We start from the raw sequence: 455,653 nt of genomic DNA, 5'->3' as shown, positions 1-455,653 counted from the left end.
GTGCGGGAGAACCCCATCAGCTTCGCCAAGGCTGCGTCGACGCGGGTACCGTCCAAACCGTCCGGAACCGGCAGGGACCGCGATTCCACGGTCAACGTCCTTCCGATGCGGGAGCCGCATCCTCCGAGGGAGAATCGTCATCGGTCGAACGCACCGGCACGGGAGCATCGGCGTCGAGCATGTCGTCATCGGTGTCTGTCGCCAGGACAGCCGCCGTCGCGGCGGCTTCGGCTTCTTCCTCGGTCTCGACGATCTCGTGATCGCGTTCGCGCGTACCGTCGAAGCGCAGGCCGAAGACCACGAGCAACGCGACCGAGATCATCCCGGTCACGATGAAGATGTCGGCGACGTTGAAGATCGCCGGCATCATCCACGGCATCGAGATCATGTCGACGACGTGCCCCACCGGAAAACCGGGCTCACGAAACAGACGATCACTGAGGTTGCCGAGGACTCCGCCGAGGAGACAGCCGAGCACGACCGCCCACAGGCGGGACTTGAGCCCGAACGCCTTCCAGACGATCACGCACGCCACGACCGCGAGGGCGATCGTGAAGATCCAGGTGACCTCGGATCCCAGGGAGAACGCCGCCCCGGGGTTGCGAACGTAGTACAGCTGAAGGAACTCCCCCAGGACCGGAACCGGCTCCTGGTAGGGGAGGTTCTCGATCGTGAGGTACTTCACAAACTGATCGGCGGCCAGTACGAGCGCTGCGAGAATCGCAACGACCGCACCGGCCGCCGACCGACGAAGGGGACGGCGTCCTGACAAGAGGGCGCCTTACAGACCGATCGCGGAAACGGGTGTCGAGTCCGTGGAGGTCGACTTCTCGTCGAGCTCGCGGAGCTGACCCTCGATGTAGCCGCGCAGCTGCGAGCGGTAGTCGCGCTCGAAGTTGCGGAGTTCGGTGATACGAGCCTCGAGAGTGTTGCGCTCGCGCTCGAGTCGTGCGGACTCCTCGCGCTGCTTGGCCTCGGCCTCGGTGCGGATGCGGGCGACCTCGGTCTCGGCCTCCGCGATGAGCGCGTTCCGCTTCGCCTCGCCCTCGGCGACATGCTCGTCGTGCAGACGCTGTGCGAGTTCGATGATGCCAGCGGTCGCGGTCGCGGAACCGGTCGGAGCGGGCTCCGCCGGGACCTCGGCCACGGGGGCGGGAGCCTCGACAGCGGCGGGCGCGGCGGCTTCAGGAGCAGCACCGGACTCGTACGCGGCCAGCTTGGCCTTCAGCTCCACGTTCTCCTCGAGAGCCTTGCGCCACTCGATGACGATCTCGTCGAGGAAGTCGTCCACCTCGTCCGGGTCGAAGCCGTCCTTGAAGCGGACGTGCTGGAACTGCTTGGTGACGACGTCATCCGGGGTAAGTGCCATGGGTGGCTCCTCTTTCGATGAGTTCGATTGCCAGTATCGATGTATGGCGTGGTCGTGATGTGGCGCGAACCCGGGGCGCGCACCTGGGTGCCAGCATAGCCCCCGAGCATTGGCGCCGCGATGTCACGACACCCAGAGTGGGAGAAGTCGCAGCCACCGGATCAGGGGACACGCCGGGATTTCAGCGGATGAACAGCCCGACGACGTTCATCAGAATCAGGACGATCAGCAGAGTCAGCGCGAAGCCGAAGTCGAGCGAGAGCGAGCCGATCCGCAGTGGCGGGATGATCCGCCGGAAGAACCGGATGGGCGGATCGGTGAGAGTGTAGACGGCCTCGGCGAGCACGAGCCCGAATCCCTTCGGACGCCATTCGCGATTGAACATCGGAATGTAGTCCAGGATCAGGCGCGCGAACAACACGAAGACGTACAGCAGGAGCACCAGATGGACGATGCTCGCGAGGACGGAGACCAGCTGCACGGGCTACGACTGGTCGAAGCCCGCAGACTCGGCGTCTGCGTGTGCGATGCCCCCGTGACCCGATACGGCGATGTTCTCCGGCGACAGCAGGAACACCTTCGAGGTCACGCGCTCGATCCGGCCGTAGAGGCCGAGGGAGAGCCCACTCGCGAAGTCGATGAGGCGGCGCGCGTCGGCATCGCTCATCTGCGAGAGGTTGATGATGACCGGGACGCCCTCGCGGAAGCTCTCCGCGATCAGCTGGGCGTCGCGGTACTGCTTCGGGTGGACGGTGAGAATCTCGTTCACGGCTCCTGCAGACGGCTGGCGGACGGCGACGGGGCGGCGCAACGGCGTGACGGGGGCCGGTGCCGACTCCTCGCGGTCACGGTCACGGTCACGCTCGCGGTGAGCGCGGGCGGGTGCCTGCGTCTCTTCCTCGTAGACCTCTTCTTCATCGGCGAGGCCGAGATACACCATGGTCTTCTTCAGTGGGTTACCCATCGTGTCCTCCGGTTCGAACGTGTCGGGCTGGTCTTTTCACAGGTTAACCCCGGTCGGGCCGGGGGCCGGTGATTGCGGAACCGATCCGCAGGTGTGTCGCGCCGGCGGCGATCGCCTCGGCGAAGTCTCCGGTCATCCCGGCTGAGATCCACGACGCGGTTGAGTCGATCGCACGCACGCTGTCGGCGATGTCGTGCAGACGAGCGAAAGCGGAAGCGGGTTCCTCATCGAGGGGCGCCACGGCCATGACGCCGCGCAGCCGCAACGACGGCAGGGCCAGGACATGCTCCGCGAGGGCGACCGCCTGAGCCGGCACGACTCCCCCACGACCGGGGTCGTCGGTGAGATTGACCTGGACGAGAACATCGAGCCGACCGTCATCGTCCGCTGCGCGGTGCAGAGCATCCGCGAACCGGTCTCGATCGACCGAGTGCACGACGTCCGCACTGCGGCGGATCGCCGCCGCCTTGTTCGTCTGCCCCTGGCCGATGAAGTGCCAGCGCAGATCGGGTGCTGCGACTTCTGCTTCCTTCGCCGACAACTCCTGCTGGCGGTTCTCGCCGACGTCCTTCACGCCCAGCCCGTGCAGGGCACGGACCAATGACGCCGGGTGGAACTTCGTCACCACGATCCGGGTGATCTCCTCGGAGCTCCGTCCGGCCGCCTGCGCGGCGGCGGCGATCTTCTCGTCGATCGCCGACAGCCGCGCAGCCAGGCCGGAAGGCTCGGCCGCGTCGACCGAGGACGTCACTTCAGGAATTCGGGGATGTCGATGTCGTCATCGGCGAATGCCGGCTCGATGCTGGTGGCCGGCACGCGCTGCTGCACGGGCTCAGGCTGAACCGTCTCGCTCTTGCTCTCGGGCTCGTCCGTGAGCGCGACCTCGGGAAGCGACGTCGTGGACGGCCGCGAAACGACCATCGGGTCCAGCCGGAGGGAGGGCTCGCCGCCGTCGAAGCCGGCCGCGATCACCGTCACCCGCACCTCATCGCCGAGCGTGTCGTCGATGACCGTACCGAAGATGATGTTGGCTTCGGGGTGGGCGGCTTCCTTGACGAGGTCGGCCGCATCGTGGATCTCGAAGATCCCGAGGTTCGAGCCGCCCTGGATCGAGAGCAGCACGCCGTGCGCACCTTCGATGCTCGCTTCCAGGAGCGGAGACTCCACGGCCAGCTCCGCAGCTTTGATGGCACGGTCGGCCCCGCGAGCGGAGCCGATGCCCATGAGCGCGGATCCCGCACCCTGCATGACCGACTTCACGTCGGCGAAGTCGAGGTTGATGAGACCCGGAGTCGTGATCAGGTCGGTGATCCCCTGCACACCGGCGAGGAGCACCTGGTCGGCCGTGGCGAAGGCCTCGATCATCGAGATGCCGCGGTCGCTGATCTCGAGGAGGCGGTCATTCGGCACCACGATGAGGGTGTCGACCTCTTCCTTGAGCTTGGAGACACCGGCTTCGGCCTGGCTCTGGCGGCGGCGACCCTCGAACGAGAACGGCTTCGTCACGACACCGATGGTGAGGGCGCCGATGGACTTCGCGATGCGTGCCACGACGGGCGCGCCACCGGTTCCGGTGCCACCGCCCTCGCCGGCCGTCACGAAGACCATGTCCGCACCGGTCAGAGCCTGCTCGATCTCCTCGGCATGATCCTCTGCGGCGCGTCGGCCCACCTCGGGGTCGGCACCGGCACCGAGACCGCGGGTGAGTTCGCGACCCACGTCGAGCTTGACGTCGGCGTCGCTCATGAGCAGCGCCTGCGCGTCGGTGTTCACGGCGATGAACTCGACTCCGCGGAGGCCGAGATCGATCATGCGGTTCACGGCGTTGACGCCGCCACCGCCGACGCCGACGACCTTGATCACGGCGAGGTAGTTCTGGTTCTGGCTCATGGCCGGCCTCCGATTATTCGAGCCTGGAAGTGGGTGAACCTTAAACCTCAAGTAGAGGTGTAAAGTATTTCCCGGTATTGCGTTCTCTTTGATCGAAGGTAAGCGCCGCCCGGCCGCGTTCGCGCGAAGACACGGGCGTGTCGCCCCATTCCCCGAGAAAGGGATCAGCCGACGACGGCGACTTCGGGGGAAGTGACGTCGATCGACGCGGCTTCGGGGTTCGAGGCCATCGCCTTCGAGAGGACGACGGCCTTCAGCGCGGACTCCTCAGCGCTCCCCCACACCACACTCAACCCGCTGTTGAGCGTGAGAGTCACGTCGTCGGCGGTGCGCGCGCTGATCTCCGTCAGCGCCGCACGGATTTCGGCGGGGAGCGAGCGCACCACGAGACCTGCGCTGCGGAACGCCGCCGAGTCGACGCCGCCCGGGACGTCGATCACCGGCTGCCCCGCAGGCTGATCCGAGGTGGTGGAGAGGGCGACACCGGCGGCATCGACCAGCGTGTACCCGGCGTCCGAACGGATGACGCCGACCGGAGTGCGTTCCACGATGCGCACGGTCAGGTCATGTGGTGGACGTGCTTCGAGGGAATAGGTCTCGATGAGGGGGAAGGCCAGCAACGCGGCCTTCACCTTGCTGGAGTCGACGAGCGCGAGCGGGGTTCCGAGCTGGTCGCCGAGCGCGGCCTCGATGGCTGCGGGGTCGAGAGTCGTGGCCCCGGCGACGCTGATCTTCTGAACGGCGAAGAGCGGACTGTAGGCCGCGGCGACACTGCCCCCGACGAGCAGGAGTGCGGCGCCGATGCTGCTCAGCCACACGATCCTGCGCCGTCTGGAGCGCTGCGTGAAACGACGGATCTCGGCGCGAAGCGCCTTGCGTCGTGCGCGGGCTGCGCGCCAGACGTCCCTCGTCGACGTCGGCTGCGGATCGTCCGTCGACGTGTCATCCCTGTGCTCCTCGGGCGTCACGTCATCGGACATCACGTCATCGGCGGCCGAGAACTCCTCCTCCGCTTCAGCATCGCGTCGCCGCCTGCGGGACTTCGCCCCCGGCGCGGCGTCCTTCTCCCCCGGACTCTCCGGGGTGGTCGGAAGCGGTGCAGGCCGACGCATCGGCTATGCCCCGTCGGTCCGACGCAGCGAATCCAGGACCTGCGGGATGATCTGGTAGACGTTTCCGCAGCCGAGCGTGACGATGAAGTCACCTTCCCGTGCAACGGCGGCGGTGTAGTCGGCGGCCTGCTGCCAATCCGCGACGTAGTGCACGTGCGACGGGTCCTGGAACGCGCCGCTCACCAACTCGCCGGTGACACCGGGCACGGGGTCCTCCCGGGCGCCGTACACGTCGAGCATCACGGTGTGATCGGCGAACTCCTCGAGGACGTCGGCGAACTCCTGGTACATGTGCTGAGTGCGCGAGTAGGTGTGGGGCTGCTGAATCGCGATGATCCGTCCCGCTCCTGCGATGCTGCGCATCGCCTCGAGTGCAGCCCGCACCTCCGTGGGGTGGTGCGAATAGTCGTCGTACACGGTCACGCCGCGCTCGACACCGTGCTGCTCCAGTCGACGCACGGTTCCCGCGAAGCCTTCGACGGCGCGAACGGCCTCCGCGAGCGAGTAGCCGAGCGCACGCAACACCGTCACGGCCCCCGCCGCATTGATCGCGTTGTGCACACCGGGAACGGCGAGCTGCATACGCGCCTGTTCCTCACCGTGCGTCAGCGTGGCGGCGACCGGACCCGCGGCGACGATGTCGGTGACGCGTACATCCGCTCCTTCGGCCTGACCGAACGTCAGCACGTTCGGGTGAGAGAGACCGGCACCGACCCGCAGCGCACCCGCGTCGTCGCTGGAGATCACGACCGCCTCCGTCGCGGCGTCCGCGAACTGCACGAATGCCTGGTGGAAGGCCTCATCCGAGCCGTAGTGATCGAGGTGGTCGGGATCGACGTTGGTGATCAACGCAACAGCGGTGTCGTACAGCAGGAACGTGCCATCGGACTCGTCGGCTTCGATGACGAACAGCTCTCCCGATCCGGTCGCGCTGGATGTGCCGAGCTGCTCGATCACGCCGCCGTTGACGAAGTGCGGATCCGCGCCGAGCTCACGCAGGGCGGTGACGATCATGCCCGTCGACGTCGTCTTTCCGTGGGCGCCGGCGACGGAGACGAGACGACGTGTGCCGATAAGCCAGTGCAGGGCCTGCGACCGGTGGATCACGTGGAGTCCACGGGCCTTCGCGGTCACGAACTCGGGATTCTCCGGCCAGATCGCTCCGGTGTGCACGACGGTGTCGGCGTCACCGAGGTGAGCGGCGTCGTGACCCACGTGCACCGTCGCGCCGGCGGCCGCCAGCGCGCGCAGATTGTCGCTGTCCGCGCGGTCGCTACCAGAGACGCGGATGCCGGCGTCGAGGAACATCTTCGCGAGACCGCTCATACCGGAACCGCCGATGCCGATGAAGTGCGCGGAGGTGATCGTCTCGGGAATGGGGAGGGAGAGGTCGGGTCTGATCATTTCCGCTTCAGTCTACTTTTCTTCGGTCTCGTCGACCGCGTCAGACGGCGACGAGTGCGCGGTCGATGAGGGTGATGACGTTCTCGGTTCCGGCGCGGGTTCCGGCGGTCTCTGCAGCGGCGGCCATCCGTGCGATGCGCTCTCCGTCTCCGAGCAGAGGGACGACGATGCGCCGCACCGCGTCACCGTCGAAGGACGCATCGTCGAGCAGCTCTGCGGCCCCTGCAGCAACGGCCGAGGCGGCGTTCAGACGCTGCTCGCCGTTGCCCACGGAATACGGGACATACAGCGCGGGGATCCCCAGAGCACTGATCTCGCTCACGGTCGCTGCCCCGGAACGGGAGACGATCAGATCGGCCAGAGCGAACGCGAGATCCATGCGGTCGACGTAGCGGTGCAGCGCGTAGCCGTCGACGCCCGGATCGGCGAGGTCGCTGCGCTCACCCGTCACGTGCAGCAGCTGCCAACCGGTGCCCAGGATGTCGCGCCACGAGTCCGCGAGCGCCTCGTTGAGCCGCTGCGCTCCCAGCGAGCCGCCGAACACGAGAAGGACGGGGCGGTCGGCGTCGAGGCCGAAGTACTCCGCCGCCTCCGCGCGCGAAGCCGCGCGGTCGAGGGCGATCACCTCCCGCCGCAGGGGCATTCCGACGACCTCGCCACCACGGAGCGGAGTGCCCTCGAAGGCAACCCCCACCGCGGCCGCACGGCGTGCCCCGAGCACGTTCGCCAGCCCTGGCTTCGCGTTGGCCTCGTGCACCACGAACGGCACGCCCTCACGGCGCGCGGCGACGTATGCCGGCGCAGACGCGTATCCGCCGAAGCCCACCACCACGTCGATGCCGTGCCGACGGATGTGGTCGCGCACCTGGGCGATGGCCCGACGGAACCGCCCCGGGAACGACAGGGCCTGCCTGTTCGGCCGCCGCGGGAAGGGCACCTTGTCGACGATCAGCAGTTCGTAGCCGCGCGCGGGGACGAGACGGGACTCCAGTCCCTCGGCCGTGCCGAGCACGAGCACGGAGGCTTCGGCATCACGTGCGCGGAGACCGTCCGCGACGGCGAGCAGGGGGTTGACATGACCGGCGGTGCCACCGCCGGCGAGGAGATACGAAGTCACCTGGTGACCCTACCCCGCTCGGCTGACCGCTTCTCGGTCACAGGGATCGTCCGTGCGAACGCCAGCAGCACGCCACAGGCGATGAGCACCGCGAGCAGGGCCGTGCCGCCCTGGGACATGAACGGAAGAGGGACGCCCATCACCGGGAAGACGCCGATCACGACGCCGACGTTCATGACGGCCTGGCCGACGATCCACACGGTGATGCCGCCGGCTGCCACGCGGATGAACGGATCCGGTGTCTTGCGGATGATGTGGAAGGCGCCGATCGTGAAGAACGTGAACAGGGCGAGCACGACGATGCAGCCGATCAGGCCGAGCTCCTCGCCGACGATCGCGAAGATGAAGTCATTGCCCGCGGCGGGAAGCCACCCGTACTTCTCCTGGGAGTTGCCGAGGCCGAGGCCGAAGATGCCTCCGGTGGCCATACCCCAGATCCCGTGGATCGACTGGTAGCAGTCCGTGTAGTAGAGCGCCATGTTGTCGCAGGTCGCGGTGATGCGCCGCATGCGGTCCTCGCTCGACAGCGCGTAGGCGAGCACCGCGATGACGCCGAGGATCAGCGGGATGATGAACAGCCGGAGCTTGACGCCCGAGAAGAAGAGGCACCCGAGGAGGATGAGCACCAGCACCATCGCGGTACCGAGGTCCTTGCCCGCGAGCACGGTGCCGATCGCGAGTGCACCGACCGGGATCACGGGGATGAACACATGATGCCAGGTGCCGAGCATCGTGCGCTTGCGCAGCAGCACCGCAGCGATCCAGAGCGCGAGGGCCAGTTTGAGGAACTCGGAAGGCTGCAGGGTGAAGCCCGCGATCTTGACCCAGTTCCGGTTACCGCCGTCCTCGATACCCAGCGGAGTGAACACGAGCATCTGCAGCGCCACGGCCCCGAACAGTGCGGGCCACGCCATCCTCTTCAGGAAGTCCACCGGCAGACGGCTGATCAGGAACATCAGCGGGATGCCGAGCAGCGCGAACACGCCCTGGCGCAGCACGCCATCCATCGGGTTGACCCCCTTGGAGACGGCTGTCGCGCTGGTCGCAGACAGCACCATGACGAGACCGAAGAGGGTGAGGAGCAGCGCGGTCGAGGCGATGAGCAGGAACTCGGTCGACACCGGGGTGAACCGGCGACCGAGCGAGACCCTGGCCGCGAGACCGCCGGACTCAGAGCGCGGAGGGCGGGATACCTGTGTCATCGGCGCTCCCCCGGTCGATCCAGTCCCGCACCGCCTCGGCGAAGCGATGGCCTCGTTCCGCGTAGCCGGAGAACTGATCGAAGGATGCCGCCGCCGGGGCCAGCAGGACTGTGCCCTCGTCGTCGACGATTCCCGCGGCGATCTCCACGACACGGTTCATGACCTGTCCAGTCTCGCCAGCATCCACCTCGAACACCGGCACCCCGGGCGCGTGTCGTCGGAATGCCGCGACCACCACGGAGCGTTCGACCCCGATCACGACGGCTGCACGCGCCGTCGTGCCGACCTCGGCGACCAGGTCGGAGATGTCGACCCCCTTCAGATCCCCGCCGAGCACCCACACGGCACCGGGGTACGCGCGCAGCGACGACGCCGCGGCGTGCGGGTTCGTCGCCTTGGAGTCGTCGATCCAGGTGATGCCGCGGTGCCGGGCGACGACCTGGATGCGATGCGCATCGAGGCGGAAGGACTGCAGGGCCGTGTGGATGGCCTCCGGCTCGACGCCGAGCGAGCGTGCCAGGGCACTCGCAGCGAGGATGTTCTGCACGATGTGAGGAGCGGCGAGACCCGCCGCATCGAGATCGGCGACCGTCGTCAGCTCGAGGGCGCTGCGGGAGCGATCGTCGAGGAAGGCCCTGTCGACGAGCAGTCCCTCGACCACGCCGAGATCGCTCGGGCCGGGGATGCCGAGATCGAAGCCGATCGCACGGGCTCCCTCGACCACCTCCGCCTCTTCCACCATGCGACGCGTGGCCTCGTCCGCCTTGTTGTAGACGCACGCGATCCGGGTGTTCCGATACACGACGGCCTTCGCGTCCCGGTAGGCCTCCGCGCTCCCATGCCAGACGAGGTGATCGTCGGCGAGGTTCAGGCACACGGAGGCGTAGGGGAACAGCTCCCCTTCGGGCCTCGACTGTCCCAGATACCAGAGCTGATGGCTGGAGAGCTCGACCACGAGGACATCGAACCCCGCGGGGTCGCGTACGGCGTCGAGCACCGGCACGCCGATGTTCCCGCAGGGGGCCGCCCGCAGTCCGCCTTCCACGAGCAGCGTGGCGGTCAACTGGGTGGTCGTCGTCTTGCCGTTCGTCCCGGTGATGAGCACCCAGTCCGCCGGCGTGCCGTCGGCACGGACGACCTTGTCGCGCACGCGCCAGGCGAGCTCAACGTCACCCCAGATCGTGACAGCGGATTCCTGCGCCCACCGGATGAGTGGATGCGACGGCGAGAATCCCGGCGAGGCGATGACCACCTCGGGGTCGAACTCGACGAGCACGGGCGGCACCTCGGCGAGCGGGCCCAACTCGAGCCGGGCGCCGATCACCGGGAGCAGGTGCTCGTACTCATCCTCGGCCGACTCGCTCAGCACGAGAACGTCGGCGCCCAGTTCGGCGAGCGTGTCCGCCACCGAGAAGCCTGTCATCGAGAGGCCGAGAACGGCGACCCGTAGACCGCTCCAGTCGGCGTTCCAGCTCGTCAGTCCGGCGAGACGATCAGTCGACACGAGTGAGCCATTCGACGTAGAAGAGTCCGACCGCCGAGACGGCGAGCAGCCCGGCGATGATCCACATGCGCACCACGATCGTGACCTCGGACCACCCGCGCATCTCGAGATGGTGGTGGAACGGGCTCATGAGGAACAGCCGCTTGCCACGAGTGATCTTGAAGTACGCGCGCTGCAGGATGACCGAGCCCGACGAAAGCACGAAGACGCCGGCGATCACGAGCAGGAGGAGCTCGGTGCGGGTCAGGATCGCCATCGCGGTGATGACGCCGCCGATCGCCATCGACCCGACGTCCCCCATGAAGACCTTCGCCTTGGGCGCGTTCCACCAGAGGAATCCGATGAGGCTCGCCGCGAACGACGCCGCGATGATGGCGAGGTTGAACGGGTCGCGCACTTCGTAGCAGCCGCCGAGGGCATCGGGATCGCCGCCGATGCACGGCTGCTTGAACTGCCAGAACGCGATCACGCTGTAGGCGCCGACGACGATGACGCCGGCTCCGGCAGCGAGCCCGTCGAGTCCGTCCGTGAGGTTCACACTGTTCGAGGTCGCGACCCCGATGATCGAGATCCAGACGAGATAGAGGATCCATCCGAGCACCACGCCGAAGGCGAACAGGTTGAGCCAGGTGATGTCGCGGAACAGCGAGATCGCGGAGCTCGCCGGTGTCTGGCCCCACTTGTTCGGGAAGTTCAGCGCGACGATGCCGAAGGGGATGATGACCAGCAGCTGGCCGATCACCTTCCGCCAGCCCGAGAGCCCGAGGCTGCGCTGGCTGCGCACCTTCATGTAGTCGTCGATGAATCCGACGGCGCCGAATCCGACCATCAGCCAGATCACGAGCAGCGCGGAGAGTGCGGGGACTTCACCGCTCACCAGCACACCGGTGAAGTAACCGACCATCGAGCCGACGATGAAGATGACGCCGCCCATCGTGGGGGTGCCGCGCTTGGCCTCGTGACTCGGGTTGTGGACGGACTCCGGGGTACGGATGACCTGCCCCCAGCCCCACTTCCGGAAGAGCCGGAGGAAGACGGGGGTCAGGAACAGGGTGAAGGCGAGCGAGATCGCCGCCGACATGATGAGAGACCTCACGAGAACAATTCTCCCAGACGATCGCCGAGATGCCGGAGGCCCACGGAATTGGATGACTTCACGAGCACGCGGTCGCCGTCGCGGAGCTCGGTGCGGAGATACTCGAACGCGGCGTCCTGGTCGGGCAGATGGACTGCCTCGCTGTCCCAGGAGCCCTCCCCGACCGCGGCGAGGTAGAGGCGCCTCGCCTCGGGACCGACGACGACGATCCGCTGGATGTTCAGACGCACGGCGAGCAGCCCGATCCTGTCGTGCTCCTCCCCCGCGCTCTCACCGAGTTCGCTCATGGCTCCGAGGACCGCGACGGTGCGCTCGTCGGGACCGGTGATCTGCGCGAGCGTGCGCAGGGCCGCCGCCATGGAATCCGGGCTGGCGTTGTAGGCGTCGTTGATGATCCGCACCCGATCGCTGCCCAGGGGCTGCATGCGCCAGCGTTCGGCGATCTCGACCGTCTCCAACCGGGCCACGGCGTCGGCCGCCGAGACCCCGAGCACGCGTGCTGCGGCGATGGCCGCCAGAGCGTTGGAGATGTGGTGCGCCCCGAGCACGCGCAGCCGCAGGGGAATCCGTTCGGCGTCGACCTCGATGACGCAGGACGTGCCGGAAGCGGATACCTCGATCTCATGCGCGCGCACGTCCGCTGTGGGCCCCTGACCGAAGCCGACGGTGCGGAGTCCGCGAGCGTCCGCGAGTTCGCGCATGGCCGCGACACGCGGGTCGTCGACGTTGAGCACGGCGGTCCCGGGCACGCGGGCGGCGGCGACGAGCTCGGCCTTCGCCTTCGCCGTCTCCTCGATGCCGCCGAATCCGCCGGCGTGCGCCATGCCGACCATCAGCACGACGGCGACGTCCGGCTCGACGAGTCCTGCGAGGTGAGCGATGCTCCCCGGAGCCGCGGCACCGAACTCGCTCACGAGGAAGCGGGTGCTCTCCGTCACCCGGAGCATGGTGACGGGGGCGCCGACCTCGTTGTTGAACGACTTCACGGGAGCGACGGTCTCGCCTTCCCCCGCGAGGATGCGTGCGAGGAAGTTCTTGGTGGTGGTCTTGCCGTTCGACCCGGTGATGCCGACGATCCGGAGCGCGCCGTCGGCACGGACACGCGCGACGACCTCCCTCGCGAGTGCACCGAGGGCGGCGACAGCGTCCGGAACCACGATCTGGCTCACGGCGACGTCCACCGGGTGCTCGACGATCGCCAGGGCCGCTCCCGCGGCGACAGCGGACCCGACGAAGCGGTGTCCATCGGTCTCGGCTCCGGGCTTGGCCACGAAGATCGATCCAGGCCCCATCGTGCGTGAATCGGTGTCGACGATTCCGTCGACCACGGTCTCGGCCGTGTCCTCACCGGCCACGCGCAGATCACCGCCGACTGCGGCGGCGATCTCAGCGAGCGTCAGGGCGATCATGTCATCTCCATGCGCGGCTCTCGCCGACTATCCGAACTTGGGGAGGAGCTCGTCCATCGGGACAGAGGACGGCATCACGCGATACGTTTTCATCACCTGCGTCATCGCCTTCTGGAAGGCGGATGCGGTGGCCGCGGACGATACAACCTTAGTCGGCTCGTCGAGGGTGACCACGACGACGTACTGCGGATCGTCGACCGGCGCGAAGCCCACCATGCTGGTGTAGTACACCCCGGCCTTGTAGCCGCCGTTGCCGTCCGACACCTGCGCCGTACCCGTCTTGCTGGTCACGCGGTAGCCGGGGACCTGGATGCGCTCGGCGTTGCCGCCCTGTACTGCGACGTTCTCCAGCATGCGTGTCAGCTCCGCTGCGGTCTGCTCCTTGACGATCTGCTCGCGCTTCGGGTCGGCTGGCGCGGTCACGGTGCCGTCCGCGGCGGTGCACGACTCGACGAGCGAGAGGTCGATCTTCTCGCCGCCGTTCGCGATCGCCTGGTAGGCGCCGGCGAGCTGGGCGGCCGTCACGGTGAAGTACTGCCCGAACGTCGTCGTGTAGAGCGACTGGTTGTCCCAGTCGCTGACCGGGTGCAGGATCCCTCCGACCTCCGAGGGGAAGTCGAGCGTCTTGTCCCCCACCCCGAAGCGCTGGAGGTAGTCGTAGCGCACATCGGGGCTCACCATGGTGCCGAACTTCGACAGGGCGACGTTCGACGAGTCGATGAGGCCCCCGGCGAGCGTGTAGTTGTACGCCGGGTGGGTGAACGCGTCGTTCACGACGGCGCCATTCGGGAACTTCTCCCGAGAGGCCGCGCTCACCGTGCTGAGCGGGGTCAGGCCCGCTCCTTCGATGGCGGCAGCCGCGGTGACGGCCTTGAACGTCGATCCGGGCTCGAAGTCGTGGTGGAAGATCTGACTGGCCCTGGTCGCCGGTGTCGACGCATCGAGATCGTTCGGGTCCAGCGCGGGCCACTCGGCCGCGGCGCGGATCTTGCCCGTCTTGACCTCGACGACCGTGACTGTCCCGCCCTTGGCGCCCTGCGCCTGTGCCTCTTCGGCGATCATCTGCTGCAGGTACCAGTTGAGGTCGCTGTTGATGGTCAGCTGCACGGATCCGCCGTTCACGGCATCGACGGTGCGCTCGCTGCCGGGGATCACGACGCCGTCCTTGCCCTTGCGGTAGGTCTCCTCGCCGTCGATGGGCGCCAGGCAGGAGTCGTCGAGCTTCTCCACACCGGCCTGCGCCTCACCAGAGTTGTCGAGGAAGCCGAGGATGTTTCCGGCGACCGCGCCGTTCGGGTATACGCGTGTCTCTCGCGCCTTCAGCGACAGGTACGAACCGACTCCGAGATCCCGCAGCGCCATGTACTGCTCCGTGTTCAAGCCCTTCTTGAGAGGCGCGTACTGGCTGTCGGGGTTCTCGGCGAGGGCGTTCGAGACCAGAGCCCGCACCTCGTCGCCGGTCTGGCCGGTGATGGCGGCGATCTTGTCGGAGGCCTCGGCCCACGGCAGCTTCGGCTTCTTCTCCTCGACGAGCATGATGACCTGCGGGCTGAGCTGCGCGTCGTAGACCATCACACTGGAAGCGAGCACCGTGCCGCCGGAGTCGACGATCGACCCGCGCTGGCCCGGGATCGCCGAACTCGCACCGAGGTGCTCGAGGGACTCGGAGACGTGCTCATCAGCGCTGACCACCTGGATGTCGACCAGGCGTACCACGAACGCGACCAGCACCGAGAGGATGACAGCGAGAGCGACGACGGTGCGTCGCCGCGGACCGCGGGTGGCTCGTGTCGTCATGGGATCTCTCCGTCGCTCGTGGGTGTCAGTGCGTCGTGGGGCTGGGGAGGCCGTCGGTGATCGACGGCGGAAGGTCCTGGGTGGGCTGGTCCGTCGCCGTCCCCTCGTCGGTCTCCGCCGGAGGAGGCGGCGGTTCCACGATGAGGGAGTTGCTCACGGCCCCGACACCGGCGGGATTGACGGTCGATGTCCAGTCGGCCCCCGCACCGGTGCCGAAGACGGCACCGTCACTGAGACGCAGATACGACGGCGATCCGGCGACGACCATCCCGAGTCCGGCTGCGCTGCTGGCGAGCACCTGGGGCGAGCTGACGCCGGTGAGTTCTTCCTGGAGGGCGTGCGTCTTCAGGTTGAGCTCGCGCTGCTGTGACGAGAGACTCGCGAGAGTGAACGAGTCCTGGGTGATGGCGAGCGACAGCCCGATCTGCGCGGCTCCGATCGCGAGTGCTCCGCCGAGCGCGATGAGGGCGTAGGCGAGCTTCGGCTTGCGGCGGACTGCAGGGCGGGTGACGGGCTGCAGCTTCCGCTGGGGCGTCCTCTCCGGGGCGACCGGCTGCACCGGCTTCCGGACGACGGCATTCAGGCTCATGCGCTCTCCCGCAGCTTCTCGGCGGCGCGCAGGCGCACCGGGATCGCCCGCGGGTTGCGCGCGCGTTCTTCGTCGTCGGCCAGCTCGGCGCCTTTGGTCAGGATGCGGAAACGCGGAGCATGTTCGGGGAGCTCGACCGGGAGCCCGGCAGGAGCGGTCGAGGCGGAGGCCGCAGCGAACGCCTGCTTCACGAGACGATCTTCCAGCGACTGGTACGACATCACGACGATGCGCCCGCCGACTGCGAGCGCGTCCATCGCCGACGGGATCGCGTCGGCGAGCACGTTGAGCTCGGTGTTCACCTCGATGCGCAGCGCCTGGAACACGCGCTTGGCCGGGTGACCCGCGCGCTGGGCAGCCGCGGGTGTGGCGGCGATCAGGATCTCGACGAGTTCACCCGACCGCGTGATCGGCTGCTTCTGCCGCGCGTCGATGATGAACCGTGCATACCGACCGGCGAGTTTCTCCTCGCCGTAGCGCTCGAAGATGCGGCGGAGATTGCCTTCGCTGTAGGTCGCGATGACCTCTGCGGCCGTGACGCCCTTGGTCTGATCCATCCGCATGTCCAGCGGGGCATCCTTCGAATAGGCGAAGCCGCGGTCGGCTTCGTCCAACTGCAGAGACGAGACGCCGAGATCGAAGAGGATGCCGGCTGCGCCCTGGGCGTGCAGTCCGATCTCGTCGTACACCGTGTGCACGAGCGTGACGCGGTCCGCGAAGCGGGCGAGCCGCTCCCCCGCGATGCGCAGCGCATCGGTGTCGCGGTCGAGTCCGACCAGACGGATGTTCGGGAAGCGTTCGAGCAGCGCCTCGGAGTGACCACCCATGCCGAGGGTGGCATCGACGAGCACCGCTCCGTCCGCCTGGAGGGCGGGAGCGAGCAGCTCGACGCAGCGGTCGAGCAGTACGGGGGTGTGGATGTCTCGGAGGTTCATGATCTTTCTCGGGGTGACCTTCGGCTCTGATCCCCCTCCGCTTCTCGACCCGGCACCGGGGAAGTGTGTCGGGGCGGGAGCGGCGGGGCATCACAGCCGTGGTCAGAAGAGTCCCGGAATCACCTCCTGCTCGAGGTCGGAGTAGGTCTCCTCGCCGGCGGCGAGGTAGGCGTTCCAGCTCTCGGCATCCCAGATCTCGGCGTGGGCGCCGACTCCGGTGACGATGAGTTCCTTCTGCAGACCTGCGTACTGACGCAGGTGCGCCGGGATGGTGATGCGGTTCTGGCTGTCTGGCATCTCCGCGCTGGCTCCGGAGAGGAACAGTCGCATGAAGTCACGCGCCTGTTTGTTCGCGAGCGGCGCCTGACGGATCCGCTCGTGCATCGCCTCGAACTCGGCCGTGCTGAACACGTAGAGGCACCGTTCCTGGCCTCGGGTGACGACGATGCCGCCGCCGAGGTCTTCGCGGAACTTCGCAGGAAGGATGACCCGTCCTTTGTCGTCCAGCTTCGGTGAGTGCGTACCCAGCAACATCGGCCACCACCCCCTCTGCGTCCGGCCAACTCGAGGTGCGCCCCACTTTACTCCACTTTCCTCCACATACCTACGACCAATCCTTCGGAAATCAGGGTCTATGCCGACAAGTACGCCGAACAACCCCGGAATTCCGGGGTGGAGGAAGGTGGAGGGTGACTGGAGGGCGAGTGGGGGACGGACGCGGCGAGCCGGCCGGCGGCGAACGCGGTCAAACGACAGAAGCCCGGATGCTCAGCATCCGGGCTTCTGTCGTGAAGTGTGTGGGGAGGTCAGTGACCGTCCTGGCGGCGATCCCATCGATCGTTCATCCGATCCATGAAGGAGGCCGATTCCTGCCGCTTCGGGGCGGAACGCTCACGGGGCGTGGTCGCGGTGGTGCGTCGCACTGGCGTGACGGCGACCATGACACCGGCGAGCATCGCGGCGAATCCGACGACACCGACGACGATGCCCCAGACGCCACCGAGAATGACTCCGGCGACCAGACCGCCGACACCGGCGAGCAGGAGGAGTGCTCCGTAGACGAGATTTCGGTAGCTCAATGCTCGATCGCCGGACGGCGCGGTCACGACGTCGGCATCGTTGTGGAGGAGATGGCGTTCCATCTCGTCGAGCAGACGCTGCTCCTGTTCGGAGAGTGGCATTTCGTCCCCCTCGGGTATCGTGCCTCCCATTCTACGCGCGCCGAGGCGTCCGGGGCTAGCAGTTCGACGTCCCCTTGCTTTACGTATGCTGGGAGTCGTGCCGTCATCCTCCCCCGTCCCCGACGCCGTCGCCACGCACCTCGCACGCTTCCTCGCGCGGATGCGTGAGGAAGCCTCGGACTACGGCCCTGACGCGGCAGCATTCCTGGACGCCGCCGCCGGCACGCTCGACGGCGGCAAGCGCCTTCGAGCCCGCTTCTGCCATGCGGGGTGGCGTGCCGTCGCGAAATTCGGTGACCGCGACGCGGCGGAGACCGATGCGCTGTGGGACATGTGCACCGCGCTGGAGATCTTCCAGTCGGCCGCGCTCGTCCACGACGATCTGATCGACAACTCCGATACCCGCCGTGGTCGCCCCGCCGCGCATCGTGCGCTCGAGACGTCTCATCGCGCGGCCGGGTGGTCCGGAGATGCAGAGCAGTTCGGCAGGGCATCCGCGATCCTCCTCGGCGACCTGCTCGTCGCATGGAGCGATGACCTTCTGGAATACGCACTCGAGGGCCAGCCGCATGCGCGAGCCGTGCGCGCCGAGTACGCGCGGATGCGAAGGGATGTGACCACCGGCCAGTTCCTGGACATCGCAGAGGAATCGGCCTGGAGCGTGAACGACGGAAGTCTCCACGCCGAGAGGGCGCTGCGCGTGGCATCCCTCAAGTCCGCCAGATACAGCATCGAGCAGCCGCTCGTCCTGGGTGGCGCTTTCGGCGGAGCCCACGAGGACCAGGTCGCCGCACTGCGGCGCTTCGGCCATCCGATCGGCCTGGCATTCCAGCTCCGCGACGACGTGCTCGGCGTGTTCGGCGACGCATCCGTCACCGGCAAGCCGGCGGGCGACGACCTTCGGGAGGGCAAGCGCACGGTGTTGATCGCCCTCACCCGACAGGCTCTCGACGCCTCCGCACGGAATCTCCTGGACGAGATGCTCGGCGACCCCGCTCTGACATCGCCGCAGGTGTCGTCCCTGCAAGCCACGATCACTGCTTCGGGCGCGCTGGACCAGGTCGAGGCGATGATCGCCGACTATGCCCTCGAGGCCGACCGTGCGCTCTCAGGCGCCCGGCTCGACAACGCCGCCGTCGGCGAGTTGCGTGATCTCGCACGCGCGGCCACCGTGCGCGCGTCCTGACGGGCTTCGTCAGGCGAGAGTGCGCGCGAGACGCCGGACCGAGCTCTTGTGCCCGGCCAGCAGGGCGGCGATCGGCGAGCGCCCCAGGCTTTCCTCTTCGGCGAGCAGCCAGTCGATCAGCTCGTCGTCGGTGAAACCGGCGTCCTGCAGGACGATCACTGTTCCGCGCAGAGAACTCAGCGGGTGGCCGTCGACGATGAACACCGAGGGCACGGCGAACGTCCCGTTGCGACGCGACCCCACGAGGTAGTGCTCATCGATCAGACGACGCACTCGGCCGAGGGGCTCGTCGAGCACCTCGACGAGGTCGGGCATCGTCAACCACTCGACATCGGCAGCGGCAGGGGTTCCAGCAACGTTCTCAGACACGTTGCCCACTATCTCACCTCCGTCTGGCCGCCGCATATCGACCATCAGTCACATCCGTCACTTGCGTCACTTCTGTTGACTTCTGTTTACATCCGTGTCAGCGTGAAAAACTCGAAAAGGGGGCAAGCCTTGACAGTCAAGACCGCCACGCGTCGAACGCGATACCTGCCTATCGGAGTGCCTGCGGCGGTGCTCGGAGCCCTGGCGACCACGCTCACGGCGGCACCGGCCCACGCGGCTTCTCCGTCGGATGCTGCCGCCGTCGAGCGTCCACGTCTTCTCCCCGCGCGCGGGGTGCCCACCGAGGCCGCTCCACCCAGCTACGTCGTCCGCCCCGGCGACACCGTCTCCGCCATCGCCACGCGCTTCGGTCTTCGAGCGGTCGATGTCCTGACCTGGAACGGCCTCTCCTGGCGTTCCGTGATCTACCCTGGTCAGACCCTGACGCTGCTGCCTGCGGCCCCGGCGGCGACACCCGCAGCCACGCCCGCCGCCGCGCCGGCGCCCCCGGCCTCGGCCACGCATCAGGTCGTCGCCGGCGACACCGTCTACGCCATCGCGCAGCGATACGGCACCACCGTCGACGCCGTCCTGTCGGCGAACGGCCTCACGCGCGCTTCGATCATCCTTCCGGGCCAGAGTCTCGTCGTCGCCGGCACTGCAGCACCGGCAGCCGCGCCGACACCGGCTGCTGTCCCCGCAGTCGCTCCCGCATCCGCCGCGACGCACACCGTCGTGGCCGGAGACACGCTGTTCGGCATCGCACAGAAGTACGGCACCACGACGCAGACGCTGTACGCCGCGAACGGCCTCGGCCCCTCGTCGATCATCTACCCCGGCCAGACGCTCTCTCTGCAGGCGACGCCGGTAGCGGCTCCCGCCCCCACCACCGCTTCCGCCTCGGCCGGCGGCCAGCAGACGGCGACGCTCACCGCGGAACAGGCTGCGAACGCTGCGCTGATCATCCGCGTCGGTCGCGAGCTCGGCGTCTCGGACCGGGCCATCGCCATCGCCCTCGCGACGGGGATGGTCGAGTCCGGGCTGCGCAACCTCGACTGGGGCGACCGTGACTCGCTCGGCATCTTCCAGCAGCGCCCCAGCACCGGGTGGGGAACGCCCGCGCAGATCATGGACGCAGAGCGGAGCACACGCGTGTTCTACGGAGGGCAGGCCGACCCCAACGGGCAGGTGACACGCGGGCTCCTGGACATCCCGGGCTGGGAGGGCATGCCCTTCACCGAAGCGGCCCAGGCGGTGCAGATCTCCGCCTATCCGGACAAGTACGGCCAGTGGGAGACGCAAGCCTATGCCTGGCTCGCTCTGCACGGCTGACGACATCCGGGAAAACCCGAAGGCCCGAGGGGTGAGCCGCTCCCCTGTCTTTCAGGCAGTTCTCCATAGAATTCTGACGTGACGACCAATCAGCAGGCCGACCCCCTCATCGGGCGGCTTGTCGACGGCCGCTACCGGGTGCGTGCCCGCATCGCCCGCGGCGGGATGGCGACCGTGTACGTCGCGACCGACCTCCGCCTGGAGCGGCGCATCGCCCTCAAGGTGATGCACGCGCACCTCAGCGACGACTCAGCCTTCCAGAGCCGCTTCATCCAGGAGGCCAGAGCCGCTGCCCGGCTGGCGGACCCCCACGTCGTGAACGTGTTCGACCAGGGCCAGGACGGCGAGCTGGCCTACCTCGTGATGGAGTACCTGCCCGGCATCACGCTGCGCGAGCTCCTCCGCGAGCAGAAGCGCCTCACGATCCCGCAGACCATCACCATCATGGATGCGATCCTGGCCGGCCTCTCGGCCGCGCATCGTGCCGGGATCGTGCACCGCGACGTGAAGCCCGAGAACGTCCTCCTCGCCGAAGACGGTCGCATCAAGATCGGCGACTTCGGGCTCGCGCGAGCGACCACCGCGAACACCGCGACCGGACAGCAGCTGCTCGGGACGATCGCCTACCTCGCCCCCGAACTCGTCACGCGCGGAACCGCCGACGCCCGCAGCGACATCTACGCCCTCGGCATCATGCTGTACGAGATGCTCGTGGGTGAGCAGCCCTACAAGGGCGAGCAGCCCATGCAGATCGCTTTCCAGCACGCCACGGAATCGGTGCCCCGACCGAGCGTGCGCAACCCCGCCGTGCCGGAGCAGCTCGACGAGCTCGTGCTCTGGGCAACGGAGAAGTCGCCGGACGACCGACCCGACGACGCGCAGCAGATGCTCGAGCGCTTGCGGGAGATCGAACGAGACCTCGGCATCGCCCCGGCTGCGGCCAGAGCCACCGCGCCGCAGCACAGCCAAGGCGACTCCGGTGACCTCACCAAGGTGATGCCGGGAACGATGGTCATCGCCGACCCCACGGCTCCGGCACCCGCCGCCCTCGACAACGCGACCCTCCTGCGACGACGAGCGTCCAAACGCCGCGCGCGCGGGGCGTTCCTCCTCACTCTCGTGCTGCTGCTGGCGGTGCTCGCCGGCGGGGTCGGCTGGTGGTTCGGTTCCGGACCCGGCTCTCTCATCGCCGTGCCCGCGGTCGCCGGAGGCACGTACGACGCCGCAGCGGCAACGCTCACGGATGCCGGATTCGTGCCGTCGCAGAAGGACGAATTCTCGATCGACATCCCCGCGGGGACCGTCATCGAGACCGATCCGGCGGAGGGCGCGCGACTCGACAAGGGCGCCTCGGTCACGGTGATCGTCTCCGCGGGGCCGGCGACGCACACGCTCGACCCGTTGAACGGCCGCGCCGAGCAGGATGCGCGCGACTACCTCGCCAGCCTCAAGGTCAACGTCACGGACAAATCTCTCCTGCTCTTCTCCGATGCCGACGCCGGCATCGTCATCAACGCGTACGTCACACCGCGGGCCGGCGGGGACTCCTACATCTGCGGGGACGGTTGCGAGGTCTTCGAGGACGACACGGTGGAGCTCTACGTCTCCGCCGGCGACTTCCCCGACGTCGCGGGTATGTCGGTCGGCGAGGCCACCTCCACGCTCACGGACAAGGGCCTCACCGTGACCGCGGACCCGCAGTACACCTTCAGCGACAGCGTCGCCAAGGATGTGGTCATCGGAGTGGCCGATCGTGCGGAAGAAGGCAATTGGCGGCCGGGCGACAGCGTGCAGCTCATCGTCTCCAAAGGCCCGGAGCTGTTCCCCGTGCCGGATGTCTCGGGCAAGACCTTGAACGAGGCGAAGAAGATCCTCTCCGACAAGGGGTTCAAGTCGACCTATGCCGCCTGGGGCGATCTGCCGGGCTTCGCGGAGATGGCCAAGGTCACGGGGCAGGATCCCGGCCCGGACACGTCGCTCCCCCGTGGAGGCACCGTGAACCTCTCGATTCAGCTCAGCGGTTGAGCGCTCCGTCGGGGAACGACCGCGAGACGTCATGAGCAAAGAGAAGGCCGCCTCCCCGTGTTCCGGGGGGGCGGCCTTCTTCGACGGTGTCTCAGCGCTTCTGTCTCAGCGCTTCTCGAGCTCCTCGGCCACCAGGAAGGCGAGCTCCAGCGACTGCATGTGGTTCAGTCGCGGGTCGCACAGGCTCTCGTAGCGCGTGGCCAGCGCGGCCTCGTCGATCTGCTCCGACCCACCGAGGCACTCGGTGACGTCGTCACCGGTGAGCTCGACGTGGATGCCTCCGGGGAAGGTCCCGACCGCACGGTGCGCTTCGAAGAAGCCGCGCACCTCGTCGACGACGTCGTCGAAGCGACGGGTCTTGTAGCCGGTCGGCGTGGTGATGCCGTTGCCGTGCATCGGGTCGGTGACCCACAGCGGCTGCGCGCCGGAATCGCGGACGGCCTCGAGCAGCGGCGGCAGAGCGTCGCGGATCTTTCCGGCGCCCATGCGGGTGATGAAGGTGAGGCGTCCCGGCTCGCGTTCGGGATCGAGCTTGTCGATCAGCGCGAGCGCGGTGTCGGGCGACGTGGTCGGTCCGAGCTTCACGCCGATGGGGTTGCGGATCTTGGAGAAGTAGTCGACGTGCGCGCCATCGAGCTCACGCGTGCGCTCTCCGATCCACAGGAAGTGCGCAGAGGTGTTGTACGGCGTGTCCGTGCGCGAGTCGATGCGCGTCATCGGGCGCTCGTAGTCCATCAGCAGACCCTCGTGCCCCGTGAAGAACTCGACGCGCTTGAGCTCATCGAAGTCCGCTCCGGCAGCCTCCATGAACTTGATCGCGCGGTCGATCTCCGCGGCCATGCGCTCGTAGCGCTGGTTGGCAGGGTTCTGCGCGAAGCCCTTGTTCCACGAGTGCACCTCGCGGAGATCGGCGAAACCACCCTGGGTGAACGCGCGGATCAGGTTGAGGGTCGACGCCGCCGTGTGGTAGCCCTGGAGCAAGCGACCGGGGTCGGCGGTGCGGGACCCCTCGGTGAAGTCGTAGCCGTTCACGATGTCACCGCGGTAGGCGGGCAGAGTGACGTCACCGCGGGTCTCGGAGTCGCTCGAGCGCGGTTTCGCGAACTGACCCGCCATGCGGCCCATCTTGACGATGGGCATCGAGGCGCCGTACGTGAGCACGACAGCCATCTGCAGCACCGTCTTGATGCGGTTGCGGATCTGTTCGGCGGTCGCCCCGGCGAAGGTCTCGGCGCAGTCACCACCCTGGAGGAGGAACGCCTGGCCGGACGCCGCACGGGCGAGCCTGTCACGCAGGTTGTCGACCTCGCCAGCGAAGACCAGCGGCGGAAGGGTCGCGATCTGCTGGGAGACGTCGGCGACGCGGTCCGCGTCGGGCCACTGCGGCTGCTGCTTGATGGGAAGCGAGCGCCATGCATCAAGGGCTTCGATGTGGTGCGGGAGCATGCGTTCCAGCCTAGTGGTCGCGGGTACCACCCAGATCCGCGTGAGGCCTATGTGACGCGCGTGGGGAGCCGGTCCTTGACCGTCGACGCGTAGACGTCCTCGTACTTCTGCTCGCCGAGCCGCTGCAGGGCCACCATGATCTCGTCGGTGACCGAACGCAGGATGTAGCGATCGTTCTCCATGCCCGCGTAGCGCGAGAAGTCGAGGGGCTCCCCGATCACGATTCCGACGCGCACGATGCGGGGCAGCCTCCTGCCGATCGGCATCGCCGTATCGGTGTCGACCATGATCACCGGCACCACCGGGACCTTCGCCTCGAGCGCCATCCTGGCGATGCCGGTCCGACCCCGATACAGCTTTCCGTCGGGGCTTCTGGTGCCCTCGGGATAGATGCCGAGCAGGTCGCCTCCGCCGAGCACCTGGAGTCCGGTGTTCAGCGAGGCCTCGGAAGCCTTGCCACCCGATCGATCGATGGGGATCTGTCCCGTCGCCTTCATGAAGAACTTCGTGGCCCAGCCTTTGAGGCCGCGGCCCGTGAAATAGTCGCTCTTCGCGAGGAAGGACATCGACCGGTCGATCACCAGAGGAAGGAAGATGGAGTCGGCGAAGGAGAGGTGATTGCTCGCGAGGATCGCCGCACCGTTCGCGGGCACGTTGTTGCGCCCGACGATCCAGGGGCGGAACACCGCCTTGACCACGGGGCCGATCACCACGTACTTCATCAGCCAGTAGAACATCGTGGTGAAGTCTAGCGCCGCGCCCGGCGTCCGTGGAGTCGACTCCTTGCTCCGACCATCCACGCGACCCAGTTCCACCTGAGGCGCGACTGGGTTCCATGCCCTAGACTCGGAAGCAAGTCCGTGCCCGACCGGTACCGAAGGAGCTGCCGTGGTCCAGTTTGAAGTCCCCGCGATCGTCCCCGCCGATCCCGACGCGAACGTCGCCGACCTGCTGGTGAAGCGCGTCGAAGCCACTCCGGATCGTGCGCTGTTCTCGGTTCCGGAGGGAGAGGGGTGGCGAGACATCTCGGCCGCCGACTTCCAGACGGCCGTGACCGCCCTCGCGAAGGGCTTCGTCGCCGCCGGCATCCAGCCCGGCGAGAAGGTCGGATTCCTGGCGCGCACGACGTACGAATGGACGCTCGTCGACTTCGCGCTGTTCTACGCCGGCGCCGTGATGGTGCCGATCTACGAGACCAGCTCGCCCTCTCAGATCCAGTGGATCCTCGAGGACTCCGGTGCCATCGCGCTCATCGTGGAGTCGCCTGAGCACTTCGCCCGCGTCGACGAGGTCCGTGGCGACCTCCCGCTGATCCGCGAGGTGTGGCAGCTGCACCTGGGCGCCATCGACACCCTGACCGCCCAGGGCGCCTCCGTGGCCGATGCCGAGATCGAACGCCGGCGCTCCCTTGCGGTCGGATCCGACATCGCCACGCTCATCTACACCTCCGGCTCCACGGGGCGCCCGAAGGGGTGCGTGCTCACGCACAGCAATTTCGTCGAGCTCTCCCGGAACTCCGCCAAGGCTCTGGACGAGGTCGTCCAGACACCGGGAGCCTCCACCCTCCTCTTCATCACGACTGCCCATGTGTTCGCACGGTTCATCTCGATCCTCGACGTCCATGCGGGAGTGCGCACGGGTCACCAGCCCGATACGCGCCAGCTTCTTCCGGCGCTCGGCTCGTTCAAACCGACGTTCCTCCTCGCTGTCCCCCGCGTGTTCGAGAAGGTGTACAACTCGGCGGAGCAGAAGGCCGAAGCTGGCGGCAAGGGCAAGATCTTCCGTGCCGCCGCCGACGTCGCCATCGAGCACTCCAAGCTGCTCGAAGCGGGCAAGCCGATCCCGTTCGGGATGAAGCTCAAGTTCGCCCTGTTCAACAAGCTCGTCTACAGCAAGCTCCGCGAGGCCATGGGCGGCAATGTCGTCTACGCCGTCTCGGGCTCCGCGCCCCTCGGCTCGCGGCTCGGCCATTTCTTCCACAGCCTCGGTGTGGTGATCCTCGAGGGCTACGGCCTGACGGAGACGACCGCGCCCGCCACGGTGAATCTGGCGGACAAGTCGAAGATCGGGACGGTCGGCCCCGCCCTCCCCGGCGTCGGCGTCCGCCTCGCCGACGACGGCGAGATCGAGGTGCGCGGCATCAACGTGTTCAAGGAGTACTGGAACAACCCCGAGGCGACGGCCGAGGCCTTCAGCGAGGGCGGCTGGTTCCACACCGGCGACATCGGCAGCTTCGACTCCGAGGGCTTCCTGACGATCACCGGGCGCAAGAAGGAGATCATCGTCACGGCCGGCGGCAAGAACGTCGCTCCGGCCGCGCTCGAGGACCCGATCCGCGCGAATCCGATCATCGGTCAGGTCGTGGTCGTCGGTGACCAGCGTCCGTTCATCTCGGCGCTCGTCACGCTCGATCCCGAGATGCTTCCGACCTGGCTCGCCAACAACGGCCTCGAGGCCACCATGTCGCTCGTGGACGCGTCCAAGAACGCGGCCGTCCGGGCCGAAGTGCAGCGCGCGGTCGATGCCGCCAATGCACGCGTCTCGCGAGCCGAGTCGATCCGGAAGTTCACGATCCTCGACTCCGAGTGGACGGAGGCCTCGGGGCACCTGACCCCGAAGCTCTCGATCAAGCGGAACATCATCATGAACGACTTCGCCGACGAGATCGCCGCGATCTACGACGAGCCCGTCGCGACCACGAATGTCCCGATCGGCGGCTGACCCGATCCCCCCGATGAAGAAGGGCCCCGCACGCGCGGGGCCCTTCTTCATCAGTCCGGCGTCAGAACCAGGAGCTCTCCCGCACTTCGCGCATGGCGACCTTGCGGACCTCCGGATCGAGCCGGGTCAGGAAGAGCTTGCCGTCGAGGTGATCGGTCTCGTGCTGCAGCGCCTGAGCGAGCAGGCCGTCCCCCTCGAGCACTACGGGGTCGCCGTCGAGATCGATCCCCTCGACGCGCGCCCAGGGATGGCGCTGCGCGTCGTGCCAGAGTCCCGGGACTGAGAGACAGCCCTCCCCCGTCGGCACCGGTTCACCGCGCACCTCGGTGAGCACCGGGTTGAGCACATAGCCGATGTCGCCGTCGATGTTGTAGCTGAAGGCGCGCAGAGCGACGCCGATCTGCGGCGCCGCGACTCCCGCGCGCCCCGGCAGCTCGACGGTGTCGACGAGGTCGGCCACGAGTGCCCGGACCCCGTCGTCGATCACCTCGATCGGGGCGCAGACCGTACGCAGGACGGGGTCGCCGAAGATGCGGATCTCACGGACGGCCATCAGGCGGCCCTGGCCCGCAGGCCCTCGACCAGCAATGCCGCGAGTTCTCGGGCGGCGATGCGGGTCTCGGGCAGAAGGTTGGCGAACACGATCGTGCCACCCCCGGCGATCTGCGGGTCGTAGGGGACCCGCACGACACTCCGTGCACGTGTGGCGAAGTGCGCCTGCAACTCGTTCAGCCGCACGAGGGGCGTCCCGGGCGTGGACTGGTTGAGGACCACGATCGCCTCGCGCGCCTGCTCGGCATACCCGTTGGTCTCGAGCCACGTGAGGGTCTCGGATGCGAGGCGCGCCTCGTCGACGCTCAGCCCCGAGACGATGACGACCTGGTCGGCGAGATCGAGAGTTGCCGACATCACCGAGTGGACGATCCCTGTTCCCGTATCGGTGAGGACGAGCGAGTAGTAGTGCGCCGCCACGCCGGCCACGTCACGGTAGTCGCTGTCGCTGAAGGCCTCGGCGATGCGCGGGTCGGCATCGGAGGCGAGGACGTCGAGGCGTGTCGCGTCGCGCGCCACGATGGCGGAGATGTCGTGGTATCCCTTGACGTCATCGTGGATGCGGACGAGGTCGCGCACGGACTTGCGGTGATGCGGACGCACGATGCGCTCGGCGAGTGTTCCGCGATCCGGGTTGGCGTCGACGGCGATCACGCGATCTTCCCGAGCGTCGGCCAACGCCATGCCCAGCAGCGCCGTGATCGTGGTCTTGCCCACCCCGCCCTTGCGGGAGAGTACGGGCACGAAGCGCGCTCCCCCCGCGAGCGGTGCGGCGATCCGCGCGGAGAGGGCCTTGCGCTCCCGCGCACGACGGCCGTCGCCGATGTTGATGCGCCGACCGGAGACGGCATAGAGGAAGTGACTCCACGCCCCCTCGGGCTCCGGCTTCGCGATCCGGTGCGGGTCGAGCAACCGGTCGGCGGTGAGCAGATCAGCGGACTCGCGCGAGGACTCGCCCAGATCGTCCAGGCGCTTCGAGGTGAGCGTCACGTCCGTGCGGGCCGCCGGGCGAGCCGGTTTCGCCACGACGGGCCTCTCTTCTGGGGTGGACACGGTGGTGGTCTCCTTCTCAGCGGACGCCCGCACGGCGGATGCCGGTGCAGGAGGAGTCGTCTCGATCTCAGATCGAGCCTGGGAGAGGAACCGGGCGGCCGCGGCTTCCTCTGCAGCCCGCCCCTCGGCGGAATCCAGATCGTCGGCGGCCGGCTCAGAGTCCGGCTCATCGACGACGACCGCATCGACGACGACCGCATCGATGACGACATCGTCGACGGGGATCACCGGATCGAGTGCGGTCACCTCGATCACGATCCGTTCCGTGCCGGGCGCCTCATCGATGACGGGCGCCTCGTCGGTCACGGGCGTCGCGTCGATCACGCCCGTGACGACGGGAGGTTCCACGGTCGACCCGACTGTGGGCTCGACGTTCGAGGAGGCCGCCGGCTCCTCCGCCGGTTCGACGACGGGGGCCGATCCGGAGACTGGCGCGGATGCGGCGGCGTTCGCCGATGGGGTCACAGGACGGGTCTGCGATTTCGGCAGCGTCTTCGTCTTCCCCTTCGTCCCGGACTTCGGGACCTGCTCCACGGCAGGCACCTGATCGATCACGAGGTCGCCGATGACCTCGCCGTCGACGACGCCGTCGTCGGCGAGGTCATCCTCCTCGTTTCGGGGAAGGGTCACGCTGACCTGAGCGGTCCCGCCGAGGATGCCGATGCCGGCCGTGTCGAGAGACGCGGCTTCGTCGAGCACCCCCAGCGAGTTCTCCTCGGGGTCGGTGGTGTTCTTCGGTGTCACGATGTCGCTCCAAGCCTGCGCGAGCCTCGGGTGCGCACGCATGCGCGGCCCTCGCCCGCACAAGATTAGTGCGCCGGACGGATCACGACCAAAAGATCTCCGGCGTCCACCTGCTGCGTCTCGGCGATCGCGTGGCGCTCGACCACGCCGTCGACGGGGGCGGTGATGGCCGCCTCCATCTTCATCGCCTCGATGGAGGCGACGGGTTCGCCGGCCCGGACGACGGCTCCGACCTCTGCCTTCAGAGTGACGACGCCGGAGAACGGAGCCGCCACCTGACCGGGAACGGAGGTATCGGCCTTCTCGACCTCGATCGCATCGACCTTGATGGAGCGATCCCGGACGAACACCGGGCGGAGCTGTCCGTTCAGCGTCGTCATCACGGTACGCATCCCCTTGTCGTCCGCGTCGCCGATGGCTTCGAGCCCTACGTACAACCGCACCCCGCGATCGATCTCGATCTGGTGCTCCTGGCCGGCGACGAGGCCGTACAGGTAGTCGCTCGTGTCGAGCACCGACAGGTCGCCGAACAGCTCGCGACGCTCCGCGAACTCCGCACTGGGCGCAGGGAACAGCAGCGTGTTGAGTCGCGTCCGCCGTTCGGCGCTGGTCCCGCCGAGAGCCGCCTCGTCGTCTGCAGTGATCGCGGTGAGACCCGTACGCACGGAGCGCCCGGCGAGGACCTTGGTGCGGAACGGCTCCGGCCATCCTCCGGGAAGATCGCCGAGCTCGCCGGCCATGAAGCCCACGACCGAATCGGGGACGTCGTACTTCTCGGGATGGGCTTCGAAATCGGCAGGGTCCGCCTTCACCGCCGCGAGGTGGAGGGCGAGATCGCCGACGACCTTCGACGACGGCGTCACCTTGGGCACACGGCCGAGGATACGGTCGGCCGCGGCGTACATGTCCTCGATGAGCTCGAAGTCGTCGGCGAGGCCGAGCGCCTTGGCCTGCTGCCGGAGGTTCGACAGCTGTCCGCCCGGGATCTCGTGGTGGTACACACGGCCTGTGGGACCGGGAAGCCCGGACTCGAAGGGCGCATACTGGCGACGCACCGCCTCCCAGTACGGCTCAAGGTCGGAGACGGCGTCGAGCGAGATGCCGCTGTCGCGTTCGGTATGGGCGAGGGCCGCGACCAGCGACGACAAGGACGGCTGACTCGTGGTTCCGGACAGCGGCGCCGACGCGGCATCCACCGCATCCACGCCGGCGGCGCTGGCGGCGAGGAGCGTCGCGAGCTGACCGCCCGGGGTGTCATGCGTGTGCAGATGGACCGGCAGATCGAAGCGCTCGCGGAGCGCCGTGACGAGTGCGGCAGCGGCGGCGGGACGCAGCAGACCCGCCATGTCCTTGATCGCGATGATGTGCGCGCCGGCCTCGACGATCTGGTCCGCAAGGCCCAGGTAGTAGTCGAGGGTGTAGAGGTCCTCCGCGGGGTCGAGCAGGTCGCCGGTGTAGCAGAGCGCGACCTCGGCAATCGCGGTCCCGGTGTTGCGGACGGCCTCGATCGCCGGACGCATCTGCTCCACGTCGTTGAGTGCGTCGAAGATGCGGAAGATGTCGACGCCGCTGGCGGCGGCCTCCGCGACGAATGCCTCGGTCACCGCCGTCGGGTACGGCGTGTAGCCGACGGTGTTCCTCCCACGAAGGAGCATCTGGATCGCCACGTTGGGCAGAGCGGCACGGAGCTTGTCGAGGCGCTCCCACGGGTCTTCGCCCAGGAAGCGCAGCGCGACGTCGTAGGTCGCACCGCCCCATGCCTCGACCGAGAGGAGTCCAGGAGTGAGCCGCGCGAGATACGGTGCGGCAGCGACGAGATCCTTCGTGCGCACACGCGTCGCCAGAAGCGACTGGTGCGCGTCGCGGAACGTCGTATCGGTGATCGCCAGCGCCGTCTGCGCACGAAGGCTGCGGGCGAAGCCCTCCGGCCCCAGCTCGAGGAGCTTCTGACGCGAACCCGGCACCGGCTCCGAGGTCAGATCGATCGACGGAAGCTTGGTGACGGCGTCGACCACACCGGGGTGCACGCCGTGGGGCTTGTTCACCGTGACGTCGACCAGCCAGTTGAGGAGCTTCGTGCCGCGGTCCTTGGAGACGCGACCGCGAAGCAGCTCGGGCCGCTCGTCGATGAACGACGTGCTGACGTCGCCGGCGATGAACGCGTCGTCCTCCAGGAGCGCCTGGAGGAAGGGGATGTTGGTCGAGACACCGCGGATGCGGAACTCGGCGAGGGCACGACGGGCGCGGGCGACGGCTGCCGGGAAATCACGCCCGCGGCACGTGAGCTTCGCCAGCATGGAGTCGAAGTGGGGGCTGATCTGTGCGCCCTGATGGACCGTGCCGCCGTCGAGACGGATCCCGGCGCCCCCGGGAGAGCGGTAGGTCGTGATCTTGCCGGTATCGGGGCGGAAGCCCTGCGTCGGGTCCTCCGTCGTGATCCGGCACTGCAGTGCGGCACCGCGCAGATGCAGGTTCTCCTGCTGCAGTCCCAGTTCGGCGAGGGTCTGGCCCGAGGCGATGCGCATCTGGCTCTGCACGAGGTCGACGTCGGTCACCTCTTCGGTGACCGTGTGCTCGACCTGGATGCGCGGATTCATCTCGATGAAGACGACCTCGCCGGTGCGCTCCCCCGCGGTCTCGAGCAGGAACTCGACCGTCCCGGCGTTCTCGTACCCGATGGAGCGGGCGAAGGCGACGGCGTACCCGTGCAGAGCGGTGCGCACGCTGTCGTCGAGGTTCGGCGCCGGTGCGATCTCGACGACCTTCTGATGGCGCCGCTGCACCGAGCAGTCACGTTCGAACAGGTGCACGGTCTCGCCGGTCTTGTCGGCGAGGATCTGCACCTCGATGTGGCGCGGGCGCACGACCGCCTGCTCGAGGAACATCCTGGCGTCGCCGAAGGCGCTCTCGGCCTCTCGCATCGCTTCGGCCAGAGCGGGAGCGAGGTCCCCGGCCGTCTCGACACGACGCATCCCGCGGCCTCCGCCACCGGCCACGGCCTTGGCGAACAACGGGAATCCGATCTCCTCCGCCTGGGCGACCAGCGCCTCGACGTCATCGGATGCCTCGGTGGAGCGGAGGACCGGGACACCGGCTTCGATCGCATGGCGTTTCGCCTCGACCTTGTTGCCGGCCATCTCGAGCACGTTCGATGGCGGGCCGATGAACACGATGCCGTTCGCCGCCGCCTTCTCGGCGAGCTCCGGGTTCTCGGAGAGGAAGCCGTATCCGGGGTAGATCGCGTCCGCCCCCGACTCGAGTGCGACGCGGATGATCTCGTCGACATTCAGGTACGCGCGCACCGGATGCCCGCGCTCACCGATCTCGTAGGCTTCATCGGCCTTGAGCCGATGGACGGAGCCGCGGTCCTCATGCGGGAACACCGCGACGGTGCGCGCTCCCACTTCGACAGCCGCACGGAAGGCACGGATCGCGATCTCGCCGCGGTTCGCCACAAGGATCTTCTGGAACATGCACACCTCTGGGAGCTCGATGCGCAGCGTTTTCGATGCGCATGGGGCGGGGCTGAGTGTTCCCCCAGCCTAGGGGAAGGTAACGTGGTCTCCGTGCACGTACTCAGCGTCAGCTCTCTCAAGGGAGGCGTCGGCAAGACGACCGTGACACTCGGGCTGGCCTCAGCGGCTTTCGCCCGAGGCGTCCGGACTCTCGTCGTCGACCTCGACCCGCAGTCCGACGTCTCCACCGGGATGGACATCCAGGTGGCCGGACGACTCAACATCGCCGACGTCCTGGCGAACCCGAAGGAGAAGGTCGTCCGTCAGGCGATCACCTCCAGCGGCTGGGCGAAGGTGCACCCGGGCACGATCGACGTGCTCATCGGCAGCCCCTCCGCGATCAACTTCGACGGCCCGCACCCGAGTGTGCGCGACGTGTGGAAGCTCGAAGAGGCCCTCGCCTCCGTCGAAGCCGACTACGACCTCGTGCTCGTCGACTGCGCGCCGTCCCTGAACGCGCTGACCCGCACGGCGTGGGCTGCGAGCGACCGTGTCATGGTCGTCACCGAACCCGGCCTCTTCTCCGTCGCCGCAGCCGACCGCGCCCTCCGCGCGATCGAGGAGATCCGACGCGGACTCTCGCCCCGGCTCCAGCCGCTCGGCATCGTGGTGAACCGCGTGCGCCCCCAGTCCATCGAGCACCAGTTCCGCATCAAGGAGCTGCGCGACATGTTCGGGCCGCTCGTGCTCTCCCCTCAGCTGCCCGAGCGCACGTCTCTGCAGCAGGCTCAGGGTGCCGCCAAGCCGCTGCACATCTGGCCCGGAGACTCCGCCCAGGAGCTCGCCGCCGACTTCGACCAGTTGCTCGACCGCATCATCCGGACCGGTCGCATCCCCGTCCCCGAGAGCGGTCAGCAGAGCTGACCCTCCTGACGCGCACAGCGAAACGGCCGCCCTCTTCGAGGACGGCCGTTTTCTGTATGACGTGAGACGTCAGGCGGAACGCTTGGTGCGACGCGCGGACAGCTCGTCAACAGGGTCCGGAGCGGTGGCATCGAAGGCGACGAGCGTCGACTCCACCTCGCGGAGCACCTTGCCGACGGCGATTCCGAAGACACCCTGACCGCGGCTGACGAGGTCGATGACCTCGTCGTTCGACGTGCAGAGGTAGACCGAGGCGCCGTCGCTCATGAGCGTGGTGCCTGCGAGATCGCGGATGCCGGCGCGACGGAGTTCCTCGACGGCGGTGCGGATCTGCTGCAGCGAGATGCCGGTGTCGAGAAGGCTCTTCACGAGCTTGAGGACGAGGATGTCGCGGAAGCCGTAGAGACGCTGCGAACCCGAGCCGCTCGCGCCTCGGACGGTGGGCTCCACCAGCTCGGTGCGAGCCCAGTAGTCCAACTGACGATAGGTGATGCCGGCGGCACGAGCAGCGACCGCACCACGGTAGCCGACCTCGTCATCCATGGCCGGAAGGCCGTCGGTGAAGAGGAGTTCGGGTACGAACCGCGGGTCGCCTGTGAGCTCATCCGCATTCATCTGAAATCCTCCCTGGAACGGTTATCTTCCACGGTAGAGCAGTGCCTGGGCACCAGCAATCACATCCGTGCCGCGGCGAAGGTGTGTCGCAATCAGTTCGTTACGAAAGCACGCGCGAGAGCGCATCCTTGACGAAGAGCGAGCGCACTTCGTCGATGCGCGTGGCGAGCTCGGGAGCGAGCTCGCTGGCTTTCGCTCGGGAGGCCGCATCGGTCCGGCGGAGCAGCGCGGACATGGCGGATTCGATGAGGGCGACCTCGCGCTCGGCGCCCTGACGCAGCGAACGAAGGTGCCGCGGCTCGATGCCGTGGCGGTCCAGGCCGACGAGACCGCGAAGCAGCGTCACCGTCGCCTCGGGGTAGCTCTCCTGAGCGGTGATGACGCCGGTGCTGATGGCGTCGTTGAGGAGCTGCGGGCCTGCTCCGGCCGCGGCGAGGAGCTCGTCGCGGCGGTACCGGCGGGGCGCCGGGGTGATCGACGGCGGGGGCACGAGAGCAGTCGCGTCTCCCCCGGCGTCGACGTCGTCGAGCTGTTCGCGGATGACGCTCAAAGGAAGGTAGTGATCACGCTGCAGCGTGAGTCCGAGCCGGAGGCGCTCGATGTCGGACGCCGAGAACTTGCGATAGCCGGAGTCGGTGCGAGAGGGGGTGACGATGCCCTGCACCTCGAGGAAGCGCAGCTTGCTGGAGGTCAGGTCGGGGAACTCCGGGGTGAGCCTTGCGAGCACCTGACCGATACTCAACAGACCCGCGGACGCAGAGCGTTCGCGGGCAGGAGAGGCCGCCATCAGGCGTTCGCCGCCGGGCGGTCGTGCGGAGAGGCGAAGAAGTTCAGACGGAACTTGCCGACGCGGAGTTCGGAACCGTCCACCAGGGTGCTGCGATCGACACGCTCGCCATTGACGTAGGTCCCGTTGAGCGAACGCTGGTCGATGATCTCGAACGTGGACCCCGTGCGCGTGATCTCCGCATGCCGGCGCGAGACCGTCACGTCGTCGAAGAAGATGTCGGCCTCGGGGTGACGGCCGACGGTCGTCACGTCGGTGTCGAGGAGGTACCGGGCTCCGGCGAGAGCGCCGGAGCGGACCAGCAGAAGCGCCGATCCCGCAGGCAGCGCGACGATCGCCGACTGCTCGACGTCGGTGAGTTCCACTCCGAACGGCACGAACGACAGATCGGAATCGTGCCCGAACGTCTGCGTAACGTCGTGTCTCTGCTCACCGGAACGGTGGATCGCGGCTTCTCCGGCCGGTCGGCTGTCGCTGTCAGTCACTGTGCCCTCCTGGTTGTCCAGACTAACGGATGCCGAGCCGGTCGCGGGAGGCCGCTTCCACACTCAGCCGCCCCATACCGAGGATTCATAGGCTGTACTCGTGAAGACCAAAGCTCTGAGCCGCTCGGCCGCCCCGATCGCCCTCGCCGCGACCCTGCTCGCCGCCTTTCTCGTGCTCCTCTCCCCTCTCTCCGCTTCTGCGCACGACGCACTCGTGTCGTCGTCGCCGGCAGCAGACGAGTCGGTCGAGGTCGTTCCCGCCGCGTTGACGCTCACCTTCAACGCGAAGCTGATCGGCGGCGAAGGCGCCACCGAGGTCGTCGTGACCGATCCGTCCGGCGCCTCCATCACCGATGGTCCGGCGACCGTCGACGGCGCGATCGTCACGCAGCCCTTGACGGGCTCGGGGCCGGCCGGCGCCTACCACGTGATCTGGAAGGTCGTCTCCAGCGACGGGCACCCCACGTCGGGCGAGTACTCCTTCACCGTCACCGTCGGCGACGAAAGCGCCGCGACGACCGAACCCAGCGTCGCGCCGACCACGACGCCGCCGACGGCCGAGCAGACGGCAGCCCCCGCCCCCACGGCCACGACCGTGACGGAATCCGGCGATTCTGCCGACGGGTCCGCCTGGATCTGGGTGGTCGTGATCGTCGCCGTGCTCGTCGTCGCCGGCGTGGTCGTCTGGATCGTCATGAGCCGCCGCGGCGGAGGCCCCCGGACCGATTCCGACCCCTCGTCCGAGCGATAGGCTTAAGGCATGCCACACTACGACGTCGTCATCCTTGGTGCAGGTCCTGGCGGATACGTCGCTGCGGTTCGCAGCGCGCAGCTCGGTCTCTCCACCGCGATCATCGAGGAGAAGTACTGGGGCGGTGTCTGCCTCAACGTCGGCTGCATCCCCTCCAAGGCACTCCTGAAGAACGCGGAACTCGCCCACACCCTGAATCACAAGGCTGATTTCTTCGGAATCTCCGGTGAGTTCACGATCGACTTCGGCAAGGCCTTCGATCGCAGCCGCGAGGTGGCCGAAGGCCGCGTCAAGGGCATCCACTTCCTCATGAAGAAGAACAAGGTGACCGAGTACAACGGTCGCGGCACCTTCACCGGCCCCAAGGCGATCTCGGTCGCCAAGGCCGACGGCACGACCGAAGAGGTCACCTTCGACAACGTCATCATCGCCACCGGCTCCAAGGTCCGCCTGCTCCCGGGCGTCACGCTCAGCGAGAACGTGGTGACCTACGAAGAGCAGATCATGACCCGTGAGCTGCCCGAGTCGATCGTCATCGTCGGCGCCGGCGCCATCGGCATGGAGTTCGCGTACGTCCTGACGAACTACGGCGTCAAGGTCACGATCATCGAGTTCCTCGACCGTGCGCTCCCCAACGAGGACGCCGACGTGTCGAAGGAGATCACGAAGCAGTACAAGAACTACGGCGTCGACATCCTCACCTCGACCAAGGTCGAGTCGGTCGTCGACAACGGCTCCTCGGTCACCGTCACATACACCGGCAAGGACGGCCAGCAGAGCTCGATCGAGGCCGGCAAGGTCCTCATGTCGGTAGGGTTCGCCCCGAACATCGAGGGCTTCGGACTCGAGAACACCGGCGTGAAGCTGACCGAGCGCGGCGCGATCGACATCGATGACCACATGCGCACCAACGTCGACGGCATCTACGCGATCGGCGATGTGACGGCCAAGCTGCAGCTCGCCCACGTGGCGGAGGCGCAGGGCGTCGTCGCCGCCGAGACCATCGGCGGAGCCGAGACCCAGACGCTCGGCGACTACCGCATGATGCCGCGCGCGACGTTCTGCTCCCCGCAGGTCGCGTCGTTCGGTCTCACGGAGCAGCAGGCCAAGGACGAGGGGCGCGAGATCAAGGTCGCGACCTTCCCGTTCATGGCGAACGGCAAGGCACACGGCCTGGGCGAGCCGGTCGGCTTCGTCAAGCTGATCGCCGATGCCGAGCACCTCGAGCTCATCGGCGCACACATGATCGGCCCCGACGTCTCCGAGCTCCTCCCCGAGCTGACGCTGGCCCAGAAGTGGGACCTGACGGCTCTCGAGCTGGCCCGCAACGTGCACACCCACCCGACGCTGTCGGAGGCGCTGCAGGAGGGCTTCCACGGCCTCGCCGGTCACATGATCAACTTCTGATCGAGACTCCTCACGAAGGCCCGGTCCGCGGACAGCGGATCGGGCCTTCGTGCGTCTCCGAGGCCGTCAGAGGCCGCGCATGGTGAGGAGGCCGGTCGTCCATCCGCGCAGCGGTGCCGATCCGAGCCCCTGCATCAGCATCTCCCGTCCACGCACGACCGTCCGGGGAGCGGGAGCGCCCATCGACATGTAGAACGCCGAGCGGCGCTGCGCCCGGGAGGCCGATCTGCGCGCATGCCGTTCATATCCCGACAGGTCGGGCGCCCGACTCGGCAGCGTCCTGGCGAGGGCGGTGGCGAGACGAACGGCATCCATCCACCCGAGGTTCATCCCCTGCCCGCCGATCGGACTGATCTCGTGCGCGGCATCGCCGAGGAGCACCAGCCGCCCGCGCTGCAGTCGCGTCGCCGCGTGCTGCGCGGCGACGAATGACGTCGGCATCGCGTCCGCCGCGGGGGCGACGGCGATTCCCGTGCGCGTCTCGATGGTCGCGCAGAATTCCTCGATGCTGCGCAGACCTCCGCCCTCCGCTTCCCGCACCACCCACCGGCGCTGTCCACCGGGAAGTGGGAACGACTCGACGAGTCCCTCCGGTTCGCAGTGCAGCACGGCGCGCGCGTCGGGTGTCGCATCGGCGAGGTCGACCATCGCATAGGAGGCCCGTCCGAGGCGGCGGCGCCACCCGGCGTCGATCCGGTCACGGAGTCGGCTGCGCACGCCGTCCGCGACGACCACCACGGAAGCCGACAGCTCGTGCGGTCCGTCGGGGGAAGCGCATGCGATCTGCACGGCATCCACGGTCTGCCGTACGCCCCGCACGTCGTGTCCGAGAAGCAGCGACTCGGGGGAGAGCGACTGCAGGCGTGCGCGCAACAGTGCGCCGGTCCGCGGCTGCGGGAGGATGAGGATCGGGTGATCCTGCCCGAACGTCAGAGTCGCCAGGGTCCGGCGGCGACTGCGCACCTCGCCGCCGTCGAGGCGCAGCGCCTCCGCCCGCACCGCGTCACCGATGCCCGCGGTATCCAGAGCCTCCAGCCCCGGACGGTGGATCCCGATCGCCCTGTTCCGCCCATCCGCATCCGTACGGCGCTCGCACACCGCGACATGCCTCCCCTCCTGCACCAGCAGACACGCCAGCAGCAGCCCGACGGGCCCCGCTCCCACGATCAGGACGTCATGGTCGGGCACGGTCTCCCTCCCACCGCAGTTCCAGACGAGCGGGCACACCCCCGCTGACGGTCCAGCCGCTCGGGGCGATCGCTGCGAGCTCGGAGACCGTGTACGAACGGCGGATGCTGATGAGGCCGTCCTCACGGATGAACGAGTCCGCGAGCAGAGTTCCGGAGACCGGCCACGTCGCCGCGGCGAACAGCGCATGAGCCGTGCGGCTGCGGGCGATGTCGTGATGGGATACCAAGCCGTCTGGAGCCGCGAGCTGCACGGAGTCGCTGAGCACGGTCCGGAGTTCGGCGTCGTCGAGATGGTGCAGCACGTGGTTCGACAGCACCACGTCGTAGGTCTCGCCCGCCGCCACCAGCTCGGTCGTGAGGGCGCGGCGATACCGGATGCCGGCGCCGCGATCGTGCGCCGATGCCCAGCGGATCGCCCGCTCGTCGACGTCGAGAGCGGTGATCTCGGCGTCGAACCCCTCATGACGCAATCGCCGGGCGAGCAGACGGCAGAGGTCGCCCCCGCCCGCCCCCACGTCGAGGATCCGCAACGACCGGGAGCGCAGCGCCCGAGGCCGGATGTCACGACGGTAGAAGGCTCCAGGGCGGGAGACCAGAGCGTTCACGAACCCGAACCGCCCGTAGGTCCGGGCCAGCTTGCGCGCATCGGCGTGCGGATCGTCCATCAGCTCGCGGGCGCCGACGTCCCGCGTGGCGAGGGACCGCCTCATGACTCGGTCGAGGCGACGACGGTCATCAGCGCGCTCTCGGCGGTGAGCCCCGGGCCGAACGCCATCGCAGAGACCCGGTCTCCTGCCCTCGCCCCCTCCTCCTCCAGGATGTGTTTGAGGACGAACAGCACGGTCGCGCTGGACATGTTTCCGTTCTGCCGCAGCACCTCCCTGGCCGGGTGCAGCTGCGCGTCACTGAGGTGCAACCGCTCCTGCACCTTGTCGAGGATGCTGCGCCCACCGGGGTGGATCGCCCAGTGCTCGACCACCTCCCCCACGCTGCCGGCCTCGAAGGCCTCGCCGAGACTCTCTTCCGCGGCATAGAGCGGACGGAGGGCGCCGATGATCGTCTCGCCGATGATCTGCGGAACCGCGGTGGAGAGGATCATCTCGAATCCGGTGTCGCCGATCGTCCAGGCCATGTCCTTCTCGCCCTCCGGCGCTATCGCGGTGTGGAAGCAGTCAAGGCGCAGCCCGGTCGAAGGAGAGGGAAGGCCGCGGGCCGTGACGATTCCGGCAGCCGCACCATCGCCGAACAGGGACGAGGCGACGATCGTGTCGGGGTCCTCCGAGGAGCGCAGATGCAGCGTGCACAGCTCCACGCTCACGACCAGGACGACCGCGTTCTCGTCCGCCGCGCAGAACTGACTCGCTGCGCGGAGCGCCGGCATGGACGCATAGCAGCCCATGAAGCCGAGGTGGAAACGCTGCACCGCATCGGACAGCCCGAGGGCGCGGACGATCTCGTACTCCGGGCCGGGGGCATGGAATCCGGTGCAGGAGACCGTGATGACATGCGTCACATCGGCGGGCCCGAGATCGGGGTCGGCCCCGATCGCTCGCCTCGCAGCCTCGACGAACAGCCGCGTGGCCTCACGCGTGTAGAGGTCGTTGCGTACTTTGGTGCCGGGGGCGAGCAGCCTCCCGGTTCGCCGGTCGAAGAAGACGGGATCGGTCGTGTCGGATGCGAGCGACAGCTCATCGATCACCGTGTGCCTGGCGTCGATCCCTGAGACGTTGAAGGACGTCGTGACGATGCGCTGCGCCAGCCTCCCGAGGTCGGGCTGCTGCGCGAAGACATCACGCACCTGCTCCTGGACGAGAACGGTGTCGGGGACGATCGTCTGCAGCGATCGAAGCACAGGCGGTCGGCTCATGGTGTCACTCAAGCACTGCGCACCGTCCCGGGGGAAGGGGTTGCGCGCGACCGCGGCCTGCCCTAGAAGCCGAGCGCCCGCGCGAGCTTGGAGCCGGATGCCGATTCGCGGCCTCCGGCTGCGCGGACGGCCTGCTCCACGGCGTCGAAGAACAGGGCACGCCCCGCGTCATCGGACGGCGCCGCGGGCCCGAGCTCCATCTCCCATTCCCGCCATTCGCGCTGCACGTTCTGACGCAGGTCGGTGGCGCGCACCCGATCGTCGACGAACTCGGCGACGATCCCGCCGGGGCCCGTGAGCAGATAGGCGGTGCGGTCGTTCTCGATGCGTGCGAGCGGGGTGAGGGGTGCGCTCGTCCACTCCGAGACGGTCTCTGCGACGGCGGGCGGGAGCTCATCGCCCTCGCCCAGCGGCCAGCCGATCTCGAGTCGCCCGTCACCCTGCCGCGGACCCTTCACATGCCAGCCCTCATCGGGCCCGCCGGTGCGACGACGCAGCGCCACGCCGCTCTGCGAGAGAGCACCGTCAGCGGTATCGAAGTACCGGGCATCCAGGATGCGCTCCTCGCCGGAGGTGACGGTGTCGACTCCGGGGATCGCGTCCCAGTGCGGCAGCGGCGTCTCGAGATCGACGTCGTACTTGCGCTCGACCTCGACCGTACGGGACGGTTCAGTCATCGTCGAGCGTGAGGTCCTCGAGAGACTCGTCGAACCAGTAGTCGACCTCGGTGGGCCCATCGTTCGGGCCGGTGTTCTGCGGTCCGCCTCGGCGGTTGTACACCACCTGCGTCTCGCTGTAGGGGACGATCAGCTTGTCGTCCGCGTCGCCGAGAGGGATGATCTGCCCGTCGAGCGGGCCGCCGTGAAGCCGTGCGAGTGCCATGTGCTCAGGGTAGCGCCGTCGGTGCGGTATCCGGGCGAGGCATGCGGATTCCTCCGAGGGCGGCGTCATCCGAGGACGACGCCGAGAAGGGCGCCGGCGATCATCCACGGCCCGAAGGCGATGCGGGTGGAACCGTCCGCTCTTCGCAGCAGGATGAGCACGAGCGCGTAGAGCGCCCCCAGCACGAAGGCCGCTGCCGCGCCGACCGCCAGTGCCTGCCAGCCGTGCCACCCCAGCACCAGGCCGATGACGGCGGCGAGCTTCACGTCTCCCCCACCCATCCCCGCACGGCTGATGACCCGCAGCACCGCGTAGAAGCCGCCGAGCAGCAGCATGCCGAGGAGGGCACGGAGGAACGGCCCGCTCTCCCCCGTGCACAGGGCATCGATCGCGCCGAGTCCGATCAGGGAGGCGAGCGTCGGCAGCACGATGCGGTTCGGGAGCCGGTGTGTGCGGACGTCGATCACGATGAGCCAGGTCCCGACGCCCAGCAGGAGACCGTGCACGAGGACGACGAGGGCGAGTCGGATATCCATCCCCGCAGAGTAGGAGATCGCCGACCGCTGCCCCGACCCCCTGTGGACAACCCCTGGCCAATGTCCGATGTACGAACTATTGTCAGTCGGACCCCTTGGTATATTAGAATATATCTTCGAGAAAGGATGCAGGTGATCGGGCTCGATGCCATCGCCCCGCTCTCCCCGGCGGGCGATTCCCGCGCGGGAGAAGTGCTGCGACTGCGCCGCGAGATCAGCCGGATGCAGCGGCGACGCAGCGAGCACGCGCTGCTCCCCCTCGACCCCGCCCTCGCCGCCCTCCTTCCGGAGGAAGGGTTGCAGACCGGCACCTCCTACACCGTCTCCCCGTCGCCGAGCCTCGTGCTCGCGCTCCTCAGCGCGGCGTCGCAGAAGGGACTCTGGTGCGCCGTTGTCGGCATGCCGACCCTCGGCGTCGAAGCGGCCGCCGCATTCGGCATCGACCTCACCCGGCTGATCCTGGTGCCCGCACCCGGCGATCGTTGGCTGGCGGCGACCTCCGCCCTGGCCGAAGTCGTTCCCCTGATCGTCGTGACTCCCGGCTCACGGGCTCGAGACGCCGACGTCTCCCGGCTGAGCGCGCGCCTGCGCGATCGCGGATGCACACTCCTGGTCACCGAATCTCCCGGCGTCGAACGCTGGCCGCAGACCGAGGGGACGATTAGCCTGCACGACCCGCACTGGCACGGCCTCGGTGCCGGCTGGGGACTGCTCTCCGACTGCACGGTCACGGTGACGGCTCGGACACGGCACAGCCCTCGCCCGTCGAGCGTGCGCGTGCAACTGCCGGGCGGACACGGCGCCGTCGAGCCCACCGCCGTCGAGCCCATCGCCATCGCGCCCGCTGCCGTCGACCTCACCCCGCTCTCCGCCCCTTCCCACGAGTCTCCCGTGCCCGTCGAGCCCGTATCGCTGGAGCTCCTGCACTGGGCGGAGGCCGGATGAACAGCCCGCTTCGCGTCCTCGTGCTGTGGTTCCCCGATTGGCCGATGCGGGCCGTCCTCAGCAGCGCGCCCCCGCATCCGCCCGCAGCCCTGGTGCAGGCGAACACGATCGTCGCGTGCACCGCCTCCGCCCGGGAACACGGCGTGCGCACCGGCCAGCGTCGCCGGGTCGCGCAGGGGCATCTCTCGTCACTGCGGGTGCTCCCCCATGACCCCGAGAGGGACGAGCGCGCCTTCCTGCCTGTGCTGCATCTGATCGAGAGACACGCCCCTGGGGTCACGCTGCTGCGACCGGGGCTCGCGATCCTCCGCGCCCGGGGCATCTCCCGCTACCACGGAGGAGAGGCGGAGGCCGCAGAGGCACTCACCGCCGTCCTGACGGAGGCCGGTTTCCCCGAGGTACGTGCGGGGGTCGCCGATGGTCCCTTCACAGCGGAGATCGCCGCGCGCGGTTCCGCCGCGTGCACGGTGGTGCCACCGGGGGGCTCCCGGGAGTTCTTGGCGCCCTACCCCGTGCAGGTGCTGCGCGACGAACAGATCACCGGTCTGCTCGTCCGCCTCGGAGTGCGCACCCTCGGCGAGTTCACCGCCCTCGCCCCTCTCGACGTGCGCGATCGCTTCGGCGAGCACGGCGCGCGCCTGCACGCGCTCGCGGCCGGTGCCGACTCCCGGCCGCTGACGCCGCGCCCACCCGACCCGGAGCTGGCGCGGCGGATCGAGTTCGACTCCCCGCTGGGCGGAACGGATCAGGTGGCCTTCGCGGTGCGCCAGACGGCTGATGCGGTGATGCTCGCTCTCGGCGACGTCTCACTCGTCTGCACCGAGGTGCGAATCGAGCTGACCGACGACAACGGGGCCGTCTACTCCCGCTCCTGGCTGCATCCGACCTGCTTCGACGCCTCCGACCTGGTCGACCGGGTGCGGTGGCAGCTGGAGGCTCTGGCCGCGCAGTCCGCCAGGGAACCGGTCGACGAGGCGCGGGCTTTCGGCGGCATCTTGGCGGTGCGCATCATCCCCGCCGCCGTCGATGACGCCGCGCATCACCAGCCCGGTCTCTTCGGCTCCGGCACCGATGAGCGCCTGCACCACGCGGTCTCGCGCGTGCAGACCATGCTGGGCCATCAGGGCGTGGTCACCGCCGCCGTCGCGGGCGGGCGCTGGCTCGCCGACCGGCAGGTGCTCACGCCCTGGGGAGAGCGCACGGTCCCTCCGCGCGACCCCGGCTCCCCCTGGCCGGGAAGCCTTCCCGATCCGCTGCCCGCCGAGGTCTTCCTCCCCCCGCGCCCCATCGCGGTGCTCGCCGCGGATGAGAGCACCATCGGCGTCGACGAACGCGGGGCGCTCTCGAACGACCCCGCCCGCATCGAGGGAGCGACCGTGCAGGCATGGGCCGGCCCCTGGCCGGTGCACGAACGACGCTGGACCTCGGGCGGAGGGAAGCGAGGGCACCGGCTCCAGATCGTCGACGACCACGACCGCGCGTGGCTGGTCTTCCACGCCGGCGAGCGCTGGTGGGCCGAGGGGAGGTATCGCTGATGGGGTGGCACAATCCCCCCTTGTCCTGGAACGAGCTGGAGCGCACCCTCAGCGGCGAGGAGTCACCCCCGCCTCCTCCCGGCTCCGAGCCTCGAGGGCAGCGGACGGACCCCGGACCGGTGAGCCGTCGCCGCACGCGCACGCCCCCCGTCGCCGCGCCCCGACCCGAAGACCCGATCCCCTATGCCGAACTGCACGCCCATTCGTCGTACTCGTTCCTCGACGGCGCCTCCTCCCCGGAAGAACTCCTCGCCGAGGCCGACCGCCTCGGGCTGACCGCTCTGGCCCTCACCGACCACGACGGCTTCTACGGCGCCGCACGCTTCGCCGAGGTGGCCGGCCTCATGGAGAGCCCCCTGCAGACGGTGTTCGGAGCGGAGCTCTCCTTGGACCTGCCCGCACCACAACGGGGTCACGCCGATCCCGCCGGCGAGCATCTGCTGGTCCTCGCCCGGGGCACGGAGGGCTATCACCGGCTCTCGGGGGCGATCACCGCGGCGCAGCTGCGCGGCGGTGAGAAGGGGCGCCCGGTCTACGACCTCGACGATCTCGCCGCACGTGCGGGCGGGCACTGGACGATCTTGACCGGATGCCGCAAAGGCGCCGTGCGCCGCGGTCTCGAGGCCGGAGACGCCGCCCATCCGCTGCGGTCGCTCGTCGACCTGTTCGGGAGCGAGCACGTCGCCGTCGAGCTCTTCGACCACGGAGACCCCCTCGACACCCGTCGCAACGACACCCTCGCCGAGCTGGCCCGTCGGATGCGCCTGCCGGTGGTCGCGACCAACAACGTGCACTACGCCACGCCGGCGCAGGCGCCCCTCGCCGAGGCCGTGGCCGCGGTGCGCGCGGTGCGCAGCATGGACGAGCTCGACGGGTGGCTGCCCTCCCACGGCGGTGCACACCTGCGCAGCGGGGCCGAGATGTCGGCGCGCTTCCGGCGCCACCCCGGAGCGATCTCGTACGGGCTCGAACTGGCCGCGGCATCCGCCTTCCCCCTGCGCCTCGCACGACCGGCGCTGCCGCAGCAGAAGGTGCCGGAGGGGCACACGCCCATGAGCTGGCTGCGCCATCTGGTCTGGGAGGCGGTGCCTACGAAGTACCCGCGACTGGACGACGACGGCCGGCACCGGATCGCGCGCGAGCTCGACGTGATCGAGGAGAAGGACTTCCCCGGGTACTTCCTGATCGTGCACGGGATCGTCACGGAGGCACGACGGCTCGGCATCCTCTGCCAGGGTCGGGGGTCGGCCGCGGCGAGCGCGGTCTGCTACCTGCTGGGGATCACCGCCGTCGATCCGATCCTCTACCGTCTCCCCTTCGAGAGGTTCCTCGCGACGACCCGCACGGAAGAGCCCGACATCGATGTGGACTTCGACTCCGACCGCCGCGAGGAGATCATCCAGTGGGTGTATCGGGAGTACGGCAGGGAGCGGGCGGCCCAGGTGGCGAACGTCATCCAGTACCGCCCGAAGAACGCGGTGCGGGATATGGCCAGAGCGCTCGGCCATTCCCCCGGCCAACAGGACGCATGGTCCCGCCAGGTCGACGGCTGGGGCGTGGGTCTGGAGCCCGTCGAAGGACACGACATCCCCGAGAACGTGCTCGCCTACGCGGGAGAGCTGCTGAAGGCTCCTCGGCATCTCGGCATCCATTCCGGTGGCATGGTGCTCACTGCACGCCCGGTCGGCGAGGTCGTTCCCGTGGAGCACGCCCGCATGGAGAACCGCACGGTCATCCAGTGGGACAAGGACGACTCCGCCTTCATGGGACTGGTGAAGTTCGATCTGCTGGGTCTCGGGATGCTCGCCGCCCTCCAGCACTGCTTCGACCTGATCCGGGAGACCACAGGCGAGCAGTGGACGCTCGAGAGCATCCCCAAGGAGGAGGCGGGGGTCTACGACATGCTCTGCCGTGCGGATTCGATCGGAGTCTTCCAGGTGGAATCCCGCGCGCAGATCGGGCTGCTCCCCCGTCTGCAGCCGCGGAGCTTCTACGATCTCGCCATCCAGATCGCGCTCATCCGCCCCGGACCCATCCAGGGTGGCGCTGTGCATCCTTTCGTGCGGCGCAAGATGGCGAAGGACCGCATCGATGAGGAGAACCGGGAGCGCGCCCTGCGCGGCGAAGAGCCGGTGGAGTTCCTGATCCCGTATCCGCACAGCGATCTGGAGGACATCCTGAAACGCACGCTGGGCATCCCGATCTTCCAGGAACAGCTCATCCAGATGGCGACGGCGATCGGCGACTGCACGGCCGATGAGGCGGACCTGCTGCGCCGGGCCATGGGCTCCAAGCGCGGCCTGGAGAAGATCGAGAAGGTCAGGGACAAGCTGTACGCGGGGATGGCGCGGCGCGGACTCGTCGATGAGGCGGCCGATCGTATCTACGCGCAGATCCAGGCGTTCTCCAACTTCGGCTTCGCCGAGTCGCACTCCCTGTCATTCGCCCTTCTCGTCTACGCCAGCTCCTGGCTGAAGCTGCACTACCCCGCCGCGTTCCTCGCCGGCCTCCTGCGCTCGCAGCCCATGGGCTTCTACTCCGCAGCGACCCTCACTGCCGATGCGCGACGGCACGGGGTCGAGGTCCACCGCCCCGATCTGCATGTCTCCGGTGCGACAGAGACCCTGGAACCACTCGCCGGCGCCTCGGGGAACGGGCCCACCGGCCGGGACGAGTGCCTCACCGACCCTCAACCTCCTGTCCTCCGCTTCGACCGTGCGGCACCGGATGAGTCGGCCGCGCACCGCAGGGACGGGGAGTTCGCGGTGCGACTGGGGCTCGGCGGCATCCGTGGGATCGGTGTGCCGATGGCGGAGAGGATCGTCGCCGAACGCGACGCGAACGGCCGGTACCGTGACTTGAACGACCTGGTGCGACGAACGGATGCCACCGCCGCGCAGCTGGAGGCCCTCGCCACCGCCGGCGCCTTCGACTGTCTGGGCCTGGAGCGTCGAGAGGCCATCTGGATGGCCGGCGCCGCGGCGGACGACCGTTCCCGGTTCCTCCCGGGGACGACGGTCGCGGTGCAACCGCCCCTGTTCGCCGATCAGACCAGCTACGAGCGTCTCTCCGCCGACCTGTGGGCGACCGGCGTGTCGACCGACGATCATCCGATGGCGCACTTCCGCGACGAGTTGCGCGCGCGCGGGGTTCTGACGGCGATCGACCTGCAGGGACACGAGGTCGGTCGACGCATCGAGGTCGCCGGTCTGGTCACCCACCGTCAGCGACCCGCGACGGCCGCCGGGATCACCTTCGTGAATCTCGAGGACGAAAGCGGTCTGGTGAACGTGGTCTGCTCAGCCGGGGTCTGGAACCGCTACCGCCGGGTCGCCCGCGATTCACCGGCACTCATCATCCGCGGCATCCTGGAGCGATCTGCGGAGGGCGTGGTCAACGTGCTCGCCGATGGGTTCGAGGATCTTCGCACCGGTCTCACGCATCGGTCCAGGGACTTCCGCTGAGGACGGCCGCCCCGACTCACCAGAATCGCTCGGGCTCCTCCACGGGAGGACGGTCGGCTCCACCCCAGCGGTCCGCCTCGGCCTTCGCGGCGTCGGCGGCTGCGTCGGCTTCACGGAGAGCGACCTTGGCGCCGGTCGGACCGGGCCCGATGGGGTCGACGAGCAGCGAGGTGTGCGCGCCGGCGCCACCCATCGTCACGGTGCAGCGCAGGACGCGCCCGATCCAGCGGGAGAAGTCGCCACTCGGGTCTTCTGCGCGTCGATAGCGGATGCCCGTGTCGAGGTCGACGATGGCGAGGACGACCGGTTCGTCGGTGAGCGGATCGGTCTGCTCCGTCACCTCGATGCGATGGCCGTGGGCGATGGCGACCTGAGCGGTGAGCACGAGCAGTCTGTCCATGAGTCCACCCTAGAGAAGGCCGTCAGGAAGACAACAGGGAGTCCCTCACGAGCAACATTCGTAAATTTCTTTGTCCCCCAAATGGCGGACAAGCGGATTAAGCGATATTCTGCTCTTCGTAGCGGGGGCTACGAGGCTGAGGACTGGGGAATCAGCCGTGAGCGCAGCGATATCTTCGCCGCCTCCCCTACCGTCCGGGAAGGGCGGTGAGCCCTCTCGACGACACCGTCTGGGGCGGGTCATCGAGAGGGCCAATCTCCCCGGTCGACGCGACGCATCGCGACACGGTCAGTCGAGCGGGATGACCTCGAGCGTGTTCGAACGCACCGGCTCCTGACCCATCTCGGGAGCGTATGGGCTCGGCGTGTACTTGCGGAGGTATTCGGCATCGATCGCGGCGTTGATCGCCTCATCGCCGACCCTCTCGAAGCGGACATCCTTCGTGACGCCACCCGCGGAGACACGTCCGCGCAGGCTGGCCAGGGCCGGGGCGTACCACTTGCCCGCAAGTCCCGTGTAGGAGCGGACGAACAGACGACCGTCGACCGCGACCGCCCAGATCCCCACGGTCTTCGGCATGGTGCCGTCCTCGAGCTGCGCGGAGAGATCGAACATCTCCGGCTCGGCGATGCGGCTGAGCTCGTCAGGGTTCCAGGTCGTCATGGGTCCTCCTCGGTATCGACGGATGCGGCAGAGTGCATGCTACGTCAGAACCGGGAAGACGCCTGACCGGTCACGGGCGGAGTGCCGACGAGGCGCGCGCGCAGCGAGTCGAGGAGCAGGCCGACCCCGAGCTCGAATGTACGATCCGACCGCGCACTCCCGCGCTCCGCACCGTCGATGAGACGCCCCAGAGTGCGCGTGCCGCCTTCGGGCTGCCAGACCTCGTCGGGAGAGGCGAGATCGAGACCGAAGCCGATCGCGAAGGCGTCGATGACGGCGATCACCGAGAGCACCTCGTCGTCGGGGAAGCCTCCGTCGACGAGCACGGATGCGAGATCGTCGTATGCGGCGATCACCGCCGGGTGCGTGATCGTCTTCCCCACGAGCAGCGGAACGAGCTGCGGGTGGTCTGCGTACATCCGGCGTTGCGTGCGCAGCACAGCGAGCACGAACTCGTCCCAGGGCTCGCCGTGCCACTCGACGCGGTATCCCTCCACGAGTTCTCCGCGCATGAGCTCGAGGATGCCGTCCATGCCGTCGACGTGGTTGTAGAGCGATGACGGGCGCACGCCGAGCTCGCGGGCGATGGCGTTCACTCCGAACGGTTCGCCGGCTCTCGCGAGCGCGAGACCCGCCGAGCCGATGATCTCCGGGGACAGGAGCGGGGAGGAAGGCCTCGGCATCGGGGACTCGCTTTCTCCGGCGGACCGGGTATGAGATCTGGGGGTTCCGCGAGAACCCTCATCTGTGCATAATAATGAACACCATTCGTTTACGAACACCATTCGTTTACGCCTCGTGCCCCACCCGACGCACGTCCGCTGTCTTCCCTCTCTCCGCACAATGCCGTGCCGACTCCCTGGAGCCCCATGACCACTCTCGATCTCCGCACCCGAATCCCCCTCCGCTTCCCGACGGCGACGGCGACGTTCGCCATCGGGATCGCGGGGTACCTGGGCGTCAATCTGTCGCCCTACATGATCACCGCCGCGCAGACAGGCCTCGGCCTCGACGTCCTCACCGCCAGCTGGCTCGTCACCGCGACCCTCCTGCTCACCGCGGTGACCGGCTTGGCCATCGCCCCGCTGTGCGCCGGGGCGCATCGCCGCACTGTCGCGCGCGCCGGGCTCGGCCTCGCCGTCGTGGGCTTCGCGACCGCGGCCCTCGCGCCGGCGGCCATGCTTCCCGGGCTGCTCCTCGGCGGCGCCGGAGCAGGTGGCGCGGTCGCCGCATCGGGCGCGGCGCTCGCCGCTTTCCGCAACCCCGACAGGGTCGCCGGCTTCAACGGGCTCGCGAACCGCGGAGTCATCACGGTGGTCCTCGCCGTGATCCCGCTGATCGGCCTCGCCCCTCTCGACGTCTTCGGTGCGCTGGCGCTGTTCAGCCTGATCGGGCTGATCGCCTCGGCATGGCTTCCCGCCGCTCCGGTCCTCGCCCCGCAGGCGGGGGCGGCCGTCGCCGAGGCGATGCCGATCGAGATCCCTCCGACAGGCACCGTGCGCACCTCCCCCGCCCGCTCGCGGACCGTGACGATCGCCGGTCTCGGACTCCTCATCGTGTTCGCCCTGTGGGCGGCGAGCGAAGACTCCCTCTGGGCCATGGCGGGCATCATGGGCGCGGAACAGGCCGGCCTGACTCCCGAAGGGCTCGGCGTCGCACTCAGTGGCGCAACAGCCGGCGGACTCCTCGGCTCGCTGCTGCTCATGATCGTCGGAGCCCGATTCGGGCGCGCGGTTCCCCTGGTCGTCCTGCTGGTCGCCGGGGGCGCACTCAAGATCGTGGAGGGGTTCGTCACCGATCCCACCGCCTTCATCGTGGTGTTCATCGCCTGGAACTCGATCTACGCCATCGCGTTCATGTACTTCGTGTCGACGTCCGCGGCACTGGATGCCGACGGGCGCTGGTCGGGACCGCTGCTCGCCGTCTACCTGGTCGGGTCGGCGCTCACCCCGGTCATCGGCGCGGCCCTCGTCGGCGCCCTGGGATATCAGGGATTCGCGGTGGCGCTCGGCATCGCGAGCTTCATCCTGGCCGTCCCCACCGGGGCGATCGCCCTCATCTCGACCCGTCTGGAACGCATGACCGCACAGGAGATCGACGCATGACCCGCACCCTCTACCGCAACGGCCGCATCTTCACCGGGGACGAATCCCGGTGGAGCTCAGCGCTCGTGGTCGACGACGACGCGTTCGCGCATGTCGGCACCGAGGAGTCGGCACCGCACGCGGACACGGTCGTCGATCTCCACGGCCGCGTCGTGCTCCCCGGATTCACCGACGCGCACACCCACCTGCTCATGATGGGCGAAGCGCTCGGACAGGTAGGGCTCACGGACGCCTCCTCTCTCGAGGAGATCCAGCGCCGGCTCCGCACCGCGCGCGAGGCCGCGCCCGGTGTGCTCCGCGGACGCGGATGGCTGTTCGATGCGATCCCCGGCGGTGAGCCGACAGCGGCCATGATCGATGCGGTCGTCTCCGACGTCCCGGTCTACCTCGACGCGAACGACTATCACTCGTGCTGGGTGAACGCGGCCGCGCTCGCCGAGCTCGGGATCACCCGCGACACCCCCGACCCCATCGGCGGCCGCATCGCCCGCGATGCGGCGGGCGATGCGACCGGAATGCTCTACGAGACCGCCGCGCAGCTGCACGCCTGGGCTCATCGCGACGTCACGACCACCGATGCGCAGCGCGATGCGGCGGTCGAGCGGGTCGTCTCCGCGTACCTCGCCGCCGGCGTGACCGGAGCCGTCGACATGGCGTTCGACGAGCTCGGGCTGGCCGCCCTCGGTCGTGCGGCCGCTCACGGCAGCCTGCCACTGCGCATCGCCGCGCACTGGTTCATCGTCAACACCGGCGACGATGCCGCGAACCTCGCGCAGGTCGCGCAGGCCGCCGCCCATGCGTCCTCGACGACGGCGGGGGTGCGGGTGCTCGGGATCAAGCTCGTGCTCGACGGGACGATCGACGCGTGCACGGCCGCCATGCGGGCACCCTACGCCGACGGGACGAACGCCGCGCCGATCTGGCCCGCCGAACGCCTGCTGCCGGTCGTCGCCGCGGCGGACGCCGCAGGACTGCAGATCGCGATGCACGCGATCGGCGATGCGGCGAGCACCCTCGCCCTCGATGCGATCGAGCATGCGGTCGCTGTGAACGGCGACCGCCAACGACGGCACCGCATCGAGCACCTCGAGTACGCGGCGCCGGGGACCGCGGAGCGGATGGCACGGCTCGGAGTGACGGCGTCCATGCAGCCCGTGCACGCTGATCCCGCGATCTTCTCCAACTGGGCGGCACAGGTCGGAGACGAACGGGCCGACCGCGCGTTCGCCTGGTCGGAGTACGACGAGGCGGGTGCGCTCCTCGCCTTCTCCACCGATGCTCCGACGGCGCCGCATGAGGCCATGGCGAACATGTACGTCGCGGCTACCCGTGCTTCAGCTCTGGCTCCGGGCGTGCCGGCGATCCATCCCGAGCAGGCGCTCCCCCTGGAGCGTGCGATCGCGCATGCCACTCGGGATGCCGCGGCCTCGATCGGCGACGGGGACTGGCGCGGCCGTATCGCTGTCGGATATGCGGCCGACTTCGTCGTTCTCGATGTCGACCCGTTCGAGGGGGATCCCGCTGCCCTGCTGACGACCCGCGTGGTGCGGACCGTGATCGCCGGCCGCACGGTGCACGAGGCGTAGCTCTCCGTCTGCATCTCCAGGATATCGCCGAGGTGGGGGCTTGCCGCAAGGCCCCCACCTCGGGGCAGAATCGACCCTCGCTCGTGCGAACTGCGCGCGGGCGTGAAGGAGATCCATGCCTTTCGACCCCTTCCATCTCCCCGACGATCTGCGCGCGAAGTCGACGGCAGAGCTCATCGACGCCGACCGCGATCACCTCCGCAGGATCGACGACGCCCTCGAGGCGCACCGTGCCGCCGTGACCTCGCGTCTGGCCGAGATGCGTCAGCGTTCCGCCCGGTTCGGAGACGCGGCCGTGGAACGCGACCTCGAGATACGTCGCCTGAGCGGACGGCTGCGCGTGCTCGAGCGCTACGGCATCGACATCTGCCTCGGTCGGATGACCCCGGAACACGGCGACCCCGTGTACATCGGCCGCACGGGCCTGGCCGCCGCCGACGGCACCCGACTGCTGATCGATTGGCGGACCCCCGCGGCAGAACCGTACTTCGCGGCGACCATGGAGGATCCGCGCGGGCTCCTGTCCCGACGTCGATACCGGTGGGTCGACGGACGGATCAGCGACTACTGGGATGAGGCATTGACCGACACCGCATTCGACGGTTCGGCCTCGCTCGACGACCAATCCGCCTTCATCGCCGGCCTGGGCGCCCAACGCACGTCGCGCATGCGGGACGTGCTGGCGACGATCCAAGCCGACCAGGACGCGATCATCCGCGCGTCCTCGCCCGGCGCACTGGTCGTCGACGGTGGACCCGGCACGGGAAAGACCGTCGTGGCGCTGCACCGCGCCGCGCACCTGCTGTACGCCGAGCCGCGACTCACGCAGAGCGCGGGCGGCATGTTGCTCGTGGGGCCTCACCCGCACTATCTCGCGTACGTCGAAGATGTTCTGCCCAGCCTCGGCGAGGACTCCGTCCGGCTCTCGACCCTGCGCGATCTGGTCCCGGAAGGAGCAGCGGCCGTGGACGAGCAGGATGCGCGGGTGGCGCTGCTCAAGGCCGCCCTCGATCCCGTCGCGATACTCGATGCGGCGGCGATGTGGTTCGAGCGCCCTCCTTCGCACGCGATGCGCATCGAGTCGCCGTGGGCCGACCTCTGGATCAGCCGCGAGGAATGGACGGCACTGTTCTCCGGCGCCGACCCGGCGGTCTCGCACAACGTGGCGCGTGACGAGGTGTGGGAGGAGATCCTCGAGTTGTTGACAGACCAGGTGCACGACGATGACGTGCCTCCCCACATCGTGCGACGGTGGCTGCGACAGGACGAGGAGCTCACCGGGACGTTCGTGCGCGCCTGGCCGATGCTGTCCCCGACCTCGATGGTCGCTCGGCTGTGGAGCTCCCCCGACTTCTTGCAGCGCTGCGCTGCGAGCCTCTCGCCCGGAGAGGTCGCGGCTCTGCAGCGCGAGGACCCCGAGAAGTGGACCGTCGCCGATCTCCCGTTCCTGGACGCCGCGCGTCGGCGGATCGGCGATCCCGACGCCGTCCGCGACGAGCACCGCCGCCAAGCCGTCGTCGCCTCGGCGCAGGAGCAGGTCTCCCACGTCGTCGACCACCTGATCGAAGACGATGACAGCGAGCTGAACGTGATGTCCATCCTTCGCGGACAGGATGCGAGGAACGTGCTGCTCGGCGTCGACTCCCCGCCCGCGCTCCCGCCGGACGAGCTGGCGGGGCCGTTCGGGCACATCGTCGTCGATGAAGCGCAGGAGCTCAGCGACGCGGAATGGCGGATGCTCCTCGCCCGCTGCCCCTCACGCAGCTTCACGATCGTCGGAGACCGCGCACAGGCGCGGCGCGGCTTCACAGACAGCTGGGAAGCGCGGCTCACCCGCATCGGCCTCCGCGATGTCCGGATCGCCCACCTGGGCGTGAACTACCGGACTCCGGCCGAGGTGATGGCGGCGGCGGGACCGGCGATCCTCGCGGCGATCCCGGACGCCAATGTGCCGACGTCGGTGCGCGAGAGCGGAACACCCGTGCGATACGACGTCGTCGCCTCGCTCCCCCGCCTGCTGGATGCCTGGCTCGATGAGCACCCGGACGGGATCGCGTGCGTGATCGGCGCCCCGCACCTCGCCCCGACAGCGCGCGTGCGATCGCTGACTCCCGAGGGGGCGAAGGGCCTGGAGTTCGATCTGGTCGTCCTGGTGCGCCCGGAGCAGTTCGGTGACGATGTCACCGGCGCCGTGGACCGGTACGTGGCGATGACCCGGTCGACACGGGAGCTGATCGTGCTCCGGTGAGCATGCCCGGGCCTCTCACGTTCAGCCCACGAGCACCCGACCGGCACGGGCCTGCCATCGCTCGTCGCGATGCTCGATCCGGATGGGGTACTCGAACGCCGCGGTCACGAGGGCGGTCGTGAGAACATCGCTCGCCGCCCCCTGCGACACGACCTCCCCCTTCGAGACCAGGGCTGCGTGAGTGGTCGACCCCGGCAGCTCCTCGAGGTGGTGCGTCACGAGCACCGTCGCGAGATCGGGTTGCGCGTCGTGCAGCAGGTCGAGGGTCTCGAGGAACTGCTCCCTGGCGGCGACATCGAGACCGGTGGAGGGCTCGTCGAGCAGCAGCAACGCGGGGTCGGGCAGAAGGGCTCGCGCGATCAGTGCCCGGCCGCGCTCCCCCTGCGACATGGTCGGCCAGGTGGCGTCCCGCCGCCCGCCGAGGCCCAGCAACCCGATGAGGTGGTCCGCCCTCGCGATGAGCGACGGCGACGGCTCCCAGCGGTTCATCATCTCCGTCGTCCCCGTCGCACCGGTCAGGACGACCTGCTGCACCGTCAGCGGCGAGCGCAGCGGATGACGAGGGTTCACATGTCCGATCGATTCGCGCAGCCGGCGGATCTCGACCCGCCCGAGCTGCTGACCGAGCACATGCACGGACCCTCGGGTCGGGTGCGCCTCCGCACCGCACATGCTCAGGATCGTGCTCTTGCCCGCACCGTTGGGGCCGATGAGGGCCCAGTGCTCCCCTGCACGGACGGTGAGGTCGACGCCGGTCAGGATCTGGCGCGAGCCGCGGACGACGTCGACGCCCCTCAGCACCAGCACGTCGGACGCACGGTTCTCACGAGGCTTCTCCTCGGTCATACCAGCGCGTCCCGCAGTGTGAGGAGGTGTGCACGGCTCCGCGCGGCGGCAGCGCCCTCGTCGCGGTCGACGATCGCGTCGACCTGGGCGGCGTGGGCGTCGTGGTCGGCGTCGTCGCCGAACTCCCGTCGGATGCGGAGCATCTCGATCATGGCTTCACGCAGCCGGGGGGTGAAGCTGTCGAACAGGTCGAGGAGGACGGCGTTGTGCGACGCGGCGACGACCGCGCGGTGGAACGCGGTGTCGGCATCGACGTGACTGTCGATGTCAGACCTATGCGCATCGCGATCGGCCAAGGCGCGACGGATGCTGCGCAGGTCTGAGGGCGTGCGTCGCGCGGCGGCGAGCGCGGCGGCTTCGGTCTCGATCGCGATGCGCGCTTCGATCACCGCGACGATGCCGGCCTTTCGCAGCACCGCATCCCAGTCCTCGGGCGCATCGAGCGCGATGACGAAGACGCCGGCGCCCTGTCGCGAGGCCAGCACCCCGCGCCCGGCGAGCTGGCGGATCGCCTCGCGCACGGTGGAGCGTCCCACTCCGAGCTGCGGCGCGAGCGTCGTCTCCCCGGGGAGCTTCTCCCCCAGTGCCCATTCTCCGGCGCGGATCCGTTCCAGCAGGAGTGCCGCAGCCTGATCCGCCAGGGGTTCTCGCCTCACCTGTGCCATGCGCAATGCCAGCCTCTCGTCTACTTGTCTGAGGAGTTGTGTTACAGTCTAGCCATGTTCTCGTCAGAGCACCTTCTTCTTCGCCGCCACGGCGGGACGTAGCCGGACCGGCTCCCCGTCGTGGAGTCGAACGTGTGCCGGTCGCAGACCCTCGAAGAAGGACACCGCACCCGCCATGACCACGACATCGTTCCCCCACCCCTCCCCGGCCACCGACCTCGATGCCGACGCCGGCCCCGACCGGACGCCGACCTGGAACAGGCAGCGACGTTCCCCGATGCCGTCGCACCGCTACCGCGACGTCTACTCCCGCGTCGACGTGCCCCTCACCGAGCGGGACTGGCCGACACGGCGTCTCACCGCGGCCCCGCTCTGGGTGCCCGTCGATCTGCGGGACGGCAACCAGGCGCTCGCCGAGCCGATGGACCCCGCGCGCAAGCGCCGCTTCTTCGAGCTGATGGTGAGGATGGGCTACAAGGAGATCGAGGTCGGATACCCGTCGGCGTCGCAGACCGACTACGACTTCGTGCGGCTCATCGCCGAGAGCGACATCGCCCCGGATGACGTGACGATCGTGGTGTTCACGCCCGCGCGTCGCGACCTCATCGAACGCACGGTCGCCTCCATCCGGGGCATCGCCAATCCGGTCGTGATCCACATGTACACCGCGACCGCCCCGACCTGGCGCAGCCTGGTGCTCGGGCACGAACGCGAAGCGCTGACGCAGCTCATCCTCTCCGGCGGCCGTGACGTGTGGGAGTTCGCCGGAGACCTGCCGAACGTGCGGTTCGAGTTCTCTCCCGAGGTGTTCAATCTGACCGAACCCGACTACGTGATCGATATCTGCGATGCGATGACCGACCTGTGGCAGGCGACCCCCGAGCGCCCGGTGATCCTCAACCTCCCGGCCACGGTCGAGGTCGCCACCCCGAACGTGTACGCCGACCAGATCGAATACATGCACAAGAACCTCGCCCGTCGCGATGCCGTGATCCTGTCGGTGCACCCCCACAACGACCGCGGGACCGGCATCGCCTGCGCCGAGCTCGCGGTGCTCGCCGGCGCGCAGCGGGTCGAAGGCTGCATCTTCGGCAACGGCGAGCGCACGGGCAACGTCGACATCGCGACGCTCGCCCTGAATCTGCACGCGCAGGGCGTGGACCCGATGATCGACTTCTCCGACATCGACGAGATCCGCCGCACGGTCGAGTACTGCAACCGGATCGAGGTGCACGCCCGCCACCCCTATGTCGGCGACCTGGTGCACACGGCATTCAGCGGGACCCACCAGGACGCGATCAAGAAGGGCTTCTCCGAGCATCGCGCTCGGGCTGCGGCCGAGGGCCGCGACGAACGGGAGATCGAATGGCGGGTCCCCTATCTGCCGATCGACCCCGCCGACATCGGCCGCGACTACGACGCGGTGATCCGCGTGAACTCGCAGTCGGGGAAAGGCGGGATCGCCTACCTGCTCGAAACGGCGTACGGGATCGAACTGCCCCGCCGCCTGCAGATCGACTTCGCGCGACACGTGCAGCGGCACACGGACACGATCGGCACCGAGGTCACGGCATCGGAGCTGTGGAGGGTCTTCGGGGAGGTGTACTTCGGCACCGGTGCCCGCACCGATATCGCGCTCGTCTCGTACGACACCGCCGAGTCCGACGGCGAGTCCCGCACACGGATCACGCTGCACATCGAGGGGCGCGAGCACACGAGCACCCATGCGGCAGGTGGTCCGGTCGAGGCCCTCACTGCGGCACTCGACACCCGGGGAATCCGTGTCGACGTCGTGAGCCTGCACCAGACCAGCGTCGGATCCAGCACCGACGGTGAGGCGCTCATCCTCCTCGAGCACCGCACGGAAGAAGGGGTCGCCTGGTCGGCAGGCCGCGGGCGCTCCGTCCTCTCCGCGAGCCTGTCCGCCGTGATCACGGCGGCGAGCCGCGCCGCATTCCCCGACGCGACGCCCGACTAGTCCTGGTCGCCGACGTGGCCGGGAGCTGTGAGAGAGAGCACACGCTCCACGAAGGCGGCGTACTCCTCCATGTAGTGCTCCAGGAACTTCTTCGTGCCGTCGTCCTCGACCTCGCCGTCCGGGCCGAACATCTCCGGTCGATACGTCAGGTACGCCTCGGGCGCGTTGAGCTGTGGGGCGTTGAGGAAGCTCAGCACGCTGCGCATCGACGACTGCATGACGGCGGTGCCGATGGCCCCGGTGGAGGCGCCGATGATGCCGGTGGGCTTGCGCGCGAACGAGTTGTGACCCCAGGGGCGTGAGCCCCAGTCGATCGCGTTCTTCAACGCACCCGGTATCGAACGGTTGTACTCGGGTGAGACGATCAGCAGTCCCTCCGCCTGTTCCACCGCCCGCTTGAACGTGGTCACGGCGGCGACCGGATCGAGCTCGTCGTCGCGGTTGTACAGCGGCAGATCGCGGATCGGGATCTCGACCATCTCGAGGCTGGGAGGTGCCAGCTTCACGAGGGCGGTCGCGACGACGCGGTTGATCGAGTCATGGGCGAGGCTCCCGATGAGGTAGCCGATCCGGTGAGTCATGCGCATTCTCCCTCGTTCGTTCCGCCGTGGTCGTTGGCGTTCAGGCTAGCCCCGTATGCCGAAACCGCAAGCCCGACGCGGCTCACCGGTCTCAGTGCACGAGAGCCTTGAGAACCACGAAGACGAGACCGAACGACGCCGTCCCCAGGGCGCCGAGCACGCGCGTGAGCAGGGGGCTCCCCCGACGGAGGAAGGCCACATAGCCGAGGAACGCGAGGATCACGACACCAGACCAGAGCGCGAGGTCGTTCGCGAGCCCGTCGGGCATGACGCGGGTCGTGCCGGCCAACAGGAAGACCGCCGGCACGGTCGCCGAGCTGAGCATGCCGAAGGAGTGCTTCACCGACGCGGCGAACGCCGCCCGAACCCCGACGGATTCACCGTGCTCGCGTTCATCGTGATCGCTGACCCTGGCCACGGTGCCGGCATACACATGAGCACCCCAGAACACCAGCACCGTGACGGCGACCGTCACCAGCACCGCCAGTGATGTCTCCCCGTGCGCCGAGGACACGGCCACCAGGCCGCTGACGAGAATCGTGCCGTAGACCGCGGCCTCGGTGCCGAATCCCGATCGCAGGGCCTGATGCACGCGAAGGATCCCGTCATCCGCAGTCGTTCTCCGCCTGTCCATACCCGGTGCTGCTCCTGATCCGTCGTGCCATCGCTACCATCGAGCTCCCATCATCCCTCGACGCGCAGGGGGACCTTCACATCGCCGCCCGCCTCCTCGGTGATCCGCTCCCCCATCTGCACGAAGGTCGGCGCCGAGATGAAGCCGCCGGCGAACAGCGCCTGCCCCTGGACGAAATCAGCGGAACGGCGGATGGCATCCTCGGAGGCGAAGCCGAAGACGTCGGCGAGCTCGGCGAGGTCGCGGGGCGCGTTGACCCGCATCAGCGCGAGGTTGTCGCACTGCGAGAGCACGTTGGGGTGGATCTTCGTCGGACGCTGGGTGGAGAGCAGCAACCAGAGCCCGAATTTGCGCCCCTCGGCCGCGATCTGCACGAGCTGCTCGGTGAGGGCTCGTTCGACGGCGGTCTCGGGATTCGGCGAGCAGAGGTTGTGTGCTTCGTCGATGACGATCAGGACGGGCCGTCGTTCCTCACGGTGTGCCCAGAGATGTTCGAGCACGGCGAGGGCCGCGACCTTCGGCTCGGCGGGGTGCTCGAAGCCGCCCAGGTCGAGGACCGTGGCTCGTGGGCGTTCTTCGATCACGTCGATGACCGATCCGGCGCCGCGTGACCAGAGCGCCCACTCCAGCACCTGCAGGTTCTCCATGCGGTTCGCGAGCCGCACCCGGGCGGGGTCGCCAGAGGCTCGCAGACCGGGGAGCATATCGCGACCGTCGAAGACGTGCGCATCTCGTTCCTCATGGAGCAGTGCGTTGTACTCTTCCGCATCCGCGATCGGGTCCATCTGCAGAACGGCTGCCTTCGATGCCGGCACCAGATCGACGTAACGCACGTGCAGGCGCTCGCCCTCACCCGCGCCGGAGCGGAACACGCGGATGTCGAGTTCTGCCATGCGGTCGGTCTCGGATGCTCCTGCGGAGGCCCGCGTCTCCCGCAAGCGCGTGAAGTCGCTGTTCGGATCGAGGACGATCAGCGGCAGCTCGGTGTGCAGGAGCAGCTGTTCCAGCACGACACCGAGCGCATACGTCTTCCCGCTGCCGCTCTGCCCGACCCAGAAGGTATGCCTGTTGAAGCGCCGGGCGTCGAGGTCGACCGGAGCCCCCGGGTCCTCGAGCGTCGTTCCGATGGTGAGGTTCGTCATCACTCCGGTGCACCTTTCCTTCATCCCGTCATTCCTCGCGGCGGGGCGAGCCCATCCTCCGAGACCGATGCACGACATCATCCTCGCCCGGCTCGCCTTCGCACCAGTGCCGACATCCGTGGCCGCGGATTCCCGTGCGCAGTCCCGATACCCGAGAAGGCCGATTCCCCTCCTGCCCCGACGTTCCGACACCGCTGCGCTCCACTAATGTGACAACGTGGGCGCGGAGTGGAGACGACGGGTGCTCGTCGTCGAGGATCAGGGTGCCCTCCGCATGCTGGTGTGCGATCTGCTCGAGCGCCACGGCTTCCAGACCGCGGCAGCCGCCGATGCCGCCGAGGCGACACGCCTCTTCACCGAATTCGACCCGGACGCGCTGCTGACCGACATCGATCTGGGCTCCCGCCCCTCCGGGGCGGAGCTCGCCGCGATGCTGGTCGAACTCGCACCGCACATCGCGGTCGTGTTCCTCAGCAGCTACCCCCGTGCCGCCGCCGGTGCCACGGCGATGGGGATCGAGCAGGCCGTGTTCGTCGCGAAACAGGACCTCGATTCCCCTACGGCTCTGCTCTCCGCGCTGGAACGTGCTCTGTCGACGCATCCGACACCTCTGCCGCCCTCGGCCGAAACAGGCGACCCCCTCGGCTCACTCACCAGGCATCAACTGGAGATCCTCGCGATGATCGCACGCGGATGGTCGAACGAGCGCATCGCCGTCGAGACCGGTGGCACGGTGCGCGCAGTCGAACGATCCATCAGCCGGTTGTTCGGAAGACTCGAGGTGACACGCGACCCGACCGTCAACGCTCGTGTCGCTGCGGCGGGACTCTACCTCGCCGCGTTCGGTCCCGCCCGATGAGGAAACTCCGCCGTGCGGCTGTCCGCGCCTTCGGCGGCGGCCGATTCCTCACCGTCTGGTCGATCGCCGCTTCCCTCCCCCTGTCCCTCACCGTCATGGCGCCCACGGGTGTCGGCATCGACACTCTGACCGCGCTTCCCGCCATGGTCGCGACCTGGCTCTGCTTCGCCGCGGCGCTCACGGGCATCGCCGCATGGGAACGTCGCGGCCGATCCCGGCGAGAGCGAGCAGCCGTCGTGACCGCCGGGATCGTCGTCTGCGCGGCGATGCGTCCGGTGATGCAAGACGGCTGGCTCCACCTCGCCGGCCTTCCCGCACCACCTTCGGGTCAGCTTCCGTACCGGATCGCGACGAACATCGTCGTCTGGATGATCGTGCTGAGCATCATCGCCGTGCTGGATTCCTCGCTCCGGTCACTGCGACGGACGAACGCCCTGCTGCGGTCCGTGGCCCAGGAGCTCGCCCGGGCACAGGACGATGCGCACGCGCTGGCGACCGACGCGCGGAACCTTCTCGACCGAGCGCAGTCGACCCTCGATGCGGCGATCATCGAGATGGAACCGACATCCGCCGGCGTCCGAAGGCTCGGAGACGAATGGATCCGCGAGTGGAGTCACCGTCTCGCCGAGCTCGCCGAGAAGAAGGAGGCCGGGAATCCGCGTCGAGCCCGCGACGGCTTCGGTGATCGCGCGGACCCGAGGTCTTACCCCTCGCCTCGGCACGTCCTGTTCCGCCTCCCGCCGCCGGGTCTGGTCACCCTCATCTACGCGGTGTGCCTCCTCCCCTATGCGACCCGCACGCAGACGCCACTCGAACTGCTCATCGGGATCGCCGCCCTCGCCGCGGGAGGTGCGGTCGTCGACTTCCTGCCGCGACGCCGCGCGATCGCTCGGGTGCCCCACCACGCGTCCTTGCTCTTCATGATCCTCTCGTGCGTCGTCGGCATCGCGCTCGCAGCACTCGCGGCCGCGCAGGGGGTGGCTCCGTTGCTCGCCGCCGTCTCCGCCATCGCGTACATCGGGTTCGCGTTCGCCGCCGGAACGTGCGCCGGCGCGCTGCACCGTCTCCGCAGCGAACAGCACCGACTTTCGAGCGCCGTCGCCGACGCCCAGCAGCTCGCACGTGCCGGCACCCGCCCCACTCGCGACGGCCTCAGAGCCGCCGCCGACCTCCTGCACGCGGATGCGCAGGGAGCCTGCATTCTGTTCGCGCTCGCACACCCCACACCCGATCCGGACGATATCCGGCGGCTGCGGGCAGAACTCGCGACTGTCGTGAGCCGACTTCCCGAGGCTTTCGCCACGGCCGACGATCCCCGTGCCCATACTTCCCTCACCGCACTCTTCGAGACGTGGGCGCACGTCATCGAGCTCCGTGTCGACGTCGACGACGAGGCACGCGATGTTCTGTCCTCGATCCCCTCGGTGGTACGAGACTGCTACGACATCGTCGCCGAGGGGCTCCTGAACGCCGCGAAACATGCGAGTGAGCGACGAGCGGAGGTGTCGATCCGTCGAGTGACGACCGGCGCCGGACCTCGGCTTCACGTCCGTGTCTCGTCGCCCGGGATCGCCGCACGCGGCACACGTCTGCGCGCATCCTCACGGATGCAGGAGCTCGGCGCCCATCTTGTCCGCATCCCCGGCGGTGTCGCCCTGGAAGCCGCGTTCGCGCTTCCGCTGCGCGCGGCTGTCGTGTCAACCGAACATCGCGACGGAGAGCACCCGACCCCGCCGTAGCGTCGTCTGCGCCCCACCGAAGGGCACACGAAGACGATCGGACGAGACGTGAACCAACTGCATGACCTCCTCCCGCTGGCTGTGGGCATGCTCATCTCGCCGCTGCCCCTCGTGGCGATCATCGCGATCATCCTCGCTCCCCGCGGCCGGACGGCGGCGCCCGTCTACGCCGCAGTGTTCATCGCGATCTCCCTCGCGTTCGTCATGGTCGGCGCGCTCACCTCCGCCGGTTCCGCCTCGGGGTCTCCCTCCGCCACCGCGAAGACAGTCTCGTTCTTCCTCGCCATCGTGCTCGCACTCGGCTTCGCCGCGCTCGCCGTCGCGAGTTGGTCGTCTCGCCCCCGCCATGGCCAGCCACCCCAGACGCCGGCCTGGCTCGCGGCCCTCGATGCCGTCACCCCGGCGAAGGCGGCCGCGCTCGGCTCGATCATGGCGGTCACCAACACGAAGAACATCCCGCTCGCGCTGAAGGGCGGTGCACTGATCGGCGAGGCGCATCTCCCTCTGCTCGCAGCGGGAGGGCTCTGCATCGGGCTGGTCGTCGCCGGCACTCTGCCGCTGCTCGTCACGGCCGCCGTCGCCACGAGCAGATCGGCGGTCGTCACGAAAGCACTCGAACGGGTCAAGTCCGAGATGATCGCGCACAACGCGATGATCATGACGGTGCTGTTCGCGGTTCTCGCCGCGAACGAGGCCGCCCAGGTCATCCGTCACCTGTCCTGAAACACGACCATGTCAGGAGCCGCACGCATGTCAGACAACTCTCCCCCCGACGACGAGACGCGCGTCGTCACCGTCACGGCACCGGCCGGGACGTTCCGCGGCACGGATGCCGACGGTGCGCGCTCATGGCGCGGAATCCGCTATGCCCAGGCGCCGGTCGGTCTGCTGCGTTGGCGTGATCCCGTCGCGGCGCCGAGCGTCGAGGAGGAGATCGACGCCACCGTCTACGGCAACGTGTGCCCGCAGCAGATCAACCCCGCCGTACCGCTGGGCGACGACGCGGTGATGGACGAGGACTGCCTCGTGCTGAACGTGTGGGCACCGTCGGAGCGACCCGAGAGCGCCTTCCCCGTCATGGTATGGCTGCACGGTGGCGCCTACACGTTCGGCTCATCGAGCCAACCGCTGTTCGATGCGACATCGCTCGTCACGCGCGGCGAGGTCGTGGTCGTGACGGTCAACTACCGACTCGGCGCATTCGGTTTTCTGGATCTCGCCGGACTCCTGCCCGATGAGGGTTTCGATCGCAACCTGGCCCTGAAGGACGCGCTGCTCGCGTTGCGCTGGGTGCAGGAGAACATCTCGGCGTTCGGGGGCGACGCGGGCAGGGTCACGGTGTTCGGGGAGTCCGCGGGAGGAGGGCTGGTGACGACTCTGCTGGCGACGCCTTCGGCCGAAGGTCTGTTCGCCCGCGCGATCGCGCAGTCCTCCCCCGCCTCGAGCATGTACGGGACCGAACGGGCGCGTGACGTCGCCGCGCGGTTCGTGCATGAGCTGGGCATCGATTCGACGGATGCTGCGGCGGTCGCGGGGGCTCTGCGCGCGGCATCCGTCGATGACATCGTGGCGGCGAGCATGGAGGTGTACGCGGCCGTGCCGGACGACGCACCGGGGACCCTCGCGTTCGCGCCCGTCATCGACGGCGATGTTCTTCCGGAGGCGCCGGTGACCGCGCTGCGCGAAGGACGCGGGCTCCGGGTTCCACTCCTGATCGGGACGAACAAGGACGAGGCGTCGCTCTTCAAGTTCATGAAGTCGCCTCTCATCCCGATCACCGACGACCGCATCCGACAGATGTTCACCGACATGGCCGAAGACAACCCGACGATCTCCCTTCCCTCCGCCGCTCAGGTCCGGACCGCCTACGAGAACGTGCGGCATGGCGCCGTGGGGCTCGGGATCGCCCGCGACATCGGATTCCGTCTGCCGACGCTGTGGATAGCGGAGGGTCACAGCACCGTGGCGGATGTGTGGCTGTATCGCTTCGACCATGCGGCGCCCTTTCTCCGTCTGATCGGTCTCGGTGCGACGCACGCGACCGAGCTGCCGTACCTGTGGGGCAACCTGTCGAGCGGCCCCAAGGACCCGACGTTCCGGCTCGGCGGCCGCCGAGCCGCGCAGGAGATCTCGGTGCGGATGCAGGAACGCTGGGCGGCGTTCGCGCACGGACGCACACCGGATGCGGCGACCGCGAAGGATGCGCCGACCTGGGCGCCGTATTCTGCATCGGATGCGGCCGGCCGCCGTCAGACCCTCGTGATCGAGCGGCAGGACACTCTCGTCGCCGACCTCGATGCTCCTCTACGCGCGGCATGGGGCGACGACGTGCTCGATTTCCGGTGAGCGCTCGTGCATCCGAAGGGCCGACCGTGCGGCGACGTACCATTGGCCGATGACGCGACCTCTCATCAACTGGCACACTGCTCAGGCCGAACATCTCACGGCAGGTCAGCGCGCGGCTGATCGGCTTCGGAACGGGATGGGATCATGGCCGTTCATCGGGGTGTTCGTGCTCTTCATGATCGCCTGGGCGATCGTCAACAGCACGGCCCTCATGTGGGATCCCTACCCGTTCATCCTGCTCAACCTCTTTCTGAGCATGCTCGCCGGGCTCCAGGGAGCGATCCTTCTGATCGCCGCGAAGAGGCAGGATGCCATCGCCGCCGCCCTCGCACAGCACGACTACGACACGAACCTCGCCGCGAAGAAGGAGATCGAGGACCTCATGTCGATCAACCGGATGCAGCTCGAACTCCTGACGGAGCTGCGCGCCGCGGTCACGAACGACGGAGACGGGGCAGCGACGTCCGCGCGCTGACCTGCTCGACGAGCAATGTCGGGAACGGTGAGGGAACCCTCGTCGACGAAGCATCTGCTCGTCCAGAGAGGGTGAGACCACGTTCTTCTGCACGCTCTTCTGCACGCTCTTCTGCACAGTCTTCTGCGCACCGGCCCGTGACCTCTCGTGCTCGGCAAGAGCATCAGCTCGTCGCACAGCGAAGCGGACCGGTGGACCGGGGACAGTCGGCGTGCGCGGCGGCGCCAGACATGCAGAAGGCCCGGAGACTCTTGCGAGTTTCCGGGCCTTTCTCGGTCGGGCTGACAGGATTTGAACCTGCGACCCCTTGACCCCCAGGTGGCAGGATGATCGGTCTTAGCCTGCTTGACCAGGGGTTTTGCTTTTCAGGAGTGTGCTCTGGACGTCACGTTTTGCAGGGTTTGCAGGCTGTTGGTCACCTGATTGGTCCACTTCGCCAGCAGCATCTAGCAGAGACACCCACGGCCCATCAGGCCGCTACGGCACTCCCCCTGGCGTAGGACAGTGCGTCTGTCGACCAGGCGCGAACGTACTCCTCATGCTCCTGGTACTCGTGTTCGTCGTATCTTCCATTCACCTTCGAGAGCGCCATAAGTTCTGTGAGCCGGAGCCGATCGATAACCACCCCGTAGTCGTTCTCCCGAAAGCGTGCCTTCTCCGTCGCAACCGTTCGGAAGTCAACCTTCTTCTCTTCTGACTGCTCGTGATGCTGGGGGAAGGGAACGAAGAGCATCTCGATGTGCTTGTGTGAGGGCATCTTCACGAACCAAGGAAGGAAGTGACCTTCAATGAACGACTTGATGGGTTTGGCGGTCCAGTTGCTCCCAGACGCGACTTGCCCGTAAGCGACGATCGAAGCGGCCTCGCCGTCAAGAAAAGGTCGCCAGGCGACGATGTCGACAGTTCCATCAGCCGCATGTGGTGAGAGTCCGGTCGGTCGGTCGTCCGGCGCTACAGCGGTGCCCATAGAGGAAGCAAGGTCTTGGATCGCTTTGAGCATCCCCGATCCGTCGGGACGCGGAAAGCCGAACCAGTACGCACGCCCGCCCAGCACTTCTGCGGCCGTCAGATACGACTCAACTTGGAGAGCTCTCGCGCTCGACTTGAACACCTCATGGTCGCTCTTCGTCGGCAAGAGCTCGGAGTGGATAGCGGAGATCAGAAGGCAGCAGACATAGCAGTCGTGTGCGGCCTGATCAGCTTCGCTCAGCGCCGCTCGACGCCTAAGCGCCCATTTGCCGAACTCCGATACGAGCTCGAAGGGGTACAGAGCGCCAAGCACGCGCTCACGGTAGGCAAGCTCCTCGTAGACGCGCTCAGAAAGCTGATCGTTCTCAGGTTCCAGGATCTCCTCATCGACAAGCTCGGCGTCGAGATCGGTCAGCAGGCTTCCATGGTCAGGCTCCCTCTGAACGGTCTGGCTTCGAATCAGGCTCTGCTCATTGGCTCCCGACTCGTCAACAAGCGCATGCAGTTCTACCCAGTCGGCCGCCACGCTCCGCGTCGAGCGTTCCAGTGGCGCGTTAATTCTCATCGGCGGAGTTGCCTCGAAGGTGCGCCTCTTTCATCGCGTTGACCACGATGGTCACCACACGGAGGGTCGATTCGGCATCATCAACCAAGTCAGACTTGGGGTCGTAGCGAGCAATGATGCGCGAGACGTCCTCGGCCGAACTGGCGAGTTGATAGAACGCCTTTTCAAAGGCCTTGGCCTTGTCCTCCACGACGTCGAAAGCCCGGTCGAGGTCACGGTTGGACTCAAGTACCCGGACTGCGCGATCGCTGCCGAGTACGTTTACGAGTCGTCCGAGGTCGGGATTCTGACTCCGAATGAGCGCCGGCTCGTCCTCCTGTCCGTAGAGCCATGACAGGAAGTTACGAAGCTGCGGTCGGTGTGACGCGGGCACGGGGTTTGCTGGCAGCACTGAGTTGTCGCTCTCGGGCAGTCCGAGGAACTGGCGAACGTTCACCGTGGACAACGCAGTGTAGAGGTGCGAGAAGTAGAAGGACTTCTTGGACCGGAGTTCACGGTCGAAAAGCTTGGCTTCCTCCGCTTGTTCCAGGACGACGACACCGTTGACGAGTCTGCTGACGGTGTTGTGGCCATCTCCCAGCCTACGGCTCACTTCATCGATATCGTCCCCGTCTTGGAGCCACGAGTGCGCGAATCTCGCCTTCGCGTAGGAATCCCACTTAAACGCGCCATTGACGTGCTTGAACCCGATGAAGTCGCGCGCTTCTTTGCGACTACCGACGTAGTTCACCTGGATTTCAGTCGGTACAGCGTTGGCGTGTAGTGGCTGCGGGAGGGACACCTTGAACTGCTGCTGGAGGCGAGGACTCGCAATGATGCGCAGAGCTGCGAGGCGCCGATTGCCTTCGACGACGGTTCGCGTCGACTCTTCGACGATGAGAGGCTCAAAGTCCAGCCATCCCGAGTTCCCGATCGACTGGATCAGCTCGCCCAAATCTGCCTGAACGTAGAGGTAGGCGATCGCCTCATCCTCGTCGGTGAACTTCGCGTCCGGCATCCGCGGGTTCGACAGATCGAGGGATAGCGTGTCGGGTGCCGCCTTTTCGAGCCGCGCCATCAGGACGCTCCTTCTATAGTGCCGCCCACACGCTGCACCAGATCAGCGTGGGCGGATTCGAGTTCTTCCGGGATCGCGAGGTGGGGTGAGAACACCATGACTTCGTTAGCCTTCATAACGCGGTGTGCGGAGTAGTTCAGGGCAAAGAGTCGTCGTCGGAGAGTTGAGTAGAGCTCTGCGACCTGGGGGACGTTGTCGTAGGTAAGAATCCACTTCGCTCGCTCGACACTCTTCAAACGTTCAGCAAGCGCCTTGTGGTCGGCTTCTTGGAACGCGTTGAGGTACAAGGAGCCAGCCTTCTCGAAGTAGGGCGGGTCTGCGTAGATGAAGGCGTCCTCGCTGTCGGAGTAGCGTGAGATCACGTCTAGACCGTCTTCGTTGGTCACGGCGATACGGTCCGCGTGCAGCGCGATCAACCTGATCCGCTCCGCCAGACCCTCCCGATTGAAGCGAGCGTCGATCTTATAGTTTCCCGTCTGGTCCTTCCCGCCGATCGGCCCGCCGTTCAGCACACCGGAACGGTTAGTCCTGTTGAGGTAGAAGGTGGCGAACCCAAGGGGAAGGTGGTCCTCTCTCGGCGATGTCAGGTAGACCTCTCGCTGTCGCTCCCACTCATCCACGGTGAGTTCAACGTTGTTGACGAGCCGCGTGAACTCGCCAGGCTGCGTAACGACTGCGTTCCAGAACGCGAACACCGCCGGGTCGAGATCGTTGATTGCGATTCGCTCGACCTGACCGGATACCAGTAGCGCAAGAGCGGCCCCGGCTCCCCCGGCGTAGGGTTCGACGTAGACGCTTGAAGTGAGGTCGTTCTCGCGGATGATGGTCCGCAGTCGCGAGTAGAGCAGTCCCTTGCCACCGGGGTACCGAAGAGGTGAAATGGTCACTCTCTTCCTGGCAGATGTCGCTGTTCGCGTCATGGTTTGAGTACCGCTTTCATGACTCCTTCGATGGTCGCCCAGCATTCGCGAACGTCATCGGGTGTGGCAAAGATGTGATGGTTGTGGTTGGTTGCGTCGAGGTGGGCCTTCGACCCGACGAAGCCGTAGCGTCCACCGCGAATCTTCTGTACGGGCTGGATAAAGGCGGTCTGTCCGGTCGTCTTGAAGTGCTCTTCGAGCCAGACGAGGCAGTTCGAGAGATACACGAATCCCTGCTCATTGGAGCCCTTCTTGATGTCCTCCCCGAGCACCTCGGCATGGGCCTTGATCGTCTTCTCCAGGAAGGTGCGCAGTAGGTCGAGGGTCGCGTTTGGAAATCGCTGGATGTTGATTGCGGAGAGTTCCTTGACGATCTCGTGAATCGACGCGGGGAAAGTGGTCGGAACCGTGAGATTGTCTGTGTTGAGGTAGTTCCGCTTCCTCGGGAACGGCTTTGCCTTGTCACTACCTGCATCCGATTCCGTGTCAGATGACGTCTGGTCACCATCGCGGTGCTCGCCATTCGGTCCGCCCTCTTTGTGGTTGGACCCTGCCGAGCCTGCATTCGATGACGAGGATTCATGAGATGCGCTGTGGTCGGCAGTCGAGTCCTCGTACTCGTTGAGCAAGTCGCGCAGTTCGTCCATGTAGGCGACGTACCGTTCGCCGGAGGTTCTGTTCAGGACACGCGTGTTGATAGCCCCGTCACGAATATCGGAGACGATCTTGGTCGCCAGACGTTCGAAGAGAACTCGCGACGAACGAAGTTCTACATTCCCTGTGCCGCTATCGATTTCGATACCGGCGAGCTGCAGGAACTTGTCGTTCTCGTAGAGCCGTGCGAGAGTCGACACGGGAAAGCGGCGACGATTGACGTAGTCGCGGAGCGACGGGTCAGCGAAGCTGACGCCGCGAAAGAGTCCGAGAATCTTGCTTCGAGTGATGAACTTTCGGACATCGATGGTCGGGTACTGCGCGACGAGCTGCTCGGCGGTCTTGCCACCGTCAAGCTGTGCTTGGAAGAACGCCGCTTGCCGAGCCGGGCTCCAGGCAACACGCTGGTTTCCGGTGTGGAGCGCCGCGATCAGTTGGTCGGCATCGTCTTGCGTGGGCGCCTTCTTCACGGTGATTTGCCGGAGTTCATCACGGCTCTCGATGCTCTGCGCGAGCTTGCTGATTCGTGCTTGGTGGTCCGGCGCGAGATACGGGTTTTGAATCGCTTTGAGCGCCGCCACTCGACGGTTTCCTTCGACGACAACGAGAGTGCCGTCACGCTCAACGACGATGGGGACCTCGTGAGTCAGAAGACCGACTTTCGTGATGCCTTCAACAAGGTTTAGAGCCTTCTCGTTCGTGAAGAGGTCCTGAACAATGTCGGACTCAGGGACTCCGTCGGGGATGTCCAACCGGACGTTTCGGGGGTCGAGTCTGACACCGTTGACGATGTCAACGGTCAGCTCTTCCCATGTCGCCATGTTGATCACAGCCGCCTACCTCGCCATGCAGCGGGCATCCCGATCTCGGTCGTGTCGAAGCTCTGCACCTTACTCATCCACGATCCCCGCCTTAGGTTCGCTCGACCCTCGGACATAGTCCAGGACGTCGCGCTTCGGGAAGCGCCAAGCTCGTCCAACCTTCTCGCCTGGCAACTTGCCGGAACGCACAAGGGAGAGAACCGTCTTGGTGCTGACGCGAAGGAGCGCGGCAGCTTCCTCCGTAGTCAGGACTTCGTGATCTTCCGCCATCTTCCGGCTCTCTCCTCTTTTGGGACGTAAGTTCACGCTACCAGCGGTGCACCGCGCATGACCAGGCACACGCCGCTCCTCGATGCCGTACCGCGTGATCTGGACTCAAGGACGCCGTCTCGATCACGACCCCGCCCGAACGCCGCGCCACTCCTTTACCCTCGCGTGCAGCAGCCGGAGGACGCTGGCGGGTCCGTTCAGGGTCAACTTGACCGAGTTCCACGCGCACAGCAGCACTACGAGGTTGAGCCATCGGGGGCCGCCGGCTTCGATGGTCGTGACGCACCAGTAGGCGGCGAGCAGGTACGGGATCGCGAGGAGCATCGCGGGGATACCCCAGCGCAGGCCGCGGCGGGTGCGGGTGGCGGCGATGAGGAGGTTCGTGGGCGCGTAGCTGAGGATGTCGCGGGTGCGGACGCTGGCCGCCCAGATGAGCCGGAACACGGGCATAGTCCTTCCAGGGGTTCGGCGACAAGAACCTGAAAGGACCGCCCAGCGTGCGGGGTGGTCATACCGTCGCGGGGAGCGACAGCGCCAATATAGAGGCCGCCTCGTCCTCCACTGTAGAACGGTGGCCTGACATCGGGAAGGGCACCGGGCTCACAGCGCGCGGCGGACCGGCTCTCGTTCCGGCCTACGCTGCGGCTCCTCCCCTGCTCCCCGTGCGAGGCTGCGTGCCCGGTCGAGGGCGGCCTTGGCCCGGGCGGCGTCGATCTTCTCCGCGTCGTTCTCGGACGGGGTTCCGAGCGGAGTGGGATCGGTGATGCCGTAGCGGTCGCGGTAGGCGACGACGGTGCGGGCAAGTCGCCGCCAGGTCGCTTCGGTCTTGGCATCCTTCGGCGGGGCGCCAAGCGCATTCGTCCAGGTCTGCTTCTCGGTGAGCGCGGTATCGAGGAGCGCGTCGGCGCGGGTCTCGATGAGGTCGCGTCGTTCGGTGAGCGCCTGCCGGAACTCGCTGCTCACGGTGCCGGTGGCTTCGGGGATGAGTCCAGTGATCAGGCGGGGTGCCTTGCGGGCGCGGCCGGACCCCGCTGGCCTCGCTGTGGCTCGGGAGACGCGGTAGTGGAGGACGGCGGCGATGTCGTCGGCGTCGGTGAACCCGCGCGCCCGCACGAGGCGCGGCAGCAGCGTTTCGATGTCGTGGTGGTTGGCCTCGGCGCGGCGGAGCTCGGCGGTCAGCGCCCCGAACGTTGGGGATGCGATCGCGTCCTCGGCCTCCTCCTCGGTGAGACCGGACGCGCGGACGAGGAGCGCCCACCTGTCGCGTTGCGCGGCTGCCGCCAGCGTCTCGTACTCGGCCGCGAGCTGGCCGATGTTCGCCCAAGCGTCCTGTTCGGCGGTGATGGTCTCGTGGGCGGAGAGCTCGGCACCGACGTGCTGGAGCACCCCGAACAGCACCGACCGGGCGGTGGCCTCGGTGTTGTCGCCAGGATGCGGGCCGTCGTGGGAGTCGTCAGGCTTGTCGGTCACGACGTAGGCGCGGTTCGTCTCCCGTCCGCGGGTGAGCGCCACGTACAGGTTCTCCCTGGTCATGCTCGCGTCCGCGAGCACATGCGAGGTGTCCACCGTGATGCCTTGGGCCCGGTAGGAGGTGACGGCGTAGCCGAGGTCGAGGTGTTCGGCCACATACGCGGCGGGGAGCACAACCGAGGCTCCCCACTTGCGGTCGGCGCGGCGGAGGGTGAGGGAGCCGTCGTCGCGGACCTCGGTGACCGTCCAGCGGTCGCCGTTGCGGACCCAGCCGCGGCCGGCGCGCAGGCGGCGGTCGTTGTGCCGGGTGATGACCGAATCCCCGACGGCGGCGCGCGTGCCGTCCAGCAGCGCTACCTCGCGGCGAGCGTCCACGGTGCCGTCGAGGATCAGGTCCGTGCGAGCGCGCTGGTTAAGCGCCTGGATGGATTCGTTCGAGTCGGTGACCAGCACCGTCGCCCGTCCGGCCTGCCTGTCGGCTTGCCACGCAATGTAGGCGGCGTCGACCATCGTCTCCATCTCGCCGCCCTGGATGCGGTCGTGCTCTATGTAGGTGTCGATGACCTCGGTACGCCCGTGCCGGAGCCCGAGGGACGCGGTCTTCTCCCATATGTTCGTGAAGCGGTGGATGTCGACCAGTTCGGGGGCGTCGCCGCGGTCGTGGATGAGGAGGGAGAAGGCGCCGCCGGCGTCGACGGACTGGAGCTGTGCGTAGTCCCCAACCAGCAGCACTTTCGCCCCGGCCTCGGAGGCGAGACGGGCGATGCGGTCGAGGGACAGGGTTCCCGCCAGCGACGCCTCGTCCACGATGACGAGCTGCCCCTTGCGGAATGTTTCTCCCTGGACGAGGTGGTTCTGCCACCACTTCGCGGTGTTCTCCGTCTGGATGCGGAGGTCATCGGCGAGCACCTGCGCTGCGACCGCAGATGGCGCCAGTCCGACCACGGACCCGCGGCCGTGCTCGTGCTCCCAGGCCCGCCGCAGAGCGTTCATGGCGGTGGTCTTGCCCGCCCCGGCGGGGCCGACCAGGACATCGACGATGCGCCCAGACACCGCGACGGATGCGAGCGCAGCGGTTTGCTCCTCGCCGAGCACCCGCCCCTGCCGGTCGGGGCGGGCCGCGATCCGCTCCACGGTTTCCAGCGGCACCGTGGGAGCGGTCGTCGTGCGGGCGCGCTCGAGGAGGCGGTCTTCGGCGGCGAGCAAGAGTTCGGAGGAGAACACCGTCGAGTGCTTCGGGCGGAACACGCTCGTGCCGTCCGGGCGGCGGAACGCCACCGGGCTTGACGTGAGTTCCGGTGGGGTCAGCCGCAGTGAGGCGGCTTCGGCGGCGTCCATCACCAGCCCGACGATCGCCTCCCGATCCGTGGTGGACGCGAAGCGGTAGCCCATCGTCTGCCGGGCCGCCTCGGCGGTGAGGTTCCACCGCCTCCAGGTGGACCGCTTCTCGCCGACCGTCTCGACCACGCTCTGCCCGAGGGAAGCAATCACATCCAGCGGGACGTCGTCGGCGCGTAGCAGCAACGGCGCCTCCTTCGTGGTGACGCGCCGCGCCCACGCGGTCGCATCCCGCCCGAGCAGGCGGCCGGCTCGCTGCCGCCATTCGGCGGTCAGGTCGGCGAGGGACCGGACCTGCTTCTCGGGCCTCGTGATGAGGGTGGCTTGGGCGCGGAGCTTGAGGATCGTCGCCGTCGACGGTTGCCGGCCGTGCTTCTCGACGTACTCCGCGATGAGGCGGTTCTTCTCCATGTCGATGTGCCGGGAGCGGGAGGAGAACTCCGCCACCAGCTGCTCCGGCACCGTCGTCACCGCCCAGGCGGGGTTGCGGTCTCGCCCCATGTCGCGGGCCTCCCACTCCACGCCGAAGGCGCGTGTCAGGTGGTCGGCGAACACTGCCTCGTGCAGCTCGGAGAGCGCGACCGTGGCGGCGTGCATCGGGCGCCCGTCGAGGGAGCGCCATTTTCCGTCGAGGACGGTCTGCACCTTGTTCGAGATGACGACGTGCGTGTGCAAGTGTGGGTCACCCGCGCGGGAGTCGTAGTGGTCGAACGCTGTGGCGATCAGACCGCGGACATCGACTTGTGCAACGGCGCCGTTGCGGGCGGTTGCGCCGGTGCGGGTGGCTGCGACCTCCCGCTCCATGAACGCAACCACCTCCGCAACCGCCGCATGATGCGCATCCGCGATCAACGCCTGCGTCCCCGCATCCGCAACCGCCCACAACACGCTCGCGGACTTCGGGACCGAGAACGTGAAGTCGTACCCGGCGACGGCGCGACGCGTCCCGCGCGCTCGTTCTTCTGCCTCGATCTGCGCTACCGCCTCGGCGCGACTGACCGGTCCGAGCACCGGGTCGAGCGCGGCGGTACGCTCCTCGACACGCCCAGCCACAGTCTTGTAGGCAGGATACGCAAGGCCCAGTGGGTCGCCCGTGACCGGGTTCCGGCCCATACCGACGAGGAGCTGAAGCTGGGACTCAGAGACCTGATCGTCGACCTGGATCGCGCTGCCGAGCGCAGCGACGCCCGCGCCGAGCCAGTGACCCGGCGGACTGCCTTCCTCGGCGTAGTAGCGCGTGAACGGTGTCGAAAGCGATCGGTCGCCGTCACCGGCCGCGACGCTGCGCAGCAGGTACCTGTATCCGTCGCCTGCCGACATGACGCGCATCGATACCGTCATGATGAGCAGGTGGGGCCATGTCTCCCGCAGCATCGACTTGCAGTCCGAAGGTCACCACTCGCGCGAGGGCCGGAGGGTGGTCACCTTGAGGCGGTTCGCTAATCTCCCCAGTATTCGAGGTCATAGGTCAGGCACCACTGGTAGCTCTCATTGCTCAAAGCAGACTCGATCGCTTCATACAGGTCCGGCATCAGGTAGCCGAACACCTCGTCCATGGCATAGGCGGTGTCGTGGAACTCAACGAGTTGAACGTACGCTTTGTCCTCACTGTCCCAAGGCATCCCCGCGTTGTCTAGAGAAGTGAAAGTCATGTGGAATCGGTCGAGCATCTGCTCGATAGCGGCGTCCCAACCTCCGGTGAAGCCGCCCGCCCACTGAGGTCGACCACCATCAGGAGATACCCATGGCAGGCCGACGGAAATCTCATCCAGAATGGCTGTCGCTCCCGCTTCGCTAGACACGATCATGGAGACGTCGCCGAGCTCGAACTCCAGGTCGCCTCGCACACGCCATTCGCGTTCCCATCGCCAGTCGTTCGGACGCTTGCTCTGGCGGTTGCGGACGCCATCAATGTATGGAGTCAGTTGCCAGATCGGCGCGTCTGGCATGTCTTCTGCGTCATCCATCGCGGCGCGAAGCGCTTGCCACTGCGGCGAGGGGTCGCTGAGATACCAGACAGGTTGAGCGTCCAACTTCATGCGCAACCTCTCCTTATCGAAGACGATTCCCCACGGACGCCGCGAAGTCATACGTCCAAGCTCGTGCAGCGGCGTCTCAGTGAGACAAACCGACTGGTGAAGGTGCTGGACGCCTGAGTAGTACCTCCCGGCGCCGAAAGGTGCACGGGCCTCGATCGTGCCCGTTGTCAGTATCGAGATCAGGTCGTCCTCCGAGCGCGTGAGATGCACCAACCAGCGCGACAGATCGGAGGCTTCGCCATGTTGCGCTGTCCCCTGCCATTCGGGCTTGACGTTCATTGGCCCCTCCTCTTGAAGCCCCAGGGTACCCGCGCGCTTCCTCCGCGCTCTGGCGCCTCGCTTACATACAGCATCGTCTTCTTGCGGACGACGAGGGCCGTGAGACCTCGACCTGCAAGACGCGTGGTAGCTCGAAGGCGGTACAGGGACTAGCGAGCAGCCAGAGCGAAATCGAGCATGCCCTCATCGTTCAGAACGCGAAGAGCTTGCGCCGATACCTAACGAAGAACTGGACAATTCGACGGCGCCCACCAAAGACGAGGCCGGACCCCGGCCACAGCATGTGTGGTCGCGCTGGAACTAACAGCACACGATGCGCTTCGCTCCCACCTCGCGCTCGGTTGGGAATCAACACCGACGACATCGCGAGCCCTTGGCAGGCTGCACTGGCCTCTGGTGCCCGATTCTGAGCGGGCGGGATACTGCCATTTCTGGAGGTAATCGTCGCGCCGGGCGCCTGGAAAGTTCCCGTGGCGTTCGGCACCCCGCGTTCGGCTCTTGTGGCGAGCAGAAACGACTAGCACCGGCGCCGGGGGGAGTTCTCGGAAGCGCGGGACGCTACTCGCCTGGAGTAAGGCCGGCGACGAGATTGAACGCGCCGGTGAGGATGTTGAGAGAGACCACCCCGACTACATCGGCGATCTCACGATCGCTGTATCCAAGCTGGCGAAGCCGGTCGATCTGGACGTCCGTGATGGCGGCCGGAGCGCGATAGATGTGGAGTCCGAGTTCGATCATGCCCGCAATCGCGGGGTCGTTCGAGCGCCCCTGTTGTGCGAGCTGGATCTCTTCCTCGCGCACGCCGAGCGACCTTGCGCTGCTGATGTGGGATTCGAGGCATAGCCCGCAACCTTGCTGCGCTTGCACCGCGATCGAGATGAGCTCGCTCGTCTTCCGATCCAGTTTGGCGCGCCGCATCGCCTTACTGAGCTGCAAGTAACCGCCGAGCACCGCCGGGGAATGGGCCATGGTGGACACCATGTCCCCGACGGCGCCATGCCGACTAACGAGGTCGCCGAGCAGATCACGAGAGGCGCCGATGGCGGTCTCGGGAGTCAAGCGGGACAGACGAGGCATGGGATCCTCCTTCGTCATCACCCGGCTATCGAATCCGGCCGAGATCGTGGATGCCGTCACGATCTTGCGCATGGAAGATCGCATTCGACGCCAGCGCACCGGCATGCTCGTTCGCCAGGCGGTAGAAGTCACGGCGTCCTTCCTGCTGGCATGCGATGATGCCGACGGATTCGAGAGCGACAAGTTCCCCGCTGACCTGTTCGAGGGAGAGGTCGGCGATGTCGGCAAGCAGACCCCCGGACATCTCGCCATCTTGCAGCGCGAGCACAATCTTGACGCGAACGGGCGAGGCTAGAAGAGCGAAGACCGCAACGGCGGCGTCGAGATATGGCGTTTCATAGTTGACGTTCTCGTGCTGTCCCTGCCTCATGATAGCCATCATACCCCGTACCCGTAGGGAGTAGTAGCGTGATAGCTCGATCTACTCTCCTGTGAGCGTCTCACGCACCACCCGATGACCGTTCGATCTGGTCATCGCGAAGCCCCTGGCGACTCCAGAGAGGTTCATTCAGCAATGACTGTCGGGTCGATGCAGAGGAAGCGACCATCCACGCGTTCCACTCCGCGGCGGATTCGGCGGGGCGCTTCCTTCGAGCATGGCGGCGATGAACAAGGCTCCGACGAACACCTCACAGGCAAGCTCATCGTGGGGCGTCTGGAGGCGGTTCAGAGTTGCCGCCAAGCTCGGAGCGGGACCGCTCACGCCCGTTTGGGCCCTGATGGAACTCGCACCGCTGGCGCAAAGGACTGCGCCGACATCGCTGTGTGCAAGATCGGCGAGGGTGAGCTGCACGGCATTGATTGCCGGGTATAACAGGAGCCGAGCGAATGCTCTCGGCGATGGTGGCCAGGGTTTCGGCGCGCCGGGCGACCAGGGCGATGTTCCACCCTTCCGCCGCATACTTGGGGGCCATGGCTTGTCCGGTACCAGGACCGGCTCCGAGGATGAGGAGCGTGTGGGTCATCGTATTCCTAGTGAGTCAGGAGCCTGCTGGTGCAGCGGGCGAAGATCCTCACTCTCTACCCCTGGGGTAAGTAGTGAGGTTGGAGAATTTGTTCAGCGTGATTGCGGGCCGGTCCGGCGCACCTCTGTGAGCCCTGCGACGACCGGGCCCCGGTACAGAAGATGTCCGCGTCGGAGGCTTATCCGCGTCCATCGGCCTGCGCGCCACACCAATGCACTCTCGGTCGGCACGCCGACGAAGCCGAAGGCTACGGCAGCGAATGCGACGCCACGGGGAAGGTCTGCGAGCTCCTTCTCGGGCTGCCCCCAGATCCGGGCGCGCACCTTGCCGACGATGTCCCTTCCGGGATTGTAGGGGAGCGCTTGGGCGACTTCAGCATTGCCTGCCTGCGCGACGCGGCTCAAGGTGGCCGCGTTGACCGTCCCGGTCTGCGACCATCCCCCTCGAGGGATCTCCACGCTCGCCCATCCGCGCGCGACAGACACCTCCGGAAGGCGCAGGGCGACAGGGTCAAGGGTCTCGGTAAGCGACTCGACCGTGAGGTCGCAGACCAACTCGGGGTCTGTGCGGAGCACACGGAGCGCGAGCACCATCGGAGTCGAATCCAGCAGCCCCTGCGGGGCCAGTGCAGCCGCGGACATCACCAGCGTCCCTCGTGCCGCCTGCAGTCGGACGGCTTCGTCCCCTACATGCGCTGCGCGCTCGGCGAAAACGAGCGCATCCCGAGCCGACTGGGCATCGGCCAGGATCAGCTGTTCGGTCATCTCACTCCTGTCATCATCAGGCGGTGCGCGGGGAGACCCGGTAGCCGACCGCGAGTAGCATGTCGCGGCCTTCTGCCGTGACGAGTCCTTCATGCCAGCGAGGGGACCAGGCCCAGTCGATGCGGTACTCCACGCCAAGGTGCGCCAGATGAAAGTCGATCTCCCGTTCGATGGTGTCGGTGAGTGGGCACTCGGGGGTGGTCAGCGTGAGGGTCAGCGCGTACGCTCCGTCTTCGCGCCGCTCGACCCCGTACACCAGCCCGAGGTTCACGATGTCGACCTCGAGCTCGGGATCGAAGACGTAGGTGAGCGCGTCCCAGACCGCCTGCGTTGTCACGCGGCCGCTCAGATGATGCCGCTGAGCTTGTCCTCGAGCGCCGGCTTGGGCATGGCGCCGACGATCTGGCGAATCACCGTGCCATTCTGGAACACCTTCAGCGCCGGGATCGAGGTGATCTGGTACTTCTCCGCGAGGGCGGGGTTCTCGTCGACGTTCAGCTTCGCGATCCGTAGCCTGCCGTCCTGCTCGGCAGCGATCTGATCAAGGATCGGCGCCAGTGCACGGCACGGCCCGCACCAGGCAGCCCAGAAATCTACGAGCACGGGGATGTCGCTTTGGAGCACGATCTCGTCGAAGGTCTGCTCAGTGACGATGACGGGCTGACTCATAATGATTCCTTCCTGCGCGGCGATCCCGCTGTAGGTCATGGACCGGATGGCCCACCATCCACAACACACTACCCCCTAGGGGTATTCCCGCCGTCATCACAGCAGCCGCTACTCGGTGACATTGATCACCCTTCGTTTACCGTGCGGGGGTACGGTACTAGCGTTAGGCTAGGAGGGATGATCAGCCTGTCCGCGCTGCGTACCCGGCTACCGCGATCGACGCGGTGGCTGCTCGTGGTGTGCTTCTCCGTCGCGATCATCGTCGGGTTGCTGGGCATGCACACCCTGGCCTCCTCCCACGCGCCTGCGATGTCGTCGACGACGGCCGAGATGGCCGGCAGTGCGGTGTCGGAGGGTCATCATGGTGCCGCGTCTGCCCCGGCGGAGCACTCGGAGCATGCGTGTGCGACGTGCAGTCCAGAGGGCGGTCACGACGCGCTGATGGTGATGTGCGTGCTGGCGCTGCTGGCGACGGTGCTGTTCCTGCTGGTCCCCCGGCTGATCGGCCTATCCCCGCACGGACGGGCCGTGTGGTGGTCTGTGGTGTTCGTGGCCCGGCCGGCTCCGAGCCGCCCGCCCTCACTGCGGGAGTTGTCGATCAGTCGGACGTGAACGCGCCTGACCCCGCCGTCCGGTGGGGTTCCTGCTGTGCCCGTTCGCGGGCGTTCACGTACATCCAAGAGAAGGACTGATTGATGATGATGAAGAAGAAGCTCCGCACCGCAGCACTCGTCGCCGTTCCGCTGGCGACGGCCCTGTTCCTGGCCGGGTGCGCCGACAACGGCGGCTCGATGCCGGGCATGGATCACGGCGACGGGTCCTCGTCGGCGCCGTCGGAGTCCGCAGAGACGGACTTCAACATGGCCGATTCGATGTTCGCGATGATGATGATCCCCCACCACCAGCAGGCGGTGGAGATGAGCGACATGATCCTCGCCAAGAGCGACGTCGACCAGCAGGTGCTGGATCTGGCGCAGCAGATCAAGGATGCGCAGCAGCCCGAGATCGACACGATGCAGGGCTGGCTCGATGACTGGGGCATGTCCGCCGACGATATGGACATGGGCGACATGGACCACGGCGGCGGGATGATGTCTGAGGAGGACATGGCGCAGCTGGAGGCCGCGACCGGCACCGAGGCTGCCAGGATGTTCCTCGAGCAGATGATCGAGCACCACAAGGGCGCGATCGAGATGGCCGAGACCGAGCTGGCCGACGGGAAGAACCCGGACGCGAAGGAACTGGCCCAGGCGGTAGTGGACACGCAGTCCGCGGAGATCACCACCATGGAAGATCTGCTCGCTCAGCTCTGAGGCACCCCGGTGGGGCGTCACCGTCTGGTGGCGCCCCACCCTGATCGTGGAGGGTGCATATGCACGTCCGTTTCAAGACGGCGGCCGTGATCGCCGCCGTCATGTCCGTGCCTGTCGTGTTGGCGGGGTGCGCGAGCACGCCCGCGTCGACAGGGGAAGAACACACCGAGCTATCCACGCATGTGCACGCGGTGGTCGTGGCCCCAGAGACGGGGCAGCTGCTGCTGGGCACCCACGAGGGCATCTACGAAGTGTCCGAATCGGGTGAGCTCGGCGGCCGGGTCAGCATCGCCGACTTCGACGCGATGGGGCTGACGGCGACGTCGCAGGGCCTGATCGCGTCCGGGCACCCGGGCCCGCAGACCCCCGAAGAGTGGGGAGCACCGAACCTGGGAGTGATCCGCAGTGTCGACGGCGGCGCGAACTGGGAACCCGTCGCGTTCACCGGAGAGAAAGACTTCCATGCGCTCACCGCGGGCGCCGATGACACCGTGTACGGGTTAGCGACCGACGACACCGACCTGTTGCGCAGCGTCGATGCCGGCGCCACCTGGACACCGACGGGCGCACAGGTGCCGGCGGTCAGTTTGACCGCGGATGCCAGCGGCCGGGTAGTCGCGGCGACCGCGGACGGGGTGACCGTGAGCACCGACCGAGGCGCGTCGTTCTCGGCATGGCCGGATGCGCCGCTGCTGTACACGCTAGGAGCGTCCCCGGATCGCAAGCGGCTGGTCGGGGTCGGCACCGATGACCGGATCTGGGTGATCGGGTCCGGGGAGGACCAGTGGCAGGAAGCGGGCACGGTGCACGAGCAGGCGCAGGCGGTGGGGATCGACGCGGACGGCCGGGTCGTCGTGGTCGACGCCAGCGGCATCACCGTGCTCCCCCAGTAGCGGGGGCCGCACGGCGGCTGCGGTGACGGGTGGAGGTGCCTACGGGAGTCGAACCCGTCTGGGCGGCTTTGCAGGCCGCTGCCTCGCCGCTCGGCCAAGGCACCAGGTTCCCGCCCGACGCGGGGCGGGGGAGGCCGGACGGGTCGTCCGTCTGGTCCGGGTTAGGACCGGACCAGACGGGCGATCGCGTCGCTGGCTTCCTTGATCTTCTGCTCGGCCTGGTCGCCGTCCATCCGTGCTGCGTCGATCACACAGTGCTTGAGGTGATCGTCGAGCAGCCCGATCGCGACGGCCTGCAGGGCGCTGGTGAGAGCGCTGATCTGGGTGAGGATGTCGATGCAGTACTTCTCGTCATCGACCATTTTCGAGATCCCGCGCGCCTGACCTTCGATGCGCTTGAGTCGGTTGAGGTACTTGTCTTTGTCGGTGATGTACCCGTGTTGGGCATGGGTGGTGTCGGCAGTGGGATTGGACATCTCGGTTCCTCTAGTTCATTGTTCGAGCACCGCACGGGTGCTGGCCTCGGGTGTGAGGTCGATGCGGCGCAGCAGCTGGGCGTTCAGGGCGACCACGACAGTGGACAACGACATCAGGATCGCACCGACCGACATCGGCAGGACGAACCCGATCGGAGCCAGCACGCCGGCGGCGAGCGGCACCGAGATCAGGTTGTAGCCTGCAGCCCACCACAGATTCTGCTTCATCTTCCCGTACGCCGCGCGGGACAGCTGGATCACCGACAGCACCGACCGGGGGTCGGAGCTGGCCAGGATCACCCCGGCGGAGGCGATCGCGACGTCCGTGCCGGCACCGATCGCGATGCCGACGTCGGCCTGCGCCAGAGCGGGGGCGTCGTTGACGCCGTCACCGACCATGGCGACCTTTCGGCCTTCCTTCTGCAGCTCGGCGACCTTGCTGGACTTGTCCTCGGGACGCACGTGCGCGAACACCCGGTCGATGCCCAGCTCGCTGCCGACGGCGTTCGCAACGGCTTCGGCGTCACCGGTGATCATGACCACCTGAACGCCCAGCTTGTGCAGCGCCTCGACGGCTTCGCGGGACTCGGGACGGATCTCGTCGGCGAGCTTGAGCCCACCGATGACCTTCCCGTCACGGGTGACGTGCAGGATGATCGCGCCCTCACCACGCCAGCTGTCAGCCTGGTCGACCTCACGGGCGCCGACCTCCTCGAGCAGGCGCGGACCGCCGACCCGGATCTCCGCACCGTCGACGGTGGCCGTGACGCCCACCGCGGGCGAGGAGGTGAACCCGGTCGCCTTGGGAAGGGTGAGGTTCTTCTCCTGCGCGGCACGGACGATGGCCTTCGCGAGCGGGTGCTCACTGTCGGCCTCGGCCGCCGCGGCGATCGCGAGCACCTGGTCAGCGTCCAGGTCACCGACCGGCTCCACGGCAGAGACGGTGGGCTCACCCTTCGTGAGGGTGCCGGTCTTGTCGAACAGGACGGTGTCGACGGTGCGCATGCTCTCCAGCGCGAGCCGGTCCTTCACCAGCACCCCGCCGCGGGCGGCCCGCTCGGTTGCAATGGACACCACCAGCGGGATCGCCAGGCCCAACGCATGGGGGCAGGCGATCACCAGGACGGTGATAGTGCGGACGACGGCTTCATCGGGGCTGCCGACGAGGGTCCACACCACCGCGGTGATGGCGGCGGCGATCAGTGCGAACCAGAACAGCAGGGCCGCGGCACGGTCTGCGATCCGCTGCGCGCGGGAGGAGGAGTTCTGCGCCTCGGTGACCAGCCGCTGGATGCCGGCGAGGGTGGTCTCATCGCCGGTGGCGGTGACCTCCACGCGCAGACCGGAGTCGGTGGCGACGGTGCCGGCGGTGACCGGGTCGCCGGTGCCGCGGGCGACCGGGCGGGACTCGCCGGTGACCATGGACTCGTCCATGTCGGCGCGCCCGTCGACGATCTTCCCGTCGGCGGGGACGCTGCCGCCGGGGCGGACCACGACGACATCACCGACGGCCAGGTCGGCGGGTGAGATCTTGACGATCTGGTCTCCTTCGACCCGCTCGGCCTCATCGGGCAGCAGCGCGGCCAGGGTGTCCAGGGCGGAGCTGGTCTGGGCGAGGGAGCGCATCTCGATCCAGTGGCCGAGCAGCATGATCACGATCAGCAGTGCCAGCTCCCACCAGAACTCGAGCTCGTGGTGCAGCAGCCCCAGCGTTGCGCCCCAGGACGCGAAGAACGCGACCGTGATCGCCAGGCCGATCAGCAGCATCATGCCGGGCTTGCGGGAGCGCAGCTCGCTGACCGCTCCGGTCAGGAACGGCCACCCGCCCCACACGTACATGACGGTGCCGAGCACCGGGGCGATGAACCGGGCCCAGCCGGGGACCTCGTAGCCGAGGATCATCGCGAACATCGGGGAGAACGCCACCACGGGGACGGCGATGATCAGGTTGATCCAGAACAGCCGCCGGAACTGGCCAACGTGGTCGCCGTGCCCGGCGTGACCGCCATGGCCTCCCCCGTGGCCGGAGTGGTCCGCCTGGCCGCCGTGCCCGGCGTGCTCGCCGTGGCTGGGCTGCACGTCGTGCCCGGCGTGGGTGTCGTGCTGCGTGGGCGGCTCCGGGGTGTGGTCGCCGTGCTCGCCGGTGGCGGTGGCGGCCTTGCCGGTGGGGTGGGTGTTGTGGTGTGCGTGCGGGTCGGTCATCAGTTCACTTCCCTGTGCCTAGCGGCTATTTCGAGTCTGCCGTACCGGTCCCCGTGGAGGCGAGGGCCCCCGCGTCGGTCGCGGTCGAGGTGTACAGCTTGGGCATCCAGCCGAAAACGGCGGGCGCGGCGTCCAAGCCGAGGACACCGACAGGGACCGCGCCATGCTGGCGGATGACCACCAGCGGCTCAGAACTGTCGATGTGGGTGTCGGTCCGTGTATCGGTCAGTCCGGCCCCGGCGATCATTGCACCGTGGACGGTGGCGGTGAACGGGGCGCGAGGCTGGTAGCTGCCGGGCTGCTCCCCCGCGCCGATGTCAGCGAGGAGAGTGCGGGCGGCGTGCTCGCCCTGCGCGGCCGCGTCCGACCAGTGGTCGATGCGCCACACGCCCAGCGTGGAGTCATCGTGCACAGCGACCCCTCCAGCGGCGTAAACGCCCGGGAGTGCGGTGCGCAGGCTGTCATCTACGTCTACGCCCGCGTTCCATGGTGCAGGGGCAGTAGGTTCAGTGCCATGGGCGACGATAAGCAGGTCGGAGGGCAACACGGTCCCATCGTCGAGGGTGACCTCGATACCGTCCGCTGTGTCGCGGATCGTTGTGATCGCACGGCCGAAGGCGGTGTCGAGGACAGCCTGGTGTGCTTCGGCGAGGCGCTGCGCGAGCTCTTCGCCGAAAACGGTCGTGCCTGGGAGCTCAGCCCGCGCGATCAAAGTGACCTGGTGGTCGCGCTCACGAAGCAGGCTCGCGGTCTCGGCGGCGACCAGACCCGCGCCAGAGATCACGACTCGCGCCGGGCGGCCCAGATCTGCGAGGAAGTCGCGGACCGCGATCGCATCGTCGAGCGAATGCAGCGTGGTGATGCGTCCCGGCTGGACGTGCCCGGTAGCTCCCCCGAGTCCGTCGCCAAGCAGGCGAGGTGCGCTGCCGGTCGCGATGACCAACGCGTCATATTCCTCGATTCGTCCCGAGGCGAGCCGGACGATGCGGGCATCCGTATCGACCTCGACCGCTGTGTCGGCAACAACCTCCGCCCCTGGCATGGCCGCCTGCTCCGGCGTGAGCAATCCGATCGCGACGCCCTTGTTCACGAGGGTGCGGTTGTACGGGGTCTCGGCCGTCCGCCCGATTAGAGTCACAGTCACCGCATCCGAACCGGCGAGAATCCGTACGGCGGATGTGCCTGCGGCGCCAGCGCCGAGGACGACGACTTTCTGGGGGGTCATTAGGCTCCTTGAGGATTGTGTGCGGGACCCGGGGACACGCTGTTCTCGGGTCAGAATCAGGCGGCCCGGATGTACTTCTCCGGATCGGCGTCGAACAGGGGCGGGCAAGCAGAACAGCAGAACCAGTACCGTTCGCCGTCATAGTCTCGGTAAAGTCCCTGCGCCTCGGCGACGCTCTTGCTGACAGTGCTGCCCGTCATCACCGGACAGATGACGATATCGTCGGAGGGCGTACCTGCAGGCGCCTCATGGTGGTGTTCGTGATTCATGGCGATGATCCCTTGTCCGTTGTTGTCTCACCGAGAGGAGCAGCCCCTCGGCCAGTGGCGACGCTCAGCCCCTGACACCACCATCGTATACCCCGTATGGGTATGACAACAGTGAGTTCTGATCTTCTATTCCTGGTTGCCAGTCTCGACGCGGATCTTCATCGGGATCTCGACGTTGAGGCCGTCCTGCGAACGGTTGTCGACGACGGGGGTGGTACGCCGCGGCGCGATCCCATCAGCAGAGCCGAACCAGATTGTGGCGTCGGGGGTCGGGGCAGGTTCACGTTGATCGAGAGCACTGTCAGATGCTGCCTCGTGTGACGTTGCCGGTTCAGTCGCGGTAAGCGAGGACGGTCATCATCCCGGCTTCACCATGGTAGATGTTGTGGCAGTGGGTCATCCATCGACCGGGGTTGTCGGCGTCGAACTCTAGGTTGAGGGTCTGCCCGGGCAGCACAATGGACGTGTCCTTGCGGGGCCCGCCGCCGGTGTGCTGGTAGGCATGCCCGTGCAGGTGGAATGGGTGCCACATGTCGGTGTCGTTGGTGACGGTGAGTCGGACGCGCTCCCCCGCGACGATCGCGTGGGCGTCGCGAAGGGGGTCGTTCATATCGAACCGCTTGCCGTTGAAACCCCAGTCATACTTCGCCATGCTGCCGGTGAGGATCAGCTCGATGGTGCGGTCGGTGGCACGGCGGTCGAGCTGGGCATCTGAGGCGGCGGCGAAGAGCTCTGCGGTGGCCACCTGGCGCCCCTCCCCCAGTTCGGGGATCTCGACATCGACGGCCGGCGCCTGCCCGCCCCCGGTGCGGACGATGGCGAAGGCGCGTTCGCGTTTACCTTCCGCCTCAGCGATGAACGGGAACACTCCGTCGCTGAGGGTAACGATCACGTCGTAGCGTTCGCCCATGCCGATGAGCACGCTGTCAACTTCGAGCGGGTCGACGGGGTATCCGTCGGTGTGGGTGACGGTGAGCCGGTGCTCGCCGAGCGCGACGCGGAACGCGGTGTCTCCGCCCGCGTTGATCAGGCGGATGCGGACCCGGGTTCCGGGGGCGCCGGTGAACTGGGCGGGGTCGCCGGTGGGTTTGCCGTTGATCAGGTAGTGCGGGTAGTAGACGTCGCCGGCGTCACCGCCGAGCAGGTCGGAGTCGGCACCCATCAGCATGTTCCCCATCCGCATGAACATGTCCTCCATCCCGCCCATGTCCCCCATCCCCTTACGCAGCTCCTCGAGCACCTCGTCAGGGGTGGCGGTGACCCCGTCGAGCCAATCGTCGAGGATGATGACCCACTCGTCGTCGTAGCGGAGCGGTTCGTTCGGGTCCTCGACGATGAGCGCACCATACAGCCCACTGTCCAGCTGCGCGCCGACGTGCGGGTGGAACCAGTGCGTGCCCGGATCGGGGGCGATGAACTCGTACCGGAAGGAGTCGCCCGCGGCGATGGGCTGTTGGGTGAGCGGCGGGACGCCGTCCATGTCGTTGCGCAGCGCGAGCCCGTGCCAGTGCACGGACGTGTCGAAGGGGAGGTCGTTGCGGACGGTGGCTTGCAGGGTGTCGCCGGCACGGACGCGGAGTACGGGGCCGGGGATACTGCCGTAGGAGAACGTGGAGGCCGACGTCCCTGCCAGGTCCAGGGTCGCGGCCGCAGCGGTCAGGCTCGCGGTGACGACGCGGCCGGTGCTACGCCGGTCTTTCTCCGTGCGGTCGACGGCGGGCCCAGTGGGCGGCACCCACGTGGGGGTCGGGGTGCAGGAAGCGAGAGCGGCGACGGCAACGGCACCCACCCCGAGGGAGAGGAAGCCTCGCCTGGTCACCAGTAGCGGTGGGCGGGAGGTGGGAGTTGTCATGTTCTCACGGTTCCTTTCTGTTGAGGAGACACAGATGTCGAAGCGGCACCGGCACGGTCGGTCAGCCGTAGCCGGGCGACGGTGGCGGTGATGCTCAGCAGCACGACCACCGCGCCGAGCGCGATCGCGGCACCGGGGAGGGTGAGCAGGGGCACGAGGAGTCCGGCCAGCACGGTGGGGACGGACATGGCGAGGTAGGAGATCGTGTAGATGACCGCCATGACTCTCGCTCGCTGCTCGGGATCCACGTGCGGCAGCAGAGTACGCATCGCGCCCATGAAGGCGGTGCCGAAGCCCGCCCCGACGATCGCGACGCTGGCCAGGTAGCCGGGGAAGCTGTGCACAGACAGGGCGAGCACGCTGAACAGTGCGCCCAGACCTAGGGAGACCGTGCCGAACAGGCTGATGCGTCGCGGGCGGGAGCGGTGCAGCAGGAGCGCCGCGGCGACGCCGGCCGCGGCCAGCACGAGGATCGATAGGGCTTCCTCGACGTGGGTATGAGCCGCGAACTGAGTGGAGATGATCACCGGGCCCAGCGCGAGAAACATCCCGTTGGTGACCCATCCAGCGATCACGGCCGGGACGACGGAGACGAGGACGCGTCTCGTCGAGGCGGGCAGTCGCTTTCGCCGGGCCAAGGTAGGGCGCTCATCACGCAGCGGCGCGTGGTGCGGTTCCGGGATGGTCCCGGCGGTTCCGGCGATCAAGACGAACAGGGCGGCCAAGACCAGGAAGACGGTGCCGGCATCGATGCCCTGCAGATCAAGTAGTCCGGCCGCGGAGATCGCTCCGATGCCGAGCCCCGCCATCGGAGCGGCGGTGTTGGCCAGTGCGGCGGCCCCCGGTCGTCCGGCGGGTTCGAAGTCCACCATCATCGCGTTCAGGGCGGGGATGAGCAGTCCTGCCGCGAGCCCCTGTAGCGCGCGGGCGGTGAGCAGTTTGGTGAAGGAGTCGGCTGCCCAGAACAGCAGCAGGCTGGCGGCGAGCAGGAGGGCTCCGACGATCAGGACGCGGCGGCGGCCGAATCGGTCGGACGCGGATCCGAGCACGAGGAGTGCGATCAGGAGGGGGATGGCGTAGATCGCGAAGATGACGGTGGCGGCGACCGGCGGCAGTTGCAGGTCCTGGATGAGCTGAGGGTAGAAGGGAGAGGGTGCGGATGCCGCGGCCATCAGCAACACGGTGCCGGTGACGCTGAGACAGAAGCCGCCGCGTGCGCGGCTGGTCCGGGTGGGTGCGTTCATGCCGCCACCACGTGCAGCCGTGCCGAATTCTGATGCACCGCGGTGACCTGATCGATCCCGGTGACGCCGACGATCGTGTCGCCCGCCATGTGCATGACAAGGGTGTCCTCGAAGCGGGTGTGCTCGTTCGTGGTGGTGGTGTAGCCGATGCCGGAGATCACCGTGCCGTGGATCAGCGCGCCGTATGAGCTGCGCGGTCGGTACGGGCCGGGGTCGTCGCTGTCGAGGTGGTCGTGCAGCAGGGCGGCCGCCGCGTGGGCGCCCTGCGCGGCTGCGTCGGCCCAGTGGTCGATTCGCCAGGTGCCGAGGTGGTCGTCATGATGCGTCACGGCAGCGCCCGCGGCGTAGATGCCTGGTGTACCCGAGCGCAGGTGGTCGTCGACGTCGACTCCGCGGGTGAACGGGTGGGGTGCGGTCGGGAGGGCCCCCAGCGCGATGATGAGCAGGTCCGCTGAGAGGGTGGTGGTGTCGTCCAGGGTGATTCCCAGCAAGGGCCCGCGGTCGTGGAGCGCGGTGATGGTGCGTCCGAGGAAGGTCGTGACGCGCCCGCGGTGCGTGTCCGCGATGCGGGCGGCGAGGAGGGTGCCGAATGCGGCCTGTCCGGGAATGCGGGCACGGCTGATCAGGGCGGCGTGGTGTCCCGCCTCGCGGAGAGCGGAGACGGTCTCCGCGCCGGTGAATCCGCCCCCGTAGACCGCGACACGTTTCGGGCCAGGCCGGTGCGTAAGGATGTTCCGGATTCTGTCGGCGTCGTCCAGGGTGTGCAGGGTGAGAGTTCTCGGGGTGACGGCGGGATCATCGACGCCGGGGAGGGCGGGATCCAGCGGGCGGGGGTGGCTGCCGGTGGCCACAATGAGTGAGTCGAACGACAACTGAGCTCCCGTGCTCAGCTGTACCGTACGGGTGCACCGGTCGACACTGGTGACTGTGTCGCGGACGACAGTGATCTCGGGCAGGTGCGCCTGGATGCTCTCCGCGAGGGTAGGGCCGAAGGCGATGCCTGTGATGTGCATGCGGATGTAGGGAGTCTCATCGGTGCGAGCAACGAGGGTGACGGCAACACCGCCGCGTCGCGAGAGGACCTGTGCGGCGGCGACACCTGCGGCCCCGGCGCCGAGGATGACGACCTGGTGGACGGTCATGGGTACAGCTCGCTTCCGCTGAGAGGGGTCGGGGTCGCAGGGCTGCGAACGAGACGTGGTCAGGGCTGGATCAGCCGGGCGATAGCCACGGACATCGCCGTGATTGTCAGCTCGTCATCGAGGGTGCCGGTGGCTTTTGCGTGGCGGAGGTGGTCGTCGAGGAGGCTGAGCGCCACACCTTGCAGTGCGCGTTTGCTGGCGGAGATCTGGGTGAGGGTGTCGATGCAGGGGCGTTCCTGGTCGATCATGCGGGTGATGCCGCGGATCTGTCCCTCGAGGCGGCGGAGTCGGTTGCGGTAGGTGCGCGGGTCGGTGATGTAGCCGTCCGCGGCGGGTGTGGGGATGGTCATTGGTGGGGTGTCCGTGTCCCGGGCCCACACGACGGTGGTGTGGGCCCGGGAGTGAGGATCAGGCCATGGCGGCGGCGTACTTGGCCGGGTCCGCGTCGAACGCGGGACCGCAACCGGCGCAGCAGAAGTAGTACCGCTCGCCCTCGTAGTCGCGGAACAGGCCGGCGGCCTCGGCGGTGGCCTTGTTGACGGGGGTGCCGGTCATGACCGGGCAGGTCGTCATGTCAGCGCCGGTGGTGCCGTCGAGGAGGTTCTCGCGTCCGCCGGGGGCGGGGGCGCTGGTGCTGCAACAGCTGGTCATGGGTGGGTGTTCCTTTCGTGTGGTGATGGAGTGCGCTGGCGGGAATTGCCCGGTCAGCGCGCGATGCTCTTGAATCCGCGCAGACGCAGGCTGTTGCCAACGACGAACACGCTGGACAGGGCCATGGCGGCCCCGGCGAGCATCGGGTTGAGGAGGCCGAGAGCGGCGACCGGGATCGCAGCCGTGTTGTAGGCGAACGCCCAGAACAGGTTGGTCTTGATCGTGCCCAGGGTCTTGCGGGACAGGCGAATCGCGTCGGCGGCGCTGCGCAGGTCGCCGCGGACCAGGGTGATGTCGGATGCTTCGATCGCGACATCGGTGCCGGTACCCATCGCCAATCCCAGGTCGGCCTGCGCCAGGGCCGGGGCGTCGTTGACGCCGTCTCCGACCATCGCGACGACCTTGCCCTCGCCCTGCAGGCGGGTGACGACATCGACCTTGTCCTTGGGCATGACCTCGGCGATGACCTGGTCGATCCCGACCTCCGCGGCGATCTGGCGGGCGACCGCCTCGTTGTCGCCGGTGAGCAGCACCGGGGTCAGGCCCAGCGCCTTGAGCTGGGCGATGGCCTCCTTGCTGGTCGGCTTGACGGTGTCAGCGACGACGAGGATGCCGCGCGCGGCCCCGTCCCATCCGACGGCGACGACAGTCTTGCCCTCGCTCTCGGCCTGCGCCTTCGCGAACGCGACCTCGGAACTCAACTGCTGCGACCACTCGGCCAGCAGCGACTCCCGGCCCACGAGCAGCGCGTGCCCGTCGACGACACCCTGGACGCCCTTGCCTTCCAGGTTGGTGAACCCCTCCACGGCCGGCAGGGTGCCGGTCTCCTGGGTGGCGCCCTTGGCGATCGCCTGCGCGATGGGGTGCTCGGAGGCATCCTCGAGCGCGCCCGCGAGGCGCAGCAGCTCGTCGCGGTTCACACCGGGTTCGGTGACCACGTCGACCAGGGTCATCTTGCCGGTGGTGACGGTGCCGGTCTTGTCCAGCACCACGGTGTCAACCTTGCGGGTGGACTCCAGCACCTCCGGGCCCTTGATCAGGATGCCCATCTGCGCGCCACGGCCGGTGCCGACCAGCAGCGCGGTCGGGGTCGCAAGACCCAGAGCGCAAGGGCACGCGATCACGAGGACGGCGACGGCGGCGGTGAACGCGGCGGAGATCGGGAAGCCCGCACCCCACCAGGCGCCCAGCGCGATCACCGCGATGAGGATCGCGATCGGCACGAACACACCGGAGATCCTGTCAGCCAGGCGCTGCACCTCGGCCTTGCCGGTCTGGGCGTCCTCGACGAGCTTGGCCATCTGAGCCAGCTGCGTGTCGGAACCCACCCGGGTAGCGCGGATGACCAGGCGTCCGCCCGCGTTCACGGTGGCGCCGGTAACCGGGTCACCCTCGCCGACCTCGACCGGCACGGATTCGCCGGTGAGCATGGACGCGTCCACCGCGGAGGTGCCGGAGACGACGACACCGTCGGTGGCGATCTTCTCGCCCGGGCGGACGACGAACTCGTCCCCGACCTGCAGCTCGTCGACGGAGATCTTCGTCTCCACCCCATCGCGCAGGACCGCGACCTCCTTCGCGCCGAGCTCGAGCAGCGCGCGCAGCGCCGCCCCAGCCTGCCGCTTGGACCGCTTCTCGAAGTAGCGGCCGGCGAGGATGAACATCGTCACCCCGGCGGCGACCTCGAGGTAGATGTTCGCCGCCCCGTCAGAGGGCGCGAGAGTCAGCTCGAACGGGTGCGTCATCCCGGGGACGCCGGCGGTGCCGAAGAACAGGGCGTACAGCGACCACAGGAACGCCGCGGTGGTGCCCATCGAGATGAGCGTGTCCATCGTCGCCGCACCGTGGCGGAGGTTCGCCCAGGCGGCCTTGTGGAACGGGAACGCCGCCCACACGATCACCGGCGCGGCCAGCGCCAATGACGCCCACTGCCAGTAGGTGAACTGCAGCGCGGGGACCATCGCCATCGCGATGACCGGGACGCTGAGGATGATCGAGACGATCAGCCGGTTGCGCAGGCTGGTCAGCTCCGGGTCCGCGTCGTCCGCGTCCCCACCCTGGGTGGTGTCGTTCTTGGTCTTCTTCGGGGCCGGGAGCGCGGCGCTGTAGCCGGTCTTCTCGACCTCGGCGATCAGCAGCGCCGGGTCGTACCCGGCGGGCACGGTGACCTTCGCCTTCTCGGTGGCGTAGTTCACCGTCGCGGCGACGCCGTCGAGCTTGTTCAGCTTCTTCTCGATCCGCATCGCGCAGGAGGCGCAGGTCATCCCGCCGATCTGGAGTTCGACTGCGGAGTCCGCGGTCGAGCCTGCGGGGGCTGTGGTGCTCATGGTGTTCCTTCTTCTCTCAGATCACCGCGGGGCGGTCAGTGACCGTCGCCCGTGTCGCTGTGGGTGTCGTCCGTGTCCGTGCCGGTGCCGTGACCGGCGTCGACGACGAACTCGGCGGTGTGGACCTGCCCGTCGACCTGGAAGTCGAGGTAGAGCAGGTACCGGCCGGCGGTGGGCGCCTCGGCTGCGAACCGGATGTCTGGTCCGGCGGTGTCGCCGTCCTGCGGTTCGTCGCCTTCGGCGTGCACGTGCAGGTACGCCAGGTCGCCGTCGCGCAGCGCGACCAGGTGCCCGAAGGCGCCCAGGTACGGCTGCAGGGTAGTGACCGGCTGCCCGTCGCGGGCGACCGACAGGGTCAGCTCGGAGCTCTCCCCCGCGATCAGGTCCCCGTCGAGAGTGACCGTGTACCCATCGACCTCGCTGGTCGTGGACGTGGCGGTCGCCGGGTCCGGGGTGAACTCCCCCGCGACGTCGACCGTGCGGGTCAGGGTGACCTTGTCGGGGCCGTCGGTCACGTCCGGCACGAAGTCCGCGTAGATCCGGTAGGTGCCGGCCTCGGCCCACTCCCATGACGTCGACCAGGTGCCGGTGGCCTCATCGAACGTGGGGTGCACGTGCCGGAACTGGGTTCCGTCGGTGCGCACCGCGATCAGATGCAGATCCTTCTCGTGCGTGGTCTCGTACGCGGTCAGCGGCCTCCCGTCGGCGTCGAGGATCTGGAAGCTGAACACGCCGGTCTCGCCCGTGCCGGTTGGCGCGGTGATCGGGCTGAGTTCGTATCCATAGCCGGAGAGGGAGACGCCGGGGATGGTGGCGGTCGCGGTGGGGTCCGTGTCGGTCATGCCGGCGTGGTCGCCCATCGAGCTGTCGCTGGCGGCGGCCGTCCAGTTGGCGACGGCGCTGTCCGGGACGACAGCTGCCGCGATGCCGAACGCTGCGCCGAAGGCCACGACGACGCCGGCGCCGTAAAGGCTGAGTCGTCCCGCAGCGTTCATCAGGCGCGCACCGCCGAGTAGCCGGCCTCGTCGACAGCCGCCAGCACGGCGGCGTCATCGAGGTCGCTGGCGGACGAGACGACGAGCTTGCCGGTCTGCGCGCTCACCTCGATCTCGTCGACCCCGGGGATCTGCGAGACCTCTTCGCGAATGGACATCTCGCAGTGTCCGCACGTCATGCCGGTGACCTGGTACTCGCTGGTAGCCATGATGGGATTTCCTTTCGGGTCTCGGTGCGAGCCCATTTGTGGGCTCCGATCTACTCTAACACCCCTACCCCCGTAGGGTATTCCCGAACTGGGGATCCGATTCTGATCGCGCCACCGTCGCCACCAGGTCCCCGCAGCGGTCAGGGGATCGGCTCAGCCTCCATCACGAGCAATGCGAGGGCCCGGAGTGTGGACGTTTCCATCCTGGCCCCGTCCCACAACGCCGTCACACGAGTGACAAGCCCGTCCGTGTCGAGTTCCAGCCCTGTAATGCCTTGCGGCACAGGCGACGAGCCAGCGCGCCGCTCATAGCCACCGCCGCGGGAGAAGCCGAGCACGTGACGCACCGCCGAGCCGACGCCGTACGGAAGGAAGGTGACCGCTCGGTGCAGATAGCGCTCGATCGCCCGCCGTCCCTCGACGCGCGTGCGAAGCGTATGGTCCTCCCAGACGGCGGTGGGCGAGAGGAATCCCGCAACCGTTGCCGCGTCGCCATCCGCGAGCGCCTCTCAGGCCCCGGGCGACGCGCGTGATCGTGGGGTCGCTCGCATCCACCACCGCATCCTCGGCCAGTTGGGTGTCGAAGTGGGACTCCGGTGCGCGCATCGCACTGACCGGGTGCAGTCGGCCATCCCAGTAGTCCACATTTCGGTGTACGCGGCCCTGGCTGACGTCGATGGCGGAGGCAGCCCAGATCTCCGCCCCGAACATGTCATGAGTGTCGTAGGAGAACACCACGGCGCTGTGTTCGTCCCCGAGGACGCGCAGCAGATCAGCGCGTGAGTTCGGCCCGAAACCCGAGGCGAAGTTGCGCTCCGTGTCGGACATGCCTGGGTTGTCCATCCCGAAGCCCAACACGGCGTCGCGGAAGCGGGCCCGTTCGGCGTCGAACAGTGCCATCCATCTCGCGTGCCCCCGCTGCCCACCTGCGACTTGGCTTCGAAGAACTCCTGAAAGAAGGTCGCCGCAGCCGCAGTGGCGTGTGACGTGTCGGGCTCCGGGACCGGGCCGTGGATTGATGTGCTCATGATGCCTCCTGGTTAATTTGCCTCAAGCGTCAAGTTGGACGATAAGCAAAACTTGCCGCATCCGTCAAGTACGATGGTGGTCATGGTGAGAGCGGATGCGATGCGTAACCGGGAGCGGATCCGGGAGGCCGCGACCGTGGTGTTCCGCCGCAGCGGGATGAGCACGCCTCTCGACGAGGTCGCTGCAGAGGCGGGGGTGAGCAAGGGGACCATTTATCACCGCTTCACGAGCCGGGCAGGCCTTGTCGATGCCGTGGTGGAGACCGAGATCGAGCACCGCTTCCAGCGCGTGTTCGACGACGTCATGATCATCCAGGATCCCGGCCAGCGGTTGACGGCTTACCTCACCAGGATGTGGCAACTCGAATACGACGAGCCGATGGTGTGCGACGTGCTGGCTCAAGTCTGTCCCGATTCAACGAAGATGCAGCACGTGTGTCGGCTCGCATCCGAGCTCGCGTGTCGACTCTTGACTGACGCCCAGGCGCAGGGGGCAGTACGGGCAGACCTCACACCCGCCGACCTATACCACTTGCTGTGGAGCGTCGCGGTGGCGTTGCGGCAGGGACCTCTGCCGGAGCAACATGACTTCCTGCGACGCTGTCAGTACCAGCTGGACGGCATCCGTTGGGTGATATCCGCAGTAACGGCAGCCCCTCACGACACGCGTGCTGGGGCACCCAGCCCAGTGCGAACATCGGCCAAACGCGCAGAGTCATCTAGGGAGTGTCTGACAAAGGTCGCGAGCATCGGCTGAGAGCTTTGATTCCGTGTCGCGATTCCAGGTGCTTTCGGATGCTCAGTGGTCGTTGATCGAGTCGATGTTGCTCCGGACGACGGGTCGGCCGGGGCGGAAGTTCTCTGACGCGAGGCTGATGGTAGAGGCGATCATCTACCGGTATCGGTGCGGGATCGCGTGGCGTGACCTGCCCGAGGTGTTCGGGCCGTGGCAGACGGTGTGGACCTGGCATCATCGGACGGCCGCCGACGGGACCGGGGATCGGGTGCTCGCGAACGTCACCACCGTTGCAGATGCCGGCGGGATGATCGATTGGTCGCTGTCGGTGGACTCCACGATCGCTCGTGCCCATCAGCACGCGACCAATACGACCCGGCTCACAAGGGGCTGGGTCGAATTACACGAATCTGATGCTCGAGCCGCCTGATCATGGCATCGGTCGCTCCCGCGGTGGCCTTTCCACGAAGATCCACCAACTCGTCGACGGCAACGGGCTGCCACTGGTCACGCTGATCACGCCTGGCCAGGCCGGCGACTCACCGATGTTCCTGCCGCTTATGGCGCAACTGCGCGTCGCGCGCGAGAAGGGTCGGACGCGAACCCGACCAGATGCGGTCCTCGGCGATAAGGCGTACTCGTCCCGTGCGATCCGTGGACATCTCCGCGCCCGCGGGATCAAGGCGGTGATTCCGGAGCCGGACGATCAGAAGGGCCACCGCAAACGGCGAGGATCACGCGGCGGCAGGCCAGTCGCACTCGACGTCGCAGACTACAAAAGCCGAAACGTGATCGAGCGTCGCTACTGCCACATCAAGCAATGGCGCGGCCTCGCGACCCGCTACGACAAGCACGCCGTCATCTACCGCGCGGCGGTGGTCCTCAACGCGGTCATCGCGTGGACTCGAGAGCTTTCGAAGGCCTGATGCAGGTTTTCAGTCGCGATTCGGCTCCTCACCCGCCACGCTTCGTTCAGTAGATCATTCCCATCGCTGTTCGCACTTCCGTCAGCGTATCGATGGCGATTTCTTGCGCCCGCTCGTTGCCTTCGCGAACGACGGCCTCCGCGTCCCTCACCGTGAGCGCGCTCAGACGTGCGCGATGGTCAGCGAGATATTCGTTCACGGCTTCGGTGGTGAGTCGCTTGAGAGCGCCCGCACCAGCTGCGCCCACTTCGTCCGCAATGCTCTGCGGACTCCGCCCAAGCACGACCGCCGCTGTCGCCAGCAGACCAGAAACCCCGGCTCGGTTCTCCGGGTCATACGTGATCGTGCATTCAGAATCGGTGGGGGCGCGCTTGATGATCGCGGCGGTCTCATCGGCGGTCATGCCCAGCGCGATCGAGTTGCCATAGCTTTTCGACATCTTCCGCCCGTCGAGACCCAACAACTCGGGCGCGTCGGTGAGGAGAGCCGCTGGCTCAGGGAACACGTGCCCGTAACGTTCGTTGAACCGGCGCGCGATGGTGCGGCTGACTTCGACATGCGGCAGGTTGTCCTTCCCGACCGGAACGAGGTCGCCCTTGCAGAACAAGATGTCGGCGGCTTGATGCACCGGGTAGGTGAGAAGGAGGCCACTCAGCGCCCCGCCAGATGCGGCAAGCTCCGCTTTCACCGTGGGATTTCTACGCAGCTCGGCTTCTGTCACCAAACTGAGGAAGGGGCGCAGAAGCTGATTCAACGCCGGCACGGCTGAGTGAGTGAAGATCGTCGTCGACCGCGGGTCCAACCCAGCGGCGAGATAGTCGAGGACAGCACCGTAGACGTTCTCTCGGACGTTGCCGACTGTCAGCACACCGACGGCGGGCCCCGGCAGGACACCTCTATCGTCCTTCCGGGCCAGACCCTCACTGTCGATTTCGATGCCGACAACCCCGGTCAGTGGTTGGCGCATTGCCACAACATCTATCACGGGGAGAGCGGCATGATGGGCGTGATCGGCTATGAGGAGTGATCGATGGGAATCCTGACGATGAAGAGGCAGCAGGTGGCGCGCGCCTGGCGGCGCGCGGAGACAATCCGTTCCAGAATTGCGCGTGCTGCCGCTCTCCTGGCGGGGATCACGATGGCGGCGACCGCGTTTACAGGATGTGCCGCGGAAGACCTGTCGGTCGACGCCTCGAACGACTTCGACCAGATCGCCGAGACCTACGGCCTGGATGGGCCTGATGCGCGGACTGTGATCGAGACGCTTGAGGCCATGCCGCTGGACGCACGTCCCACCGGCCTCATCGCCTCGTGCAACCCGACGCGCTTGTCCTGTCGGACCAGTCGACGGGGCCGAGGCCGCGCTGCCCCTCCCTGAGGGCGAGTTCTATCTGTCCATTGCTCCGTACCTCGGGCAGACACACGAGTGCTTTTCCCACAGTCTGACAACGTGCGTGGGGGAACTTCGTGGCGAGGATGTCTCTGCGCTCATCACCGATCGGGTGGACGGAACGGTGCTGTTCGACGGTCGTGTGACCACGAACGACAATGGGTTCGTCGGCGTCTGGCTTCCCCGCGAGAAGGACGCGACGATCACGGTCGACTATGCGGACCAGACGGCGACTGCACTGGTGTCCACCGACGGCGATTCGCCCACGTGCCTGACGACGTTGCGCCTCTCCTGACGTTCCGAGACAGCTGTACCCGGCGGGCTGTGAGACGGGCGGGTTCCGTTCGACGCTTTCATCGTCGCGAATCGACAACACCGCGTGAATGCGATACCATCGCTATATGGCGATGAATGAACGGGCTGCAGAGCGTCTGGACGAGAGCGCGGGCGAAGTGTACGCGCACCTGTTCCAAGCGCTGGCAGAACCGACACGGCTTGCGATCCTGCAGCACCTCGCTTCAGGCGAGCATCGGGTGCGGGATCTCGTTCGGCACATGGGCTTCGCGCAATCGACGGTCAGCAAGCACCTCGGCTTCCTGGCCGAGTGTCAGCTCGTCCGTGCTCGATCCGCCGGCCGAGCGTCCTGGTACTCGTTGGCTCAACCCGAGCGTCTGAGCACGATCATCACCGCCACGGAAGAGCTTCTGGGAGCGACAGGCGCACGCGTGGTGTTGTGCGCCCACCTCAGAAACCCGCAGGTCACAACCACCGAGCAGAAGGAGAAATAGGCAGACATGGGAATCGGACACAATCACGACCACGGGGGCGGAGACGGCGGAGTACAGACCGCTACTGCAGGACACCGACGTCGGCTGATGATGGTGCTTGGCATCTACTTGACCATCATCGCCGCGGAGCTCATCGGGTCATGGATCACGGGCAGCCTTGCCCTCATGGCCGAGGCCATGCACATGGCGATCGATGGCAGCGGCATCTTGATCGCATTGATCGCGACCTACCTCGCGACGCGCAAGCCGTCGAGCAAGCGTACGTACGGCATGATGCGAGCGGAGATCGTCGCGGTTCTCATCAACTGTCTGCTCCTGTTCACCCTGGGAGGATTCATCCTCTTCGAGGCGGTCGATCGCTGGTTCAACCCCGAAGATGTCGAGGGTGGCGGCGTGATCGCCTTCGCGATCGTCGGTCTGATCGGTGCGTCCATCTCCCTAATCATCCTCAGTCGAGGCGCCAAGGAGAGTCTGAACGTCAAGGCGGCCTTCCTCGAGGTCATGAGCGACGGAATCGGCGCAGCAGCGATCATCGTCTCGGGCATCCTCAACGTCACCATCGGTTGGCAGCAGGGCGACGCGATCGCCGCCGCCGCGATCGGCGTGATCATCCTCCCCCGCGCATTCATGCTGCTGAAGCAAGCCATCAACATCATCCTCCAGGGCGTCCCCGATGGAATCGACATCGAGGAAGTACGTGGCGAAATCGAGGGCACCGCCGGCGTGAAGGCCGCCCACAGCCTCCATGTGTGGGCGCTCACCAGCGGCGTGTTCGTCTTGAGCGCGCACATCGTCCTTGACGACGAGGCCGCCGCGAACGGATCGGGCACGCAGGTGCTGGACGAACTCACGGAGAGCATGCGAGAGCACTTCCGCATCGAGCACTCGACCTTCCAGATCGAGGAAGACGGACACCTCGAGCATGAAGGTGCGATGCACCGGGACCTCGCAGGTCTCACCACGACGCCATCTGTCAGCGGTGGGCAGCACGCGGGCCACAGTCACTGACCAGCCCGTGTTGAAGGGGGCGGGTTCCGCGAAAGCGGACCCGCCCCCTTCAACGCGTTGTCATCCCGCTGCGGGAATTGCGCGTCACGATCCGAATGCATATCATCGTCGCAAGGCGATGATTAGCGTGCGAAACGGATGCGGACGACGCGGGCCAGATACGACGGCAGGAGACAACGTGGGGGCAGGGCACGAGCACGCAATCGTCACCGAAGAGACGGTGGGACAAGCCGGAGACTACCGCCGCAAGCTCCTCATCGCCTTCAGCATCACGGCCACGATCGTCGTCGCGCAGGCTGTGGGGTCGATTGTCACCGGCAGCTTGGCGCTGCTGACGGATACCGCCCACGCTGTGACCGATGCGTCAGGTCTCCTGATCGCTCTCATCGCCGCGACCCTGATGCTTCGCCCATCGAACGCGCGCCGGACCTGGGGATTCCGCCGCATCGAGGTCATAGCGGCGCTCGGACAGTCAACCCTGCTGCTCGTCGTCGGGACATACGCCGCTGTGGAAGGGGTCAAACGTCTCTTCGAGCCGCCGGACGTCCCTGCGGCGGAACTGCTGGTGTTCGGGATCGTCGGATTGATCGCCAACGTCGTCTCCATCATGATTCTCTCCTCCAGCCGAGGCGCGAACTTCAACATGCGCGCGGCGTTCCTGGAAGTCCTCAACGACGCGCTCGGATCACTGGGCGTGATCGTGGCCTCCATCGTGATCGCCACAACCGGGTTCATGCAGGCCGACGCGATCGCGGGCCTGTTCATCGCGGCGCTCATCGTGCCCCGAGCGTTCATGCTGATGCGGGAGACCACCGGTGTGCTGATGGAGTTCACGCCGAAGGGATTGGACTTGGATCAGGTGCGGGTGCACATCCTCGCTCTGGATCACGTCAAGAGCGTCCATGATCTTCACGCGTCGACGGTCGCCACGGGACTCACCACCATCACGGCGCACGTCGTCGTCGAGGACGAGTGCTTCACTGATGGGCACGCGGTCGACATGCTCCGCGAAGTGAAGAGGTGTGTTGCCGAGCACTTCGAGATCTCCGTGCGGCATTCGACGTTCCAGATTGAGACCGAGCACATCGGCGACGACGAACCCGACGCCGTGATGCACCCTTGATCGCGTTCGCCCGGTGCGCTCAGCCCCCGATGTGCTGGCCGACGCGATCGCTCCAGTTCTCGATCGCATCGTCGTCGATGGCGGAGACTCCCACCAATGTTCCGTCCGCGTCCACGTGGAGCGTGGCGCCCCCGCTGTCCGGAACATCCTTGATGAGGGCCGGTGCCGTCCTTCCGACCCCACGGATCGCCTTCTCGTACACGAGTGCGTCCCACGAGCTTCGCGCCACGTAGGGCTCCTGCGCGGGACCCAAGCCGACGTCCGACAACAGCACTCGCGCCGCGTGCTCTCCTTGCGCAGCGCTGTCGTCCCAGTGGTCGATCCGCCAGCTCTCGTTCCCCGCTCCGCGCCAGGTCGCCACTCCGCCCGCCGCGTAGACGCCGCCGACAGGGCCTCTCCCCCATTCATCGACCGGGACGCCGCTCGGCCACGGGAGCGGCGCCTGCGGTTCCGATCCGACTGCGACGATCATGAGGTCCGCGTCGAGCGTCTCCTCGTTCTCGAGCCGGACGCTCACCTGCTCGGCCGCCACGCTCACCGACGCGATCGCGCTCCCGAAACGGACGGACACGCGATCGCGATGCGCATCCGCGATCTCCCTCGCAAGCGCCATGCCGAACGCCGACGCCCCCGGCTGTGCGCTGCGCGCCACCAGGGTGACGTCGTGACCGTCCGCGTGCAGCGCCGATACTGTCTCGGCCGCAGTGAAGCCGGAACCGTAGACGATGACTCGGCGGGGCGCTCCACTCGCTGTGAGCAGCGCGTTCACCCGCACTCCGTCCTCGACTGAGTACAGAGGGGTCACACGGTCCGCTCCTAAAGGATGGCCGATCACGCGGACCTCGACGTCCAGCGGGAGCGCGACGCCGCCTGTCGCGACGATAAGGGAGTCGTACTCTAGCTGTGCACCGGCGGTGAGTCGGGCCTCTTTCGCGACGGGATCGATCGAGATGACGGTGTCTTTCACCACCGCGACGTCTGGGAGTGGGAGGGCGATCTGTTCGGGGCCGATGCGACCGTGCGCCACGCCCTTCACGTACACGCGATTCGACGGCGTTTCACCGGTACGAGCAACGAGAGTGAGGTCGATCTGGGGCACCGATGCGAGCGTTCGCGCGGCAGACGTTCCTGCGGATCCGGCTCCCACGATGAGTACGCGGTGCTTCGTCATATTCTTCCCGCTTTCGTTCAGGTAGGTAAGGTGACGCTTACCTCAAAGCTATTCGAGACCCGCGGCTCAGAATGGAGCATAAGACGCACCTTCAGGGCCCGGAGGCGCATCTTTCACGGGCTGACGGGCGGCGACCTCAACTACTACTTCAGTTACGCCCACGCATGTCACCACCATTCGCTCGGGTTGGATCCTTCAAGAGGGCTTGCGCCGGAGTCGATGGTCACCAGAGACCTCATTCACCGCGTGTGCGAAGTCTCTGCGAGCACCGTGAGCGATCCGCTGACGTCGCGACCGGTCATCATCCCCTATGGCGCGCCGTCATAGGACATCGCACGCCCCGACGCATGGTCCAGGGCGTGCGATGAGCGAACGCCGTCACGGCGAGGTCAGGCCCCGACGCGCTCCCGTTCGCGCGTCGGCACGGCGGTCGGCGGGTCGAGCTTCCGTGCTACGGACGGCCGGCGAGCGGCGCGGACGCCGTTCAGGATGACGAGCACCTCGGCGATCTCGTGCACGAGGACGACACCGGCCAGACCGAGAACTCCGAACAGTGCGAGCGGGAAGAGGACGACGATGATCGCCAGGGCGAGGCCGATGTTCCACGTCATGATCCGTCTTCCGCGCCGCGCATGGGAGAGCGCCCCGGGGATGAGCCTGAGATCGTGGCCGGTGAAGGCGACGTCGGCGGATTCGATCGCTGCCGCAGAGCCTTGGACGCCCATAGCGATCCCCACGGTGGCGGACGCCAGGGCAGGCGCGTCGTTGATGCCATCGCCGACCATAGCCACAGGGGACCTCACTGCCAGAGACATGACGGCATCGGCCTTGTCCGTCGGCAGCAGTTCGGCCCGAACGTCCGCGATGCGCGCCTCAGCGGCGATCGCGCGGGCCGTGCGACTGTTGTCACCGGTGAGCATCGCCGTCTCGATCCCCATCTCCGCCATCAGCCGGACGGTCTCCGCCGACTCAGGCCGCAGTTCATCACGCACGCCGATGAGTCCGGCGAATCGCCCGTCCGCTTCCACGACGACAACCGTCATACCCTGTTCCGCCATGTTCTCGGCGACTTCGCGATGCGTGCCGGGATCGATCCAGCGGGTGCTTCCGACTCTCACCCGGGTGCCGTCGACGTATCCTGTCAGTCCGCTCCCGGCATCCTCCTCGACGTCGCGCCCCGGCTGGACGCCCGGAGCGGCGGCGAGGATCGCGGACGCGAGAGGATGGGTGCTGGAGGACTCCAGCGCGGCAGCGAGGGAGAGAACCTGCTCCTGCGTGCGTCCGCTGGCGACGACTTCCACGATCTGAGGCGTGTTGCGGGTGAGGGTTCCGGTCTTGTCGAACGCGACGATGCGGATGGTCCCCAGCTGTTCGAACGCCTGCCCGGACTTGATGACCACCCCGTACTTCGACGCGGAGCCGATAGCGCTGATCACCGTGACCGGCACGGCAATCGCCAGTGCGCACGGGGACGCGGCCACCAGGACGACCAGAGCCCGCTCGATCCAGGTGGTCGGGTCGCCGACGATGAATCCGAAGACTCCGACCAACGCGGCGACGACGAGCACTGTCGGCACCAGTGGGCGGGCGATCCGGTCCGCGAGCCGCGCACGCTCCCCCTTGCGTGCGTGCGCCTGCTGCACCAGCGCCACGATCTGAGTGAGCGAATTGTCCCTGCCGTCGGCGGTCGCTTCGATCCGCAGCGTGCCGGAGCCGTTGACCGCACCTGCGGGGATCGGGTCGCCGGGGCGGGCGGGCACAGGGATGGACTCACCCGTCACGGCAGACGTGTCGAGGCTCGAGGAGCCGCTGACGACGACACCGTCAGTGGCGACCCGTTCGCCGGCGCCAACGACGAGGACATCCCGCTCCCGCACGTCGGTGACGAGAACCATCTCCTCTCTGCCGAACCGCGATACGCGCGTGGTCTCCGGTATCAGCGACAACAACGCCCGCAGGCCCTCCTTCGCTCGATCCATGGCACGATCTTCCAGCGCCTCGGCGAGGGAGAACAGGAAGGCGAGGGCGGCCGCCTCCCCGACGTGACCGAGGAGCACGGCACCGGCAGCGGCGATCGTCATGAGCAGTCCCACGCCCATTCGTCCGCGAATCAGCCGTCGCATCGTCCCCGGGACGAAGGTGTATCCGCCTGCAAGGAGCGCGATCCACTGCAGTGCCGTCGCCCCCACGGCGACGCCGCCCCACTCCAGCCCGTATCCGACGGCGAGGGTGAGGCCGGACAGGGCCGACGGCAGCAGGGCGATGTCTCGCCACCATCGTGGCCGCGACGTAGGCTCGTCGGCGGCCTGGCCGCTGCCGAACAGCGGAGGGAGCGCGGGCCCGCAGCACGCATCCCCTTCCCCGTCCGGTTGACGACCATCCGTGTCCGAGGGCTTCGGTGATTCCTTCCTCGGCGCAGGCTCATCAAGGTCGCAGCATTCGGCGCTCATCGCGTCTCCATTCGTCGGGTTCTCTGTTTCTGGGCACGATCGACTTCGCGATGCGTCTGGCAGCGACGTGCTCTAGAAGGCCGTAATCGCGGCGGCACCGCACCCGGGTGTCGTGCACTCGGGGTCGATGCACTCCTCGCTCTCGTCGATGGCGAGGGTGACGTCGACCAGTGCGCCGAGGGCGACGCCGAGATGCGGATCGGCGATCTCGTACCGTGTCTGCCGCCCTTCGGGCTCGGCGACGACGATGCCGCACCCGCGTAGGCAGGCAAGATGGTTGGACACGTTCGTGCGTGTGAGGCCGAGGTCGCGTGCCAGCACAGCAGGGTAACCCGGGGACTCGAGCAGAGACAGCAGGATCCGAGATCGGGTCTGATCGGCCATGGCACGGCCGAGTCGATTCATCGCGTCCACACGTGAGGCAATAGTCAGCATAGGGTGACCATACACTAGATGCTGATCTATCGACAATGGGGGGTATCATCGAATTGCGGTGATGAGAACGAGCGATTTGACCGCAGCTGTCCGGGTGCAGGAAGCGATCGGCGGTGGCACGCAACAGGCGTTGTCGACGGATTGCCTTCGTGCTGCGCCCTGGCCGGTAGGGGCGACGGCGACATGTGCGTTCTCCCTCCTGCCGCGTCGTGGAGGTAACTGGACAGAATGGCAGAAGACATTCGATACAACGAACATGCCCAGAAGAGCGGCGCAGTCTCGGAGGCGGGCAGCGAGGCGAGGGTAGTGCCGCGAAGCGTCACGGTGGTGATGATCAGCGCGACGATAGCGGCCGTGTTGATCATCGGGTTGCCCGTTCTGGTCACCGTGTTTCAAGGGGCTGCGCCGTACGACCGTCTCTTTCGGAGTTTTCCCGGTCTGTTGACCGGGGTCAGCACATCCGTGTTGCGCAGCGCGGCGGAGACGTCGGCACTCGTGACAATCGGAGCGCTGGCATATGCCCTGTTCCTCCGGGTGGGAACGTCGAGGGCGACACGCACGGTGGAGGAGTCGCTGGAGATCACGGTGTTGCGTGTAGCGGCGGGCCTGTGGTCTGGCTGTGCGGGACTGCTCGTCGTCTTCACGGCCTTCGACGCCAACGGCGTCTCTGTAGAGCGCCTCGCCGAGCCGAATGCGCTGCCATTCCTCTGGAGCGCTTCAGATGCGCCGAAAGCGTGGACCGTCGCGTTCCTCGCCTCGACCGTCGTCTTCTTTGCTTCTTTCGTTGCGGCGCGGTGGACAGGACTGCTGGTGCCGATGGGGGCAGCAATGATCGGAGCGCTTGCTCCCGTGGTGTCGGGTCAGGTGTTGGTGGGCCCGAATCATGATTTCGGCGGCGACGCCGCTGTTTTCCAGACCATCGGCGTCGTCCTGTTCTTCGGTGTTCTCGCCGTGCTGCTCGTGCGATCGATGTCTGGGCGGCTGATCGCGATCCCGACGCTGCGCCGGACCGCCGCAATCGCGATGATCGCTGTCCCGGTGATCGTCGTCACCGAGGGCGTGCTGACGGTGTTCAAGCTTGCAGGCACAGGCCTCTTCGACTCCGTGACGGGCGGGCTCATGCTGGCACGATGGCTGTGCCTGGCGGCGATCATCGTCGCAGCGGCACTGTACATGGTGTGGGTACGGCGCGGAGTGCTGCGCGAAAGCCGGATCTATGGTTTGCTTCTCGTCTCCGGATTCGCGGTGGCGGGCTGGATCGGCGTTTCCGTGGCGATGACGCGCGAGCCGCCGCCACAGTACTTCGTCCCGACCAGCATCTCGCAGGTGTTTCTGGGATTCGACCTGCCCGAGGCGCCGGGGATGACGGCGCTACTGACACAGTGGCGCCCGAACCTTCTCTTCGTCGGTGTCTCCGCGGCGGCGGTGAGCGTCTATCTGGTGGCGGTGCGGATGCTGTCGCGCCGCGGCGACCGGTGGCCGGCCGGACGCACGGCCGCATGGATTGTCGGCTGGACGCTGGTAGTGATCGCCACGAGCTCGGGCTTCGGCAAGTATTCCGGGGCGGACTTCGGAGTGCACATGATCGTGCACATGAGCTTGAACATGCTCGCACCGGCAATCCTCACCCTCGGTGGTGTCGTCACCCTGCTGCTGCGTGCCACCAGCGCAGGCGGACCGCTCGCTGGAGCACACGAGTGGCTCACGCGGGTATTGAAATGGCGGGTACTGCACTTTTTGTACAACCCGCTCCTCGTGTTCGTGCTGTTCGTGGGCTCCTACTACGGCCTGTATCTGACCGGGCTCTTCGGCGAGCTGATGCGCTTCCACTGGGGTCATCAGTTGATGAACGTGCACTTCCTCGTCGTGGGATACCTGTACTACAGCCTGATCATCGGCATCGACAAGCCTCCTCGATCTCTTCCTCACGTCGGCAAACTCGGGTTCGTTCTCGCAGCCATGCCGTTCCACGCGTTCTTCGGCGTCATCCTGATGACCGGCAGCGGCGGCGATACGCTCATCGCCGAGAACTTCTACCGGTATCTCTCCATGCCCTGGGCCGATCTCCCGGCCTCTCAGGCGATGGGCGGCGGCGTCGCCTGGGCCGGGGGCGAGATCCCGCTGATGATCGTGGTGATCATCCTCGGCATCCAGTGGGCGCGTCAGGACAGCCGAGAGGCCCGCCGCAAGGACCGCCACATGGATGCCGGCCTGGATCCCGATTTCGATCAATACAACGCCATGCTGGCCCGGCTCTCGAACACCCGGAGCACTGCCGATGAGAGGGGCGGGGAAGAACGATGACCGCTGTAGAAATGACCCCGCCCATCGAGCTGGATATCTCCGGCATGACCTGCGCCGCCTGCGCTGCGCGGGTCGAACGCACTTTGAACAAGCTCGACGGTGTCCACGCGTCGGTGAACTACGCCACAGAGCGAGCCGTAATCGTCGGGTTGCCGTCGCACGATCTAGGCGCTGCAGTGTCCCGAATCGAGGACGCGGGCTACGGTGCGCACGTACGTCAGGGCTCTGACGATGCCTGGTCCCGACGCACCACCGAGTCGCGGATCACCGCGCTGCGGCGACGCCTCATCCTCGCCGCGTTCCTGACGGTACCGCTGATGGACATCACCATCGTGCTCGCGCTCGTTCCCCAGTGGCGCTTTCCGGGTTGGGAATGGCTCTGTGTGCTCCTCACCGTACCGATCGTCACTTGGGCGGCATGGCCGTTCCATCGTGCGACGCTGCGGAACCTGCGGCATCGTCAGGTCAGCATGGACACTCTCGTCTCTCTTGGGATCGTTGCCTCCTTCGGCTGGGCCATCGCCACCCTGATCTTCGACATCGGGCACAACTCCGGCAGCGGATTCTGGCTCGGGTTCGGCGCGACGCCGACAGGCGCGGATGCCGTCTACCTCGACGTCGCGGCCGGGATGACGACACTCCAGCTGTCGGGGCGGTACTTCGAAACGCGCTCACGACGTCGAGCGGGAGACGTTCTGGGGGCGCTCAACGCTCTCGCGGCCACTCACGTGCGCATCGTGCGCGAGGGCATCGAGTCCCGCGTGCCGGTCGAGCAGCTCCGGGTGGATGACACCTTCGTCGTGAGGCCCGGCGAGACGATCGCCGCGGACGGCATCGTCCTCGACGGCACCGCGGCGGTGGACACGAGCATGATGACGGGAGAGCCCCTGCCCACCACGGTGTTCCCCGGGTCGGCAGTGGTCGGTGGCACGATCAGCACGGACAATCGCATTGCCGTGACCGCCACTGCGGTCGGCACGCACACGCGTCTCGCTCAGATGGCCTATCTGGCAGAACAGGCGCAGGCGCGCAAGGCGCGCGTGCAGACCGTGGTCGACCGCATCACGGTCTGGTTCGTCCCCGGCGTCATCGTGCTGTCGATCATCGTCGGCGCCGGATGGGCGTGGGCCGGATCCCCGCTCGCCCAGACCATCGGAACGGCGATCAGTGTGCTGATCATCGCGTGCCCGTGTGCACTGGGCTTGGCGACGCCGACGGCGCTGATGGTCGGCGTCGGACGCGGCGCGAGCCGCGGCATCCTCATCAAGGGCCACGATGCCCTAGAATCCAGCGGAACGATCACCACCGTCGTGCTCGACAAGACCGGGACGTTGACCACAGGTGCCATGTCCGTCGCGGCCGTCATCGCGATCGATGCCGACGAGCGCGATGCGATCAGGCTCGCAGCCGCCGTCGAGCGCGGTTCCGAACACGCGATCGCACGCGCCATCGAGAAGGCTGCTCAGGATCACGGGCTCGAACCGCCCACAGCCTCTGGTTTCCATGCGTTCCCGGGACTTGGTGCGGCGGCCATCGTCGACGGCAGTGAGGTCATCGTCGGAAGTCCAGCGCTCCTGTACTCGCGGGGTATCCCCGTGAGTGCAGACGCACGCGAGTCTATCGCCAGGGCAGAAGAGCACGGCCACACCGTCGTCGCGGTCGTCCGGGAGGGCGCGCTCCTCGGCGTCGTCGCGCTCAGTGACACCATCAAGCCCAGCGCCGCGGTCGCTGTCGATGCTCTGCACGCCGAGGGGCTGCGCACGATCCTGCTCACCGGAGATTCCCAGCCCGCCGCCGAACGGATTGCGCGCGCTCTCGGTATCGACGCGGTGCGCGGAGGGGTGCTCCCGGATCAGAAAGCCGACGCCATCCGTGCCCTGCAAAAGGACGGCGCGCGCGTCGCGATGGCCGGCGACGGCATCAACGACGCTGTCGCTCTCGCCACGGCCGACCTGGGTATCGCGGTGGCCTCAGGATCGGACATCGCGCTCAAGGCCGCCGACATCATTCTCATCCGCGAAGATCTCCGCGCGATCCCTGAAGCGATCGTCCTCTCCCGCAAGACTCTTCGCACGGTACGGACGAATCTTGTCTGGGCCTTCGGCTACAACATCGCCGCCATTCCGATCGCGGCAGCGGGCCTGCTCAATCCCCTCATCGCTGCGGCCGCGATGTCCCTCTCATCCGTCCTCGTCGTCTACAACAGCCTGCGCCTGCAGAATACGCGGCTGGACTCCGCTCCTCACATGGTCAGTGCCCCTGAGACCGAACTCAGAGGCGGGCAGCCCGGATGAGTTCGCGGGCGTATTCGCCGAGGTCTCGTTCGCTTCCCCGCCAGATGGCGGTGATGGGTCGGCGAACGGGCGGGTCCAGCGGGATCTGGAGGATGCGTCCGAGCCGAACGTCGTCCGCGATCACGTGCGCGCTCGTGACTGTGGGGGCGATCCCTGCCTGGACGGCCGACCGGATTGCTGAAGAGTTATCCATGACGATTGCGGGCGGTGCCGGGGTGTATCCGGCATCGTGAGCGGCGTGCTCCCAGGCCAGTCGTGTGCCGCTGCCGGGTTCGCGCGTGATGAGTGGCACAGAGGCAAGGTCGGAAACACGAATCTGCGTGTTCTGGGCAGCTGGGTCCGACGTCCCGACTGCAACGACAAGCTCGTCTTCCACGAGGACTGCGTGTGAAAGGTCGCGAGGCAGATCCGGGGTCTCAATGAGCCCGACGGAGGCCTGTCCCTCGCGTACCAGCCTTGCCACGTCTTGACTATTGGTCGCCCGTATTCGGATCGTCGTGGGTTCACGGCCGGCGGCGAGTTGGGTCTGGCGTACTCTGAGCAGCCAGGTGGGGAGCAGGTGCGCAGCGACGGTTTGGCTTGCGGCGATCGTGACCTCGCGCATCTGCGTGCCCCTGAGACCATCGACGGCGTCTGCGAGCGTGTCGGCGGAATGGAGCAGATCCTGCATCCATGCGGCGAAGACTTCTCCGTCGGCGGTGGCGCGGACGCCTGCGGGCGTCCGTACAAGCAGCTCGAGACCGAGGGATCGCTCCATCGCGCGTATCCGGGTAGACGCGGCCTGCTGCGAGATACCGAGTCCCCGGGCGGCAGCGGAGATTGATCCGTCCTGTAGGACGCGCTGCAGGAGCCTGAGGGCCGAGATGTCCGGGAGCGTGACCACGGGTACAGCCTAACCTTGTGGGGGTATCCAGTCGGGGCAGATTCCCGCGGGGTCTAGCCGCCGAGGAGACTGGCTGGTGTGAATCTGTCTGCCGTGATCGACCGCGTCCGCACTCTCAGCCCGGGAGTCGGGTTGTGTCTTCTCATCGCTGCTGTTTCGCTCGTTTTAGGGCATTTTCTTCCCGTGGTAGGCAGCGCTCTTCCTGCAGTGTTCATCGGATTCGTGATCGCCGCGATCCGTCGGCCGGGGACGGCGGTATTGCCCGGGGTGGGGTTTTCGAGCAAGATGCTGTTGCAGGTGGCCGTGACGCTGTTGGGTACCCAGCTATCTCTCCGGGATGTCGCCGAGGTCGGTGTGGAGTCGTTGCCGGTGATGCTCAGTTCCCTTACCGTTTGCTTGCTTGGCGCAATATGGATCGGCCGGGCGTTGGGAATAGCGGCGCGTCTGCGGACCCTCATCGGTGTGGGGACGGGTATCTGCGGGGGGTCCGCGATCGCCGCGGTCGCACCGGTGATCGGGGCAGCGAGCGGTGAGATCGCGTATGCGATCAGTACGATCTTCGTGTTCAACATCATCGCTGCAGTGGTGTTTCCGATCCTCGGGCATCTCATGGGCTTGGATGCGCACACTTTCGGGCTCTTGGCGGGCACTGCCGTGAACGACACGAGCTCGGTGGTTGCCGCTGCGAGCGCGTTCGCAGCCTCGGCTCTCGGATTCGCTGTCATCGTCAAGCTGGTCCGAACGCTGATGATCGTTCCGGTGTCCATCGGGCTGTCACTGCTCGAGGCCCGCCGCTCAGGGGCATCTGCCAGGGATCTGCTGCGCAAACCCAACCGGCTCGTTCCCTGGTTCCTGCTGGGGTTCCTTCTGACGACCGTCGCGAACTCGGTGGGATGGGTCTCGCCCGTAGTGCAGGCCGCAGGGTTGACGGTGAGCACCACACTCATCGCCGCGGCTCTGGCCGGCATCGGATTGTCGACGAACATCTCGGCGGTTCGGACTGCGGGGTGGCGTCCCTTGATCCTCGGCGGGATCCTCTCGATACTCGTCACGGGCACTGCGGTTGCGGCGCTCTTTGTCACCGGATATCTGGGCTGAGGTGGCGGGGGTCGCGGACCCTCGCCGGAGAGCGATGCGGGCCGTCCTCGTCGTGAGGACGGCCCGCACGGATGACATCAGTGGACGGGCTCACCCGCTGGGTCGAGTACCCACCAAACGTCCATCAGGCCCTGCCCGGCCGTCATACCTGCTTCGGTGTCCCCTGCGAAGTAGTACAGCGGCCACCCGTTCAGCGTCAGCTGGTCTTCGCCGTCGACGCCCGTGATCGTTCCGGTCTCGCCCGAGACCCCGTCGAGCTCGACGTCCGCATCGGCGGGGACGGCGGGCCACTTGGTAGCGCATTCTCCTGCACACGCCGACGCATCAGCCCCCTGCGTGTCCTTGTCGAAATGGTAGACGACATTCCCGTCGGCGTCGACGATGACTTCGCCCAGTTCGGTGTCTGCTGTCGTGAGGGTGAAGCCGGCAGGAGTTTCCTCCATCGGGGGTGTCGATGGTGGGTCGGTGGCCTCTGCACCGCCTCCGGTCCCGTCGGAGGCGCACCCGGCGAGCGCCAGGCCGGAGATCGCCAGCACTGCAAGGGTGGTCGCGAGTTTCATCTTCATCGGGCAGGTCCTTTCGTCGGTGATCGTCGCGGTCGCGACTACTGGGAACACGACGTCAGGGTGCCCTGGGTTCACCCGTGCAGCGGGTTGCTGAGGACCGTCTCCCCTTTCGCTGTGCGGATCTCGAGCGTCTGCATGTCATCGAGTTCCATAGCGGTGGCCGCGTCCAGGGTGATCTCGCGTCCGGGTACGGCGCTCCAGCTGGCGACTTCACGGAGCCCACCGTTCGCGTCTGTGATCACGAGAGTGTAGGACCAGGGGCCGTTCTCGTCACCCCACTCACCGCCTTCGGGGTAGTCGCATGTGATCCGGACGCTCGTCCCCCATGCGACGCTTCGCAATTCGACATCAGCAACCATCTCGGTGGCAGTGACAGCATCCATGGCGATTACCGCATCCGGCCGGTCCGGGGCAACGATGCCGGGCATAAGGATGATGCCGATGACAACGGCGGCAGCAGCGAGACCGGCCACGACGCCTCGCACACGGCGCACCTGTCTGCGCCGAATCCGTTGAATGGTGCGCTCGACGAGGTCCGCGGGAGGCCGGGCCTGGTCACCGCTGTCCGTTCGGTCGGCCCCGTCTGCGGTGCTGAGATCGGCCCGCGCGAGCAGTCCGGGCATGCCAGCGAGAGATCCGACGGCATCGCGGCATTCCGAGCATCCCTCGAGGTGAGCTTCGAATCGGCGGCGGTCGACTGGGGTGAGGGCGCCGAGAACGTATGCCGCGTCCCATTCCGCCATCGCACGATGCTCTTCACTCATCTGCTCACTCCTCTCTCTTGGAACGCTAACCGCAAGGCGCGAAGCCCATAGTGCAGGCGGGATTTCACGGTTCCTTCTGCGATCTGCAATTCGTCGGCGAGTTCCGCGGTCGTGAGAGAACCGAAGTAGGCGCGTACGATCACCTCACGGTGGTTCTCGCTGAGCGACGCCAGCGCGTCATCGATCAGCATTGCGTCGAGCATCTGGTCGACACGATCGGTGACGGCACGGTCCGGTACCCGGTTCGTGGTGCTCTCATGGCGTCGCTGGGCGCTTCGGACACGATCGATGACGACACGTTTCGCGACGGTGAAGAGCCACCCGCCGACGTCTTCGGGCGGCTCATCGAGAATTCGTGGCGCCTTCCATGCCCGGATGAGGGTCTCTTGAACGACATCGTCCGCTTCGGACGCATCTCCTGTCAAAGAGACGACGTATCGCCACAGCGGTGCAGCATGCCGCTCATGCAACTGCCTCAGGGCCTGCGCGCGAGCCTGCCTCATCCGACGATCTCCACCCTTTCAGCTCGTCCAACACCTCACCTCATCCACGTTAGAGACGGACGCGGAGTTCAATCTCTCGTCAGTCGATGTGGGGCCTCGAAGCTGGGGCGAGTCCGAGGAGAACAGCACACCCGCCCTGGCCTCGCGTCCGATGCCGGTATCGCCCTGTATTGCGTCTACTCCGCAAGACCTGCCACCACCCTCGCCCGTCCTACCCCTCAGGGGTAGGGTATAAGAGGTTCATCTGGAAGGAATATCGATGAAAGTGCTCCTCACTGGTTCGACGGGTTACATCGGCTCAGCCATTCTCACCTCACTGACATCGGCCGGTCACGAGGTCACCGCGCTCGTGCGCACCGAGGACGCCGCCACCGCAGCCGGTCGCGCCGGCGTCGCTCCGGCCGTCGGCGACATGCGCGACGCCGGCCTCGTCACCGAGCTCGCCAACACAGTGAATGCCGTCATTCACGCTGCGACCCCCGGCGACGAAACCAGCAGCGATGCGGACAACGAGTTCGCCGACGCCGTGCTCGCAGGTCTCGGGGACCGCGGCGCGGCATTCATCCGTACCGGCGGAATCTGGATCCATGGATCCGGAAGCGATCTCACCGAAGAAACACCTCACGATCCGCCCGCGCTCGTGGCTTGGCGATCCGAGATCGATCGACGCATCCTCACGGCCTCAGGGATCCGCGCCGTTCTCGTGGAACCAGCCATCGTCTATGGTCACGGCGGCGGCATCCCCAACATCGTCACCCGCGCGGACGCCATCGGTTCCCCGCCGGGCCTGCAGCTCCTCGGAGACGGTACGCAGCACTGGGGCACAGTACATGTCGACGACCTCGCCGACCTGTACGTTCTCGCGCTCGAAAAGGCCCCGCACGGAGCGGTGTACCTGGGCGCCAGCGGTCACAACCCCACTGTCCTGCAGATCGGAGAGGCCGCCAGCCGCGTCCGTGGCTTCAATGGAAAGGTCACTCCGGAATCGACTGCGCGGACGGTCGAGCGTCTGGGCGCCTTCGGCGAAGCCCTGCTCCTCGACCAGCAAGCGAGCGGCCGGCACGCCCGGGAGTCACTCGGGTGGGCTCCGAAGCACCCCACGCTCATCACGGAGATCAACGAGGGGCATTACACCGACTGAGACGTCAGCCGCAGTTCAATCGCTTCTGGAGGTCTGTCATGGCGGCAATTTCCGCCGACTGATTCTGCGAGATCTGCTTTGCCGTGTCGAGGAGCCGGGGGTCCGCACCGAGCTCGACGACGGCATCGCTCATCTCGATCGCGCCGCGATGGTGGCGGATCATGAGATCTAGGAACAGGCAGTCTTGAGCGTCCCCACGAGCCTGTTGCAGCTGCGCGATTTCCTCGCTGGTCGCCATTCCCATCGCAGCTTCACGGTCTGCGGTGGTTTCGCTTCCGCTGGATCCATGATGCTGCCCGGTATCAGCGTCGCCCATCCACGTCATGAGCGGCTCTCCGGCCTGCGGCCTGCCCCATGAGACGAGCCATCCGAACATCTCGCCGCGCTGTCCGGCTTGGGCGGTGGCGATGTCGTAGGCGAGCACACGCAATTCGTCATCCGTGGTGTCCCGGTAACTGATCATCGCCATCTCGACCGCCTGGGCGTGATGTACCTGCATGTCTCGCGCGAACCCTACATCAGCGCGATTTGGCTCTGCGACAATGGTGGGCGGCCCGCCTGACGCAGAGAATCGTCCAACCGCGAACGCGAGCACGAGCGCGGACCCGACAGCCACCACAGCCATCAGCCAACGCGTTCGCCGGATTCGGATGAGGCCACGTCCTCCAGTGCGGCGACGGGGTGCTGGTATGGGACCTGTCATCGTTGGTCAGCTCGTCTGGCCCGGGCCGTCAAGGGCCCCGGTGCAGGCGGCGTTGGGTTCGGGCACGTTCTGGCTGCGCCAGTATTCCTCGAAGAATTCACTGATTCGCTCATCTTGCACGGAGTCGACGCGTAGCTGCGCATTCCAGGCGCTCACCGCCACCGGGGATCCGAGATCGGGGTACGGAGAGAGAAGCGCATAGGTGGAGGGAATCAGTTGCTTCAGTGAAGCGAGGTCGTCCCCATCGATGAGGTCCGGGTCGTAGGTCACCCACACGGCACCGTGCTCGAGAGAGTGCACCGCATTCTCATTCGTCTGCGGTTCGGTGTATGTGCCGCAGTTGAGCCAGTACGGGTTGTGGGGGCCGCCAGCGGGCGGCGTCTGCTCGTATTCGACGGTTTGCTGCGTGTGTTCCGTGGTGTGCGAGAACGTTTCGACGCCGTCCATGTCGTCTCCCGCACTTCCGGCGGAGTACTGCGCGGGTGGCGTCGCTGAGAAGGACGCGGCAAGAGCGCCGACCGCGACGACGGCCAAAGCGGCCGTGGCGACTCCCCCGCCGACCCAGAGCACGACCTTGCGCCGACGCTCAGATTGGAGTCGGCGCTGATACGCCGCTACCTTCGCTTGGCGCCGCTCCTGTCTCTGCTGCTTCACAGTCGATCGGGACTGATCTCGCCCGTTAGGTGTGTTCATTCGTTGGCCATCCCGTCCTCTGTTGCCCGGGCCCGTCTGTACCTGGGCTTGTCGCGGTAGGAGCCCCGCAGTCGGCTTCGTGCCGTTCCTGCAACTACCGGAGCGCCCGCCCGAGCCTGCCTCTTTCAGCCTCGCCGCACATTCGCCCCGTCTGTCTCCTCATCTCACCCACGATGATGTCGGACACGAAGTTCAATCACCATGGAGGTCAGTCGTTGTTCGACGGCTGCGACACGGACCTCCGAGGCAGAGCGCGCACCAGTGGTGCATCAGTCCAGACCGGGCCGAGCTTCGCCGCGCCTCCCGGGGAACCGAGCTCTGTGAAGAAGTCGACGTTCGCCTGCGCGTAGTCGGCCCACTGATTGGGCAGATCATCTTCGTAGTAGATGGCCTCAACCGGACAGACCGGCTCGCACGCACCGCAGTCCACGCACTCGTCGGGATGAATGTAGAGCATCCGGTCCCCTTCGTAGATGCAGTCCACGGGGCATTCATCCACGCAGGCCTTGTCCTTCACATCGACACAAGGCAACGCGATCACATAGGTCATTAAGCACCCCGTTTCTGCCCTCAGCCCTTCCGTTTTCATCCTCTTGTTCGGGCTGCGGGCACGGAAAGCATGATCCGTGCACGACATGGACCGTCCGGCTCATGCCGCGCGAAGCAACATCTAGATGTCGGATTTAGGTAAGCCTTGCTTCATTGATGGACGTTATGCTGGGAAGCGAGCACGTGTCCTGGATCAGGCCCGGGTCGTGAGATCGGAACAGTCACGCGAGGCACATCCCCCACCGCGCCGACGTCGCGTAGCGAATACTCAACGCGAGAAAGGAGCGTGAGGATGCATACCATGACCGAGGCGGAGGTCCTCCCTCCCACAGCTCAGCTTCTGGGAATGGAGGACGTCGAACATGCCCGTCCGATATGTGCTCACTCCCACGACTTCGGCGTGATATCGCTCGCCCGTGCCGGGCACGCCAGCCATCAGACCGAGAAAGGCCTCGCGCGTGTGGGAGCGGGCACTCTCACTCTGCTCGGCCCGAGCAGCTGGCATGCGTATGAACCCGATCCCGTCATCGAGCTCACCAACCTCTACATGACCCGCGCCCTGCTCGCCGTGGGCACGAGCAGGCACCTGACGACAGAGGTTCCTGCCCCGCTGCGCGACGCGCTGGACCCCGAGAACTCTCAAGGCTCTGTCATCAGCTTCGCGCTGACGGAGCCAGATGTGACGGCGCTCAAGCGGGTCTTCGCGCAGGTACGCGGGGATGACGGGCCGCGGAGCATCTTCTCGCAGCTGGCTCTGTACTACCAGCTCCTGGACGCTCTCGTTCCTGCGGTGACCGCGGCGCCGATGCTCATGGCCTCGTCATCCGCTGACCATCAGCACAGCCCGCTGGCCCCGGGGCTACGCAAGTACGGAGAGCATGTCACTCATGCGATCGCTCTCCTTCATGACCGCATCGATCACCCATGGACTCTCGGAGAACTGGCGGCAGGCGTGAGCATCTCCAGTTCTCAGCTCGTGCGCACCTTCCGTGCCGACACCGGCTCGGCACCGATCGCATATCTTCAGTCGATCCGTGCCGAGCGAATGGCGTACCTGCTGCGCACCACCGATCTCAGCATTGCCGCTGTCGGGCGGGCAGTGGGCTGGCCGGACCCGAGCTACGCGAGCCGCCGCTTCAACGCGCACTGGCGGCTCAGCCCCTCCGCCTACCGGCGAGGTCTGAGCTAGGGAATCCACCCGCTCGGATGAAGATGGCCAGTCATCCGCATTCAACGTCGAACGGCGAAACCGAGCGCGCTGAGCATCTCGATGCCGTCAAGCGTGATCCGCTCCGGCCCCCATGGCGGCATCCATACCCAGTTGATCCGGAAGGCCTCGACGACGCCCTCGAGCGCCTCGGCGATGTCGCCCTCGATGACGTCGGTCAACGGGCAACCGGCGCTGGTGAGCGTCATGGTGATGATCAGCACATCATCCTCGTCGAAGGCGACGTCATAGACGAGTCCGAGGTTGACGATGTCGATGCTCAGTTCGGGATCGAAGACGTAGGTCAACGCGTCGACGACCTTCTCATACCTGGTGACGCCCAGAACCTCAGGCGCGATCGGAGCCTGAACCTCGCTCATGCTGCACTGAGGAAGCGGTCGTATCCCTCGGACTCCAGGCGCGCAGCGAGCTCGGGGCCGCCGTCCTCGACGACACGGCCGGCGACGATCACGTGCACGAAATCCGGAAGGATGTATTTCAGGATGCGTGTGTAGTGGGTGATCATGAGCACGCCGAGCCCGGTACGGTCCTTCACACGATTGACGCCTTCGGAAACGATGCGGAGCGCATCGACATCCAAGCCGGAGTCGGTCTCATCGAGGACTGCGAACTTCGGCTCGAGAAGGTCGAGCTGAAGAATCTCGTGCCTCTTCTTCTCACCCCCGGAGAATCCCTCATTCACGTTGCGCGAGAGGAAAGCGGAGTCCATCCGGAGCTTCTCGAGACTGCTCTTGACCGTGTTCGTCCAGGTTCTCAGCGCGGGTGCATGCCCGCTGATCGCCGTCTTCGCCGTGCGCAGGAAGTTGGACACGGTGACGCCGGGAATCTCGACCGGATACTGCATCGCAAGGAACAGGCCGGCACGTGCCCGCTCGTCCACACTCATCGCGAGGACGTCCTCGCCGTCGAGCGTGATGCTGCCCTCGGTGATCGAGTACGCCGGGTGCCCGGCGATCGCGTAGGAGAGGGTCGACTTGCCGCCACCGTTCGGGCCCATGATGGCATGGACCTCTCCGCTGGCGAGACGCAGGTCGATCCCGCGCAGGATCTCCTTGTCGCCCTGGTCTGTTCTGACGCTGGCATGGAGGTTGTGCACCTCGAGAGTTGACATCGTGATGGCCCCTTAGGGATCGTATGGGCCTGTCCATTCGGACAGGAGTCGGGAGTTGATGATGGTGTCAGGCGGTACTGGTTCGGACGCGGATCAGACAGCGACGGGGGCTTTGACCTCGCTGCTCACTGTGTATTCGCCGATCTTTCGCTCGACCAGGCCGATGAGGCGCTCCTCCAGCTCGGGAACGCCGATCTTCTGGATCAGCTCGGAGAAGAACCCTCGCACGACCAGCCGTCGCGCCTCAGCCTCGGGGATACCCCGAGACTCCAGGTAGAACAGCTGCTCGTCATCGAAACGGCCTGTCGCGCTCGCATGGCCAGCACCGACGATGTCGCCGGTCTCGATCTCAAGGTTCGGCACCGAGTCCGCGCGGGCTCCATCGCTCAAGACGAGGTTGCGGTTCTGTTCATAGCTGTCGGTACCGGTCGCGGCCGGTCCGATGAGCACGTCGCCGATCCATACAGCCCGGGCGCTGTGCCCCTGAAGCGCTCCCTTGTAGGTGACGTTGCTGACCGTGTCGGGGGCATCATGATGAACGTAGACCTGCTGCTCGAAGAACTGCCCAGCTCCCGAGAAGTACAGACCGAGTGCGTCCGTGGCCGAGCGTCGTCCAGCGAGGTGGATGGACGGGGCGAGTCGCACCAGACCACCACCGAGCGTGACGACGATGTGCTTGAGCGTCGCCCCCTCGCCGAGACGTGCGAAGTGAGCGCTGAGATGCACCGCGTCGTCTGCCCAGTCCTGAACGCTGACCACGGTCAGCGCGGAATGGTCCGCAACGACGATCTCGACGTTCTCAAGCAGTTGCGCGGTGCCGGTGCTGTCGAGCACGACCGTCGCCGTGGCATCGGGTGCCGTGGCGATGAGCGTGTGCGCAGCCCGGGGTCTCTCACCCAGGCCTTCCCGCACGATGATCGCCTGTTCGGGCTGATCGCCCGTGGCTTCCACGAGCAGCACCTGCTCGGTCGCTGCCCAGGCCGAGGCATGGACTCGGTCCTCCGGTAATCCTGCGGTCCCGACGGACGCCTCCGCGAACGGAACCCATGAGACGCGGACCCCGGCGCTCGCGGTGACTCCGATCGGGAACGAAGTGCCGTCAAGTGTGTGGTCGGCGAGAGCGGCGACGGGGATGAGCGGTGTGTACTTCCACCCCGGGTCCTGCGATCGCAACGGCCCGAAGTCCTCTGGATCGGCCGAGTGGAGCCGACCTGCGCGGCTCTGCACAGGGACGTAAGGGGCCTCGACGTAGACGTCTGAGCCAGCGGGAGCAGAGGCGCTCATCCGACCGATCCTTCCATGCCCATCTCAATGAGCTTGTTCAGTTCCATCGCGTACTCCATCGGCAGCTCGCGCGCGATCGGCTCGATGAAGCCCCGCACGATCATGGCCATCGCCTCGTCCTCGGGCATGCCGCGGGACTGCAGGTAGAACAGCTGCTCCTCGCTGACCTTCGAGACCGTGGCCTCGTGACCGAGCTGGACGTCATCCACGCGGATGTCGATCGCCGGGTAGGTGTCGGAGCGCGACTTCGTGTCGACGAGCAGCGCGTCGCACCGCACGGTGTTCGCGGAGTGGTGGGCGTTCGCGTCGACGCGCACCTCACCGCGGTAGCCCGCGCGTCCGCCGCCGCGGGCGATCGACTTCGAGACGATCGACGACTGCGTGTAGGGCGCCATGTGGATCATCTTCGCGCCGGCGTCCTGGTGCTGGCCGGGACCGGCGAAGGCGACCGAGAGCGTCTCGCCCTTGGCGTGCTCGCCCATCAGGTAGATCGACGGGTACTTCATCGTCACCTTGGAGCCGATGTTGCCGTCGACCCACTCCATCGTCGCGCCCTCGTGCGCGACCGCGCGCTTGGTGACCAGGTTGTAGACGTTGTTCGACCAGTTCTGGATCGTCGTGTAGCGCACGCGGGCGTTCTTCTTCACGATGATCTCGACCACGGCCGAGTGCAGCGAGTCCGACTTGTAGATCGGGGCCGTGCAGCCCTCGATGTAGTGCACGTAACTGTCCTCGTCGGCGATGATCAGGGTGCGCTCGAACTGCCCCATGTTCTCGGTGTTGATACGGAAGTACGCCTGCAGCGGGATCTCGACGTGCACGCCCTTGGGCACGTACACGAACGAGCCACCCGACCAGACGGCCGTGTTCAGCGCCGCGAACTTGTTGTCACCGGCGGGGATGACGGAGCCGAAGTACTCCTCGAAGAACTCGGGGTGCTCGCGCAGCGCCGTGTCGGTGTCCATGAAGATGACGCCCTGCTCCTCCAGGTCCTCGCGGATCTGGTGGTAGACGACCTCGGACTCGTACTGCGCGGCGACACCGGCGACGAGACGCTGACGCTCGGCCTCGGGGATGCCCAGGCGCTCGTACGTCTCGCGGATCTCCTCGGGGAGGTCCTCCCAGGACTGCGCCTGCTTCTCGGTCGAGCGCACGAAGTACTTGATGTTGTCGAAGTCGATCTCGCTGAGGTCTGCGCCCCAGGTCGGCATCGGCTTGCGTCCGAAGAGCTGATATCCCTTGAGACGGGTCTTCAGCATCCACTCCCGCTCGCTCTTCAGCGCCGAGATGTCTCGGACCACGGCCTCCGAGAGACCGCGTCGCGCGCTCGCTCCGGCGGCATCGGCGTCGTGCCATCCGAATTCGTACACCCCCAGTCCGTCGAGCTCCGGGCGGTCGATCAACACATCCGACAAGCCTTCACCTTCCTTTCATATCCGAGTCGGCCGGGACTCTCCTGACACACAGGCCGCATCCCTCCGCACGCGCTTTCCTTCTATGCCACGTGCTGACTGGTTCAATCTTCGAACACCCTCGCGCGCCCAAAAAGGTCGATCTGCGCGTTCAGTTGATCGTGCGGCCCATACGTGTGTCCAACGCCATTCGCAGGATGCCGACGGTGCCTCGGCGGTCTCCGTCCGGAATGCGTCGCCGTGGCAGAAGGGTGTCATCGGCGGCTGTTCGGCATCGCACGCGAGAGTCGCCTCGCGAAAAGCACTCCGACGAGATCCTCCGAACAGTCGCATCACGACAAGGGACAACGTGGCACGAGATCTGATCCTGGCCGATCCGCAATCCGCCCGGGACGCGCTCGTGTTCGCCGAGCGCGCGGCTCAAGTGGGGGACGCGGCCGTACGGCTCCAGGCAGAGCGGGGCACGCTGGCGATGTACGCAGCCGCGCTGGCCCCGCAGGGCCTCCTGGATTCGACTCCCCTGGTGCTCGCTCTACGCGTGCTCCGCGCTGACTACGACCTCTCCTGCGATCTCACCGTGGAGTCATTGGCGGCGACTCCCGATCGGGCGGCTCTCCGCCTGCCGCAGCTCGCAGTCTCCCGCGGATGGGCGAGCGCGGCTGTACCTCGCGACGGATGGGCGCAGACCGGAACGGTGGGAGCGTCCGAGTTGCAACGCGTGGCACGAGCGGGAAACGCCGAGGTGGTCCGGGCGCTCCCCCGCACACCCGGAATGGACGTCGTGCGCAGAGTGCGCGCTCAAGTATGGGGGCAACCAGCCGAAGAGCTCGCAAACCTGCCCCGCGGTGTCGCGTTCGCTGCAGCGGCGTTCGGCTTCATCGGCGAAAGCACCGAGAGCGCATCAGTGTGGCGCGTCGGCCGGTGGGCACGAGTGAGCCTCCTGCGCGGGCATCTCCTCTATCGGGGCCCCGTGACCTCTGGTCTCACGGCAGTACGCAGGACTGGCGCCGCCTCATCGCGGTAGGGCGTTCTGTCCACGACAGCTCAAGCATGCCCGAGCTGATCCGACCTTCTGTCCCAGTAGAGGCCCTTCGACGATCACACGTGACTCAACGCGTGCTCATTCACCGTACTGCGGTGGCCCAGAGCTCTTCTCCATCGCTAACGGGCGTCAAAAGCGTCGCTTCCGGTTATCATCGAAATGTGTCGATGAGTTGGAGACGATGGCGAGGCCAGACCGGCCCCTGGCGCGCTGCCAGCATGCCCGCACGCGCCCGGACCCTAGGCCCTGCTCGTCCCTGCCCGAACGAATCGAACGTTCTCCGCCCCCTGTCGTTATCACAGAGAGATGGGATGAAGTGAAGATCACACCGGTGCGTCATGCGACATTGCTCATCGAAGTGTCCGGCTTGACCGCCCTCGTAGACCCAATGCTCGGCGCGAGCGGAGTGCATTCGTCTTCGGAATGGGTTGCCGACCGCCAGCCGGAGGACCTTTTGGTCGGGCTCGGCGTGCCCCTGAGTGCGCTCCTCTCCCCCGACGTCGTGGTCGTGACGCATACGCATCCAGACCACTGGGATGCTGCCGCCGCGTCATTGCTTTCACGGGAGGTCCTGATTCTTGCACAGAGCGATGAGGACGCTGAACTACTCCGAGGCCAGGGATTCGTCCGAGTGACGGTCCTGGACGACGAGATCAAGATCGGAGGTGTCTCCTTTGTGCGCACCGACGGCCAGCATCCAACAGAGGATGGCATGCGCGCCGAACTTGACGACGATGACGCGATGGGAGTTGTGATTCGGCATCCTGACGAACCGGTACTGTACATCGCTGGCGACACGATCATGCACCACGAGGTGCGTACTGCGCTGATCCATCATCGCCCAGACCTGATCATTCTGAATACCGGAGGACGTCGCGCCGATCAGACATCTCGCGCCCTCATGAACGCGGGGGACATTATCGACGTGCTGCGGTTCGCACCTCAGGCCCGGGTCATAGCCGTACACATGGGTGCGTTGCCCGAATACTCGACCAGTCGCGATGACGTCCGACGGCTCGCAGAAGACCGCGGGCTGACCGACAGCATCTTGGCACCGGAGAATGGCGAGTCCCTTGTGTTCTCTCTCATGTGACTCATCCTGAGCGGCACTTCCAGCCGGAAGCGTATTATCGACACATGGCGATGGAAGAAGACGGCGGGGTCGCCGCTTGGGCTGAAGAAGTGTCTGCGATGTCGGCGATGGCCGGGTTGTTCCAGAGCTTCAGCGATCCGTCTCGCCTGGTGATCCTCCGTCACCTACAGTTCGGAGAGCACCGAGTAGTCGATCTGACGGCGCATCTGGGGCTCTCTCAGAGCACCGTCTCCAAGCATCTCGTGAGCCTCAAAGAGGCAGGCCTGGTGGTATCGCGCCCCGAAGGTCGGGCGTCGATGTACTCGCTCCAGCACCCGGAAGGTCTCGTCGAGCTTTTCGCGGCGGTTGAGGCATTCCTGAAGTCACGGGCGGACGCGCGGTGAGGCCCTAGGCCGACGCGCGTGGATCAGTCGATCTGCCCGATCGATTCGCGCTTCTCGGCCTGGAACTGGTCCTCGGCACGTCCTCGCGCCCAGTAGGCGGAGATGGAGAGCATCTCGCGGGGAACATCGTGACCACGCAGGATCGTTCGCACACGTTTGATGCACTCCCGCTCGCCATGGGCGAAGACCTGAGGTGCTCCGTCCTCCCACCTCATCTCTTCCAGTGCGGCGAGCAAGTCTTCGTCCGACAGTACCCAGGTGATAGCGATCCCCGATGGCGCTGGCGGTAGCACGCGGCCTGCGGAGTCGCCCACAGAAATCAGGACATGGCCGCGGACATCTTCGGGCATCGACTCGATGGCGCTGGACAGCGCGGGCAGGGCGGTGTGGTCGCCGATCAGCAGGTGCCAGGGGGCGGTGGTGTCGGGGCGGTACTTCCCGCCGGCTCCGGTGAGCACGAGGGTGTCTCCCGGGCGGGCGTTGCGGGCCCACGGCCCGGCGACTCCGTGTGTGCCGTGGATGACGAAGTCGATGGACAGCCACCGTTCGTCGACGTTGGAGGCGCGCACGGTGTAGGTCCGGCGGCTCGGTACCTTGTCCGGGGAGGTGGCGCGCAAGGCTTCGAGATCGTAGGGCGGGGTCAGTCCATGCTCGGGATCGGCAAGCAGCAGCTTCACGTAGCGGTCGGTGAAGATGTTGTCCTCGTAGGCGTCGAAGCCATCGCCTCCGACGGTGATCCTGATGAGGTTCGGGCTGATCTCGTCCACGTGCTGGACGGTGAGGATCGCCTGGGGGCGTGCGGGACGCGTGTGCGGTCTGATCATTGTGCTGGTCCTTCTTTCAGGTGAGCATGAGGTGAGCGTGCGGCGGCGGCCGGTGGGTCAGCGCGCGGGTCGTCGATCGGGACGATCAGCGGACATCCGCGGGTGGGGTGTTCGGTGACGAGTACGGGCTGCCGGTAGACCCGCTGGATGGTGTCAACGGTGAGCACGTCCCTCGGCGAGCCGTCGGCCACGATGCGCCCCTGCTCCATGAGCACGACGCGGTCAGCGTACGCTGCCGCGAGGTTGAGGTCGTGCAGGACGACGATGACGCAGGCCCCTTCATCGCGCAGTTGACGCGCTTGCCGGAGGACTGCTTCCTGGTGGCGCAGGTCGAGAGCGGCCGTCGGTTCATCCAGGAGCACGATGGCGTGGTTTGGGCGAGTACGCGCGCGAATGCCGTTCGTCCCATCTCACCTCCGGACAGCGTCTGCACGTCCCGGTTGGTCATGTGCGACATCTCCACCGTCTCGATCGCGGAGGAGACGATCTGCTCGTCTCGCTCGTGGTCGGGTGGATACGAGAGACGGGCGAGGCGAACGATCTCGGTCACGGAGTAGGAGAACCGGACGGCGTGGTCCTGCGGGAGCACTGAGCGTCGGCGGGCGAGCTCTTTCGGGGAGAAGGAGGACACCGGTCGCTCGTCGAGCATGACCCGTCCGCGTTCGGGTTGCACGTCGCCGGCGAGAACGCTGAACAGGGTCGACTTGCCGGCGCCGTTCGGTCCGATGAGCGCGGTGAGGACGCCGCCGTGCAGGTCGAGGTCGACGTTGTCGAGGACGACGGTGCCGCTGTAGCTGAGGCGGATGCCGTGTGCGGACACGGTGGTCATGCGCGCATCTCCGTTCTGCGGCGGGCGAGCAGCCAGAGGAAGAAGGGTCCGCCCACGATGCCGGTGAACAGGCCGATGGGGATCTCCGATGGAGGGTTCAGGGTGCGTGCGCCGATGTCGGCGAGGACGATCATAAGTGCTCCGCCGAGCGCGCTGATCGGCAGCAGCCAGCGGTGGACCGGGCCGACGGCGAGTCGGACGATGTGCGGGACGACCAGTCCAACGAACCCGATCGAGCCCGCCAGCGCGACCGCTGCTCCCACAACGAGAGAGGTGGCGATGACCAGCAGCAGCCGGGTGCGTTTCACGTGCAGCCCGACATGCTGCGCCTGTCGTTCGCCGAGCGCGAGGACGTCCAGCGGCTTCGCGAGCAGCACCAGTAGGATCGCACCGAACACGAAGAACGGCAGCCCTGCCGCGAGGGAGTCCCAGCTGGCACGGTTGAGCGAGCCCATCGACCAGAACGTGATCGCCTCGAGTTCGGTGGACGAGGCGATGTAGGTGAAGAACCCGTTGACCGAACCCGCAACCGCCGTCACCGCGATCCCGACGAGCAGGATTTGCACGGTGCCGCCCCTGCGGCCAGGGCGGGCGAGCACATAGATGAGCGACGTGGTGAGCATCCCTGCGACGAAAGCCGCCGCCGGCACCGTCCACGTGCCCAGGAACTGCAAGCCCAGTACGATGGCGCCGATCGCGCCGAGCGAGGCTCCGCTGGTCACGCCGATCACGCCAGCATCGGCGAGCGAGTTGCCGAACAACCCCTGCAGGGACGCGCCCGCGATCGCGAGGCATGCGCCGACCATTGCCGCCAGCAGCACGCGAGGCATCCGCACGTCCCACACGACCGCCGCCTGACTGGCCGGGATGTCTCCGGCGTCGGCCCACCCCATCCCCACGGCAAGGGACCGCAACACCTCAGCCGGGTTGAGGCTGAGCGGTCCCACGCCCACCGCGACGATCATCGCTGCCAGAAGCAGGATCGCTACGAGGCTGATCACGAGTATGCCGCGGGGGCGGCGGACCATTCCTTCCTGGTCCGCTGCCTTTCCCGAGACGCTCACAGTTCAGGAAACAGCGCTGCCTGCAGTGTCAGCACTGCACGGCCCGTGGACACGCCCGAGAACGCGATCTCCGTATCGCCCAGGACGATCAGCGCCTTTGTGTCGGCCGCCGGCACGGCGGAGAGTCCCGGAACCGTCGTCCAGATGCCATCTTCGCCGCCGAGGTCTGCCAGCTCGCTGTCACGGACAATGATGATGTCCGGCTTCGCGGCGATCAGTCCCTCGGCCGTGATCGACTGGTAGCGGTCCAAGCCGGATTCCGCACCTGCGTTGCGGGCACCCGCCGCGACGATGATCTCGTGCGCAGGCGTCGATTGGCCCGCCGCGGTCGTGGCCCCGCTGTCGCCCGCACCGGACGACGAGATCACCATGACGCTGGGGCGATCCTCATCCGGAATTCCGGTTGCGTTGTCTCTCGCCGCGTCGATCTGCGCTTCCACCGCTGACGCAAGCTCGTCACCAGTACTCGCAACCCCGAACACCTCCGCCGTCTTGCGGATCTTGTCGGGTGCAGGCTGGCTCGTGTCGATCAACACGGCGGGAACGCCCACCGCACGCAGCCCGGCGACAAGATCGCCATGTCGACGCAGGTTGTCGGCGACTACGAGAGTCGGCTCCAACGCAACAATGCCCTCAACGGTAAGGGGCCCCTGCCCTGCGGTGGTGACCCGTGTGTCGGCCTGCGAAGCGAGGTCCTGGAGCAGGGACTCCTCCGGCGTGATTGCTATTGTGTCGCCCACCCCCAACGCATGCGCGATCTCCAGGGTGGCATCGTCGAGCACCATGACCCGCTCCAGACTCGACACTTCCACCTCAGCCCCATCATCTCCGGTGAACACCACGGGCAGCTCCGGCGTGCCGGGGTCCACAGTGGGAACCGTGATCTCTGCAGGCGCCTGCGCAGTTTCCTGTGCCCCCTCCGTCGTCGGCTGCGCTGATGTGCACCCGACGACAGTCAGTCCGAGTCCTGCTGCGATCAAGATCGCGATCGCCCGCTTGATTCCCACGTTTACGCTCCTTCGAAGTAGGAAACCTCGGTGTGCGAGGTATTAGGCAACCCTAACCTATATTCGATGTCAGGAGGACAGCCTGCGGTGATCTGGGATGATCGTTGAGTGCGCTCAACCCTGCGCACAACGTCGAGGGCGGTCGAGGAGGATGCAATGGAAGACGTTGACGCTGCTCGACTGTCGCGCGTGATCGTCGAGCTTCGTCGCGCTCAGCGCATTCACAATGCAGCACCATCCCCTGTCCCGCGGTTGACCATGATGCAGAAAGAAGTCCTGGGGTGCGTCGCCGCCGCTCCCGGCGTGGGAACCTCGGCCATCGCGCAGTCGCTACACCTGAAACCCAACACGGTCAGCGGGGTGGTCAGCGTCTTGGTTCGACTCGGCTACCTGGAGCGCTCCACAGATGTTCGCGATCGCAGGGCCACACGCTTGCTCTTGACCGAGAAGGCCCGACACGCAAGCAGTCTGCGATGGGAGGGACGCGCTGATCGCATTTCTGCTGGGCTGGCGCATCTCGACGATACCCAGAGGGCCGCTATTCAGCTCGCACTCCCCGCACTCGAGTCACTGCGAGACGCGCTGGGGCCGGGGACCCCGTAGGCGCTCCTCGTTCTTGCGATCGGGCCGGGCGCATACGTCGCAGAAGCCCCAAGCCGGCCCACGGCCCGCGCTTCGACGCGCCGAGCGGGCGTTCAAGCATGAGTAGTGCGTTAACAGCACGCATCGCTGGTGCGACAGGCGAGACGTCGCTGACCCGCACGCGCAGTAGAGCACACCCCACTGCCGAAACCGCGCGATCATCGTGGAGGACGACGGAATATGTGACACACTCATTGCGTTACACGCATTACTTGTCACTTATTGAGAGGGGTCCTCGTATGAGCACCGCACCGAGCCGTGAGAGGGCGTCACTGGGCGCATCCTCGCGCGGCACCACGAAAAGATCCGCCGGGCTTGTCATCGCCCTCGCCTTCGTCGCGCTCGTCTTCGACGGTTATGACCTGGTCGTCTACGGCACGATCGTCCAGTCCATCCTCGATTATGAGGCGTGGGGACTCACGACCGCGGAGACCGGCGCCATCAATAGCCTCGCGCTGGTAGGCATGGCGCTCGGGTCCCTGACCGTGGGGTACCTCACCGACCTGATCGGGCGCCGCAAGGTACTGATCGGGGCCGTCGCCTTCTTCTCCGTGCTCATGATCGCCACGGCGCTGGCGCCCACGCCGGAACTCTTCGGCCTGTTCCGCTTCCTCGCGGGTATCGGGCTCGGTGGAGTGATCCCGACTGCGGTCACCGCAACGGTCGAATTCTCGAGGCCGGGGCGCAAGAACTTCAACAACGCGCTGATGTTCTCCGGGTACTCGGTCGGTGGCATCATTGCGGCGCTGCTAGCAATCTGGCTGGTCGACTCGATCGGCTTCCGTGGGATGCTCTCCATCGGCGCTCTGCCGCTGGTGACGATCCTTCCGCTGCTGATCTTCTTCTTCCCGGAGTCTCCGGCTTACCTTCGGGCCAAGGGGCGCATCGCCGAGGCGGACCGGATCATCCAGCAGTACGGCCTGGCGCCCGTGGCATCCGCACCGGCGACGACGGCGATCTCGGTGACGGACGGGTCCCCCCGTCAGCGGAACCCGCTGCTGGCGATTTTCACCGGCCGCTGGGCGCTGATCACCGTAGTGTTTCTCATCGCCGCAATCGCCGGTCAGATCCTCATTTACGGGCTGAACACCTGGCTGCCGAAGCTGCTGACAATCGCCGGCTACTCGCTGACCTCGTCGCTGACGTTCCTCCTTGTCACCAACGCCGGAGCTGTGGTCGGTTCGCTGATCGCCTCACCGCTGGCGGATCGTTTCGGCGCGAAGCGCGTCGTGTCCGTCTCCTTCGCCCTCGCCGGCACAGCACTGTTCCTCATGGCGCTGGGCTTCCTTCTCGGAGACGGCAGCGGGTTCCCGCTCGCTGTGACGTACCTGCTGGTGGGCGTCGTCGGCTTCGGCTCCATCGGTGCACAGATCCTGCTCAACGGGTTCATCGCCACCTCGTACACCGATGCGACACGCGGAACAGCGCTGGGCACAGTTCTGGCCGTCGGACGCGCCGGCGCCGCAGTAGCCATCGTCCTCGGCGGAGCACTCATCGCCGCAGAGCTGTCGAACTTCGTCAACTTCGCCGTGTGGGCCATTCCGGCACTTGTCGGCTCCGTGATGGTACTCAGCGTCCCACGCCGCAGGGAGTAGGCCAGCACACCGGTCTTCTTGACGGAGGGCGACGCGCAGTGCGTGTGCCCTCCGTCAAGACGACGCTACGGCGATGGCGCCCCAAATGTGGCGTCGACGAACGCCTGCGCGCCTCGGCGCAGACAACTCTCCGCCCGGTGATAGATCTCAAGAGCTTGCTGAGCCGGCCAGCCGGCCGGCTGCAGTGCCCGCGGCAAGCGGGGGTCGTGGCTCGGAAAGTGCCTCCAGTCGCTGATGATCTCCACCCGAGCGCGGAAGGCAGCGTCCGGTGCGGATGGCTCACAGTCCGCGGCGAGTCCGCCCCACCGTTCGAGGAACGCCCGATAGCCGCCTGCGATCTCGTCGAGCTCCCAACATTTGTCGACAAGTTCCAGGTCTTCGGTCAGGCCACCGGTCGAGGCGTTGAGCACGACGATCGTTGGGTCATCATGGCAGCCGAGCATGCGGTGCATGCGTTCGCGATCGTCATGCGGACTTACCCATGTGGTCGCGTTGAGCTGACCGAAGCCGTCGTCGAGGAGAATCCTCTTGAGCTTCTCTCTTCGACCACGCTCAGCTTCGGGAATCTGGTAGAGCACGATCGTCCACGTGCCAGCCCATTTATCGGACGCGAGGCGGTAGCTTCGCGCCCGGTCCTCGTCCAAAGCTGAACGGTACTCATCCGACGCCCGATAGATGGTCTCTCGGCCGATGCGCCGTGAGAAGAGCAGGCCTTCGCGACGCATGCGTGCGACTGTTGCGCGCACGGTCGCAGGTTCTATTTCGAGCGCCGCAAACAGTGTCGATAGCCGGGATAAGTGAACACCTTCATCGGGAATGTACTCGTCGAAGACGACACCGACGACGTCTCGAGCGTGCACGCAACTCCCCTCCCTGCGGTCCTATCGCACCGGGTGTCGACCCAGGATGCACAGAACGTTGCGCCGACACAGCGCCCATCCTAACGGGACGCACCGCATCGAACACCTCACCGAGACACAGCCATGGGCGGGCACCGCCGGACACCATGCGGCTTCAGTCCCGGGCGCCGCTGATCTCATCGACGCCATTCTCTGCGATCACCCTGACGGTGGGAATGAGTCGTTCGATCGCCACTCTTCCTGTCGTGCCCGCTGTGACTTTCGCACCTTCATACAAGGCCAACAGAACTTCGGAAGCTCTGCGACGGTCAAGCACGGAAGCACCGCACACATGATTCTGGAAGAACTCGAGCACGATGTTCCGATACTCGTCCGCGATCTCGACGGCGTGGCTTTCTTCGCTCAGGTGCTCACTGGTCGCGCCCGCGAACCGACAGCCGAGATAGTTGCCCGTGCTCGCCATATCGGCGGCTTCCTCAAACAAGGCGGTGATAGCTCGCGGCGATCCGACATGGGCGCGCGTGAGGTCCGCGAGATGGTCACGTACACGGTCCAGATGGTGCCGCAGATAAGCCTCGATGAGCGCGTCTTTCGACGGGAAGTGTGCGTACAGGGTCGCCTTGGCGACGTGTGACTCTTCAAGGATCCGATCAATACCAACAGCCCGTATCCCGTGATCGTAGAACAGGTCACTGGCGGTCGCCAGAAGCCTCTCCCGCGCAGGGGTGCGCCGCGATGCCGTCGTCATGAACTTGACAATACCAGACAGAACTGTCTAGTGTCGTGGCTATCGTACAGAACTGTCTGTTCATATTGTGGCAAGGAGCACAGATGTCAGTGAATCGAGAAGGGTCCACATACGATCTCGTCGTTATCGGTGGAGGGTCAGCGGCGTCCGCGGCGGCGGCCGAGGCGCTTCGCCTCGGCAAGTCGGTCGCGAAGGTGCAGGATGGCCCGATCGCGGGCACATGCCTGAACGTCGGATGCATACCGTCCAAGACGCTTCTGATCGCGGCGGCGGATCATGCCCGCGCCAGGCGGGCGAGATTCCAGGGCGTGAACACATTCGCAGGGACCGTTGATCTGCGGGCACTCGTGGCGGATAAAGAAGACTTCCTCGACACGTTGCGGCGAAATCAAGTCGAGGCGGCGAAGACGGCAGGTTTCGCGGACTACCGCGGCCGGGCCTCCTTCGTTGCCGACCACACCACTGAGCTGGTCCGAATTCGGATCGACACGCCGGATGGTGTCGAGGAACTGCAGGGCTCGGAAGTGATCATCGCGACCGGTGCTGACTCATTCATCCCCCCGATCCCGGGGCTCGATTCGATCGACTATCTCACTTCGGCGTCAGCGATGGCCTTGGAGACCCTCCCGGCGTCGCTGCTCGTCATTGGTGGGAACGCGATCGGCCTCGAGCAGGCGCAGCTCTTCTCCGACCTCGGCACCCGGGTGACGGTCATTGAGATTGCGGCACGAATCGCGCCGCTCGAAGACCCAGAGATGTCAACAGCGCTACAGGGCGCGCTCGCATCGCAGGGCATGCAGTTCGTCACGAACGCACATGTCTCTGAGGTGAGCCGTACCCAGGAGGGCGTTGTGATGCGCCTTCGCGTGGACGGGCAGCAGCGGGAATTGACGGCCGACGCGGTGTTGGTCGCAACGGGACGGCGCCCTCTGACCGACTCCCTCAATCTCGGTGCCATCGGGATCGAGACCGGTTCACGCGGCGAGGTGCCCGTCGACGAAAACCTGCGCACCGTCCATCCGCACGTCTGGGCGGCAGGCGACGTGACGGGTCAGGCACAGTTCGTCTATGTCGCTACCGCCCAGGGTCGAGCTGCCGCCGCGAACGCCCTGGGCAATAGTGCGCTGGCACTCGACTACGCGAACCTGCCGCGCGTCACGTTCACGTCTCCTCCGATCGCATCTGTGGGCCTGACTGCGGCCCAGGCTATGGAACAGGGCATCGAGGTGGACGTGCGCCGACTGGACATGGCATGGGTGAGCCGAGCGCTCGTAAACCGTGAAACCGACGGGTTGCTGAAGCTGGTCACAGACCGCGCGAGTGGTCGTATCATCGGTGCGCAGATGGTCGGTCACGAGGCCGGCGAGATCATCGCAGCGGCGGGATTCCTGGCATCCGCGGGTGTGACCGTGCAGCAGCTCGGCGACGCCTGGGCGCCGTATCTCACGATGATGGAATCGCTCCAGCTCATCGCCCGCACGCCGGCAGAATGAGCGCGAGGCGCCGTGCGGCGAGGAGTGCGAGGAGCGCGGTACCCCTCCTCGCCGCACGGCGTAACTCTCGGTGACACGGTGGGCGATCGTCTCGACACGCGCCGACGCTGCATGGTTTAGAATCTACGCATGCATGCAGAAACATCTGAAGAGCACACTGATCCCCACAGCGAATTCGTCGAGATCGTGGCCGAGGTGTTCCGCCTGCTCGCGGATGCGACACGGATCCGGGTGATCCTGGCGCTGAAGTCGGGGGAACTGTCCGTGAATGAGCTTGCGGAGATCGTCGATCGGCCGGCGCCCGCCGTGTCGCAGCATCTCGCGAAACTGCGCTGGAGCAAGCTCGTACGAGTGCGTCAAGAGGCGACGCGAATGTACTACTCACTCACCGATGATCATGCGCTGCGACTGATCACCGAGGCGATCCTGCAAGCGGAACACACGGTTGAGGATGCGCCGAGGCACCACGCATGATCGGTGTGCTGCGCAACGGCACCTATCGTGCGCTGTTCTTCGCACAGGTGATCGCACTCGTCGGTACGGGACTTCTGACTGTTGCGCTCGGGCTGCTCGCTTTTGAGATCGCGGGCGAGGCCGCGGGGTCCGTGCTTGGGACCGCGCTGACGATCAAGATGGTCGCCTATGTGGGCGTTGCTCCGTTGGCGGCGGCGCTGGTCGATCGTCTGCCGAAGAAGGCTGTCCTGGTCGGTGCGGATGTCATCCGGTTCGGCATCGCGCTGATGCTTCCGTTCGTTCAAGACACCTGGCAGATCTATCTGCTGGTGTTCGTGTTGCAGTCGGCGTCGGCGACGTTCACTCCTGCGTTCCAGTCGTTGATCCCGAGCGTGCTTCCCGACCCTCAGCAGTACACTCGAGCGCTGGCTTTGTCGCGGCTCGCGTATGACCTCGACTCCATCCTCAGCCCGCTTATCGCGGCGGCACTGCTGACGTTGATCGCCTACAACGATCTATTCGTGGGAACGGCAGTGGGCTTCGCCGTCTCGGCCGCCCTCGTGCTCATCGCCCGGCTCCCGGTCCTCCCCCGGGAGGGCTCGGGGTCGACATTCTGGGAACGGCTGCCCACGGGGCTCAAAGTCTTCGCTCGCACTCCCAGTCTCCGTTTTCTGATGGCGGCCAACGTCGTGGTCGCGGCGGGAACCGCGATCGTGTTGGTCAACTCGGTCGTGTATGTGAAGGGAGTGTTTGGGCTCGGTGATGCCTCTCTGGCCCTCGCACTCGGAGCCTACGGCGCGGGCTCCCTCGTGATCGCGCTGAACGTGCCATGGATCGTGGACCGGATCGGCGTGCTCCGCACGATGAGCGCCGGAGGATGGGCTCTCACTGCAGGCATGGTCTGTGCCGTGGCGATGACGATCGTCGCGACGACGACCGGGACGGGGTGGTGGATGCTCCTTGCGACCTGGGCGCTCCTAGGTGCAAGCACGTCACTGATCAACACGCCCTCGTCGCGCCTGCTCGCAGACGCATCGATTCCGGAGAATCGCAACCTCGTCTACACGGCACAGTTCGCCCTGTCCCACGGCTGCTTCCTGATCAGTTACCCGGTTGCGGGGTGGCTGGGAGCGATCGGTCTTCCGGTCGCGGCGTTCGCCCTGCTTGGCCTCGCGGTCGTCGGTCTCGTCGCGGTGACGCTGCTGCGCAGGCCAGCCGAACGGGTGAACGCGACCAGCGGGCTGAGCAGTGCCACCGGCAGTTGACTCTCTTGCGCCTATCGCTCAACTCAGGCGTGTTGTGACGGCGTCGCCGTGCGCCCACAGCCCCTCTGCGGCTGCCAGAGCAACAACCGTGGGCGCGGCGGCCCGAAGCCCTGCCAGCTCGTAGGCGATGATCTGCGTCGGGCGGAGGAAGGTCATCACCGACAAGGCCGCGGAGTGCCGAGAGCTCCCGCCGGTCGGGAGCACGTGATTCGAACCCGCGGCATAGTCTCCCAGTGACACCGGGGACCAGGGCCCGATGAAGATCGCACCCGCGTTGCGGACTCGGGCGGCGATCGACTCAGCGTCACGAGTCATGATCTCCAAGTGCTCCGGGCCATAGCGTGCACAGAACCCGACGGCGTCGTCCAGGCCGTCGACGATGGCGATGAACGACTGCGGGCCCGCCAGAGCACGACGCGCACGGTCACGATTGCGTGCGTTCCGTGTCTGCGCCTCGACCTCCTCGGCGACTGCGGTGGCGAGAGAAGCCGAGTCGGTCACGAGCACCGAGGCGGCATCTTCCGAGTGTTCGGCCTGGCTCAGCAGGTCAGCCGCGACGAAGACGGGATCCGCCGTGTCATCCGCGATGATCATGACCTCGGTGGGCCCCGCGACCGAGTCGATACCCACTGTCTGCTGCACCAGTGACTTCGCGGCGGCAACGTATGCGTTGCCGGGGCCTGTGATGATGTCCACGGCACGAACACCATCGCCGTTCGGCCCCGTCAACCCGAACGCCATTGCCGCGATCGCCTGGGCACCACCCACAGCGATCACCTCGGTGATGCCGAGCCGATAGCAGGCCGCCATCACCGGCGCGGGGGGCAGGCCGGTCCGCCGATCGGGCGGACACGCGACCACGATCGACTCGACGCCCGCCACCTGCGCGGGAACAGCATTCATAATCACGCTCGACGCGTACGCCGCCTTGCCTCCGGGCACATACAGCCCCGCTCGCTCCACAGGCCGGTACTCCTGCCGCACACTGGCGCCGCGACCGTACTCCGTCGCACTGGCGACCGGGAGCTGTGCGCGATGCGCTCGCTCCACCCGGTCCACGGCGTCGTCGACGGCCCTCCGAAAGCCCTCGGACTGCAGAGACCATGCGTCTTTCAACGCGACAGCGGGTGTTCTCAACCATTCCGGACGCAGCCCATCGAACTGCTCGGAATAGTCCAGTACGGCATCGCGACCCCGCGTGCGCACCGCGTCCACGATCTCCGCCGCACGCTGCAGAACGTCTTCCACCCCGCTCCCGCCTCGCTCGACGGGCAAGCGCCCGCTCTGACCTCCGCGGGCATCTCGGATCTGGATCACTTCTGCTCCTCCCCTCAATCCGCCGTCCGGTGGACGACTCGCACCAAATACGCTAATCTGCGTTTCTACGTGTATACGCATATTATAGGTAATCAGGAACCACGTGGAAAGCGAGATCGCATGGACAGCACGCCCCAACCACCCCGCACGCACTCGGAGGCCCCCTCCGCAGAGCACTCCCACGCGGACAACGCCCACGATCACGCGCACAACGACGCCGGGCGCGGCGATCACTCCCACGGAAGCGGAGCATGGGCGCAGTTCAAGCACGCGATCACACCGCACTCGCATGACGCGATGGAGAAGATCCAGACAGCGGAAGAAGCCCGCAACGACGGCATCCGAACCGCCTGGATCGGGCTGGCCGGAATGCTCACGGTGGCCATCGCCCAGATCTTCATCGTCGCGATCTCAGGCTCGATCGGCTTGCTGGCCGACACGGTGCACAGCTTCGGGCACGCCGTCACCACCATCCCACTGGTGATCGCCTTCCGGATCGGAGCCCGGCGTGCCACCGAGCGATATCCCTACGGCTACCGTCGCGCCGAAGACGTCGTGGGAATCTTCATCGTCTTCATCATCTTCCTCACCGCCGTGTACATCGGCTACGAAGCCATCAACGCACTAGTCAACCCGCGACCGCTGACCAACCTCGGATGGGTGTTCGCCGCGGGCATCGTCGGTTTCCTCGGCAACGAGATCGTCGCGGTCTACCGGATCCGCGGAGGCAAGCGGATCGGGTCCGCCGCGCTGATCGCCGAAGGGCAGCACGCGCGAGCCGACGGATTCACCTCACTCGCGGTCGTCGTCGGCATCAGCCTGGCCTGGCTCGGATTCCCGCAGGCGGATGCGATCGTGGGGTTGTTCATCGCCGTCGTGATCTTCGGAATCATGCTCAGCTCCCTGAAGTCGATCCTGAACCGCCTCATGGACGGCGTCGACAAAGGACTCATCGCCCAGGCGACCAATCTGGTTCGCGAGGTCCCCGGCGTTCGAAGTGCCACGGTCCGAGCCCGCTGGAGCGGACACCGCCTGCTCGTGGAAGCGTTCATCGAGGTCGACCCCGACCTGTCGCTCACCGAGAGCACAATGATCGCAGACGACGTGCGCACGACGCTCAAGACGAGCCTGCGCAGCGTGGAATCCACCACCGTTGAGTTCACCCCGACGACAGCAGCACACCCACACGAACACTAAGACCGCGCTCGCCGTCCGACGATCCAACGGACGGCGAACGCGGCGCGCAGCATGGAACGGAGCATCCTTGTGGACAGTACTGCCACGCCCGCCATCACCCCCGAAGACGCCGACGTCGCACGTGCGGTGCGCGTGCTGGCCCTTCTCGCTGAACCGACGCGCTTCCGAATCATCCTCGCTACCCAATACGGACCGATGTCCGTCAACCACCTCGCCGACATCGTGGAACGCTCCCCCGCCGCCGTATCGCAGCATCTCGCCAAGCTGCGGGCCGCAGGACTGGTCCGACGCGAGTCCCACGGAAACCAGGCCTTCTACTCAGCCGTCGACGAGCACGCCATCGCCATCGCCCACGCTGTCGCTATGCAAGCCGAGCATCATGCCGACGGCACTTCTTCTCAGCACCACGCGGGTGAAAACCCTACCTAGCGAGGAGGGCCGGGCTTGTCTGTGCTTCTTGAGGTTCGTGATCAGCCCAACAGCGTGAACGTGCAACGAGGATCGGGCAGAGCGAGGCGGGTACATTCTCCGGTCCGGAGAAGCGACAGTTCCCGGCTTTCGACCACGATTGAACTAAGACCGACAACAGCACCTGATCGGCCGTTGCCCTCCCGATGCGAACTATCCAAATGCGACGGGCGGAGTCAGCTCAGACAAGGACGGTTTGGGGATGACTAGAGCAGTTCCCAATGGGGCATCTGAAGGACATTGTGCAGTGGCACCCGTGGTGCGACTGATCGCTGTCGAATCGACGCGCACCCTCCCGACGAACCGTGTTGTGTTTGATGACGCCCGGATCATTCATGTCATGGAGGGAGCAACCGAGGTCGAGACCGCGGATACCAGATTCTTGCTTGAAGCTGGCGCCTCGCTCGCGATTGGTGGAGGACGCTGGTGCTCGATGCGTCCGCGCCTCCGCGCGAGGATGTGGGACATCTATATCGACGAGAGCTTCCTGCGTGCACAGTTGGCGCTGCTCTTGCCAGACAGAACCCGTGTCCAGCGAGGGTTCCACCCACATGAATGGAACGGCGGGCCTCTGTCACTCTCGCCGGGCGTCGCACGACTACAACGTCTTGAACCCCTCTGGCAACAGATGAGACTCCTCCCCGGCCGCGCCCATCTCCCTGAGGTCGCGGCCGCTCGCAATGTAGAACTGTTCGCACGCTGGATGAGCATCGTCGCACCTACCTTCCTCGCCGGGGAAGTGACCGATGATCCTTCTCCATCGACGGCGCAGGTCCAGAGCGCGGTTCGCGGACGCATCACCGACACAGCCACCCTCGGCTCCGTTGGACGCGCCGTGTGGCTGTTGCGAGAACGGATGCGTGAGCCGTGGACACTGACCACTCTGTCGGACTCTGTAGCGTTGTCACGCGCCCATCTGACACGTCTGTTCACCCTTCGCACGGGTATCTCTCCCATCCGATTCCTCACAGAGGTCAGACTCACTGAGTTCACGCGACTGATCGAGGAAACTGAGCTTTCGATCTCTTACGCCGCGCAGACGGTCGGCTGGCGTGATCCACGGATCGCTTCGGCGTGGTTCGTCCGCCGCTTCGGCGTCACTCCTTCGAAGTATCGGCTCACCCCGCACCCGCATCACACCACTCGTGAGGCACGAGTGCGCAACACGCCGTGAGAATCGAGAACCATGTGACAAACACGTGAACTCGATACTTGACTCGTGATTCTCGTTCGTTAACGCGGACCAATCCTTTTCAACTCGACAGCGAAAAGCGTGGCAGGTACATCGGATGGGATACGTCGGGTTCATCAGCGAGCCTGCCGGTCACGATCATTGTTTACTCCCCGTCTCATCCTCCTGACCCTCCCGGCGCACCTCATGGTCGCACGGGTCGGAGGCTTACGCCGTCGGCCTCATCTGAAGGAGGCCGATGATGGCAACGATCGGGACGTCACGGGATGCTTGGGATGCAAAGCTCGAACATCTCCATATGCAACTCTCGGCTGCGGTCGATCAGCTCGTCTCGGGTGCCGACTGGACGCGGGCGCTCGAGTTCGCGGCTCGGTTCCGGTCGCGGTCGTTCGGGAACACGCTGCTGATCTGGGCTCAGCATCTCGATGCCTTTGAGGCCGGGCGGGTGTCTTCGCCGGAGCTGTGCTATGTCGCCGGATACCGGCAGTGGCAGTCGTTGGGTCGTCAGGTTGAGAAGGGGCAACCGGGCTACATGATCTTCGCCCCGGTGACGGGCCGGTTCGCGTCCTCGACTCCGCAGGACTCGTTGTCGTGGCGCCGGTTGGGGCGGTTCGAGAAGCCGAAGCCGGGCGAGGCGGTGCGTTCGCGGATGGTGGGCGCGAAGCCGGCCTATGTCTGGGACGTGTCGCAGACCTCGGGCGATCCGATCCCCGAGCGCGCTGCGTCTGTCCTGCTGGAAGGCGATGCGCCCGAGGGTCTGTGGGAGGGCTTGGCCGGGCTGGTGGAGGCCGAAGGATTCGCGGTGCTGCGGGTCGAGCACGCCGGACTGATCCACGGCGCGAACGGCCTGACCGATTACATGAATCGCACGGTCTCAGTGCGGATGGACATGGACGATGCCGCGCAGGTGAAGACCCTTGCTCATGAGCTCGCGCATGTGCGCCTGCACGGCCCCGACAACCCGGATGCGACAGGGCATCGCGGGATCGGGGAGGTGGAGGCGGAGTCGGTGGCGTTGATGATCGGCGCCGCGCACGGCATGGATACCAGCTCGTACACGATCCCGTATGTGTCGGGGTGGGCGGGGACGGTGAAGGACAAAGACCCCGCGGAGGTGGTGCAGGCCACCGGCGAGCGGGTCCGCAAGACCGCCGGGGCGATCCTCGACGCCCTCCCGACCGTGCAGCTCGGCGGAGGTGACCCGCCCGGCCTGAACCGCGACGCCCTGCGCACCGAACGTCCCGCCCGGGCGGAGCGCACGGCGGCGCCGCGGGTGGAGCCGCCTCGGGCGTCTCGGGTAGCGGATGCCGCGGTGAGGGGCTTGTGATGCGGGCCGTGTCGCTGTTCACCGAGGCCGCGGGCCTGCCGTTGCCGGCGGCTGCGGCACGGTTCGCCGCCTTCGGGGTGCCGGTGTTCCCGTGCGTGCCGGGCGGCAAGCGCCCCCTGACCGGGCACGGCTTCCACGACGCGAGCACCGATCCCGCCCAGGTGTCGGCGTGGTGGCGACGGTGGCCGGGCGCGAACATCGCCGTCCCGACGGGTGCGGCGTCTGGGCTGGTGGTGGTGGATGTGGACGTGCACGGGCCGGTCGACGGGCGGGCGAGCTTCCGCCGTGCCCGCGACGCCGGGCTGGTCGAGGGTTGGGAGCTGCTGGTGCGCACCCCCACCGGCGGCATGCACGCCTACTACCCGGCGACACCGGGCACCGCACAACGATCCTGGCAAGCCGGGCGCGCAGGAGTCGATTTCCGTGGCGACGGCGGCTACATCGTCGTCCCGCCTTCGACCCGACCCATCGGCGCCGCCACGGTCGGATACCGCATCCTCCAGGTCGTACACGATCCGGGACGCGAGCTGGACGCGGGCAGGTTGCGGGACTTCCTCGACCCCCGGCCGCCGATCCGCCCTCGCCCGGGCGGCAGGCAGTCGGCGGGGCGGGAGGATGCGGAGCGGTTGGCGCGGTGGCTGGACCGGCAGGACACTGACCGCAATCTCAAACTGTTCTGGGCCTCGTGCCGACTGGCCGAGGGCGGCGTCCCGTTCGCTGATGCTCTCGATGCGGTGCTGACGGCCGTGAAGTCGGACTTCGGGCCGCGGGAGATCACCGCGACCGTCCGGTCCGCCTACCGCGCCGTCCACCCCGGTTCTGTCAGGCGCACGACGACCTCCCCGACGCAGGGCGCGTCACCGGTAGGAGCCGGCTGGTTCGACCGCCGCCCCTCCCCGGGCCGGCCGGCCGTGCCGAGGAGGGGGCTGTGATGGCGACGCAGGCGGGGAGGCGGTGGGCGGTGGTGACCGCGGCAGGCGGGACGGTGTTCATCGCCGCCGGAGCGTTCTGGCTGTCCTTCACCGCCTTGGCGGACCTGGCCCGCCGTTCCGGGATCGAGGCGGGGCAGGCGTGGGCGTGGCCGCTGATCGTGGACGGCATCATCGTCGTCGCAACCGTCGCCGTGGTCGCCCTGGCTGGGCACCGCCAGGCGTGGTACTCGTGGGTGCTGCTGGTCGCCGGCGCGGTGGTGTCGGTGACGGCCAACGCGATCCATGCCGTCGTCGCCGCGGACGCCGACGTGCCGGCGGTGCTCGCCGCGTCCGTTGCGGCGGTGCCCCCGCTGGTGCTGCTGGCGATCACCCACCTCACCGTCATCCTCACCCGCCCCGCCCCTACACACGCATCCGATCTGTCTGCCGACCCACCGACAGCGCCTGTCGCCGACTCGGGCCATGCGGTGATGCCGTCCGTCCCGTTGGCGGCGGCGGTGTCGCGGGGTGAGGGGCGTGAGGCGGCGGTGTTGCTGCGGCAGCAGGAGGGGTGGTCGAACAAGCAGATCGCCCGCCGCCTGGGCGTGCACCCGTCCACGGTGGGCCGCTGGTTCGCCCGGCCGGCGCTGACCGGCCCCGACTCGGAGGAGACGACATGAACGACGACAACCAGACCCCGGCCACGCACGGGCAGCACCGCGCGCCCGTCCGTCACGGCCACCGCGATGAGTCGGCGACGACGCCCGAGGAGCCGCGGCGGGGCGGGGACGGGGAGGTGTCGGTACTGGCCCGGCACGGCGACCCGTCTGTGACGCACGCGAAGGCCGACGCGGGGGCGGGGCGGCGGCGGTCGGGGGTGGAGTGGGTGCGGCCCACCGATCTGCTGGCTGCGCGGACGGGCAGGGTCGCCGGGCAGGGCATCGACTTCCATGCCGAGCTCGCCCGCCGCACCCGCCGCGCACCAGGACAGGCGTACCGGGGTGCGCGCACCGTCGCCCGCTCAGGGTCACGAGTGGTCAGCGAGCGGGTACGCCGCCTGCCTCCGGTGACCGCGTTCGGTCGCGGCGGGAGCCCCCGGCACTCGTGGGTGTCGCGGTCCGGGATCGGGTTGGGGTAGCCGTGTCCACCCCCGATGAGTCAACGCGCGCGAGGACGGGTGGGAGTCAGGGTGCACCTGCTGTGCAGGAGGTTGTGTGATGACACCGGAAAGTCCCCGCGAACAGCGGGCGAGATTCGAGGACTCGGAGGCGCTGCGCGCTCTCCTGAACCGTCTGCACGAGGCAGGCAAGGGCGCGTGGCGACACGACCCGGAGGCCGCCTTGCTGATGCGGCATGCCGCCGACAAGTACGCCGCCCTCGCCAAGAAGCACGGCCTGGACCCGTGGGAGGCCGCCTCGGCCGCGTTCGAGGCCATGCGGGGAGCGGCGACCCGCCGCGCGGATGACCCGTGGGCGGTGGTCACCCGCGCGGTTCAGGTGACATGCATCGGCGAGGAACGCGGCAACGGGCTCCTGTGCTCGGTGCACCAGGCCCGACGCCCCCGCTACTCGGTGTTCCACGACGCGGAGCGGTTCAGCGACCGGGAGAACCCACTGCCCGACTACCACCCCGCTTTCCACATCGACCCCTTCGCCGACCCCGACACCGATGAGGAGGACGGCGATGAGGTGGTGCCGGAGCGGGCAGTGAACGTCACCGCCGCGGTGGAGGACACCATCGCGCTGCTGAGCTGGGTCGGCTGGGAGCCGGTGACGGCACGGACCGCGGTGGAGTACATCACCGGCCGGCTCGCGGAGTCCGTCTCGCGGGCGTCGGCGTTCGAGACGCTGCGCCGCGACCGGCAGGCCCGCGCCCTGCTGGACTTGCCGGGCTCGTCGTGGACGACGCTGCTGCGGATCGTGCTCGGCCACCCCGGCCCCGCCTTGTCCGGCACCAACACCGGGCGCGGCCTGTTGCTGCGGCTGCTGAACCGCGAACCTCTCCGCGCGCTGCTGCGCGACGATGACCTCGTGCTCACCGCCGGTCTTGCCGCCCCCGACACCGGGGGCGATCTGCAATGAGCACTCCGCCGGGCGGCCACATCGAGCTGGAGCGGGCCGTGGATGCCATCGGCGTCGGACGCCGGCACCGGCAGGACTACGGCGACCTGGCACCGCTGGTCGATTCGATCCGCCGCAACGGGCTGCTGCAACCGATCACGATCACCCTCGACGGGCACCTGATCTGCGGTGCCCGGCGCCTGGCGGCGATCCGGCAGCTCGGGTGGAAGACCGTCAACCTGTGGGTCCGCTCCGGGGTGTCCGACCGGCTCGGGCAGCTCCTGGCCGAGCAGGACGACAACCTGCTGCACAAACCGCTCACCCAGCTCGAAGCCGCCGCCCTTTACCGGGAGCTCAAAGCCCTCCTGACCGAGGGTGCCACGCTGCGACAGGAGGCCACCCGGTTCCAGCCCGCTGGCACAGGCGAGGAGGACGGTGCCGTTAACTTAACGGCACCGTGGGCGGGCTCTGGGGAGGCGGCGGTGCAGGCCGCGCAGATGGTCACCGGCCGTGACTCGCACACCACGATGGAACGCATCGTCCGCCTCGAAGACCTCGCCGCCGACACCGCCCAGCCCGACGCGGTCCGGCAGCGGGCGACGGAGGAGGTGGAGCGGATCAGAGTCGGCGGGAAGGTCTACCCCGCCCACCTGCGGATGAACGCCGAACTGTCCCTCGCCGAGCTCTACCAGCTCGCCACCGACCCCGCCCAGCCGGCCGAGCTGCGCGAGCAGGCCAGGGCCGAGGCCGCCGGCGTGCGGGCCGCGGAACGGGACGCGCGCGCCGTGGAGCTGGAGCACCTCGCCAAAGACGCGCTCGCCCGCGTGCGAGCCGCGAAGAAGACCGGCCGCAAACCTCGTCCCCGGCTGCCGGCGGTCGAACCGGGTGAGGCGGTGCCGTACCCGCTGACCGTCTTCCTCGCGATCTGGGACGACCTCGCCGGCTGGTGGGCACATCACGATCCCGCCGGGGTCGGCCCGGCGCTCACCGACGAGCAATGGGCACGGTTCGAGGGCACCATCGCCGGCACCGTAGCGTTTGCCGACGCCGCCCGCGCATTCCGGCAGGCCGAGCGCCTGGGCGAACACATCGCCTGACCGGCGCCGACCTGACCGGCCCTCGGGGTGGCGAGGTGCACCTTCCTGGCGACCACTTCTGTCGCCTTCTGGGAGGACCCTCGTATGGACCCCACCGCCCCCGTCGATGATCGTCGCCGCCGCCGTGTGCTGATCGCCCTGATCGCCGGCGGCCTCGCCCTGCTCCTGCTGGTCGGGGTCGGCATCTACGGGCTGCTGCGCGGCCCCGCACCCCGCACCGAACCCGCCCCCGGCACGGCGGCTCCGACCATCACGGCCCCGCCAACCGGAACCTCCCCGGCCGACCCGGTGCCGGTGTCACAGCTCGGCGGGCCGGAGACGTTCGCCCGTCAGGTCGCCCTGGCGCTGTTCGCCTGGGACACCACCAGCGGGTACGGCCCGGCCGACTACGCGCAGGTCATCGTGGATGTCGCCGCCGGCGAGGAGGCGGACGCGCTGGCCGGCGATGTCCGCGCCTACCTGCCCGGCGCGGAGGCGTGGGCGCAGCTCCGACAGCACCAGACCCGGCAATGGCTGAGCATCCAGGAGATGTTCGTCCCGGAGGCGTGGGAGACCGCGACCGGGCAGGCAGCCCCCAGCCAGATACCCGAAGGCGCCGTTGCCTACACCATCGAGGGGACCCGGCACCGGGACGGCACCTGGGGCACCGAACCCGTCGAAGCCTCCCGCCCGGTCGTCTTCACGGTGTTCATCGTCTGCACCCCGGTTGTCACCAACCGAGGGATCACCGGCACGCACTGTGAGCTGCTGCGGCTGTCCCAGCTCGACAACCCCCTGCGATAGACGGGCGGTGTCCTGATGTGGAAGAAACTCGCCGCCCTCGCGGTGGCCCTGCTGTTCCTGGCCCCCTCGATCGTGCTCGTCGGGGTGGCCGCGGTGGTGAACCCGGCGATGACCGCCTGCTCGCCGGGATCGTTCATCGTCGGCCCGATCCCAGACTCCCTGGCCGCCACTACCCGCAACGGCGAGACGATCACCCTGAACAAGACGCAGCTCACTCACGCGGCGACAATCATCACCACGGGCTCGCAGACCGCTGGGGTGGGTCGGCCCGGCGTGGTGATCGCGCTGATGGCCGCGCTCACCGAATCGCACCTGCGGATGCTCGCCAACACCGGCACCTACCCCGAATCGGGGAACTACCCCAACGACGGCAACGGCTCCGACCACGACAGTCTGGGCCTGTTCCAGATGCGCCCGCAATCCGGGTGGGGCACCGTCGCCGACCTCATGGACCCGCAGTATCAGGCGCGCGCGTTCTTCGGCGGCCCCACCGGACCCAACTATCCGTCGCCGCGTGGCCTGCTCGACATCCCCGGCTGGCAGAGCATGGACCCCGGCGAAGCCGCACAAGCCGTCGAAGTCTCCGCGTACCCGGACAGGTATCAGAACTACCAGCCGGTCGTCGAAGCGATCCTCACCACCCTCACCCGACCCACACCCACCGGGGCCGGCGGTGATCCGGTGGTGCCCGAGACCACCAGGATCGTGTTCCCGCTGCCGGAGGGGACGTGGGTGCGCACGAGCCCGTTCGGGTGGCGCATTCACCCGATCACCGGGGAACGCTCCTTCCACACCGGGTCGGATTTCGCCGCCGCGGACGGCACCCCGATCCTCGCCGCCGCAGACGGCGTCGTGGTGCTGGCAGAGTTCTCCGGCGGCTACGGCGGCCTGATCGTCATCGAGCACACCGTCCGAGGTGAGCGAGTCGTGTCGTACTACGCGCACATGTGGGAGCACGGCATCCACGTCACCGCAGGGCAGACGGTCACCGCCGGGCAGCACATCGGCGACGTCGGCTCCTCCGGGCAATCCACCGGGCCACACCTGCATTTCGAGATCCGCCCCGGCGGGCAAGGACAAGAAGCCGTGGACGCGGACGCCTGGCTGACCGAGCACGGCGCCGAAGGCGTCACCGGCGGAGACACCGCCCTCGCCGCCTGCACCGGGGGTGCGTGATGGATGTGTTCCCCGACTTCGGCGGCGTCGGCGGCGCCGCAGACCTGCGGGCGATCGTCGGCGCCCTGCTGATGTTCGTGCTCGTCATCGCGGTGCTCATGCTGATCGTCTGCGCCATCGTGTGGGCGATCGCCTCCAGCAGCGGCAACTACCAGGCCGCCACCAAAGCCCGTACCGGCCTGTTCGTCTCCCTCGGCGCCGCAGCCCTCGCCGGCGCCGGGGTCGCGTGGGTCAACTTTCTCCTCGATGTGGGCGCGGAACTATAGCTGCCGATGGTGTCGAGCCAGTCGGTCGTGGCGTCCGGCGCGGCTACCGCATCGAACCGATAGACACCTCTCGTGCGTCAGCAAAGCCCCCAGCCGAGTGTTCTCAAGAATGAGCAGCTGACCGCGACGAGGTCCGGCGGTGACTCCTGGGTCGCCCACAGTGTGACCAGCGCTACGACCACCGATACGACGGAAACCCAAATCGCAACGCGCTGAACTCGGCGTGAATCGAGCGACGCACCAAGGGACGCAACGGTACTCAGCACCTCCCGGTATTCCGCATCGAACTCGACCAGCTCGCGAGCAAGACGCCTTTGAACCTTCCGTTCTTGCACATTAAGGTTGACGGGCTTGAAAGGCTTGCGGCCCTCCTCCTTATCCCGCTCCTTGAACCATGCTGTGTAGTCGAGATAGAAGACCGGCTCGCGATCTCTCCACCGTCGACGGTTGTATAGCTTGATGTCCTCCTCAAGCGTCGCGAGATCGAGGCTCGTGGTGAGAGTGCGTATACGAAGCCGTTTCAGGTCTCGACTGCTTGTACCACCGTGAAGCTCACGAGCGTTGTCGTGAGCGATAGACGCCTTGCCGCGTAGAAGGCGAAGAAACGCCGTGAGGCCAGACCTGGCCATGAAGTCGGTCGATCGAGAACCTACGAAGTAGCCGGCAGATTCGACTCCCGAGTGCCCGGTCCCTGACGTGATGCGGGCTGCCGCGTCGCGATTGCCCCATAGCGACCAGACATTCTCCGAAATATCTGGTGCCCAGTCTCGAGCGACAGGCTCCTGCAGGAGTAGCCCTGGCAACTCTTCACTAGTCACTCGATACGGGACGTGATCTTGCAGTCCCATTGCGCGCAATGCATCGTTCTCACGGTGAGAGGGTCGCGCATCGTCGTCCATGTGGTCAGCGACGTTGAAGAAGATGACGTCGAAGAGGGGTTGAGGATGGCGAGCGCTTGCGAAAGCTCCGGGTAGCGTACGACTCATCCAACGGCGGAGCTCGCGATGCACCTCGCTGCGAGCACGTTGTGTGCGGTAGTGCAGAACGGCTTTCGGCGGTTGCGAAACCGTCATTTGACCCTTCCTCCTGATCACGTCGTGCTGATGAGGTGCCCGCAGTTGTTCGTTGAGTCGGGCGGACACGGACTCGTCAAGCGAGAACCCGGCCACGACGGCGGTTACCCCTTTGCCGATCGACACGCCTATCAAGCTGATGCTCTTGACGCCAGCAGGCAGCTTTGCCCGCTGCGCATCGATGGACGTGTATTCGGCCGACCTCGATGTCAGCTCCGCCATCCGCCACCATGTCCGACCGTCGCCGCGGCGTGACGAGGTGACCGTCTCTGTTCCGCCAGGGTCCATGCCAAGGAACCGAGCACCGTCCCAACCAGACCGTCGAATCGCCTTGTGTAGCTCCCGAACACCGCTTGCCGTGAAGTACTCAACGAGCGATGCGTATGGCATCGTCACGCCCTCCCCGGAAGGCAGCTCTATCTTGTCGAAACGATAGAGATCGTTATCACCGCGCCGTTCGCGCGTGTGGTGCGTTTGATACAGCAAGTTTGATATCTCGCGAATCTTCACGCGCCAACGAGCTGGAATCCACGGGTCCACGTTTGAACGCTGAAGACTGCGTAGCACGAGATACGGCAGGTCATACCAGCGGAATCCTTTGCCGATATCGCGAATCGCTGTCTCACTGTTGGGCTCGTCAGTGACGTCTTCGATCTCGGTGGACGCGGACGCCAGCGGTCGTGCTTCTGGCGGGCCTTGTGGCCGTTGCGCTCTCCGTGCCGTCATGCTCTATCCGAATCTCTCAGTCACCGACCTTCCCATATTGCAACGCGCGCTCCATCGGGTGTCACCTCAACACAGCGTGAGAGTGCATGAAGCGCGTTCCGCAGTCGCGTCGATGTACTCGCGCCGCGCGACGCTCGTACGCTGCCTCACCGCAGCCATCGTCATACCCCACGGTACGAAACCACCCACAGAGTGCCCCGGACTGACGGGCGGGGCCGGGTTGCGCACCTGACCGTCGAGCACACGTCCCGTGAACAGTCAGGAGCACCCATCGTGATCGACATCGACCCCAACAGCTCGGGTCTTCCCGGTATCGAGCAACTGCGCATCATCGTCGGCGCGGTGATGACCGTGGGCCTGATCCTCTCCGTCCTCGCCCTGATCGTCTCGGCGATCGTGTGGGGCTTCGGCGCCAACTCCTCCAACCCGCACCTCGCCTCCCGCGGGAAGGTCGGCGTCCTCGTGTCGTGTGGGGCGGCGATCATCTGCGGCGCCGCGGTGACGCTCATCAACTTCTTCTGGGGCGTCGGGCAGGCCGTCTGATGACCACCCGAGCAAGGCGCCATCCGTGGAGGTGGGTGCGGTGAGCATCTGCGATGTCCCGGTCATCTCCTCCGTCTGCGACGCGGTCGGGGAGAGCACCGCGTCGTTGATCGCGGCCCCGTTCGACTGGCTCGGCCAGGCGATGGCCGGCGCTGCCGCGTGGCTGTTCGAGGCGGTGTGGTGGGTCTTCGACACCACCACCCTCGTCGATGTCACCAGCCCGGAGTACATCGGTGTCTACAACGTCCTGTTTGGCGTGGCGATCTTCGTGATGCTCGTGTTCTTCTGCTTGCAACTCATCACCGGCCTCATCCACCGCGACCCCACCGCGCTCAGTCGTGCCGCCCTCGGCCTCGCCAAGAGCGTGCTCGGCAGCTTCCTGGTCATCACGCTCACCGCGCTGCTGCTGGAAGTGACCGACCAGCTCGCGGTCGGCATCGTGCAGGCCACCGGGAACACGATGGAAGGGATGGGGACCCAGATCGGGCTCCTCGCCACGGGACTTGCCGGGATCAACATCGCCGCACCCGGTGTCGGCGCGATCCTGACCATCTTCCTCGCCGGCCTCGCCATCAGTGCGGCTGCGATCGTGTGGTTCTCCCTGCTGATCCGCAAGGCGCTCCTGCTGGTCGCGATCGTGTTCGGACCCATCGCCCTCGCTGGAGCGACGTGGGATGCCACCAAGGGCTGGTTCGCCAAGTGGGCGGCATTCGTGATCGCCCTGATCTTCTCCAAGCTCGTCCTGGTGGTGATCTTCCTCGTCGCCATAGGCCAGGTGTCCGCCCCCATCGAGGCCGACCTCGCCTCGATCAGCGACCCGATCGCGGGGGTGGTGCTGATGTTCATCGCCGCGTTCGCCCCCTACATCACCTACAAGTTCCTGTCCTTCGTCGGCTTCGATATGTACCACGCCATGTCCAGCGAGCAGGAGGCGAAGTCGGCGCTGAACCGGCCCGTCCCCGTCCCGTCCGCCCCGCAGGGCGACACCGCCAAGAAAGTCCTCGACGGCGGCAGCAACTCCGGCACCAGCGGCAGCAGTGCCGGTGGCGGTGGGGCGGCTCCAAAGGGTGCCGCTGGCTCGACGGCCAGCGCGGGAACGACAGGGACCGCCGCAGGCACAACCGCCACATCCGGCGGGGCAAGCGCCGGAGCCGGCGCGGGTGCGGGGGCCGGTGCTGCGGGGGCTGGTGCGGCGGTCGGTCCGGTCGGTGCGGCCGTGGTCGTCGGGGGCGAAGTCGTCAAGGGCGCCGCGACGGCCGGGCCGAAGGCCGGGAGCGCAGTCGGCGGGGCCGCCGAGGGCCACGCCGGGGCAGCAGCGGAGCAGGCCGCCACGCCGCCGGTCCCGCCCGCCACCGCGAACCCCGCCCCGACCGCTCCGCCGTCCGTCCCGTCGTCGGGGTCGGCCCCGCGCCGCGCACAGCCGACCCCGCCGCCGTCGACCAAGCCTGCGAAACCCGGGAAGGAGTGACCCCTAATGGCCACCACGACACATGCCGATTACCCGCTCGCTCCGGTGCAGTTCTCCCGGCTCACCCGCCGCGGCATCTTGCTGGGCCTGTCGCTGCCGCAACTGATCGTCCTCGGCATCGCGATCCTCGCCGTCGTCGCCTCCCTCTACACGGCAGGCGGCATGGGTCTGGCCTGGACCTCCCCGGTCTGGGCGGGCGCTGCCCTGCTCGCGGTCATCCCCGCCGGCGGTCGGAAGCTGATCGAGTGGGTGCCGATCCTTGCCCGCTGGACGCTACGGACCTATCTCGGGCAACTCATCCACCGCCGCCGGATCATCAAGCCGCGCCCAGCCGGAACCCTCGCCCTGCCAGGGGATGCCGCGGCCCTGCGGGAGTGGGAGGACCCGGAGACCGGGGCGGGCATGATCCACGACCCCCACGCCCAGACGTTGACGGTCATCCTCGGCGTCTCCCATCCCGCGTTCGTGCTCCTGGACCCCGGCGAGCAGCAGCGCCGCGTGTCCGGGTGGGGGCGCGTGCTGGCCGCCGCGTGCCGGTCCGGACGGATCGCCCGGATTCAGGTGTCCGAGCGCACCCTGCCCGACTCCGGCACGGGGCTGGCGGAGTGGTGGCGCACGCACGGCACCGACGACGGCTCCTGGGCCTCCACCACCTACGCCGAGCTCATCGACCGGGCCGGTCCCGCCGGGGAACGTCACGCCACCACCATCAGCCTCGCCCTGGACATGAAAGCGGCCGCCCGGCAGATCAGGACCGCAGGCGGCGGGATACGCGGCGCCGCAGCGGTGCTGCGGCAGGAGATGACCACGCTCACGACGGTGCTGCGGGCCGCCGAGCTCACCTCGACCGGGTGGCTCACGCCGGGCGAGGTCGCCGTCATCCTCCGCTCCGCCTACGACCCGGCCGCCGCTCCCGCCCTGGAACGCCACGGGACCCTGGGCCGCGACCTCGCCACCGCCGGCCCGGTCGCGGTCACCGAGACCTGGGAACGGCTGCGGTCGGATTCCGCGCACCATGCGGTGCTGTGGATCACCGAATGGCCCCGCTCCCAGGTGTATCCGGGCTTCCTCGCCCCGCTCGTGCTCACCGGCGGCATCCTGCGCACCCTCGCCCTGCACTACACACCCGTCCGCGCCGACCAGGCCGCCCGCGACCTGCGGAAGAAGAAGACCGAACTCATCAGCGACCAAGCGCAGCGCCGCAAGATCGGGCAGATCGAAGACGCAGGCGCATCCGCCGAGCTGGACGACGTGCTCCAGCAGGAAGCCGACCTGACCGCCGGGCACGGCGTCCTGCGCGTCACCGGCCTCATCAGCATCTCCGCACCCACCGTCGATGAGCTCGACGCCGCAGTCGCCGCGGTCGAGCAGTCCGCGATCCAAGCGTCCTGCGAAACCCGCCGCCTCGTCGGCCAGCAAGCCCAAGCCTTCGCCGCCGCCGCGCTGCCGCTGTGCCGAAACGTCTGACCACCCCCACCATCCGACCGCACTTGCGAGGAGTTCTCCGATCATGCCGACCTTCACCCATCCCGTAGACGACGCCGCCGAAGCATCCCAGGCACTGCGGGGACTCGCCCACGCGACCCGCACGTTCACCGACCCGGCCGACACCTACCCGGTGCTCGGTGATCTGCTGGCGGGCGTGCGGTCGCTGCGGCAGGTGCTCGACCAGCTCGCCGCCGCCCATATCGGCGGGCGGTCCCGCGCGCACGACGACGCCGGCAACCAGACCGCTGGGGCGACCGCGGCGCTGGCGGCGGCCGACGAGCTGCACCAGGCCGGCACCCTGCTGGATGCGGTGCATGACCGCGTGGACGCCGCGATGGGCCAGTCCGGGCGGATCGCCTGGCACCCCGCACCGGAACCGCTCGACACGTCCGGTGGTCTGCTGGCGACGGTGCAGGCCGGGGAGCTGACGTTGACGGTGTGGCCGGATGCCCCCTTGGGTGAGCACCAGCGGTACGCGTACCGCATCGAGCACACCGCCACCGGGCAGAGCTTCGAAGGGCGGGACCTGTTCACCGGGACCGGAGCGCCGGTGTCCCCGGCGCGGGCGCTGCGGGAGCTCGCGGTGTTCCTGTCCGCCGCCGGCGAGTCCCGCCAGTACGCCCTCGATCACCCCGGCGACCACACCGACCACGACGGGGCGTTCCCCGAATGGGTGGCCGACGCCGCCCGCCGGAACCCGGACAGCCTGGTCGAGTTGATCGACCACGACCCCGACCTGCCCGACACAGCGGGCCGCCGGTGGGTGAGTGTCGTGTTCCTCCAAGGGGAGGACGCGGATCGGGTGCTCGACATCATCGACCGTGACGGCACGGACGCCGCGATCGACCACCTCACCGGGCATGACTTCGGGGAGGAGACGACCCAGGCCGCGCTCGAGAACGGGTACGTCTACGACACGCCCCCTGTGGGAACCCTGGACCGCACCGCGACCCGCGGCGCCTACACCCTCACCTACAGTCCCTTCCTCAGCCACGTCTCCCTGCTGCGTGCTCACGACGCTGCCCCAGACCCGCAGTTACACACCGCCCCCACGCTGGCCACCGAGCTCACGTCGGCGTCGGTGTCGGCCGTGGGCACGGTGGAGCGTGCATCGGCGCGGGCGCGGCGATCCGAGGGGAAGGACTGGTTCGCCCGCCGGCCGGGCGCGTCCGTGTCACAGGGGCGGGGGCTGGCGCTGTGAGCGGGCAGGAGGAGGGCCGGCTGCATACGGCGGTGCTGGTCGGCCCGGAAGGCGAACGCCGCCGGCACCGCAAGGCCCGCAGGCAGGCCGCGACACGGATCGAGACCACCGCCCGCGAGACCCAGAAGGCGCAGGCGAAAGCCCGCTGGCAGGCCGAGCAGGCTGAGAAACGCGCCACCACCTACCTGCCCGCCGCCGGCGAGGCGGGACCGGCGGCGCTACGGACGCCGGGCCGGTTCCGGCTCCCCAAGCACCAAGACACGTCCGCGACCCTCGCCGGCCAGTACCCGTTCCTCGCCGAAGGCGGCCTCGGCAGCCAGGGGGTGTTCGTCGGCCAGGACCTCTACTCCGGCGGGTCGTTCGTGTACGACCCGTGGGTGCTCTACCAGCGCGGGCTGATCACCGCGCCCAACCTCGTCCTGGCCGGGATCGTCGGCTCGGGTAAGTCGTCGCTGGCGAAGTCCCTGTACACCCGCTCCCTCCCGTTCGGGCGCCGCGTGTATGTCCCCGGCGACCCGAAAGGCGAGCACACCGCCGTTGCCGAAGCGGTCGGCGGACGCGCGATCGTCCTCGGCCACGGCCTGTCGAACCGGCTCAACCCGCTCGATGAGGGCCACCGGCCTTCTGCTGTGTCGGACGCGGAGTGGGCGATGCAGGTCGCCTCCCGCCGCCGCGACCTGATCGGCGCTCTCGCGGAGACCGTGCTGGACCGGCCGCTGTCACCGTTGGAGCACACCGCGATCGACCTCGCCCTGAGGGACGCCGTGAGGTCGGCGGAGGTGCCGATCCTGCCGATGGTCGTCGACCGCATCCTGGCCCCCAACCCCGCAGACGACGAGGACGGGCGCCTCGCCGAAGACGGCCGCCTCGTCGGTCACGCGCTGCGCCGACTCGTCGCCGGGGACCTCCAAGGCCTCTTCGACGGGCCTTCGACGGTCCGGTTCGACCCGTCCCTGCCGATGGTGTCCCTGGACCTGTCGAGGGTGGCGGAGAACGCCACGCTCATTTCCGTGCTGATGACGTGTTCCTCGGCGTGGATGGAGTCGGCGCTGTCGGACCCGGACGGCGGCCAGCGGTGGGTGATCTACGACGAAGCCTGGCGACTCATGCAATACTCCGCCCTGCTGCGGCGCATGGATGCGCAGTGGCGGCTCGCGAGGCATTTCGGGATCGCGAACATGCTGATCTTCCACAAGCTCACCGACCTCGACAACGTCGGCGACCAAGGTTCCGCCATGCGCGCCCTCGCCTCGTCGCTGTTGGCGAACGCGGAGACCAGGATCATCTACCGGCAAGAGCCCGACCAGCTCGGCGCGACCGCCCATGCGCTCGGGCTGACCGGCACGGAGCAGAAGCTGCTCCCCGGGCTCGGCACGGGGCAGGGCCTGTGGCGGATTAAGGACAGGTCGTTCGTCGTGCAGCACCAGCTCCACCCCGCCGAGCTCGCCGCCTTCGACACCACTGGACGCATGACCCAAAAAGGCCGCGAGCTCAGGAATCTCGACGGTTCTTCGGGAATCTCGAACGATCGGCAGGAATCCTGATGGCCCGCCCACGCTACAAGCGCACCACCCCTGACATCGCCCGTGAGAGCGAGACACCGCCGGTCCCGGTCGTGCTCCCGCAGGCGGTCATCACCGTCGCGCCCGCCGGGACCATCACGGTCACCGGGGACGGGGACCCGGTGGGGCCGGAGCCGTTCGCTCCGGCGTGGCGGCGGGAAGACTTCGCCCGCGTGCTCGACCAGCTCACCGACACGCACCGTTCGGCGGTGCGTGTCGAGGTCCGTGAGGCGGACGGAACCGTGTTCACCGACATCATCACCCCCGGCACCCGCCGCCGCCGTCCCGTACCAGAACCCGCACCGGAACGCCCCGCACCGCAGGTGATCCCGGAGCTGGTCGTGCTGCACGGGGAGGGGTTCGTGCCTGGTGAGGATGTCGCCGTGGCGGTGGTGATCGCGCACGGGGATGCCGCGCCGGACGGCACCATGCGCGCCCTGCTCACCGCCGAGCAGGCCGGCGCAAGTCCGACCCGCGAAGTGATCCTGCTCGGCCGCGTCTCCGGCACCCTCACGATCGGGCACCCCGGATGAGCACCCCCAAACCTGCCGGGTCCCTCGGGGACGAGCTCAGCAACCTCGGCATCGGCATCCTCATCTCAGCTGCGATCCTCGCCGGTATCCTCCGCGCCGCCGGGTCCGTCGCCGCATGGATCACCGGCACCACCCAACCCGCCGGCGGTGTCGAGACCGGCCTGGGCGTGCTGCTGAACCCCGCCGACCCGGCCACCGCACTCGACGCCCCAGGGCTGAGCGCGGTCGCATACTGGATCACCGCGACCGTCCTCATCCTCGCCGCCAGCGCGGCCGGGTGGTGGGTGTGGCGGGTCGTGCGGGATCACGGCCGGCAGGTGAAGACCGACCCGTACCGGATCGCCGGGATCGCCACCCGCACCGAGGTCGCACGCGCCGCATCCGAGAAGGCACTGCTACGCCGCGCCGGGCACCTGCGCCCCTCCCTGGACACGCCGCAACCCGCAGACGTCGGCTACCGGATCGGCACCTCCCGCGGGCACGGGGTATGGGCCTCGGTAGAGGACTCGATCCTCCTGCTCGGCCCGCCCCGATCCGGCAAAGGCGCCCATATCGTCATCAACGCCATCCTCGACGCGCCCGGCGCGGTGGTGACTACCAGCACTCGCCCGGACAACCTCACCGCGACCCTCCGCGCCCGCCAACGCACGGGCGGGCCGGTGGCGGTGTTCGACCCGCAGCACCTCGCCGAAGGCGTCCCCGCCGGGCTGCGCTGGTCACCGATCCGCGGATGCGAGGACCCGCTGACGGCGATGATCCGCGCCACCGGGCTCGCCGCCGGCACCGGCCTATCTGCTGGTGGTGTCGAAGGCGGCGGATTCTGGGAAGGCAAGACCCGCACCGCCCTCCAAGCCCTCCTGCACGCCGCCGCCCTCGATCACCGTCCGCCGGGCGAGCTGTTCCGATGGACCCTCGACCCGTCCGCCGCCGCCGATGCGGTGGCGATCCTGACCGCGAACCCGCAGGCCGCTGTCGGGTGGGCGGAGTCGTTGCAGGCGATGATCGACTCCGACCCCCGCACCCGCGACTCCATCTGGCAAGGCGTCTCCCTCGCCCTGGCCGCCCTCGCCGACCCGCGCGTCCTCGACGCCGTATCCCCTCGCGAGGGCGAGGACTTCGACCCCGAAGCGTTCCTCCGCGCCAAAGGCACCCTCTACCTGCTCGCCACCGGCGCCGGAGCCAACAACAGCGCGGCGCTGGTCGCGGCGTTCGTGGAAGACCTCGTGGAAGCCGCCCGCCGCATCGCCGCCACCAGCCCCGGCGCCCGCCTCGACCCGCCCTTGCTGCTCGCGCTGGACGAGGTCGGCAACCTCGCCCCCTTGCCGTCGTTGCCGACGCTGATGGCCGAAGGCGGCGGCACCGGGATCACCACGATGCCAGTGCTCCAGTCGCTGGCCCAAGCGCGGGAGAAGTGGTCCGAGAACGCGGCCGGAGCGATCTGGGACGCTTCCATCGTCAAGATCATCCTCGGTGGCGCGTCGAACTCCAAAGACCTCCACGACCTGACCACGCTCATCGGGGAGCGTGACGAGGTGACCGACTCCACCACGATCGGCGACCACGGCTCCCGCACCGCGCAACGCTCCATCCGGCGGGTGCCGATCATGCCACCCGACGCGATCCGAACCCTCCCGTTCGGCACCGCCCTCGTCCTGCTCCGATCCGCCCCGCCCATCGTCACCAGGCTCCGCACCTGGAGCCAGCGGTCCGACGCGGCCAGGCTGCGCTCGGACCGGACAGAGGTCGAGACGCTGCTGCAACAGCGACCGTAGGGACGGGTGCGCGCACCTTCCTGGCAAGGAGACCCCGCCGTGGGGTCGTCGAGTCAAGGAGGGCAGTCGTCATGGCGATCCGCACGCAGGAATCGTTCTCAGGGTTCATCGCCTCAGACCCACAGCTCAGCCGCACGAACAAGGGTGAGGCGAGGTTCTACGCCCGGGTCGGGCAGGAGCACTACCGGCGGGAGCCGGATGGGTCGTTCACCGAGCTGGAGACCACGTTTCACGACCTCGTGGCCTACCGGGCCACCGCCGAGCGTGCGCACGACCGGTTCGCGAAGGGCGACAGCTTCGTCGCCGAGGGCTACACGCACCCGTTCGAGTACGAGCGCGACGCGCAGACCGTTCAGGGTGAGGAGTTCGTCGCCAAGAAGATCGGTCACGACACCGCCCGCACCAGCTACGACGTCGACCGCAGTCCCCGCGCCAGCCGTGCCGCCGCGGGGCAGGAGGCTCCGGCTCCGGCCGCGTCTCGGGCAACCGCGAGCTATGAGGAGCCGCGCCGGCCGTCCCCGTCCACAGCGCCGGCACTCGGACTGTGACCGAGGAGACCATGATGGCCGAAGTCGATGACGTCCCGGAGGCGGACGAGCCCGAGCCCGCCCCGCTGCACGATGACGCCGATGAGGAGGTCACGGATGCGGAGGAAAAACTGCTCGCAGAGCCGCCGCATCCAGTGAATTGGAACCTCCTCACCGCCGAGGAAGCCGCCGGCGAGTGGGTCGAGCTCGACAAGTGGGTGACCTGGCTGCGCCACACCTATGGGCTCCCCGCGAGCGTGATCCCGCCGTTCTGGCACCGCCATCCCGAGCTGCTGTGGGAGCTCAGCGCCCTGCATCTGCACTGGCTGTGCGCATACGACCCCGAGGAGAACGGGTCGGCACCCAACGGATGGCACAGGGACTTCGCCGATGCCCGCCAACGCCTGCGCGACTGGGTCGCCGCCTGCGGCACCCGCCTGGACCGCGACCGACCCACCCGGCAGACCGCGTGGCCGGGCGAGACGCCCACCGAGACGATCGAAGACACCGTGATCCCGGACCGGGCTGGGGACTTCCGCGCGTTCGTGAAGGCGGATGTCGCCCGTCGGCAGGCCGCCGAGGACGCCTTCTACGCCAGCCTCGGCGCCGACCCTACGACCGGCGAGGTGCATGGCGATGACGAGCCCGCCCAGTGATCGCGGCATCGGCACGTTCGAGCCACTGTGGTGCCCCAAGGAGGCATCCGAGTTTCTGACCGTCTCCCAAGCCACACTGTCTCGGTGGCGGCGGGAGAAGGTCGGTCCGCCGTTCGTGCAGGTCGGCGGCGTCTACAGGTACAACCCCGTCACCGTCCGTGCCTGGGTGCGCGAGCAGGAGACCGCTCATGGCTGACCCCCGCAACCGCCGAATGCCGCCGGTCGGCGTAGGTCTCACCACCGATGTCGAACGCCGCAGCGAGGGATTCCGCGCCCGAGTACGGTGGACCGACCCATCCACGAAGAAGCGCGTCGGCCGGGTCAGCCATGTTCGCACAATGGAGGAGGTCGAGGAGTTCTTCGACCAGATGCGCAAGGCCACCGAGACCGGCACCGACTCCACCGTCACCCTCACCGCCTACGCTGCATCAATCGGCGACCGCTGGCAGCGCGGTCTGGATCCCACATCCACCGCCGAGCTCTACGACACCGGGCTCCGGCTGCGGGTGCTGCCCGCGCTTGGACACGTGCGGGTCGCGAAGATCACCGCGGGGATGATCGACCGCACCATCGACGGCTGGGAGGCCGAGCACTCCGCGTCCACGATCAAGAACTCCATCGCCCCGCTGGTGCGCGTCCTGGACGAAGCCGTCCGCGACGACATCATCTCGATCAACCCCGCCAAGCACCGCGCCCGCCGCAACCTCGGCAAGCACGTCACCCACACCACCGGGGCACTGCGCCAATACGCACTCCCGGACCTCGCCACGCTGCGCAAACTCGCCGACGCCTGCGGGCAGGTGCACCAGTCATACTCCGATCACGTCATGCTCGCCGCGCTCCTCGCTGCCCGCGGCTCCGAGGTCGCCGGCCTCCGGGCGGGAGACGTGGACTGGGACAACCAGATCGTGTGGATCAGACGACAGCACTACCCCGGCCGAGGCGGCCTCGTCATCAAGCAGACCAAAGGCCGCCGAGACCGCCCAGTGCCTATGCTCGACGCCCTCGAATCCGTCCTGGAACGTCTCACCGCCGACAAACAGCCCGACGACCCGCTCCTGCGTGGACCCCGCGGCGGTGTTCTGACCACCGCGACCGTGCGTGACGCAACCCAGTGGGACGACCTCGTGAAGCGCCTCGGGTTCGGCACTCTCACCCGTCACGGGCTGCGGCACACCGGGGCGACCTGGATGGCCGACGCCGGCATCGCCCTGCACGTGCTCCAGGAGATCCTCGGGCACCAGTCGATCGAGACCACCAAGGGCTACCTCCACCCCGACCACCGGCACCTCGCCGAAGCCGCCAGGCAGGCCAACCAGTTCCTCTCCGTAGCCCCCGCGAGGAAGGACGCCAGCCGCCGCGACGGACCCCGTCTATGAGCACCCAGAATCTACGCTCCGACCCTCCAGACAGGGGCCGGAGCAGCCGCCTGCCCGCAGATTGGTGCACCTCGCGGGCACTTTTTGGTCCACTCCGGCAACGTCGGCGTCAAACACGAGTGGTCCACTTCACCGGCGGGCAGATCAGCCGTATCGGCCGAGTGGACCAGGCAGTGACCACGCCCAGAAACGACGAAGCCCTGGTGAAAGTTGCCTCTCACCAGGGCTTTTTGTCGGGATGACAGGATTTGAACCTGCGACCCCTTGACCCCCAGTCAAGTGCGCTACCAAGCTGCGCCACATCCCGTTGTTTAGTTTTCGGACAGTCCCGCCGCTCTAACTCACCTGACCCCCAGTCAAGTGCGCTACCAAGCTGCGCCACAGCCCGTTGTTCTGCGCTCTCGCGCAGGCAACTCCCCTATCTTAGCCGTATCTCCATCCCCTCCGCGAACCGAGGCGTTGCGAGTGTCGGATGCCCGGCGTAGCGTCACGGCATGGTGACGATCACGACCGAGGCGGCAACGACCGCTCGTTGGGATGACGTGCAGCACGCGCTCACCGGAGGCGGGGATGGAGCAAGCTGTCAGTGCATCTGGCCGGTGCTCAGCAACAAGGACTGGAACACGACAACGACTCCGCAACGCATCGAGATGTTCCGCGCCGAGATCGACGACGGCCCGCCGCCGGGAATCATCGCCTACGTCGACGGCGAGGCCGCAGGTTGGATCCGCATCGGTCCCCGCACCCGCCAGGCGCGTGTTCCCCGCACCCGCATCATCGCGGCGGCCAGCACCGAGCCGTTCGACGACGAATCAGTGTGGGCCGTGACGTGCTTCGTGGTGCGCCGAGAACACCGCGGTGCCGGGCTCAACCTCGAACTCCTGCGCGCGGCGGTGGATTATGCCCGCGGCTCCGGGGCCCGCCTGATCGAAGGGTATCCCGTGGACACCGGGGGCGAGAGGAAGCGCACCAACGACCTGTTCCACGGCACCCTGGGCACGTTCCTCTCCGCCGGGTTCACGGAGAAGACCGAGCTCAAACCTGGTCGCGCGCTGGTCACCCTCGATCTGACCCCATGATGACGATCACCCAGAAGCCACTAGCGTGAAAGGCATGACCGACGAGAACGCGACCATCGACGATCCCGAGCTCGGCAGGTTCGCCCGTGCCCGTTCGGAACTCACCGACGGCACGGTACTGACGCACGATTGGTTCGTCGGCACCACCTCCGTCGAGGGCACCGAGGTCGAGCTCATGCTGGAGGGCACGAGCTCCGACGAGGTCGCACCGCTCCTTCCCCGCATGCGCGACGCGGTGAAGCGACTGGACATCGTGCACCGGATCGCCACCGACGCGGTCGTCGCGAATTTCAGCACGGGTGCCCCTGAACCCCGCGAGCTCGACGAAGCCGCCTCCGACCTCACGATCGAGGCGATCGAGGCGGCCTCCGACGGCACCGTCATACTGCACCTCACCGACAACTGCGGAGAGCACTTCCCCGAAGGCTACTGGCCGGCCGTGCACCTCAGTGTCGACGACAGCGTCACGCAGGTCGCCGTCGAATCGTGAACAGCGGGATGACTCCGGGGCCGACGCCGGGGACGGCGATGCCCGTCACCCCCAGTCAGGGCGAACCCTACGATGGCGGGATGCAACGTCGCTCCCCGCGCCACGCTCTCATGTGGGCCTTTCTCCCGTTCGCGGTGATGTCCCTCCTGCACGTCATCCTCCTGACCATCGACAATCCGCTCGCTGCGCCCACGAAGCTGCTGCTGATGCCGTTGCTGGCCGTTCCGGTGCTGGTCTCTGCGCGACGCCTCTCTCCGCGGATCACGCTCCTCCTCCTCGTCGCGGCATTGTCGTTCTCCTGGCTCGGCGACGGTGCCGGCACCTTCTTCCCCCAGGGCCCGGAGCTGCCTCTGATGGTGACCTTCTTCGGCATCGCCCACGTGGCATACATCGTGCTGTTCGCGCGCCACCTGTCCGTCCGGCGCATGCCCTGGTGGGCGCTGGTGTACGCCGCCTGGTGGGTGGGCATGATCACGACCCTGGGTTCGCACACGGGCGATCTGCTCATCGCCGTCGCCGCCTACGGGCTCGTGCTCGGCGGAACCGCGGCATTCTCAGCGCGCTGTCACCCCCTCATCGCGGTCGGCGGGGCCTTCTTCCTCGCCAGCGACACCATCCTCGCCTTCCGCCTGTTCCTCCCCGATTCGCTGCCGTCCTGGAGCAGCCCTGCAGTCATGCTCACCTATACGATCGGCCAAGGCCTGATCGTTGCCGGCGCCCTCGTGACGCTGCGGAAGAGGAGCACTTGATGGATGCCGCCCGTGTCGACAGCTGGCTCTGGGCCATCCGCGTCTACAAGACGCGGTCGGCCGCGACGACCGCATGCCGAGCGGGGCATGTACGGGTGAACGGAGACAAGGTGAAGGCCGCGCAGCAGGTTCGCATCGGAGATGAGCTGCGCATACGCATTGCGGGATTCGATCGGATCCTCATCGTCCGTCAGCTGCTGGTCAAGCGCGTGGGGGCTCCGGTGGCCGCGCTCGCCTACGAGGATCGCACTCCCGAGCGCGAGCCCCAGGCAGCGCTGGGACTCCGCGACCGCGGGGCCGGACGCCCCACCAAGCGAGAACGTCGCGACATCGACAAACTGCGCGGGCGGAACGACGAGAGCTTTCACTGATATCCCGGCATGCACCGCCATCACACCTTACGATATTCGAAGCTTTGTTCTAATCTGGAGGTATGCCACTCTCGACTGATCTCGACCTCGATCTCGAGCAACGACGGCGCGTCTTGGACGCGTGGGTCGACACGAGACGTCGGATCGCCGCACTCGAAGCCGAGGCCGCAGACCTGCTGACGGAGCAGATCGCCATCCTCGACGCCGATGTCTCCGCGAGCCCTTTTCATCGCGAGGCGATCCATCGCTCGATGATCGCGGAGTTCTCCGCTGCCGGACACGTGTCGAAAGGCTCGATGGAGTTCGCCTTCGCCGATGCCCACGCCCTTCACACCCATCTCCCGGCCGTCCGTGCCGCATTCGCCGACGGCATGATCAGCGTCGGACATGTGCGAGAGATCTCCAGGGCCTGCGCGGTCGTCGCCGAAGCGATCCGCAACAGGAAGGCCGATCCCGCGGTCATGGAACTCTTCGAAGCCGCGGCGCTCGTCGTCGCCGAACGCGACACGGCCGCACGCACACGCGCCCATGTACGCCAGGTCGCGGCTGCCCTCGTCGGCGAGACGCTCGTGGAGAGGCACCGCCGCGCTGCAGAAGAACGATGTGTGACGGTGAGAGCACTCGACGACGGCCTGGCACTTCTCACCGCGGTGCTCCCCGAGTGGATCGCCACCGCGATCTCCGACCGACTCAACCGGATGACGCGCGAAGTCGTGCGGGCCCGAGACACCCGCGAGATCCTGCCCCAGCCCTGGTGGTTCGACGAGGAGGTAGACCACCCCGATGAGCCTCCCCTCGACGACCCATCGGTCGACTTCGTCGATGGTGGCGTGATCCACGGTGCTGATGGTGACACGTTCTCGACAGATCCCGAACTGACGCACTTCCCGGCCGACACCCGAACGTGGAAGCAGACCGAGACGGACCTGTTCTCGGATCTGCTCCTGACCGCAGATCCGAGCACCGCACACGGCGACGCCCTCGACGGCATCCAGGCCCGCATTCAGGTGACCGTCGCGGCGACCACACTCGCCGGCGTCGACGACCGCGCTGCCGAGCTCGACGGACTCGGCCCCCTGAGCCCCGACATCGTCCGGGAGCTGGCGGGGCGCAACACCGGCTGGACCCGTCTGTTCCTCGACCCAACAGGCATGGTGGTCGAGACAGACACCTATACGCCGACCGAGGGGATGCGACGGTTCCTGCGCGCGCGTGACCGACACTGCCGCTTCCCGGGGTGCCGCATGCCGGCGCACCGCAGCGAGATCGACCACAACCACGATCATGCGAAGGGAGGGAAGACCAGGCTCGACAACCTCGGCCACTTCTGCCGGGGCCACCACACGCTCAAGCATCCGGACATTCCCGATTCGCATCGCTGGACCGCTCAGCAGGAGAAGGACCGCAGCATCACGTGGCACAGTCCGCTGGGCCGCGACTATGCCGACCCGCCGCCCCGACGCGTGATGTTCGTCTGAATCACGACGTCAGGACCACAGCGCGCAGGACCCGCGCTAGGACCACGGCGCGCTAGGACCACGGCGCGCTAGGAACAGCGCGCGGGGCTTGGGGCGAAAGTCAGCCGTTGGCCGCGAAGAGATCGAGCAACCACCCGGCCGAACGGATGTGCGCGGCTCCGGCGCTCTCGGCGCGATCACGGAGGCCCCTATCGCTCGTGACGGTCACGACCAGCTGCTGCATCGCGACACGGCGCTCGACCTCGGCGACGATCGCGTCATCACCCGCGGCTTCCGCGCGGATCACCGAGACCGTGCCGGCTTGGTCTTCGATACCTCGCGCCTGCCCCTCGACCACCATCGACACGTCGGGGAACCACTCATCGCCTGCGAGTTCCAGCGCGTGCGCGGGGACCGCCAGTCCCTCCAGACGCGCACGAAGACGAGCTGCGGCGCCCGCACGGTCTTTCCACCACCCATCAGGGACCGAGCCGACGACATTCGCGGCATCCACCACGATCGCCGGTCGCACGTCGAGCAGTTCGAGCAACGCCGGCCACGACGAACCGAAACCGGGGTGCAACGGTCGTGACGACACCTGATCGACCGGCACCCACTCGAGCGCGACGCTCTCGGGGTCGCTGATCACCGGCTCGAAAGGCTCCCCGACATCGGCGACGACGGTCGTGTACGACCAGATGCCCAGATCGAGAACGCTCGTGAACCGGGCGCGCACGGCACCGTCCGGCACGCCCGCCTCTTCCTGGGCCTCACGGATCGCTCCCGCGATCGCGCTCTCCCCCTCGTGGAGTGCGCCGCCCGGCAAGCCCCAGGTTCCACCGAAGTGACTCCACGCGACACGATGCTGCAGCAGGATGCCACGTGCGGGGTCATAGGCGAGAAGCCCGGCAGCACCGAAGCGCCCCCAGTACTTCTCCCCCGACTCCGCGATCACCCAGGCATCGCCGGGGTTCCGCGGCCCCTCGGGGCGACGCGGTTCACCGAAAGCAGGAGGTACGACAGTCACCCCTTCAGCCTTTCACAGCATCGGGGTCACAGCACCACGGCGCGACATGCGCCGGAACAGATCAGCGCTGACGCTTCTCGCGCACGCGCATGTTGATCACGATCGGCGTGCCCTCGAACGAGTAGAGCTCGCGCAGACGCCGCTGGATGAACCGGCGGTACCCGGGGTCGAGGAAACCGGTCGTGAACAGCACGAACGTCGGCGGGCGCGTCGACGCCTGGGTGCCGAACAGGATGCGCGGCTGCTTGCCACCGCGCAGCGGGTGCGGGTGCTCCGCCACGAGTTCTGCGAGGAACGCGTTGAACTTGCCCGTCGGAATACGACGGTCCCAGTTCTCCAGGGCCGTCTCCAGCGCGGGCACGAGCTTGTCGAGGTGACGCCCGGTCTTCGCCGAGATGTTCACCCGCGGGGCCCAGGCGACGTGCGCCAGATCCTGCTCGATCTCACGCTCGAGGTAGCGACGGCGGTCGGCGTTCTCGAGATCGTCGTCGTTCAGACGGTCCCACTTGTTGAAGGCGAGCACGAGCGCGCGGCCCGACTCCAGCACGAGATCGATGATGCGTACGTCCTGCTCACTGATCGACTCCGAGACGTCGAGAACGACGACGGCGACCTCGGCCTTCTCCAGCGCGGCCGAAGTGCGCAGCGAGGCGTAGAAGTCGGCCCCCTGCGCCATGTGCACGCGACGACGGATACCGGCGGTGTCGACCAGACGCCACATCTTCCCGCCGAGTTCCACGACCTCGTCCACCGGGTCACGGGTGGTGCCGGCCAGATCGTTGACGACCACGCGCTCCTCGCCTGCCGCCTTGTTCAGCAGTGACGACTTGCCCACGTTCGGACGACCGAGGATGGCCACGCGGCGCGGTCCGCCGATCTCCTGCTTCGCGACGGCCGAGACCTCGGGAAGCTTCTTGAGCACGGCATCCAGCAGATCGGCGACGCCGCGTCCGTGGATCGCCGACACGGGCCAGGGCTCGCCGAGGCCCAGGCTCCACAGCGCTGCGGTCTCCGGCTCCTGGCGGGCGTCATCGATCTTGTTGGCGACGAGGAACACCGGCTTGCCGCTCTTGCGCAGCAGCTTCACGACGTGCTCGTCGGTCGACGTCGCCCCCACCATCGCGTCGACGACGAACAGCACCATGTCGGCGAGGTCGATCGCGACCTCGGCCTGCATCGCGACCGAACGGTCGATGCCGCGCGCGTCGGGCTCCCACCCGCCGGTGTCGACGAGCGAGAAGCGACGGTCGGCCCACTCGGCCTTGTACGTCACGCGGTCACGGGTGACACCGGGGGTGTCCTCGACGACGGCCTCGCGGCGGCCGAGGATGCGGTTGACCAACGCGGACTTGCCCACGTTCGGTCGTCCGACGATCGCCACCACGGGAAGAGCCGGACTGTAGTGGATGCCGTCTTCGCCGAGCGTGATGCCCGCGAGGAGTTCCGCGTCCTCATCGTCCAGCTCGTAGTCGGAGAGGCCGGCGCGCAGCGTCTCCGCGCGCTGCTCGGCGAGATGCTCGTCGAGCTGGTCCATCTTCTCGGCGAGCTGGTCGGGGCCGCCTTCGTATTCGTCGTCAGCCACGGTGTGCTCCTTGGATTCGTTCGATCACCGTGAGGACGGCGTCGATGGTCTGGGGGAAATCGAGTTCCGTCGAATCGACGACCTCGACGCCTTCTGCGGCGTTCAGGAAGTCGACGACGGCGCTGTCTGAGGCGTCACGCTTGTGCAGCGCCGCGGCGACAGCAGCCGCGTTCTCGCCGGCGAGTTCACCGGCACGTCGTGCAGCCCGTACCTCGGGAGCTGCGGTGAGAAGGATCCGCACCGGAGCGTCGGGGGCGACCACGGTCGTGATGTCACGGCCCTCCACCACGACGGCGGGGTACGACGACTCCGACACCAGACGGCGGAACAGCTCGTTGACCTGCGCGCGAACCTCGGGCACGCGCGCCACGCCGCTCACCGCGCCGGAGACCCTCGGGTCTCGGATGGCCTCGGTGACCTCGACGTCGCCGACGAGCACCGTCCGCTCGTCGGGGTCGAGCCCCAGCGTCAGAGGGAAGTCTGCCGCCGCAGCGCGCACGGCCTCAGGGTCTTCGGTGTCGGCGCCCCGATCGAGCACATGCCAGGCGAGTGCGCGGTAGGCGGAGCCGGTGTCGAGGTAGCCGAAACCGAGTGCGCGGGCGACGGCCTTCGAAACGCTGGACTTGCCCGATCCGGCCGGCCCATCGATCGCGATGAACTTGTGCGCGTCGGTCACCGAAGCGTCCGCAGCAGAGGTCGAGATATCAGTCATTCGTGCTCCCAGCGATGCGCCATCCACGTTCCTGCAGCCCGGTGATCGCGCCATGCAGCGCCGCGGGATCGACGCTGATCTCGGCGAGGCCGAACTGCGCGCCGGGCGAATGCTCGAGGCGGAGGTCCTCGACGTTCACACCGAGCTCGCCGAGCTCTCCGAACAGGCGGCCGAGCTGACCCGCGGTGTCGTCGACCATCACGACGAGGGTTTCGAAACGCTGATTCTGTCCGTGCTTGCCGGGGAGCCGTTCAACGCCGTCGTTCCCCTGCCGGATGGTCTCGGCGACGATGCGGCGGGCGCCCGGAGCGCTCGGCTCACGCAGGGCATCGGAGATCTCGCCGAGGTCGGAGGCCAGCGCATCGAGGATCTCGACCACGGGTGCCGCGTTCGCCCCGAGGATCTGCACCCAGAGCTCGGGGGCGGATGCCGCGATGCGTGTGGTGTCGCGGACGCCCTGGCCTGCAAGGCGGAGCGCCCCCTCTTCCGCTTCGGCGAGGCGACCGGCGAGCAGGCTCGCGACCACCTGGGGCACGTGCGAGGTCAGCGCGACCGAACGATCGTGCTCCTCCGGAGTCATCTCGAGGGGCGTCGCTCCGACGTCGAGCGCGAGGGCCTCGACGAGGGCGAGGTCGGAGGCTCTCGTCTCCTCATCACGGCACACCACCCAGGGGCGCCCGATGAAGAGGTCGGCACGCGCTGAGATCGCGCCCCCGCGCTCACGACCGGCGAGCGGGTGAGAGCCGATGTAGCGGGTGAGGTCGACACCGCGCGCCTGGAGTGCACGGAAAGGCTCGAGCTTCACGCTCGCGACGTCGGTGACGACGGCCTCTGGGAACCGTTCGAGTTCGGCCTGGATCACGTCGGCAGTGACATCCGGCGGCACCGCGACAACGACCAGGGAAGGCTGATCGTCCTCGTTCGAGATCCTTCCGGCGCCGTAGTCGACGGCGAGACGCAGTTGGGCGGGCGAGGCATCGGTCAGGACGACATCTACCCCCTTCGCGCGGAGGGCGTGGCCGATGCTCGCGCCGAGGAGTCCGGCGCCGACGATGCGGACGGTACCGGAGAGGCGCGGCGCGACGACGCCCGCTCTCCGCCCCGTGGGCGCACTCGTCGTATCGGTCATTCGTTCTCCTGCTCGCCTGGCGCCTCGGCGACACCGGAATCACGGCGCGACAGGGTCAAAAGCGCGCCGAGTTCGATTTTACTCAGTTCCCGCGTCTTCCCGGCCGGGAGGGTTCCCAGGTGGAGCGGACCGAACTGCCGGCGGACCAGTTCGGTGACGGGGTGGCCCACCGCCGCGAGCATGCGTCGCACGATGCGGTTGCGACCGGAGTGCAGCGTCAGCTCGACCAGGCTCTCCTCGCGGGAGGTGTCCAACAGCCGTGCCTTGTCGGCGGCGATCGGTCCGTCCTCCAGCTCGATGCCCTTCGTCAGCTTCGAGATCGTCTGCGGCAGCACTGTGCCCTCGACCTTCGCGATGTACACCTTCGTCACGCCGAAAGACGGGTGGGCCAGCACGTGGGCGAGCGCGCCGTCGTTCGTGAGGATCAGCAGACCGCTCGTCTCGGCATCGAGGCGGCCGACGTTGTAGAGGCGCTCCTCGTACTTCTCGGTGAAGCGACGCAGGTCGGGGCGGCCGCTCTCGTCCTTCATGCTGCTCACCACGCCGGTCGGCTTGTTGAGCATGACGTAGCGCTTGGAGACGTCGAGCTGGATCGCGGTACCGTCCACGTCGACGAGGTCGCGCTCGGGGTCGATCCGTCGCCCCTGCTCGGACACGACGATGCCGTTGACGCGGATGCGGCCCTCGGCGATGTACTGCTCCACCACGCGGCGGGAGGCCACGCCTGCCGCCGCGAGCACCTTCTGCAAGCGCACGCCCTCGGGCGCGGCCTCGGAGTCTGTCGAGGCGTCGAAGCCTGTCATCGGATGGTCCCTTCGTCGAAGCCGTCTGCACCGTCATCGAGCAGCGGGGAGATCGGGGGCAGCTCGTCGAGCGAGTTGATGCCCAGGTGCTGCAGAAGCGCGTCGGACGTGCCGTAGTTGATCGCGCCGGTCTCGGAATCCGCGAACAGCTCCGTGATCAGCCCGCGGGCGAGCAGCGTGCGCACGACGGAATCGACGTTCACCGCGCGGATGGACGCGACCTGGCTGCGCGTCACCGGCTGCTTGTAGGCGATGACCGCCAATGTCTCGAGCGCGGCCTGCGACAGTCGCGCCGGGGCCTGCCCTCCGACGAACTCGGCCACCATGGCATCGAGATCTTCGCGGACGTACAGTCGCCATCCGCCGCCCACCTCGCGCAGCTCGAAGCCGCGCCGTGGTCCCGTGCCCCGCCCGTCGTAGTCCTCGACGAGCATCTCGAGCGTCTGACGTACCGCTGGCACCGGCGACCCGACGGCGGCAGCCAACGCGACGAGGCCGATCGGCTCATCCACGATGAAGAGGATCGCTTCGACCCGCTCGGCGAGGGGAATCTCGGGTGCCGTCCCGGCAGGGTCCGAGGTCTGATCCTCCGACACCGTGAGGTCGGTCCCCGCCACAGCGTCGGTCCCCGTCACAGCGTCGGTCCCCGTCACAGCGTCGGTCCCCGTCACAGCGTCGGTCTCCGTCACGTCATCGGTCATAATCGGCTCCCAGGGTCGCCAGCGTCTCGTCCGACCAGGAGTCGGCGGCCCAGCGGAGCGTCAGCTCGCCGAGCGGTTCCAGTTGTTCGAAGGACAGCGCCGCGTGCCGATAGAGCTCCAGCACCGAGATGAAGCGCGCGACGACGATGCCCGGCTCCGTGACGCCCGCGACGAGCTCACGGAAGCTCACCGACTCGGTCCCACGCAGCAGTGTCACGACGATCGCCGCCTGCTCGCGGATGCTGACCAGCGGTGCGTGCAGATGGTCGAGCCCGACGTGCGGGATCTCCTTGGGTGCGAACGCCAGCAGCGCGAGCGCGGCGAAGTCGTCGGCGCTCAGCGACCAGACGAGCTCCGGAGTCTGCCGCCGGTGCTTCTCCTCGAGGGGAACGGCACGGACGTGTCGGCGATCCTCGCGCTGCAGGCAGCGAGCGAACCACGTCGAGACCTCCTTGAAGGCCCGGTACTGCAGCAGGCGGGCGAACAGCAGGTCACGCGCCTCGAGAAGGGCCACCGCCTCGGCATCCACCAGCTCGCCCTGCGGCAGGAGTCCCGCCACCTTCATGTCGAGCAGGGTCGCGGCCACGACCAGGAACTCGGAGGCCTGGTCGAGGTCCTCATCGTCGTCGAGTTCCCCCAGATACGCGATGAATTCGTTCGTGACCGCGCTCAACGACACCTCGGTGATGTCCATCTCATGTTTCGAGATGAGATTCAGCAGCAGGTCGAAGGGGCCGTCGAAGTTCGACAGGGACACCCGGAAGCCTGCCGTGTCTGTGGCCGCGGCATCGCCCGCGCTCTCCTCGAGCGTTGCGTCGACAGGCCCCTCGCTAGGCGACGGCGCCACGGGCGACCAGCTCCCGCGCCAGCCGCAGGTACGCCTGAGCGGCGGCGTGCTCGGGGGCGAACTCGGTGATGGGCACGCCCGAGACCGACGCGTCGGGGAACTTCACGGTGCGGCCGATCACGGTCTCCAGCACATCGTCGCCGAATGCCTCGACGACCCGCTCCAGAACTTCGCGGGAGTGCAGCGTGCGCGGGTCGTACATCGTCGCCAACAGGCCGTCCATCGTGATCGACGGGTTCAGCCGGTCACGGACCTTGTCGATCGTCTCGATCAGCAGCGCCACACCGCGCAGGGCGAAGAACTCGCACTCGAGGGGGATGATCACGCCGTGCGCCGCGGTCAGCGCGTTCACGGTGAGGATGCCGAGGGACGGCTGGCAGTCGATGAGAATGACGTCGTACTCCCCCGCCACCTGGCGCAGGACACGTGCGAGGATCGTCTCGCGCGCGACCTCGTTGACGAGGTGGACCTCTGCGGCAGAGAGGTCGATATTGGCCGGCATGACGTCGAGACCCTCGACGCTCGAGTGCACGATCGCATCGTGCGCGTCGCGCTTGGTGTCCAGCAGCAGGTCGTAGATCGTCGGCACATCGTGCGTCGGGATGCCGAGGCCGGCCGACAGGGCACCCTGCGGGTCGAAGTCGACGGCGAGGACCTTCCGGCCGTACTCCGCGAGGGAAGCGGCGAGGTTGATCGAGGTCGTCGTCTTGCCGACGCCGCCCTTCTGGTTGCACAGCGCGATGATGCGCGCCGGGCCGTGCGACTTCAGCGGCTCCGGGATCGGGAACCCGTGATAGGGGCGGCCGGTGGGTCCCATGGGGGTCTCGTCGGCCTTCTGCGCCTTCGCCCTGGACTTCGCCACTTTCTCAGCCACCCGTTCTCCTGCTCCGTCGTGCTTGGTCGATTGTACCGGCCGGGCCCCCGCTCAGCTGCCTCGGCACGCGGCAGACGCCAGGCCGGCGCTGCGAGGTCACCGGGCGCGCGGGTGCGACGTCGCGTAGATGTCGCGAAGGGCGTCGACCGAGACGTGCGTGTAGATCTGCGTCGTCGCGACCGAGGAGTGTCCGAGCAGTTCCTGCACGACACGCACGTCGGCACCCCCTTGCAGGAGATGCGTCGCGAACGAGTGCCGCAGCGTGTGCGGCGATACGTCCACGGTGATCTGGGCGCTCTCGGCTGCCGCGCGGATGACGAGCCACGCGCTCTGGCGGGAGAGCGGGGCGCCTCGCGCCCCGAGGAAGAGCCGGGCCGAGGCGCGACCCTTGGCGGCGAGGGCGGGGCGCACACGGGTCAGATACGTGTCCACGGCGGCGCGCGCGTAGGAACCCAGCGGCACGATGCGTTCCTTGGATCCCTTCCCCCGCAGCCGCAGCACATCGCCGTGCGCCAGGTCGTCCACATCGAGGTCGATCGCCTCGGACACGCGCGCACCGGTCGCATAGAGAAGCTCGAGCAGAGCGCGATCACGGATGCCGAGCGGCGCTTCGGGAGACGGCGCGGCGAGCAGACGCTCGACCTGTTCGATCGTGAGGGCTTTGGGCAGCCGTCGCGGCGCCTTCGGCGGGCGGAGCCGACCACTCGGGTCGTCGGCCTCTATGCCCTCTCGTGCGAGGAAGCGGTGCCATCCCCGCACCGACGACTGCAAGCGTGCGAGGCTCGTCGACGCGGGTGGCGGCTCCGCGGAGGCCCGTTGCGCGATGAATCGGTCGATCGTCGCCGGCGTCACCTCGCCGGTGTCGTCGATCCCCTCGGCGACCAACCACTCCCGGTATCCCTCGAGGTCGCGCCGGTAGGCCGCGATCGTGTGCGCGCTCAGACCACGCTCGATCGTGACATGACGCAGGTAGGCGTCGAGGGCGCGCTCGAGCTGCATCCTCAGCCCCGGTCGCGCAACCTCTGCGAGGCCGCCAGCACGCCGATCGCGAGGATCCCATTGCGCATCCGACCCTCCATGACCGCAGAGACCGCATCGGCCAGCGACACCCACTCCACCCGGATATCCGCTTCCTCGTCCTCGCGATCGTGCGGCGCACCGGACGGTCGGACGCCGGTCGCGAGGAACACGTGGATGATCTCGTCGTTCCCACCGGGCGTCGTCCACGAGGAGACCAGTGGCTCCCAGTGGACGGCGACCAGGTCGGCCTCCTCGGCGAGCTCACGCTGGGCGGCCTCGAGAGGCTCTTCGCCCTCCACATCGAGCAGTCCGGCCGGGAGCTCCCAATCACGATGGCGGATCGGGTGGCGGTACTGCTGGATCAGCAGCACCCGCCCCTGTTCGTCGAGGGCGACGATCGCCACCGCGCCGGTGTGGGCGACGTACTGCCGCACGATCTCACCGTCGCCATAGCGCACGCGGTCAGAGCGCACGTCCCAGACCCTGCCGCGGTAGACGAGGTCGCTCTCGAGAACCTCCGGCTCGAAGGTCTCGTCCCGGAGGCTCTCCGTCGACTCCGTCATCATCGCTCGATTGCTCGATTCAGTCGTCCGCGCTGACGTCGAACAGCTCGCTTGCGCGGTGCCGATCGATCGCCGCGCCCACCAGCCCGCGGAACAGCGGGTGCGGGGCGGTCGGACGCGAACGCAGTTCCGGGTGCGCCTGGGTGGCGATGTAGTACGGGTGCACGTCGCGGGGCAGCTCGACGTACTCAACGAGGTCGAGCTCCGGGTTGAGTCCGGAGAACACCAGCCCCGCCTCGGAAAGACGGTCACGGTAGGCGTTGTTCACCTCGTAGCGGTGGCGGTGACGCTCGGAGGCCTCGGGGGCGCCGTAGAGCTCGCGGGCAAGCGAGCCTTCCGCCAGGGCTGCCTGGTACAGACCGAGGCGCATGGTGCCGCCGAGGTCGCCACCGTCGAGGATGTCGACCTGCTCGGCCATCGTCGCGATGACCGGTTCTGCGGTCTCCGGGTCGAACTCGCTGGACGAGGCCCCGACGATGCCGGCGACGTCACGTGCGTACTCGATGACCATGCACTGCAGACCGAGGCACAGGCCGAGCGTCGGGATGCCCTGCTCGCGCGCGAACTTCAGCGCGCCGAGCTTGCCCTCGATGCCACGGATGCCGAAGCCGCCGGGCACGCAGATACCGTCGAGCTGTGCCAGCTGCTCCTGCGCGCCTTCCGGCGTCTCGCAGAGATCGGAGGGGATCCAGCGGATGTTGACCTTGGTCTCCTGCGCGAAACCGCCGGCCTTGAGCGCCTCGGTCACCGAGAGGTACGCGTCGGGCAGGTCGATGTACTTGCCGACCAGACCGATCGTCACCTCGTGCTTGGGGTTGTGCACCGCGTGCAGCACCTTGTTCCAGCGGGTCCAGTCGACGTCGTCCGCCTTCTGGTCCAGGCCCAGCCGTCGCACGATGTACGAGTCGAGCCCCTGCTCGTTCAGCGTCGAGGGGATGTCGTAGATGCTCGGCAGGTCGACGGTGTTGATGACGCCTTCGACGTCGACGTCGCACATGAGAGCGATCTTGTTGCGGTTGCTCGCGCTGACCGGACGGTCGCTGCGGAGCACCAGGGCATCGGGCTGGATGCCGACCTGGCGGAGCGCCGCGACGGAGTGCTGCGTCGGCTTGGTCTTCTGCTCCCCCGACGCGCCCATGAACGGGACGAGCGATACGTGCACGAAGAACACGCTGTCGCGTCCGAGCTCGTGACGAAGCTGGCGCGCGGACTCGAGGAACGGCTGCGACTCGATGTCGCCGACAGTGCCGCCCACCTCGGTGATGATCACGTCGGGGCGCGGGTCTTCCGAGGCCTGCAGGCGCATGCGGCGCTTGATCTCGTCGGTGATGTGCGGGATCACCTGGACCGTGTCTCCGAGGTACTCGCCGCGGCGCTCTCGCGCGATCACCTGCGAGTAGATCTGACCCGTGGTGACGTTGGCGGCCTCGGACAGGTTGATGTCGAGGAAGCGCTCGTAGTGTCCGATGTCGAGATCGGTCTCGGCGCCGTCGTCCGTCACGAACACCTCACCGTGCTGGAACGGGTTCATCGTTCCCGGATCGACGTTCAGGTACGGGTCGAGCTTCTGCATCACGACGCGCAGACCGCGGGCCGTGAGGAGGTTTCCGAGGCTGGCTGCCGTCAGCCCCTTGCCCAAAGACGAAACGACACCACCAGTCACGAAGATGTGCTTGGTCGTGTCGTTCTTGGGTCCCGCAGAAGAAGAGTTCATCACGGGCTTCGATCCTATCAGGAGGTGGGGACGCGGAGGCTGAGAAGTTCGCGGGCGTGGGTCAGGGCGGCGTCGGAATCGGCGAGTCCTGACAGCAGACGAGCCATCTCGGCTTCCCGTTCCTCCCCTTCCAGACGGCGCACGCTGGAGGCCGTGACCGCACCATCATTGGCCTTCACGACCGACAGATGGTTGTTCGCGAAGGCCGCGACCTGCGCGAGGTGCGTCACCGCGATCACCTGCGACTTCTCGGCGAGTCGGGCGAGTCGCCGACCGACCTCGATCGCCGCGGCTCCGCCGATGCCGGCGTCGACCTCGTCGAAGACGAACGTCGGAACCGGATCGGTCGCGGCGATCACCACTTCGATCGCCAGCATCACTCGCGACAGCTCTCCGCCGGAGGCTCCCTTCGAGACCGAGCGCGGCTCGGCTCCCGGATGGGGGGCGAGGAGGATCGCGACGTCGTCCCGGCCGTGGGCGCTCTCGGCGCCCTCGGAGACCGAGACCTCGAGGCGCGCGTCCGGCATCGCGAGCGCACGCAGTTCTTCCGTCACGGCAGCACCGAGACGAGAAGCCGCCTCAGCGCGCGCCGCCGTCAGCGCCTCGGCGTGGGCGTCGAGTTCGACCCGTGCCGCATCACGCTCGGCGATCAGTCGTTCGATCCGATCGCCGTCGTCATCGAGTTCGGCCAACCGAGCAGATCCGGTCTGCCAGACGGTCAGCGCCTCGTCGAGCGAGCCGTGTGCACGGATCAGGGTGCCCAGCGCAGCGCGGCGTTCCTCGACAGCGGCGAGCTCGTGCGGACCCGTCTCGTCGAGATCGGCGAGATAGGCGGAGAGAAGGCCTGCGGTGTCGGCGATCCGATAGCCGATGTCGGCGAGGCTCTCGCTGATCTCGGTCAACTTCACGTCGGCAGCGCGTTCGAGTACTCGACGCGCCTCCGCGACGAGAGCCGAGGCATCAGGTTCGCCCTCTTCGCTCGAGAGCGCGCCGTGCGCGAGCGAGGCCGCGAGACGCAGCTCCTCGGCGTTCGCGAGACGCTCGGCACGCGCGGTGAGCTCCTGGTCCTCCCCCGGCTCCGGAGCCGTCGCCTCGATCAGCGCGAGGGCTTCTCGCAGCCGCGACGCCTCTTCAGCGCGACGTTCACGGTTCTCGGTGATCTCGGATATCTCGGCGTCGAGTGTCCGCCAGCGTGCGAAGGCCCGGGCGTATTCGTCCACGGCCTCAGCGATCGGGGCCCCACCGAAACGATCGAGCGCATCACGCTGCGCGACGGCCGAACGCAGTCGCAGCTGCTCGGACTGGCCGTGCACGACCACGAGCTCGTCCGCGAGCGAGGAGAGCACACCCGCGGGGGCCGCGCGCCCACCGACACTGGCACGGCTGCGCCCTTCCGAACTGAGCGTGCGAGACACGTAGAGTTCCGCGCTGCCAGCACCGACAGGCTCCAGCTCGCCACCGGCCTCGGCGACGATCTCGGCGACGGTTCCGCTCTCGGGGACGATCCAGACGCCCGCGACCGATGCCTGCGCCGCGCCCGCACGCACGGCTCCGGAGTCGGCACGCTGGCCCAGCAGCAGTCCGAGCCCGGTGACGACCATGGTCTTTCCGGCGCCGGTCTCGCCGGTGATGGCGGTGAATCCGGGACCCAGCGGCAGCACGGCATCGGCGATGACGCCGAGCCCCTGCATCCGCATCTCCTCGATCATGACGTCTCCTCGATCATGACGTCTCCTCGATCATGACGTCGCCCCCGGCGCCTGTCCGCGCCACCCTTCGACGGGAAGCTGGAACTTGCGCACGAGTCGGTCGGTGAATGCCGTGGGGTGCAGGCGAGCCAGCCGCACGGGACGCGAAGAGCGGCGCACCACCACGCGTGCGCCCGGCGGCAGGTCGTGCGAGCGGCGGCCATCGCACCAGAGGATGCCCGAGCCGTCCGTGCGTTCGAGCATCTCGATCGCCACCGAGGCATCGGGGCTCACCACGAGCGGCTTGGCGAACAGGGCATGCGCCGACAGCGGCACCACCGCGATCGCCTCGACACTCGGCCAGATCACCGGTCCCCCGGCGGAGAAGTTGTAGGCCGTCGAGCCGGTCGGGGTGGAGATCACCATGCCGTCGCATCCGAAACTCGACAACGGCCGGCCGTCGATCTCGAGAACGATCTCGATCATCCGCTCACGACTGGCCTTCTCGACCGTGGCCTCGTTGAGGGCCCACGTCTCATAGACGACCGTGCCGTCGACATCCTTCACACGCACGGACAGGGCGAGCCGTTCCTCGACCTCGTAGTCGCGGTCGATCACACGACGTACGGCTTTGTCCATGTCGTCGCGGTCGATCTCCGCGAGGAAGCCGACATGCCCCATGTTGATGCCGAGCACCGGAGCCCCGCTGTCGCGTACGAGTTCCGCTGCGCGCAGAATCGTCCCATCCCCACCCAGCACGATCGCCAGTTCGAGGTCGGCCGGATCGACGGAGATGCCGAGTACGGCGATGTCGGCGAAGAAAGGATCCACGGCCACGAGGGCCTCGTGATCGTCGGCGGCCAGGACCGGTCGCGCTCCGGCCTCCCGAAGCGCGTCGACCACCCGCCGAGCGGCGTCGACGGTGTCCACACGGCCCGCGTGAGCGACGACCAGGATGCTGCGCTCGTTCATCGTCCTCCTGCCAGTCGGTTGATGCTGTCCAGCCATTCTGTCGGATTGCTGCCTCGACCCGGTGCGAGGTGCACGAGATACTCGGCGTTGCCGTGGGTTCCGAGGATCGGGGAGGGAAGGATGCCGAGCATTCCGAACCCCACGTCCCACGCGCTCCACACGGTGCGCGCCACGGCGTCGGCGCGTGTTGCGGGGTCGGTGACCAGTCCCCCACGGACGGCGGTGCGTCCGACCTCGAACTGCGGCTTCACGAGAAGCAGGACGTCGGACTCCGATGCGACCACCGCGGCGACGGCCGGCAACACGAGTTCGAGAGAGATGAACGAGAGGTCACCCACGACCAGATCGGGGGCTGCGACCTCGCCCGTCGCCTCGGCGAGGTTCTCCCGTGTCATGTATCGGACGTTGTAGCCCTCGACGGACACGACTCCGGGATCAGCGGCGATCGACGCGGCGAGTTGTCCATGCCCGACGTCGACCGCGAGCACCTCACGTGCTCCCCGCTCACGGAGCACCTGGGTGAAGCCGCCGGTGGATGCGCCCATGTCGAGTGCCAGCCGCCCCTCGACCGGTATCGCGAAGCCGTCGAGGCCCGCGATGAGCTTGTGCGCGGCACGTCCGACGTAGTGGTCTGCACCGGCGATGGTGATCTCCGCCGCATCGTCGACCGCAGTGGAGGCCTTCACGACAGGTCGCCCGTCGACGCTGACGAGGCCCTCCGAGATGAGAGTGGCCGCGTGGGTGCGCGAACGGGCGAGTCCTCGGGCGGCGAGGGCAGCGTCGAGTCGCGTCATCGGGATCCCGAGGTCTCCCGCTGCTCGAGCTTCGCGCCGCTCTCGAGGCGACGGGAGAGCTCGTCGTGGAGGGCCGAATACGCGTCGGCCCTCGCCGGCAGCGGCTGCCCCTCGATCAGACGCAGTCGACTCCACAGGCCATCGGTCGGCGCGCTCGTCGTCTCATCGGTCACGGTTCTACTGTACGCGGCCCGTCCGACGCGGAAGGGCGCCACGCGAGCACCGTCAGGGACGGTGGAACGGGTCGTCGTAGAGGCGCTCCGGAACCCTCAGCACGAACACGGGGGTGCCGGATGCCCAGATGGCGGCGGCTCCCGCGCGCAGCAGGTCGATCTGCTCACCGGAATCCGCCACGATCTCGACTTCGGCGCCCGAAACCCGCACCGCCGCACCGTTCACGCGGAAGACGCCGTCCTGCTCGGTCACCTCGGGATACGGGGCATGCAGTTCGCGCAGGTCGCCGAGGATGTAGGTGGGACGCGAGCCCTCCGGGGCGGCCAGCACATGCTTCGGGCGGTCAATGCCGGTGAGCACCAGGACCGATTCGATGCCGACCCTGCTCGCCCCCATGATGTCGGTGTCGAGACGGTCCCCGATGAAGAGGGCCTTCTTCGCGCCGAAGCGTGCAAGGGCCTCCTGGAAGATCGGCTCCTCCGGCTTCCCCGCGACGGTGGCGAGCCTGCCGATCGCCGTGTGCACGGCGGAGACGAGCGTCCCGTTGCCGGGCGCCACTCCCCGCTCACGGGGGATCGTCCAGTCGGTGTTGGTGGCGATCCACGGGATGCCGCCTTCGTCCTCGGGAAGCTTGAGAGCGAAGGCCGCCTCAGCGAGATCCGTCCACGCGACCTCCGGAGCGAACCCCTGCACGACGGCGCTCGGCGCATCCTCCGCGCTCCGCGTGACTGTGTACCCGGCTTTCTGCACCTCGTCGACGAGGCCGTCACCGCCGATGACCAGGATCGTTGCCGGGGCGGGCACGATCTGAGCCATCAGCCTCATCGCCGCCTGCGGGCTCGTGACCACGTCGGATGCCTGGACGCGCAGCCCGAGACTGCTCAGGTGCGCTGCGACCGAGGCATCCGTGCGTGCCGCGTTGTTCGTGATGTAGCCGAGTCGAGCCGACTTCGCCGCCTCGTTGAGGCTGTCCACCGCGTAGGGCAGGGCCCCGGGGCCGGCGTACACCACACCGTCGAGGTCGGCGAGTACGGTATCGACTCCGTCAAGCGGAGTGCGAGGCGATCGCTTCCGAGAGAACAGCGCCACTACGCCTCCGGTTCCGACTCGTCGTCCTCGCCGAGGAGCTCGCGCACCTCGTCTTCGACGGTCGGTTCCTCAGCGACGATTGCGGCTTCGTCGACGTCGGCAGGCGCATCGGACGCTGGCTCTTCCCGATCCGCGTCATCTGCCTCCAGGGGCGTATCCGCCGCGGAATCATCGTCATCCTCGTCGGGGAACTCTCCCTCGATGAGGCTGTCTTCGATGAAGATCTCCTCGTCGCCGGCCTCATCGACCCCTAGCGCCTCAGCGGCGACTTCGGCGCGGTGCGCCCAGAACTCCGCCTCCTCGGTGCGCCCGAGGTCTTCGAGCACGGCAGCGCGGGCGGCGAACAGCGCCGGGCTCCATTCGAAGGCCCGATCGGGATCGAGCTCCGGGATCTCCAGCTCGCCGAGTGCGAGTTCGAGATCGCCCTGGTCGAGACGGGCACCGGACATCGCGATCGCAAGCGCGACCCGGACCGGAGTCTCGAGCGCCGAACGATCGACGGCGCGTCCGGTCTCGAGCGCACGATCGGAGCGACCGATTCCGCGCTCGCTGTCGACCATCAGAGCGATCTGATCGTCCTTGCCGGAGATACGACGGTAGGTCCGCAGTTCGCGGAGCGCCAGGGCGAAGTCTTCCGTGGCGTAGGCGGTGATGCCGAGGGTCTCACGGACGATCGCGATGCGTCCAGCGCGGCGCGATGCGGCCAGCGCGTGCTCGTGGGCGAGCGCCGGGTCCTCGTCGATGAGACGAGAGGCCATCGCCAGGTGACGGGCGACGTGTTCGGCGTTCTCCTTGCTCAGCGTCTTGAGCTCATTACGCGCTGCGCCGTTGAGGTCGCGAGCCGTGACGTCGTCGGGGATCTGCGGCTCATCGAACCGCGGACGCTCGTTCGTCGCCTGAGCCGGACGCTCTCGCCCCGCTCCCCCGCGCTGCGGGAATGAACGTGAACGATCGCGGTCGCCGCCTTCGCGACGCGGGGCGCCACCGTCACGGTTGTAGCCGCCACCTTCACGACGGGGAGCTGCGCCGTCACGGCGCGGGGCACCCCCGTCACGGTTATACCCGCCACCCTCACGACGGGGAGCTGCGCCGTCGCGACGCGGGGCGCCACCGTCACGGTTGTACCCGCCCTCGCGACGGGGAGCTGCGCCGTCACGGTTGTACCCGCCCTCACGACGCGGGGCACCACCATCACGGTTGTACCCGCCCTCACGACGCGGAGCACCACCATCACGGTTGTACCCGCCCTCACGACGCGGAGCACCACCATCACGGTTGTAGCCGCCCTCGCGACGGGGAGCAGCACCGTCGCGACGCGGGGCGCCACCGTCACGGTTGTAGCCGCCACCTTCACGACGGGGAGCAGCACCGTCACGGCGCGGGGCGCCACCGTCACGGTTGTAGCCGCCACCTTCACGACGGGGAGCTGCACCATCACGGTTATACCCGCCCTCGCGACGGGGAGATGCGCCATCGCGGTTGTACCCGCCCTCACGACGCGGAGCGGCGCCGTCGCGGTTGTACCCGCCCTCACGACGCGGAGCACCACCATCACGGTTGTAGCCGCCACCTTCACGACGGGGAGCTGCGCCGTCACGACGCGGTGCACCACCATCACGGTTGTACCCGCCCTCACGACGCGGAGCACCACCATCACGGTTATACCCGCCCTCACGACGCGGAGCACCACCATCACGGTTATACCCGCCCTCACGACGCGGAGCACCACCATCACGGTTGTACCCGCCCTCACGACGGGGAGCTGCGCCGTCACGACGCGGCGCACCGTCACGGCTATTGCTGGGGCGTCCGCCAGAAGCGCGGTGCCCGCGCGATCCACCGTCGTCGTTGCGACGCGGACGGCGCTCTTCCTCTTCTGGCATGATGCTCCCTGTTCTTTTCGTGTAAACGCAAAATGGCCACCCAACGATGGGTGGCCATTTTGTCTAAAAGGAGTCCGGCGGTGTCCTACTCTCCCACAGGGTCCCCCCTGCAGTACCATCGGCGCTGTGAGGCTTAGCTTCCGGGTTCGGAATGTAACCGGGCGTTTCCCTCACGCTATGGCCGCCGAAACACTATTGATGTTTCAATCAAACACATAACAAAGTCATTGTTGTTATGCGGTTCTCGACCGTACATCGAGAACCACTCAGTGGACGCGTAGCACCAACAAACGGTGTGTTATCAAGTCATCGGCTTATTAGTACCAGTCAGCTGCATGCATTACTGCACTTCCACATCTGGCCTATCAACCCAGTAGTCTGGCTGGGAGCCTCTCACCCGAAGGTATGGAAATCTCATCTTGAGGCCGGCTTCCCGCTTAGATGCTTTCAGCGGTTATCCATCCCGAACGTAGCTAATCAGCGGTGCTCCTGGCGGAACAACTGACACACCAGAGGTTCGTCCAACCCGGTCCTCTCGTACTAGGGTCAGATCCTCTCAAATTTCCTACGCGCGCAGCGGATAGGGACCGAACTGTCTCACGACGTTCTAAACCCAGCTCGCGTACCGCTTTAATGGGCGAACAGCCCAACCCTTGGGACCTACTCCAGCCCCAGGATGCGACGAGCCGACATCGAGGTGCCAAACCATGCCGTCGATATGGACTCTTGGGCAAGATCAGCCTGTTATCCCCGAGGTACCTTTTATCCGTTGAGCGACAGCGCTTCCACAAGCCACTGCCGGATCACTAGTCCCGACTTTCGTCCCTGCTCGACCTGTCAGTCTCACAGTCAAGCTCCCTTGTGCACTTACACTCGACACCTGATTGCCAACCAGGTTGAGGGAACCTTTGGGCGCCTCCGTTACTTTTTGGGAGGCAACCGCCCCAGTTAAACTACCCACCAGGCACTGTCCCTGAACCGGATTACGGTTCGAAGTTAGATATCCAGAGTGACCAGAGTGGTATTTCAACAATGACTCCACACGAACTAGCGTCCATGCTTCAAAGTCTCCCACCTATCCTACACAAGCCACACCGAACACCAATACCAAGCTGTAGTAAAGGTCACGGGGTCTTTCCGTCCTGCTGCGCGTAACGAGCATCTTTACTCGTAATGCAATTTCGCCGAGTTCGCGGTTGAGACAGTTGGGAAGTCGTTACGCCATTCGTGCAGGTCGGAACTTACCCGACAAGGAATTTCGCTACCTTAGGATGGTTATAGTTACCACCGCCGTTTACTGGGGCTTAAATTCTCAGCTTCGCCTTGCGGCTAACCGGTCCTCTTAACCTTCCAGCACCGGGCAGGCGTCAGTCCGTATACATCGTCTTGCGACTTGGCACGGACCTGTGTTTTTAGTAAACAGTCGCTACCCACTAGTCTCTGCGGCCTCCAAACGCTTTCGGGAGTAAATCCCTATACGCCGAAGGCCCCCCTTCTCCCGAAGTTACGGGGGCATTTTGCCGAGTTCCTTAACCACGATTCTCTCGATCTCCTTGGTATTCTCTACCTGACCACCTGAGTCGGTTTGGGGTACGGGCGGCTAGAACCTCGCGTCGATGCTTTTCTTGGCAGCATAGGATCACCCACTTTTTATCCGCATCGTGTCTCAGCCTATGTGAATCGCGGATTTGCCTACGACTCGGCCTACGCACTTGCACCAGGACAACCATCGCCTGGCTTGGGCTACCTTCCTGCGTCACACCTGTTAATACGCTAACCGCACCAGAATGGGGTCGTGCGCTAGGCCCAGAGCGTCACCCCTAAGGGATCAGTCACTGGGATTCAGACACTTAGCACTACTGGATTAGCTTGGGCGGTTCTTCGCCGGTACGGGAATATCAACCCGTTGTCCATCGACTACGCCTGTCGGCCTCGCCTTAGGTCCCGACTTACCCAGGGAAGATTAGCTTGACCCTGGAACCCTTGGTCTTTCGGAGGACGTGTTTCTCACACGTCATTCGCTACTCATGCCTGCATTCTCACTCGTGTAGCCTCCACGGCTGGTTTACACCGCCGCTTCGCTGGCCACACGACGCTCTCCTACCCATCAACACGGCTGGACCACGAAGGCCTACCAATAATGTCAATGCCACAACTTCGGTGGCGTGCTTGAGCCCCGTTACATTGTCGGCGCGGAATCACTTGACCAGTGAGCTATTACGCACTCTTTCAAGGGTGGCTGCTTCTAAGCCAACCTCCTGGTTGTCAAGGCAACTCCACATCCTTTCCCACTTAGCACGCGCTTTGGGACCTTAGTTGGTGGTCTGGGTTGTTTCCCTCTCGACTATGAAGCTTATCCCCCACAGTCTCACTGCTGCGCTCTCACTTACCGGCATTCGGAGTTTGGCTGACGTCAGTAACCTTGTAGGGCCCATCGGCCATCCAGTAGCTCTACCTCCGGCAAGAAACACGCAACGCTGCACCTAAATGCATTTCGGAGAGAACCAGCTATCACGAAGTTTGATTGGCCTTTCACCCCTATCCACAGCTCATCCCCTCAGTTTTCAACCTAAGTGGGTTCGGTCCTCCACGACGTCTTACCGTCGCTTCAACCTGGCCATGGATAGATCACTTCGCTTCGGGTCTAGGACATGCGACTGAATCGCCCTATTCAGACTCGCTTTCGCTACGGCTACCCCACACGGGTTAACCTCGCCACATATCGCTAACTCGCAGGCTCATTCTTCAAAAGGCACGCTGTCACCCCTACTAAGGAGGCTCCAACGGTTTGTAAGCAAACGGTTTCAGGTACTATTTCACTCCCCTCCCGGGGTACTTTTCACCTTTCCCTCACGGTACTTGTCCGCTATCGGTCATCTGGGAGTATTTAGGCTTATCAGGTGGTCCTGACAGATTCACACGGGATTTCACGGGCCCCGTGCTACTTGGGATACTCTTCGCGCCAAGAGAGGCATTTCGACTACGGGGTTGGCACCCTCTATGACCGGCCTTTCAAGACCGTTCGTCTATACCTTCTTGTAACGCCGCCACCTCGGCAGAGATGACTGAAAAGTCCCACAACCCCCAACGTGCAACGCCTGCCGGCTATCACACACGCTAGGTTTAGCCTGTTCCGGTTTCGCTCGCCACTACTAACGGAATCGCGGTTGCTTTCTCTTCCTGTGGGTACTGAGATGTTTCACTTCCCCACGTTCCCTCTACCCGCCCTATATATTCAGGCGGGAGTCACTAGGTCGGCACGCCGCCCAGCGGGGTTTCCCCATTCGGACACCCTCGGATCAAAACTTGCTTATCAGTTCCCCGAGGCTTATCGCAGATTGCTACGTCCTTCTTCGGCTCCAGATGCCAAGGCATCCACCGTTTGCTCTTAAAGACTTGAAATCACATGAGTTTGAATCAAAAACTCGACCCCATCCGAAGATGGAATCTGAAATTGACTAATGATCTTTAAGATCATCTTGTGCAACTGACCGAAGCCAGCTGCAAGATGCTCGCGTCCACTGTGTAGTTCTCAAAGTACGGGCGGTGCCCCTATCCACAACCCCACACGGGGGAAACAGAAAGAGGCCCAGAGGTTCAGACCAGATCCCGAAAGATCCGCATCCGGTCCCTCAGGACCCAACAGCGTGCAGGTGCGACATCCGCCACCCTCCCCGTTCCAACCACCGAAGTGGCGTACTGGAGAAGAACAACATCCTTCGCACCATGTCAAATGTTCCACCCATGAGCTCCCAGCGAGAAACGAACGTTCTCGATCTGGGTTCTGGACACCCGAAAGTGTCAGATGCTCCTTAGAAAGGAGGTGATCCAGCCGCACCTTCCGGTACGGCTACCTTGTTACGACTTAGTCCTAATTACCGATCCCACCTTCGACGGCTCCCTCCACAAGGGTTAGGCCACCGGCTTCAGGTGTTACCGACTTTCATGACTTGACGGGCGGTGTGTACAAGACCCGGGAACGTATTCACCGCAGCGTTGCTGATCTGCGATTACTAGCGACTCCGACTTCATGAGGTCGAGTTGCAGACCTCAATCCGAACTGGGACCGGCTTTTTGGGATTCGCTCCACCTCGCGGTATTGCAGCCCTTTGTACCGGCCATTGTAGCATGCGTGAAGCCCAAGACATAAGGGGCATGATGATTTGACGTCATCCCCACCTTCCTCCGAGTTGACCCCGGCAGTATCCCATGAGTTCCCACCATTACGTGCTGGCAACATAGAACGAGGGTTGCGCTCGTTGCGGGACTTAACCCAACATCTCACGACACGAGCTGACGACAACCATGCACCACCTGTTTACGAGTGTCCAAAGAGTTGACCATTTCTGGCCCGTTCTCGTATATGTCAAGCCTTGGTAAGGTTCTTCGCGTTGCATCGAATTAATCCGCATGCTCCGCCGCTTGTGCGGGTCCCCGTCAATTCCTTTGAGTTTTAGCCTTGCGGCCGTACTCCCCAGGCGGGGAACTTAATGCGTTAGCTGCGTCACGGAATCCGTGGAATGGACCCCACAACTAGTTCCCAACGTTTACGGGGTGGACTACCAGGGTATCTAAGCCTGTTTGCTCCCCACCCTTTCGCTCCTCAGCGTCAGTTACGGCCCAGAGATCTGCCTTCGCCATCGGTGTTCCTCCTGATATCTGCGCATTCCACCGCTACACCAGGAATTCCAATCTCCCCTACCGCACTCTAGTCTGCCCGTACCCACTGCAGGCCGGAGGTTGAGCCTCCGGATTTCACAGCAGACGCGACAAACCGCCTACGAGCTCTTTACGCCCAATAATTCCGGATAACGCTTGCGCCCTACGTATTACCGCGGCTGCTGGCACGTAGTTAGCCGGCGCTTTTTCTGCAGGTACCGTCACTTTCGCTTCTTCCCTGCTAAAAGAGGTTTACAACCCGAAGGCCGTCGTCCCTCACGCGGCGTTGCTGCATCAGGCTTGCGCCCATTGTGCAATATTCCCCACTGCTGCCTCCCGTAGGAGTCTGGGCCGTGTCTCAGTCCCAGTGTGGCCGGTCACCCTCTCAGGCCGGCTACCCGTCGACGCCTTGGTGAGCCATTACCTCACCAACAAGCTGATAGGCCGCGAGCCCATCCCCAACCGAAATTCTTTCCAGACGCAGACCATGCGGTCACGTCACATATCCAGTATTAGACGCCGTTTCCAGCGCTTATCCCAGAGTCAGGGGCAGGTTGCTCACGTGTTACTCACCCGTTCGCCACTGATCCCACAGAGCAAGCTCCGTGTTCACCGTTCGACTTGCATGTGTTAAGCACGCCGCCAGCGTTCATCCTGAGCCAGGATCAAACTCTCCGTAAAAAAGAAATGCATACCCCACCGGGAAAACGGTGACGCAGCGAGTTTGATGCTGACCAAAGAGACAAATTCATTGCTGACTTCATCCATTGCCAACCCCCCGGAAGGAGTTGGTCTTTGATCCAAAGGAATTCTCAACTAGCCGAAGCTAGACGAGGATAATTTGGCATTTGACAAGTGCACGCTGTTGAGTTCTCAAGGATCGGATGCTCCCACGACCCAGCCATCACAGCCAGGCCCGAAGGGCAACTTCTCTATCTTACCCACTCTCTCTTGCTTGTCAAATCGGCGCGCCGCGCGGATCGAAGATCCGCAGCGCAGCTGATGACAGCCGCAGAAGAGGTGGAGTCCCTATCCTAGACGCAAGCGCCTGATCTCTCAAGTGAGAGTGGATCGGGAGTGGTTCTCCGCTTGAGGGGGGTGAAGCTCTTGGCTCCTCCGCGTCCCTGTGGGGCGAACAAGTAATAAGTTACGTGGATCTCGGGGTTCTGGCAAATCGGGCCCCACCGCCCGGGCGTGTCGCTGGCGCCCTCTCCCATGTTTCTGCCGGATCAGTAATGGTTTCCGCCCTCTCTGGGCCTCAGGAGTACGATCACGCCATGCCTGCGTCTGCGGATTTCCGCCCCGTCGCTCCCCCGCACGATGAAGCCTCGGGGCATGGTGACGCGGGCGCCGCGCTGCTCGATCGCGTGCGGCGTGAACTCGGGATCGACCGTGGCTCGACGGTGCTCCCGCCTCCCCCGACTGTCCCGCTTCCCTCCCGACTGGCCACCGGCGCGCTGGCGTGGGCGAGCGTCAGCGCGGCGGTGCTCGCGGCTGGCTGTTCCCCCGTCTCGCTGGATCCGGCCCGCGTCGCCATCGCCTACCGGAGCGACCGCGTGCTCACGATCGATGGCGACGCTCCCCCGGTCTGGTCCCCGTACTCCGGGTTCTGGGAGACCACCGACGGATGGGTCCGTACGCACGGGAACTACCCGCATCACGCTGCCGCGCTGCGTGCGGGCCTCCACCTGCGAGAAGACGCCGATCCGGCTGCCGTTCGTGTTGCACTCGCGGAGCGGAGGACAGCGAGTGCCGTCTCCGACATCACATCCGCCGGCGGTCTGGCTGTTCCTGTCGCCGTCGAGAGGCCCGCCGTCGATCGGGCACTGCGCGAACGACCACTCCTCGAGGTAAGCCGGGTGGATGAGGAATCCGTCTCGCACCCCCGTCGATCGGAGCTCGCGGCAACGTCACCGGGTTCCCTCCCCCTGAGCGGCATGCGCGTGCTCGATCTGACGCGCGTCATCGCGGGGCCGGTCTGCACGCGGACCCTCGCTCTTCTCGGCGCCGACGTCTTGCGCATCGATCCCCCGCACCTGCCGGAACCGGCGTGGCAGCATCTCGATACCGGCCACGGCAAACGATCCGTCATACTCGACGCACGCAGTGCCCGACTCCAGGAGTTGCTGGCCGAAGCCGATGCCGTGGTGCTCGGCTACCGACCGGCCGCTCTCGACAGACTCGGGCTGCATCCGGAGCTGCTCGCGCGCCGACACCCTGGGCTCATCGTCGCGCAACTCAGCGCCTGGGGTACGGAGAGTCCGGACCTCGCCGGCTTCGACAGCCTCGTGCAGGCCGAATCCGGCATCTCGCGCATCGAGTCCGCGGAAGGCGGGCGTCCAGGAGCACTCCCGGCGCAGGCCCTCGATCACAGCGCCGGGTATCTTCTCGCCGCCGCGGTGACCACGCTGCTCAGGCGGCGGTCACGGGAGGGAGGGTCACGGATCGTGCGCACGTCACTGCGTCGCGTCGCCGCGGAGCTGCTCGGGATGCCGCGCCGAGGAGACCCCGCAGCCGAGGTCGATTTCGACGTTCGGCCGCACCTCGCGCGATTCGATGTCGACGGGAGCGCCCTCGTGACGGCGCGACCCGCCCTGCCGGGTTTCGAGTTCCGGGCCCCGCATCCCTGGGGATCGGATCAGCCCGTCTGGTGACGGCCGCGCACCGACAGCGCGACGCAGAGAACGAACGTGATCGCGCCCCACAGCGCACATGCCGGAGGAAGAACCCGGTACGCGAGGTGCTGGACGGTGAACTCCGCGTCGAGCGGACCGAAGACGACGAGTCCACCGACCCAGGCGGCGAGCAGGATCACGGGAAGCGACACCCACCATGACACACGCAGCCAGGTGGGTACCGACTGCGTGACTGTGCGACGCGGAGCCTGCCGACACAGCCACAGGAGCGCCCAGACACCGATGATGGCGAGGCCGACCAGGCTCGACCCGTGCTGAAGCCACTTGAATCCGGGGAGCGGACCCCACATCTCATCGAGCCCGGGAATCAGACCGACGCCCCATCGTCCCTCGTGCGTGAAGAGGTCCCACACGATGTGCGAGAGCACCCCGATCACGAGCGACGCGGCGAGCAGGAACGGATACGCGCGCTTCTGACCGATGCCGACCGCCGCTCCTGCTGCCGTGGCCCCGCGATCGGTCCAGTCCTCGGGCAGCCGCCGCGCCACCCACAGCGGACCGAGTTCGGGAACCGCCGGACGCAAGACGACCCGCCAGATCAGGAACAGTGCGAACGCGAGCAGCGCGGTCCACACGACGTTGCCGAACGTATGCGTGAACGAGTAGTTCAGTCCGACACCCCGCACGAACAGTGGCAGGTCAGGCGCCATCGCGCCGATCGCGATCGCCGCCGGCACCAGCGGCGTGCGGACGAACGGCAGCGCGACCAAAGCGTGACTGGCGGTGAACGGCATCCGACCCTGCTACCCGAAGACCTCTGCTGCCGACAGCCGGGGACTCAGTCGAGGAAGACGCCGGCGAGGGTCTTCTTGCCGCGGCGGAGCACGGAGACTCCTCCGGGAAGGGTGCCCTGGACCGCGGCTGTCTCGTCTTCGACCCGTTCGCCGTCGAGAGTGACGCCACCCTGCGTGATCGCACGCCTGGCCTCGGACAGGCTCGCCACCAGACCGGTCGACACCAAGACCTCGACCACCGGTGCACCGAGAGCGACCGTCGCGTTCGGAAGCTCCTCCAGAGCGGTGCGCAGCGTGCCGGCATCGAGCGCGGTCAGATCCCCCTGCCCGAACAGTGCCTCGGACGCGGCGATCACGGCCGCAGTCGCCTCGACACCATGCACCGTCGCGACGACCTCGAGGGCGAGCCGCTTCTGCGCAGCCCGACGGAACGGCTCGGTCGCCACGAGTTCGGCATACTCCTCGATCTCGGCTCTGCCGAGGAAGGTGAACACCTTCAGGCGATCGATCACGTCGGCGTCGGTCGTGCTCAGCCAGAACTGGTACATCCGGTACGGGCTGCACATGTCGGCATCGAGCCAGATGGCATTGCCCTCGCTCTTGCCGAACTTGGTGCCGTCGCTGTTCGTGATGAGCGGCGTGCCGATGGCATGCACCGACGCTCCCTCGGCACGACGGATGAGGTCGGTACCACTGGTGAGATTGCCCCACTGATCCGAGCCGCCGGTCTGCAGCACGCAGTCGTACTGCCGGTACAGCTCGAGGAAGTCCATGCCCTGCAGGATCTGGTAGCTGAACTCGGTGTAGCTGATGCCCTCGTCGGAGTTCAGGCGCGCGGCGACCGCATCCTTCTTGAGCATCGTGCCGACACGGAAGTACTTGCCGATCTCGCGCAGGAAGTCGATCGCGCTCAGCGGGGCCGTCCAGTCGAGGTTGTTCACGATGCGGGCGGCGTTGTCGCCCTCGAAGCTGAGGTAGCGCTCGACCTGCGTGCGCAGGCGACCGACCCAGTCCTCGACCGTCTCCCGAGTGTTCAGCGTGCGCTCGGCCGTGGGGCGCGGATCTCCGATGAGTCCGGTCGAGCCGCCGACGAGGCCGAGGGGCTTGTGGCCGGCGAGCTGGATGCGGCGCAGCGTCAACAGCTGCACGAGGTTGCCCAGGTGCAGGCTGGGAGCCGTCGGATCGAACCCGCAGTAATACGTGATGGGGTCTCCCGCGAGCAGGGCGCGCAGCGCCTCCTGGTCGGTGGACACATGGACCAGACCACGCCACACGAGTTCGTCCCACACGTTCTCGAACGTGGGGTCGATCGCCTGGGGTGCGGTCGTCAGAGCGGGAGTTGACACGCGCTCCAGGCTATCAGCGCAGCGCACCGGCGAAACGACTCACACCGGCCCGTCGAGAAGAGTGATCTCGTCCGCAGACAGAGTGATCGACGCGGCATCCATCGCGACGTCGAGCTGATCGACCCTGCTGCCGCCGAGGATCGGGCGGATGCCGCGGGCCAGCTGCCAGGCCAGCACGATCTGCCCCCGTCCGACCCCTCGCGACGCCGCGACCTCACCCAGCACCGCGAGCCGACCTGCGGTTCCGGGATGGTCGTACACCGGGGGCACGGGCTTCGCGGGATTGTCATAGGCCCCCGAGAGCAGGGGCGTGTACGCCCAGATCTCGAGCCCGTTCGCCAGGGCGAAGTCGCGCTGCTCATCGCTCAACACACCGAAAGGATGGGCGACCCCGGGGGGAAGCGTTCCCGGTCGCGTGCGCAGGTACGTGCTGTTCAACTGGAACGCGTCGATGGGAACGCTGCCGATGGACCTGGCGTGCGCACGGGCGCGCTCGATGCGCCAGGCCGGGTGGTTCGAGGCACCGACGCGGCTCACGGTGCCATCTGCGGTGAGCGCCGCGAGAGCGTCCACGGTCTCCTCGATCGCGACGGCCCGATCCTCCTGGTGCAGCCACAGCAGGTCGATCCTGTCGACGCCCAGACGCGCGAGGCTCCCGTCGACAGCAGCGCGGATGGCTCGCGGGGAGAGCCCTGTCCGATGTTGGGGCCAGGACCCGGGCCACAGGGGTTCGGCACCGACCTTCGTCGAGATGCGGACCTGTGCTCGCGCCTGCGGCCGCGCCGCGAGCCAGCGTCCGAGAACCTCCTCGGAGGCTCCCCCCTGCCCCGTGTCGCTCACCCAGAAGCTGTAGCAGTCGGCGGTGTCGATCCAGATGCCGCCGCGCTCGACGAAGCGGTCGAGCAGCGCGAATGAGGTCTCCTCGTCGACGAGCGTGCCGAAGGACATCGCTCCGAGGACGAGCGGGGATGCAGAGGCGTTCCGGTTGGTCATGACCTCACTGTGCAACCTGGAGTGCGCTCCAGGTCAAGTCCTATGCTCGGGTCATGACCACGTACACCCCGGCGGAGGCTGCGGCACGCTCCGGATTCAGCATCGACACGCTCCGGTACTACGAGCGCGAGGGCAGCCTGCCCGCCGTGTCCCGCACTGCGGGCGGACATCGGGCGTACACCGACACCGAGCTCGGACTTCTGGAGTTCCTCAAGTGCCTTCGCGAGACGGGCATGCCCGTGGAACGCCTGCGTCGCTACGGCCGGCTCTGCCAACGCGAGGACACCGTCCCCGAGCGGATAGCGCTCCTCGAGGAGCACGCCGCGACGGTCGAGAAGCAACTCGCCGACGTTCTCGCGCAGCAGCGGCGTCTGGCGGAGAAGCTGGACTGGTACCGGTCGAGAGGCTGAACTGCCTGCCGTCAGCTGTGCGCGGCCCACCACACGAGGAACGCGGCGCCGAGGGCGATCACCCAGCTCACCAGGCTGCCGACGAGGAAGTACTCCGCGCGGGCCCCGGTCTCGCCGTCGCGCGAGATCTCCGGGAATCGGACGATGCCCTTCGCCGCGAGCATCGCGGCCAGGATCGGATAGGCCGCAGCGAGAGTGAGGATCAGGACGAGGATGCGCTCCAGCGGTCCGATCAGTCGTCCGCCCTTGAATCCGCTGCGCGGATCTCGGGGCGCTGCCACCGGGAGCGTCGCCGACATCGCGACAGCATCCTCCGTGGCGTCGTCGGAGACACCATCGACCGTCTCGGAGGCCACCGGGGTCTCGGCGGCCGCGACAGTCTCCCTCGACGCGCTCGCTGCCGGGTCTGCCGGGTCCGCCGGGAGCCAGGTGTGCTCCCCGTCGAGCGCCGCACGCACCACGAGATTCGAAGACTCGAGGAGGAAGACCCCGGCTCCCAGCGCCAGCAGCGCGAGGTCGAAGGGCACCTCACCGAACGGCGATCGGAGGTGCCAGATCGCGCCGATCAGACCGGCGTCAGCACGGGCACCGAGCCCGACGACGGCGCCGACGCTCACGACCGCGAGCAGCACGGCGGGCCAGAACCCCAGCGGGGCGGGGCGCCCGGTGGGAATGCACCACACCCAGAGGGCACCGACGACGATCGCGAGCACCATGGGAAGGAGCGCGTCGCTGACGCTGCCGAGCAGGAGCAGGATGACAGCGACGGAGAGATACCCGATCCAACGGCGCGGTGCGAACTGACGCACCAGGTCGGCGGCGCCGACCGCCAGCAGGATGAATCCGGCGACGATCATGCGCGCTCGCCTCGGAGCGCGGCGACGCCCTCGATGAGTGCGGCCGTACCCGCTGTGCGCAGCGACTTCGAGACGCTGGGCTGTGTGATCCCCTCGTCGGTCGCGAGCTCCTGCTGCGATCGACCGAGCAGACGACCGTAGGTGAGCCGTCGTTCCCGCTCGCTCATCGCGCCGACCACCTCGTCGCGGACGAGGAGATAGGCGTTCGATGCGGCGATCGTGCTCTCCATGACCTCATCCTGCCCCGGGGCTCCGACAATCCAGGATCTCGTGCGCGGCACGGCGCGACCCTCACGGGCGTGCACGGTCTCGATCGCCGCGCGGGCCGCATACCACCCCGGTCCGTCAGCGAGCTCGCGATGGACCGACTCGACAGGACGCACCTCCCCCACACCGATGCCGAAGCGGAAGGCGATGCCGTCAGGCAATCGCAGCTGGATCATCAGCAGCGACACCATCGCGTCGCTCAGATCGCGGTAGACACCCTGCTGCTCGTCTCCTACGGTGGGCGTGAGCGGCTGCGTCGCCAGCGGGAGGTCGACCTCCACCGCGGCTATGGTGTCGTCGAGGACGCGTTGCGCGGCGGTGCGATCGTCGAGTCGGCGAGACCCCACGATGTCAGCGAGTACCGCGATGACCATGACATAACCATAACACGAATAATGCTCGACTTATGCGCTTATCGGCTATATCTTGAGAACATGCCTGAATCGCACATGATCCCCTGGTCTCAGGGAACCTGGACCAACGCCCCCGCCTCCCCGTCCACCCTCCCCGACGGTTCGGCTCCGCTCGACATCACCGCCGTGGAAGGCAGCGATGCCTGGCGGCACACCGCCTATGGCTTCGTGCACGATAACGAGCACGCTCTCCTCGCCCCGCTCGCGGTGGGCGAGGCCATGGAGGTCGCTTTCCGGGCCCCGTGGGACGGGCAGTTCGACCAGGCGGGCGTGTTCGTGCGCATCGACGACGAGCACTGGGTCAAGACCGGCCTGGAATACGCCGATGATCACCTCGGGCTCGGCGCCGTGGTCACCGCGGGAGGCTCCGACTGGTCGGTCGGCCACGTCGACGAATGGTTCGAGAGCGAGATCACGGTGCGTGTCAGCCGCTGGGCGGACTCCGTGATCGTGCGTGCCCGCGCCGACGACGGACCGTGGCGACTGGTGCGGGTCGCGCCGTTCGACGGGCAGTCCGCAGCCGCAGCCGGCCCCTTCCTCGCTGCACCCACCCGTGCCGGACTCACCGTCCGCTTCACCCGCTGGGAGCGGTCGGCGGCCGACGCCGAGCTGCACTGAACCGCCGCGGACCGGCCGCCGATGCCTTCGGCTAGAGGCCGAGGGCGTGGGCGGCGGCCTGCGCGCGCGAGACCAGCTCGGCACGCTGCTCCGCGACCCGCACAGGGGCGGTCCCCCCGGCGCCGGTGCGCGATGCGACCGAACCCTCGATCGTCAGGACTTCGCGCACCTCGGGCACGAGATGCGGCGACACCGACAGCAGCAGCTCGTCGGAGGCATCCTCCAGCCCGATCCCCTGCTCCTCGCACGCACGCACGAGCGCACCCGAGATCTCATGGGCATCACGGAAGGGCACCCGGCGCTTCACGAGCCATTCCGCGACATCCGTCGCGAGAGAGAAGCCCTGCGGAGCCAGAGCTGCCATCCGTTCGGTGTCGAAACGCAGCGTCGCGATCATGCCCGCGAAGGCGGGGAGCACCACCTCGAGGGTCTGAACCGAGTCGAACACCGGCTCCTTGTCCTCCTGCAGATCGCGGTTGTACGCGAGCGGAAGGCCCTTGAGCGTGGCCAGCAGACCGGAGAGGTTGCCGATGAGGCGACCCGACTTGCCGCGAGCGAGCTCGGCGATGTCGGGATTCTTCTTCTGCGGCATGATGCTCGACCCCGTGGAGTAGCCATCGTCGAGCGTGACGAAACCGAACTCGCGGGTGTTCCAGAGGATGATCTCCTCGGAGAGGCGCGAGATGTCGACCCCGGTCATCGCCGTGATGAACGCGAACTCCGCCACGACGTCGCGGGCCGCGGTGCCGTCGAGGGAGTTCTCGGCCGGGCGGTCCAGACCCAGCTCCGTCGCCACGAGCGTCGGATCGAGACCGAGCGTGGAACCGGCCAGCGCTCCCCCGCCGTACGGTGAGACGCCGGCACGACGCCGCCAGTCCACGAGGCGTTCGAGTTCGCGCACCAGCGGCCAACCGTGGGCCTGCAGGTGATGGGCGAGCAGCACCGGCTGCGCATGCTGCAGGTGCGTGCGTCCGGGCAGGATCGCGGCGGGATGCGCTTCGGCCTGGGCCACCAGCGCGTCGATCACCCGCAGGATGTCACGGGCGATCACCCGCGCATGATCGATCAGGTACATGCGCACGAGGGTGGCGATCTGGTCGTTGCGGCTGCGACCGGCGCGCAGGCGCCCGCCCAGTTCCGGCCCGAGCTCGGCGATCAACGCCTGCTCGAGCGCGCCGTGCACGTCCTCGTCGGTCGGCACCGGTCGCAGCGTGCCGTCGGCGACCTTGCGCGCCACGGCATCCAGCCCCTCGTGCATCCGTCGTGCCTCGTCGGGTTCGAGGTATCCGGCAGCTTCGAGCGCCGTGGCATGTGCATGCGAGCCGGCGATGTCGTACGGCGCGAGGATCCAGTCGAAGTGCGTGGAACGGCTCAGCTCGACCAGTTCCGGCGACGGGCCCGTGGCGAAGCGGGCGCCCCAGAGCGCGCCCTCGTTGGTGCCTTCGTGTGTCGGTTCGCTCATCACGCGTCCTTCTTGCCGAGGAGCCAGACCAGGAGGGCCTTCTGCGCGTGCAGACGGTTCTCCGCCTCATCCCAGACCACGCTCTGCGGCCCGTCGATCACGCTGGAGTCGACCTCATAGCCGCGATCGGCAGGGAGGCAGTGGATGAAGATCGCCTCGGGGTCGGCGAGCGTCATCGTCTCGGGGGTGACCTTGTAGCCGCCGAGATCGCGGATGCGTGCGAGCTTCTCCTCCTCCTTGCCCATCGAGACCCATGTATCGGTCACCACGACGTCGGCACCGGCGGCAGCCTCGACCGGGTCGGTGTAGAGCGTGATCGAGCCACCGGTCTCGGCAGCGCGGCGATCGGCGGCCTCGATGACATCCGCGCGGGGCGCATAGTCCTCCGGCGACGCGATGCGCACGTGCATGCCCGCCGTCACACCGGCGAGCGCGTACGAGTGCGCCATGTTGCTCTGTCCGTCGCCGAGGAACGTGAGCGTGAGCCCCTTCAGATCTCCCTTGTGCTCGCGGATCGTCAGCAGATCGGCGAGCAGCTGGCACGGGTGGAAGTCGTCGGAGAGCGCGTTGATGACGGGCACCCTCGTGCCTTCGGCCATCTCTTCGAGCCCGGACTGCGCATAGGTGCGCCACACGATGGCCGCGACCTGGCGCTCGAGGACGCGCGCGGTGTCGGACGGCGTCTCTTTGCCGCCGAGCTGGCTGCTCGCGGTCGAGATGATCAGCGGCGAGCCGCCGAGGTCGGCGATGCCCACCGCGAACGAGACACGGGTGCGCGTGGAGGACTTGTCGAAGATGACCGCGACCGTCTGAGGACCGGCCAGGCTCTTGTCGGCCCAGCGGTCCTTCTTCAGCTCGATGGCGAGGTCGAGGATCTCCGCCTGCTCGGCGGGGGTCAGGTCATCGTCACGCAGCAGGTGGCGGGTCATGCGGATACCTTTCCGGCTACAGAGGCCTGGACGTCGGCGAGAGCGGCCGTGAACAGCTCACGGAACTCGGCGAGTTCGGCGTCGCCGATGGTGAGAGCGGGCGCGATGCGCACCGTCTCGGGGTTGGCGGCGTTGACGATGAGCCCGCGCTCCTGTGCGGCCGCGACGACGGCACCGGCCACCGGAGCGGTGAGCGCGACGCCCACGAGCAGACCACGTCCGCGCACGCCCTCGACCAGCGGGGAGTCGATCCCGAGGAGGATCTCGCGAAGCTCCGCGCCGCGACGGGCCGCGTTCTCCACCAGGCCGGCGCTCTCGATCTCGGCGAGCACGGCGTCGGCGACAGCAGTCGCCAGGGGATTGCCCCCGAACGTCGAGCCGTGCGACCCCGGGGTGAACAGTGCGCTCGCGCTGCCGTAGGTGACCAGCGCGCCGATCGGGAAACCGCCGCCGATCCCCTTCGCGAGCGTGATCGCATCGGGAATGATGCCCTCGTGGCTGAACCCGAACCACTCACCGGTGCGGCCGGCTCCGGTCTGGATCTCGTCGACGATCAGGAGCGCGCCGTGCGCGAGGGTCAGCGAGCGGGCGGCGGCGAGGTACCCCTCCGGCAGCTCGACCACTCCGGCCTCGCCCTGGATCGGCTCGACGATGATCGCGGCGACGCGGTCGTCCATCGCCGCTTCCAATGCCTCGATCGTGGCGGGGATGTGCTCGACGCCCGCGGGCATCGGCTCGAACGGCGCGCGCATCGATGCCTTCGCGGTGAGAGCGAGCGAGCCCATGGTGCGTCCGTGGAAGCCGTTCTCGAGCGCGAGGATGCGCGGCCGCTCGGTGCCCCCGTGCAGCCGGGCGAGCTTGAAAGCGGCCTCGTTGGCCTCGGCGCCCGAGTTCGAGAAGAACACCCGCCCGTCGATACCGGCACCCGCGAGACGCTTGATGCGTGCGGCGAGTGCGAGCTGGGGCGGGGTGGCGAAGTAGTTCGACACGTGTGCGAGTGTGGCCGCCTGCGTCGAGACGGCCTCGACGAAGGCCGGGTGCGCGTGCCCGAGGGAGGTCACCGCGATGCCGGCGAGGAAGTCGAGGTGGCGTCGACCGTCGGCATCCCACAGGTACGAGCCCTCACCGCGGACCAGCAGCGCGAGCCGCTCCCCCGCATTGAGCACGAGATCGCGTGCCGCGTCGTCCTGCCAGACGGTCATCCCGTCACCTCCGACTTTCCCAGGACCACTTCGGTCCCGATTCCCTTGCTGGTGAACAGTTCGACGAGCACCGAATGCGGCACCCGTCCGTCGATGATCGCGGCCGCGTCCACGCCGCCTTCGACCGCGTCGAGGCAGGCGCGCATCTTGGGGATCATCCCCGACTCGAGCTTCGGCAGCATCTCGATGAGGGCCTCCGAGGTCAGGTGCGAGACGAGGGAGTCGCGGTTCGGCCAGTCGGCGTAGAGCCCCGGCACATCCGTGAGGATCACGAGTTTGCGCGCATGCAAGGACACGGCGAGAGCCGCGGCGGCGGCATCGGCGTTGACGTTGAGCGACTGGCCGGGATGATCGAGATCAGGCGCGATGCTCGACACCACCGGGATGCGCCCGGCGGCGAGATGGTCGAGCACGGGAGTCGGATCGACTTCGACGACATCGCCGACGCGACCGAGGTCGACCTCTTCGCCGTCGATCACGACACCGCGACGGCGCCCGCCGAAGAGTCCGGCGTCCTCCCCGCTGAGGCCGGTCGCGATCGGCCCGTGCGAGTTGATCTTGGACACCAGCTGCGGATTGACCTGACCGGTGAGCACCATGCGCACGACGCTGATCGCCTCGGTGTTGGTGACCCGGTAGCCGCCCTTGAACTCGCTGGGGATCTCGAGCCGCTGCAGCATGTTCGAGATCTGCGGGCCGCCGCCGTGCACGACGACCGGCAGTACGCCGACGTAACGGAGGTAGGCGATGTCCTGCGCGAAGGCGTCCTGCAGCTCCTCCGACACCATCGCGTTCCCGCCGTACTTGATGACGACGATCTGGTCGCGGAACTTCTTCAGCCACGGCAGCGACTCGATGAGGGTCGTGGCCTTCTGTGCGGCGACTTCGGCCGGGGTGTCCTGGATGTCGGTCATGAGGCGTAGGCGCTGTTCTCGTGCACGTAGTCGTGGGTGAGGTCGTTCGTGAGCACGGTCGCCGTCGACTCGCCGACCTTGAGGTCGATCACGAGGTGCGTGGCGCGCGGCATGAGGTCGACCTCTTCACGGGGACGGTCGGGGCCGCCCGCCGTGCAGACGCGGACGCCGTTCATCCAGACGTCGACGTCGTAGGGATCGAACTGCGCGTTCGTGGTGCCGATCGCGGCGAGCACACGGCCCCAGTTCGGGTCGTTGCCGAAGATGGCGGCCTTGAAGAGGTTATTGCGGGCGACCGACCGGCCGACCTCGACGGCGTCCTGCTCGGAGACCGCGTGCTGCACCTCGATCGTGATGTCGTGACTCGCGCCCTCGGCATCGCCCTGCAGCTTGACCGCGAGCTCTTGGCACAGCTCGATCAGCGCGGCGGCGAAGTCGTCGAGATCGGGCACGACCTCGGAGGCGCCGTTGGCGAGGAGGGTGACCTGATCGTTCGTCGACATGCAGCCGTCGGAGTCGAGCCGGTCGAAGGTCCGCCCGGTCGCACGGCGCAGCACGTCATCGGCCTGGAGCGGCTCGAGGACGGCGTCGGTCGTGATCACGACCAGCATCGTGGCGAGGCCCGGCGCGAGCATTCCTGCTCCCTTCGCCATCCCACCGATCGTCCAGCCGTCGCGGCTGACCACGGCGGTCTTCGCGACGGTGTCGGTGGTCATGATGGCGTGCGCCGCGCTCTCTCCGCCATCAGCGCTGAGCTCGGCGATCGCCTGCTCCGTGCCGGCGAGCACACGCGCACGGAACGTCTCGTCTCCTGTGCCGATGAGACCGGTGGAGCAGATCAGCACGTCGCCGGCGCTGACACCGAGGAGCTCGGCCGCCTTCTCAGCCGTCTGATGCGTCGTCTGGAATCCGAAAGCGCCGGTGAAGCAGTTCGCCCCGCCGGAGTTGAGCACGACGGCCTCGACCACCCGGTCGGCGACGGCCTGCTGCGACCAGATGATCGGGTTGGCCTTGGCGCGGTTGCTCGTGAAGACGGCGGCGCCGACCTTGCGCGGTCCGCGGTTGACGACGACGGCGACATCGGGCTTGCCGGTGGACTTGAGTCCTGCGGCCACACCGGCCGCCTCGAAACCTGCGGGGGCGGTGACGCTCACGGCGCGACTCCGTTCACTGAGAGGGCGCGGGCCTCGGGAAGCCCCAGCGCGATGTTCATGGATTGGATGGCAGCGCCGGCGGTGCCCTTGACGAGGTTGTCGACCGCGGTGACCACGGTCACCCGGTTCGCGGCGCGATCGATCGCGAGCCCGATCAGCGCGGTGTTGGCGCCGAGCACGTCGGCCGTGCGCGGGAAGCGTCCCTCCGGCAGCAGCTGCACGAAGGTCTCGTCGCCGTAGGCGCTCTGCCAGGCGTCGCGGATCTGCGCATCGGTCACGCCGTCGGCGATCCGTGCGGTCGACGTGGCGAGGATTCCGCGCGACATGGGCACCAGCACCGGAGTGAAGGAGATACGGATGCCGTCGGCGTCGATACCCGATGCCGCGGCGAGCGCCTGACGGATCTCCGGTATGTGCCGGTGGGATCCCCCGACCGCATACGGGTTCGCGGTGCCGAGGATCTCGCTGCCGAGAAGGTTCGTCTTGAGGCTCTTCCCGGCACCGGACGGACCGACCGCCAGCACCGAGACGATGTCCGCGGGGTCGATCATGCCGGCGGCGACGCCCGGCGCGAGGCTGAGACTCACGGTCGAGGCGTTGCAGCCGGGAGCCGCGATGCGAGTCGCGCCGCGGAGGTGCTCTCTTTGCTTGACCCCGTCGATCAGGAGCTCGGGGACGCCGTATGTCCAGGGCTCGTGGAACGCCCCGCCGTAGAACGCCTCCCACGCGGACGCCGACGTGAGCCGATGGTCGGCTCCGGCATCGATCACGAGCGGAGCCGCACCGAGCGCATCGGTGTACTGCCCCGACTGCCCGTGCGGGAGTGCGAGGAACACGATGTCGTGGCCGGAGAGGATCTCGGGCGTCGTGTCCTGCAGGGTGAGGTGTGCCAGAGAACGCAGATGCGGCTGGTGGTCGACGAGAGGCTGCCCGGCGTTCGAGTGCGCCGTGACGGTGCGGATCTCCATGTCGGGATGATCGGCCAGGAGACGGAGGATCTCGCCGCCTGCGTAGCCGGATGCGCCGGAGACGGCGACGGAATACGTCATGCTTCTACCTTAACGGTCGGGTCCTTCCTCGAAGGGAGCACCGGGGACGGGGCCGGAGGCGGCGACACCGGCTCTCGACCGCTGCGCGTGCGCAGGCAGGAGGGCGGGGTCGCCTACAGTCGGCGGCCGCGGCGTCGGCGCACAGCGATGACGCTCGGAGCGAGCGTCGGAGAAGCGGTGGCGGCCGAAGGCATGTCGCGACAGTAGCGCGGCCCCGGCGGCCACCGCAAATCCACCCCGTCATCTGAGCGGCTGCAGCCCCATCGGCGCGGCGAAGAAGGCGAGCTCGTGTGCGCTCGATACCGCGAACACCCGGCGCATGCGCGCACGGGTCGGGGCATCGGCCTGCGCCGCAGCCCCGGAAGCGTAGGCGATCGCCTTCTCCGTCGCCGCCTCGAATGCCGGATCCGCGTACGTCGTGAGCCAGGACGCGAAGGGATGCTGCGGATCCCGCGCGTACTCCCCGAACTCTCCGGCATGCAGGCGTCGGCCGAGGTCGGTGTAGAGCCAGAAGCAGGGAAGGACGGCCGCGACGATCTCGCCGTAGTCGCCGCCGAACGCGACGGAGCGCAGGTGGTCGAGGTACGCGGTGGTCGCCGGCCCCGGCTCGGCGGCGAACGTCGCCGCGCTCACTCCCTGAGCCGGGGTCAGGTACGACGCGTGCAGCTCGAGTTCACCCACGATCGAGCCTTGCGCGGAATCGGCCCAGAAGGCCTGTTCCTCCGACGTCGGCGCGAGCCGGGCGGCTTCGGCGAGGACACGGGCGTACTCGCGCAGATACAGCGCGTCCTGCGCGAGATAGATCAGGAAGGGGCCGCGCTCCAGCGTCCCGTCGGCGAGCGCTCGGATGAACGGGAGTTCGTCGATCCCCGCGCGGATCTCCGCGATGTCCTGCCACCAGTCCGCGGCGATGTCGTCAGCCGCCGGTCGGGTCTGCGCCGCCGCACGCTCCCGGAGCCCGGCGAAATGGTCGATCGGCCCGTGACCCCGCCCCACGCTCAGCGCGTCCCCCGCGCGCAGGGATTCGCGGAGCCAGGCGCGCGCGGCGCTGACCGCATCGGCCGGCCGCTCCCCGCGCGCGAGGAGCGTCGCGAGCGCGGACGACAGCGAACAGCCGGTGCCGTGCGTGTTCCTGGTCGGGATCCGGGTGCCGGCGAACTCCTGGCGCGTCCCGCGATGCGCATCGACCAGCGCATCCGGAGCCGAATCGCCGTCGAGGTGTCCCCCCTTGACCAGGACAGCCGCCCCGACCGCGGCCGACAGCTGCTCCGCCGCGGAGAGCGCGTCCTCCCAGTCGACGACGTCGCGGCCGGACAGCACCGCGAGCTCGGCGAGGTTCGGTGTCACCAGAGTCGCCCGCGCGAGGAGATCGTGCAGCGCTCGCTCGGCATCCGGATCCAGCAGCCGATCGCCGGAGGTCGCCACCATCACGGGGTCGAGCACGACGACCGGCGGACGAACGCGGTCAAGCCACGCACCCACCACGCGGATGACGTCAGCGTCGGCGAGCATCCCGATCTTCACGGCGTCGATCACGATGTCGTCCGACACCGCATCCAGCTGCGCGCGGAGGAAGTGCGCGGGCGGCACGTGCACGGCACGCACTCCCTGCGTGTTCTGCGCCGTCAGCGCAGTGAGGACCGCCATCCCGTATCCGCCGTTCGCGGCGATGGACTTGAGGTCGGCCTGGATGCCCGCGCCCCCGGACGGATCGCTGCCGGCGATGCTGAGCACCCTCGGCACGGCGCCGGCGAGCCAGCGCCGGCGGAACTCCGCTGCCGTGGCCTCGGGATCGTCGGCGGCGCACAGCACCGAGACGACGGCGAGGCCGGCCGCACCGGCGTCGCGGAGGGGTTCCGTGTCATCGATGCCGACGCCGCCGATCGCCACGCACGGCAGAGAGCTGGCAGCCACGAGATCACGGAAGCCGTCGACGCCGAGAGGAGCGGGGTGATCGGGTTTGGTGGCGGTCGGACGGATCACACCGACACCCAGATAGTCGACGGTGCCGGCGGGCAGAGCATCGACCGCGTCGAGATGCGCACGGGTGTTCGCGGTGAGGCCGACCAGCGCGTCGGGTCCGAGCGCCTCACGCGCACGCAGCACGGAGGCATCGCCCTGTCCCAGATGCACGCCGTCGACCCGAGCGCCCCGTTCCCGGGCAGCGACCACGGCGTCCAGCCGGTCGTTCACGACGAGCAGCGCCCGCCCGTCGATCACCCGCGACAACGCGATCAGCTGATCGACCGTCTCGGCGTCGGTCGCGTCCTTATCGCGCAATTGGACGATCCGCACCCCACCGTCGACCGCTCGGCGCACCGTCTCGACGACGCCCCTGTCCCCGCAGAGCGCCGCGTCCGTGACGAGGTAGAGCGAGAGATCGGCGTTCACCGGACACCGCCTTCGACGCGTGCATCGGCTCTGATGTCGTCGGGGCCCACCGCGGCGAGCGCATCCAGCAGGGCGACGGCGAAGCTGCCCGGCCCCGCGGATGTCGCCGCTGCCCGCTCGGCGGCGATCGTGTAGACGAGGCTCGCGGAAGCCACAGCGGTCAGCGCATCGTGATCCGTCGCCTCGGCCGCACCGAGGAAGGCCGCCATCACCGCACCGAGCGCGCATCCTCCTCCGGTCACACGGGTCAGCAGCTCGTGGCCGTTGGCGAGGCGCAGCATCCGCTCCCCGTCAGTGATGAGATCGATAGGCCCCGACACTGCGACCACCGCGCCCGTGGTCCGCGCGAGCGTTGCGGCGGCATCGGCTGCGGAGTCCGTGCTGTCGGTGGCATCCACCCCACGTCCGCCCGTGCTGAGCCCGGCAAGGACGAGGATCTCGGAGGCGTTGCCGCGGATAGCGGTCGGTCGGTGCTGCGCGAGCCGGTGGGCGAGGGCGGTGCGCACCGGAAGCGCACCGATAGCTACCGGGTCGAGAACCCAAGGCGTACCGTTCGCCGCGGCTCCGGCGACCGCCTCCAGACTCGCCGCCCGCTGCTCGGGCGTGGGAGTCCCCAGGTTGATCAGCACCCCGGAGGCGACCCCGGCGAACATCCCCGCCTCGTCGACGATGTCGACCATCGCGGGTGCGGCCCCCAGTGCCAGCAGCACGTTGGCGGTGAATCCCGTCACGACCGCATTGGTGATGCAGTGCGTCAACGGCGGAGCCTCGCGCAGCACCTCCAGCAGGGTCGCGGCGGAACCGGCGAGGTCGTGGGTGGATTCAGGACGCAGAAGATCGCTCATCGCGACATCCCTTCGCTAGTACGAACTAGATCAGGTTCGACGGGTCTGTTCTCAGCCGCGGATCGCGGCACCCCGTGTCACTGATCGCAGTCTAGCGATCGCTCAGCAGCGCCCTCTCCTCCGCCCGCGTGAGTCCGGCTCGGCGTTCCCGGTCGACGCCGCGTCTCCGCTCGTCGACGATGACGCGCTCGATCGTGTCCGTGAGCGGACGGAGTCGTCCCCCGCTCGCGTGGAACGCGCGATTCGAGCGGGTCATGAAACCGCTCATGTCAGTCGGAAGCCACAGCGGCAGGGAGCGCGGTCCCGCCCAGTACTCGACGTCGTGCGCACGGAGCCATCCCTCGTCCGCGACGAACACGGAGCCGGTGTGACAGACCGCGAGGCGCACCGCACCCAGCACATCGGCGAGGGGGTGCTCATCGCCTACGCCGTTGACCGCGCCGCTGCGTGTGGCCGTGACGATGTACGCCGCGAGATCGTCGACATCGATGACCTGCGTGCTCCTTCCCTCGAGCGGCGGCAGCAGCACGGCTTCCGAGCCTGCTCGCGCGAACGCCGCCGCCCAGTACCCGAACCGGTCGCTGGGGTCGCCGTCGCCCACGATGAGCCCAGGGCGCACGATGAAGCCGCGCTCCCCCAGGCGCAGGACAGCATCTTCGGCTGCTGCCTTCTGCGCACCGTAGTCGTACTCATCACCCGGGCTCGCAGCCGGATGTCGCGGCGTCGACTCATCTGCTCCGACCGTCTCGTCATCGGAGTACACCGAGACGGACGATACGTAGGTCCAGCGCCCCGCCCGATCGCCGAGCGCATCGACCGCGGTCTCGACCTGCACCGCCTGGGACGAGACGTCCACGACGTGATCCCAGTCCCGCCGCGAGAGATCGGCATAGACGTCGGCATCCTCACGATCGCCGCGCACGAGCACGGCACCCTCGGGGGCCGGACGGGATCCGCGGCCGAGACACGTGACCGCGGCGCCTTCGTCGACCCACCTCCGGGCGATGCGCCCGGAGAGCCAGCCCGTACCGCCGAGGATCAGAACATCCGTCATGATTCCATGTCATCAGGTGGCGGATCTCTGCGGAACCTCTTCCGCCCACAGCAGATCGCTTCAGAGCAGATCGGGGGGCGTGCTCAGACGATCCAGGCCCGCGAGCACCGGGACGCTCCACGCGGGATCGGGCTGCCAACGTGTCCACGCGGCGTCGAACGGCCAGTCACCGGACTCGAACGAGGCGATGGCCGCGTCTGCGTGCCGCTCGATCTGCGCCGCCTGCTCGGGGCTGAGCCGCCCCTGCTGGATCGCGGCGACGAGCTCGTCCTCGTCTTTGAGATGGATGCCGCCCGCCGGATCGATCTCGACGTCGAGGATGTGGTCGGACGAGTAGGTGTCGTGATCGGTGCGCAGATGGGCGTTCTCGAGGTTCACGTACCAGCCGGCGAAGGACCAGTCCGGGTCTGTGGTGTCGCTCCAGAACAACCAGACCGACCATGGCAGCCCGGCGGGGGCGATGCACAGCACGCCGTTCCCGCGCCAGGGCTCGACGATGCGCGTCCGCGGCTCGAGCCAGCGTCGCGCGAGCGGTACTTCACGCACTCGCTGTCCGCCGAGAGCTCCCGGAGCCTCCTGCAGCGTTCCGGGCGCGAGCCATGCGACGAGCCCCCGTTCGTCGTCGCGCACCACCCGCATCGGAGCGATCCTGGAGGGCTCCCCCGGCTGCCATCCCGGCTTCCGATAGTGCCAGTCGATCTGCATGCCCGACTCGAGGAACGGTCCTTCTCCGAGCGGCCGCGCGTCATCCGGGACGGCGGCCGGAGTGCCCTGGGGGAGGATTCTCATCCCGCCACGGTACTCCGGCGCCGACCGGAATCGTCTGACCGACGACACGGTACGTCCCACGACGCGGTGCGTCGCGCTCCCGTGCTCAGTCGCGCAGTGCGGCTCCGAAGCGCTGTGCGGCGACCTCGACACCGGCGAGCTTGGCCTCGGTGGCCTCGGCCGCCGTGAGCGTGCGATCGTCGGCACGGAAGCGCAGGGCGAACGTCAGGCTCTTCGAGCCGTCCGGCACGCCCTCCCCGCGATAGTCGTCGACGAGACGCACCGATTCCAGCAGCGCACCGGCACCCTCGGCGAGAGCCGCCTGCACATCCGCGGCCGGAACGTCTGCCGGCAGCGTGAGCGAGACGTCCTGCGTCGCAGCAGGGAACGTCGACAGCGAGGCCGCGACGACCCGACCACCGGCGAGCGACAGGATGCGGTCGAGGTCGAGCTCGAACACGGTCGCGCGCCCCGGAAGGTCGGCGCCCTCCGCCACAGCGGGATGCAGCTCACCGAGGTAGCCGACCTCTTCCCCGGCGACCCGGAGCGATCCGGTGCGTCCGGGGTGCAGGGCCGCACGCTCGGCCTGGACCACGTCGATGTCGACGCCGGCCGCCGCCGCGATGACGCGGACCGCGTCCAGTGCCTCGACGAGACCTGCGGCTTCGGCGGGACGACCGGGCTGACGCGGGGAGACAAGGCCGGTGAGCAGCGCGGAGATGAACCGGTGCTGCGGCGGGATCGACGCGTTCAGGGCGGCGAGCGTCTCATCGGACGGGCGCTCGCCCAGCGGCGGCACCTCGTCCGTGCCGTACTCCACGCCCGGCTCGGGCAGGAAGACCACGCCGGTCTCGAAGATCGCCAGGTCGGTGAGTCCGCGCGAGATGTTGCGGTGCGCGGTCTGCAGCAGACCGGGAATGAGCGAACGACGCAGATACGGCGCCTGCCCGTCGAGTGGATTCGCCAGGCGGATGCTCGGGAGGTGTTCACCCGATGCGGAGCCGTGGAGGTCGTTCTGCGCCTCGGTGGTGAACGGGAACGACGGCGTCTCGACGAGACCGGCAGCAGCCAGGGCATCGGCTACGCGTCGACGACCCTGCTGGTCGGCGGTGAGGCCGCGACCGGACGGGGGCGTCGGCAGCACCGAGGGGATGCGGTCGAGCCCGTGGATGCGGGCGACCTCCTCCGCGAGCGTCCACTTGTCGGTGAGGTCGGGCCGCCAGGTCGGCGGGATCACGGTCCAGCCGGAACCCGCATCCGACGCCGTGACATCGGCACCGATGGTGGTCAGCGCACCGGTGATCTCGTCGTCGGAGTAGTCGACGCCGATGAGCCCCTGCACGAATCCGGCGGGGAGCTCGATCTCGCCGACGAAGACCTCGGCGAACAGCGCGCCACCCTCCTCCGTGAGCGTGCCGCCGGCGAGCTCGACCATGAGGTCGGCAGCGCGGCGGGCGGCCACGAACGGGATCAGCGGGTCGACACCGCGTTCGAAGCGCTTGGACGCCTCACTGGGCAGCTTGTGTCGACGTGCCGAGCGGGCGATGGTCGTGGGGTCGAAGTTCGCCGCCTCGATCAGCACGTTCCGCGTGGTGTCGCTCATCTCGGTCGTGCCACCGCCCATGACGCCGGCAAGGCCGATCGGGCCGGACTCGTCGGTGATGAGGAGGTCTTCCGCGTGCAGAGCGCGCTCGACGCCGTCGAGCGTGGTCATCTTCTCGCCGGGAGTGGCGCGGCGCACCGTGATGCCGCCCGTGAGCTTGTCGAGGTCGTAGCCGTGCAGCGGCTGGCCGAGCTCGAGCATCACGTAGTTGGTGATGTCGATCAGCACGCCCAGCGAGCGCATGCCCGCAAGACTCAGCCGGGCGACCATCCACGGCGGCGTCGGACGTGAGGGGTCGACACCGCGGACGACGCGGGTCACGAACTCGCTCGCACCCACGTTCCCGCGCACGGGTGCGACGTCATCGACCACGGTCGTGTGCCCGGACCCGGGCTGGAGCTCGGCGAAGTCGCGCTCGGCCGGGTCGCGGAAGGTCGCACCGGTGGCATGCGCGTACTCACGGGCCACGCCGCGGAGCGAGAAGGCATATCCACGGTCGGGAGTGACGTTGATCTCCACCGCGACGTCATCGAGGCCGAGCAGAGCGATCGCGTCGGTGCCGACGGGCGCGTCGATGCCGAGATCGGACAGCACCACGATGCCGTTGTGCTCATCGCCCAGGCCGAGCTCGCGCGCCGACGCGATCATGCCGTCCGACACGTGACCGTAGGTCTTGCGGGCGGCGATCGGGAACGGACCGGGAAGCACGGCACCGGGCAGCGTCACGACGACCTTGTCACCGGCGACGAAGTTGTGCGCACCGCAGACGATCCCACGGATGCCGCCGTTCGCCTCGCCGACGTCGACCTGGCACCAGTTGATGGTCTTGCCGTTCGACTGCGGCTCGGCCTCGAGCGAGACGACCTGTCCGACGACCACGGGACCGGTGATGTCGAAGCGATGCACATCCTCTTCTTCGAATCCGACGGTCACCAGTGCCGCGAGGACGTCCTCGGGCGTGGCATCCGCTGCCAGATCGACGTACTCACGCAACCACGAAAGCGGGACGCGCATCACACCACCATCCCGTACTGCTCGCTGAATCGGACATCGCCCTCGGCCATGTCGCGCATGTCCTGGACGTCGCTGCGGAACATCAGTCCCCGCTCGATGCCCATGCCGAACGCGAAGCCGCTGTACACCTCGGGGTCGATCCCGGCGGCGCGCAGCACGTTCGGGTTGACCATGCCGCAGCCGCCCCATTCGATCCAGCGCGCGCCGCCCTTGAAGGTCGGGTGCCACAGGTCGAGTTCGGCGGAGGGCTCGGTGAAGGGGAAGTAGTTGGTGCGGAAGCGCGTCTTGGCCTCGGGCCCGAAGAGCTGCTTCGCGAAGTGATCGAGTGTGCCCTTGAGGTGCGCCATCGTGATGCCCTTGTCGATCACGAGTCCCTCGAACTGGGTGAACACCGGCAGGTGCGTGGCGTCGAACTCGTCGGTGCGGTACACGCGGCCGGGGCACAGCACGTAGATCGGCACCTCGCGGTCGAGCATCGAACGCACCTGCACCGGGCTCGTGTGCGTGCGCATCACGAGATGGCGGGAGGTGGGGTCGACGTAGAACGTATCCTGCTCCTGACGGGCGGGGTGGTCGACATCGAAGTTCAGGGCGTCGAAGTTGAACCACTCGTGCTCGAGCTCCGGCCCCTCCGCGATCTCCCATCCCATGCCGACGAAGATGTCGCAGACCTGGTCCTGGAGCAGGGTGAGCGGGTGCCGGGCACCGACGCGGGTGCGCGACGGCACGGCGGTGATGTCGACCCGCTCGGCCTCGAGCCGCGCAGCGACCTCGGCCTCCGCCAGTTCGGCTTCCTTCGCCGCCAGCGCCTGCGTCACCCGCCCGCGTCCCTGACCCACGAGCTTGCCGAAAGCGGCCTTGTTCTCGGGGGCGACCTGTCGCATCGAGGCATTCAGGACCGCGAGCGGCGATCCGTCGGCGACGTGTGCGGCACGAGCCGCTTTCAGCTCGGCGGTGTCGGTGGCTGCGGCGATCGCCGCGAGGGCGTCGGCGACAGCGGCTTCGACCGCTTCCGGGGTGATTTCAGGAGACTCTGACACGAGAATCGAGTCTACCCGGGGGCGCGTGGGTCGCTTTCGCGGATCAGCGCGACGCCTCGGACCCGTCGCCCTGCAGGACGATGAGCGAGGTGTTCGTCTCGCCCCCGTGCTGACGGGGATCCGGTACCGCCGGCCCGGCCTTCGGCGAGCGCTTGGCACGGCGCTGGAGGCGGTAGGCGATGTAGGAGAGCAGGAGGCACACGGCCACGTACATCGATCCGCCGACGATCGCCGCGGGGATCAGCGGGGACCCGTAAGGCGCCTGGTTGCCGATCTGGTTGATGACGTAGAGGAGCTCCTGGTACGTGATGATGAACCCGAGCGCGGTGTCCTTGAGCGCCACGACGAGCTGCGCGATGATCACCGGCATCATGGCCCGCACGGCTTGCGGGATCAGGATGAAGTACATCACCCCGGTCTTCCGGAGTCCGATCGCGTAGCCGGCTTCCTTCTGCCCGCGCGGCAGCGATTCGATGCCGGCACGCAGCACCTCGGCGAGCACGGAGCCGTTGTACACGATCAGAGCGATCACGACGGCCCAATACGGCGGCATCTTCACGCCGATCACGGGAAGGCCGTAGTACAGCAGCATCATCAGGATGAGCACGGGCACTGCTCGCAGCACCTCGATGATCCACCGGACGGGCTCACGCACCCAGGCGTGCTCCGACAGGCGGCCGATGCCGAGCAGGAAGCCGAGCGCGATGGACCCGACGCCGGCGACCGCGAAGGCGGCCAGCGTGGCCAGCAGCCCTTCGCCGAAGCGGACCCAGACGGCGGAGAACGTGAAGATGTTCCACTTCTCGGCGGAGAACTGTCCGGTGGCGAACAGCCTCCACACGACCCAGCCGAGCACGGCGAGGACGACGAGGACCGTGGCGGCCCCGATGAGCCGGTTGCGGGCGATGGCACGGGGGCCGGGGACGTCGAAAAGAACGGAACTCATCGCGCGATCCTCCACTTGTTCTCGAGAACGCGCTGCACCCAGGCGAGCAGCAGCACTAGGACCACGAAGACGACCATGACCCAGAGCAGCACGGCCAGAGCGTTCTCCCCCTGTTCGCTCAATGCCGCCCGGATGGTCCCCAGGTTGGCGACGGAGAAGCCCGCAGCCACCGTGGTGTTCTTCATGAGGGCGATGAGGACGCTCATCATGGGCGGGACGACGGAGCGCGTCGCCTGCGGCAGCACGACATAGCGCATGACCTGTCCGAAGTTCAGGCCGATCGCTCGCGCCGCCTCGGCCTGACCGACCGGCACGGTGTTGATGCCGGCTCGCAGCGCCTCGGCGACGTACGTCGCGGTGTAGATGCCGAGAGCGGCCACTGCCAGAGGCAGGGGGTTCACCCGCTCCCCCAGCAGGATCGGGAGGCAGAACGCGAAGAAGAACATGACGAGCGTCAGCGGGGTGTTGCGGATCCAGTTGACGTACACGCCGCCGACGGCGCGGGCGATCGGAACCGGAGACACACGCGCGGCTCCGACGATCAGCCCGAGGACCAGCGCGATGATGCCGCCACCCAGGAACAGCACGATGGTTCCCCACAGTGCCTCTCCCCAGAGGTCGAGGTGGTCGGTGATGACTCCCACTGCTGCTCCTGTCGATTCGGGTTCTCGGGTGGTTCGTGCCGATGAGCGGGGCGGTCGACCGGGTCGACCGCCCCGCCGGGATCAACCGATCGGGTCGACCTCGGGCTGGGTCGCCTTGACGCCGGACGCGCCGAGGTTGTTGTCGAAGATCTGCTGCCAGATCTTGCCGCCGTCGGTCAGCTGCGTGTTGAAGTACTCGGCCAGAGCGTCGTCGCCCTTGGCGAGTCCGATGCCGTAGCGCTCCTCGCTGAAGGGCTCTCCGACGACCTTCAGCTTGTCCGGGTCCTGGGCCGCGTAGCCGATGAGGATCGCCTCGTCGGTCGTGACGGCGTCGACCTGACCGTTCTTGAGGTCCTCGACGCACTTCGAGTACGTGTCGTACTCCTTGGTGGGCACGTCGGGGTAGTTCGTCTTGATGTTCTGGATCGGCGTCGAGCCGGTCGCCGAGCAGACGGTCGTCTCCGCGCTCAGGTCATCGACGCTCTTGATGTCGCTGTCGGCACCGACGAGGAGGCCCTGACCCGTGACGAAGTAGGGACCGGCGAAGGAGATCTGCTCCTTGCGCTTGTCGGTGATCGAGTACGTGCCGACGTAGTAGTCGATGTCGCCGTTCACGATGGCCTGCTCGCGGTTCGCGGAGGCGATCGCCTGGAACTCGATCTTCTCCGGGTCGACGCCGAGCGATGCCGCCATCCAGCGGGCGATGTCGACGTCGAATCCGGTGCGGTCGCCGGTCACCGGGTCGAGGTACCCCAGACCCGGCTGGTCCTCCTTGACGCCGACCTTGACCGTGCCTGCCGACTCGATCCGGTCGAACGTCGGGCTTCCCTCGATGCTGACGTCGGTCAGCACGGTCCACGGCGTGCTGCTGGACGTGTCGCCCTCGTCGCCGCCCTCCGGGGCTCCTGTGCTGGACGGCGTGCCGCTGTTGCAGGCCGTGAGCGCCAGCAGCGCGGCCGCTGCGATTCCGATACCTGCCAGTGTCCGTGTGCGTCGCATGTGCGTCTCCTTCGTGTGCTGTGTGTGCAGGGTCTGTGTGGTCGGTGCGGGGGCGTCAGTGCGTGAGGAGCTTCGAGAGGAAGTCCTTGGCGCGGTCGCTCTTCGGGTGCGTGAAGAACTCCTCGGGAGTCGCCTCCTCCACGATCCGTCCGTCGGCCATGAAGACGACGCGGTCGGCGGCCTTGCGGGCGAAGCCCATCTCATGGGTGACGACGATCATCGTCATGCCGTCCTGGGCCAGCTCGACCATGACGTCGAGGACCTCGTTGATCATCTCGGGGTCGAGGGCGCTGGTCGGCTCGTCGAACAGCATCACCTTGGGCTGCATCGCGAGGGCGCGGGCGATCGCCACGCGCTGCTGCTGCCCGCCGGACAGCTGGGCCGGGAGCTTCGATGCCTGCTGCGCCACGCCCACGCGTTCGAGCAGCACCATCGCCTCCTTCTCGGCATCCGCCTTCTTGAGGCCGCGGACCTTGATCGGGCCGAGGGTCACGTTCTCGAGGATCGTGAGGTGGGCGAAGAGGTTGAAGGACTGGAAGACCATGCCGACGTCCGCACGCAGGTGGGCGAGTCCCTTCCCCTCCGCCGGCAGCTCCTTGCCGTCGATGCGGATGGTGCCGCTCGTGATCGTCTCGAGGCGGTTGATCGTGCGGCACAGGGTCGACTTGCCGGAGCCGGACGGGCCGATCACGACGACGACCTCTCCCGAGTTGACGGTCAGGTCGATGTCGGTGAGCGCCTGGAAGTCGCCGTAGTGCTTCTGGACGTTCTCGACCACGACAAGCGGGGTATCAGAGGTCATCATTTCTCCAAACTAGCCACGTCGGACGCGGGTCTCCAGGCACCTCGGTGAGATTTACACGTTCGTAATCACCTGATCGCGGCACCAATGCTGCTGTGCATGGGTACCCCGCGGCCCGCCCCCACGGGCCGCGGAATCGTCCTGCTGCAGCTCCCCAACGACAGTTGAGCAACAGGCGACGATCGTGCGCGATCGACCTCACAATGGCAGAGCGCCACCCACGGTGTCAGACTTCTTGAGGATTTCTTGAGCAGTCAGCCGCGCTGATCCCGGTAGTAGTCGGCTGCCCCGGGGTGCAGCGGGACGGGGCCGGTGAAGATCGCCGAACGCCGGTCCAGCAGCGCGGCGGTCGGCACCTCCCCCGCGATGCGCAGACGTGCATCGAACAATCCGGCGAGCACGTCACGAGCGACGGCGTCCGGGGTGGAGGCTGCGGTGACGAGATAGTTGGGAACGGCCATCGTGGGCGCGGAATCCTGCAGGCCGTAGGTGCCGGCCGGGACGTCGGCCGGTCGGTACGCGTGCGAGTACCGTTCGTTCACCTCGTTGACCCACTCCTGCTCGATCGGGAGCAGGCGGACCGATGACCTCTCCGAGAGCTCGGCCACCCCCGGGGTGGGCAGCCCGCCGACCCAGAAGAAGCCGTCGATGTCGCCACGCTCCATCGCCTCGATCGACTCGCTGAGGTCGAGCTGGGGATTGCGCACGGAGCCGAGATCGACACCTGCCGCATCCAGCACCCGAGCGGCGATCACGTTCACCCCGGAGTTCTCCGCACCGAGGGAGATGGTGCGGCCGGCCAGATCCCCGATACCCGAGATCTCCGACTCTCCGCGTACGACGACCTGCACGTACTCGTCGTACAGGCGGGCGAGGGCCTGCACCTCCAGCGGATGGTCGAAGGCGCCGGAGCCCGCCACCGCGTCTGCCGCGGCGTCTCCCTGCGCGAACCCGATCAGCGCCTCCCCCGAACTCACCCGGAGCAGGTTGTCGACGGAACCCGCCGTCTCCTGCGCGACCATCCGGATATCCAACGAGTCCGACAGGTCTTCGGCCAGGTGGCTGCCGTAGTCGTAGTAGACGCCGGTGGACCCGCCGCTGGCGATGGCGTACTCCTCGTCCGTCCACTCGCTCGCACGCGGACTGCACGCGGTCACGCCGACCGCCAGCAGGAGAGCGCTCGCGCCGGCGAGCAACCGTCGCACGCCGGCCGTCACGGGGTCGTCCCATCGTGGAGCACGAGTGTGACAGCGAGACCGCCGCCCTCCGCCGCAGCGACGGCCAATTCGCCGCCGACCGTGGCGAGCAGGTCACTCGCGATGGCGAGGCCGAGTCCGGACCCCGGGGTGTCCCCGCTGTCGACACTGCGCCAGAACCGGTCGGTCGCCGCCGCGGCCTGCTCCTCCGTCAGCCCCGGACCGTGATCGCGGACGGTGATCCGGCAGACCTGGCCCTCGCGTTCCGCACCGATCTCGATCGGCGCGCCCTCGGGAGAGAACTTCACGGCATTGTCGATCACCGCATCCAGCGCGCTCTCCACGATCGTCCGGTCGGTCACGCTCATCACCGGCGAAACCCCCGTGGCACGCAAGACGACCCCGCGCTGGGCGGCGACGTCGCGCCACGCGTCCCGTCGGCGAGCGGCGAGCGTCGCGAGGTCGACCGCCGAGATGGTCGAGTCGCCTCGTCCCCCACGAGCCAGCCCGAGGAGCGTTTCGAGGATGCGGGTCATCCGTCGCCCCTCTTCCCGCGTCTCCTCGACATCACCCTGCCACTCCTTCCCCAGTCCCGTCGCCAGATGCTCGACGCGCAGGAGCAGGGCGTTGAGGGGGTTGCGCAGCTCGTGGGAGGCATTCAGCGCGAACTCCTGCTGCCGCGTCATCACACGCTCGATCTCGTCGGCCATGCCGTTGAAGACCTGCGCCATGCGGCGCAGCTCCGGCGGACCGTCGTCGGCGGCGACACGCGCGTCCATCTCGCCCCGCTCGATCGCCACCATCGCCTCGTCGAGCCGTCGCACCGGCGACAGCACCCACCGGGCGAGCCGGAACACGAGCAGCACCCCGAGGGCGACCAGCACCAGCGCGATCGCCGAGATGAGCAGGATCTGCTGAAGGATCGCCGCGCGCGGTGCCTCCACATCTCCGGCCACCAGCACGGCACCGATCACGTCCCCGTCGTCGAACACCGGCTCGGCCAGGGCGGCGTCCGCGACGGTCCACGGGAACAGGACCGTCGGCTGCTCGGCACGCCGCCCGGAAAGCGCGAGTCTGACCCGCTCGGCGTCCTCGTCCGGGAGCGCGGCCGGGTCCTGCTCCCCCGCCGCCCAGACATTGCCGCCGAGATCGAAGACCGTGACCTCGATTCCGTACACCTCGCGGAAGCGCGCCACCTCGGCGTCGATCACGGCGGCGCTGCCGGACCGCAGGGCCTGACGCGCACTCGTGACGAAATACCCGAGGTCGCCGAGCTGCTGCGTGTAGAACGCCTGCTGGACGCTGTGCGCCGCACTCCATCCGGCTGCGCCGCCGAGCGCGGCCAGGATCGCGACGAGCGGCACGAGGAAGACGATGATCAGACGGCGCCGCATGGCTCAGGACCCCGCAAGACGGTAGCCGACTCCGCGCACGGTCTCGATGACCCCACGGACTCCGGTCTTCTTCCTGATCGCTCCGACGTGCACCTCGAGCGAGTGCCCGAACCCGCGCCAGTCGGTGTTCCATACCTCACGGATCAGGCGCTCCTTCGGCACCGCCACCCCCGGGTATCGGGCGAGGACCGCGACGATGTCGAACTCCTTGCGTGTGAGGTCGATCGCCGTGCCGTCGACGAGCACCTGACGGGCGACGAGGTCGATGTCGACATGGCCGTCGTGCAGCAGCACCCGGGCGTCGGCCTCCGGTCTCATCGGCCTCGACCTCCGGGTGACCGCCTCGATCCTGGCGAGGAGCTCGTGCACGTCATAGGGCTTCACGACGAAGTCGTCCGCGCCCGCGCGCAGTCCCTTGATGCGTTCGGCGACCTGGTTGCGGGCGGTCACGATCACGATCGGAACCTCCGAGCGCCCCCGGATGCGACGGCACAGGTCGACGCCGTCGATGTCGGGGAGACCGAGGTCGAGGAGGACCACCTCGGTGTCGGCTCCCAGCATGCCCAGCGCGGCAGCGCCGTCCGCCGCGCGCACAGTCGCGTATCCCGACCGTCCGAGGAAGGCCTCGAGCGCCCCGGCGACCCGGTCGTCGTCCTCGACGATCAGAATCCTCATCGACTCCGCTTCCTGCTTCCCTCGGCGCCCGAGAACTCAGTCGCCAGCGGACGCACGCTGTGCAAATGCACTCTCGTAGAGGCACACGCTGGCGGCCGTCGCCAGGTTGAGGGATTCGGCACGACCGAAGATGGGCAGCTTGAGCACCTGGTCGGCGAGGGCCAGCGCATCGTCTTCGAGCCCCCGCGCCTCGTTCCCGAAGAGCCATCCGGTGGGCTCGGCGAGCACGCCCTCGGCGCGCGCCTCCAGGAGATCGTCACCCTTCACATCGGCTGCGAGGATGCGGAGACCTGCATCGTGTGCGCGCTTGACGACATCGGCGAGGTCTCCCCCGACCGACACCGGGAGGTGGAACAGCGAACCCGTCGTGGCACGCACCACCTTCGGGTTGTAGGGATCGACGGTTCGTCCCGTGAGCACGACGGCATCGGCGCCCGCCGCATCCGCCGCCCGGATGATCGTGCCGAGATTGCCGGGATCGCGCACCTCTTCGCAGATCGCCACCAGTCGCGGCGCGGCGTCGAAGATGTCGCGCACGGAGGTCGGTGTCTGCTGCACCACCGCCACGAGTCCCTGCGGGGTGACGGTGTCGGCCATCGCGTTGAGGACGTACTCGGTGACGTACTCGACGTCGATGTCGGCATCGGCGGCCTTCGCGCGGATGTCGGGGTGCCGCTCCCACCCGTTGGGCGTCGCGAACAGCTCGACGATCGCCTCGGGACGATAGGTGAGCGCTTCGCGCACGGACTGCGGGCCTTCCAGAAGGAACAGGCCCGTCTCGGTCCTCGCGCTTCGTTTGGTCAGCTTCGCGACGGCTCGGACTCGGGGCGAACGGGGGTTCTCCAGCACGATCACAGTCTAGGGAACGCCGGGCTGGTTCCCGCACCATCGGGATAAGGTGCCGGGATGACCCACAGCGCTGCTGCGAACACCTCTCGTCGGCGGGTCGCCCTCGCCGTTCTCGCTGTCGCGACGGTCGGGATCGGTCTGGTCGTCCATCGTGGCATGAGCGGTGCGGTCGGCGACATCGCGGGCGACGCGCTGTACGCCGTGCTCATCTACCTGCTCGTGGCCCTCGTCGCCCCGCGATGGCCTCGTCCCGCTGTGGCGTTCCTGTCCTTCGTCGTCTGCGCCGGCGTCGAGCTGCTGCAGCTCACCGGCCTTCCGCGCGAGTGGGCGGCGATGTTCCCGCCGATCCGACTCGTCCTCGGCTCGGGCTTCGACCTGCGGGACCTCGCCGTGTACGCGATCGCGGTCGCCGCGACCTCCCTGATCGACATGGGAGTCACGCGGGTCGTGGGCCGCAGTGCATCCAGAAACGCCACAGGGCGCCCTCCCGAAGGAGAGCGCCCTGTGTGAAGAGGTGCTTACGCAGCCGACTTCGGTGCGTTGACGTCGGAGGGCAGAGCCTTCTTCGCCGTCTCGACCAGCGTCGTGAACGTCGCCGCGTCGTTGACCGCGAGGTCGGCGAGCATGCGACGGTCCACCGTGACACCGGCGATGCCGAGGCCCTGGATGAAGCGGTTGTAGGTCATGCCGTTCTGGCGAGCAGCAGCGTTGATGCGCTGGATCCACAGGCGACGGAAGTCACCCTTGCGCTTGCGACGGTCACGGTACGAGTAGACCAGCGAGTGGATGACCTGCTCTTTGGCCTTCCGGTACAGGCGCGAACGCTGTCCGCGGTAACCGGAGGCGCGCTCGAGGATGACCCGGCGCTTCTTGTGGGCGTTTACTGCCCGCTTGACTCTTGCCATTTTCCTGTGTTCCTATTCGTGCGTTCGGCGCGCGTCAGCGACCGAGAAGCTTCTTCGCGACCTTGGTGTCAGCCTTCGACAGCACCTGGTCCTGGTTCAGACGACGGGTGCGACGGCTCGACTTGTGCTCGAGGTTGTGGCGCATCCCGGCCTGCTGCTTCTTCAGCTTTCCGCTTCCGGTGATCTTGAAGCGCTTCTTAGCACCCGAGTGGGTCTTCTGCTTCGGCATCTTCTCTTCCTTCGTATGGCGCCTTCTCAGGCGACGGTGTCAACCCGCGGTGCGGGAGTTCTGGGGGCGGGAGTCACTCCGCCGGAGCTGCGGCCGGTGCGTCCGACTCGTTCTTCGCGTCGCGCGAAGCCTGCTTGTTCGCCGCGCGCTGCGCGTCACGAACCGCATTCTGCTCCTGCTTGGCCTCGGACTTGCTCTTGAGCGGCGCCACGATCATGACCATGTTGCGACCGTCGATGGTCGGGTTCGACTCGACCGTGCCGAGCTCGGCCACGTCTTCGGCGAACTTGCGCAGCAGACGAACACCCTGCTCGGGACGCGACTGCTCACGACCACGGAAAAGGATCATGGCCTTGACCTTGTCGCCGGCCTTGAGGAACCCCTCGGCGCGCTTGAGCTTGGTCGTGTAGTCGTGGGCCTCGATCTTCAGACGGAAACGGACTTCCTTGAGGATCGTGTTCGCCTGGTTGCGGCGAGCTTCCTTTTCCTTCTGGGCGGCCTCGTACTTGAACTTGCCGTAGTCCATGATCTTGACGACGGGCGGCTTCGAGTTGGGGGCGACCTCGACGAGGTCGAGATCGGCTTCCTGCGCGAGGCGCAGCGCTGCCTCGATGCGGACGACGCCGATCTGCTCACCCGCGGGGCCGACGAGGCGGACCTCGGGGACGCGGATGCGCTCATTGGTACGGGGATCGCTGATGCGGAACTCCTTAGACGATGTGATTCGGCCACCGCGATGCTGTCTGCATCACGGGCGAAATCGGAATCGTCCCCGCCCACCGGCATTCAGACGCCGGCTCCGCACCCTACCTGCCGGTTCCGTCTTGAGAACGGAGCCGGTGGAGTGCAAGACCCGGTAGCCTTGAACGGCAAGCGCGGGTGGGAAGTGAATCCTCTTTCGATCCGGAGCATGACGCTCCGGAGCCCGCCAAAGTCTAACAGAAAGCAAGGCGAAGTGACGAACCAGGCACCGGACGAGGCTGCACGCGAGCGCGAAGAGCGCTGGGCACGTCAGGAGGAGGCCGCATCGTCGGCCACACGAGACATCGCCGATGTACCCGCCGTCGAGGTGATCACCACCGCCGCCGTGCACCTCATGAGCGCGGCAGCCGTCAAGCTCGGGCTCGCCGACGATCCGGACGCCGCGGCGCAGATCGACCTCGACGAAGCGCGCAAGCTCATCAACGCCCTCGCCGGACTCATCACCGCCGGCGCTCCGGAGATCAGCGACATGCACGCGCGCTCCCTGCGCGACGGCCTTCGTTCACTGCAGCTCGCCTTCCGCGAGGCCTCCACGATCCCCGACCCGATCGGCAAGGGCCCGGGCGAGAAGTGGACCGGACCGGTCAACTAGCTTCGGCGCAGGTGTGACACCTGCGCAACCGACGGGCTCACGAAGCCGCGCATTCTCCGCCGCCGACAGAGCCGAGATGGCGGGCGAAGAAGCGCGCGGCATCCTCGCCGGCGAACTGCGGGACGCCCGTGTGGCCGCCCATGTTGGCGTAGAGCGTCTTCTCGGTCGATCCGAAGGCGTCGAACAGGTCGAGCGCCATCCGGCGGTCGTTGCCCTCGTCATCCCATTGCAGGAGGACATGCAGCGGGATGGTGACCCGACGCGCCTCCTCCATCGTCGTACGGGGCACATAGCTGCCGGCGAAGAGGCCTGCCGCGACGATGCGTGAGTCGATCGCGGCGAGACGTACTCCGATTGCGATCACCCCACCGGAGAATGCCGTCCGCTCGCCGATCTCGGGAAGGGCAAGAGCCTCGTCGAGCGTGGTCTGCCATTCCGGCACCGCCTGATCGACGAGAGGAAGTATCAGCTGGTCGATGACCTCCTCGCCCGGCCCTTCGCCGGCAGAGATCGCACGAACGAGGTCGGCCCGCGCCTGCGCCGCGCCAGGCAGCGGCGTTCGGTCGCCCGCTCCGGGCGCCTCGATCGAGATCGCAGCGAAGCCTTGCGCCGCCGCGCTGCGCGCTCGTGCCGCCAGGCGTGGGTACATTCGTCGCATGCCGATTCCGCCGGGTTGGCCCATCAGGATGAGGGGAACCGGCGCGGAGGAGGAAGCGGCTGGCGGCGTCCACATGATGCCGGAGATGTCACCGATGGTGAATTCGCGCTCGGTGAGTCCGCCGTCGAGATTCTGTTCAGAGGTGAAGTTCATGGTCGTGCCTTTCGGGAATGCTGCTGATATGCGGCGCTCCCGGACGACCTATCGCCCGACCGTGACTCCCCGGAGGAGCACCGACGTCACTTCGTTCACGGATACCACCTCCTCGCTTCCTGCACGGATCTCCGACGCTATCAGCACCGGCAGCAGCGATCGGACCGCGCACCTCCCCGCGGAGACGCGTTCCCGTTCCCGCCCGCGGTCCGAAGTGGAGACCGTCATCTCCGGCGACGAAGGATCAGGGCTCCAGGATCAGGGGGTCCGCGGTGGAGGGGCCGCCGCACGGGCCATCAGCGTGGGTCCAGGCGATCGGTTCCTCGGATTCGTGGATGACGGTGCCCTGCGCGTCGAACAGGCGGATGTCGACCTCCTCCGGTGTCGACATGTCGAACATGAGCCGCCAGGTCCCGTCGTTCTCACGGGACGCCGCGAACAGGTTGGTCGAGGAGGTCTCGTCCTCCCCCGGCGCCGGTGAGCACTCCGCGTCCACGCAGAACTGGACGGCCGCTGTCTCCGGGAATACGCTCACGTCGACGACCACCCCGTTGACATAGCCGATCGCCGGGCACGCGGTGTAGCAACCCGTGATGCCGGTCGCGGCACCACCCAGGAGCGCGACCACGGCGAGGACTCGCATCAGACCTCGGGACATGCCCCGATCGTAGCGAACGCGATCAGACGCCGCGGCGGAGCTTCACGGTCAGCGAGTCGGCGTGCACAGCGATGCGATCATCGGACGCCCAGCGCTGAGCGAGACGCGAGAGCACGGCATCGAGCACCTCACGCTCCAGACCGTCGACGAGCTCGAGGACCACGATCAGCTCGGGGCCCCGGAGCCGCGCGTCGGGATCGCCCGCGGCCACCGCCACATCGATCACCGCCAGTTCGTGAGCCACGCTCTCCTGGACAGCCGTGAACACTTCTGTCGACAGGAAGCTGGGCTCCCAGCGCTGCTCCTGAGCGATCGCCCAGACCGCGGGACGCCGGATCACGAACTCCGTCTCTGACGTCGGGTCGAGAACGATGAGATCGGTGTCCTCCGCCGACGCCGCCAACGCGGCTCGAACGGCCTCGACGGGGATCGGTCGCGCGGTCGGATCCCATGCCTGCATCGCCTGCACGGACGAGAAGACCGGCTGCACGCGCCGGCCGTCAGGCGCCGCGACCGTCACGATGGACAGTTCCTGCGTCTTGTCGACGGTGAGACCGCTCGGCGCCACACCCTCCTCACCCTTCTCGGCGATAAGCGGAATCAGCACGCGTGCGGTACGGAAGGCGTCGACCACGTCGACCTGACTGCCTTCACCCGCACGGAACCGCAGCAGCGCGGCCAACAGAGCGGGATCGGCGGAACCGTCGTCCGACGCGTGCGGATTCGACTCGAAGCTGCGCCCCTCCCAGGGGACGCCCGCCGAATCGCCGTGGTTGTGCGATTCCGGCCCACAGGCGTGCGCGTCAGTCTCCTGCGACATCCAGAGCCTCAGCCAGCGTGAACGCGCCGGCGTAGAGTGCCTTGCCGACGATCGCACCTTCGACGCCCAGCGGCACGAGATCGCGGAGCGCGGCGATGTCGTCGAGGCTCGAGATCCCGCCGGATGCGACGACCGGTTTCGGGGTACGTGAGGTGACCTCGCGGAGCAGTTCGATGTTGGGGCCGCGAAGAGTGCCGTCCTTCGTGACGTCGGTGACGACATAACGGCTGCAGCCGGCGTCTTCGAGGCGGTCGAGAACCTCCCAGAGGTCACCGCCCTCCTTGGTCCATCCGCGGGCGGCGAGCGTCGTCCCCCGCACGTCGAGGCCGACCGCGATCGCCTCGCCGTAACGGCCGATCACATCGGCCGCCCACTCCGGGTTCTCCAGCGCGGCCGTGCCCAGGTTGATCCGGGTGGCCCCGCTCTCCAGAGCCGCCTCCAACGTCGCATCATCACGGATGCCACCGGAGAGCTCGATGCTCACGCCCTTGAACTGCTTGATGACCTTGCGCAGGATCGGTGCGTTGCTGCCACGGCCGAACGCGGCGTCGAGGTCGACGAGGTGGATCCACTTCGCTCCCTGCGCCACCCACTCCCCTGCGGCATCCAACGGGTCGCCGTAGCTGGTCTCGGTTCCGGCCTCGCCCTGGGTCAGGCGGACGGCCTTGCCCCCGGCGACATCGACGGCGGGAAGGAGCGTGAGCGAGGGGGACTGCGCGAAGTCGTTCATGGGGTCCTTGTATCGGGAAGCTCTACGGCCCGGTGCGGGCACGAGAACCGAGGGTAGTCCGCCGGACGGCGGGGAACAAAACGGGTGACGCCTGCCGAAGACGTCAGAGACTTCCCACCCAGTTGCGCAGCAGCTGGATGCCGGCTTCCCCGGACTTCTCCGGGTGGAACTGCGTCGCCGAGAGCGGCCCGTTCTCGACGGCGGCGAGGAACGGGTCGCCGTACGTCGTCCAGGTCAGCACAGGCTCGGGGAACGGCGGGATGACGTCGAGTTCCCAGGACTGCGCGGCGTAGGAGTGCACGAAGTAGAAGCGCTCCTGCTCGATGCCTCGGAAGAGCACGCTGTCGGCACCGGGCTCGACCGTGTTCCAGCCCATGTGCGGCAGCACCGGGGCATTGAGCTCGGTGACCGCGCCGGGCCACTCGCCGAGCCCTTCGGTGTCGTGCCCGCGCTCGACGCCGTGCTCGAAGAGGACCTGCATCCCGACGCAGATCCCGAGGACCGGACGGCCGCCGGCGAGACGGCGATCGATGATCTCGTCCCCTCCGTGGGCGCGCAGGGCATCGCGGACGGCCTGGAATGCACCGACACCGGGGACGACGAGTCCATCCGCCTCGAGAGCGGTGGCGCGGTCGCGCGTCAGCACGGCATCCGCGCCGGCGGCGACGAGCGCCTTCACCGCCGAGTGGACGTTGCCCGACTCGTAGTCGAACACCGCGACCCGGGGCGCTGCGCTCACAGCGCGCCCTTCGTGGACGGGATGCCGTCGACGAGCGGGTCCAGAGCCTTGGCTTCGCGGAATGCGCGAGCGAAAGCCTTGTACTCCGCCTCGGCGATGTGGTGCGGATCACGCCCGCCGAGCACACGCACGTGCACGGTCAGACCGGCATTGAAACTGATGGCCTCGAATGAGTGACGCACCAGCGAACCGGTGAAGTGCCCGCCGATGAGGTGGTGTTCGAAGCCTTCAGGCTCTCCCGTGTGCACGAGATACGGACGACCGGAGATGTCGACGACCGCCTGCGCCAGTGCCTCGTCGAGGGGAACGAGCGCGTCGCCGTAACGGGAGATCCCGGACTTGTCCCCGAGAGCTTCGAGAATGGCTTGGCCGAGCACGATCGAGACGTCTTCCACCGTGTGGTGCGCGTCGATGTGCGTGTCGCCGGAAGCCCGCACCGTGAGGTCGGTCAGCGAATGCTTCGCGAAGGCGGTGAGCATGTGGTCGAAGAACGGCACGGACGTGTCGATTCGGCTCGCCCCGGTGCCGTCGAGGTTCAGCTCGAGCTCGACGGTGGACTCCGACGTGCTGCGCACACGGTTCGCGGTGCGCGGGGTCAGTGCGGGGGTGCTCATGAAGCCGATCCTATCGAGGCCAGCGCCTCGAGGAACGCGGTGGTCTCGGCCTCCGTGCCCGCGCTGACCCTGAGGTGTCCGGGGATGCCGACATCGCGCACGAGCACGCCGCGGTCGTACAGCTGCTGCCAGGTGGCCCGCGGGTCGGCGACGCCGCCGAACAGGACGAAGTTCGACCACGATTCGTGCGGCTGGTATCCGAGCGCTTCGAGAGTCGCCGTGATCCGATCGCGCTGCTCGACGATCTCCTCCACCATCGCGAGCATCACGTCGGCGTTGCGCAGGGCCGCTATCGCCGCCGCCTGGGTGAGAGCGCTCAGGTGATAGGGCAGACGCACCAGACGCAACGCGTCGATGAAGGCGGGGTCAGCAGCGAGGTACCCGACCCGGGCCCCGGCGAAGGCGAAGGCCTTGCTCATGGTGCGCGAGACGGCGAGACGCGGGCGTCCGTCGAGCAGGGTCAGGGCGGAGATCGCATCGCGCGGCGCGAACTCCTGGTACGCCTCATCCACGATCACGATGCCACGGGCCGCGTCGTACACGGCTTCGATCACGTCCAGCCCGAGCGGCGTGCCGGTGGGGTTGTTGGGAGAACAGAGGATGACCACATCGGGATCGGCGGCCCGCACCTGCTCGGCAGCCTCGTCCGGGGTGATCGTGTAGTCGGGCTGACGAGTGCCGGCGATCCAGCGTGCTCCCGTCCCCTGGGCGATGAGCGGGTACATCGAATACGTCGGCGCGAAACCGAACGCCGTGCGCCCGGGACCTCCGAAAGCCTGGAGGATGTGCTGGAGAACCTCATTCGAGCCGTTGCCGGCCCAGATCTGCTCCGGCGTGAGCCCGTGCCCCAGGTACTCCGCGAACGACTCGCGGAGCGTCGTGAACTCCCGGTCCGGATAGCGGTTGACGTCGCGGATCGCGACGGCGATGTCGTCGAGGATGTCGCTCGCCACCGCGTCGGGGATCGGATGCGTGTTCTCGTTCACGTTGAGCGCGATCGGGAGCGGCGCTTGCGGAGCGCCGTATGGCGTCAATCCGCGAAGATCGTCACGTAGCGGGAGATCGTTGAGGGAGAGGGTCACCCTTCCCATGTTAAGCGGCGCCTCGCCTCGATGACGCAAAGTTGCTGCAGTGCTGCCGCCGTCGGATCAGTTCACGTACTGGGCCGGGATGGCGAGCGTCTGGCCGATCTGGAGTTCTCCACCGCGCAGCAGGTTCATCCGGCTGATCTCACCGATGACGTCCCGCGGGTCGGCATCGGGAGCGACGCTGGTGGCGATCGACCAGAGAGTGTCTCCCGGCATGACGGTCACGGTCTCGACGCTGACGGCGGCCGAATCTGCTCCCGAAGCGATCGCGCTGCCGCCGCTGAGCGCCGCGAAGGCGATACCGATCGCGAGCGGAACCGAGGCGAAGGCCAGCAGCACGGCGCGGCCACGCGTCGTCAGTCGGAGTCGCGTCGTGGGACGGGTCGACGCCGGAATGACTGCTGCGGTGCTGAAGCTGATGCTGCTCATGTGGTGCTCCTTAGCCTGTCCCGGAGCGGTGAGGCCGCCGGGGAAGTTGGCGTAGCGTTCGCATTCCCGTCTCGGCCGGGAGCCGTGAATGCGAAGCTACGTACCGAAGATATCTTCGAGTTCGAACATCTGTCAAGTATTCTTCGAAACCGAATCCGGAAATGAGCCGACACGCTCGAACAGATCTTCCAGATCGGCCCGTTTCTCGGATACGGTTTCGATAAGGACACCCCACCACGGGCCTCCGACATTCGAAGAGGGACGTCGGATCACGCACTGAAGGAGCACCATGAGCGAGAACTCTGCCCCCGAGTCGGAGGCACCGCGCACGCGCCGCCGGAAGAGCCTCAGCCCGAAGCAGATGGCGATCCTCGAGGTCATCCAGAACTCGATCGCGCACCACGGTTACCCGCCGAGCATGCGCGAGATCGGCGACGCCGTCGGTCTCAAGTCCCTCTCCAGCGTCACCCACCAGCTCGGGCAGTTGGAGCTCAGCGGCTATCTGCGTCGCGACCCTGGGAAGACCCGCGCCATGGAAGTGCTCATCGACCTGCCGGGGGCCAGCACCGAGAACCCCGCCGACGTGGCGACCCCGGTCGGCGATGCGGCACTCGTCCCCCTGGTCGGACGCATCGCCGCGGGTGTGCCGATCACCGCCGACCAGCAGGTCGAGGAGATCTTCCCGCTCCCCCGCCAACTGGTGGGCAAGGGCGACCTGTTCATGCTCAAGGTCTCCGGCGAGTCGATGATCGACGCCGCCATCTGCGACGGCGACTGGGTCGTCGTCCGTTCGCAGAACAGCGCCGAGAACGGCGAGATCGTCGCGGCGATGCTCGACGGCGAGGCCACCGTCAAGGTGCTGCGCCGTCGCGACGGCCACACGTGGCTGCTCCCGCGCAACTCGGCGTTCGAGCCCATCCTGGGCGATGAAGCCGTGATCCTCGGCAAGATCGTGGCGGTGCTCCGCGCGGTCTGAGACGAGAGCACGACGAAGGCCCTCCCGGTTCCCTGGAGGGCCTTCGTGTGCGCCCCGCGTGACGCTCGTGCCAGCGCCCCATAGGCTCGAAGCATGACGTCGTCCCCCTACGGTTCCTGGCCTTCGCCTTTCTCCGCACCATCAGTCGCGGCGTCCTCTCCTCGCATCGACGGCGCCCGCTTCGTCGGCACGGAGATCTGGTGGGGTGAGTCGGTGCCGTCCGAGAAGGGACGGGTGACGGTACGGAGTTCCACGGGCGCCGAGGTCCTCCCCGCGCCCTGGAACGCCCGCTCCCGCGTGCACGAATACGGTGGCGGCGCCTGGACGGCGGACGATCGGGGGACGCTCTACTTCGTCGACGCCTCAGACCAGCGGGTGCGCCGCCTGACCCCCGACGGGGATCTCGTCACGCTCACCGCGGCCGGTCCCGCGCACGGAGGTCTGCGCGTGCAGGACGGACGTCTGCTCGCCGTGCGCGAAGACCTCTCGACCACACCGCACCTCCGTGCGATCGTCGAGATCCCGCTCGACGGCTCCGCCGCAGAAGACGAGTCCGCAGTCAGCGTGATCGTGCAGGGCGAGGGGTTCTTCGCCCACCCCGCATTCTCCCCTGACGGGACCCGCGCCGCGTGGGTCGCCTGGGAACGGGGGAAGATGCCGTGGGAGAGCGCGCGCGTGCAGGTCGCCGAGGTCGACGGAGGCCTCCCGCGGACGATCCCCTCGCGAGCGGCGCTGCAGCCCGAGTGGCTCAGCGACACGGAACTGGTCTTCGCCGACATCGCCGATGACCGCTGGACACTCCACCGCATCGCCATCGACGGGGTGACGCCTTCCGGATCCCCGCGGCCGCTGGCCCCGTCCGATGCCGACACGGGCTACGGGCTCTGGGTGCTCAGCAACCGCTGGTATCAGCCGTTGGAGGACGGCCGCATCCTCGCCGTCCGCACGAACGGGCGCGACGACGTCGTCGTGATCGACACCGGAGGGGGCGAGAGCATCATCGAGTTCCCCGGCGACGGTCATGTGAGCGTCGATGCGGTCCACGGCACCCGGGTGCTGCTCTCCGGCAACGGTTCCCGGGTGGCGGCGGGGCTCTGGTGCGTCGATATCGAGTCGGGAGAGGTCGTCGCCGTGCGCGGCGGGGAGCCCGTCGATCCGCGCTGGATGCCGGCGTCGATGTCGATCGAGATCGACGGTCCGCACGGCGCCGTGCACGCATTCGCCTATCCGCCGGCGAACCCCGACGAGGAGGCCCCCGACGACGAGCTCCCGCCCTACGTCGTGCTGGTCCACGGCGGACCGACGGCGCATGTGACCGGGGCAGCCTCGGCAGCGATCGCCTTCTACACGAGCCGCGGGATCGGCGTGCTCGACGTGAACTACGGGGGCTCCACCGGCTATGGTCGTGCCTATCGCGAACGCTTGGACGGCCAGTGGGGTGTCGTCGACGTCGACGACGTGATCGCGGCGGCGCGGGGCCTGGCTGCCACCGGGCTCGCCGACCCCGACCGTCTGGCCATCCGCGGCGGATCGGCAGGCGGCTGGACCGTGCTGTCGGCACTGGTGCGAGGCGGAGCCTTCGCCGCGGGGATCAGCCGCTACGGCGTCGCCGACCTGCGCATGCTGGCCGCGGAGACTCATGACTTCGAGGCATCGTACATCGACGGTCTGGTGGGCCCGCTGCCCGAGTACGAGCATCTGTACGTCGAGCGTTCACCGCTCACGCACACAGATCGCATCACTGTCCCGGTCCTGCTCCTGCAGGGCGGCGAGGACCGCGTCGTCCCTCCATCCCAGTCCGAGGCGATCCGCGATGCTCTGGCAGAGCGCGGCATCGAGCACGAGTACGTCCTCTATCCCACCGAGGGACATGGTTTCCGGAGCGCGGAGACCATCGTCGACTCCCTCGACCGCGAGCTGGCGTTCCTCGGCCGCGTCTTCGGCTTCCACCCGCGCCCGTGACGGGCTGTCGACTCGTCACGGCAGTGCCGGAGAGTCGGGGCCTGAGAGCCCGGGGCTACTCTCCCACGCGATTGCGCAGACGCATGGCACGGTCGGCCTCACGGGTGTCCTGACGCTCGCGCAGGGTCTGCCGCTTGTCGTATTCGCGCTTGCCCTTCGCCAGGGCGATCTCGACCTTGGCACGACCGTCGGAGAAGTACAGCTTCAGCGGGATGAGGGTGTATCCCCCGGCCGAGACGGCGTGCGCGATCTTGGCGATCTCCTCGCGATGGAGGAGCAGCTTGCGGATGCGTTTGGCCGAGTGGTTCGTCCAGTGCCCCTGCGAGTACTCGGGGATGTGCACGGAATCGAGGAAGACCTCGTTCCCCTTCACGAACGCATAGCCGTCACTGAGGTTGGCGCGACCCTGACGCAGCGACTTGACCTCGGTGCCGGTGAGCACCATCCCCGCTTCGTACGACTTCTCGATCGTGTAGTCGTGACGTGCGCGACGATTGGTCGCGACGACCTTCTCTCCGCGTTCCCTGGGCATGATGCTCTCCTGTTGCCGTGATGAGCTCGATCGATCGTTCCGACCGAGCAGCCTTTCAGGCTATCAGGTACGCAGCCAGCGTCGGATCGCGAAGCCGGCGGAGAGCGCGGCGAGGATCACGCCGATCCCGATCAGCACGGGAACCACGAGAGCCGCGTCCTGCATCGTGACCCATGTGGTGATGAACGGCACCCTCCCCCGCAGGTAGCCGTTGACCCCGAAGTGCATACCGGCGACGACGGCGGCACTGGCCAGAGCCGAGCCGAGGAACGCGGCGAACACGCCCTCGAGGACGAACGGCGTCTGGATGAAGCGGTTCGAGGCTCCGACCAGGCGCATGATGCCGATCTCCTTGCGCCGCGCATACGCCGACAACCGGATGGTCGTTCCGATCAGCAGGGTCGCCGCGATGAGCATAAGCACGGCGATTCCGACCGCGATGTAGGTCGCGACCGTCAACGCGGAGAACAACGGCTCGAGATACTGCAGCTGGTCCTTAACCTGCTCGACGCCGGCCTGTCCACTGAAGGCCTCGGCGAGCACCTGCGACTGACCAGGGTCCTTCATCGTGACGAAGAACACCTCGAACGCCTGGTCGGGCGAGAGCACGCTCGCCTGGTCCGCGCCGAGCTGGTCGACGAGCTTGGCGTACGTCTCTTCCTTCGTATCGAAGGTCATGGAGCTGATGAGCGGCTTGAGCGCGTCACCCTCGAGCTGAGCCCGGACGGAGGCGACCTGCTCCTCGCTCGCCGCGCCGTCGAGGCACGTCTCGGATTCCGAGACCGCCGAACACATGTACACCGCCACCTGGGCACGTTCGGCCCAGTACCCGCGCATGACCCCGATCTGCCCCTGCATGAGGATCGCGGCGCCCACGAACGTCAAGGAGACGAAGGTGACGAGCACGACGGAGATCACCATCGAGATGTTCCGCCGCAGGCCGCCCAGGGCTTCGGTCAGGATGAGTCCGATTCTCATGAGGTCGGGCCCACTTCCTCGTCGTCTTCATCGGAGAGTCCGAGGCGATCGGCGACGCCGAGCTCGGCGACGTCCACCGTCGGCAGAGCGATCGGATGGGTACGCGGCCGGATCACCGTCGGAGGTTCCACGACAGCACGAGGCTCCGCGACAGCAGGGGTCTCCGCGACAGCAGGAGGCTCCACGACTCCGGCCGCGGCGCCGGTCTCCGGGGAATGCACCGGCTCCGGAGGTTCGACCGTGCGCGGGGCCGGGGGAACCACGGTCTCTCCCTCGCGGTCGACGGAGGACGCGGCCGCCGTGCGCTGAGTGCTGAGCTCCTCGGCCAGCGCGGCACGCACCACCGAGAGATCGGCTGTCTGACGCTGCACCTCCTGGACCGCGGTGAGAGCAGCCGCCGCCGCCGCTCCGCGCACCTCCTCCGGGACGAGGCGCGGGATGTTGGAGGTGTCGCCGTATCCGCCGTGCACCTCGTCGCGCACCATCTCCCCGTCACGCAGCTCGATCACTCGGCGCTGCATCTGGTCGACGAATCCGGCTTCGTGCGTGGCCATCAACACAGTGGTGCCGCCGGCGTTGATGCGAGCGAGCAGCTGCATGATGTCGACCGACGTCGCGGGGTCGAGGTTTCCGGTCGGCTCGTCGGCGAGCAGAACCTGGGGACGGTTGACGAGGGCTCGCGCGATGGCGACCCGCTGCTGCTCTCCACCCGAGAGCTCGTGGGGCATCCGCTTCTGTTTGCCGTCGAGACCCACGAGGGCGAGAGCCTCCGGAACCGCCTGCTGGATGAAGCCGCGCGACGAACCGGTCACCTGAAGCGTGAACGCGACGTTCTGGTAGACCGTCTTCGAAGGCAGCAACCGGAAGTCCTGGAAGACCGACCCGATGTGGCGGCGGAAGTAAGGCACCTTCCGGTTCGCGAGCGCGCGCAGGTCTCTGCCGAGCACCGCGACCCGCCCCGACGTCGGGACGTCTTCGCGCAGAATAAGGCGCAGACAGGAGGACTTGCCGGAACCCGAGGCTCCGACGAGGAAGACGAACTCCCCGCGTTGCACCTCGAAGTCGACTCCGGAGAGGGCGGGCTTCGACGTCCCGCGGTAGCGTTTCGTGACGTTCTCGAACCGAATCATGGCGCTACGAGCCTACGTGCGGGCTGTCGCCTGGCCGCGAGCGACACCCCGCACGGCGCTTCCGCCCTCAGGGCCGGATGGGGAGAGCTCCCCATCCGCGACCCGGTGGCGCGTCGCCTCCCACTGCTATACATGAAGATGTCGGCTGCAGGAAGCAGCTGCCGAGTTCTTTCAAGGGGGAGCCATGACAACGCCCGCAGGATGGTACGACGACGGATCGGGTCGACAGCGCTGGTGGGACGGCCAGCAGTGGACCGAGCACTTCGCCCCGGAGGCCGCGGACGCCGCGGTCGATCCCGACGCGCACGCCGGGTCCTCGGAACAGGCCGGGTCCTCGGCATCGTCGATCGACGACACCGTGATCCGTGCATCCGACGACACCGCGACCACACCCCCGTCGCCGGACGCGACCGCACCGACGACTCCCCTGAGCGACGACCTCGGCGCCTACTCCGCACCAGCCGCTCCGGCCGCTCCAGCCGCCCCGGCGGAGGTTCCGACGCCGTCGGCCGACGTCTACCCCGGCACCGCAGCGGCGTACTCCGGCAGCACGACGGGGTATCCGGCTGCAGCCCCGTACGGGCAGCCTGCCGTCGAGGAACCGAAGAAGCTCTCGATCCTCGGACTCGTGGGGCTCGGGCTCGGGGTGCTCGGCACCATCCTGGTCTTCATCCCGGTGATCGGATTCTTCGGCTTCATCCTGCTCGGCGCGGGATTCATCGTGTCGCTCATCTCGCTGTTCCTCAAGGGGAAGAAGTGGCCGGGCATCGCCGGACTCATCCTGGCGGTCGTCGGGACGATCATCGGCATCGTGATGTCGTTCGTCTACCTCTTCGCCTTCGCGCAGGGAGTGAGCGAGGAGATCGACAAGCTGCCCACCTCTTCTCCGTCGATCGAGGCCACCGCGCCGAGCGATACCGACGGCTCCGAAGGAACGGATGTCGGAGTTCGTCCGACCGCTCCTGAGGTCGCGCAAGGTCTGACGGCCATTCTCTCCTCGTCGGGTGCAGAGGGGTACACCGAGGCTCAGATCACCTGCCTCGCCGACCTCTTCGTCGCCTCCGACCTCGACAATGCGACGCTGCGCACGATCGCCGACAGCGACGGCACCCTCACCGACACCGATGCCCTGTACGGTGTCGCCGAGGTGCTCGGCGACACCGATGCGATCACCGGGTGCTTGGTGCCCTGACCCGTCCCCAATGGGCCAAGAAGGCCTCGGGAGCACCGTGCTCCCGAGGCCTTCTTCACGTGATCGTCTTCTCATTCGACACAGACCCCGCAGCGCCGCTACCGTCGTCACTGACGGCCCAGCCCCTGTGGAGAGGCCTGCGTGGCGAGAACGACCTCACCGCGCATCCGCCGACCGAGAAAGACGCACGGAACGCCTGATGACAACACCTGCCGGTTGGTACGACGACGGCTCCGGAAACCGACGGTGGTGGGACGGACTGCAGTGGACGGAGCACGTCGTCACCGGGCAACACGCACCCGCCACCGAGACGACCGCAGCCGAGACGACCGCAGCCGAGACGACCGCAGCCGCGTCGACCCCCGCCGGGTCGACTCCGGAACCGGCCGCACCTGTCGTTCCCTCCGCCGACGCCGAGCAGACGCCCTTCGTCCCGCCATACACGCTCGCCGGCCAGACGTTCTCTCCATCGGCTGCCGCAGCACCCCAGACCAGCACGACCTCCGCGCCCTATGGCGGGTATCCGGCGGCCACGTGGCCGGTGACTCCTTCTCCGCAGCCTGCGGCCGGAGTGCCGGTGGTGGGCATCTTCGGCCTGGTCGCCGTCATCGTCGGCGTCGTCAGTGCCTGCATTCCCGCGATCGCGATCGCCGGATGGGCCCTTCTCGCGGTCGGGTTCGTGATGTCGCTCATCTCCCTGTTCCTCCGCGGAAGGAAGTGGCCGGGGATCACCGGTCTCGTCATCGCCGTGGTCGGTGCGATCCTCGCTGCCGCTGTGTCCTTCCTGGTGGCCGCGACGACCTCGTCGCCGGATACCGACGGCACGTCGTTCGGCACTCCCAGCGAACGGCCGACGGATGGCGGCACCGCCACCGAGAGCCAGGACCCCTCGTCGATCGAGGGTGCCGAGATGGTGCCCTTCGCCGACCTCGAAGTGGGCGACTGCCTGCCATTGGTCGAGTACGGCGAAGACGAATTGGTGTTCGAGCTGCCCGTGGTTCCCTGTGAGCAACCGCATACCGACGAGGTCTTCTTCATCTACGACGTCGAGGACGGCGAATTCCCCGGCGACGACGTGCTGAACGAAAGTGCGTGGAACGGCTGTTATGAGGCGTTCGAGGCGTATGTCGGCAGATCCTACGAGGCTTCCGAACTCGACTTCTACAACTACCAGCCGACGAAGGCGACCTGGATCCGGGAGAACGACCGCACCGTGCAGTGCATCCTCTTCAGCTACGAGGATGTGACCGGGACCCTCCGCGACTCCGGGCGCTGAACGCGCGCGCGCAGCAAGAAGGCCCCGGATCGCTCCGGGGCCTTCTTCGTGGACTCAGTCCTCGATCTTGCGCTTACGCCAACGGATGCCCGCGGAGATGAAGTCGTCGAGATCGCCGTCGAAGACGGCCGCGGGGTTGCCGGACTCCTGACCCGTGCGGAGGTCTTTCACCAGCTGCTGGCCGTAGAGGAAGTAGGAGCGCATCTGGTCGCCCCAGCTCGCGGTGATGTTGCCCGCGAGCTCCTTCTTCTTCGCCGCCTCCTGCTCCTTCTGCAGCAGCAGCAATCGGGTCTGCAGCACGCGCATCGCTGCGGCGCGGTTCTGGATCTGCGACTTCTCGTTCTGCATGGAGACGACGATGCCGGTCGGGAGGTGGGTGAGGCGCACGGCCGAGTCAGTCGTGTTGACCGACTGCCCACCGGGACCGGAGGAGCGGAAGACGTCGACGCGGATATCGCTCTCCGGGATGTCGACCTCGGTGGCCTCCTCCATCAGCGGGATGACCTCGACGGCGGCGAACGACGTCTGGCGCTTGTCGGCCGAGCCGAACGGGCTGATGCGCGCGAGGCGATGCGTTCCGGCCTCGACCGAGATGGTGCCGAAGGCGTAGGGCGCGTCGATCTCGAAGGTCGCCGACTTGATGCCCGCGCCCTCTGCGTAGGACGTGTCCATGACCTTGACCGGGTACTTGTGCCGTTCCGCCCAGCGCAGGTACATGCGCATCAGCATCTCGGCGAAATCGGTGGCGTCGTCGCCGCCCGCGCCGGAGCGGATCGTGATGATCGCGGATCGCTCGTCGTATTCGCCGTCGAGCAGCGTCTGCACCTCGAGCTGGTTGATCAGTTCGGTGAGGGCGGCGAGTTCGGCACGAGCCTCCTGTGCGGAGTCCTCATCGCCCATCTCGTTCGCGAGCCCGACGAGCACCTCGAGGTCGTCGAGACGCTGAGCGATGCCGGTGATGCGGGCGAGCTCGGACTGACGGTGGCTGAGTGCGCTGGTCACCTTCTGCGCGTTCTCGGTGTCGTCCCAGAGGTCGGGGGCGCCGGCCTCCTCGCTGAGACGCGCGATGTCGTCGCGGAGACGGGAGACATCGACGACCTCGCTGATGTCGCCGAAGGTGTGCCTGAGCGCCTGGATTTCGGCGGAGAGATCTAGTTCGAGCATGACACCTCAGCCTAACGTGCCGCCTGCCCGCGCGGGGACCCCGTCGTCCGAGATCCCTGGTCGAGCGGAGTAGCGTGAAGCTGTGAGCAGTGCATCGACGGTCCTTCGGCAGTTCGGACCCATGGTGTACCTGCCGACGATCCTCTTCGCACTCGGCGAGGGAGCCGTGATCCCGCTGATCCCGGTGCTCGCCGCATCCATGGGCGCAGACGTGGCGTTCGCGGCACTCGTGGCCTCCGCGCTCGTCATCGGGCAGCTGTGCGGGAATCTCCCCGCCGGATGGGCAGTGGGCAAGATCGGCGAGAGATACACGATGGTGATCGCCGGCGTGATCGCGATCGTCGCCGGGATCGGGATGGTGTTCGCGCCGTCGCTGGGCGTGCTGGCGGCATCCGTGTTCCTCCTCGGGATCTGCGCGGCGGCCTTCGGTCTCGCCCGGCACGCCTTCATGACCACTCGGGTGCCGGTCACCTTCCGCGCGCGCTCCCTCTCCCTTCTCGGCGGCAGCTTCCGCCTCGGCATCTTCATCGGACCGTTCGTGGCCGCAGGACTCCTGCAGCTGTTCGGGAGTGAGAGCGCGGCGATCTGGTTCTTCCTCGCCTGTCTCGTGGTCATGGTGGTGCTGGTGCTCTTCGGGCCCGACCCGGAGAAGATGATCCCTCCCGTTCCGGCGACCGCCCACGAGCGCTATCTGGAAGACTCCGGCGAGGCGGTGAGCGGGTCGATCCCGACAGTCGAACGCCTGGGCATCTTCCAGACGATGTGGCGCCAGCGGGCGGTGCTCGGACGCCTCGGACTCGCCGCCGCGTCGCTCTCCGCCGTGCGCTCGGCTCGTCAGGTCGTTCTGCCCCTGTGGGGACTGTCGCTGGGATTGGACGCCTCGACCATCGCCCTCGTCGTCGGTGTCTCCGGGGCCATCGACTTCGCCCTGTTCTACGCGAGCGGGCAGGTGATGGATCGCTTCGGTCGACTGTGGGCGGCGATGCCCGCGATGGTGCTGATGGGAGCCGGCTTCCTCGCGCTGTCCTTCACGCACGATGTCGATGCGGCGGTGCTGTGGTTCGGCATGTTCGCCGCGGTCCTCGGTGTCGGCAACGGCCTGTCGAGCGGGATCCTGCTGACCCTGGGCGCCGACGTCGCGCCGAAGCGCGAACCCGCGGCCTTCCTCGGTTCCTGGCGCACGCTCACCGACGCGGGCGGGGCGATCGCTCCGCTACTGGTCTCGGCCATCACCGCTGTCGCCGCCCTGCCGTTCGCGGCGGCCGCGATGGGTGTGGTCGGTCTGGTCGGCGCCCTCGGCTTCCTGCGCTGGATCCCGCAGTTCGTCCCTCGCGAGCGACCGGAAGCCGACGACGACTCCTCCGAAGGAGAACAGGAATGATCTCGACTCTGGAAGCGGACGCCCACCGCCTCATCTCGGCCTTCGCTCCCCGATCGGAGCGCGACCGCGCCGCGCAGGCCGACTTCGCCTCGTTCTTCGGGGCCGACGGAGGCCCGGTGCATCGTGAGTCGGGCCCGGATCACCTCACCGCGTCATGTGTTGTATTCGATGTGTCGCTCGAGCACACGCTGCTCGTCTTCCATCGCAAGGGGCAGTTCTGGGTGCAGCCGGGAGGTCACGTCGAGGACGGAGACGATTCAGTCCTGAGCGGTGCATTGCGCGAACTGCGCGAGGAGACGGGTATCGCGGTGGACCCGGCGGCCGCACCTCTCGCCTACGATCTCGACCATCACGGACTTTCGTCCCGCTTCGGCTCCTGCGCCTCGCACCTCGACGTCGGGATCGCCGTGGTCGTCGACCGCGACGTTGCGCTCACGGTGAGCGAGGAATCGGAAGACCTGCGCTGGTGGCCGGTCGACGCGCTGCCGGCCGAGGTGCCGCCGCAGCTCGTTCCTCGACTCGACGGACTGCTCGCGCAGCTGCGCGCCCCACGCTGATCCCCAGCGGCCGGTCACCGCAGGGGCCGGTCACCGCAGGGGCCGGTCACCGCAGGGGCCGGTCACCGCAGGGGCCGGTCACCGCAGGGGCCGGTCACCGCAGGGCGGTGCGACTCGTGGCGGTCGACTCCAGCGGGACGCCGTCGGGCACGAACACGGACACCAAGGGCGGACGCCACTCCGCCGTGACGGTGACTCGTGCGGTGACGCCGTCAGGCGTGCCTGCGGCGGTGATCGACGCCTCCCCCGGCAAGGCGGACACCATCGCCTCGGCTTGCTGCTCGACGCCGTCATCCGTGAGTTCGGCACGCACGCTGCCGTCGCGCACCGCCAGGGTGAAGCCGTCCGCTCCGGCGAGCGCGGCGGAATCTGCGAGCGCATCCAACCGCTTCTGGGCGATGTAGAGATCGGTCGCGCAGACGCACACGAAGATCACAGCCAGAGCCAGAAGCACGTAGCCGAGGGTGAGGAGCAGCACACTCCCCTCTTCGTGGTCGCCGACGGCGCCCGTCCCTGTCCGGGACAGGTCTCTCATTCTGCGCCCCACAGTCGCGACACCTTCTGCACCGCTTCGGCTTGCACGGGGACAGCGGTCGAGCGATCGAGTCCGAGCATCTCCGGCACCAATGGAAGCCGCACCGACGTCGTGACGGTGACGACGATGGTCGCCCCGGCTGACGGGCACTCGACCGCGCGTGGGGTGCAGGCGATCGTCAGATTCACCGCTTCCTCATCCAGACCGTACTCGTCCACGATCCCCGCCAGCACCGCATCGCTCCTCTCCGCCGCCGTCATCGCATCGGGTGCGCGCGCGACGACACGGGCGACGTGCCGTGCTGCTGCCTCGGCTCCGAGCGTCTGTTCCTGGATCGCACCGAGCGCGATCACGAGATAGATGAGCGGCACGAGAAGGATCACCCCCACCGCGATGAACTCGAGCGCGGCCGATCCCTCGTCATTCTTCTCCGAAAGTCTCGGCAGGTGCACGAGCCTCCACCTCCATCGCGAGCAGTGAGTTCGCCGGAGCCCACGTCGGCCACCCGACGCAGAGAATCGAGGAACCCCTCACCTGCGGAGAGGCACAGATCCAGGAACTCGAGAGTCGTCGGGAGCTCGTCGGTGAGTCGCACCCGGCGAGCCTTGGCCCTCACAGAGAGCTGAAGGTCGTACGCAGCGGCGGCAGCCGCCCCGCAGAGCAGCGGCATCACACTCGTCGGCACCGTCAGCCGTCCGGCCAGCGCGAGCACGGTCAGCACGACTGCGCCCACGCCGATCCCGGCGAGGCCCCAGCCCAGTTGCCGACCACGGAACGATGCGGGGCTCGTGCGCACACCCGCCTGCGCGAGGCGCTGGCGGAGAGCCTCTCCCCCGCCGACCAGCCTCTCGAAAGCGCCCCGCGCACGCTCCCACAGCGTCCGCCCGCTCGTGGGAAGTGATCCCACCGCGGGGAGGACACCTCGGGGCAGGTAGTCGTCAGCGACGACATCGCGCACATACGGCCCGATCCGCACGACGAGAGATGCCGCTCTCCAGCGCGGAAGCACGGAGAGGATGCTCAGCATCCCCGCAGCGAAGCCGCACCCGATCAGAACCGCGATCGCAAGCGCCGAGACCCCGTTCACCCGAACCACCGCCGCGGCTCAGGAAGCCTGCCGATGCGGACCATGATGTGAAACGCGACCACCGACACCGCTGCTCCCAGGCAGATCACGAGCATCCCTTCGGGAGTGCCATACGCTGCTGCTCCCTCAGGCCGGAGAACGAGCAGCCCCATGATCACCCAGGGGGCGATCGCGCCGAGGACGGCCGCGCCCCGGATCCATGACTGGCGAGCCTCGACTTCGCCCCGCAGGGCGGCATCCGCCCGCACCGAACTCGACAGCGCGCGCAGCACACTGATCAGTTCCGTGCCACCGACCTGACGCGCCATCCGCAGTGTCTCGGCGATGCGATCGCCGATGGGGTCGGCCAGCGTGGATTTGAGTCGGTCGAGGCTGGTCTCGAATCTGCCGCTCGCACGCAGATCTCTCGCGAACACGACGAATGCCGGTCTCAGCGTCTTCGGCGCGGACTCCGCCAGGCTCGCCACTGCGTCGGGGAGCGACAGGCCCACGCGGATCGCCGCGATCAGGAGATCGCACACGTCCGGCCAGAGCTGTCGCCGCAACCGTCGCAACCGCGCTCGGCGCCCCCGCAACAACGCGATGGGTGCGACGGCTCCCGCGACGCCCGCCAGCAGCGCGAGTACGGCGATCCCGGTCAGGAGCCAGGCGACCGATGCGGCTATCAGTCCGGCCGCGGTGACGATGACGAGGAGCGTGCGCCGGGAGAGCCGGTCGAAGCCGGCCTCCTCGATCAGGCGGACGAGTCGCCCTCGCCGGGTGGCCACCTCGGCCGCGTCTGATCGCGGCCACATCCAGGGCGACAGGCACAGAAGCACCCCGGCCGCGAGGAGGGCGCCGACGAAAACTGTCACGACACGATCCCGATCAGGCGTGGCTCGCTGCGGCCGGTGCCGATGCCGTCGCTCGTTGGCGCTCCTGCCCGGTAGACGTTCCTGGTCTGGAGCCGTCCTCCGGCGAGGTCGCCGGTCGGGGCGATGATCTCCTGCACGTGTCGCTGCCCCGCGCGGTCCCTGGCGCAGTGCACGACCAGGTCGACAGACGCGGCGAGTGCAGGGGCGATGAACTCGCGATCGATGTTCCGCCCGGCCAAGAGTGGAAGGATCGTGAGCTTCTCGATGGCCTCGGCCGCAGAATTCGCATGCACGGTGCATGCGCCCGGCACCCCGGTGTTGAGCGCGAGGACCAGATCGAGAGCTTCCGCGTCGCGGACCTCGCCGACCACGAGACGGTCCGGTCGCATCCTCAACGCCTCCTTCACCAGCCTGCGCAACGTGATCTCCCCGGTCCCCTCGAGGCTCGCCTGTCGCCCCTGCAACGCGACGAGATCGGGCCCCTCCACGGCCAGTTCGAACGTCTCCTCCACCGTGACGATGCGTTGAACGTCGGCGCACGAGGCCAGCAGCGCGCCGAGCATCGTGGTCTTCCCCGCGTGCGTGGCGCCGGAGACGATCACGCTCTTGCCGTCGTTCATCGCCGTCCGCAGCAGCTCGGCGACATCGGCGGGCATCATCCCCTGCGCGGCGAGCGCTCCGAGAGATCGGTACTTCGGCAGGAACTTGCGGATGTTGACCGCCCACGAGCCCCTCACCACATCAGCGATCGCCACATGCAGACGGGACCCGTCCGGCAGCGAAGCATCCACGAACGGCTGGCTGATGTCGACCCGCCGACCGGTCGACTGCAGCATGCGCTCGACGACGTCGCGCACGGTCCCTTCGTCGAGACGAAGGGTCGTCCGCTCGGCCGTTCCCTCTCGCGCGACGTGCACGTGTCCCGTTCCGTTGAACCAGATCTCCTCGATCTCCGGATCGTCGAGCAGCGGTTGCAGCGCACCGAATCCGCTGAGCGACGCCATGACCTCTCTCACACACGCCGCTTCATCGTCGATCAGGGCCTCGCCGCGGGCGAGGGCGAGATCGTCGTGACGCCGGACCTCGGCGTGGGTGATCCGCCACGCCGCGTCCGGATCGACGGACGGATCGATGCCCTCTGCACGCAGACGCGACCGCACGCGCTCGGCGACAAGGGCGGACGGATGACTCACCCCGGCATCCTCGCAACAATCCGAGGCCTGCCTCGGAAGTTATCCACAGGCCTTCCCCGCGCCCGACCGTCGGACGGCGCGGACTACGGGCTGATCCCCAGACACGCGGATTCGGTGATCAGTAGACTGATTCCACCGCGCGGGAGTGGTGGAATTGGCAGACACGCAGGATTTAGGTTCCTGTGCCCCAGGGCGTGTGGGTTCAAGTCCCACCTTCCGCACGAGAGACGACGACGACCTTTCTCCGGTCGTCACGACATCGCTCTGTTCTACCGCCGACCATTCACGACCGACGGGACTCCCCCAGTGCTCGAAACCATGCTGCACGCACCGACCGCTCTCATCCCCTGGCTCGATCCTGCGACGATCATCGGGACCGCCGGGCCGTGGGCACTGCTCGTGGTGTGCTTCATCATCTTCGCCGAGACCGGTCTGCTCGTCGGATTCCTACTTCCCGGTGACACCCTCCTGGTGATCGCCGGCCTGCTCTCGCACCCGATCGCGGGCTCCGAGCACGGCGTCTTCGGCATCAACGTCTGGTGGGTCGCCCTCCTGATCGGCCTCGCGGCGTTCGTGGGCGGTGAAGTCGGATACGTCATCGGCCACAAGGGCGGACCGGCGGTCTTCGAGCGCAAGGAATCGGGCCTCTTCAGCAAGAAGAACGTCGAACGCACGAACGCGTTCTTCGAGCGCTTCGGCGGCATCACCGTGATCCTCGCGCGCTTCGTGCCGATCGTGCGGACCTTCGCCCCGGTCGCCGCCGGCGTCGGCCACATGCCGTGGCGCAAGTACACGCTCTACAACCTGATCGGTGCGGTCCTCTGGGGCTTCGGGCTCACGATGTTCGGCTACCTCATCGGGTTCATCCCGCCGGTCGCCGAGTTCGTGGAGAGCTACATCGACCTCATCCTGCTCGCGGCCGTCGGTGGCACCGCACTCGTCACGCTGTGGCACTACCTGTCCGAGCGCCACAAGGCGAAGAAGGCCGAGGCGGCCGGCGAAGACGTGGTCACCGATGCCGAGGAAGCGCAGGAACTCGTGCTCGACGCCGACGTGTTCGACCGCGCCCCTGACCTGGACGGCGACGGCAAGCACTGATCGATCATCGGGTGCCGGTTCCTCGGCACCCGATGATCACCCCGCGTTCTTCGCGCGCTCTTCCTTCGAGCGCGCCACGCTCGCGCGCAGCGCCTCCATGAGGTCGATGACCTCGCCGCCCTCGGCCGCTTTCTCTGCTTCCCCGAAGGTCTCGGCCACGTCGAACGTGTCGCCCGCCTCGATCTTCGCGTCGATGAGGGTACGGAGCTCCTTCTGGTACTCGTCGACGAATGCCTCGGGGTCGAAGTCCGCCGAGTAGCTGTCGACGAGCGAGGCCGAGAGCTCCAGCTCCTTCTTCGAGATCCGCACGTCCTCGTCCAGCGAGGGGAACGCGGCTTCGCGCACCTCATCGGCCCAGAGCAGGGTCTGCAGCACGAGGACCTTCCCCCGCACCCGGAGCGCGGCGAGCCGTGTCTTCTGCCGAAGTGTGAAGCGCACGATCGCCGTGCGGTCCGTCTGTTCGAGCGTCTTCCGCAGCAGCACATACGCCTTGGGCGACTTCGAATCGGGTTCGAGGTAGTACGGCTTGTCGAGCGTGAGCAGGTCGACCTGTTCGGAGGGCACGAACTCGACGACGTCGATCTCCCGGCTCTTCTCCGCGGGGAGGGCGGCGAGGTCGTCCTTCGTCAGCACGACGGTCTGGCCTTCGTCGACGTAGGCGCGGTCGATGTCGGCGTACGCCACGGTCTCTCCGCAGACTTCGCAGGTGCGCTGATAACGGATGCGCCCGCCGTCCTTCTCGTGCACCTGATGCAGCGGCACGTCGTGGTCCTCGGTCGCGGAGTACACCTTGACCGGCACATTCACGAGCCCGAACGTCAGTGCGCCCTTCCAGATCGTCCTCATCACACCAGTAGACACCAGTCACAGCCGTCACGACCAGCCCCTTGAGGGCGCCAGCCCCTTGACGGCGCTACCCTGGCGGCGCTACCCCTGGCGACGCTACCCCTGGCGATGCTGCGCCTTGACTACGCTGGCCCCATGGTCGCAGACGCGCAGATCGTGCAGGTCGACGGTCGTCGTCTGCGGGTGACGAACCTCGACAAAGTCGTCTACCCCTCCACCGGCACCACCAAGGGCGAGGTCATCGCCTACTACACGGCCATCGCTCCACTCCTGCTCCCCCTCCTCGCCGGGCGCCCCGTCACGCGCAAACGCTGGGTCGAGGGCGTCGGGACCGCGGATGCCCCGGCCGACGCCTTCTTCACGAAACAGCTCGAACCGGGCGCCCCCTCGTGGATTCCTCGACAGGCGATCCAGCACTCGGACGGTCCGAAGGAATACCCCCTCGTCCAGGACATCCCGACTCTCGTGTGGCTTGCGCAGGTCGCCGCCATCGAGCTGCATGTGCCGCAGTGGCGCTTCTCCTCCGCGGGCCTTCCCGGCAACCCCGATCGACTCGTCCTCGATCTCGATCCCGGCCCCGGCGTGGGGCTGTCGCAGTGTGCCGAGGTCGCCCGCATCGCGCGCGTCCTCCTGTCCGGCATGGGGCTCGACCCTCTGCCGGTGACCAGCGGAAGCAAGGGCATCCACCTCTACGCGTCATTGCCCGGCGAGCAGACGAGCGACGAGGTCTCCGCCGTCGTCAAGGAACTCGCACGGATGATCGAGAGCGATCACCCGGACCTCGCGACCAGCGTCATGGCGAAGGCGGTCCGAGGGGGAAAGGTGTTCCTCGACTGGAGCCAGAACAACGGCAAGAAGACCACCATCTCGCCCTACTCCCTCCGCGGACGTGCACAGCCCTGGGTGGCGGCCCCTCGCACGTGGGAGGAACTCGACGCCCCGGAACTCGCGCAGCTCGACCTCGACGAGGTGCTCGCGCGAGCCGCCGCGGGAATCGACCCGCTCGCGATGCTCCGCCCGCCGGCGACGACTCCGCTCCCGCAACCCGCGAAGACCCATCACTCCCATCGATATCCCCGAAGCTCTCCCGCCCCTGTCGCCGCTGTCGCCCCTCCGGCCACGGCGTCGATGGCGCCGATGCTCGCGGAGAACGGCACCCCCGGAGTGGCACGTGCACTGAGCGACCCCTCGTGGGTCGAGGTGAAGTGGGACGGCATCCGTGCGATGGGCACCTGGGCAGACGGGCGCATGCTGCTGCACGCGCGCCGCGGCACGGACATCACGGCCCGGTATCCCGAACTCACCGCTGACGGCGCCCCCTTCCTCCCCGTGGCGGATGCCGTCGTCGACGGCGAGATCGTCGCGTTCGACTCCCACGGCCGGCCGAGCTTCTCCCTCCTCCAGAACCGGATGCACCTCACCCGGCCACGCGAGATCGAACGCGAAGTGGTCCGCACCCCCGTCGTCTACATGCTGTTCGACCTGCTGCGTCTCGACGGACACGACCTCACCGGTATGACTCTGCGCGAACGCAGGACCCTGCTCGAGGAGCTGATCGACGATCTCGACGCCCCCGTGCAGGTCCCTCCCGTGTTCGACGACGTGGACGCGGCACTCGCCGCGAGCAGGGAGTTCGGACTCGAGGGCGTCGTCGTCAAGGATCCTCAGTCGCGATACCGGCCAGGGCAGCGCTCCCCCTCGTGGCTGAAGCTGAAGCACACGCGGATGCAGGAGGCGGTGATCGTCGGTATCCGGCCAGGGAAGGGCGACAGGGAGAGCACGCTCGGATCTCTGCTGCTCGCCGTGCCCGATCCGGACCGAGGAACGGGCGGTCTCCGCTACGTCGGACGTGTGGGGACCGGATTCACCGACCGAATACTGCGCGACCTGCTCGCACGACTCGATCCGCTGCGCGTGGACGCTGCCCCACTCGACGGCGTCCCCGCGCCCGATGCCTCCGACGCCCTGTGGGTGCGTCCGGAAGTCGTGGGCGAGGTCGAGTTCGCGAACTGGACGCCCGACGGTGTGCTCCGCCATGCCCGTTGGCGGGGGCTCCGCCCGGACAAGAGCCCGCACGAGATCGCCGTCGAAAGCTGAGGTCAGGACCGGATCGCTCAGGCGTGTCGCGGTTCGCAGTCCGCCTGTTCCGCAGGCTCGATCTGGAAGGTCGAGTGCGCCACGTCGAAGTGGTCGGCGAGGCATGCCTGCATCTCGGTCAACAGCTGCGACGAGCGTCCGTCGGCGAACAGCTCCGGGTCGATGCTGACGTGGGCCGTGAACACCGGGGCCCCGCGGGTCAGCTGCCAGACATGGACGTCGTGCACCCCGACGACACCGTCGTACCCGAGCAGGTGGGTACGGATCTCGCTCACCGCCGTGCCCTTCGGCGCGGACTCGGCGAGAACCGAGAACACCTCCCGCAGCAGCGCGATGGCCCGGGGGATGATCATCGCCGCGATGAACAGCGAGGCGATGGCGTCGGCCGGCATCCATCCGGTGATGAGGATGACCGCGGCTGCCACGATGACCGCCACCGAACCGATCAGATCTCCCATCACTTCGAGGTACGCACCGCGCACGTTGATGCTGGTGCGCTGCGCACGACTCAACAGCCACATCGACACCGCGTTCGCGAGGAGCCCGACCACGGCGACGACCAGCATCAGCCCGCCGGCGACCTCGACCTCCCCCGGATTGATGAGTCGCCCGATCCCCTCGATCGCGACCCAGGTCGCGAGGGCGATCAGGATCACCGCGTTGATCAGCGCGCCGAACACCTCGGCGCGCTGGTACCCGAAAGTGCGCCGGTCGTCGGCCGGACGTGCGGCGACGGTGGCGGCGATGAGGGCGATCACGAGACCGGAGGCATCTGTGAACATATGCGCGGCATCGGCGAGCAGCGCCAGAGAGCCCGAGAGCAGTGCGCCGACGACCTGCACGAGCATCACCGTCGCAGTGAGGGACAGCGAGATCGCGAGCAGGCGTCTGCTGCTCGCGGAACGGATGCCACCGGGGGCGGGTGCGTGATCGTGCATGCCCCCAGGCTAGACCGGGATCGAGGGCCGGAAGGCGGGTTCCGGCTAGTCGGGAAGGGTAACGATTCTCAGCTTCAGCAGCGGTTTCTCGCGGCCGCCGCGCTCAGAGCGCGGCAAGCAGCGGAACCAGTTCCGCGAAGGCGCGCGCTCGGTGCGACTGCGCCTGCTTCTCATCGGAGGAGAACTCACCCACCGACCGCTCCTCCCCTGCCGGCTGGCCGTCAGGGATGAAGATCGGGTCGTACCCGAAGCCGCCGGCGCCCGACACCGTATGCGCCAGGCGACCCGGCCAGCGTCCCTCCACGACCTGCTCCCGGCCGTCCGGCAGCACGAGGGCGATCGTCGAGGTGAAGTGCGCGGAGCGGTGGGGGTCGGCGATGTCGTGCAGCTGGTCGAGCAGCAGCTCGAGATTCGCCGTCGCGTCCTTCTTCTGCCCCGCCCAGTAGGCGGAGAACACCCCCGGTGACCCGCCGAGCACGTCGACGCAGATGCCGGAGTCGTCGGCGAGCGCAGCGAGTCCTGTGTGAGCGGCGGCCGCTCGCGCCTTGATGAGCGCATTCTCGGCGAACGTCACGCCGTCTTCCACCGGCTCCGGACCGTCGTAGCCGACGATCTCGAGGTCGGGGCGTGTCTGCTCCACGATCTGCTGGAACTCCGCGACCTTGTGCGGATTGTGCGTCGCGAGAACGACTCGCATCGTCATTCCCCCTTCAACGCGGCGATCTGCGTGCCCTTCAGATCGGCGCATCCGGCCAGACCGAGCTCGAGCAGCGCATCCAGTTCCCGCTTGTCGAACGGTGCGCCCTCGGCTGTTCCCTGCACCTCGACGAAGAGCCCGCGGCCGGTGACCACGACATTCATGTCGGTCTCGGCGCGCACGTCCTCGACATATGCCAGGTCGAGCATGGGCTCGCCGTCGATGATCCCGACCGACACCGCGGCGACCGAGTCGAGCAGCGGCGTGGAGTTCTTGCCGATGAACTTCTTCTCCCGGCCCCATTCGATCGCGTCGGCGAGCGCCACGTACGCGCCGGTGATGGCCGCCGTGCGCGTGCCGCCATCGGCCTGCAGCACGTCGCAGTCGATGACGATCGTGTTCTCGCCGAGCGCCTTCGTGTCGACGACGGCCCGCAGCGCGCGCCCGATCAGTCGCGAGATCTCGTGGGTGCGACCGCCGATGCGGCCCTTGACGCTCTCTCGGTCGTTCCGGCTGTTCGTGGCGCGCGGGAGCATGGAGTACTCGGCCGTGACCCAGCCCTTGCCCTTGCCGGTCAGCCAGCGCGGGACGCCGTTGGTGAAGGAGGCGGTGCACAGCACCTTGGTGCCGCCGAAGCTGATCAATGCCGATCCCTCGGCGTGCGCGCTCCAACCGCGCTCGATCGTGATCTCACGAAGCTGATCGGTGGAGCGGCCGTCGACGCGGACGATTTCGGACATGTGCTTCTTTCAGGTCGGGATGGCGGAGCGAATCGGAGCGACTCGATCCGGGTTACTCGAAAGCGATCTCGGGGAGGGTGATCACGCCGGTCTGGACCAGTTGCACGTCCCGGACCTCGCGGCCCATCAGGCGGTTGGCCAGCGCGGTGAAGTCGTCGGTCGAGGCGCCGGTGGCCTCGTACACGTAGCTGGCGGTGGCATCCGGCGACGCGAGCAGATCACCCCGGACGAGCTGGCGGTAGACGTCGCCTGCCGTCTCATCGTCGCTGGAGACGAGGGTGACGCCCTCTCCCATGACGTAGCTGATCGCGCCCCGAAGGAACGGATAGTGCGTGCAGCCGAGCACGAGTGTGTCGACCTCGGCGTCTCGAAGGGGCGCGAGATACTCCTCGGCGACCGCGAGCACCTCCGGGGTACCCGTGATCCCGGCCTCGACGAATTCGACGAAGCGCGGGCAGGCGGCGGTGAACACCTGCAGCCTCTCGTTGACCTCGAGCATGTCCTGGTAGGCGCGCGAGCCGATGGTGCCGACAGTGCCGATCACACCGACACGTCCGTTGCGCGTGGTGGAGACCGCGCGGCGCACCGCGGGGCCGATCACCTCGACCACGGGAACGTCGTAGCGCTCGCGAGCGTCGCGGAGCATGGCGGCGGAAGCGGTGTTGCACGCGATCACCAGCATCTTGACGCCCTGCTCGACCAGGGTGTCGAGCACTTCGAGGGAGTAGCGGCGCACGTCCGCGATGGGCTTCGGACCGTACGGCGAGTGGGCGGTGTCGCCGATGTAGACGAACGACTCCCGGGGCAGCTGGGCGCGGATGGCTCGCGCCACCGTGAGCCCGCCGACACCGGAGTCGAAGATCCCGATCGGCGCGTCGTTCATGACTCCCCAGCCTACCCGCGCGGAACCCGCCGCGTGCATCGGCGCTCTCACTAAACTGAGCGCATGACCACGTCGACGGCGCTGCTCACCGACCGCTATGAGCTGACGATGCTCGCCGCTTCCCTGCGTGATGGGACGGCGTTCCGCCCCAGCGTCTTCGAGTTGTTCTCCCGACGGTTGTCCGGCGGCCGCCGTTTCGGTGTCGTCGCGGGCACCGGCCGCCTTTTGGGCCTCTTGCGCGACTTCCGCTTCGGCGACGACGAACTGCGGTTCCTCAGAGACGAGAACGTCGTGGATGCCGCGTCCATCGCTCACCTCGAGAACTATCGGTTCACCGGATCCATCCGCGGCTACCGCGAAGGCGAGCTGTACTTCCCGGGCTCTCCGATCCTCACAGTCGAGGGCACGTTCGCCGATGCGGTGGTGCTCGAGACTCTCGCGCTGAGCGTGCTCAACCACGACTCCGCCGTCGCCACCGCCGCATCGCGCATGAGCATCGCCGCCGGCGAACGTCCGCTGGCCGAGATGGGCTCCCGCCGGGCCGCCGAGCGCTCGGCCGTCGCCGCAGCCCGAGCCGCATACATCGCCGGTTTCGGGGCGACCAGCAATCTCGAGGCCGGACGACGCTGGGGCATCCCCACGATGGGCACCGCCGCGCACTCCTGGACGCTGCTGCACGACACAGAGGAGGAAGCCTTCCGCTCCCAGGTCGCGAGCATGGGCACCGGAACGACGCTGCTCGTCGACACGTACGACATCCGCACGGGTGTCGAGACGGCGATCCGCGTCGCCGGCACGGAGCTCGGCGGCGTCCGGATCGATTCCGGTGACCTCCCGATCGTCGCGGGCGATGTCCGCGCGCAGCTCGACGAACTCGGTGCGACGTCGACACGCATCACCGTGACCAGCGACCTCGACGAGTACGCGATCGCCGCCCTCGCCGCCTCGCCCGTCGACGCCTACGGGGTCGGAACCTCGGTCGTGACCGGGTCCGGGTATCCGACCGCCAGCATGGTCTACAAGCTGGTGGCGCGCCAGGATGCGGAGGGGTCCTGGATCGGCGTCGCGAAGGCGTCCGCCGACAAGGCATCGCATGGCGGACGCAAAGCGGCGTTCCGCACTCTGGTCGACGGCGTCGCCACCGCAGAGACGGTCGTCGTGTCGGACGGCTTCGAAGATCTCGACACTGCGGCCGAGCACCCCGACGGCCGCCCGCTGCAGGTGACGTTCGTCGAGGCAGGCGAGATCGACTCCTCGTACGAGGGAGTCGACGGCACGGCAGCGGCACGCGCTCATCATCTGCGTGTGCGCGAAGAGCTCCCGGTACGTGCGCTCGCGCTCAGCAAGTCCGACCCGGCGATTCCCACCGTGTATCTCGAAGCCGACTGAGGTCAGCCGATCATCGACTCGTAGATCTCCTTGCATGTGGGGCAGATCGGGAACTTCTCCGGGTCACGGCCCGGGGTCCACTTCTTGCCGCACAGCGCGCGCACCGGCTTGCCGGTGATCGCGGACTCGAGGATCTTGTCCTTCTTCACGTAATGCGAGAAGCGCTCATGGTCACCCGGTTCGAGATTCTCCTCGCGGAGGAGCTCTTCCAGTTCGCGATCAAGCGTTGCCACGCCGCCCTGATCGGGGCTGTCCAGCGGAGTACTCATCCCGTGAGTCTAGCGGCGTCGAACGCCCAGCGGGCGGTCCTCACGCGGTCTCGACGAACTCCATCAGGCGCTCTCCACTGCGCTCGAAGATGCGACCGCCGACGACGGCTCCGGCTGCCGCGGTCACGAGACCGACGAGAAGCCCGACCCAGAAGGTCGCCGGAGCGTACGCCGAACCGTCGAGAATCGTCGCTGCGAACAACCAGATGGTCGGCACGCTCAGCACGATGGCGCCGAGCAACGCCGCTGCAGGACCGTACGCCCCGCGAGAGGTCGGTCGCTGCGGCTGCTGGAACGGACTGTCACCAGGCCGCGAGACCGCATACGGAGCCACGACCGAGACGATGCTCGAGACGCCGAGCGCGCAGAACAGCAGACTGGCCGCCAAGCCGCCCAACGGCAGCAGCAGACTCCAGTCCCCGATCAGCGCGAGTGAGAGCGGAACCGCGATGGCGAGAACGGGGATGGCGACGAGCAGCACAGGAACGAGACGCCCGAGGCGATCAGGAAGACCCCGGACGCCACTCGCGACGTGGGTCCACAATGCCGTCGAGTCGTAGGCGACGTCGTTGTGCGGCAGCCACCCGAAGAACAGCGCCATCACCGGCACGGGCACGAGCGCGGCGATCTCCAACGGGACTCCGGCCACGACGAGCGGGAGCATCGAGAGCACGCCGGCCACGGGGACGACGATGATGTTCATGATGTAGCGGCGGTCACGAAGCCAATACACGAGGCTTCGCGCCGCGATCGCACCGAAGGCGTTCGACGGCAGCAGCCCGAACCACCCGAGTCCGGTGCGCTCGCGCAAGGCGACCGGACGCTCGGTCGTGGTCAGCAGACGCCGGACGAGCCACGTCCACACCATCCAGAGGAGAGCGACGGTGAGCACCACGATGACACCGCTGATCCACGCGGAAGCGGTCGCACCGGCCGCGGAATCGAAGAGGAAGGCGGGGGCAGCAGCGAACGGGCTGTAGCCGAACACGCTCGACAGGGTCGCCAGAGACGAGGGCACGAGACCGTCCCAACGAAGCGATCCGAAGAAGACCGCGACAGGGAAGGCGACCACGATCAGCGCGAGTGCGAACAGCGCCGTGAGCTCGCGGGAGCGGCGCTCGGGAAGGAGCAGTGCATTGAGGGCCATACCGATCCGCGAGACCAGCATCGTTGTCAGGACACCGGCGATCGTCACCAGCACAGCCAGAGGCCAGGGCGTGCCTGCTCCGATCGCGACGATGCAGACACTGATGTAGACGGCGAGAAGCGCCATGCTCGGCACGCTGACGAAGGCGGCCAGTGCGAGCACCCAGGGCATCTGGCGATCATCGACGCCGAAGACCGCGAAGCGTCTCGGGTCGAGCTGATCGACGGCCCCGACGAGGATCGGGCCGACGAGGAATCCGATGAGAAGGGCCGCGCCACCGAGCACCGTGACCGCGCGGGCCACCGGTACAGAGGCTGCGGCAAGGCTGAACACGGCGACGCACACCGCGGCGGTGACCGCGACCACCGCGACGAACGAGACGATCGATCGAACCCGACGGTCGCCGCGCAGGGAACCGAGAAGAAGCGCGAGTCTCAGTCGGAGAACGTGTGCAGCCACTCGAGCCCCTCCACCTCTCCGCTGGTGCCGGCGAGTTCCACGAAGCGCGCTTCGAGCGTCTGACCCGCGCGCACCTCGTCGATCGTCCCCTCGGCGAGCACTTCTCCGCCGACGATGATCGCGACGCGCGAACACACGCGTTCGACGAGATCCATGCCGTGGCTGGAGAGGATCACCGTGCCGCCGTGCGACACATAGGCGCGGAGGATGTCCAGGATGACCGCCGACGAGACGGGGTCCACCGACTCGAACGGCTCATCGAGGACCAGCACGCGCGGCGAATGGATCATGGCCCCTGCGAGCATGATCTTCTTCGTCATGCCGGCCGAGTAGTCCGAGACCACGCGGCCGAGGGCATCGCCCAGATCGAAGGCACGAGCGAGGTCGGCCGCGCGCTTCTCGATCACATCCGCGGCGAGGCCGCGCAGCAACCCGTAGTAGTAGAGCAGTTGCCGACCGGTGAGGCGGTCGAACGTGCGCAACCGATCGGGGAGCACACCCATCAGCCTCTTCGCCGCGAGCGGCTTCTTGGCCTGGTCGACACCGCAGATGACGACGCTGCCCGCGTCGGCGCGGAGAAGCCCGGCGACGATCGAGAGCGTCGTGGTCTTGCCGGCACCGTTGGGCCCGACGATTCCGTAGAACGACCCCGCGGGCACGGTCAGGTCGATGCCGTCGACTGCGCGGTTGTCGCCGAACTGCTTCACGAGCCCGCGGATGCTGATCGCCTCGCCGGCGGAGAAGACCTCATCGGGCTTCACGGCGTCGGAAGCTGCGTCGTCGGAGTCCCCGACCGCCTGGATGGCCTCGCTCGACTCCACCTCGGACGGATCGCCGACGGGCGTCTCCGTCTCGAGAAGTTCCGCACTGACAGATTCCTCGACAGGCTCCGCGGCGAGAGGCGGCTCCGAGGCGGGCGCGGGCGCAGGCTCTGCGGCGGGCACGGGCTCCGCGACAGACCCGGTCGGCGCCGCAGCGGAGGCGGCCGGAGGAACGGTCTCGACGACCGATGCGGTCTCGATCACGGGAGAGGCTGCGAGAGGAGCAGCCGTGACGGGCGGAACTTCGGGTGCGGTCACCGCCGTCTCCGCGGCCGCCTTCGCCTCCTCTGCCGCCTTCTTCGCCGCCGCCTTCTTCGCGGCCGCCATCTTGGCGGCCGTGGCCTTCGCGGCCGTGGTCTTCGCGGCAGCCGAGCGCGCCGTGGTCTTCGCCGCGGCCGCTTTGGATGCAGCGGCCTTCGCCGCCGTCGTCTTGGCCGCGGCCGTCTTCGCAGCCGTCGTCTTCGCAGCCGCTGTCTTCGCCGCCGTCGTCTTCGCCGCCGTGGTCTTCGCCGCCGTCGTCTTCGCAGCCGTCGTCCTCGCCGCCGTCGTCCTCGCAGCCGTGGTCTTGGCCGCGGTGGTCTTCGCAGCCGTGGCCTTCGCGTCGGCATTGCGCGCCCCGGCGGTGCTCCGAGCGGAGCTCGCGGTCGACGAGAGTTTCGCCGTCGAGCCGGTGACGGCCTTGACGAGCGGCTCGACCACGACATCCGCACTGGGAGCCGCTTTCTCGGCAGCAGCCTGCGTCCCGGACGTCGCTGCCGACGACTTCCCAGCCGACGACTTCCCAGCCGACGACTTCGACACCGCGGCACTGCCGGCCTTCGAACCCGCGGAGGTGCTCGCGCTCGCAGGCTTCTTCACCGCGGGTTTCTTCGCGGCGGGTTTCTTCGCGGCGGGCTTCTTCACCGCGGGCGGTCGCGCCGACTTCTCGGTGGCGGATGCCGCGTCCGGACTCTGCTTCTTCGCCGGCGCGCGCTTCGCCGACGTCTTCTCTTGCGCGGTCTCGGTTTGGTCCACCTGGGCGGTGCGGTCGTCAGGGGAGGCAGTCACCGTCCTACGGTATCAACGGGTGCCTGTACGCCAAGGCCGCCGCGCAATAAACTGCCCTCGGATCGCGCATTTCCGCCGCGATCGCACGGGAGACGGAACCCTGTGCATCCGGTGTGTAGTCGGTCACGAAATGACAACAGGGGCCTCCCGGCCCTGAGCTTCCCAGGCGGAATCGATACCATGAACGCGGCACGACGAAGTGTCTGGTCGGTTAATCGACCGTGAACACAACTTCCTTTAGGAGCACTCGTGACTCTTCAGACCGTCATCCTCGCCGCCGGAATGGGCTCGCGCCTCGGCCGCGCGCTGCCGAAGCCGCTCACCGAACTGAGCGACGGCCGCACGATCATGGGCCAGCAGCACGACAACATCCGCGCCGCATTCGGTTCGGACGCCCGCATCACCACCGTCGTCGGCTACCGCGCCGAGACCATCATCGACGCGTTCCCGCAGGTGAACTACGTCCACAACGAGCGTTATGACGAGACCAACACCTCGAAGAGCCTCCTGCGCGCCCTGGGCGCGACCGGTCGCGGCGGAGTTCTCTGGATGAACGGCGATGTCGTCTTCGACCCGATGATCCTCGGCCGCGCACTCGAGTACATCGAGCGCGACCAGTCGTTCGTCACGGTGAACACCTCCAAGGTCAGCGACGAAGAGGTGAAGTACACGGTCACGGCCGAGGGCTTCATCAACGAGCTGTCCAAGACCGTCAAGGGCGGACTCGGCGAGGCCGTGGGAATCAACTACATCTCCTCCGCGCACAAGAAGGCGTTCATGCGTCAGCTGCAGCGCGTCGAGGACCAGGACTACTTCGAGCGCGGGCTCGAACTCGCGATCGCCGAGGACGGCCTGCTGCTCGAGCCGATGGACGTGTCCGACCTGTACGCGGTCGAGGTCGATTTCGCGGAAGACCTGGAGCGTGCGAACCTCTTCGTCTGATCGCTCGACTCGAAAGCCCGGCCTCGCAGAGGGGCCGGGCTTTCGGCGTATTCGCGGGCGGGCTCCATAGGATCGCACCATGGCCCCCAAGGTGCACAAGATCCATTCGCTCCCGGACGACGCTCCCTGGGACAAGGGCGTGCCCCCTGCCGGATCGGCGGAGCACCCGATGATGGTGCGGGGCCTCGACCGCGTGCTGTCGATCCAGCGCCCGCTCGTCCTGGCGCACATCCGGAGCATCCGCCTGCGCAATCCGCAGGCATCGCCTGCGGAGATCATCCGCATCCTGGAGCGTCGCTACCTCGCAGCCGTGACGACGGGCGGAGCGGCGGTCGGCGCGACGGCGGTCGTCCCCGGGATCGGCACCGGCATCACGCTTGCGCTCTCCGGCGTGGAGACGGTCGGCTTCGTGGAGTCCACCGCTCTGTTCGCACAGTCGGTCGCCGAGGTGCACGGGATCGCGGTCGCGAACCCGGATCGCGCCAGAGCGCTGGTGATGACGCTGATGCTCGGCAAAGAGGGCGTCGACCTCGTCGGACAGCTCGCCGGTCAGGTGGCCGGGCGTGGAGGAAGCAGATCGTCGTACTGGGGCGAGCTCGTCACGAAGTCGCTCCCCCGCGCCGCGGTCGGCCCCCTCGTCGATCAGCTCAAGAGCATGTTCGTGAAGCAGTTCGCGGCGAAGGGCGGCGCTTCGGTCATCGGCAAGGCACTCCCGTTCGGCATCGGCGCTGCGATCGGAGGCGCGGGGAACAACATCCTCGGCCGTCGCGTGCTGACGACGTCCCACAAGGCCTTCGGTGCCGCCCCGATGGACCTTCCCCTCGAGTTGGAACCCGTGCCCGGCGCCGAGAAGCTGGAGCTGCGGATGCTGCGAGGTGCCCGCTACGCGGGCAACGCGGTCGCGGGAGCGGCCGGCACGACCGTGCGCGGGGTGGAGTGGGCGGGACGCAAGGCCCGCTCGATCGGCCGCCGCCCCAAGACCGACCCGGAGCTCGAGTCCGGTGAACCCGAGCGCTGAGCGCACTTCGCCAAAGGATCGGGCGACCCGTTGTGGCGAGCATCCAACAGCCGGAGGCGAGCCGACGATAAGGTGGAATCCGTGACGGACAAGCCCGACCTCTTTACCACCGCCGGCAAGATCGCGGATCTGCGCGCTCGCTATACAGAAGCCGTCGTCGACGCAGAAGCGAAGGCGAAGGAGAAGCAGCACGCGAAGGGCAAGATGACCGCCCGCGAGCGCATCGAGCTGCTCGTCGACCCCGGGAGCTTCGTCGAGTTCGACGAGTATGTGCGCCACCGCACCACGGCCTTCGGCATGGATCGTTCGCGACCGTACGGCGACTCGGTCGTCACCGGCGTCGGCACGATCAACGGCCGCACGGTCGCGGTGTACTCGCAGGACTTCTCCACCTTCGGCGGTTCGCTCGGCGAAGTCGCCGGCGAGAAGATCATCAAGATCATGGAGTTCGCCCTCGCCGGCGGGATGCCCTGCATCGGGATCCTCGACTCGGGGGGCGCACGCATCCAGGAAGGCGTCGTCGCCCTCGGCAAGTACGGCGAGATCTTCCGCCTGAACACCCGCGCGTCCGGAGTGATCCCGCAGATCTCCATCATCATGGGGCCGGCTGCGGGCGGCGCGGTGTACTCCCCCGCCCTCACCGACTTCGTGATCATGGTCGACAAGACCAGCCAGATGTTCGTGACCGGCCCCGACGTGATCAAGACGGTCACCGGCGAGGACGTCGGAATGGAAGAGCTCGGCGGCGCCTACACGCACAACACCCGATCGGGCGTCGCGCACTATCTCGCCGAAGACGAGGACGACGCGATCGACTACGCCCGCACGCTCCTCAGCTTCCTGCCGGACAACAACATGGCGGAGCTTCCCACATACGAGAGCAACTTCGAGTTCGAGACGACCGACGCCGACCGCGCGCTGAACACGCTCGTCCCCGACTCGACCAACCAGCCGTACGACATCCACACCGTCATCGAGCACGTGGTCGACGAAGGCGACTTCCTCGAGGTCCAGCCGCTCTTCGCGCCCAACATCGTGATCGGCTTCGGACGCATCGAGGGCCGGTCGGTCGGCATCATCGCCAACCAGCCTTCGCAGATGGCCGGCACGCTGAACATCGAAGCCGGCGAGAAGGCGAGCCGCTTCGTACGCTTCTGCGATGCCTTCTCGATCTCGATCGTCACGCTCGTCGATGTCCCCGGCTACCTCCCCGGCACCGATCAGGAGTGGACCGGCGTCATCCGCCGCGGTGCGAAACTGCTCTATGCATACGCCGAGGCGACCGTGCCGCTGGTCACCGTCATCCTGCGCAAGGCCTACGGCGGTGCCTACATCGTGATGGGCTCGAAGCAGCTCGGCGCCGACGTGAACCTCGCATGGCCGACGGCCGAGATCGCGGTGATGGGCGGCCAGGGCGCGGTCAACATCCTGTATCGGGGCGAGATCAAGAAGGCGGAGGAGGCCGGCGAGGACGTCGCGGCCGTCCGCACCCGACTCGCGAACGAGTACACCTACAACGTGGCCTCCCCGTTCCTCGCGGCAGAGCGCGGCGAGCTCGACGGGATCATCGAGCCGGCCAACACCCGCGTCTCGATTGCGAAGGCGCTGCGCGCGCTGCGTGGCAAGCGTGCCGAGCTGCCCCCGAAGAAGCACGGGAACATCCCGCTGTGACCGGGCATGACACGCAGGACCACGGTGCTTCGAGTTCGGAGGCGCCGATGCTCGACATCATGCGCGGGACGGCTACGGAAGAAGAACTCGCCGCCCTCATCGCCGTGATCAGCGAGGCCTACGCGACCGAGGCGGCGGATGCCGTCGCCTCGGAGCCGTCTGTATCGGCGTGGACGCGGACACAGCGTCCGCTCCGCCGTCCGCTGCGGCGCGACATCCCGTGGGGACGTTTCGCGGGCTGACAGCTGCGGAGCATCATGCGTCGACTCCGGTGACGTAAGAGTGCGTCTGCGTGATCCGAGAACCCTCCGCTTCACGAATCACGCAGACGATCGTCGCAGGACCCCCAGAGCCCCGCTCGGCGACGTTCCCCGTTGCCGCCTCGCCCTTCCCGTGAAGGGTCGGGCGTCCACCCCGGCTCAGACCGGAATCGCTTTCTCGACGTGCGACGGTGCCGAGCGCACGGGGAGACGGTGGATTCCCCTGGTCTGATCGTTGGGGGAACGCCAAATACTACATCGAATAGACTTATAGTCGCAAACCCGCGACCTCGACCGCTGCCGGACGGCGTAGGGTCCGGAGATCAGCTCTCGAGCAACAGGTCGGAGGCGCGAGGGCTGAGAACGGAATCGAGCACGACGCACGCGGCCCCCACGGCACCGACGTCGTCCCCGACGACGGTGCCATCGACGGGGAGAGTGCGCACCGCGCGGGTCGCACTCGCGTGATCGAGCCTGCCGGGAACCTCTCGGAGGTACACATCGGCGAGCCGTGACCAGAAAGGGCCTCCGAACACGACCCGATCCACATCGAGCATGTTCGTCAGAGCCGCCGTCAGCACCGCGATGTGTGCCGCTGCCTGTCGCAGAACCTCGACCGCCGCGGCATTCCCGTCCGCTGCGTACTCGCACAGTCGGCTGAATCTCGCATCGACTGCCGCAGCATCGGACGTCTGGTGGGCGTCGTCGAACACTCCCGCGCGCTCAGCCCGTTCGACGATCGCCTGCGGGGTGCAGACGACCTCCACGCACCCTCGGGACCCGCACCAGCATGAGGGCCCGTCGGGGTCGACGATGATGTGCCCGACCTCGCCGATGTTGCGTGTGCTCCCGCGGACCGCCTCGCCGTCTCTCGCCAGGGCGGCGCCGATGCCGATCCCCAGGTAGACGAACACGAAGGAGTCGTCGGCCGACTCGCGTCGTGTCCACAGCTCTCCGACCGCGGCCGACGTCGTGTCCTTCTCCAGCACCACCGGCATCCCCGTCATCTCCGCCAGCACCGCGCGCAGCGGCACACGATGCCACCCGGCGAGCTTCGGCGGGTCGATGACCGTGCCCTTCTCGGCGTCGAGCGGACCGGGAGCCGCGACTCCCACCCCTGCGATCCGCGAACGATCCACACCGGACTCCGCGATCAGGGCATCGATCGTCTCCGCCATGGCCTCCACGATCCGGAGCGGATCATCGGCCGGCGTGCGCACACTCCGGCGTCTGACGATGGCGCCGGACAGGTCGAGCAGCACGAACGTCATCAGGGCGGGATCGAGGTGCACGCCGACCGCGAAGCGGCTGTCGGCGACGAGCCGCAGGGTCACGCGCGGCTTGCCCGGTCCATTGATCGTGCGGCCGGCCTCTCGGATGAAGCCGTCATCGAGCAGTCGCCGAGTGATGTTGGTGACGGTCTGCGCCGACAGCCGGGTCGCGGTCGACAGCTCGATCCTGCTCAACCCCTCGCCTGATTGGCGGATCGCCTCCAGGATCACGGACTGGTTGAAGTCGCCCATACGCGGAAGATTGGTGCCACGACGCGTTTCCATCGTCCAATGATCCCCCATCGACGGGAAAATCGTGTCCCCCGAAATGCCGAATCTTGTCCCCCAAAATACCTACAGACAATGTTTGCGGAACCCCTCAGACTGAAGAGGACGCTTCGCGTTCGGCTGGTCTCTCTGTCCCAGGGTAGACAGACGCTGATCGGCCACCAGCGGATGGTTTTCGGGTAACTGTCCGCACGGAGAGGGGCAGGCGGATTCGCCGCCCCTCTCCCACTCTCACATCCTCGACTCCGGTCACCTCCCCAGGCCGGGGCCGAGGACGGAGCCGAGGTCGCTCACCGGTCCTGCCGAAAGTTCTTCCGTCAGCGCGGAATCTCGTGCCAGAGGTCGACCGCGTCGTCATCACCCGAGGAGCGGGTGCCCGCGCGGCCCACCACCGTCACGGCGACACGCGGGTCCCGCCCCGAGCGGATGATGAGCCGAGATGTCTGTGCATGACTCAGCACGACCGCCAGTTCGTCCCTGATCGCCTTGCGACGGGACTCGTCTATGCCGTCGAACCCGCCCTCATCGAAGACGGTCACGACCACTCCACGCCGTCGGGCAGCTTCGATCGCGTTGCGTACCGCGTCGTTGAGGAGGTCGGCGCCGCGCAGTTCGTCGCGCAGCCTGCCCTCGGCGAGCCGCGCGTCCAGACGTTCCTGATCGTTCAACACGCCTCGCGCCGCGACCACTCTGCTGAGCACCGGACCGGCGACAGCCAGAGCGAACTGCGTGCGCAGACGCCTCTCGCGCTGACGCACCCGCTGCGTGGCATGCCACGCGGACACCGCCTGCTGGATCTCGGCGAGGCGCTCGGTGTCGCGCACCGCACGATCCCAGAACATCACGAGGAGTCGAGCGACGGCCACCCACATGATCGAGCCGACCAGCCCCAGGTTGAGGGCCACGACGAACCCCAGAGCCACCGACGCGGCCAGGACGAGCACCGCCAACACGAGCCAGCCGATCAGAGACCGCCGACGCACCACACACACGACCGCGAGCAGTCCGAGCGCCCCGATGTACCAGGTCGCGAACGGGGCGGTACGATCCGCCGGCTCGAGCGAGAAGGTCACGAGCACGGGAATCGCCATGCTCGCGAGCAGCGCGAGGACCGCCGACCACGTCGGCATCCGCACCGAGGAGCCGTCGCCGAGGATGGCGATGTTCACGACCACGAGATACAGGCCGATGGCGAGGACCATGAGCAGCGGAGCGGTCGGCTGCTCGATCCACCAGATGCCTCGTGCGACGAAGTACAGGGCGAAGCCGACGGCGAGAGAGGTGGCGACGCTGCGCACGGTGCGGTTCACGCGCGCTCCCATCCCAGCGTCACGGTCGTGCCGTGCGCGTCGGAGACGATGTCGGCCGTGCCGGCGACGCCCGCCATACGTGCGAAGATCGACGCCCGGATCCCGAGACGGTCGGCACCGATCGACGCCACGTCGAAGCCGCCGCCGGTGTCCGAAACCGTCACGCCGATCCCCTCGTCGCCGTGCCCCTCGACGATGATGTGGAGTCCACGACCGTTGGCGTGGGACACGGCGTTGCCGATCGCCTGCCGCGCGGCGAGCACGAGTGCGCGAGCGGCCCGCCCGGGTATGAGGCCGATGCCGCCGCGCTCCTCGACGATCGCATCAGCGCCGAGCTCGGACAGGGCTCTGCGCAGCTCCACGACGATCTGCGCCGTGCCGACCGGCTCGTCACTGCCCTCCTGCGCGACGGCCGCTTCGGTATTGGCGAGGCGAGTGAGTGCCTCCCGGGCCATGGCGACGGCGAGCTCTTCGGCACGCTCCCCCTCAGCCCGCTCCGCGGCGATCAGCGCGGCGAGGACGCTGTCATGCATCAGTGCGGACATCGTCGCCCGCTCCTCCTCCGCGGCGGCCGCCGCAGCCGCTGTCGAGTACGACGCCACCGCCTGTCCCCTGGCCTCGTCCACGCCGGCGGCGACGGAACGGAACATCCAGCCCAGGGAGATGATGACGACCCCGAGGATGAGGGTGAACGACACGTCGAACGCGGTCGTCACCCAGAACTCGCGCGAGAACTCCCCCTGGACGAGCCGCACGTAGCCGTAGACGAACGGCATCCCCGCCGCCCAGGCGAACTGGAGCGGCAACGGGAACGCGAGCATCGCCGCGACGACGCCGACATTGACCAGGAAGAAGATCCAGGGCTGCTCGCCGGCGCCCTTGTCCGACGGGTCGACGATCGTCGGCCAGGCGGCGAGCGCGAGGACGTAGACCACGGCGAAGATACCGGAGAAGGTGCGCACCCCCCGGCCCACCAGACAAGCGACCAGCATCGCAGCCAACGGCACGAACACCACGATCAGGGTGACGACGTGCGCAGGATCCGCGTGCGAGAGCGACGCCATCGCAGAGATCAGCGCCTGCGCGCCGAGAACCGCCGAGCCGATCGCGACGACGATCGCGAGGATCCGCTCCATGCGTGTGCCGGTGAAGCGCTCGTATGCCGTCTCCGTGCTCCCCGGAGAGGGGATCTTGCTCCACGCGTCGCGGATGCTGAGCGGCTCAGCGGCCACCGGGTGCCTCGTCAGCCGTGACGATCCCGTCTTCCATCGCCCGGCGCAGCAGATCGACCTTCGTCGGCGCCGGACGCCCGACCTCGACGTACTTCACGCGGATGCGGGTGATGTTCTCCTTGGCCGTGGAGTAGGCGACACCCAGCTTCTCGGCGACGGCCTTCAACGGCAGCCCCGTCGCATACAGACGGAGCACCTCGCGTTCGCGCGTGGCGAGCTGCGCATCGGCGAACGCCCGGTCTCCCTCGACCGCGCTCGCCCATTCGACGTTGTTGAGAGCCTCGCCCTGCGCCACCGTGCGGATCGCGTCGAGCACGTCGTCGAGGGCGGAGGACTTGCTCACCACGCCGGCGGCCCCGGCGGCGAGCGCCTCGCGCACGGCTGCCGGCCGATCGGCGACGCTGTGGATCACGACGCTCGCGCCGTCGTTGACCAGCGAGGTCACGTTCTCGGTCACGGTCGTGCCGTCGCCGAGGGTGAGGTCGAGGACGACCACCTCGGCAGGTGCGGCCGCGGTGGCTTTGCGCCATTCGAGGTAGGAGACCACCGTGCTCCCGGAGAAGACCACGGTCTGCGAATCACGCGCGCACGCGGCCTCGAGGCCGAGGCGAACGGACTCGTGATCGTCGATGAGTGCGACCGTGCTCATCCCCTCAGCCTACTGAGTCCCCCCGAGAAGCCGCGGATCGCTCATCGTGTGAGCAGCGCGACGACTTCGAAGTGGTGCGAGTGCGGGAACAGATCGAAGCCCCGAAGTCGGTCGACGTTCCAACCGAGGGTGCGGAAGGTGCCGAGATCCCGGGCGAGTGCCACGGGGTCGCACGCGACGTACGCGATGGCCTCCGGCGCGAGTGCGTGCACCGCTTCGACGACCTGCCGACCTGCACCGGCGCGGGGCGGGTCGAGCACGACGGCGCCCGTGCGCCCGCTCTTCTGCGTCGCCAGGAAGCGATCGACGCGCGCCGTCACGGCGTTCACTTCGAGCGGCGCGAGATTCGCGGCGGCGTGCGCAGTGGCGCGTGCACTGGACTCGACCGTCACGATGTCGGTCCCGCCGAGATCGGCGAGCGTCGCGGCGAACAGGCCGACCCCTCCATACAGGTCGTAGTGCGTCTTCTGGTCGTCGACATGTCCGTCGAGGATTCCGTAGACCGCGGCGTCGAGCACGGAGGCCGCACGCGGGTGGACCTGCCAGAAGCCCGTGGCGTCGACCTCGAATCGACGGTCGTTGACCATCTCGTGGATCACCTCGGGAGTGGGACGCTTGCGGAACCCACGCTGCACGCGGGGGGCGCGCTCGGTCTCCTCACGTCGGATGACGCGCACCGTGCCGTCGGCGGGCACGACGAGTTCGATGCGGCCGGGGGCCTCGCCCTGCAGCGCGAGCGCCGCTTCGGCGATCGCGGGCCTGGCCAGCGGATGCGAGGTCACGGGGACGACGCGGTGGCTGCGTGCGGCGAACGGACCGGCGACTCCCGTGTCGTCGACGTGCAGGGTGACGCGTGTGCGCCATCCGAGACCGTCGCCCGACTCCACCGACTCGATCTCGGGGGCGACCAGACCGCTGCCTGCGAAACGCTCCAGCGCCTCGGTCAGCACGCGCTGCTTGAGCTCACGCTGGTGGTCGATGTCGATATGGCCGAGGTCGGCGCCACCGGGGCGGTCGGCCGGGTCCCGCGACACGTCGGCTTCCGCCCACACGTGCGGGCGACGGTGCTCCGACGCCTCCAGCACCTCGATGGTCTCGGCCCGCCAGAAGCTGCGGGTCGAGGCGTCCGCCCCCTCCTGCGGGGCGATCACCCGGGCCCGGACCCGCTCTCCGGGGATCGCGTCGGAGACGAAGACCACGCGTCCCTCGTGGCGGGCGATGAACGTGCCCCCGTGCGCGATGCCGGTGATGTCGAGTTCGAGCACGTCGGCTGGGGAGGAAGTCATTCTTCGAGGATACGGTGGTGGACATGCGCGTCTGCCTCGCCTCCACCTCGCCCGCCCGCCTCATGCTGCTCCGGCAGGCGGGAATCGAACCGCTCACGGTGTCGCCCGACGTCGATGAGGATGCGGTCGCTGCCGCCGAGGAGGAGAAGAGGGGCGCCCCCCTCGCGCCCGAGGAACTGGTGCTTCTGCTCGCCCGCGCGAAGGCGGCCGCCGTCGCACGGAGCCTCGCTGCGAACGGGACCTTCGACGGCCTGGTGATCGGCGGGGATTCGATGTTCGCGCTCGGCGGGCGGGTCTACGGCAAGCCGTACACCGCCGAGGAGGCGACCAGGCGCTGGCAGGAGATGCGCGGCGAGACCGGCATCCTGCATTCCGGGCACTCGGTGTTCCGGGTCTCCCCCGACGCCGAACCCAAAGAGGCCACCGCGGTCGCCGCGGCCGCCGTGACGTTCGCCGACGACGCGAGCGACGCCGAGATCGCCGCGTACGTCGCCTCCGGAGAGCCGCTCCTCGTGGCGGGAGCCTTTACCGTCGACAGCCTGGGCGGGGCATTCATCACCCGTGTGGACGGCGATCCTTCGACGGTCGTCGGCATGTCCCTGTCGACCGTCCGCCGTCTCGCCACCGAGCTCGGTGTCCGTTGGACCGACCTCTGGTCGTAGACTCCCCTCCACGTTTTCCCGACTTTCTTGTGGGGAGTCGTCAAAGGGATCGGGGTCGTTCTCGCTAGGCTGGCAAGCATGCCTGCTATCGCCAAGGTGCTCATCGCCAACCGCGGCGAGATCGCCGTCCGCATCATCCGCGCCGCCCGCGACTCCGGGATCGCCTCGGTCGCCGTCTACGCCGACCAGGACCGGGATGCCCTGCACACCCGCCTCGCCGACGAGGCCTACGCTCTCGGCGGCTCGACCAGCGCGGAGACCTACCTCCAGATCGAGAAGATCCTCTCCATCGCCCGCCGCGCCGGTGCCGACGCCGTGCACCCCGGCTACGGGTTCCTCGCCGAGAACGCCGAGTTCGCACGCGCCATCATCGAGGCGGGGATGACCTGGATCGGCCCGTCTCCGGAGGCCATCGAGGCTCTCGGCGACAAGGTGACCGCGCGTCACGTCGCGGAGAAGGTCGGCGCGCCTCTCGCTCCCGGCACCCCCGGCCCCGTCGAAGGCGCCGATGAGGTCATCGCCTTCGCGAAGGAGTTCGGCCTCCCGATCGCCATCAAGGCCGCGTACGGCGGCGGCGGACGCGGCCTCAAGGTCGCCCGCGAGCTCGACGAGGTCGCCGAGCTCTTCGAATCCGCCACCCGCGAGGCCGTCGCCGCCTTCGGACGCGGCGAGTGCTTCGTCGAGAAGTACCTCGACAAGCCGCGTCACGTCGAGACCCAGTGTCTGGCCGATGCCGCAGGAAACGTCGTCGTCATATCGACGCGCGACTGCTCGCTGCAGCGCCGCCACCAGAAGCTCGTCGAAGAGGCACCGGCCCCGTTCCTCACGGAGGAGCAGAACGAGCTGCTCTACTCGGCATCGAAGGCCATCCTGAAGGAGGTCGGATACGTCGGTGCCGGCACCTGCGAGTTCCTCATCGGCGCCGACGGCACGGTCTCATTCCTCGAGGTGAACACGCGCCTGCAGGTCGAGCACCCCGTCTCCGAAGAGGTCACCGGTATCGATCTGGTGCGCGAGCAGTTCCGCATCGCGGCCGGCGGCACCATCGACTACGACGACCCGAAGCCCCAGGGGCACTCGATCGAGTTCCGCATCAACGGCGAGGACCCCGGTCGCGGATTCCTGCCCCAGCCCGGCCCGATCCACGTCTTCAAGACCTTCGGAGGCCCCGGCATCCGTCTCGACTCCGGCGTCACCGCCGGCGACTCGGTGTCCGGCGCCTTCGACTCCCTGCTCGCGAAGATCATCGTGACGGGCAAGGACAGGGCGGAAGCGCTGGAGCGCTCGCGCCGCGCACTCGATGAGTTCGAGGTCGCCGGTCTCCCCACCGTCATCCCGTTCCACCGCAAGGTCGTGCGCGATCCCGCGTTCACGGCGGAGGACGGCGAGTTCGGGATCTTCACCCGCTGGATCGAGACCGAGTTCGTCAACGACATCCCCGCGTGGGACGGGGAGCTCGAAGCACCGACCTCCGCCGAAGCACGTCACACCGTGGTCGTCGAGGTCTCCGGCAAGCGCCTCGAGGTGAGCCTCCCCGACCGCGTCGCCGTCGCCGCCGGCACCGCCGGACGCCCGGCAGCGGTTCCGCCGTCGCGCCGCAGCCACGCCACCACCGCCAACGCCGGGGCCTCCGGCGACGCGGTGAAGTCGCCCATGCAGGCGACCGTCGTCAAGATCGCCGTCGCCGACGGACAGCAGGTCGTCAAGGGCGACCTGGTGGTCGTGCTCGAAGCCATGAAGATGGAGCAGCCGCTGCAGGCGCACAAGGACGGCGTGGTCGGCAACATCAACGCGGATGCCGGCGCCACGGTCTCCGCAGGACACCAGCTGCTCACGATCAGCTGACACCCGGCATCAGCGGAAAGGGCGCCCCACCGAGGTGGGGCGCCCTTTCCGCATCTCTCCCGGGATCAGGAGATGTTCACGAGATGCATCGCCCTGCTCGCATCGGTGATGCTGCTGGAGAGCGAGGGGTATGCCGCGAAGACCCGCGAGACCTGGTCGACCGTGAGACGGCGTTCGACGGCGACCGCGATCGGGTAGATCAGCTCCGATGCCTTCGGCGCCACGATCACGCCGCCGATCACGGTGCCCGATCCCTTGCGGGCGATGAGCTTGACGAAGCCGTCCTTGATGCCCATCATCTTCGCGCGCGGGTTCGCCGCGAGCGGGAGCTTGTAGACCAGGCCGTCGGCCACACCGTCCTCGACGTCCTTCTCGCCGTAGCCGACCGTGGCGATCTCGGGCGCGGTGAAGATGTTCGAGGTGATCTTGATCTGTTCGAGCGGGATGACGATGTCGCCGAGGGCGTGGAAGACGGCCGTGCGCCCCTGCATCGAGGCGACCGAGGCCAGCGGGAAGAAGTTCGTGCAGTCGCCGACCGCGTACACGTTGGGGACGGAGGTGCGCGCGACCCGGTTCACCCGCACGTGTCCCGACTCGTCGAGCTCGACACCCGCCTCCTCCAGACCGATGCCCGCGGTGTTCGGGATGGAACCGACCGCCATCAGGCAGTGGCTGCCATCGACCGTGCGCCCGTCCGACAGGGTGACCGTGACCCCGTCATCCGTGACCTCGACGCGGTCGGCACGGGACTTGGAGAGCACCTGCATGCCCCCGCGCTTGAAGACCTTCTCCAGAACGCTCGCCGCATCCTTGTCCTCGCCCGGGAGCACCTGCTCGCGGCTGGAGATCAAGGTCACCTTGGCACCGAGGTTCATGTAGGCGGAGGCGAACTCCGCACCGGTGACACCGGAACCGACCACGATGAGGTGCTCGGGGAGCGCCTTCATGTCGTACAGCTGCGTCCACGTCAGGATGCGCTTGCCGTCGGGCTTGGCCGAGTCCAGCTCGCGCGGAGAGGCACCGACCGCCACGATGATCGTGTCGGCCTCGACCCGATCGAAGTCGGTCCCGCCCTGGCCCGTCGACACGATGATCGCGGTGGGTCCCTCGAGGCGACCGTGACCGGAGAGGATGCGTACGCCGGCTTCGAGGAGCGTCGCACGCATGTCCTCGGACTGCTGACCCGCCAGCGCGAGGAGCCGCTTGTTCACGGCGGCGAGGTTGATCGCGATCTCGGGCTTGAGGGGTCGCGAGTGGTCACCCTTGGCGTAGAAGTTGACCCCGAGGTCGCTCGCCTCGGAGATGGCGACGGCCGCATCGGCGGTGGCGATCAGGCTCTTCGAGGGCACGACGTCGGTGAGGACGGCGGATCCGCCGACTCCCACGCGCTCGACCAGGGTGACCTCGGCCCCCAACTGGGCTGCCGCGAGGGCCGCCTCGTAGCCGCCGGGACCGCCGCCGAGGACGGCGACGCGCTGAGTGCGCTCGAAAGTGGTGGAAGACATGGAATCCATTCTCGCGCAATCCTGGCACCCGAGCCTGCACCTTCCTAGAGTGGATCCATGCCCGAAACGCACAGCAACCCCCTCGACGACCCGACCGCGAACCCGTTCGAGGTCGCCGCACAGGCCGCCGCCGACATCGCCCGTCTGACCGGCGTCGAGAAGCACGACATCGCCCTCACCCTCGGCAGCGGCTGGGGCAAGGCCGCGGACATCATCGGCGAGACCGTGGCGACGATCCCCGCGACCGAGGTCACCGGCTTCTCCAAGCCCGCGCTCGAAGGACACGTCGGTACGCTGCGCAGCATCCGCACCCCCGACGGCAAGAACGTCCTCGTCATCGGTGCGCGCACCCACTACTACGAAGCCCACGGTGTGCGCCGTGTCGTGCACAGCGTGCGCACCGCCGCCGCGACGGGCGCCAAGATCATGGTGCTCACGAACGGCGCCGGCGGCATCCGCGAGACGTGGACGCCCGGTCAGCCCGTGCTCATCAGCGACCACATCAACCTCACCGCCGACTCTCCGCTCGAAGGCGCCACGTTCGTCGACCTCACCGACCTCTACTCGAAGCGTCTGCGCGAGATTTCCCGGACGATCGACCCGATGCTCGACGAGGGCGTCTACACGCAGTTCCGCGGCCCCCACTACGAGACGCCGGCGGAGGTGCAGATGGCGAAGCACATCGGTGGCCACATCGTGGGCATGTCGACCGCGCTCGAGGCGATCGCCGCCCGCGAGGCCGGCATGGAGATCCTCGGGTTCTCGCTCATCACCAACCTCGCCGCCGGTATCCAGCAGACACCGCTCAGCCATGCCGAGGTGATCGAGGCCGGGCGCGAGGCCGAACCGGTGATCTCCGCGCTTCTGGCCAGGGTGGTCGAGGCCCTGTGAGCGACGAGCGGCTCGCCCAGGCCCGCGCCTGGTTGCGACAGGACCCCGATCCGCAGACGCGCGACGAGCTGGCCGGCGTGATCACACGTGCCGCCGCCGGCGACCGAGAGGCCGTCGCCGACCTCGACGACCGCTTCCGCACTCGCCTCGCCTTCGGAACCGCGGGTCTCCGCGGCGAACTCGGCGCCGGCAGCAACCGGATGAACCGGGTTCTCGTCGGCCAGGCCGCAGCCGGCTTCGCCGCCTACCTGCGCGAGAAGTCGCACGGCGCGACCCCGACGGTCGTGATCGGCTACGACGGGCGCCGGAACTCCCGCGTGTTCGCGACGGACTCCGCCGAGCTGTTCGCCGGAGCCGGTCTGCGGGCGATCCTGCTTCCCCGCCTGCTCCCGACGCCCGTCCTCGCCTTCGCCGTGCGCCACTTCGGCGCCGATGCCGGCGTGATGGTGACGGCGAGCCACAACCCGCCGAACGACAACGGCTACAAGGTGTACCTCGGTGGCGCCGACCAGGGATCCCAGATCGTCGCCCCGGCGGACGCCGAGATCGCCGCGCACATCCAGCGCATCGCCGACGCGGGCTCCATCACCACGTTGCCGCGCTCCACCGAGTATGAGACGGCCGGCGAAGAGGTCGTCGAAGCCTACATCGCGGCAACCGTGGCCGTGGCGCCAGCACCCGCCGGGACGACCGGGATGCGGTGGGTGTACACCGCGATGCACGGGGTCGGCTGGGAGACGCTGTCCCGCATCGTCAAGGAAGCGGGATACCCGCAGCCGTTCGTCGTCGACGAGCAGCTCACCCCCGACGCCACGTTCCGCACCGTGTCGTTCCCGAATCCGGAGGAACCGGGGGCGATGGATCTCGCGTTCGCGCGAGCCCGGCGGGTGAAGGCCGACTTCATCCTGGCGAACGACCCCGATGCGGATCGACTGGCCGTCGCGGTCCCCGACGACTCCGCCCCCGACGGCTGGCGTCGTCTCACCGGCAACGAGGTCGGTCTCCTGCTCGGCGCGAGAGCCGCACGCGCGGCGGTCGGCACACCGGGCGCCTCGCTCGCCTGCTCTCTCGTCTCCTCCCCCGGCCTCGGCGCCGTCGCCGCGCATCACGGGTTGGACTTCCACGAGACCCTCACCGGCTTCAAATGGATCTCCCGGGCACCGGGTATCGTCTTCGGCTTCGAAGAGGCTCTCGGCTACCTCGTGAATCCGGAGACCGTGCGCGACAAGGACGGGGTGTCGGCGGCCGTCGCCATCCTCGGCCTCGCCGCCGAGGCCCGCGATCGCGGAGCCACGCTCGTCGATCTGCTCGACGAGCTGGGTGAGACGTACGGGCATTTCGCGAGCGGTCAGGTGTCGGTGCGGGTCGAGGACCTCGCCGTCATCGGCTCCGTGATGCTCGCGCTGCGCACACTCCCGCCGACGCACATCGGCGGCCGATCGATCGCCTCGGCCGAGGACCTGCTGCAGGCCGCACCGGGTCAGCCCTCCGGAGACGTGCTGCGGTACCGTCTCGGCGACGGCTCCCGTGTGATCGTGCGCCCCAGCGGGACCGAGCCCAAGCTGAAGGTCTACATCGATGCGAGGGCGGAGTCGGCCGAGAGCGCACGTGACGCCGTCGCGGAGCTCGAAGCGGGCGTCCGCGCCCTCCTCGACGAACGCTCCTGAGCATGCCGGTCCGACGCCTCATCGTCAGCGCGCACAACGGGGTTCACGCGCGTCCGGTGGCCGAGCTCGTGCGACTCGCGCAGTCGCACGAGGCTCCGGTCACCCTGCGCACGGCCGACGGCACGACCGTCGATCTGACGAGCGTGCTGGCGGTCATGGACCTGGGGATCGCCTCCGGGGACTCCGTGGTGATCGAGACGGCGCCCTCCGCGACGGCGGAGGCCGTTCTCGACCAGCTCGCGGAGGTACTCGCTCCCCGCGGGTGACCGCTGCGCCGTCAGCCGTCGATCACAGCGACGAGCTCGTCGAGGAACGCCTCGAACGTCGTTCCCTTCCGGACGATCCGCTGCACGCTCTCGCGTTCGCTGAACACCTCGACGAGCTGCTCGAACACGGTCTGGAACGCCGCACGATCGCTCTCGCTGAACGCGGCGAGCGCGACGACCTGCACGCGTCCGCCACCCCAGGCCGCTGAGCCGTCCGCGACGCCGATGGCGATCGCGGTGCGGGTGGCGGTCATCTGGAGTGCGTGGGGGACGGCGAGTGCATCGGTGAACGCCGTCGACGACATCCGCTCGCGCACGATGGTGTTCTCGACGTAGTCCTCGCCGATCAGGCCGGCCTGCACCAGGAGACCGCCGAGACGACGGATGATCGCCTCCTCCCCCTCATCGGGAAGCGGGAACACGTACGCGTCGGCGAGGAAGTAGCGGGCGAGTTCCCCACGGAGGCGCGTGAGACGGCGCCCCCGGCGCACCCGAGCGGCCGCCTGCTGGATCCGGTCGACGTCGGCGTCGGTCAGGAACGGCTGGATGCGCACGAATCGGTCGCCGGACGACCCCGGTTCGATCGTGCTGAGCACGAGGTCGGTGTCGAAGGACGCCCAGTCGGGGTCGACGTTGGTCACGACGGTCGTGACCTCGATCGCCGATCCCAGAGAGCGGTCGACGCTGGAGCGGAGCAGCTCATGCAACTCGTGATAGCCCGGGCAGACGATGGTGGCGGTGAGGATCGACTCGGCCTTGCGGCTGCGTTCGAGACGCCCACCCACGTGCATGGCGATGTAGGCGATCTCGTCGTCGTGGATGGGTGTGCCGACCCGGTCGTGCAGGCCGCTGGCGATCGAGACGGCCACCTCGAAGATCATCGGGTACGTCGTCTTCAGCGACCGGGTGAGCGGATTGCGGGTGAGCGCGCTCTCCTCGGCGCGGCGCAGCAGATTCTGCACGTGCAGGGCGAGACGCAGCACGAAGGTCTCGTCGACGAGGTCGACCTGGAAGTCCTCCGCCGCTCGGGCGATCTCCGCGCGTACCGCGGCCTCGACTCCCGGATCCACGCCGCTGCGGGCGACCTCACGCGTCGCGTCCTCGCCCGGCGCGACGATGCGGGTGAGCACGAGGGATGCGAGATGACCGCTGTCCCCCTCGCCGAGGACCACGGAGAAATGCTCGAAGGCGAGGCGGGCGATGACGGTCCCGACGCGCGGGATCTCCTCGCGGGTGCCGGCCGGGGTCGATTCGAGGGTGTGTCCAGCGGCGACCCGCTCGGCGGCGATCGCGATGTGCAGCAGCACATCGGAGATCGCGAGCTCGTTCACGTAGTAGCCGAGCTCACCGAGTTCGCGCACGAGCGCGGACTTGAACGGCCCGACCGCGCTGGCGGCCACCGCCGATCCGGAGAGCGCCCGACGGAATGTCTCCGGATGGAACGAGGCGTCGTCCATCTCGTCGTGGGCGAGCCTGCTGAGCAGGCGGCGCTGCGCCGTCTCGTTGCCGCGCAGTCGCACGGTCTCGCGCTCGCGCTCGAGCACGAGGTCCGTGCCGTCGAGCAGACCCCGCACGCGCACCAGGTCCGCTTCGAGCGTCGCCTCGCTGACGTGCAGATCCTCGGCGGTGTCGAACACGTCGATGCCTCCGTGCTCGTCGAGCAGGAGCCGCACAAGCGTGTGCAGACGGTCGCGGGGGGCGGAATCCCCCGTCTGGCGCATCCGCAGCGCGCCACGGGCGCCGGATCCGGCGCGGTAGCCCGCAGGACCCGACTCGATCACCGCGGCCCCGGGCGTGCGGGCGTTCAGCGCCGCGACATAGGAGCGGATGCTGCGCGGGGTGACGCCCATCAGGTCGGCGAGGCTCGCCGCCGTCGCCCACCCCTCCTGGCGCAGCAACGCCGCGAGGAGCTGGTCCTGGCGCTGGCGCGACATGATCCTCCCCTTCCGCGTGCTGACCGCACTGTCTCGACGTGTTCTCCATGATGTCAGGTGCCCGGCGCCCTCGGGCGGAAGGGCCTGTTCCGCAGGGGCGGAAAGGAACGTGTTGGCGCGCACCCCTCCACCGTTCCCAGACTGTTCTCAGGAAGGGTGGGCATCGATGAGGATTCTCGTGGTGTGCGGTGCGGGAGCATCGAGCACGTTCGTCGCGCAGCGGCTCCGCCGTGCGGCAGCCGCGGCCGGTCTCGATTGGGACGCGGCGGCCGGCATGGAGAGCTCCGTCGCCGGATCCGACCATGACCTCGTCCTCGTCGGCCCTCATCTGAGCGACCGCCTCGACGCCATCCGCGAAGGTGCGCGCGCGCCCGTCGCGGTGCTTCCGGACGACGTCTTCGCCGATCTCGACGGCTCGCGCACGCTCGACCTCGCCCTATCGATCCTCGCCGCCGCCGGCGAAACCCCGAAAGGAACATCATGACCGCCACCCGCACCGTTCGGATCGGCTCCTCGCACGGATTGCACGCCCGCCCCGCGAAGCTCTTCGCGCAGGCCGCGAAGGATTCCGGCATCGCCGTGACGATCGCCAAGGACTCGGGCAAGCCGGTCAACGCGGCGAGCATCCTCGGGGTCATCGCCCTGGCCGTCGAGCACGGCGACTACGTGACGCTCACGGCCGACGGCGAGGGCGCCGAGAACGTACTCGACACGCTCACCGAACTCCTCACCACCGACCACGATCAGGAGTCCGCATGAGCGAGCTCCGGGGAGTGGGGATCGGTCTCGGGGTCGCCCAGGGGCCGATCGTCCGCATGGCCGAGGCGATGCCCGCTCCGGAGAACACACCCAGCACCGCGGGTGCTGATGCGGAACGCGCCCGAGTCCGCGACGCCGTCTCCACCGTTGCGAACGAGCTGAACGAACGGGGCGAGGCCGCCGGCGGATCCGCGCAGGAGGTGCTCGAGGCCCAGGCCATGATCGCCGAGGACCCGACCCTCCAGGACGAGGTCGACAGCCGGATCGACGCAGGCGCGACGGCCGAATGGGCTGTGCACGATGCATTTGCCGGATTCCGCGCCACGCTCGAAGCCGTCGGCGGCTACCTCGGCGAGCGCGCAGCCGACCTCGACGACATCGCGCAGCGCGTGCTCGCCCGCCTCCGCGGCGTCGACGCCCCCGGCGTTCCGAACCCGGGACACCCGTTCGTCCTGGTCGCGCGCGACCTCGCCCCCGCCGACACGGCGCTCCTCGATCTGGACCAGGTGCTCGCGCTGATCACCACCGATGGCGGCCCGACATCCCACACCGCGATCCTCGCGCGGGAGAAAGGCATCGTCGCGATCGTCGGAGTCGCCGACGGCGAGATGCTCACCACCGGCGAGACCGTGATCGTCGACGCGGCCAGCGGCGTCGTCACACGCGAACCGACGGATGACGAGAAGGCCCGAGCCACGGAGCGCGCAGCCGCTCGCCAGTCGGCCGACGCGGCCCCACCCACTCCCGGCGCTCTCGCCGACGGCACGCCTGTCGCGCTGCTCGCGAATCTGGGGAAGCCTGCAGACGCGGCCGATGCGGTCGTTCGGGGGGCCGAGGGCGTCGGGCTGTTCCGCACCGAGTTCCTGTTCCTGTCCTCGGCGCAGGCACCCACCATCGCGCAGCAGCGCCAGTCGTATCGCGAACTGCTGGCGGCGTTCCCCGGCAAGAAGGTCGTGGTCCGGATGCTGGATGCGGGCGCCGACAAGCCGCTGGCGTTCCTCAACGACGCGCACGAGGAGAACCCGGCTCTCGGTCTTCGGGGCCTGCGGGCGCTGCGGGCGAGCGAGGACATCCTGCGCGAGCAGCTCACCGCGCTTGCGGAAGCCGACGCCCAGACGGAGGCGGACCTCTGGGTGATGGCCCCCATGGTGGCGACGGTCGAGGAGACGATCTACTTCACCGGCCTCGCTCGGGAATACGGGCTGAAGACCGCCGGCGTCATGGTCGAGATCCCGGCGAGCGCCCTGCTCGCCGACCGCGTGCTCGCCCATGCGGACTTCGCGTCGATCGGTACCAACGACCTCACGCAGTACACGATGGCTGCCGACCGCATGCTCGGCTCGGTCGCCGGCTTCCAGGACCCCTGGCACCCCGCCGTCCTGCGCCTGGTGCGCGAGGTCGGCGATGCGGGCGCACGTCTCGGCAAGCCCGTCGGGATCTGCGGCGAGGCCGCGGCCGACCCTCTCCTCGCCGTGGTGCTGGTCGGGCTCGGCGCGACCAGCCTCTCGATGGCACCGTCGGCCCTCGCCGACGTACGACACGCGCTGTCCGAGCGCACCCCGTCCGAGGCGCGGAGCCTCGCCCAGGCCGCCCTGGCTGCCGACGATGCCTCCTCCGCCCGAACCGCCGTGGCGACGCTCGCCGCGGAACTCCCCCTCCACAAGAAAGAGACGACATCATGACGACGACGTCACCTGCCGCCACGAAACCCGGCGGCCTCCGCGTAGGAGTGCAGCGCTTCGGCACATTCCTCTCGGGCATGATCATGCCCAACATCGCGGCCTTCATCGCCTGGGGCTTCATCACGATGCTCTTCATCCCGGCCGGGTTCTTCGGCGCGGACAGCCCGTTCGGCTGGCACTGGGTCGGCGTGTCCGAGATCATCGGCGGGGGCGGCGACTCCGCCATCATCGGGTGGCAGGGTGCCATGACCGCGGTCGCCGAGGGCGACAACGGGAACATCCTCGCCTACGTCGGCCTCGTCGGACCGATGGTCACGTACCTGCTTCCACTGCTCATCGCGAACACGGCCGGCCGCATGGTCTACGGCGAGCGCGGCGGCGTGGTGGCCACCATCGCCACCGTCGGCGTGATCGTCGGCACCAACATCCCGATGTTCCTGGGCGCCATGATCATGGGCCCGGTCGCCGCGTGGATCACCAAGCAGATGGACCGGCTGTGGGAGGGCAAGATCCGTCCCGGTTTCGAGATGCTGGTGAACAACTTCTCCGCCGGCATCCTCGGCATGCTCCTCGCGATCGTCGGCTTCTTCGCGTTCGGTCCCGTCATGCTCGGCATCAGTACCGTCCTCGGCGGCGCTGTCGACTGGCTCGTCTCGCTGAACCTGCTGCCGCTGGTGTCGATCATCGTCGAGCCGGCGAAGGTGCTGTTCCTGAACAACGCCATCAACCACGGCGTCTTCACCCCGCTCGGGATCGAGCAGGCGGCGGAGACCGGCAAGTCGATCCTCTTCCTCATCGAGGCGAACCCCGGCCCCGGCCTCGGCCTGCTGCTCGCCTTCACGTTCTTCGGCGTCGGCGCGGCGAAGGCCTCCGCACCGGGTGCGGCGATCATCCAGTTCTTCGGTGGCATCCACGAGATCTACTTCCCGTACGCGCTGAGCAAGCCGACCACGATCCTGGCCCTCATCGCGGGTGGCGCGGCCGGTGTCACCACGAACATGGTCCTCGGCGGCGGCCTGGCATTCCCGGCCGCACCGGGAAGCATCATCGCCGTGACCGCGGCTGCCATCGGACCGGGCGTCGGCAACCTGCTGGTCGTGTACCTGTCGGTGATCATCGCCGCCACCGTCACCTTCCTCATCACCGGTGTGATCCTGCGTGCCTCCCGCAAGCGCGATCTGGAGGCCGAGGGTGACGCCTTCGGTGACGCGATCGCCCAGACCGAGGCGAACAAGGGCAAGTCGTCGGCCGCGATGGACGCGCTGCGCACGTCGACCGCGACCTCGTCCCCCGAGGCCGCTGCCGCCGCGAGCACGACAGTGATCGCCGCCGCGCCGATCGAGCGCATCGTGTTCGCCTGCGACGCCGGCATGGGCTCGTCCGCCATGGGCGCCAGCGTGCTGCGCAACAAGCTCAAGAAGGCCGGCATCGAGGACATCACGGTCACCAACCAGGCGATCGCGAACCTCGACGGAACAGCCGACGTGGTGATCACGCAGCAGCAGCTCACCGAGCGCGCAGAGGCGAAGTCGCCGAACTCGGTCCATGTGTCGGTCGACAACTTCATGAACTCGCCCAAGTACGAAGAGGTCGTCGAGATGGTGCGTGAACAGCGAAAGGAAAACGAATGAGTGTTCTCAGCCCCGAACAGGTCCGCATCCACCCCGGAGGGGCGTCGCGCGACGAGGCCCTCCAGGAGGCGACCGACATCCTGGTCGCGGCCGGAGCCGTCACCCCGGCCTACGTCGACGCGATGCGGCAGCGCGAGGAGACCGTCTCGACCTTCATGGGCAACGGGCTGGCGATTCCGCACGGCACCAACGACGCGAAGGACACGATCCTCGCATCGGCCCTGTCGGTGGTCCGCTACGACGGCGGTGTCGACTGGTCCGGTGACCCGGCCACGTTCGTGATCGGCATCGCCGGCGTGGGCGACGAGCACCTGGAGATCCTCTCCCGGATCGCGATCCTGTTCTCCGAGGAGGACGACGTGGCCCGGCTCTCCGCTGCGCAGACCCCGGAGGAGCTCTACGCCCTCCTCTCGGAGGTGAACGAGGGATGAAGGCGGTCCACTTCGGGGCGGGCAACATCGGGCGCGGATTCGTCGGTCTGCTGCTGCGCGAGGGCGGGTACGAGGTCGTCTTCTCGGACGTCGCCGACGCGCTGGTCGACGCGATCAACGCGGTCGACTCGTACACCGTGCACGAGGCCGGCCCCGGAGGGACCGATCACGTCGTCACCGGATTCCGTGCCGTGAACAGCCGAACGGACCCCGCCGCAGTGGCGGAAGAGGTCGCGTCGGCCGACGTCGTCACCACCGCCGTCGGACCGACGGTGCTGCGGTTCGTGGCCCCGTCGATCGTCGCGGGACTGGCCCTGCGCTCCCCCGCCGCCGCACCGCTGCAGGTGATGGCATGCGAGAACGCGATCGGCGCCACCGACCTGCTGCGCCGCGAGATCGTCGCCGCAGCAGGAGCCGATGCCGAGACGCTGCTGACCAGAGCGGTCTTCGCGAACACCGCCGTGGATCGCATCGTGCCGGCGCAGCCGGAGGGATCGGGCGTCGACGTGACGGTCGAGCCCTACTTCGAATGGGCGATCGAGTCGGGACCGTTCGGCGGAGAGCTGCCGAGAATCCCCGGCGCGCACTTCGTCGACGACCTGGCGCCGTACATCGAGCGCAAGCTGTTCACCGTGAACACGGGGCATGCGGCAACGGCATACTTCGGGGCCCGTGCGGGCATCGAGCGCATCTCGGATGCCCTGGCCGATCCGACGATCGCCGCGAGCGTCTCGGCTGCCCTCGAAGAGACGTCGGCCGTGCTGGTCGCCGAGCACGGCTTGGACCCGGAGGATCTCGCCGCCTATCGCGCGAAGATCCTCGACCGGTTCCGCAACCCCGCACTCGTCGACACCGTGCAGCGGGTCGGACGTCAGCCGCTGCGCAAGATCTCGCGTCACGAGCGCTTCGTGGGCCCCGCAGCCATGGCCGCGGAGCGCGGACTGTCCACCGAGGCCCTGGTCGCCGCCGTCTCGGCAGCGCTCGAGTTCGACGACCCGGCCGACGAGCAGTCGGTCGAGCTGCAGCAGCTGCTGCGCGAGGAGGACGCAGCAGGGTTCACCACGCGGACGACGGGCCTCGACCCCGAGCATCCGCTGTTCCCGCTGATCCGGAATGCCGTCGCCGCCCGCCAGCAGCACATCGAGAGGGCCTGACCCGCGACCCGTCGACGCCCCCGCCTGCCGATACGATCGGTGGGCGGGGGCGTTTCGCGCACGACGACGTGCGAGAACACACAGATGTCCGGGAGCCACATGAACAGATATGCCGTGATCGGCGCTGGTCCGTCCGGTCTCGCCGCAGCGCGTGCCCTGCAGAAGCGCGGGATCTCCGTGGACGGATACGAGGCCTCGCACGGCGTCGGCGGGCTGTGGGACATCAGCAATCCCCGCAGCACCATGTACGAGTCCGCGCATCTCATCTCGTCCCGCACGACGACCGAGTTCACCGAGTTCCCCATGCGGTCCCGGGTCGACTACCCCGGACACCGGGCACTCAAGGACTACTTCGACGACTATGCCCGGCACTTCGGGCTCGCCGACCTCTTCCTCTTCGACACGCGGGTCGCGCGTCTCGAGCCGCGCGACGGCGGCTGGGATCTGACCAGTTCCGGCCCCAGGGGAGACGAGACGCACTGGTACGCGGGCGTCGTTCTCGCGAACGGGACGCTCGCCGAGCCGAACATCCCGGCATTCCCTGGTGAGTTCACCGGCGAACTGCTGCATACGCACGCGTACAAGTCGCCCGAGCAGCTCAAGGACCGGCGCGTGCTGCTGATCGGCGCGGGCAACTCCGGCTGCGATATCGCGGTCGACGCCGTGCATCATGCGGTATCCGTCGACATGAGCGTCCGCCGCGGGTACTACTTCGTTCCGCGGTATCTGTTCGGCAGGCCGAGCGACACTCTCAACCAGGGGCGACCGCTCCCCGCGCGCATCAAGCAGGCCATCGACAGTCGTGTGCTGCGGGCCTTCACCGGCGACCCCGTGCGGTTCGGGTTCCCGAAGCCCGACTACCGCATCTACGAGTCGCACCCGATCGTGAACACCATGGTCCTGAACCACCTCGGGCAGGGCGATCTGCGCATCCGTCCCGACGTCTCGCGCTTCGACGGCGCGAGCGTGCACTTCCGTGACGGCAGCGCCGACGACTACGACCTCGTGCTGCTCGCCACCGGCTACACCCTCGACTATCCGTTCGTCGACCGCGAGCACCTGCACTGGCGCGGTGCCGCGCCGCGGCTGTTCCTGAACGTCTTCCCCGCCTCGTTCAACGGCCTCTACGTGATGGGCATGATCGAGGCCTCGGGCATCGGCTGGCAGGGCCGCTAGGAGCAGGCGGAGCTGCTCGCGGCCTACCTGAACGCGGTCGAGCAGGATCCGGAGCGCGCGTCGCGATTCCGCGATCGTGTGACCGGAAGCCCCTGGCCCGATGTGACCGGCGGCTACCGCTACCTGGGCCTGGATCGGATGGCCTACTACGTCAACAAGGACGCCTACCGCGGTGCCGTCCGGAACGAGAAGCGCATTCTGGAGTCACGGGCGTAGCACCCCTCGGTGACGAGCGACCGTCGACCGGGCGGAGTAGCGTTGTCTCGTGCAGAAGAAGCCCCGCCGGATCCTGAAGCGCGTGCTGTGGAGCGTCGCGATCGTGCTGGTCGTCGCCGTCGGCGGCGTACTCGCCTGGACCCAGATCGGCGTCATGGCCGCGGAGCCGGAGCCGCTCGCCTCGGTGCGGGAGAACCCAGCCATCACCGTGACCGATGCCGACCAGGGCATCGTGCTCGCCCCCGCCGACGGGAGATCGGACCTCGGCCTCGTCTTCATCCCCGGGGCCAAGGTGGATCCGTGGGCGTATGCCGCGATCCTGCAGGGGCTGGCCGAAGAGGGGGTCACGGTCGTGATCACACGCCCGTGGCTGAACCTGGCGTTCTTCGACCCGCGCGGACTCGACGCCTTCACCTCGGCGGCCCCCGACGTCGATGTCTGGGGCGTCGGCGGGCACTCCCTGGGCGGCGTGCGTGCATGCCAGCTCGCGGACGACGCCGATGCGCTCGTCCTGTTCGCCTCCTACTGCGCGAACGATCTCTCCGGCAGTGGGCTTCCCGTCCTCAGCCTGTCCGGCAGCGAAGACGGGCTGTCCACCCCCGAGAAGATCGCCGATGCGCGCGATCAGCTGCCCGCCGATGCCGACATGGTCGAGATCGAAGGGGCGTCGCACGCGTCCTTCGGCGACTACGGACCGCAGGACGGCGACGGCACTCCGACGATCTCCCGCGACGAGATGCACGCGGAGGTCACGCGTCTGACCGACGAGTTCCTCGCACCGCTCTCGCCCTGAGCGTCACCTCCCCACGGCCCCGAGGACCGGGTCGAGCAGCGGATGGAGGTGCCGGGTGCGCAGGACCGCCGCCGCCGAACGCGCCCCCGCCTCGAGCGCAGTGGTGACGCCCGCCCCGTCGAGCCGCGCGTCGAGCACGCCCGCGAGGAACGCATCACCCGCGCCGTTCGTGTCGACGACCTCGACGGGCACCGCAGGAACCCGATGCACCACGCCGTGCTCGTCGACCGCCACGGCCCCCTCCGCTCCCAGGGTGCACACGGCCAGGCGCGCTCCCGCCGCGATGCGGGACTGCAGGAACACGACCGGGTCGTCCAGCCGGTCGGCGTTGCAGAACACCGCATCAGCGGCGTCGAGGAACGGCCGGTGGTAGTGCGCCCTGCCGTCGTAGTCGTGCACATCCACCCAGATCGGCGTGCCGGTCGATCGGGCGAGAGGCAGCAGGCGCAGGGGTTCCGCGGCGAGGTCGAGCACGACCGCATCGGCAGTGACCATCCGGTCGCGCATCCGGTCGTCGCGCGTGCCCTCGGCCGTGCTCGGGGTCGACAGGTACAGCGAGACGCGACCGCCTTCACGCGTCATCAGGTTCAGATGCCGTTCGGTGACCCCGTCGTCCCAGGAGGTCTGCACGCCGGCGGCGCGCAGTGCGTCGCGCACGCGCCCGCCCTCCGCATCCGTCCCGGAGATGGCATGCAGCCGTGTGGTCCGGCCCAGCGCGGTCAGGCTGAGCGCCTTGCCCGCGCTGGTCCCTCCGACCGTCTCCCACGTGTCCTCGGCGAACTGCATGTGCGGCACCGGCTCAGGAAGCCGATCCAGCACGATGATCGTGTTCCACGATGCCGGCCCGACGATGACGACGGAGGCGGATTCCGCTGCGGACTCTGAGGAGGAGGGCATGGGACCATCCTGCCGTGCCTCGTCTCGGCCGTCTCCTTCAGCCGATGCGCGAGACCAGCGCGTCCAGCCCCATGCCGTAGTCGATGCGCACGACGGGAAGGGCGAGCTTGTCGGTGCCGACCTTCACATATCCGGGCTCGATGGTACGTCCCATCTCGTAGCCGGCCTGGGCGACGCCCTGCTTGGTGGTGTCGTTGTAGTGCCCGTACGGATACGCCACGACCTGACCCACGCCGAGGATCTGAGCCGACGTCGTCAGGTCTGCCGCGATCTGATCGGCCGTCCAGTTGACCATCCGGCCCTTGCCGTTGTCGCCCGCCTGGTGCATGTCATGCGTGTGCGAGCGGCGCTGCACATAGACGGACGGCGCCGGATCCTGCCGATAGGCCGTGATCATGAACGACGTGCTGAGCAGCTTGTACTTGTCGACGACCGGCACCGCGAGATCGAACCACGACTGGTCGGCGTCGTCATCGGTGATGATCACGCTCTTCGCAGGAAGCGAGAGCCGCCCGTCGATGAAGGCGCTGAGCTCGTCCCAGGTGGGCAGGTAGAAGCCCGTCGTCGCGATGTGGTTCATCTGTGCATCGAAGTCACCGATGTAGGCGTAGTTGCCGCGCAGCCAGCCCTTCTCCCCCTCGGGGTTCGCCGTGAACTGGTGATACATGAGGATGGGCACTCGCACGTTCTCCGCGGCGTTCTCCTCCGGCGTCTTCCAGGCGGCGAAGAGCTCGACCTGCTGGTCCGTGCACACCACGGGGTCGGCGCCGTTCACGCGGGCCGCGACCGTCAACGCTCCGGCGTCCGCCGCCGTCGCGTACCAGCCGGCGAACACCCGACCCTCCAGCTGCGGGATCGGAAGGCCCTGGTACAGGGCGTCCTGGAACTGCAGCATCGGGTCGGCAGGAGCCCCGTCGCCCGAGAAGGTCACCGCACAGGCGCGCGGATCGTTCGCATCCGCCACGATCTGCTCCGCCGGCGTCAGCGGATGCTCGATCGTGGCGGACTGCGCCTTCGGAATCGTGTTCTCCTGCGCACGGTTCAGCCAGACGAAGGCGGCAGCGCCACCTCCGACGACGACGGCGGTCACGACGGCGCTGACGATGATCGCGGCGCGCGTGCGGCGCTTCTTCCCCCCGGAAGCCATGGTCAGGCGTCGAAGCCTTCGGCGATCATCTCCACGAGCTCCTCGCGCTCCTCGACGGGGAGGAACGCCGCGGCGGCGGCGTTGAACTGGAAGGTCTCGAGGTCGTCGAGGTCGTACTCGAACGCCTCGACGAGCAGGGCGAGCTCACGCGTGAGAGACGTGGCGCTCATGGTGCGGTTGTCGACGTTCACGGTCACCGCGAACCCGAGCTGGTAGAGCAGGTCGAAGGGGTGGTCCACCATGGTGTTGCCCCACGCGGCGATGGCCCCGGTCTGCAGGTTCGACGAAGGCGAGAGCTCGAGCGGGATCTCGCGGTCGCGGACCCAGCGCGCGAGGTCGCCGAACTGCACCTGCACCTCGTCGCCCTCCTGGGTGATGACCTCGAGGTCTTCGGCGATGCGCACACCGTGGCCGAGCCGCAGCGCGCGTCCGTCCAGCAGAGCCGAGCGGATGGAGGCGGGACCCGCCGCCTCTCCCGCGTGCACGGTGACGGGGAAGAAGTTCTCGGCGAGGTAGTCGAACGCCTTGCGGTGGTTCGACGGCGGGAAGCCATCCTCAGGACCGGCGATGTCGAAGCCCACGGCACCGCGTCCGCGGAAGTCGACCGCGAGTTCGGCGATCTCGAGAGCGCGATCGGTGTGCCGCATCGCCGTGATCAGCTGCCCGACGCGGATGCTGCGTCCCGAGCGGTCCGCGGCGTCCTCACCCTCTTCGATGCCCTGCTGCACCGCCTCCACCGTCTGTTCGAGCGTGAGGCCGCGAGCCAGGTGCTGCTCGGGCGCCCAGCGCACCTCGCCGTAGATCACGCCGTCGGCGGCGAGGTCCTGGACGAACTCCCGTGCGACACGGGTGAGGCCCTCCTGCGTCTGCATCACGGCGGTCGTGAGGTCGAACGTCTTGAGGTACTCGACCAGCGAACCGGAATCGCTCTGCTTCGCGAACCACGACCCCAGCGCCTTCGGGTCGGACTCCGGAATCTCCAGGCCGATCGCGTCCGCGAGCTCGATGATCGTGGCGGGCCGCAGCGCGCCGTCGAGGTGGTCGTGCAGCGACACCTTGGGAAGGCTCCGCAGGGAGACCCCCTGAAGTGTGACGTCGCCGTTCGCATCGATCGACATGGTGATCCTCTCGGTCGCGGATGTGCTCAGTTCAGGCTAGCGGTCCGCCGTCACGCCGTGATGCGCTCACGGACGATGGGGCCGGTCACCGGCGCCTCATCCCCGATCTCCCACGAACCATCGAGGGCGTCGAGAGCCCTGCCGAACCGGGCATCATCGGCGGCTGAGAGGGTGAAGAGCGGCTGGCCGGCGACGACGCGATCGCCCGGCTTCGCATGCAGATCGATGCCTGCCTCGAAGACCACCGGGTCCTGCGCCCTGGCGCGCCCCGCGCCGAGACGCCAGGCAGCGACCCCGAACGGAAGGGCATCCATGCGCGTGATGATTCCGTCGGTGGGGGCGAGCACCTGGTGGGTCTCGCGCGCCGTCGGGAGCGCGGCATCCGGATCTCCGTCCTGCGCGCGGATCATCGCCTTCCAGGTGTCCATGGCGCGGCCGTCGTCGAGAGCGGCCTCCACGTCGGCGTCCGGCTGTCCTGCGAGGGCGAGCATCTCGCGTGCCAGGGCGATCGTGAGCTCGCGCACATCGGAAGGTCCGCCACCGGCGAGGATCTCGACGGATTCACGGACCTCGTTCGCGTTGCCGATCGCAAGGCCGAGCGGGACGTTCATGTCGGTGAGCAGGGCGGTCGTCGCGACCCCGGAGTCGGTGCCGAGAGCGACCATGGTGCGGGCGAGCTCGCGGGCGCGATCGATGTCCTGCATGAACGCACCGGAGCCGAACTTCACATCGAGCACGAGAGCGTCCGTGCCCTCGGCGATCTTCTTCGACATGATGCTCGACGCGATCAGCGGGATCGCCTCGACGGTGCCGGTGACGTCGCGGAGCGCATACAGCTTCTTGTCCGCGGGTGCGAGGCCGGAGCCGGCGGCGCAGATGACCGCACCCACGTCTCCCTGCATCTGCGCGAACATCTCCTCGTTGCTCAGAGCAGCGCGCCATCCGGGGATCGACTCGAGCTTGTCGAGCGTGCCGCCCGTGTGACCGAGCCCGCGACCGCTCAGCTGCGGCACGGCCACGCCGAACGAGGCGACCAGCGGGGCGAGCGGCAGCGTGATCTTGTCGCCGACGCCACCGGTGGAGTGCTTGTCGACCGTGCGCTTGCCGAGGGAGGCGAAGCTCATCCGCTCCCCCGACGCGATCATCGCGTCGGTCAGCACGCGGATCTCGTCGCGCTCCATGCCGCGCTGGAAGATCGCCATCGCGAACGACGCCATCTGCGCGTCCGAGACATAGCCGCGGGTGTAGGCATCGACCATCCACCGCAGCTCCGCCTCGGGCACGGCACCGCCGTCGCGCTTGGCGCGGATCACATCGATCGCGTCGAACGGTTCGATGGCTCCCTGAGCCTGTCCAGCAGTCATCGTGCTTCCTCCAGGTCGCGCGGCCCGAACGCATCGGGCAGCACCTCGTCGATCGTGCGGATGCCGGAGACGGTCTCCAGGAGCATCCCGGGCATCGCATGCTCGAACAGCAGCTGGCGACAGCGTCCGCACGGCATGATCGTCTGCCCCTCGTTGTTGACGCACACGAACGCGACGAGCTGGCCGCCGCCGGACATGTGCAGGTCACCGACCAGCGCGCACTCCGCGCACAGCGTCACACCGTACGACGCGTTCTCCACGTTGCAGCCGGCCACGATGCGGCCGTCGCCGACGAGGGCGGCCGCACCCACGCGGTAGCGCGAGTACGGCGCGTACGCCTTCGTCATGGCATCCGTGGCGACCTGGCGCAGTTCATCCCAGTCGATGTCGGTCATTGCGATGATTCTCTCTTCCGGCAGGGGCTACGACTTGATGTAGGGCTTGCCGTCTGCGGCAGGGGCCTTGATCTGCCCGGCGAATCCGGCGACCGCGAGCAGCGTCACGACATACGGCAGCATCAGCATGAACTCGCCCGGGATGGGCGTCTTCAGGATCGACAGCAGGTTCTGCAGGTTGGTCGCGAAGCCGAACAGCAGCGCCGCGAGGGTCGCACGGATGGGATCCCATCGGCCGAAGATCACAGCGGCGAGGGCGATGAAGCCGAGCCCGGCCGTCATGTCCTTGCCGAACTGCGGCACCGAGACGAGGGTGAAGTACGCACCTCCCATGCCGGCGATCGCGCCGGCGAGCAGCACGTTCCAGAACCGGGTCGGGTTCACCTTGATGCCCACGGTGTCGGCCGCCTGGGGGTGCTCGCCGACGGCGCGCAGCCGCAGACCCCACCGGGTGCGGTAGAGGCCCCAGGCCACGACGGCGACCGTGATGAACATCAGGTACCCGATGAAGGTCTGGTTGAACAGCACCGGCCCGATGATCGGGATGTCGCTGAGCACCGGGATCTCGACGCGCGGGAATCGCACGGGTGTGTTCAGGGTCGCCTCGTTCGGAGCGAGGAGTGCGCCGTAGAGGAAGCCGGTGAGACCGGTGACGAGCACGTTGAGGACGACACCGACGATGACCTGCTCGACCAGATACTTGATCGCGAACGCGGCGAGGACGCTCGCCACCAGGACGCCGCCGATCATCGCGCCGACCAGGCCGACGAACGGGTTTCCGGTGATGCTCGACAGGAGCGCTGCCGAGAAGGCGCCGAGAAGCAGCTGCCCCTCGATCGCGACGTTCACGACGCCGGCACGCTCGCCGATGACACCGCCCAGGGCACCGAACACCAGGGGCACCGAGAGCGAGACCGCGCCGAACAGCAGGCTCGTGACCGGCACGAGTCCGCCGGCGGAGGCCCAGACGAGGAACGCGAAGACGGCCAGCACGCTGAAGGCGATCACGAGCCACAGGGACGGCGGACGGTAGGTCCATGCCCGCAGGAACGCCCCCACCGTGAGCACCACGAGGATGCCGAACACGACCCAGAAGGTCGAGGCCGTCGGCAGCGCCACATCCGGCAGCGCGAGCGCCGAGGACTGGTCGGAAAGGCGGAACGTGCTGATGCCGTCGCGCGGCACGAGCAGGAACAGCAGGGCCAGGAGCACGGTCGCTCCGGCCAGCACGATCGGCGCCTTGAGGTGCCGCTCCTTCACGGTCGCGAGCTGCACCGTGCCGTCGGCGGCCTGGGTCTGCACGAGGGACATCATGCCGCCACCGCCTTCTTCGCGGCCTTGGCTCTGAGCCGTGCCGCCTTCTCGATATCGGTCTTGGGGAGGAAGAACACCGTGCGCAGCAGCGGCGGCGCGGCGATGAACAGCACGACGAGCGACTGCACGACGAGCACGATGTCGACCGGGATGTCCTGCGCCTGCATCGAGAACGACCCCGCCTTGAGCGCGCCGAACAGGATGCCGGCGGCGAACGTGCCCCAGGCACGACTGCGCCCGAGGAGGGCGACGGTGATGGCGTCGAAGCCGATGCCGGCGTCGATCGTCTCGGTGACACCCGTGGTCACCGCTCCCTGGATCTGATTCATGCCCGCGAGGCCCGCGAGGCCGCCCGCGAAGAGCATGGCGTACACGTAGATGCGCTGCACGCTGATGCCCGCGGCCCGCGCGGCGTGCGGGTTCTCGCCCACGGCGCGCATCCGCATGCCGAGCGACGAGCGCTCGATGAGCCACCAGACGAACAGGGTCGCCACGATCACGATCACGAAGCCGAGGTCGAGAAGGGGGAACTGCGGTCCGAGCAGCGTCGGGAACTGCGCGCTCTCCGGCGTCGCCGATCCGAGGGCCTGGTTGGTGCCCGGCTTCTGCAGCAGACCCGGGGTGCGGATCATCCAGAGCAGCAGGTAGTACGCGATGTAGTTGAGCATGATCGTGAGGATCACCTCATGCGCACCGGTGCGCGCCTTGATGAGTCCCGCGATCGCACCCCAGAGCGCACCGCCCGCGATACCGGCGATGAGCGTGACCGGGATGTGCAGCCAGATCGGGAGGTCGAGCGAGAACGTCAGCAGCGCGGCGACGGCGACGCCGATCAGCATCTGACCGCGAGCACCGATGTTGAACAGCCCGACGCGGAACGCCAGCGCGACGCCGAGGCCGGCCGCGATGAGCGGTGCCGCGAAGCCGAGCGTGTTGGTGAGCGGTCGGATCTGCGCCGCGAAGTCCGCGCCACGGGCGTTGAAGATCGCCCCGCGGAACAGCGCCTCGTATCCGTTGTAGACGGCGTTCCAGGCGGCGACGAACGTGTCACCGGGCTGCGCGAAGAAGTAGACGGATGCCGCCTGGACGTCTTCGTTCGTCAGCGCGATGAGGATGCCGCCGACGATGAGCGCCAGCACGATCGCGAGGATCGTGGTCACGGCACTGCCGCGGAGGATCTCCTTGAGGATGACGTTGCCGCGCGGGGGCGGCGGCACGTCGGAAGGGTCGCGCGGGACCGTGCCGGTGCTCGTGGCGAGCTCCTGCGGCGGGATCCCCTTGGTCACATCTCCTGCGCCGGGCGTCGCTCCGCTCACGCGGCCACCTCCCCTTCGGCCGCTCCGGCCATCATGAGTCCGAGCGTCTCCCGAGGCGTGTCGCCGGGGACGATGCCGACTATCGTGCCGCGGTACATGACCGCGATCCGATCGGCGAGAGCTGCGACCTCGTCGAGCTCCGTGGAGACCACGATCACGGGCACACCCGCGTCACGCGTCTCGATGATCCGCTTGTGGATGAACTCGATCGAGCCGACGTCCACGCCGCGGGTGGGCTGCGCCGCGACGAGAAGGCGCAGATCGCGGCTCATCTCCCTGGCGATGACGACCTTCTGCTGGTTTCCGCCGGACAGCGTGCCGGCGGGGGTCTCGGGACCCTGCGTGCGGATGTCGTACTCCTTGATGCGCGCACGGGCGAACTCGTCGAGTGCTCCACGCCGCAGCGTGCCGGCGCGGCTGAACGCCGGGTCGTCCGAACGGTCGAGGATCAGGTTCTCGGCGACGGAGAATCCGGCCACCAGGCCGTCTTCCGTCCGGTCTTCCGGCACGAAGCCGACGCCGGCGTCGAGGATCGCCCGCACGCTCTTGCCTACGAGTTCGTTGCCGTCGAGTCGGATGCTGCCTTCGACACGGGCGGCGAGACCGACGATGGCCTCCACCAGCTCGGTCTGACCGTTGCCCTGGACGCCCGCGATCGCGAGCACCTCCCCCGGCCGGACGGCGAAATCGACCCCGTCGACGACGATGGCGCCGGTGGGCGTCAGAACGCGCAGACCCGTGACCTCGAAGCCGCCCTCGCCCAGGCGCGGCGGCTCCTTGTGCACGGTGAGCTCGACCGCGCGGCCGACCATGAGCGATGCCAGCTCGGAGTTCGTCGCTGTGGGCGAAGCCTCACCCACGACCTTGCCGAGGCGCACGATCGTGATCTTGTCCGCGACCTCGCGGACCTCACGGAGCTTGTGCGTGATGAACACGATCGCCGTGCCCTCGTCACGCAGTTGACGCATGATGCCCATCAGCTCGTCCGTCTCCTGCGGAGTGAGCACCGCGGTGGGCTCGTCGAACACGAGCACCTTCGCGTCACGCGACAGCGCCTTGATGATCTCGACGCGCTGCTGCACGCCGACGGGAAGATCTCCGACCAGCGCGTCGGGGTCGATGTCGAAGCCGAAGCGGGCCGCGACCGATCGCACGTGCTCTCGCGCCTTCGCGATGTCGAGCGTGCCGAGGGCCTTGGTCTGCTCATGTCCGAGCATGACGTTCTCGGCCACGGTGAACACCGGGACGAGCATGAAGTGCTGGTGGACCATGCCGATCCCCGCAGCCATCGCGTCACCGGGACCGCGGAAGCGCTGCACCTCGTCGTCGAGGAGGATCTCGCCCTCGTCGGCCTGATACAGGCCGTAGAGGACATTCATGAGGGTGGACTTGCCTGCGCCGTTCTCACCGAGCAGCGCGTGGATCTCACCCGGTTCAACCACCAGATCGATGTGGTCGTTGGCAACGAGGGTGCCGAATCGCTTGGTGATGCCGCGAAGTTCGAGCTTCATATCTGCACCTTATCCAGAAGAGTCATCCAGAAGAGCCATCCAGACGAGTCTTCCAGGGGGATCATCGTGCGTCCACGACACGGGGCGAGTGGCATCCTGCTCACCACTCGCCCCGTGCGGGAACTGCGACGGATTTACTTGGAGGTCGGGGAGTTCGGGGACTCCACCTTGATGTCGCCCGAGATGATCTGCTCCTGCAGAGTCTTGAGCTCGTCGGTCAGACCTTCCGGGAGCTTCGACTCGAAGTCGCCGAAGCCGGAGAGCTTGACGCCCTCGTTCTCGAGCGTGCCCACGTACGGGGCCGGGTCGAACTCGCCCTGGGCCGCGGCCATGGTCGCGTCCTTCACGGCGACGTCGATCGCCTTCATGATCGAGACGAGCGTGATGCCGGCGACACTCGGGTCGGCGACGGCGAGGTCGCTGTCGACACCGAGCATCAGGGTGTCCTTTCCGCTGTCGGCGATCGCCGCAGCCGCGCTCTGGTAGACGGGGCCGCCGACCGGGAGGATGACGTCGACGCCCTGGTCGAGCACACCCTGTGCGGTCTGCTTGGCGGTGTCGTTCGCGTCGAAGCCGCCCGTGAACGAGCCCTTCTGCGTGGCCTCGTCCCAGCCGAAGACCTCGACCGCAGCGGACTTGTCCTCGTTGTACTTCTCGACACCGAGCTGGTAGCCGTCCATGAACACGGCGACCGACGGAATCTGCATTCCACCGAAGGTGCCGACCTTGTTCACGCCGCTCTGCGCGGACCAGGACGCGGCGGCGTAACCACCGAGGTATGCGGCCTGAGCCGTGTCGAAGACCAGGGGCTTGATGTTGGGAGCATCGACGTTGCCGTCGAAGTCGTTGTCGGCCCAGTCGTCGATGATCGCGTAGTCGATGTCGGGGTTCGCGAGAGCCGACTCGACCGTCGCGGCGGACAGCTTGAAGCCGACCGAGACGATGAGCGAGCAGCCCTCCGAGACCGCGGTCTCGAGGTTCGGCGCGTAGTCGTTGTCATTGGCCGACTCGAACTCGAGCGGCTTGATGTCCAGCTCCTTGGCGGCGCTGTCCATGCCCTCCTTGGCGGACTGGTTGAACGACTTGTCGTTCCATCCGCCGGCGTCGGAGACGAGGCAGGGAAGGAAGTCGGAGGCAACCGGCTCGCCGGAGCCGGCGGGCTTGTCTGTCGGAGCCTGGCCGCAACCGGCGAGTGCGAAGACGACGCCAGCGGCGACGGTGACGCCGAGCAGCTTCTTGGTGGTGGAGATGGTCAACTGATGCCTCCCTCAACGAAACCGCGGCCATCGCGGATCGATCAAAGTTACCTACTGTTTCGGCTTTTGTGCACGCCCGTGCCGCACGTGCTGGCCAATGGTTACCAAGCTGAAATCAAGACAGCCGATGAGCGTCTCCGCCTGCTCATCGGAGCAGACGTCAGAGCACGTCCCCGCGACCGGTGAGCTTGAGCGACTCGACGACGCTCTTCACCCGCTGCGCATTCTGCACCGTCGTGACCAGCAGCGCGTCGGGGGTGTCGACCACGACGATGTCCTGCACCCCCACCAGGCTGATGACGCGGGACGTCTGGCTGACGAGGATCCCACTCGCACCATCCGTGAGCACCCGCGCGTTCGGGCCGAGCACGGCGAGGTCGTTCTTGCGACCGTTGGTGATGAGCTTCGTCAGCGACGCGAAGTCCCCCACGTCGTCCCAGTCGAAGTGACCGGGGACCACGGCGAGGCGTCCCCGTCGGGCGGCGGGCTCGGCGACGGCGTAGTCGATGGCGATCTTCTTCAGTCGCGGCCAGATCCGATCGACCGCGGGGCCACGACGGTCGCGATCGTCCCAGGCCTCGGCGAGTTCGAGCAGTCCCGCGTGCAGCTCAGGCTCGTTCACGGCCAGCTCTTCCAGCAGCACACCGGCCTTGGCGATGAACATGCCCGCGTTCCAGAGGTAGCCGCGGTCGGCGATGTACGCCTTGGCGGTCTCGAGGTCGGGCTTCTCCACGAAGCTCGCCACCAGCGCGGCCTCACGCGCACCGTCGACGACGAGCTCGGGTCCCATCTTGATGTAGCCGAAGCCGATCGCCGGCTCGGTCGGCGTGATGCCGATCGTGCAGATGTAGCCCTCACGCGCCACCTCGACCGCATCGCGCACGGCGAACTCGAACACCCGGGTGCCGCGGATCACGTGGTCCGCGCTGAAGGAGCCGATGATCACGTCGGGATTGCGACGGTGCAGGATGGCCGCGGCGAGCCCGATCGCGGCCGCCGACTCGCGCGGCTCCGACTCGAGGAACACGTTCAGGTCGGGGATCCCCGGCAACTCCGCCTCGACGGCCGCCCGGTGAGCCCGGCCGGTGACCACGGCGATCCGATCCGCACCGGCGAGCGGCACGAGCCGATCCCAGGTGTCGCGCAGCAAGGAGTGTCCGGATCCCGTCAGGTCATGCAGGAACTTCGGTGCATCCGCACGAGAGAGCGGCCACAGCCTGCTGCCGATGCCGCCGGCGGGGATCACTGCGTAAAAGTCCTCGATGGGTGTGCTCACCCTGCCCAGGGTAGCCGCAGCGATCATCTCGACATCGAGACACTTAGGCTCCCCTTCGTCGCTCCCAGTGATCTGACAGGAATAGGATGGACAGCGATCGGGCGTGCCTGACACTTCGACAGGCTCACACTTGGACAAGCGCAGCGCACGCGACCGAGTCACATCGATCCAGGGAGGACGACCGTGTCCACAAGCGCCCGCTTGACACCGTCGATTTCGGAAACCACGTCCAAGACCCCCCGCGGCACCCTCTACCGGGGTCGCGAAGGCATGTGGTCGTGGGTGCTTCACCGCATCACCGGAGTCGCCATCTTCTTCTTCCTGTTGGTGCACGTGCTCGACACGGCGCTGATCAGGGTGTCACCGGAGGCGTACAACGCCGTCATCGGGACATACAAGAACCCGATCATGGCCCTCGGTGAGGTCGTGCTCGTCGCCGGCATCGTGTTCCACGCGATGAACGGCCTGCGCATCATCGCCGTCGACTTCTGGTCGAAGGGCGCCAAGTACCAGCGCCAGCTGTTCTGGGGCGTCCTGCTGGTGTGGGGCATCATCATGGCCGGCTTCGTGCCCCGCCACCTGATGCTCGCGTTCGCCGGATTCGGAGGGGGACACTGATGTCTGCACAGACCATCACCGCCGCCCCGGCTCGTCGTCGCCGCGGCGTCAACCTCGAGAAGTGGGGCTGGATCTTCATGCGCGTCTCGGGCGTCGTGCTCGTCGTGCTGATCTTCGGTCACCTGTTCGTCAACCTCATGGTCGGCGAAGGCATCCACGCCCTCGACTTCGCGTTCATCGCGGGCAAGTTCGCCACGCCGTTCTGGCAGTGGTGGGATGTGCTGATGCTGTGGCTCGCACTCATCCACGGCGCCAACGGCATGCGCACCATCGTGAACGACTACGTGACGAACAGCACGGCGCGCAAGGCGCTGGTCTGGGCGCTCGGGCTGGCCGCCGGCCTGCTCATCATCCTCGGCACGCTCGTGGTCTTCACGTTCGACCCGTGCCTGGGTGTGACCGAGGACAGCGTCCTCTGGTCCGAATGCGCCGCGATCGTCGGGAACTAGAAGAAGGCATACGAGAAGTGACTACCGAGACGCAGGATTCCGTCGTCCGTGACGGCGTGCACTACCACCAGTTCGACATCGTGATCGTGGGAGCCGGTGGAGCGGGCATGCGTGCCGCCATCGAAGCGGGCCCGGGCGCGAAGACCGCGGTGATCTCCAAGCTGTACCCCACGCGCTCGCACACCGGTGCGGCGCAGGGCGGCATGGCGGCAGCCCTCGCGAACGTCGAAGAGGACTCCTGGGAGTGGCACACCTTCGACACCGTGAAGGGCGGCGACTACCTCGTCGACCAGGACGCTGCCGAGATCCTCGCGAAGGAGGCCATCGACGCGGTCATCGACCTCGAGAACATGGGCCTCCCGTTCAACCGCACGCCCGAGGGAAAGATCGACCAGCGTCGCTTCGGCGGTCACACGGCCGAGCACGGCAAGACCCCGGTCCGCCGGGCCTGCTACGCCGCCGACCGCACCGGCCACATGATCCTGCAGACGCTGTTCCAGAACTGCGTCAAGCTCGGCATCAACTTCTTCAACGAGTTCTACGTGCTCGACCTGCTCACGGTGAAGGACGCCGACGGCAAGACCCAGGTCTCCGGCGTCGTCGCATATGACCTGGCCACCGGCGAGCTGCACGTCTTCCAGGCCAAGGCCGTGATCTTCGCGACCGGCGGTTTCGGCAAGATCTTCAAGACCACCTCGAACGCGCACACCCTCACGGGTGACGGCGTCGGCATCGTGTGGCGCAAGGGACTCCCCCTCGAGGACCTGGAGTTCTTCCAGTTCCACCCGACCGGGCTCGCCGGTCTCGGCATCCTCCTCACCGAGGGCGCACGAGGCGAAGGCGCGATCCTGCGCAACGCCTCCGGTGAGCGCTTCATGGAGCGCTACGCCCCCACCATCAAGGACCTCGCCCCGCGTGACATCGTCGCGCGCTGCATGGTGCAGGAGGTCCTGGACGGGCGCGGCGCCGGCCCCCACAAGGACTACGTGCTGCTCGACTGCACGCACCTGGGCGCCGAGGTGCTCGAGACCAAGCTCCCCGACATCACCGAGTTCGCCCGCACGTACCTCGGTGTCGACCCGGTCGTCGAGCCCGTGCCCGTGATGCCCACCGCGCACTACGCGATGGGCGGCATCCCGACCAACAACGACGGCGAGGTCCTCGCGGACAACACCACCGTCGTCCCCGGCCTCTACGCCGCGGGCGAGTGCGCATGCGTCTCGGTGCACGGCGCCAACCGCCTCGGCACCAACTCGCTGCTCGACATCAACGTCTTCGGCAAGCGCGCCGGCCGCAACGCCGTCGAGTACGTCAAGACCGCCGAGTTCGTCCCCCTCCCCGAGAACCCCGCCGGCTTCGTGTCGGGCATGCTCGAGGACCTGCGCAACAACCAGGGCACCGAGCGCATCGCCGTCCTGCGCAAGACGCTGCAGGACGAGATGGACAAGGGCGCGCAGGTGTTCCGCACGCACGACTCCCTCCAGCACGTGCTCGGCGTCATCGCCGAGCTGCGTGAGCGCTACAAGAACGTGCACGTCGACGACAAGGGTCAGCGGTTCAACACCGACCTGCTCGAAGCCGTCGAGCTGGGCTTCCTCCTCGACATCGCCGAGGTCGTCGTCTACGCCGCGCAGAACCGCGAGGAGAGCCGCGGCGGCCACATGCGCGACGACTTCCCGAAGCGCAACGACGAGAAGTACATGAAGCACACCATGGCTTACCTGACCGGTGATCCGCACTCCTCCACGCCGAGCGACCACATCAAGCTCGACTGGAAACCGGTCGTCTTCACGAAGAACGATCAGGGCGAGTTCAACTACCCGCCGATGGAGAGGAAGTACTGAGCATGTCGACCGCCATCGCAGAGGCACCTGCCGATACGACCGAAGAGACCGGCATCCAGTCCTTCATCGTCACGTTCAACATCCGCCGGTTCAACCCGGAGGTCGACTCCGAGCCGCACTGGGTCGACTACGACGTGGAGCTCTACTCCACCGACCGCGTGCTCGACGCCCTGCACAAGATCAAGTGGGAGGTCGACGGCTCGCTCACCTTCCGGCGCTCGTGTGCCCACGGCATCTGCGGCTCCGACGCCATGCGCATCAACGGCCGCAACCGCCTGGCCTGCAAGACGCTGATCAAGGACCTCGACATCTCGAAGCCGATCTACGTCGAGGCGATCAAGGGTCTGCCGCTCGAGAAGGACCTCGTCGTCGACATGGAGCCGTTCTTCGCGTCGTACCGCGAGGTGCAGCCGTTCCTCGTCGCCAGCTCCGTTCCGGAGAAGGGCAAGGAGCGCGTCCAGTCCATCGCCGACCGCGAGATCTTCGACGACACCACCAAGTGCATCCTGTGCGCCGCGTGCACCTCGTCGTGCCCCGTGTTCTGGACCGACGGCCAGTATTTCGGGCCGGCGGCGATCGTCAACGCGCACCGCTTCATCTTCGACTCCCGTGACGACAACGCGGCTGTCCGCCTCGACATCCTCAACGACAAGGAAGGCGTGTGGCGCTGCCGCACCACCTTCAACTGCTCCGAGGCCTGCCCCCGTGGCATCGAGGTGACCAAGGCGATCGCCGAGGTCAAGCAGGCCGTGCTCCGAGGTCGCCCCTGACGCCGCGACAGGCAACAACGCGAGAACAGGCGGTCCCCTTCCGGGGCCGCCTGTTCTGCGTTCCTGCCCTGCTCACGCCCGTTCCGCTCTTGGATAGGGTGGGGAGGTGTCCGAACCCGATGGCTCCGCGACCGACCCCGGTCGCCTCGATGCGGCCGTCGAGCGCGCGACCGCGCTGACGCAGCGCACCCTCGGACTGTTCCCCGTGCGCGTCTGGCGCCACTTCCTGCAGCACAACGGATTCCTCCTCGCCGCGGGCGTGAGCTACCAGGCCCTCTTCGCGATCTTCGCCGCGATCTACCTGGCCTTCGCGATCGCCGGACTCTGGCTCGGAGGCAGCGATGAAGCCGTCGACGCCCTCATCGCGATGATCAACAGCTACATCCCCAATCTGATCCTTCCCGAGGGCGGTGTGGTCACGCCCGATCAGGTGAAGGACATCGCGGCGAGCACCACCGGAGTGCTGAGCGTCACCGGTCTGATCGCGCTCGGCACCGTGATCTGGACCGCGATCGGCTGGGTCACGTTCTCTCGTCGTGCGACCAGAGACATCTTCGGTCTGCCGCCCGATCGTCGCAGCTACGTGATCCTGAAGGCGCGCGACCTGCTCGCGGCGGTGATCTTCGGAGCTTCCCTGGTGGCTGGTTCGGTCCTCAGCTCGGCGAGCGCCGCGATCCTGAGCTGGCTCCTCGGTCTGCTCGGCTGGGACTCCAGCTCGAACGGGGTGATCCTCATCCGCATCGGTGCCGTCATCGTCTCCTTCGCGCTGATGTCGGGCGCCCTGGCGGCTATGGTCCGATTCCTCACCGGGACCTCCCTGCACTGGCAGACGATCTGGCCCGGCGCTCTCCTGGGCGGCGGCGCGATGACGATCCTGCAGTTCGGTGCGGGGTTCCTCCTCAGCTACACCCCGTCCAACCCGCTGCTCGCGACGTTCGCGATCTTCATCGGTCTGCTGCTCTGGTTCCGCATCAACGGCGTGGTGATGCTGGTGGCCTCCTCGTGGATCGCGGTCGCTGCACAGGACCGCGACCTGCCCCTCCTCACGCTGACCGAGGCCGAGCGCCGCATGGCGGAGTATCAGGCCCTGCTGACGGCTGCGCGCATCCGCGTGCGCGAAGCCCATGCCGCACGTGAAGCCGCACCCTGGTACCGCGTGTGGAGCGCGGCGAAGGCCGTGCGCGACGCGGAGCAGGAGCTCGCCGACCTCGAGGCCTCTCCTCCCCCGCCGCCCGATCCGAGCACGCCGCTCGCCCAGCGTCTGCTCTCCGAACTGCACCGACCGGGACGGGATGTCGGCAGCGCTCGTTAGGCTTGTGACCATGCCTCATCTGCGTATCGCCACGGTCAATGTCAACGGAATCCGAGCGGCGGCTCGCAACGGGATGAGCTCCTGGCTCGACGACGCCGGAGTCGACATCCTCACGCTGCAAGAGGTGCGCGGGCAGGACGAGCATCTCGAGGCCGCGCTCCCTGGCTGGTCGCTCGTCCATGACGAGGCCACCGCGAAGGGACGTGCCGGCGTCGCCATCGCCAGCCGCACGCCTGCGCTGGCCTCGCGCACCGCCTTCGGACCCGACGACTTCGACTCCAAGGGGCGATGGATCGAGGCCGACTACCTGATCGGCGACCGTCCGCTGACCGTGGTGAGCGCCTACGTGCACTCCGGCGAGGCCGACACCCCGAAGCAGGATGAGAAGTGGAAGTTCCTCGACGCGTTCGGCACGCGGCTCGCTGAACTCGGCGCCGACGGCGCCCTCGCCCTCGTGACCGGCGACCTGAACGTCGGACACCGCGAGCTCGACATCAAGAACTGGCGAGGAAACCGCAAGAAGGCCGGTTTCCTTCCCCGCGAGCGCGCGTACTTCGATCGGTTCCTCGGCGAGGCCGGCGCGGAGGTCTCCGGTGTCGACGGCACCGTGGGCACCGGCCTCGGCTGGATCGACGTGGGGCGGAAGTTCCACGGCGAGGTCGACGGACCCTACACCTGGTGGTCGATGCGCGGGCAGGCGTTCGACAACGACTCCGGGTGGCGCATCGACTACCACCTGGCGACGCCTGCACTCGCCGAGCGTGTGGAGACCTACCACGTCGCGCGCGCTGCGGCCTATGACCAGCGCTGGAGCGACCACGCGCCCGTCGTCGTCGACTACCGCTATTGAGCGGCGCCGGGGGTGGCATCCGCGTAGCGGTACCATCCCCGGTACTCCAGGACGGTCCCGAGCACGGGACTCGTCGCGCGCATCTCGATGGTGCGTCGGTCGTGAGTGTCGTCCCAGCCGTCCACGAGATCGACGTCGATGCGGAGAATCCCGCGTAGCGCGATCCTGCATCGGCCGAGACGCAGCGCGACGGCCCGAGTGCGCATACGCAGCGCACCGTCGTCGGTCACCGAGCACTCCTCGAGCATCTCGACCCGGCCCCTCGACCCCAGCGCATTCTGGACGAGGCCGGGATGTCCCGTGGCGAAGAGCCGGTCGACGACGTGCTGTGTCGTGTCGGCGAAACGGAACTCCCGGACCGTGTCGAGCGTCGGCCGCCCCGAGGGCGATCGACCGGACACGGTATCGATCCGGAAGGGCACGTCGCGGCCGAACCGCGTGACGAGCAGCCGCGGCCCGACGAGGGGCGACGCGAGGGCGGCGAGGCGCCCGAACCGGCTGCCGGCGACCGCGAAGACCCCCTCGGCTCCGTCGTTCCTCGCCTCGACGCGCATCTGCGCCAGGATCTCGGGATGAAGCCTCTCCGCCTCCTCCCCCAGCGCTTCGAGAAAGGCGGCTCCGCGCGCGGTCACTCGCGGATCTCCTCGCGGTACGGCTTGACGGTCTCCGGAGCCGGTCCGCCGACGAACTCGCAGGTGAAGGCACCGCGGTAGCCGAACAGGAACCCGAAGACATCGTTGTGGATCTCGAGGTCGATCAGATACCGCTCCTGCTCGTCGTCGTAGCGCTCGATGAGCCGAGCGCGCCCGCTGAAGAGCATCGGGAAGCGGAAGGCGATGGGCCCCTCGTAGAAGCGCTGTGCGCCCGAGGTGAGCAGGAGCCCGCCGTCGTCGGTGACGGCCAGATCGAGGTCGACGGCCAGGTGCTGGTGCGTACCCAGATAGTCGACCACCCGTCGACGTGCGTCGCTGTAGATCATGGTCGCGTCGAATCGGCGGCGGCGGCCGGGGCGCACGTCCATCGTCCGCACGAAGGTCACGGTCTCGCGACCGAAGTCGTCGACGTAGGCCAGGTTGTCGATCCGGAACGGCACATTCCACCCCCGCTCGGGGAACAGGATGTTGCGGAACGTGCCGATCAGCAGGAAAGGCAGGGTCCACCACGGGCCTCGCCGGACCTCGGACATCACCCCGCGTCCGATGCAGCCGTATCCGGCGTCCACGCCGACCCCGAAGCGGCGCTGCAGCTGCGGATGGAGGCGCGCGAAGTCGGCGCCCAGTGCGCGCTCGAAGATCCCGGTCCCGGTCGTCATGCGATCTCCTCGAGGGATATCGGTACGTCCTCCATGATGGTCCGCCCGGTGCGCCGGGGGCGTGAGAGGCAGTTGCGTGCGCGTGGTCGGTACCCGCGCCGGAGCGACCGCCAGCCGCTGGTCTCCTCCGGAGGTATGCCCAGCTCGGCCCACAACCGGAGACGATCGAAGCTGCGGGCGGTGAGCCACCAGACGAACCGTCGGGTCACCAGCGGATCGAGAACGCGTCCCAGCCATCCCCATCCCGGTGCGTAGTCGTAGCCGGTGAGGAATCGCACGCCCTTCTCCGTCGGCACGTAGCGCCAGTAGCCGCGCCCGGTTCCGAGCGGCGAGAGCGCATCGTCGGTGTCGAAGAGCAGCGCGGAGGTGCGCTCTCCCGAGGGGCTCTCCTTCGTGGCGTACGATACGCCGGTCCCGCGGATCGTGTGCACCACGAGATCGAGCTCGTAGCGGAAGTCCTGCGCACCGTCTGCTCGGGTGCGCTGCGGCACGATGTCGCTGAAACGCGCATCCCAGCGCACGTGCGAGGCCGGATCCTGCGTCAGCCGCCACACCTCGTCCAGGGGCGCGACGATGAGGATCTCGACATAGAGGGCCCGATCCCCTCGCGACCGTGAACGCGGGGATACGGAGGCCATGCGCCCATCGTAGGGGCACGGCGTGCACCCCATAGGATTGACTCCGTGACGAAACCTCGCCTTTACTCCGGAATGCAGCCCTCCGCCGACTCCCTCCAGATCGGCAACTACATCGGCGCGCTGCTCCAGTGGCGGGACCTGCAGAGCTCCTACGACGCGTTCTTCTCCGTCGTCGACCTGCACGCGATCACGGTCGCCCAGGATCCGGCCGAGCTCCGCGAGAAGACGCGTCGCACGGCCGCCCAGTACATCGCGGCCGGCATCGAGCCGTCGCTGTCGACGCTGTACGTGCAGTCGCATGTGCGAGCACACGCCGAGCTCGCGTGGATCCTCAGCACCATCACGGGCTTCGGCGAGGCCGGCCGGATGACCCAGTTCAAGGACAAGTCCTCGCGGTACGGCGCGGACTCGACCAGCGTCGGACTGTTCACCTACCCGGTGCTGATGGCCGCCGACATTCTGCTGTACCAGACCGACGTGGTGCCGGTGGGTGACGACCAGAAGCAGCACGTCGAGCTCACGCGCGACCTCGCCGAGCGCTTCAACTCGCGCTTCGGCGAGACCTTCACCGTGCCGATGCCGGTCATCCAGAAGGAGACCGCGCGCATCTACGACCTGCAGAACCCGACGTCGAAGATGTCGAAGTCGGCCGAAAGCGATGCCGGCGTGCTGTGGATGCTCGACGACCCGGCGAAGTCGGCGAAGAAGATCATGCGTGCGGTGACCGACAACGAGGGATCGGTGCGGTTCGACCGCGAGAACAAGCCCGGCGTCTCGAACCTGCTCACGATCTACGCGGCCCTCACCGGGCGCCAGGTCGCCGCGATCGAGGACGAATACGCGGGTCGCGGTTACGGCGATTTCAAGAAGGGTCTTGCCGAGGTCATCGTGAACGAGTTCGAGCCGGTGCGTGCCAGGGCCCTCGAGCTGCTCGACGATCCTGCCGAGCTCGATCGCATCCTGGCGGAGAACGCCGCGCGCGCTGACGCCGTCGCCGACGCGACCCTCTCCGACGTGTACGACCGGGTGGGTCTGCTCCGGCGCGTCTGAGCCTCGCCTTAGGATGGGGGCGTGACTGATCCGCAGCTGCCTCCCCCGCCCGGTGCCGTGCCCTCCGACCCGTCTGCGTCCCCCGCGACCGGCGCGTTCCCGCCGCCGACCGCCCCCGGGTACCCTCCGGCAGCTCCCGCGTATCCCCCTGCAGCTCCCGCGTATCCCCCGGCGGGTGCCCCGTATCCTCCGGCAACGCCCTCCGGCTACCCGGCAGCGCCCGCGCCCGGGTATCCGGCAGCCCCTCCCGGGGCCTACCAGGTGCCTGTCGGCGGCTACGCCACCCCGGCCGGCGCCTATCAGGTGCCCGACGCCGCGACACCGTCCACCTCCGGACTCTTCGGAACACTTGCGCTGGTTCTCGCGCTCGTCGCGGCCGTGGTGCCGGCGATCGTCGTGGGCATCAGCGCGTTCGAGATCGGTCGGTTCCTCCCGAACGGCGCATCGGTCACCGCCGACGACCTCCGCGTGCTCACCCCGGTGCGGGATCAGGTGCTCTGGGCGGAGCTCTCCTTCTGGATCGGGACCGTCGTCGGCATCGCAGCGATCGTGCTCGGTATCGTCGCGATCGCCAAGAAGCGTGGCCGCGGCGCGGGAATCGCCGCTGTCGTGGTCGCCGTCCTGGCGTCGGTGATCTTCTTCATCGCCCTGGTCGTCGCGCTGACCGCGGGCGCTGCGACGGGCCTGTCGACCTATACGGCCTGACCGCGCCACGACCCCGCAGCGGCCGTCTCAGCGCGGCGCGTGGTGCTTCTGCTGTGCCGCGAGAAGGCCTTCGTCGACCAGCAGCTCGACCGCGTCGGCGGCGTCCGCGATGAGGATCGGCAGGTTCGGCCGCTCTTCCTTGCCGAACGGGGCGAGCACCCAGTCCGCGGGATCCTGACGCCCGACCGGACGGCCGATGCCCACCCGCACACGCGGAAAGTCGGCAGTGCTCAGCGCCCGTGCGACATCACGGACACCGTTGTGTCCGCCGTGTCCTCCCCCGGTCTTGAGCTTGACCGTGTCGAACGGGATGTCGAGTTCATCGTGTACCACGATCACCTGCTCTGGCGGCACCGAGTAGAACCGGGCCAGCGCCGCCACCGGGGTCCCCGAGACGTTCATGAAGGTGTTCGGCTTGGCCAGCACGAGCTTGTCCGCGCCGGGGCGCACCCACGTCTCGACGACGCGGGCTCCGCCCTTGTGCTCACGGAAGGCTTCGCCGCGCCGCGATGCCAGCTCATCGACCACCATCTGCCCGATGTTGTGTCGCGTGGCCTCGTATCGCGGGCCGGGGTTGCCGAGCCCCACCACGAGCCAGGTCGATGCCATGTCGTCGTCCTCTCCCCGCCGGGTGCGCAGCCCCGGTCAGGATACGACAGAGGGGACGCGATCGGATCGCGTCCCCTCTGTGATGAATCAGTCGGAGGTCACTCCGCGGCGGCCTCTTCGGCAGCCTCGGTGGCCTCGCCGGCCTCGGCGGCCTCTTCGTCATCCTCGGTGGGTGCAGCCGGGACCGAGATCGCCACGACGAGGACCTCGGGGTCGGAGAGCAGCGTGGAGCCCTTGGGGAGCTTCACGTCGGCGCCGGTGATGTGCGCGCCCTCTTCCAGGCCCTCGACGGAGACCTCGATGTTCTGCGGGATGTGCGTGGCCTCGGCCTCGATCGACAGCGTGGTCGCGTCGAGGTTGACGATGGTGCCGGCAGCGGACTCGCCCGTGACGACGATCGGGACGTCGATGGCGACCTTCTCGCCCTTCTTCACGACGAGCAGGTCGATGTGCTCGATGATCTGGTGCACCGGGTCGCGCTGGACGTCCTTGACGAGGGCGAGCTGGCCCTTGCCCTCGATGTCGAGCTCGAGAAGCGCGTTGGCGCGACGGATGATGAGCGAGACCTGGTGGCCCGGCAGCGCGACGTGCACCGGCTCGGTGCCGTGGCCGTAGATGACGGCGGGGATCTTGCCGGCGGCGCGGAGGCGGCGGGCGAAGCCCTTGCCGAAGCTCTCGCGGAGCTCGGCCTGGACCTTGGTGTCTTCAGACATGGGTTCTCCTTCGGGACACGCAGCGAAGGCGCCGCGCGGTGGTCTTGGAATTTTCGAACTCGCTGACGCAGGAGGAAAGCCACCGGGCTTGCTTCGCCGCGTCGATAACGGATGTTCGCGCACGCGCAGAAGCATCCCTCGCCGAGGTACAGCCTCAATGGTACCGGATGACCCGATAGGCTGAGGACACCGGTCCTTTTTCTGCAGAACACGGAGAACCCCCATGCTCGACGGCGCCTTCCTCTCGCACGCACTCCTCTGGCTGATCGGCGCCATGACCGTGTGCGCAGCCGTCACCTCGTTCATCGCGCTGTTCGCGATGGGACGCTCGGGATACCGCAAGGACTGACCGCCGGTCGCAGAGCCGTTTCCGCACGCTCTGCCCCCGAACTCTCAGCGCCGCTGTGCCGCTTCGGCGATGACGGCGGCCGCGGTCCGGACGTCCGCCGACTCGTCCACCCGGATTCCAGCCTCATCGGCCTCGAGCGATTCGAGCGTCTGGAGCTGCGAGTCCAGGAGCGCCGCCGGCATGAAGTGATCGGCCCGCAGCCGCATCCGCTCCTCGAGCACCGCGCGACCGATAGCGAGTTCGGCGAAGAACGTCTCGGGCGCTCCGGTCCGGATGACGTCGCGATAGACGCGCTTGAGCGCCGAGCACGCCACGACGACGCGGTCCTCACTCTGCAGCGTCTCGCCGACCAGACGGAGCCAGGGCAGCCGATCCGTGTCGTCCAGAGGCACCCCGGCCGCCATCTTGCGGACGTTCGCGGCCGGATGCAGATCATCGCCGTCGATGAAGCGCGCACCGAGGCTCTCGGCGAGGAACGCACCCACGGTCGACTTGCCCGAACCGCTCGGGCCCATCACGACGACGCGCACACTCATGCCTCCCGGCCGAAGTCGACGAGCACCTTGCAGGAACTCGCGGGGTCGGCGGCCAGTGCGAACGCGTCGAGCGCGTCGTCCACAGGCACCACCTGGCTGATGATACCGCGCACGTCGAGGCTGCCATCGGCGAGGGCGGCGATGACCTCGCCGAACTCCGCGCCGAAGCGGAAGGACCCCCGCAGCGTGAGCTCGCGAGTGATCGCCGTGGCCATCGGCGCGGGAACCGCGCCCCCGCGCTGGAGCCCCAGCATCACCACCGTGCCCCCGCGGACAGCAGCGGAGACGGCGGCGTCGAGCCCCGGAACCGTTCCGCTCGACTCGATCACGACATCGGCATACAGCTCGGAGATCTCGGTCTCAGCCCGCGCATCGATCGCTCGGATCCCGCGCGCCTCGGCGATCTTCCTCGGCCGCTGCTGCAGGTCGGTGACGGTCACGGAGGACGCGCCGGCACGCTGGGCGACGGCGGCGACGAGCTGACCGATGGGTCCGGCGCCGATCACGACCACTCGCCGGTCGCGCACATCCCCCGCCCTCTGCACCCCGTGCCAGGCGACGGCCGCGGGCTCTGCCAGCGCCGCCGTCTGCAGGTCGAGGCCGGAAGGAAGCGGATACAGCATGCGCGCAGGGAGCGCCACGCGCCGCGCGAAGGCTCCCTGCGTGTGCGGCAGGTGCATCGCCGACCCGAGATACGTCGAGGCCGGTGCGAGATTCGGATGCTCGGGGGGCCAGGGCGTGCGACCGTCGCCGTGCGCGGTGAGCGGATGGACGGCCACGGGGGTGCCGACAGCCGGTCCCGTGCCGTCGGCCGCAGCGACGGCCACGACCCCGGACACCTCGTGCCCGAGGATCATCGGCTCGCGCAGCACCGATGCACCGGCCGCGCCGTGCTGCCAGTAGTGGAGGTCGGATCCGCAGATGCCGCCGTAGGCGATGCCCACGACGGCCTCGTCCGATCGGGGCGCCGGGGCTCCGATGTCTTCGATCCGCAGGTCTTCGGCGGCGTGCGCCACCACGGCGAGGTTGTTCACCGCGCTCCTTCCTCGGTCACACGAAAGCCGTGACCAACTCGATCCCCGCCACTCTGACGGTCACGATCTGCCCCGGCCCCACGGGCGCCTGCGAGTGCGGAGCACCCGTCATGACGACATCGCCCGGGCCGAGCGGCGACCACGCGGCCACGTAGGCGAGGCAGTCGCGGATCGACATCGGCAACTCCCGGCTTCCGGTCTCGGCGACCGGGCGTCCGTCGACCTCCACCTGGAGGCGCACATCGTCGATCCCGGCTGCGGTGTCGATCCAGGGGCCGAGCGGCGTGTACCCCTCCCCCGACTTCGATTCGAAATTTCGCGGATCGAACGCCGCGCGCTCCGGACTCGAGAGGTCGTTCACCGCGGTGACCCCGAGCACGTACTCGTGCGCGGTCTGCGCGGTCAGCCCCCGGGTCGGGCGGCCGATCACGACCGCGATCTCCCCCTCGGCGACCTGGCCGCCCGCATCGCGGCGCAGGACGACGTCGACGCCGCCGGCGGTCACCGTCCGCGGGCTCTTGAGCCACGCCTGCACGGGAGAGACGTGGGCGGGTCCGTTCTGGGCTATGCCGACGATCACCAGCGGATCCACCGGCGCGATGACCGTGCCTTCGATGCGCGGCCCGGCATCCTCCGGCTCCTGCCCCTCGGCGAAGGCGACGAACGGATCCGTCACCGGGATCAAGCCGTCGGCCGCCTGCCGTACCCACCGGGGGCCTCGCGTGGTGGCGACTCGTCCGAGACGCATCAGACGACCGCCGTCATACCGCCGTCGACGAACAGCGTCTGTCCATTGACGAAGTCGCTCGCGCCGCTGGCGAGGAACAGCAGGGCCCCGACGAGGTCCGCGGTGTCACCCCAGCGCCCGGCGGGTGTGCGCGCGCGGACCCACTCGGAGAACTGCTCGTCTGCGACGAGAGCCTTCGTGAGCTCGGTGGCGAAGTATCCGGGCGCGATCGCATTGGCCTGGATACCGTGCGGGGCGAGATCGGCGCACAGCCCCTTCGTGAACATCACGATCGCGCCCTTGGTCGCCGCATACGCCGCGATCGACGGGCGGGCGAGCTGCGACTGCACGCTGCCGATCTGGATGATCTTGCCCGAGCCACGCGCGATCATCCCGGCGGAGACCCGTCGCGACAGGTGGAAGACGCTGGAGAGGTTGGTCTGCACGAGGGCATCCCAATCCTCGTCGGCGAACTCGGCGATCGGCGCACGGCGCTGGACACCGGCGTTGTTCACGAGGATGTCGGGAGTGCCGACCAGATGCTCCACCTCGCCCATGCCGGCATCCACCGCCGCCGCCTCGGTCACGTCGAAGACGACGCTGTGCACGACGGCTCCCGTGCCCTGTGCGATCACTCCCGCCGCCGCCTGCGCCTTTGCGGCATCCCGCCCGTGCACGACGACGGTCGCGCCCGCGCCTGCGAGCCCCTCGGCCAGAGTCCTGCCGATCCCCTGGCTCGACCCGGTGACGAGCGCCGTGCGCCCGGTCAGATCGAAAGCGGCGAGTCCCGCCGGCAGCGCCGTCATCGTCCGACGGCCTTGATCGACACCGTGGTGGCGAACACGTCGTCGCCGCCCTCCCCGCGCGAGACCTTGATCGCGTCGTCGACACGGGTGAGGTCACGGCGGAGCGTCTCGGGAGCGAGGAATGTCGACGCGGTGGTGATGAGGGCCAGCACAGCCATGTAGATGGCCAGGAGCACCCAGTTGCCGTCGCTCACCGCGATCAGGTAAGCACCGAGGACACCGGCGAGGCCACCGGCGAGCACGGCCGAGATCTCGCGGGCCATCGCCACGCCCAGGTAGCGGTGACGGTTTCCGAAGAGCTCGGGAAGCATGGCGCACTGCGGTCCGAGCATGCTGTTCACGGCGACGCCGATGCCGATCGCGATCACACCGATGGCCACGGCGTAGTTCCCGAGCGACAGCAGCCACCACGCGGGGAACGTGTAGATCAGCATGAAGACCGCTCCGAAGCGGTAGACGGTACGGCGCCCGAAGCGGTCGGAGAGGTGGCCGGTGAACGGCACGGAGAAGACGCCGATCAGCGACCCGAGGGTGACGCCCCAGGTGAGCAGACTCTTGTCGGCGTTGTCGCCGACGACCGTGACGAAGAAGGCGAGACCGAGCGTCTGGAACATGTACGAGCCGCCGTTCTCGGCCATCCGCAGCCCCACACCGACGATCACGCCGGGCAGGCCGTGGGTGAAGATCTCCTTGATGGGGCGGTCGGCGATCTGCTCGTGCTTCTCGAGCTCGATGAACGTCGGCGTCTCGCGCAGCCGCATCCGGATGAACAGCGCGAGCAGGATCAGTGCGAAAGAGGCGAGGAAGGGCACGCGCCATCCCCAGCTCAGCAGCTGGTCCTCGGGGAGCAGCGTGATCAGGCCGAACACCACCGCGGCGAGCAGTGTGCCCGCCTGGATGCCGACGAACGGGAGTGCCGAGAAGAAGCCCCGGCGCTTCACCGGCGCGTACTCGGCCATCAGCACCGTCGCCCCCGCCTGCTCGGCACCCGCTCCGAAACCCTGCAGCAGCCGCATCAGCACCAGCAGGATCGGTGCCCACACGCCGATCGCCGCGTAGGTGGGCAGCAGTCCGATCGCGGTGGAGGCGCCGCCCATCAGCACGATGGTCGCGACCAGGACCCACTTGCGCCCGAGCTTGTCACCCAGGACGCCGAAGAACAGGCCGCCGAACGGACGCGCGAGGAATCCGACGCCGAAGGTCGCGAACGCGGCGACCGTCGCCATCGCCGGGTCATCCTGCGGGAAGAACAGCACATTGAAGATCAGCGCCGTGGAGAGGCCGTAGAGCGCGAAATCGAAGTACTCCAGCGCGCTGCCGATGCTCGACGCGAGGGTCGCGCGGCGCAGGTTCGCCGCGTATTCCGGGTCATCGGACGCTGCTCGGGGTGAGGTGCGGGGGTCTGTCACGGCCATCTCCTTCGATCGGCTTCGCCTGCGGCGTTCCCCGACTGTACCAGCCCGTTGGATTGTGTTCAACCCTTTGGACCGACTTCGCGTTCCGCTGCAGGCACGCAAAAGGACCACCGCGCCCTGCGGGCGCGATGGGGCGCAGGAGGGCGTCAGTGCCGAACGGCTGAGCTGAAGGGGTTCGTCAGCGCGGCGGCGGCGTCCCGCAGCGCCTCACCCACCCGCTCGATGCGCTCGTAGTCGGCCTCGGCGGCACGGATCGCAACACCGAGCGCGAGCGGCGGGTCCGTCGGCGCCCAGCCTTCCAGGGGCACCGCGACGCCGACGATGCCGCGGAAGGACTCCTCGGCATCGAGCGCCCAGCCCCGTCGACGGGCGGTCGCCAGCACCTCCAGCAGCCCCGGCATGGTCGTCGCGCTCCGCTCGGTGAGCTGCGGGAAGACGGCATCCTCACCGAGGAGCTCGACTACTTCCGCGTCACTCATCGCCGCCAGGAGCGCGCGCCCCGTGGCCGACAGCGGCGCCGGAAGCCGCGAGCCGAGCGGGGTGCCCAGCCGGAGCGAGCGCGACCCCTCATGTCGCGCGAGATACAGCGCATCGGTGCCATCGAGCATCGCGACCTGGACCAGCTCGGAGGCGAGCTGCGGCGAGGCCTCGCACACGCTGTAGAACTCCCGCACCTGGTTGAACTGGGCAGCGAACGCACCACCGAGCTCGGCCGTGCGCACCCCGAGACGATAGCCCTGCGGGGTGCGATCGATCATGCCCCCGGCCTCGAGCGCCAGGCAGAGGTTCGCCGTCGACGACTTCGCCAGCCCGAGTTCCCCCGCGAGCTCGGTGAGCGTTCGTGGACCCCCGGACTCGGCGAGGATGCCGAGCAGGCGGATGCTGCGGGTCACGGCAGGTGCGGGGTCGCGCCCTTCGCGGGTGTCATCATCCATGGCCGCACCTTCCGACAGCGGGGAGCCACAGGCGCTCGATCACCTGTGGGCCGATCAGTAGAACTCGACCGTATCGACCACGGCGGTCAGCGGCTCGCCATCGAGCAGGCGCGCCGCGTTCTCCGCGAAGCGACGGGCGATCCGCTCCTCCTCCTTGGAGCTGAGGGCGGCGGTGTGCGGGCTCACGAGCACGTTCGGATGCGACCACAGCGGCGACGCACCGTCGAGGGGCTCGTGCTCGAAGACGTCGAGCGCGGCGAAGGCCACGCGGCCGTCGTCGAGCGCACCGAGCAGAGCACTCTCGTCGATCACGGTGCCGCGGCCGACGTTGGTGATGATCGCACCGGGTTTGACCGCATCGAACACGTCGGCGCCGATCAGATGGTGCGTCTGCGCCGTGCCCGGAAGGGTGACGACGATCGCGTCGACGTGGGCCACCGCGTCGGTCAGCTCGTCCAGCGGCACCAGGCGATCCACTCCCGCCACCGGCTGCCCGGAGCGCGTCGTCCCCCACACCCGTGCGCCGAGCGCATGGAAGCGTCGCGCGCACTCCGTGCCGATGCCGCCCAGACCGACGACCAGCACCGTCATCTCGTCGAGCTGACGCATCTCCCAGCGGTCCGGCCAGGTACGCGTCCCCTGATCGGCGAGCAGGCGCGGGAGGTTCTTCGCGCCCGCCATCACACCGAACACCGCGAACTCCGCGAGCGGGCCCCCGTGCACACCGGCACTGGTGGTGAACACGACGCGGTCGAGCTGCGCCCGTTCGAGACCCGCGGCCTTGACCGAGGCCCCGCCACCGGCGGCAGTCGTCATGACCCAGCGCAGACGCGGGTTCGCGGCCACGGTGCGGGCCAGCGCCGCCGCGTCCACGTCGGGGATCCCGAACAGCACGTCGGCGGAGTCGATCATTTCATCGAACGCCTGCTGCGCGCTCGGCGTGCGTACGTACTCCGGGTCGCCGGACCAGTCGGCCGGTCCGCGCATAGGCGGCACGAGCGTGTGATCGCGGACCACCTCGAGGCGAGGCTCGAGTTCCTCGATCAGTCGACACAGGCGTTCCGGCAGCGGCACCGCCACGACGGCGCGCAGTTTCTTCTCGGTCCCCGTCATACTGGTCCCCTCCCTCGGGAAGTCTGGATCCCTCACCTTAGCCCAGTTCCATCCTGTTGGACACTGTTCTATCTGTTGGATTGTTGCTACCGTGTGCGCATGAGCATCTCATCCGTCACCGTCGGCGTCGTGGGCCTCGGCGCCATGGGCCGCCCCATGGCCGACCGCCTGCTCGCCGCCCGCGGGGGGCTCGTCATCCATGCGCGCCGCCCGCAGCCGGAACTGCTGGCCGCCGGCGCCTCGTGGGCGCCGACACCACGCGAGCTCGCCTCCAGAGTAGACGTCCTGCTCATGATGCTGCCCGACCTCCCCCCGTTCGAAGCCATGCTCGACGGTCCCGACGGGCTGCTCGCCGACGCCGGAGACCTGCTCATCCTCATCGGGTCCACCTCGTCTGCTCCCGCCGTCCGTGCGCTCGCTGACCGCGTCGGAGCGCAGACGGGCGGCAGGGTCAGGATCGTGGACTGCCCGGTCTCGGGTGGGGAAGACGGAGCGGTCGCCGGGACCCTCTCGATCATGCTCGGCGGCGACCCGGACGATGCCGCCGTCGCCGCCGAGGTGCTCGCGCCCTGCGGAACCCCTGTGCTGCTCGGACCACTCGGGGCCGGCGAGGTCGCCAAGGCCTGCAACCAGCTCGTGGTGTCGGCGACGATCATGGCGCTCGGCGAGGCCACCGTGCTGGCCGAGCGCTCCGGACTCGACCTCGATGCGCTCTGGTCGCTGCTCTCGGGCGGCTACGCCGGCTCGCGCCTGCTCGACAGTCGTCGCGAGAAGCTCGTCACCGGCGACGACTCCCCCAGCGGCATCGCGCAGTACATGGTGAAGGACCTCGGCTTCGCGGCCGACATCGCCGAAGCCACCGGCACCTCGCCCATCCTGCTGCCCACCCTGCGTGCGGCCTTCGACGAACTGGTCGCCGCCGGGCTCGGAGACCGCGACATCGCGGTGTCACGACGCTTCATCGCCTCTCGTGACACAGGTGGCCACTGACCTCCCGTACAGCGATACGCTGAAACCACCCCTTCTTCACGATCGAGGAGCCTTCTGTGCCCGAAGCATCAGCGAACATCGGAGTCGTCGGACTCGCCGTCATGGGATCGAACCTCGCCCGCAACCTCGCCAGCCGCGAGGGAAACACGGTGGCGATCTTCAACCGCAGCTACGAGAAGACCCAGACGCTCCTCGACGAGCACCCCGAGGCCGGATTCGTCCCGGCCCACACCTACCAGGAGTTCGCCGACTCGCTCCAGAAGCCGCGCACCGCGATCATCATGGTCAAGGCCGGCGGCCCGACCGATGCCGTGATCGACGCGCTGGTCGAGGTGTTCGAGCCGGGCGACATCATCGTCGACGGCGGCAACGCGTACTTCCCCGACACCATCCGTCGCGAGAAGGCGGTCCGCGAGACCGGCATCAACTTCGTCGGCGCCGGCATCTCCGGCGGCGAGGAGGGTGCCCTCACCGGCCCCTCCATCATGCCCGGCGGCTCTGACGAGTCGTGGGTCACGCTCGGACCGATCCTGAAGTCGATCGCCGCGATCGCCGAGGGCGAGCCGTGCGTCACGCACGTCGGCCACGACGGCGCCGGGCACTTCGTCAAGATGGTGCACAACGGCATCGAGTACGCCGACATGCAGCTCATCGCCGAGGCCTACGACCTCATCCGCCGTGGCACGGGCAAGTCGCCGGCCGAGATCGCCGAGATCTTCGCCGAGTGGAACAAGGGCGAGCTCGAGTCGTACCTGATCGAGATCACCGCAGAGGTGCTCCGCCAGATCGACGCCGAGACCGGCAAGCCGCTCGTCGACGTGATCCTCGACCAGGCCGGCGCCAAGGGCACCGGAGCCTGGACCGTGCAGACCGCGCTCTCACTCGGTGTCCCCGTCTCCGGCATCGCCGAGGCGACCTTCGCCCGCTCGCTCTCGTCGCACCCCGAGCAGCGCGCCGTCGCCGGCGGCCTCCCCGGCCCCGACGAGGAGTTCACGGTCTCGACCGAGGACACCGAGCAGTTCATCGAGGATGTGCGCCTGGCGCTCTACGCCTCCAAGATCGTGGCCTACTCGCAGGGCTTCGACGAGATCCGGGCGGGGGCGGCCGAGTACGGCTGGAACATCGACCTCGGCGCGATCTCGAAGATCTGGCGCGGCGGTTGCATCATCCGCGCCCAGTTCCTCAACCGGATCGCCGACGCCTACGCGGCGACCCCCGACCTGCCCGTGCTGATGACCGCACCGTACTTCGCCGAGGCGCTCACGCGTGGCCAGGCATCGTGGCGTCGCGTCGTCGTGACCGCGGCCCAGGCGGGCATCCCGGCTCCGGCGTTCTCGTCGTCGCTGTCGTACTACGACGGCATCCGCGCCGACCGCCTCCCCGCCGCGCTCGTGCAGGGACAGCGCGACTTCTTCGGTGCGCACACCTACAAGCGCATCGACAAGCCGGGCACGTTCCACACGCTGTGGTCGGGCGACCGCACCGAGATCGAGGCGGAAGACACGCACTGACGTCCCGTCGTCGAAGGGCCGGATACCGCGAGGTACCCGGCCCTTCGTGCACCATGGTGGTGCCATCCCACCGCCTACCTCGTGATGTCCTGGACGACACCCTTCGTGAGGCGCAGACGCCGTGTCGCGCGTCGCGCCACCGCCGAGTCGTGCGTCACCACGATGATCGTGATCCCCTCGGCGCACAGCGATTCGAGAAGCGTCAGGATCTCGTCGCGCATGCTCTCATCGAGGTTGCCCGTCGGCTCGTCGGCCAGGAGCACCCGCGGCCTCTTGACGAGGGCGCGCGCGATCGCGACGCGTTGCTGCTGACCCCCGGAGAGCTCAGCGGGCCGATGGTCGCCTCTGTCGTCGAGACCGACGTGGGCGAGAGCCTCAGCGACCCTCATGCGCCGCTCTCCCTTGTCGAGATCGAGGGGCTCGAGCGCCATGTCGACGTTCTCCGTGGCCGTGAGCGTGGGGATCAGATTGAACCCCTGGAACACGAATCCGAGCTCCTCCGCCCTGAGGCGTCCGAGTTCCTTCGCCGAGGCCGACGCGAGTTCGCGGCCGTCGAGCAGGAGGGAACCCGTCGTCGGCGTGTCGAGCGCACCGAGCAGTTGCAGGAGCGTGGACTTGCCGCCGCCGGTGGGGCCCTGGATCGTGACGAACTCGCCGGGCATGATGTCGAGGTCCACACCGGTCAGCGCTTTCACGATGCGCCCCTTCTGCGTGTACGTCCGGGTCACGCCCGTGACGCGGTAGATCGGCTGCTCGTGCCCGCCTCGGGGCGCCGTCTGATCGAGGTCTGCGATGGTCATGTGCGTCTCCTGCTCGTGGGTCGTCGGCTTCCGGGTTGTTCGGATCGGGGGTGGCGGGTCGTGCCGGACGTCGCCCGCGCGTGCGGTGATCATGCGACCGACCGCAGGGCTTCCGCCGGGCTGAGACGCGCGGCGCGCCAGCCGCCGAACGCTCCGGCGACGAGTCCGCCGAGCACCGCGAGACCGACGGCGGCGACCAGCACCCCGGGGGTGAACGGCGCCTGGAGCACGACATCCGCCGCGGCGGTCTGGAGCATCCCTCCACCTCCGGTCGGTCCCCCGCCCATGCCCCCGCCGATGGCACCGGGACCCGCGCCCTGGCTCGCACCGCTCGCAGCGACCGTGGGCCTCAGGACGTTGATCAGCACGATGCCGGCGATACCCAGGACGAGGCCGACCGCTCCCCCGATCAGCCCCTGCACCATGGACTCTCCGGCGACCTGACGGACGACCCTGCCGTTCGACCAGCCGATCGCCTTGAGCGTTCCGAACTCCCTGGTGCGACGCCCGACGCCCGACAGGGTGAGCAGCACCGAGAGCAGCACGGCGACGGCGAGCACGATGATCGAGAGCCAGGTGCCGAGGTTCGTGATCAGTGCGGTCGCGCTGGAGAGCGAACCGGAGACGGTCGCGGCGAGCTCGGACTGCGAGGTGACGGTCGCATCGGGGAGCGCGTCGGCCAACGCGGACTGCACGGCCTCGATCGAATCGGCCGAATCCGCCTGCACGTAGACGGTGGAGATGACGTCGTCCACTCCGGCGAGCGTCTGCGCGGTGCGCAGCGGCAGATAGACGTTCGCGGCGGTATCCGCGCTGTCCGAGGTCGAACCGAGGATGCCGACGACCTCCACATCGGAGCCGGCGACATCGATCGTGTCTCCCACCGCGATCTCGTCGGTACCCGCGTAGGTGCTGTCGACGAGGGCGACGAGCGCCTCGGCATCATCGGCGTCGAACCCGCGTCCGTCCGTCACCTCGGCCGACGCGAGCGGACCGACCGAGGTCGCTGCGGGGTCGATGCCGAGCACGGAGAAGGAGTCGACTCCGAAGGATCCTCCTCCGCCGCCCTGTCCGGCGTCCGGTGCGGTCTGCCCCTCCTCGGGCGCGGCCGGCTGCTCGCCGTCCTGCGGAGCGAATCCACCGCTGGGCACCTCACCGGAGAAGGTGGCGTTCGTGAGGCTGAGCGCCCCGGATGCCGCGGCGACCCCGTCCGTGGCGGTGACGGTGTCGAGCACCGATGAGTCGAGCGTGCCGCGCAGGAAATCGGTCCGCAGTGTGGACTGCGCGAGCGTGGTGGTCTCGCCGTCGCTCTGACCTGCATCCGCGTCGAAGTCGAAGCGCGGCCCTTCGCCTTGGCCGGGTTCGGCGGGCTCGCCCGTCACGGTGAGATCGGTGCCGACGCCGTAGACGGAGGCGAGGGCCTGCGCCTGCGCGTCCCGCACTCCCGCCGTGAGGGCGTTGACGACGATCACGAGGGCGATCGCGATCGCCAGCCCGATCGCGACGATCATCGTCTGCTTCTTGCGGCCGGCGAGTTCGCGCCGCAGATACGTTCCGTACATCTCTCTCCTTCCGCCGCGGCCATCGCGGGGCGAGATCGACGTTAGGAATCGCGCATATGCGAGATCGAGGGGCCGATGATGAGGAACCTATGGAGTGCGCCGGTCACCCGGCGCGCACGGCCTGCATGAATGCCCCGGCGCGGACGGCGAGCGCGTCGAGATCGCCGCCGGGACTCGCCGCATCGCCGACGAGAGGCCCGCCCACCCCGATGCCGAACGCCCCGGCGGCGAGGTACTCGGCGACAGTGTCGACGCGCACCCCTCCCACGGGGATGATCCGCGCCTGCGGGAAAGGATCGCGGACGGCGCGGATGAAACTGGACCCGAGCGCCGATGCGGGGAACAGCTTCACCGCTGCGCTGCCGAGGTCGTGGCCGCGCTGGATCTCGGTGGGCGTGTAGACGCCCGGGAGCACGCCGATGCCCAGGCTGACCGCATGGGCGACAGAAGCGCTGAGCGTGGGCGTCACCATGAACTGCGCGCCGGCGGCGAGGGCCCTCTCCACGTCGGCCTCGTCGAGGACGGTACCGGCGCCGATCAGAGCCTCGGCCGGGGCATCATGCACGACCTGGGCGATCGCCTCCTCCGCGTCAGGCAGGGTGAGTGCGATCTCGAGGGTGAGCACGCCCGCCGCGAGCAGCGTCCGCGCCGCGCCGACCGTGGCGTCGACATCCGTCCCCCGCAGGATCGCGACGAGTCGGGTGCGGCGCAGGCGTTCCTGCAGCTGCGCGTTGTCCACGGTGCTCACGAGGCCCCCTCCTCGATCGAACCGGCCGCCGTCGTCGCCGGCACCGCGCCTCGCCATGGGAACGCGGGTGCGCCGCCGACCTCCACCTCCACGCCGAGCAGTGCCCCGTCGGCGTCGGCGGGATCGGTCAGTCCGATGCTCGCGGTGGTGATCACCAGCAGCCGGTCGACCAGAGCCACGGCTGTCGGCCGCTTCGCCGGAAGGACGATCGTCTCCAGGAGCTCCCCGGCCGGCGAGTAGCGGCGCACCTCGGACGCATCCCAGACCGCGACCCAGAGCATGCCGTCGAGGTCGATCGTCATGCCGTCGGGGTTGCCTCCTTCGACCCGGCACACCGTGCGGCGGTTCGAGAGCTCTCCGTCCGGCGCCACATCGAACGCCTCGATGCGGCGATGCGGGAGCGTGTCGATGTAGTAGAGCGTGGCACCGGTGCGGTCGAAGGCGAGGCCGTTCGACACGGTGATGCCGCCGAGGCGCGCGACGGGCTCCCCGTCGGGACCGAGGCTCCACAGTGTGCAGTGCGGGTCGCGGGGCATGGCCTGGCTCCCCACCCAGAAGCGCCCGGACGGATCGCCCCCGCCATCGTTCATGTAGTCGCCGGGTCCCGCGATGTCGTCGGTGATCGGCGAGACGACGCCATCGTCGCTCACGTGGACGACGCGGCGGTCGACGCCGACCAGCCACCCCGTGCCCGGCTGCGCGAGCGGGATCGGGGCACCGATCTGCGCGCCGACGACGACCGCGGCCTCGGGAACGACCGTGATGCCCTCGATGCGTCCGCGGTGCAGCGAACCCGTCGCCATGTCGATCCAGAGGAGGCTGCCGTCACGGGCATCCCAGCGTGGAGATTCGGCCTGGACGTAGCGGGCGTCGGAGAGGATCTCGACGGTGCGGGCGGCCTGAGGGTGCGACATCCGGGTCATCCTTCTCTGGTAGGTCATAACCGTTATGTGGCAGACTATCTCACAATATGCATAACACTTGCGAGAAATGTGGATACACGATGATGAAGCGGGGAAACAGCTGATGGCTCCGACACTCCACGGCTTGATGCCCATCCTGGCGACGCCTTTCGACGAGTCGGGTGCCCTCGACCGCGAGAGCCTGCGCCGACTGGTCGAGTTCCAGCTCGCGTCCGGAGTCGACGGCGTCGCCGTCTTCGGAATGGCGAGCGAGGGCTTCGCGCTCACCACCGAGGAGCGCCGCACGATCCTGGACGATGTCGTCCGTGTGGTCGAGGGCCGGGTGCCCGTGATCGCCGGCGTCAACGGCACGTCCACGGCGACCTCGATCGAGCAGGCCCTCCTCGCGGAGGAAGGGGGCGCTGATGCCCTCATGGTGCTTCCGCCGTTCATGGTGAAGCCGCCCGCCGGGACGCTCGTCGACTTCTACGGAGATGTCGCCGACGCCACCTCCCTCTCGGTCATGGTGCAGGATGCCCCCGGCGTCACCGGCGTCGTGATGGCCCCTGCGCTGATCGCCGAGATCGCCCGCCTCGAGGGCGTCGACTCCGTCAAGGTCGAAGCCCCGCCGACCGCGCCCAAGGTCGGCGCGGTCGTCTCGGCGATCGACGATCCGAACTTCGCGGTGCTCGGTGGACAGAATGCGCAATTCTGCCTGGAGGAGTATGCCAGGGGCGCCGTCGGCACGATGCCGGCCTGCGAGTTCCCCGACCTCCTCGGTCCGGTGCTCGCGCAGTTCACGGAGGGGCGCGTCGACGAAGCCCGTGCCGAGTTCCGTCGTATGCTCCCTCTCGTGCTGATCGGTCTGCAGGGCGGCATCGCGTGGGCGGTGCACAAGGAGGTCCTCGTCGCGCGCGGCGTGATCGACCACGCGACGGTGCGCTATCCGGCTTCGCGCCTGGACGCCGGCAGCCGTGCATCGGTCAAGCTGGTCATCGACGAGCTCGCCCTTCCGCCCATCCCCACCACGGTGCGCGTGTGACCCGCCGCGGCGTGCTGCTGATCGGCGGCAGTTCCGACATCGGTCTCGCGATCGCCCGCGCCTTCGTCGACGGTGGAGACGCCGTCGTCGGGGTGGGGCTCGAAGACTCCGACGATCCCGTCTTCGAGCGGTACCTCGTCGCGGACTGCAGCCGACCGGAGGCCGCCGACCGCGCCGTCGCGGATGCGGAGCAGGCGCTCGGCCGACTCGACGTCGTCGTGCTCGCGGCCGGCCGCATGCCGATCGCCCGCGCGGAGGCGACGAGCGACGAAGACTGGCGCGGCGCGCTCGGCGCCACGCTCGACTCGGCGTTCTTCGTGGCACGAGCCGCTCTCCCCCGCCTCGCATCGGGGTCGTCGATCGTCGCGGTGACCTCGGTCAACTCGTCCCTCGCGGCTCCTGCCCTCCCGGCCTATGCGGCCGCGAAGGCCGGTGTGGACGGCCTCATCCGCCAGCTCGCCCTCGACTACGGCCCCCGCGGCATCCGCGTCAACGCCGTGCAGCCTGGCAGCATCTCGGCCGTCGACACCGGAGAGAGCGAGGGCTACCCGCTCGGGCGCATCGGGCGCCCGGAGGAGGTGGCTTCGGTCGTGGCGTTCCTCGCCTCCGACGCCGCATCCTTCGTCACCGGCACCTCGATCGCCGTCGACGGCGGTCTGTCGATCTCCTCGCCCGCCGCCTGGCTGAAGCCGGTGCTGCGGGAACGCTGGCTCTGAGCCGCTCGTTCCCACGAAGAAGGCCGCGTCCCCATCGGGACGCGGCCTTCTGACTCTGCGATCCGCTCAGGCGTTCGCGTCGAGCAGACCCTGCACTTCCTTCTTCAGCGCGTTGAGGCCGGCCTGCACCTCGACCTGACCGGCGAGGATCGTCGCGACCCCCGCTCCGATGGCCGCATCGATCTGCGCGGTGACCGCGACGCGGTCCCAGGCGGCGCCACGGGCGTGCTCGGAGACCTCGGTGCGGAACGCGCCCTGGAACTTGTCTGCCGCGAGGGCCGGGATCTTGTCGGCGACGCTCTTGGCGGCAGGTGCCACCGCGGAGTTCTCGTACAGCGCGGTCGCCGCTTCGACATTGGTCGCGGCGTAGAGGATGAAGTCACGGCTCGTGAGCTCTCCCTCGCCCGCCGTCGCGAAGACACCGCTGCCCCAGGCCCGGTTGAAGGAGTCCTTGCCCCCGGCGGTCGGACGCGAGATCGCGCCGATGTTGTCGATGATGTTCTGGGCGGCACCGTTCGTCTTGACGAAGGTCGATGCGAGCGGGGCGTCGTCGTACAGGGCCGCCCGTCCGCTCGCGAACAGGATGCGGGCATCGCTGCGCGCCACGTTCGTCTGCGTCAGCCCTGCGTCCTGCAGGGACTTGTACCAGGTGACGGCCTTGACGCTCTCGGCGTCGCCCAGGGTGCACTTCAGATCGTCGGTGACGACGTCGCTGCCGAAGCCCCACATCCACGGGACGGCGTCCTTGAGGTCGGGGTTCTTGGTGACGGCGGCGTACGGGATCAGCGAGGAGTCCTGCTTCTTGATCTTCTCGAGCGCCGTGGCGAACTGCTCCACGGTCATGCCCGACTTGATGCCGACGCTCTTCGCGATCTCTCCGTTGGTGATGATGCCGATGCCGGCGGCCGTCAGGGGCAGCACGAGCAGCTTGCCGTCCATCGTGTACGAGTCGAGCACACCCTGCGGGATGCCGAGCCCCTTCGCGAGGTCGGAGAGGTCGGCGAGCACGTTCATGGGGGTGAGCACCTGCCACCCGCCCGACTGTCCGACGCCCATGAGGTTGCCGGAGCGTCCGGTCAGCGCCAGCTGGGTGGCCGCCTGATCGTACGGGTAGATCACGGGGGCGACCTTGACGCCCTCCTGCTTCGAGAATCCGTCGAGGATGCCCTGCCATGCCGACTTCAGGGCCTCCTCGCCGAGCGAGTTGCCGTAGAAGTTGATGGTCTTGGCCTTCGTGGCCCCGGCGGCCGTGGCTCCGGCACCGGTGCCGGGGGCGGCGGGAGTGGCACAGCCGGCGAGCGCGAGAGCGCCGAACGCGGCGAGGACCGTGCCGCCTCCGAGGAAGGCTCGGCGGCTCAGCTGCGAGTTCGAGATGTTCATGAGACTGCTCCTTCGGGATGAGGGGGACGAGCTGTTCTGCGGTGCATCGCTAGCCCTTGACCGCTCCGGCGGCGAGGCCGGAGACGAAGTAGCGCTGCAGGAGGATGAAGATGATGACGAGCGGGAGGGAGGTGATGAGGGACGCCGCCATGAGTGCCGGCCAGTCGGCCGTGCCCTCGCGGATGAACGCCTGGGTGAGTCCGGCGGGCAGAGTCTGCTTGTCGGGGCCGGCGAGCGTGAGGGCGAAGAGCAGATCGCTCCAGCCGCGCATGAACGCGAACATGCCCGCGGTGATGAGACCGGGGACCACGAGCGGGAACACGATGCGGAACATCGTGCCCGTGCGCGACAGGCCATCGACCTTCGCCGCCTCGATGATGTCGTCGGGGAGGGCGTCGATGATGCCCTTCAACAGGAACACCGCGAGCGGCAGTGTGAACGTCGTGAACGAGATGATCAGCGCAGTGTAGGTGTACAGCAGCCCGGCCGAGCTCAGCATCAAGTACAGCGAGATGAGCAGAAGGGCGCCGGGGATCAGCTGGCCGATGAGGAACATGAACATGACGGCGTTCCGGCCGCGGTAGCGGAATTTCGATAGCGAGTACGCCATCAGGCCGCCGACCAGGACCGCGAGCAGGGCGGTTCCGGTGGAGACGATGATGCTGTTCATCAGGTTCTTCAGCAGCAGGTCGTTCTGGAAGAAGCCGACGAAGTTCTCGAAAGTCGGGTCGACCGGGAAGAACGGACGGTCCAGGGAGAAGACGTCCTCCTTCTTCGTGAAGGCAGTCGCCGTGAGCCAGTACACCGGCAGCAGGCCGAACAGAGCGAGGAGCAGGAGCAGCACGCGCCCCGGGATGGACAGGTGGGGGCGGATGATCGACTCCCCCACATCGCGACTACGGCGCATCACTTCTCCAGCCGTCGGTTGAGGAACAGGTATCCGGTCGTGATGATCGCGAGCAGGACGAGCCAGAGCGTGCCCATGGCCGAGGCCTTGCCGAGCTCGTAGCTGCCGAAGGCCAGGTCGTAGAGGCTGACCGCGAGCGTCGTGGTCGAATTGCCGGGCCCGCCGCCGGTCATGACGAAGATCGTGTCGAAGTTGCCGAAGTTGTAGATGAACTCGAGCACCGCGACGAGGGTGACCGGGCCGGCGATGTGCGGCAGCGAGATGTGGCGGAACCGCTGCGCACGCGTCGCACCGTCGATCGTGGCCGCCTCGATCTGCTCGCTCGGGAGGGTCTGGAGCACCGCGAGGGCGACGACCATGATCCACGGGAACGAGTGCCAGGTCTTGGCGATGACCACGGCGGCCATCGCGCCGGTCGGGGTGCCGAGCATGCTGACCTCCGGCAGGCCGAAGACCGAGAGCACGTGGTTGACGACGCCGTAGCTGTCGTTGAAGATCCAGGCCCAGAGGAAGGAGACGACCACGCCGGGGAGCAGCCAGGGCAGCATGAGAGCGCCGCGCAGGATGTTGCGTCCGCGCATGCGGGCGTTCAGCAACAGGGCGAGGGCCACACCGAGCACGAGGGGGAAGACCGTGGAGAGCGACGCGAACACAAGGGTCGTGCCGAGCCGGGCGAAGAACTCCTCCCACACGGCCGCATAGTTGTCCAGACCCACGAAGGTGCGCTCGGGACGCAGGAGCGATTGATCGAACAGGCTCGTGAAGATGCTCGACACGAGGGGGAAGATCGCGATCACGAGGAACAGAAGGACCGCAGGAAGTGCGATCATGAAACCGAAGGTGCGATCCTTCGCGCCCAGCGTGGAGCGTCGCCCGGAGCGTGGCTCGACGGCCTTCTGCTCGCTCTCCGCGGGCCGCTCGAGTATGGCTTGTTGCATTGCAGTCACTTTCCAGTAGAGACGACCCCCGGGGGCCCTGCGCGTCGTCGTCACAGTCGTCAACGTCGACGTGCGGCCAGTTAACCACAATGCGGATGCGAAATCCACAAAATGCATAAGACACCCACATTTGTGTTGCTCGAAGCCATTTCACTGCATAAGATGACTGGCAGCGGCGACCAGCCGCAGCGTCGCATCCGCGGCGGCAGTACTGAGGAGGAGTGACCATGGCATCGGAATCGGTGGGCGGCACCCAGACCGTCGAACGGGCGATGTCGTTGCTCGCATGCTTCACCGAGGAGTCCGGCGAGCTGAGGGTCTCCGAGCTCTGCACGCTCACCGGGCTCGGCCAGTCCACCGTCTCGCGCATGATGTCGGCACTCGACCGCATGAAGTTCGTGGTGCAGGACGCCCGCACCGGCCTCTACCGCCTGGGACCGGCAGCCGTGGCGCTCGGCACGATCGCCCTCAACGGCTCCCCCATCTTCCGCGCGTCGCGGCAGATCGCCCAGAACCTCGCCCGCAAGATCGAGATCGGCGTGAACGTCGCCGAGCTCAGCGGCTTCACCTTCACCTACCTCTGCAACTTCGAAGGCGCGCTCGCGCCCAAGTCCTTCGCGATGGCCGGACGCACCGGCCCTCTGCACGCCACCGGCCTCGGCAAGGCCCTGCTCTCCGGCATGACCGATGAGCAGGTGGACGAGTACTTCGCCCAGACGCCTCAGCGCTTCACCCCTCATACGATCGTCGACCGTGCAGCCATGCAGCTCGCCCTCGACGAGACCCGCAGCCGGGGCTATGCGACCGAGATCGAGGAGCTCGCCTTCGGACGCGCGTGCATCGCCGCCCCCATCCGCAACCGCGCGGGTGAGATCGTCGCCGGGCTCTCCGCGAGCGGTCCCCTCTCGGTGCTCGACCTGCACGCCCCGCACCAGGAACTCGCGCTGCAGCTGATCGAAGCCGCCGACGAGATCTCCGTGGCTCTCGGCTACAGCCCGTCCCGCACCGCGTCGGCCTTCGCCGCGCTCTGACTCCTCCGCCGCGACGCGGCCCCCTGATCCGATCCTGATCCCTGACCGCGGCACCAGCCGCCGGCCGCTCGCCCCTCGATGTCTTTGGAGACCCCTGTGAGAATCACGCGCGTCCAGACCTTCCCCCTCTACCTGTCGAAGGAGGAGGCGAACAACTCCTACGCCGGCGACACCGCAGTCGACCACCGCGGCTACGTGATCCGCCCGCCGTGGCGGAGCCTCTACTCCCCCGGCTACGAGACCCTGCTGGTGAAGATCGAGACCGACGAGGGTCTCGTGGGTTGGGGCGAGGCGCTGGCACCGGTCGCTCCCGTCGTCGCCGCGGCGATCGTCGACAACCTGCTCACCCCCCTCATCCTCGGTGAGGACCCACGCTCGGTGCGCACGCTCTGGCACCGCATGACCGAGTCGATGCGCGAGCGCGGGCACCTCACCGGCCACCAGGCCGACGCCATGGCAGCCGTCGACATCGCCCTGTGGGATCTCTGGGGCCATGCGACCGGCCTCTCGGTCTCCGAGCTCGCCGGGGGACGCTTCCACGAAGTGCTGCCGACCTATGTCTCCGGGATCCGCGGTGTCGACGACGTCGAGCGGGCGGAGAAGGCGGCCGAGCTCGTCGAGAGCGGCGTGCGCCGCATCAAGCTGCACCTCGGCGTCGACATCCGCACCGACCTCGCCACCTACGACGCGGTCCGGGGTGTGCACCCCGACCTCGACGTCGCGCTCGACGCGCACTGGACCTACCGGCTCGGCGAGGCGCGGGCCCTCGGTCGGGAGCTCGACGACCGGAGGGCGTGGTTCTTCGAAGCACCGTTGGCTCCCGAAGACGTGGAGGGCCACCGCGACCTCGCGACCGCGCTCGCCACGCCGATCGCGGTCGGCGAGGCGATGCGCAGCCGCTTCGAGTTCACCGACTGGCTCACCCGCCGCGCTGTCGGCCTCACGCAGCCCGACATCGGCCGCACGGGCATCACCGAGGGCCTCGCGATCGCGGCTGTCGCCGATGCGTTCCACGTGCAGGTCGCGCCTCACCACTCCGCGGCCTTCGGCATCGCGATGGCCGCCGGTGTGCACGTCGCGGCGAGCGCCGCCTCGCTCCTCGCGTTCGAGTACCAGCCGTTCACGCTCCCGGTCGCCAACCGCCTGCTCACGACACCGCTCGAGGTGCGTGCCGACGGCGGGTTCCTGGTCCCGACCGGTCCCGGCCTCGGCGTGACCGTCGACGAGGACGCGATCAAGGAGTACGTGCGGCACTGACGCCCCTCCGCACCCACCACGAAGGGGTGGGCCGGCCGGATCTCTCCGGCCGGCCCACCCCTTTCGTCATGTCAGTCCCCGATGCGCACGAACTGCGCCGCGCTGACGCGGTGGATGCTGGTGTTGCGGACCTCGAGCCGCACTGTTCCGGTCGCACCGGCCGCGTAGCGGAACGAACCCAGCGATCGCCACGCTGCCGCGCCCTGGGTCTGATCCACGATCACCTCGGAGCTGCCGTTCTGATGCTCGACGACGTAGGCGGCCGCGGTCGTGGTCGTGGGGTTCGTCGGGTACCAGACCGAGACGCGGTAGAGCCCCGCCTGCGGAAGGTCGACGTTCCACGTCACGGTGCTGCCCACGGAGTCGGAGTCGCTGTAGCGCGTGCGCGTGCCGTTCCAGCCGGAGAGTCCACTGGGGTACCAGTTGCCCGATTCCAGGTAGCCCGGCCACGGCGACTGCGTGTGTGCGATCACGCCCTCATCGGCGACGCGCACGAGCACTCCGCGTCGCAGAGTCTGGTCCAGGCGCGCCTCGAATCGGGTCGACGATCCCGGCGCGACGCCGGCCCCTGCCGTCACCGTCCAGGTGTGGGTCAGATCCGACCTCGGCGGCACCGTGATCGTCGCACTCTGCTGCCCGACGCTCCACCCGGTGAGGCCGTAGAGCGCGAGCGTGCCCTGCAGCGGGGTGACCCCGGTGTTGATGACGAGTGCCGTCAGCTTCGCGACCGCGCCGGGACCGCTGACGATCTCGACGTCCGAGGTGAGCGACACCAGGCGGCGACGGTCGATCACCTCGATCGCGGCGGGGCGCAGCGTCACGGGGTCCTCGCCGGCGACCGACAGCTTCGCCTTCACCTCGACCTCGCCGAGCGCCGCTGCGGTCGCGATGACGGCCGCGGACTCGACCCGCGCGGAGCCCTGCGCGGGAACGGAGATCGCCGGGACGGCACCGTCGAGGCTCCAGCCAGACGGCAGGGTCACAGCCACGGTGCCGGTGACGGGGTCGTCGGTCGCATTGCGCACTTCGATGATCAAGGGAACCCGGTCTCCGGCGGTTCCGGTCGCCTGCGCGATCACATCGCCCGCCAGCCCGGGGTTGGCCCCGCTGATCCGCGACGGCAGCTGGAGGGTGACCTCGGGCGTGGTCGTGCCCCCGGAGGCGATCGTGTACCGGAACGTCTTGGTGAGGTCGTCGACGGGGATCGTCCACTCGAACGGGTACGCCTTCTGCGGAGCCTGCTGCACCGCCTGCGCACCGATGCGGTACGACAGCGTGGCCTGCTGCTCGGTGTCGATCTGCACGTAGGCGTCGTACCCCTGCCCGTCGGGACGCACCAGAAGCATCCCGCGCGCGACCCCGTACTCGGTGGCGGGGTCGGAGTCGATCTCGTGGAAGCTGTCGCGCCCGTGATCGACGACGTCATCGAACGGCAGCCCCGGCCGCTGCACCGTGACGTTCCGCACCACCAGGGCCAGCAGTCCGCGTGCGGGCACCGTGACGGTGACGCGACCGTTCTGGGCCGCCGAGGTCGAGCGGGCGCCGTTCGCGGCGACCACCTCGACCGCGGTCGACGAGCTGCGGGGCAGGCCGGTGAGATCGGTGGAGAGGTCGACGAGCACCTGCTGCGCGGTGCCCGCGGAGTTGGTGAGGCTCACGTACAGGGCACCGTTGCCGACGCCGCCGATCCAGTTGACCAGAGGGTTGTCGACCCCGATGAGCCCCTCGGGGAAGTACGGCCACACGCCGTCCTCGCCGAAGAACGTTCCCGGCGCATGACCGTAGGCGAAGAACTTGAAGTAGGCGAAGTCGGCCTCGAACACGTGCGGGAACTCGATCGCGCCGGCGCTGCGGTAGAAGCTCTCACTGATCAGGTAGTCCATCGCGAGTCCGAGCTGGGCGGGCGCGTGGTGGAAGTAGTACCCCGTGATCCCCACCGGACCGCTCGTCGCGAAGTCGGGCTTCATGTGCGCGACCTGGAACTGCCGCCCGTAGTAGCCGGGATACGTGGTGAACCGTCCGATCACCATGTTATGCGCGATGTCGGCGAGCAGCTCGTCTCCGGTATGATGCGCCAGCCGCAGCAGAGCTCCGGCCCAGCACGGGTTGAACACGTAGCCGCCGCCCGGGTTGGTCAGGGTGCTGACGCCGAGCTTGAACGACGACAGCGCCTCGAACGTCAGGCCGGAGGGCGAGACGTACCAGGCCGGCACCGTCTCCGTCGGAACGTTCGTCGTCGGGTAGGACGGGAGCGACGAACGCGACTCCCAGTCGTACTGCTGCTTGATGACGGCTCCGACCGGGACCGTGACGTTCGTGTCGGGAACCGGGCGCACCGCCGTCTGCGTGATGAACCGTTGCACCTCGCGATATGCCCCGTCGAGGAACTCGGTCTCGCCCGTCGCCTCGAACATCTCCAGAAGGTCGACCCAGTACTTCGAGAAGCTGTAGGCGAAGCCTCCCGGCGGTTGGCCGTTGCTGCGATACGGCGTGAGGATCTGCTCCTGCGCATACCTCCGGGCGATCAGCGTCGCCTCCGCCAGATAGGCGGGATCCCCCGTGACGCGGTAGGTCGCCAGCGCGTTCGAGAACGGCGCCCTGCTCTGCCCGACCACGCCCGCCTTGGTCGCCTGCACCGCAAGCCGCTGGATGCCGGCGTTGCGGCCGTGCGTGAGCTGGTAGAGCGACGCGAGGTTCACGGCATCGGTGGGGATCTTCCCGATCCGGTACTGCGTCTTGTCGTTGTACACCGGGCTGCCGATCATCGGCGTGTGCCCGATGCCCTTGCGGGAGAGCTGGTACTCCACGAGCGGACGCGCACGACGGTCGTAGAGCGTGCTGTCGGCGGTCCCGGTCAGGTAGTGCGCGGCGAGCACGACTCCGCTGGCCGCCGTGCGGACCGCATCCTCGTTCTCGACGTCGACGAATCCCTTGGCGCGGTTCCACCAGCCCGAGTACGACGGCACGTAGTCGACGGAATCGTCGCCGCTCGGCTCGACCGCGATCAGGGCGGTCATCGCGTGCACCGCGTCGGTCAGCGATCGGTCGTACACATTGCGCCGATACGCGGTGAGGCCGTACTCGTTCCGGCACAGTTGCGTGTACGTGCCGTACAGGGTGTCGGCTCGAGCGGCGATGCCGAAGGCGAAGCCGCGCTGCTGTCCGACCGTCATGGCCGTGCGCAGCCCGGGCTGCGGCGAGTACATGGACGGCACGATGTCGAGGCTGTCGTTGCGCAGGCTCATGCCGTACGGCTGCCGATCCGACATGAGCTGCCGTTCGTGCACGAACTCGGCCACCTCCGACGGCAGGTACACACCCGAGGTGACGGCGACGTCGCCCACGGAATACTGCGTCAGCGCCATCGGGGCGAAGAGCTCCCACGCTCCCAGGGGCGCGGAACCGTCGAGCACCGAGAGCGCGTGCTGGTACGAACCGCACAGCACCTCGTCGAGGTCGTCGAGCGACTTCGTGTCCTGGCTCTGATAGCCGACGATGTAGTCCCCCGCGGTCTTGGCCGTGACCACGTAGTGCGCTTCAGGATGGGCGCCCTCCAGGCGCCACCGCACGACCAGGTCGACATCGTCGGTGCTCGTGGTCAGCTCGATCGCCTGCGGCCCGAGCACCTGGAACGAGGTGAATCCGAGCCAGCTGGGCGTGAGCGGTCCGTACAGCTCCGGCGCGCTCCCCGACGGCAGCGTCCCCTCCAGCACCAGCCACTGCTCGTCGAACCGATGGGCGGGATCGGTGATCGCCAGCCAGCCGCCGTTGCGCTTGACCTCGAGATCGCGCACGATGGTCGCCCCGCCATCCCAGGTGGCCTGGAAGAACGTCATGCGGCGGTCGTCCCCGACCAGCTGTGCGACCTGGGTGAATGCCAGGTTCGGCTTGTCCAGGCGACGGAGGGCATCGGCGTAGACCCCTCCCGACGTCGTGAGTTCTGTCGCGGCGGCGGGGGCCGAGCCGTAGGGCGAGCCCAGCACCGGAGGAAGCACACCGGCGATCACGAGCATGCGCAGCACGGAGCGGCGGCTCCACAGCAGGGGATGGTCTTCGGCTCCGTCGCCAGCTATTGAATCCATGATGCACATAATGCAATTCATATGCGATCATGTCAATGGATCCGCCTCGCCGATCACGCGCGCTTCTCCCCCTGTCGGCGCCGGTAGCGTCATCGAGGCAGACCATCTCGAAAGGACGCCCGCGGTGACCCACAATCCTCCCGAGGAGATGACCGAGTACTCGCTGGGCGCCCTGCTCACGCCGCTCGCATCGCCGGACGAGCCCGAGGACTTCGACGACTTCTGGCAGGCGACATTCCAGGAGTTCGGCGTCGGACCGGTGGCGTGGAAGGTCGCACTGGAGCACCCCGCGACCGCGACGCATCGCGTGACGGAGATCCGCTTCCGCTCCTCGGCCGGGGAAGACGCCACCGCCTTCGTGATGCTGCCGCACGCCACCGCCGACGTCCGCAGCGGCCTCGTCGTCGGACATGGATACGGCGGTCGGACCGGACCGGACATCGAACGGGTGCCCGCCGGCACCGCGGCGATCTTCCCCGTCGCCCCCGGGACGCACGTCGGCACCGCCAGCCGCTTCCCCGCCTCGCCCGACGAACACGTGCTGGCCGGAATCGCACACCGCGACACGTACTCGCATCGGTTCAGCGCAGCCGACATCTGGCGGGCGGCGACGGTCCTCCTCGAGATGGCGCCGTCGGCGGCGACAGCTCTCGACTTCAGCGGCGGCAGCTTCGGCGGTGGCATCGGCGCCCTGGCGCTCCCCTGGGATGCCCGGTTCCGCCGTGCGGCTCTCGACGTGCCGAGCTTCGGGAACCACGATGTGCGCCTCTCGCGGCACTGCACCGGGAGCGGAGAGGCCGTTCGCCAGCACCTCCGTCACCACCCGGAGGTGCGGCCGGTGCTCGACTACTTCGATGCGGCGACCGCCGCACGGCGCCTGCGCATACCCGTGCACGTCAGCGCGGCGGTGCTCGACCCCGCGGTGGACCCGCGCGGACAGTTCGCGGTCTATCACGCACTGTCGGGCCCCAAGAGGCTCGGGGTGCGCGCAGGCGGTCACCTCGACGGACCGGTCGGCGTGCTGTCCGACCGACTCGCCCTGCAGGACGGCATGGATTTCCTCGCGCTTCCCGACGAGCGCATCGCGTGAGCGCGTCATCTCCTCGCGACGCGGCATCTCTCAGAGAACACATAGTATTCTCCATAGAAATCGCATAGGAGATTCCGCAGAATAGGGACATGACCAGCGACCTGCCCGAACTGCGCCGCCCCGACGGCTCCCCCCTGCGCATCCTCGCCGTCGACGACGAGCAGATGCTCACCGATCTCCTCGCCATGGCCCTGCGCATGGAGGGTTGGGAGGTGCGCACGGCCTCGTCCGGGATGGAAGCCCTCCAGGTGGCGCGCGAGTTCGAGCCCGACGCGCTGGTGCTCGACATCATGATGCCCGATCTCGACGGGATGTCCGTGCTCAAGCGGCTCCGCGAGTCCGGCAACCTCGTCCCCGTGCTCTTCCTCACCGCGAAGGACGCCGTGGGCGATCGCGTCGCCGGGCTCACCGCGGGCGGCGACGACTATGTCACGAAGCCGTTCAGCCTGGAAGAGGTGATCGCCCGCCTGCGCGCGATCATCCGGCGCACCGGTCACGCCACGGCCGACGACGGGCAGTCGATCCTGCGCGTCGCCGACCTCACCCTGAACGAGGACAGCCACGAGGTCGTGCGCGACGGCACCGAGATCGAGCTCACCGCGACCGAGTTCGAGTTGCTGCGCTATCTGATGCGCAACGAACGCCGTGTGCTCTCGAAGGCGCAGATCCTCGACCGGGTGTGGAGCTACGACTTCGGCGGCAAGTCGTCGGTCGTCGAGCTGTACATCTCCTACCTGCGCAAGAAGATCGATGCCGGCCGCACACCGCTGCTGCACACCGTCCGGGGCGTCGGCTACATGATCAAGGCTCCGCAGTGAGCTCTGCGACGGTGATGAGGCGGCCGATGAGCCTGCAGACACGGCTGATGACCGCCGTGATCGGGTTCGTCTCGCTGATCCTCATCATCGTCGCCGTCATCACCAGCGCGACGCTGGGCAGCACGTTGGAGCGGCAGCTCGACGAGAAGGTCGAGAGCTATGCCGCGGGCATCACGAAGCAGCTCGTCCAACAGGTCCCGGCTGAACGAGCCACGGTCGACAACATCCTCAAGGGCGGCAACCCGCAGATTCCCGGCCTGCTGTTCGCCGTCGCGAGTCCTGTCACCGGGGCAACCGGAATCGCCTTCGACAACTCGAACGGCGACCTCGGCGGAACATCCCAGGCTCTCACAGCGGATCAACTGCACGAACTCATCAGCGCTCTGGGCAGCGGCACGCCGGCGACCGTCTCGCTCGCGGGGCTCGGTTCCTACCGGGTCGTCGCAAACCCTGCGAGCACGGGCGTCGTGGTTGTCACCGGACTCCCCCGTGACGAGATCCAGAACCAGCTCACGCAACTGCTCACCGTCATCGCCCTCGCGACCATCGGCGGGCTCATCCTGCTGGCGCTGACCACTGCGATCACGATCAGAGTGAGTCTGCGACCACTGCGTGCTGTCGCGATGACCGCGACCAGGGTCGCCAACCAGCAGCTCGATCGCGGCGAGGTGACGATCACCGAGCGCGTACCGGCGTCCGAGGCGGATCCGCGCACCGAGACCGGGATCGTCGGCGCCTCCCTGAACAAGCTGCTCGATCATGTGAACACGTCGCTCGCCTCCCGCCAGAAGAACGAGGAGCGGATGCGGCGCTTCGTCGCCGACGCCAGCCACGAGCTGCGCACCCCGCTCGCCTCCATCCGTGGATACTCGGAATTGTCGCTGCGCGCGCTGCGTCAGTCGAACGCGCAGGCGGAGCGTCCCGAGGTCATCGAGGGTACGACCTCGTCGTTGGAGCGCATCCAGGCCCAGTCGCTGCGGATGACCCGCCTCGTCGAGGACCTGCTGCTGCTGGCCCGACTCGACGAAGGCCAGGAGCTCGTCTACGGCACGGTCGACCTGACCCAGCTGGCCCTCGAAGGCCTCTCGGACGCACGCCCGACCGCGGCCGACCACCACTGGAACATCGACGTGCCCGATGAACCCGTCACGATCGTGGGAGACGCCGGACGCATGCATCAGGTCGTCGCGAACCTGCTCGCGAACGCCCGCACCCACACGCCCGCCGGCACGACCGTGACACTGAGCGTCGCGCAGGAGGGTGAGGATGCCGTGCTGCGCGTGCACGACGACGGTCCGGGCATCGACCCCGCCATCCGTGACGAGCTGTTCGCCCGTTTCGCCCGTGGAGACAGCTCGCGGGCCCGGCAGACCGGCGGCACGGGCCTCGGACTCGCGATCGCGAAGGCCATCGTCGAAGGGCACCATGGCTTCATCACCGTCACCAGCGAACCCGGTGACACGACCTTCACCGTCCGCATCCCGCGTAACCCGGCGGCAGCCGACGACGACACCGCCGAGGCCTGACCCGACGGGTCCCTCGGCTCAGTATCCGGCGAACGCGTCGGTGGTGAGGCTGCGGGCCTTCTGCAGGGCAGGGGCGAGGTCGGCGATGAGCCGCGGCGGGCCCGAGATGAACGCATGACGCATGGCCAGGTCGGCGACGGCGCGCTCCAGGGTCTCCGCATCCAGACGTGCGCCTCGCGCCCAGGACCAGTGCGCGGGCAGATCGCCAGGCTCGTCACGTGTGAACACCACGGTGCGCACCCCCGTCGCAGCGAGCTCATCGCGGAAGGCGAGCTCTGAGGCGTCGGAGGCGACATACACGAGCACCACATCGCGGCGCTGACCGGTCGCCTGCAACTGCCGCAGCTGCGAGACGAACGGTGTCACCCCGATGCCGGCCGCGACCATGAGCACCGGCTGGTCTCCGCGAGGAAGGATGAAATCCCCCCAGGTGCCGGTCACCGCGAAGGTCGCCCCCGGCTCTGCGGCGGCGAGAGCGCGCTTGTAGCTCGACGGATGCTTCTGGTCGCCGTTCTTGTACGCGATGCGCAACGTCGGAAGATCAGCCGGTGCCGACACGATGCTGAACTCTCGACGGGTTCCGCGTGCGTCGGGGCGATGATGCGGAACGTCGAGCTCGAGGTACTGCCCCGGAAGGAAGCGCACGCGCCCCTTGGCACGGAACGTCAGCTCCTGCGCGGTCGGGGTGACGAACTCACGCCGCTCGAGCACGAGCCGCACAGAACCGCGCAGGGCGAACGCGAACGCCACCAGGTTGCCGATCAGCAGCGCACGCTCCTGACCGAGGGTGAACAGCCCGGCCACCGAGATCGGCCACCCCGCGAGCAGACCCACCACGACGGCCACGACGAGCTGTTGCCGACGGCGCGGCGGGAGGGTCAGCGGCTCCGAGAGCATGAACGCCCCGAGGAACAGGAAAGGCGACTGCAGCACCGCGAACTGCAGCGCCGTCACGATGTCGAACGAGATGTCGAACTCTGTGGCCTGCACCATCTGACGCACGACCGACGTGGCGACGGCGACGAGCAGGAACACCAGCACGATCCGGATCTTTTCGGTGCGCCACAGCACGGCGAGGCCCAGCACCGCCACAGGGATCGTGAGCACCGGCGTGCCGACCCACCACGACGACGAGGTCCCCAGCCACTCGAACGCTCCGAAAGCGCCGAGGATCGAGACCACGGCCGCCCCGAACGCGGCGGGGTTGAAGATGTGCCGCCCGCGCCACGCGATCAGGTACTTCGAGACACTTGCGACGGCGCCGGCGAGAGCGAGACCGAGGAGCGCGCCAGGCTCGATGCCCGGCCGGAGGACGAACAGGAGGATGAGTGCGGTCACCAGTGACGATTCGACGCGCCAGGGGAGTCGGAGGATGCGCTGCGCCACCGCGTCCACGGCGGAGATGACGACCGCGAGCACGAGGAACGAGGCCACGAGCTCGAGCGGGGTCGGCGAGACGATCACGCCGAAGAGCGACAGGACGAAGGCGATGACCGCGAGTGCGACGAGCGCGAACAGCACGAGGCGGTACATCGACAGCGAGCCCAGCACCGCGAGGACCCGCTGTCGTGCGGCGGCGAATGAGGTGATCACTTCTCCACTCTTCCCTAATTCCGACCTGAGGGGTGCGACGCCCCCGCGGCGACGAACAGTTCGGCCGGGCATCCGGGCGAGCGCTGCACGCGCCCGTCGGTGCTCATGCGCACCCACTCGACGTTCCACATCGCTGCGAGCTCGACACCGCCGTCGAAGAAGAGAGCCGTCGCCACGGCGTCGGCCGTCATCGCCTCCGGCGCCCATGCCCAGGTCGCGGCCCACGTGCGCACGGGCATCCCGGTGCGGGCATCCAGCACATGATGCAGCCCGCTCCCCCACGCCCTCCGGTTGATCGCCGAGGCGCACAGCGCCTGGTCGTGCACGTCGACGACCCCGATCGCCTTCGTCGGATCGTACGGGTGCTCGAGGCCGATGCGCACACCGGAGCCGCGGACCCGGATGTCACCACCGGCGTCGACCACGAGGTCTCCGGGCACCGCTGCCAACACCGCCGCCACGAGGTCGACGAGACGCCCTTTGCCGAGCGCGCCGACATCGATCAGGGCAGGCGCCGAGGCCGCGACATCGGTATCCGTCCAGGACACGTCCTGTTCCCAGTCCGCCGGTGCGCGCACGGGTTCACCCGGCACGAGGGAGTATTCGGCGTCGTACCCGAGCGCGTCGAGGCTGTCCGCGACGAGCGGGTTGACGGCGCCTCCGGTCGCGGCGGAGAGCCCACGGTACGCGTCGAGCATCGGCCGGGCATCGGCGGAGGCGAAGCCGCCCCCCTCACGTCCGAGGCGCACGACTTCCGAATCTGCACGGAATCGGGACCACTCGCGGTCGAAGCGGTCGATCTCCGCCATCACCGCGGCGCGTGCCGACTCCGGCAGGGGTTCCGTCGTCTCGATCTCCCACTGCGTCCCGATGGCCTCGAAACGCCAGCTGGCCATGGTGGATCAGGCGCCTAGGCGGCGGCCTGCTCCTTGATCGCCTCGACGGCCTTGTTGAACCCACCGCTGGTGAGCGACGAGCCGGCGACGCGGCTGACGTTCAAGTCGTCGAGAGCCTTGCCGTCGACCTGCTCGGCGATCCCGTCGATGAACTGCCCCTGGTACTGCTTGCTCTCTGGGGCCTGCGGGTCGCCGGTCACCTCGACATCGGTCACGACGCCGTCGGCGAGGGTCAGGGTGACGGAGATCTGCTCCACCGTCTCGGGCGTCTGGTACGACCCATCGGCGGTGTAGGTGCCGTCGGCGTAGGTTCCCGTGGAGTCGCCGCCGGAGGACGACGAGGAGGAACCGGCGTCCGGAGTGCTGCTGTTGTCGGCGGGCGCCTCGGCGTCGGCGTTTCCGGAGCATCCGGCGAGGACGAAGAGTCCCGCGATCCCGAGGAGTGCGGTTCCCTTACGGACAGAGGTCGGTACGGTCGTGCGGATCATGGTGGTCCTCCCGGCTCGGTGTCGGCCGACGCGCTCGTCGGCCATTCGACCGTAAGCACCCCGGCTATGCGCGGGCTGTGCCGTGACGATGCGTTACGCGTCGCCGCCGAACATGCTCGTCACCGAGCCGTCTTCGAACACCTCGTGGATCGCGCGCGCCAGCAGCGGGGCGATCGGGAGGATGGTCAGCTTGTCCCAGCGACGTGACTCGGTGAGCGGGATCGTGTCGGTGATGACGACCTCGTCGATGGACGAGTCCTGCAGCCGATCGGACGCCGGGTCACTGAAGATCGCGTGCGTCGCTGCGACGATGACGCGATGGGCGCCGTTCGCCTTGAGCGCCTGGGCGGCCTTGACGATCGTGCCGCCGGTGTCGATCATGTCGTCGACGAGGAGACAGGTGCGGCCGTCGACGGCACCGACGATCTCGTGCACGGAGACCTGGTTCGCGACCTTCGGGTCGCGACGCTTGTGGATGATCGCCAGCGGTGCGCCGAGGCTGTCCGACCAGGTGTCGGCGACGCGCACGCGGCCCATGTCGGGCGAGACGACGGTGAGGATCTCACGGTCTTCGGGCGACAGCGTGCGCTCGAAGTAGTCCAGGAGCACGGGCTTGGCGAACAGGTGGTCGACGGGGCCGTCGAAGAATCCCTGGATCTGCGCGGCGTGCAGGTCGACGCTCATGACCCGGTCGGCGCCCGCGGTCTTCAGCAGGTCGGCGACGAGGCGGGCGCTGATCGGCTCACGTCCGCGACCCTTCTTGTCCTGACGCGAATACGGATAGTACGGCGCGACGACGGTGATGCGCTTGGCCGACGCGCGCTTGGCGGCGTCGATCATGATGAGCGTCTCCATGAGCCACTCGTTGACCGGCTCGCCGAAGGTCTGGATCAGGAAGAGATCCACACCGCGGATCGAGACCTCGAAGCGGGCGTAGATCTCGCCCGAGGCGAACGTCCGGTGCTCGACCGGTGCGATCTCCGTGCCGAGGGCCTCGGCGACCGCTGCGGTGAGTTCGGGATGCGAACGTCCACCGGCGACGACGAGCCGCTTCTTGGTCTTCGCGATGATCCCGGGGGCCACGCCGTTGTCGCGATCCAGATCGACCGTCTTCTTCTTGCGCGCCATGTCCGCCTATTCCGCCGAATTCTCGCGGGACGCAGCATCCGCCGCGCCCGTCCCTGCTCTGTTCTTCTCGACCCAGCCCTCGATGTTGCGCTGGGGGGCGACGCTCATGGCCAGCGCGCCGGCGGGGACGTCCTTGCGGACGACGGCGCCTGCACCGGTCTTCGCACCGGCTCCCAGCCTAACGGGCGCGACGAGCACCGTGTGCGACCCGGTGTGCACCTCGTCACCGATCTCGGTGCGGTGCTTGTTGACGTCGTCGTAGTTCGCCGTGATGGTGCTCGCGCCCAGGTTCACCCCGCGGCCGATCGTCGCATCGCCCACGTAGGAGAGGTGCGGAACCTTGCTGCCCTCGCCGATCTCGGCGTTCTTGGTCTCGACGTAGGCGCCGATCTTGCCTCGGGCTCCGAGGATCGTGCCGGGGCGGAGGAACGAGAACGGGCCGACGGTCGCCTCGGCACCGATCACGGCCAGCGTGGCATCGGTGCGGCGGACGATCGCGTCCTCCCCGACCTCGCAGTCCACGAGTGTCGTGTCCGGACCGATGACGGCACCGGAGGCGATCACCGTGGCGCGGAGGATCTGCGTGTTCGGGAGGATCGTGACGTCGGGTGCGAGCTTCGCGTCGTCGTCGATCCAGGTGGTGGCGGGGTCGATCACGGTCACGCCCTCGAGCTGCCAGCGACGCACGATTCGCTGGTTGAGCAGGCGCCCGACCAGAGCGAGCTGCGCGCGGTCGTTGACTCCATAGGTGACCGTGACATCGGACACCACCGATGCCGCGACACGGTCGCCGTCGCGACGGAGCAATCCCGGCACATCGGTCAGATACATCTCACGCTGGGCATTGTCGAGACTCAGCTGGGGCAGGTACGCCCGCAGCGTCGCGGCGCGGAACACGTACATCCCGGCATTGATCTCGCGGACGGCGGCCTCTTCCTCGTTCGCATCCTTCTGCTCCACGATGCGGTCGACCCCACCGTCGGCATCGCGCACGACGCGTCCGTAGCCGGTCGGATCGTCGACCAGTGCGGTCATCAGCGTGGCCGGCGCGCCCGAGGCGCGGTGCTCTGCGAGGAAGGCGGAGAGGGTGTCGGCATCGGCGAGTGGACAGTCGCCGGAGAGGACGAGCACGTCGCCGTCGAAGTCGGTGGGGAGCGCATCGATGGCCACCTGCACCGCACGACCGGTTCCGGGGATGTCGTCCTGATCGACGAACACGGCGTCGGGGTAGTCGGCGGCCAGCGCCGCGACCACCTGGTCGCGTTCGTGCCGCACGACGACCTCCACGTGCGCCGCCTGCAGCCGGCCCGCTGTGGTGAGCACATGCCCCACGAGCGGACGCCCGCTGATCGGGTGCAGCACCTTGGGCAGGCGCGACTTCATGCGCGTGCCCTGTCCCGCAGCGAGGACGACGATGGCGAGATTGTTCCCAGTCATGCTCCGCCGCCAGGACTCGAACCTAGACCTCACAGCTCCAAAGGCTGTCGTGCTGCCATTACACCACGGCGGACCGCGCCGCCCACGAGGGCGCCGCGGCATCAAGTCTGCCATGCCCCGGCCCCGGTTCCGCTGACACCCCGTGCGTCATCCACCCGAAACACCGCTCTGGGATGCTGGCGTCATGAGCATCGTGATCGAACGGGTGGAGACCGCAGACCCCGCCCTCGCCGAGTTCCTGATCGCCCATCATGCGGAGTTGGAGCACACGGCTCCACCGGAGAGCCGTCATGCCCTGGTGTTCGAGCGTCTGCTCGCCCCGGGAGTGCGGCTGTTCGCCGGGCACCTCGACGGCCGCCCCGTCGCCACCGGCGCCCTGGCGACGGTGGCGGAAGGGCACGAGGAGATCAAGTCGATGCGCACCGACCCCGCGCTGCGCGGGCGCGGTCTCGGACGCACCATGCTCGCCTTCCTGCTGGAGGATGCCGAGGCGCGCGGCATCAGCCGTGTCTCGCTCGAGACCGGGAGCGCCGAGTTCTTCGTCCCGGCGCGCGCCCTCTACTCCGCCGCCGGCTTCCACGAATGCGGCCCGTTCGGCGGTTACGTCCTCGACCCGCACAGCACCTTCATGACGATCGACCTGCCGGCGGCGTCCTGATCCCCGAGCCGCACACGCGATAATGGGCGGATGAGCGAGGTGGATGAGGTCGACCGGATCGTCGGCGCGTGGAACACCCAGCGCCCCGACCTCGACTTCTCCCCGCTCGAGGTGCTGTCGCGGATGGACCGGCTGTCGCGCCACCTCGACCGTGCCCGACGCGACGTGTTCCGCCGCAGCGACCTGGAGCACTGGGAATGGGATGTGCTCTCGGCGCTGCGCCGAGCAGGGGCGCCGTTCCAGCTCTCCCCCAAGCAGTTGCTGCAGCAGACTCTGGTCTCGAGCGGCACGATGACCAACCGGATCGACCGTCTTGTCGGCCGCCGCTTCGTGCGCCGCGAGGCCGACCCCGGCGACGGGCGCAGCGTGCTGGTGACGCTCACCGACGATGGGCGCATCCGCGTGGATGCCGCCATCACTCGTCTCGTCGATGTGGAGGCCGACCTGCTGCGGGCCCTCTCGCGCTCGGATCGGGATCGCCTCGCGGGGCTGCTGCGCAAGCTGAGCCTGAGCTTCGACTCGTGACCGGCCGCATCTGATGGGCATGCCCTCCCCCCTCCCCGTGCGTGACGGCGTGGGAGCCACACGATTGCACGTGCCCCTCTCCGGCTCGTGGCCCACCGTCGCCGCCTACATGGTCGAGCGCTTCTTCCACCTCGACCCCGAGCGTCTTCTCCAGCGGTTCGACCGCGGCGAGATCGTGCGGGCCGACGGCTCCCCCGTCCCGCGCGACGCCCCGCTCGGCAGCGTCGAATTCGTCTGGTACTACCGCGAACCCGCCGTCGAGACGCGGATCCCCTTCGAGATCGAGGTCCTGCACCAGGACGAGCATCTCGTGGTCGTCGACAAGCCGCATTTCCTGCCCACGACTCCCGGCGGCAAGTTCCTGCAGAACTCGGCGCTGGTGCGCCTGCGCAACCTCCTCGACAATCCCGACCTGGCGCCGATCCACCGCCTGGATCGCGCGACCGCCGGCCTGCTGATGTTCTCGACACGACCGGCGACCCGCGGCGCCTACCAGCTGATGTTCGAGAAGCGGCAGGTGCAGAAGGTGTACGAGGCGGTGTCGGAGCTCCCCGATCACGGCGAGCTCCCCTCGTTCCCGCTCGTCTACCGCAACCACATCGAGAAGCCCCGCGCCCAGGTGCGTGTGCAGGTCGACGATGCCAGGGAGCCGAACGCCGAGACGCTGATCGCGCTGATCGGCAGCGACGATCGCGTGGTGCATACGCTGCTCCGCCCGCACAGCGGCAAGATGCACCAGCTGCGCGTGCACCTGGCCGCCCTCGGCATCGGCATCCTGAACGACCGGTTCTACCCGGAGCTGCTCGACGACCTGCCCGACGACTTCGACCGCCCGCTGCAGCTGCTCGCTCGTGAACTGCGCTTCATCGATCCGCTGAGCGGGACGGAGCGGGTGTTCACCACTCGTCGCACCCTGCAGGAGGCGCCTGCCGACGAGAACCCGGTCGAGGCTCCCCTCAGCGGCGCATGACCTTGCGGGCCAGGCGGGTTCCGAGCGTCTGCGCCACGTGCACGAAGACGACGATGAGCAGCACGGCCGCCCACATCACCACGGGCTCGAACTGACGACGTCCGTAGGTCAGTGCGAAGTTTCCGAGACCGCCTGCACCGATGTAACCCGCCATCGCGGTCATGTCGATGAGGGCGACGATGACGAACGTGTACCCGAGGATGAGCGGCCCCAGGGCCTCCGGGATCACGACGGTGAAGAGCGTCCGCCAGGGGCCGGCCCCCATGGCGCGTGCGGCTTCGATCACTCCGGGTGAGACCCCGACGAGATGCTGTTCGACGATGCGGCCGATCGCGAACATCGAGGCCACGACGAGCGCCACGATCGCGGCGTTCGTGCCGATGCCGCTGCCCACGATGAAACGCGAGAACGGGATCAGCACCGTGATGAGGATCACGAACGGGATGGGGCGGAAGAAGTTGATGAAGAGGTTCAGGACTGCGGAGACCGCCCGATTCTGCAGCATCCCTCCCGGCCTGGTGAGGTACAGACCGACGCCGATCAGACCGCCCAGCAGGCCGCCCAGCACCAGCGTGAGAGAGACCATGTAGAGAGTCTCGACAGCAGCCGTCCAGAACTCGGGCCCCAGCTCGATGAGACGATCCATCAGCGCACCTCCTCGCTGTCGATGTCGGACACGTCGACATGTGGGGCGATGCTCGCGAGCGTCTGCTCGATGACACCGTCCTCACCGCGGATCGCGAGAGTGAGGTGTCCGAAGGCACGCCCGCGGATGTCGTTGATGCCCCCGAACACGAGCTCGAATTCCAGTCCCGCGTCGGCGAGCTGGAGAAAGACCTGCGCCTGGGACGGACCGCCGTCACGGAACGAGAACGTCACGAGGCGTCCATCGTGACGTTCACGGAGCACCGCCCGTTCAGACGGAGAGGGCACCCCCTTCACGACCGTGCCGACGAACCGCTGCGAAGCGGCGTGCTGTGGGTTGGAGAAGACCTCGAACACGTCGCCGTGCTCGATGACGCGACCGCGGTCCATGACGGCGACCTTCGTCGCAATCGTCTGGATGACATCCATCTCATGCGTGATCACGACGATCGTCACGCCCTGTTCCTCGTTCACCTTCTTGAGCAGTGCCAGCACCTCGTGCGTGGTCTCCGGGTCGAGCGCGCTGGTCGCCTCGTCTGCGAGGAGGATGGCCGGCCTCGTGGCGAGGGCTCTGGCGATGCCCACACGCTGCTTCTGACCGCCGGAGAGCTGTTCGGGGTATGAGCGCGCCTTGTCGCTCAACCCCACGAAGCTGAGCAGCTCGGTGACACGCGCCTCGATGTCGGGCTTCGACCACCCGGCCAGCTTGAGCGGATACGCGACGTTCGCCCGCACGCTCTTCGACGAGAAGAGGTTGAACTGCTGGAAGATCATTCCGATTCCACTGCGCACCCGGCGCAGCTCGCGCTCCGCGAGAGCCGTGATCTCCACGCCATCGACAGTGATCCGCCCCTCGGAGGCAGGCTCCAGAGCATTGATGAGACGAACGAGCGTCGACTTGCCTGCGCCGGAGTATCCGATGATGCCGTAGACATCTCCCTGATCGATCTGCAACGTGACGCCGTCGACCGCCGTGATCTGCTCGTCAGCCCCAGCCGGGGACGGGTATCTCTTCGATACGTTCTCGAGGGACACGATGGGCATGGAGTGCTCCGGTCTTGAAGGGGAAAGGAAGGGCGTGGTCGACCTGCAGACGACGAATCGGGCGACGCTCGCGCGTCGCCCGATTCTCTCAGGTCGACCTGATCAGCTGTTCGCCGCGACGTCCTTCTGAACGTCCTTGAGCAGCGAGGCCAGCTCGTCGGCCGGTGTCTGCAACGTGACGCCGGTGCCGCCCGACGACTTCGCCAGGCCCTCCTGCACGTTCTTGTCGGTCTGGAAGATCTCGACCAGCTTGAGGTAGGTCTCGTTGTCGACGTCTTCGGCGCGCGACGCGAAGATGTTCACGTACTGGAGCGCACTCGGGTCCTCGGGGTCGTCGGTGAAGAGCGCGTCGTCGAACGAGAGCCCCGCGTCCTCCACGAAGTCGTTGTTGATGACGGCTGCTGCGACATCGGGCAGGGCTTCAGGGGTGAGGGCCGCTTCCAGCGCTGTGACCTTGACCTTGGACGTGCTCTCATCGACGTCAGCGAGATCCGAGAAGGCGGTGCCGCCGTCCTTCAGATCGACGAGTCCGGCGGCCTGCAGCACCAGCAGCGCCCTGGCCTGGTTCGAAGCATCATCGGGTACAGCGACGGTCTCGCCTTCCGGGATGTCCTTCACGGAATCGTACTTCGTCGAATAGAGACCCAGCGGGTAGATCTGCGTCGATCCGATCGCCGCGAGATCATCGCCCGATGCCTCGTTGTACTGAGCCAGATACACGATGTGCTGGAACTGGTTGAGGTCCACCTCGCCCTCGCTCAACGCAGGGTTCGGAAGCTCGTACGAACCGAAATCGACGAGCTCGACCGTGATGCCTTCCGCCGCAGCCGCATCCACGAACGCGGGCCACTGCGGATCGCTCTCGCCGACGACGCCGATCTTGACGACCTCGTTCTCGGACGATCCCTCACTGCCGGATCCGGCATCGGACGACCCCGTGGCGCACCCGGTGAGTGCGACGAAGAGCGGGACCGCGGCGAGCGCGGCCAGGATGGAAGTGGTACGGCGTGACATGTGAAGGAGTTCCTCTCTTGGGGGACTCGAATACGTTAGGCAGGCCGCGCGACGCACGCGGAATCGAGTGTCACACGGCGTCACAGCGACAGGTCGACCGTCTTCACCCGACTCGGATCGACCGCGCACGCCTGTGCCCTGGCCGTGCGTCATCGAACGACACAGTCGGCGACGGCGAGAAACAGTCGGCGACAGCAGGACACAGTCGGCGACAGCAATCGCACCGTGTGTTCTGCTCGACGCACTCGAAAGAGTGTCGGTGCCGTCCGGCACCGATCCAACGACCGGAGACGTCATGAAAACACGAAAGAAAGTCGCACTCGCCACGGCCACCGCGGTACTTCTGTCCTTCTCGCTGCCCGCCGCCGCTCACGCGGCGACAGAGGAGCATCTGTACGCGAACTCGACAGTCGTCGTCACGGATGTGAGGACCGGAGCGATCGTGTATCAGCAGTCGGAGCAGATCCCTGTGGATACGAACAGCACGTCGGCCACGATCGAGGCGCGGATCCCTTCGACCGAATCATCAGCTGCTCCAACTGAGCCGGGCATCATCGCCCCGCGGTCCTCCGTCGGCGGGAATCACGACAACGGTTCGGTCAAGTCGTCGATCACGATCCAGTACACCTTGAAGGGCGATCAGATTCGGACAGAGAAGGTCACGGGCAGCTGGACGCCCGACCCGGGGTTCGGACTCAAAGAGCGGAAGGTGGAGATCTACAGCGGCGGTGGAGTGCCGTCGATCATCAAGAAGGCGCCGACGGCGAACAGCTATAGCTACAACACCGGATGGGGCTTCCAGATCAAGCCACCGCAGAACTCTCTCACCTCCCCACGGGTGCTGGCCGAGGTGAAGTACCAGCTCTCGGGGACGGGCAGTGCGTGGCTGAAGCTGACGCACTGGGTCGACCTGTCCGGTATCTGATCCCGTGGTGAGGAGGGTCCGAGCAGTGTTCGCACACTCGGACCCTTCTCTCACCTCACACGCGGAAGCGTGCGGCACACAGCGTCACAGCTGGTGCGAAGAGCGCGGTGCGCGCAACGCCAGCTTTCCCACGTAATGGCTTCGCAGCGCGTGGTGCGCCTGGGCGACCTCGGCCGCGTCGAACACCTGCGCCACGTGCGGGGCTATGAGACTGGACTCGATGACCTCGTTCAGACGCTGCAGCGCCGCTCGGCTGCGGTCGCCGTCGTAGAACGACACACGCTCGACGACCTCGGCCGACGGTGGCGGATTCACACCGTGCGCCCACGCGATGCGCCCCGACGGTGCCACCCCGCGCAGCGCATCCTCGGCCGCCCGACCTCCGGCGGTGACGAGTGCGCCGTCGAGGCCCTCCGGAGCGAAGCTCTCGATGGCCGCCATCACGTCGTCCCGCCTCCCGTCGACGACGACATCGGCGCCGAGGCCCCCGGCCAGCGACACGCCGTCCTGTCCTGAGGCGACCGCGAACACCCGGAGTCCACGGTGTTTGGCGAGCTGCACCGCGAGGTGACCGATCCCTCCGCTCGCGCCGAAGATCATCACGGCGTCTCCGGGGCGCGCATCGATCGTGTCGAGTCCGCTCGTGGCCGTCAGTGCGTCCCAGGCGAGCACTCCGGCCTGCTCGACGGTCAGCCGCGCGGGCACCGGGGCGACATGCTCCTGGTCGACCACCGCATACTCGGCGTAGAACCCGCCTCGCGGGACGGGGGTCGACGCGGCGTACACCCGATCCCCCGGGGCGAAGCGCGTCACGTCGGCGCCGACCGCCTCGACCGTTCCCGCCCCTTCCCACCCGAGGATGTAGGGGAAGGTCGACGGCACGCCGAAAGCTCCCTCGTAGTGGCCTTCGCGCTCCTCCCGATCCCATGACCCGATGCCGGCGACATCGATGCGGATGAGTACATCACCTTCGCCGACCGCGGGGATCGGAACCGACTGTTCACGCAGCTCCCCCTCGTCGCCGAATCGATCGAGAATGATGGCTCTCATCATGGTGGGCATCGGTCTCCTCGTTCTCAGGCGGATCGTTCTGGCGGGTGCGCGCCGTCGTCTCGATGCGCTCCGACGGCGGTGTCGTCCGCTCGGGTGTTCAGTCGTACTCCTCGATCCCCTGCAGGCGCACCTGCTCGAGGTCGAGTCGGGCGGAGATGCGGCGCACGACGATGTCGTCGACCGTGCCGGCGCCACGCAGCCCGAGGAGGACCTCACGCTTGCGGTCGATCAGGGCGAGCTTGAGTCGCGTGTGCTCCTCATGCCGGATCAGCGGCGAGCGCTGCGCGAGGTCGACATCGGTCGAGGTCGCGATCATCTGCAGCACCGTGCCGTCGGTGCCCTTCCCCTCCGTCGCCTGCGAGGTTCCGCCTCCCGTGGTGGGGTCGTCTCCGATGTCGGCGGTTCCGGCACCGAGGGGGTCGGGCTCGCCGAGCATCTCGTCGAGAGCATCGGCTTCCGCGTCGACGAGGGCCTGCTCGCGGGCCAACGACCGGGCGTTCGCGAACTCGAGCATCTGATAGCCCTCCGACCGCACGCGATCGAGGACTTCCTGACCCACGCCGTGCTCAGCCGCGAGGTCGTCGAGAGCGGCGAGCGCCGCCCCGGAGATCGCCCGCTCGGCGAGTTCGTATTCCTCGTCCTCGACGTGGTCGACGGGGAACCGCGCCCACCGCACGATCGCGGGCAGGAGCGGCCCCTGCACGAGCAGACTCAGCAGGATGACGCCGGCGGTCACGAACACGATCTCATCGCGTCCGTTGATGGCCCCACCCTCTGTGATGCTCGTGGGGACAGACAGCGCGATCGCGAGCGAGACGGCGCCGCGCATACCGGCGACGGTGGAGACGACTCTGGCCCGTGCCCTGGCGCCGCGTGCGGGTCTCGGCCCGGCCTGACGCTGGAACAGCACGTTCACCAGCTGGAACAGGTAGCGCACGGCCAGCAGCGTCGCCCAGACGGCGAGCGTGATGAGCACCAGGCGACCGATCGCCGCCGCGGAGATCTCATGCACGACGTACTGCACCTCGAGCCCGATCAGGACGAACAGGGCGCCGTTGAGCAGGAAGACGCCGAACGGCCACGCCGCGTCGGCCTGCCGCCGGGAAGAGGCCGTCGTGACCCTCGGCGACACGTAGGCGACGATGAGACCCGCGACCACGACCGCCAGCACACCGGAGGCGTGCACCATCTCGGCGACGAGGAACGCCGTGAAGGGAATCAGGAGCAGAGCGACGTTGATCACGATCGTCGACGACGTGCGCCGCAGCAGCAGGTACCCGAGAGCCGCGACGATGACACCGGCCGCGATGCCGCCGACATAGGAGACCAGCACGTCGAGCGTGACCGACAGCGGGGTGATCTGGCCGCCGAGCGCCAGCGACACCGCGATCGCGTAAAGCACCAGCGCCGTGCCGTCGTTGGTCAGGCTCTCGGCCTTGAGCTTCATGAACATGCGGCGCGGCAGCAGACGCCCGAGGGCGGCGACGGCCGTGGCATCCGGCGGCGCGACCGCGGCACCCAGGATGAGGGCGATCTCCCACGGCATCCCGAACAGCACTCCGATACCGGCGACCGCGAACGCCGAGGCGACGACCAGCACTGTGCTCATCGGCAGGATGTAGCGGAAGTCACGGCGGATCGACCGCAGAGACGTGGTGAGGCTCTCCCAGAAGAGCATCACCGGCAGGAACAGCAGCAGCACCGTTTCGGGAGGCAGCTGCACTTCGCGCAGCGGAGGCACGAACCCCAGCAGCAGTCCGAAGATGACGAGGACGAGGGGCAGCGCGAGACGCACGCGCGGGGCGATCAGGGTTCCGACGAGAATCGTGAGTCCGAGCAGGACAGTTACTTCGAGGCCTTCCATCCCTACCTCCCAACAGCGTTGAGAGAAGGATATTCCTCCGTCAGCCGATCTCCTCCGTGAGTTCGAACCAGCGCAGCTCCAGCTCCTCGATCTCGGCCTGCTGGTCGCTGATCTTCTTCATCCGGTCGCCGAGGCCCGCATAGTCGGACTGGTCGTGGTCCGCCAGCGCGGTCTTGGCGGCGTTCACCTGCTGCGTGAGCTTCTGGATGCGCCGCTCGAGAGCGGACACCTCCTTCTGCGCCGTGCGCAGTGCCGCACCGTCGAGCCCCTTCGCGGCAGCTGTGGCCGTCGCCGTCGCTGCGGCCGTCGCGGTCTGCTTCGACCCGGTGGAGGACTGCAGGTGACGCAGTCGCAGATACTCGTCGACCCCGCCGGGGAGGTGACGCAGGTGACCGTCGAGGATCGCGTACTGCTGGTCGGTGACGCGCTCCAGGAAGTACCGGTCGTGGCTGACGACCAGGAGCGTGCCCGACCAGGAGTCGAGAAGGTCCTCGATCGCGGCGAGCATGTCGGTGTCGAGGTCGTTGGTCGGCTCGTCGAGGATCAGCACGTTCGGCTGGTCGAGCAGCACGAGAAGCAGCTGCAGGCGACGCTGCTGTCCACCCGAGAGATCCTTGACCGGAGTGGAGAGCTGGGCGGAGTCGAACCCGAGCCGTTCGAGCAGCTGCCCGGGCGTGAGGTCCTGCGCCTTGGAGCCGGCCCCCATCGTGTAGGAGGTGCGCAGGCCCGAGATGATCACACGCACCGGGTCGTTCCAGTGCTGGGTGAGCTCGTCGAGCCGCTGTGTGAGGGTCTGCACCTTCACCGTCGTGCCGCGCTTGACCCGTCCGACGGTCGGCTCCACGGTGCCGGAGATGAGGCCGAGCAGCGTCGACTTGCCGGCGCCGTTCACACCGAGGATCCCGGTGCGCTCCCCCGGCGCGATGCGCCACTCGATGTCGCGCAGCACGACCTTCTCGCCGCCGTCCGCCGTCGGGTAGGTCACCCCGACGTCGAGCAGGTCGACCACGTCCTTCCCGAGTCGCGAGACGGCGAGCGACTGCAGCGACACCTTGTCGCGGATCTCGGGGACGTCGGCGATGAGCTCATTGGCCGCGTCGATGCGAAACTTCGGCTTGGCCGTGCGGGCCGGAGCGCCACGGCGGAGCCACGCGAGCTCCTTCTTGGCGAGGTTCTGACGCTTCGCCTCGGTGGCGGCCGCCATCCGGTCGCGCTCGACGCGCTGCAGGATGTACGCCGCGTAGCCGCCCTCGAAGGGCTCGACGATGCGGTCGTGCACCTCCCAGGTCTCGGTGCTGATCTCATCGAGGAACCATCGGTCGTGCGTCACGACCATGAGGGCGCCCGAGTTCGGCGACCAGCGCTTCTTGAGGTGTCCGGCGAGCCAGGTGATCGCCTCGACGTCGAGATGGTTGGTCGGCTCGTCGAGGGCGATGACGTCCCAGTCTCCGGTGAGGAGCTTCGCGAGCGACACCCGACGCCGCTGCCCACCGCTGAGAGAACCGATCTCGGCATCCCACGGGAGGTCGGTGAGCAGCCCTTCGATGACGTCGCGGATCCGCGCATCGCCCGCCCACTCGTACTCCGGGGTGTCGCCGACGACCGCCGCACTGATGGTGAGGTCGTCTGGCAGGTTGTCGGCCTGATCGAGCACGCCGATCCGCGTTCCTCCGCGCACCGTGACGCGTCCGGAGTTCGGTTCCTTGATGCCTGCCAGCATGCCGAGCAGGCTCGACTTGCCGTCGCCGTTGCGGCCGACTATGCCGATGCGGTCGCCCTCCTCGATGCCGAGGGTCACGGAGTCGAAGACGACCCTGGTCGGATATTCGAGGTGGAGGGCTTCAGCCCCGAGAAGATGTGCCATGTTCCTTCCAGGGTAGCCGCGTGCGACGAACCGTCCGGCCGTTGCCCGGAAGGCTGCCTCCGACGGACGTCGCCCGATCTAGGATCGACGGGTGCCAAGGAATCGCCGGGTGTTCTCGCTCATGCTCGACAATCGCAAGGCGAAGCTGATGGAGTCGAAGAGACGACCCGGTCGCTTCGAGCTCAGCGTCGATGGGATTCCGCAGTCCGTCGTCTCGATGACCGATCCCACCGCGCTCGAATACGACTACATCCAGCACATCGCCAGAGCGATGGACGCCGCGGCGGAGCCCGGTGCCCCGCTGTTCACCGTGCATCTGGGCGCCGGAGCACTCACGCTGGCTCGCTACGTCGCGGCCACGCGTGCCGGGTCCCCGCAGCTCGCGGTGGAGTTCGAACCCGCCCTCTACACCGCGGTGGTCGCCGCCCTGCCGCTGCCCTCCGGCACCGATCTGCGCGTCATCTTCGGCGATGCGCGAGCGGTCGCAGACGCGGATCTCCCCGACGAGAAGCGCTCGTCGGCGCCCTCGTCCTCTGTCCCCGCGGTCGCCGCGGCTGCAGCGGAGAGCACCGCGATCGACACCGACTGGGTGGATGCGCAGTTCACCGTCGTGGATCTGTGGGATGCCGCGGTCATCCGACATCGTGTGGCCAGCCAGGAGTTCTACCGCCGCGTCGCCGCACGCTCCGCCGCGGCGGGCGTCGTGGCCGTGAACCTGCTCGACGGGCACCCGTTCGAGTACTCACGGCGACAGGCGGCCACCCTGCGCACCGTGTTCGACCACGTCGCCGTCGTCCTCGACGCCGAACCGGAGGATGATGAAGGGCCACTGGGCAACGTCGTCATCTTCGCGAGCGACGAGCCGCTGAGCATCGTGACGATCCCCGAGCTTCTCGGCCCGCCACGACCTCATATGCTCCACGACGATTCTCTGACGTCGTGGATCGCCGAAGCGCGCATCATGACCGACGCCGACGGCACGGACTCCCCCGACCCCGACGATCCGATCTGGGACTAGCCCCGGCGCGACCGCCTCGTCAGCCCGCCTCGTCAGCCCGCCTCGTCAGCCCGTCTCGGTCGCTGCATCGGCCGAGACCGCCGGTGCGGTGACCGACCCCGCCGTGCGGAGGAACACGATGATCCAGCTGAAGATCAGCACGGCGGCGATCAGCTCGACAGCGGTGAGGTTGTAGTAGCCGACCGCGAAGAAGGCCGCGAGCAGGATGATCACCAGCACGTAGATCCACCCGAAGACCACGAACACACGAGGGATGGTCGGCAGGAACCACGGCAGGCCGACCACGATGATCCCGAACACCACGGTCATACCCGTCGCGACGGTGTTGTGCAGGAGGAAGAACTCGTCCACCGGGAAGATACCGACGCACGCGAGGAAGATGCCCATCAGGATCAGTCCGCCGCGCACCATGAAGCGTCCTCGCCGTTCCTCCGGGCTCTCGGCCGGGAGTCCCGCGGTCGCGTAGCGGGAGATCGTCGTGATCATCACCCCGGCGATGACCAGCGTCACATTGAACGCGACCGATGCGCTGTTGGTGCTCATGCCGAGCGCTGACAGGTTGTCGCGCCACCAGTGCACGTCGCTGGAGGCGAGCATGCTGGCGAATGCGCCGACCACGAGGAAGACGGCGAGCACCAGCGACAGCACCATCGGGGTCAGGGCGACGGCACTGAGGAAACAGACGTATCCGGTCAGCGCGAAGGCGACCGCCACCAGGATGGCGCCGGGGAACGGGAACACCGGGGCATCGGTGAAGCTCCGCTCGAGGAGCTCGGCGACGCCGAGCCAGCCGAGGTACGCGATGGCCGCATGCGCGAAGGCGATGGCGGTGAGGTCGTACCACCGCAGCCGATCCCCCGGCACGCTGAAACCGTCGCGCGCCGCGCGGGGGTCGGGCTGCGCGGGTCGCACGGCGACGCGCCCGAGGGTGAAGGCGATGACGGCGGTGATCGCGCCCCCGTACGCCGCGAAGACTCCGATCGAGCCGCTGCCGCTGATCGCCAGGTCGTGGCCCCAGAAGACCGGGAGTCCGATCAGGAATCCTGCGACGAAGAAACCGGCGCCGACGATCAGCGCCGTCGCCTCGAAGACGGCCTCCGCCGTCGCCGGGCCGCGCACCTGACGCAGCACCTGCATCACCCTGCTCGCGAGTGCGTTCATCCTCGTCCTTCCCGGTCCACATCCTAGAAGCCGCGCACGCCGCGCACCGGCTCGCGCGCCCGGGCGTTCGTCGCGTGTGCGACTAGCCTGGACGGGTGACCCAGACCATCGCCGCCCGCGCCGCCCTCCTCGACATGGACGGCACCCTCGTCGACTCGACCGCCGTCGTGGAACGGCTGTGGCTCGCATGGGCAGAGCCGCACGGCATCGATCCGGAGACGGTGCTGCGCACCGTGCACGGGCGACAGGGCCATCAGAGCATGGCGATCATGCTTCCGGAGCGCGATCATGCGATCAACCTCCACGAGAACGACATCATGCTCGCGAACGAGGCGGGTGACGTCGACGGAGTGATCGAGATCCCCGGCGCACGTGCGCTGCTCGATGCGCTGCGGCCCTTCCCACACGCGATCGTCACCTCCGCGAATGTCGCACTCATGACCGCACGGATGCGGGCCGCGGGCCTCGCCGTTCCCGCACAGAAGGTCACGGCCGAGGATGTGTCCGCCTCCAAGCCCGACCCCGAAGGGTTCCTCCGCGCGGCAGAACTGCTCGGGATCGCTCCGGCGGATTGTGTCGTGTTCGAAGACTCCGGTGCGGGCATCCAGGCGGGCCTCGCTGCGGGAATGCGCGTCGTCGGCGTGGGCACGCACGCCGCGGCCCACCACCCGACCGTCCTGGTCACCGACCTCTCCCAGGTCGCTGTCTCCCCCACGGCCGACGGGTTCGAGCTCACGATCAGCTGACGTCGCCCGCTCCTCCCGCCGACCCTTCACGATCTGCCCGCGCCGCTACGATGAGGCGATGCGACGTTTCCCCGCCTCGGTCTACGAAACCGGTGAGGAGCCCGATCCGCGCTTCTCCCTCGCGAACGAGCGGACGTTTCTCGCCTGGACGCGCACCGGGCTCGCGCTGATCGCCGGTGGCGTCGCCCTCGAGGTGCTCGGCCTCGACCTCCACGCCGGCTTCCGTCTCGCAGCCTCGCTGGTGCTGATCGTCACCGGCACTGCCGTCGCACCGCTGGCCTGGTGGGAGTGGATGCGCGCCGAACGTGCGATGCGTCGCTCCCGCCCACTGCCCGGAGCATTCTCTGCCGTGGTGCTCGCGATCGTGGTGACGGTCGTCGGCCTGCTCGTCCTGGCCGGGGTGCTCTGGCGGTGACGGCTCGCAGGTCGGATGCCGGACGACCGGATGCTCCGGGGCCACACGCACAGGGGCCTTTCGATCCGGGCCTGCAACCCGAGCGCACCGAACTCGCCTGGCGCCGCACGGCCCTCGCGATCGCCATCGGCTCGCTGGTGTCGCTGCGCGTCTTCCCTCTGCTGCTACCGCCCGCCTTCACCGCGTGGGGGTTCGTCCCCGGTGCTGTCGGCCTCGTGGCGGCCTGCGCCCTCTGGTTCGCGGCACGCCGACGTCAGCTGCGGATGACCGCATGGCTGCACTCGACGCTTCCGGGCGCGACGCCGCCGGGCTCGGCGCGGATCACGGCGCCCGGCGGAGGGCTGCTCGTCGCCCTCACCGCTCTCGCAACGGCATTCGGGGTCCTGTGCATCGGGATCGTCGTCGTGTCGTCGTTCGTTCAGTTCCGCGGATAGTCCTCGAAGATCAGCGTCGTCCTCGTCGAGCGGATCGAGGGGATCGCCTGGATGTCCTCCAGCACGATGCGACGCAGATCGCGGGCGTCGTTCGCGCGCACCAGCAGGATCACGTCGAAGTCGCCACCGACCAGCGCCATGTGCTCGATCTCGGGTATCGAGCGCAGCCGTTCGCTCACCGACTGCCAGGTCGCCTGCTCGATCGCGAGAGTCACGTAGGCACTGGCGTGGTGCCCGAGCAGCACAGGGTCGGTGCGCACCGTGTACCCCGTGATGACGCCTGTGTCGGTGAGCCGTTTGATCCTCGCGTGCGCACCGGCGCGCGAGATGTGCACGGCATCCGCGATCGCGGTCATCGACGCGCGCGCATCCTGACGCAGTTCCTCGAGGATTGCCCGATCCGTCTCATCCAGAGCAACCATGCGACCCCTTCCTCGATGCAGAATTTCTGACACTTCGCTCAAGAATGCCTCATGTGACGAGCTTTCATCCACGATTCCGCAAAAGATCTTGGATGAGTGACGCCCCAGAGGCATGCTGTCCTCATCGAGTTCGGCAAGGAGGGCGAACGCATGCTGCACACCGACCTGCTCCCGCGCGACACCGCGGTGCAACTGATCGACGAAGACGGAACGGCCGTCGCCGACGAGCGGTATGCGCTCCCCGATTCGGACACGCTGCTCGCGGCGTACCGCGGGCTCGTCGAGGGCCGGCGCATCAACGATCAGGCTGGAGCCCTCGTGCGCCAGGGCCGCCTCGCCGTCTACCCGTCGTCGCACGGGCAGGAAGCCTGCCAGGTCGGTGCCGCCATGTCGCTCGGCGCCACGGATTGGCTGTTCCCCACCTACCGCGACTCGGTCGCCGTCATCGCGCGCGGTGTCGACCCCGCCGATGCGATGGTGCTCCTCAAGGGCGACTGGCATTCGGGGTACGACGTGCGCGCCCACCGCGTCGCCCCGCAGGCCACTCCGCTCGCCACCCAGCTGCTGCACGCCGTCGGCTTCGCCCAGGCGGCGAAGCATCGGGGCGAGGACACGGTCGTCCTCGCGCTCTGCGGCGACGGCGCCACCAGTGAGGGCGACTTCCACGAAGCCATGAACTTCGCCGCGGTGTTCCACGTCCCCGTGGTCTTCTTCGTGCAGAACAACGAGTTCGCGATCTCGGTCCCGCTCTCGCGCCAGACCGCCGCCCCCTCGCTCGCCCACAAGGCCATCGGCTACGGAATGCCCGGGCAGCGGGTCGACGGCAACGACGTCGCCGCCGTGGTCGCCGTGCTCGACGAGGCCATGTCTCGCGCCCGCGCCGGCGGAGGGCCGAGCCTCGTCGAGGCGCACACGTATCGGGTGCAGGCGCACACCAACGCCGACGACGACACCCGCTACCGGGAGCGCGACGAGGTGCAGGCCTGGATCGCCCGCGACCCGCTGCTGCGCCTTCGGGCGCACCTGACCGCCACCGGCGCGCTCGACACCGCGACCGAGGAGCGCTTCGCCTCGGGAGCCGAGGAGATCGCCGCAGCGATGCGGACCGCGTTGAACACCGACGCCGACCTCGACCCCGAAGACCTGTTCCGCTTCGTGACCGAGACCCGATCCTCTCAGCTCGACGAGCAGTGGGACCTGCTGCGCGGCGAGATCGAACGGTCGCGTCTCACCGATGCCGGAGCCGGAGCCGGAGCCGGAGCCGGAGCCGGAGCCGCGATGAACGGAGCACGCCGATGACGATCGCACAGGACGACACCCGCACCGAGAGCGAAGCCGCCACGGTGACGACGATGACGATGGCCGCCGCGTTGAACCGTGCCCTGGCCGATGCCATCGAGTCCGATCCCGATGTCGTGGTGTTCGGCGAAGACGTGGGCGCGCTGGGCGGCGTCTTCCGCATCACCGACGGTCTCACCGCCCGCTTCGGCGAAGAGCGCTGCTTCGACACCCCGCTCGCGGAATCCGGCATCGTCGGCACCGCTGTCGGCATGGCCATGAACGGCCTTCGTCCCGTGGTCGAGATGCAGTTCGATGCGTTCGCCCTCCCCGCCTTCGAGCAGGTCGTCAGCCACGTCGCCAAACTCGGCAACCGCACCCGGGGCGGCATGCGGATGCCGTTGGTGATCCGCATCCCCTTCGGCGGCGGCATCGGCGGGGTGGAGCATCACTGCGACTCGTCCGAGGCGTACTACGCGCACACGCCCGGCCTCACGGTCGTCAGCCCGTCCACTCCGCAGGATGCCTACTCGCTGCTGCGTGCGGCGATCGCCTCCCCCGACCCTGTGGTCTTCCTCGAACCGAAGAAGCTCTACTGGGCCAAGGGCGAGGTCGACACCTCGGTCACCGCCGACCTGGGAACGGCCCGAATCGCCCGTGAGGGTTCCGACGTGACGCTCCTGGCATACGGGTCATCGGTTCCGCTCGCGCTCGACGTCGCCGACGTCGCCGCCGCCGAGGGGCGCAGCGTGCAGGTCGTCGACGTGCGCTCACTCTCGCCGTTCGACGATGCGACGGTGACGGCCGCCGTGAAGTCGACCGGCCGCGCCGTGGTCATCGCCGAGGCCCCGGGATACGTGAGCGTCGCATCCGAGATCCAGGCTCGCGTCTTCGAGCGCTGCTTCGAGTACCTCGCAGCTCCCGTGCGACGGGTGACCGGCTTCGACACTCCGTACGCCCCGCCGAAGCTCGAGCACTGGTACCTGCCCGACGTCGATCGCGTGCTCGACGCGATCGACACGCTGCACTGGGAGGACGACGCATGAGCACCCCGCTGAAGCCGCACGCCCGCACGCAGGTGTTCCTCCTGCCCGACCTCGGCGAAGGCCTCACCGAGGCCGGACTCGTGCAGTGGCTCGTGTCGGTGGGAGACACCATCACGACCGATCAGCCGATCGCCGAGGTCGAGACCGCGAAGAGCATCGTCGAGCTGCCGTCGCCGTTCGCCGGCATCGTCACCGCATTGCACGGCACCGCCGGCGACACGATCGACGTCGGTGCCCCCGTGCTCGAGGTGGCGGACTCCCTGCCGTCTCCGGCCGCGCCCACCGCCGAACCGGCGCAACCCGAGCACGAGGTCTACCGCGAAGAGGAGCGCGCGGGTTCGGGGAACGTGCTCATCGGCTACGGCACCACCGCGCGTCCCACCATGGGGCGACGCCGTCCGTCAGCCGCCTCGGTGTCTGCGCCTCGGTCACCGGCGACAGCATCGACCCCCACGCCGACCGCGGTCCCTTCCGCCCCGAGCACCCCCGAGACTCCTCCTCCGTCGCGATCGGCCGACCGCAGACCTGTCGCTGTCCGCTCCCCGCTCGTTCGCAGACTCGCTCGGGACCTCGGTCTCGACGTGCACTCGATCGCCGCGACCGGCACCGACGGCGCCGTGACGCGCGCAGACGTGCTGCGGGCCGCCGTCGAGAACGCCGTCGACACTGCCGTCGACACTGCCGTCGACGCTGCCGTGGACACTGCCGCCGCGCACCATGACGGCTCCACCGCAGGCGTCGGCACGCCCGGACACCCGCTCGCCGAGACGGTCGACGGCCTCGGGGTGCTCTCCCGCGAGCGGATGTCGCCGTTGCGTCGGGCTGTGAGCGCGAAGCTCACCCGCAGCCGATCCGAGATCCCCGAAGCCACCGTCTGGGTCGACGTCGATGCCACCACGCTGTGGGACCTGCGTTCGCAGATGGCACCGGAGGGAGGCAAGGCTCCGTCGGTGACCGCGCTCCTCGCACGTTTCGTCCTGCTCGCCCTCGAGGACTATCCCGTGCTCGCATCGCGCCTCAACGAGAGCGGGGACGAGATCATCTCGTTCGACGGCGTGAACCTCGGCATCGCAGCAGACACCGAACGGGGGCTCCTTGTTCCGGTGCTCCCCCGCGCGCACGCGCTCACGGTCGCGCAGCTCGACACGGCACTGCGCGAGCTCACCGCCACGGCGCGCTCCGGGACGATGCCGCCGGAGCGCCTGCGGGGATCGACGTTCACCCTCAACAACTACGGCGGCCTCGGGGTCGATGGATCGGCCGCGATCATCAACCACCCCGATGTGGCGATCCTCGGCATCGGGCGGATCATCGAGCGACCGTGGGTCGTGGAGGGGGCGATCGTGGCGCGCCGGATCGTGCAGCTCTCCCTCGCGTTCGACCACCGGGTGTGCGACGGCGGCTACGCCGCGGGCTTCCTGCGGCGGGTGACCGAGCTCATCGAGCATCCGCTGCGCGCGTTCGGGAGGGTCTGACGGAGAAGTCCTGGATTCTCGATTCCGCGGATGACGATGCGCTACGCTCGGCAATTACTGACCGACCATTCGGTCATGAATAACCGGAGTGCTTCATCGCCCTCTCCCCTCGGAATCGCAGAACAACGGAGTTCGCATGACGTCAGCAGTGTCCGACCGCACCTCGTCCGCACGAATGCCCGCCGAAGAACGGAGGGTGCTCGCCGGCACCCTCGTCGGTACGTCGATCGAGTGGTACGACTTCTTCATCTACGCCCAGGCCGCAGGGCTGGTCCTCGCGCCCCTGTTCCTCGCCCCCATCGCCGAGGAGAGTCCCGGCTTCGCGCAGGTGCTCTCCTTCGCCACGATCGGCATCTCGTTCCTCTTCCGCCCCCTGGGGGCGATCGTCGCCGGCCACCTCGGCGACAAGCTCGGGCGCAAGAAGATGCTCGTGCTCACACTCATCATGATGGGACTGTCCACGTCTCTGATCGGTCTCCTGCCGACGTACGCGGCCATCGGCGTGGCCGCGCCCATCCTGCTCATCCTGCTCCGCATCGTGCAGGGGTTCTCCGCGGGTGGCGAGTGGGGCGGCGCGGCATTGATGGCAGTCGAGCATGCCCCGAACAACCGACGAGGGCTCTTCGGGGCCTTTCCGCAGATCGGCGTGCCTGTCGGCATGATCCTCGCGACCTCGACACTGTGGGTGCTCACCAGCTCGATGTCGCCGGAGGCCTTCCTCGAGTGGGGGTGGCGCATCCCGTTCCTGCTCTCGATCGTGCTCATCGCTGTCGGTTACGTGATCCGTCGCGCGGTCGACGAGAGCCCGGTCTTCGAGGATCTGCGACGTCGCCGCAAGGAGGCCTCCGCCCCGCTGAGCCGCCTGTTCCGCCAGAACACCAAGCAGGTCGTCCTCACCGCGATCATCTTCATCGCGAACAACGCGGCGGGCTACCTGCTCATCGCCTTCTTCGCGACCTACGCCGTCACGACGCTGGGCATGGAACGTCCGCCGGTGCTGCTGGCGACGACGCTCGCCTCGTTCGGCTGGCTCATCTTCACCCTGTGGGGCGGACATCTCTCCGATCGACTCGGCCGCATCCGCACGTTCCAGATCGGCTACGTGGCACTCGCGCTCTGGGCGGTGCCGATGTGGTTCCTGATCGATACCGCGAACATCCTCTGGTACTTCGTGGCGCTGTTCGTGATGACGTTCGCCCTCGGTTTGTCGTACGGCCCTCAGGCCGCCCTCTACGCGGAGATGTTCCCCGCGAACGTGCGCTACTCGGGCGTCTCGATCGGGTATGCCCTCGGGGCCATCCTCGGCGGAGCCTTCGCACCGATGATCGCCGAGGCTCTGATGAACCAGTTCCACGCGGCATGGACAATCGGCATCTACATCGCCGTGGCCGCCGTGATCTCGCTCATCGGCGTCTCGCTCGTCAAAGAGACGAAGGGCGTGGATCTGCACACCTGACGAGCCGATCGACGACGCGGGATCGCGGTGGTCACCGCGCCTGTGCCATAATTACCGGACGATCGGTCAGTAATTCGGGCCGATCGTCCGGACAGACCGATCAGCCGGACGACGGTCGCCGTCGAGACAACGAAGTCAGGAGTTCCGCATGACCGAGGCATATCTCGTCGGAGGCGTACGCACCCCGGTCGGACGCTACGGCGGCGCCCTCGCCTCCGTGCGCCCCGACGATCTCGCATCGATCGTCGTGCGCGAAGCGGTGCGGCGCGCGGGGATCGACCCCCTGCAGGCGGAGATCGACGAGGTGATCCTCGGTGCGGCCAACCAGGCCGGGGAAGACAACCGCAACGTCGCCCGGATGGCCGTCCTGCTCGCGGGCCTCCCCGACACCGTGCCCGGCATCACGGTCAACCGGCTGTGCGCCTCCGGGATGTCGGCCGTCACGATGGCAGCGCAGGCGATCCGCGCCGGTGATGCCGACCTCATCGTCGCCGGCGGCGTCGAGTCGATGACACGCGCCCCCTGGGTGCAGGCCAAACCGGAGAAGGCCTGGGCGAAGCCGGGCGCTGCTTTCGACACCTCGATCGGCTGGAGATTCCCGAACCCCCGCCTGCTCGCACGAGAGAAGGCGACGTTCACGATGCCGGAGACCGCAGAGGAGGTCGCTCGCGTCGACGGCATCACCCGCGAAGAAGCGGATGCGTTCGCACTGCGATCGCAGCAGCGCGCCGCCGCGGCGATCGCCGATGGACGCTTCGAGGCGGAGATCGTCGGCGTCCCCCTCGACGCCGCCGTCAGCGCCGGTGCGGAGGTCCGCGTGGACGAGGGCCCCCGTCCGGAGACGACCCTCGAGGGACTTGCGCGCCTGCGTCCCGTCGTGGCCGGCGGTCAGGTCGTCACCGCCGGCAACTCCAGCGCCCTCAACGACGGTGCTTCCGCGATCGTCGTGGCGAGCGCGGAAGCCGTCGAGCGCTACGGACTGGTGCCGCGGGCACGTATTGTGGCCGGCACCAGTGCGGGCCTGGCTCCCGAGGTCATGGGCCTCGGCCCGGTTCCTGCGACACAGAAGGCGCTGCGTCGATCCGGGCTCTCTATCGACGACATCGGCTCGATCGAGCTCAACGAGGCGTTCGCCACGCAATCCATCGCCTGCATCAGAAGACTCGGACTCGACGAGTCGCGCGTGAATGCCGACGGCGGAGCCATCGCCCTCGGCCACCCACTCGGCTCCTCCGGATCCCGTCTGCTCGTCACCCTCCTCGGCCGCATGGAGCGCGAAGGCTCTCGATACGGACTCGCCACCATGTGCGTCGGCGTGGGGCAGGGCGCAGCCGTGATCGTGGAGAAGGTCTGATGGCCGCCGGCCCCCTCGACAGCGGACCGCTCGTCGTCGAGCGTCACGACGACCGCGTGGTGGCGACGCTCCACCGACCGCACAAGCGCAACGCGATCGACCAGGCCACGATCGACGCGATCCACGTGCTGTGCGCCGAACTCGAAGCCGTGCCGCGCCCGCTGATCCTCACCGGGGCCGGAGGAGTGTTCGCCGCGGGCGCCGACATCGCCGAGCTGCGCGAGCGCCGTGCGGCCGATGCGCTTCGTGGGATCAACGCCCACGCGTTCATCCGGCTCGCCGAGCTGCCGATGCCGGTCATCGCCGCGATCGACGGGTACGCCCTCGGTGGAGGAGCCGAACTCGCCTATGCCGCGGACATCCGCATCGCCTCGCCATCGCTCGCCATCGGCAACCCCGAGACCGGGCTGGGCATCCTCGCCGCAGCGGGGGCAGGGTGGCGCCTGAAGGAGATCATCGGAGACGCCAGGGCCATCGAGCTGCTGCTCACCGGACGCACCGTGAAGGCCGATGAGGCGCTGCGCATCGGTCTCGTATCGGCGATCCATGAGACCGCGGAGCTTCTGCCCGCCGCCCACGCCCTCGTCGATCGCATCGCCCGCAACGACCGGGCAGCCACCATCGCGACCAAGCGTGTCTTCCGCGCGCCGCGCGACCACCATCCCGCCGTCGACCTGGAAGCGCAGGCCGAGCTCTTCGAGAGTCCGGAGAAGTTCCGGCGGATGACCGACTTCCTGGAGCGGAGAGACCGATGACCGAGAGCAGTTCCCCGGCCCCGCGACACGTGGGGGTGCTCGGCGGCGGACGCATGGGCGCCGGGATCGCCCACGCATTCCTGCTGGCAGGCTCCCGCGTCACCGTCGTCGAACGCGATGCCCATGCGGCCAGATCGGCATCGGCCCGCGTGCTCGAATCCGTCGACTCCTCGATCGCCAGAGGCACGGCGGGCGAATCCGTCGACCGGTACCGGGAGCGTCTCGCCACGGGCACGGATACGGCGCTGTTCGCGTCGTGCGCGCTCGTCGTCGAGGCGGTGCCGGAAGACCTCGCCCTCAAGATCGATGCGCTCCGACGCGTCGAGGCGGCGATCGCGCCCGACGCGGCGATCGCCTCGAACACCTCCTCCATCTCTATCGATGAGCTGGCCGCCGTGCTCGATCACCCCTCACGCTTCCTCGGCATGCACTTCTTCAACCCCGTGCCGGCCTCCACGCTCGTCGAGATCGTGCGGGGTGCGACCACGGCTCCCCCGCTCGTCGATTCCGCCCGCAGCTGGGTGGAGGCGCTGGGCAAGACGCCGATCGTGGTGGCAGATGCCCCCGGATTCGCGTCCTCCCGACTCGGCGTCGCCGTCGGCCTCGAGGCGATCCGCATGCTCGAGGAAGGCGTCGCCTCCGCCGAGGACATCGACGCCGCGATGACGCTCGGATACAAGCACCCGGTCGGCCCGCTCCGGCTCACCGACATCGTCGGCCTCGACGTGCGGCTCGGCATCGCCGAGTACCTCGCCGCGCATCTGGGCGAGCGCTTCGAACCTCCCGCCCTGCTGCGTCGACTGGTCGCTGAGGGACACCTCGGCCGCAAGAGCGGACGCGGCTTCTACGAATGGGACGCCTCATGAAGGGAACCCTCATGAAGGGAACCCTCATGAAAGGAACCCACATGAAAGGAACAGAGATGATCGAGACCCTCCCCAGCTACGTCCAGGGAGAGTGGTGGACGCCGTCGTCCGACGCGAAGACCACCGAGGTCCGGGATGCGTCGACGGGTGAGGTCGTGGCCCGTGTCTCGACCGAGGGACTCGATCTGGGCGCCGCCCTCGAGCACGCCCGCACCGTGGGCCAGGTCTCGCTGGGAGAGCTCACCTTCCATCAGCGTGCCGTGCGCCTCAAGCAACTGGCTCTCGCCCTGACGGAGCGCAAGGCCGAGCTGTACGAGCTCTCCAGCCGCACCGGTGCCACGGCGCAGGATTCCTGGGTGGACATCGACGGCGGGATCGGCGTGCTGTTCGCGTACTCGAGCAAGGGCCGACGCGAGCTGCCGAATGCGAAGGTGTATGTCGACGGAGGCGTGGAGAACCTGTCCAAGGACGGCTCCTTCCTCGGCCGCCACATCTACACGCGGCTGCGCGGCGTCGCCGTGCAGATCAACGCCTTCAACTTCCCGGTCTGGGGATCGCTCGAGAAGTTCGCGCCCGCGTTCCTCGCCGGCGTCCCGACCCTGGTGAAACCCGCCACCCCCACCGGGTACCTCGCCGAAGCCATGGTGCGCGTGATGGTGGAGTCGGGGCTCCTTCCCGACGGCTCGCTGCAGCTCGTCTCGGGCAGCGTGCCCGGTCTCTTCGACGAGCTGCGGCTGGGCGACCTCGTGGCCTTCACCGGTTCGGCATCGACGGCCGAGCAGCTGCGCGCTCACGATTCCGTGCAGACGGGAGGTGTGCGCTTCACGAGCGAGACCGATTCGATCAACGCCTCGATCCTCGGGACGGATGCCGTCTCCGGCACGCCCGAGTTCGACGCGTACGTCAAGCAGCTCGTCGCCGAGATGACCACCAAGGCCGGCCAGAAGTGCACGGCGATCCGCCGCGCGATCGTGCCGACGACTGCCGTCGACGACGTCATCGCCGCAGTCCGGGAACGCCTCTCGACACGTGTCGTCCTCGGCGACCCCCGCGCCGAGGGCGTGACGATGGGTCCGCTCGCCTCGATCGCGCAGCGCGAGGAGGTGCTGCGTCAGGTCGGCCGCCTGCAGGCCGGCGGAGGAGAGCTCGTGATCGGCACGACCGATGCACCGACCGTCCGGCACGGCGACGGCAGCGAAGGGCCGGCCCCCGACGGTGCGTTCGTGGCGCCGATGCTGCTGCGGTTCCCCGACCCGGAAAGCGCGGCGGTCAACGAGATCGAGGCGTTCGGCCCGGTGTCGAGCATCGTCGGCTACCGCACCCTCGATGAGGCGAGCGCCCTCGTGGCCCGGGGCGGAGGGTCGCTCGTGACGAGTGTGGCCACGCACGACCCCGAGGTCGCTGTCGCACTCGCGACCGGCATGGCCGCGTACAACGGGCGCGTGCTCTTCCTCGATCGCGATGATGCGCGCAGCTCGACCGGGCACGGTTCCCCGCTCCCGAACCTCGTGCACGGCGGCCCCGGGCGCGCGGGCGGAGGCGAGGAGCTCGGCGGCATCCGCGCCGTGCTGCACCACATGCAGCGCACCGCGGTGCAGGGCTCGCCCGAGATGATGACCGCCCTCACCGGCGTCTGGCATCAGGGAGCGACCTCACGCCCGTACGAGCAGAGCGACGGAGTGCATCCCTTCCGCAAGTCGCTGGCCGAGCTCCATGTGGGCGACCAGGTGGCGAGCGGTTCCCGCACCGTCACCCTCGAGGACATCGAGACGTTCGCCGCATTCACCGGCGACACGTTCTACGCCCACATGGATGAGACCTCGGCCGCAGCGAACCCGTTCTTCCCGGGACGCGTCGCCCACGGCTATCTGCTGGTGTCGTGGGCTGCGGGGCTCTTCGTCGACCCGGCGCCCGGCCCCGTGCTCGCCAACTCCGGGCTCGAGAACCTGCGGTTCGTGACGCCGGTCTCCCCCGGCGACGACATCCGCGTCGAGCTCACCGCCAAGCAGATCACTCCGCGGGAGACCGACGAGTACGGGGAGGTGCGCTGGGATGCCGTGCTGAAGAACCAGCACGACGACATCGTGGCCACCTACGATGTGCTCACGCTGGTCGCGAAGGAGAAGGCGCAGGTCTGACGGCGGCGTCGCAACGACCGCCGGATCCCGGTCAGACGGCAGGGACTCCGGCGTCGTCGTTCGTGCGCAGCCCGTCGAGGGCGATCGCGACCACGTCGTCGGCGAGACGGTCGGCGCCCTCGCGCCCCCCGGGTCGGTACCACTCGACGATCGAGTTGATCATCCCGAACACGAGACGCGCGACCACGCTCGCATCGATGTCGGCACGCAACGCGCCCTCGCTCTGCGCCTCCGACACCAGCGCGGTGATCCGACGGTCGAAGGCCCGACGGCGGATCAGCGCCTTGCGCTCCACGTCGGTGTTGCCCCGTACGCGCAGCAGCAGCGTCACGGCCGGCAGCTGCTCCACGAGCACACGGACGGCACCGCGCAGCACATGCTCGAGGCGGTCCACCGCGTTCGAGGCCTCCGGTCCATCCTCCGATTCCGGAAGCGGGTTCTCGACCACGGCTTCCAGGCCGCTGAGCGCCGCGTCGAGCGCGAGGTCGAGGATCTCGTCCTTCGATCCGAAGTGGTGATAGATCGCCGACTTCGACAGGCCGAGCCGCTCGGCGAGCATGCCGATCGACGTCGCGTCGTACCCGTACTCGTTGAAGGCGGCGACGGCGACGCCGAGGATCCCCTGCTGGTCGTAGCCGGGGCGGCCGCGTCGTGTGCTCTGCATCTCGGACATCACCCCACAGTCTCGCACCCGATCAGCCGCACAGGCCGGATCGCCGGCCGCGAGGCGATCCGGGTGTCGCCCGTCGTCACCGCAGGTCGTACACCCGCTTGTACTTCCCCTCGCTTCGCGGCAGCGTCCCCGGCTCTTCCAGCTGGACGGCGACCGTCGACCCGACGAAGATCTTGATGCGCTGCGCGAGCACCTCCGCGGCGCTCTGGCAGGTCTCGACGGACAGGTCGGGGTGGCGTTCGATCCGCACCTTCAACGTGTCCATCCGGCCGTCCTTCGACAGCTCGAGGATGAAGTGCGGCGTCAGCTGTTCGATCCCCAGCACCAGCTCCTCGATCTGGGTGGGGAACAGGTTCACCCCGCGCAGGATGATCATGTCGTCGTTGCGGCCCGTGATCTTCTCCATGCGGCGCATCCCCGCACGCGCGGTCCCCGGCAGCAGACGGGTGAGGTCGCGGGTGCGATAGCGGATCACGGGGAAGGCCTCCTTCGTCAGCGAGGTGAACACGAGTTCGCCGAGCTCCCCGTCCGGCAGCACCGCCCCGCTCTCGCCGTCGATGATCTCCGGCAGGAAGTGGTCCTCCCACAGATGCGGGCCGTCCTTCGTCTCGAGGCATTCGTTGCCCACCCCGGGCCCCATGACCTCGCTGAGTCCGTAGATGTCCAGAGCGTCGATTCCCAGACGCTGTTCGAGCTCGTGGCGCATCTCGTTCGACCACGGCTCGGCGCCCAGAACAGCGACCTTCAACGACGTGGAGCGCGGGTCGACCCCCTGCGCCGCCATCGCGTCGGCGATCGTGAGCAGATAGCTCGGAGTGCACAGGATCGCATCCGGCTCGAAATCGAGGATCAGCTGCACCTGACGGGCCGTCTGGCCACCGGACATCGGGATGACGGTCGCACCGAGCGCTTCGATGCCCGCGTGCGCGCCGAGTCCCCCCGTGAACAGTCCGTATCCGTAGGCGTTGTGCACCTTCATGCCGGCGCGGATGCCACTCGCCCGCAGCGAACGCGCCACCAGAGAAGCCCACCGGTCGAGATCGCCCCTCGTGTAGCCGACGACCGTCGGCCGGCCCGTGGTGCCGCTGGATGCGTGGATGCGGGCGACGTCGGACATCGGCACCGCGAACATCCCGAACGGATAGGTCTCGCGCAGATCCGCCTTGGTCGTGAACGGCAGCCGCTGCACGTCATCCAGGGTGCGGATGTCATCCGGATGCACACCCGCATCATCGAACTTGCGCGTGTAGAGAGGGACGTTCGCGTACGCATGGCGAACGGTCTGCTGAAGCCGTTCGAGCTGGAGAGCCGCGATCTCCTCGCGACTCATACGCTCTTCGGCGTCGAGCTCGTCGGCTGCGGGAGGGCGGACACGGGAGGGCGTTGCGGTCGTCGTCGACACGAGGGGCTCCGGAGGTGGGGATCAGAGGGTCTGGTTGGTGGTGCGGGAGCGTCCGCGGAACTCGGCGACGGGCTCACCCTGCTCGTCGACCACGCTCACGTCATAGATGCCGGAGCGCCCCGTGCGCGTCCGTCGGACCGCCGTCGCGGTGAGCGTCTGGCCGGACACGGTCGATTTGAGAAAGGAGATGTCCGCACCCGCCGCGACCGTCACCCGGTCATCCTCGTTGCACGCGATCGCGAAGGCGGTGTCGGCGAGGGCGAACACGAAGCCGCCGTGCGTGATGTGGAAGCCGTTCGTCATGTCATCCCGCACGCGCATCGACACGATCGCATGGCCCGGATCGTCGCGTTCGACGACGAGCCCCAGTGCGGCCGATGCGCGGTCACGTTCCATCATGGCTCGATTCGGGCGCACGGCATCCGGCGTCTGCGTCGTCGCTTCCGTCATCGTCGACCTCCTCGTCGAGCGGGTCGGATGCGCACCTGCAGCACCCGATCCGCTCATACTAACCGACCGATCGTTCAGTTAGTCAAACGAAAGCCCCGCCGAGCCTTCCGAGCGCCCCGCCCCCGCGGGGTGAAGCTCAGCCGAAGTCGGGGAGCCGGCGCAGCGTCGCGTCCTCCGTCAGGATTCCGGTGATCACGGCATCCGGGTCCGCGGCGTCGCGATCGACGCGGAACCGGATCGCCTCTCCCTCGCGAGTCGTCCACTGGTACAGGTACTCCCCCGACGACACGATCCTGATCGATGTCCCGCCCGGGAACGCGCTCATGGCTTCGGCCACGGTGTCCCCGATCCTCACATCGCCTGCCGCCGGCAGCGCAGCCGGGTCCTCACGCGGCTCATCCGCGACGTTGGCGAAGCCGACCGAGGCGGCGACCACCACGGTGGCGCCGTCGTCCGTCCAGAGAAGCAACGACGCAGCCCCGTCGGGACTGACGATCCGGGTCTGCCCGCCCGCCCACTCCGACCGGATGACCTCCGCTCCCGGCACCGCCGCGATGGCGTCGTCGAGCTCGGTTCCGAGGACGATCGGTCCGATACCCTCGACGGTCACGTCCCACGTGCTCCACGCGGCTCCGGGGTCGACCGCGGGCGGGGAGGCAGGGGCCTCCGGCGGATTCGCGGTCAGCTCCTCCACCAGCCGCTTCTGGGCGGCGGATGCCTGGTCCCGGAGGAAGGACGCGGCCTGCGCGCTGTCGAAGGCGGCTTCGCCGGAGAACGGCTGCCAGAAGTTCACGAGCACATTGCCGACCGAGGCATACCCCTGGTAGAGACGGTGTCCGCCGCCGAACCCGTCATCGATCACCAGCGACCCCGCGACGGCCCGAACTCCGTCCTCGGACTCCGCCGTGGTCGAATCGAACGTCGACGCGCCGCCCCCGTACGCGAACTGCGCGCACTGCTGAGCGGCGTCGACGTACGTGTCCATGAGCCCCTGCGCCGCCGCCTCGTCGGCGAACTGGAGCACATGCAGCCACCCCTCCCTCTGCTCGGGCACAGCACTGGTCCAGGTGACGGAGCGTGCACCGATCGACGTCAGGGAGGGTTCGTACACCAACGAGCTGCAGATCGCCGGCGAGAGGTCGGGACCACCGCCGTCGGAGACCTGGATCAGGGACGGTGTCGGCGTGCCGACCTCACCGACGTCGGGCAGGATCCTCGCGATATCCTCCGCGCTCGGCAGGAACCAGTCGAGCTCGTCGTCGACGAAGACCGCGGGGCCGGCATAGGGCTCCGGTGCCGATTCGACCGGCGACGGGGTCGGTTTCGGCGTCGTCTGAGGAGCCGGGGTGCATCCGGACAGGGCCACGACGGCCCCCACGGCCAGCAGCCCGAGAGTTGATCGCGAATAGGACCGCAGCGCGGACATGAGCCCTCCGATTGCTCGTGGGTGGCCACTCGCCCCCCCTCTCCTCTGAGCTTAGGGGCCGGCCCGCCACAGCGTCACCGAGCGCGCATGTCGATATCAGAATGAAACGGAGAATATGTCGCTGCACGCATATGGTGCGGGCTGACCCGGGTCGCTCACCCGTCGGCGAGTGCAGCGGCAGCAGCCGAACGTGCCGCATCGGCCGAAGGAGCGCCGACCGCGGCGGCCGCGGCCCGTGCGCACTCCACCGAGGACAGCTCGCTCAGCTTCGCTGCCACCCGACCCAGCGACCGTGGAGCCATCGATAGCGAGGTCACGCCCAGTCCGACCAGCACGGGAGCAAGTGCCGGGTCACCGCCGGCTTCGCCGCACACCCCCACCGGCTTGCCCACCGCACGGCCTGCCTCGCCGACGGCGGCGATGAGACGAAGCACCGCAGGCTGCCACGGATCGTTCAGATCCCCCAACTCGCTGAGCAGTCGGTCGGCCGCCATCGTGTACTGCGCGAGGTCGTTGGTACCCAGGCTCACGAAGTCGACGACCTCGAACAGTTCGGCCGCGAGCAGGGCCGCCGACGGGGTCTCGATCATGATGCCGACCCGGTCCAGCCCCGCCGCCCGGCACCGATCGGCGAACTCCGCGGCCTCGTCGACCGTCGCGACCATCGGCGCCATCACCTCGACCACAGCCTCCTCCTCGGCGGCCGCCCGTGCGAGAGCCCGCAGCTGGTCGTCGAGAAGCTGCGGTCGACGTCTGGCGATCCGCAGACCGCGGACCCCGAGCGCCGGGTTGTCCTCGCGGTCCGCGTTGGCGAAGGGCAGCGGCTTGTCGCTGCCGGCGTCGAGGGTGCGCACCACGACCTTGCGTCCGGGGAAGGCCGCCAGCACCCCTCGATAGGCGGCGATCTGCTCGTCGACGCTCGGGGCGTCCGTGCGATCGAGAAAGCAGAACTCCGTGCGGAAGAGGCCGATGCCCTCCGCCTGGGCCGAAGCGGCGTTCGTCGCGTCCGCCGCACCCCCGACGTTCGCGAGGAGCGGGACGCGCTGCCCGTCGGCGAGCGCGCCTGCACCGTCGAATTCGAGGACCGTCGCCGACGCTCGCGCCTCGGCGACGCGGGACGGCGCAGGCTCGACCTCGACCGTTCCCCGGTCACCGTCGACGAGCACCGTGACTCCGGTCGGGATCGCTTCCGCGTCCGCGAGGCCGACCACGGCCGGAAGACCGAGGGAGCGCGCGATGATGGCGGTGTGCGAGGTCGGCCCGCCCTGCGCGGTGACGAGGGCGATGCATCCTCCGCCGGCGAGCAGCGCGGTATCGGCGGGGGCGAGATCCGTCGCCACCAGCACGAAGGGCTCATCGCGCTCGGGCACGCCCGGCATGTCGACCTGGAGGATCTCGGCGATGATCCGGTCGCGCACGTCACGGATGTCGGCGATGCGCTCGGCCATCCGCCCTCCCAGCGCGGCGAGCGCCTTCTCATGGACGACAGCCGTCTCCCAGACCGCACGGGCCGCACTGCGTCCCTTCGATCGCACGAGCGCCGTGGCCTCGGACACCAGCTCCGGATCGGACGCCAGAAGCCGGGAAGCGTCGAGGATCGCCCTGGTCTCCCCCGTCGCCTGCGCGGTGCGCGAGCGGAGCTGATCGGCCACAGCGACGGCCGCCCACTCGATCGCTGAGACCTCGGAGTCCCGGTCGGCCTCGGGGACGACCGTGGTCGGGTCGGGCTCGGGAAGCGGGGGCGCGAGGTGGACCACGGGCGCGGCGACTCGGCCGGAGCTCACTCCTCGTCCGCGAAGCACCGTGCCGGGCGGGACCGCACGCGCGGGCTCCCCCTCCCGCGACGACGGCGCATCGACCGCGGATGCCTCTGCGGCTCCGGACACCCCGGAAGGCGGTGCGACCGCCGTCTCGGGTGGTGCCTGCTCCGTCCCCTCGCCGAACCCGTCGTCGAACAGAGCGACCAGCCGATCCAGTGCCTCCGTCGCGTCATCGCCGCGAGCGGTCAGCTCCAGTTCATCGCCCTGGCGCGCGCCGAGCACGAGCAGGCGCGTCAGGCTCGCGGCGGCCGCATCCGGGCCGTCGGGAAGCCGTCGCAGGTGTACGTCGGTCCCGGCGGCGGCCCGGGCGATCAGGGCAGCGGGACGCGCATGGACGCCGAGCGGATTGCGGACGCGCACCCGACGCACCTGCACGTCACCATCCGCCTGCGGCACAGCCGGTGCGTCGGCGATCTGGTCTTCCCCGGCGCCGAGCGCGCCGGTCTTCACCCCGAGCGCCGCCGTGGCTTCGGCAGCCACCTGATCCAGCGTCCCGCCCGCAGCAGCGGACACGACGGCGGCGAGCAGTCCCTCCACGAACGGTGCCGGGGCGAGCCGCACCGGCACCGCACTCGATCGCAGCTCGAGGGCGAGCTCGGCGCTGAGCACGGCGGATCCCAGATCCATGAGCACGAGCACGCCCTCGCACTCCGCCGCGAGCTCATCGATGGCCGCTGCCACCGCGACGGCATCAGTGCCGAGGATCGGTGCCCCCTCGGCGTCGACTCCCGCTCCGGCCGCGACCTGCACGCGCACTCCGCCGTCGTGCACCATCTGCAGGGCAAGCTCCAGTGCCGCCTCCCCGAGCCGTGCGCTGTGGGAGACGGCGACGATGCCGATCATCAGGCCGTGTCCGCGACCGCTGCGGCGAGCGTGTCGAAGAGGATCGCCGTGGAGGCCGCTCCCGGGTCGAGGTGCCCCGCGCTGCGCTCCCCGAGGTAACTCGCCCTGCCCTTGCGGGCCACCAGCGGCAGCGTGGCATCGCGTCCGGCTGCCGCGGCGTCCGCGGCGGCCCTGGTCGCCTCGGCGACAGAGGATCCCGCGGCGAGTGCCGCGTCCATCGCGTCCACCGCCGGCGCCATCGCGTCGAACATGGTCTTGTCCCCCGCTTCCGCCTTACCGCGTGCGACGATGCCGTCGAGTCCTGCCCGCAACGCAGCCGCAAGAGCGGGGCCGTCGAGTTCGGACACCGGCCCGGCCGCCATTCCCGTCCGCAGGAAGAAGGTGCCGTAGAGGGGTCCGCTGGCTCCGCCGACGGAACTCACCAGGGTCATGCCGACGGTCTTGAGCAGTTCGTCGACCTTTCCGGGTGCGCCCGCGGAGAGTTTCTCGCCGACGGCGCTCATACCGCGAGCCATGTTGGCTCCGTGGTCGGCGTCGCCGATGGCCGAGTCGAGTTCGGTGAGCCAGTCGCGCTTCTCGGTGACGGCGGCACCGAACCGGGAGACCCAGTCGGCGAGCACGACGGTGTCGACCGCGCCCATCAGACGCCCCACCGCAGACCGGGGGTGTTCACCGGGGCATCCCACAACCGCAGCAGCTCATCGTCCGCCTTGAGCAGGGTGACCGAGCACCCGGCCATGTCGAGCGACGTGATGTAGTTGCCGACGAGGTTCCTGGCGATCTGCACGCCCGACTTCTCGAGGATCGCCGCGACCTCGCCGTACATGAGGTAGAGCTCGATGAGCGGCGTAGCTCCCATGCCGTTGAGCATCACGATCGCGGGTCCTGCGGCGTCGAGATCGGCGAGGATCGGCTCGACCAGCTGCCGGGCGATCTCGGATGCCGGAGCGAGGGGTTCGCGGTGACGCCCGGGCTCGCCGTGAATGCCGATGCCGATCTCCATCTGATCGTCCGGAAGGTCGAACGTGGGCTTGCCTGCGGCGGGCACGGTGCAACTGGTGAGAGCCATGCCCATCGAGCGCCCCTGTCCGTTGACCTTCTTGGCCAGCTCGACGACGGCGGCGAGGTCCCGCCCCTCTTCCGCGCCCGCTCCGACGATCTTCTCGAGCAGCACGGTGAGGCCCACCCCGCGGCGACCGGCGGTGTACAGCGAGTCCTGCACGGCGACGTCGTCATCCACGGTGATGCTCCCGACCTCGATCCCGTCCATCGCGGCGAGCTCGGCGGCCATCTCGAAGTTCAACACGTCGCCGGTGTAGTTCTTCACGATGTGCAGCACACCTGCGCCGCGATCCACGGCCTGGGTGGCCACCTGCACGCGATCGGGGGTCGGGGAGGTGAAGACCTCGCCGGCGACCGCCGCATCCAGCATCCCGGTGCCGACGAACCCGCCGTGCAGCGGTTCATGGCCGGAGCCGCCACCGGAGACGATCGCGACCTTGCCCTGGGCCTTGGGCGTGGCTCGGGTGATGACATGGTTCTCGAGGTCGACGGAGAGCTCCGGATGAGCGAGGGCGACACCCTTCAACGATTCGACGAGAACGTCTTCCGGGGCGTTGATGAGCTTCTTCATCATTCGATCTCCTTTGATCCTTCGAGGTCTCTTTCGCAAAAAATCCGAAAGCAATTCGTTAATGTCGAATATGCTCGGACCCTGCCGGGTTGTCAAGATCAATCGTGAAGCCCGGCTCCATCGGCTCCGGCTCGACGACGCACCGGAAGGAGGCCTCACCGTGATCCAGGCGATCGACCGCGCGGCGAAGATCCTCGAACTGCTCCAGGGAGCACGCCACCTCGGCATCACCGACCTCGCGGCGGCACTCAGCCTGCCGCCGTCGACCGTGCACGGGATCGTGAAGTCGCTGCGGTCGCACGGACTCGTCGCGAAGGAGCGGGGCGGCCAGCGCTACATGCTCGGTCCGACTCTCCTGCGCCTGAGCAACGTCTACCTCGACACCCTCGACGTACGCGCCAGGGCGATGAGATGGACGCAGGAACTCGCGCGCCGCACCAACCTCTCGGTACGGCTGGGCGCACCGCACTTCACCGACGTGCTCGTCATCCATCACAACCTGCGACCCGACGACAGCCAGCAGATGCTCGAGACCGGGGTGGCCATCCCCGCCCATGCCTCGGCGATGGGCAAGGTCCTCCTCGCCTACGACCTGGGTTTCCAGCAGAGCGTGTTCGAACAGCCGCTGCGCAGCCTCACCGGCGACACGATCACCGACGTCGCTCGGCTGACCCTCGAGCTGCCGGCCATCGCCGAACGCGGCACGGCCGGAGAGTTCGACGAGGCGGTGCTCGGCGAGTCCTCGATCGCCGCCCCCGTCGCTGACGCGTCGAACGACATCGTCGCCGCGGTCGCCGTGGTGCTGCCCACATCGCAGACACCCGCCTCGGACGCGATCCTCAATGCCCTGCGCGAGACGGCACGGAACGTCTCCCGCGAACTCGGCGCGACCACCTGGCCACCGCGCGTGGCGCCCGCCGACGATTGACGTCCGCGCGTCCGATCCGGTGCGGCGGATCAGCACTCGCCCGACGAACCGGCGCTCGCCGACGCCTCCTCCACCCAGCCGCTAACTCCGCTCAGCCGCGAATCCACTCAGCCGCGAATCCACTCAGCCGCGAAGCGCGAGGGCGAACGGCAGGACCGCGGTCGCCCCGGCCTGACGGAGAGTCCGGGCCGCGACCGTCATCGTCCATCGACTGTCGACAAGATCGTCCACGAGCAGCACCGGCCCCGACGGCACGTCGAGGTGCTGCGCGCTGAAACGGTCCCACAGCCCGGCGAGACGGAAGACGCTGTTCCCGCCCGGTCCGCCGGAGGGCCCGCCGCCGACGGGTTCGAGCGCGCCGAGGGAGGGCAGACGGCCGACGTCGGCGAGCCCGCGGGCGAGCGAGTCGACCAGTAGCGGGTGCGAACGCGATGGCATCGCGACGACAGCCACCGGGCGCTCCTCCCAGCCCCATCCGGCGAGCACGCGGACGCAGGCCTGGAGCAACTGCGGGGTCACCGCGGCGTCGGGCGCGCCCGCGGCAAAGATCTCGCGCAGCGCCCCTCCCCAGCCCAGGTCGGTGAGGCGCGCCAGTGCTCGCCCCTCGGCAGCCTGCTCGTCGGCGGGGATGCGCCCCTTGACCGGCACCTCGAGCCGATCGGCTCCGGTCGGCCAGGCACGACGAGGCTCGATCGGCACACCGACACGGTCGAGCGACTCCGCGGCCTGCGAGCTCGCGGATTCTCCGATCTCGCGAGGGAACCATCCGCCCGCGCAGTTGTCGCACCTTCCGCAGGGCGCGGCCGTGTCGTCGTCGAGGGCACGCTGCAGGAACTCCATACGGCAGCCGTCGGTCTGCTCGTATTCGATCATGTGCTGCTGCTCGGCGAGACGCTCGGCGGCGATGCGCTCGTAGCGCTCGGCGTCGTAGGTCCACGGCTCGCCGGTCGCGACCCAGCCGCCCTGCACGCGCCGCACCGCGCCGTCGACGTCGAGGACCTTCAGCAGCAGCTCGAGCGGCGTGCGGCGGATGTCGACCATCGCTTCGAGCGCCGGCGTCGAGATCGGAGCATCGCCGAGCGCACCGATCACCCGCTCCGCCCGCTCCTTGTCGGGCATCGACGCCGTCGCGAAGTAATGCCAGATATCGCGATCCTCGACGCCGGGGAGCAGCAGCACGTCGGCGCTCTCACTCGCGCGACCGGCACGGCCGACCTGCTGGTAGTAGGCCACCGGCGACGAGGGCGCACCGAGGTGGAGCACGAATCCCAGATCGGGCTTGTCGAAGCCCATGCCGAGCGCACTCGTGGCGACGAGCGCCTTCACCTCGTTGCGCTTGAGCATCCCCTCGGACTCGGCGCGTTCATCGGTGTCGGTCTGTCCGGTGTAGGCCCGCACGTCGTGTCCGTGGTCTCGCAGCAGCCGGGCGGTGTCGACGGCGGCCGCGACGGTCAGCGTGTAGATGATGCCGGATCCGGGAAGATCGTCGATGTGGCTGAGCAGCCACGCGAGACGACTCGCCGAATCGCGCAGGCGGAGCACCCCCAGACGCAATGAGGTGCGGGCGAGCGGGCCGCGGATGGTGAGCACCGGCTCGGCGTCGCGGTCACCGCTCTGGAGACTGCCGAGCTGCTCGGCGACGTCTGCCACGACCCGGCTGTTCGCCGTCGCGGTGGTCGCCAGCACCGGCACGTCGGCGGGCATCTGCGCGATCAGGTCGCGCAGCCGCCGGTAGTCGGGACGGAAGTCGTGTCCCCAATCGCTGATGCAGTGCGCCTCGTCGACGACGAGCATGCCGATGCGACGCACCAGCGCCGGCAGCTGCTGCTCGCGGAACGCGGGGTTGTTCAGCCTCTCCGGCGAGACCAGCAGCACATCGACCTCATCGCGGTCGAGCTGCCCGAGCACCTCAGACCATTCGTGCGCGTTGGTGGAGTTGATCGCGACCGCCCTCACCCCGGCACGTTCGGCCGCGGCGATCTGGTCGCGCATGAGCGCGAGCAGCGGCGACACCAGCACGGTCGGCCCCGCCCCCTGTCGACGCAGCAGCAGGGTGGCGACGAAGTACACCGCGGACTTTCCCCAGCCGGTGCGCTGCACCACGAGCGCGCGCCGACGCCCCTCGACCAGCGCCTCGATCGCCTCATACTGCCCGTCGTGGAAGTCGGCGTCGGGGCGGCCGACGAGTTCGCGCAGCGCCGCGCGTGCGGGCTCGCGGGTGTCGGCGGGAGCTGCGAATGTCATGCGCCCACTCTGCCCCACGCCGCCGACACGACGACGTCGTCATCCACAGGTTCGCCGAGCCGTCGGCGAGTCCCGTCGTCTAGCGTGAGGAGATGATCACACGCGAGCTCGCCGTCGCCCTGCGAGACTCCGGACTCGTCTGGCATCCCGCCGAGGGCGACCGCTTCCAGCTCGACCTGCCGGACGAGGTGGAACTCGAAGCGGAGGCCGAGGTCTTCACGGTCAGCGAGATGACGATCGAAGCCCGCCAGACGCCGAGCGGCACCGATCTGGCGTTCAACGGCACCACGGAATGGGCGCTCGACGCGGTGACCCTCGCGGATGCGGTGTGGCTGCCGCGGGAGGATCAGCTGCGCGACCTGCTCCGGGGCACCTTCCGCGCGCTGGTGCGCCTCGAAGACGCCTTTCGCGTCGACGTCGAGATCGGTGGCCATGTGATCGCCTTCGAGCACCCCGATCCCTCGGAGGCCTACGGCCGGGCGCTCCTCGAGCTGATCTCGCGCTCGCATTGAGCAGGTGCCTTGAAACCGGCCGTGCTCTGTGTCAGAATTACCTAACGATCGGTCAGTAAAGTTGGCCGGAGGCCGAGGAGTCGACGATGACCAGTCCCGCAGACCTGTCCCTGGTGGGCGAGCTCTCCGATGAGGAGCGTCTCTTCGACGAGCTCATCGCGAACGAGCAGCGCATCGAGCCCCGCGACTGGATGCCCGATGCCTACCGCAAGACGCTGGTGCGGCAGATCTCCCAGCACGCGCACTCCGAGATCATCGGCATGCAACCCGAGGGCAACTGGATCACACGCGCGCCGAGCCTCAAGCGCAAGGCGATCCTGATGGCGAAGGTGCAGGACGAGGCCGGCCACGGTCTCTACCTCTACTCCGCGGCGCAGACCCTGGGCACCACGCGCGACGAGATGATGGATCAGCTCATCAGCGGCAAGGCAAAGTACTCGTCGATCTTCAACTACCCCACCCCGACCTGGGCCGACATGGGTGCGATCGGCTGGCTCGTCGACGGCGCCGCGATCTGCAATCAGGTGCCGCTGTGCCGGGCCTCCTACGGTCCGTACGGCCGCGCCATGGTGCGCGTGTGCAAGGAGGAGTCGTTCCACCAGCGGCAGGGCTTCGAGATCCTGCTCACGCTGATGCAGGGCAGCGCGGAGCAGCGCGAGATGGCACAGGATGCCGTGAACCGCTGGTACTGGCCGAGCCTGGCGATGTTCGGGCCACCCGACGACCAGTCCCCGAACTCGGCGCAGTCGATGAAGTGGAAGATCAAGCGGTTCTCGAACGACGAGCTGCGCCAGCGGTTCGTCGGCATGCTCGTGCCCCAGGCCGAGATCCTCGGGGTGACGTTGCCCGACCCCGATCTGCGCTTCGACGAGCAGACCGGCCAGTATGTGATCGGCGAGATCGACTGGGACGAGTTCTTCGAGGTGGTGCGCGGCAACGGGCCGTGCAACGCCGAGCGACTCGAGCGCCGACGCACGGCCCACGAAGAGGGCGCCTGGGTGCGCGAGGCCGCCGCGGAGTATGCCCGCAAGCAGTCCCTCGAGACGAAGGCGGTGGCGTGATGGCGACACCGGGCGCGGATGAGCGCGAACCCTGGCCGCTGTGGGAGGTGTTCGTGCGCGCCAATCGCGGGCTCAGCCACGTGCACGTCGGCTCGCTGCACGCGCCCGACGCCGAGATGGCGATCCGCAACGCGCGCGACCTCTACACCCGCCGCGGCGAGGGCGTGTCGATCTGGGTGGCGCCCGCCGACGCGATCACCACGAGCGATCCCGACGCCAAGGGCGCATACTTCGAGAGCCCCGCGGGCAAGAACTACCGCCACGCCGTGTACTACACGGCTTCCGAGGGAGTGCCGCACCTGTGAGCACACCGCACCCGACCACCGCGCCCGAGGACGTCGACGTTCACGGCGACATCCACGGCGACGTCTCGGTCGACGAACTCCGCCTCTCGCAGGAGCTCTCCGGCACCGGCGCGGTGGCCACGTCCGCCGACATCGCCGAGTACGCACTGCGCCTCGGAGATGACGCCCTCATCCTCTCCCAGCAGCTGGGCGCCTGGATCTCGCGGGCCCCGGAGCTGGAGGAGGACGTGGCCCTGGGCAACATCGCGCTCGACCTGCTCGGCCACGCGCGCTCGTTCCTGCACTACGCGGGGTCGTACGACGGCCGCAGCGAAGACGACCTCGCCTTCTTCCGCGACGAGCCCGAGTTCCGTTGCGCGTGGATCGTGCAGCAGCCCAACGGCGACTTCGCCCAGACGATCGCCCGACAGTTCGTCGTGGCGACCTACATGTTCGAGCTCTACACGGCGTTGCGCGGCAGCAGCGACGAGACCTTCGCCGCGATCGCCGAGAAATCGCTCAAGGAGGTCGACTACCACCGCGATCACGCCGTGCAGTGGATGCTGCGCCTCGCGGGTGGCACCGAGGAGTCCCGCACCCGCATCATCCGGGCGATCGGTGATGTCTGGCCGTACGTCGACGAGCTGTTCCGCGACGATGAGCTGATCGAGCGACTCGGCGATGCGGCCGTGTCCCCGTCGCGCCTGCGTCCCGGGTTCGACGGCGTGGTCGCGACCGTCTTCACCGAGGCGGAGCTGACGGTTCCCGACGTCATGTCGTCGTCGGCGGGCGGGCGTCGCGGCGCGCACGCGACCCCCCTCGGCCACATCCTCGCCGAGATGCAGGTGCTCGCGCGACGGCATCCGGGGGCGACATGGTGACTCTCACTCCGACGCAGGCCGCCTGGCGGATCGCCGCTTCCGTTCCCGACCCCGAGGTCCCCGTCCTCACGATCGAGGACCTCGGCGTGCTCCGTGCGGTCGAGGTCGACGGCACCCGGGTGCACGTCGACATCACGCCGACGTACAGCGGCTGCCCCGCGATGGACACGATCCGAGACGATGTGATCCTCGCCCTCACCGCCGCCGGCTTCGACCGGGTCGATGTGCGGCTGGTCCTCTCGCCCGCCTGGACGACGGACTGGATGACGGAAGCCGGCAAGACGAAGCTCGCGGAGTACGGCATCGCGCCGCCCTCCGGCCGCGCCGCCGTCTCGACCGGGCCGATCCGCCTGGCGCTGAGCGTGCGCTGCCCGCGATGCGGGTCGCTCGACACCCGCGAGGTCTCCCACTTCGGCTCGACCTCGTGCAAGGCGCTCTTCGAGTGCCGCGCCTGCCTCGAGCCCTTCGACCACTTCAAGGTGCACTGACATGTCGCTCTTCACCTCGGCGCCCGCGCCCTCGCCGCGGACGACCGCCGCACGCGCGACCTCCCCCCGGAAGCGCGCCCGTTTCCACACCCTCGTCGTCGACGACGTGCGTCCGCTCACCGAGGATGCCGTGGAAGTGACGTTCACGGTCCCGGCCGCGCTCGCCGACGAATACGACCACCTTCCCGGTCAGTACGTCGCCCTGCGCACCACCCTCGACGGCGTCGAGGTGCGGCGCTCCTACTCGCTGTGCCGCGCACCGGAGCATCGCGACGACGGACAGGACACCCGGCTGAGCGTCGCCGTTAAGCGCGACGAGGGCGGACTCTTCTCCACGTGGGCGCAGACAGGCCTGCACGCCGGCTTCGAGATCGACGTCATGAGCCCGCAGGGCACCTTCACCTCGGCGCTCGACGACCTCGACGACCGCCATGTGGTGGGGATCGCCGCCGGCTCCGGCATCACGCCGCTGATGGCACTCGCGCACACGGTGCTGAACCGGTCGGACACGTCGCGGTTCACCCTGCTCTACACGAACCGCGCGACGCTCGACGTGATGTTCCTGGAAGATCTGGCCGACCTCAAGGACCGCTTCCCGACGAGGCTCGTGCTCCACCACGTGCTGTCCCGAGAGCAGCGGGCGGCTCCTGTGCTGTCCGGACGCATCGACGAGGAGAAGCTCCGCACGATCCTCGGCACCCTCATCCCGCCCGCGACCGTCGATGAATGGTTCCTGTGCGGACCTCTCGCGCTGGTCGACCTCTGTCGCGAGGTGCTGGCCGATGTCGGGGTCGATCGCTCGCACATCCGCTTCGAGCTGTTCACGACCGGTGATGAACCGGCACGTGCGGCCCGGCCGGTGCAGGTGCGCGCCGGCGAGAAGACCGTGCGCATCGAGGTCACGCTCGACGGTGTCTCCTCGACCGTGGAGAGCCCGGTGGATGCACACGAGTCGGTGCTCAACGCGGCGCTGCGCGTGCGGCCCGACGCTCCGTTCGCCTGCGCGGGCGGCGTCTGCGGCACGTGCCGCGCGCGCGTGATCGAGGGCAGCGTGACCATGACCGAGAACTACGCGCTCGAGCCCGACGAGCTCGAACGCGGATTCGTGCTCACCTGCCAGTCCCACCCGACCAGCGACCGCGTGGTCGTCGACTACGACGTCTGACCCCGGAGGCCCCATGATCGACCTCACCATCGCCGACGACGTCGCCACGATCGTGCTGAACGCGCCGTCGAAGCGGAACGCCCTCGATGAACAGGGGCTGGCGGAACTCGACACCGCATATGTCGAGGCGGAGACGGCGGGCGTGCGGGCCCTCGTGCTCCGTGGCGAAGGACGCGGGTTCTGCGCTGGGCGGGATATCTCCGGCGTCGACCCGCGGGATGACGATGTGCTCGGCTACCTCGGCGGCCTCGTGACGCCGTTGCTGCAGCGGATGTCCCGGTTTCCCGCGCCGACGTTCGCCGTCGCGCACGGTGCCTGCCTCGGGGTCGGCCTCGGCCTCCTGATCGCGACCGATGTCGTGTACGTAGCCGAGTCTGCGAAGATCGGCTCCCCGTTCGCGGCGCTCGGCGCGACGCTCGACTCCGGCGGCCACGCCCTGTTCCTCGATCGGCTCGGGGCGCACAAGACACTCGACCTCATCTACACGGGCCGCCTCATGAGCGGCGCGGAGGCCGTGGCATCGGGCCTGTTCTCGCGCGTGTTCCCGGATGACGAGGTCGTGCAGGCGACGACGGATGCCGCAGCGACGGCGGCGCGCGGTGCCACGGCGGCGTTCCTGGCGAGCAAGGAGCTCATCGCCCGCATCCGCGACGAGCGGCTCGCGCTGTGGGATGCGGTCGGCATCGAGAACGCCGCGCAGGCCGCGCTGTGCTACACCGACGACTACCGCGAGGGCTTCGCGGCCTTCCAGGAGAAGCGGAAGCCCGAGTTCGGCGGGCGCTGAGCGGGCCCGTCAGCACACCAGGTGGGAGACCCCTGCCACCCGAGTGTCGTACCCCGGTGCGAGAATGCCCACATGCTGCTCGCAGAGCTCGTCTCCACCACCGACCGTGTCGGAGCCACGTCGTCCCGGCTCGCCAAGATCGAGGCCCTCGCCGACCTGCTCACGCAGGCAGAACCGAGCGAGATCGCCGCGGTCATGGGTCTTCTCCTCGCGGCTCCCCGCCAGGGCAAGCTCGGGGTCGGGTGGCGAGGCATCGCCGCCCTCGACATCACGCACACCGAGAGTCCGACGTTGTCCGTGCTCGACGTCGACCGGGCCCTGGACTCGCTGGCGGCGACGTCCGGTTCCGGCTCCACCTCCGCCCGGAGCAGCATCCTCGGCGAACTCGCCTCCCGCGCCACGGCCCCCGAATGGGACTTCCTCGTCCGGGCGATGCTCGGCGAGCTGCGCACCGGCGCTCTGTCCGGGGTGCTGCTCGACGCGATCGCCCGGGCCTCCGATCGAGCGCCGGCGACCGTCCGGCGCGCAGCCATGCTCTCCGGCGACCTCGGCGAGACCGCCCGCATCGCGCTCACGGGAGACGTGGGCGACCTCGACGCGGTCGGGCTACAGGTCGGTCGCCCGGTCCTCCCGATGCTGGCGGCCACCGCGCCGACTCCCTCCGCCGCGCTCGAGATCACCGGCGAGGCGTCGGTCGAGTACAAGCTCGATGGCGCCCGCATCCAGGTGCACCGTCATGGCGACGAGGTCGGCGTCTACACGCGGAGCCTCGCCGACGTCACCCACCGGGTGCCGGAGCTCGTCGAGATCGTGCGCGCGCTCCCCGTCACGGATGTCATCCTCGACGGGGAGACGCTCTCGCTCGACGAGGACGGAGGGCCGCGCCCGTTCCAGGAGACGATGTCGCGGTTCGGCGCCGATGTGTCCCGCGAACTCGTCCTGCGGCCGTGGTTCTTCGATGTGCTGCACGTGGATGGACGCGACCTGATCGACGAGCCGCTGTCCGTGCGGCTGGCCGAACTGGAACGCGTGGCCGGCGAATGGCGGATGCCCGGCCTCGTCACCGACGATGCCGATGCCGCCGAGCAGCTGTCGCGCGACGCCCTCGCCGCAGGCCACGAAGGCGTCGTGGTCAAGGCGATCGACGCGCCCTACGCGGCGGGCCGCCGAGGCAAGTCCTGGATCAAGGTCAAGCCGGTCCTGACGTTCGACCTCGTGGTGCTCGGTGCGGAATGGGGTTCCGGACGACGTCGCGGCTGGCTCTCGAACCTCCACCTCGGTGCCCGCGACCCCGAAGGGGAGTTCGGCGACCCCGGCGGGTTCGTCATGGTCGGCAAGACGTTCAAGGGGCTCACCGATGAACTGCTGAGGTGGCAGACCGCGGAGTTCCCCGAGCACGAGTCGCACCGCACCGCATCGACCGTGTTCCTGCGCCCCGAGCTCGTCGTGGAGATCGCGATCGACGGCGTGCAGCGCTCACCGCGATACCCGGGAGGCATCGCGCTGCGATTCGCTCGCGTGAAGGGATACCGCACCGACAAAACCGCAGTCGAGGCCGACACGATCCAGACGCTGCGTTCGCTGCTGCACGCGTGACCCCCGCGCAGCAGGCTCAGGCGGAGGGCGCGAGCCCCTGATCCTCTTCGCGGACGGTTCCACGGAACGACCACGGGAAGTCGATCCAGAGGTCGGTGTCCTTCCAGGCGAAGTCGGGCTGGATGATCGTCGACGGCTTGGTGTAGATCGTGACCGACCGCACGTCGGCCCCCTTGTCCTTCAGCAGCTGCACGGCCAGGGCGAGCGTGCGACCCGAATCCGCGACATCGTCGACGAGCAGCACGCGGCGTCCGTCCAGGTACGCCATGTCGAGCTCGGGAGGCAGCACCTCCGGTGCGTCGAGCACGGTGCCGATGCCGGTATAGAACTCGACGTTGATCGCTCCGCAGTTCTTGGCGCCGAGACCGTAGGCGATCGCGCCTGCCGGGAGGAGTCCGCCGCGCGCGATGGCCACGACGACCTCGGGCATGAAGCCGCTGTCGAGGATGTTCCGTGCCAGATCGCGCGTCGCCGCTCCGAAGCCGTCCCAGGTGAGTGTCTCGCGCTCGATCTCTGCATCAGTCATTCCTGCATTCTCCCGCATTCCGCAAAGGTCTCCCGCCGGTAGACTGAGCGGGTCCGGCCCGGCCGGTGCCTGAAAAAGAGGCACGAAGCACTCCGCGAAGACGCAGAGGCGAGACACATACGGATTCCGCACTACCTCCGTCCCTGTCTCGAAAGGCTTTCGCATGCCCACCGTGTCCGCGCACGTCGCCCTCACTCTCGCCCAGCACATCGACGCCGTGTTCGGGGTGATGGGCAACGGCAACGCCTACTTCCTCGATGCGATCGAGACGCAGACGGATGCCGTGTTCACCGCTGTCCGCCATGAACAGGGCGCCGTGGTCGCGGCCGACGCCCATTTCCGGGCGTCGGGTCGGATCGCCGCCGGCACGTCGACGTACGGCGCCGGTTTCACGAACACCCTGACCGCGCTCGCAGAAGCCGTGCAGGCGCACGTGCCGCTCGTGCTCGTCGTCGGAGACGAGCCCACGTCCGGTCCCCGCCCCTGGGACGTCGACCAGATCGCTCTCGCCTCCGCCGTGGGTGCCCGCACCTATACCGTGGGGCGTGCGGACGCCGCCGCCACCACCGTCATCGCGATCGAGCACGCCCTCACCTACCGGGTGCCCGTCGTCCTCGCGATCCCGTACGACGTCGCGGCGCTCGAGGCGGGCGAGGTCCCGGAGGCGCCGTCTCCGCGCATCCCCGCTCCGCTCCCCCCGCGCGGGGAGTTCGCCGACGCGATGCTCGACGAGATCGCCGCCGCGCTGGCAGGTGCCGAGCGGCCGTTCCTGCTCGCCGGTCGCGGCGCGTGGCTGTCCGGAGCGAGCGCCGCGCTGGGAGAACTTGCGGCCGTGACGGGCGCCCTCACCGCATCGTCGGCTCTCGGCCGCGGGGTGTTCCCCGACACGCGCTACGACCTCGGTGTGACCGGCGGCTTCGGTGCCGATGGCGCGATGGAGCTCGTGCGCTCTGCCGACGTCGTCGTCGTGTTCGGTGCCGCGCTGAACCAGTTCACGATGCGGTTCGGCGAACTGTTCGCTCCGGGCACGCGCGTCTTCCAGATCGACATCGCACCGGCTGCGACACACGCGCACGTCGGAGGCTTCGTGCGTGCCGACGCCCGGCTGGCCGCGGAGGACCTCGTCGCCAGGATCGGGTCGGCCGGATCGGCGAGCCCGTGGCGCGAGACGGTCGATGTCGCGTCCGCGCGCACGTACGATGCCGGCGACGAGCTCGCTCCGGACGGACGCCTCGACCCGCGCTCCGCCGCCCGCCGCATCGCCGAGCTGCTCCCGGAAGACCGCGTCGTGGTGTCCGACGGCGGACACTTCATCGGGTGGGCGAACATGTACTGGCCGGTCGCCGCTCCCGACCGCATGATGATGGTCGGCACCGCGTTCCAGTCGATCGGGCAGGGCTGGCCGAGCGTGGTCGGTGCGGCGTTGGCACGACGGGAATCGACCGTGGTGCTGACATCGGGCGACGGCGGTGGGCTCATGGCGATCGCGGATCTGGAATCCGCGGTGCGTGCTGCCGGCGGCCGCGGCATGGCCGTGGTCTGGAACGACGCCGCCTACGGTGCCGAGGTGAACCTCTACGGTCTCAAGGGGCTGGCGGAGGGCCCGATGCGCATTCCCGAGGTCGACTTCGCGGCATTCGGCGCTGCGGTCGGCGCCGAGGGCGTGGTGGTGCGCGCGCTTTCCGACCTCGAACGCCTCGCGAGCTGGGCGGAAGAGGACCCGGCGACGCGCCCCTTCCTGCTCCTCGATCTGCGCATCTCGGGCGACGTGATCGCGCCCTACCAGCAGGAGATCATCCGCGTGAACTCCTGACCTCGGCGCATTTGCTCCGCAATCGGGATCGGAATCGGGATCGGGCGATGCCGGCACGCCGCCGAGGCCGGGTCGGCACCGCCCGTCGGATCAACCGTGAAGCCCCCGGATCCGGGGGCTGCGGCTCCCCCGGTGCCGGGTGCGCCGCCCGGGGTACCCCCTGGCGATTCGCCACCGATAGAAGCGGTCACGGTGAGCGCGACGGTCGTCTCCGCACCATCGGGGTCGATGACGACGATGCTGTGAGCCCCGGGGGATGCGTCCGCGGGAACGGTGACGGTCGCACGGAACGCGCCCGACGCATCCGTCGTCGCCGTCCCGAGCGGCATCGGAGTCGAACGCAGCTCGATCCGCAGCGCGGTCGTGGCGGGGAAATCGGTACCCGAGATCGTGACGTCGCTTCCTGCAGCGACCGAGGCCGCGCCGAGCTGCACGTTCGGCTGCTCGGGCTCGGGCTCGGGCTTCGCGCACCCCTCGTCGCAGACCGTGAAGTTCGCCAGGACAGCCTTGTGATCGGAGGGCCAGACGGCATCCGGAGTGATGATCTCATCGGCGCTGTCGTCGACGACGCGGGCGTTGCGCACGATGCTCGACTGTGGACCGACCACGGCCGCTCCGTCGATCGAGAGCCGCCGGTCCGGCGTCGCGAAGATGTAGTCGATACGGTCGCGCTCATCCGCTTCCGGCGCCCAGGTGAGCGATGACGTGGGGAACAGGGGGTTGTCCGAAGGCCAGGTGAAGCCCGGGTTCGCCACCGGGTCGGGGTGCACCGTGCGGAAGGCGTCGATCAGTCCCCCGTCGAGCAGCGTCTGCGTCGTCTGCCAGGGGACGACGACGCCGTTGTGATCGAAGAGACCGGCGGTGGCAGCCGTCCAGTCCTGCGAGGGTGGTTCGTTGAAATCTCCGCCCACGATGGCGAGTCGTCCCGCCGCTCGCTCGGCGTCGATGTCGGCGACGAGATCCGCAGCCGCAGCGGGGCGGCCGGACTGCTCGTTCGCCTTCAGGATCGCCTCGACATCGGTCACGGGAGCGCCGAGCTTGTTCCAGGTGTTCCAGCCGGCCGGCCAGTCACCGAGGACCTCGCCGCCGTACCCCCGCGGAAGGTAGGTCGTGTACCAGCGGTACTCCAGGTGACCGCCGTAGACGACCACCTCGGAGCCGTTCACATCGAGCACCGCTTTCGACCACCAGCGCCCGACCGTGTCCGTCGAGAGAATCGGATACCGCGAGACGATTCCGGTGTCGGTCGCAGTGAGGTGCTGATACCCGAGCAGTGCCGCGACCTGGGCGGGAGCCTGACCCACCTCGGGCAGGAACGTCACATCGGCATCGGTCTGCGTGATGATGTCGGCGATCTGCCGTGCCCCGTCGGCGACCTGCGTGCCGCCGTGCCACACATTGAACGTCAGCACGTTGAGGCCGCTCTTCCCCTCGATCTCCGACTTCGGCTCAGCAGGCGTGACGGGCGGCTCGGCGTCATCGTCCGTGACGGTGAGGTCGATGGGTCCGGCGAGCACGTTGTAGCCGTCGTCCTCGAGGAGATAGACGTCGTACTCCCCCGCTCCCATCGTCGACGAGTTGCGGGTCCACCCCTCACGCGTCGAAGGGTTCCAGGTGACCTCACCCGCCGCGGTGGGAACGTATCGCCAGTCCAGGGACGCCGGACCACCGGGCACCACGCCGTCGCGATAGATCCCGATCCAGTTGCGGTCGTGAACAGCCGTGCCGGCATCGAACGTGAAGGTCACGGTTTCCTCGATCGCGATGCTCGGGGAGTCGACCGCGAGCGATCCGTCCGCCGCATGTGCGGGCGGGCCCACGAGGATTCCGGCGAGAGCGATGGCGGCGCCGAGGAGAGCGAGTCGTCCTCGCTTCGGCCGGGAGGGGGAGGTCATTGCGAGGAGGTCCTTTCGAAGCGCGGTCCGTCGCGACGGTACGGGCGTCGGATGACCGGCTCGTGACCTCGAGGTGAATGCCGGTGGCGGGTGGCACGGAGAACGGCTGCCGGAGCGTCGTCGCGGGAGGTTCGAACCACCATGGGCATCGTCCGCTCCGCCGGCTCTCCCCTGGCAGACTCGGACCATGCCGGGTTTCCATCACGTCGAACTGTGGATCGCCGATCTCGACGCGGTACGCGCGGAATGGCGCTGGATCCTGCAGCGCCTCGGTTTCACGCTCGACAGCGAATGGCCCGGCGGCGAATCGTGGGTCGCCGACAGCGCCTACCTCACTCTCACGACGTCTCCGAATCTGTCGGGCTCGACGCACGACCGCCGACGTCCCGGACTCAACCATCTCGCGTTCCACGGCGGTGCGCGCGCTGCCGTCGATGCGCTCATGGCGCAAGCACCCGCCCACGGCTGGGATCCGCTCTACGCCGACCGCTATCCGCACGCCGGCGGCGACCGGCACTACGCCGGGTGGCTCGAGAACGCCTCCGGCTTCAAGATCGAGATCGTCGCCGACGCCGGGCCCTACGCTCCATAGTCGGGGAGCTGCTGCAGCGTCCAGGAGTTGCCGTCCGGGTCGTCGAACGACACGAAACGCCCCCAGTCCAGCTCCTGCACCCCGCGGGCGGAGACGCCCAGACCCTGCAGGTGGGCGAGCGCCTCATCGGCATCCGGGACCACGACCTGGATCGTGTTCTGGCTGCCCGGCTCGAGGTCGATGCCCAGGCCGGTGCCGAACGCGATCGAGCATGCCGACCCCGGTGGCGTCATCTGCACGAAGCGCAGTCCCTCGGTGGGCGTCTGGTCCCAATCGGCGTTGAAGCCGATCTTCTCGTAGAAGGCCTTCGAGCGGTCCACGTCGGTGACCGGCACGAAGATGAGTTCGATCTTCCAGTCCATCAGGTGCTCCTCCTGTCGGGCGCCGTCGCCCGTCGCCGCCAACGGTACGCGTGAGCACCGACATCCGACCAGCGACATTCGACCAGCGACATTCGACAGTGAGCGAACCGCCCCTCAGATCCACCCCTTGTCGAGGGCGATCCGCACCGCCTGCGCACGGTTCGCCGCCCCGGTCTTCCCGATCGCCGCGGAGAGGTGGTTGCGCACGGTTCCCGCTGACAGGAACACCTCCGCGGCGATCATCGCGGCGGAACGTCCGTCCACGGCGAGCCTCAGCACCTGCCGCTCCCGATCGCTCAGCGGGTTCGCGCCGTCGAACAGGCTGTCGGCGGCGAGCGCCGGATCGAGCACGCGCAAGCCGGACTGCACGCGTCGTACCGCTTCGGCCAGTTCCTCGGCGGGCGTGTCCTTGACGATGAACCCGCTGGCACCGGCCTCCAGGGCGGAGCGCAGGTAGCCGGGGCGGGCGAACGTCGTCACGACGAGGATGCGTGTGCCCCCGCTCACCTCGCGGATGCGCCGTGTCGCCTCGACTCCGTCCATCCCGGGCATCTGGATGTCCATGAGGCACACGTCCGGTCGCAGCTCCTCCGCGAGTCGCACGGCTTCCGCCCCGTCCGCGGCCATGCCGACCACGGTGAGGTCGGGCTCCAACTCGAGCAACGCCCCGAGCGCGCCCCGCACGAGAGCCTGATCGTCGGCGATCAGCAAGCGGATGCCGATGTCGCGGCTCGATGCGTTCACCAGGTCACCTCCACGCGTGTGCCCGCGTCGCCGACGGGCCCCAGGACGAACGACGCACCGGCCGCCGCCGCGCGTTCACGCATACCGCGGATGCCGTTGCCTTCCACCAGGCCGACACCCACTCCGTCGTCCTCCACCACCAGGCGTCCGGGGAGCAACCTCACCCGAACCGTTCGAGCACGAGAATGCCGGAGCGTGTTCGTGGTCGCCTCGCGGAGGATCCAGCTCGCGGTGATCGCCTGCACCGGCGACAGCGCGCTCGGCTCCCCCTCGACCTGCAGAGCGATGTCCGCCGCACGGAACGAGTCGCGAGAAGAGGCGAGCTGCTCCACGAGCGTGGTCCCCCGCGCGCCGGCCACCGTCGAGCGGACGCCCGCGATCGCCTCCGCCGTGAGCCGTTCGATGTCGGCCAGCTCGGCCTTGGCCCGCTCGGGATCGGAGTCCATCAGCCGCCGCACCAACTGCGCCTTGAGCCCGACGACGGTCAGCGAGTGCCCGATCAGGTCGTGCACGTCGCGGGCCACCGCTTCACGCCCTTCGCTCGTCGCCAGCTCGAGGCCGAGCCTCTCCGCCTCCGCCGAACGCAGGATGAGCCACGTCGACACCGTGTTGACCACGCCGAGCAGCGCCACGATCGCGAGCACGGACAGATAGCTGATCCCCCCAGGAAGCAGGAAGACGCACAACGCCGTCACCGTGACCGCGGCGATCGTCGTGATCCAGTGCCACAGGCGCGTCAGCCCGTAGGAGGCGAACGACATGAGGAACGGCAGGAAGCTGAGCGCCGATCCTCCCTCCGCCGGGATCGAGATCACGACGCACCCGATCAGTGCGACGAACGTGATCCACTGCCTCCGCGAGGGTGCGCGACCCAGTCCGCCGCCGCCCCGCATCCCGTGCATGAAACCGGTGACGTACAGCACGACGAACGCGACCAGTGCAGCCCACCCCACCACGACCCACGGGACCGGCGCTTCCGAGCGCAGCAGCGCGATCACCGGATAGACCAGGAACACGAGCCAGATCACGGCCATCAGCCAGCCGAACCGCGCCCACGGGTCCTTCCCCGTAGCGCTGCGCGCTCCGGAAGCCGCCCATGCCGCCGGGGCCGCGCCCGCCGCCGCGAACGACGCGGCCTCGCGGGCGGACCCTGGCGTCTCTGGACTCTCCGGGTTCGTGTGTCGCGTCATCCGTCCAACCTACTGTCGCCCTGTGCCGCCGTCGGGGCCGCTACTGCCGCGCCCGGGAGCGCTTCATCCCCATCATGACGAGGAGGGCGAACAGCAGGAGCCAGACGGCGACGTTGAGGAACAGCATCCAGAGCGGATCGGTCTGTCCCGTCGTGAGCGTCCCGTCGGTGAGGGGCCACCGGCTCAGGGCGACGAAGCCGTATAGGGGGGTGAAGCGCGCGATGTCGAGCATCACACCGTCGAGCGGCATGAACACGTTGCCGAAGAACGCGAAGAACGTCATCGAGATCGAGGCGAGGGCCGCTGCCGAGTCGGAGCTGAAGAACAGTCCGACGCCGAGACCGAAGAGTCCGTACATGAGGCCGATCCCGAGGATGATGCCCGCCGTCGCGACCCAGCGCCAGGCGTCTTCCGCCTCGGCACCGGTCATCATCCCGGCGGTGAACACCGCCACCAATGCCAGCGCCGCGAAGGCGACCGCGGTGATCAGCTTCGTCACCGCGTATCCGGCCGTCGTGAGCGGGGTCATCGCGAGCTGGCGTCCCCACCCCTGCTTGGCCTCCGTCGCGGCGAGCGACGTGAGCGAGCTCATGGCGACCGCCGTGCCATAGGCCGCCATCGAGGTCATCACGTAGAAGGAGACGTTCCCGTGACCGGCAGAGAGCGAGCCGTAGCCCATTCCGGCGCCGAACAGCAGGTACATCGCGACCGGCATCGCCAGAGTGAACGCGAGCGTATAGGGGTTGCGCAGCTGGCGGAGGCCTTCGATGCGCAGCATGGTGGGTGAGACGAGCATGTCAGTTCTCCGTCAGTGCCGTGAAGGCGGTCTCGAGGGTGGGCGCGGCGATCTCCAGGTCATGGGCACCGTTGTCGAGCAGGATGCGGGCGGCGGCGTCGGAGTCAGCGGTACGCAGGCTGAGACGATCGCCGTCGAGCCGCACGCCGGCGACACCATCAGCCGCGCTCAGCACGGTGACGAGCACGGCCGCGTCTTCGTCGACCGTCGCCGAGACGGTCCGTTCTCCGAGGCTGGCGCGCAGCAGCGCGGTGGGGGCGTCGGCGACGACCGTCCCGCGATGCATCACCACGGTGCGGCGTGCGAACTGCTCGGCCTCCTCGAGATAGTGGGTGGCGAAGACGATCGTGCGCCCGGCATCCGCATCCGCCCGCATGACATCCCAGAAGTGCCGCCGGGCCGTGACGTCCATTCCCGCCGTGGGCTCGTCGAGCACCAGGATGTCGGGGTCGGACACCATCGCGAGCGCGAACTTCACGCGCTGCTGCTCACCACCGGAGCACTTCGAGACCCTTCGGCGGGCGAGATGCTCCAGGTCGGCGCGGGTCATGACATCGTCCACCCGGTCGAAGGCGTCGGCACCGTGGAGAGAAGCGATCAGCCGCACCGTCTCTCCGACGGTCAGGTCGCCGAGCAGGCCCCCGGTCTGCAGCACCGCCCCGATCGAACCGCTGGAAGTGGCGCGCTGCGGTGTCGTCCCGAGCACCCGCACGGTGCCGCTGCTGGGCTCGGTGAGCCCGAGAAGCATGTCGAGCGTGGTGGTCTTGCCCGCACCGTTCGGTCCCAGCAGCGCGACGACCTCGCCACGTCGGATCGACAGGTCGACCCCGTCGACAGCCTGCACCCGGCGGTCGCCCGTGCCGAAGTGTCGTTTCACGGCGCTCAGCTCGAGCACCACGGGTTCATCGGTCGGGGCGGCGGTTACCGGTCGAGCGGAGGCCCGCGTCGCCGTCCCGTCCACGAAGGAGTTGTTCATGCCTCCAGCCTCGTCCGATGCGGGCGGTGGCGCCGGAGGGCGGTGTCATCTCCTGGACGTGACACGTGTCATGTCCAGGCGCCCCGCAGCCCCGGGAGGAGAACCACCCTCGGGCGGAACGACCGGGGCCGACGCTCCGCCCGTCGAGGGGATCTCCGCCGGACGCGGAGCGGAGCCCGGGACCTCAACGCGCCGGAAGCAGCGCCCCCTCGAGGAAGTCGGCCAGCTCGGTCGTGTCATGCAGCGGCAGGATCGCTGCCACGTACTGGTCTGGCCGCACCACGACCACCACGCCGTCGCGCGACAGCTCGCGCGCGGCGAAGATGTCGGTCTCGGTCCACTTGCTGGGGCCCGCCGCATACACCTTCTCCCAGTCGGTCAGTCCGAGCGGCCCGGTCTTCGGCTGGAACAGCGCGGGAGCCGAGGTGACCTCGACCTCTTCGAACGGCTGCCGATAGACCGCCTTGACATCGAAGACGGCATCGACGTCGGCGTCCTCCGGCGTGAAGCGCGCGAACAGCGGCTCGGCCGCCTCCGCCCATGTGGCGAGCCCTTCACCGGTGCGGTCGCCGAACGCGTACACGCGCCAGCGGCCGTCGGCCTTCGCGTGGTGCCCGAGGTGCACGACGTTGCCGTCGCCCACGCGCACGACCTCGGCGGACTTGAAGCGCTTCCCGAGCGGGAAACCCACGGCCAGATCCTGGTGCCGGTCGGTTCCGGTGATCATCGACGAGGTGTACTGCGTCATGAACCCCGACGGGAACTCTGCCGTGGCGAGGTAGTAGGTCGCCAGCTCGTTGGGGTCGGAGATCTCCTCGGGCTTCCGCGCCATCAGGCTCGACCACTCGCGGTCGAAGTCGATCAGCTGCTGCGCCACGGGCCGCCGCTCGGCACCGTACGTGGCCAGCAGGGCTTCCGGGGCACGGCCCGAGAGCACAGAGCCGAGCTTCCACCCGAGGTTGAAGCCGTCCTGCATCGACACGTTCATGCCCTGGCCCGCCTTGGCGCTGTGCGTGTGGCACGCGTCGCCGGTGAGGAACACCCGGGGCGTGCGTCCCGAACCGTCGATCACGTCGTCGAAGCCGTCGGTGACCCGGTGACCGACTTCGTACACGCTGTGCCAGGCGACCTCGCGGACATCGAGTGTGTACGGGTGCAGGATCTCGTTCGCGCGGCGGATGATCTCCTCGATCGGCGTCTGCCGTACGCGATGGTCATCGTCGTCCGCGACCTCGCCCAGGTCGATGTACATGCGCGAGAGGTATCCGCCCTCCCGCGGGATGTGCAGGATGTTGCCCGCCTCGGAGTTGATCGCGCACTTGGTGCGCCAGTCCGGGAAGTCGGTGTTGACGAGCACGTCCATGACACCCCAGGCGTGCGCGGCCGAGGCGCCCACGTGCGTGCGGCCGATCGCCTGACGCACACCGCTGCGGGCGCCGTCGCAGCCGACGACGAACTTGGCACGGATGGTCCGCTCCTCGCCCGAGCGCTCCCCCGCGACGTAGCGGATGCCGACCTCGACGGGGTACTCCCCATCGTGGTGCACCGTGAGGCCGGTGAACTCGACCCCGTAGTCGGGCACGATCCGGCCGGGCCCGTTCGCCGCGGCTTCGGCGAAGTAGTCCAGCACGCGGGCCTGGTTGACGATGAGGTGCGGGAACTCGCAGATGTCGTACGCGTAGTCGGAGGTGCGCGAGGTGCGGACGATCTCGTCGCGCTTGTCCGGGTTCGGGCCCCAGAAGTTCATCCAGCCGATGTTGTACGCCTCGGCGATGATCCGCTCGGCGAAACCGAACGCCTGGAACGTCTCGACGCTGCGTGGCTGGATGCCGTCGGCCTGGCCGAGCGGAAGGCGCCCGTCGCGCTTCTCGATGATGCGGGTGGAGATGTCGGGATACTGCGCCATCTGGGCGGCGAGCAGCATCCCCGCAGGCCCCGAGCCGACGATGAGCACATCGATCTCGTCGGGGAGGTCGGCGGGCCGCGCGACCCCGATGCCGGCGGCGCCCTGCACGCGCGGGTCAGCGGAGACGTAGCCGTGGTGGTGGAACTGCATCGTCGTCGATTCCTTCCGGACGTCATCGTCGGGTGTGTCTGTCGGAGGTGGTTCATCGGGTCTTGCACCCGACGCCATCGTGTTCTATATTCGAACACAACGTTCTACTATTGAACACAGCCTAAACCGCGCCGTCCGCGATCGCAAGGGAGCACCCGCATGCCCGACAGCACGATCCCCTCGCCCGCCTCCCAGACTCTCAGTCGCGGCATCCGCATCCTCGAGGTACTCGCCGATGCCCGCGGCCCCCTGACGATCGACGAGATCGCGTCCCGTCTCGGTGTGCACCGCTCCATCGCGTATCGCCTGCTGCGCACGCTCGAAGACCACGGGCTGGTCACGCGCGACGCCTCCGGAGCCGTGAATCTCGGGGCGCGCATGGCAGCACTCGCGGCCGGGGTCGCGCACGACCTGCAGGCCGAGGCGCTTCCCGAGCTCACGGCGATCGCCAACGAACTCGGCATGACATGCTTCCTCGCCGTCCTCGACGGCACCGAGTGCATCACGCTGGCCAGCGTCGAGCCTCGGCACGCGGTCGCGAGTGTCGCCCAACGCCCCGGCGCCCGACACCCGGTGTCGGTCGGCGCCCCAGGGAAAGCGATCCTCGCGCAGGTGCCGGTCGCGGAATGGCCGGATGAGGTTCCCGCATCGCTTCCTGCCGACGTCGATGCGGCGCGTGCCCGCGGCTATGCGACGAGCCACGACGAGGTCATCCCCACCGTCCAGTCCGTCGCGGTCCCGCTCACCCTGCGCGGACAGCGCCCGGCCGCGATCGCCGTCGTGCACGTGGCAACAGACCTCGACGATGCCGAGATCGCCGCGCGACTCCGACAGGCGGCGTCCGACATCCGCGACGCTCTCGACGGCTGACGCGCGCGCAGCCCTCGAGACGAAGCTCCCGCCGCGCTTCCTGTCGTCGCCGTGTGGCAGACGACAGGAAGCGCGACGGGAGCACGTCATGCCATCCGCGCGAGGTCAGGCCTTGGCGAGTCCGTAGATCGGGCTGACGGACTGCTCTTCCTCATGATCCGGTCCGAGCGGGATGCCCGAGCGGTCGCGGAGCAGCAGGGTCGCGACGAGACCCAGTACGGTCATTCCGGCCAGATACCAGGTGACGGCCCCCGTCGAGCCGGTCGCCTTCACGATGGCCGTCGCGATCGTCGGGGCGAACGCACCGCCGGCGATGGCGCCGATCGCGTACGAGATCGAGACACCGGAGAACCGGATGCTCGCGGGGAACAGCTCGGCGTACAGCGCCGCCTGCGGACCGTAGGTGAATCCGAGGCCGATCGTGAGGATCGCCAACCCGGCGAACAGCAGGCCGATCTCGCCGGTGTTGACCAGCGGGAACAGCGTGAACACACCGACCAGCTGCAGCGCCCAGCCGACGATGTACGTCGTGCGGCGGCCGATGCGGTCGGACAGCCACCCCGCGAGGAGCGTGGTGAGCAGCCAGGTGACCGCGGATCCGGCGACCGCCCAGAGCACGGGGCCGCGCTCGAGGCCGATGGGGCCGGCAGGGTCCGTGGCGTACCCCTGGATGTATCCGCCCGTGGTCATGTAGCCCACGGCGTTGTTGCCGGCGAACACGAACGCGGCGATGATCACGAGCAGCAGGTGCTTGCGGAACAGCTGCGCGATCGGCATCCGCGCCTTCTCCTTGCGCGCGGCGAGCTCGGTGAAGACCGGGCTCTCCTCGACCTTGCGGCGCACGTAGTACCCGACGAGGATCAGCACCACGCTGAGCAGGAACGGCACACGCCAGCCCCACGCGAGGAACTGGTCGCCGGGGGCGATCACCGTCATGAGCGCCATCACACCGGAGGCGAGCAGGAGGCCGAGAGGCACGCCGATCTGCGGGGACGCGCCGAAGATGCCGCGCTTCTTGCGGGGCGCATGCTCGACGGCCATCAGCACGGCACCGCCCCACTCACCGCCCGCCGAGATGCCCTGCACGATGCGCAGCAGCACCAGCAGGATCGGCGCCATCAGTCCGATGGTCTCGTACGTGGGCAGGATGCCGATGAGGGCGGTGGCCGCACCCATCAGGATCAGCGTCCACATCAGCACGGCCTTGCGCCCGAGCTTGTCGCCGTAGTGGCCGGCGAGGAAGGCGCCGAGGGGACGGAACAGGAAGCTGACGCCGACCGTGGCGAAGCCGATCAGGGCGCTGTTCTCGCCGAGCGGGGCGAAGAAGAGCTGACCGAACACGAGCCCGACGGCCGTGGCGTAGATGAAGAAGTCGTACCACTCGACCGTGGTGCCGACGACGGTGGCGAACACGACACGGCGCCGATCGGCCGCTGTCGCGATGGTTCCGGTGGGCGTGAACCCAGCCTGTGACTGCCCACTCATGGGGTGTCTCCTTTGGTTGTGACCGCATTGTCACGGCGTGCAGCGGAGCGGATCCGAAGTGCTTGCCGAGGGGTGAACCGATGATATATGATTTCGAATACGACGCACAAGGCGTCACGCACGACATCGCAGACGAGCGCAAGGAGGCGCCCCGTGACGGCCCCCATCACCCGCCCCGGCAAGATCATCGCGATCCACCTGAGCTATGCCTCGCGCGCCGACCAGCGCGGCAGGCGCCCTGCCTCCCCTTCCTACTTCTTCAAGCCGGCCAGCTCGGTCGGCGTCTCCGGTGGCACCGTCGAGCGCCCTGCCGGCACCGAGCTGCTCGCCTTCGAGGGCGAGATCGCTCTCGTGATCGGCACTCCCGCCCGCCGGGTCTCGCTCGACGACGCCTGGGACCACGTCGGCTGGGTCACCGCCTCGAACGATCTCGGCCTGTACGACCTGCGCGCGAACGACAAGGGCTCGAACGTCCGCTCCAAGGGCGGCGACGGATACACGCCGCTCGGCCCCGACCTGATCGATGCCCGCACGGTCGACCCCGCCGCCCTCCGGGTGCGCGCCTGGGTGAACGGAGAGCTCCGTCAGGAGGACACCACCGCCGGCCTCATCTTCCCGCTCGCGCAGCTCGTGGCCGACCTGTCCCAGCACTTCACGCTCGAGCCCGGCGATGTGATCCTCACCGGCACTCCCGCCGGTTCTTCGGTCATCGTCCCTGGCGACGTCGTCGAGGTCGAGGTGGATGCCCCGGAGGCCCCCGGCGCTCCGACCTCGGGCCGTCTCATCACCACCGTCACGCAGGGCGAGACGCCCTTCGACGGCGGCCTCGGATCACTCCCCGCCGTCGACGACCTGCAGCGCACAGAAGCGTGGGGCTCTCGCGAGGAGGCAGGCCTGCCTCCCCTCGAGAAGACGCACGGGCTCTCCCCCGAACTGCGCGCCCAGCTCCTCGAGGCGCCGACGGCCGGTCTGTCGGCGCAGCTCCGCAAGCGTGGACACCACTCCTGCTTCATCGACGGCGTGTCCGTGAACATCCCCGGCAGCAAGATTGTCGGCACCGCGAAGACGCTGCGCTTCGTGCCGTTCCGCGAAGACCTCTTCGCCTCCCACGGCGGCGGCTACAACGCCCAGAAGCGCGCGTTCGACGCCGTGGAAGAGGGCGAGATCATCGTGATCGAAGCCCGAGAGGATGCCACGACCGGCACCCTCGGCGACATCCTCGCCCTGCGCGCGAAGGTCCGCGGAGCGGCCGGGGTCGTCACCGACGGGGGCGTCCGCGACTTCGACGCCGTGGCCGAGATCGGTCTCCCCGTGTTCTCGCAGGGCGCGCATCCGTCCGTGCTCGGCCGCAAGCACGTGCCATGGGATGTGGACGTCACGATCTCCTGCGGCGGCGCGACCGTGCAGCCGGGCGACATCATCGTCGGCGACAGCGACGGCGTGATCGTCATCCCCCCGGCACTGGCTGCCGAGGTCGCGGCGAGCGCCGTCGCGCAGGAGATCGAAGATGCCTGGATCGCCGAGCAGGTGGCCGCCGGCCACCCCGTCGACGGGCTGTTCCCTCTGAACGCCGAGTGGCGAGCCCGCTACGAGGAGGCCATCTCCGACCGGAGCGCCGCCGACCGGAGCGCCGCTGACCGGAGCGCCGCTGACCGGAGTGCACGATGACCACGACGGCGGCCAGCAAGTCCGAGGTGGCTTACGAGTGGCTCCGCTCCCGCATCACGGGTCATATGTTCAGCCCTGGATATCGTCTGGTGCTGGGATCCATCGCGGACGACCTCCAGATGAGCGTCGTCCCGGTGCGCGAAGCCATCCGCCGCCTCGAAGCCGAAGGACTCGTGACGTTCGAGCGCAACGTCGGCGCACGCGTGACCCTCGTCGACGAGAGCGAATACGCCCACACCATGCAGACGCTCGGCCTCGTCGAAGGCTGCGCCACCGCGCTCTCCGCTCCCCTTCTCGACGACGCCGCCCTCGATGAGGCCACCCGCATCAACGAGCGGATGGCGCAGATGCTCGACCAACTCGACGCCCACGCCTTCACCGAGCTCAACCGCCAGTTCCATTCGGTGCTGTTCGAGCCGTGCCCCAACCCGCATCTGCTCGATCTCGTGCACCGCGGCTGGTCGCGGCTCTCCGGCATCCGCGACACGACGTTCGCATCGATCCCCGGACGCGCCCAGCACTCGGTCGAGGAGCACACCGAGATCCTCGATCTCATCCGCGCGGGTGCCGACCCTCTCGAGATCGAACTCGCCGCCCGCAACCACCGCTGGCGCACCATGGACGCGTTCCTCGACGCGCTGCACGCCCGTTCCACCCAGACGACTTCCGACCAGACGACTTCTGCCCAGACGACCGGAGAATTCTCATGACCGATTCGCGCATCCCCGCCGACCTCCCCGACCACATCCAGCACTACATCGACGGCGCATTCGTCGACTCCGTCGATGGAGACACGTTCGACGTGCTCGACCCGGTCACCAACCAGGCGTACACGACGGCCGCAGCGGGCAAGAAGGCCGACATCGAGCTCGCCGTCGCCGCCGCGAAGCGCGCGTTCGATGAGGGCCCCTGGCCGCGCATGCTCCCCCGCGAGCGGTCGCGGGTGCTGCACAAGATCGCCGACATCGTCGAGTCGCGCGATGCGCGTCTGGCCGCGCTCGAGTCGTACGACTCCGGCCTCCCGATCACGCAGGCACTGGGTCAGGCCCGTCGCGCCGCCGAGAACTTCCGCTTCTTCGCCGACCTGATCGTCGCGCAGTCCGACGACGCCTTCAAGGTGCCAGGGCGCCAGATGAACTACGTCAACCGCAAGCCGATCGGCGTCGCCGGGCTCATCACGCCGTGGAACACGCCCTTCATGCTCGAGTCGTGGAAGCTCGGTCCCGCGCTCGCGACCGGCAACACGGTCGTGCTGAAGCCTGCCGAGTTCACGCCGCTCTCCGCGTCCCTCTGGGCAGGCATCTTCGAGGAGGCGGGGCTGCCGAAGGGCGTCTTCAACCTCGTGAACGGCCTCGGCGAGGACGCGGGCGACGCGCTCGTGAAGCACCCCGACGTGCCGCTCATCTCCTTCACGGGTGAGAGCTCGACCGGACAGCTCATCTTCGGCAACGCCGCGCCGTTCCTCAAGGGGCTGTCGATGGAGCTCGGTGGCAAGTCGCCCGCCGTGGTCTTCGCCGACGCCGACCTCGAGGCCGCCGTGGACGCCACGATCTTCGGCGTCTTCTCCCTCAACGGCGAGCGCTGCACGGCCGGATCCCGCATCCTCGTCGAGCGCTCGATCTACGAGGAGTTCGTCGAGCGCTACGCCGCTCAGGCGAAGCGCGTCAAGGTTGGTTACCCGCACGACCCCGCCACGGAGGTCGGTGCTCTCGTTCACCCCGAGCACTACGAGAAGGTCATGAGCTACGTCGAGATCGGCAAGACCGAGGGGCGCCTGGTCGCCGGCGGCGGTCGTCCCGAGGGTTTCGAGGAGGGCAACTTCGTCGCGCCGACCGTGTTCGCCGACGTCTCCCCCGACGCCCGGATCTTCCAGGAGGAGATCTTCGGACCCGTCGTCGCGATCACGCCGTTCGACTCCGACGAGGAGGCGCTGTCGCTCGCGAACAACACCAAGTACGGACTCGCCGCCTACATCTGGACCAACGACCTCAAGCGGGCGCACAACTTCGCGCAGTCGGTCGAGGCCGGCATGGTGTGGCTGAACAGCAACAACGTGCGCGACCTCCGCACCCCGTTCGGCGGCGTGAAGGCCTCGGGTCTCGGTCATGAGGGCGGCTACCGCTCGATCGACTTCTACACCGACCAGCAGAGCGTGCACATCACGCTCGGGCCCGCCCACAACCCGACCTTCGGCAAGAACTGACCCACTGTCTCGTTCCGGTCGCACTCTCCGCCGCCCCACCGACGCGGATGCGACAGAGAGTGCGACCGGAACCTCACGCAAGGACGCTGACATGACACACCGCGACGACATGACCCTGACCTCCTCCGGCTTCTACGTCTCCCAGGAGGCGCCGATCCGCTCCGAGAACCCCATCGCGACGCCGCAGAGCTCGCCGCCGGACATCCTCCGCTGCGCGTACATGGAGCTCGTGGTCACCGACCTCGCGGCCTCGCGGCAGTTCTACGTCGACATCCTGGGCCTGTACGTGACCGCGGAGGACGACGAGGCGATCTACCTGCGGTCGACGGAGGAGTTCATCCACCACAACCTGGTGCTGCGCAAGGGCCCGATCGCCGCCGTGGCCGCCTTCTCGTACCGGGTCCGCACTCCCGAAGACCTCGACCGCGCGGTGGAGTTCTACACCGAGCTGGGCTGCGATGTGCGACGCGATGAGAACGGCTTCGTCAAGGGCATCGGAGACTCGGTGCGCGTGGTCGACCCGCTCGGCTTCCCCTACGAGTTCTTCTACGCGACCGAGCACGTCGAGCGGATGTCGTGGCGCTACGACCTGCACATCCCCGGCGAGCTGGTGCGGCTGGACCACTTCAACCAGGTCACCCCCGATGTGCCGCGCGCCGTGGGGTTCATGCAGGATCTCGGATTCCGCGTCACGGAGGACATCCAGGACGACGAGGGCACCGTCTACGCCGCCTGGATGCGCCGCAAGCCCACGGTGCACGACACGGCCATGACCGGCGGCGACGGCCCCCGCATGCACCACGTGTGCTTCGCGACCCACGAGAAGCACAACATCCTCGCGATCTGCGACAAGCTCGGCGCGCTCCGCCGCTCCGACTCGATCGAGCGCGGCCCCGGGCGTCACGGCGTCTCGAACGCCTTCTACCTCTACCTGCGCGACCCCGACGGCCACCGCGTCGAGGTGTACACGCAGGACTACTACACGGGCGACCCCGACAACCCGGTCATCACGTGGGATGTGCACGACAACCAGCGTCGCGACTGGTGGGGCAACCCCGTCGTCCCGTCCTGGTACACGGATGCCTCGCTGGTCCTCGACCTCGACGGCAACCCGCAGCCGGTCGTGGCCCGCACCGACGACTCCGAGATGGCGGTCACGATCGGCGCCGATGGTTTCTCGTACACGCGCGCGGACGACGACAAGGACATGCCCGAGTACAAGCAGGGCGAGTACAAGCTGGGCCACCAGCTCTAAGGGGGCACGGATGCTGTCAGCAGAGACGATCACGCAGATCGCGGCGGAACTCGCGGAGGCCGACCGCACGCACTCCGTGATCCCGCGCATCACAGCTCGGTACCCGGAGGCCACGGTCGAGGACTCCTACGCGATCCAGGGGGTCTGGCGCGACTCGCAGATCGCCGCGGGTCGCCGACTCGTCGGTCGCAAGATCGGATTGACCTCGAAGGCGATGCAGCAGGCCACGGGCATCACCGAGCCGGACTACGGGGTGATGTTCGACGACACGGTCTACGACTCGGGAGCCGAGATCCCGGTCGACCACTTCTCGAACGTGCGCATCGAGGTCGAGCTGGCCTTCGTGCTGAAGACCCCGCTCGAGGGCCCCGACTGCACCCTCGACGATGCTCTCGCGGCGATCGACTACGCCGTCCCCGCGCTCGAGGTGCTGAACTCGCACATCGAGCTCGAGGGCCGCACGATCGTCGACACGATCAGCGACAACGCGGCGTACGGCGCGATGGTGCTCGGCACCGTGCGCAAGCTCCCCGATGAGATCGACCTGCGCTGGGTTCCCGGTGTCCTCTCCCGCAACGGCGAGATCGAGGAGACCGGTGTCGCCGCCGGGGTGCTCGGTCACCCGGCCACCGGGGTCGCGTGGCTCGCGAACAAGTTCCATCAGCACGGCGCGCGTCTCGAGGCTGGAGAGATCATCCTGGCAGGATCGTTCACACGCCCGATGTGGGTGTCGCGTGGCGACGAGGTGCTGTGCGATTACGGACCGATGGGAACAATCGCATGCCGCTTCGTCTAGCCCCTTCGTTCCGCGAGCAGATCGCGGACTCCGATCGCCCCTTCGTGGGCATGTGGGTCTGCTCCGGCAGCCCGCTGCTCGCCGAGGTCGCCGCGGGGTCGGGACTGGACTGGCTGCTGATCGACATGGAGCACTCGGCGAACACGCTCGAGTCCGTGCTCGTGCAGCTCCAGGCCGTCGCCGCGTACCCGATCGCCCCGCTCGTGCGGGTGCCGTCGAACGACACCGTCGCGATCAAGCAGATCCTCGACCTCGGAGCGCAGAACCTGATCGTGCCGATGGTCTCCTCCGCAGACGAGGCCCGCGCCGCCGTCGCGGCCACCCGCTACCCGCCCGAGGGCGTGCGCGGAGTGGGCAGCGCCCTCGCCCGCAGCGCGCGCTGGAACCGTGTCGATCGCTACCTGCAGGAATCGGCGCAGCACATCTCGCTCACGGTGCAGATCGAGACGGTGGCGGGCGTCGAGGCCGCAGCCGACATCGCCGCGGTCGACGGCGTCGACGCGGTTTTCGTCGGCCCTTCCGATCTGTCCGCGTCGATGGGCCTGCTCGGCCAGCAGACCCACCCCGAGGTCACGGCCGCCGTCGAGAAGGTCTTCGCCGCGGTCAAGGCGGCAGGTAAAGCCGTCGGCGTCAACGCTTTCGACCCGGCAACCGCCGACGCCTACTTCGCCGCCGGTGCCGACTTCGTGGCCGTCGGAGCGGATGTCGCTCTGCTCGCACGGGCGTCCGAGGCTCTGGCCGCGCGCTTCATCGCCACCGACGACTCCTCCCGCGCCAGCTACTGACCTTTCGAATCGCGCACGTGGCTGTGTCCAGGACCTGGATGCAACCGTTTGCGCGATTCGAAGGACTCCCGCCCGTGGCAGGATAGCCGGGTGCACAGGAGCGAGGTCGTGAGGTGAGCCGCGGGCTCGCCGCGATGCAGGACCGCAACTTCCGCTGGTTCTTCCTCGCCCGGGCGATCACGATGATCGCCGGGTCGACGTCCTCGATCGCCCTCGCCTTCGCGGTCCTGGAGATCGACAACGACGCGCGATCGCTGTCCTTCGTGCTCGCCGCCTTCACAGTGAGCAACATCGTGTTCGTGCTGTTCGGCGGCGTGATCGCCGACCGACTCCCCCGGGCGCTGATCATCCAGGCCTGCTATGTGGTCGACATCCTGTCGATCGGCACGATCGCCGCGCTCCTGTTCACGGGCAACGCCACGATCCCGCTCCTCGTGATGCTCTCGATCGTCAACGGCGCTTCGACGGCGTTCGTGCTGCCGGCGATGCAGGGCATCATCCCGCAGCTCACGACTCCCGAGCATCTGCAGCAGGCGAACGCGATGCTGTCCTTCGTGCGCTCAGCCGTGACCATCGGCGGCCCGATCATCGCGGGCGTCCTGGTGGCGACCGCGGGCCCGGCCTGGGCGATGGTCGTGCAGGCGACCGGATGGGTGATCGCGATCCCGGTGCTGGCCCTGGTGAAGCTCCCTCCCCCGTCGCACGCGGGCGGCACCACGATGTTCCACGACCTCCGCGTCGGATGGCGGGAGTTCTGGAGTCGCTCGTGGCTGTGGACGATCGTGCTGGCCTTCATGGTCATGAACGCCATCCACGTCGGCGCCTGGGGTGTCGTGGGCCCGTACATCGCGAAGAACAACGATCTGCTCGGCATCACCGGATGGGGCTGGGTCGTGAGCGCCGAGGGCGCCGGCGTGCTGCTGATGACGCTGCTGCTTATGTGGTTCCCGCTGCGACGGCCGCTGCGCTACGGCATGATCGGCATGGCCGCCTTCGCGATCCCCGTGACGATCCTGGGCGTGCATCCCGCGGTGGTCCTGCTCGCCATGGCCGCGTTCATCGCGGGGGCGGGGGCCGAGGTCTTCAGCACGGGGTGGAACCTCGCGATGATGGAGAACATCCCCGGCGAGAAGCTCTCCCGGGTGTCGAGCTACGACATGCTCGGCAGCTTCGTCGTGATGCCGATCGGCACGCTCGTGTACGGCTGGCTGATCACACATGCCGACCCCGCGACAGTGCTCATCGCCTCGGGTGCCGTGTACGCGGTGATCGCGCTGGCCACCCTGATGGTGCCGAGCGTCTGGCGGATGGGACGCCCGGAAGCCGCGACGATCTCCGCGTGAACTAGCGGATTCATAGCATCGACCGCGAGACTGTCGGCATGACCTTCGCCGCGCTCCAGCCCCTCGCCGATCGTGCCGCCCTCTTCGTCGCACTCCGTCAGGATGCTCTCTCCGCCGCCGCCGATGCCCTCGGCGAGCACCGCTGGGACGCGGACCTGGCTGCCGGCACGCTGACCTTCACGGCCGACGCCGATCCGTCCCGCCAGCTCGTGGCCCGCGCGCACCTGATCGCGACGATCGCACCGGGACCCCGGTCGCTGCTGTGGGCCTGGGCACACCCGAGCGGCGACCCGCAGGGAGTCGCCGCGCAGCTGCACGCATACGGCAATGAGCACGGCGTCGCCGAACTCACCACCGCCGAGGTCGCGTTCCCCGCCGAGGTCTCCGGCGACGACGAATGGATCGCCCAGGCGGCCCACACGGTCGGCGGCGTCGCGGTGGAGCTCACCGGGCGCTCCCCCTACTATTCCGCCCCGGTCGGCAACGGAACACGGGCGGTCTTCCTGCTCGACGCTCCGCTCGCGCCGCTCACGGTGGCCGATGCGGTCATCGCGCTCCCCCGCGTGCTCTCCGCCGCCGTCCTGCCCGATGCACGCACGGCGGTCTGGGACCTCGCCCGCCTCGCGGGCTGGACGCTCACCTGGACCGATGAGGCGTTCTCCGGGGCGACGGTGTCGGATGCCACGGGAACCGCGACGTTCCGCTTCGACGAGCAGGCCCGCATCAGCGGGATCGAGAGCACACTGCACAATCAGGGGTGACCGGGCACTCTCAGGGGTGATCGGGCACAATCAGGGGTGATCTGCCCTGGAGGTGTGGGATTCTGGGCGCATGAAGAACGGAATCGTCCGGTTCGCCGCGCTCTACGTGTTCGACGTCGCCGTGCTGCTGCTGATCGGCCTGCTACTGCCCGGTGTGTCGGTCGGTCTGAACGCGCTGTGGGCGTCCGTCATCCTGACCCTCGCCGCCCTGTTCGTGAAGCCGCTGCTCGCCGGGGCCTTCCGCACGTCGGCCGCGAAGTCCGCCGCCGAGCGCACCAGGACCGGCGAGAAGGTCGTGCAGTACGTCCTGGTGTATCTCGTCGAGCTCATCATCTGGGTGCTCACGGTGTGGCTGAGCGGGGTGCGTGCCTCCGGCTTCTGGGCGTTCGTGCTGCCGCCGCTCGCACTGCTGTTCGGCTGGATGATCTACGACCAGATCGACGATCGGCTGCGGGCGAAGGCGGGCGAGATCTACGATTCGGTGCAGGCACGCGTGCAGGGAGGCGCGAAGGCCCCATCCTCCGCGCCCTCCGCGCCCGCCGCGCCGCCGGAGTCGCCGGAGACCCGCGCCGCCCGTGACGAGCTCCGCGACGGGCTGACGCCCGAGCAGCGACGGATGCTCGACGAACTGGGCTGATCCGGGCGGTACGCGCCCGGAACGAGGAAGGCGCCCTCCCGTCACCGGGAGGGCGCCTTTCCTGCGCGAAGGGTCGTCGTCAGAGCGACCGTTCGGCCGCTTCCACGACGTTGGTCATGAGCAGCGCGACCGTCATCGGGCCGACACCTCCCGGGTTCGGGGAGATGTAGCCCGCCACGTCGGCGACATCGGGGGCGACGTCGCCGAACACGAGGCTCTTCCCCGTCTCCTCGTCGGTCTCGCGCGTCACACCGACGTCGAGAACGGCCGCGCCGGGCTTCACGTCTTCCGCGCGGATCAGGTGCTTCACGCCGGCCGCGGCGACGATCACGTCGGCCTCACGCAGGTAGCGCGGCATGTCGACGGTGCCGGTGTGCGTGAGGGTGACCGTGGCGTTCAGGTCGCGCCGGGTGAGCAGCAGTCCGATCGAGCGTCCGATCGTGACGCCGCGCCCGACCACCACGACATGCTTGCCCTTGAGGTCGTAGTCGTTGCGCAACAGCAGTTCGATGACCCCGCGCGGCGTGCATGGCAGCGGCGTGTGGATCGGGCTGTTGACGTTCAGCACCAGGCGCCCGAGGTTGGTCGGGTGCAGGCCGTCGGCATCCTTGGCCGGGTCGATCCGCTCGAGAATCGCGTCGGTGTCCAGATGCTTGGGCAGCGGCAGCTGCACGATGTAACCGTGGCAGGCCGGGTCGGCGTTGAGCTCGTCGATCAGCGCTTCGACGTCGGCCTGGGTCGCTTCCGCCGGCAGCTCGCGCTGGATCGAGTTCATCCCGATCGCCTCGGACTGCCGATGCTTCATACCCACGTACAGCTGCGACGCCGGGTCGGCGCCCACGAGCACGGTGGCGATCCCGGGCGTCACCCCCTTGCTCTTCAGCGCGGCGACGCGCTCGGTGAGCTCGGCCCGGATCGCGGCCGAAGCCGCCTTCCCGTCGAGGATCTTCGCGGTCATGGTGTCTTCCTTACGTCGTCACCGCCGAGTGCACGGCCTCCCGTCGAGCGCACGGCTTGTTCACGTCGACAAGCCGTGCGCTCGGCAGTACCCCGTGCACTCGCGAGAGGGAGGTGCTGCGGAATTACTGCTGCAGGTCCGGGTAGAGCGGGAACGCGGCGGCCAGGGCGTCGACGCGGGCGCGCAGGGCCTCGACGTCGGCCCCCGGGAGCAGCGCGAGGGCGATGATGTCGGCCACCTCGGTGAACTCGGCATCACCGAAGCCGCGGGTCGCGAGCGCGGGCGTGCCGATGCGCAGGCCCGAGGTCACCATGGGCGGACGCGGGTCGTTCGGGACGGCGTTGCGGTTCACGGTGATGTGGATGTCGTGCAGGAGATCCTCGGACTGCTTGCCGTCGATCTCGGCGTCGCGCAGGTCGACCAGAACCAGGTGCACGTCGGTGCCGCCCGAACGTACGGAGATGCCGGCGTCCTTCACGTCCTGCTGCGACAGGCGCTCGGCGATGAGCTTCGCCCCGCGCAGCACACGCTCCTGGCGCTCCTTGAACTCGGGAGTGCCGGCGAGCTTGAACGCCGTGGCCTTGGCCGCGATCACGTGCATGAGCGGTCCGCCCTGCTGCCCGGGGAACACCGCGGTGTTGATCTTCTTGGCGAGCTCGGCGTCGTTGGTGAGGATGAAGCCCGAGCGCGGGCCGCCGATCGTCTTGTGCACGGTCGAGGAGACGACGTGTGCGTGGGGCACCGGGTTCGGGTGCAGACCTGCGGCGACCAGACCGGCGAAGTGCGCCATGTCGACCCAGAGCAGCGCGCCGACCTCGTCGGCGATCTCACGGAACGCGGCGAAGTCCATCGTGCGCGGGTAGGCCGACCAGCCGGCGATGATGACCTTCGGCTTGTGCTCGATCGCTAGGCGACGCACCTCCGCCATGTCGATCGTCGAGGTCTCGGGGTCGACACCGTAGGCGACGATGTCGTACAGACGGCCGGAGAAGTTGATCTTCATGCCGTGCGTGAGGTGGCCGCCCTGGTCGAGGGACAGACCGAGCAGGGTGTCGCCGGGACGGGCGATCGCGTGCAGGACCGCCGCGTTCGCGGAGGCGCCGGAGTGCGGCTGCACGTTCGCGAACTCCGCACCGAACAGGCTCTTCGCCCGCTCGATCGCGAGGGACTCCGCGACGTCGACCTCTTCGCAGCCACCGTAGTAGCGGCGTCCGGGGTAGCCCTCCGCGTACTTGTTCGTGAGCACGGAGCCCTGCGACTGCAGCACCGAGACGGGCACGAAGTTCTCCGACGCGATCATCTCGAGGAAGGTCTGCTGGCGCTTCAGCTCGCGATCCAGGACCTGAGCGATCTCGGGGTCGACCTCGGAAAGCGGGGCGTTGAAGTAACGGTCGGTCATGATGACGTGCTCCTTTGACAACGGATTCGAAAGGGGTGTTCCTATCGGCCCAGGCGCGCGGTCGAATTCCGTGGTCAGTCGCTCCCCGGTGGTAGTCCACCCAGACGCCAGTCGCGACGGTTACGAGCATAGCCGATGCGAGCCGCCGCGCACGCTGCCGTCTCATGGCGGTCGCAGAATCGATTCGAGTTCTGCCATTCCGCTGAGCGGCACCGACGGGTAGGTTTTGTTCATGGTCCTTCCTCATCCTCTTCCGCTCGTTCCCGTGCCCGTGTCCGCCGTCGCACGAGAGGGACGGATGCCGATCACCGCGAAGACGCGCGTGCGCGGTTCCTCCCCCGCAGCCGCCCAGCTGATCGACGCGGTCGAGCGCCGCAGTGGCATCCGGCTCTCCGTCGTCGACGAGGCCCTCGCCGACATCGAGTTGATCGTCGACCCGGAATCCTCGGCGCCGGAAGGCTACACACTCGAGATCGGCGATCAGGCCATCGTCGTCGGGGCCGACGAGGCAGGGCTCTTCTACGGTGTGCAGACACTGCTGCAGCTGCTGCGCCAGGACGACTCCGGTTGGGCGCTGCTCCGCGCCGACGTCGCGGACTCCCCGCGTTTCCCGCGACGGGGCGTCATGCTCGACGTCGCCCGGCACTTCTTCGGCGTCGACGATGTGAAGAGGTTCATCGACAGCACGAGTGCGCTCAAGTTCAACCACCTGCACCTGCACCTGAGCGACGACCAGGGGTGGCGCGTGCACATCGACTCCTGGCCGCTGCTCACCGAGCGCGCCTCCGGCACGTCGGCGAACGGCGACCCCGGCGGCTTCTACTCGAAGGACGACTACCGCGAGCTCGTGGCGTACGCCGCCTCGCGCCACATGATCGTGATCCCCGAGATCGACCTGCCCGGGCACACCCACGCGATCGGCGTGGCCTACCCCGAGCTCGTCGAGGCGCCGGTGCTGAACGACAACCTCATCGCGGATTCCGCGCGTCTGGGCCAGCCGTTGCCCGTCGCCGGCGAGACCTACCTCGGCTGGGGTGTCGGCCATTCCAGCGTCCGCATCCACGAGGAGCGCACGTACGAGTTCGTGCGCGACGTCGTCCGCGAGTTGGCCGAGATGACGCCGGGGCCGTACATCCACATCGGCGGCGACGAGTCGCTCGGCACTCCCCAGGCCGACTTCGATCTGTTCGCCGCGCGCGCGACCTCGATCGTCGTGGAAGAGGGGAAGATCCCGATGGCCTGGCACGAGATGGGCTCCGCGGCGAACATCGCCGAGGGCACCGTCGGGCAGTACTGGGGGAAGACCACGCCCGAAGGCACGCACGCCGAGGAGGCCGCCCATTTCGTCGAGCGGGGCGGCGCTCTCCTCATGTCGGCGGCTGACGTCACCTACCTCGACATGAAGTACACGGAGGACTTCCCCCTCGGACTCACCTGGGCGGCGATCATCGACGTCCGCTCCGCCTACGAGTGGGAGCCCACCGCGGTGCTCGACGTCCCCGAGGCCGCGATCCTCGGTGTGGAGGCCCCTCTCTGGTCGGAGACCACCCGCACGATCGACGAGGTCGAGCAGCTGGTCTTCCCGCGCGCCGCTGCGCAGGCCGAGGTCGCCTGGTCGCCACGAGAGACACCGGAGCGCACATGGGAGTCGTTCCGCCTGCGGGTCGGGTCGTTGGCGCCGCTGTGGAAGGCTGAAGGGGTCGATTTCCACCCCGCAGACGAGATCCCCTGGAGCGCACGTTGAGCACCCACTCCTCTTCGACCGGTTCGCTGGTCATCCACTCGGCGCGGATCATCGATCACGGCGACATCGTCGAGGACGGCTGGATCCGGGTCGAGGACGGTGTCGTGACGGCCCGCGGGACGGGATCGGAGTGGACGCCGGCGGACGAGATCGTCGACGCGACCGCCGTCGCCGGCGCGGGCGCCCTGCTCACTCCCGGCTTCATCGACATCCACGGGCACGGAGGCGCCGGTGCCGCGTTCGACGACGGCGTGGAGGCGATCCGCACCGGACGAGACCTGCACCGCGCGCACGGCACCACCCGCGCGGTCATCTCGCTCGTGACCGCGTCGCTGGACTCCCTCGCCCGCAGTGTCGCGCTCATCGCGGATCTGACCTCGACGGATACCGACATCCTGGGATCGCACCTCGAGGGGCCCTTCCTCGACCCCGGGCATCACGGAGCCCACGAACCCTCGCTTCTCCGCCATCCGGCGGCCGCGGATGTCTCCCGCCTCCTGGATGCCGGCCGCGGCACCGTCCGTCAGGTCACCATCGCGCCGGAGCTCCCCGGCGGGATCGACGCGATCCGACAGATCGTGGCAGCGGGCTCTGCGGCCGCCGTCGGCCACACCGATGCGGATGCCGCCATGGCGATCGCCGCGTTCGAGGCGGGAGCCTCCATCCTCACCCACGCGTTCAACGCGATGCCGGGGATCCATCACCGCGCTCCGGGGCCGGTTCTCGCGGCGGCGGCCGATCATCGTGTGGTGCTCGAGGCCATCGCCGACAACGTGCATCTGGACCCGCACGTCGTCAAGCTCGTCTTCGACTCCGCCCCCCGGCGGGTCGCGCTGATCACCGATGCGATGGCGGCCGCCGGGAGTGCCGACGGCCACTACGACCTCGGCGCGGTGAGCGTCACGGTGCGCGACGGCGTGGCGAGGGCTGACGACACCGGATCGATCGCCGGATCGACGCTGACGCAGGACGTGGCCCTGCGGCGGGCCGTGCAGGCAGGCGTGTCGCTGCCCGAGGCCGTTCGCGCGCTCACGGAGACGCCGGCACGGGCGATCGGCCGCGATTCTGCTCTCGGCGGTCTGCGCAACGGGATGCTCGGCGATGCCGTGCTCCTGGATGCGGAACTGCGCGTCGCGCGCGTGTGGTCAGGACCCCGGCTGCTCGTCTGAGACGGCGCCGCGCGCGACGCGCAGCTCTGCGCTCTCCGGTCATGCATGTGTGACGGGGCGGGAGGCCGCCGTTCCCCAGATCGGCGGCCTCGTTCCCCCTCGTGAGACGGGCGGCCGGGTTCTCCTCCCCCGAGGATCCCGACCTGCCCGACCAGTGCGAATGCCCCCGCACCAGTGCCTGGATCCCGCCCCCCGGTGGAATCCTCACGGCTGTCTCTATGGGATGAGACGACGCTCCTCCCGATTCATTACGCGACTTCTCGAAATTCTTTCGAGAAGTTCTTCCCGATCCTCGGATCGAACGTGCGGGAGGCCGCCGTTCCCCAGATCGGCGGCCTCGTTCCCTCTCGTGAGACGGGCGGCCGGGTTCTCCTCCCCCGAGGATCCCGACCTACCCGACCAGTGCGAATACCCCCGCACCAGTGCCTGGATCCCGCCCCCCGGTGGAATCCTCACGGCTGTCTACATGGGATGAGACGACACTCCTCCCGATTCATTACGCGACTTCTCGAAATTCCTTCGTATGAGTTTCGGGGACCCCCGACATCCGGCTCCGGCGGCACCGCTGGCGAACCCGGGCATCGCCTTGGAGTTCCGGGAAAGGGTGGCTTCCCTGGGAGATTCGCGAGAGAATGGAGAAGTCGCGTGATGAGAGGCGCTCTCATGCGTCTCTTCCCGTGGAGGCGCACCTGCGCCCGGCGACAGATGGATGATTGTGCACGAAGAGAACACGACACACGACGAAGCGATCGGCGACGCCGACCTGATCCTCCGCACCCGTTCGGGCGACACGGAGGCGTTCGGTGAACTCTGGCGACGACACTACCCGTCGGGACTCTCCGTGGCCCGCTCGGTCACCTCGTCGATCGACCCCGATGACCTCGTGCAGGAGTCGTACACGCGCATCTATCAGGCGATCATCAAGGGGGGCGGACCGAACGGGTCCTTCCGCGCCTACCTGTTCACGAGCATCCGCAACACGGCGGCAGGCTGGGGACGCGCCCGCCGCGAGACCGCGATCGATGAGCTCGACGCCGTCGCCGACCCCGACACCACCGATCAGGCCGCGAGCGAGGCACTCGACCGCAGCCTCACCGCGCAGGCTTTCCGCAGTCTCCCCTCCCGCTGGCAGGAGGTGCTCTGGTACACCGAGATCGAGCAGATGAAGCCGCAGGAGGTCGGCCCTCTCCTCGGGATGAAGGCCGGCGCCGTGTCGCAGTTGGCCTTCCGCGCCCGCGAGGGTCTGCGCGAAGCCTGGATCCAGGCGCATCTGCGCAGCGCCGAAGACGGCTCCGAGTGCCAGTGGACCATCGAGCACCTGGGCGCCTACTCACGTGGCAACCTCAGCACGCGCGACCACAAGCGGCTCGAGCTGCACCTCGATGAGTGCGCTCGATGCATGATCGTCGCGGCCGAGGCGAAAGATGTCTCCAAGCGTCTCGCCCTGGTGCTCCTGCCTCTCGTCCTCGGCGTCACCGGCGCCGCCGGCTACCTCGCCACGCTGCAAGGCGCCGGCACGCCGATCGTCGCGCTGGCGGCCATGCCGTCGAGCATTCCCGGAGCCGTCTTCGCCGGTGACCCCGGTGCTTCACACGCCGCGACGGGCCTCGCTGCGACCGGTGGTTCAGGTTCCGGTGGCGGGGCCGGCGGCTCGGCGGGAGGCACTGCCGGCTCATCCGCCGGTGCCGGATCCGCGGGTGGTGTGTTCACCGGGATCGGCGCGCTCGTCGGTGTGGGATCGGCCGCTCTGGTGGTGGCCGGTGTCGTCGCTGCCGCCACGATCCTCCCCGGACTCGCCGGTGCCGACCCGGCGACCTCGCTTCCGAGCGCGGGGGACGAGGACCCGTCGTCGATCTCGGCGGACGTCGGACCGGACGAGAAGCTGAGCCTCGACGAGCCCGTCGTCATCGAGCCGCCGGTCACCGTACCGGAGCAGCCTCCTGCGCCGCCGGCCGTGGATCCGGTGCCGGGAGCAGATGAGGTGGGTCCGGCCGCCGCCGCGCCTCCCGCCACCCTCCCTCCCGTCACACCCCCTCCGGTCACGGTGCCACCCGTGGACCCGGTCGACCCCGTGGACCCGGTCGACCCCGTGGATCCGGTCGACCCGGGTGTCCCCACGGAGGCTCCCGCGTGGGAGACCGCCACCATTTGGTTCAACGGCCTCCAGGTCCACTACAGCGTTCCGATCACCGGAATGGCCGGTCAAAGGGTCGAGGCCCTTCTCGACGACAGCACCGGCGGCGGTGACAGCATCCTGCTCGACGAGTCCGGCTTCGGCGTCATCGATCTCCGCCCGACTTTCTGGCAGTTCGTCGACGCGGACATCACAACCGTCACCTTCCGTTACGTCCTCGCGTCGGGCACCAGCCCCTCCACGGTCACCACACTGCTCGAGCTCGAGCCCAACCGTCCCGAGGGTCCGGAAGAGGAGGCTCCGATCGTGTCCGCCACCGCGACGCCGGACACCGCGAGCGATGTGTCGACCACCTCACCTGCGGCGTCCGAGCCGACGTCGGTGGCCGACCCTGTGACGGCTCCCGCACCTGCACCCGTCGACCCCGCACCCGTCGAGCCCGCGCCCGTCGAGGTCACGCCCGTCGTGGCCATGCCCGTCCCCGCAGACTCGACCGCAGCCGCACCTGCGCCCCTGGCCGAGGCCGCCGCTGCCCCGGCTGAGGACGCCCCCGCCGCCGAATAGACTGGATCCATGTCCTCGGATCCCGCTCCCGTCCCCGGCGTCGACCGCCCGGTCATCACCGCTCTCGACATCGTCCGCGCCGTCGTCCTCATCGTCGCCGTGGCCTCTCTCGCCCTCTGGGGCTTCGCGAGCTGGGACCTTCCCTGGAACGTCGTCATCGGCGTCGGGGCCCCCGTCGTCGTGATCCTGATCTGGGCGCTGTTCCTGTCGCCGCGTCCGGTCCTGCGCGTGCACCCTTTCCTCCGCGCCGCCGTCGAGTTGCTGATCTACGTCGGAGTCACCATCGCCTGGTGGTCGATGGGCCAAGCGCTCATCGGCACGGCCTTCGCCCTCGTCGCGGTGGTCGCCGGTGTGCTCAGCGGCCGACGCGCGCTGTCCTGAGGCTTCTCTCGTGAGCACACCGTCGTGAGCACGCCATCGTGAGCGCCCTCTCCCTCCTGCAGGAATCCCTCGGAGCGCTCGTCGACACCGACGACGCCTCGCTCGAACAAGCCAGGGCCGACCGCTCCGGTCATGCCGCAGTGGGCCGTCCACTCGCCGTCGTCCACGCGGAGCGGATCGAGCATGTGCAGCAGACCATGCGCATCGCCACCGCCACCCGCACTCCGGTCGTGATCCGCGGCGCCGGAACCGGGCTGGCGGGCGCCGCGAACGCAGGAACCGGCGAGGTCGTGCTGTCGCTGCGCCGGATGACAGCGATCAACGAGATCCGTCCCGATGATCTGCTCGCCGTGGTCGAGCCCGGAATCCTGAACGCCGACCTCAACGCCGCACTCTCCGAGCACGGGCTGTGGTGGGCGCCCGACCCCGCCAGTCGCGACATCTCGACCGTCGGCGGCAACATCGCCACGGGCGCCGGCGGTCTGCTCTGCGCCAAGTACGGCGTCGTGCGCGACGCGGTACTCGGGGTCGACGTGGTGCTCGCGGACGGGCGGCTGATGCACCTCGGGCACCGCAGCGTCAAAGGCGTCACTGGACTGGATCTCACCGCACTGATGGTCGGCTCGGAAGGAACGCTCGGAGTCGTCGTCGGGGCCACCCTGAAGCTGCGCCGGCTCGTCCCCGGCGAGAACTGCACCGTCACAGCGACCTTCCCCGGCGTACGCACCGCGGCCGCCGCGTCTGCCGCCGTCACCGCTGCCGGCGTCCAGCCGGCGATCATGGAGCTGATGGATGCCGCGAGCCTCTCCGCCGTGCATGCTCTCCTCGCGCTCGCTGTTCCCCCGGAGGGCGCGGCCCAGCTGACCATCCAGACGGACGGCCCGGCGGCTGCCGCCGAAGCGGACACGATTGCCGCGATCCTGCGCGACCACGAGGGGGCGGTGATCGTCTCCCATGACCGCGACGAGGGCGAGCGCCTCCTCGCCGTCCGACGGTCGATGCATGCAGCGATGGCATCGCTGGGCACGACGCTGATCGAAGACGTCTCGGTACCGCGCAGCGCCATGCCGGCGATGTTCGACGAGATCGCGCGCATCGAGCGCGAGTACCGCATCGTGATCCCGACGGTCGCCCATGCCGGCGACGGCAACCTGCACCCGAACTTCATCTTCGAGGGGACGGAGACGCCGCCGCACGTGTGGGCGGCAGCAGACGAGCTCTTCCGCGCCGCCATCCGTCTCGGCGGCACCCTGACAGGCGAGCACGGCATCGGAGTCCTGAAACGGCGCTGGCTCGCCGAGGAGTTGGGTGACGACCAGTGGCAGCTCCAACGTCAGATCGCCGCCGTGTTCGATCCGCTCGGCATCCTCAACCCCGGAAAGGTGTTCGCCTCCGATGCCTGACATCCATGTGAGCGCGGCGGTGATCGTCGACGAGTCCGGACGCGTGCTGGTCGTCCGCAAGCAGGGCACGACCATGTTCATGCAGCCGGGCGGCAAGCCCGAGGCCGGCGAGTCCGCCGCGCAGACGCTGATCCGCGAGCTCGACGAGGAACTCGGGCTGGTCCTCGACGAAGCCGCCCTCGAGCCCCTCGGCACGTTCGTCTCCGCGGCAGCGAACGAGCCGGGGCACCGGGTCGTCGCAGAGGCTTTCGCGACCTCCGTCGACCCCGGGGCGGTGAGTGTTCAGGCAGAGCTCGCCGAGCTGCGGTGGATCACCCCGGCCGACGTCGCCACGCTTCCGCTGGCGCCGCTGAGCGTCGAGCACCTGCTCCCGATCGCCTGGCCCGCGTCGGCGAGCTGAGCACGCCGGCGCGGGGCTCGGGCGCGCGTCAGATGCCCTGCCAGGCGGGCTTGTTGGCGAACGTGTAGCGGTAGTAGTCGGCGAGCGCGAGGCGCGAGGCCGCGGCTTCGTCGACCACGATCGTGGCGTGCGGGTGCAGCTGGATCGCGGAACCGGGCAGGAGAGCCGTGAGCGGTCCCTCGACCGCTCCGGCGACGGCCTCGGCCTTGCCCTCGCCGAAGGCGAGCAGCACGAGGTGACGCGCCCTCAGGATCGTTCCGAGCCCCTGGGTGATGCAGTGCATGGGAACGTCGTCGATCGAGTCGAAGAAGCGGGCGTTGTCTTCGCGCGTCTGCTCCGTGAGCGTCTTCACGCGAGTGCGGGACGCGAACGACGATCCGGGCTCGTTGAAGCCGATGTGTCCGTCCGTGCCGATGCCGAGGATCTGCAGGTCGACGCCCCCGGCGGCATCGATGGCCGCCTCGTAGTCATCGCCCGCGTGCTGGATCGTCGCCTGCGCACCGTTGGGGACATGGATGCGCTGCGGGTCGAGGCCGAGCGGCTCGACGACCTCACGGGTGATGACGGAGCGGTAGCTCTCCGGGTGCGCGGGGTCGATCCCGACGTACTCGTCGAGGGCGAAGCCGCGCACCTGCGAGACGTCGTGACCCGCGAGCTGCGTGCGCAGCGCCTGGTACACCGGCAGCGGTGTCGATCCGGTGGCGAGGCCGAGGACCACATCCGCACGACGCGCGATCAGCTCCACGATCTCGGTGGCGACCAACGCACCGGCAGCCTCGGCATTCTCGACGATGACGACCTCAGCCATGGGGAACGATCTCCTTCTCGGTGATGGAAGCGCCGACGAGTGCGGCGCCGAATGCGGCGGCGGGAGAACCCGCGGGGAGCAGTTCGATTCTCTCATCCAGGCGGAGCGACCGCATGAACGGTGACGCCTCGGCGCCCGCGTGCAGGGCGGCGCGGATGCCGTTCTCGAGCCGGTCTCCGAGAGCGGTGAGTCCTCCCCCGATGACCACCGTCTCGACGTCGGCGGAGAGCACGAGAACCCGCACGGCGGCTGCGGCTCCGTGGTAGAGGTCGTCGCGAAGGGAGAGTGCCAGCGGATCGCCGGCGTCCGCCGCGTCGAAGATGTCCCGGATCGGCAGCGCACCGGGGCGACCCCACGCCTTGGCCAGCGCGCCCCCACCGCAGAAGGTCTCGACGCAGCCGTGCTGTCCGCAGCCGCACAGTCGTCCACGCGGATCGACCGAGAGGTGACCGACCTCGCCGGCCGTTCCCCGCGCGCCGCGCCAGATGCGCCCGTCGATCACGATTCCGGCGGCGACGCCCGTTCCGAGGTTCAGGTAGGCCATGGACCCGGCGACTCCGCTCAGCACCGCGGCTCCGAGCGCCGCGGCCTTCACGTCGTTCTCCACCCGGAAGGGGACACCGAGTGCACGCTCGGCCGTGGCAGCGAGGTCCAGGGACTCCACCCCGAGGTTGACGGCGTGATCCACGCGGCCGGCCTCGGCGTCGACGAGTCCGGGGATCCCGATCCCCACGGATCCGACGTCGTCGAGGGCGAATCCGCTCTCGACGGCGAGGGCGGTGACCGCCGCGACGATGCTCTCGACGACGGCGTCGTCACCCCAGCCGGTCGGTCGGCGCAGTCTCCCCCGGATGTCTCCGGACGGATCGACGGCGACCGCGTCGATCTTCGTACCACCGACGTCCAGGCCCACTCGAATGGGCCGACCGGAGCGGTCGGCACTGCCGGCACCCGTCATCGGATGCTGCTCCCTGCCGTGACGGTGATGGTGGCGTCGACGATCACGACACTCCCAGCTGTCCGGAGAGCACCATGACGGCGGCTCCTCGCAGGACGATGTCCTCCTGGTGCGTCAGCCGCACCACGACATCCTCGAAGACGCCCTCGAGGGTCCGCGCGTGCAGCGTCTCGATGGCGGCGTCGATCAGGACGCCGTCGAGCAGTTCGGCCGGTCCGGAGAGCACGACCTCGGAGAGATCGAGCGCCGCGACGATCGGGGCGACGGCGATGGCCATCCGCGTTCCGGCATCACGGAGGATCTCGTCTCGCGCATCGGGGTCCGCAGCGATCGCCGCGCCGAGGCGACTCACGCTGAGCCATGCTTCGAGACAGCCGTCCTTGCCGCACGCGCAGCGCGGTCCGCCGTCGGTTCCGACCACGACGTGACCGATCTCCCCTGCGGCGAAGCGGCTGCCGAGCAGAGGCTGGCTGCCGGTGATGAGACCGGCGCCGACGCCCTTGCCGATCTTGATCAGCATGAAGTCGGCCTTGGCGTCACCGAAGGTGTACTCCGCGAGCACCGCTGCGTTGGCGTCGTTTCGGGCGAGGACGGGAAGGTCGAGGTCGACGCCGAGCTTCGCCTCGAGCGGGAAGTTCGTCCAGCCGAGGTTGGGCGAGCTGAGGACGAGGCCATCGGGACGCACCACACCGGGCGTGCCGATTCCCACACCCAGCAGAGGCTGGGTCGATGCGGCGACGAGGGCGTCCGCCAGCTCACGCAGTGCCGCATAGGCCGCCTCGCCGTCGGGCGATGCGGGGCGGGCCACCTCGCGCCGCTCGAGCACATCTCCGTCGAGACTCAGCACCGCACCGGTGAAGGCGTCAGGTCCGGAGAGGTCGAGACCGACGATCTGATGCCCGAAGCGGTCGATGTCGATGAGGATCGGCGGCTTGCCGGGGCCGACGGCCTCACGGACGCCCATCTCGATCACGATGCCGTCGGCGATGAACTCTGCGACCAGGTCGGAGATGGTGACCCGGGTGAGTCCGGTCTCCCGGGAGAGGTCGGCGCGACTCATCGCGCCGGCGTGGTAGAGCGTCTGCAGCACGAGGGCGCGGTTGTGCCCTCGTGCGTGCTCGGGCAGCACCTTGGATCGTGAGCGCAGGTGGCGCCCGGGGCCGAAGGCGTGCGCATTCGCACCGACGTACTCTGACGGCGATGCGGAACGCTGTTCATCCGAAACGGACATGTTTGTTAGTAGACCTTACGAACAAAATTTGCGCAACCTCTACCCGCGGACGCGCGAGCAGGGTTACCGAAACGTTACATTACTTTCGATCGTCTTCGGCGACCGTGTTCGAGCGCTCGAGGAGACGCTCCACCAGGCCCGCGACGATCTGCTCCCGCGCCTCGATCGTGAGCGGCTTCCCCGGCACGCCGGGACGGCGCTGAGCGGGTTGCGGACCGTCAAGGGGACGATACCGCACCCCGGCGGCGGCGAGCCGGCGCAGATGGGTCGGCAGGCGGCGTCCGAAGCCGGCATACGGTGCGGCGTCGCCTCCTTCCCAGAGTCTCTCGGCGATCGCCGAGAGACGCGGAAACACCGCGAAGTCGACGCGATCCGCTGTCGGCAGATGCTCGCTCCACACGTTCGCCTGTCCCCCCACTGCGCCATCCACGACGCGCAGTGTGTAGGCGCGCTCGATCGTGAGCGGCGGACCGACCCTGATCGGCTCCTCCTCGGACTCCGACTGCGGGTAGTCGAGATAGACCTCGAGGTCGGGGCACGCCACGACCTCGATACCGAGACGCAGCGCCTCGCGCATCGCCGCCGGGCCGCGCCAGGCGAGGATGCGCACCCCCTCGGGGACATCCCCTTCGAGAACCTCGTCCCAGGCAAGCGCGGTGCGCCCCCGGGAACGCACGTGCGCCACGAAGTGCGCGGTGAACCACGGCTGCACGTCATGCGGCGTGGCGAGGCCGAGCTCACGCATCCGCGCGCCGGCCGCTGCGCTCTGCGCCCACTCCGTGACCGGCACCTCGTCGCCGCCGATCCCGATCCACTCCGAATCGAAGGCATCGCACAGCGCATCGATCGCCGCACGTCCGAACGCCAGAGCGGCATCCGTGGGCGCCAGGGTGCGCGGGTTCACCCCGAAGCGCTCCCAGGCGGAGGGCGCCGGCTCCCCGACGTCGAGGTTGCCGAGCTCGGGGTACGCGGCGAGGCCCGCCTGGATGTGCCCCGGCAGTTCCACCTCCGGCACGAGGGTCACGAATCGCTCGCGAGCGTAAGCGACCAGATCGTGCAGTTCCGCCGTCGTATAGAACCCCTCGTGCACACCGGGGACGACGGTCGACGACGGACCGTGTCCCAGCTGTGTCGCCTCCCGCCGCCCGCCCACCTCGGTGAGCCGGGGGAAGCCGGGCACCTCGAAACGCCAACCCTGATCGTCGGTGAGGTGCAGATGCAGGACATTCAGGTGATGGTCGGCGAGAAGATCGATGAACCGGCGGACCTCCTCGACGCTCCGGAAGTGCCGGGCGACGTCGAGCATGGCTCCGCGCCAGCTGTACGCGGGCGCCCCCTGCCAGACCCCCGCGGGGATCAGCGCCGTCGTGGCATCCGGGTCACGGAGCTGTCGCAGTGTGGTCGCGCCCCGGAACACGCCCACGGGACTCGCGCCCCTGACCTCGATCCCGGACGCGCTCACGGTCACCCGGAAGGCCTCGTCGCCGATGCGGCCGGCGACGGCGGCATCCGCGCCGAGGGACTCGTCGATCACCAGACGGATCGGCGAGAGTTCGCCGTCGTCTCCGTCGCCGCCCAGGCGCGTCACGGATGCGCGGAGATCAGAAGCGGTGAGAGCAGAAGCGGTGAGATCAGAAGCGGTGATACCGGAAGCGGTGCGGATCGGCGTCCGTTCCGTCCACAGGAATCCCGGGGCGGCCGGATCGATACGCGCATCGACGCGCGGCACCGTTGCACGGTGCGGCGGCGGCGGCATCCGCAGCGCGCGGCCGGGAGTGAGTCCGGTGACGTCACCGTCCGACACCACCGGTACGCCGTCGACCAGTACCTCGACGATGCCCTGCGGGGCGGCGAAAGGCGCCTCGAAGGTCGCTCCCGCCGCGATGGTCTCCGGATCGAACAGCACCAGATCCGCGGTCGCACCCTGCGTGACGATGCCACGGGGTGCATCGCCGCGATCGAGCCCCAGACGCCTGGCCGGAGTTCCGGAGAGGTGACGGACGGCTTCCTCCCAGGTGAGGATGCCGAGTTCGCGCACGTAGTGCCCGAGGTATCGCGGGAATGTGCCGCGCCCGCGCGGGTGCGGCCGGGCGCCGATCAGGATCCCGTCGCTTCCGCCCGCGTGCCGCGGATGCCGCATGATCGCGCGGACGTTCTCCTCGTCGCCGATGTGCATCAGGATCCCGGTGGCCCCGGCATCGTCGAGGATCGTGTCGAGCACCACATCGACGGCGCGGCGGCCGGTCGTGGTGGAGATCTCGGCGATGGTGCGTCCGACGAGATCGGCCAGGGCCGGATCGGCGGTGCCGGAGATCTGGATCTGCGTCCAATCGGCCTTCTCACCGTGGAAGCCGTCGCAGCCGACCTCCTCGAGCTCCACGCGCACGGCCTCTCGGCCGGCACTGTCGAGCCCGGCGATGGCACCGAGCAGATCGCCGGTGGCTGCGAGCCTGCTGGGCAGCAGTGCGGAGAGGGTGGTGGCGCCGGGAAGATAGGGATACGTGTCGAGCGTGACGTCCACGCCATCCGCGATCGCCTCGTCGACCAGAGTCAGCAGGTCACGCGCGCGCCCCCGGTTCGGAGCGAAGTTCATGGTGGCATGGGTCAGATGCACGGGGCATCCCGTGCGACGGCCGATGTCGAGCGCTTCGCGGTACGCCTCGAGCGCCCCTCCCCCGTAGCTGCGGGTGTGCGGCGCCCAGTAGCCGCCGCGTTCGGCGACGACGCGGCACAGCGCCTCGAGCTCGGCGGTGTCGGCGTACATCCCCGGCGTGTAGGTGAGTCCGCTCGACATCCCGAACGCTCCCGCATCCAGCGCTTCGCCCAGGAGGTCGGCCATGGCGGACATCTCGGCCGACGTCGCCGGACGGTTCTCATGACCGACGACCATCATCCGCAGGTTCCCCTGCGGTACGAGGACGGCGGCGTTCGCGACCGCTGCGGCGTCGATCGCCGCGAGCAGATCGTCCATCGTCCGCCACGGCACCTCGGCAGGCATGCCGTTCCATCCGGCGATCTGCGCGGGGATGACCGCGGCCGCCGCATCATCGAGGGGCGCGTACCCGAGGCCGTCCTGACCGAGCACCTCGGTCGTGACTCCCTGACGGATCTTCGCGTCGTGCGCCGCGCCGCTCAACACGGCGAGTTCGCTGTGCGCATGCATGTCGATGAATCCGGGGGCCAGCACGAGGCCGTCGGCTCCGACCTCCACAGCTCCGTCGGGAAGCGCGAGCACCGGCTCCGATGCCCCTTCGGGGATGATCGCCACCACCCTCTTCCCCTCCACGGCGACGTCGGCGACATACCTCGGCGCGCCCGTCCCGTCGATGACGGTGGCTCCGCGATAGACCCGGACCAGGCCGGCGGCCGCCTTCTCCGCGCTCAGAAGCATGTCGCCACCGCTCCGATCACCCGAGGGTCGGCGGCGTCCGGATCGTCGATCACCGCGACCACCCGCCATTTGTCGAACGCCGTGCAGGGGTGTGAGAGCCCCAGCCGCACGACATCGCCGACCGCGAGGGTCACGTCATCCGCGAGACTCAGGAACGCGTGCTGGTCGTTCAGCGCGGTGATCGCGCCCGCGACGCTCTGCGGAACGGGCAGGTCGAGATCGAAGGGCACGTCGCGACGACCGGCATCGAGCAGCGCGAGACCGTCCTCAGGCTGCGACACCACGCGCGACCAGGCGTGCATCGCAGAACGCAGCGGTGCGGTCCCGGTGAGCGGTCCGAAAGGCGACATGCGGGAATAGAAGCCGTCGTCGTGGATCTGGAAGGCGCCGGAGCGCAGCACGACATCCGCCTCGGCGCCCACCGTCCCGAGCACCGCCGCCGCCCGGTCGGGGAAGGAACTGCCGCCGGCGCTCAGCACAGGGCGCACGTCGTCCGGGTACTCCAGCCGCGTGTGCAGCTCGATGAGCGTCTCCAGGTAGGCGTCGACCGCGGCCACGGAGGTATCGCTGCGGTCCGGTCCGAACGGCCCCTCGTATCCGGTGACGCCCGCGAGGCGCAGTCCCGGGGCGGCGGCGATGGCCTGCGCGATGCGCTCCCCCTCCGCCACCGTGCGCGCGCCGGTTCGACCGTGTGCGCCGCCCAGCTCGACCAGCACGTCCAGCGGACGCGACGCATCGCGCATGCCGTTCGCGAGGATCATGACGCCGTCGAGGGAGTCGGCCCAGCACAGCACACGCAGCCCGTCGTCCGCACCGAGCAGGGAGCCCAGTCGGCGCACCGCCGCGGGATCGGTGACGGCGTTCGCGATGAGCACGGTCGAGACGCCGGCATCCACGGCCACTTCGGCCTGCCAGGGCGTCGCGACCGAGATCCCCCACGCGCCCGCGTCGAGCAGCCGCTGCCACAGGGCCGGCGCCATGGTGGTCTTGCCGTGTGGAGCGAGCAGCACGCCACGGTCTTTCGCCCAGGTGAAGACGGTCTCCTCGTTGTGCGCGAGGGCACCCTCATGGACCGTCAGGACCGGGGTGACCAGATCGGAGAGGTGCAGGCCGGCCTCGGCCACCTCGGCGAGACGCAGTCCCGCAGCATGCGCCGGGAAGCCCTTCGTCCAGGCGCCGATAACGGGATCCGGAATTTGTAGAGGCATCTAACAATGCTACTAGGCTTGACGGCATGACCGAGAAGATCCGCGTTTCCACCGATGCCGCCCCCGCCCCCGCCCCCGCCCACACGTTCTCGCAGGGGATCCGCAAGGGCCCGTTCGTGCAGGTGTCCGGTCAGGGGCCCGTCGATCCGACGACGAACGAGTACCTGTTCCCCGGCGACGTGGCCGCCCAGACCACCCGCACGCTCGAGAACGTGAAGGCGATCGTCGAAGCCTCGGGCGCGACGTTCGACGATGTCGTGATGCTGCGCGTCTACCTGACCAAGCGCGAAGACTTCCCGATCATGAACGACGCCTACGGGGAGTTCGTGACCGCGCACACCACGAACGGGGTGCTGCCCTCGCGCACCACCGTCTTCACCGGCCTGCCGCGCGAGGAGATGCTGGTCGAGATCGACGGCATCGCCATCGTCGACTGACCGGGGCGAAGCGGGGAGGAACGCTATCACGGACCGTTGCCTCCCCGTTACCTCCCATCCCGTACCATTGGACGTCAGGACACGTTTGAGAACCGGGGGGTGAAGTTCGTGACCGATCTGATTTCTGCGCCGGGCGCAGCAGCCGAGGCGCGTGGAGACGACTCCGCGCCCACTGCAGTGCTCACTCCCACGGACGCTCCCACCGAGACCGTTCCACCGACCACAGGCGACCAGCCCCTGGCCTGGGCACCCATCGAGCCGTCTCCCAAGAAGCGCCGCCTCGGCCTCTGGATCGGACTGGGCCTGGGGGTCGTCGCACTCGGCGCCGGCGCCGCATCCATGATCCTCATCGCACCGGGCACCACGGTCGCGGGAATTCCCGTCGGATGGATGACACCTGGAGCCGCAGCCGACGCCATCGACTCCCACCTGGCCGAGACCGAGATCACTCTCACGGGAGACGGAGACGGCACTGTCCTGACCGGCGCCGACCTCGGCGTCACCGTCGACGCGACCGCTCTCGCCGACAAGGCCTTCGCCGAGCACCCGCTGTGGAACCTCGGCGCGTGGATGGGCGAGCCCGTGCCGGCGGAGATCGCATTCGACGCCGAGAAGGCGACCACCGCACTGCGCGACGCGGTACCGACCAGCTTCGACGACCCCGTGGACGCGGGTGTCGTCTTCGATGCCGCGAGCGGCACCTTCGTCATCACCCCGGCCGAAACCGGAACCGGCATCGACCTCACCGCGCTCAACGCCGCCTTCACCGAGGCGGTCGGCGAAGGCCGTACCACGCTCGAGTACTCGGGCGACGCGGCCGAGGCCCTGCCCGCCGTCTCGGACGACGATGCCACCGCCACGGCCACGGCTCTCAACACCATGCTCCCCACCGTCGGGTTCTATGTCGGCGAGGAGCGCACCGTGCCGGTGGACCCCGCCGTCGTCGCCACCTGGCTCACGGTCTCGGACGACGACGGTCAGCTGCGCATCGACGCCGATCCGCAGGCGATCCAGGCGACCGTCGACGGTCTTCCCGCTCTCGTCGACCGCGCGCCGGTCAATGCGACCAACATCGTCAACTCCGCCGGCACCGTGCTGCGCGCAGAGCAGGAGGGCGTCGCGGGGCGAGCGCTCGGAGACACCTCCGGCATCGCGGAGAAGTTCGCCGACCAGCTCGCCGCCGGCAACGGCGCCTTCGCGCTTTCGGTCACCGAGACCCCGTTCGAGACGGTGAGCCTGTTCCGCCGCATCGACATCAACCTGAGCTCCCAGCGCGCCGTTCTCTACGAGAACAACGTGGTCGTGAACTCGTGGGCCGTGTCGACCGGCCTTCCCGGAACGCTGACGCCCACCGGCAACTTCACGGTCTTCGCGCACACCCGTATCCAGGACATGGGCTGCTACGAAGGTGCCCCGTACTGCACCAAGGACGTGCCCTGGATCACCTGGTTCGCCCCGAACATCGGCTTCCACGGCACCTACTGGCACAACAACTTCGGCCAGCGGATGAGCCACGGTTGCGTCAACCTGCCGATCGACCTCGCCAAGTACGTCTACGACTGGTCCCCGAAGGGCCTCGAGGTCTCCGTCCACTACTGACGAGCGCTGTCCCTCTGCGCACGTGGAGGGACAGACGCGTCCCCCGCTGCCGACGACCGCATCGTCGCGCTCCGGCATCACGCGATCAGGTCGAGTCCGGAGACAGGACGCGCCACCCGCGCACCCGTACGCCCGACGCGGGATTCCGCGCGGACACGACGCGGGCTTCCGCGCGGACACGACGCGGCGGACGCGCGGGTACGCAGAAGGGGGCGGACGCCGCGGCGTCCGCCCCCTTCTGTCGACTTATGCGTCGACTGCTCAGCGCAGTGCGTCGACGATACCGTTCAGGGTCGCGGACGGACGCATGACCGCTTCGACCAACGCGTCGTCCGGACGGTAGTAGCCGCCGATCTCGACGGGCGCGCCCTGCACGGCGTTGAGCTCGGAGACGATGGCCTCCTCGTTCTGCGCGAGCGTCGCGGCGATCGGTGCGAACGCCGCAGCGAGGTCGGCGTCCTTCGTCTGCTTCGCCAGCTCCTGAGCCCAGTACAGACTCAGGTAGAAGTGGCTGCCGCGGTTGTCGATCGTGCCCAGAGCACGACCGGGCGAGCGGTCCTCCTCGAGGAACGTCCCGGTCGCGGCGTCCAGCGTCTCGGCGAGCACTCGGGCCTTCTCGTTACCGGTGCGGTCGGCGAAGTGCTCGAGCGAGGCAGCCAGCGCGAAGAACTCACCGAGCGAGTCCCAACGCAGGTAGTTCTGCTCGACGAGCTGCTGCACGTGCTTGGGCGCCGAGCCTCCGGCACCGGTCTCGAACAGGCCGCCGCCGGCGAGCAGCGGCACGATCGAGAGCATCTTGGCGCTCGTGCCGACCTCGAGGATCGGGAACAGGTCGGTCAGGTAGTCGCGCAGCACGTTGCCGGTGACCGAGATCGTGTCGAGCCCGTGACGCATGCGAGCGAGCGTGTAACGCGTGGCCTCCTCCGGCGCGAGGATGGTGATCGTGAGGCCCTTGGTGTCGAGGGTCGCGAGACCCTGGTGCACCTTGGCGATGATCTGCGCGTCGTGCGAACGGTTCGCGTCGAGCCAGAAGACGGCGGGGTCGCCGGTCGCACGGGCACGGGTCACCGCGAGTTTGACCCAGTCCATCACCGGGATGTGCTTGGTCTGCGTCGCGCGCCAGATGTCGCCCTTGCCGACCGTGTGCTCGATGAGCACGGTGCCCTCGCTGTCGAGCACCTGGACGATGCCGTCTGCCGCGATCTCGAACGTCTTGTCGTGGCTGCCGTATTCCTCAGCCGCCTGCGCCATCAGCCCGACGTTGGGAACCGTGCCGATCGTGGCCGGGTCGAGCGGACCGTTCGCGATCACGTCGTCGATCACAGCCTGATAGACGCTCGCGTACGAGGAGTCGGGGATCACGGCGAGCGTGTCGGCCTCTTCGCCCTCCTTGCCCCAGAGCTTGCCGCCGTTGCGCACCAGTGCCGGCATCGACGCATCGACGATCACATCGCTCGGCACGTGCAGGTTCGTGATGCCCTTGTCGGAGTTCACGTACGACAGACGCGGGCCCTCGGCGATGGCCTTGTCGAAGGCCGCGGCGATCTCGGCGCCGTCAGCCACGTTCGCGAGACCCGAGAGGATCGAGCCGAGCCCGTCGTTCGCGCTGAGGCCCGCAGCGGCCAGCTTGTCTCCGTACTGCGCGAACACGTCTGCGAAGAACGCCTTCACGACGTGACCGAAGATGATCGGGTCGCTGACCTTCATCATGGTCGCCTTGAGGTGCACCGAGTACAGCACGTCGTCGGCCTTGGCCTCTTCGAGCGTCTGGGCGAGGAACGCGTCGAGCTCCTTGGCGGAGAGGAACGTCGCGTCGATGATCTCGCGCGGGAGGACCTTGAGCCCCTCCTTCAGGACCGTGACCGTTCCGTCCTCCGCCGTGTGGCGGAAGCTCAGCACGTCGTCGTGTGCGGCGACCCAGGAGCGCTCGTTGTGCTTGAAGTCGTCGTGACCGAGAGTCGCGACGCGCGTCTTGGAGCCCGAGGCGAAGGGCTTGTTGCGGTGCGGGTGCTTCCTCGCGTAGTTCTTCACTGCCAATGGGGCACGTCGGTCGCTGTTGCCCTCACGCAGCACCGGGTTCACGGCGGAGCCCTTGATGCGGTCGTAACGAGCGCGGACGTCCTTCTCCTCGAGCGAGGACGGCTCGTCCGGGAAGTCGGGGATGTCGTAGCCCTGCTTCTGAAGCTCGGCGATGGACCCCTTCAGCTGCGGAATCGACGCCGAGATGTTCGGCAGCTTGATGATGTTCGCCTCCGGGAGCGTGGCGAGACCGCCGAGCTCGGCGAGCGAATCGCCCACCTGCTGCTCCGGGGTGAGCTTCTGCGGGAAGGCGGCGAGGATGCGGCCTGCCAGCGAGATGTCGCGCGTCTCCACCTCGATACCGGCCTGGCCGGTGAATGCCTGGATGATCGGGAGGAACGAGGCGGTGGCGAGCGCCGGTGCCTCGTCTGTGTACGTGTAGATGATGGCGTCGTCGGTCACCGGGAGGTACTCCGTTCGCGGGGAAATTTGTCTCGATACCAAGATACCTGAGCCGGTCTGGCCCTGCGGCCTCGGCCCACGACCGGTGGCCACCCCATATCGACGAACGGCCAGAGCGCAGCGAAATGTTGTCCGGAAAGGTGTCGCGCCTGCCGGGAGGGGTTAGCCTGGGTCCATGTCCGAACTGCGCATGGTCGAACTCTCCGCTGCGACGATCGTCGCCGTGAACAACCTGTCGCTCAAGCCCGGGCAGGAGCAGTTCCTCGCTCCGGTCTCGTACGGGATCGCAGCGACCGTCATCAACCCGCAGACCTCCTGGCAGCGGGTGATCCTGGACCGCAACGAGGTCGTGGGCTTCGTCAGCGCCAACTTCGACGCGGAGGCACCGGAAGAGCACTTCCGTTCAGTGCTGTGGCGCATCAACGTCGATGCCGACGACCAGGGCCGCGGTGTCGGCCGGTACGCCGTCGAGGCGCTCGTCGATGAGGCCCGCGCGCGCGGCGTCGACCACGTCAACGTGATCTACGAGGCGGGCGAAGGCGGTCCGGAGACCTTCTTCCACCGCGTCGGCTTCACCCCTGTGGGCGAGACCGCCTACGGCGAGGTCATCGCCGAGATCCGGGTCACGACCTAGGCCGGGCGGCGGGGTCTCGAATCCCCTCCCCCATCGAGACCTCGTCGCCCTTTCACGGGGTTCCGGGGGAGCGCTCTCACGACCTCCTCACGTGACGCACTGTCGTGGCGTCCCCTCGTGACTCAGGGGCGTTCGTCCGGCTTGCCACCGCCGGGCTTGCGCCGATTCGTCCATGACGTGAGGGCGGCCGCAGCCGCACCGGCCGCCCGGTCGAGGGCTTCCGCGGAGCGGCTGAGCATGTCCTGCGCAGCGTCCTGCCACGCTGCCGTGGTCGGCGCCTCCCCCGCCTGCACCTTCGCGGCGTGCTCGGCCGCTTCGAACGCGCGCTCGAGCTCGGCGACGGCATCGCGATAGGCGGCGAACTCCGCCGGGGTGATGCGCCCTGCCGCCGCGCGGCGCATGTCCGTCGCGTGGCCGGCAGCACGGAAGTAGGCCGCCGTCTCGGGACTCTTGACGTCGGTCATCGCCGGATAGGAGATCTGCAGTGCCGGATCGGTCTCGTACCGCATCCACCGCGCCGTCACAGCATCGTGAGCGGCGTGCAACCGCTCCAAGGGGCGGGGCTCCGATGCCGAGGGCACCGCGGCCCGCGCCGCATTGAGACGCACCTGACGCGCGCGGACATCGGCCGAGGCGGCCTTCGCATCACGCTCCCGCTCCTTCAGCATCCGTCGCGCACCGGCCACCTGTTCGGCCGTCGCCCGCTGCGCCGCCCGCTCAGCGGTGACGCGAGCCAGGTCGGCGCGTGCGATCTTCCAGGCGGTGCGCCTCTCGGCCGCGGCCAGTTGCGCCTCCCTGAGATCATGACGCGCAGCATCGACTGCGAGGCGGCGTCCGCTCACCGTGCTGTTGCGACGACGCATTCCCATCACCCCCACCGTCCCCGCGGCAACCGCACTCGGCGCGATCCACCACCACTCGGCAACGAGCAGCAACGGGTCCATACCTCGATGCTACCCACGCACCGCGCTCGATGCGCGCCCCCGGACGTTCGCCCGAGGTCTCGACTGCTGCGGCCGTGATCGCCTCGCCGGGACGATGAGGCGGGCGTGGTCGCAGCAGTCGAGAGGGCGATCAGACGAGCGTCTCCTGCCACGCCGCGTGCAGCTGGGCGAACTTGCCTGTTCCGCCGATGAGCGCGGCAGGGGTGTCATCCTCGATGATGCGTCCGTGCTCCATCACGAGAACCCGGTCGGCGATCGCGACCGTCGACAGGCGGTGCGCGATGATGATCGCCGTGCGGTCCTTGAGAAGGGTCTGCAGGGCATCCTGGATCAGTCGCTCCGACGGGATGTCCAGCGACGCCGTGGCCTCGTCCAGGATCAGCACCGCCGGGTCGGCGAGGAAGGCCCGGGCGAACGAGATGAGCTGACGCTGACCGGCCGAGACCCGACCGCCGCGCTTGTTCACATCGGTGCCGTAGCCGTCGGGGAGCGACGAGATGAACCCGTCGGCGCCCACGGCCCGCGCCGCCGCCTTGATCTCGTCGAGCGTCGCCTCCGGCTTGCCGAGGGCGATGTTGTCGGCGACGGTCCCGCTGAACAGGTAGGCCTCCTGCGTGACCATGACGATCGCGCGGCGGAGGTCCTTCGGGTGCAGCGAGCGCAGGTCGACGCCGTCGAGGGTGACCCGCCCATCGGAGGGGTCGTAGAACCGGGAGATGAGCTTGGCGAGTGTCGACTTGCCCGCGCCGGTCGTGCCCACCAGAGCGATCGTCTGCCCGGCCGGGATGTCGAGGGAGAAGTTCGGGAGGATCGTCTTCTCTCCGTTGTAGCCGAACGTCACCTCGTCGAACTCCACGTGCCCGCGGGCTTCCCAGAGGTCGATCGGCTTCTCGGGATCCGGAACAGTCGGCACCTCCTCGAGCACGCCCGACACCTTCTCCAGCGCGGCCGTGGCCGACTGGTAGGAGTTCAGGAACATCGCGATCTCCTGCATCGGGGCGAAGAAGTTGCGCACATACAGCACCGCCGACAGCAGCACGCCGACGGTCAGCGCCCCCTCTGAGACGCGGATACCACCCCACAGCACGACGATTCCGAGCACGAGGGCCGCGACACCCATGAGCCCGGGCTCGAACGTGCCGAACAGCAGCATCGAGCGACGGTTGACGTCGCGATAGTCACCGGCGATCTCCTGGAACGCCTTGTCGTTGCGCGGCTCCTTGCGGAAGGCCTTCACGGCCCGGATGCCGGTCATCGTCTCGACGAACTGCACGATCACCTTCGCGCTGATCACCCGCGACTCGCGGTAGACCAACTGCGAGCGCGAGTAGAACCACTTCATCAGGAAGAACAGCGGCACGCCGCCGATCGCCAGAATGAGACCCGACTGCCAGTCCCAGAAGCACAGCGCGATGAAGGTGAAGAGCCCGAAGAGCACGCCGGAGACGAGCTCGTTCAGACCGCCGTCGAGGAGCTCTTTGATCGAGTCGAGGTCACTCGTCTGGCGCGAGATGATGCGCCCGGACGTGTACGACTCGTGGAACTCCAGGCTCAGGCGCTGGGTGTGCAGGAAGATGCGTTTGCGCAGATCGAGCAGCACCGCCTGGGTGAGCTTGGCCGCGATGATCACGTACCACGCGATCAGCACGGCGGCGAGCGCACCCGCCAGCAGATAGATGCCGCCGATCATGAACGTCGGCATCCAGTCGGCCCGATCGATGGCCGCCGGCAGCGCGCGATCGAGGCCGATGCTGATGAGGATAGGGCCGGCGACCTGGAGGGCGGTCGACACGATCAGCACCGCGGCGGCGAGGACGATCCTCGGCTTCAACGGGCTGACCAGGGATCCGAGGAGTCGGAGGGATCGACGACGGATCTCCCGGCTCTCTTCGCGGGTGTACTCGGAACGATCCTCGTTCTGGGTTCCGGTGACGGCGGAGCTCATCGCTGCACCTCCTTCTCGGTGATCGGGTCTTCGTCGGCGGCCTGCATCCCGAGGCCCTCGCGGACCTCTTCGTCGATCTCGGCCTGCTCATCGCGGATCACGGGGATCGCGCCGGTGCGCGCCGCTTCCTCGGCCTCCAGGCTCGAGATGACGTGGCGGTAGTGCCGGCTCGACTTGAGCAGCTCGGAGTGCGTCCCCACCGCCGTCACACGACCCGCCTCGAGCAGGGCGACGCGGTCGGCGAGGGCGACGGTCGAGGGCCGGTGCGCCACGATCATGGCCGTGGTGTCGGCGAGCACGTGTCGCAGGGCCTCCTCCACGAGGGCCTCGGTGTCGACATCGAGAGCCGACAGCGGGTCGTCGAGCACGAGCACCTTCGGCTTCGCCGCGACCGCACGGGCGAGGGCGAGCCGCTGACGCTGGCCGCCGGAGAGGCTGAGCCCCTCTTCACCGATCACCGTCTCGACGCCGTCGGGCAGCGCGTCGACGAACGACGCCTGGGCGACGTCGAGGGCCTCGCGGAGCACGCGCTCGCCTTCGTCGCTGTGCACATCGAGTTCGGCACGTCCGAGCAGCACGTTCTCACGGACCGTCGCCGAGAACAGTGTCGCGTCCTCGAACGCCATGGCGATGTGCTGACGGAGCTCGGCGAGAGGGAGATCCCGCACATCGACACCGTCGAGCGTCACCTTGCCGCCCGTCACGTCGTACAGACGCGTGGGCAGCGTGGTGAGAGTGGTCTTGCCGCTGCCGGTCAGGCCCACCAGCGCCATGGTCTCACCCGGGCGCAGCACCAGGTCGATACCGTCGAGCAGATCCCGCTCGTGGGCACCGGCGTCCTGATAGCGGAAGTGCGCGTTCTGGAACGCGAGCTCCCCACGCGGGTTCTCGATGTGCACCGGGTTCTCCGGGTCGGTGATGGTGTTGGTCTCCGAGAAGATGTCGAACACGCGGTCGGTCGCCGTGCGCGCATCCAGCATGAACGAGAACAGGAAGCCGATCGACTCGATGGGCCACCGCAGCACGACCGCCATCGCGAAGAAGGCGAACAGCTGTGCCTCGTCGATCTGCCCCACGGAGATCAGCCAGATGCCGGACATCAGGCTGAGACCGAAGGCGATCTGCGGCATGAGGTCGAGCCAGAACCAGATCGACGCGATCGCGCCGGCCTTGCTCATCTCGGTCTCGCGCAGCGTCTCGGCCTGGCGGCTGAAGCGGCTGAGAGCGTGCTTGCCACGACCGAACGCCTTGAGCACGCGGATGCCGTGCACGCTCTCCTCGACACTCGTGGCGAGGTCGCCGGCCTGGTCCTGGCTGCGACGGGTGAGCGCGCCGTAGCGCTTCTCGAACAGGTAACCGCGGATCCACAGCGGGATCGCGGTCACCAGGAAGATCGTGCCCAGCAGCCAGTGCCAGCGGAACAGCAGCACGGAGCCGATGATGATCGTGAGGATGTTGACGACCAGCAGCACGAGGCCGAACGCGAGCCAGCGGCGGATGAGGCCGATGTCCTGCATCATGCGGCTGAGCAGCTGTCCGGAGCCCCACCGGTCGTGGAACGACACCGGAAGGGTCTGCAGGCGCGAGTAGAGCTCGGTGCGCATCTTGTACTCGACCTCGGTCGAGGGGTTGAGCACGAACTGGCGTCGCAGCCACACCATCAGGGCCTCGCCGAGGGCGAGAGCGAAGACGGCGACGGCACCCCAGACGATGGCGCTGATCTCACCGGAGCGAACGGGTCCGCTGATGATCTGCTCGAGCACGATCGGGATCATCAGGGCGATGACGGCGGCGATGAGCGCGCTGGCGGCACCGCCGGCGAGCCGCCAGATGACGGGCTTCACGAAGGGCTTCAGGCGCCACAGTGCGGCCGGAGTGGAAAGGGTCGATGAAGGCGAGGGATTCTGCACGGAAGGCGAGGAAGACATGTCTCTCAGACGAGTTTCGTATGGAAAGCGATTGCGGAGGGGGACGGATACGAGAGCGGACTCGTGGAGTCCGGTATCCGACGAAGAAGGGGCGGGGTGGCTCTAGGAGAGCGGACGCGCCGGGGTCGAGCCGAGAGCTGCGATCCGCGCGGTGGCGATCGTGGTCATGGTGTCCTCCTCAGGGGCTCGGCGATGTCGTCCGGTTGGCGCGACAGCCCACCAGCCTATTGCTGTGAACCAGCTGAAAGCAAGAGTCATTCCCGATTCGTCGACCGCGGCTCTCGAAGACCGCGGAGGGGGACGCCGGGAGCCTCAGGCGAGGGCTGCGGCTCCGAGCCCGGATCGGAGGAACCGCTGCAGGTTGCCGCCGAGGACGGCGAGGATCTCCTCTTCCCGCCAGCCACGACGCATCAGCGCCTCGGTCACGAGCGGGAGACCTGCCGGGCCCTCGAGGCCCGGCAGGTACCGATCGGCCGGCACGCCCTCGATCGTCGTCTGCACGCAGCACGGTGCCGTGGTGTCTTCCAGCACTTCGCGGACGAAGTCCGGCCCCATCCCGACGTGTTCGATTCCGGCGACCGACACCACGCGTTCGAAGTGGTCGATCAGTGTGTCGATCGTGTACGCGCTCTCATGCAGGTACGGAGCGAAGAAGTTGACGCACACGACTCCCCCGCTCTCGGCGACCCCGGCGATCTGGGCATCGGTGAGGTTGCGGTGGTGGTCGAACAGCGCACGGGCCGAGGAATGCGTGGCCATGACCGGGCGCGTGGCGAGCTCGAGCACGTGGTCGACCCCGCCCGCTCCGAGGTGGCTGATGTCGAAGATCATGCCGATGCGCTCCATCTCGGCGAGCGCTCGGACCCCGGTCCGCGTCAGCCTGCTGCCTGCGGCGTCTTCGCCGCTGCCGTCGGCGAACGCGCTGCGCCCGAAGTGCGCCACCGAGCCGATCCGCACCCCGAGGCGATGCACGGTCTCGAGGAGCTCGACGTCGTCGGCGATGCCGGGCATCCCCTCCAGGGCGAGCACCAGCGCGATGCGGCCCTCGCCGATCACCCGATCGATGTCGTCGCCATCCCGGCACAGACCGACGGTGTCTGCGTTGCCCTCCGCCAGCCGATGCGCGGCCTCGATCATGCGGAGGGTGCGACGCAGCGCCCCCTCCGGGCGATACACGTCATCGATGAACACGGGCAGCACCTGCAGCCCGACACCGCCTTCGTGCAGCTGGGGAAGCCACTGGGCGCGGAAGTAGTCCGACCACTCGTCCGCGGGGCGGCTCGCCACCGAGCAGAGCAGATCGTTGTGTGCGTCGGCGACGACGGCGCGGCGGTGGAGGGCGAGTGCATCGTTGGCGGTCACGGCACGAGCCTATGGCCGCGTCGGTCGGGATGCTTCGTCGACGGGCACCATGTCGACCGCCCGTCGTGGTGCCGGCGACTCAACCCGCGCGACTCTCGCGCGCGAGCAGGCTCTCCTTGACATCGATCCCCCAGGCGAATCCGCCGAGGGTGCCGTCGGTGCGCAACACCCTGTGGCACGGGACGAACAGCGCCGGTGCGTTGCGCGCGCAGATGGATGCCGCCGCTCGCACGGCGCGGGGATTGTCGAGCCGCGTCGCGAAACCGGTGTACGTCAGAGGCTCGCCCGGCTCGATCGACCGCAGCGCCGACCAGCCGGCGAGTTGGAGGACTGTTCCGGTCTGCTTCACGGCGACATCGTCGATCGCGGAGAGGTCGCCGGCGTAGTAAGCGAGCGCTGCCTCGGCGGCCTCGGTCTCACCGTCTCGGAGATCTTCCGGTCGGTGCGCCGCGGACAGCCTGCCGAGGATCGCCTCGACGTCTGAGGTCCATCCGGAAGACAGTACGCGCTGCCGGTCGTCGGCAAGGATCGTGAACGCGCCGTCCGGCGTCTCGATGGTCTGGATGAGGGCGGTCATGAGGTCTCCTTCGTCGTCGTGTCTTCCGCGGGGGTGGGACGTGCCGCAGCCGAGGCGCGTCGAGGACCCACGGGGCGTACAGGTGCTGCGCGCCACAGGTGCGCGCTGAGATAGCTCCGCCAGGGGGCGGTGCGCTCGGCCCAGGCGGTGAGCGCACGTGGTTCGCCCGGCAGGCCGGAGGCCGCAGCGCCGGCGCGCAGCGCGACGTCTCCCGGGAGCAGCACATCGGGATCGCCGAGCACACGCATGCGCACGTAGTCGGCTGTCCAGGGTCCGATTCCCGGCATCGCGAGCAGAGCAGCGCGCTGGTCGACACCGTCGTCTCCGACCGTGAGCGTCAGGGAGCCGTCGGCGAGAGCGGCCGCAGCGCCGGTGATGGCGCGGATGCGGGCGGCCGGCCCTCGCAGCACCTCGGCTCCGTGGGCGGCGATCGCGGTCATCGTCGGGAAGAGCAGCCCGTTCTCGGTGCGCTCCCCCAACGCCTCGGCGAGCGCTGTGAGCGCGGTCCGGGCGGCGACCACGGTGATCTGCTGACCGACCATGGCGCGGATGAGCATCTCATGCGGATCGGCCGAACCCGGCACCCGGATGCCGGGGGTGCGCGCGACGAGCGGGGCGAGTTCGGTGTGCGCGGAGAGCGCCTCGTCGATCGCCTGCGGATCGGCATCGAGGTCGAAGATGCGCCGCACGATCGACACGAGCGGGGCCAGGTCTCCCAGCCGCGCGACCCGGGCGCGCAGGTGCAGACGAGACGCATCGTCCTGACGCACGTCGAACCATGCGGGTCCTCCCGACATCCGCAGATGCCGGGAGAACGACGTCGACGTCGTCTCCTCGATACCGGGAACGGCGCGTGCCGCCATCCAGGCGAAGATGCCGCTCGCGTCGAGCGGGCCGCGGTAGGGCAGCACGAGGTCGATCGCGCCGGGAACCGCGGACGCCGGAAGCCTTCGTCGGGCCCTGAGCTCGCCCGGGGTGAGTCCGAAGACCTCGCGGATCGTGTCGTTGCATTGTCGGATGCTGGCGAATCCGGCGGAGAACGCGACATCGGAAATCGGCATGTCGGTGCCGACGAGGAGCATGCGCGCGGTGTGCGCCCTGTGTGCTCGCGCCAGTGCGAGCGGCCCGGCGCCGAGTTCGGTGGTCAGCAGCCGCGTGAGGTGCCGGCTGGAGTATCCGAGGCGCGCAGCCAGCCCGGGAACGCCCTCGCGCTCCACCACGCCATCCGAGATCAGGCGCATCGCCCGCGCGGCGGTGTCACCGCGGATGTCCCACGCGGGAGAACCGGGCGCCGCCTCGGGCAGGCATCGCTTGCACGCCCGATACCCGGCCTCGTGAGCCGCGGCGCTCGTCGGATAGAAGGTGACGTTCTGCGGCTTGGGCGTGCGGGCGGGGCAGCTCGGACGACAGTAGATCCCGGTCGAGCGGACGGCGGTCACGAACTGCCCGTCGAAGCGGGTGTCGCGCGCGCTGATCGCGCGGTAGCGCTCGTCGAAGTCGGTCAGGGGGAAGCTCATGCCTCCACTCTGTCACGCTCCCTCGACGCCGACTGGCGGAAATCGGACACGGCTGTCGAGTCGGGAACGCCGAGACCCACCCGCCTCGTCCACCCCCACGTCGCCGGAGCGGCGCGTGCGGGTCTCGACGTGGAGAGTGGGTCTCGAGGTGCGAGCGCGGAGAGCACTCAGTGGAAGAAGTGGCGCTCCCCTGTGAAGAACATCGTGACGCCGGCCTTGCGAGCCGCGTCGACGACCTCCTCATCACGCACGGATCCGCCCGGCTGCACGATCGCCGTGACTCCGGCGTCGATCAGGACCTGGGCGCCGTCCGCGAAGGGGAAGAACGCATCGGAAGACGCGACCGATCCGGCGGCGCGGTCGCCTGCGCGCTCGACCGCCAGCCGGCACGAGTCGACACGGTTGACCTGGCCCATGCCGACGCCGACCGTGGCGTTGTCCTTCGCGAGCACGATCGCGTTCGACTTCACCGCGCGGCACGCCTTCCACGCGAAGATGAGGTTCTCCATCTCCTCGTCGCTCGGACGCTCGCCGGAGACGAGCTCCCAGTTCTTCGCGACGGAGACGATGTCGTCGGGGAAGCGGTCGGCGTCCTGCAGCAGCAGTCCACCGGAGACGAGACGCACATCCATGCGCTCCTGCTGCCAGTCCTCGGGCAGCTGCAGCAGACGCAGGTTCTTCTTCGCCTTGAACACCTCGAGCGCGGCCGGCTCGAACGACGGCGCGACGATGACCTCGGTGAAGATGTCCTTGAGGTTCTCGGCCATCTTGAGGGTAACCGTACCGTTGGCCGCGATCACCCCGCCGTATGCGGAGACCGGGTCGCACTCGTGCGCGCGCAGGTGGGCGCTGGCGATCGGGTCGAGAGCGTTCGGCGCGGTGGTCGCGATGCCGCACGGATTGGCGTGCTTGATGATCGCGACCGCCGGCTTGACCATGTCGTAGGCGGCACGCAGCGCGGCGTCGGCGTCGACGTAGTTGTTGTACGACATCTCCTTGCCCTGCAGCTGCGTCGCCTGGGCGATGCCGTGGCCACCGGCACGGGTGTAGATCGCGCCGCGCTGGTGCGAGTTCTCGCCGTAGCGGAGCGTGGCAAGGCGCTCGGCCTGGATCGTCAGGTGGGTCGGGAGGTCGCCGTCATCCTGCAGCGTCCCCTCGGCGAACCACGACGCGACCGCCGTGTCGTAGGCCGCCGTGTGCGCGAAGGCGCGGGCGGCCAGTTCGCGGCGCTGCGACACCGATGTGCCACCGTCGGCGAGGGCCGAGATGATGCCGGGGTACGACTGCGGTGAGACCACGATCGCCACGTTGGCATGATTCTTCGCGGCGGCACGCACCATCGCGGGCCCGCCGATGTCGATCTGCTCGACGACATCATCGCCGACGGCGCCCGAGGCGACGGTCTCGACGAAGGGGTAGAGATTCACGACGACGAGCTCGAACGGGGTGATGTCGAGTTCGGCGAGCTGGCGCTCGTGATCCTCGAGGCGCAGATCGGCGAGCAGACCGCCGTGGATCTTCGGGTGCAGCGTCTTGACGCGACCGTCGAGCATCTCGGCGACCCCCGTGACGGAGGCGACGTCGGTGACGGGGAAACCCGCATCGCGGATGGTCGATGCCGTCGAGCCGGTCGAGACGATCTCGACGCCCGCGTCGGCGAGAGCCTCGGCGAGGACCAGGAGATCGGTCTTGTCGCTCACCGAGACGAGAGCGCGCCGGATCGGCACGGTGTCGCGATCGCGGTAGAGCGTGGGGTCGTGGCGGGGGCCGGCCATGATGGGCTCCTTCGTGCGGGGGGCGTCGGGTGGAGGGGGTCAGGAAGAGGGGTCGAGGACGAGCGCGCCGGTGGCGATCCCGCGGACGACGTCGATGAGGAGTCGACGTTCGACGGGTTTGATCCGTTCGTGCAGGCTGTACTCGGTGTCGCCCTCGAGGATCGCGACACGTTCCTGCGCCAGGATCGGCCCGGTGTCGACACCGTCGTCGACCACGATCACGCTGGCACCGGTCTCGGCCGCGCCGGAGGCGAGGGCGTCACGGACGCCGTGTGCCCCGGGGAACTCGGGAAGGTACGCGGGGTGGGTGTTGATGAGGCGTGGCGAGTACTGCGCGACGAGCGACGGAGGAAGCAGACGCATGAGGCCGCTGAGCACCACGAGATCGGGGGCCCAGACGGCGAGCTGGCGGGCGACCTCCTCCCCCCAGGCTTCGCGGCTCTCGTGCTCATGCCAGGGCACGGTGAAGCTGGGGATGCCGAATTCCTCGGCGTGGGCGAGTCCGTCCGCCTCACGGTCAGCACCGACGACGATCACCCTGGCGGGGAAATCGGGGTGACGAGCGGCCTCGAGGAGGGCGCGAAGATTCGAGCCGGTGCCCGAGATGAGAACGGCGACCGTGAGCACGCGCCCAGTCTACCGGGGCGCGAAGCCCTCTTCCGCCCGGCTTCCGCTCACGGGCGGTGGACGTCAATCGCGCTCGTGACGCGGCGGGGCGAAGCCGCGGACATCGTCCAGGGGCGCCGTGTCGTCGAACGTCGGCGTCTCGGAGAAGGGGATACCGGGCGCTGTCCGCGCCGATGCGAGGCTCGGGTCGAACTCGGTCATCTCGGCGATCCAGCGGTCCGTACGCTCCTCGGCCAGCTCATCGCGGTGACGCGGTGACAACAGCAGGATCGCGGCGCCGACGAGCACCTCCAGTCCGAGGGCCAGCATGAACGGAAGAGCCGCGGGACCGACATCGGCGAGCTTTCCCGGACCCATCGAGCCGTTCGCGAGCACCGCGGCGAGGCCCGCGACCCCTGCGCTGACGACGGCGATCCCCACCGCGATCGCCGCCCGCTGCATCGTCCCCAACGGCGTGCCCTCCCAGACGAGGCGCGAACGCACCGCCCAGCCGGCGAAAGCACCGGCGGCGATCGGGACGAGCACCACGATCAGCATCCACATCGAACTGTTCTCGGGCAGCAGCCCGAACACCGGGATGCCCGGAACGACTCCCAACTGCGTACCGGCGGGCGAGACCGCGGTTCCGACGCCGACGCCGAAGCCGGGGCCGGCGAGCCAGGACGCCGCCCACACGATCAGGGTCGGGAGATACACGAGCTGCGCCAGCGTCATCACGGTCGCGCCGAGCGCATCGACACGGGCAGCCTGGAACAGCGCCACGACCTCGCCACCGCGGAACAGCGTCATGACGGCGAGGGCCAGAGCGGCCGCTCCGATCACGCCGACCAGGGTGAAGGCTGTGCCGCGCACGATCGCGACGGGGACGGGCGCCCAATCCTCGCGGGCGTCGATGCGGTCGTGCAGACGGTCGAGGACTCCGCCATCCCCCTCTTCCCATGCGACCCGGACAGCCCCGCACACCGCACCGACGAGGTAGACGGCGGTGGGGAGCCCGATCGCGAGGGCCAGAGGGGTCTGCACGGCATCCAGTCGCGCGGTCAAAGCGACGCCGGTGGAGATGGCGGCAAACACCACCGTCCCTGACACTGAGCCGAGCAGCCACGTTCCGGCTGCCGCGGCCCTGGCACCCGAGCGGGCGGCGAAAAGCAGGGTGAAGAGCAGGAACGCCAGTGGAGTGATCGAGACCGCGAACGAGGCCGCCTGCGGGGGGATCGCGAGAGCGACCAGCAGCTCGTCCGGGATCGTGACCTCGAGGGGCACGCCGTGGCCGAACTCCCAGAGCGTGCCGGTGAGCGGCCAGAGCGCGCCCCAGTCGGCCGTGACCCCGAAGGCGAGCGTCCACAGCAGCGTCAGCGGCGCGAGCAGCACGACGAGACCGACGGCCGCAGCGATGGCGGCGTCGAAGGCGGCGAGGAGCGCGACGAGGAGGCGTTGCATAGCGTTTCGAGACTACGACGAGTTGCCGACGAAGGCCTGGGGGCGCGCGTGGGGTCGGCGACACGATAGCGTTTCTCCGGAGGTTTCCCGATGACAACTGCCCCGCCCGCCCCGGCATCCACCGAACCCAAGAACTCCCTGGACCGCTTCTTCGAGATCAGCAAGCGCGGATCCACGATCGGCACCGAGATCCGAGGGGGTCTGGTGACATTCGTCACGATGGCCTACATCGTGATCCTGAACCCGATCATCCTCTCCGGCAAGCCCGATGTCGCCGGAGACATGCTCAGCTTCAACGCCGTGGGCGCCGCCACCGCGCTGACCGCCGGTGTGATGACGATCCTGTTCGGACTGGTCACGCGCCTCCCGTTCGGTTTCGCCGCCGGCCTCGGCATCAACGCCTTCGTCGCGTTCTCGGTCGTCGGCCAGGTGACCTGGCCCGAGGCCATGGCGCTGGTGATGATCAACGGTGTCGTCATCGTGCTGCTCGCCGCCACCGGGCTGCGGAAGGCGATCTTCGACGCGGTGCCGTTCCAGCTGAAGATCGCGATCACGGTCGGTATCGGCCTCTTCATCGCGTTCATCGGCTTCGTCAACTCCGGCTTCGTCACGGCGACCGGCGCCTCGTCTCCTCCGGTCGGCCTCGGCGTGAACGGATCGGTCGCGACCGTTCCGACCCTGCTGTTCGTCATCACCCTCCTCCTCACCGGCATCCTCGTCGCCCTCAAGATCAAGGGCGGCATGCTGATCGGACTCATCGGCGGGACCGTGCTCGCGGTCATCGTCGAGGCGATCTGGCACATCGGGGCCCGCGGCTTCGACGACGAGGGCAACGTGGTCAACCCGGGCGGCTGGGGGCTCACGGTTCCCGCGCTCGACGGCTCCCCCGTGGGTGTGCCCGACCTCAGCCTGATCGGCGCCGTCGACTTCAGCTTCGACCTGAGCAAGGTCAGCCTCGTCGCGATCGTGATGATCGTCTTCACGCTGCTCTTCACGAACTTCTTCGACGCCATGGGCACCATGACGGGCCTCGCGAAGGAGGCGAACCTCGCCGACGACAACGGCGACTTCCCCCGCATCAAGTCGGCGCTGGTCGTCGAGGGTGTCGGCGCGATCGCCGGTGGCGCGACCTCCTCGTCTTCGAGCACGGTCTTCATCGAGTCGGGCGCCGGTATCGGCGAGGGTGCGCGCACCGGACTCGCGAACGTGGTCACCGGCGTCGTGTTCCTGATCGCGATGTTCCTGACCCCGCTGACGTCGATCGTCCCGACCGAGATCGCCGCTGCCGCGCTGATCATCGTCGGTGCGATGATGATGGCGCAGATCCGCTACATCGACTTCAGCGATTTCCGCGTTCTGCTGCCGGTGTTCCTCACCGTCTCGGTCATGCCGCTGACCTACTCGATCGCGAACGGCATCGGCGCGGGCTTCGTCAGCTGGGTGCTCATCCACGCGTTCTCCGGCAAAGCCAAGTCCATCAGCCCGCTGCTGTGGGTCGTCGGCGCCGGCTTCTTGATCTTCTTCGCCCGAGGTCCGATCGAAGCGCTCTTCGGCGTCGGGATCTGACGCCGATCCGAGATCACGAAAGAGGGCGGGTGCTGCGGCATCCGCCCCTCTTCCGTACCTCCGCCGCCGCGGCCGTCACATGCATGTGCATCGGCCGGATGCAGGAACACACGCCCCGAGCGGCCATGCATCCGCTGAGAGGTCATGCATCTGACGAAGACGGCCACCTCGCGCGGCTCAGGCGTAGGCAGCGGCGAACTCCGGCGACGGCTCGATCGGCTCGATCACGTCGATCAGCACACCGCCGGGCGCCTCGACGATGAAGTGGCGCTGACCGAAGGCCTCGTCGCGGAGCGGCAGCCGTTCCGACAGACCCCGCTCCCCCACCAGGCGCGCATGCTCGGCAGCGGCATCCGGCACCTCGACGTTGAGCAGCAGCCCGCGCACGGGCTCACGAAATCCCTTGGGGATGGTCTCGTGCGAACGGTCGAGGATCGCGAGCTCACCGCCATCGAAGCGCAGGCTCACGTACCAGTCGGCCTCGAACACCACCTCGAAGTCGAACTCCTCTCGATAGAACCGCGCGCTCGCTGCGACGTCTTCGACCATCAGCACCGGGTAGAAGCTCGTGATCCGCATTCGTCTCTCCTTTACATACAGCATGTTTGTATTCTGCGTGACTAGGATACATACAACCTGTACGTAAGGAAAGAGTCATGCCCCGAGCATCCGCGGCCGACGCCGCCGAGACCGCGCGACGAATTCTCGAGACCGCCACGACCCACTTCGCCGCGCACGGGTACGCCACCGCATCCGTGGACGAGATCGCCCGCCTTGCCGGAGTCACACGAGGTGCGGTCTACCACCACTACACGTCGAAGCCGCTGCTCTTCCGCGACGTCGCGGCCGCCCAGCAGCAGTCCGTGGCCGACGCGATCCGCGACGCCACGGAAGACAGTGCTCCGGATGCCGCTCTCCGCGACGGCAGTCACGCGTTCCTCGACGCGATCACCCGGGGAGCGGCGTCACGCGTGCTGCTCGTCGACGGTCCCGCCGTGCTCGGCGGGGAGCAGTGGCGCCGACTCGACGCGGAGGGACCGGAGCAGGAGCTGCGCACGGGCCTACGCGAAGCCGGCGTCTCCCCCGCGCTCGTGGATCCGCTCACCGCCGCACTCTCCGGAGCGATGAACGAGCTCGCGCTGTGGCTCGCCGCGCACCCCGATGACGCCGACGCGCGGTCGGAAGCGCACATGGCACTCGAGCGCATCCTGGATGCCGTGGTCCCGCTTAGCTGAGTGCGATGCGGCGCGCCGACGGCGCAGCGCACCGACCGGCGTCGAGGGTGGAGTCCCGACCCTGAGGAGATCCCGTGCATCACCGACACCGCGACGACCACCCGTTCGACCTGAGACGGGACGTCGACCGGCGCCTCCTCGAGTACCGGGAGCTCATTCTGGCCAGCCTCGAAGGCCTCACCGAAGAGGAGGCGCGGTCCGCGCCGATCCCCGGCGCTCCGAGTCTGCTGGGAGTCGTGCGTCACACGGCGTACGTGGAGGGCGTCTGGTTCGACGAGAGGATCACCGGGCGCCCCCGGGCCGAGATCGGCCTGCCGGTGGCCACCGCCAACTCCTGGAAAGTGCGGCGCACCGACGATATCGCCTCCGTCACGGCAGAGTGTCGACGCATCAGCGCCCTCGCTGACAGCAATCTGACCGATCGCGGGCTCGACGACGACGTCGGCGAGAACCGGCGCAGCCTGCTCGCGATCTACGTCCACGTGTTGAGTGAGCTGGGCTGGAACACCGGACAGCTCGACATCCTGAGGGCAGCGATCCTCGCTGCCCGCCGCCGAGCCGCCGGACCGACCGAACGGGCATGAAAGAAGGCCCCGGAGTGGAGTCCGGGGCCTTCAGATCAAGCGTAGCTCAGATCAGAGCGCTTCGATGATCGCGCGCATCAGGTCTGCCGTCTCGGACGGCGTCTTGCCGACCTTGACGCCGGCGGCCTCGAGTGCCTCCTTCTTCGCCTGAGCGGTGCCGGCCGAACCGGAGACGATCGCACCGGCGTGACCCATGGTCTTGCCCTCGGGAGCCGTGAAACCCGCGACGTAGCCGACGACCGGCTTCGTGACGTTCGCCTTGATGTAGTCGGCGGCACGCTCCTCGGCGTCGCCACCGATCTCACCGATCATCACGATCGCCTTGGTCTCGGGGTCGGCCTCGAACGCCGCGAGCGCGTCGATGTGCGTGGTGCCGATGACCGGGTCGCCGCCGATGCCGATGGCGGTGGAGAAGCCCAGGTCGCGCAGCTCGAACATCATCTGGTAGGTCAGGGTGCCCGACTTCGACACGAGGCCGATCGGTCCCTTGCCCGTGATGTTCGCGGGCGTGATGCCCACGAGCGCCTCGCCCGGCGTGATGATGCCGGGGCAGTTCGGGCCGATGATGCGGGTCTTGTTGCCCTTGCTCTGCGCGTAGGCCCAGGCCTCGGCCGAGTCGCCGACGGGCACGCCCTCGGTGATGACCACGAGCAGGGGGATCTCGGCGTCGATGGCCTCGATCATCGCGTCCTTGGTGAACGCACCGGGCACGAAAGCGATCGACACGTCGGCGCCGGTCTCCTTCATGGCTTCGGCGACCGAGGCGAAGACGGGCAGCTCGACGGCGTTGCCGTCCTTGTCGGTGTGCGAGACCGTGGTGCCGGCCTTGCGGGCGTTGACGCCACCGACGACCTGGGTGCCGGCCTTGAGCATCAGTGCGGTGTGCTTGGTGCCCTCACCGCCGGTGATGCCCTGGACGATGACCTTGGAGTCCTTGTTGAGGTAGATCGACATTCTTCTCGTCCTTCAGTCTCAGGCGTTGGCGAGCTCGGCGGCCTTGTCGGCGCCCTCGTCCATGGTGGCGGCCAGGGTCACAAGCGGGTGTGCGTACTCGGCGAGGATCGCGCGACCCTCGTCGACGCGGTTGCCGTCCAGGCGCACGACGAGCGGCTTGGAGGCCGTGGCGCCCAGCGTCTCGAGAGCACCCTTGATGCCGTTGGCGACGGCGTCGCACGCCGTGATGCCGCCGAAGACGTTGACGAACACGCTCTTGACCTGCGGGTCGCCGAGGATGACGTCGAGGCCGGCGGCCATGACCTCGGCCGAGGCGCCGCCGCCGATGTCGAGGAAGTTGGCAGGCTTCACGCCGTTGTGGTTCTCGCCCGCGTAGGCGACCACGTCGAGCGTCGACATGACCAGACCCGCGCCGTTGCCGATGATCCCGACCTCGCCGTCGAGCTTCACGTAGTTGAGGCCCGACTCCTTGGCCTTGGCCTCGAGCGGGTCGGCTGCATCCTTGTCCTCGAGCGCTTCGTGCTCGGGGTGACGGATCTCGGAGGCGTTGTCGTCGAGCGTGACCTTGCCGTCGAGCGCGATGATGTCGCCCTCTTCGGTGCGCACCAGCGGGTTGACCTCGACCAGCGTCGCGTCCTCGCCCTTGTACACGTCGTAGAGCTTCACGAAGACATCGGAGACCTTCTCGATGAGGTCTTCGGGGAAGTTCGCCGCGCGAGCGATCTCGACGGCTTTCTCCTTGTCGATGCCCGTGAGCGGGTTGACCTCGACGCGTGCGAGCGCCTCGGGGCGTTCGACGGCGAGCTCTTCGATCTCCATGCCGCCCTCGACCGAGCAGAGGCTCAGGTAGGAGCGGTTGGCGCGGTCGAGCAGCACGGAGAAGTAGAACTCCTCGGCGATGCGCGCACCCTGCGCGACCATGACGCGCTTGACGATGTGGCCCTTGATGTCGAGGCCGAGGATGGCCTTCGCTGCTTCGTACGCCTCGTCGGGCGTCTTGGCGACCTTGACGCCGCCCGCCTTTCCACGGCCGCCGGTCTTCACCTGAGCCTTGACGACGACCACTCCGCCGATCTTCTCGGCAGCCGCCCTCACCTCTTCAGGGGTGTCCGCGACGATGCCGGCGAGGACCGGCACTCCGTACTTTTCGAAAACGTCTCGTGCCTGGTACTCGTACAGATCCACTGTGGTTCCTTCACTGGGCTGCTGTCTGGTAATTCTCTCGATGTCGAGACATCGACCAGTCCCCCAGCCTACTACCCCGAACTGAGCGCTCCTGCGGCCCCGGCACCTCGACCGCTCAGCGTCGAGTCGGCACTCCGGCTCGACGCGCGGGGAGGGCGACCCGTCGAAGCTGTCGGGTGATCAGGAACGGCATGACCACCAGGGCCGTGCCCGTGGCGACGATCACGGGGCGCACCACGACCACCGGCAACGAGCCCCACAGGGCGATGAGGATCGCGCCGATCATGACGGCACCGAGCACCAGTTCGCACACGAGGAGCTGGCGGCGCACCGATGCGCTGTCCTCGGCCATGGTCGTCTCGCGCCCGCGCACCGAGATGTGCGAGGTCCATCGCGTGCCGTCCCACCAGCGCCGCGTCCCGCGCCGCCGCGTGTCGAACCAGCCGGCCGGAATCCCGTCATCTCTCACGCTCCTCAGTATGACGGCGACGCCTCGGCTTCTCCGCCCGGCGAGGTCTAGGCTTTCGCCATGCACGAATCCGCAGAACTGCGCACCGGCGTCGTCGCCGCAGCGCTCGAACTCTTCAGCGCCCAGGGGTTCGACCAGACGTCGGTGGAGCAGATCGCCAAGGCCGCCGGCGTCTCCCGCTCGACCTTCTTCCGCCAGTTCGGCGGCAAGGAGGACGTGGTCTTCGCGGATCACGAGGTGCTTCTGGAACAGCTCAGGGAGTTCCTCGACGAGGGGCACGATGACCCGTGGGGCGCGGTGTGCGCGGCTTCGGAGTCGGTCTTCGCCCACTTCGCGCACGACCCGGAACTCGCCAGGCGCCGCTATCAGATCGTGCGACAGGTCCCCGTGCTGCGCGAGCGCGAGATCATCACGGTCTTCCGCTACGAGCGACTGTTCGACGACTACCTGCGCGGGGCACTCCCCGGCGTGGATCCCCTGGACGCGGTCGGCTTCGCCGCCTTGGTGACGGCCGTGCACAACCATGTGCTGCGCCAGCTGCTGCGTGGCCGCAAGAAGGTGCCGCTGGCGACACTGCAGACGGCGCTGGCCGACGTCCGCCGTCGCTACGGGGTTGCGGGCGAGGCGGCCACCGCCCCGGATGACATGGTGGTCGCGGTGTTCCCCCGGTCCATGCCGATCGCCGAGGTCAGCCGCAGGCTGCAGTCACAGCTCGACTAGCTCGGCGTGCGGTCGGGTCGTGGAACCGAGTATCGAGGAGTACGATACTTGGTGCCACGAAGGAGTCCCATGAGCACTGCAGCCTCCCCCTTCCCCGGCGAGCGCGTCTCGTCGTACGACATCACCGGACGTCAGGACAGCGACTACTACGCCGTCTTCACCGACATCCCCGCCGCCGATCGGGAGGCGTGGGACCGCGCGAAGGCCTACGTCGACGAGGTCGCCCCGCAGATGGCCGACGCCTGGGACCGTGCGGAGTATCCGCTCGATGCCGCGCGTCGGATGGGCGAGATGGACCTCGTCGTCGACGGGGTGCAGCACCCGTCGCTCACGAGCCTGTCGCCACTGGCCGCAGGACTGGTGAACATGGAGATCTCCCGCGGCGACGGCTCCCTGGGCACGATCCTCGCGGTGCAGGGCGGACTCGCCCTGCGCACCCTGGCCCTGTTCGGCTCCCCCGCGCAGCAGGAGAAGTGGCTGACGGGCCTCGCCGACGGCTCGGTGCTGGGATCGTTCGCCCTGACCGAGCCCGATCACGGTTCCGACTCCGTCTCGCTGGAGACCGTGGCCCGCCGCGACGGCGACGGCTGGATCCTCCGCGGAACGAAGAAGTGGATCGGCAACGGCGCCTCCGGCGGCATCACCTTCGTCTGGGCGCGCATCGACGACGAGGGCGCCGAAGAGCATGGCGCCGTGCGCTGCTTCCTCGTGGAGCAGGAGACCCCGGGCTACACAGGCAGCGTCATCCGCGGAAAGGCCTCGCTGCGCGCGATCCACCAGGCACACATCGTGCTCGACGACGTGCGGGTGCCCCTCGATGCGGTGCTGCCGGGGACCAAGAGCTTCAAGGACGCCTCGATCGTGCTGTACGCGACCCGTTCCGGTGTCGCCTGGTCGGCGCTCGGACACGCGACCGCCTGCTACGAGGCCGCCCTCGCCTACGCCACCCAGCGGGTGCAGTTCGGAAAGCCCCTCGCCAAATTCCAGATGGTCCAGGAGCGTCTGACCCACATGCTCGAAGACCTCACCGCCATGCAGCTGTACTGCCGGCGGATGGCAGACCTCGAGACCGCCGGTGAACTGCGCCCGACCCAGGCCTCGCTGGCGAAGTTCCACAACACGCGTGCCGCGCGCCGCATCGCCTCGACCGCCCGCGATCTGCTCGGCGGCAACGGCATCCTGCTCGAGAACGGCGTAATGCAGCACATGGCCGACATCGAGGCCATCCACACCTACGAGGGAACCGAGAGCGTTCAGGCCCTGCTGCTCGGGCGCGACATCACCGGGATGAGCGCGTTCGCCTGAGGGCGGATCCCCGGAGTCGACTCACCGGCGTCGGGCGCTCACGTGGCGCTCTCGACTCGCCGCCGACCCCGCGACCGCCTGCACCGCGAGGAGCAGCACGAGCGCCAGGACCGGGACGACCCACCCACCGACCGCGGCGTGCAGGATGCCGAGGCCGAGCGGACCGAAGCCGGCCAGCAGGTAGCCGACTCCCTGCGCCATCGTCGACAGGTGCGCCGTGTGCCTCGCATCCGGCGCGCGGAGCACGATGTACGTCAGCGACAGCGAGATGGCGGCCCCCTGCCCGAGACCGAGCAGCGTCATCCAGAGCCAGGGCGCGGCTCCACCGGGCGCGACGAGGAGGCCGATCAGCCCCGCCGCGCAGAGCAGCGCGGAGAGCACGACGGGGAGCCACGTCGGCCGCATGCGGCGCATCATCGTCGGCACGAGGAGCGCCGCCGCGATCCCGGGAAAACTGGAGTACGACAGCAGCACCCCGGCATCCGACACCGAGACCCCGCCGTCCTGCAGCATCGTCGGAATCCAGGTCAGGGCCGCGTAGTAGCTCAGGCTCTGCAACCCCATGAACGCGGTGACCGCCCACGCGACCGGGTTCCCCAACAGCGCCGACATCCGCGGCTCGTCGAGGGGCTCCGTGATCGCATCGACGGGAACACCCGCCACGGCCGGGGAGCTGACGACCCGACGCATCGCCCGAGGCAGCCAGATCACCAGGGCGAGTGCGGCGGGAATCGCCCAGACCCCCAGCGCGCCACGCCACGACCCGTCCAGGGCGATCATGAACGGCACCGTGAATGCGGCCGCCGCGGCGGCACCCAGGAACAGCGATGTGGAGTACAGCCCCATCATCAGACCGAGACGGTGCGCGAAGTCCTGCTTGATCACGGCGGGCATGCAGACGTTCGCGACCGCGATGCCCGCCCCCACCAACACCGTGCCGCCGAAGAGAGCCACGGGTGAGGGAAGCAGGCGGACGCCGATGCCGAGTGCCACCACGACCATCGTCAGCGCAAGCAGCCGATGCAGTCCGATCCAGCGTGTCAGCGCGGGCGTCATGAACGCGAAGGCGCCGAAGGCGAACACGGGGATCGTCGTCAGGAGCCCTGCCGCGGCTGCAGGGGTCCCCAGGTCCTGCTCGATCGCGGGGAGGACGGGTCCGACGGAAGCGACGCCCATGCGCAGGTTCAGCGCGATCAGCAGCAGGCCGGTGCCCACGTAGATCCCGGTGAGGATGCCGCCGCGCCGGGTGGACGGCGTGGTCAACGGGGTCGGCGCGGTGTCGAACGGTTCCTGCATCGTGGTCATGCACCGAGTCCAGCATCGCCCCGGGATGTCAGGAAACACGTACACTGCATCTTGATGTCGAATACCCGCCAATCCTCGCGAATGGTCGACCTGAATCTGGTCGACTTCGATTCCCTCGCGGCCCTGCCCATGGAGGGGGCCTACCGGTTCGCGCACGCCGAGACCTCCCCCCGCCACGCCCACCCGCTCGGACACCTGGTGCATGCCGCTTCCGGAGTGCTGTCGCTGCTCACCGACGAAGGCGCCTGGATCGCGCCGTCGACCCGCATGGCCTGGGTGCCCGCCGGCGCCGAGCATCGTCATCGCGCGCACGGGCGCACGGACATGCGCATCGTCCATCTGACCGACGAGCTCGCCACATTGCTCCCTGCCTCCCCTGCGGTGCTTGTCGCGACGCCACTCGCGCGCGAAGCCGTGCTGGCGTTGACGTCCGACCGCACACGCAGCGACGAAGCCCTGGACCACCTGCGCCGCGTGGTCGTCGACGAAGTCGTGACCGCGCCCGAGCAGCCACTCCATCTCCCGGAGCCCCACGATCCGCGCCTGCGCCGTGCCGCACGCATCGTCGAGGATGACCTCGCCCTGCCCGTGCCGCTCGGGGAACTCGGCGCACGCACCGGCACCGCCGAGCGGACGCTGAGCCGCCTGTTCCAACAGGAGACCGGCATGGGATACCGGCAGTGGCGCCTGCAACTGCGCGTGCATCGGGCACTCGTCCTGCTCGCCGACGGCGCCACGGTGACCGACACGGCCTCCGCATGCGGGTGGGCCACGACCAGTCAGTTCATCGAGCAGTTCACACCGCTCGTCGGGATGACCCCCGGCCGATACCGGCTGTCACAACCGACCGCGTGAGGGGAAGGACCACGACTGCGGTCGGCTCAGACCACGCGCGCCATGCATACGAGGCGTTCGCGATCGTCCCATGAGGGCACCCGCTCGAAGCATCGCGATTCGTAGAGACGCACGGGGCCGTCCCGCCATTCCCACACCGACAGCCGCACCTGCGACGCACCGAGATCGACCGCATCGGCCACCGCCGCGTCCAACAGCGCCGAACCCACCCCGCGGCCGCGCACGTCGGGCTGCGCCCACAATCGCTTGATCTCCGCCACACCGTCGTGCACGGACAGCACCACGACCCCGACGATGCGTTCGTCGAACTGCGCGACCCGCACTCGATGCGCGGCGTACGCGTCGGCCGGGTCATCGACCTCGCGGAGATAGCGGTCGGGTAGCGGCACGGCGGGATCGCGCTCGGATCCGTGTTCCTGCAGACTCTTCTCCCGCTCGGTCTGCAGCAGATACGCACGCACAGCCGCACCGACCTCGAGTGCGTCGGGTCCGGTCAGGTCGGCGAGCCGGATCGACGGTCGGTCGAGCCCGGATCCCGCCTCGGCGCTCACGGTCAGTCGCAGCCGCAGCCGCCGGACGGCGTCTTCACCATGAAGCACACGTCGCACACGCCGTAGTCGCGATCCTCGACCGGCTTCGGAGCTTTGTCGGCCCGCGGGGCGGAGACGCGAGGAGTCGTCGTGCGCTTGGCCCCGCGCGGCGGGGCGAGCGGGATGAACTCGCTGGGGTGGCTCACGTAGAAGTACGGCGCCCGGCCTTCGCTCGGCTGCAGACGCAGCGGAGCGGAACCGACGACGAGGCGCTCGTCCTCGGTGAAGCCGTTCGTGTAGGTGCGCCCGATGTGCAGAGGGGCGCCCTCACCTCGACGGATCGCTTCGATGTAGCGACCGCGGTCGATGAACGAGCTGATCCCGATCTCTTCGACGATGGCGGTGATGAACGCGTGGTTGGACGGGTCGATGCGGTGGGCGCGCAACGCCTCCGGGAGCGAACGGTATGGACGGGAGGTGCCTGCGGGGGTCGGCCCCTGTACTTCTTTCATCCTTTCCAGGATCGCACGCTCCGAGGGGTACGTCCGACCGTTTTCGGTTCATATACGTGCCAAACTGACGTCATGGCCCAGGCGACGATCATCGGCTCCGGCCCGAACGGGCTCGCTGCCGCAGTGACGCTCGCGCGCGCCGGCTATCGGGTGCGAGTTCTGGAGGGCGCCGACACCATCGGCGGCGGGGTGCGCACACGCGAATCCACGCTTCCGGGGTTCCGGCACGACCTCTGCTCCGCCGTGCATCCGGCCGCCCTCTCCTCCCCGTTCTTCCAGGCGTTCGGCCTCGACCGGCGGATCGAGTGGATCCGTCCCGACGCCTCGTACGCGCATCCGCTCGATGACGGGCGCGCAGCGATCGCCTGGCGCGACATCGAGCGCACGGCGGCGGACCTCGGAGTCGACGGATCCGCCTGGACCTCGCGTCTGCGTCCGCTCAGCAGCCACATCGACGGCGTGGTCGACTTCACCGGCAACCAGCTGCTCCGCATCCCCCGCGATCCGTTGACCGCCGCGCGCTTCGCGATCCGGATGCTGGACCAGGGCACTCCCCTGGCGGCTCGCGCCTTCCGCACGGAGGAGGCGGCGGCGCTCATCTCCGGGGTGGTCGCGCACGCCAACTCGCCGCAGCCCTCCCTCGCGGGTGCGGCGGCCGGGCTGCTGCTGGCCGCGCTCGGACACGCAGGCGGCTGGCCGTACCCGCGCGGAGGTGCGCAGCGCATCGCCGACGCGATGGTCGCCGACATCGAGCAGCACGGCGGAACGATCGAGGCGGGCACCCCCGTCTCCGATCTCGGCGCCCTGGACTGGGGCGACCCGCAGCAGGACGACCTGCTGCTGCTCAACACCTCGCCGCGCCTCGCCCTCACGCATCCCGACGTGCCCGCCGGCTACGCACGGGCCCTCCGCTCGTACCGGTACGGGCCCGGAGCCGCGAAGGTCGACTTCGCCCTCGACGGCCCGATCCCGTGGACGAACGCCGACGTGGCAGCGGCGCCGACCGTGCATCTGGGCGGCACCCGTGCCGAGGTGTGGGCGAGTGAGAACGCCGTCGCCGCCGGACGCGTGGATGAGCGCCCGTACGTGCTCGCCGTGCAGCCATCGGTACTGGACGACTCACGCGCCCCCGCGGGGAAGGCCGTGCTCTGGGCGTACATCCACGTGCCCCCGGGCTCGGACCTCGACCCGACCGAGCTGATCACCGCCCAGGTCGAGCGCTTCGCTCCGGGCTTCCGCGACCTCGTCCTCGCGCACCACGCCGTCCCGGCGTCGTCGCGCGAGGCGATCAACCCCACGGAGATCGGTGGCGACATCTCCGGTGGCGTCTTCGACATGCGCCAGGCGCTCCGGCGCCCGGTTCTCTCCCCCTCCCCGTGGCGCACGCCGATGCGTGGCGTGTACCTGGCGTCCGCCTCGACACCCCCCGGCCCCTCCGTGAACGGGATGGCCGGTTGGCATGCCGCCCGCACGGCGCTGCGGGATGCCGGAGAACCCGCCACCTTGACCGACCTCTTCGGCTGATCGTCCTCCCCTTCCGCCGCGGATCATCGGCGGCCAGGATAGGAGCATGCGCTACGACATCCCCGCGCCGATGCTCGCCAAGGCGGCGCCGGCCGTCCCCGACCCCGCGAAGACGCCGGGCGGACTGCTGTACGAGCCGAAGTGGGACGGCTTCCGTGGACTCATCGCCTGGGACGGGGAGACGGTGGAGATCGGGTCACGAGGCGCCAGGCCGCTGACCCGCTACTTCCCCGAACTGGTCGACGTGATCCCCCAGCTGCTTCCGGAACCGTGCCTGCTCGACGGCGAGATCGTCGTCGCCACCGGGCCGGACGGCTCACAGCGCCTGGACTGGGAGGCCCTCAGCCAGCGCATCCACCCCGCCGCCTCACGCGTCGCGAAGCTCGCCGTCGAGACCCCAGCCATGTTCATCGCGTTCGATCTGCTCGCCGTCGGAATCGACGACCTGCTCGCACAGTCGTTCGAGACGAGGCGCGCACGCCTCGAGACCCTCATGGAGGGCGTCGGACACCCGCTGCACATCACCCGCACGACCCGCGATCGCGAGGCCGCGGTGCGCTGGCTCGCCGAGTTCGAAGGGGCAGGGCTCGACGGTGTCGTCGCGAAGCCGCTCGACCAGCCTTACGCGCCGGGAAAGCGCACTCTGTTCAAGATCAAGCACGCCCGCACCGCCGACGTCGTCGCGCTCGGCTATCGCATCCACAAGTCCGGATCGGGAGTGGGTTCCCTGCTGGTCGGGCTGTACGGCGACGACGGGGAGCTCCACCAGGTCGGCGGCGTGGCCGCGTGGAGCGATGCCCGTCGGCAGGAGCTCGTCGAAGAGCTCTCCCCGCTGGTCGAGCGCGACGAGTCGGGCGACGCCGTGACCGCCGAGGGCGAGCGGTCGCGATTCAGCGGATCGAAGGATGTGTCGTTCGTGCGGCTGCGCCCGGAGCGGGTGCTCGAGGTGCGATACGACCAACTCGAAGGCGCGCGGTTCCGCCACACCGTGCAGTTCGAACGCTGGCGCCCCGATCGCGACGCCCGCTCATGCACCTATGAGCAGCTGGACACCGTCGAGGGCTACGACCTCGCCGATGTCCTGAGCTGAGCGGGAGCCCTCACTCCTTCTCGGGCGGGGTGCCGTCCTCGTCCCAATTCGCTGCGACCTTCTTGCTCGGCTGCACGCGCGGCGGCTCACCCGGCATCTTCGGGAACTCCGGCGGGAAAGGCAGTTCGCCGAGACCGTTCTGCGTGTCACGCTCCCACCACTCCAGCAGCGTGTCGATGCGGCCAGGGTTGTGCGGCATTGACGCCCACGGGTCGCCGACCTCGCCCAGACGCTTCGGGATGCTGCGCACCGTGAACACCTTCGGATCGAGACCGTCGAGCTCGTCCCAGGCCACCGGCGTCGACACGGTCGCTCCGGGAAGCGCGCGAGGACTGTAGGCACCGGCCATCGTGCGGTCGCGGTTGGCCTGGTTGAAGTCGACGAAGATGCGCGCGCCCCGCTCCTCCTTCCACCAGTTCGTCGTGACCTGCTCCGGCATCCGTCGCTCCAGCTCACGCCCGGCGGCGATCACGGCGTGCCGCACCTCCAGGAACTCGTGGGTCGGTTCGATCGGCGCGAACACGTGCAATCCTCTGTTGCCGCTGGTCTTGGCGAACGCCTCCAGACCCGCCTCGCGCAGCACCTCCCGCAGGGTGTGCGCGGCCGTGACCGCATCTGCGAAGTCGGTACCGGGCTGCGGATCGAGGTCGATGCGCAGCTCGACGGGGTTGTCCGCGTCAGTGGCGAGCGACGCCCAGGGGTGGAAGACGATCGTGTTCATCTGCACGGCCCACACGATCGCGCTCGCACGGTTCAACACGATCTGCGGATGCTGGCGCCCGCTGTTGTACGTCACCGTCACCGCGTCGACGAAGTCCGGGGTACCTTTGGGCGGGTTCTTCGAGAAGAAGCCCTCGGCCCGCGCCCCGCCTGCGGGTCCGATGCCGTCACGGAACCGCTCGAGCGAGACCGGGCGGTTGCCGTTCGCCGCCAGGAACGGCACCGCGACGAGCTGCACATACTCGGCCAGCTCCGCCTTGGTGATGCCGAGGTCGGGCCAGACCACGCGGTTCGGGCTGGACAGCGCGACCTCGCGTTCTCCATCGGAGTCGGCGACGGTCAGGGTCACGCGTTCTGAGGCCATGCTCCGACCCTAGAGCGCCGCCCGGACAGACGGAACCCTGCCGACGCGGACAGTGCGCGGAGTCCGGATCGTCCGTGTCCGGGTCGGTTCAGTCGCCGAGGTCGACCGCGAGCACGAGGACCGGCGTGAGCGCAGCCCGCTCGACGACGATCGACGGACCGGCCGAGTCCACGATCACTCCGGCGATGTCGGCGTGGCTCGTGAGGACCTTCGCCAGCTGCTCCGGCGCGAACGGGAGCGGACGGTCACCGCGTCCGAGCGCGATGACCTCGAGCGGGTGCGAGAACAGCTGCAGGAACCGACGTCCGTCGGTCGTCTGCGCTTCGGCGATGCCGACGGGGCCACCGCCGGAGCCGTCGTTGACCGCGACCCACATCCGCGTGGTCGCAAGGGCTTCGCCGACCTTGACGACGGAATCCTGTTCCCGGGGAGCGGCGAGGATGCTCTTCACCGTCATGTCGACATCGGCCTGCTCGAGCGTCTTCTGCAGCAGCTCCGTCGGGAACACCACCCGATGCGGGGCCGACGCGTTGTCGACGATGAGGCCGGCGAAATCTCCGGACACGACCTGCTGCAGCACCGAGGTGACCGGCTGGGCGACCGCCGAGGTCGACGACGGGTCCGCTTCGAGCTGCACGGAATCACGTACCGCGCCGGCCGAGCTGAACGCCAGCATGTACTGGTTGTCTTCACTGTCGCGGACGACGGCGACGGAGAGCGCCTTCCCTTCGCTGATCTGGGCACGCGCATCGCCGTTCACGCGGATGTAGAGGTGTCCCTGAAGCGCCTGACGCATGACGCCGAGGAGCTGGTCGTTGGTCGCGCCCGCCTCGATCTCGCTGAGGGCCTCACGCAGGAGGACATTGTCCTTCATGCCGGCGACGGTCTCGGTCTGCTCCGGCGGCAGCACGGAGGCCAGAGGCAGGCGCCGCTCCTGGGGCGTCTCGGGCTGAACGGGCGGAGAGGGAGAAGCCTGCGGCGCGGCGGGCGCCGCAGAGGCGGACGAGGCGTCGGAGTTCGAAGTGCCGTCGGACGTCGGAAGGGAGACCTCGGGGCCCGCCTCGGCACCGACGCCCCGGAACGCCTGCACCGAGATCCCGATCGAGGGCGCTTCGACGGGCTGCTCGGCGGTCGGGCTCTCTGATGTCGTGTGCTCTCCGGCGACCGCGCCCGCACCGTTCTGCGTGGTGTCGTTCGGCGTGGTGTCGTTCGGCGCGCTATCGCTCGCGACAGCCTCGGCGGTGGGGGCGACGACATCGTCACCGGACTTCTTGCGGCGGGAGAAGAGGGCCATATGAGCCAGCCTAACCGGCAATCCGGTCGGTGTTTCGCCGAGGCGGAAACACCTGCGGTGGGCTAGATCTTCTCGATCGGCGCGACCTTGATGAGGAGCTTCTTCTGCCCCGCCGAGTCGAATCGCACGTGAGCGATGCGCTTGGCACCCTCGCCCGTCACCGCATCCACCCGCCCGTCGCCGAAGTCGACGTGACGGATGCGGTCGCCGGCGGCGAGCTCGAGATCACCGTTGTCGCGCATCTTGGCCGTGACCCGGTTGGGGAACTTGTCCATCGCCGTCGACAGCGGCTTCAGGGAGTCTCGACCCGGCAGCGACTTCACCGCGAAACGATCGCCCGAGCCCGAGCCGCCGAAGCCGCCCTGGCGACGCGCGTTCAGTGCGCGCGACTGCATCCCCCCGCGCGAGTTCACGTCGCCCGGAGACTGTCGCCAGTCGATCAGGCCCGCCGGGATCTCCTGCAGGAAGCGGCTGGGCATCGCCACCGTGACCTCGCCGAACTGCGCCCTCGTCATCGCGAGAGAGAGGTGCAGACGCTTGCGCGCACGCGTGATGCCCACGTAGAAGAGACGGCGTTCCTCCTGCGGTCCCCCGGGCTCGCCGGCCGAGATGCGGTGCGGGATGAGATCTTCCTCGACGCCCGTGACGAACACGGCGTCATACTCCAGGCCCTTCGCCGTGTGCATGGTCATGAGCGAGACCGAGCCCGACTCGTCGTCGAGGTCATCGGCATCGGAGACCAGAGCGACCTCGGTGAGGAAGTCGACGATCGTGCCCTCCGGGTTGTTGCGCGCGAAATCACGAGCCACCGCGACGAATTCGTCGAGGTTCTCCACGCGCGCCTCGTCCTGAGGGTCGCGGCTCGCACGCAGGGCGTCGAGGTATCCGCTCTTGCCCAGCAACAGGCTCAGGCCGTCGGCCACCGCGGTGGGGGGAGGCAGCTCGCCGCTCGCGGGGGTCAGGATGGCGGCGGCTTCGGCGAGCACCGCGTCGAGCTGCCCGATCGCCGTCTGGATCTTCGGCCCGACCCCGAGCTGACCCGGCATCGACAGTGCATCGCGGAAGCTGATCCCGTGCTCCTCGGCGAACCGTGCGATGGCCGTCTCCGTGACGTCGCCGATGCCGCGCCTGGGCTTGTTCAGGATGCGGCGCACCGACATCTCGTCGGCCGGGTTCGCGACGGCGACGAGGTAGGCGAGCGCGTCCTTGATCTCGGCGCGATCGTAGAACTTGGTGCCGCCCATGATCTTGTACGGCACCGCCGAGCGGATGAAGATCTCCTCCAGCGCACGGGACTGCGAGTTGGTGCGGTAGAACACCGCCATCTCGGAGTAGGGCATGCCGGCGCGGTGCAGGGCCTCGACCTCGTCAGCCACGAACTGCGCCTCGTCGTGCTGCGAGTAGCCGGTGAAACCGATGATGGGATCGCCGTCGCCCTTGTCGCTCCAGAGCTTCTTGTCCTTGCGATCGAAGTTGTTGCCGATCACCGCGTTCGCCGCCGACAGGATGTTCTGCGTCGAGCGGTAGTTCTGCTCGAGCAGCACGACGCGGGCGCCGGGGAAGTCACGCTCGAACTCGCTGATGTTGCGGATGTCCGCGCCGCGGAACGCGTAGATCGATTGATCGGAGTCGCCGACCACGGTGAGCGAGGCACCGGGTTCGCCGGCGTCTGCCGTGGGGGCGGGATCGGGCTCGAAGATCATCATGCCGTTGGAGGCATACGGATCCGGCGCGGCACCGGCAGCACCGGACACGGGGCGCGTGAGCTCGTGGATCAGCGAGTACTGCGCGTGGTTCGTGTCCTGGTACTCGTCGACCAGGATGTGACGGAAACGACGACGGTAGGTGTCGGCGACCTGCGGGAACGCTCGGAACAGATACACGGTCTGCCCGATGAGGTCATCGAAGTCGAAGGCGTTGGCCTTCTGCAGCTGCCGTTGGTAGTCGGCGAAGACCTCGACG

The 455,653-nt window shown here is 68.2% G+C and carries 430 protein-coding genes, 4 tRNA genes, 3 rRNA genes and 2 riboswitches (2 of these 439 cut by a window edge); of the genes, 175 read left to right on the top strand and 262 right to left on the bottom strand.

Going from position 1 to position 455,653, the window contains the following annotated elements; genetic code table 11:
- The 19 genes from ABDC25_RS06955 to ABDC25_RS06865 all read right to left on the bottom strand — a co-directional run.
- Positions 1-89 carry the 5' end (the start) of an RluA family pseudouridine synthase gene (locus ABDC25_RS06955; RefSeq protein ID WP_347125563.1) on the bottom strand. It extends 832 nt beyond the left edge of the window, so 89 of the gene's 921 nt are visible here — the first part of the coding sequence; its start codon is at positions 87-89; its stop codon lies beyond the left edge, outside the window.
- A 2-nt stretch (positions 90-91) separates the two neighbouring features.
- Entirely contained in the window at positions 92-772 is a 681-nt protein-coding gene (lspA, locus tag ABDC25_RS06950) for a signal peptidase II (RefSeq protein WP_046399048.1), read from the bottom strand.
- A 9-nt stretch (positions 773-781) separates the two neighbouring features.
- Positions 782-1,369, bottom strand: coding sequence for a DivIVA domain-containing protein (locus ABDC25_RS06945; RefSeq protein ID WP_021201570.1), 588 nt, complete (start codon positions 1,367-1,369; stop codon positions 782-784).
- Positions 1,370-1,550: 181 nt separating this feature from the next.
- The gene (locus tag ABDC25_RS06940) at positions 1,551-1,850 is read right to left on the bottom strand and encodes a YggT family protein (RefSeq protein ID WP_029258344.1); all 300 of its coding nucleotides are present in this window, start codon (positions 1,848-1,850) and stop codon (positions 1,551-1,553) included.
- A 3-nt stretch (positions 1,851-1,853) separates the two neighbouring features.
- Positions 1,854-2,333 carry a cell division protein SepF gene (gene sepF / locus ABDC25_RS06935; protein ID WP_347125560.1) on the bottom strand — a complete coding sequence of 160 codons (480 nt, stop codon included), beginning with the start codon at positions 2,331-2,333 and terminating at the stop codon, positions 1,854-1,856.
- A 43-nt stretch (positions 2,334-2,376) separates the two neighbouring features.
- Complete coding sequence (locus ABDC25_RS06930; protein ID WP_021199341.1) at positions 2,377-3,084, bottom strand: YggS family pyridoxal phosphate-dependent enzyme; 708 nt, start codon at positions 3,082-3,084, stop codon at positions 2,377-2,379.
- Positions 3,081-4,223 (bottom strand): cell division protein FtsZ, encoded by a 1,143-nt coding sequence (gene ftsZ / locus ABDC25_RS06925; RefSeq protein WP_167253883.1) that lies wholly within the window; start codon positions 4,221-4,223, stop codon positions 3,081-3,083. The genes ABDC25_RS06930 and ftsZ overlap by 4 nt, the downstream gene beginning before the upstream one ends.
- A gap of 164 nt (positions 4,224-4,387) precedes the next feature.
- Positions 4,388-5,335: an FtsQ-type POTRA domain-containing protein gene (locus ABDC25_RS06920; RefSeq protein ID WP_347125557.1), complete on the bottom strand. Its 948-nt coding sequence runs from the start codon at positions 5,333-5,335 to the stop codon at positions 4,388-4,390.
- A 3-nt stretch (positions 5,336-5,338) separates the two neighbouring features.
- A complete protein-coding gene (gene murC, locus ABDC25_RS06915; protein ID WP_029258348.1) occupies positions 5,339-6,739 on the bottom strand; it encodes a UDP-N-acetylmuramate--L-alanine ligase in 1,401 nt (466 codons plus the stop codon).
- Between the two features lie 40 nt (positions 6,740-6,779).
- Positions 6,780-7,856: a UDP-N-acetylglucosamine--N-acetylmuramyl-(pentapeptide) pyrophosphoryl-undecaprenol N-acetylglucosamine transferase gene (locus ABDC25_RS06910; RefSeq protein WP_297558059.1), complete on the bottom strand. Its 1,077-nt coding sequence runs from the start codon at positions 7,854-7,856 to the stop codon at positions 6,780-6,782.
- Positions 7,853-9,058, bottom strand: a complete 1,206-nt coding sequence (gene ftsW, locus ABDC25_RS06905; RefSeq protein ID WP_347125555.1) for a putative lipid II flippase FtsW — start codon at positions 9,056-9,058, stop codon at positions 7,853-7,855. Before ftsW ends, ABDC25_RS06910 begins: the two co-directional genes overlap by 4 nt.
- Complete coding sequence (gene murD / locus ABDC25_RS06900) at positions 9,027-10,562, bottom strand: UDP-N-acetylmuramoyl-L-alanine--D-glutamate ligase (RefSeq protein WP_347125553.1); 1,536 nt, start codon at positions 10,560-10,562, stop codon at positions 9,027-9,029. Before murD ends, ftsW begins: the two co-directional genes overlap by 32 nt.
- A complete protein-coding gene (gene mraY / locus ABDC25_RS06895) occupies positions 10,552-11,658 on the bottom strand; it encodes a phospho-N-acetylmuramoyl-pentapeptide-transferase (protein WP_029258352.1) in 1,107 nt (368 codons plus the stop codon). Before mraY ends, murD begins: the two co-directional genes overlap by 11 nt.
- A complete protein-coding gene (murF, locus tag ABDC25_RS06890) occupies positions 11,655-13,067 on the bottom strand; it encodes a UDP-N-acetylmuramoyl-tripeptide--D-alanyl-D-alanine ligase (protein WP_347125551.1) in 1,413 nt (470 codons plus the stop codon). Before murF ends, mraY begins: the two co-directional genes overlap by 4 nt.
- Before the next feature lie 27 nt (positions 13,068-13,094).
- Positions 13,095-14,864 carry a penicillin-binding protein 2 gene (locus tag ABDC25_RS06885; protein ID WP_167253875.1) on the bottom strand — a complete coding sequence of 590 codons (1,770 nt, stop codon included), beginning with the start codon at positions 14,862-14,864 and terminating at the stop codon, positions 13,095-13,097.
- A 25-nt stretch (positions 14,865-14,889) separates the two neighbouring features.
- Positions 14,890-15,453 carry a hypothetical protein gene (locus tag ABDC25_RS06880; RefSeq protein ID WP_347125550.1) on the bottom strand — a complete coding sequence of 188 codons (564 nt, stop codon included), beginning with the start codon at positions 15,451-15,453 and terminating at the stop codon, positions 14,890-14,892.
- Complete coding sequence (rsmH, locus tag ABDC25_RS06875) at positions 15,450-16,388, bottom strand: 16S rRNA (cytosine(1402)-N(4))-methyltransferase RsmH (RefSeq protein ID WP_347125548.1); 939 nt, start codon at positions 16,386-16,388, stop codon at positions 15,450-15,452. The genes ABDC25_RS06880 and rsmH overlap by 4 nt, the downstream gene beginning before the upstream one ends.
- A 102-nt stretch (positions 16,389-16,490) precedes the next feature.
- Entirely contained in the window at positions 16,491-16,922 is a 432-nt protein-coding gene (mraZ, locus tag ABDC25_RS06870) for a division/cell wall cluster transcriptional repressor MraZ (protein WP_017830220.1), read from the bottom strand.
- A 272-nt stretch (positions 16,923-17,194) separates the two neighbouring features.
- Entirely contained in the window at positions 17,195-17,569 is a 375-nt protein-coding gene (locus ABDC25_RS06865; protein WP_029258357.1) for a DUF3040 domain-containing protein, read from the bottom strand.
- A 97-nt stretch (positions 17,570-17,666) separates the two neighbouring features.
- Between ABDC25_RS06865 and ABDC25_RS06860 the strand changes: the two genes are divergently transcribed.
- On the top strand, positions 17,667-18,755 hold the full coding sequence (locus tag ABDC25_RS06860; protein ID WP_292776255.1) for a polyprenyl synthetase family protein: 1,089 nt from the start codon (positions 17,667-17,669) through the stop codon (positions 18,753-18,755).
- A gap of 9 nt (positions 18,756-18,764) precedes the next feature.
- On the opposite strand, the gene ABDC25_RS06855 is transcribed toward ABDC25_RS06860, so the two are convergent.
- On the bottom strand, positions 18,765-19,133 hold the full coding sequence (locus tag ABDC25_RS06855; RefSeq protein WP_021199327.1) for an Rv2175c family DNA-binding protein: 369 nt from the start codon (positions 19,131-19,133) through the stop codon (positions 18,765-18,767).
- 120 nt (positions 19,134-19,253) lie between these two features.
- Between ABDC25_RS06855 and ABDC25_RS06850 the strand changes: the two genes are divergently transcribed.
- Both ABDC25_RS06850 and pknB read left to right on the top strand, forming a co-directional pair.
- Complete coding sequence (locus ABDC25_RS06850) at positions 19,254-20,456, top strand: LysM peptidoglycan-binding domain-containing protein (RefSeq protein WP_200861061.1); 1,203 nt, start codon at positions 19,254-19,256, stop codon at positions 20,454-20,456.
- A gap of 78 nt (positions 20,457-20,534) precedes the next feature.
- Positions 20,535-22,481, top strand: coding sequence for a Stk1 family PASTA domain-containing Ser/Thr kinase (pknB, locus tag ABDC25_RS06845; protein ID WP_167253869.1), 1,947 nt, complete (start codon positions 20,535-20,537; stop codon positions 22,479-22,481).
- A gap of 105 nt (positions 22,482-22,586) precedes the next feature.
- On the opposite strand, the gene ABDC25_RS06840 is transcribed toward pknB, so the two are convergent.
- Together ABDC25_RS06840 and ABDC25_RS06835 are read right to left on the bottom strand one after the other, a co-directional pair.
- Positions 22,587-23,927, bottom strand: coding sequence for a 3-deoxy-7-phosphoheptulonate synthase class II (locus tag ABDC25_RS06840; RefSeq protein WP_017830214.1), 1,341 nt, complete (start codon positions 23,925-23,927; stop codon positions 22,587-22,589).
- Between the two features lie 47 nt (positions 23,928-23,974).
- Positions 23,975-24,664, bottom strand: a complete 690-nt coding sequence (locus ABDC25_RS06835) for a lysophospholipid acyltransferase family protein (protein ID WP_021199324.1) — start codon at positions 24,662-24,664, stop codon at positions 23,975-23,977.
- A 151-nt stretch (positions 24,665-24,815) separates the two neighbouring features.
- Between ABDC25_RS06835 and ABDC25_RS06830 the strand changes: the two genes are divergently transcribed.
- Positions 24,816-26,648: an AMP-dependent synthetase/ligase gene (locus tag ABDC25_RS06830; protein ID WP_021199323.1), complete on the top strand. Its 1,833-nt coding sequence runs from the start codon at positions 24,816-24,818 to the stop codon at positions 26,646-26,648.
- A 61-nt stretch (positions 26,649-26,709) separates the two neighbouring features.
- Here the strand turns inward: ABDC25_RS06830 and def are convergent, their stop codons facing one another.
- Genes def through ABDC25_RS06815 form a run of 3 tightly spaced genes read right to left on the bottom strand, consistent with a single transcriptional unit; the run spans position 26,710 to position 32,470 of the window.
- Positions 26,710-27,201, bottom strand: coding sequence for a peptide deformylase (gene def / locus ABDC25_RS06825; RefSeq protein WP_167253867.1), 492 nt, complete (start codon positions 27,199-27,201; stop codon positions 26,710-26,712).
- Entirely contained in the window at positions 27,201-29,039 is a 1,839-nt protein-coding gene (locus ABDC25_RS06820) for an AAA family ATPase (RefSeq protein ID WP_347125543.1), read from the bottom strand. The genes def and ABDC25_RS06820 overlap by 1 nt, the downstream gene beginning before the upstream one ends.
- Positions 29,040-29,062: 23 nt before the next feature.
- A complete protein-coding gene (locus tag ABDC25_RS06815; protein WP_029258365.1) occupies positions 29,063-32,470 on the bottom strand; it encodes a pyruvate carboxylase in 3,408 nt (1,135 codons plus the stop codon).
- A gap of 93 nt (positions 32,471-32,563) precedes the next feature.
- On the opposite strand from ABDC25_RS06815, the gene ABDC25_RS06810 reads away from it, so the two are divergent.
- Positions 32,564-33,376 (top strand): ParA family protein, encoded by an 813-nt coding sequence (locus tag ABDC25_RS06810; protein WP_029258366.1) that lies wholly within the window; start codon positions 32,564-32,566, stop codon positions 33,374-33,376.
- Positions 33,377-33,445: 69 nt separating this feature from the next.
- Here the strand turns inward: ABDC25_RS06810 and ABDC25_RS06805 are convergent, their stop codons facing one another.
- The 3 genes from ABDC25_RS06805 to ABDC25_RS06795 all read right to left on the bottom strand — a co-directional run bounded on the left by ABDC25_RS06805 (position 33,446) and on the right by ABDC25_RS06795 (position 35,263).
- Positions 33,446-33,991: a MerR family transcriptional regulator gene (locus ABDC25_RS06805; RefSeq protein ID WP_021199318.1), complete on the bottom strand. Its 546-nt coding sequence runs from the start codon at positions 33,989-33,991 to the stop codon at positions 33,446-33,448.
- Positions 33,992-34,091: 100 nt separating this feature from the next.
- Positions 34,092-34,778, bottom strand: coding sequence for a MerR family transcriptional regulator (locus tag ABDC25_RS06800; protein WP_021199317.1), 687 nt, complete (start codon positions 34,776-34,778; stop codon positions 34,092-34,094).
- Complete coding sequence (locus ABDC25_RS06795) at positions 34,778-35,263, bottom strand: FHA domain-containing protein (RefSeq protein WP_347125540.1); 486 nt, start codon at positions 35,261-35,263, stop codon at positions 34,778-34,780. The genes ABDC25_RS06800 and ABDC25_RS06795 overlap by 1 nt, the downstream gene beginning before the upstream one ends.
- A gap of 100 nt (positions 35,264-35,363) precedes the next feature.
- On the opposite strand from ABDC25_RS06795, the gene ABDC25_RS06790 reads away from it, so the two are divergent.
- A complete protein-coding gene (locus ABDC25_RS06790) occupies positions 35,364-36,014 on the top strand; it encodes a copper resistance CopC family protein (RefSeq protein WP_297558017.1) in 651 nt (216 codons plus the stop codon).
- 9 nt (positions 36,015-36,023) lie between these two features.
- The gene (lpdA, locus tag ABDC25_RS06785; protein ID WP_021199314.1) at positions 36,024-37,421 is read left to right on the top strand and encodes a dihydrolipoyl dehydrogenase; all 1,398 of its coding nucleotides are present in this window, start codon (positions 36,024-36,026) and stop codon (positions 37,419-37,421) included.
- Between the two features lie 66 nt (positions 37,422-37,487).
- Here the strand turns inward: lpdA and ABDC25_RS06780 are convergent, their stop codons facing one another.
- The 6 genes from ABDC25_RS06780 to ABDC25_RS06755 form a co-directional block, all read right to left on the bottom strand.
- Positions 37,488-38,609 carry an NAD(P)/FAD-dependent oxidoreductase gene (locus tag ABDC25_RS06780; RefSeq protein ID WP_347125537.1) on the bottom strand — a complete coding sequence of 374 codons (1,122 nt, stop codon included), beginning with the start codon at positions 38,607-38,609 and terminating at the stop codon, positions 37,488-37,490.
- Positions 38,596-39,321 (bottom strand): methyltransferase domain-containing protein, encoded by a 726-nt coding sequence (locus ABDC25_RS06775; RefSeq protein WP_297557993.1) that lies wholly within the window; start codon positions 39,319-39,321, stop codon positions 38,596-38,598. The genes ABDC25_RS06780 and ABDC25_RS06775 overlap by 14 nt, the downstream gene beginning before the upstream one ends.
- Positions 39,318-40,478 (bottom strand): type III polyketide synthase, encoded by a 1,161-nt coding sequence (locus ABDC25_RS06770; protein WP_031207069.1) that lies wholly within the window; start codon positions 40,476-40,478, stop codon positions 39,318-39,320. Before ABDC25_RS06770 ends, ABDC25_RS06775 begins: the two co-directional genes overlap by 4 nt.
- 62 nt (positions 40,479-40,540) lie before the next feature.
- Positions 40,541-41,155: a CYTH domain-containing protein gene (locus ABDC25_RS06765; protein ID WP_021199310.1), complete on the bottom strand. Its 615-nt coding sequence runs from the start codon at positions 41,153-41,155 to the stop codon at positions 40,541-40,543.
- Entirely contained in the window at positions 41,148-41,360 is a 213-nt protein-coding gene (locus ABDC25_RS06760) for a hypothetical protein (protein ID WP_021199309.1), read from the bottom strand. Before ABDC25_RS06760 ends, ABDC25_RS06765 begins: the two co-directional genes overlap by 8 nt.
- Before the next feature lie 65 nt (positions 41,361-41,425).
- A complete protein-coding gene (locus tag ABDC25_RS06755) occupies positions 41,426-41,896 on the bottom strand; it encodes an A24 family peptidase (protein ID WP_297557985.1) in 471 nt (156 codons plus the stop codon).
- 126 nt (positions 41,897-42,022) lie between these two features.
- Here ABDC25_RS06755 and ABDC25_RS06750 point away from each other — a divergent pair, with 126 nt between their 5' ends.
- Genes ABDC25_RS06750 through ABDC25_RS06740 form a run of 3 tightly spaced genes read left to right on the top strand, consistent with a single transcriptional unit; the run spans position 42,023 to position 47,840 of the window.
- Positions 42,023-42,841, top strand: coding sequence for a hypothetical protein (locus ABDC25_RS06750; RefSeq protein ID WP_347125533.1), 819 nt, complete (start codon positions 42,023-42,025; stop codon positions 42,839-42,841).
- Positions 42,838-44,376, top strand: a complete 1,539-nt coding sequence (locus ABDC25_RS06745) for a DNA polymerase Y family protein (protein ID WP_347125531.1) — start codon at positions 42,838-42,840, stop codon at positions 44,374-44,376. The genes ABDC25_RS06750 and ABDC25_RS06745 overlap by 4 nt, the downstream gene beginning before the upstream one ends.
- On the top strand, positions 44,376-47,840 hold the full coding sequence (locus ABDC25_RS06740; RefSeq protein ID WP_347125529.1) for an error-prone DNA polymerase: 3,465 nt from the start codon (positions 44,376-44,378) through the stop codon (positions 47,838-47,840). Before ABDC25_RS06745 ends, ABDC25_RS06740 begins: the two co-directional genes overlap by 1 nt.
- 16 nt (positions 47,841-47,856) lie before the next feature.
- On the opposite strand, the gene ABDC25_RS06735 is transcribed toward ABDC25_RS06740, so the two are convergent.
- From ABDC25_RS06735 to ABDC25_RS06725, 3 genes are all read right to left on the bottom strand, one after another.
- A complete protein-coding gene (locus ABDC25_RS06735; RefSeq protein ID WP_029258379.1) occupies positions 47,857-48,240 on the bottom strand; it encodes a hypothetical protein in 384 nt (127 codons plus the stop codon).
- A 288-nt stretch (positions 48,241-48,528) separates the two neighbouring features.
- On the bottom strand, positions 48,529-48,903 hold the full coding sequence (locus tag ABDC25_RS06730) for a DUF2255 family protein (RefSeq protein ID WP_021199303.1): 375 nt from the start codon (positions 48,901-48,903) through the stop codon (positions 48,529-48,531).
- Positions 48,904-48,947: 44 nt separating this feature from the next.
- Positions 48,948-49,586, bottom strand: coding sequence for a TetR/AcrR family transcriptional regulator C-terminal domain-containing protein (locus ABDC25_RS06725; protein ID WP_021199302.1), 639 nt, complete (start codon positions 49,584-49,586; stop codon positions 48,948-48,950).
- Positions 49,587-49,772: 186 nt separating this feature from the next.
- Between ABDC25_RS06725 and ABDC25_RS06720 the strand changes: the two genes are divergently transcribed.
- The 3 genes from ABDC25_RS06720 to helR all read left to right on the top strand — a co-directional run bounded on the left by ABDC25_RS06720 (position 49,773) and on the right by helR (position 54,842).
- On the top strand, positions 49,773-51,008 hold the full coding sequence (locus ABDC25_RS06720; protein ID WP_167253851.1) for an MFS transporter: 1,236 nt from the start codon (positions 49,773-49,775) through the stop codon (positions 51,006-51,008).
- On the top strand, positions 51,005-52,594 hold the full coding sequence (locus tag ABDC25_RS06715) for an amidohydrolase (protein WP_347125525.1): 1,590 nt from the start codon (positions 51,005-51,007) through the stop codon (positions 52,592-52,594). The genes ABDC25_RS06720 and ABDC25_RS06715 overlap by 4 nt, the downstream gene beginning before the upstream one ends.
- Before the next feature lie 115 nt (positions 52,595-52,709).
- A complete protein-coding gene (gene helR / locus ABDC25_RS06710) occupies positions 52,710-54,842 on the top strand; it encodes an RNA polymerase recycling motor ATPase HelR (protein ID WP_347125523.1) in 2,133 nt (710 codons plus the stop codon).
- A 21-nt stretch (positions 54,843-54,863) separates the two neighbouring features.
- Here helR and ABDC25_RS06705 read toward each other — a convergent pair whose 3' ends face one another.
- Positions 54,864-55,688: an ATP-binding cassette domain-containing protein gene (locus ABDC25_RS06705; protein ID WP_051670990.1), complete on the bottom strand. Its 825-nt coding sequence runs from the start codon at positions 55,686-55,688 to the stop codon at positions 54,864-54,866.
- Positions 55,685-56,353: an FCD domain-containing protein gene (locus tag ABDC25_RS06700; RefSeq protein WP_029258943.1), complete on the bottom strand. Its 669-nt coding sequence runs from the start codon at positions 56,351-56,353 to the stop codon at positions 55,685-55,687. Before ABDC25_RS06700 ends, ABDC25_RS06705 begins: the two co-directional genes overlap by 4 nt.
- 277 nt (positions 56,354-56,630) lie before the next feature.
- On the opposite strand from ABDC25_RS06700, the gene ABDC25_RS06695 reads away from it, so the two are divergent.
- Positions 56,631-58,331, top strand: coding sequence for a 2-isopropylmalate synthase (locus tag ABDC25_RS06695; protein WP_197024843.1), 1,701 nt, complete (start codon positions 56,631-56,633; stop codon positions 58,329-58,331).
- Here the strand turns inward: ABDC25_RS06695 and ABDC25_RS06690 are convergent.
- The 3 genes from ABDC25_RS06690 to ABDC25_RS06680 form a co-directional block, all read right to left on the bottom strand.
- Positions 58,328-58,912, bottom strand: coding sequence for an NADPH-dependent FMN reductase (locus ABDC25_RS06690; RefSeq protein ID WP_347125520.1), 585 nt, complete (start codon positions 58,910-58,912; stop codon positions 58,328-58,330). The genes ABDC25_RS06695 and ABDC25_RS06690 overlap by 4 nt on opposite strands.
- Before the next feature lie 91 nt (positions 58,913-59,003).
- Positions 59,004-59,546, bottom strand: a complete 543-nt coding sequence (locus ABDC25_RS06685; protein WP_021199293.1) for a hypothetical protein — start codon at positions 59,544-59,546, stop codon at positions 59,004-59,006.
- Between the two features lie 50 nt (positions 59,547-59,596).
- Positions 59,597-60,688 (bottom strand): ATP-binding protein, encoded by a 1,092-nt coding sequence (locus ABDC25_RS06680; RefSeq protein WP_136025052.1) that lies wholly within the window; start codon positions 60,686-60,688, stop codon positions 59,597-59,599.
- Positions 60,689-60,905: 217 nt separating this feature from the next.
- On the opposite strand from ABDC25_RS06680, the gene ABDC25_RS06675 reads away from it, so the two are divergent.
- The 5 genes from ABDC25_RS06675 to ABDC25_RS06655 are packed head-to-tail and all read left to right on the top strand — an operon-like array spanning position 60,906 to position 66,107.
- Entirely contained in the window at positions 60,906-61,547 is a 642-nt protein-coding gene (locus ABDC25_RS06675) for a response regulator (protein ID WP_347125518.1), read from the top strand.
- Positions 61,544-63,286, top strand: a complete 1,743-nt coding sequence (locus ABDC25_RS06670; RefSeq protein ID WP_347125516.1) for a hypothetical protein — start codon at positions 61,544-61,546, stop codon at positions 63,284-63,286. Before ABDC25_RS06675 ends, ABDC25_RS06670 begins: the two co-directional genes overlap by 4 nt.
- Before the next feature lie 48 nt (positions 63,287-63,334).
- Positions 63,335-64,009, top strand: coding sequence for a GAP family protein (locus ABDC25_RS06665; RefSeq protein WP_021199289.1), 675 nt, complete (start codon positions 63,335-63,337; stop codon positions 64,007-64,009).
- A 27-nt stretch (positions 64,010-64,036) separates the two neighbouring features.
- Complete coding sequence (locus tag ABDC25_RS06660) at positions 64,037-65,632, top strand: carboxylesterase/lipase family protein (protein ID WP_167253839.1); 1,596 nt, start codon at positions 64,037-64,039, stop codon at positions 65,630-65,632.
- A gap of 49 nt (positions 65,633-65,681) precedes the next feature.
- Positions 65,682-66,107, top strand: coding sequence for a DUF1003 domain-containing protein (locus ABDC25_RS06655; RefSeq protein WP_046398908.1), 426 nt, complete (start codon positions 65,682-65,684; stop codon positions 66,105-66,107).
- Between the two features lie 469 nt (positions 66,108-66,576).
- On the opposite strand, the gene ABDC25_RS06650 is transcribed toward ABDC25_RS06655, so the two are convergent.
- From ABDC25_RS06650 to trxA, 13 genes are all read right to left on the bottom strand, one after another.
- Positions 66,577-67,641: a hypothetical protein gene (locus ABDC25_RS06650; RefSeq protein ID WP_347125512.1), complete on the bottom strand. Its 1,065-nt coding sequence runs from the start codon at positions 67,639-67,641 to the stop codon at positions 66,577-66,579.
- The gene (locus tag ABDC25_RS06645) at positions 67,631-68,698 is read right to left on the bottom strand and encodes a hypothetical protein (RefSeq protein WP_347125510.1); all 1,068 of its coding nucleotides are present in this window, start codon (positions 68,696-68,698) and stop codon (positions 67,631-67,633) included. Before ABDC25_RS06645 ends, ABDC25_RS06650 begins: the two co-directional genes overlap by 11 nt.
- Entirely contained in the window at positions 68,698-69,618 is a 921-nt protein-coding gene (locus tag ABDC25_RS06640; protein WP_347125508.1) for a DNA adenine methylase, read from the bottom strand. The genes ABDC25_RS06645 and ABDC25_RS06640 overlap by 1 nt, the downstream gene beginning before the upstream one ends.
- Positions 69,615-71,093 (bottom strand): hypothetical protein, encoded by a 1,479-nt coding sequence (locus ABDC25_RS06635; RefSeq protein WP_347125959.1) that lies wholly within the window; start codon positions 71,091-71,093, stop codon positions 69,615-69,617. The genes ABDC25_RS06640 and ABDC25_RS06635 overlap by 4 nt, the downstream gene beginning before the upstream one ends.
- A 69-nt stretch (positions 71,094-71,162) precedes the next feature.
- Positions 71,163-71,363 (bottom strand): helix-turn-helix domain-containing protein, encoded by a 201-nt coding sequence (locus ABDC25_RS06630; RefSeq protein ID WP_347125506.1) that lies wholly within the window; start codon positions 71,361-71,363, stop codon positions 71,163-71,165.
- Between the two features lie 123 nt (positions 71,364-71,486).
- Positions 71,487-71,807, bottom strand: coding sequence for a hypothetical protein (locus tag ABDC25_RS06625; protein WP_347125504.1), 321 nt, complete (start codon positions 71,805-71,807; stop codon positions 71,487-71,489).
- A gap of 156 nt (positions 71,808-71,963) precedes the next feature.
- The gene (gene mobF / locus ABDC25_RS06620) at positions 71,964-75,512 is read right to left on the bottom strand and encodes a MobF family relaxase (RefSeq protein ID WP_347125957.1); all 3,549 of its coding nucleotides are present in this window, start codon (positions 75,510-75,512) and stop codon (positions 71,964-71,966) included.
- Positions 75,513-75,610: 98 nt separating this feature from the next.
- A complete protein-coding gene (locus ABDC25_RS06615) occupies positions 75,611-76,489 on the bottom strand; it encodes a hypothetical protein (protein WP_347125502.1) in 879 nt (292 codons plus the stop codon).
- 558 nt (positions 76,490-77,047) lie between these two features.
- Complete coding sequence (locus ABDC25_RS06610) at positions 77,048-77,638, bottom strand: carboxymuconolactone decarboxylase family protein (RefSeq protein ID WP_347125500.1); 591 nt, start codon at positions 77,636-77,638, stop codon at positions 77,048-77,050.
- Complete coding sequence (locus tag ABDC25_RS06605) at positions 77,592-77,936, bottom strand: metalloregulator ArsR/SmtB family transcription factor (RefSeq protein WP_347125498.1); 345 nt, start codon at positions 77,934-77,936, stop codon at positions 77,592-77,594. The genes ABDC25_RS06610 and ABDC25_RS06605 overlap by 47 nt, the downstream gene beginning before the upstream one ends.
- Before the next feature lie 687 nt (positions 77,937-78,623).
- Positions 78,624-79,295: a hypothetical protein gene (locus ABDC25_RS06600; RefSeq protein WP_347125496.1), complete on the bottom strand. Its 672-nt coding sequence runs from the start codon at positions 79,293-79,295 to the stop codon at positions 78,624-78,626.
- Between the two features lie 16 nt (positions 79,296-79,311).
- The gene (locus tag ABDC25_RS06595; protein WP_347125494.1) at positions 79,312-79,632 is read right to left on the bottom strand and encodes an iron-sulfur cluster assembly protein; all 321 of its coding nucleotides are present in this window, start codon (positions 79,630-79,632) and stop codon (positions 79,312-79,314) included.
- 8 nt (positions 79,633-79,640) lie between these two features.
- Complete coding sequence (gene trxA / locus ABDC25_RS06590; protein ID WP_347125955.1) at positions 79,641-79,964, bottom strand: thioredoxin; 324 nt, start codon at positions 79,962-79,964, stop codon at positions 79,641-79,643.
- Between the two features lie 177 nt (positions 79,965-80,141).
- On the opposite strand from trxA, the gene ABDC25_RS06585 reads away from it, so the two are divergent.
- The 3 genes from ABDC25_RS06585 (at position 80,142) to ABDC25_RS06575 (ending at position 82,170) form a co-directional block, all read left to right on the top strand.
- A complete protein-coding gene (locus ABDC25_RS06585; protein WP_347125492.1) occupies positions 80,142-80,576 on the top strand; it encodes a DUF6153 family protein in 435 nt (144 codons plus the stop codon).
- Positions 80,577-80,662: 86 nt separating this feature from the next.
- Positions 80,663-81,277 (top strand): DUF305 domain-containing protein, encoded by a 615-nt coding sequence (locus ABDC25_RS06580; RefSeq protein ID WP_347125953.1) that lies wholly within the window; start codon positions 80,663-80,665, stop codon positions 81,275-81,277.
- Positions 81,278-81,336: 59 nt separating this feature from the next.
- Positions 81,337-82,170 (top strand): F510_1955 family glycosylhydrolase, encoded by an 834-nt coding sequence (locus ABDC25_RS06575; protein ID WP_347125490.1) that lies wholly within the window; start codon positions 81,337-81,339, stop codon positions 82,168-82,170.
- Positions 82,171-82,200: 30 nt separating this feature from the next.
- Here ABDC25_RS06575 and ABDC25_RS06570 read toward each other — a convergent pair.
- The 14 genes from ABDC25_RS06570 to ABDC25_RS06505 form a co-directional block, all read right to left on the bottom strand.
- Positions 82,201-82,274 (bottom strand) — tRNA-Cys (locus ABDC25_RS06570).
- 57 nt (positions 82,275-82,331) lie between these two features.
- Positions 82,332-82,646: a metal-sensitive transcriptional regulator gene (locus ABDC25_RS06565; protein WP_347125488.1), complete on the bottom strand. Its 315-nt coding sequence runs from the start codon at positions 82,644-82,646 to the stop codon at positions 82,332-82,334.
- 15 nt (positions 82,647-82,661) lie between these two features.
- Positions 82,662-84,848, bottom strand: a complete 2,187-nt coding sequence (locus ABDC25_RS06560) for a heavy metal translocating P-type ATPase (protein ID WP_347125486.1) — start codon at positions 84,846-84,848, stop codon at positions 82,662-82,664.
- A gap of 25 nt (positions 84,849-84,873) precedes the next feature.
- Positions 84,874-86,073, bottom strand: a complete 1,200-nt coding sequence (locus tag ABDC25_RS06555; RefSeq protein WP_347125484.1) for an NAD(P)/FAD-dependent oxidoreductase — start codon at positions 86,071-86,073, stop codon at positions 84,874-84,876.
- Positions 86,074-86,129: 56 nt separating this feature from the next.
- Complete coding sequence (locus ABDC25_RS06550; protein WP_347125483.1) at positions 86,130-86,342, bottom strand: YHS domain-containing protein; 213 nt, start codon at positions 86,340-86,342, stop codon at positions 86,130-86,132.
- 331 nt (positions 86,343-86,673) lie between these two features.
- Positions 86,674-88,194 (bottom strand): multicopper oxidase family protein, encoded by a 1,521-nt coding sequence (locus tag ABDC25_RS06545; protein ID WP_347125481.1) that lies wholly within the window; start codon positions 88,192-88,194, stop codon positions 86,674-86,676.
- A complete protein-coding gene (locus tag ABDC25_RS06540; RefSeq protein ID WP_347125479.1) occupies positions 88,191-89,438 on the bottom strand; it encodes an MFS transporter in 1,248 nt (415 codons plus the stop codon). The genes ABDC25_RS06545 and ABDC25_RS06540 overlap by 4 nt, the downstream gene beginning before the upstream one ends.
- Entirely contained in the window at positions 89,435-90,580 is a 1,146-nt protein-coding gene (locus ABDC25_RS06535) for an NAD(P)/FAD-dependent oxidoreductase (RefSeq protein ID WP_347125477.1), read from the bottom strand. Before ABDC25_RS06535 ends, ABDC25_RS06540 begins: the two co-directional genes overlap by 4 nt.
- Positions 90,581-90,639: 59 nt before the next feature.
- Positions 90,640-90,930 (bottom strand): metal-sensitive transcriptional regulator, encoded by a 291-nt coding sequence (locus ABDC25_RS06530; protein ID WP_347125475.1) that lies wholly within the window; start codon positions 90,928-90,930, stop codon positions 90,640-90,642.
- A 58-nt stretch (positions 90,931-90,988) separates the two neighbouring features.
- The gene (locus tag ABDC25_RS06525) at positions 90,989-91,231 is read right to left on the bottom strand and encodes a YHS domain-containing protein (protein ID WP_347125473.1); all 243 of its coding nucleotides are present in this window, start codon (positions 91,229-91,231) and stop codon (positions 90,989-90,991) included.
- Between the two features lie 53 nt (positions 91,232-91,284).
- On the bottom strand, positions 91,285-93,558 hold the full coding sequence (locus ABDC25_RS06520; RefSeq protein WP_347125471.1) for a heavy metal translocating P-type ATPase: 2,274 nt from the start codon (positions 93,556-93,558) through the stop codon (positions 91,285-91,287).
- A gap of 35 nt (positions 93,559-93,593) precedes the next feature.
- Complete coding sequence (locus ABDC25_RS06515) at positions 93,594-94,553, bottom strand: heavy-metal-associated domain-containing protein (protein ID WP_347125469.1); 960 nt, start codon at positions 94,551-94,553, stop codon at positions 93,594-93,596.
- The gene (locus tag ABDC25_RS06510) at positions 94,553-94,762 is read right to left on the bottom strand and encodes a heavy-metal-associated domain-containing protein (protein WP_347125467.1); all 210 of its coding nucleotides are present in this window, start codon (positions 94,760-94,762) and stop codon (positions 94,553-94,555) included. Before ABDC25_RS06510 ends, ABDC25_RS06515 begins: the two co-directional genes overlap by 1 nt.
- 306 nt (positions 94,763-95,068) lie before the next feature.
- The gene (locus ABDC25_RS06505) at positions 95,069-95,662 is read right to left on the bottom strand and encodes a hypothetical protein (protein ID WP_347125465.1); all 594 of its coding nucleotides are present in this window, start codon (positions 95,660-95,662) and stop codon (positions 95,069-95,071) included.
- Between the two features lie 210 nt (positions 95,663-95,872).
- Between ABDC25_RS06505 and ABDC25_RS06500 the strand changes: the two genes are divergently transcribed.
- Both ABDC25_RS06500 and ABDC25_RS06495 read left to right on the top strand, forming a co-directional pair.
- On the top strand, positions 95,873-96,547 hold the full coding sequence (locus ABDC25_RS06500; protein ID WP_347125463.1) for a TetR/AcrR family transcriptional regulator: 675 nt from the start codon (positions 95,873-95,875) through the stop codon (positions 96,545-96,547).
- 13 nt (positions 96,548-96,560) lie between these two features.
- Positions 96,561-97,452 (top strand): IS5 family transposase gene (locus tag ABDC25_RS06495; protein ID WP_347125461.1). Its coding sequence is split into 2 segments (ribosomal slippage): positions 96,561-96,911 and positions 96,913-97,452, totalling 891 coding nucleotides; the frame shifts between segments, so codons are not numbered across the junction.
- A 46-nt stretch (positions 97,453-97,498) separates the two neighbouring features.
- On the opposite strand, the gene trpS (ABDC25_RS06490) is transcribed toward ABDC25_RS06495, so the two are convergent.
- The gene (trpS, locus tag ABDC25_RS06490) at positions 97,499-98,368 is read right to left on the bottom strand and encodes a tryptophan--tRNA ligase (RefSeq protein ID WP_347125951.1); all 870 of its coding nucleotides are present in this window, start codon (positions 98,366-98,368) and stop codon (positions 97,499-97,501) included.
- Between trpS (ABDC25_RS06490) and ABDC25_RS06485 the strand changes: the two genes are divergently transcribed.
- The 6 genes from ABDC25_RS06485 to ABDC25_RS06460 all read left to right on the top strand — a co-directional run bounded on the left by ABDC25_RS06485 (position 98,267) and on the right by ABDC25_RS06460 (position 101,761).
- The gene (locus ABDC25_RS06485) at positions 98,267-98,479 is read left to right on the top strand and encodes a multicopper oxidase domain-containing protein (RefSeq protein ID WP_347125949.1); all 213 of its coding nucleotides are present in this window, start codon (positions 98,267-98,269) and stop codon (positions 98,477-98,479) included. The two genes, trpS (ABDC25_RS06490) and ABDC25_RS06485, sit on opposite strands and share 102 nt — an antisense overlap.
- Positions 98,480-98,482: 3 nt before the next feature.
- Positions 98,483-98,830, top strand: coding sequence for a hypothetical protein (locus ABDC25_RS06480; protein ID WP_347126037.1), 348 nt, complete (start codon positions 98,483-98,485; stop codon positions 98,828-98,830).
- The gene (locus tag ABDC25_RS06475; protein ID WP_347125459.1) at positions 98,718-99,137 is read left to right on the top strand and encodes a CueP family metal-binding protein; all 420 of its coding nucleotides are present in this window, start codon (positions 98,718-98,720) and stop codon (positions 99,135-99,137) included. The genes ABDC25_RS06480 and ABDC25_RS06475 overlap by 113 nt, the downstream gene beginning before the upstream one ends.
- Before the next feature lie 106 nt (positions 99,138-99,243).
- Entirely contained in the window at positions 99,244-99,630 is a 387-nt protein-coding gene (locus ABDC25_RS06470; protein ID WP_347125457.1) for a metalloregulator ArsR/SmtB family transcription factor, read from the top strand.
- Positions 99,631-99,636: 6 nt separating this feature from the next.
- On the top strand, positions 99,637-100,638 hold the full coding sequence (locus ABDC25_RS06465; protein ID WP_347125455.1) for a cation diffusion facilitator family transporter: 1,002 nt from the start codon (positions 99,637-99,639) through the stop codon (positions 100,636-100,638).
- A 220-nt stretch (positions 100,639-100,858) separates the two neighbouring features.
- On the top strand, positions 100,859-101,761 hold the full coding sequence (locus tag ABDC25_RS06460) for a cation diffusion facilitator family transporter (RefSeq protein WP_347125453.1): 903 nt from the start codon (positions 100,859-100,861) through the stop codon (positions 101,759-101,761).
- A gap of 19 nt (positions 101,762-101,780) precedes the next feature.
- Here ABDC25_RS06460 and ABDC25_RS06455 read toward each other — a convergent pair whose 3' ends face one another.
- From ABDC25_RS06455 to ABDC25_RS06445, 3 genes are all read right to left on the bottom strand, one after another.
- On the bottom strand, positions 101,781-102,932 hold the full coding sequence (locus ABDC25_RS06455; RefSeq protein WP_347125451.1) for an NAD(P)/FAD-dependent oxidoreductase: 1,152 nt from the start codon (positions 102,930-102,932) through the stop codon (positions 101,781-101,783).
- A 389-nt stretch (positions 102,933-103,321) separates the two neighbouring features.
- Positions 103,322-105,382, bottom strand: coding sequence for a cation-translocating P-type ATPase (locus ABDC25_RS06450; RefSeq protein ID WP_347125449.1), 2,061 nt, complete (start codon positions 105,380-105,382; stop codon positions 103,322-103,324).
- 72 nt (positions 105,383-105,454) lie between these two features.
- Positions 105,455-105,817: a metalloregulator ArsR/SmtB family transcription factor gene (locus ABDC25_RS06445; RefSeq protein WP_347125447.1), complete on the bottom strand. Its 363-nt coding sequence runs from the start codon at positions 105,815-105,817 to the stop codon at positions 105,455-105,457.
- 228 nt (positions 105,818-106,045) lie between these two features.
- Here ABDC25_RS06445 and ABDC25_RS06440 point away from each other — a divergent pair, with 228 nt between their 5' ends.
- Both ABDC25_RS06440 and ABDC25_RS06435 read left to right on the top strand, forming a co-directional pair.
- Positions 106,046-108,121, top strand: coding sequence for a cytochrome c oxidase assembly protein (locus ABDC25_RS06440; protein WP_347125445.1), 2,076 nt, complete (start codon positions 106,046-106,048; stop codon positions 108,119-108,121).
- Complete coding sequence (locus ABDC25_RS06435; RefSeq protein WP_347125443.1) at positions 108,118-110,415, top strand: heavy metal translocating P-type ATPase; 2,298 nt, start codon at positions 108,118-108,120, stop codon at positions 110,413-110,415. Before ABDC25_RS06440 ends, ABDC25_RS06435 begins: the two co-directional genes overlap by 4 nt.
- Here the strand turns inward: ABDC25_RS06435 and ABDC25_RS06430 are convergent.
- Positions 110,393-111,298 (bottom strand): LysR family transcriptional regulator, encoded by a 906-nt coding sequence (locus ABDC25_RS06430; RefSeq protein ID WP_347125441.1) that lies wholly within the window; start codon positions 111,296-111,298, stop codon positions 110,393-110,395. The two genes, ABDC25_RS06435 and ABDC25_RS06430, sit on opposite strands and share 23 nt — an antisense overlap.
- A 78-nt stretch (positions 111,299-111,376) precedes the next feature.
- Here ABDC25_RS06430 and ABDC25_RS06425 point away from each other — a divergent pair, with 78 nt between their 5' ends.
- Positions 111,377-112,396, top strand: coding sequence for a putative sulfate exporter family transporter (locus ABDC25_RS06425; RefSeq protein ID WP_347125439.1), 1,020 nt, complete (start codon positions 111,377-111,379; stop codon positions 112,394-112,396).
- A gap of 77 nt (positions 112,397-112,473) precedes the next feature.
- Here the strand turns inward: ABDC25_RS06425 and ABDC25_RS06420 are convergent, their stop codons facing one another.
- The 3 genes from ABDC25_RS06420 to ABDC25_RS06410 all read right to left on the bottom strand — a co-directional run bounded on the left by ABDC25_RS06420 (position 112,474) and on the right by ABDC25_RS06410 (position 114,229).
- Positions 112,474-112,962, bottom strand: coding sequence for a hypothetical protein (locus ABDC25_RS06420; protein ID WP_347125437.1), 489 nt, complete (start codon positions 112,960-112,962; stop codon positions 112,474-112,476).
- A 71-nt stretch (positions 112,963-113,033) separates the two neighbouring features.
- Positions 113,034-113,585 carry a hypothetical protein gene (locus ABDC25_RS06415; protein ID WP_347125435.1) on the bottom strand — a complete coding sequence of 184 codons (552 nt, stop codon included), beginning with the start codon at positions 113,583-113,585 and terminating at the stop codon, positions 113,034-113,036.
- A gap of 137 nt (positions 113,586-113,722) precedes the next feature.
- A complete protein-coding gene (locus ABDC25_RS06410; RefSeq protein ID WP_347125433.1) occupies positions 113,723-114,229 on the bottom strand; it encodes a sigma-70 family RNA polymerase sigma factor in 507 nt (168 codons plus the stop codon).
- Positions 114,230-114,488: 259 nt separating this feature from the next.
- Between ABDC25_RS06410 and ABDC25_RS06405 the strand changes: the two genes are divergently transcribed.
- A complete protein-coding gene (locus ABDC25_RS06405) occupies positions 114,489-115,370 on the top strand; it encodes an NAD-dependent epimerase/dehydratase family protein (protein ID WP_347125431.1) in 882 nt (293 codons plus the stop codon).
- Positions 115,371-115,374: 4 nt separating this feature from the next.
- Here the strand turns inward: ABDC25_RS06405 and ABDC25_RS06400 are convergent, their stop codons facing one another.
- The 3 genes from ABDC25_RS06400 to fdxA form a co-directional block, all read right to left on the bottom strand.
- The gene (locus tag ABDC25_RS06400) at positions 115,375-115,995 is read right to left on the bottom strand and encodes a DUF305 domain-containing protein (RefSeq protein ID WP_347125429.1); all 621 of its coding nucleotides are present in this window, start codon (positions 115,993-115,995) and stop codon (positions 115,375-115,377) included.
- 84 nt (positions 115,996-116,079) lie between these two features.
- Positions 116,080-116,520 (bottom strand): DUF3105 domain-containing protein, encoded by a 441-nt coding sequence (locus ABDC25_RS06395; protein ID WP_347125427.1) that lies wholly within the window; start codon positions 116,518-116,520, stop codon positions 116,080-116,082.
- Between the two features lie 454 nt (positions 116,521-116,974).
- Entirely contained in the window at positions 116,975-117,316 is a 342-nt protein-coding gene (gene fdxA, locus ABDC25_RS06390) for a ferredoxin (RefSeq protein WP_347125425.1), read from the bottom strand.
- Between the two features lie 300 nt (positions 117,317-117,616).
- On the opposite strand from fdxA, the gene ABDC25_RS06385 reads away from it, so the two are divergent.
- Positions 117,617-118,504, top strand: a complete 888-nt coding sequence (locus tag ABDC25_RS06385) for a helix-turn-helix domain-containing protein (RefSeq protein ID WP_347125423.1) — start codon at positions 117,617-117,619, stop codon at positions 118,502-118,504.
- A 41-nt stretch (positions 118,505-118,545) separates the two neighbouring features.
- Here the strand turns inward: ABDC25_RS06385 and ABDC25_RS06380 are convergent, their stop codons facing one another.
- The 4 genes from ABDC25_RS06380 to sufB all read right to left on the bottom strand — a co-directional run bounded on the left by ABDC25_RS06380 (position 118,546) and on the right by sufB (position 122,353).
- The gene (locus ABDC25_RS06380; protein WP_347125421.1) at positions 118,546-118,902 is read right to left on the bottom strand and encodes a metal-sulfur cluster assembly factor; all 357 of its coding nucleotides are present in this window, start codon (positions 118,900-118,902) and stop codon (positions 118,546-118,548) included.
- On the bottom strand, positions 118,899-119,654 hold the full coding sequence (gene sufC, locus ABDC25_RS06375) for a Fe-S cluster assembly ATPase SufC (RefSeq protein WP_347125419.1): 756 nt from the start codon (positions 119,652-119,654) through the stop codon (positions 118,899-118,901). Before sufC ends, ABDC25_RS06380 begins: the two co-directional genes overlap by 4 nt.
- A 93-nt stretch (positions 119,655-119,747) precedes the next feature.
- Entirely contained in the window at positions 119,748-120,938 is a 1,191-nt protein-coding gene (sufD, locus tag ABDC25_RS06370; RefSeq protein ID WP_347125417.1) for a Fe-S cluster assembly protein SufD, read from the bottom strand.
- On the bottom strand, positions 120,935-122,353 hold the full coding sequence (gene sufB, locus ABDC25_RS06365; protein ID WP_347125415.1) for a Fe-S cluster assembly protein SufB: 1,419 nt from the start codon (positions 122,351-122,353) through the stop codon (positions 120,935-120,937). Before sufB ends, sufD begins: the two co-directional genes overlap by 4 nt.
- A 346-nt stretch (positions 122,354-122,699) precedes the next feature.
- Between sufB and ABDC25_RS06360 the strand changes: the two genes are divergently transcribed.
- The 3 genes from ABDC25_RS06360 to ABDC25_RS06350 all read left to right on the top strand — a co-directional run bounded on the left by ABDC25_RS06360 (position 122,700) and on the right by ABDC25_RS06350 (position 124,868).
- Positions 122,700-123,374 (top strand): hypothetical protein, encoded by a 675-nt coding sequence (locus ABDC25_RS06360; RefSeq protein WP_347125413.1) that lies wholly within the window; start codon positions 122,700-122,702, stop codon positions 123,372-123,374.
- 334 nt (positions 123,375-123,708) lie between these two features.
- Positions 123,709-124,485: an MBL fold metallo-hydrolase gene (locus ABDC25_RS06355; RefSeq protein ID WP_347125411.1), complete on the top strand. Its 777-nt coding sequence runs from the start codon at positions 123,709-123,711 to the stop codon at positions 124,483-124,485.
- Between the two features lie 44 nt (positions 124,486-124,529).
- Positions 124,530-124,868 carry a metalloregulator ArsR/SmtB family transcription factor gene (locus ABDC25_RS06350; RefSeq protein WP_347125409.1) on the top strand — a complete coding sequence of 113 codons (339 nt, stop codon included), beginning with the start codon at positions 124,530-124,532 and terminating at the stop codon, positions 124,866-124,868.
- Positions 124,869-124,891: 23 nt separating this feature from the next.
- Here the strand turns inward: ABDC25_RS06350 and ABDC25_RS06345 are convergent, their stop codons facing one another.
- The 4 genes from ABDC25_RS06345 to ABDC25_RS06330 all read right to left on the bottom strand — a co-directional run bounded on the left by ABDC25_RS06345 (position 124,892) and on the right by ABDC25_RS06330 (position 128,454).
- Positions 124,892-125,692, bottom strand: coding sequence for a siderophore-interacting protein (locus ABDC25_RS06345; protein WP_347125407.1), 801 nt, complete (start codon positions 125,690-125,692; stop codon positions 124,892-124,894).
- Between the two features lie 85 nt (positions 125,693-125,777).
- Positions 125,778-126,521, bottom strand: a complete 744-nt coding sequence (locus tag ABDC25_RS06340) for an ATP-binding cassette domain-containing protein (RefSeq protein ID WP_347125405.1) — start codon at positions 126,519-126,521, stop codon at positions 125,778-125,780.
- A complete protein-coding gene (locus ABDC25_RS06335) occupies positions 126,518-127,549 on the bottom strand; it encodes an iron ABC transporter permease (RefSeq protein WP_347125403.1) in 1,032 nt (343 codons plus the stop codon). Before ABDC25_RS06335 ends, ABDC25_RS06340 begins: the two co-directional genes overlap by 4 nt.
- Positions 127,550-127,581: 32 nt before the next feature.
- Positions 127,582-128,454 (bottom strand): ABC transporter substrate-binding protein, encoded by an 873-nt coding sequence (locus ABDC25_RS06330; protein ID WP_347125401.1) that lies wholly within the window; start codon positions 128,452-128,454, stop codon positions 127,582-127,584.
- A gap of 1,019 nt (positions 128,455-129,473) precedes the next feature.
- Between ABDC25_RS06330 and ABDC25_RS06325 the strand changes: the two genes are divergently transcribed.
- Entirely contained in the window at positions 129,474-130,829 is a 1,356-nt protein-coding gene (locus ABDC25_RS06325) for an MFS transporter (protein ID WP_347125399.1), read from the top strand.
- 65 nt (positions 130,830-130,894) lie between these two features.
- On the opposite strand, the gene ABDC25_RS06320 is transcribed toward ABDC25_RS06325, so the two are convergent.
- Together ABDC25_RS06320 and ABDC25_RS06315 are read right to left on the bottom strand one after the other, a co-directional pair.
- The gene (locus ABDC25_RS06320) at positions 130,895-131,689 is read right to left on the bottom strand and encodes a PaaX family transcriptional regulator C-terminal domain-containing protein (RefSeq protein ID WP_347125397.1); all 795 of its coding nucleotides are present in this window, start codon (positions 131,687-131,689) and stop codon (positions 130,895-130,897) included.
- A 154-nt stretch (positions 131,690-131,843) separates the two neighbouring features.
- Entirely contained in the window at positions 131,844-132,437 is a 594-nt protein-coding gene (locus ABDC25_RS06315; protein ID WP_347125395.1) for a TetR/AcrR family transcriptional regulator, read from the bottom strand.
- A gap of 83 nt (positions 132,438-132,520) precedes the next feature.
- Between ABDC25_RS06315 and merA the strand changes: the two genes are divergently transcribed.
- The 3 genes from merA (at position 132,521) to ABDC25_RS06300 (ending at position 135,648) form a co-directional block, all read left to right on the top strand.
- On the top strand, positions 132,521-133,930 hold the full coding sequence (gene merA / locus ABDC25_RS06310; RefSeq protein ID WP_347125393.1) for a mercury(II) reductase: 1,410 nt from the start codon (positions 132,521-132,523) through the stop codon (positions 133,928-133,930).
- Between the two features lie 129 nt (positions 133,931-134,059).
- Entirely contained in the window at positions 134,060-134,404 is a 345-nt protein-coding gene (locus ABDC25_RS06305; RefSeq protein WP_347125391.1) for a metalloregulator ArsR/SmtB family transcription factor, read from the top strand.
- Positions 134,401-135,648, top strand: coding sequence for an MFS transporter (locus ABDC25_RS06300; RefSeq protein WP_347125389.1), 1,248 nt, complete (start codon positions 134,401-134,403; stop codon positions 135,646-135,648). Before ABDC25_RS06305 ends, ABDC25_RS06300 begins: the two co-directional genes overlap by 4 nt.
- Positions 135,649-135,666: 18 nt before the next feature.
- Here ABDC25_RS06300 and hisD read toward each other — a convergent pair whose 3' ends face one another.
- Entirely contained in the window at positions 135,667-136,896 is a 1,230-nt protein-coding gene (gene hisD / locus ABDC25_RS06295) for a histidinol dehydrogenase (RefSeq protein ID WP_347125387.1), read from the bottom strand.
- A gap of 189 nt (positions 136,897-137,085) precedes the next feature.
- Here hisD and ABDC25_RS06290 point away from each other — a divergent pair, with 189 nt between their 5' ends.
- The 12 genes from ABDC25_RS06290 (at position 137,086) to ABDC25_RS06235 (ending at position 147,442) form a co-directional block, all read left to right on the top strand.
- Entirely contained in the window at positions 137,086-138,162 is a 1,077-nt protein-coding gene (locus tag ABDC25_RS06290; protein WP_347125385.1) for a cation diffusion facilitator family transporter, read from the top strand.
- 69 nt (positions 138,163-138,231) lie between these two features.
- A complete protein-coding gene (locus ABDC25_RS06285; RefSeq protein ID WP_347125383.1) occupies positions 138,232-138,591 on the top strand; it encodes a metalloregulator ArsR/SmtB family transcription factor in 360 nt (119 codons plus the stop codon).
- A gap of 286 nt (positions 138,592-138,877) precedes the next feature.
- Entirely contained in the window at positions 138,878-139,804 is a 927-nt protein-coding gene (locus ABDC25_RS06280; protein ID WP_347125381.1) for an AraC family transcriptional regulator, read from the top strand.
- A 259-nt stretch (positions 139,805-140,063) separates the two neighbouring features.
- Positions 140,064-141,149 (top strand): ArdC family protein, encoded by a 1,086-nt coding sequence (locus ABDC25_RS06275; protein WP_347125947.1) that lies wholly within the window; start codon positions 140,064-140,066, stop codon positions 141,147-141,149.
- An 8-nt stretch (positions 141,150-141,157) separates the two neighbouring features.
- Positions 141,158-142,081: a bifunctional DNA primase/polymerase gene (locus tag ABDC25_RS06270; protein ID WP_347125379.1), complete on the top strand. Its 924-nt coding sequence runs from the start codon at positions 141,158-141,160 to the stop codon at positions 142,079-142,081.
- A complete protein-coding gene (locus ABDC25_RS06265; protein ID WP_347125377.1) occupies positions 142,081-142,740 on the top strand; it encodes a DUF2637 domain-containing protein in 660 nt (219 codons plus the stop codon). The genes ABDC25_RS06270 and ABDC25_RS06265 overlap by 1 nt, the downstream gene beginning before the upstream one ends.
- A complete protein-coding gene (locus tag ABDC25_RS06260) occupies positions 142,737-143,198 on the top strand; it encodes a hypothetical protein (RefSeq protein ID WP_347125375.1) in 462 nt (153 codons plus the stop codon). The genes ABDC25_RS06265 and ABDC25_RS06260 overlap by 4 nt, the downstream gene beginning before the upstream one ends.
- A gap of 79 nt (positions 143,199-143,277) precedes the next feature.
- Entirely contained in the window at positions 143,278-144,141 is an 864-nt protein-coding gene (locus ABDC25_RS06255; protein ID WP_347125373.1) for a hypothetical protein, read from the top strand.
- Entirely contained in the window at positions 144,138-145,217 is a 1,080-nt protein-coding gene (locus tag ABDC25_RS06250) for a ParB N-terminal domain-containing protein (RefSeq protein WP_347125371.1), read from the top strand. The genes ABDC25_RS06255 and ABDC25_RS06250 overlap by 4 nt, the downstream gene beginning before the upstream one ends.
- Positions 145,218-145,301: 84 nt before the next feature.
- Entirely contained in the window at positions 145,302-146,000 is a 699-nt protein-coding gene (locus ABDC25_RS06245) for a hypothetical protein (protein WP_347125369.1), read from the top strand.
- 15 nt (positions 146,001-146,015) lie between these two features.
- Complete coding sequence (locus ABDC25_RS06240) at positions 146,016-147,176, top strand: M23 family metallopeptidase (RefSeq protein ID WP_347125367.1); 1,161 nt, start codon at positions 146,016-146,018, stop codon at positions 147,174-147,176.
- Complete coding sequence (locus ABDC25_RS06235; RefSeq protein WP_347125365.1) at positions 147,176-147,442, top strand: DUF6112 family protein; 267 nt, start codon at positions 147,176-147,178, stop codon at positions 147,440-147,442. The genes ABDC25_RS06240 and ABDC25_RS06235 overlap by 1 nt, the downstream gene beginning before the upstream one ends.
- A gap of 77 nt (positions 147,443-147,519) precedes the next feature.
- On the opposite strand, the gene ABDC25_RS06230 is transcribed toward ABDC25_RS06235, so the two are convergent.
- Entirely contained in the window at positions 147,520-149,241 is a 1,722-nt protein-coding gene (locus tag ABDC25_RS06230) for a hypothetical protein (protein ID WP_347125363.1), read from the bottom strand.
- 273 nt (positions 149,242-149,514) lie between these two features.
- On the opposite strand from ABDC25_RS06230, the gene ABDC25_RS06225 reads away from it, so the two are divergent.
- From ABDC25_RS06225 to ABDC25_RS06175, 11 genes are all read left to right on the top strand, one after another.
- The gene (locus ABDC25_RS06225; protein ID WP_062764860.1) at positions 149,515-149,784 is read left to right on the top strand and encodes a DUF6112 family protein; all 270 of its coding nucleotides are present in this window, start codon (positions 149,515-149,517) and stop codon (positions 149,782-149,784) included.
- 40 nt (positions 149,785-149,824) lie between these two features.
- Complete coding sequence (locus ABDC25_RS06220; RefSeq protein ID WP_347125362.1) at positions 149,825-151,252, top strand: conjugal transfer protein TrbL; 1,428 nt, start codon at positions 149,825-149,827, stop codon at positions 151,250-151,252.
- 6 nt (positions 151,253-151,258) lie between these two features.
- Positions 151,259-152,719 carry an SCO6880 family protein gene (locus ABDC25_RS06215; protein WP_347125360.1) on the top strand — a complete coding sequence of 487 codons (1,461 nt, stop codon included), beginning with the start codon at positions 151,259-151,261 and terminating at the stop codon, positions 152,717-152,719.
- A gap of 43 nt (positions 152,720-152,762) precedes the next feature.
- On the top strand, positions 152,763-153,941 hold the full coding sequence (locus tag ABDC25_RS06210; protein WP_347125358.1) for a hypothetical protein: 1,179 nt from the start codon (positions 152,763-152,765) through the stop codon (positions 153,939-153,941).
- Positions 153,938-155,485 carry an ATP-binding protein gene (locus ABDC25_RS06205; RefSeq protein WP_347125357.1) on the top strand — a complete coding sequence of 516 codons (1,548 nt, stop codon included), beginning with the start codon at positions 153,938-153,940 and terminating at the stop codon, positions 155,483-155,485. The genes ABDC25_RS06210 and ABDC25_RS06205 overlap by 4 nt, the downstream gene beginning before the upstream one ends.
- Entirely contained in the window at positions 155,485-156,036 is a 552-nt protein-coding gene (locus tag ABDC25_RS06200; RefSeq protein ID WP_347125355.1) for a hypothetical protein, read from the top strand. The genes ABDC25_RS06205 and ABDC25_RS06200 overlap by 1 nt, the downstream gene beginning before the upstream one ends.
- The gene (locus tag ABDC25_RS06195) at positions 156,033-157,808 is read left to right on the top strand and encodes a type IV secretory system conjugative DNA transfer family protein (protein WP_347125354.1); all 1,776 of its coding nucleotides are present in this window, start codon (positions 156,033-156,035) and stop codon (positions 157,806-157,808) included. Before ABDC25_RS06200 ends, ABDC25_RS06195 begins: the two co-directional genes overlap by 4 nt.
- Positions 157,809-157,879: 71 nt before the next feature.
- Positions 157,880-158,356 (top strand): single-stranded DNA-binding protein, encoded by a 477-nt coding sequence (locus tag ABDC25_RS06190; protein WP_347125352.1) that lies wholly within the window; start codon positions 157,880-157,882, stop codon positions 158,354-158,356.
- Between the two features lie 14 nt (positions 158,357-158,370).
- Positions 158,371-158,991, top strand: a complete 621-nt coding sequence (locus ABDC25_RS06185; protein WP_347125350.1) for a hypothetical protein — start codon at positions 158,371-158,373, stop codon at positions 158,989-158,991.
- Positions 158,972-159,187 (top strand): helix-turn-helix domain-containing protein, encoded by a 216-nt coding sequence (locus ABDC25_RS06180; RefSeq protein WP_347125348.1) that lies wholly within the window; start codon positions 158,972-158,974, stop codon positions 159,185-159,187. The genes ABDC25_RS06185 and ABDC25_RS06180 overlap by 20 nt, the downstream gene beginning before the upstream one ends.
- Positions 159,180-160,370 carry a tyrosine-type recombinase/integrase gene (locus ABDC25_RS06175; RefSeq protein WP_347125346.1) on the top strand — a complete coding sequence of 397 codons (1,191 nt, stop codon included), beginning with the start codon at positions 159,180-159,182 and terminating at the stop codon, positions 160,368-160,370. Before ABDC25_RS06180 ends, ABDC25_RS06175 begins: the two co-directional genes overlap by 8 nt.
- A gap of 233 nt (positions 160,371-160,603) precedes the next feature.
- Here the strand turns inward: ABDC25_RS06175 and ABDC25_RS06170 are convergent.
- Positions 160,604-160,677: transfer RNA gene (locus ABDC25_RS06170), tRNA-Pro, on the bottom strand.
- Between the two features lie 187 nt (positions 160,678-160,864).
- Between ABDC25_RS06170 and ABDC25_RS06165 the strand changes: the two genes are divergently transcribed.
- The 5 genes from ABDC25_RS06165 (at position 160,865) to ABDC25_RS06145 (ending at position 164,537) form a co-directional block, all read left to right on the top strand.
- Positions 160,865-161,449, top strand: a complete 585-nt coding sequence (locus tag ABDC25_RS06165; protein WP_347125344.1) for a GNAT family N-acetyltransferase — start codon at positions 160,865-160,867, stop codon at positions 161,447-161,449.
- A gap of 34 nt (positions 161,450-161,483) precedes the next feature.
- Positions 161,484-161,939 (top strand): hypothetical protein, encoded by a 456-nt coding sequence (locus tag ABDC25_RS06160; protein WP_021199285.1) that lies wholly within the window; start codon positions 161,484-161,486, stop codon positions 161,937-161,939.
- An 80-nt stretch (positions 161,940-162,019) separates the two neighbouring features.
- Positions 162,020-162,688: a lysoplasmalogenase gene (locus ABDC25_RS06155; RefSeq protein ID WP_347125342.1), complete on the top strand. Its 669-nt coding sequence runs from the start codon at positions 162,020-162,022 to the stop codon at positions 162,686-162,688.
- On the top strand, positions 162,688-163,059 hold the full coding sequence (locus tag ABDC25_RS06150; protein WP_021199283.1) for an RNA-binding S4 domain-containing protein: 372 nt from the start codon (positions 162,688-162,690) through the stop codon (positions 163,057-163,059). The genes ABDC25_RS06155 and ABDC25_RS06150 overlap by 1 nt, the downstream gene beginning before the upstream one ends.
- Positions 163,060-163,121: 62 nt before the next feature.
- Complete coding sequence (locus ABDC25_RS06145) at positions 163,122-164,537, top strand: DUF222 domain-containing protein (protein WP_347125340.1); 1,416 nt, start codon at positions 163,122-163,124, stop codon at positions 164,535-164,537.
- A gap of 100 nt (positions 164,538-164,637) precedes the next feature.
- Here the strand turns inward: ABDC25_RS06145 and ABDC25_RS06140 are convergent, their stop codons facing one another.
- The 21 genes from ABDC25_RS06140 to ABDC25_RS06040 form a co-directional block, all read right to left on the bottom strand.
- Complete coding sequence (locus ABDC25_RS06140; RefSeq protein WP_029258968.1) at positions 164,638-165,543, bottom strand: NUDIX hydrolase; 906 nt, start codon at positions 165,541-165,543, stop codon at positions 164,638-164,640.
- A 61-nt stretch (positions 165,544-165,604) separates the two neighbouring features.
- A complete protein-coding gene (der, locus tag ABDC25_RS06135; RefSeq protein WP_208323601.1) occupies positions 165,605-167,077 on the bottom strand; it encodes a ribosome biogenesis GTPase Der in 1,473 nt (490 codons plus the stop codon).
- A gap of 40 nt (positions 167,078-167,117) precedes the next feature.
- Positions 167,118-167,837, bottom strand: coding sequence for a (d)CMP kinase (gene cmk, locus ABDC25_RS06130; protein WP_021199279.1), 720 nt, complete (start codon positions 167,835-167,837; stop codon positions 167,118-167,120).
- Positions 167,830-168,966: a prephenate dehydrogenase gene (locus ABDC25_RS06125; RefSeq protein WP_021199278.1), complete on the bottom strand. Its 1,137-nt coding sequence runs from the start codon at positions 168,964-168,966 to the stop codon at positions 167,830-167,832. Before ABDC25_RS06125 ends, cmk begins: the two co-directional genes overlap by 8 nt.
- The gene (locus tag ABDC25_RS06120; protein WP_021199277.1) at positions 168,963-169,769 is read right to left on the bottom strand and encodes a pseudouridine synthase; all 807 of its coding nucleotides are present in this window, start codon (positions 169,767-169,769) and stop codon (positions 168,963-168,965) included. Before ABDC25_RS06120 ends, ABDC25_RS06125 begins: the two co-directional genes overlap by 4 nt.
- Positions 169,766-170,470, bottom strand: a complete 705-nt coding sequence (gene scpB / locus ABDC25_RS06115; RefSeq protein WP_347125336.1) for an SMC-Scp complex subunit ScpB — start codon at positions 170,468-170,470, stop codon at positions 169,766-169,768. Before scpB ends, ABDC25_RS06120 begins: the two co-directional genes overlap by 4 nt.
- The gene (locus tag ABDC25_RS06110) at positions 170,460-171,227 is read right to left on the bottom strand and encodes a ScpA family protein (RefSeq protein ID WP_231479815.1); all 768 of its coding nucleotides are present in this window, start codon (positions 171,225-171,227) and stop codon (positions 170,460-170,462) included. Before ABDC25_RS06110 ends, scpB begins: the two co-directional genes overlap by 11 nt.
- A gap of 73 nt (positions 171,228-171,300) precedes the next feature.
- A complete protein-coding gene (locus ABDC25_RS06105) occupies positions 171,301-172,134 on the bottom strand; it encodes a ParA family protein (protein ID WP_168441067.1) in 834 nt (277 codons plus the stop codon).
- 153 nt (positions 172,135-172,287) lie between these two features.
- On the bottom strand, positions 172,288-173,190 hold the full coding sequence (xerD, locus tag ABDC25_RS06100) for a site-specific tyrosine recombinase XerD (protein WP_315073947.1): 903 nt from the start codon (positions 173,188-173,190) through the stop codon (positions 172,288-172,290).
- 2 nt (positions 173,191-173,192) lie between these two features.
- Positions 173,193-173,774: an NUDIX hydrolase gene (locus tag ABDC25_RS06095; protein ID WP_347125334.1), complete on the bottom strand. Its 582-nt coding sequence runs from the start codon at positions 173,772-173,774 to the stop codon at positions 173,193-173,195.
- A gap of 19 nt (positions 173,775-173,793) precedes the next feature.
- The gene (locus ABDC25_RS06090; protein ID WP_347125944.1) at positions 173,794-175,488 is read right to left on the bottom strand and encodes a CTP synthase; all 1,695 of its coding nucleotides are present in this window, start codon (positions 175,486-175,488) and stop codon (positions 173,794-173,796) included.
- 17 nt (positions 175,489-175,505) lie between these two features.
- Positions 175,506-177,197, bottom strand: a complete 1,692-nt coding sequence (gene recN / locus ABDC25_RS06085; RefSeq protein ID WP_021201741.1) for a DNA repair protein RecN — start codon at positions 177,195-177,197, stop codon at positions 175,506-175,508.
- Between the two features lie 30 nt (positions 177,198-177,227).
- On the bottom strand, positions 177,228-178,148 hold the full coding sequence (locus ABDC25_RS06080; RefSeq protein ID WP_136023621.1) for an NAD kinase: 921 nt from the start codon (positions 178,146-178,148) through the stop codon (positions 177,228-177,230).
- The gene (locus tag ABDC25_RS06075; RefSeq protein WP_136023622.1) at positions 178,145-178,942 is read right to left on the bottom strand and encodes a TlyA family RNA methyltransferase; all 798 of its coding nucleotides are present in this window, start codon (positions 178,940-178,942) and stop codon (positions 178,145-178,147) included. The genes ABDC25_RS06080 and ABDC25_RS06075 overlap by 4 nt, the downstream gene beginning before the upstream one ends.
- Positions 178,939-179,115 (bottom strand): hypothetical protein, encoded by a 177-nt coding sequence (locus ABDC25_RS06070; RefSeq protein WP_021201744.1) that lies wholly within the window; start codon positions 179,113-179,115, stop codon positions 178,939-178,941. Before ABDC25_RS06070 ends, ABDC25_RS06075 begins: the two co-directional genes overlap by 4 nt.
- A 52-nt stretch (positions 179,116-179,167) precedes the next feature.
- Positions 179,168-180,205 carry an HAD-IIA family hydrolase gene (locus ABDC25_RS06065; protein ID WP_347125331.1) on the bottom strand — a complete coding sequence of 346 codons (1,038 nt, stop codon included), beginning with the start codon at positions 180,203-180,205 and terminating at the stop codon, positions 179,168-179,170.
- The gene (locus ABDC25_RS06060) at positions 180,205-180,963 is read right to left on the bottom strand and encodes a hypothetical protein (protein WP_347125329.1); all 759 of its coding nucleotides are present in this window, start codon (positions 180,961-180,963) and stop codon (positions 180,205-180,207) included. The genes ABDC25_RS06065 and ABDC25_RS06060 overlap by 1 nt, the downstream gene beginning before the upstream one ends.
- Before the next feature lie 38 nt (positions 180,964-181,001).
- The gene (locus tag ABDC25_RS06055; protein ID WP_347125327.1) at positions 181,002-182,045 is read right to left on the bottom strand and encodes a hypothetical protein; all 1,044 of its coding nucleotides are present in this window, start codon (positions 182,043-182,045) and stop codon (positions 181,002-181,004) included.
- A gap of 115 nt (positions 182,046-182,160) precedes the next feature.
- Positions 182,161-182,277 (bottom strand): 5S ribosomal RNA (gene rrf, locus ABDC25_RS06050).
- A 108-nt stretch (positions 182,278-182,385) separates the two neighbouring features.
- Positions 182,386-185,490: ribosomal RNA gene (locus ABDC25_RS06045) — 23S ribosomal RNA — on the bottom strand.
- A 414-nt stretch (positions 185,491-185,904) separates the two neighbouring features.
- Positions 185,905-187,428: ribosomal RNA gene (locus ABDC25_RS06040) — 16S ribosomal RNA — on the bottom strand.
- Together the 16S, 23S and 5S rRNA genes form the textbook arrangement of a ribosomal RNA operon.
- 596 nt (positions 187,429-188,024) lie before the next feature.
- Between ABDC25_RS06040 and ABDC25_RS06035 the strand changes: the two genes are divergently transcribed.
- Positions 188,025-189,401, top strand: coding sequence for a CoA transferase (locus tag ABDC25_RS06035; protein ID WP_347125325.1), 1,377 nt, complete (start codon positions 188,025-188,027; stop codon positions 189,399-189,401).
- On the opposite strand, the gene ABDC25_RS06030 is transcribed toward ABDC25_RS06035, so the two are convergent.
- Genes ABDC25_RS06030 through ABDC25_RS06020 form a run of 3 tightly spaced genes read right to left on the bottom strand, consistent with a single transcriptional unit; the run spans position 189,386 to position 192,516 of the window.
- The gene (locus ABDC25_RS06030) at positions 189,386-190,177 is read right to left on the bottom strand and encodes a DUF4184 family protein (RefSeq protein WP_347125323.1); all 792 of its coding nucleotides are present in this window, start codon (positions 190,175-190,177) and stop codon (positions 189,386-189,388) included. The two genes, ABDC25_RS06035 and ABDC25_RS06030, sit on opposite strands and share 16 nt — an antisense overlap.
- A 44-nt stretch (positions 190,178-190,221) precedes the next feature.
- Positions 190,222-191,523, bottom strand: coding sequence for a tyrosine--tRNA ligase (tyrS, locus tag ABDC25_RS06025; RefSeq protein WP_021199745.1), 1,302 nt, complete (start codon positions 191,521-191,523; stop codon positions 190,222-190,224).
- A gap of 39 nt (positions 191,524-191,562) precedes the next feature.
- Positions 191,563-192,516: an aldo/keto reductase gene (locus ABDC25_RS06020; protein WP_347125321.1), complete on the bottom strand. Its 954-nt coding sequence runs from the start codon at positions 192,514-192,516 to the stop codon at positions 191,563-191,565.
- A gap of 53 nt (positions 192,517-192,569) precedes the next feature.
- Here ABDC25_RS06020 and ABDC25_RS06015 point away from each other — a divergent pair, with 53 nt between their 5' ends.
- Positions 192,570-192,926, top strand: a complete 357-nt coding sequence (locus ABDC25_RS06015) for a MerR family transcriptional regulator (RefSeq protein WP_347125319.1) — start codon at positions 192,570-192,572, stop codon at positions 192,924-192,926.
- An 11-nt stretch (positions 192,927-192,937) separates the two neighbouring features.
- On the opposite strand, the gene ABDC25_RS06010 is transcribed toward ABDC25_RS06015, so the two are convergent.
- Together ABDC25_RS06010 and ABDC25_RS06005 are read right to left on the bottom strand one after the other, a co-directional pair.
- Positions 192,938-193,783: a hypothetical protein gene (locus tag ABDC25_RS06010; protein ID WP_347125317.1), complete on the bottom strand. Its 846-nt coding sequence runs from the start codon at positions 193,781-193,783 to the stop codon at positions 192,938-192,940.
- Positions 193,780-194,424, bottom strand: a complete 645-nt coding sequence (locus tag ABDC25_RS06005; protein WP_167253478.1) for a SatD family protein — start codon at positions 194,422-194,424, stop codon at positions 193,780-193,782. Before ABDC25_RS06005 ends, ABDC25_RS06010 begins: the two co-directional genes overlap by 4 nt.
- A gap of 60 nt (positions 194,425-194,484) precedes the next feature.
- Between ABDC25_RS06005 and ABDC25_RS06000 the strand changes: the two genes are divergently transcribed.
- Positions 194,485-195,081: a DUF1349 domain-containing protein gene (locus ABDC25_RS06000; RefSeq protein WP_029260622.1), complete on the top strand. Its 597-nt coding sequence runs from the start codon at positions 194,485-194,487 to the stop codon at positions 195,079-195,081.
- A gap of 31 nt (positions 195,082-195,112) precedes the next feature.
- On the opposite strand, the gene argH is transcribed toward ABDC25_RS06000, so the two are convergent.
- The 20 genes from argH to ABDC25_RS05900 all read right to left on the bottom strand — a co-directional run bounded on the left by argH (position 195,113) and on the right by ABDC25_RS05900 (position 218,011).
- Positions 195,113-196,543 (bottom strand): argininosuccinate lyase, encoded by a 1,431-nt coding sequence (gene argH / locus ABDC25_RS05995; RefSeq protein ID WP_136025182.1) that lies wholly within the window; start codon positions 196,541-196,543, stop codon positions 195,113-195,115.
- The gene (argF, locus tag ABDC25_RS05990) at positions 196,543-197,472 is read right to left on the bottom strand and encodes an ornithine carbamoyltransferase (RefSeq protein WP_021199752.1); all 930 of its coding nucleotides are present in this window, start codon (positions 197,470-197,472) and stop codon (positions 196,543-196,545) included. Before argF ends, argH begins: the two co-directional genes overlap by 1 nt.
- A complete protein-coding gene (locus tag ABDC25_RS05985) occupies positions 197,469-198,674 on the bottom strand; it encodes an acetylornithine transaminase (RefSeq protein ID WP_021199753.1) in 1,206 nt (401 codons plus the stop codon). The genes argF and ABDC25_RS05985 overlap by 4 nt, the downstream gene beginning before the upstream one ends.
- A complete protein-coding gene (gene argB / locus ABDC25_RS05980; protein ID WP_021199754.1) occupies positions 198,671-199,588 on the bottom strand; it encodes an acetylglutamate kinase in 918 nt (305 codons plus the stop codon). The genes ABDC25_RS05985 and argB overlap by 4 nt, the downstream gene beginning before the upstream one ends.
- Positions 199,585-200,742, bottom strand: a complete 1,158-nt coding sequence (gene argJ / locus ABDC25_RS05975) for a bifunctional glutamate N-acetyltransferase/amino-acid acetyltransferase ArgJ (RefSeq protein WP_167253474.1) — start codon at positions 200,740-200,742, stop codon at positions 199,585-199,587. The genes argB and argJ overlap by 4 nt, the downstream gene beginning before the upstream one ends.
- Positions 200,739-201,791 carry an N-acetyl-gamma-glutamyl-phosphate reductase gene (argC, locus tag ABDC25_RS05970; RefSeq protein ID WP_347125313.1) on the bottom strand — a complete coding sequence of 351 codons (1,053 nt, stop codon included), beginning with the start codon at positions 201,789-201,791 and terminating at the stop codon, positions 200,739-200,741. Before argC ends, argJ begins: the two co-directional genes overlap by 4 nt.
- A 240-nt stretch (positions 201,792-202,031) precedes the next feature.
- Positions 202,032-204,182: a bifunctional hydroxymethylpyrimidine kinase/phosphomethylpyrimidine kinase gene (locus ABDC25_RS05965; protein ID WP_347125311.1), complete on the bottom strand. Its 2,151-nt coding sequence runs from the start codon at positions 204,180-204,182 to the stop codon at positions 202,032-202,034.
- Positions 204,179-205,027 carry a hydroxyethylthiazole kinase gene (gene thiM, locus ABDC25_RS05960; protein ID WP_347125309.1) on the bottom strand — a complete coding sequence of 283 codons (849 nt, stop codon included), beginning with the start codon at positions 205,025-205,027 and terminating at the stop codon, positions 204,179-204,181. Before thiM ends, ABDC25_RS05965 begins: the two co-directional genes overlap by 4 nt.
- Positions 205,018-205,112: riboswitch (TPP riboswitch) on the bottom strand. (Overlaps the previous gene by 10 nt.)
- A gap of 6 nt (positions 205,113-205,118) precedes the next feature.
- Positions 205,119-206,081, bottom strand: a complete 963-nt coding sequence (locus ABDC25_RS05955) for an NAD-dependent epimerase/dehydratase family protein (RefSeq protein ID WP_347125307.1) — start codon at positions 206,079-206,081, stop codon at positions 205,119-205,121.
- 60 nt (positions 206,082-206,141) lie between these two features.
- Positions 206,142-206,870 carry a DUF402 domain-containing protein gene (locus ABDC25_RS05950; RefSeq protein WP_347125305.1) on the bottom strand — a complete coding sequence of 243 codons (729 nt, stop codon included), beginning with the start codon at positions 206,868-206,870 and terminating at the stop codon, positions 206,142-206,144.
- A gap of 85 nt (positions 206,871-206,955) precedes the next feature.
- Positions 206,956-209,466, bottom strand: a complete 2,511-nt coding sequence (gene pheT / locus ABDC25_RS05945; RefSeq protein ID WP_347125303.1) for a phenylalanine--tRNA ligase subunit beta — start codon at positions 209,464-209,466, stop codon at positions 206,956-206,958.
- Positions 209,466-210,506, bottom strand: a complete 1,041-nt coding sequence (gene pheS, locus ABDC25_RS05940; protein ID WP_021199762.1) for a phenylalanine--tRNA ligase subunit alpha — start codon at positions 210,504-210,506, stop codon at positions 209,466-209,468. Before pheS ends, pheT begins: the two co-directional genes overlap by 1 nt.
- Before the next feature lie 43 nt (positions 210,507-210,549).
- The gene (locus tag ABDC25_RS05935) at positions 210,550-211,452 is read right to left on the bottom strand and encodes an amino acid ABC transporter permease (protein WP_021199763.1); all 903 of its coding nucleotides are present in this window, start codon (positions 211,450-211,452) and stop codon (positions 210,550-210,552) included.
- Positions 211,449-212,096 (bottom strand): amino acid ABC transporter permease, encoded by a 648-nt coding sequence (locus ABDC25_RS05930; RefSeq protein ID WP_021199764.1) that lies wholly within the window; start codon positions 212,094-212,096, stop codon positions 211,449-211,451. Before ABDC25_RS05930 ends, ABDC25_RS05935 begins: the two co-directional genes overlap by 4 nt.
- Before the next feature lie 81 nt (positions 212,097-212,177).
- The gene (locus ABDC25_RS05925) at positions 212,178-213,095 is read right to left on the bottom strand and encodes a glutamate ABC transporter substrate-binding protein (protein ID WP_021199765.1); all 918 of its coding nucleotides are present in this window, start codon (positions 213,093-213,095) and stop codon (positions 212,178-212,180) included.
- Positions 213,096-213,150: 55 nt separating this feature from the next.
- Entirely contained in the window at positions 213,151-213,897 is a 747-nt protein-coding gene (locus tag ABDC25_RS05920) for an amino acid ABC transporter ATP-binding protein (protein ID WP_029260612.1), read from the bottom strand.
- A gap of 254 nt (positions 213,898-214,151) precedes the next feature.
- Complete coding sequence (locus tag ABDC25_RS05915) at positions 214,152-215,114, bottom strand: TAXI family TRAP transporter solute-binding subunit (protein WP_021199767.1); 963 nt, start codon at positions 215,112-215,114, stop codon at positions 214,152-214,154.
- Positions 215,111-216,487, bottom strand: coding sequence for a HAMP domain-containing sensor histidine kinase (locus ABDC25_RS05910; protein WP_167253462.1), 1,377 nt, complete (start codon positions 216,485-216,487; stop codon positions 215,111-215,113). The genes ABDC25_RS05915 and ABDC25_RS05910 overlap by 4 nt, the downstream gene beginning before the upstream one ends.
- Positions 216,488-216,490: 3 nt before the next feature.
- Entirely contained in the window at positions 216,491-217,162 is a 672-nt protein-coding gene (locus tag ABDC25_RS05905; RefSeq protein ID WP_021199769.1) for a response regulator transcription factor, read from the bottom strand.
- Positions 217,163-217,198: 36 nt separating this feature from the next.
- Positions 217,199-218,011: an RNA methyltransferase gene (locus ABDC25_RS05900; protein ID WP_029260610.1), complete on the bottom strand. Its 813-nt coding sequence runs from the start codon at positions 218,009-218,011 to the stop codon at positions 217,199-217,201.
- A 57-nt stretch (positions 218,012-218,068) separates the two neighbouring features.
- Between ABDC25_RS05900 and ABDC25_RS05895 the strand changes: the two genes are divergently transcribed.
- Entirely contained in the window at positions 218,069-218,521 is a 453-nt protein-coding gene (locus ABDC25_RS05895; protein ID WP_347125299.1) for a DUF2809 domain-containing protein, read from the top strand.
- A gap of 8 nt (positions 218,522-218,529) precedes the next feature.
- Here ABDC25_RS05895 and rplT read toward each other — a convergent pair whose 3' ends face one another.
- From rplT to infC, 3 genes are all read right to left on the bottom strand, one after another.
- Positions 218,530-218,916, bottom strand: a complete 387-nt coding sequence (gene rplT / locus ABDC25_RS05890) for a 50S ribosomal protein L20 (RefSeq protein ID WP_021199772.1) — start codon at positions 218,914-218,916, stop codon at positions 218,530-218,532.
- Between the two features lie 34 nt (positions 218,917-218,950).
- Positions 218,951-219,145 (bottom strand): 50S ribosomal protein L35, encoded by a 195-nt coding sequence (rpmI, locus tag ABDC25_RS05885; protein WP_017828564.1) that lies wholly within the window; start codon positions 219,143-219,145, stop codon positions 218,951-218,953.
- 73 nt (positions 219,146-219,218) lie between these two features.
- A complete protein-coding gene (gene infC, locus ABDC25_RS05880) occupies positions 219,219-219,869 on the bottom strand; it encodes a translation initiation factor IF-3 (protein ID WP_081859694.1) in 651 nt (216 codons plus the stop codon).
- 231 nt (positions 219,870-220,100) lie between these two features.
- Between infC and ABDC25_RS05875 the strand changes: the two genes are divergently transcribed.
- Positions 220,101-220,499: a DUF1844 domain-containing protein gene (locus tag ABDC25_RS05875; RefSeq protein ID WP_017828562.1), complete on the top strand. Its 399-nt coding sequence runs from the start codon at positions 220,101-220,103 to the stop codon at positions 220,497-220,499.
- 37 nt (positions 220,500-220,536) lie between these two features.
- On the opposite strand, the gene ABDC25_RS05870 is transcribed toward ABDC25_RS05875, so the two are convergent.
- The 8 genes from ABDC25_RS05870 to ABDC25_RS05835 form a co-directional block, all read right to left on the bottom strand.
- Positions 220,537-221,310, bottom strand: a complete 774-nt coding sequence (locus ABDC25_RS05870; protein WP_347125296.1) for an alpha/beta hydrolase — start codon at positions 221,308-221,310, stop codon at positions 220,537-220,539.
- Between the two features lie 244 nt (positions 221,311-221,554).
- The gene (locus ABDC25_RS05865; protein ID WP_347125294.1) at positions 221,555-221,968 is read right to left on the bottom strand and encodes a hypothetical protein; all 414 of its coding nucleotides are present in this window, start codon (positions 221,966-221,968) and stop codon (positions 221,555-221,557) included.
- A gap of 22 nt (positions 221,969-221,990) precedes the next feature.
- Positions 221,991-222,788 (bottom strand): SseB family protein, encoded by a 798-nt coding sequence (locus ABDC25_RS05860; protein WP_347125292.1) that lies wholly within the window; start codon positions 222,786-222,788, stop codon positions 221,991-221,993.
- Positions 222,772-223,518, bottom strand: coding sequence for a bifunctional 1-(5-phosphoribosyl)-5-((5-phosphoribosylamino)methylideneamino)imidazole-4-carboxamide isomerase/phosphoribosylanthranilate isomerase PriA (priA, locus tag ABDC25_RS05855; RefSeq protein WP_029260604.1), 747 nt, complete (start codon positions 223,516-223,518; stop codon positions 222,772-222,774). Before priA ends, ABDC25_RS05860 begins: the two co-directional genes overlap by 17 nt.
- Before the next feature lie 103 nt (positions 223,519-223,621).
- Positions 223,622-224,257, bottom strand: a complete 636-nt coding sequence (gene hisH, locus ABDC25_RS05850; protein ID WP_021199778.1) for an imidazole glycerol phosphate synthase subunit HisH — start codon at positions 224,255-224,257, stop codon at positions 223,622-223,624.
- Complete coding sequence (hisB, locus tag ABDC25_RS05845) at positions 224,254-224,871, bottom strand: imidazoleglycerol-phosphate dehydratase HisB (protein WP_021199779.1); 618 nt, start codon at positions 224,869-224,871, stop codon at positions 224,254-224,256. Before hisB ends, hisH begins: the two co-directional genes overlap by 4 nt.
- Positions 224,868-225,953 carry a histidinol-phosphate transaminase gene (locus tag ABDC25_RS05840; RefSeq protein ID WP_021199780.1) on the bottom strand — a complete coding sequence of 362 codons (1,086 nt, stop codon included), beginning with the start codon at positions 225,951-225,953 and terminating at the stop codon, positions 224,868-224,870. Before ABDC25_RS05840 ends, hisB begins: the two co-directional genes overlap by 4 nt.
- Positions 225,954-226,019: 66 nt before the next feature.
- A complete protein-coding gene (locus tag ABDC25_RS05835; RefSeq protein ID WP_021199781.1) occupies positions 226,020-226,388 on the bottom strand; it encodes a LysM peptidoglycan-binding domain-containing protein in 369 nt (122 codons plus the stop codon).
- A 289-nt stretch (positions 226,389-226,677) separates the two neighbouring features.
- On the opposite strand from ABDC25_RS05835, the gene lexA reads away from it, so the two are divergent.
- Positions 226,678-227,364, top strand: a complete 687-nt coding sequence (gene lexA, locus ABDC25_RS05830; RefSeq protein WP_021199782.1) for a transcriptional repressor LexA — start codon at positions 226,678-226,680, stop codon at positions 227,362-227,364.
- Between the two features lie 93 nt (positions 227,365-227,457).
- Positions 227,458-229,326, top strand: coding sequence for a prolyl oligopeptidase family serine peptidase (locus ABDC25_RS05825; RefSeq protein WP_347125288.1), 1,869 nt, complete (start codon positions 227,458-227,460; stop codon positions 229,324-229,326).
- Between the two features lie 55 nt (positions 229,327-229,381).
- Here the strand turns inward: ABDC25_RS05825 and smpB are convergent, their stop codons facing one another.
- The 3 genes from smpB to ftsE all read right to left on the bottom strand — a co-directional run bounded on the left by smpB (position 229,382) and on the right by ftsE (position 231,966).
- Positions 229,382-229,858 (bottom strand): SsrA-binding protein SmpB, encoded by a 477-nt coding sequence (smpB, locus tag ABDC25_RS05820; protein WP_021199784.1) that lies wholly within the window; start codon positions 229,856-229,858, stop codon positions 229,382-229,384.
- Positions 229,859-229,921: 63 nt separating this feature from the next.
- The gene (gene ftsX / locus ABDC25_RS05815; RefSeq protein ID WP_029260601.1) at positions 229,922-230,836 is read right to left on the bottom strand and encodes a permease-like cell division protein FtsX; all 915 of its coding nucleotides are present in this window, start codon (positions 230,834-230,836) and stop codon (positions 229,922-229,924) included.
- A complete protein-coding gene (gene ftsE / locus ABDC25_RS05810; RefSeq protein WP_347125286.1) occupies positions 230,833-231,966 on the bottom strand; it encodes a cell division ATP-binding protein FtsE in 1,134 nt (377 codons plus the stop codon). The genes ftsX and ftsE overlap by 4 nt, the downstream gene beginning before the upstream one ends.
- A gap of 184 nt (positions 231,967-232,150) precedes the next feature.
- Here ftsE and ABDC25_RS05805 point away from each other — a divergent pair, with 184 nt between their 5' ends.
- Positions 232,151-233,158 carry a DUF2510 domain-containing protein gene (locus ABDC25_RS05805; protein WP_347125284.1) on the top strand — a complete coding sequence of 336 codons (1,008 nt, stop codon included), beginning with the start codon at positions 232,151-232,153 and terminating at the stop codon, positions 233,156-233,158.
- 199 nt (positions 233,159-233,357) lie between these two features.
- A complete protein-coding gene (locus ABDC25_RS05800; RefSeq protein WP_347125282.1) occupies positions 233,358-234,434 on the top strand; it encodes a DUF2510 domain-containing protein in 1,077 nt (358 codons plus the stop codon).
- A 54-nt stretch (positions 234,435-234,488) separates the two neighbouring features.
- Here the strand turns inward: ABDC25_RS05800 and prfB are convergent, their stop codons facing one another.
- Positions 234,489-235,598 (bottom strand): peptide chain release factor 2, encoded by a 1,110-nt coding sequence (prfB, locus tag ABDC25_RS05795; protein WP_021199789.1) that lies wholly within the window; start codon positions 235,596-235,598, stop codon positions 234,489-234,491.
- Positions 235,599-235,719: 121 nt separating this feature from the next.
- Here prfB and ABDC25_RS05790 point away from each other — a divergent pair, with 121 nt between their 5' ends.
- Positions 235,720-236,979 carry an MFS transporter gene (locus ABDC25_RS05790; protein WP_347125941.1) on the top strand — a complete coding sequence of 420 codons (1,260 nt, stop codon included), beginning with the start codon at positions 235,720-235,722 and terminating at the stop codon, positions 236,977-236,979.
- The gene (locus ABDC25_RS05785; protein WP_347125279.1) at positions 236,976-237,536 is read left to right on the top strand and encodes an NUDIX domain-containing protein; all 561 of its coding nucleotides are present in this window, start codon (positions 236,976-236,978) and stop codon (positions 237,534-237,536) included. Before ABDC25_RS05790 ends, ABDC25_RS05785 begins: the two co-directional genes overlap by 4 nt.
- 94 nt (positions 237,537-237,630) lie before the next feature.
- Here the strand turns inward: ABDC25_RS05785 and ABDC25_RS05780 are convergent, their stop codons facing one another.
- From ABDC25_RS05780 to ABDC25_RS05760, 5 genes are read right to left on the bottom strand one after another with little or no spacing between them, the layout of a single operon-like run.
- Positions 237,631-238,071 carry a pilus assembly protein TadG-related protein gene (locus ABDC25_RS05780; RefSeq protein WP_046398939.1) on the bottom strand — a complete coding sequence of 147 codons (441 nt, stop codon included), beginning with the start codon at positions 238,069-238,071 and terminating at the stop codon, positions 237,631-237,633.
- Positions 238,068-238,454 (bottom strand): TadE family protein, encoded by a 387-nt coding sequence (locus tag ABDC25_RS05775; RefSeq protein ID WP_347125277.1) that lies wholly within the window; start codon positions 238,452-238,454, stop codon positions 238,068-238,070. The genes ABDC25_RS05780 and ABDC25_RS05775 overlap by 4 nt, the downstream gene beginning before the upstream one ends.
- Positions 238,451-239,158: a type II secretion protein F gene (locus tag ABDC25_RS05770; RefSeq protein ID WP_347125275.1), complete on the bottom strand. Its 708-nt coding sequence runs from the start codon at positions 239,156-239,158 to the stop codon at positions 238,451-238,453. Before ABDC25_RS05770 ends, ABDC25_RS05775 begins: the two co-directional genes overlap by 4 nt.
- A complete protein-coding gene (locus tag ABDC25_RS05765; protein ID WP_347125273.1) occupies positions 239,155-240,012 on the bottom strand; it encodes a type II secretion system F family protein in 858 nt (285 codons plus the stop codon). Before ABDC25_RS05765 ends, ABDC25_RS05770 begins: the two co-directional genes overlap by 4 nt.
- The gene (locus ABDC25_RS05760; protein WP_347125271.1) at positions 240,009-241,205 is read right to left on the bottom strand and encodes an ATPase, T2SS/T4P/T4SS family; all 1,197 of its coding nucleotides are present in this window, start codon (positions 241,203-241,205) and stop codon (positions 240,009-240,011) included. Before ABDC25_RS05760 ends, ABDC25_RS05765 begins: the two co-directional genes overlap by 4 nt.
- A gap of 139 nt (positions 241,206-241,344) precedes the next feature.
- Between ABDC25_RS05760 and ABDC25_RS05755 the strand changes: the two genes are divergently transcribed.
- A tRNA-Leu gene (locus ABDC25_RS05755) sits at positions 241,345-241,426 on the top strand.
- Between the two features lie 97 nt (positions 241,427-241,523).
- On the top strand, positions 241,524-242,303 hold the full coding sequence (locus ABDC25_RS05750; RefSeq protein WP_168441054.1) for a VTT domain-containing protein: 780 nt from the start codon (positions 241,524-241,526) through the stop codon (positions 242,301-242,303).
- Positions 242,304-242,339: 36 nt separating this feature from the next.
- Here the strand turns inward: ABDC25_RS05750 and ABDC25_RS05745 are convergent, their stop codons facing one another.
- The gene (locus ABDC25_RS05745) at positions 242,340-243,149 is read right to left on the bottom strand and encodes a Ku protein (RefSeq protein ID WP_029265674.1); all 810 of its coding nucleotides are present in this window, start codon (positions 243,147-243,149) and stop codon (positions 242,340-242,342) included.
- Between the two features lie 135 nt (positions 243,150-243,284).
- Here ABDC25_RS05745 and ligD (ABDC25_RS05740) point away from each other — a divergent pair, with 135 nt between their 5' ends.
- A complete protein-coding gene (gene ligD / locus ABDC25_RS05740; RefSeq protein ID WP_347125269.1) occupies positions 243,285-245,246 on the top strand; it encodes a non-homologous end-joining DNA ligase in 1,962 nt (653 codons plus the stop codon).
- A 17-nt stretch (positions 245,247-245,263) separates the two neighbouring features.
- Here ligD (ABDC25_RS05740) and ABDC25_RS05735 read toward each other — a convergent pair whose 3' ends face one another.
- From ABDC25_RS05735 to murI, 4 genes are all read right to left on the bottom strand, one after another.
- Entirely contained in the window at positions 245,264-246,184 is a 921-nt protein-coding gene (locus tag ABDC25_RS05735) for a cation diffusion facilitator family transporter (RefSeq protein ID WP_021199670.1), read from the bottom strand.
- A 103-nt stretch (positions 246,185-246,287) separates the two neighbouring features.
- Positions 246,288-246,887 carry an RdgB/HAM1 family non-canonical purine NTP pyrophosphatase gene (gene rdgB / locus ABDC25_RS05730; RefSeq protein WP_347125266.1) on the bottom strand — a complete coding sequence of 200 codons (600 nt, stop codon included), beginning with the start codon at positions 246,885-246,887 and terminating at the stop codon, positions 246,288-246,290.
- Positions 246,884-247,621: a ribonuclease PH gene (gene rph, locus ABDC25_RS05725; protein ID WP_167253438.1), complete on the bottom strand. Its 738-nt coding sequence runs from the start codon at positions 247,619-247,621 to the stop codon at positions 246,884-246,886. Before rph ends, rdgB begins: the two co-directional genes overlap by 4 nt.
- Before the next feature lie 52 nt (positions 247,622-247,673).
- Positions 247,674-248,504, bottom strand: coding sequence for a glutamate racemase (murI, locus tag ABDC25_RS05720; RefSeq protein WP_021199673.1), 831 nt, complete (start codon positions 248,502-248,504; stop codon positions 247,674-247,676).
- Positions 248,505-248,567: 63 nt separating this feature from the next.
- On the opposite strand from murI, the gene ABDC25_RS05715 reads away from it, so the two are divergent.
- Positions 248,568-249,893: a nicotinate phosphoribosyltransferase gene (locus ABDC25_RS05715; RefSeq protein ID WP_021199674.1), complete on the top strand. Its 1,326-nt coding sequence runs from the start codon at positions 248,568-248,570 to the stop codon at positions 249,891-249,893.
- A 2-nt stretch (positions 249,894-249,895) separates the two neighbouring features.
- Here ABDC25_RS05715 and ABDC25_RS05710 read toward each other — a convergent pair whose 3' ends face one another.
- Genes ABDC25_RS05710 through ABDC25_RS05700 form a run of 3 tightly spaced genes read right to left on the bottom strand, consistent with a single transcriptional unit; the run spans position 249,896 to position 253,636 of the window.
- Complete coding sequence (locus ABDC25_RS05710; RefSeq protein ID WP_026049764.1) at positions 249,896-250,162, bottom strand: DUF3039 domain-containing protein; 267 nt, start codon at positions 250,160-250,162, stop codon at positions 249,896-249,898.
- A gap of 40 nt (positions 250,163-250,202) precedes the next feature.
- On the bottom strand, positions 250,203-251,768 hold the full coding sequence (locus ABDC25_RS05705) for a hypothetical protein (RefSeq protein ID WP_347125263.1): 1,566 nt from the start codon (positions 251,766-251,768) through the stop codon (positions 250,203-250,205).
- Positions 251,744-253,636 (bottom strand): ABC transporter ATP-binding protein, encoded by a 1,893-nt coding sequence (locus ABDC25_RS05700; RefSeq protein ID WP_347125261.1) that lies wholly within the window; start codon positions 253,634-253,636, stop codon positions 251,744-251,746. The genes ABDC25_RS05705 and ABDC25_RS05700 overlap by 25 nt, the downstream gene beginning before the upstream one ends.
- 249 nt (positions 253,637-253,885) lie before the next feature.
- Between ABDC25_RS05700 and ABDC25_RS05695 the strand changes: the two genes are divergently transcribed.
- From ABDC25_RS05695 to ABDC25_RS05680, 4 genes are all read left to right on the top strand, one after another.
- Complete coding sequence (locus ABDC25_RS05695) at positions 253,886-254,578, top strand: NTP transferase domain-containing protein (RefSeq protein ID WP_017828502.1); 693 nt, start codon at positions 253,886-253,888, stop codon at positions 254,576-254,578.
- Between the two features lie 79 nt (positions 254,579-254,657).
- The gene (locus ABDC25_RS05690) at positions 254,658-255,596 is read left to right on the top strand and encodes a hypothetical protein (protein ID WP_021199678.1); all 939 of its coding nucleotides are present in this window, start codon (positions 254,658-254,660) and stop codon (positions 255,594-255,596) included.
- 72 nt (positions 255,597-255,668) lie between these two features.
- On the top strand, positions 255,669-257,267 hold the full coding sequence (locus ABDC25_RS05685) for an acyl-CoA carboxylase subunit beta (RefSeq protein ID WP_167253432.1): 1,599 nt from the start codon (positions 255,669-255,671) through the stop codon (positions 257,265-257,267).
- Entirely contained in the window at positions 257,264-257,509 is a 246-nt protein-coding gene (locus ABDC25_RS05680; protein WP_347125258.1) for an acyl-CoA carboxylase subunit epsilon, read from the top strand. Before ABDC25_RS05685 ends, ABDC25_RS05680 begins: the two co-directional genes overlap by 4 nt.
- A 341-nt stretch (positions 257,510-257,850) precedes the next feature.
- Here the strand turns inward: ABDC25_RS05680 and ABDC25_RS05675 are convergent, their stop codons facing one another.
- The 5 genes from ABDC25_RS05675 to ABDC25_RS05655 all read right to left on the bottom strand — a co-directional run bounded on the left by ABDC25_RS05675 (position 257,851) and on the right by ABDC25_RS05655 (position 263,563).
- The gene (locus ABDC25_RS05675) at positions 257,851-259,050 is read right to left on the bottom strand and encodes an ROK family transcriptional regulator (protein ID WP_347125938.1); all 1,200 of its coding nucleotides are present in this window, start codon (positions 259,048-259,050) and stop codon (positions 257,851-257,853) included.
- A 353-nt stretch (positions 259,051-259,403) separates the two neighbouring features.
- The gene (locus ABDC25_RS05670; RefSeq protein ID WP_231479847.1) at positions 259,404-260,396 is read right to left on the bottom strand and encodes a hypothetical protein; all 993 of its coding nucleotides are present in this window, start codon (positions 260,394-260,396) and stop codon (positions 259,404-259,406) included.
- Positions 260,393-261,628 carry an ATP-binding protein gene (locus ABDC25_RS05665; protein WP_021199683.1) on the bottom strand — a complete coding sequence of 412 codons (1,236 nt, stop codon included), beginning with the start codon at positions 261,626-261,628 and terminating at the stop codon, positions 260,393-260,395. The genes ABDC25_RS05670 and ABDC25_RS05665 overlap by 4 nt, the downstream gene beginning before the upstream one ends.
- On the bottom strand, positions 261,618-262,277 hold the full coding sequence (locus ABDC25_RS05660) for a response regulator transcription factor (RefSeq protein ID WP_021199684.1): 660 nt from the start codon (positions 262,275-262,277) through the stop codon (positions 261,618-261,620). Before ABDC25_RS05660 ends, ABDC25_RS05665 begins: the two co-directional genes overlap by 11 nt.
- A gap of 41 nt (positions 262,278-262,318) precedes the next feature.
- Positions 262,319-263,563 (bottom strand): TRAM domain-containing protein, encoded by a 1,245-nt coding sequence (locus ABDC25_RS05655; RefSeq protein WP_347125255.1) that lies wholly within the window; start codon positions 263,561-263,563, stop codon positions 262,319-262,321.
- 23 nt (positions 263,564-263,586) lie between these two features.
- Here ABDC25_RS05655 and ABDC25_RS05650 point away from each other — a divergent pair, with 23 nt between their 5' ends.
- Both ABDC25_RS05650 and ABDC25_RS05645 read left to right on the top strand, forming a co-directional pair.
- Positions 263,587-264,225, top strand: a complete 639-nt coding sequence (locus tag ABDC25_RS05650) for a Maf family nucleotide pyrophosphatase (protein WP_347125253.1) — start codon at positions 263,587-263,589, stop codon at positions 264,223-264,225.
- A 78-nt stretch (positions 264,226-264,303) separates the two neighbouring features.
- Complete coding sequence (locus ABDC25_RS05645) at positions 264,304-266,070, top strand: biotin carboxylase N-terminal domain-containing protein (protein ID WP_021199687.1); 1,767 nt, start codon at positions 264,304-264,306, stop codon at positions 266,068-266,070.
- A gap of 65 nt (positions 266,071-266,135) precedes the next feature.
- Here ABDC25_RS05645 and ABDC25_RS05640 read toward each other — a convergent pair whose 3' ends face one another.
- Positions 266,136-267,584 carry an NAD(P)H-quinone dehydrogenase gene (locus ABDC25_RS05640; RefSeq protein WP_021199688.1) on the bottom strand — a complete coding sequence of 483 codons (1,449 nt, stop codon included), beginning with the start codon at positions 267,582-267,584 and terminating at the stop codon, positions 266,136-266,138.
- Positions 267,585-267,632: 48 nt separating this feature from the next.
- On the opposite strand from ABDC25_RS05640, the gene ABDC25_RS05635 reads away from it, so the two are divergent.
- Genes ABDC25_RS05635 through ABDC25_RS05625 form a run of 3 tightly spaced genes read left to right on the top strand, consistent with a single transcriptional unit; the run spans position 267,633 to position 270,399 of the window.
- Positions 267,633-268,466, top strand: a complete 834-nt coding sequence (locus tag ABDC25_RS05635; protein ID WP_347125251.1) for a purine-nucleoside phosphorylase — start codon at positions 267,633-267,635, stop codon at positions 268,464-268,466.
- The gene (locus tag ABDC25_RS05630) at positions 268,463-270,133 is read left to right on the top strand and encodes a phospho-sugar mutase (RefSeq protein WP_347125249.1); all 1,671 of its coding nucleotides are present in this window, start codon (positions 268,463-268,465) and stop codon (positions 270,131-270,133) included. Before ABDC25_RS05635 ends, ABDC25_RS05630 begins: the two co-directional genes overlap by 4 nt.
- Positions 270,134-270,135: 2 nt before the next feature.
- Positions 270,136-270,399, top strand: coding sequence for an HPr family phosphocarrier protein (locus ABDC25_RS05625; RefSeq protein ID WP_029260575.1), 264 nt, complete (start codon positions 270,136-270,138; stop codon positions 270,397-270,399).
- 11 nt (positions 270,400-270,410) lie between these two features.
- On the opposite strand, the gene ABDC25_RS05620 is transcribed toward ABDC25_RS05625, so the two are convergent.
- Positions 270,411-272,333 (bottom strand): PRD domain-containing protein, encoded by a 1,923-nt coding sequence (locus ABDC25_RS05620; RefSeq protein ID WP_315070254.1) that lies wholly within the window; start codon positions 272,331-272,333, stop codon positions 270,411-270,413.
- Positions 272,334-272,499: 166 nt separating this feature from the next.
- Here ABDC25_RS05620 and ABDC25_RS05615 point away from each other — a divergent pair, with 166 nt between their 5' ends.
- From ABDC25_RS05615 to ABDC25_RS05575, 9 genes are all read left to right on the top strand, one after another.
- Positions 272,500-272,817 carry a hypothetical protein gene (locus ABDC25_RS05615; RefSeq protein ID WP_031207284.1) on the top strand — a complete coding sequence of 106 codons (318 nt, stop codon included), beginning with the start codon at positions 272,500-272,502 and terminating at the stop codon, positions 272,815-272,817.
- Positions 272,814-273,092, top strand: coding sequence for an HPr family phosphocarrier protein (locus ABDC25_RS05610; RefSeq protein WP_347125246.1), 279 nt, complete (start codon positions 272,814-272,816; stop codon positions 273,090-273,092). Before ABDC25_RS05615 ends, ABDC25_RS05610 begins: the two co-directional genes overlap by 4 nt.
- Positions 273,089-274,774 carry a phosphoenolpyruvate--protein phosphotransferase gene (gene ptsP / locus ABDC25_RS05605; RefSeq protein ID WP_347125244.1) on the top strand — a complete coding sequence of 562 codons (1,686 nt, stop codon included), beginning with the start codon at positions 273,089-273,091 and terminating at the stop codon, positions 274,772-274,774. The genes ABDC25_RS05610 and ptsP (ABDC25_RS05605) overlap by 4 nt, the downstream gene beginning before the upstream one ends.
- Positions 274,771-276,405: a PTS mannitol transporter subunit IICB gene (locus tag ABDC25_RS05600; protein WP_029260571.1), complete on the top strand. Its 1,635-nt coding sequence runs from the start codon at positions 274,771-274,773 to the stop codon at positions 276,403-276,405. The genes ptsP (ABDC25_RS05605) and ABDC25_RS05600 overlap by 4 nt, the downstream gene beginning before the upstream one ends.
- On the top strand, positions 276,402-276,836 hold the full coding sequence (locus tag ABDC25_RS05595; protein ID WP_021199697.1) for a PTS sugar transporter subunit IIA: 435 nt from the start codon (positions 276,402-276,404) through the stop codon (positions 276,834-276,836). Before ABDC25_RS05600 ends, ABDC25_RS05595 begins: the two co-directional genes overlap by 4 nt.
- The gene (locus ABDC25_RS05590; protein ID WP_347125241.1) at positions 276,833-277,990 is read left to right on the top strand and encodes a mannitol-1-phosphate 5-dehydrogenase; all 1,158 of its coding nucleotides are present in this window, start codon (positions 276,833-276,835) and stop codon (positions 277,988-277,990) included. The genes ABDC25_RS05595 and ABDC25_RS05590 overlap by 4 nt, the downstream gene beginning before the upstream one ends.
- Positions 277,991-278,089: 99 nt before the next feature.
- Positions 278,090-279,166, top strand: a complete 1,077-nt coding sequence (locus ABDC25_RS05585) for an NAD(P)-binding domain-containing protein (protein ID WP_347125239.1) — start codon at positions 278,090-278,092, stop codon at positions 279,164-279,166.
- A 78-nt stretch (positions 279,167-279,244) separates the two neighbouring features.
- Positions 279,245-279,382, top strand: coding sequence for a hypothetical protein (locus ABDC25_RS05580; protein ID WP_347125238.1), 138 nt, complete (start codon positions 279,245-279,247; stop codon positions 279,380-279,382).
- Positions 279,383-279,431: 49 nt separating this feature from the next.
- Positions 279,432-280,175 carry an alpha/beta hydrolase gene (locus tag ABDC25_RS05575; protein ID WP_029260568.1) on the top strand — a complete coding sequence of 248 codons (744 nt, stop codon included), beginning with the start codon at positions 279,432-279,434 and terminating at the stop codon, positions 280,173-280,175.
- A 3-nt stretch (positions 280,176-280,178) separates the two neighbouring features.
- On the opposite strand, the gene ABDC25_RS05570 is transcribed toward ABDC25_RS05575, so the two are convergent.
- The 10 genes from ABDC25_RS05570 to ABDC25_RS05525 all read right to left on the bottom strand — a co-directional run bounded on the left by ABDC25_RS05570 (position 280,179) and on the right by ABDC25_RS05525 (position 291,769).
- Positions 280,179-281,072, bottom strand: coding sequence for a carbohydrate kinase family protein (locus tag ABDC25_RS05570; RefSeq protein WP_297556556.1), 894 nt, complete (start codon positions 281,070-281,072; stop codon positions 280,179-280,181).
- 37 nt (positions 281,073-281,109) lie between these two features.
- Complete coding sequence (locus ABDC25_RS05565; RefSeq protein WP_347125235.1) at positions 281,110-282,219, bottom strand: polysaccharide deacetylase family protein; 1,110 nt, start codon at positions 282,217-282,219, stop codon at positions 281,110-281,112.
- A 2-nt stretch (positions 282,220-282,221) separates the two neighbouring features.
- Positions 282,222-283,337 (bottom strand): adenosine deaminase, encoded by a 1,116-nt coding sequence (locus ABDC25_RS05560; RefSeq protein ID WP_021199703.1) that lies wholly within the window; start codon positions 283,335-283,337, stop codon positions 282,222-282,224.
- A gap of 50 nt (positions 283,338-283,387) precedes the next feature.
- Positions 283,388-284,701 (bottom strand): thymidine phosphorylase, encoded by a 1,314-nt coding sequence (locus ABDC25_RS05555; protein ID WP_021199704.1) that lies wholly within the window; start codon positions 284,699-284,701, stop codon positions 283,388-283,390.
- Positions 284,698-285,096, bottom strand: coding sequence for a cytidine deaminase (locus ABDC25_RS05550; RefSeq protein WP_017828470.1), 399 nt, complete (start codon positions 285,094-285,096; stop codon positions 284,698-284,700). The genes ABDC25_RS05555 and ABDC25_RS05550 overlap by 4 nt, the downstream gene beginning before the upstream one ends.
- A 27-nt stretch (positions 285,097-285,123) precedes the next feature.
- Positions 285,124-286,410 (bottom strand): ABC transporter permease, encoded by a 1,287-nt coding sequence (locus ABDC25_RS05545; RefSeq protein ID WP_021199705.1) that lies wholly within the window; start codon positions 286,408-286,410, stop codon positions 285,124-285,126.
- Positions 286,407-287,726, bottom strand: coding sequence for an ABC transporter permease (locus ABDC25_RS05540; protein WP_029260564.1), 1,320 nt, complete (start codon positions 287,724-287,726; stop codon positions 286,407-286,409). The genes ABDC25_RS05545 and ABDC25_RS05540 overlap by 4 nt, the downstream gene beginning before the upstream one ends.
- Positions 287,723-289,237 carry an ABC transporter ATP-binding protein gene (locus tag ABDC25_RS05535; RefSeq protein WP_021199707.1) on the bottom strand — a complete coding sequence of 505 codons (1,515 nt, stop codon included), beginning with the start codon at positions 289,235-289,237 and terminating at the stop codon, positions 287,723-287,725. Before ABDC25_RS05535 ends, ABDC25_RS05540 begins: the two co-directional genes overlap by 4 nt.
- Positions 289,238-289,371: 134 nt before the next feature.
- Positions 289,372-290,493 (bottom strand): BMP family ABC transporter substrate-binding protein, encoded by a 1,122-nt coding sequence (locus ABDC25_RS05530; protein ID WP_021199708.1) that lies wholly within the window; start codon positions 290,491-290,493, stop codon positions 289,372-289,374.
- A gap of 160 nt (positions 290,494-290,653) precedes the next feature.
- The gene (locus ABDC25_RS05525; protein ID WP_029265715.1) at positions 290,654-291,769 is read right to left on the bottom strand and encodes a mannose-1-phosphate guanylyltransferase; all 1,116 of its coding nucleotides are present in this window, start codon (positions 291,767-291,769) and stop codon (positions 290,654-290,656) included.
- A 183-nt stretch (positions 291,770-291,952) separates the two neighbouring features.
- Here ABDC25_RS05525 and sdhC point away from each other — a divergent pair, with 183 nt between their 5' ends.
- From sdhC to ABDC25_RS05495, 6 genes are all read left to right on the top strand, one after another.
- Positions 291,953-292,387 (top strand): succinate dehydrogenase, cytochrome b556 subunit, encoded by a 435-nt coding sequence (sdhC, locus tag ABDC25_RS05520; RefSeq protein ID WP_072591539.1) that lies wholly within the window; start codon positions 291,953-291,955, stop codon positions 292,385-292,387.
- Positions 292,387-292,836 (top strand): succinate dehydrogenase hydrophobic membrane anchor subunit, encoded by a 450-nt coding sequence (locus ABDC25_RS05515; RefSeq protein ID WP_347125229.1) that lies wholly within the window; start codon positions 292,387-292,389, stop codon positions 292,834-292,836. The genes sdhC and ABDC25_RS05515 overlap by 1 nt, the downstream gene beginning before the upstream one ends.
- Positions 292,837-292,853: 17 nt before the next feature.
- Entirely contained in the window at positions 292,854-294,680 is a 1,827-nt protein-coding gene (gene sdhA, locus ABDC25_RS05510) for a succinate dehydrogenase flavoprotein subunit (RefSeq protein ID WP_021199712.1), read from the top strand.
- 2 nt (positions 294,681-294,682) lie between these two features.
- Positions 294,683-295,450, top strand: coding sequence for a succinate dehydrogenase iron-sulfur subunit (locus tag ABDC25_RS05505; RefSeq protein ID WP_021199713.1), 768 nt, complete (start codon positions 294,683-294,685; stop codon positions 295,448-295,450).
- 106 nt (positions 295,451-295,556) lie between these two features.
- Complete coding sequence (locus ABDC25_RS05500) at positions 295,557-296,762, top strand: YihY/virulence factor BrkB family protein (RefSeq protein WP_347125227.1); 1,206 nt, start codon at positions 295,557-295,559, stop codon at positions 296,760-296,762.
- Between the two features lie 10 nt (positions 296,763-296,772).
- The gene (locus ABDC25_RS05495; protein ID WP_029265719.1) at positions 296,773-297,612 is read left to right on the top strand and encodes an exodeoxyribonuclease III; all 840 of its coding nucleotides are present in this window, start codon (positions 296,773-296,775) and stop codon (positions 297,610-297,612) included.
- On the opposite strand, the gene ABDC25_RS05490 is transcribed toward ABDC25_RS05495, so the two are convergent.
- Genes ABDC25_RS05490 through ABDC25_RS05480 form a run of 3 tightly spaced genes read right to left on the bottom strand, consistent with a single transcriptional unit; the run spans position 297,606 to position 299,562 of the window.
- Positions 297,606-298,244 (bottom strand): DUF4166 domain-containing protein, encoded by a 639-nt coding sequence (locus ABDC25_RS05490; protein ID WP_021199716.1) that lies wholly within the window; start codon positions 298,242-298,244, stop codon positions 297,606-297,608. The genes ABDC25_RS05495 and ABDC25_RS05490 overlap by 7 nt on opposite strands.
- Positions 298,241-298,924, bottom strand: a complete 684-nt coding sequence (locus ABDC25_RS05485; protein ID WP_347125224.1) for a DUF4166 domain-containing protein — start codon at positions 298,922-298,924, stop codon at positions 298,241-298,243. Before ABDC25_RS05485 ends, ABDC25_RS05490 begins: the two co-directional genes overlap by 4 nt.
- The gene (locus ABDC25_RS05480; RefSeq protein ID WP_347125222.1) at positions 298,921-299,562 is read right to left on the bottom strand and encodes an SRPBCC family protein; all 642 of its coding nucleotides are present in this window, start codon (positions 299,560-299,562) and stop codon (positions 298,921-298,923) included. Before ABDC25_RS05480 ends, ABDC25_RS05485 begins: the two co-directional genes overlap by 4 nt.
- 45 nt (positions 299,563-299,607) lie before the next feature.
- Between ABDC25_RS05480 and trpS (ABDC25_RS05475) the strand changes: the two genes are divergently transcribed.
- Positions 299,608-300,612, top strand: coding sequence for a tryptophan--tRNA ligase (trpS, locus tag ABDC25_RS05475; RefSeq protein ID WP_084487313.1), 1,005 nt, complete (start codon positions 299,608-299,610; stop codon positions 300,610-300,612).
- 21 nt (positions 300,613-300,633) lie between these two features.
- Positions 300,634-301,317 (top strand): hypothetical protein, encoded by a 684-nt coding sequence (locus ABDC25_RS05470; RefSeq protein ID WP_208323476.1) that lies wholly within the window; start codon positions 300,634-300,636, stop codon positions 301,315-301,317.
- 27 nt (positions 301,318-301,344) lie between these two features.
- Here the strand turns inward: ABDC25_RS05470 and pth are convergent, their stop codons facing one another.
- Both pth and ABDC25_RS05460 read right to left on the bottom strand, forming a co-directional pair.
- Complete coding sequence (pth, locus tag ABDC25_RS05465; protein ID WP_021199721.1) at positions 301,345-301,926, bottom strand: aminoacyl-tRNA hydrolase; 582 nt, start codon at positions 301,924-301,926, stop codon at positions 301,345-301,347.
- A gap of 98 nt (positions 301,927-302,024) precedes the next feature.
- Complete coding sequence (locus tag ABDC25_RS05460) at positions 302,025-302,639, bottom strand: 50S ribosomal protein L25/general stress protein Ctc (RefSeq protein ID WP_021199722.1); 615 nt, start codon at positions 302,637-302,639, stop codon at positions 302,025-302,027.
- A gap of 223 nt (positions 302,640-302,862) precedes the next feature.
- Here ABDC25_RS05460 and ABDC25_RS05455 point away from each other — a divergent pair, with 223 nt between their 5' ends.
- Positions 302,863-302,988 carry a hypothetical protein gene (locus ABDC25_RS05455; RefSeq protein ID WP_017828452.1) on the top strand — a complete coding sequence of 42 codons (126 nt, stop codon included), beginning with the start codon at positions 302,863-302,865 and terminating at the stop codon, positions 302,986-302,988.
- 44 nt (positions 302,989-303,032) lie between these two features.
- Here the strand turns inward: ABDC25_RS05455 and ABDC25_RS05450 are convergent, their stop codons facing one another.
- The 7 genes from ABDC25_RS05450 to ABDC25_RS05420 form a co-directional block, all read right to left on the bottom strand.
- Positions 303,033-303,524 carry a gluconokinase gene (locus tag ABDC25_RS05450; protein ID WP_021199723.1) on the bottom strand — a complete coding sequence of 164 codons (492 nt, stop codon included), beginning with the start codon at positions 303,522-303,524 and terminating at the stop codon, positions 303,033-303,035.
- Complete coding sequence (locus tag ABDC25_RS05445; RefSeq protein WP_347125218.1) at positions 303,521-304,558, bottom strand: alcohol dehydrogenase catalytic domain-containing protein; 1,038 nt, start codon at positions 304,556-304,558, stop codon at positions 303,521-303,523. Before ABDC25_RS05445 ends, ABDC25_RS05450 begins: the two co-directional genes overlap by 4 nt.
- A 16-nt stretch (positions 304,559-304,574) precedes the next feature.
- Positions 304,575-305,306: a fumarylacetoacetate hydrolase family protein gene (locus ABDC25_RS05440; protein ID WP_347125216.1), complete on the bottom strand. Its 732-nt coding sequence runs from the start codon at positions 305,304-305,306 to the stop codon at positions 304,575-304,577.
- Positions 305,306-306,091, bottom strand: coding sequence for an SDR family oxidoreductase (locus ABDC25_RS05435; protein WP_021199726.1), 786 nt, complete (start codon positions 306,089-306,091; stop codon positions 305,306-305,308). The genes ABDC25_RS05440 and ABDC25_RS05435 overlap by 1 nt, the downstream gene beginning before the upstream one ends.
- Complete coding sequence (locus tag ABDC25_RS05430; protein ID WP_021199727.1) at positions 306,088-307,506, bottom strand: MFS transporter; 1,419 nt, start codon at positions 307,504-307,506, stop codon at positions 306,088-306,090. Before ABDC25_RS05430 ends, ABDC25_RS05435 begins: the two co-directional genes overlap by 4 nt.
- 146 nt (positions 307,507-307,652) lie before the next feature.
- On the bottom strand, positions 307,653-308,441 hold the full coding sequence (locus tag ABDC25_RS05425) for an IclR family transcriptional regulator (RefSeq protein ID WP_029260548.1): 789 nt from the start codon (positions 308,439-308,441) through the stop codon (positions 307,653-307,655).
- 54 nt (positions 308,442-308,495) lie between these two features.
- A complete protein-coding gene (locus ABDC25_RS05420) occupies positions 308,496-309,554 on the bottom strand; it encodes a D-2-hydroxyacid dehydrogenase (RefSeq protein WP_347125213.1) in 1,059 nt (352 codons plus the stop codon).
- Between the two features lie 99 nt (positions 309,555-309,653).
- Between ABDC25_RS05420 and ABDC25_RS05415 the strand changes: the two genes are divergently transcribed.
- Both ABDC25_RS05415 and gndA read left to right on the top strand, forming a co-directional pair.
- Positions 309,654-310,544 carry an NAD(P)-dependent oxidoreductase gene (locus ABDC25_RS05415; RefSeq protein WP_347125211.1) on the top strand — a complete coding sequence of 297 codons (891 nt, stop codon included), beginning with the start codon at positions 309,654-309,656 and terminating at the stop codon, positions 310,542-310,544.
- Between the two features lie 56 nt (positions 310,545-310,600).
- A complete protein-coding gene (gene gndA / locus ABDC25_RS05410; RefSeq protein ID WP_029260545.1) occupies positions 310,601-312,055 on the top strand; it encodes an NADP-dependent phosphogluconate dehydrogenase in 1,455 nt (484 codons plus the stop codon).
- Positions 312,056-312,129: 74 nt separating this feature from the next.
- On the opposite strand, the gene ABDC25_RS05405 is transcribed toward gndA, so the two are convergent.
- The 4 genes from ABDC25_RS05405 to ABDC25_RS05390 all read right to left on the bottom strand — a co-directional run bounded on the left by ABDC25_RS05405 (position 312,130) and on the right by ABDC25_RS05390 (position 316,079).
- A complete protein-coding gene (locus tag ABDC25_RS05405) occupies positions 312,130-312,855 on the bottom strand; it encodes an ABC transporter ATP-binding protein (protein WP_200861065.1) in 726 nt (241 codons plus the stop codon).
- A gap of 89 nt (positions 312,856-312,944) precedes the next feature.
- Positions 312,945-314,417: an ABC transporter permease gene (locus ABDC25_RS05400; protein ID WP_021199733.1), complete on the bottom strand. Its 1,473-nt coding sequence runs from the start codon at positions 314,415-314,417 to the stop codon at positions 312,945-312,947.
- A gap of 103 nt (positions 314,418-314,520) precedes the next feature.
- Positions 314,521-315,165, bottom strand: coding sequence for a bifunctional 4-hydroxy-2-oxoglutarate aldolase/2-dehydro-3-deoxy-phosphogluconate aldolase (locus ABDC25_RS05395; RefSeq protein WP_235045225.1), 645 nt, complete (start codon positions 315,163-315,165; stop codon positions 314,521-314,523).
- The gene (locus tag ABDC25_RS05390) at positions 315,162-316,079 is read right to left on the bottom strand and encodes an SMP-30/gluconolactonase/LRE family protein (RefSeq protein ID WP_021199735.1); all 918 of its coding nucleotides are present in this window, start codon (positions 316,077-316,079) and stop codon (positions 315,162-315,164) included. The genes ABDC25_RS05395 and ABDC25_RS05390 overlap by 4 nt, the downstream gene beginning before the upstream one ends.
- Before the next feature lie 112 nt (positions 316,080-316,191).
- On the opposite strand from ABDC25_RS05390, the gene ABDC25_RS05385 reads away from it, so the two are divergent.
- Both ABDC25_RS05385 and ABDC25_RS05380 read left to right on the top strand, forming a co-directional pair.
- Positions 316,192-317,109: a dihydrodipicolinate synthase family protein gene (locus tag ABDC25_RS05385; protein ID WP_029260540.1), complete on the top strand. Its 918-nt coding sequence runs from the start codon at positions 316,192-316,194 to the stop codon at positions 317,107-317,109.
- Entirely contained in the window at positions 317,106-317,825 is a 720-nt protein-coding gene (locus tag ABDC25_RS05380) for an SDR family oxidoreductase (protein ID WP_029260539.1), read from the top strand. Before ABDC25_RS05385 ends, ABDC25_RS05380 begins: the two co-directional genes overlap by 4 nt.
- Before the next feature lie 66 nt (positions 317,826-317,891).
- Here the strand turns inward: ABDC25_RS05380 and ABDC25_RS05375 are convergent, their stop codons facing one another.
- The 3 genes from ABDC25_RS05375 to ABDC25_RS05365 are packed head-to-tail and all read right to left on the bottom strand — an operon-like array spanning position 317,892 to position 321,050.
- Positions 317,892-319,205 (bottom strand): extracellular solute-binding protein, encoded by a 1,314-nt coding sequence (locus ABDC25_RS05375; protein ID WP_021199738.1) that lies wholly within the window; start codon positions 319,203-319,205, stop codon positions 317,892-317,894.
- 49 nt (positions 319,206-319,254) lie between these two features.
- Entirely contained in the window at positions 319,255-320,112 is an 858-nt protein-coding gene (locus ABDC25_RS05370; protein ID WP_021199739.1) for a carbohydrate ABC transporter permease, read from the bottom strand.
- Positions 320,112-321,050 carry a sugar ABC transporter permease gene (locus tag ABDC25_RS05365; protein WP_021199740.1) on the bottom strand — a complete coding sequence of 313 codons (939 nt, stop codon included), beginning with the start codon at positions 321,048-321,050 and terminating at the stop codon, positions 320,112-320,114. The genes ABDC25_RS05370 and ABDC25_RS05365 overlap by 1 nt, the downstream gene beginning before the upstream one ends.
- A 227-nt stretch (positions 321,051-321,277) precedes the next feature.
- Between ABDC25_RS05365 and ABDC25_RS05360 the strand changes: the two genes are divergently transcribed.
- Positions 321,278-322,081, top strand: coding sequence for an IclR family transcriptional regulator (locus tag ABDC25_RS05360; protein WP_021199741.1), 804 nt, complete (start codon positions 321,278-321,280; stop codon positions 322,079-322,081).
- 96 nt (positions 322,082-322,177) lie between these two features.
- Entirely contained in the window at positions 322,178-323,338 is a 1,161-nt protein-coding gene (locus ABDC25_RS05355; RefSeq protein ID WP_347125205.1) for a mandelate racemase/muconate lactonizing enzyme family protein, read from the top strand.
- Between the two features lie 71 nt (positions 323,339-323,409).
- Here ABDC25_RS05355 and ABDC25_RS05350 read toward each other — a convergent pair whose 3' ends face one another.
- Positions 323,410-327,420, bottom strand: coding sequence for a hypothetical protein (locus ABDC25_RS05350; protein WP_347125203.1), 4,011 nt, complete (start codon positions 327,418-327,420; stop codon positions 323,410-323,412).
- A 124-nt stretch (positions 327,421-327,544) separates the two neighbouring features.
- Here ABDC25_RS05350 and ABDC25_RS05345 point away from each other — a divergent pair, with 124 nt between their 5' ends.
- The 3 genes from ABDC25_RS05345 (at position 327,545) to ABDC25_RS05335 (ending at position 330,854) form a co-directional block, all read left to right on the top strand.
- Entirely contained in the window at positions 327,545-328,510 is a 966-nt protein-coding gene (locus tag ABDC25_RS05345; RefSeq protein WP_347125201.1) for an acetylxylan esterase, read from the top strand.
- 89 nt (positions 328,511-328,599) lie between these two features.
- Positions 328,600-329,328, top strand: a complete 729-nt coding sequence (locus ABDC25_RS05340; protein ID WP_017828429.1) for a response regulator transcription factor — start codon at positions 328,600-328,602, stop codon at positions 329,326-329,328.
- Positions 329,329-329,354: 26 nt separating this feature from the next.
- Positions 329,355-330,854 (top strand): ATP-binding protein, encoded by a 1,500-nt coding sequence (locus ABDC25_RS05335; RefSeq protein WP_021198767.1) that lies wholly within the window; start codon positions 329,355-329,357, stop codon positions 330,852-330,854.
- An 18-nt stretch (positions 330,855-330,872) separates the two neighbouring features.
- On the opposite strand, the gene ABDC25_RS05330 is transcribed toward ABDC25_RS05335, so the two are convergent.
- The 6 genes from ABDC25_RS05330 to ABDC25_RS05305 all read right to left on the bottom strand — a co-directional run bounded on the left by ABDC25_RS05330 (position 330,873) and on the right by ABDC25_RS05305 (position 336,469).
- Positions 330,873-332,447, bottom strand: a complete 1,575-nt coding sequence (locus ABDC25_RS05330) for a flavodoxin reductase (RefSeq protein ID WP_167253388.1) — start codon at positions 332,445-332,447, stop codon at positions 330,873-330,875.
- A 14-nt stretch (positions 332,448-332,461) separates the two neighbouring features.
- Positions 332,462-333,343, bottom strand: coding sequence for an FAD:protein FMN transferase (locus tag ABDC25_RS05325; protein ID WP_347125198.1), 882 nt, complete (start codon positions 333,341-333,343; stop codon positions 332,462-332,464).
- A 14-nt stretch (positions 333,344-333,357) separates the two neighbouring features.
- On the bottom strand, positions 333,358-333,831 hold the full coding sequence (locus ABDC25_RS05320; protein ID WP_167253385.1) for an FMN-binding protein: 474 nt from the start codon (positions 333,829-333,831) through the stop codon (positions 333,358-333,360).
- A 93-nt stretch (positions 333,832-333,924) separates the two neighbouring features.
- Positions 333,925-334,959 carry a ribose-phosphate diphosphokinase gene (locus ABDC25_RS05315; RefSeq protein WP_021198771.1) on the bottom strand — a complete coding sequence of 345 codons (1,035 nt, stop codon included), beginning with the start codon at positions 334,957-334,959 and terminating at the stop codon, positions 333,925-333,927.
- 6 nt (positions 334,960-334,965) lie between these two features.
- Positions 334,966-336,396: a bifunctional UDP-N-acetylglucosamine diphosphorylase/glucosamine-1-phosphate N-acetyltransferase GlmU gene (gene glmU, locus ABDC25_RS05310; RefSeq protein ID WP_292768495.1), complete on the bottom strand. Its 1,431-nt coding sequence runs from the start codon at positions 336,394-336,396 to the stop codon at positions 334,966-334,968.
- Between the two features lies 1 nt (position 336,397).
- Positions 336,398-336,469 (bottom strand) — tRNA-Gln (locus tag ABDC25_RS05305).
- A 111-nt stretch (positions 336,470-336,580) separates the two neighbouring features.
- On the opposite strand from ABDC25_RS05305, the gene ABDC25_RS05300 reads away from it, so the two are divergent.
- The 3 genes from ABDC25_RS05300 to ABDC25_RS05290 are packed head-to-tail and all read left to right on the top strand — an operon-like array spanning position 336,581 to position 338,549.
- On the top strand, positions 336,581-337,054 hold the full coding sequence (locus ABDC25_RS05300) for a GNAT family N-acetyltransferase (RefSeq protein WP_347125194.1): 474 nt from the start codon (positions 336,581-336,583) through the stop codon (positions 337,052-337,054).
- A 30-nt stretch (positions 337,055-337,084) separates the two neighbouring features.
- Positions 337,085-337,579, top strand: coding sequence for a MarR family transcriptional regulator (locus tag ABDC25_RS05295; protein ID WP_021198774.1), 495 nt, complete (start codon positions 337,085-337,087; stop codon positions 337,577-337,579).
- A gap of 19 nt (positions 337,580-337,598) precedes the next feature.
- Positions 337,599-338,549, top strand: coding sequence for a pseudouridine synthase (locus ABDC25_RS05290; RefSeq protein ID WP_347125192.1), 951 nt, complete (start codon positions 337,599-337,601; stop codon positions 338,547-338,549).
- Here ABDC25_RS05290 and ABDC25_RS05285 read toward each other — a convergent pair.
- The 3 genes from ABDC25_RS05285 to ABDC25_RS05275 all read right to left on the bottom strand — a co-directional run bounded on the left by ABDC25_RS05285 (position 338,536) and on the right by ABDC25_RS05275 (position 341,252).
- Complete coding sequence (locus tag ABDC25_RS05285; RefSeq protein WP_021198776.1) at positions 338,536-339,195, bottom strand: methionine ABC transporter permease; 660 nt, start codon at positions 339,193-339,195, stop codon at positions 338,536-338,538. The two genes, ABDC25_RS05290 and ABDC25_RS05285, sit on opposite strands and share 14 nt — an antisense overlap.
- Complete coding sequence (locus ABDC25_RS05280; protein WP_021198777.1) at positions 339,195-340,238, bottom strand: methionine ABC transporter ATP-binding protein; 1,044 nt, start codon at positions 340,236-340,238, stop codon at positions 339,195-339,197. The genes ABDC25_RS05285 and ABDC25_RS05280 overlap by 1 nt, the downstream gene beginning before the upstream one ends.
- A gap of 102 nt (positions 340,239-340,340) precedes the next feature.
- Complete coding sequence (locus ABDC25_RS05275) at positions 340,341-341,252, bottom strand: MetQ/NlpA family ABC transporter substrate-binding protein (protein WP_021198778.1); 912 nt, start codon at positions 341,250-341,252, stop codon at positions 340,341-340,343.
- A 295-nt stretch (positions 341,253-341,547) separates the two neighbouring features.
- Between ABDC25_RS05275 and ABDC25_RS05270 the strand changes: the two genes are divergently transcribed.
- Positions 341,548-342,177, top strand: coding sequence for a hypothetical protein (locus ABDC25_RS05270; RefSeq protein ID WP_136025231.1), 630 nt, complete (start codon positions 341,548-341,550; stop codon positions 342,175-342,177).
- An 84-nt stretch (positions 342,178-342,261) separates the two neighbouring features.
- Here ABDC25_RS05270 and ABDC25_RS05265 read toward each other — a convergent pair whose 3' ends face one another.
- The 3 genes from ABDC25_RS05265 to ABDC25_RS05255 all read right to left on the bottom strand — a co-directional run bounded on the left by ABDC25_RS05265 (position 342,262) and on the right by ABDC25_RS05255 (position 346,958).
- Positions 342,262-343,239, bottom strand: a complete 978-nt coding sequence (locus ABDC25_RS05265) for an NADP-dependent oxidoreductase (protein WP_347125188.1) — start codon at positions 343,237-343,239, stop codon at positions 342,262-342,264.
- 88 nt (positions 343,240-343,327) lie between these two features.
- Complete coding sequence (locus tag ABDC25_RS05260; RefSeq protein ID WP_347125186.1) at positions 343,328-345,094, bottom strand: Na+/H+ antiporter; 1,767 nt, start codon at positions 345,092-345,094, stop codon at positions 343,328-343,330.
- Positions 345,095-345,134: 40 nt separating this feature from the next.
- On the bottom strand, positions 345,135-346,958 hold the full coding sequence (locus tag ABDC25_RS05255) for an ABC-F family ATP-binding cassette domain-containing protein (RefSeq protein ID WP_021198782.1): 1,824 nt from the start codon (positions 346,956-346,958) through the stop codon (positions 345,135-345,137).
- A 91-nt stretch (positions 346,959-347,049) separates the two neighbouring features.
- Here ABDC25_RS05255 and ABDC25_RS05250 point away from each other — a divergent pair, with 91 nt between their 5' ends.
- On the top strand, positions 347,050-347,976 hold the full coding sequence (locus ABDC25_RS05250; RefSeq protein WP_347125184.1) for a hypothetical protein: 927 nt from the start codon (positions 347,050-347,052) through the stop codon (positions 347,974-347,976).
- Between the two features lie 45 nt (positions 347,977-348,021).
- Here ABDC25_RS05250 and ABDC25_RS05245 read toward each other — a convergent pair whose 3' ends face one another.
- Positions 348,022-349,137: a DUF998 domain-containing protein gene (locus ABDC25_RS05245; RefSeq protein WP_347125182.1), complete on the bottom strand. Its 1,116-nt coding sequence runs from the start codon at positions 349,135-349,137 to the stop codon at positions 348,022-348,024.
- Positions 349,138-349,232: 95 nt separating this feature from the next.
- Between ABDC25_RS05245 and ABDC25_RS05240 the strand changes: the two genes are divergently transcribed.
- From ABDC25_RS05240 to ABDC25_RS05230, 3 genes are read left to right on the top strand one after another with little or no spacing between them, the layout of a single operon-like run.
- On the top strand, positions 349,233-349,883 hold the full coding sequence (locus ABDC25_RS05240; RefSeq protein ID WP_347125181.1) for an HAD-IA family hydrolase: 651 nt from the start codon (positions 349,233-349,235) through the stop codon (positions 349,881-349,883).
- A 58-nt stretch (positions 349,884-349,941) separates the two neighbouring features.
- Positions 349,942-350,298, top strand: a complete 357-nt coding sequence (locus tag ABDC25_RS05235; RefSeq protein WP_021198786.1) for a DUF202 domain-containing protein — start codon at positions 349,942-349,944, stop codon at positions 350,296-350,298.
- Positions 350,295-350,732, top strand: a complete 438-nt coding sequence (locus ABDC25_RS05230) for a DUF202 domain-containing protein (RefSeq protein ID WP_167253369.1) — start codon at positions 350,295-350,297, stop codon at positions 350,730-350,732. Before ABDC25_RS05235 ends, ABDC25_RS05230 begins: the two co-directional genes overlap by 4 nt.
- Here ABDC25_RS05230 and ABDC25_RS05225 read toward each other — a convergent pair.
- A complete protein-coding gene (locus ABDC25_RS05225) occupies positions 350,717-351,154 on the bottom strand; it encodes an Lrp/AsnC family transcriptional regulator (protein WP_347125179.1) in 438 nt (145 codons plus the stop codon). The two genes, ABDC25_RS05230 and ABDC25_RS05225, sit on opposite strands and share 16 nt — an antisense overlap.
- Before the next feature lie 150 nt (positions 351,155-351,304).
- Here ABDC25_RS05225 and ABDC25_RS05220 point away from each other — a divergent pair, with 150 nt between their 5' ends.
- The 8 genes from ABDC25_RS05220 to paaZ all read left to right on the top strand — a co-directional run bounded on the left by ABDC25_RS05220 (position 351,305) and on the right by paaZ (position 361,522).
- Complete coding sequence (locus tag ABDC25_RS05220) at positions 351,305-352,453, top strand: thiamine pyrophosphate-dependent enzyme (RefSeq protein ID WP_347125936.1); 1,149 nt, start codon at positions 351,305-351,307, stop codon at positions 352,451-352,453.
- Positions 352,450-353,478, top strand: coding sequence for an alpha-ketoacid dehydrogenase subunit beta (locus tag ABDC25_RS05215; RefSeq protein WP_051667895.1), 1,029 nt, complete (start codon positions 352,450-352,452; stop codon positions 353,476-353,478). Before ABDC25_RS05220 ends, ABDC25_RS05215 begins: the two co-directional genes overlap by 4 nt.
- Entirely contained in the window at positions 353,475-354,953 is a 1,479-nt protein-coding gene (locus ABDC25_RS05210) for a dihydrolipoamide acetyltransferase family protein (RefSeq protein ID WP_347125176.1), read from the top strand. The genes ABDC25_RS05215 and ABDC25_RS05210 overlap by 4 nt, the downstream gene beginning before the upstream one ends.
- 136 nt (positions 354,954-355,089) lie before the next feature.
- Positions 355,090-356,409, top strand: a complete 1,320-nt coding sequence (locus tag ABDC25_RS05205; RefSeq protein WP_167253366.1) for an MFS transporter — start codon at positions 355,090-355,092, stop codon at positions 356,407-356,409.
- 148 nt (positions 356,410-356,557) lie between these two features.
- Entirely contained in the window at positions 356,558-357,763 is a 1,206-nt protein-coding gene (locus ABDC25_RS05200; protein WP_347125174.1) for an acetyl-CoA C-acyltransferase, read from the top strand.
- Entirely contained in the window at positions 357,763-358,518 is a 756-nt protein-coding gene (locus ABDC25_RS05195) for an enoyl-CoA hydratase/isomerase family protein (RefSeq protein ID WP_021198794.1), read from the top strand. The genes ABDC25_RS05200 and ABDC25_RS05195 overlap by 1 nt, the downstream gene beginning before the upstream one ends.
- Positions 358,515-359,384: a 3-hydroxyacyl-CoA dehydrogenase family protein gene (locus ABDC25_RS05190; protein ID WP_021198795.1), complete on the top strand. Its 870-nt coding sequence runs from the start codon at positions 358,515-358,517 to the stop codon at positions 359,382-359,384. Before ABDC25_RS05195 ends, ABDC25_RS05190 begins: the two co-directional genes overlap by 4 nt.
- A gap of 56 nt (positions 359,385-359,440) precedes the next feature.
- On the top strand, positions 359,441-361,522 hold the full coding sequence (gene paaZ / locus ABDC25_RS05185; protein ID WP_021198796.1) for a phenylacetic acid degradation bifunctional protein PaaZ: 2,082 nt from the start codon (positions 359,441-359,443) through the stop codon (positions 361,520-361,522).
- A gap of 31 nt (positions 361,523-361,553) precedes the next feature.
- Here paaZ and ABDC25_RS05180 read toward each other — a convergent pair whose 3' ends face one another.
- The 7 genes from ABDC25_RS05180 to dhaK form a co-directional block, all read right to left on the bottom strand.
- A complete protein-coding gene (locus ABDC25_RS05180; RefSeq protein WP_347125171.1) occupies positions 361,554-362,195 on the bottom strand; it encodes a TetR/AcrR family transcriptional regulator in 642 nt (213 codons plus the stop codon).
- Between the two features lie 76 nt (positions 362,196-362,271).
- Complete coding sequence (paaK, locus tag ABDC25_RS05175; RefSeq protein WP_231479851.1) at positions 362,272-363,525, bottom strand: phenylacetate--CoA ligase PaaK; 1,254 nt, start codon at positions 363,523-363,525, stop codon at positions 362,272-362,274.
- Positions 363,526-363,618: 93 nt separating this feature from the next.
- Complete coding sequence (paaI, locus tag ABDC25_RS05170; protein WP_021198799.1) at positions 363,619-364,047, bottom strand: hydroxyphenylacetyl-CoA thioesterase PaaI; 429 nt, start codon at positions 364,045-364,047, stop codon at positions 363,619-363,621.
- A gap of 136 nt (positions 364,048-364,183) precedes the next feature.
- Positions 364,184-365,473: a hypothetical protein gene (locus ABDC25_RS05165; RefSeq protein ID WP_347125169.1), complete on the bottom strand. Its 1,290-nt coding sequence runs from the start codon at positions 365,471-365,473 to the stop codon at positions 364,184-364,186.
- A 155-nt stretch (positions 365,474-365,628) separates the two neighbouring features.
- On the bottom strand, positions 365,629-368,136 hold the full coding sequence (gene ptsP, locus ABDC25_RS05160) for a phosphoenolpyruvate--protein phosphotransferase (RefSeq protein WP_021198801.1): 2,508 nt from the start codon (positions 368,134-368,136) through the stop codon (positions 365,629-365,631).
- Positions 368,136-368,777: a dihydroxyacetone kinase subunit DhaL gene (dhaL, locus tag ABDC25_RS05155; RefSeq protein WP_136025247.1), complete on the bottom strand. Its 642-nt coding sequence runs from the start codon at positions 368,775-368,777 to the stop codon at positions 368,136-368,138. The genes ptsP (ABDC25_RS05160) and dhaL overlap by 1 nt, the downstream gene beginning before the upstream one ends.
- Positions 368,777-369,769 (bottom strand): dihydroxyacetone kinase subunit DhaK, encoded by a 993-nt coding sequence (gene dhaK, locus ABDC25_RS05150; protein WP_029260506.1) that lies wholly within the window; start codon positions 369,767-369,769, stop codon positions 368,777-368,779. The genes dhaL and dhaK overlap by 1 nt, the downstream gene beginning before the upstream one ends.
- 160 nt (positions 369,770-369,929) lie before the next feature.
- Here dhaK and ABDC25_RS05145 point away from each other — a divergent pair, with 160 nt between their 5' ends.
- Positions 369,930-370,697 (top strand): IclR family transcriptional regulator, encoded by a 768-nt coding sequence (locus ABDC25_RS05145; protein ID WP_029260505.1) that lies wholly within the window; start codon positions 369,930-369,932, stop codon positions 370,695-370,697.
- Positions 370,698-370,820: 123 nt separating this feature from the next.
- Here ABDC25_RS05145 and ABDC25_RS05140 read toward each other — a convergent pair whose 3' ends face one another.
- The gene (locus ABDC25_RS05140; protein WP_347125165.1) at positions 370,821-372,941 is read right to left on the bottom strand and encodes a RecQ family ATP-dependent DNA helicase; all 2,121 of its coding nucleotides are present in this window, start codon (positions 372,939-372,941) and stop codon (positions 370,821-370,823) included.
- Between the two features lie 92 nt (positions 372,942-373,033).
- On the opposite strand from ABDC25_RS05140, the gene ABDC25_RS05135 reads away from it, so the two are divergent.
- The 8 genes from ABDC25_RS05135 to ABDC25_RS05100 all read left to right on the top strand — a co-directional run bounded on the left by ABDC25_RS05135 (position 373,034) and on the right by ABDC25_RS05100 (position 379,712).
- Complete coding sequence (locus ABDC25_RS05135) at positions 373,034-373,453, top strand: hypothetical protein (RefSeq protein WP_021198806.1); 420 nt, start codon at positions 373,034-373,036, stop codon at positions 373,451-373,453.
- 86 nt (positions 373,454-373,539) lie between these two features.
- Positions 373,540-374,514, top strand: a complete 975-nt coding sequence (gene paaA / locus ABDC25_RS05130) for a 1,2-phenylacetyl-CoA epoxidase subunit PaaA (RefSeq protein ID WP_021198807.1) — start codon at positions 373,540-373,542, stop codon at positions 374,512-374,514.
- A complete protein-coding gene (paaB, locus tag ABDC25_RS05125; protein WP_017828375.1) occupies positions 374,514-374,819 on the top strand; it encodes a 1,2-phenylacetyl-CoA epoxidase subunit PaaB in 306 nt (101 codons plus the stop codon). The genes paaA and paaB overlap by 1 nt, the downstream gene beginning before the upstream one ends.
- Entirely contained in the window at positions 374,816-375,679 is an 864-nt protein-coding gene (gene paaC, locus ABDC25_RS05120; RefSeq protein WP_029265815.1) for a 1,2-phenylacetyl-CoA epoxidase subunit PaaC, read from the top strand. The genes paaB and paaC overlap by 4 nt, the downstream gene beginning before the upstream one ends.
- On the top strand, positions 375,673-376,167 hold the full coding sequence (gene paaD / locus ABDC25_RS05115) for a 1,2-phenylacetyl-CoA epoxidase subunit PaaD (protein WP_029260501.1): 495 nt from the start codon (positions 375,673-375,675) through the stop codon (positions 376,165-376,167). The genes paaC and paaD overlap by 7 nt, the downstream gene beginning before the upstream one ends.
- Before the next feature lies 1 nt (position 376,168).
- On the top strand, positions 376,169-377,332 hold the full coding sequence (gene paaE / locus ABDC25_RS05110) for a 1,2-phenylacetyl-CoA epoxidase subunit PaaE (protein WP_347125161.1): 1,164 nt from the start codon (positions 376,169-376,171) through the stop codon (positions 377,330-377,332).
- Positions 377,333-377,345: 13 nt separating this feature from the next.
- Positions 377,346-378,116: an enoyl-CoA hydratase/isomerase family protein gene (locus ABDC25_RS05105; protein WP_347125159.1), complete on the top strand. Its 771-nt coding sequence runs from the start codon at positions 377,346-377,348 to the stop codon at positions 378,114-378,116.
- A gap of 72 nt (positions 378,117-378,188) precedes the next feature.
- A complete protein-coding gene (locus tag ABDC25_RS05100) occupies positions 378,189-379,712 on the top strand; it encodes an ATP-dependent DNA ligase (RefSeq protein WP_297556663.1) in 1,524 nt (507 codons plus the stop codon).
- A gap of 16 nt (positions 379,713-379,728) precedes the next feature.
- On the opposite strand, the gene ABDC25_RS05095 is transcribed toward ABDC25_RS05100, so the two are convergent.
- Entirely contained in the window at positions 379,729-380,238 is a 510-nt protein-coding gene (locus ABDC25_RS05095) for a phosphoribosyltransferase (protein WP_021198813.1), read from the bottom strand.
- A gap of 163 nt (positions 380,239-380,401) precedes the next feature.
- On the opposite strand from ABDC25_RS05095, the gene ABDC25_RS05090 reads away from it, so the two are divergent.
- On the top strand, positions 380,402-382,051 hold the full coding sequence (locus ABDC25_RS05090) for a thiamine pyrophosphate-binding protein (RefSeq protein WP_167253350.1): 1,650 nt from the start codon (positions 380,402-380,404) through the stop codon (positions 382,049-382,051).
- Here the strand turns inward: ABDC25_RS05090 and ABDC25_RS05085 are convergent.
- Entirely contained in the window at positions 382,018-383,946 is a 1,929-nt protein-coding gene (locus tag ABDC25_RS05085) for an endonuclease/exonuclease/phosphatase family protein (RefSeq protein WP_347125156.1), read from the bottom strand. The genes ABDC25_RS05090 and ABDC25_RS05085 overlap by 34 nt on opposite strands.
- A gap of 187 nt (positions 383,947-384,133) precedes the next feature.
- On the opposite strand from ABDC25_RS05085, the gene ABDC25_RS05080 reads away from it, so the two are divergent.
- Positions 384,134-384,538: a VOC family protein gene (locus ABDC25_RS05080; RefSeq protein WP_021198816.1), complete on the top strand. Its 405-nt coding sequence runs from the start codon at positions 384,134-384,136 to the stop codon at positions 384,536-384,538.
- Here the strand turns inward: ABDC25_RS05080 and ABDC25_RS05075 are convergent.
- The 6 genes from ABDC25_RS05075 to ABDC25_RS05050 all read right to left on the bottom strand — a co-directional run bounded on the left by ABDC25_RS05075 (position 384,526) and on the right by ABDC25_RS05050 (position 390,662).
- Positions 384,526-384,900, bottom strand: coding sequence for a VOC family protein (locus ABDC25_RS05075; protein ID WP_021198817.1), 375 nt, complete (start codon positions 384,898-384,900; stop codon positions 384,526-384,528). The two genes, ABDC25_RS05080 and ABDC25_RS05075, sit on opposite strands and share 13 nt — an antisense overlap.
- A 114-nt stretch (positions 384,901-385,014) precedes the next feature.
- Positions 385,015-385,647, bottom strand: coding sequence for a response regulator transcription factor (locus tag ABDC25_RS05070; protein ID WP_297557012.1), 633 nt, complete (start codon positions 385,645-385,647; stop codon positions 385,015-385,017).
- Positions 385,641-386,834 (bottom strand): sensor histidine kinase, encoded by a 1,194-nt coding sequence (locus tag ABDC25_RS05065; protein WP_292763170.1) that lies wholly within the window; start codon positions 386,832-386,834, stop codon positions 385,641-385,643. The genes ABDC25_RS05070 and ABDC25_RS05065 overlap by 7 nt, the downstream gene beginning before the upstream one ends.
- Before the next feature lie 40 nt (positions 386,835-386,874).
- Positions 386,875-387,630 (bottom strand): ABC transporter permease, encoded by a 756-nt coding sequence (locus tag ABDC25_RS05060; protein ID WP_021198820.1) that lies wholly within the window; start codon positions 387,628-387,630, stop codon positions 386,875-386,877.
- 1 nt (position 387,631) lies between these two features.
- Positions 387,632-388,606, bottom strand: a complete 975-nt coding sequence (locus ABDC25_RS05055) for an ABC transporter ATP-binding protein (RefSeq protein WP_347125153.1) — start codon at positions 388,604-388,606, stop codon at positions 387,632-387,634.
- Between the two features lie 184 nt (positions 388,607-388,790).
- Positions 388,791-390,662 (bottom strand): FAD-dependent monooxygenase, encoded by a 1,872-nt coding sequence (locus ABDC25_RS05050; RefSeq protein WP_347125151.1) that lies wholly within the window; start codon positions 390,660-390,662, stop codon positions 388,791-388,793.
- 159 nt (positions 390,663-390,821) lie between these two features.
- Between ABDC25_RS05050 and ABDC25_RS05045 the strand changes: the two genes are divergently transcribed.
- Positions 390,822-391,532 carry an IclR family transcriptional regulator gene (locus ABDC25_RS05045; RefSeq protein ID WP_021198823.1) on the top strand — a complete coding sequence of 237 codons (711 nt, stop codon included), beginning with the start codon at positions 390,822-390,824 and terminating at the stop codon, positions 391,530-391,532.
- Positions 391,533-391,637: 105 nt separating this feature from the next.
- Here ABDC25_RS05045 and ABDC25_RS05040 read toward each other — a convergent pair whose 3' ends face one another.
- Positions 391,638-393,017: an MFS transporter gene (locus ABDC25_RS05040; RefSeq protein ID WP_021198824.1), complete on the bottom strand. Its 1,380-nt coding sequence runs from the start codon at positions 393,015-393,017 to the stop codon at positions 391,638-391,640.
- 153 nt (positions 393,018-393,170) lie between these two features.
- On the opposite strand from ABDC25_RS05040, the gene ABDC25_RS05035 reads away from it, so the two are divergent.
- The 9 genes from ABDC25_RS05035 to ABDC25_RS04995 all read left to right on the top strand — a co-directional run bounded on the left by ABDC25_RS05035 (position 393,171) and on the right by ABDC25_RS04995 (position 402,465).
- Positions 393,171-394,685 carry a fumarylacetoacetate hydrolase family protein gene (locus tag ABDC25_RS05035; RefSeq protein ID WP_347125148.1) on the top strand — a complete coding sequence of 505 codons (1,515 nt, stop codon included), beginning with the start codon at positions 393,171-393,173 and terminating at the stop codon, positions 394,683-394,685.
- Positions 394,682-395,395: a GntR family transcriptional regulator gene (locus ABDC25_RS05030; RefSeq protein ID WP_021198826.1), complete on the top strand. Its 714-nt coding sequence runs from the start codon at positions 394,682-394,684 to the stop codon at positions 395,393-395,395. Before ABDC25_RS05035 ends, ABDC25_RS05030 begins: the two co-directional genes overlap by 4 nt.
- Positions 395,392-396,888, top strand: coding sequence for a 5-carboxymethyl-2-hydroxymuconate semialdehyde dehydrogenase (hpaE, locus tag ABDC25_RS05025; RefSeq protein WP_021198827.1), 1,497 nt, complete (start codon positions 395,392-395,394; stop codon positions 396,886-396,888). Before ABDC25_RS05030 ends, hpaE begins: the two co-directional genes overlap by 4 nt.
- A gap of 91 nt (positions 396,889-396,979) precedes the next feature.
- On the top strand, positions 396,980-398,143 hold the full coding sequence (hpaD, locus tag ABDC25_RS05020; RefSeq protein ID WP_029260486.1) for a 3,4-dihydroxyphenylacetate 2,3-dioxygenase: 1,164 nt from the start codon (positions 396,980-396,982) through the stop codon (positions 398,141-398,143).
- A gap of 10 nt (positions 398,144-398,153) precedes the next feature.
- Positions 398,154-398,939, top strand: coding sequence for a fumarylacetoacetate hydrolase family protein (locus ABDC25_RS05015; RefSeq protein ID WP_347125145.1), 786 nt, complete (start codon positions 398,154-398,156; stop codon positions 398,937-398,939).
- Entirely contained in the window at positions 398,924-399,724 is an 801-nt protein-coding gene (locus ABDC25_RS05010) for an HpcH/HpaI aldolase/citrate lyase family protein (protein WP_347125143.1), read from the top strand. The genes ABDC25_RS05015 and ABDC25_RS05010 overlap by 16 nt, the downstream gene beginning before the upstream one ends.
- Positions 399,725-399,837: 113 nt before the next feature.
- Positions 399,838-401,067: an MFS transporter gene (locus ABDC25_RS05005; protein ID WP_347125142.1), complete on the top strand. Its 1,230-nt coding sequence runs from the start codon at positions 399,838-399,840 to the stop codon at positions 401,065-401,067.
- Between the two features lie 38 nt (positions 401,068-401,105).
- The gene (locus ABDC25_RS05000; protein WP_167253332.1) at positions 401,106-401,828 is read left to right on the top strand and encodes a DUF6882 domain-containing protein; all 723 of its coding nucleotides are present in this window, start codon (positions 401,106-401,108) and stop codon (positions 401,826-401,828) included.
- Positions 401,829-401,898: 70 nt separating this feature from the next.
- The gene (locus tag ABDC25_RS04995) at positions 401,899-402,465 is read left to right on the top strand and encodes a hypothetical protein (protein ID WP_167253331.1); all 567 of its coding nucleotides are present in this window, start codon (positions 401,899-401,901) and stop codon (positions 402,463-402,465) included.
- A gap of 79 nt (positions 402,466-402,544) precedes the next feature.
- Here the strand turns inward: ABDC25_RS04995 and ABDC25_RS04990 are convergent, their stop codons facing one another.
- Together ABDC25_RS04990 and glyA are read right to left on the bottom strand one after the other, a co-directional pair.
- Positions 402,545-403,423, bottom strand: coding sequence for a bifunctional methylenetetrahydrofolate dehydrogenase/methenyltetrahydrofolate cyclohydrolase (locus tag ABDC25_RS04990; protein ID WP_021198834.1), 879 nt, complete (start codon positions 403,421-403,423; stop codon positions 402,545-402,547).
- A gap of 124 nt (positions 403,424-403,547) precedes the next feature.
- Positions 403,548-404,822 carry a serine hydroxymethyltransferase gene (gene glyA / locus ABDC25_RS04985; RefSeq protein ID WP_021198835.1) on the bottom strand — a complete coding sequence of 425 codons (1,275 nt, stop codon included), beginning with the start codon at positions 404,820-404,822 and terminating at the stop codon, positions 403,548-403,550.
- A gap of 40 nt (positions 404,823-404,862) precedes the next feature.
- A riboswitch (ZMP/ZTP riboswitch) is annotated at positions 404,863-404,947 on the bottom strand.
- Between the two features lie 107 nt (positions 404,948-405,054).
- Here glyA and ABDC25_RS04980 point away from each other — a divergent pair.
- From ABDC25_RS04980 to ABDC25_RS04955, 6 genes are all read left to right on the top strand, one after another.
- The gene (locus ABDC25_RS04980) at positions 405,055-406,566 is read left to right on the top strand and encodes a family 20 glycosylhydrolase (RefSeq protein ID WP_347125138.1); all 1,512 of its coding nucleotides are present in this window, start codon (positions 405,055-405,057) and stop codon (positions 406,564-406,566) included.
- The gene (gene nagA, locus ABDC25_RS04975) at positions 406,563-407,735 is read left to right on the top strand and encodes an N-acetylglucosamine-6-phosphate deacetylase (RefSeq protein WP_347125136.1); all 1,173 of its coding nucleotides are present in this window, start codon (positions 406,563-406,565) and stop codon (positions 407,733-407,735) included. The genes ABDC25_RS04980 and nagA overlap by 4 nt, the downstream gene beginning before the upstream one ends.
- 709 nt (positions 407,736-408,444) lie before the next feature.
- On the top strand, positions 408,445-410,433 hold the full coding sequence (locus ABDC25_RS04970) for a sigma-70 family RNA polymerase sigma factor (protein ID WP_347125134.1): 1,989 nt from the start codon (positions 408,445-408,447) through the stop codon (positions 410,431-410,433).
- A 9-nt stretch (positions 410,434-410,442) separates the two neighbouring features.
- Positions 410,443-410,814 carry a YrdB family protein gene (locus tag ABDC25_RS04965; RefSeq protein WP_021198839.1) on the top strand — a complete coding sequence of 124 codons (372 nt, stop codon included), beginning with the start codon at positions 410,443-410,445 and terminating at the stop codon, positions 410,812-410,814.
- Positions 410,815-410,852: 38 nt separating this feature from the next.
- Complete coding sequence (locus ABDC25_RS04960; RefSeq protein WP_347125131.1) at positions 410,853-412,217, top strand: FAD-linked oxidase C-terminal domain-containing protein; 1,365 nt, start codon at positions 410,853-410,855, stop codon at positions 412,215-412,217.
- Entirely contained in the window at positions 412,210-412,617 is a 408-nt protein-coding gene (locus ABDC25_RS04955) for an NUDIX domain-containing protein (RefSeq protein WP_347125130.1), read from the top strand. The genes ABDC25_RS04960 and ABDC25_RS04955 overlap by 8 nt, the downstream gene beginning before the upstream one ends.
- A gap of 28 nt (positions 412,618-412,645) precedes the next feature.
- On the opposite strand, the gene nagB is transcribed toward ABDC25_RS04955, so the two are convergent.
- The 5 genes from nagB to ABDC25_RS04930 all read right to left on the bottom strand — a co-directional run bounded on the left by nagB (position 412,646) and on the right by ABDC25_RS04930 (position 420,213).
- A complete protein-coding gene (gene nagB, locus ABDC25_RS04950) occupies positions 412,646-413,425 on the bottom strand; it encodes a glucosamine-6-phosphate deaminase (RefSeq protein ID WP_347125128.1) in 780 nt (259 codons plus the stop codon).
- Positions 413,418-414,383 carry an ROK family protein gene (locus ABDC25_RS04945; protein ID WP_292763130.1) on the bottom strand — a complete coding sequence of 322 codons (966 nt, stop codon included), beginning with the start codon at positions 414,381-414,383 and terminating at the stop codon, positions 413,418-413,420. Before ABDC25_RS04945 ends, nagB begins: the two co-directional genes overlap by 8 nt.
- A 43-nt stretch (positions 414,384-414,426) precedes the next feature.
- Complete coding sequence (locus ABDC25_RS04940) at positions 414,427-415,614, bottom strand: ROK family transcriptional regulator (RefSeq protein ID WP_292763128.1); 1,188 nt, start codon at positions 415,612-415,614, stop codon at positions 414,427-414,429.
- Positions 415,615-415,693: 79 nt separating this feature from the next.
- A complete protein-coding gene (locus ABDC25_RS04935; RefSeq protein ID WP_347125125.1) occupies positions 415,694-419,005 on the bottom strand; it encodes a family 20 glycosylhydrolase in 3,312 nt (1,103 codons plus the stop codon).
- On the bottom strand, positions 418,996-420,213 hold the full coding sequence (locus ABDC25_RS04930) for an alanine racemase (protein ID WP_347125123.1): 1,218 nt from the start codon (positions 420,211-420,213) through the stop codon (positions 418,996-418,998). Before ABDC25_RS04930 ends, ABDC25_RS04935 begins: the two co-directional genes overlap by 10 nt.
- A gap of 26 nt (positions 420,214-420,239) precedes the next feature.
- Between ABDC25_RS04930 and ABDC25_RS04925 the strand changes: the two genes are divergently transcribed.
- Entirely contained in the window at positions 420,240-420,650 is a 411-nt protein-coding gene (locus ABDC25_RS04925) for a RidA family protein (RefSeq protein WP_347125121.1), read from the top strand.
- A gap of 108 nt (positions 420,651-420,758) precedes the next feature.
- Complete coding sequence (locus ABDC25_RS04920; RefSeq protein ID WP_347125119.1) at positions 420,759-422,249, top strand: L,D-transpeptidase family protein; 1,491 nt, start codon at positions 420,759-420,761, stop codon at positions 422,247-422,249.
- Between the two features lie 261 nt (positions 422,250-422,510).
- On the opposite strand, the gene ABDC25_RS04915 is transcribed toward ABDC25_RS04920, so the two are convergent.
- On the bottom strand, positions 422,511-424,730 hold the full coding sequence (locus tag ABDC25_RS04915) for an NADP-dependent isocitrate dehydrogenase (protein ID WP_347125117.1): 2,220 nt from the start codon (positions 424,728-424,730) through the stop codon (positions 422,511-422,513).
- Between the two features lie 175 nt (positions 424,731-424,905).
- Here ABDC25_RS04915 and ABDC25_RS04910 point away from each other — a divergent pair, with 175 nt between their 5' ends.
- Entirely contained in the window at positions 424,906-425,364 is a 459-nt protein-coding gene (locus tag ABDC25_RS04910; protein ID WP_021198850.1) for a GNAT family N-acetyltransferase, read from the top strand.
- 122 nt (positions 425,365-425,486) lie between these two features.
- On the opposite strand, the gene ABDC25_RS04905 is transcribed toward ABDC25_RS04910, so the two are convergent.
- The 9 genes from ABDC25_RS04905 to ABDC25_RS04865 form a co-directional block, all read right to left on the bottom strand.
- Positions 425,487-426,308 carry a hypothetical protein gene (locus ABDC25_RS04905; RefSeq protein ID WP_051668037.1) on the bottom strand — a complete coding sequence of 274 codons (822 nt, stop codon included), beginning with the start codon at positions 426,306-426,308 and terminating at the stop codon, positions 425,487-425,489.
- 130 nt (positions 426,309-426,438) lie between these two features.
- Positions 426,439-428,253: an ABC transporter ATP-binding protein gene (locus tag ABDC25_RS04900; protein ID WP_021198851.1), complete on the bottom strand. Its 1,815-nt coding sequence runs from the start codon at positions 428,251-428,253 to the stop codon at positions 426,439-426,441.
- On the bottom strand, positions 428,250-430,181 hold the full coding sequence (locus ABDC25_RS04895) for an ABC transporter ATP-binding protein (RefSeq protein WP_031206834.1): 1,932 nt from the start codon (positions 430,179-430,181) through the stop codon (positions 428,250-428,252). Before ABDC25_RS04895 ends, ABDC25_RS04900 begins: the two co-directional genes overlap by 4 nt.
- Before the next feature lie 312 nt (positions 430,182-430,493).
- Complete coding sequence (locus ABDC25_RS04890; protein WP_347125113.1) at positions 430,494-431,543, bottom strand: membrane dipeptidase; 1,050 nt, start codon at positions 431,541-431,543, stop codon at positions 430,494-430,496.
- Between the two features lie 79 nt (positions 431,544-431,622).
- Positions 431,623-432,120, bottom strand: a complete 498-nt coding sequence (locus ABDC25_RS04885; protein ID WP_021198854.1) for a methylated-DNA--[protein]-cysteine S-methyltransferase — start codon at positions 432,118-432,120, stop codon at positions 431,623-431,625.
- Positions 432,117-433,637: an AlkA N-terminal domain-containing protein gene (locus tag ABDC25_RS04880; RefSeq protein WP_347125111.1), complete on the bottom strand. Its 1,521-nt coding sequence runs from the start codon at positions 433,635-433,637 to the stop codon at positions 432,117-432,119. Before ABDC25_RS04880 ends, ABDC25_RS04885 begins: the two co-directional genes overlap by 4 nt.
- A 167-nt stretch (positions 433,638-433,804) precedes the next feature.
- Positions 433,805-435,412, bottom strand: a complete 1,608-nt coding sequence (gene purH / locus ABDC25_RS04875) for a bifunctional phosphoribosylaminoimidazolecarboxamide formyltransferase/IMP cyclohydrolase (protein ID WP_029258569.1) — start codon at positions 435,410-435,412, stop codon at positions 433,805-433,807.
- Between the two features lie 39 nt (positions 435,413-435,451).
- Complete coding sequence (purN, locus tag ABDC25_RS04870; protein ID WP_347125108.1) at positions 435,452-436,039, bottom strand: phosphoribosylglycinamide formyltransferase; 588 nt, start codon at positions 436,037-436,039, stop codon at positions 435,452-435,454.
- A gap of 63 nt (positions 436,040-436,102) precedes the next feature.
- Positions 436,103-437,479, bottom strand: coding sequence for a DUF6350 family protein (locus ABDC25_RS04865; RefSeq protein ID WP_347125106.1), 1,377 nt, complete (start codon positions 437,477-437,479; stop codon positions 436,103-436,105).
- 90 nt (positions 437,480-437,569) lie between these two features.
- Between ABDC25_RS04865 and ABDC25_RS04860 the strand changes: the two genes are divergently transcribed.
- The gene (locus ABDC25_RS04860; protein ID WP_021198859.1) at positions 437,570-439,045 is read left to right on the top strand and encodes an NCS2 family permease; all 1,476 of its coding nucleotides are present in this window, start codon (positions 437,570-437,572) and stop codon (positions 439,043-439,045) included.
- Positions 439,046-439,222: 177 nt separating this feature from the next.
- Here the strand turns inward: ABDC25_RS04860 and ABDC25_RS04855 are convergent, their stop codons facing one another.
- Entirely contained in the window at positions 439,223-439,624 is a 402-nt protein-coding gene (locus ABDC25_RS04855; protein WP_021198860.1) for a VOC family protein, read from the bottom strand.
- 77 nt (positions 439,625-439,701) lie between these two features.
- Here ABDC25_RS04855 and ABDC25_RS04850 point away from each other — a divergent pair, with 77 nt between their 5' ends.
- Both ABDC25_RS04850 and ABDC25_RS04845 read left to right on the top strand, forming a co-directional pair.
- Positions 439,702-440,280 (top strand): TetR family transcriptional regulator, encoded by a 579-nt coding sequence (locus tag ABDC25_RS04850; RefSeq protein ID WP_347125104.1) that lies wholly within the window; start codon positions 439,702-439,704, stop codon positions 440,278-440,280.
- Positions 440,281-440,354: 74 nt separating this feature from the next.
- On the top strand, positions 440,355-440,864 hold the full coding sequence (locus tag ABDC25_RS04845) for a DUF664 domain-containing protein (protein WP_347125102.1): 510 nt from the start codon (positions 440,355-440,357) through the stop codon (positions 440,862-440,864).
- Positions 440,865-440,915: 51 nt separating this feature from the next.
- On the opposite strand, the gene sucD is transcribed toward ABDC25_RS04845, so the two are convergent.
- From sucD to ABDC25_RS04830, 3 genes are all read right to left on the bottom strand, one after another.
- Positions 440,916-441,818, bottom strand: a complete 903-nt coding sequence (gene sucD, locus ABDC25_RS04840; RefSeq protein WP_021198863.1) for a succinate--CoA ligase subunit alpha — start codon at positions 441,816-441,818, stop codon at positions 440,916-440,918.
- An 18-nt stretch (positions 441,819-441,836) separates the two neighbouring features.
- Positions 441,837-443,003 (bottom strand): ADP-forming succinate--CoA ligase subunit beta, encoded by a 1,167-nt coding sequence (gene sucC / locus ABDC25_RS04835; protein WP_021198864.1) that lies wholly within the window; start codon positions 443,001-443,003, stop codon positions 441,837-441,839.
- A 115-nt stretch (positions 443,004-443,118) separates the two neighbouring features.
- Complete coding sequence (locus ABDC25_RS04830; RefSeq protein ID WP_347125099.1) at positions 443,119-443,472, bottom strand: DUF2510 domain-containing protein; 354 nt, start codon at positions 443,470-443,472, stop codon at positions 443,119-443,121.
- A gap of 60 nt (positions 443,473-443,532) precedes the next feature.
- Between ABDC25_RS04830 and ABDC25_RS04825 the strand changes: the two genes are divergently transcribed.
- Positions 443,533-444,192, top strand: coding sequence for a TetR family transcriptional regulator (locus ABDC25_RS04825; protein WP_029258576.1), 660 nt, complete (start codon positions 443,533-443,535; stop codon positions 444,190-444,192).
- A 69-nt stretch (positions 444,193-444,261) separates the two neighbouring features.
- On the top strand, positions 444,262-445,497 hold the full coding sequence (locus ABDC25_RS04820) for an acyl-CoA dehydrogenase family protein (RefSeq protein ID WP_347125097.1): 1,236 nt from the start codon (positions 444,262-444,264) through the stop codon (positions 445,495-445,497).
- 21 nt (positions 445,498-445,518) lie between these two features.
- Here ABDC25_RS04820 and ABDC25_RS04815 read toward each other — a convergent pair whose 3' ends face one another.
- Positions 445,519-446,802 (bottom strand): MFS transporter, encoded by a 1,284-nt coding sequence (locus ABDC25_RS04815; protein ID WP_347125095.1) that lies wholly within the window; start codon positions 446,800-446,802, stop codon positions 445,519-445,521.
- Positions 446,803-446,856: 54 nt separating this feature from the next.
- Between ABDC25_RS04815 and ABDC25_RS04810 the strand changes: the two genes are divergently transcribed.
- Complete coding sequence (locus tag ABDC25_RS04810) at positions 446,857-447,657, top strand: helix-turn-helix transcriptional regulator (RefSeq protein WP_292766806.1); 801 nt, start codon at positions 446,857-446,859, stop codon at positions 447,655-447,657.
- A gap of 26 nt (positions 447,658-447,683) precedes the next feature.
- Here the strand turns inward: ABDC25_RS04810 and ABDC25_RS04805 are convergent, their stop codons facing one another.
- Both ABDC25_RS04805 and ABDC25_RS04800 read right to left on the bottom strand, forming a co-directional pair.
- Positions 447,684-448,208 carry a GNAT family N-acetyltransferase gene (locus ABDC25_RS04805; RefSeq protein WP_347125092.1) on the bottom strand — a complete coding sequence of 175 codons (525 nt, stop codon included), beginning with the start codon at positions 448,206-448,208 and terminating at the stop codon, positions 447,684-447,686.
- Between the two features lie 2 nt (positions 448,209-448,210).
- Positions 448,211-448,699, bottom strand: a complete 489-nt coding sequence (locus tag ABDC25_RS04800; RefSeq protein WP_347125090.1) for a hypothetical protein — start codon at positions 448,697-448,699, stop codon at positions 448,211-448,213.
- A 72-nt stretch (positions 448,700-448,771) separates the two neighbouring features.
- Here ABDC25_RS04800 and ABDC25_RS04795 point away from each other — a divergent pair, with 72 nt between their 5' ends.
- Together ABDC25_RS04795 and ABDC25_RS04790 are read left to right on the top strand one after the other, a co-directional pair.
- Positions 448,772-450,223, top strand: coding sequence for an NAD(P)/FAD-dependent oxidoreductase (locus ABDC25_RS04795; protein ID WP_347125088.1), 1,452 nt, complete (start codon positions 448,772-448,774; stop codon positions 450,221-450,223).
- A 46-nt stretch (positions 450,224-450,269) separates the two neighbouring features.
- Positions 450,270-451,313: an ATP-dependent DNA ligase gene (locus tag ABDC25_RS04790; RefSeq protein ID WP_347125086.1), complete on the top strand. Its 1,044-nt coding sequence runs from the start codon at positions 450,270-450,272 to the stop codon at positions 451,311-451,313.
- Between the two features lie 10 nt (positions 451,314-451,323).
- On the opposite strand, the gene ligD (ABDC25_RS04785) is transcribed toward ABDC25_RS04790, so the two are convergent.
- The 3 genes from ligD (ABDC25_RS04785) to ABDC25_RS04775 all read right to left on the bottom strand — a co-directional run.
- Entirely contained in the window at positions 451,324-452,397 is a 1,074-nt protein-coding gene (ligD, locus tag ABDC25_RS04785; RefSeq protein WP_347125084.1) for a non-homologous end-joining DNA ligase, read from the bottom strand.
- An 88-nt stretch (positions 452,398-452,485) separates the two neighbouring features.
- Complete coding sequence (locus tag ABDC25_RS04780; RefSeq protein ID WP_347125082.1) at positions 452,486-453,691, bottom strand: SseB family protein; 1,206 nt, start codon at positions 453,689-453,691, stop codon at positions 452,486-452,488.
- A 62-nt stretch (positions 453,692-453,753) separates the two neighbouring features.
- Positions 453,754-455,653, bottom strand: partial view of a UvrD-helicase domain-containing protein gene (locus ABDC25_RS04775; RefSeq protein WP_347125080.1) — the 3' portion only. 575 nt of this gene lie beyond the right edge of the window; 1,900 of the gene's 2,475 nt are visible here — the last part of the coding sequence; its start codon lies off the right edge, out of view — the gene reads right to left on this strand; it ends in the stop codon at positions 453,754-453,756.

It is taken from the genome of Microbacterium sp. SY138, assembly GCF_039729145.1.
GTDB lineage: Bacteria > Actinomycetota > Actinomycetes > Actinomycetales > Microbacteriaceae > Microbacterium > Microbacterium maritypicum_A.
Note: the sequence above shows the minus strand (reverse complement) of the source record. Positions and strands in the feature narration are given on the sequence as shown.

Excerpts from the sequence above, each read along its gene's own strand:
- ABDC25_RS06605 (WP_347125498.1), bottom strand. The coding sequence starts at position 77,936 with ATGAGGCAGGGACAGCACGAGAACGTCAACTATGAAACGCCATATCTC.
- ABDC25_RS05430 (WP_021199727.1), bottom strand. The coding sequence starts at position 307,506 with ATGGCCGTGACAGACCCCCGCACCTCACCCCGAGCAGCGTCCGATGAC.
- ABDC25_RS05215 (WP_051667895.1), top strand. The coding sequence starts at position 352,450 with ATGACGATCGCACAGGACGACACCCGCACCGAGAGCGAAGCCGCCACG.
- ABDC25_RS06255 (WP_347125373.1), top strand. The coding sequence starts at position 143,278 with ATGACACCGGAAAGTCCCCGCGAACAGCGGGCGAGATTCGAGGACTCG.
- merA (WP_347125393.1), top strand. The coding sequence starts at position 132,521 with ATGTCAGTGAATCGAGAAGGGTCCACATACGATCTCGTCGTTATCGGT.
- ABDC25_RS05865 (WP_347125294.1), bottom strand. The coding sequence starts at position 221,968 with ATGTCCCGAGGTCTGATGCGAGTCCTCGCCGTGGTCGCGCTCCTGGGT.
- ABDC25_RS06500 (WP_347125463.1), top strand. The coding sequence starts at position 95,873 with ATGGTGAGAGCGGATGCGATGCGTAACCGGGAGCGGATCCGGGAGGCC.
- ABDC25_RS06865 (WP_029258357.1), bottom strand. The coding sequence starts at position 17,569 with ATGCCACTCTCCGAACAGGAGCAGCGTCTGCTCGACGAGATGGAACGC.
- ABDC25_RS06470 (WP_347125457.1), top strand. The coding sequence starts at position 99,244 with ATGGCGATGAATGAACGGGCTGCAGAGCGTCTGGACGAGAGCGCGGGC.
- paaZ (WP_021198796.1), top strand. The coding sequence starts at position 359,441 with ATGATCGAGACCCTCCCCAGCTACGTCCAGGGAGAGTGGTGGACGCCG.
- nagB (WP_347125128.1), bottom strand. The coding sequence starts at position 413,425 with ATGGCTGAGGTCGTCATCGTCGAGAATGCCGAGGCTGCCGGTGCGTTG.
- ABDC25_RS05660 (WP_021199684.1), bottom strand. The coding sequence starts at position 262,277 with ATGAGCACGGTCGCACTCATCGACGATCACGAGTCCGTTCGCCTCGGC.
- ABDC25_RS06615 (WP_347125502.1), bottom strand. The coding sequence starts at position 76,489 with ATGAACGTCAAGCCCGAATGGCAGGGGACAGCGCAACATGGCGAAGCC.
- def (WP_167253867.1), bottom strand. The coding sequence starts at position 27,201 with ATGGCCGTCCGTGAGATCCGCATCTTCGGCGACCCCGTCCTGCGTACG.
- ABDC25_RS05515 (WP_347125229.1), top strand. The coding sequence starts at position 292,387 with ATGTCTGCACAGACCATCACCGCCGCCCCGGCTCGTCGTCGCCGCGGC.
- ABDC25_RS06565 (WP_347125488.1), bottom strand. The coding sequence starts at position 82,646 with ATGTCCAATCCCACTGCCGACACCACCCATGCCCAACACGGGTACATC.
- ABDC25_RS05800 (WP_347125282.1), top strand. The coding sequence starts at position 233,358 with ATGACAACACCTGCCGGTTGGTACGACGACGGCTCCGGAAACCGACGG.
- ABDC25_RS05040 (WP_021198824.1), bottom strand. The coding sequence starts at position 393,017 with ATGAGTGGGCAGTCACAGGCTGGGTTCACGCCCACCGGAACCATCGCG.
- ABDC25_RS05435 (WP_021199726.1), bottom strand. The coding sequence starts at position 306,091 with ATGACGGCGCTGCCGGCGGGACTCGCCGCTTTCGATCTGACCGGGCGC.
- ABDC25_RS06555 (WP_347125484.1), bottom strand. The coding sequence starts at position 86,073 with ATGACCCCCCAGAAAGTCGTCGTCCTCGGCGCTGGCGCCGCAGGCACA.
- ABDC25_RS06190 (WP_347125352.1), top strand. The coding sequence starts at position 157,880 with ATGGCGATCCGCACGCAGGAATCGTTCTCAGGGTTCATCGCCTCAGAC.
- lpdA (WP_021199314.1), top strand. The coding sequence starts at position 36,024 with ATGCCACACTACGACGTCGTCATCCTTGGTGCAGGTCCTGGCGGATAC.
- ABDC25_RS05425 (WP_029260548.1), bottom strand. The coding sequence starts at position 308,441 with ATGGATGATGACACCCGCGAAGGGCGCGACCCCGCACCTGCCGTGACC.
- paaI (WP_021198799.1), bottom strand. The coding sequence starts at position 364,047 with ATGACGGAAGCGACGACGCAGACGCCGGATGCCGTGCGCCCGAATCGA.
- sufC (WP_347125419.1), bottom strand. The coding sequence starts at position 119,654 with ATGTCAACTCTCGAGGTGCACAACCTCCATGCCAGCGTCAGAACAGAC.
- ABDC25_RS06160 (WP_021199285.1), top strand. The coding sequence starts at position 161,484 with ATGACCGACGAGAACGCGACCATCGACGATCCCGAGCTCGGCAGGTTC.
- ftsE (WP_347125286.1), bottom strand. The coding sequence starts at position 231,966 with ATGATTCGGTTCGAGAACGTCACGAAACGCTACCGCGGGACGTCGAAG.
- ABDC25_RS05060 (WP_021198820.1), bottom strand. The coding sequence starts at position 387,630 with ATGCTCGTCTCACCCACCATGCTGCGCATCGAAGGCCTCCGCCAGCTG.
- ABDC25_RS05450 (WP_021199723.1), bottom strand. The coding sequence starts at position 303,524 with ATGAGTGTGCGCGTCGTCGTGATGGGCCCGAGCGGTTCGGGCAAGTCG.
- sufD (WP_347125417.1), bottom strand. The coding sequence starts at position 120,938 with ATGAGCGCCTCTGCTCCCGCTGGCTCAGACGTCTACGTCGAGGCCCCT.
- ABDC25_RS05015 (WP_347125145.1), top strand. The coding sequence starts at position 398,154 with ATGCTGTCAGCAGAGACGATCACGCAGATCGCGGCGGAACTCGCGGAG.
- ABDC25_RS05675 (WP_347125938.1), bottom strand. The coding sequence starts at position 259,050 with ATGGGCGACTTCAACCAGTCCGTGATCCTGGAGGCGATCCGCCAATCA.
- ABDC25_RS06125 (WP_021199278.1), bottom strand. The coding sequence starts at position 168,966 with ATGACCGATACGACGAGTGCGCCCACGGGGCGGAGAGCGGGCGTCGTC.
- ABDC25_RS05835 (WP_021199781.1), bottom strand. The coding sequence starts at position 226,388 with ATGAGCAGCATCAGCTTCAGCACCGCAGCAGTCATTCCGGCGTCGACC.
- ABDC25_RS06755 (WP_297557985.1), bottom strand. The coding sequence starts at position 41,896 with ATGGATATCCGACTCGCCCTCGTCGTCCTCGTGCACGGTCTCCTGCTG.
- ABDC25_RS06765 (WP_021199310.1), bottom strand. The coding sequence starts at position 41,155 with ATGACTGAACCGTCCCGTACGGTCGAGGTCGAGCGCAAGTACGACGTC.
- ABDC25_RS06250 (WP_347125371.1), top strand. The coding sequence starts at position 144,138 with ATGAGCACTCCGCCGGGCGGCCACATCGAGCTGGAGCGGGCCGTGGAT.
- ABDC25_RS06650 (WP_347125512.1), bottom strand. The coding sequence starts at position 67,641 with ATGAGAATTAACGCGCCACTGGAACGCTCGACGCGGAGCGTGGCGGCC.
- argH (WP_136025182.1), bottom strand. The coding sequence starts at position 196,543 with ATGAGCGAACCGACACACGAAGGCACCAACGAGGGCGCGCTCTGGGGC.
- hpaD (WP_029260486.1), top strand. The coding sequence starts at position 396,980 with ATGACACACCGCGACGACATGACCCTGACCTCCTCCGGCTTCTACGTC.
- glyA (WP_021198835.1), bottom strand. The coding sequence starts at position 404,822 with ATGACCGACCGTTACTTCAACGCCCCGCTTTCCGAGGTCGACCCCGAG.
- ABDC25_RS06630 (WP_347125506.1), bottom strand. The coding sequence starts at position 71,363 with ATGGCGGAAGATCACGAAGTCCTGACTACGGAGGAAGCTGCCGCGCTC.
- ABDC25_RS04930 (WP_347125123.1), bottom strand. The coding sequence starts at position 420,213 with ATGCCTCTACAAATTCCGGATCCCGTTATCGGCGCCTGGACGAAGGGC.
- ABDC25_RS04945 (WP_292763130.1), bottom strand. The coding sequence starts at position 414,383 with ATGACGGGTGCCGGCAGTGCCGACCGCTCCGGTCGGCCCATTCGAGTG.
- ABDC25_RS06530 (WP_347125475.1), bottom strand. The coding sequence starts at position 90,930 with ATGACCATCCCCACACCCGCCGCGGACGGCTACATCACCGACCCGCGC.
- ABDC25_RS05870 (WP_347125296.1), bottom strand. The coding sequence starts at position 221,310 with ATGAACTTCACCTCTGAACAGAATCTCGACGGCGGACTCACCGAGCGC.
- ABDC25_RS06640 (WP_347125508.1), bottom strand. The coding sequence starts at position 69,618 with ATGACGCGAACAGCGACATCTGCCAGGAAGAGAGTGACCATTTCACCT.
- ABDC25_RS05030 (WP_021198826.1), top strand. The coding sequence starts at position 394,682 with ATGACCACGACGGCGGCCAGCAAGTCCGAGGTGGCTTACGAGTGGCTC.
- ABDC25_RS06240 (WP_347125367.1), top strand. The coding sequence starts at position 146,016 with ATGTGGAAGAAACTCGCCGCCCTCGCGGTGGCCCTGCTGTTCCTGGCC.
- ABDC25_RS06010 (WP_347125317.1), bottom strand. The coding sequence starts at position 193,783 with ATGATCGTCGCCGGATTCATCCTGCTGGCGGTCGGCGCCGCCGACCTG.
- pheT (WP_347125303.1), bottom strand. The coding sequence starts at position 209,466 with ATGCGCGTCCCGCTTTCGTGGTTGCGTGAGTACGTCGATCTGGCAGCG.
- paaE (WP_347125161.1), top strand. The coding sequence starts at position 376,169 with ATGTCGCTCTTCACCTCGGCGCCCGCGCCCTCGCCGCGGACGACCGCC.
- paaB (WP_017828375.1), top strand. The coding sequence starts at position 374,514 with ATGGCGACACCGGGCGCGGATGAGCGCGAACCCTGGCCGCTGTGGGAG.
- ABDC25_RS06525 (WP_347125473.1), bottom strand. The coding sequence starts at position 91,231 with ATGACCAGCTGTTGCAGCACCAGCGCCCCCGCCCCCGGCGGACGCGAG.
- ABDC25_RS05935 (WP_021199763.1), bottom strand. The coding sequence starts at position 211,452 with ATGAGTTCCGTTCTTTTCGACGTCCCCGGCCCCCGTGCCATCGCCCGC.
- ABDC25_RS05555 (WP_021199704.1), bottom strand. The coding sequence starts at position 284,701 with ATGACTGCTGGACAGGCTCAGGGAGCCATCGAACCGTTCGACGCGATC.
- ABDC25_RS05440 (WP_347125216.1), bottom strand. The coding sequence starts at position 305,306 with ATGCGTCTCGGACGAGTCGCCACCACGCGAGGCCCCCGGTGGGTACGG.
- ABDC25_RS05000 (WP_167253332.1), top strand. The coding sequence starts at position 401,106 with ATGACCTTCGCCGCGCTCCAGCCCCTCGCCGATCGTGCCGCCCTCTTC.
- ABDC25_RS04910 (WP_021198850.1), top strand. The coding sequence starts at position 424,906 with ATGTCCGAACTGCGCATGGTCGAACTCTCCGCTGCGACGATCGTCGCC.
- ABDC25_RS06215 (WP_347125360.1), top strand. The coding sequence starts at position 151,259 with ATGGCCACCACGACACATGCCGATTACCCGCTCGCTCCGGTGCAGTTC.
- ABDC25_RS05205 (WP_167253366.1), top strand. The coding sequence starts at position 355,090 with ATGACGTCAGCAGTGTCCGACCGCACCTCGTCCGCACGAATGCCCGCC.
- ABDC25_RS04860 (WP_021198859.1), top strand. The coding sequence starts at position 437,570 with ATGACAACTGCCCCGCCCGCCCCGGCATCCACCGAACCCAAGAACTCC.
- ABDC25_RS06695 (WP_197024843.1), top strand. The coding sequence starts at position 56,631 with ATGCCGTCGCACCGCTACCGCGACGTCTACTCCCGCGTCGACGTGCCC.
- thiM (WP_347125309.1), bottom strand. The coding sequence starts at position 205,027 with ATGAGCGATCTTCTGCGTCCTGAATCCACCCACGACCTCGCCGGTTCC.
- ABDC25_RS04990 (WP_021198834.1), bottom strand. The coding sequence starts at position 403,423 with ATGACCGCGAAGATCCTCGACGGGAAGGCGGCTTCGGCCGCGATCCGG.
- ABDC25_RS06165 (WP_347125344.1), top strand. The coding sequence starts at position 160,865 with ATGGTGACGATCACGACCGAGGCGGCAACGACCGCTCGTTGGGATGAC.
- ABDC25_RS05050 (WP_347125151.1), bottom strand. The coding sequence starts at position 390,662 with ATGCAGTTCCACCACCACGGCTACGTCTCCGCTGACCCGCGCGTGCAG.
- ABDC25_RS06635 (WP_347125959.1), bottom strand. The coding sequence starts at position 71,093 with ATGGCGACATGGGAAGAGCTGACCGTTGACATCGTCAACGGTGTCAGA.
- ABDC25_RS05910 (WP_167253462.1), bottom strand. The coding sequence starts at position 216,487 with ATGCGGCGCCGTCTGATCATCGTCTTCCTCGTGCCGCTCGTCGCGATC.
- ABDC25_RS05640 (WP_021199688.1), bottom strand. The coding sequence starts at position 267,584 with ATGGATTCCATGTCTTCCACCACTTTCGAGCGCACTCAGCGCGTCGCC.
- ABDC25_RS05950 (WP_347125305.1), bottom strand. The coding sequence starts at position 206,870 with ATGAGAATCCTCCCCCAGGGCACTCCGGCCGCCGTCCCGGATGACGCG.
- ABDC25_RS04980 (WP_347125138.1), top strand. The coding sequence starts at position 405,055 with ATGGTCCTTCCTCATCCTCTTCCGCTCGTTCCCGTGCCCGTGTCCGCC.
- ABDC25_RS06185 (WP_347125350.1), top strand. The coding sequence starts at position 158,371 with ATGGCCGAAGTCGATGACGTCCCGGAGGCGGACGAGCCCGAGCCCGCC.
- ABDC25_RS05365 (WP_021199740.1), bottom strand. The coding sequence starts at position 321,050 with ATGCAACAAGCCATACTCGAGCGGCCCGCGGAGAGCGAGCAGAAGGCC.
- ABDC25_RS06550 (WP_347125483.1), bottom strand. The coding sequence starts at position 86,342 with ATGAATCACGAACACCACCATGAGGCGCCTGCAGGTACGCCCTCCGAC.
- ABDC25_RS05315 (WP_021198771.1), bottom strand. The coding sequence starts at position 334,959 with ATGGCGCGCAAGAAGAAGACGGTCGATCTGGATCGCGACAACGGCGTG.
- ABDC25_RS05610 (WP_347125246.1), top strand. The coding sequence starts at position 272,814 with ATGACCGCCACCCGCACCGTTCGGATCGGCTCCTCGCACGGATTGCAC.
- ABDC25_RS04905 (WP_051668037.1), bottom strand. The coding sequence starts at position 426,308 with ATGGACCCGTTGCTGCTCGTTGCCGAGTGGTGGTGGATCGCGCCGAGT.
- ptsP (WP_021198801.1), bottom strand. The coding sequence starts at position 368,136 with ATGATCGGCATCGTCGCCGTCTCCCACAGCGCACGGCTCGGGGAGGCG.
- ABDC25_RS05265 (WP_347125188.1), bottom strand. The coding sequence starts at position 343,239 with ATGCCCACCATGATGAGAGCCATCATTCTCGATCGATTCGGCGACGAG.
- ABDC25_RS05955 (WP_347125307.1), bottom strand. The coding sequence starts at position 206,081 with ATGACGGATGTTCTGATCCTCGGCGGTACGGGCTGGCTCTCCGGGCGC.
- ABDC25_RS06060 (WP_347125329.1), bottom strand. The coding sequence starts at position 180,963 with ATGGCCTCTCGTCTCATCGACGAGGACCCGGCGCTCGCCCACGAGCAC.
- der (WP_208323601.1), bottom strand. The coding sequence starts at position 167,077 with ATGGACCAGCTCGACGAGCATCTCGCCGAGCAGCGCGCGGAGACGCTG.
- ABDC25_RS05690 (WP_021199678.1), top strand. The coding sequence starts at position 254,658 with ATGGCCCCCAAGGTGCACAAGATCCATTCGCTCCCGGACGACGCTCCC.
- ABDC25_RS06300 (WP_347125389.1), top strand. The coding sequence starts at position 134,401 with ATGATCGGTGTGCTGCGCAACGGCACCTATCGTGCGCTGTTCTTCGCA.
- ABDC25_RS05620 (WP_315070254.1), bottom strand. The coding sequence starts at position 272,333 with ATGTCGCGCCAGCGCCAGGACCAGCTCCTCGCGGCGTTGCTGCGCCAG.
- ABDC25_RS05920 (WP_029260612.1), bottom strand. The coding sequence starts at position 213,897 with ATGACCTCTGATACCCCGCTTGTCGTGGTCGAGAACGTCCAGAAGCAC.
- mraZ (WP_017830220.1), bottom strand. The coding sequence starts at position 16,922 with ATGTTGCTGGGTACGCACTCACCGAAGCTGGACGACAAAGGACGGGTC.
- ABDC25_RS06440 (WP_347125445.1), top strand. The coding sequence starts at position 106,046 with ATGGCAGAAGACATTCGATACAACGAACATGCCCAGAAGAGCGGCGCA.
- argC (WP_347125313.1), bottom strand. The coding sequence starts at position 201,791 with ATGACGTATTCCGTCGCCGTCTCCGGCGCATCCGGCTACGCAGGCGGC.
- ABDC25_RS05010 (WP_347125143.1), top strand. The coding sequence starts at position 398,924 with ATGCCGCTTCGTCTAGCCCCTTCGTTCCGCGAGCAGATCGCGGACTCC.
- ABDC25_RS06585 (WP_347125492.1), top strand. The coding sequence starts at position 80,142 with ATGATCAGCCTGTCCGCGCTGCGTACCCGGCTACCGCGATCGACGCGG.
- ABDC25_RS05320 (WP_167253385.1), bottom strand. The coding sequence starts at position 333,831 with ATGATCCGCACGACCGTACCGACCTCTGTCCGTAAGGGAACCGCACTC.
- ABDC25_RS06105 (WP_168441067.1), bottom strand. The coding sequence starts at position 172,134 with ATGGGACCCACCGGCCGCCCCTATCACGGGTTCCCGATCCCGGAGCCG.
- ABDC25_RS05570 (WP_297556556.1), bottom strand. The coding sequence starts at position 281,072 with ATGCCCTCCTCCTCAGAGTCCGCAGCGGAATCCGCCTCCGTCGTCATC.
- ABDC25_RS05270 (WP_136025231.1), top strand. The coding sequence starts at position 341,548 with ATGAAAACACGAAAGAAAGTCGCACTCGCCACGGCCACCGCGGTACTT.
- purH (WP_029258569.1), bottom strand. The coding sequence starts at position 435,412 with ATGGCCGGCCCCCGCCACGACCCCACGCTCTACCGCGATCGCGACACC.
- ABDC25_RS05285 (WP_021198776.1), bottom strand. The coding sequence starts at position 339,195 with ATGGATCGTCTCATCGAGCTGGGGCCCGAGTTCTGGACGGCTGCTGTC.
- priA (WP_029260604.1), bottom strand. The coding sequence starts at position 223,518 with ATGAACGACTTCGCGCAGTCCCCCTCGCTCACGCTCCTTCCCGCCGTC.
- ABDC25_RS05710 (WP_026049764.1), bottom strand. The coding sequence starts at position 250,162 with ATGAGTACTCCGCTGGACAGCCCCGATCAGGGCGGCGTGGCAACGCTT.
- ABDC25_RS05195 (WP_021198794.1), top strand. The coding sequence starts at position 357,763 with ATGGCCGCCGGCCCCCTCGACAGCGGACCGCTCGTCGTCGAGCGTCAC.
- ABDC25_RS05400 (WP_021199733.1), bottom strand. The coding sequence starts at position 314,417 with ATGTACGGAACGTATCTGCGGCGCGAACTCGCCGGCCGCAAGAAGCAG.
- ABDC25_RS05190 (WP_021198795.1), top strand. The coding sequence starts at position 358,515 with ATGACCGAGAGCAGTTCCCCGGCCCCGCGACACGTGGGGGTGCTCGGC.
- ABDC25_RS06645 (WP_347125510.1), bottom strand. The coding sequence starts at position 68,698 with ATGGCGCGGCTCGAAAAGGCGGCACCCGACACGCTATCCCTCGATCTG.
- ABDC25_RS05385 (WP_029260540.1), top strand. The coding sequence starts at position 316,192 with ATGGCTCCGACACTCCACGGCTTGATGCCCATCCTGGCGACGCCTTTC.
- ABDC25_RS04940 (WP_292763128.1), bottom strand. The coding sequence starts at position 415,614 with ATGTCCGTTTCGGATGAACAGCGTTCCGCATCGCCGTCAGAGTACGTC.
- ABDC25_RS06520 (WP_347125471.1), bottom strand. The coding sequence starts at position 93,558 with ATGAGCACCACAGCCCCCGCAGGCTCGACCGCGGACTCCGCAGTCGAA.
- ABDC25_RS05625 (WP_029260575.1), top strand. The coding sequence starts at position 270,136 with ATGCCGGTCCGACGCCTCATCGTCAGCGCGCACAACGGGGTTCACGCG.
- murF (WP_347125551.1), bottom strand. The coding sequence starts at position 13,067 with ATGATCGCCCTGACGCTCGCTGAGATCGCCGCCGCAGTCGGCGGTGAT.
- ABDC25_RS06435 (WP_347125443.1), top strand. The coding sequence starts at position 108,118 with ATGACCGCTGTAGAAATGACCCCGCCCATCGAGCTGGATATCTCCGGC.
- ABDC25_RS06540 (WP_347125479.1), bottom strand. The coding sequence starts at position 89,438 with ATGAACGCACCCACCCGGACCAGCCGCGCACGCGGCGGCTTCTGTCTC.
- ABDC25_RS05335 (WP_021198767.1), top strand. The coding sequence starts at position 329,355 with ATGAGCCTGCAGACACGGCTGATGACCGCCGTGATCGGGTTCGTCTCG.
- ABDC25_RS04800 (WP_347125090.1), bottom strand. The coding sequence starts at position 448,699 with ATGAAAGAAGTACAGGGGCCGACCCCCGCAGGCACCTCCCGTCCATAC.
- murC (WP_029258348.1), bottom strand. The coding sequence starts at position 6,739 with ATGATCAGACCCGACCTCTCCCTCCCCATTCCCGAGACGATCACCTCC.
- ABDC25_RS06600 (WP_347125496.1), bottom strand. The coding sequence starts at position 79,295 with ATGACCGAACAGCTGATCCTGGCCGATGCCCAGTCGGCTCGGGATGCG.
- ABDC25_RS05745 (WP_029265674.1), bottom strand. The coding sequence starts at position 243,149 with ATGAGGACGATCTGGAAGGGCGCACTGACGTTCGGGCTCGTGAATGTG.
- ABDC25_RS06395 (WP_347125427.1), bottom strand. The coding sequence starts at position 116,520 with ATGGACGGCGTCGAAACGTTCTCGCACACCACGGAACACACGCAGCAA.
- ABDC25_RS06235 (WP_347125365.1), top strand. The coding sequence starts at position 147,176 with ATGGATGTGTTCCCCGACTTCGGCGGCGTCGGCGGCGCCGCAGACCTG.
- ABDC25_RS05090 (WP_167253350.1), top strand. The coding sequence starts at position 380,402 with ATGCCCACCGTGTCCGCGCACGTCGCCCTCACTCTCGCCCAGCACATC.
- ABDC25_RS06210 (WP_347125358.1), top strand. The coding sequence starts at position 152,763 with ATGCCGACCTTCACCCATCCCGTAGACGACGCCGCCGAAGCATCCCAG.
- ABDC25_RS06760 (WP_021199309.1), bottom strand. The coding sequence starts at position 41,360 with ATGGCACTCGCACGGCTTCACGGCGGCCCGCTCGACGGGCAGATCATC.
- paaD (WP_029260501.1), top strand. The coding sequence starts at position 375,673 with ATGGTGACTCTCACTCCGACGCAGGCCGCCTGGCGGATCGCCGCTTCC.
- rdgB (WP_347125266.1), bottom strand. The coding sequence starts at position 246,887 with ATGACGATGCGAGTCGTTCTCGCGACGCACAATCCGCACAAGGTCGCG.
- ABDC25_RS04970 (WP_347125134.1), top strand. The coding sequence starts at position 408,445 with ATGATTGTGCACGAAGAGAACACGACACACGACGAAGCGATCGGCGAC.
- ABDC25_RS06455 (WP_347125451.1), bottom strand. The coding sequence starts at position 102,932 with ATGACGAAGCACCGCGTACTCATCGTGGGAGCCGGATCCGCAGGAACG.
- ABDC25_RS05405 (WP_200861065.1), bottom strand. The coding sequence starts at position 312,855 with ATGACCATCGCAGACCTCGATCAGACGGCGCCCCGAGGCGGGCACGAG.
- ABDC25_RS06805 (WP_021199318.1), bottom strand. The coding sequence starts at position 33,991 with ATGAATGCGGATGAGCTCACAGGCGACCCGCGGTTCGTACCCGAACTC.
- ABDC25_RS05905 (WP_021199769.1), bottom strand. The coding sequence starts at position 217,162 with ATGAGGATTCTGATCGTCGAGGACGACGACCGGGTCGCCGGGGCGCTC.
- rsmH (WP_347125548.1), bottom strand. The coding sequence starts at position 16,388 with ATGAACCTCCGAGACATCCACACCCCCGTACTGCTCGACCGCTGCGTC.
- ABDC25_RS05165 (WP_347125169.1), bottom strand. The coding sequence starts at position 365,473 with ATGTCCGCGCTGCGGTCCTATTCGCGATCAACTCTCGGGCTGCTGGCC.
- ABDC25_RS06335 (WP_347125403.1), bottom strand. The coding sequence starts at position 127,549 with ATGGTCCGCCGCCCCCGCGGCATACTCGTGATCAGCCTCGTAGCGATC.
- ABDC25_RS05485 (WP_347125224.1), bottom strand. The coding sequence starts at position 298,924 with ATGACGACCGGGACCGGGATCTTCGAGCGCGCACTGGGCGCCGACTTC.
- ABDC25_RS06030 (WP_347125323.1), bottom strand. The coding sequence starts at position 190,177 with ATGCCGTTCACCGCCAGTCACGCTTTGGTCGCGCTGCCGTTCGTCCGC.
- ABDC25_RS05635 (WP_347125251.1), top strand. The coding sequence starts at position 267,633 with ATGCCCGAAACGCACAGCAACCCCCTCGACGACCCGACCGCGAACCCG.
- ABDC25_RS05180 (WP_347125171.1), bottom strand. The coding sequence starts at position 362,195 with ATGTCCGAGATGCAGAGCACACGACGCGGCCGCCCCGGCTACGACCAG.
- ABDC25_RS06410 (WP_347125433.1), bottom strand. The coding sequence starts at position 114,229 with ATGAGGCAGGCTCGCGCGCAGGCCCTGAGGCAGTTGCATGAGCGGCAT.
- ABDC25_RS06450 (WP_347125449.1), bottom strand. The coding sequence starts at position 105,382 with ATGAGCGCCGAATGCTGCGACCTTGATGAGCCTGCGCCGAGGAAGGAA.
- ABDC25_RS06080 (WP_136023621.1), bottom strand. The coding sequence starts at position 178,148 with ATGAACGAGCGCAGCATCCTGGTCGTCGCTCACGCGGGCCGTGTGGAC.
- ptsP (WP_347125244.1), top strand. The coding sequence starts at position 273,089 with ATGAGCGAGCTCCGGGGAGTGGGGATCGGTCTCGGGGTCGCCCAGGGG.
- ABDC25_RS06580 (WP_347125953.1), top strand. The coding sequence starts at position 80,663 with ATGATGAAGAAGAAGCTCCGCACCGCAGCACTCGTCGCCGTTCCGCTG.
- ABDC25_RS05210 (WP_347125176.1), top strand. The coding sequence starts at position 353,475 with ATGAGCACCCCGCTGAAGCCGCACGCCCGCACGCAGGTGTTCCTCCTG.
- ABDC25_RS06690 (WP_347125520.1), bottom strand. The coding sequence starts at position 58,912 with ATGACTCACCGGATCGGCTACCTCATCGGGAGCCTCGCCCATGACTCG.
- ABDC25_RS06840 (WP_017830214.1), bottom strand. The coding sequence starts at position 23,927 with ATGCTCCCGCACCACATCGAAGCCCTTGATGCATGGCGCTCGCTTCCC.
- rplT (WP_021199772.1), bottom strand. The coding sequence starts at position 218,916 with ATGGCAAGAGTCAAGCGGGCAGTAAACGCCCACAAGAAGCGCCGGGTC.
- ABDC25_RS05300 (WP_347125194.1), top strand. The coding sequence starts at position 336,581 with ATGAGCATCGTGATCGAACGGGTGGAGACCGCAGACCCCGCCCTCGCC.
- recN (WP_021201741.1), bottom strand. The coding sequence starts at position 177,197 with ATGATCGAGGAGATGCGGATGCAGGGGCTCGGCGTCATCGCCGATGCC.
- ABDC25_RS05825 (WP_347125288.1), top strand. The coding sequence starts at position 227,458 with ATGACGTCGTCCCCCTACGGTTCCTGGCCTTCGCCTTTCTCCGCACCA.
- ABDC25_RS05790 (WP_347125941.1), top strand. The coding sequence starts at position 235,720 with ATGGTGTACCTGCCGACGATCCTCTTCGCACTCGGCGAGGGAGCCGTG.
- ABDC25_RS05925 (WP_021199765.1), bottom strand. The coding sequence starts at position 213,095 with ATGCGACGCACACGGACACTGGCAGGTATCGGAATCGCAGCGGCCGCG.
- ABDC25_RS05645 (WP_021199687.1), top strand. The coding sequence starts at position 264,304 with ATGCCTGCTATCGCCAAGGTGCTCATCGCCAACCGCGGCGAGATCGCC.
- sepF (WP_347125560.1), bottom strand. The coding sequence starts at position 2,333 with ATGGGTAACCCACTGAAGAAGACCATGGTGTATCTCGGCCTCGCCGAT.
- ABDC25_RS04995 (WP_167253331.1), top strand. The coding sequence starts at position 401,899 with ATGAAGAACGGAATCGTCCGGTTCGCCGCGCTCTACGTGTTCGACGTC.
- ABDC25_RS05595 (WP_021199697.1), top strand. The coding sequence starts at position 276,402 with ATGAGTGTTCTCAGCCCCGAACAGGTCCGCATCCACCCCGGAGGGGCG.
- ABDC25_RS05260 (WP_347125186.1), bottom strand. The coding sequence starts at position 345,094 with ATGGAAGGCCTCGAAGTAACTGTCCTGCTCGGACTCACGATTCTCGTC.
- ABDC25_RS05785 (WP_347125279.1), top strand. The coding sequence starts at position 236,976 with ATGATCTCGACTCTGGAAGCGGACGCCCACCGCCTCATCTCGGCCTTC.
- lexA (WP_021199782.1), top strand. The coding sequence starts at position 226,678 with ATGAGCGAGAACTCTGCCCCCGAGTCGGAGGCACCGCGCACGCGCCGC.
- ligD (WP_347125084.1), bottom strand. The coding sequence starts at position 452,397 with ATGGCCTCAGAACGCGTGACCCTGACCGTCGCCGACTCCGATGGAGAA.
- helR (WP_347125523.1), top strand. The coding sequence starts at position 52,710 with ATGCCTTTCGACCCCTTCCATCTCCCCGACGATCTGCGCGCGAAGTCG.
- ABDC25_RS04965 (WP_021198839.1), top strand. The coding sequence starts at position 410,443 with ATGTCCTCGGATCCCGCTCCCGTCCCCGGCGTCGACCGCCCGGTCATC.
- ABDC25_RS04895 (WP_031206834.1), bottom strand. The coding sequence starts at position 430,181 with ATGTCTTCCTCGCCTTCCGTGCAGAATCCCTCGCCTTCATCGACCCTT.
- ABDC25_RS05420 (WP_347125213.1), bottom strand. The coding sequence starts at position 309,554 with ATGACGGGGACCGAGAAGAAACTGCGCGCCGTCGTGGCGGTGCCGCTG.
- dhaK (WP_029260506.1), bottom strand. The coding sequence starts at position 369,769 with ATGAAGAAGCTCATCAACGCCCCGGAAGACGTTCTCGTCGAATCGTTG.
- ABDC25_RS05455 (WP_017828452.1), top strand. The coding sequence starts at position 302,863 with ATGCTCGACGGCGCCTTCCTCTCGCACGCACTCCTCTGGCTGATCGGC.
- ABDC25_RS05200 (WP_347125174.1), top strand. The coding sequence starts at position 356,558 with ATGACCGAGGCATATCTCGTCGGAGGCGTACGCACCCCGGTCGGACGC.
- ABDC25_RS06275 (WP_347125947.1), top strand. The coding sequence starts at position 140,064 with ATGGCAACGATCGGGACGTCACGGGATGCTTGGGATGCAAAGCTCGAA.
- ABDC25_RS04850 (WP_347125104.1), top strand. The coding sequence starts at position 439,702 with ATGCCCCGAGCATCCGCGGCCGACGCCGCCGAGACCGCGCGACGAATT.
- ABDC25_RS05135 (WP_021198806.1), top strand. The coding sequence starts at position 373,034 with ATGATCACACGCGAGCTCGCCGTCGCCCTGCGAGACTCCGGACTCGTC.
- ABDC25_RS06815 (WP_029258365.1), bottom strand. The coding sequence starts at position 32,470 with ATGTTCCAGAAGATCCTTGTGGCGAACCGCGGCGAGATCGCGATCCGT.
- ftsX (WP_029260601.1), bottom strand. The coding sequence starts at position 230,836 with ATGAGAATCGGACTCATCCTGACCGAAGCCCTGGGCGGCCTGCGGCGG.
- ABDC25_RS06075 (WP_136023622.1), bottom strand. The coding sequence starts at position 178,942 with ATGACGCGACTCGACGCTGCCCTCGCCGCCCGAGGACTCGCCCGTTCG.
- ABDC25_RS05590 (WP_347125241.1), top strand. The coding sequence starts at position 276,833 with ATGAAGGCGGTCCACTTCGGGGCGGGCAACATCGGGCGCGGATTCGTC.
- xerD (WP_315073947.1), bottom strand. The coding sequence starts at position 173,190 with ATGCAGCTCGAGCGCGCCCTCGACGCCTACCTGCGTCATGTCACGATC.
- ftsZ (WP_167253883.1), bottom strand. The coding sequence starts at position 4,223 with ATGAGCCAGAACCAGAACTACCTCGCCGTGATCAAGGTCGTCGGCGTC.
- ABDC25_RS06885 (WP_167253875.1), bottom strand. The coding sequence starts at position 14,864 with ATGACGACACGAGCCACCCGCGGTCCGCGGCGACGCACCGTCGTCGCT.
- ABDC25_RS05860 (WP_347125292.1), bottom strand. The coding sequence starts at position 222,788 with ATGTCGCAGGAGACTGACGCGCACGCCTGTGGGCCGGAATCGCACAAC.
- ABDC25_RS06305 (WP_347125391.1), top strand. The coding sequence starts at position 134,060 with ATGCATGCAGAAACATCTGAAGAGCACACTGATCCCCACAGCGAATTC.
- mobF (WP_347125957.1), bottom strand. The coding sequence starts at position 75,512 with ATGACGGTATCGATGCGCGTCATGTCGGCAGGCGACGGATACAGGTAC.
- ABDC25_RS06545 (WP_347125481.1), bottom strand. The coding sequence starts at position 88,194 with ATGACAACTCCCACCTCCCGCCCACCGCTACTGGTGACCAGGCGAGGC.
- ABDC25_RS05715 (WP_021199674.1), top strand. The coding sequence starts at position 248,568 with ATGACCACGTCGACGGCGCTGCTCACCGACCGCTATGAGCTGACGATG.
- ABDC25_RS06200 (WP_347125355.1), top strand. The coding sequence starts at position 155,485 with ATGGCCCGCCCACGCTACAAGCGCACCACCCCTGACATCGCCCGTGAG.
- ABDC25_RS06610 (WP_347125500.1), bottom strand. The coding sequence starts at position 77,638 with ATGCGCAAGATCGTGACGGCATCCACGATCTCGGCCGGATTCGATAGC.
- ABDC25_RS06145 (WP_347125340.1), top strand. The coding sequence starts at position 163,122 with ATGCCACTCTCGACTGATCTCGACCTCGATCTCGAGCAACGACGGCGC.
- ABDC25_RS04795 (WP_347125088.1), top strand. The coding sequence starts at position 448,772 with ATGGCCCAGGCGACGATCATCGGCTCCGGCCCGAACGGGCTCGCTGCC.
- ABDC25_RS05750 (WP_168441054.1), top strand. The coding sequence starts at position 241,524 with ATGCTGCACGCACCGACCGCTCTCATCCCCTGGCTCGATCCTGCGACG.
- ABDC25_RS05075 (WP_021198817.1), bottom strand. The coding sequence starts at position 384,900 with ATGGACTGGAAGATCGAACTCATCTTCGTGCCGGTCACCGACGTGGAC.
- ABDC25_RS05360 (WP_021199741.1), top strand. The coding sequence starts at position 321,278 with ATGGCATCGGAATCGGTGGGCGGCACCCAGACCGTCGAACGGGCGATG.
- ABDC25_RS06505 (WP_347125465.1), bottom strand. The coding sequence starts at position 95,662 with ATGGCACTGTTCGACGCCGAACGGGCCCGCTTCCGCGACGCCGTGTTG.
- ABDC25_RS05045 (WP_021198823.1), top strand. The coding sequence starts at position 390,822 with ATGCCCGACAGCACGATCCCCTCGCCCGCCTCCCAGACTCTCAGTCGC.
- ABDC25_RS05350 (WP_347125203.1), bottom strand. The coding sequence starts at position 327,420 with ATGGATTCAATAGCTGGCGACGGAGCCGAAGACCATCCCCTGCTGTGG.
- ABDC25_RS06655 (WP_046398908.1), top strand. The coding sequence starts at position 65,682 with ATGACGCGACCTCTCATCAACTGGCACACTGCTCAGGCCGAACATCTC.
- ABDC25_RS04790 (WP_347125086.1), top strand. The coding sequence starts at position 450,270 with ATGCGCTACGACATCCCCGCGCCGATGCTCGCCAAGGCGGCGCCGGCC.
- paaA (WP_021198807.1), top strand. The coding sequence starts at position 373,540 with ATGACCAGTCCCGCAGACCTGTCCCTGGTGGGCGAGCTCTCCGATGAG.
- ABDC25_RS06245 (WP_347125369.1), top strand. The coding sequence starts at position 145,302 with ATGGACCCCACCGCCCCCGTCGATGATCGTCGCCGCCGCCGTGTGCTG.
- ABDC25_RS06775 (WP_297557993.1), bottom strand. The coding sequence starts at position 39,321 with ATGAGGCGGTCCCTCGCCACGCGGGACGTCGGCGCCCGCGAGCTGATG.
- ABDC25_RS05080 (WP_021198816.1), top strand. The coding sequence starts at position 384,134 with ATGCCGGGTTTCCATCACGTCGAACTGTGGATCGCCGATCTCGACGCG.
- ABDC25_RS04780 (WP_347125082.1), bottom strand. The coding sequence starts at position 453,691 with ATGGCCCTCTTCTCCCGCCGCAAGAAGTCCGGTGACGATGTCGTCGCC.
- ABDC25_RS06685 (WP_021199293.1), bottom strand. The coding sequence starts at position 59,546 with ATGGACAGGCGGAGAACGACTGCGGATGACGGGATCCTTCGCGTGCAT.
- ABDC25_RS04935 (WP_347125125.1), bottom strand. The coding sequence starts at position 419,005 with ATGCTTCTGAGCGCGGAGAAGGCGGCCGCCGGCCTGGTCCGGGTCTAT.
- sucD (WP_021198863.1), bottom strand. The coding sequence starts at position 441,818 with ATGTCGATCTACCTCAACAAGGACTCCAAGGTCATCGTCCAGGGCATC.
- ABDC25_RS06820 (WP_347125543.1), bottom strand. The coding sequence starts at position 29,039 with ATGCGTGCGCACCCGAGGCTCGCGCAGGCTTGGAGCGACATCGTGACA.
- ABDC25_RS06290 (WP_347125385.1), top strand. The coding sequence starts at position 137,086 with ATGGACAGCACGCCCCAACCACCCCGCACGCACTCGGAGGCCCCCTCC.
- ABDC25_RS05105 (WP_347125159.1), top strand. The coding sequence starts at position 377,346 with ATGATCGACCTCACCATCGCCGACGACGTCGCCACGATCGTGCTGAAC.
- ABDC25_RS06020 (WP_347125321.1), bottom strand. The coding sequence starts at position 192,516 with ATGACCAACCGGAACGCCTCTGCATCCCCGCTCGTCCTCGGAGCGATG.
- ABDC25_RS06400 (WP_347125429.1), bottom strand. The coding sequence starts at position 115,995 with ATGGCTGTGGTGGCTGTCGGGTCCGCGCTCGTGCTCGCGTTCGCGGTT.
- ABDC25_RS06005 (WP_167253478.1), bottom strand. The coding sequence starts at position 194,424 with ATGGTCATCGCGGTACTCGCTGACATCGTGGGGTCTCGCCGACTCGAC.
- ABDC25_RS06660 (WP_167253839.1), top strand. The coding sequence starts at position 64,037 with ATGTCAGACAACTCTCCCCCCGACGACGAGACGCGCGTCGTCACCGTC.
- ABDC25_RS06385 (WP_347125423.1), top strand. The coding sequence starts at position 117,617 with ATGACCGAGGCGGAGGTCCTCCCTCCCACAGCTCAGCTTCTGGGAATG.
- ABDC25_RS06575 (WP_347125490.1), top strand. The coding sequence starts at position 81,337 with ATGCACGTCCGTTTCAAGACGGCGGCCGTGATCGCCGCCGTCATGTCC.
- prfB (WP_021199789.1), bottom strand. The coding sequence starts at position 235,598 with ATGCTCGAACTAGATCTCTCCGCCGAAATCCAGGCGCTCAGGCACACC.
- ABDC25_RS05340 (WP_017828429.1), top strand. The coding sequence starts at position 328,600 with ATGACCAGCGACCTGCCCGAACTGCGCCGCCCCGACGGCTCCCCCCTG.
- ABDC25_RS06445 (WP_347125447.1), bottom strand. The coding sequence starts at position 105,817 with ATGCTGACTATTGCCTCACGTGTGGACGCGATGAATCGACTCGGCCGT.
- ABDC25_RS06325 (WP_347125399.1), top strand. The coding sequence starts at position 129,474 with ATGAGCACCGCACCGAGCCGTGAGAGGGCGTCACTGGGCGCATCCTCG.
- ABDC25_RS04925 (WP_347125121.1), top strand. The coding sequence starts at position 420,240 with ATGACCGAGAAGATCCGCGTTTCCACCGATGCCGCCCCCGCCCCCGCC.
- ABDC25_RS04865 (WP_347125106.1), bottom strand. The coding sequence starts at position 437,479 with ATGCAACGCCTCCTCGTCGCGCTCCTCGCCGCCTTCGACGCCGCCATC.
- ABDC25_RS06150 (WP_021199283.1), top strand. The coding sequence starts at position 162,688 with ATGGATGCCGCCCGTGTCGACAGCTGGCTCTGGGCCATCCGCGTCTAC.
- ABDC25_RS06770 (WP_031207069.1), bottom strand. The coding sequence starts at position 40,478 with ATGAGCCGACCGCCTGTGCTTCGATCGCTGCAGACGATCGTCCCCGAC.
- ABDC25_RS05735 (WP_021199670.1), bottom strand. The coding sequence starts at position 246,184 with ATGCACGATCACGCACCCGCCCCCGGTGGCATCCGTTCCGCGAGCAGC.
- ABDC25_RS05495 (WP_029265719.1), top strand. The coding sequence starts at position 296,773 with ATGCCTCATCTGCGTATCGCCACGGTCAATGTCAACGGAATCCGAGCG.
- ABDC25_RS05780 (WP_046398939.1), bottom strand. The coding sequence starts at position 238,071 with ATGAGAGACCTGTCCCGGACAGGGACGGGCGCCGTCGGCGACCACGAA.
- hisB (WP_021199779.1), bottom strand. The coding sequence starts at position 224,871 with ATGAGCACCCCCGCACTGACCCCGCGCACCGCGAACCGTGTGCGCAGC.
- argF (WP_021199752.1), bottom strand. The coding sequence starts at position 197,472 with ATGACCCGCCACCTGCTGCGTGACGATGACCTGACCCCCGCCGAGCAG.
- ABDC25_RS05280 (WP_021198777.1), bottom strand. The coding sequence starts at position 340,238 with ATGCCCATCGTGTCCCTCGAGAACGTATCGAAGAGATACCCGTCCCCG.
- argB (WP_021199754.1), bottom strand. The coding sequence starts at position 199,588 with ATGACCGACATCCAGGACACCCCGGCCGAAGTCGCCGCACAGAAGGCC.
- murI (WP_021199673.1), bottom strand. The coding sequence starts at position 248,504 with ATGAACGACGCGCCGATCGGGATCTTCGACTCCGGTGTCGGCGGGCTC.
- ABDC25_RS06155 (WP_347125342.1), top strand. The coding sequence starts at position 162,020 with ATGCAACGTCGCTCCCCGCGCCACGCTCTCATGTGGGCCTTTCTCCCG.
- pth (WP_021199721.1), bottom strand. The coding sequence starts at position 301,926 with ATGGCATCGACCTGGCTCGTGGTGGGGCTCGGCAACCCCGGCCCGCGA.
- ABDC25_RS05065 (WP_292763170.1), bottom strand. The coding sequence starts at position 386,834 with ATGACGCGACACACGAACCCGGAGAGTCCAGAGACGCCAGGGTCCGCC.
- ABDC25_RS05255 (WP_021198782.1), bottom strand. The coding sequence starts at position 346,958 with ATGGCACATCTTCTCGGGGCTGAAGCCCTCCACCTCGAATATCCGACC.
- ABDC25_RS06560 (WP_347125486.1), bottom strand. The coding sequence starts at position 84,848 with ATGACCGACCCGCACGCACACCACAACACCCACCCCACCGGCAAGGCC.
- ABDC25_RS05415 (WP_347125211.1), top strand. The coding sequence starts at position 309,654 with ATGAGCATCTCATCCGTCACCGTCGGCGTCGTGGGCCTCGGCGCCATG.
- ABDC25_RS06260 (WP_347125375.1), top strand. The coding sequence starts at position 142,737 with ATGAACGACGACAACCAGACCCCGGCCACGCACGGGCAGCACCGCGCG.
- rph (WP_167253438.1), bottom strand. The coding sequence starts at position 247,621 with ATGTCCGAAATCGTCCGCGTCGACGGCCGCTCCACCGATCAGCTTCGT.
- ABDC25_RS06670 (WP_347125516.1), top strand. The coding sequence starts at position 61,544 with ATGAGGAAACTCCGCCGTGCGGCTGTCCGCGCCTTCGGCGGCGGCCGA.
- ABDC25_RS05985 (WP_021199753.1), bottom strand. The coding sequence starts at position 198,674 with ATGACCGTCTGGCAGGACGACGCGGCACGCGATCTCGTGCTCAATGCG.
- ABDC25_RS06015 (WP_347125319.1), top strand. The coding sequence starts at position 192,570 with ATGACCACGTACACCCCGGCGGAGGCTGCGGCACGCTCCGGATTCAGC.
- cmk (WP_021199279.1), bottom strand. The coding sequence starts at position 167,837 with ATGACTGATATCTCGACCTCTGCTGCGGACGCTTCGGTGACCGACGCG.
- ABDC25_RS06510 (WP_347125467.1), bottom strand. The coding sequence starts at position 94,762 with ATGGCTACCAGCGAGTACCAGGTCACCGGCATGACGTGCGGACACTGC.
- ABDC25_RS05295 (WP_021198774.1), top strand. The coding sequence starts at position 337,085 with ATGAGCGAGGTGGATGAGGTCGACCGGATCGTCGGCGCGTGGAACACC.
- ABDC25_RS06095 (WP_347125334.1), bottom strand. The coding sequence starts at position 173,774 with ATGACGGAGTCGACGGAGAGCCTCCGGGACGAGACCTTCGAGCCGGAG.
- ABDC25_RS06705 (WP_051670990.1), bottom strand. The coding sequence starts at position 55,688 with ATGACCGAGGAGAAGCCTCGTGAGAACCGTGCGTCCGACGTGCTGGTG.
- ABDC25_RS06120 (WP_021199277.1), bottom strand. The coding sequence starts at position 169,769 with ATGACAGGCTTCGACGCCTCGACAGACTCCGAGGCCGCGCCCGAGGGC.
- ABDC25_RS06535 (WP_347125477.1), bottom strand. The coding sequence starts at position 90,580 with ATGACCGTCCACCAGGTCGTCATCCTCGGCGCCGGGGCCGCAGGTGTC.
- ABDC25_RS06835 (WP_021199324.1), bottom strand. The coding sequence starts at position 24,664 with ATGTTCTACTGGCTGATGAAGTACGTGGTGATCGGCCCCGTGGTCAAG.
- ABDC25_RS05235 (WP_021198786.1), top strand. The coding sequence starts at position 349,942 with ATGCGACGTTTCCCCGCCTCGGTCTACGAAACCGGTGAGGAGCCCGAT.
- ABDC25_RS06945 (WP_021201570.1), bottom strand. The coding sequence starts at position 1,369 with ATGGCACTTACCCCGGATGACGTCGTCACCAAGCAGTTCCAGCACGTC.
- fdxA (WP_347125425.1), bottom strand. The coding sequence starts at position 117,316 with ATGACCTATGTGATCGCGTTGCCTTGTGTCGATGTGAAGGACAAGGCC.
- ABDC25_RS06090 (WP_347125944.1), bottom strand. The coding sequence starts at position 175,488 with ATGAACTCTTCTTCTGCGGGACCCAAGAACGACACGACCAAGCACATC.
- ABDC25_RS06465 (WP_347125455.1), top strand. The coding sequence starts at position 99,637 with ATGGGAATCGGACACAATCACGACCACGGGGGCGGAGACGGCGGAGTA.
- ABDC25_RS06230 (WP_347125363.1), bottom strand. The coding sequence starts at position 149,241 with ATGACGGCACGGAGAGCGCAACGGCCACAAGGCCCGCCAGAAGCACGA.
- ABDC25_RS05100 (WP_297556663.1), top strand. The coding sequence starts at position 378,189 with ATGCTGCTCGCAGAGCTCGTCTCCACCACCGACCGTGTCGGAGCCACG.
- ABDC25_RS05895 (WP_347125299.1), top strand. The coding sequence starts at position 218,069 with ATGACCCACAGCGCTGCTGCGAACACCTCTCGTCGGCGGGTCGCCCTC.
- ABDC25_RS06745 (WP_347125531.1), top strand. The coding sequence starts at position 42,838 with ATGAACAGCCCGCTTCGCGTCCTCGTGCTGTGGTTCCCCGATTGGCCG.
- ABDC25_RS05805 (WP_347125284.1), top strand. The coding sequence starts at position 232,151 with ATGACAACGCCCGCAGGATGGTACGACGACGGATCGGGTCGACAGCGC.
- hpaE (WP_021198827.1), top strand. The coding sequence starts at position 395,392 with ATGACCGATTCGCGCATCCCCGCCGACCTCCCCGACCACATCCAGCAC.
- ABDC25_RS06175 (WP_347125346.1), top strand. The coding sequence starts at position 159,180 with ATGGCTGACCCCCGCAACCGCCGAATGCCGCCGGTCGGCGTAGGTCTC.
- ABDC25_RS06420 (WP_347125437.1), bottom strand. The coding sequence starts at position 112,962 with ATGAAGATGAAACTCGCGACCACCCTTGCAGTGCTGGCGATCTCCGGC.
- ABDC25_RS06340 (WP_347125405.1), bottom strand. The coding sequence starts at position 126,521 with ATGACCACCGTGTCCGCACACGGCATCCGCCTCAGCTACAGCGGCACC.
- dhaL (WP_136025247.1), bottom strand. The coding sequence starts at position 368,777 with ATGGGCGCGGTCGACACCGTCGTGCTCGCCGACTGGGTCTCCCGGTTC.
- ABDC25_RS05505 (WP_021199713.1), top strand. The coding sequence starts at position 294,683 with ATGTCGACCGCCATCGCAGAGGCACCTGCCGATACGACCGAAGAGACC.
- ABDC25_RS05220 (WP_347125936.1), top strand. The coding sequence starts at position 351,305 with ATGCTGCACACCGACCTGCTCCCGCGCGACACCGCGGTGCAACTGATC.
- ABDC25_RS05275 (WP_021198778.1), bottom strand. The coding sequence starts at position 341,252 with ATGTCACGCCGTACCACTTCCATCCTGGCCGCGCTCGCCGCGGTCCCG.
- ABDC25_RS06515 (WP_347125469.1), bottom strand. The coding sequence starts at position 94,553 with ATGAACGCTGCGGGACGACTCAGCCTTTACGGCGCCGGCGTCGTCGTG.
- ABDC25_RS05225 (WP_347125179.1), bottom strand. The coding sequence starts at position 351,154 with ATGGTTGCTCTGGATGAGACGGATCGGGCAATCCTCGAGGAACTGCGT.
- ABDC25_RS06800 (WP_021199317.1), bottom strand. The coding sequence starts at position 34,778 with ATGGCGGCCTCTCCTGCCCGCGAACGCTCTGCGTCCGCGGGTCTGTTG.
- ABDC25_RS06315 (WP_347125395.1), bottom strand. The coding sequence starts at position 132,437 with ATGACGACGGCATCGCGGCGCACCCCTGCGCGGGAGAGGCTTCTGGCG.
- ABDC25_RS04810 (WP_292766806.1), top strand. The coding sequence starts at position 446,857 with ATGTCGAATACCCGCCAATCCTCGCGAATGGTCGACCTGAATCTGGTC.
- ABDC25_RS05390 (WP_021199735.1), bottom strand. The coding sequence starts at position 316,079 with ATGTCGCACCCTCAGGCCGCCCGCACCGTCGAGATCCTCTCCGACGCC.
- ABDC25_RS06720 (WP_167253851.1), top strand. The coding sequence starts at position 49,773 with ATGACCACTCTCGATCTCCGCACCCGAATCCCCCTCCGCTTCCCGACG.
- ABDC25_RS06405 (WP_347125431.1), top strand. The coding sequence starts at position 114,489 with ATGAAAGTGCTCCTCACTGGTTCGACGGGTTACATCGGCTCAGCCATT.
- ABDC25_RS06480 (WP_347126037.1), top strand. The coding sequence starts at position 98,483 with ATGGGAATCCTGACGATGAAGAGGCAGCAGGTGGCGCGCGCCTGGCGG.
- ABDC25_RS06700 (WP_029258943.1), bottom strand. The coding sequence starts at position 56,353 with ATGGCACAGGTGAGGCGAGAACCCCTGGCGGATCAGGCTGCGGCACTC.
- ABDC25_RS05655 (WP_347125255.1), bottom strand. The coding sequence starts at position 263,563 with ATGACTTCCTCCCCAGCCGACGTGCTCGAACTCGACATCACCGGCATC.
- ABDC25_RS04815 (WP_347125095.1), bottom strand. The coding sequence starts at position 446,802 with ATGACCACGATGCAGGAACCGTTCGACACCGCGCCGACCCCGTTGACC.
- ABDC25_RS05535 (WP_021199707.1), bottom strand. The coding sequence starts at position 289,237 with ATGAAGCTCGAACTTCGCGGCATCACCAAGCGATTCGGCACCCTCGTT.
- ABDC25_RS05325 (WP_347125198.1), bottom strand. The coding sequence starts at position 333,343 with ATGGCCAGCTGGCGTTTCGAGGCCATCGGGACGCAGTGGGAGATCGAG.
- ABDC25_RS05560 (WP_021199703.1), bottom strand. The coding sequence starts at position 283,337 with ATGTCGATCGATGCGAACGGCGACGTCACACTTCAGGGGGTCTCCCTG.
- ABDC25_RS06415 (WP_347125435.1), bottom strand. The coding sequence starts at position 113,585 with ATGCCCGGACTGCTCGCGCGGGCCGATCTCAGCACCGCAGACGGGGCC.
- ABDC25_RS06725 (WP_021199302.1), bottom strand. The coding sequence starts at position 49,586 with ATGCCGAGGCCTTCCTCCCCGCTCCTGTCCCCGGAGATCATCGGCTCG.
- ABDC25_RS05140 (WP_347125165.1), bottom strand. The coding sequence starts at position 372,941 with ATGACATTCGCAGCTCCCGCCGACACCCGCGAGCCCGCACGCGCGGCG.
- ABDC25_RS04880 (WP_347125111.1), bottom strand. The coding sequence starts at position 433,637 with ATGAGCTTCCCCCTGACCGACTTCGACGAGCGCTACCGCGCGATCAGC.
- ABDC25_RS05585 (WP_347125239.1), top strand. The coding sequence starts at position 278,090 with ATGAACAGATATGCCGTGATCGGCGCTGGTCCGTCCGGTCTCGCCGCA.
- ABDC25_RS06195 (WP_347125354.1), top strand. The coding sequence starts at position 156,033 with ATGAGCACCCCCAAACCTGCCGGGTCCCTCGGGGACGAGCTCAGCAAC.
- ABDC25_RS05550 (WP_017828470.1), bottom strand. The coding sequence starts at position 285,096 with ATGACCGACATCGACTGGGATGAACTGCGCCAGGTCGCCACGGATGCC.
- ABDC25_RS05460 (WP_021199722.1), bottom strand. The coding sequence starts at position 302,639 with ATGTCTGAAGACACCAAGGTCCAGGCCGAGCTCCGCGAGAGCTTCGGC.
- ABDC25_RS05650 (WP_347125253.1), top strand. The coding sequence starts at position 263,587 with ATGCGCGTCTGCCTCGCCTCCACCTCGCCCGCCCGCCTCATGCTGCTC.
- ABDC25_RS06740 (WP_347125529.1), top strand. The coding sequence starts at position 44,376 with ATGGGGTGGCACAATCCCCCCTTGTCCTGGAACGAGCTGGAGCGCACC.
- ABDC25_RS06730 (WP_021199303.1), bottom strand. The coding sequence starts at position 48,903 with ATGACGACCTGGAACCCTGACGAGCTCAGCCGCATCGCCGAGCCGGAG.
- ABDC25_RS04825 (WP_029258576.1), top strand. The coding sequence starts at position 443,533 with ATGCACGAATCCGCAGAACTGCGCACCGGCGTCGTCGCCGCAGCGCTC.
- ABDC25_RS05085 (WP_347125156.1), bottom strand. The coding sequence starts at position 383,946 with ATGACCTCCCCCTCCCGGCCGAAGCGAGGACGACTCGCTCTCCTCGGC.
- ABDC25_RS06345 (WP_347125407.1), bottom strand. The coding sequence starts at position 125,692 with ATGATCAGACCGCACACGCGTCCCGCACGCCCCCAGGCGATCCTCACC.
- ABDC25_RS06750 (WP_347125533.1), top strand. The coding sequence starts at position 42,023 with ATGCAGGTGATCGGGCTCGATGCCATCGCCCCGCTCTCCCCGGCGGGC.
- rpmI (WP_017828564.1), bottom strand. The coding sequence starts at position 219,145 with ATGCCGAAGCAGAAGACCCACTCGGGTGCTAAGAAGCGCTTCAAGATC.
- ABDC25_RS06350 (WP_347125409.1), top strand. The coding sequence starts at position 124,530 with ATGGCGATGGAAGAAGACGGCGGGGTCGCCGCTTGGGCTGAAGAAGTG.
- ABDC25_RS06180 (WP_347125348.1), top strand. The coding sequence starts at position 158,972 with ATGACGAGCCCGCCCAGTGATCGCGGCATCGGCACGTTCGAGCCACTG.
- ftsW (WP_347125555.1), bottom strand. The coding sequence starts at position 9,058 with ATGACACAGGTATCCCGCCCTCCGCGCTCTGAGTCCGGCGGTCTCGCG.
- ABDC25_RS04885 (WP_021198854.1), bottom strand. The coding sequence starts at position 432,120 with ATGACCGCCCTCATCCAGACCATCGAGACGCCGGACGGCGCGTTCACG.
- paaK (WP_231479851.1), bottom strand. The coding sequence starts at position 363,525 with ATGAGTCGCGAGGAGATCGCGGCTCTCCAGCTCGAACGGCTTCAGCAG.
- ABDC25_RS05600 (WP_029260571.1), top strand. The coding sequence starts at position 274,771 with ATGACGACGACGTCACCTGCCGCCACGAAACCCGGCGGCCTCCGCGTA.
- ABDC25_RS05245 (WP_347125182.1), bottom strand. The coding sequence starts at position 349,137 with ATGAACGCACTCGCGAGCAGGGTGATGCAGGTGCTGCGTCAGGTGCGC.
- trxA (WP_347125955.1), bottom strand. The coding sequence starts at position 79,964 with ATGAGTCAGCCCGTCATCGTCACTGAGCAGACCTTCGACGAGATCGTG.
- ligD (WP_347125269.1), top strand. The coding sequence starts at position 243,285 with ATGGTCGCAGACGCGCAGATCGTGCAGGTCGACGGTCGTCGTCTGCGG.
- ABDC25_RS05370 (WP_021199739.1), bottom strand. The coding sequence starts at position 320,112 with ATGCGCCGTAGTCGCGATGTGGGGGAGTCGATCATCCGCCCCCACCTG.
- ABDC25_RS06265 (WP_347125377.1), top strand. The coding sequence starts at position 142,081 with ATGGCGACGCAGGCGGGGAGGCGGTGGGCGGTGGTGACCGCGGCAGGC.
- smpB (WP_021199784.1), bottom strand. The coding sequence starts at position 229,858 with ATGCCCAGGGAACGCGGAGAGAAGGTCGTCGCGACCAATCGTCGCGCA.
- ABDC25_RS06380 (WP_347125421.1), bottom strand. The coding sequence starts at position 118,902 with ATGAGCGAGGTTCAGGCTCCGATCGCGCCTGAGGTTCTGGGCGTCACC.
- ABDC25_RS05375 (WP_021199738.1), bottom strand. The coding sequence starts at position 319,205 with ATGAACATCTCGAACTCGCAGCTGAGCCGCCGAGCCTTCCTCGGAGGC.
- ABDC25_RS06000 (WP_029260622.1), top strand. The coding sequence starts at position 194,485 with ATGCCTGAATCGCACATGATCCCCTGGTCTCAGGGAACCTGGACCAAC.
- ABDC25_RS06680 (WP_136025052.1), bottom strand. The coding sequence starts at position 60,688 with ATGACGAACCTCACCATCGGAACGACGCTCGAGGACCCGGGGGCTCCG.
- scpB (WP_347125336.1), bottom strand. The coding sequence starts at position 170,470 with ATGACCGATGACGTGACGGAGACCGACGCTGTGACGGGGACCGACGCT.
- ABDC25_RS04900 (WP_021198851.1), bottom strand. The coding sequence starts at position 428,253 with ATGAGCTCCGCCGTCACCGGAACCCAGAACGAGGATCGTTCCGAGTAC.
- ABDC25_RS05095 (WP_021198813.1), bottom strand. The coding sequence starts at position 380,238 with ATGACTGATGCAGAGATCGAGCGCGAGACACTCACCTGGGACGGCTTC.
- ABDC25_RS05565 (WP_347125235.1), bottom strand. The coding sequence starts at position 282,219 with ATGGCTTCCGGGGGGAAGAAGCGCCGCACGCGCGCCGCGATCATCGTC.
- ABDC25_RS06035 (WP_347125325.1), top strand. The coding sequence starts at position 188,025 with ATGCCTGCGTCTGCGGATTTCCGCCCCGTCGCTCCCCCGCACGATGAA.
- ABDC25_RS05055 (WP_347125153.1), bottom strand. The coding sequence starts at position 388,606 with ATGAACAACTCCTTCGTGGACGGGACGGCGACGCGGGCCTCCGCTCGA.
- ABDC25_RS06715 (WP_347125525.1), top strand. The coding sequence starts at position 51,005 with ATGACCCGCACCCTCTACCGCAACGGCCGCATCTTCACCGGGGACGAA.
- ABDC25_RS04820 (WP_347125097.1), top strand. The coding sequence starts at position 444,262 with ATGAGCACTGCAGCCTCCCCCTTCCCCGGCGAGCGCGTCTCGTCGTAC.
- glmU (WP_292768495.1), bottom strand. The coding sequence starts at position 336,396 with ATGACTGGGAACAATCTCGCCATCGTCGTCCTCGCTGCGGGACAGGGC.
- ABDC25_RS05545 (WP_021199705.1), bottom strand. The coding sequence starts at position 286,410 with ATGATGTCCCTCGTGCAGACCCAGGCCGCCGACGGCACGGTGCAGCTC.
- ABDC25_RS05290 (WP_347125192.1), top strand. The coding sequence starts at position 337,599 with ATGCCCTCCCCCCTCCCCGTGCGTGACGGCGTGGGAGCCACACGATTG.
- ABDC25_RS06880 (WP_347125550.1), bottom strand. The coding sequence starts at position 15,453 with ATGAGCCTGAATGCCGTCGTCCGGAAGCCGGTGCAGCCGGTCGCCCCG.
- ABDC25_RS06920 (WP_347125557.1), bottom strand. The coding sequence starts at position 5,335 with ATGCGTCGGCCTGCACCGCTTCCGACCACCCCGGAGAGTCCGGGGGAG.
- ABDC25_RS04855 (WP_021198860.1), bottom strand. The coding sequence starts at position 439,624 with ATGCGGATCACGAGCTTCTACCCGGTGCTGATGGTCGAAGACGTCGCA.
- ABDC25_RS04955 (WP_347125130.1), top strand. The coding sequence starts at position 412,210 with ATGCCTGACATCCATGTGAGCGCGGCGGTGATCGTCGACGAGTCCGGA.
- ABDC25_RS06735 (WP_029258379.1), bottom strand. The coding sequence starts at position 48,240 with ATGGACAGACTGCTCGTGCTCACCGCTCAGGTCGCCATCGCCCACGGC.
- ABDC25_RS05480 (WP_347125222.1), bottom strand. The coding sequence starts at position 299,562 with ATGGCCTCCGTATCCCCGCGTTCACGGTCGCGAGGGGATCGGGCCCTC.
- ABDC25_RS05615 (WP_031207284.1), top strand. The coding sequence starts at position 272,500 with ATGAGGATTCTCGTGGTGTGCGGTGCGGGAGCATCGAGCACGTTCGTC.